The organism is Arachidicoccus ginsenosidivorans (assembly GCF_007971385.1).
Classification (GTDB): Bacteria; Bacteroidota; Bacteroidia; order Chitinophagales; family Chitinophagaceae; genus Arachidicoccus; species Arachidicoccus ginsenosidivorans.
In genome coordinates this window covers 2,076,170-2,537,542 of the sequence record NZ_CP042434.1, presented here as the reverse complement: position 1 = coordinate 2,537,542, position 461,373 = coordinate 2,076,170, and the positions used below count along the sequence as shown (strand labels likewise).

Sequence of the window (461,373 nt, the reverse complement as noted above, 5' to 3'; positions counted from 1 at the left end):
CAATGACCTTCCCCTGTAAATCATATAAATGGACGGTATCCCCTAACTGATTGACCAATTTGATATTTTGAACTGTATGCCAGATGGAATCACGCTCCATTTTGCCATTCACCTCATGTGTGACTACACTATCCAAAATATAGTGCTTCGGCATGTGGATATTTTTACTACTGGCGTATTTCAGTATTAAATAACCGGTAAGTGGAATAATCAGGGCTACAATAATACCCAATAGTGCTTTTTTGCTCATCGCTTAGAGTTGACGTTCATAATTAGGATATGGGGTTATCCCCCAAAAAGCTGACACAGGCAAAGGTCAGTCATTTAATGTTTAAAAAGATAAAATATTGGCTGAAAGTGGCTATTTAAAGGTCAGCGTATTAGATTAAAAATACATTACAAAATAATTAATATAAAATACCAGATTTAAGTGCCTTAATCTGGTAGAAAAAAATTCACTAAATATTTGGCTGTTTGTTTTCTTTTAATTAGACCTGTGCAGCAATTGGAACACTCCTGCTTAGCTTGTTGAGGAGTTATGAGAAAATGCGAGCGTTTTTTATGCAGCCGTCACCTAAGCTATGACCATAATGGCAATATACTGACAATGAACCAGTATGGTCTAAAATCAGGAAGTACTTTAGCCTTGATTGACCAACTAACTTATCATTACAACACCAGCAGCAATCAGCTTAAAAATGTAGTGGACGCGTCTAATGACGCCTCCACTACCCTGGGCGATTTTCACTATACAGGGACGAAAGCAGCCTCGGCAACTGATTATACCTATGATGCCAATGGCAATTTAATCTCAGATGCAAATAAAAAGATTTCCGGGATTGTTTATAATATTTTAAATTTACCTCAGCGTATTACCCTAACAGGTAAAGGTACAATCAGCTATATCTATGATGCAGCTGGTAATAAATTGCAGAAAAAGACCCTACAAGGTGGGGTAACTACCACAACCACCTATCTGGAGTCTTCCATTTACCAAAATGATACGCTGCAGTTCTTTGGCACACCACAAGGAAGGGTACGACCAGTAGGAAGTAGCTTTGTTTATGACTATTACCTAAAGGACCATCTAGGTAATACACGTATGGTTATTACGGATGATTACAACATAGCAAGTCCAATACTAGAAGTAAACAGCTATTATCCCTTTGGACTGGAGCAGAAAGCAATCGGTGTTACGCAGGTATTGGCCTCTAAACACAACAAGTATAAATACAACGGTAAAGAATTACAAGAAGATTTGGGGCTGGATCAGTATGATTATGGAGCCAGGTTCTATGATCCTCAGATTGCCAGATGGCACATAGCGGACCCTTTAGCTGAAAAAGGCAGAAGATGGTCTCCCTATAATTATGCAGCAGATAACCCACTTAGGTTTATAGACCCAGATGGAATGGAGTCAGTAACCTATTCAGGTGCTGCAGCTGTTAATGCCTTTAAACAGCTCAAACAAATGGCTGATGTGGAAGGATGGGGTAAAGAGAAAAAAGATGGCGACGATGACGACAAAAAGAAAAAGAGACCAAAATACCACATCCGTGAATATACCCTTTCCGAACATCATCCTGGATTTTGGGAACGATTAAAAAATTCAAAGAACATTGTTGCAAGAGTCTTCTATAGTACAATTGATGATATATACGTCACAGGTCAATTGTTCATCGATAGAAGTAGCAAGCAACATTTAGGTGGAGGATGGGCTACTCCAAATGATGCCACTAGAGCTTTGGTAGGAACAGTTTCCACAGGTCTAGCTATCGCAGGTGGGGAGGTTGGAGAAGGCATCAAGGAAGGTGAGGAATTTACAAAGTCCAGTTTGAAGCTTGGTCAGCAGATGCACAAGGAGTATAAAGTGGAAGATGTAGTAGAAGGAATTGCTGTTAAAGAATATAGAGGCATTCCTGGAATAAGACCCGACTTTGTAAACTTCAGCACAAAGACTATATATGAGCTGAAACCTAACAATCCAAGAGCAATAAAACAAGGGTATAAGCAACTGGCAAAATATAAAGGAATTTTTGAAAAGCAATTGGGCGGGACATGGAAAACGGTATTAGATACCTATTAAATCTCTATAAATGAATAAAAATGATTTGATCAAACTACTGGACGGAATATTTTCCCCGCTTGGTTTTAAACGCAAAGGCAATAACTGGTTATTGAACGGAGAACAGCTTTCTAAAATTGTTAATATACAGAGATCAAGTTATAGCAATGCATTTTATATTAATTATGGATATATTATTCGGGCGCTACCTTTGCTTAATGTAAGGATGCACGTTGAGAATCGTTTGGCCTCGACAAGCAAAATCGAACAAAAAAGAATAACTAATTTGCTCGATTTTGAAATAGGGATAAATAAAGAAAAAAGATTAGCTGAATTGAAAGTGATTATAACCGAAAAAATAGTTGCACAAATGCAGTCCATAAATATTGAAGAAGAATTGCTTAACGAGTTAAGACAACGCTCTCACTTGAATGACATTTCTTTGATTGTCAAACGACATTTCAATTTACAAGAAGAAGAAGAAGGAGAAGAATAATAAAAATCATCATCATTATAGTATTTAACTATTCAGGTGGTAAATCGCTTAAATTCATTTAATGACGAGTATGTAATTACTTTAGATCGAGAATTTGTGTATGAAATATGATAATGGTGACTGCATGATAGGCAAGATGCTATTATTTAAATTACTATATTGCCTAGTATAAATGCTGGCTGATTATATGTTATGGATTAGAGAAATTGGCAGGTCTCAGATTGATTTTGTTGTACGTGCAAACCAATAACTCCTGGCAATGCAAATTTACCCAGCACATGAAGAAAATGAATAAGTTATATGGAATTAATTAAAAGGAGTACTAGCAAGCCGCACCAATTCATCATGGATGTTTTGCTTTGTGTTTTCTTGTCGTGTTTACAACAGATCTAATAGTGGCATAGTCCTTTGCCCCGTCTCCAGATTTAAATTGTCCTGAGACCTTTATATTGACTTTCACGTTCCTTATGGCACGTTCAGCATCATTATCCAAAAGTTTGGATAACATCACTTATCCAATCTTTATTATTATCCAAACTTTTGACACAATCAACTCATTTTCAATTAAGATCATTAAAAAAGTTTGGATAATAATTAGTGTATTTAGTCTATATTACTTGGTAAACCCAAATAAATCTACCAATTGGGATTGTACTCTAATTTTCATTTTTTGAGCATTGAGTTGGTAGATTCATCCTCCCAAATGATGACCACTCTTCTTTGTTATTTGACTCTTTCTTGCTAAATTATAGTCCTGTAAAGGATTTCAGCACTTAATAACATATCGATCCCATAGGATGATCATTGCCACTGCCACCATGCGCGCCCATTGTATTTCATGGCTTTCATGATCACTATAATTTATATACGTACTAATTGGATCTAATAATTCATACGTATTTCGCTCCAATTTCTAATTATTATTATCAATTTTTTTTGATACAATGCTGGTTACTAATCTGTTAAGCGAAAGGTTTGGGTAAGCGGCGTTGTTCTCAGGAGGAATATTTTTATCAGGATACTTTAGAAATAAAATATTTTGTCCTTGTGTTTATTAAGTCTTTTCCACATGGCAGCTATTTTGCCTGGCGCATTTCCCATTTGTTGATTAAGAATTATAGCGTCTCCAACCTGAGCTATGACCATAATGGCAATATACTGACAATGAATCAGTATGGTCTAAAATCAGGAAACACTTCAGCCTTGATTTATCAACTATACCTAGCAAGGGGTAAATTTGTGAGTTGGTAAATAAAAGAAAGAGTTGCAAATTTGTAATGACTAAAAAACAAAAAAATGCAAACTATTTCCAACAAGATCAGCGAAGCTGATATTGAAAAGCTAAGGTACGAACGATATTCATATCCAAGCACAATGGTTCAAAAAAGATTGGAAGTTGTGCTTCTTAAATTGACTACGGATTTAACCAATGAGGAAATTGGCAGTATTGCCGGGCTTCATTATAATTCTGTTTCCCGCTGGTTTAGAACTTACCAAGAATCTGGATTTGAGGGGTTATTGGCCAATAATTATGGCACTAACAAGAGTGAACTTGAAGCACATAAAGATATTATTCTTAAAGAGTTAGAAGCCACACCGCCATTAACGTCATCTGAAGCAGGAGTTCGAATCTTTGAAATGACGGGTTTAAAGCGTAGTGATCAACAGGTACGCACTTTTTTGAAGCGCCATGGGCTTAAATTTAGAAAATGTGGCCGCCACGACGAGGCAATGTTTCCATTTTAAAGGCACAAATGCAATAACAGTAGCTGATTATACTACTGGTTCCAATGAGTATTTGCTATCAGATGCCAATAAAAAGATTTCCGGAATTTTCACTGAATTTTTAAAATTGACCAAACATATTACAGCAACAGGCAAACGTTACTTTCTGGCGGTATTTCCATTATTACTTATCGTTTAAAATGAATGCGTGCTATATCGGTTTAGAAGATGTCTTTGAAGATCGCAAAAGAAATTAGTGAGATTCCATCTAGGCAGGAAATCAAGGCAATTTAACTTCAAAAAGTTCATTACAGATGTCGTATCTATTTCTAAGGAGACTAGATACCTTAAGTATTGCCAATAAAAAAGCCATCTGCTACTTCCTAACAGATGGCTATTAATTTTATTCCTAATAACCTACGTAAATTGTGGTTTAGCCAACTTTTCCTATAATTATTTCATTCCTAATCTACTCGGCTTTCTCTGTGGTATCAGCAGCAGGTGTAGCAGCTGCCGGGGCAGGAACTTCCATTTTATGCTCTTCCGGGGTTTCATGACCTTCATGACCTTCATGACCTTCTTCAGCTGGAAACTCCATTGGCAGTTGTGCACGCTCAACATGGTAGGGATCCATTCTGGCTCTTAGATTCTTATAAGACTGACCATCACCCAGAAAAGCAGAAATAAACCAGATAAATAATAGGGCAGGAATGGCGATTACCATAATCATATTACGGACTTCATGACGCAGGTGCATAAAGTAGCCGATAATATAAAAAGCCTTCCAAAGCATCAGTGCCATCACCACGCCTTTCACCAGATGTCTTTTCAAACTTTCCTCAGGCCAAGGCATCATTAAAAATCCAAGCAGTAACTCAACCACCGTCAAAATAGACAGGTATAAAGTAATCCTCCAGATTTCTCTTTTCACTTTTTTGGAATCAAACGCATGTGCATGTGTGTGTCCGCCGCTCTCTAATTGTTCTAAATTTGACATGTATAATGAATTTGTAGCAAATTAATAGGTTGAATTAAACCAGATAAAAACAGGTAAATACGAATACCCAAACCAGATCCACAAAGTGCCAGTATAATCCAGCCTTCTCAATCATCAAATAATGCCCACGCTGCTCAAACTTATCACATAAAGTCATAATCAACATGATCACATTGATACACACACCGGAGAATACGTGGAATCCGTGGAAACCTGTAATCGTAAAGAAGAAGTTGGTAAAGTTTTGTGTAGACTGTGTACCATTAGAATTTGCAAAAGGATTTGCACCCCACCAGGCACCTTCATGGTATAAGTGGGTCCATTCCCAGGCCTGACAACTCAAGAAAATCAAACCACCGATAATAGTTAAAATCAGATATCTGACCACATCCTTTTTATTCATTTCCTTACCGGCCTGTACAGCCAGTACCATGGTAACGGAGCTGATGATCAGGATAAAGGTCATCAAACTTACAAAAGCCAAAGGCGCACTACTACTGATACCTGGAAACTTGCTAAAAGCAACGTTTGGATCAGGCCAGCCAATGGTGGCAAACCTGGTCGTTCCATAAGCTATCAGTAATCCACCAAAGGTAAAGGAGTCACTCAGCAAAAAGAACCACATCATCAATTTGCCATATTCTACTTTAAAGGGACTGCTACCACCGCTCCATTTGCTCGGTTTCTCAGTATGTATTGCTGCTGTATGTGCCATAGTAAAGAATAAAAATGAATTATCTTATTTTTTAATACTTCTTAATTTTCTTTCATTTAATCTGTCTGTTCTACATAAAACTAAAGAACAAAAACAGATAAATCCATAATATATCTACAAAATGCCAATAGATCGCAACGATCTCAATAGGCGTTTTATCATAACGTTTTACTTTAGTGCCATAGGCCCTAAAAAAGATGATCATTAAAGCAATAATACCACCCAGTACATGCAATGCATGTAATCCTACAATAATCCCCAAGAAGGACGCGGATGCATTACTGCCAATACCAAAGATCTGAATGCCCCTTTCATGAAGCTGCGTAAATCCGTACAATTGCAAAGCCGCAAAAAGTAATCCCAAGATCATTGTGACGGTAATTAGATTCTTATATTTCTTACGCTCATGTGCTTTAAAATTTTTTAAAGCCAGATGCATCGTCAAAGAACTCACCAAAATAACCACAGTAGACACCCAAAAAATTGATGGCAGACCAAATTCCATCCAATTACTAAAAGTCCGCTTTACAACATAGGCACTAGTGAGTCCCGCAAACATCATGACAATACTTGCCATGCCAACCCATAATAAAAACTTATGGGGATGCAACTTGCCTTTATTTTCTAAAACACTCACGGTTGTCATTTAAAATGTTTTGCTTACCGCCGACAGTAATGCTAAGAGTACCACCGGCAAATAAATATAACTACTGAACATCACCCTTCTGGCAGACTTCACATCCATATTTACATACAGTCTGATGCATTGTACCACCATAAACAAATTGCAGATAAGCACAATAGCAAAACTGATCTTGCCAGCCAGCGTGCCTGCATCATTCAAAGGATGTCCACCACCCAGCGGTACAAATGCCAGCATACCGACAGGCACCATCAAAGCCGCGTAAACGACCGCTTTCATGGCAGTGCTTTTCGTTGGCCCTTTATCAGAAGGTAGTAATTTAAATCCAGCCTTGGTATAATCCCCATGTGCCACCCAGGCAATTGCCCAGAAATGCGGAAACTGCCAAAGAAATTGAATTAAAAACAATACAAGACCGCCGTACCAACTATTATCTCCACCCGCTACAAATCCCGCCACCCAGCCAATCAAACATGGAAAAGCACCCGGAAACGCCCCTACCAATACCGCAATAGAACTTTTTTTCTTCAGCGGTGTGTAGATATAGGCATAAAGAAACATACTGAAGGCAGAGATAATGGCCGACTGCGCATTAAAGCAGTACCACATCATCACAACCCCTAATATCCCGGAAACATAGGCAAAAATCAGCGCATTTTGTTGACTGATCCTACCTGCAGCCACCGGTCGTCCTGCAGTACGTTTCATCAAAGCATCCGTATCCTTTTCAACGGCCTGATTGATGGCATTGGCGGCACCCGTTACGAGTAACCCCGCTACAAAGAGCTCTATAATCTTTGCCACATTGGATACCAACGTATTGGGTGACAAAAGATAACTAATTACACAGGAAAAGACCACCGTAAAACTCAACGTAAATTTTGTAAGCGTCATATAGTCTTTAATCAAGACATTTAGCTTACTCGGAGTCGTATTCGTATTGGCATTAACACTTTCCTGTTTCAAAAATCTTATTTTTTGCATGGAGACTGCTTAAGGCAGTCTCCATGATATTATTCAATTTCAAGGGCTTACATTTTGTAAACTAAGCCTTAACACCTCGTTTCTGCTCTTCTTCTACCTTAATACCTGTAAATGCGGCCGAAGTATAGGCTGGATTGTCTTCTTCTCCTACAGGCACTGTCTGAGGGATAAAGTCATGACCGTCTTTACTATAGTCATAAGGCCAACGGTGTACTTCAGGGATTTCACCAGGCCAGTTGCCGTGTCCCACTTTGATAGGCGTTGTCCATTCCAGCGCATTTGATTTCCACGGATTTTTTACTGTCATTTTTCTTCCTTTGAAAATAGAATGGAAGAAGTTGAACAGGAATAAGAACTGAGCCGCAAAGGTGATAATCACACAGATACTGATAAATTTATTCAATTCACCAAATTGTTTGAAACTTTCCCAGGTGCTATAATCATAATACCTTCTTGGCATACCAGCCAACCCTTCATAGTGCATTGGCCAGAAAATCAGGTAAGCACCTACCAGGGTGATCCAAAAGTGAATATAACCTAAAGTATTATTCATGTGACGGCCATACATCTTAGGGAACCAATGGTAAACCCCACAGAACATACCAAAGAAGGCAGCCACACCCATTACCAGGTGGAAGTGCGCAATAATGAAATACGTATCATGGATATGGATATCAATGGCAGAGTTACCCATATAAATACCTGTCAAACCACCAGAAATAAAGACACTCACAAAGCCGATCGCAAAGAGCATTCCCGGCGTAAATCGCAGATTACCCTTCCACAGTGTGGTCAGCCAGTTAAATACCTTAATGGCCGACGGCACTGCAATAAGCAAGGTTAAGAGTACAAATATCGATCCTAGGAACGGATTCATCCCCGTTACAAACATGTGGTGTGCCCATACCAAAAAGGCCAGCACAACAATGGCGAACATAGACATCACCATGGCTGAATACCCAAAAATCGGTTTACGTCCATTGGTAGACATGACCTCAGATGCAATCCCCATTGCGGGCAGGATGACAATATAAACCTCTGGGTGACCCAGGAACCAGAATAAGTGTTGATAGAGAATTGCATTACCACCTTCATGTGGTAAAGCACCAACACCATTAATATAAATATCTGACAAGAAGAAACTTGTACCAAAATGACGATCAAAAATCAACAGGATAAATCCAGAAAACAACACTGGGAAAGAAAGTACACCCAGAATAGCCTGCAGGAATACCCCCCAGGTACTCAGTGGCATACGCATCATGCTCATGCCCTTGGTACGCATATTTAGTACGGTAGAGATATAGTTCAGACCCGCCAGTAACTGTGATACAACAAACAGAATCAGCGACGCCAACCATAAGTCCATACCCGTTTTAGAACCGGGAGAAGCATCTCCCAGGGCACTTAAAGGAGGATAGGCAGTCCAGCCACCAGCAAATGGACCGGTCTGAACAAAGAAAGAGCTCAACATAATCACACTGGCTGTAAAGAAGAACCAGTAGCTCAACATATTCATTAGCGGAGATGCCATATCACGTGCACCAATCTGCAAAGGAATCAAAAAGTTCGCAAAAGTACCAGAAAGGCCCCCTGTCAATACAAAGAAGATCATTACGGTACCGTGAATGGTCGTCAGTGAATAGAACGCTTCTGGTGTAATATGACCATTTTTCGCCCAATGCCCGATCACCGTAGAAAGCCAAGGAAAAGAGGTATCCGGGAACCCCAGTTGCAGCCTGAATAAAACAGACATAAAACCTCCAATACAAGCCCAAATGATACCAGTAATCAAAAACTGTTTACCGATTGTCTTATGGTCCTGGCTGAAGATATATTTTGTAATAAAAGATTGCTTATGGTGATGCGCCTCTCCATGGTCACCTGCCACATGAAGTGCGGCAGCTCCCGTCTGTATTACAGCTTCGTTGTTCATGATTGTATCTTTAAAAAATTCAATTACTTTATCAGTACGTAATAGTAATATCTATCTATCTATCTATCTATCTATCTATCTATATATATATATATATATAGATAGATATATAATTATCCTTAATCTCTCTAATTATCTGAGCGCCAGGGCTGCGGTATCTCTAGTCGTTCGCACTGCTGCTGTAGCAGCAGCAGGAGCGGCCGTTGAATCCGTCGCGGCAGGTTGCTGATTTGCTGGATCTTTGTCTGGGAAAGCAGCAAAATATGCTGGTTTCTGTTTAGCCATAATCACATCATATTCCTGCTGGGTAACCACCTCTATCACCGCCCGCATGGAGTAGTGACCATTGCCGCAGAGCTGATCACAGGCCAGCTCATAGGTATAATTCGGGTTACCGGTTATTTTTTTCATTTCCTCGGTTGTATACTTAGGCGTAAACCAAAGTCTGGTAGGTGTACCTGGCACCGCGTCCATTTTTAACCTGAACTGCGGCAACCCTACGTCATGAATAACATCCTGAGAGTTGATCAGTAATTCTACCGGTTTGTTTTTCACAAGATACAAAGTACCCGTGATAATATCATCAAAACAAGCAGGATCCGCCTTTTGTTTTAACGCACCATTATCTTTCCAGATCAATCCTAATGTATTGGAGTTGGCCGGGTCGATATCCCTAAAGTATTTTTTCCCAAACACACCATCCGCTCCCGGATATCTAAAGTTCCATTGAAACTGGTGTCCGGTAACTTCTACCTGCATCGCATTTTTAGGCGCATCTCCCGTAAAGAGGAACCAGCTGCGTAGACCATAAACGATCAAAATAAGTAATACGATGGTAGGGACCGATGTCCAGATGATTTCCATGGTATTATTATGAGGAAAGTAATAGGCTTTCTTGTTTTCCTTATATTGATACCGGAAGGCAAACCAGAAAAGTAAAATCTGGGTCGCGAAGAACACAATACCCGTCAAGATTAAAGTAATCCAAAACAGGTGATCCACCTGTTCTCCTTCGATACTGGCCGATCCTTCAACCAAAGTAGTTCTGGGGTAGAGTAATTTGTTACACCAATAAACGCCGATCAGCCCCAGAATCAAAAATACGATCATGAGCGCACCATTGACCTTATTGCTCTGTTTAAAGGATTGCTCTTCGCCTTTCAGCACGGATACATACTCACTTGCTTTAGCAATCTGGAAGATCACTATCACAATCAAGAGGAAGGCGGCGATGGTAAAAAACATTGACATAATGTATATTGCTTAAAATATTTTTCTAAATCAGATTTTGACGTGCGTACTTTTTAGTATTTAGGTATGGTGTATGATACTTTCCTTCAGGAACGGATGATACTTTGGTACCAAAGGCCGTTTTGTCAGCGCCTTACCCACAGTATAAATCAATATACCTACAAAAAGTGCTGCGATTCCAAAATCCAACCAACCCAGCGTGATATGCTTAGCTGAGATACTACCCATAATGATCTGGTAGAAATCCAGCCAGTGACCAAAGAGTAACAACACAGCCATAAAGGTCATCATGGTATAGTTACGCTTTGCAGGTCTGGACATCAGAATCAAAATCGGACATACAAAGTTAATAACTAAATTCAGGAAAAAGACCCCTTTGTATTCCCCTTGTACACGATGTTTAAAATAAATGGTTTCTTCCGGTATGTTTGCATACCAGATTAACAGGTATTGTGCAAACCAAATATATGTCCAGAAGATGGAGAACGCAAACAGGAATTTACCCAGATCATGCAGGTGTTCCTGATTGGTCAACTCTAAATATCCTTTGTTTTTAAGATATATAACAAATAACGTAATCAGTGCCAAACCACCTACAAAGCTACTGGCAAATATATACCAGCTATACATGGTAGAGTACCAGTGTGGATCCAGACTCATCAGCCACATCCAAGGAGTAACACAACCGGCAGTAACAGCGAACCAGGCTAGGAATAAACCAGCATTCACCGTTTTGCGCCAGATAAATTTCTGTCCTTCCTGTGCACCTAAATATTTTGTATCCGCTTCTGAGGTGATTTTACGCATTCTGGCACCCAGTAAAGCCCAAAGACCAATAGAGGCCACTGTCCAGAGGATAAAAAACGGAGCATTCAAAAAGCCATGCTTATGTGTTAAAATTGCATCATGTTTAACCAATTCAGCATCTGTCCAGTGGTAGATATGTGAATGAGAAACAACCAGACTAATCATTAAAATACCGGCAATCAACCCAAAAATGGGCATTGCCGCAGAAATGGCTTCAGAGACCCTGCTAAAGGCAATCTGCCAGGCAGACATACCCAAGGTCAGGGCACAGATAAAGAACATTGCGATATTGGTAATCAAAAGGAAAAATACCGCATTGTACATAATAGTACCCCAGAAGTTGGCGCTCACCTGCGGATCACTGCTCATTCCCATGGTAAAAAAACCAATCAGAAAGGCAAGAATCCCCACGCCTATCAGTCCAAAGGACCAGGTTTTCATCTTGGCTGGAATTACAAATTGTGTTTTTATTGATGCCATCTTATATCGTATATAATGTTTAACTATAATTTTTAAAGCTGCGCTTTATTTTATTTAACCCTTATAAACTATTTTTTGTTTTTATTTAGCAGCAGCTAATGCCGTTGTGTCTGCTATATCTGCCGGATCAACCGGAATCCCCTCTGCCTCATGTTGTCTGGCCTTGATATAATGAACAAGCTGCCAACGTTGCTTACGGCTCAGCTGAGAAGCGTAGCTTCCCATCATACCTTTACCATACTCAATAGAATAGAACATCTGCCCTTCTGGCATTTTAAGGACAATTGGATCACCTAACAGATTTTTTGGTGCTGCCGAGAAAGGACCGTTACCGTCATTATAAAGCGGACCATTACCATCCATTTTAGCGCCATGGCAAATACCACAATTGATCAGATACAACCGGTGAATTTCAGTGGTTTCATCTGCTGTCAAAGGACCTTCCGGATTAGCAAGTGCTCTGGAGGCCACATAATTGGTCGTATCGCCAGTAGCATCTTTCGCCAGCGGGAAAGGCAAATCCTCTCCAACTGATATAGTACCTGCAACAGGCTGATTGTTGTAAAATATTTTGCGGCCAGCTTCTGCCTCATTTTCAGTGAACTGAGTGGAGTCTCTCTGGGCATATGTCTCATATGCTCTGCTGTAGAACATATCCGGCATATAAACACGTCCCGGATCACGTCTTACACCACTACCACAACTTACCAGGGCGGCCCCGCTAATGAAAATAAGTGCTATGACAGATAATTTTTTCATCCTCATATTTGATTTCTGTATAAAAAGCCGAATCATAACGGCTAGAATTTAAAATTAATTTGCGATGCGATAACTCCACACACAGCTTATAATACTTCCACTGCATTTTCGTTGATGATCTGCTGCTCTTTATCAAAGCGGCCCCACCACCAGCCGGCTTCAGCCTCCTGGATTTCAACACCAACGGTGCCTTTATCATCAAAGAATCTTTCCAGTTCCGCTACATCGGTCTGCGGCGTACATTCAACGGCCAGTACAAAAATGTCATCAGTCTGCCTTGGATGGAATATATGCTTTTTAACAAATGGAGCCAATTGACATAACCAGCAAAAAGTATATACCATACCAACCGCTGCAAACAGTACCGTCAACTCGAATGTAATCGGAATGAAGGCTGGTAAGGCAAAATGGGGTTTACCATCATAAATCTGAGGCCAGTCAGATACGAAAATCCAGGACATACAACCCAGTGCCGTACAAGTACCCAGGATACCATAGATAAAACCTGCTGTATGTAAACTGGTTTCTCTTAGCCCCATTACCTGATCCAGACCATGCATCGGGAAAGGTGTATACACGTCATGAATTTTGTATCCGGCCTTGCGGGTTTTCTCCACCGCAGGGAACAGATTTGCTTCTTCATCAAAACTCGCTACAACAAATTTCTTTTTTGCCATTGTATTTTCAATTAAGCGCTTAGTACATTAAACCCTCACGCTATGAATGAAATCTTTTTATATTATACTATATATACTACTCGTTACTTTGTCTCCCCAATTAGTGCGCATATTCATGTGCAAATACCTCAGGTTCTTTTGCTTCCACCGGTGCAACAGCCCATTTGTGGTTGTCCCCGGAAGTTTTCGCAATACTCTTGATTTCCGCAATGGCGATAACCGGGAAATACTTGGAGAACAGGAAGAAACAAGTAAAGAATAAACCAAATGTACCAATATAGAAGCCCATTTCCCAAATGGTCGGGTGATAGTACACCGTCCAGGCAGATGGAACATAGTCTCTGTAAATTGAGGTAACGATGATCACAAAACGTTCAAACCACATACCGATATTCACAATGATACTCATAAAGAAAGTAACAAACAGGTTACGTCTCATTTTACGGAACCAGAAGATTTGCGGGCTTAATACGTTAAAGGCAATCATCCCCCAGTAACTCCAGCCCAGTGGACTGAAAAGATCGGCTCTGCTATAGAAGAATGCATAAGCTTCATAGCGGTTGCCACTATACCAGGCAATAAAGAGTTCAGAAAGATAAGCCACCCCTACGATAGATCCCGTCAACACAATTACCTTATTCATGGCCTCAATGTGCCCGATAGTAATATACTGTTGTAAATTCATCATCTTACGCACGATGAGCAGCAGTGAGTTTACCATCGCAAACCCAGAGAACACCGCACCAGCAACAAAGTAAGGCGGGAAGATCGTTGTATGCCATCCCGGGATAACAGAGGTCGCAAAGTCAAAGGATACGATTGTGTGTACAGAAAGTACCAGTGGTGTCGCCAGACCGGCTAAAACCAAAGACAAGGCTTCATGTCTTTGCCAGTGTTTGGTGGAACCTGTCCATCCAAAAGAAGCGATACCGTATAATAATTTTCTAAGTTTGGTCTTCGCACGGTCACGAACCGTAGCAAAATCAGGCAAAAGCCCTGTATACCAGAATAATACAGAAACTGTAAAATAAGTAGAGATCGCAAATACGTCCCAAAGCAGTGGAGAGTCAAAGTTAGGCCATAAAGGACCACGTGTATTTGGATAAGGCATTACAAAAAACCCATCCCATACGCGTCCCATGTGGAAAATCGGGAACTGACCAGCACACATTACCGCAAAGATCGTCATCGCTTCTGCCGCACGGTTAACCCCAGTACGCCATCCCTGACGGAACAGCAACAGGATCGCAGAGATCAATGTACCGGCGTGACCGATACCAACCCACCACACGAAGTTAGTGATATCCCAGCCCCAACCCACGGTCTTATTCAGATTCCACTGACCAATACCATATACCACTTCGGTATAGACACTGATCACGCCAAAAAGCAAAAGACAGAGGGCGATGAAAAACCCGATGTACCATAGTTTACCCGGCTTTACTTCAATGGGTGCAACAAGATCTTCCGTAATCTGATGGTACGATTTGCTGCCCTTCACCAAGGGTTCTCTGAGTTCTGATTCGTATTTAAATAATGACATTCGGTTTCGTTTATAACCAATAAATAATTATTATTAAATGCTAATTAAGCTGTTGGAGTTTCTGGCTCCTTCACATCTGTATTACGCACTTTTGCAAAATAGTTGACATTTGGCATGGTGTGTAATTGTTCCAGAGAATGGAATAATCTAAGTGGATTTTCTCTTCTAACTTTAGAAATTGCACTGTTTTTGTCATTGGCATTACCAAAGACGATACAATCGCTGGCACATGCCTGCTGACAGGCGGTTTTAACATCCCACTCATTATTCTCACCGGATTTAAGCGGTCTGCTTTCTTTTTTAGCTTTCAGCTTACCATCCTGCAAACGCTGCACACAGAAAGAACATTTTTCCATTACACCACGGGAACGAACAGTCACATCCGGATTCAACACCATTCTGGAAAGATCTTCATTTCTATCATGAACGGTTGCATCCAATTTACCCACAGTCGTCTGATCCTGGTTATTAGGGAAAGAATCTGCTCCGGTATAGTCAGCCCAGTTAAAGCGACGTACTTTATATGGACAGTTATTGGCGCAATAACGTGTACCGATACAACGGTTATAGGCCATCTGGTTCAGTCCTTCTGTACTGTGGTTGGTGGCATTCACCGGACACACGTTTTCACAAGGTGCATTATCACAATGTTGACAGAGCATTGGCTGGAATACAACGTTTGGATTGTCAACATCACCTGTATAATAACGGTCAATACGTAACCAGTGCATATCATGGAATCTGGCGACTTCATCCTTACCTACGATAGGAACATTGTTTTCAATGTTACAGGCAACGACACATGCACCACAACCATTACAGGCATTCATATCCACGCTCATTCCCCAGTGAATCCCTGGTTTGTCATAATATGGATAAATCGTACCCTGCTTTTCAAAATTCTCAATACCGCCATAAGGTTTAAGTTCCTCTTCGCGGTCTCTTAATATTTCTTTTGGATCTTCCTGGAATTCAGGGAGATTGAGTACTTTCAACACTTCAGTACGTTTGCCGCCGATTACGGAATCATAACGGTCATGTACCTGAATCTGTGCAACTTTAGATTTTTTCCCTGTTTTCTCGATCTTAATATCGTATTGCTCAAATACAGTTGCACCATTTAATAACTGAGCCAGTGGATAGGCATTTTTGCCATATCCGTCAGCTGCTTTACCGATCTTACCGGTACGGCCGTAACCGACTGCAATACCTACGGTATTAGGGTGCGTGCCTGGGATAACCAAAATTGGTAATTCAATGCTCACATTGCCAGCCGTTACTTTAACAACGGGTTTTTCCGGATGTACTTCGTATTCATCCGCACGTCCTTCTCTGTAGATATCAATATCCAACAGTTCCAAAGCCATTGCCGGAGACATCATCACATAGTTGTCCCAGGTTGCTCTGGAGATCGGATCCGGCATTTCCTGTAAAAATGGATTGCTGGCTCCCTGACCTTCCCCAATAGCTATTTTCTGATAAAGAACTAGTTCATATTTACCAGCTTTCTTTTTACTGCTTACAGCAGTCAGTGCCGGCGCAACAGCTGCGCTGTTAAAGGCGGCGGCCGCTGGGGCTGCAGCTGGTGGGTTAATTACCCCGCTTTGAATGGTTTTGAGCCACATCGTTTCGCCACCACCCAGTTTTGTCATCCAGTAGGTCTTCAAAAAAGTTTCATAATCTGAAGGTTCTCCAGCCCATTTCAACAGGCTATCCTGCCATTGACGGGTTTTAAACAGTGGATTGATGGTTGGCTGAATAAAGCTATAATGCCCTGTTCTTGGTTCGGCATCACCCCAGCTTTCCAGGAAGTGGTTGCTAGGCACCACATATTTACAAAGCTGCGTCGTCTCGTCTGCTTTCTCATTTAATGAGATCGTTGTGCGGACTTTTTTAAGTGCACTGACAAAATCATCGCTTTTCTGCCAGCTATAGGCAGGATTGGCATTGTAAACGACTAATGTAGCAACGCTGCCGGCTTTCATATCACTTAACAGCTGTGTGAATTCGCTGTCAGTGCCCTGGCGGGTATTATTAAGTATGCTCCAGTCAATGGTGGTTCCGTTTGAACCTAAAGCTTCATTAATGGCATTCACAACAATCTGGACATTTTTATCCTGACTGCCGCTAACCACCAGTGAAGCTCCTTTATTATCCAGCAAGTCTTTGGCGACTTTCTGGATACCGGCTTTCAATTTTGCATCCTGAATGCCACTTACGCTACCGCCATTTACGGCGCTGAGTAAAGCAGCTGCCACCAGACCTAATTCGGAAGGACGGGTCTGGAAACGCTCATCCGCACTTGCACCAGTCGGGCTCAAAATACCTTCAAACTGGTAGTGTTTGCTCATTTTAATGTCTTTCTCATTGATCTTACGACCAGCAGCATACTGCTTAGAGAATTGAACAGGCGCCACCCAGCTACCTAAGAAGTCAGCTGCCAGACCAACAATGATCTTCGCTTTATCGAAATGATAAGAAGGGATGGCTTTTTTACCGTAGCTAGAGCTAGCCTCGTTGGCTTCCAGCATGCCACTATAAGAAACACTGTTATAAGTGACATGGCGGCTGCCAGGATATTTAGCGATAAATTTATTAATTACTTCCAGCGTGGTAGGAGAAGTAACCGGTGTCGTGAGAATCACGCCGGGGCCACTGATTGCCTGGCTGATGGATTTATCGATGGCATCAAAAGTTACTTCTTTCCCATCAATAGTGGGGAAACGCAGCCTGGCCGTATTGTATAATTCAATAACGGAAGCCTGCAGGCGAGCGGAAGTACCACCATTAGTTACGGCACTAAGCTCATTGCCTTCCAGCTTGATAGGGCGTCCATCTCTTACTTTAGCCAGTACACTGATCGCATCACCATCTTCTACATAAGTAGTTGCGTAGTAATTGGCGACACCTGGTACGATATCCTCTGGTTTATTGGCAAATGGAATAACCTTACGAACGGGCGTCTCACAACTGGCAGCCAGCGCCGCAGCAGCTGTTGAAAAACCTAAATATTTTAAAAAATCTCTTCTGGGCGTTGGCGCGCTTAAAAACCCGCCGTCTACTTCTTCAAAAGGAAGTAAGTCTTCGGGGAATTCGTTTTTGTTTGCGTCCTGAAATGCTTTTGAATTTCCACGCTCACCAAAACTTTGCCAATGTTTTTTGTTCGCCATTTATCGAAATTTGAAAAATTTAAAAAGTATATGATTGAATTTGATAATCGATGGTTCAGATTAATAGTGACATTTCTGACACTCAGTACCACCAATCATTTCCACTGTGATTCCTTTTGCAGAATCAATGGTTCCGTTCTTCAATCCTTCGTGATATTTTTGATATATGCTATAAAATCCGTTGTCTTTAAACTGTACATCCGTTGTACGGTGACAGTTAATACACCATCCCATACTTAATGGAGCAAATTGTTTCACTTCATCCATTTTGGTGATATCACCATGACAAGTCTGACACTGTACTTTACCTACCATTACGTGTTGGGAGTGATTGAAGTAGACGTGATCAGGCAATTCATGGATGCGTACCCATTCAATGGGTTTTGCTTTGGAAGCGTCCCAAGGCTGTCCTTGTACATAACCAGCGTATTTATATAATTTCTGGATTTCTGCAGAACCGTCAACCTCTTTGCCTTCAGCTGTAAAGAGTTTTGGTCCAGTGTACTCTGTAATGGCCATATGACAGTTCATACAAACATTTACAGAAGGAATCGTGGCATGTCTGCTATATTGTGCATTGGTGTGACAATACAGACAGTTGATCTGATTTATACCGGCATGCACTCTATGAGAGTAGAAAATCGGCTGTTTGGGTTCGTAATTCTGCGTCCGCCCCAGCCCGATAGCGCCACTTGCCAACCAATAACCAATATAAATAAAGATTAATATGGCAATAACTGCTATAAATTTCTTGTTTCTGTAAAAAGGAATGGGTCCGATTACCGGATGACCTTCTTTCTTATTGGAAAGTCTTTTAAGGCTGCTGTTTACCTGAAGCAGGATAAAAGCAACAATAGCCAATACACAGGTTAATACGACATATAACAAAGTATTATCGGAACGCTGACCAGCACCTTGTGCGGCTGTAGCTGCAGGAGCAGCTGCCGGCTTCTTGGCTTCTTCTACCTTGATGTAATCCAAAATGGCATCTACATCTTTATCAGATAAAATACCCTCAAAATGCGTCATCGGGGTCTTGTTCCATTTAGCAAACAGATCATCTGCATACTTGTCCCCGGATGCGAGGACTTTGGAACTGTTGTGTACCCAGGCAATTATATGCGCCCGGTCTGGCCAACGGTCTTCAACACCCGCCAGTGCAGGACCCGTCATATCTTTATGGACGTTGTGACAAGAAGCACAATTTGCTGTAAATAAAGCCTTGCCATCCTGCGCTTTTACCTGATGCGCGAACGACAACAAAATGATTAAACTAACAATTAAACCAACCTTCTCGGTTACTTTTCTTAAGTGGATCATATTCACAATTCAGTTGTTGGAATGTGGAGAAATATCCCTGACAGCCGCAAAAATATGACACGAAATTGACAAAAGAACATCCAACCATTATTTTTTTAAATAACTCTGAGGGAAAATATCGCTATAACCTAATAGGCATAGGGCTTATAGAAGTAATTAAGTCTTCAATAATTTTTTAGTTTCTTTGAAGGTAGCTATTAAATTTAAACAAATAACTGGCTGATTTCAACTAATTGACAGACCTTTGTCATATGCATAAAAAAACGAACATGGCGATTTTCGCCTCTGGGGCAGGCTCTAATGCAGAGAAGATCATGGAGCACTTTAAAAATCACCCAATTGTCGCTGTTAAACTGGTGCTTTCCAGCAAAAAAAATGCAGGCGTACTACAAAAGGCTGAAAAATTTGGTGTTGACACTATCATATTGGATAAAAACAACTTCTTTGATACTAATATATATGTAAAGGAACTGCAAGCAAAGGATATCGATATCATTATACTAGCGGGTTTCTTATGGAAAGTGCCGTCCAACCTGGTTGCTGCGTTCCAAAACCGAATTATCAATATTCACCCTGCACTTCTACCTAAATATGGCGGTAAAGGCATGTATGGCCATTTTGTGCATGAAGCAGTTATCCAGGCAAAAGAAAAAGAGTCTGGGATCACCATTCACCTGGTTGATGAAGCCTATGATCATGGGAAACATTTATTTCAGGCCAAATGTGCCGTCGCTCCCACCGATACCCCCGACGACCTCGCTGGCAAAATACACATTTTAGAGCACCAGTATTTTCCAACGGTCATAGACAATTATATTGAAGAACATCCTGCACTTTTTTCCAATATCTGAATTGGTTCAAACAAACCCATGGATAAAATAGCCAAAGGGTCAAGGGATCAAGGGTTAGTATAGAGAAAATCGGCTGAAGCCACTATCTAAACTATTAATAAACAGGAGTTTAAGAAAACAAAATGGCCTTCTATCTTGGAATAGAAGGCCAAAGAAACCAAATCATCTCATCATTAAACAAAAAGACTATGTCGTTTATCTAAGAGCAAGGTAGAGATAGTTTTAATACTAACAAATATTTGTTTTATAATTTTTATTTTATTTAACATATAATAACACATACAAATATAATGGCACTCTTGTTACACATCGATTCTGCAGTTGGTGAAGCCTGCATAAGCCTGGCTGATGCAGATCAAATCCTGGCAGAATTAACCCATAAGGAGCAAAAATCCCACGCATCTTTCCTTCAACCTGCGATAAACAACATATTAGAAAAAGCTGGCAAGCATCTATCTGAAATCGATGGTATTTCTGTGAGCGCAGGGCCAGGTTCATATACAGGGCTAAGAGTCGGACTGGCATCTGCCAAAGGCATCTGTTTCACCTTAAACAAACCGCTGATTTTATTAAATACACTAGAGATCATGGCGGAAAAGATCATACTGGCGCAGAAAAATCCACAGGATATGCTGTATGCCCCTATGATAGATGCCCGGCGAATGGAAGTTTTTACAGCGCTTTATGACCACCAGTTAGGACAGCTATTGGCGCCCGGCGCTTATTTATTGGATGGCAAGGAATTTGTACTGCCTTTTCAACATCGAGACAAGCAAATCTGCTTTTTTGGTTCGGGCATGGATAAATGGCAGGAAATCTGTCCTCGCGGCAATTATTCCTTTTTATCATTGCCAGGAGGAAGTGCCGCGCAAAACGCATTAGCACAGCAGTATTACGCAGAAAAACGTTTTGCAGATGTGGCATATAGTGAGCCTTTATATTTTAAATCATTCTATACAACCGCCAAAATTCAAGAGGGACTTTAAATATGTTAAAAATATGTCATTTTAATATATATATTCAAGCAAAACAGTAAATATTGTATAACTTTATACATTAATTTATAACCGATTATTAAAAATATCTATTTATAATATGAGCAACGCAGCGCAAACCATCATTATCAAGGATACAAAAAGTCAAGAAGAAATCACGATAGATTTCCTGAGAATGAAAAAGGCCGCGTTAATCCTACGCGCAATTAATCACAAGCTCCGCCTGCAGATTATTAAACTCATTCAGGAAAATGAAAAGATCACTGTAACAGAGATCTACGTAAAACTGAGGTTAGAACAATCTGTCGTTTCTCAACATTTAGCAATCCTTAGAAGAGCCGCTTTGGTAGTCACCCAAAGAGATGGCAAATTCATCTATTATACGATCAATTACAATAGAATGGCAGAATTGGTCACTTTTGTAGACGAATTGCTAAAATAACTTGTTACCAATAGAATTTCTATTCGTATTAACGTACTGTCCTTAAAGTCGTGTTGTACCTTTGTGTGCAACACTAAATTTGTTTCATGTATATACAACAATTATATACCGGTTGTCTAAGTGAAGCTGCTTATTACATCGAGAGCGATGGACAAGCAGCCATCATTGACCCAATGCGGGATACACATGCTTATACCCAATTAGCAAGTGACCGAAAAGCTGAAATTAAATATATTTTTGAAACGCATTTTCATGCGGACTTCATCAGTGGCCATCTGGATCTGCAAAAGGCCACTGGCGCCCCTATTATCTATGGGCCTGAGACCAAGGCCGATTTTGCGGTGGAAGTTGCCAGCGATCACCAGCTATTTCCATTAGGTAAATGCATGATTGAAGTTTTACACACACCTGGTCACACCCTGGAAAGCGCTTGTTACTTGCTGCGTGATGAGCATGACAAGCCTTATGCACTCTTTACAGGCGACACTCTCTTTGTAGGGGATGTAGGTAGACCGGACCTGGCTCAAAAGGGAGCAGAGCTGACCAAAGAAGATCTGGCAGGCATGCTTTATGATAGCCTGCAATCCAAAATCGTTACCTTACCGGATGATGTATTGGTCTATCCTGCCCACGGGGCAGGCAGTAGTTGCGGTAAAAACCTGGGGCCGACTACTTATAGCACCATAGGGGAACAAATACAGACCAATTATGCCCTGCGAGCTGAAAATAAAACAGCTTTCATAAAAGCGGTCACCACGGATCTGCCGGAACCACCCAGCTACTTCCCTATTAATGCAGCCATCAATAAAAAGGGCTATATAGGGTTAGATGATGTATTGGAAAAAGCCTTACAACCACTTTCACCAACTACGTTTAGAGATACAATCCAAACCGAGGACGTTTGGGTCATTGATACCCGGGACAACCAAGTCTTCACGCAAGGTTTTGTACCCGGATCCGTCTTTATTGGGTTAAATGGCCGTTTCGCTGAATGGGCCGGCAGTCTGATACCATTTGATAAAAATTACTGCTGATCACTGATCCGGGTATGGAAAACGAAGCCATGACCCGTCTGGCCAGAGTCGGTTTTGACAAAATGATCGGCTATCTTGAAGGTGGTTTTGAAGCCTGGCAAAATGCAGGATTACCCGTAGACATGATTATTGACGTCGAAAGCGATGAGCTAGCCATGGATTTACCATTTGATGAACATTTATTGGTGCTTGATGTCCGGAAGGAGTCAGAATTTGATCAAGGGCACGTAGCTGAGGCCATTAATATACCTCTACCCGAGCTGCTAAATCCAATACGGGTAGCGGCCATTGAGGATACCGATAATATTTATATGCACTGCCAAAGTGGCTATCGTAGTGTAATTGGTGCGTCCATTTTAAAAAAGCAGGGTTTCCATAACCTACGTAATATCGTTGGAGGCTGGAAAGCCATTGAACAAGAACCTAAAATCCCGGTTGCGGTTACTGTCACCGAAGAAGCGTTGAAGCAGCAGGAAGCAGCAGCCAAAGAGGACGACACAACTAATACAGAACAAGCGCTACAAAATAAATAGTCCACCGAATTTATTCATCTACATAAAATTTGCGTTCTGGATGAACAAACAATAACCAGCGCATAAATATATTTTCAAAAGTAGGCTGCCCTTAATCAAAAGGGCAGCCTACTTTTTTAGGTAAGTTGTTATGAGGTAAATTAACCATTTTAATGCTTGACACACAGCCGTCCGCTATTTTCAAATGTGTTAAATAAAACAAAATGTAAATTCTATAAAAATGCGTCCAAAATAGTTCCTGTTTTAATTTTGAGCACCCTATTTTTACCTCCAAGTACAAATGTTTGCCATTTGTCAACTACTAAGACTTAATAAGTTTTAAATATTGCCGCTTGCCATAAGCAATCAAGCCCCTTTAAACTAGACTTAGCAATTGAACAAATAGGGCGACAAATGTCGACCATTAAAATATTTTTTGTAATTTTAAACAATTAAGAAGAATGATTTCACAGACAAACGCCAATGCAACGAATGCGCTATTTAAGTTTTATGCACATGCAAAAGACAAAGAAGAAGCTGAAAAATTGATTGAGTACATTGATGTTCTGGTCCACGCAAAAACGAAAGAAACCATGGAAGATTATGTAACAAAGGACTTTTTAAGAGCTGAGCTTAGTCAAATTAGAACAGAAATGAGCCAACAAATAAGCCAACTATCAGAAAATATGACCAAGCAAATCAATGCCATGATGATGAAAACCATCTGGAGTATTTTGGTTCCCATCATGATTACATTACTGGCCCTGTTTTTTAAAAACTAAATGGATAAAAAAATAAAACCAATAATGGAGCTATCCTGGAATTAGGACAGCTCCATTATTAGTATTTATACTTCTTTCTACTTTTTTCTAGGTGTATTCGCTAGTCTATTCTTTGATAGCAGCTATACCTGGCAGGGTTTTACCTTCAAAATATTCCAGTAGTGCGCCACCGCCAGTAGATACATAACTGATCTTATCAGCGAGATTAAATTTGTTTACTGCAGCAACGCTGTCGCCACCACCAACCAGGGAGAAAGCACCGGAAGCTGTAGCTTCGGCTACTGCTTCTGCAATCACCTTTGTACCGCCCTGAAAGTTTTCCATTTCAAAAACGCCCATAGGACCATTCCAAAGAATGGTTTTTGCCTTTTTAATAGCGTTACTAAAACTGGCCCTTGCTTCTTCTGCAATATCCAACCCCATCCATCCATCAGGAATATTGGTACTGGGCGCAGCAGAAACTTCCGCATCTGCCGCAAACTTATCCGCGATAATAGAATCGCTGGGCAGGTGAATACAAACACCTTTCTCATCTGCTTTTTTAATAAGTTCCAGTGCGGTATCCAATCTGTCATCCTCGCAAAGCGAATTGCCGATTTTACCTCCTTTGGCTTTAAAGAAAGTATAGGCCATGCCGCCTCCGATTATAATATCAGTCGCTCTTTCTAATAAGTTTTCAATGATCAGGATTTTATCTGATACTTTGGCGCCACCGATAATGGCACAAAATGGGGATTCAGCGTTATGCAGGACTTTTTCGGCACTGGCTACTTCCGCTTGCATCAACAGTCCAAACATTTTCTTATCCTGGGCAAAGAACTGGGCAATAACAGCCGTTGAAGCGTGCGCTCTATGAGCGGTGCCAAAGGCATCATTTACGTAGACATCCCCTAATTTGCTAAGCTTCTCTGCGAACGCTTTATCGCCTTTTTCCTCTTCAGGATAGAAACGCAGATTTTCCAGTAGTAAGACTTGGCCCGGCTGTAAAGCTGCTGCTTTTTCAATTGCCTCGGCGCCAATACAATCATCAGCAAACTGTACATCCACGCCTAATAATTCGCTGACCCTGCCAAGGACATGTTTTAAGGAAAATTTATCCTCCGGTCCGTTTTTAGGACGGCCCAGATGACTCATTAAAATAACACTGCCGCCCTCCGATAGAATCTTCTTCACGGTAGGTAAGGCTGCCCTGATACGCGTATCATCGGTAATTTCTCCGGTTTGTTTATCTAAAGGCACATTAAAATCGACACGGATCAGTGCCTTTTGCCCTTTAAAATTGTAATCGTTAAACTTGCTCATGTTTTTTGTTTTTGTTTGATGTGAGGTGAGTAGGATCTTTGGAAAAGGTCGTGTTAAACGGCGCCGGTAAACTGCTGCAAAAAGCGTACATCATTTTGAGAGTACAACCTTAAATCATTCACCCTGTATTTTAGCTGTGTAATTCTTTCTACGCCCATACCGAAGGCAAAACCGGTATATTTAGCGGAATCTATCCCAAAATTCTCCAGTACATTTGGGTGTACCATCCCACTTCCCAGAATTTCCACCCAACCGGTATGTTTACATACATTACAGCCCTTTCCTTCACAGATCAGGCAACTGATATCCATTTCTGCGCTAGGCTCCGTAAAAGGAAAATAGCTGGGTCTAAACCGTACTTTTACTTCCTTGCCAAACATTTCCTGCACAAAAAAGTAAAGGGTTTGCTTGAGATCAGCAAAACTGACATTCTCCGCAATATATAATCCTTCTACCTGATGGAAAAAACAGTGCGCTCTGGCACTGATGGTTTCATTGCGGTAGACCCTGCCCGGGCAAATCACCCGGATTGGTGGTTTTTGAGATTCCATGACCCTTGCCTGGACACTACTGGTATGTGTTCTAAGCAGCCAGGAAGGATTCTGGGAGATATAAAAAGTATCCTGCATATCTCTGGCCGGATGATCTTCAGGCAAATTCATTGCCCCGAAATTATGCCAGTCATCCTCAATATCAGGACCTTCAGCAATAGCAAAGCCCAATTTTTTAAAAATAGAGACGATTCTGCCCCGAACGATACTTAAGGGGTGGCGGGTTCCGACACCTATAAAGTCTCCAGGCAGGGAAAGGTCCATTTTCTGTTCTTCACTCGACTCATCGGCAGTAGCCGTCTGGAAACTCTCCAGTTTTGCCTCAGCCAGTTTTTTGAATTCATTTAAGGCCTGCCCCGCAGCTTTGCGTTGATCGGGTTGAATGTCCTTCATAGAACCCATCAGCGACTTAACGATCCCCTTGGTTCCTAAATACTGGATTCTGAAGGCTTCTGCCGCTTCTTTACTGGAAGCGGAAGCGGCCTCAATGGCCGCTGTATGAGATTGAATCTGTTTGAGTAATTCGTCCATAATAAACTATTGGGTGAAGGAAACACCCGTATATTCCTTAGATCTCCATGATTTCTTTTTCTTTCGCAGCGAGCACCGCATCCACCTCAGCGATAAAGCTGTCTGTCAGTTCCTGAACATTTTTTTCTCCACCTTTAGCCAGGTCTTCGCTCAGACCGTCCTTTTGTAGTTTTTTGATTTGTTCAATACTGTCCCTGCGGATGCTTCTGATGCCAACTTTCCCGTTTTCACCTTCAGCCGTAGCTCTTTTAAAGAGTTCCCGTCTGCGTTCTTCGGTCAGTGGTGGCATAAACAGGCGGATCTGCACGCCGTCATTTTGCGGAGTCAGGCCGATATTGGCCGCCATAATGGCTCTTTCAATAACACTGAGCATGTTTTTTTCCCAGGGCTGAATGGTAATAGTCCTGGCGTCCATAACACTAATGTTAGCCACCTGAGAGATAGGTGTCGGATTGCCATAATATTCTGCCATTACCCCATCCAGGATGGCAGCAGAGGCCTTTCCGGCACGAATCCTGGAAAGTTCCACCTCCAGGTGTGCCATACGCTTTTTCATTGCGGACTTTGCTTCACTTAATATCGATTCTATTGTATCTGCCATAAAATTCCAGTTTAAGTGTGGCGAAATTAACCTAAAAGATCGTTTATCCCATGAATTTTTCCCAAATATTTAGGGATAGCACCCAATGGGTGACTCCTATAAAGTCCTTGCAAATACTTGCTAAACGCTTGTTTTACAAAAACTACCGTTCGCTTGCATGATCCTTTGCCACCGCTTGGATCTGACGTGTCGCCTACCGACACTTTTTTGCCTTCCCTATCACAAATCATTCTGACAGGGAAGGACACATTCAAGCAAAATGTTTTATCTTCGATGCTGAAAAAATCATTGAACAAAAAAAAGCATTAAACAAAAAGACTACACTACATGGCAGATATTAAACAATTAGAGCAGACAGCAACACAAATCCGCCGCGATATTGTCAGAATGGTACACGGTTGTCAGAGCGGACACCCTGGAGGATCTTTAGGATGTGCCGATTATTTTACAGCCCTTTACTTTGATGTAATGAATCGCAAAGAAGGTTTTGATATGGATGGCCTCAGCGAAGATATCTTCTTCTTGTCTAATGGTCACATTTCTCCTGTTTTCTATGCGACACTAGCCAGAGCCGGATACTTTGATCCAAAAGAGCTGGCCACTTTCCGTCAGATCAATTCCCGTTTACAGGGTCATCCAACTACCCATGAACACCTGCCAGGCATCCGCATTGCCAGCGGTTCTCTGGGACAAGGCATCAGCGTTGCACTTGGAGCAGCACTGGCCAAAAAACAAAATGGGGATGATAATTATGTATACGCATTATGCGGAGACGGAGAATTAGAAGAAGGTCAAAACTGGGAAGCCATCATGGCTGTGCCTAATCTGGACGTAGAAAGACTCATTCTGACCGTAGACTGGAATGGTCAGCAGATTGATGGGCCAACCAAAGAAGTCATGGATCTGGGTGATTTACCCGCTAAATTCAAGGCATTTAAATGGCAGGTAATTGTTTTGGAAGCAGGCAACGATATCGCAGCCATTGCCAAAACCTTAAAAGAAGCGAAAGAATTAGCTAAACCAGGCAGTCCGGTTGTCATTCTTATGAAAACTGTCATGGGTAAAGGTGTTGACTTTATGGAAGGACATCATGAATGGCATGGAATTGCCCCCAATGATGAGCAGCTGGCCAGCGCACTCAGACAATTACCAGAAACCTCCATTGGAGATTATTAATAGGCTTTATTATTATTGATTGTACAAAACGCGGGGCCGATTGCTTTAAAATGTAATCGGCCCCGCTTTTTTGCCACTTTACCGTCACTGTTAGCAGGCTGATCGATTTGCCTTTGCTGGTTAGCAATATAATAGCTAACTTTAATATCTTAAAATCACTCCGATGAAAACAGCAATGATCACCTTGCTTTTTATAGCAATTATCAGTCTTTCTGCATGTAGCACCACCAAGAGCAACATTGATAAAACGGCAGAGTTGGAGAAAATAGGCACGCTGGTACAATCCGGTAACTTTATTTATAATGCCACCAGCGCCAATCCCCTGCGTGTCGGTGTATTGAATATTCTGCCTAACGGCAGCGGTCAACAGCTTCGCCAATTAAGCCCTGGCTATTACCTGTCTGTGACCAAAGACTCCTTAAAAGTGCACTTGCCTTTCTATGGCAGATCATACCAGGCAGAAATGGATCCTTCAAAAGCAGGTATTGACTTTGAAAGTACCGATTTTAAATACAGCTATGAAAAATCCAAAAAAGGCTATTATATCGCTACCATCAAGGTTAATAATCAGAAATCCGCAGATAAGCTGATTCTCAATATCTCCCAAAGTGGGTATACCACTCTTCAGGTGCAAAGTATTCACCGGGATCAGATGGGTTTTTACGGCAAAATTGAAGCGCAGAAAACAGATATCCTGAACGGCAACTAATACAAAAGGGCGCAAAAGATAATTTGTAAACCCGTGTGCCCCCTATATTTTTAGCTCCGCCACCGAATTCAAAAAAAGCACCCTGCTGGTCTAAACCTGCAGGATGCTTTCTCTTTCTTTCTTCTTCTTCTTTCTCTTAAAACGAACGCTTTTACTTACTATCTCGAATCTTCATCAAATATTCTTTCTAATCCCTTAAGCTTTCATGCTTTTGGATTGCTTTCTTCTATCCTCTTCATTTAAAAGCGTCTTGCGTAGACGGATGTGTTTAGGCGTTACCTCAATACACTCGTCGTCCTGGATATATTCCATGCATTCCTCCAGTGTCATAAGGATCTTAGGAACGATTCTTACTGAATCATCACTACCACTGGCGCGCATATTGGTTAGTTTCTTTCCTTCAGTCGCATTCACCACCAGGTCACCTGGTTTGATGTGTTCAGCGATGATCTGGCCGATGTAAACATCTTCTCCCGGATCTACAAAGAAAGAACCTCTGTCCTGTAATTTATCAATAGAATAAGCGGTGGTTGTGGCCTGGTTTTTAGAAATCAACACACCGTTATTTCTGCCAGGAATCACCCCTTTCCAAGGTTTGTAATCGATAAAGCGATGCGCCATTACTGCTTCACCGGCTGTATTGGTCAGCATCTGTGAACGAAGCCCGATGAGTCCTCTGGAAGGGATCTCAAATTCCAGGTGCTGCATTTCACCTTTGCTTTCCATAATCAGCATTTCCCCTTTACGTTGTGTAACCAGGTCAATTACTTTACCAGAGAAATCTGCAGGTACATCTACCACCAGATTTTCATAAGGTTCATGCTTTTTACCATCAATGGTTTTAACCAGTACTTGTGGCTGTCCTACGGTCAATTCATATCCTTCTCTGCGCATGGTCTCGATCAGTACACCCAGATGCAAGATACCTCTACCATAAACCAGGAAGCTATCCGCACTATCAGAATCTTCTACTTTCAGGGCCAGATTTTTCTCTGTTTCTTTAAACAAACGATCTCTTAAGTGTCTGGAAGTAACAAATTTACCTTCTTTTCCAAAGAACGGGGACGTATTAATAGAGAACAGCATGCTCATGGTAGGTTCATCAACGGCAATAACCGGTAATGCTTCCGGAACATCTATATCACAAATGGTATCTCCGATATTAAAATCTTCCAATCCAACGACAGCACAAAGATCTCCGGCGACTACTTCTTCGGTCCGGCGCTTACCCATACCCTCGAAAACATAGAGTTCTTTTACTTTTGATTTTTTAATAGAACCATCTGCCTGTACCAGAGCAATCTGCTGTGCTTCTTTAATAGAACCACGGGTAACTTTACCTACAGCAATACGCCCCAGGAAGGAAGAATAGTCCAGAGAAGTAATCTGCATCTGCACAGGTCCTTCATTAACTACCGGTTCTGGTACATGTTTTAAAATACCATCCAGTAGTGGTTCAATTCCTTCTATTTCTGTCAATGAATCATTGAACCAACCGTTTTTGCCACTACCATAATAAGTAGGGAAATCCAGTTGTTCTTCAGTTGCATCCAGGTTGAAAAACAATTCAAAAACCGCGTCATGCACTTCATCGGGACGGCAATTCGGTTTGTCTACCTTGTTGATAACAACAATGGGTTTTAGATTAAGTTGTAATGCTTTTTGCAATACAAATCTGGTTTGGGGCATTGGCCCTTCAAAAGCATCCACCAATAATATAACGCCGTCCGCCATTTTCAGGACCCTTTCGACTTCACCTCCAAAATCCGAGTGACCTGGGGTATCGATAACGTTAATTTTAATACCTTTATAATTAACTGCAGCATTTTTACTGAAAATGGTAATACCTCTTTCACGCTCCAGATCATTATTGTCCATGATCAGCTCACCGGAATCTTGATTCTCACGAAATACCTTTGTTGTGTGCAAGATCCTGTCTACCAGTGTAGTTTTACCGTGGTCAACGTGCGCAATTATGGCAATGTTTCTGATATCCATTAAAATAATTTTATATTAAGGGCGCAAAGGTACTAAATAAATAGTGCAAACAGTGTTATATGGGGGTGTTTTGTGCTTATTAATGGTAAAATAACCTTTAAATAGGTCACATAAAGGCTGGCGGTCGGCAAAAATAAACCGCTTTGGATCGAAATTATGAGACAGTCTCACAATTTGAGGCACTTCCTTACTACCCAGTAAACAGCAAACCCAGTTGATTTTGTTTAAAAATCAACTGGGTTTGCTGTTATAAATATTATTGATTTAATATTTTACCTGCTATGGTTGTAGGTCGTTAAGCGGTTAATATAATAGCAAAACCGCGATTAATCACTAACGATCAGCAAATTACCAGGTTATTCTCCTAATCTATCTGGCCACATTCACCGCTCTTTTCTCCCGGATAACGGTTACTTTGATCTGGCCGGGATAGGTCATTTCAGTCTGTATCTTCTGGGCAATCTCAAAACTGAGTTTATTGGAGTCATCATCAGTTACCTTATCTGCTTCCACAATAACACGGAGTTCGCGACCCGCCTGAATAGCATAAGCTTTCTCGACACCGGTATACCCTTGGGCCAGCGATTCCAAGTCCTTGATGCGCTGAATGTATTGTTGCATGATCTCGCGACGCGCTCCTGGTCTTGCCCCACTGATGGCATCACAAGCCTGGACAATAGGAGAAATCACATACAGCATTTCCATTTCATCGTGGTGAGCGCCAATGGCATTTACCACAGCTGGATTCTCTCCATATTTCTCTGCCATCTTTGCTCCATAAAGGGCATGGCTTAATTCGGTTTCTTCATCGGGTACTTTACCAATATCATGTAAAAGCCCTGCTCTTTTGGCCAGTTTAGGATTCAGGCCTAATTCTGAGGCCATGATACCACAAAGATTGGCTGTTTCTCTACTGTGCATCAGCAAGTTCTGCCCGTAGGAAGACCTGAATCGCATTTTCCCTACGATTCTGACCAGTTCTTTATGTAAACCGTGGATGCCGAGTTCGATAATCGTCCGCTCACCGATTTCCATAATTTGCTCTTCCAGCTGCCGGCGCGTTTTTTCAACCACCTCTTCGATTCTGGCCGGATGGATACGACCATCAGATACCAGTCGCTGTAAGGAAAGACGGGCAATCTCTCTACGCAGGGGATCAAAACTGGAAAGAATCACTGCTTCCGGGGTATCATCTACGATCAGGTCAACACCTGTCGCAGCTTCAATGGCCCGGATGTTACGGCCTTCCCGACCAATAATCTGGCCTTTCACCTCATCGGTTTCCAGATTAAATACGGTGACGGTATTTTCAATAGTCTGCTCTGCAGCCGTCCGCTGAATGGACTGAATAATAATTTTACGGGCTTCTTTATTGGCCTTCTGCTTGGCTTCTTCTATAATATCCTGCTGTAAGCCTAAAGCCTGAGTTCTGGCCTCACTTTTCAGATTCTCAATGAGTTGCGCTTTAGCTTCCTCTGAGGAAAGATTGGAGATCTTTTCCAGCCGACGGATATGTTCTTCCTGGTGTTTTTCCAGTTCCGTTCTTTTCAGGTTAACCACCTCAATCTGTTTATTCAGATTGTCCTTGATGACATTATTTTCTTTGATTTGACGATCTAATGCATTTTCCTTCTGGTTAATTGAGTTTTCCTTCTGCTTGATCTTATTTTCAATATCTCCGATCTTTTTATTTCTTTCCAGAATTTCTTTATCGTGTTCTGCTTTTAGTTGAACAAATTTTTCTTTTGCCTCAAGTTGTTTTTCTTTTTTAATGGTTTCTGAACGCAGATGTGCCTCTTTAACAATGCCCTTGGCTTTTTCTTCTGCTTCCTCCAATTGTCTGCGGTTGTCCTTGGCAAAAATGAATTTTCCCGCTATAATACCCACTACCACGCCAACAATGGCAACGATAGCCTCAAATATCAATTCCGACGTCATTTTATTTTGATTATGTTTTTCGTTATATAAATGGTAACCTAATGCACATTAGCATAGGCTAATAACCCACGAAGATAGCGAAAGGAAATTAGAAAATATGCATGAATATAAGAGGAAATTTCCATTGTACCTTCTAAATCAAAAAATAAGATTCGGTATATTTAAAGTTAGTCGGCCCCTTTACTCATAGCGAAGCGCATCTATGGGGTTTAACCGGGCAGCTTTTAAGGCCGGGTAAAGACCCGCCAAAAGACCTACTGCTGAACATACAATCACACCAGCCAGCACCCACCCCCATGGCACAATAAAGCCTGTACTCATAACAATTGCAAACAAATTGCCCACCATAATTCCTAAAAAGATACCGATAATGGCGCCTAAAAGGCTGATAATGGTCGATTCAAATAGAAATTGGCGCCGGATATCCTTTCTTTTGCCACCAATGGCTTTTACAAGTCCAATTTCCTTTGTTCGCTCACTGACGGCGACCAGCATGATATTGGTCAGTCCGATAGCAGCACCAATCAAGGTAATAAAACCAATGGCGACCGCACCTCCTTCAATAGAGCCTAAAGACCCGATCAGCTTTTCTGCCAGTTCATCACTTTTATTGATGACAAAGTTATCTGCTTCGTTGGGTAGTAGTTTTCTAACTCTTCTAAAATCAGCCACGGCCTGTTCGGCCGCCTGATTGACAAGTGCTACATTATTTGAGGCAATGCCCATGGAAAAAGACGAAGCGGTACTGAGCCTGGCCCGTCTGATGTTATTATAGGAGGTCAGAATAAAATTGTCCTGACTCCCACGAGATCCTGATCCTTTGGCAGCGAGTACCCCGATCACTCTATAGGGTCTGCTACCCACTAAAATCGTTTTATCGAGTGCTGCCTGAGCTCTGCCAGAAAACAGCTTACTTGCCACATCACTGCCAAGTACACAAACATTACGGCCTGACTGCACATCCTGAATATTGAGATTGCGTCCAAAGGCCACGGAAAATCCATTGACAGTCAGGTAGTTCTCATCTCCGCCACTAACAGCGACATTGGGGTTGGTCTTTACATTCTGATAATGCAATTCTGCACTTCCCTGGGCATCAAGAGCAATACTGACTTTAGCCGGGAACTTATAAATGGATTTAAACAGTTCAGCTTCCTGCAAACTGATGGGTTTGTCCAAATTGGACTTTTTATGGAGTTTACCATCGCTGGACTTTGCCTTCACCTGGTTGCCGAACCGCCCCCGGTCCTTAAAGGTGATGGTAAACCCGTTGGCGCCCATTGAAGAAAAACTGGACCGCATTTTTTCTTTAATAGCAGTAGTAGCCGTGACAATACCAATTAAAGCCATGATTCCCAAGGCGATAATAGTTACCGTAATACCGGTTCTGAGCTTATTGCTTTTTACCGTCTGGAAGGCTAGTTTAATTGAGTCCGTCAGCACCATTGGATAAAGATAAGCGCCAAATATCTATATCTCCTCATTTTTTAGAAGAAAGGGCGAACACTTATTTGAGTGGCATAAAGAGCGCTAAATCACACCACCGGCAAAAAAAGCGGCCTGGGCTTATCCATTAAAACCTTTAAAGTTTTCCCCTGCACCTTTCCCGGCACTTTTCTATGAAACTAAATCAATCCTTCATTTTGAAAATAAAATAACACATGGTCTTTGAGCAGACTTTCCTGTTCCATTAAGGATTGTGCCTGATGCTCTTTTAGTTGGTTAAAGTGTGGCCAGCCATCCGCATCCATATGATCTAACTCATAATAACCACTGGGCATCAATACAGTACATAATGCCACATGCATCAGGTCCTGCTTTTGTTCCTTAGAGATATTGTCTTGTATAAATCCGGTTTCCTGTAGGCCTATTAAAAATAATATAGATTCTAGATCGGGCTTTTTGCCAAATTTATCCATGAGCTTTTGCTCCAGCTGCCACCATCTTTGTAATAAATCGTCTTGTGCGTTCATAATGGCAAAGTTAGGGGAAAACCGAAGTAAATTTGTGGCCATTTTGTCCTCCAAGAGCGGAGACTAGGTTTCTTAAAAGCCAGTACCAACGATTATGCCTTAAATTTTCACCCAGAAAGAAATGGGTATTTTGATTAAGTGCCCAGCTGGCTTACGCAGGTTATTTAATCTAAATTGCCTAATTTTAGACAACATTCTATTTTCCAAACCAGATCAGTATATCCATATAAACGCAGTTTTCCATCGCTTAATCACAACTTATGAATCGTTACCGTACCGCTCCTTTTAGCCTTAGTTCCCATACATCCTTTCCAATCCTGCAGCATTTTCCTTTTTCATTTCCTTTGTATTTCCCATTGTTTTTCACTTTTACTTTTCCTTGCAGCCTTTGGCTAAGAAGATCCTTGGCCACCAGCTTAACGCTGGCCGCCTTATTACTTTTTATCCTGCCTCGTCCTGCTATGGCCACTCCGGTGCTAAATACAAGACCTGCAGTATCGACGTCCTATGGAAAGTTACCGGCGGACAGCATTCTTACCGGCGCAGACCAGACAAATTTATATCTACCCTTGCTTAAAGGGAAACGTGTGGCCATACTGGCCAACCCTTCCTCCATTATTGGCAGTGAGTCTTTAGTAGACAGTTTGCTCTCTTTAGGCATTCAAGTAGTAAAGGTTTTTGGACCCGAACATGGATTCAGGGGTAATGCCAGCAACGGAGCTGTAGTAGGCAATGAAACAGATGCCAAAACAGGCATTCCGATTATCTCCCTTTATGGCAAGAAAAAAAGCCCTTCCCAGGCTGATATGTCAGATGTTGACATCTTTATTTTCGACATACAGGATGTGGGGTGCCGTTTCTATACCTATATTAATGTATTACGTAATGTTATGCAATCCTGCGCAAAATACCATAAGCCCTTACTTGTTTTAGACAGGCCCAATCCTAATGGCTACCTGATCGATGGGCCTATTTTGGATATGCGGCTCAAATCCGGTATTGGTCAATTTCCCATACCGATTGCCTATGGTATGACCATTGGGGAATTTGCCCGGATGATAAATGGTGAAGGCTGGCTGGGCGATGGCCTGCACTGCGATTTAAAAGTCATTAAACTGGCGGGTTATGACCACCAAATGAATTACACCCTGCCGGTAGCCCCCTCACCTAACCTGAACACCCAGCAAAGCATCCTGCTCTATCCCACGCTTTGCTTATTTGAAGGGACGATAATCAGCCAGGGCCGGGGTACTTACTTTCCCTTTACTGTCTTAGGCGCCCCGCTGCTCAAAGGCAAATATGATTTCTCCTTTAAGCCCGAAGGCATAAAGGGCATGAGCGAACATCCGCTCCATGAAAACAAGGATTGTTATGGCCTGGATCTAAGAAACTATGACACAAAAAAATTAGAAACTTCCGGCAAACTCCACCTGCAGTGGCTTCTTGATTTATATGAAGCCTATCCGGACAAAGCCAGGTTCTTTGATCGCAGTCAAAGTGCACAGATGGGTAATTTTGATTATCTGGCCGGCAATTACACCCTAAAAAAGCAAATCATCAGTCACACATCCCTAAAAAAAATCCGGGCTTCCTGGGAGCCCGGACTTAAAGCATTCAAAAAGATCCGCAGTAAATACCTGCTTTATCCTTAAGATAAATGCGCATAAAATGTCTATATAGTAGGCTTATTTTGTAATCAGTTCCTTACCAAAATAACTTTTTAATGCCTTGGGAATCTTAATACCTTCAGGGGTCTGGTTATTTTCCAGTAGTGCGGCCACAATACGAGGGAGTGCCAGTGAACTACCATTTAAGGTATGTACTAACTGCGTTTTGCCCGTATCGTTTTTAAACCGGCACTTTAACCGGTTGGCCTGATAGGTTTCAAAATTACTGACACTGCTGACTTCCAGCCAGCGCTCTTGTGCTGCACTGTAGACTTCAAAATCATACGTAATGGCACTGGTAAAACTCATATCTCCACCACAAAGTCTTAATATGCGGTAAGGCAGTTCCAGCGATTGCAATAGCTTTTCAACATGTTCCACCATTTGCTCAAAGGCCTCCCCTGATTTATCAGGGTGCGTAATCTGAATGATTTCTACCTTCTCAAATTGATGTACACGGTTCAATCCCCTTACGTCCTTACCAAAACTTCCTGCCTCACGTCTAAAACAAGGAGAATAGGCCGTTAGCATCAGTGGCAGTTTTTCCTGTTGCAGGATCGTGTCTCTGTATATATTGGTAACAGGCACTTCCGCCGTAGGAATCAAATAAAAGTTATCTTCAGTTACATGGTACATCTGCCCTTCCTTATCGGGTAACTGCCCGGTGGCAAATGCAGAGGCTTCATTGACCATAAAAGGCGGAATAAACTCTCTGTAGCCAGCAGCTGTATTAAAATCCAGGAAGTATTGAATCAACGCTCTTTGAAACTTCGCTCCCTGACCGGTATATAACGGAAAGCCTCTTCCGGTAATCTTTGCACCTGTTTCAAAATCCACCAGGTCATATTCCCGGATCAGATCCCAATGAGGTTGATTACCTCCGGCCGGGGGGTGAATATCTCCATTTTGGCGTACCACGACATTATCTTCCGCGCTTTTACCTGCAGGCACTTCGTCCTGGGGTAAATTAGGCAGCAACACCAGTTTTTCGTAGAGTTCTCTTTCGATCTCGGTATATTGCGTTTTGATTGGCTCCAGCGTGGGCTTTAGCTCAGAAATTTCTTTTTTAAGCGCTTCGGCCTCTTGTTTTTTGCCTTGTCCCATCAAAGCACCAATATTCTTTGAGGCTGCATTTATACTGGATTGAACTTCATCAAATTTTGCCTGAGTGGCTTTTCTTAGATCATCGAGCCGGATAATTTCATCGACCAGCTCTATCTGATTAAAATGCTTAACGGCCAATTTTCTTTTAACCGCCTCTGGGTTCTCCCTTAATAATGCTACCTGTAACATAATCTATTATATCAAAAAATAAATGACTTTGAATTGAACGTTGAATTAAAAACTGAATTTGTGCAGCAAATGTACGGCCTAAATTGTTCTGAACAAGGCTCCTTGGCGCTCCTGCGGCCAGCCGATTAGCCTTTTAGACTTTTCATGCTTATGCTGATCGTGTGTAGACAGACTACTGGCTCTTTAAGTACCCGGGTCTACAAAAGTTCTTACCTCCACATGGAGACCTTCTACGGTCTCTTTGTGGAGGAAGCGTTGTTATTTTTAATGGTATATTCCGAATGCAGGGTAGTTGATGTCGACTTATCCTCCATCATCATTTGGCGGATCTTTTGACTGATGGCCGGTGCGTCATAGCCTGACTCTGCAATAAGTTCTTTTGGTGTACCATGCTCCACAATCCTGTCCGGAATACCCATAATCTCAACAGTGGCCTGATAATGATGGGCAGCCATAAACTCCAGGATCGCACTGCCAAACCCACCTTTAATGGTACCATCCTCTACGGTAATAATTTTATCATACTGCTGGAAGACCTCATGAAGTAGCGTTTCATCTAGTGGTTTGCAAAAACGCATATCATAGTGGGCAGCATCTATCCCTTCACCAGCGACTTCCCTGATGGCCGATGCGGCAAAATTGCCCGGATGACCATAAGTCAGTATAGCCAGGTCTTTACCGGTTTTTAACCGGCGCCCTTTACCGATCTCAACTTCCTGCATTGGTTTTTGCCAATCAGCCATCACGCCGTTGCCTCTTGGATAACGGATGACCATGGGAAAATCTGTTTTGTCTAGTTGAGCAGTATACATCAGATTGCGCAGCTCTTGTTCATTCATCGGAGCCGACAGCACCATATTGGGAATACACCGGAAATAAGCAATGTCATAAGCGCCATGATGGGTGGGTCCATCTTCGCCAACAAGTCCAGCTCTGTCCAGGCAGAAAATTACCGGTAGATTCTGAATCGCTACATCATGCACCACCTGATCAAAGGCCCTTTGCATAAAGGAGGAGTATATATTACAGAAAACCTTGAGTCCTTGTGTGGCCATACCGGCAGATACTGTTACGGCATGTTGCTCACAAATCCCTACATCAAAAGCCCTCTGCGGCATGGCTTCCATCATGAATTTCATGGAACACCCACTTGGCATGGCAGGGGTTACGCCCATTATCAATGGATTTTTTTCTGCCAGCTCCACCAGTGTATGGCCGAATACATCCTGATATTTTGGTGGCTGTGCCACTTCAAATTTCTTTTTGTAGATCTCCCCGGTAATCTTATCAAACAGCCCTGGTGCATGCCACTTGGTCTGTTCTTTTTCAGCAGGGGCATAGCCCTTGCCTTTTACAGTGATGATATGCAGAATCTTGGGCCCGGGAATCTTCTTGAGTTCCTGTAAGGTTTGCACAAGATTGGTTATGTTGTGACCGTCTATGGGACCAAAATAACGGATTTTAAAAGATTCAAAAAGATTAGAGCTCTTATTGACCATACCTTTTAAGCTGTCGGCCAGCTTACTGGCCATGGTCCGGGTAAAGCCTTTTCCTATAGGCAGTTTCCCAAGCGCCTTCCAGACATCCTCTTTAAATTTATTATATGTTCTGGAGACAGAGATATCCGTCAGGTATTCTTTGAGTGCGCCCACATTGGGGTCGATACTCATATTGTTGTCATTGAGAATGATCAGCATATCAGCGTCGCTGACCCCGGCGTGGTTCATGGCTTCAAAAGCAATACCGGCCGTAAGCGCCCCATCACCGATAATGGCGACAGATTTGCGGTCTTCTCCCTTGTATTTGGCTGCCATCGCCATGCCCAGGGCTGCAGATATGGAGGTGGAAGAATGACCTACCCCAAATGTATCAAAAGGGCTTTCGCTGCGTTTAGGAAACCCGCTTAATCCCTTGTATTTACGGTTGGTATAGAAATTATCCCGTCGACCGGTCAGGATTTTATGGCCGTAAGCCTGATGGCCTACATCCCAGACCAGTTGGTCGTAAGGCGTATTATAGACATAATGCAAGGCCACCGTTAGTTCAACCACGCCTAAACTAGCCGCAAAATGCCCCCCATGCACACTTACAACGTCAATAATATATTGTCGGAGTTCTTCGCACAATTGATGTAACTGTGCAGGATCCAGGTTTTTAAGGTCCTTTGGACTATCTATGGTCCTTAGTAAAGTGCCAGGTTCAATTTGCATATGCTCATGCATTAATTCTTATTCCAGAAATACAGATTCAAGCCGTAAAAGTACCAATTTTAAGCTAAAATCTGCTTTTTTTGTATTGATTGCAAAGTAGCAACCGTCCTTTAGGAAACTTACCGCAAAAAACAGACCGCCAACAAAAAGTTAAAGCGCTTGAATTTGCGCATTTTACTTCTTCCTGGCCGCAAATTGCTGTAATAGATGGATTCTTCCCGGCTACTTTAGGAAAAACTGACTTTTTGTACTGTCTATTGACCATTGGTGTAATAACGAGATGATCCGCAGCTAACTTACGTAACTTTGAAGGGTAATGAAGAAGATACCCATATTTTGGCCGGTACAGATCCTGGGATGGCTATGTTATTATGTCGTCATCAGTTTTATATACCTGACCATTTCACCAAAAGTGATCCCCAATTTCTTGTTTGTGGGGGGAGTGGAGGTAATTTCAGTCATTATTATTACGTCTGTCCTGCGCTATATGATTATTCGCATGGGCGTGCTCCAAAAGAAATTGACAGGACAGATTCTTTTTATCTTTCTCTCGGCCATTGTCGTATCACTGGTTGTCTCTGTATGCAATCAAGCCATTGAAATTCTGTTAAAATCTCCTGTCAAAAATGTCCACAAAGAAGCACTTTTATTTCTTGCCTGGATAAGCAATTTTGCCATTATCTTCATCTGGAACTTACTCTATTTTGCCTATCATTACGTTGTAAAAAGCAATAAAGAAATCCTGGATAAAGCCCGGCTGGAATCAGTCGTTAAAGAACTGGAACTTAAAACCATTAAGGCGCATATCAATCCCCATTTTATTTTTAATGCTTTAAATAGTATCCGTTACCTGGTAGATGAGAATCCTCGTCAGGCCAGGTATGCCATCACGGAGCTCAGCAAGCTTTTGCGCAGTAGCATGCATGCGGAAAATATCAGTACCACAAGACTGGACTCTGAAATAGAGATTGTGCAATCTTATTTAGAGCTCGAGAAAATCAGATTTGAGGAGCGACTGGAAGTGCGTTGGTCGATCGCGCCGGCAACTTATGATTTTCAGGTGCCACCTATGATGCTGCAGACCTTGGTAGAAAATAGTATTAAACACGGCATTAGTCATCAGATTGAAGGTGGGATGATTGAAATCACTTCCAAAGTGGAAAATCATTTTCTGCATCTTCGTATTGAAAACACCGGCAAATTATTAAATCCAGTGAAAAATGACAGTTTTGGCATAAAAAGCACCCGTAACCGGCTTCAATTGTTATTCGGAGATCAGGCTAGTTTTTCAATCAATGAGTCTGATCACCAGACGGTTGTTGTTGATATTAAAATCCCCGCAACAGCGCAGGAAATCGGTATTTAAAATGGCTGCTCTTGTAATAAACCTAACCTTAACCATCACTTAAAATGTAAGACTCATGATGATCAAAGCAATTATCATAGACGATGAAAGACCCGCCAGGGCGGAACTCAAAAAGTTATTGCAATCCTATCCCGAAATTGAAATTCTGGATGAAGCCCAGAACAGCAAGGAGGCTATTGAAAAGATTAATGAGCATAATCCTGACCTGATCTTTTTAGATATTCAGATGCCAGGCAAAAATGGCTTTGAGCTGCTCGGAGAACTGATGAGTACCCCTAAAGTAATTTTCACCACTGCTTTTGATGAATATGCATTGAAGGCCTTTGAAGTGAATGCACTGGATTATCTCTTAAAACCCATTGACAGTAAAAGGTTGGCCGAAGCGATTCAAAAGCTGACCCTGCAGGTCAGCCAGGGGGCCATACAAAAAGACAACAAAACTGTTCTAACAGAAAATGAACAGTTTTTTGTGAAGGACGGCGACAAATGCTGGTTTGTCAAACTAGCGGATGTGCGGCTATTTGAGAGTGCGGGCAATTATGCCAAGGTTTATTTTGACAACTATAAGCCGCTCATCTTAAAATCGCTTAACGCATTGGAAGAAAGACTGGATGAGCATCATTTCTTCCGGGTCAACCGTAAACATATTGTCAATCTTAAATGGATTGCCAAGATAGAACCTTATTTTAACGGCGGCTTACTGCTGGAACTTAAAAACGGAGAAAAAATAGAGGTCAGCAGGCGCCAGTCCGCAAAATTTAAGGAAATGATGAGTCTTTAGCTTGTAATTTTGCAGACATCTAAAACCTTTTACGGATTCATTATGTCAGAGAGCATCGTTATTAGCCAAGGGACGAAAACCGAAAAATATAAAAGCCTTTTACCCCAGATAGCCGCTATTATTGAAGGTGAGCCCGATATGATTGCCAATATGGCCAATATCTGTGCTGCCCTTAAAGCGCAGTTTCAGTGGTGGTGGGTAGGTTTTTATATTGTCAGAAAGGATGAGTTGGTGCTTGGTCCCTTTCAGGGTCCTATTGCCTGTACCCGGATCAGAAAAAGCCGGGGCGTTTGTGGCACCAGCTGGGCAGATGACAAGACGGTTGTCGTAGCGGACGTGAATCAGTTCCCTGGTCATATCGCCTGTAGCAGTGCCAGTCAGTCAGAAATTGTCCTCCCGCTTCATTGGAAGGGAGCGGTCATTGCTGTACTCGACATTGATAGTGAACAACTGGCGCATTTTGACAATACAGACCAGGAACAATTGGAAAAATTAATAAAAGTATTGGAAGCCAATATGATAGAAACCGGGGAAGCTTAATTTATGAAACTTTGCTTTTGGGACTTTACTTTCTGGACTTAGCTTTTAAGACCCCCTTTTTTATAATCGCGTATATCGATTATCTCTGTGCAAAATCCGTATTCCTGCAAATCATTGCTGCTGACAATAACCAATCGCTGCCTGGTAAATTGACTGATCAGCGATTGATACAGTTCAAAACCAGCACTATCCATATTGGTGCAGGGTTCATCTAGTAAGACAACCGGCACATCTGTAAATAAACCCTGGGCTAGTTTCATGCGCTGTTTCATCCCACTGGAAAAATAGCGGATTTGTTTATTGATAGCTGTTTTTAACTCCACTGCCTCCAAAACCTGTATGGTCGAATAATCAGACAGCAATGGTTTAAAGCTTTTATGAAAATCCAGGAACTCACGGGCAGTCATCTCTTCAATCAGTTCCAAATAAGGGGCAACAATGCTTAAATGTCGATGGATCTGTTCGTGAGGGGTTGCCTTATCAGGTAGATTCTGAGCAGGTAAATTAGTGTTCGGGTTTGTGGCAGTTGTAGTTGCTTTAGTAGTAAGTCCGGTCCAGGCCATAGTCCCTTCACTCAACTCTGTGGCACCGGCAATCGCCTGTAATAAGGTACTTTTCCCGCTGCCGTTGTTTCCTGTAATGGCGTAAGCCTTGCCACTGGTAAACTGATAGTTTAGTGATCTGAAAATCCAGTCACGGTTAAATCTTTTGCCGGCATTTTCCAGGGTTATCATCATAGGGCTCGACTCCTCTTACTCTTCAATAGTACCCCCTTTGGTACCCCGTTTTACTATACCACGCTCACTTTCCCGGATAAAAGAGATGATTTCATCACGTTCGTCACTGGCCCTGAACTCTTGTTCAATATATTCCAGTGCCTGAGTGGTATTCAATCCCTGATTATAAATAACCCGGTATATATCCAGTATCTCATTGATCTGTACCAAGGTATAGCCTCTTCTTTTCAATCCGACGCTGTTTACCCCGCCATAAGTTAAGGGTTGACGAATGGCTTTAATATAAGGTGGAACGTCTTTGCTGACCAGGGAGCCCCCGCCAATATAGGCATGTGCACCAATCTTTGAAAACTGATGGACTGCTGACATGCCTGCAATAATAGCCCAATCACCCATTACAACGTGACCGGCCAATTGGGTGTTATTGCTCAATATACAATGATTACCAATAATGCAATCATGGGCAATATGACTATAGGCCATAATCAGACAATTACTGCCAATTACGGTCTTATGGCGATCCACTGTGCCGCGATTGATACTCACAAACTCTCTGATCGTCGTATTGTCTCCAATCTCAACCGTGGTCGATTCCCCTTCAAATTTCAGATCCTGCGGGATCGCAGAGATAATTGCTCCCGGGAAAATACGACAGTTTTTCCCGATACGGGCACCATCCATAATCGTCACGTTACTGCCGATCCATGTTCCTTCTCCTATCACGACGTCGGGATGGATGACTGAAAATGGGTCAACTTTTACGTTCGGGGCCAGTTTTGCGCCCGAGTGAATATAGGTATGCGGTTGGATCATTGAATAAATTTAAAACCCGGATATAATCAAACGTTTGAATTTTGCAGGCACAAAAATAGATAAATAGATTATACTTAAGGATAAAATAATAATTTAATATACGAATCTCTGCTTATTTTTGACGAAATTGCATTTTTAGGCTGCCTAAGTGCCTTTTATTCAATACAACTATTTACATTTGTAAGGAATGTGTTTACGCAATTAAACAAAAACTTCACCCAAAGCTGTTAAGCCTTTTTAAAAAATTCCCAATTTATGATGAAAAAAATCGTTCAACCGTTTCAAGGCACGCTGCTGATTTTGCTTATATCATTGATATTCAGCGCTTGCTCAACTTCATCCAATCCTGGTCTGAACTACGTCCCTAAAGAAGCCAATGTAATTATGTCGTTCAATATCATGCAGATGCATGATAAGCTCAAAGACGGCAATATAAATATTGACTCTCTGACGAATAGTTTTAAAACGCAGGATAGTGCTTTTACGCTACTTTCCTATTTAAATTTAAAAAAACCGTTACTCACCTATATTGAATACAAATCCTCTGTGATGACGGGTAAAGACGTCATGGTGGGTACCATCGGTGAACTGGGAGATAAATCAGGCTTTGAAAAGCAACTGACCGCAATAAATCCGGGTAAGACTATTGAGAAAAAGGATGGTTATAGTTTGTTAAGTGTTGACAATAATAGTTGTTATGCATGGAATGATAAGATCGTTGTATTATATATAGGTAATAACATCGTTGATAAGGTGCCTACTTTATTTTCCTTAAAAAAGGACGCCTCCGCAGCTGATGACAAAAATGCAGCAAAATTCCTGAGCAAAAAAGGCGATATCAACCTCTATACTTCCAGTCAGGATGGCGCAACTGGTATTCCAATGCTGTCTATGACTAAAATCTCTGATCTGGTGAAAGGTAATTATGGTGGTGCTACCATAAATTTTGAAAAAGGCCAGATTGTTTCAGATGGGGATTTTTATTATAATAAAACAGTGGTTGATCTGATTAAAAAGAATCCTTCTAAAGATATCGATAAAGCAGTCCTTGCTCATTTTCCAGGTAAACCTCTCGGGCTTTTCCAGATTTCACTCAATTTGAAGCAACTGTTCAGCTTTTTGGACTATGCCGGCATCACAAACATGATTGAAGGATATATGAAAAATCTGGGCATTACCCTGGATGATGTGGCCAGTGCCTTTACCGGCCAGCTTGCCATTGCAGCTCAGGATGTAGCCGGAGGCACTGTAGGAGCTTCCACCCCTAAAATGCTCATCACCGCACCCATTGGAAACAAATCCAGTTTTGATAAGGTAATGGGCGCACTGGCAAAAATGGGTATTGTGGAACAAAAAGCAGGACAATGGGTGCCCAAGGGCGTTTCTGCCGATGAAGCCTGGTCCTTCCATACAGATGACAAATCATTGGTTGTCAGCACAGATAAAGCTATTAGTGATGCCTTTATTTCCGGAAGTGGACAGATGGTCTATCCAAAGAACCTGGATTTTTCAGATAAAACCTGTGCTTTTTATCTGGACATCAATACATTACTCAGCCAAATAGCCGCTAAAGACCAATCATCTGCTTCGGCTGATCTTAACCTGGCCATCCAAACACTGGAGGATGCCGATGTCACGACCTCAAATCTTGAAGGGGACCATGCCAGTACAAAAATGGTTGTCCGCTTAAAAGATAAAAACCAAAATAGTCTTCCTGTTCTTGTAAGCCTGTTCCAGCAAATAAGCAAAAACAGAAAACAAAACAGTGTGCAACAAGCAGAGGTAACAGATTCTGTTATTGTGCCTTTACCCAAAGGATTGGATGATTCAGATAATTAATTACAATTATATCGATTTAGATAAAATTTTAAGTTAAGGAATGGGGCCGTTTTTTAAAAAAAACGCCCCATTTTCGTTAAATTACGACAAGGATTAAGCTAAAATGGTCTCATATTAAGCAAAAACCGATCAAAGTGGGAAAAGATAAAGCTTTTGGCCTGTCTTTTGATTTTATGCCATTCCTACTTCTTGAAAAAATAGCAGATTAACCTGATGCAAAGTAAAAAAAGACATGCCTTCTTCCTAAAAGGAGCAAACAAGAAATTATTAACCGCCTGTTTATGTTCAGCCCTGCTGATAACCAGCTGTGGTATTTTTGATTCTCACCCAGACAAAGAACAAGTCAAAGAAATCAGCCTTCCCGTATATAAAGTGGATACGGGCACTGCCTTTATCACCAAAGAATTTTTGGGTACAATTGAAGGAAAAGTAAATGTAGAGATCCGCCCGCAGGTGGAAGGCCTTTTGGATCAGATTTATGTGGATGAAGGAGATTTTGTCCAAAAAGGCCAGGAGCTGTTTAAAGTTAATCCTCAATCCTATCAGGAGTTGCTCAATAATGCCCAGGCGAATGAAAATGTTGAGAAAGCAAAACTTGAAAATGCAAGAATCGAACTGGAAAGAATCCGTCCGCTGGTAGAAAACGAAGTGATCTCACCGGTTCGACTCAAAAAAACCGAGTCTGACTATGATATTGCAAAGGCTTCTTTGGCGCAGGCCAGAGCCGCTGTGGCCAGTGCAAAGATCAATATGAGTTTCACAACGATCAAAGCACCGGTCAGCGGATATATAGGCAGAATCCCCAAAAGAATCGGGAATCTGGTCAGCAGTAAGGATAAAGAACCCATTACCGTTCTGACAGATGTTCATGAGGTATATGTATATTTTTCCATGAGTGAGTCCGATTTTCTGCATTTTGCCAAGGCCAAAAAAGAGGAGGCAAGACAAGCATTAAATGGGACAGATACCAGTCATTTATCTTCTTTTAAACCTTCTGTCACGCTGACGCTGGCCGATGGCACTTCCTATCCGCATGCGGGCGTCGTAGATGCGGTTGCCGGGCAGGTCAATCGCAACACTGGGGCTATTTCGCTTAGAGCGACCTTCCCCAATGAAGAAAATATTTTAAGGGCCGGTAACACAGGCACATTGAATATGACGGAGACTAAGCCCTCAGAAATATTGATTCCTCAGGAAGCAACCCTTACCCTGCAGGATAAGACCTTTGTCATGAAACTAGATACCAGTGGCAAAACCGTACGCCAGCTAATCACTATTGGCGGCACAGCGGGCAATCAATACATTATTTCTTCTGGTCTGAAAAGAGGGGATGTCATCATTACAGAAGGCTTTGATAAGATCTCTGAAGGCATGAAGATCAATCCAGTCTTCCCGCAGGCATTGGGTAGCCCTGCAGATGCAAACAATCCAGCTCCCTTAAATCCAGGGAGTAATCCGGCGGTTCTAATAAATCCTAAAAGCAGCCGTGATAGCAATTAAGTGGATTTAAATGAAGCTGAGCTACGCTTTTATTCATCCATTTACGTGCAATTGACGTGCACGCTGTGCAATAAATTATTTATACCTCTGTTATGCTGAAAACCTTTATACATCGGCCCATATTAGCGACAGTTGTTTCTTTGCTCCTGGTGCTACTCGGACTTGTGGGCATTAAACAGTTGCCAGTTACCAGGTTTCCGGAAATCGCTCCGCCAAGTGTTGTGGTTTCTTTATCTTATCCAGGCGCCAACGCAGAAACAGTTGCAGAAAGCGCCATCCTGCCCATCGAAGAGGCTATTAACGGTGTGGAGGGCATGACCTATATCCAGTCCTCCGCCAGTAATTCAGGTTCTGGAAAGATCAACGTATTTTTTAAAGCCGGCACGAATCCAGATCAAGCTTCGGTCAATGTTCAGACCAGAATCTCCAAAGCGGCCAGTCGTATTCCCTCTGAAGTTAATGAGTCCGGTATTACGGTGATGCCCCGTCAGAGCGGGGTCATCATGACCATTAATCTGTATAGTACAGATCCCCAAGGAGCCTATGATGAAACATTTCTACAGGCATTTTCCCAGATTAATATCAACAGGGCGCTGCTTCGCGTGGATGGGGTGGCCGAAGTATCAAGAGTAGGTGCCAGAGACTACTCCATGCGTGTGTGGTTGGTACCGGACAAACTAGCCGCCTACAATCTGGTGCCTCAGGACGTTATCAAAGCGATCAAGGATCAGAACTTTGAAATTGCTTCCGGAAAATTTGGGGAGACTTCCAACGAGACCTTTGAAACTATTCTAAAGCACAAAGGCAGGTTCAGCAATCCAAAGGATTTTCAGAACCTGGTCATCCGCACCAATGAGGATGGTACCATTTTATATTTAAAAGATATTGCTCGGGTGGAACTAGGCGCCTCCAACGAAGGAGCCGATAACACGGTGGACGGGCATCCGGGCCTGACCCTGAATATCACGCAAACTAGTGGGTCTAATGCCAGAGAGATTGACATGCAAGTCAGAAAGATTCTTGAAAATATTTCCAAGGATTTTCCTAAAGGTATCCATTATGATATCACTTATAGCGTCCGTGATCAGGTGGACGAGTCCCTGACGCAGGTCTTGCACACCATTTTTGAGGCCTTTATCCTGGTGTTTATCATCGTATTTATCTTCTTGCAGGATCTTCGCTCTACCCTTATACCGGCAATTGCGATACCTGTGTCACTGATCGGCACCATGTTTTTCCTATTGATTTATGGATTTTCCATCAATATTCTGACCATGTTTGCGCTGGTACTGGCCATTGGTATTGTGGTGGATGATGCCATTGTTGTGGTAGAGGCCATCCACCAAAAGATGGAGCTAACCAACCTGAGTGCCAAAAATGCGACACTTGCGACCATGAAAGAAATCACGCCAGCCATCCTCTCCATTACCATGGTGATGGCAGCTGTATTTCTACCCATTGGTTTTATGGAAGGACCGACTGGTTTATTTTATAGGCAGTTTGCCTATACGATGGCCACGGCCATTCTTTTGTCTGCACTTTGTGCCTTGACTCTCAGTCCGGCACTCTCTGCCTTGATTCTTAAAAAACCCAATCACGAACATAGAAAAAAACTGGCCGGGCTTTCCAAAGGCCAAAGAGAACAGCAGGATCGCAAGACAAAAACCAAGGCATTTGTGTTCCGGTTTTTTGATTATTTTAATGAAGGTTTGCAGAAGCTGACCCAAAAATATATCCTGGCCGTTAAATGGCTGATCGGGAAAAAGCCCTTTGCCTTTGCAGCACTGATTCTGGTGGTTTTAATCGGATTTTTACTCATGCGTTCTACCCCAACGGCCTTTATCCCAAATGAGGACGATGGATTTATTACCTACACCATTAAAATGCCTCCTGGTGCTACCCTGGCCCGTACGACAGACGTTTTAAATAAAGCCGAAAAGTTACTCAAAAGGCATAAAGAGATCAAGACCATGACTAGCATCGCTGGTTATAATGCCATTGATGCGGCCACTAGTAGCGCCTATGCGGTAGGCTATCTGAATATGTATCCCCATAATGAACGCAAGGGCATCACAGATATCAATGAATTTATGGATACGATCCGAAAGGATTTATCCACGATCAATGAAGCCTCCTTCTCCGTATTCCCAAGACCAACTGTGCAGGGATTTGGGGATGTCGCGGGTCTGCAACTGGTTTTAGAAGATAAACTAGGTGGCAGCTTCCAGCAATTTGGGCTTGTATCGGACTCCTTTATTGCTGCGCTGAATAAAAGGCCTGAAATTCTCTCTGCCAGTACGCCCTTCCAGGCGAACTTTCCACAGTATGTAATGGACATTAATTACGTGAAAGCAAAGGCCATGGGCGTCAGCGTGAAAGAAATGATGACGACCATTCGGGATTATTTTGGCAGAGCGCAGGCCAGTGACTTCACCAGTTTTGGCAGACAATACCGGGTCTATGTACAATCTGACTTCCAATACAGAAAGACACCAGAATCCTTTAAATCCATTTATATTAAAAATGACAAAGGACAAATGGTGCCCGCCAATACCCTGATTACATTAGAAAAGAATGTAGGCCCTGAAGTTGTCAACCGGTATAATCTCTATAACAGCATTTCTATTAATGCGACACCCGCCAAAGGATATAGTACGGGGGATGCCATGAAGGCAGTGGAACAGGTCGCCAAAAATAACCTTCCTGGTAACTATCAGCTGGAATGGACCGGCATGAGTTTGGATGAAAAGTCCTCTTCTGGGCAGACTGCATTTATATTACTTTTAAGTATCCTTTTTGTTTACTTCCTACTTTCCGGGCAATATGAAAGTTATATTATGCCTTTTGCGATTTTGCTTTCCATACCAGTAGGCCTTGTTGGTGTATATGGCGCGGTGAAGCTGGTTGGGTTGCAAAATAATATATATGTTCAGCTCGGACTCATTATGCTTATTGGGCTCTTGGCTAAAAATGCAATTTTGATGGTCGAATATTCCATGCAAAGAAGAAGGGCCGGACTGAGTATTTTTGACGCGGCCATCCAGGGAGCTACGCTAAGGCTACGGCCAATTTTAATGACCTCTCTGGCCTTTGTCGCCGGACTGGTGCCACTGATGTGGACTCAAGGACCTTCTGCGCAGGGTAATCACTCCATCAGTTATGGGGCAGCCGGTGGCATGATCATGGGCGTCTTGCTGGGTATCTTTATTATTCCTGTGTTATTTATCATCTTCAGAACCCTAGATGAAAAATTAAAATTAAAATTCCAGCATGTTGAAGATTAATAATAGCAAAAATATCGTCATAGCGGTACTCTTAATACTTACGAGCACCCTGCTTATGCAGGCTTGTAAGGTAACGGAGGATTATAAAAGGCCGGATTTTAAAATGCCGAACGCTTATAAATTACCAGACTCTTTGGTAGAGCGCTCTTTTGAGGCAATTCCTTCCTGGAAAGATTATTTTAAGGATTCTACGCTACTCAATATTTTGGATAGCGCCGTTGCCAATAACCTGGATTTAAGGGACGCGATTAAAAACATTCAGATCACCGATCAACTCTATAAACAATCCAAATCCCTTTATGCGCCTGATATTGACCTGAACCTACTCAATGTCACCAGAGAGTTCAGATCCCATGATTATTATTCCAGCCCGTCCAGCGGTTGGTATGACCGGCAAGGCAAAACGGCGCCCAAAGACTTATACCTTTATCAGTCTCATTTTGCCAATACCGTTGCTGTAGATTGGGAAATTGATATCTGGGGCAAGATTAAAAGGGAAAAAGAGGAGGCAAGATCGCATTATCTGGAAACCTTTGAGGCAAAAAAAGCGGTACAAACAGCCCTGGTAGCGGATGTAGCCGACGCCTATTATAACCTGATCATGCTCGATGAGCAGTTGCAGGTCGCTACCCGTAACTATCATTTGCGTAGCAATACCCTTAAAATGGTGGAATTGCAGTACAAATCTGCCGAAGTGACTGCATTAGCGGTGCAGCAGACTAAAAATCAGGTATTGGAAGCACAGGCACTGATACCCCAGCTAAAAAAAGAAATAGCCGTCCAGGAGAATGCCCTTAAAATGCTGACCGGCAATATCAGCCTGAATGTAGGACATCGCAGTGCCCTTTCAGAAATCCCGGCCGACTCCCTGTATAGAGAGATCCCGCTTTATTATGTACAAAACAGACCAGATGTGCTGTCAGCAGAATATGACCTGATGGCTGCCAACGCCTCCGTTGGCGTCCACCAGGCAAACAGGTTCCCCAATCTGACGATTACCTTTGAGGGAGGGATGGATGCCATGTTACCTAAAAACTGGTTTAATATTCCAGGCGCCTTGCTCGGAGGTTTTTTTGGGGGATTAACCCAACCAGTCTTCCATAAAAGAAAACTGAAGACGGAATATGAAGTTGCTAAGCTGAAAAGAGATCAATCTGAAATAGCCTTCCAGAAAGCGGTTTATAGCGGCATTACTGAAGTCAGAAATGCACTGGTGGCAGTCCGTCAACTCAGTGAACAACTCTCTATTGCAAAGCAGCAGGTAGCCGTTTCTCAAAAGGCCGTACACAGCGCCGCTATGCTCTTTACAGCTGGCTTTGCTACTTATCTGGAAGTCATTACTGCTCAAAGTAATGAACTGGATACTGAATTACATCTAGCATCGCTCAAAGCAGATTTGATGAGCGCCAGAATCCAGCTTTACCGAGCACTGGGTGGTGGTTGGAAATAAATAACTGTAAGCGAATCCCCCAAAAAAGTCCTAAGCGATTATCATCATCGCTTAGGGCTTTTTTTTGCTATCTTAGCGCAGCATAGTACGGTAATAAGCTTATTATTAAAATTCTCTAAATTTACCTCTTGAGATGAATAAACGATTATATCCCCTCATTTTTATACTGTTATTTGGCTTTGCAGCGCATAGTCAAAAATACCGGGCGGTCATGAAAACCGATAGCGGGAAAATTATTATTGAACTTTTTGATGGCACCCCCAAACACCGCGATAATTTTATTAAACTGGCACGTAGCCATTTTTATGATGGGGTGTTGTTTCACCGGGTCATACCCGGATTTATGATTCAGGGGGGCGATCCGGACTCTAAACATGCGAAGCCCGGTGTGGAGTTAGGCAATGGCGATGTAGGTTATACCATCCCTGCTGAATTTCGGCCGGGGTATTTTCATCAGCGGGGAGCCTTGGCAGCGGCCAGAGACGACAATCCAGCTAAAGCCTCTTCCGGCTGCCAGTTTTATATTGTAACAGGAAAGAAATTTACAGACGCTGACTTGGATAAAGCAGCCAAAAGATCTGGCCATGCAATACCTGCCGATCATAGAGCTGTTTATAAATCTATCGGAGGCGCTCCTCACCTGGATCAGAATTATACGGTCTATGGCCAGGTCTTAAAAGGTATGGCCGTAGCGGATAAAATCGTTCATGCAAAACGAGATAAAAATGACCGACCTAACCGAGATCAGCGCATCAAAAAAATAAGAATCCGTAAGAAAATACTGGGAATTTGGTTTTAAGCAAAAGATAGGAACCGGTCGTTTGTCTTCCAGTTCTGTACATAGCAGCAGCTGTAACAGCTATTATTAATTTGCTGATGGCGGTGGCTGATCTGGAAAAATCGCATCTGCCTCATCAATGGCACTTTTGATACTTCCCGCTTCTCCTTTAGCAGCACCGGCTACGCTATTCGGATCGTCCTCAGAAAGTGTATTTTCCGGGATAGGACTTATGGCAAGTTCTTCATCCCTATTATCATTCCACTCGACAATGAAGTTGTTTTTGCCTTCACCCACCTGCAAAGTCATAAAGCGCATCTGAGAAAGCTCCAATAAGGACAAAAATAAAAATAAGGCATGGATCCGGTCTTCGCATACATTGAAGATCGATTCAAACGACATGGAATGAGACTTTTTGACAGTGGTCAGGATATATTCCCTACTACCTTCCATCGTCCAGTTATAATGTACCACCGTATGGACCGGTTTGTGATTGCGGTCAATAACCCGTTGCATGACCTTCTCAAAGGTCTTCATAATTTTAAACAGGTTAATGTTTTGAATTTCGGTCCCTTCAGCTGCGTCTTCGCCAATTTTACTGAGTTCAGCTATTAGGTTGCCTCTTTTTTGCATCAGCTGACGCAAGGTTTCTTTTTCAGCAAGTTCAATAGCGGCTTCTTTAAAGCGTTTATACTCTAAAATCTTATCTACCAGTTCTTGACGCGGGTCAATTTCATTGCCTTTTTCATCCAGTTCCTTTCTGGGGAGTAGCATTTTTGCCTTAATCCGCATAAGGGTGGAGATAAAAAGAATAAACTCGCTGCTTAATTCAATGTTGAGGCTCCGCTGATGATGTAAATATTCCAGAAAGTCTTTGGTAATCTGTGTAATAGGTATATTATAAATATCCAGTTCATCCCTTTCAATAAAGAAAAGCAAGAGGTCAAAAGGCCCCTCGAATTGCGGTAATTTGATTTGATAAATAGATGGTTTCAAAATAAACCCGGATTAATAACTGTTTTTATAATAAAAAATACCTAAACCTTCCCATGGAAGGGGTTGATAATCAATAGTTATATCCATTATCAACCCCCACCCAGGGAGGTAAAATTAAGAAAATACTCAGGGAATCAATAAAAAATATCAGAAGACTATTTGGCGCGAATAGCGTCCCTGATCTCCTGTAAAAGCACTTCTTCTTTGGAAGGAGCTTCTGGCGCAGCAGGAGCCGCTTCTTCTTTGCGTTTTAGTTTCATAATTGATTTTACCATTAAGAATATTACAAATGCCAGGAGCAAGAAATTGATTGCAACCGTGATAAAGTTACCATAGGCAAAAATCGCCGCTCCATCGACCTTCTTGGCATCTGCCAGTGCAAGACCAGCCGCCGCCTTATGGTTCAAATCCACCCAGAGATTGCTAAAATCCGGTTGTCCGATGATTTTGGATACAATTGGCATAACTAAATCATCAATAATACTGGTGACAATCTTACCAAATGCACCGCCAATGATCACACCAACGGCCAGATCAATGGCATTGCCTTTGACGGCAAATTCTTTAAAGTCTTTTACGAATCCCATGTTTTTAAATTTTAGTCGTTTTTAAATAGATTAATATAGCCTTTCAAATATAGTACAAAGTTTCCTATTACTTTAATTATTGAAAATCAGGACTCCTTTTGGAGCGTCGGATATTTAGGATTGATCTTTTTGAGCAAATCATGTACTGCTTTTGCCACAATATACTCCTTATACCAGTTTTTGTTGGAAGGAACAATGGTCCAGGGAACTTCATTACAATGTTCAAAACAGTCTTCGTAGCATTTTCTATAGGCTTTCCAGCTTTTAGCCTCTACCGCATCACCGGGATTGTATTTCCACATCTTGCGTTTGATCTGCATTCTCTCCGCCAGGCGTTCCGCCTGCTCTTCAGGGGTAATATGCAGGTAGAATTTAAGTATATGCGTGTTATTTTGGGTAAGTAGCCGCTCAAAATCATTAATGGCATGCATTCGATCTTTTGCGGTTTTATCATTAATTAGCTTGTGCACTCTGGTAACCAGAATGTCCTCATAATGTGAGCGGTTAAAGATCTTGATCATGCCTTTCTCCGGCGTCTGTTTATGAATCCGCCACAGAAAGTCATGATCCGCTTCTTCTTTTGTAGGTACTTTAAAAGAATGGACACTAATTCCCTGTGGGTTAACTTCACTAAAGACACTGCGGACCGCTCCATCCTTACCCGAAGCGTCCATGCCCTGAAATACAATTAAAATGGCATGCTTATGCTCTGCATACAACTTGTTTTGCCATTCATCTATGGATTTTTGATACTCTTTAGTTTTATCCTTTAGGTCATCTTTATCCGCATCTTTTGGAGGATTTGCAGATATTTTATCCAGATTGAGTTTTGCCATGATTTATATTATTAGCATATGTAAATAAATTTCGCGCTATTTTATTGCCTATTAATCAAATGTAAGGGTCAAAAATGTTGCCATATGTTAAACGAATCGCCGGAATCGCATTTCACGTTTCAAATAGTCGTAATAATGTGCGCTTTGTCCCTAAAAATATTTCGAATTTAAAGAAATTTAAAATAAAAATAAAATAAGCCATTTTATACATTTATGTTTAACAGCGTCTTGCAAAACATCTCAGCAAGCAAAGATATTCTCAACAGTACCCTGGTAATTAACCATTTATAAGCCTATTCGTATCTCGCCTTTTCTAAAACAACAAATCATCAAACACTGGGAAAATTACCATTTGAATCTTATCTTTACCAGCAACATAATCTAAAATACTTTTTATGGATTTTCAATACGATAGCAAGAATGACCAATTATTTATAAATTTTACTGAACTCACTCTTCAACCGGTGCCCGGAGTCCTGGATAAAACCTTCCCGGCAGAACTTCAATCAGAAATTGGCTTATTATTTTCCGAAAACGGTCATTTAACCGGTCTTGAAATTTCCCCCGCTTCCAAATATTTCGATGATAAAAAATTAGCAAAATATGCTCAAAATGAAAATTTAACAGCCGCTATTAAGGATACCGGTCTACAGCCTCTTTCAGCGCAACAATATAGCGCCTCCAATGCGTCCGTATTATTCGAGGATAAAGAGCGTGATGCACATTTTGGTGCTATTCAACAAGGATCAAATACCTATAAATTTGGATGGGTAACGGATCGAAATACTCCAACTATAAAATGGTTAGACGGACATACCTGCGCTGTTGGTATCGACAAAAATTTCGCAATTGTCAACTTTCAGGACGACGCAATAGTATTAGCACCAAAGCTAAATACATCTTTTGTCGAACTTAAAGTAAATAATAACATACTACTAGTCATTACACAATTAGAAATTTTCAAAATAAGTAAGGACTCCTACGAAATCATAGCCACATATGACCTTCCGGACTTTTTCGTCAGCATAGAAATACTGGGAGACATTTATAAAGTACATTGCTTTGATGATTCTGAGATCACTATAGCTTAAAAAGTTATATAAAATAATATCTTTACCCGCTTTAAACGCCCAAACCAACGCGTATTGACTGAGCCGCATCTTGCATGCAATACCCATGGAATTAAATAATCACTTCCCTATTGGCCAAAAGGATTCGTAGGAAAGTTGAGACGTAAGAGTTGCAGAAAAATAATAAAGATCTACAACAAATGTCTGGAAAATGGGGGATATGGCAGCCTGATTTTCCTGCCGAACCTTTGTTGCAAATATATTGTTAAAAGAAAAGCAATATATTTACTTTTTTGCTTTTAAATGACAATAATTTTAGTGTTGTTTGGAGAAACTTATTACATTTGTCGCAATAAAAAATAAACCTTTAGATTTATTTTTAATGAAAAAAGTTTCTATATTTGCTATTGAAAGAATTGTTGAGCCCACGGAAATACTTGCGGTAAGGTATAACCCAACAAAAGGAAAACATATTGTTGCAGAGGTATTAGCAAAATGGCAAGACATTCAATATTTGGAAGATTTTTTTGAAAAGTATAAATCTGACTTGGAAAGCTGGAATTCTGACGTTGAAAATGCGATCATTAAAACGATCAATCAGATGAAGGCTTTTATAGTCCGACTAAAAAACGCTGGTAATTCTGGACAATTTGACAACACTATATTTAAACCATTACATAGAAATGTTTCGTTCAATAATCAGTTGTGTACCCAATCTAAGGCATACGGTATTGAAAATGGAAGTTCGTGGTTAAGAATGTATGCTATCAGATTGGGGGAAAATCAGTATTTAATAACTGGTGGTTGTATTAAATTGACTCAGGCTATGCAAGACAGGCCCCATACTGAATTGGAACTTCATAAATTAAAAGAAGTGAGTAATTATTTAAAGAATCAAGGATTTAGATCAATTGAAGACGGAGACCTAGACCTGTTAGAAGTAGAAATATTATAAAGATGAGCAAACCTATAATAAATAATATAAAAAGATTAGAAGAGATCGTCGGACCTATTCAAACTAGCGATTGGCTAAGTGAGTTAGAAAAAAGAGCGGTCAATAGGAGTAGGCGCAACTATTCTCAAAAAATAGTTATTCGAATTTTACGGGAATTGAGGGCACGAAATCTGAGTAAAAAGGATTTCGCAACAATGTTGGGCATTACACCGCAGGCCATTAATAATTGGATGAAAGGTGAAGTGAATTTTACGCTTGAAACTGTAGAAAAGATAGAAGATGCTTTGGATGTAGCTTTGATTGAAATCCAGGTTAAAAGGTCACCAGTTAAAGCAACCAATAATGCTGTTAGCGAAATACTTCCATATAAATTGCCGCATCAATTGGCTAAAATTGTTCCAATTGTAAGTTGGATTGGTGATGAAAGAAGTCAATCGGGATCGCAAATCCTTACTAAAAGTATATCTTAATTATTAGTTATGACTAATACGGAGTTCGTAGCAAAGTTCAATCTGGTGAATATTCGAGAAGAACAGTTTTCTACATTTCTCGACATTGATATTGATAATAATGAAATCAATCAAACGGTAGCTTTTGGCTTTGGAGCTGATAAAACAAATAAGTTGATCGCTTGTAGTTGCACTTATACCTTATCAGCTGTTGATAGGCCTTTTATTCATATTCAAATAGTGTGCAATTTTGGCATTGAAGAGGATTCGTGGAACACCCTCCAAGCAACTTCGGAAGGAAAATTTCTTTTAATACCTAATGGCTTCGCAACACATTTGGGGGCTATTGTTTATAGTACTACAAGAGGAGTCCTGTACGAAAAAACAAAAGGCACAAAATTTGAAAAGTTCCCAATGCAACTATTGAGTGTAACTGCTATTATTAAAGAAGCACATATTAAAATAGCAATTTAGTTAGCCTTAGATTAGACCTTATTATACCTCCAATAACACTTAACCTAGCACTAGAAAATTCGGCTTTAATACCTTTTAAAAACACTGCCGCCTGCCGATAAAACGCGACCGCTTAGCCCCATATTACAACTGCTAATAGGTCAATAATTTTCCTGAAGCTGAGGTTGTAAGTGTACTCATAAAAGCAGCCAGAAAAATTTACACCAAAGATGAAAAATGGGATAAGATTTTATTTCTTGACATTGGTTGCAATATTAAAAATAGAGATAAATAACTACAAGATTACAATTATTTAAAATGCACTAGAAGTTTTTAATTTTGAGAACTTTTGTTAGAGAGAGCTTTGATATACTTGAAATAATCAGAAATCAAAGGCCTAAAAATAGGTAGCCGAATAAATATAGGATTATGGCCTTCATTCATGCGATTTTACTCAAGTTGTTGAGCACAATACTTTTTTAAAACAGCCTGCAACTATACCAATACCACACCACTGTTTATTGTATGTAATAGATAATGTATCTTTTGAATTACAGTATGGATCATTCAGAAATCATTTTCCTCAGGTACCACAAGTAATGTAATATACAAACGCTCCTATTTTTAGCTTATCAATCAATCTCCACAATGTTGCCCATATACAAATGCAGCACCGCTGTCGCATGCTGCATTTGTATATGGATTTAGGCACTTGTCAATATATATCCCAATTAGACAAATAAATAATCCAATCGTCTTAAATTGCTTATTATTCAGCGATATTTCGATTCAACTTAAGTGCTTCAGCCGTCCAGCTTCGCATTTGTTGACATAGATCAGGATGCTTTTCTAAAGACTGACCAAAAGTAGGCACCATCTGTTTTAATTTACTTTGCCAGGCTTCAGATTGAAATTCCTTAGGAAAACAACGTTGAATCAACTCCAACATAATTGGTACGGATGTGGAGGCTCCGGGAGAAGCTCCTAATAAGGCAGAAATAGAGCCATCTGCACTAGTAACCACTTCAGTTCCAAATTGCAAAATGCCCCCTTTCTTTGGATCCTTTTTGATCACCTGTACCCTTTGCCCGGCAATTTCCAGTTCCCAGTCTTTGCCATCTGCATTAATATAAAATTTCCTGAGCGCATTTACCCTATCTGCAGGAGATTGTTTAATCTGCTGAATCAAGTATTTCAGCAAGGCAAAATTGGTCAACCCCACTTTAATCATTGGCCACATATTGCTCCATTTAATAGACAGAGGCAGATCCCAATAAGAGCCATTTTTCAAAAATTTGGAGGAAAATCCTGCGAATGGTCCAAATAGTAATGCCCTTTCCCCATTAATCATACGGGTATCCAAATGCGGGTCGCTCATAGGTGGAGCCCCAACGGCTGGCTTACCATATACTTTTGCCTGATGCTGTTTGATAATATCAGGATTAGTGCACCGCAGCCACTGACCGCTTGCCGGGAAACCTCCGAATCCCTTTCCTTCAGGAATTTTTGATTTTTCAAGTAAGGGCAGCGCGCCTCCACCAGCCCCTATAAATACAAATTTAGCTGTGGCTGTGTTTCGATCTCCGGTGGCTAAATCCTTGATTTTTAATTTCCAGCTGCCATCGGACCTCTTTTTAAGGTTAGTCACTTCCTTGCCAGTAAACACCTTAACGCCAGCTGTATGGCGCAGATATTCAATCATTTGTCTTGCGAGTGCGCCAAAATTTACATCTGTCCCTATGTCCATTTTAGTCGCAGCTACTGGTTGGTTCGGATCCCTGTCTTGCATTATTAAAGGAATCCACTCCTTTAGCTGTCCTTGCTGATCGGAAAACTGCATGCCTTTAAATAAATTATAAGTCTGCAGCTTATCATAACGCTTTTTTAAAAAATTCACATTGTCAGCTCCCCATACAAAACTCATATGAGGTATGGGAGAAATGAAGCCTTTAGGATCTTTAAGCAATTGGGATTCGGATAAATAAGCCCAATATTGTTTAGACAACTCAAACTGTTCTGCGACTCTTAGCGCTTTGGTAGCATCAATGGTTCCATCAGGTAGTTCCGGAGTGTAATTAAGCTCACATAGAGCGGAGTGTCCTGTACCGGCATTATTCCAGGCATCAGAACTTTCCTGAGCAATCTGATCAAGGCGTTCATAGATTTCGATGGTCGCACCTGGCATCAGCTGATTGAGCATTGTGCCTAATGTGGCACTCATAATGCCTGCGCCAATCAATATAATATCCGGATTACTATTACTATTCATTATAAAATTTTTCTATATTATCGCAGGATGGTTACAAATTTACAATGCAAATAGCACGTACAAAAAATAAATAAAAATTTTGGCTCAATTCTGACTTAAAACCTTCAAATCCAGGGCAGATTAACAAATCATTAATCAAACGTTTGTTTAGTAGTTTTATTTTTTTTATCTTTATGGTGAATCTTTATTTAGTAATCCATTAAGCGGCAGCCTCCTCTTATTGGAGGTGTGTCTGAACCTATTAGAAAGAGATTGTATATGGGGACACTACCTAAACCTATATTCGAAAAGGCGCCCAAAGAAGATATTTTTAAAGCAATTAAGGCAGAGGTGCAGGAATTTGTGCAAAAAGCACCTGGAAAACCTCGTTCGGCCATTATAAAGGCCTTTATTTTTTTGGGAATTTATTTAATAAGCTATTGTTGCATCTTACTTCTAGGTAACGATAACTGGGCATTATTTCTTTTCTACGGGCTTTGCGGGCTTTCCATGTTTTTGGTATTTTTAAACGGTTTTCATGATGCGGCCCATAATGCGCTTTTTAAATCAACCCGCACCAACCATCGATTTTGTTTTATTTTGGAACTTTTTGGAAGTAACAGTTATATCTGGCGCAAGCGCCATTTGTTACTCCACCACCCCTATCCAAATATTGCACATTGGGATATTGATGTCAAACAAAGCGATCTGGCCAGAATACTGCCATCCGCCAAATGGTTACCAGTTCACAAATATCAACATATCTATATGTGGTTGTTATATCCTCTTTATACACTTAACTGGCTGTACATCAGAGACTTTAAAGACTTTTTTGGCAAAAAGGATAACTATCTTAAAAGGGTCGTGAAGATTCCGAGTAGTGAATATCTGAAATTATTCATTTTTAAACTGGTCAATATTGGCTTTGTTATCCTTGTCCCCCTGTTTGTATTGCAACAGCCTTGGTACATTATAATACTGGGTTGGTTGGTGATGCATATAATTGCCAGTAGTTTTGGAGCGATTGCCCTTTTATCCACTCATGTAGATGAGGAGGCCACCTTCCCTGAACCTGATGCAAACGGGCAAATCCATAACACCTGGTTTGGTCACCAACTTTCCGTAACCAAAGATTTCAGCACTGACAGCAAGGTGATTAACTATCTCTATGGCGGCTTTAGCCTTCACGTGGCTCATCACCTTTTCCCCAGCCTCTCCCATAGTTATTACCCAGCTATTACCAAAATCATCCGTAAGCACGCAAAAGCCAGTAACCTGCCTTATAAAAATTATCCATTTTATCAGGCCATCAGATCCCATTACCGGCTTCTGAAAAAAAATGGCCGGGAGAATAACCTATTTAAAACTGGGGAACTTTAAGGCGTTGGTATTAGTCTATTTGTGGTATTCTATATAATTGTGTATGTCCGTTCAATGTTATTTTTAATTCAAGTGAGGAGGCTGAATTACCAGCCTGCAAAATTATTTGTGCATGTCCGTTAAACAATCTACGACTTCCTTTGTTATTAACTGAAGTCTCCGGGTCGTGATCACTGGGATCACCATTGCCAAAACCTAATATTCGACCATCTCCTGCCAGTGAAAACAGCAAACGATCGTTGGCGTCTGGCACCGCCCTACCAGAAATATCAAGAGCAGTTAAATTAATAACCGCAATATCTTTGCCGTTTGCATTCAAATGATCTACGTTTGACTGAATTCCTATCTTAGTAGCCGGGCCAGTTGTCACAATACTATCCGTAATCTTTTGTTGCCCTAAATAACCAACAGCTTTTAAAATACCTGCCGCATAAGGAACGTTCCATTCCAGATGCCCATATTTAGGCATTAGTTTTCTGCCCAGACTCTTTCCATTTAGCAAAAGTTCTACTTCGGGTGCATTGCCATAGACCCAAACATTCACCAGTTTACCCTCTTGGCCTTTGCGGTTCCATTGTTGTCCAATATGCAATACAGGCGCATCAGACCAGACACTTTTATAATAATAATAAACATTCTTGGGAAACCCACATAAATCCATCATTCCAAAATGACTGTTTACGTTGGGCCATTTAAAAGGCGTGGGCTCACCTCTGTAATCAAATCCTGTCCAGACAAAACCGCCCATCATCCATGGTTCATCCGCACAAAGTTGCCACCAATGTTCAGCTGTGCCGGCCCACCACGGGTACACTGAATCCTGATCAATTACATATCCTCGTACTGAATCAGTATTATAAATACCACGCGTCATTACTGTGCTGCCCATTTCCGTGCCTAAAACAGCTTGTTCTGGATGTGCCTTGTGATAAGCATGCACATAATCGACCCTATAATTAAATCCTCTAACAGCCATCACTTCATTGACGCCATGATATACATTGCCCAAATCTGCTGCATATGTAGCGATTCTATATGGATCCAGTTTGTTTTGGACCGCAAGTAGATCCTGCGCCACTCTTTTACCTATGGAACTTTTTTGAATATCTCCTTCTTCGTTGCCGATGGACCAAAGAAAAATACTGGGATGATTCCGATCACGCTTTATTAAACGCTCAAACTGACCTTTATATTCCAGACCACTATTAAGCAACCGCTGTTCATCCACTATAAGCATCCCTAAACTATCACAAGCATCTAAAAATTCAGGAGCAGGTGCCCCATGACTAGTCCGGATCGCATTAGAACCAACTGCCTTTAATAATTGAATTCTATAATATTGCAATGCGTCAGGCAATGCGGTTCCCACGCCGGCATGATCCTGATGTATATTAGTTCCTTTAATTTTTACCGGCTTGCCATTCAATAGCACACCCCGATCTGCCGTTATATGAATATCTCTGACCCCAAACCGAATAAAATACTGATCCACCAGCTTGCCATTTACCATCACCCTAGTTACAATACGGTAAAGATATGGATGATCTAAATCCCACAATTTAGGGTGACTGATTTCTAATTGTTGCTTGACCTGGTGCACTGTTTTAGCTGGTAAAGTATCAATTTCAGCCGGATGTGAACGGGCAACAACTTTCCCATCTCTTGTTCTCAACTCCGAAATAATACGGATACCGGTTTTTACTTTATTTCCGCCATTTAAAACAGGCACTTCCAGCGAAATAAGGCTACTCGTTTTTTCAACTTTTGCATGTGCATAATAATTTTGAGGATCCACATGGATATTCTGCGTCTTATTGAGCCACACATGCCGGTTGATCCCCGCACCTTCATAAAACCAACCTTCAAATTGAGTCGCATCAACCCTGACGGTAATAGTATTAGCCTTATTAAAATACAGAAAATCAGTAATATCATAGCTCTGTCCTAAATAGCCCGAAAAATTACTCCCCAGGTATATTCCATTAATCCACACTTTGCTGTCCCTGTATATCCCATCAAAAGTCAGGGAAAACTGCTGTCCGCTATCTTTTGCCGGCACCAGGAACTTTTTGCGATACCAACCAATACTATTTTGTGGATATAAGCCTCCAACTGGTCTGTAACCATGAGAAAGCTGGTCTTCATTTTGAGAAAAAGTAATAGGTAAATGCACCGCCCAATCATGTGGTAATTGAACCGTTTTCCAGCCAGTATCATTAAAGCTTTCATCTATTGGGGTCTGGGATGTCTTCTTCGTTTTCGCAAAGAGATTCGCGATGCCGTAGTTAAAATCCTGTGCCGGATCCGCACTGTTTCCTAAATGGAATTTCCAGTTCTTATCCAAATTAACACGTTGACGGGGGCTGTCTGATTAAGCTTCTGACCAAAAACCTGATATCCGCCGAGAAACAGCAGACAAAAAAGCCCTTTTAATAAATATTTAGTTGTCTTTGCAGGCAAAATTAGATTCATGTTGTTTTAAATACTTTTGTTCTTTAAGTGTTATTATTCAAGGGGTATAATACCCCCTTCTGGCATAACGGTACACTGCGCTGCCAACTGCGGTAAATGGATCAAAATATAACTAATCCAATTGCCGCCTTATTTAAAAGCAGATAATGCTTTAGTTGGTTTTCCATCTGCGCCCCAGCAGCTTAATTTATATCGACTCCATGAGCGGGCTCCTTCGGGTTCCCAATAAAATACCCCCAATCCGTGGCTATCAGGTACCGCAGCAGTTGTTTTGATTACGGCCTTTAACATGTCATAAGTATTTTGGATCGCTGTGTCTGCCCCTCCTGTTTCTACAATCATTACAGGCTTTTGATAACGGCTGACCATATCGTTTAAATTATTTGCCAGATCTTTAATATTGGCAGTATAGTCCTGATTTAGCCAGTAGGGATAATAAGAAAGTCCTATAATATCATAATTAACGTGGTAGGCTTTCGCTGAGTCGTAAAACCATCTGGATCTGCCATTATTATTTCCCTGATCAATATGCACAATCACTTTGATTTGATCATTAACCGCCTTTGTTGCTGCATATCCTTTGTTTAGCAATTGTGACAATTGCGGCCAGTTATCGGTACTGCCCGTAGGCCATAGCATACCACCTGTAATTTCATTGCCAATCTGTACCCAGGATGGCGTACAACCTTGTTCTTGAAGTGTATCCAACACATGGTAAGTATAATCATATACATCAGTGAGTAACGTGGGAAAATCATCCTTTGCCCATGCTGCAGGCTTAGTCTGGTGAGACGGATCTGCCCAAGTGTCACTATAATGAAAATCAATCATGATCTTAAAACCTTTAGCTAGGCACCTTTTGGCCATAGTCACTGTTTCTGCAAGTGAGCAATGACCACTAATCCTATCATCGCTGGGGTTTACAAAAATCCGTAACCGAATAGCATTAATACCATTATCCCTTAAAATATCCAAACAATCCTGCTGCTTACCTGCAGCGTCGTAGAATTTAAAGCCAGTCGCCTCCATTTGCATCAACCAGCCAACATCGGCTCCTTTAAAAAAGGTCGTGTCTGCATTACTTCCACCATCTTCACCATCAGGAACGCTGGTATTATCGCTTTTACTGGCGCAGTTAATACTTGCCGCAACGGCAAGCAATAAAAACATACACCAAAAAATTTTTAATATAATATTTCATGACTGAGTAAATTTATAAGTTAATAGCTCTCAATTTGGATTATTCCATTGATTAATGCAAAAAATTAAACGGCCCCAGATTTAATCTTTTGTTACTTCAAAACTGTAATTGCCATCACCATTACTTAGATCCAGACTTACAGTATATGTACCAGCCTGAGCAACCGTAATATTATTGCCACCCCATACAGGATCACCTGCAAAAACAAGGGTTCCTTCCTCATCAATTTTATAACAAATATCCCAGGAAGGGTCATTCCATGATGCGGTCGCATTATCCCAGACACTAGAGACAAATGCAAAACTATCCCCGGCAGCAAACTTAACTCCAGTGGCAGTCCACTTATTTGTATTGGCATCAAAAGTCATAGCAGAATTACCCCAATTATTAAAAGTGCCGCTCATGAAAATTTAATGGGCGTATAACTGATGGTTAGAGCATCCAGATCTACATTGACTTTCATATAGTTAGGACATGGCGTTATCCATAAATTTCCAAGTGTCGAAATATCCGCTCCCTTTTGCAATGTATACGCATCTGTGCCCCAGCCATAGCCACTATTATCTACTGTTGAAAGTAACTTACAATTTGCACCTCCCCAATTAGCATAGGAAAAATTGATATAGCCTTCATATTTATTGTCATTTTTCGCTGAAGTTAATAAATATCCATTGGTTCTGGTGGCAGGCGTCGTCCAGCCTCCCTCGCCCATAATCAACAAGGCCGGCAAGGGCAATGCATAAGGTGTCGCCGTAAATGAAATAGTATTGGATGCCAGGGTATCCCCATTAAAAACGGAGCGAATCCTGGTAAAAACGATGTTCGCGCTCGACGGAGTACACCCTATCGCCAATAATTTATTATTAAGACTCAGGCCCGTTAAACTATCGGAAGTTACTGAAACACCTAAGTTATATGATTTACCAGCTCCAAAAGATGCCGAAGTATCCAAATCTAGGATATAGCTGATAATCACATTACCCCTTGCCGTATCTGTAAAATATCCGGGATCTGACCATTTAAGTATCAATAAGGTCATTTCACTATTCTGCTCAGATAAGCTAATGCCTTGATCTGGTCCCAGATTGGCGGTTAATGTAATGCTATTATCCACTGTGTTTATATTTGCCTCAAACAAATCTTTCTTACAGGCCAGCTGCAAAGCACTCATTAAGGCCAGGACCAATAGTAGCCATCCATTTAGTCCCCAATGTTTTAATTTAAAATATCTCATATAAAAACCTTTTATCATGATCAATGTATAATTCAAGTAAATCAATTTGTGGCGTCTAGTACCTTAATAATTTGTATTTTTTAAATTTGGATTCGCCAACAAATCGGCCGTTGGAATCGGAAACAAATTATATTTACTACTCACTGCATTTCCGGCTAAAGAGCCGCCTTTCCAATCCCACAAATACGTATCTGTTGTTAATCTGTCATAGCGTATAAGATCTGTTCTTCTTTGCGCCTCCCAATACATTTCCCGGGCTTTTTCATCCAAAACAAAATCTGTCGTTAATGCAGCTGCTGTAATATTGCCTTCCTTACTGGAAGGATCATTTGCATATGCTCTTCCCCTTAATTGATTAATATAGCCCAGGGCAGTTGTGACATTTCCTCCTGATCCTCCTCTAAGAACACTTTCTGCATAGGTCAAATAAATTTCAGGGAGTCTGAATATTGGAAAATCAATATCAGCTATATTCCCAAAAGTATTATTTTGTGTAATGGCCGATCCATCTCTATTGATATTTCGAAACTTATAGGAAGAAAAACCATTGGTCTGATTGGTAATAGTAGTTGCTTCAAGCGTCTGACCTTCTGTATAAAACAAAGCTCTTTTATCGATGGTGGTGTCAAAACTTGGAAATAGTTTTGGAATAGACTGCGTAAATCTAAATTCATTCCAACTACCACTCAACCCATTGATCAACTCAGTGACTCCCGCCGGTCCGAGTACTAACCAATTGGTGCCTCCCCAATTCACTTCATTATTATTCTGATAGACAATCGGTAAAATAAACTCTTTATTACCCTGGCTGTTATCCCCCATAAAGAGCCAACTATAATGACTCATCAGGGCATATTGGCCCGACTCGATAATTTTATTACAATAGGTGATGGCATCTGTATATCTAGCTGTCCCCGTATATACCTTTGCATTCAGATAGATTCTGGAAAGTAAGGCCCAGTCGGCCCCTTGATCAGCGCGTCCCATTCATTGGTACCTGGTGTTGGAAGTTTACCAGCAATATCCATGAGTTCACTTTCTATAAAATTGAATAGATCCTTTCTATCGATTTGTTTAGGCGTAGCTCCTGCCGCAAGCGTGGTGTCTGTCGCAAAGGGTGGATTACCATAGGTATCCATTAAAACACTATATGCATAAGCACGCATAAACCTAGCCTCCGCTCTAAATTCCTTTACAGAATCTGCAGCCGCCTGATCAAAACCTCGTGCTTCAATTTTAGTATCCGCCGATTCAATAATAAAACTGTTGGCCAGTGTAATGGTGTTCATCATATCTGTGTACACCATGGCAACGGCTGGCAGATCCGCACTCCAGGACAATTGATGATAGATCGCTACATTGCCATCGTCATTCCAGGTACTGACCGCCTCGTCTGTTGGATATTCCTGCATATTCCAGTAATCCCTTAAAAATCCATTGGATCCCGTAGAAGTGGGGGTATAAACTAGACTACCATATATCGTGGCAAGGCTTTGTTTATAACCAGCGACTGTTTCATATTGAATAGCAGTAGTCACACCATTGGTCGGCTGTTTATCCAGATCTTTGGTACAGGAAAATAGTCCGGTTAATAGACAGCCTGTTAATACGAATAAGGATAATTTATTTGATCTCTTTCTCATTGTAAAAAGCTTTTCTGACATTATTAAAAATGGAGGTTGATGCCTACCGCATAAATTCTGGGTACATTGTAAGTATTTTGATACCCGGAATTATAAGACGCTTCAGGATCCTGACCTGTAAAGTTGGTGACTGTAAAGACATGCTGAACAGAAGCCCTTATAGACATAGTCCAGTCCTTAAATACCTTCCCGAAATCATAACCGGCATATATATTATCCAGTTTTAAAAAAGAGGCATTCTGCAGATAAAAATCACTGTAGTTTTCAAACTGGTCATTTTTACTAAATCCAGTCTTATAATATAGCGTGCTCAAATTCTCTGAAACATCCCAACCCGTTATAGCAATAGTATTTTCAATAGGTTTGTAGAAAATATACTGGCCTAAGTTCGCATGCATAGAAATCCCAAATTGCCATTTTTTATAATTCAGGCTGGTGCTATATCCAAGTATATACTTTGGAGCGGCAGATTTTCCGGTTACATAACGATCACTGGCACTGATGATTCCATCCTTATTAACATCGAGCATCACATCTTCCAATGGGCTGCCACTATCATATACCTGATGGTATAAATAAAAGGTATTGCGACTATAACCGACTGTATTTACCAGCGTCTGGTCACTAAAAAGGCCAACACCGCTGTCTGAGACATTATTTAAATGCGAAATTTTACTATTTATATAAGATAAATTAAATGCCATTTCCCAACTCAGGTTTTTAGTCTGAACAGGAATTGCTTTAATATTCCACTCAATGCCTTTGTTTTCCATTGAGGCAATATTGAGCAGCAGTGAACTTCCAAAATTGACACCCAGCGGAATGGTGGTTTCATTGAGCAAATTGGTCGTCTTTTTGTAGAATAAGTCTAATGATCCAGTGATGCGGTTTTTCAAAAAGCCATAATCAAATCCCAGATCTGTCGTGGCTGTTTGTTCCCACTTCAAATTAGGGTTGTAAGTGCCTGGATAAGACAGATCATAGGCAGACCCCCTATATTATATTGATACATTGCTCCTCCAGAGGTATATACAGAAATCGGGACATAGTTGCCTATTCCATCCTGCTGGCCAGTAATCCCATAGGACAATCTTAGCTTTAGATCAGAGAGGGCTTCATTATCCTTTAAAAACCCTTCCTCTTTTATTTTCCAGGCCAGTGAAACAGACGGAAATACCCCCCATCTATACTTTGGTGCAAATCTGGACGAACCATCATCTCTGATCGTTGCCGTCAACAGGTATTTATCCTTGAAGGCATAAAATAGGCGGCCAAAATAAGAAATAATGGAGTGACTGGGTTTATCAAAAGGATAAGCGGGCTCGGAACCAGCCAACTGTTCTCCCTTTGCATCATATCCTGGATAAAAGTAATTGGTTGTCAGATAATTATTATAAGAATAGCCCCCCGTCACATTAAGACGACTATCAATTTTTGTAAACAATTTGGTATAGTTAAGGTAAGTTTCCAAAAAGGTATTACTAACCTTGGAGGCAGGGTCATTGTCATTTTTAGCCCCGCCCTGAACATTTAAAGGGAAATAGGTGGCCGGCGAAAAATAATAACTCTGGTATTTACTGGCATCATAACCAGTATTGACATTAAAATGCAGACCACTTATAAAAGGAAAGGCATAATCCAATTGAAAATTACCCGTACTTCTGAATCCCTGCGAAGTATTTTGCTGTTGCATAAGCATACTGACAGGGTTCGCGATGGCGAGTGCCGGGTTGGTTGCATATTTAGCATATTGAAAATAGCCATCAAAATCCGTGTTTTCCGGATCGTAAACAGGTTGCGTCGGATCAAATGCGATGGCGTTAGCAATACTTGCCTGATCAGCAATCTTTTGTTTTTCGTAACTGGCTTTAATACTAAGATTTAGCTTTAAAGCGCCTTTTAATAATTTAGGAGAAAGATTTAAAAGCCCCGTCACCCTTTTATAATTACCAGTCTTCAATACCCCATCCTGATTCAGATAACCTACTGAGAATCTGTAAGGTAGCTTTTTTATTCCACCGCTTAAACTGATATTGTTATCCGTTGCAAAGGCGTTTTGATAAATTTCTTTTTGCCAATCTGTTGAAGCTGATCCGATCGCAAAGGTGGGTGTCAGGTTATTGGAAGTAATTACTTCCTTATACTGACCTGCGGTTAAGACAGATTCCCGCTTGATTAAAGTGGAAACAGAATTATTAGTGGAAAAATCCACATGTAATTTATCGTTTAGCTTTCCTTTTTTGGTTGTAATGATAATAACACCATTTGAAGCCCTTGATCCATAGATCGCCGCAGCAGCGGCATCCTTTAAAACAGTAAAGGTTTCAATGTCATTAGGATTTAATTGACTGAGCATACCAGGTCCGTTTGGATTCCAGCCCTCCAACGCAACGCCGTCTATTATAATGAGCGGGTTATTGCTGGCGCTGATAGAAGCGCCACCTCTGATCAGCATGGAGCTGCCCGCGCCCGGTTGTCCAGAAGAAGGCGTTATTTGCAATCCTGGTATCTTATTGGCAATCAATTCCTCTGCATTAGTGACCGGCGCTTTTTGAAAATCTTTCGCCGATATCGTGGCAATGGATCCCGTGATAAATTTTTTCAAAGTCGTCCCATACCCAATGGTCACTACATCAGCCAGGGTTCCAGCGGTGTCAATGGCCAGCAATTCAATATGGACGGGTTGCTTATTTGTTTCAAAAACCCTGGTCTGACTCAAATAACCTTCTCTTGTAATTTGTAGACTTATGGGAAATGCAGATACTTCCAAACTGAAATTTCCCTGAAGATCTGTTTGAACTACCTGGGAAGCTCCTCCCCGAATTTGAACCTCTGACAGCGGACTTTTGGTTGCGGCGTCTACCACTTGGCCTTTTAAGATTTCTGATTGTGCCTGAACAGCCGTTAAACTACTTAATATAAAAAATAGCAGTAAACGACACTTCAATAACAAATGACTCTTCATGATTGAATATGATTTTGGCTTTAATAATCTTTAACAAATTTAACGGGGTTTGCACCTGAACCGCTTGCCATTTTCATCATTATTGATGCTCTATTCATCATTTTTCGCGTTAAAAGTGTATTTTCGACCTCTAACTTGGCTGTTTCAATCCATTTTGCAGAAAATCATGGCTGCCTTTTTAAGAATTCTTTTATGTTGTGCTATAATAAGTATACCTGGCAGACATTTGTTTGGTCAGAAAAGGGACGTTTATATCTTTAAACATATCAGCACAGAATCAGGACTCTCCAATAGCACCATTGAATGTATCTTCCAGGATCATTCTGGGCTTATATGGATTGGCACCAGAAATGGTCTTAACAGAATCGAAGGAGATCACATCACCAACTTCTACCATGACAATCGGGATTCAGGAACCATTTCCAATGATTATATAACGGACATTACTGAGGACACACAGCATCACTTGTGGCTTGGCACCCGCAATGGTATTAATAAATTGGATCTTCATAAGGGATTCTTTCATTCGGTTCATATCCCAAACACATCATTACCCCTCATTGTCAATAAGATCGCATGTGATAGTAGTGGTTATATCTGGGTTGCTACTGCCAATAATGGCCTTTTTAAAATCAATACTAAAAATAATAAGGCCACGTCTTTTGCGAACCCGGCATTGCCATCATGGCCTAAAAACAATACCATCAATACACTTTATATAGATAAACATCAGCATATATGGTTCAGTACACCTTCTGGATTGTTTAGCTATAATATGCAAACCAACGGTTGGCAACAATGGCTGGACAAAACACGCCTGCAGGAAGCCAACATTATCAAGATCCTGAGAGTCAATGAACATACACTCATTTTGGGAACAGAGAAAACGGTCTCTTGGTTTTTAATCATACAAAGAATAATCTGCAAAGAATTGACCAATATGGTACGGATCCATTCAGGGTGTCCAATAATATGATCAAAAGCCTGTGGAAAGATAACGATGGAAGCATCTGGATCGGAACACTCACTGGACTTGATCATCTCAATTATAAGACAGATTCAATTACACATTTATATAGCGAGCAGGATAACGAGTATGCCTTATCCCAGAAGACCATCTCGTCCATATTTCGGGATAAAGAATCCAATCTTTGGGTAGGTACTCACAGAGGAGGTTTAAACATATCTTACGCAAAGCTCTCTTTTTTTAAAACCTTTCGGTTAAGCCCCAAAAAAGGGGCGCTCCATTATGAGGATATTAAAACTTTTGGGAAGCACCCAATGGAAAAATCTGGACCGGAACTGATGGTGGCGGTATAAATATCCTTGACCCTAATACAGGATTATTTGCCTATTTAAAACACGATTCAAGCAACAGCAACTCTATTAGCTCAAATGCAATTCTAGACATTTATGCAGATAGAGCCAATAACCTCTGGATTGCGACTTGGGGAGGTGGTCTTAATAAATATTTGCCTGGCACGCATAGTTTTGTCCATTACCGGCATATAGAAACAGACGCGACTTCCATTCCTTCTGATTATGTGCAAAGAATATATCAGGATAGAGAAGGGCTAATTTGGGTCTGCACCTATTTTGGTGGTTTAGCCCTTCTGAATCCAAAAACAGGCAGATTCACCCCTTTTGACCAATCAGGTATTGCCAAGGGCAAGCTATCTGGAAAGAATACGCTTTCTATTATCGAAGATGACCAACAAAGAATATGGGTGGGCACAGATGACGGAGGACTCAATTGTATTGATAAAAAGAGCCGCACAATTCAGCATTATTTTATCGATAAAAACACCAGCATCCCTGACCTTCGGGTCCTGTTTATTGATAGCGATAAATATTTATGGGTTGGGGAAAAGGGATTGTTCAGGTTTGATATTCAAAAAAACAACTTTGTCCCATATACTACAGGATCATTATTGGATAATGTAATTATCAAATCCATTGAACAGGATACCAAAGGACTACTTTGGATTTCTACCTCAAATGGACTTTTTTCGCTTAATCTGCAAAGCAACAATGTACAACGGTTTAATAATAAAGACGATTTACAGGGAGAAGAGTTTGAGGACAATGCTTCTTTGAAGTCAAGAACCGGAATCATGTATTTTGGCGGGTTAAAAGGATTTAATAGTTTTCACCCCGAACTACTGATGCGGCAATTAAAATCTCCAAAATTACTTTTTACCGGACTTACCATCCTTGATAACCCACAATCGCCTTTGAACAAGGTTTTATTGTTGCCAGAGCAAATAACCCTGTCATATTTGGAAAATTCCTTTACGTTACAATGTGCCAATGCCATTTATTCGGATATTGGCAATCATAATATTGTCTACCGACTGAAAGGCATTAGCAACAACTGGCAGGAAGCTGTAGGCAATAAAATAAGCTTTAACCATCTTGCACCTGGCAGATATCAATTGGAAATATGCTCAAATGCGTCAGATTTGAACAATCCTATTGACAGTAAAACCATAGTCATCTTCATCACCCCTCCATTTTGGCAAAATAACTGGTTTATTTCACTCATCATTATACTCCTAGGTGGGTTAATCTTCTGGTTGATAAGTATCAAAAGGAAAAAAGAATTGAAACAGCTTCGGGAACAAAATGAAAAAGAAATTACGGAAATGCAGGTTCAGATGTTTACCAATATATCGCATGAACTCCGAACCCCACTTACGATGATCTCTGTGCCAATTGAAACATTGATGAATGAAGAAGCAAATCCAAAAAACCAAAGGATCTATCGTTCCATTTATGCCAATACCCAGAAATTGCAGCAATTACTTAAAGAAATCCTGGATTTTAGCAAATTAAAAAAAGAGGACACCCCACTTCGGGTTACTAAGGGCAATATAGGTCAATTAGGTAAAGAGGTGGCGGACGCACACCGACTCCTTGCAGGGCAAAAAGGCATCAAACTCCACTATGATACTAATGTGCAAAATCATGAGACCTTTTATGACCATTCCATCCTGGAAAAAATATTGAACAATCTGCTGTCCAATGCTGTAAAATATACAGGGAATGGCGGGCAAATTCATTTGAAAATCCATTTTACAAGTTCTCCACCTAAACCACATTTTAAATATACGGATACCATCGGACTTCCTCCCAGATCACCTATTATCGCCATCTTGGTTCGTGATAACGGTATTGGTATTACGGAAGGCTCATTACCTAATATTTTTCATCGCTATTTTAGAATAACTGACAGACATATCGGTGCTGGTATTGGCCTTGCATTTGTCAAACACCTGGTACTAAAACATAAAGGATCTCTTATTGTCAGTAGTGAAAAGGATAAAGGGACAGAGTTTTTGATCTTGCTTCCGAGCGCATCAAATGCCTATAATCAGCATGAGATCACCCACGAAAATATCGCTGCATTTACCAATTTGGAAGCACCAAGTGTCTATTATAATGACAATGATTCTCAAATAGAAAAAGCACCCAAAAATGCACCGACAATATTGATTGTAGAGGACAATCAGGAAGTACAACAACTCATTGAAGGTCTTCTGAATACGGACTATAATATTCAATTGGCAAGTAACGGGCAGGAAGCCATTCAATTGATTTCTAACCATATGCCACAACTGATTATAAGTGATATTATGATGCCTATTATGGATGGTATTGAGTTTTGTAAAAGCGTTCGGTCGGATAATTTAACAGCACATATACCCTTTATTTTGCTGACAGCAAAAGAATCAGACCAATCCTATCTGGAAGGGATTGAGACGGGCGCAGATTATTACTTCATTAAACCCTTTAAACCTAATATTTTAAAGAAAACAATAGAACGTATTTTTGAGAAAAGAGCCCAATGGAAGGCGCATCTTTTGCAGGAAGCCCATTTATCCGTACTTGAAATTACACAAACACAGTCCGACAAGGCCTTATTGCAAAAGATAATAGAAATCATAGAATCTAATATCCAGAATGCCGATTTTAAAGTCGATGACCTCTGTAAGGAAATCAGCATGAGCAAAACGAAACTATACCTTAAAATAAAGGATATAACTGGTGGTTCTTATATTGAACTGGTGAAGGATCTTAAAATGAAAAAAGCCGCCAAGCTATTGACCACTACAAATTATTCTATTTCTGAGATAATGGACATGGTAGGCATACAAAGTCAATCCTATTTTAGTAAAACCTTTAAATCAACATTTGGAAAGTCCCCCTCAGCCTATTTCCAGGGAAAATAACCGAATTATTCTTCAACTTGCCCTACCTGGCCCGCCGTTACATATTCCAGCAAAAAGGTATCTAATAGGGAATTTTGTGGACTATTGACATAGAAAAAGAGGTCGCTCGCCTTATCATGTCAATATGCAACCCTTTAGGTATTTACCAGAAAAAGTGGTGTCAAAAATGATATTTTTTTGCCTAATGTCTGGGGAATCCAAATTCTTGTCCTAATCCCAATAAGGTGTATAAAAGGACAAAGGGTATCCAATAAGACAGTTTATACCAGGTGGCCCTGCTATTTGGGCGGGGGCGAAGCTACGGAGTATGCTGTTTATCGCCATCAGAGGCCGAGTGTAGGCCAAATCATTCATTTACTGTATAATATAAAGCATTCACAAACCAGAATAGCATCCTTACGGAAAAAGAGCTTTGATAAAACAAAAAATGTTATTATCTTAGAAGGCTAAACTTTAACCGTTAACCCAAACCAATCTACGATGACAATACTTCATGCATGCCCGCTCCTAGACAAAGGGCCGTCAAACTTTCCTAATAATAATCACTCCTAAAACAGCATTCCTGTACAAGCCGTTTAGAAACGTTTCTAAACGGATAAAAGATATTCAAAATGCGCACAAGGGAAAATAGATAAATTATTGATTTTTAACCTGATGATGTTTTAATTATTACATCTAATTTAAGAGTTGGTGGTCATTGTAACGGACGACACCGCAGATAACAAACAGACAATGGACAATCTTTTAAAATACATTCGCTCACTGACAAGTTTTTCTGAGACAAGTTGGGAATTGTTGCAACCTGCATTGACAAAAAAAACGTTTAAGAAAAAGGAATTGCTACTAGAACAAGGGCAAGTTTGCAACTCACTTTTTTACATAGACAACGGTTATTGCAAAAGCTATTACGACATTGACGGAGTTCAGAAAAACACAGGTTTTTTCTTTGAAAACGAAATTGCAACAAACATCAACAGCTTTGGTAGTGGGCAGAAATCTGGATTTAACATCGTGGCTTGCGAACCGCTTATCGCAATCGTGTTTGACAAAGACAAATTGTTTCAAGCAACAAAGCAAACTCACGAAATAGAAACTTTGGGACGAAATTGCATACGATTATTCGCTACAAAACAAGAAGAATTTTCAACGTTATTCAAACTATATTCAGCACAAGAACGGTTAGAATATTTAGAAGCGAAATATCCAGAAATGTTGCAACGAGTTTCACTTTCTCAATTAGCTTCATTTCTTGGTGTAGCAAGGGAAACATTAAGCCGAATCAGAAAACGTAGAACATTGGCTTAATTATGTGACTATTATCACAGGATAAATTCTGCAACATTATTGAACTTTGCAGAAATATTTAAGGATATGCAAAAGCTAAAAAAAATTGACGAGCAAACCAACATATTAACTTGGTTTGAAATTCCTGTAACCGACATTGACAGGGCAAAAAATTCTACGAAACTATTTTGGACATTGAAATGGTAAAACGTGCAGACGGCAACGATGAAGCAGTTTTCTTTCCGTTTAATCCAAACGTTATACAAGCAACATCGGGACGAATAACAGGCGTGTTGTCAAAGACAACAAGAAACAGTCCGTCAAGCAACGGCACAGTTGTTTACATTAACGCAAGTCCTGACATTCAAATTGTGCTTGACAGGGTTGAACAAGTAGGTGGAAAAATCATTGCACCGAAAACGCAAATATCCGCAGGTTTTATCGCCATCATCATTGACAGCGAAGGAAATAAAGTCGGACTTCACGCCGAACGATAAACGACTTAAATATCAACAAGATTAATTTATTTCAACCATGAATGAATATACTAAACCGAACCTAAAAAAGTGTGCTGTCATTACAGTTGATACCCAAGATGATTTTAGCTTGCCGGGAGCAATTGCAGAAATAAAAGGGACTAATGAAATTATCCCATGAATGGAACAAATATTAACAGCCTGTAGGAAGAGCTGTATTCTTATTTTGCATTTAATTAGAATTTACAGAGAAGATGGATCAAATGTAGACAATTGTCGGAAAAAATTAATTGAATCGGGTACTGAAATTGTTAAACCAAATTCCATTGGAGCAGACCTTTTAAATTCAATCAAAATTAAAGATAGTAGAGAATTAAATTATGAGCTTCTTTTGAAGGGAGGAATTCAGCCAATTGGTAGTTTGGAGTGGGTTATGTATAAATCAAGATGGGGGGCTTTTTATCTAACAATCCTCAATGATTTTTTTAGAACCAAAGAGGTAGATACCCTCATATTTACAGGATGCAATTTCCCTAATTGTCCCCGTACCAGTATTTATGAAGCCAGTGAGCGTAACTTTAAAGTCGGTATGGTTAAAGATGCAATATCTGGTGTCTATAAAAAGGGAATTGAAGAAATGAAAATTATAGGCGTTAAGATATATACGGCCAATCAGCTTATTCAGGAAATTGAGAGTATCAATAAATATGAAATCAACAACAGATAACAAACAGGAAAGCAACGAACCGCCAACAAACAGCTTGCCACAATGGCTGGTAAACGTCTTCAATTAACGAAAAAGTACTAAATTTACGTCCACGTCTTCAGTGGGCGGGTAGTGGTGGAAATCAGCCACTGCGGCAAGCTGCCAGACGTTGTCCAAAATTGTAAGGACATCATCTCCGATAAAACATTCGGCAGAATAATGAACTATAGGATCCGGGCAAAATGGAATTTTGCCGTCAAAGCTTTGCAAATGAGATTTACTGAAAGACTTGCTTTCAAAGTGAATCGCTTAAAAGCTTTGACTAAGGTACAAAAAAAAATGACAAAGTCAAGTTTTGCTTGTACAGGGCGAGCCTATAGCGTTGTAAAAAGCCGAATGATCCTTTTAAAACACTTCGGAAATCCTTAGATTTACGCAATATTTTAAAAGGTATTTATCAGGAAGTGAATGACCACAACTATCGGACAACAGGCAGTTTGGCAAAATGCTCCTATCGTCGTACGTCACCAAGCTGTCGACCGTTATGGACTATTTCGCAGCGACCATTATTCATTAGGTTTGACAAAATTCGTTTTTCAGAGTTTGTAAAATATTTTGAGTTTTTTCATCCGACAGTTATGTTGACAAATTTTAAAACAATTTTTTACATAAATATGTTAGCATCCCTTATAAAATTTACCGTACAAAGTGGTGTCAAAAATGATATTTTTTTGCCTAACGCTTGGGGACTCTGGATTGAAAGAATCACTATTTAATCCCAGAAGGTGTCCAATAGGACAAAAATGGTATCCAATAAGACAGTTTTTACCAGGTGGGCCAGCAATTGCGGCGCCAATGGGGCTATTGAGGAGGCTCTCATATAAAATCTTTGGGACAAAGTGGTGTCAAAAATGATATTTTTTCGCCTAAAGTTTGGGAGTCCTAATTGGATCAATCTTGGCCCAAATCCCAAAAGGTATTCAATAGGACAAAAATGGTATCCAATAAGACAGTTTTTACCAGGTGGCCCAGCAATTGGGGTGCCAATGGAGCTACTGAAGAGGCATCCCATATAATCTATTGGACAAAGTAGTGTCAAAAATGATATTTTTTGCCTAAAGTTTAAGAGTCCTAATTGGTTCAATCTTGGCCTAAATCCCAAAAGGTATCCAATAGGACAATAAAGGTATCCAATAAGACAGTTTTTACCAGGTGGCCCAGCAATTGCGGCGCCAATGGGGCTATTGAGGAGGCTCCCATATAAAATCTTTTGGACAAAGTGGTGTCAAAAATGATATTTTTTTGCCTAAAGTTTGAGGAGTCCGGATTGGAAGAACCTTGGGCCAAATCCCCAAAGGTATCCAATAGGACAAAAAAGGTATCCAATACGACAGTGTCTACCAATTGGCCCAGCAATTGGGCGCCAATGGGGCTATTGAGGAGGCTCCCATATAAAATCTTTTGGACAAAGTGGTGTCAAAAATGATATTTTTTTGCCTAAAGTTTGGGGAATCCTAATTGGATCAATTTTGGGCTAAATCTCAAAAGGTAACCAATAAGACAGTTTATACCTGGTGGCCCTACAATTGACTCCAACGGGGCTACTGAAGAGGCTCCCATATACAATCTTTTGGACAAAGTGGTGTCAAAAATGATATTTTTTTGCCTAAAGTTTAAGAGTCCTAATTGGATCAATCTGGGGCCAAATCCCCAAAGGTATCCAATAGGACAAAAAGGTATCCAATAAGACAGTTTATACCAGGTGGCCCTACAATTACGGCGTCAATGGGGCTATTGAGGAGGCTCCTATATAAAATCTTTGGGACAAAGTGGTGTCAAAAATGATATTTTTTTGCCTAAAGTTTAAGAGTCCGGATTGGAAGAATCTTGGCCTAAATCCCAATAGGTGTCCAATAGGACAAAAAAGGTATCCAATAAGACAGTTTTTACCAGGTAGCCCAGCAATTGACTCAAACGGGGCTACTGAAGAGGCGTCCCATATAAAATCTGTTGGACAAAGTGGTGTCAAAAATGATATTTTTTTGCCTAAAGTTTGAGGAGTCCGGATTGGAAGAATCTGGGGCCAAATCCCCAAAGGTATCCAATAGGACAAAAAAGGTATCCAATAAGACAGTTTATACCAGGTGGCCCTACAATTGCGGCGCCAATGGGGCTATTGAGGAGGCTCCTATATAAAATTTCTTGGACAAAGTGGTGTCAAAAATGATATTTTTTTGCCTAAAGTTTTGGAGAGCCCAAATTGTATCAATCTTGGCCTAAATCCCAAAAGGTGTCCAATAGGACAAAAAAGGTATCCAATAAGACAGTTTATACCAAGTGGCCCTGCAATTGACTCCAACGGGGCTACTGAAGAGGCGTCCGATATAAAATCTTTGGGACAAAGTGGTGTCAAAAATGATATTTTTTCGCCTAAAGTTTAAGAGTGTTTATCCAAACGCGCCACTGAGCATCTACAATAAGATCTCAGATAAGCCATCTTGACTCACCACCCCTTATACAAACGGTTTATATTCCTTTTACATAATTTTTAAGCCATTAAAATATCAACATTTTTTAGAGTAGCTGTATTGGGGTAACTTCACAGTTCACTCATCATAAATTGACAATAATTTTTATGGAACCGCTTATCAGGCATATCCAGCAACAGTTGGCCCTAACGCCGCATCAAGCAGAGTTGATCATGGCTCATTTTACGCGGCTTAAGAAACCCAAAAAAACGCTCCTTTTAAAAGAAGGTACCTATTGCAAAGATTTATTCTTTGTTGAAAAGGGTTGTCTCCGGCTTTATTTTATAGATGAAAAGGGTCGTGAACAAATTACCCATTTTGCTATTGAAAACTGGTGGCTAACGGATTATCTGGCCTTTGATACCAAAGGCATTGCCGCTTTTAATATCCAAACAGTTGAAGACAGCGTTATTTTTCAGATTGACCATGCAAATCTTGCCGCACTGACTGAAGCTCTTCCTATTATGGATCGTTATTTCAGGTTGAACTTGCAAAGGGCATTTGGAGCAGCTCAGCGCAGGATAATGATGATGTACGAAAAATCTAAGGAAGCCTATTTTCATGAATTCAATGAGAAACATCCTGAGTTTGTCCAGCGTGTACCACAATATATGCTGGCTTCATTTTTAGGATTTACACCCGAATACCTCAGTGAACTCCGTAAAAAGATCAAATAGCCCCCGATTATGCTTTCTTAAACCAGTTTAAGAAAAGTAATTTTCAATAGGCCTTACATTTGTAACCACAAAATTAAAGTATTATGCAAAAAAGAATTAATATTCTAAAAGATGTACCTGCAGCCTATGCAGCACAATCCGCTATGGAAAAATATGTTGGCACGACCTCTCTTACACCCATTGAAAAAGAGTTAATCAAAATACGTGCTTCACAAATCAATGGTTGCGCCTTTTGTTTGAATATGCATACGGCCGATGCCCGTAAAAACGGTGAAACTGAACAACGTATTTATGTACTTAGTGCCTGGCGAGAAACAGAATTATTTACGGAAACAGAACGCGCCATCCTGGCCCTTACAGAAGAAATGACACTGATTTCTAATGGAGGGGTAAGTGATAACACCTATTCCGAAGCTGAAAGACTATTAGGTGAACATAAATTAGCGGAAGTGATGATGGCCATTGTGACGATTAATGGGTGGAACCGCATAGCAATAAGTACCCATTTGCCTGTTTCAAAACCTCAATAAGGCAATGTTCATTTTTATTAGGACTGCCAGTTTGTGCTAAAATTTTGCCCAAACAGGCAATAAAAAAAACATCTGGCAGCATCTATTATTGGATTGCTTGCCAGATGTTTTTTTGTATTGTAGTTATAATATGACGCAACTAGCTACTGCCCGTTTTTTCTTTTAATACTCCAGCGATTCGTTTGCTTAATGCAAACATAATCAATGCAGCTACACCTGCAGCGATAATCAGAATCAAGAAGTAATTCTGTTTATGCGTGAAACTATCCCAGAAGGTGGCCATCAGCCCCGCTAATTTACCGGCAATTGCATTGACAATAAACCAGGCCCCCATCATAAGGGCGGTAATTCTGGGTGGAGACAGTTTTGAGACCAGCGACAACCCGATCGGACTAACCAGGAGCTCCCCGATCGTGAAAATGGCATAGGTGGCCACAATCCAATAGGCCTCCGTTTTATTGTGGAATACATCCGTTGTGGTAATCGCAATATACATGACCAGCGAAGATATCCCGGCAAATAAGATCCCCATCCCCACCTTACTGGGAGTACTGGGTTCTTTTTTCTTTCGGGCGAGCCGCCCGAATAACCAGACCAGTATCGGCGTAAATAATACGATAAAAAAGGGATTAATAGACTGAAAGATCTCAGTTGACAATAAATTGAGATGTTTATCCTTGGGCCAGTCTTTTTGTGGAAGATTATTAAAATAAGTATCCGGTCCCTGGGTTTTTACCAGTTTACCATCCGGTCCTTGAGTAGATCTAAAATACTCGTCATATTTAATGACTTCATGAGGTTCTGTGGTCACCGGTTCTAAAAAGCCAAAAGGTTTGGTGACCTTTTCAAGGCTGGCCGGCATCTCCCTATTCGTATATTGATCCGCCCAAATGGTAAGTCCTGTACTGTTTTGATTATAAATCACCCAAAATACAATAGACACTAAAAAGAAGGAGAATAAGGCCCCTAGTCCCCTTTTATCCTCCTTACTGGCTTTGATATATAAGCCTATGTAGAATATAATAATGGGGACACAGGCAAACATGAAAGCATCATTAGAGGTCGTCCCGAATATAGTATGCCCGATCATTGCATTCATATTCCAGCCAATTGCACCCGCAATGGCTGCTGGCAAAAAGACATACCCTAGGATCTTTTTCATCGGCATATCTTCTTTTTGGACCGGTTTTTTTACATCCCCTTCCGCCACAGATTTATAGCCAACAATAAACCAGACCAGCGCAATGGTCATCCCTACTCCGGCCGCCATAAAGGCATAGCCCCAACCGTAGTGATTCCGCATATAGGCTGCTACAAAGTTGCAGACAAAAGCACCTATATTGATCCCCATATAAAAAATGTTATAGGCATTGTCCTTTCTGGCTTTCAGTTCTTCTTTACTATAGATATTACCAAGCAGTGTACTGATATTGGGCTTGAAAAAACCGTTCCCTGTTACCAGTAGTAAGAGGGCAATGTACATGGGTGTCTTTCCTGGGATCGCCAGAACAAAGTAACCGGCAGCCAGCAAGGCGCCACCCAAAATAATAGCCCTTCGATATCCTAAATAACGGTCAGCGATCAGTCCGCCGATAAACGGCGTCAGATAAGCCATAGCTATATAAGATCCGACCAGATCAGTAGCCATTTTAAGATTAAAACCAGCCCCACCATTACTGATCGGGTCTTTCAGATACAATAGGAATATCCCTACCATCAGGTAATAACCAAAACGCTCCCACATTTCTGTTCCAAACAAGATCCATAAGCCTTTGTGGTGTTTTAGTTTTGCCGGTTGTACGGTTGCCATAATAGTACTTTATATTAATTAATGTTCGTTAGTTATATAAACGGCCGTAAAAATAAGCCATTCTTCTCTTTTGGTGCTCAAAATACTTAAGAAAATCCTTGTTTGAACATTTTATAGCCATTAATTTTTATGCAAAGACGTAGATTATTGCCCGCTTCTTAGCAAATTTATTCAAAATAAGCCTACTTTATATTCATAAAAAATCAAATACTATAGTCTTGGATGTCTCTTAACTTAAAATTTCGGAACTTTGCTTCAAATTAGGCATATGGAAGATTTAATTATAAATAAAGTAGCTGAAAGCGGGATCATTACAATTGATCTGGAAGATTTTTACCCCAAAAAAGAGATCATAGGCATTGATATTAAACAGTGGCTTTTTATGGAAATGCTGCTTAAAGAAAAACCATTCAGACAATCCTTAAAAGAAAACGACTGGACTATTTATCAAGATAAACTGGTGGCCATTTATTGTTCCACTGATGCCATTATACCCAGATGGGCTTATATGCTACTGGCGACCTACCTTAGTCCAGTGGCCGCCCAAACCTATATTGGCACTCCAGATCAGATGGCCATGCAATTGATTTTAAATGCAGTTCAAAACCTGGACCTACAGCCTTATCAGGATAAAAGAATCATTTTAAAAGGCTGTGGCAAAATGGATGTAAATGAAGCCGTCTATTTTGCGATGACAAATAGACTGCTCCCACACGTGCAAAGTATTATGTATGGAGAGGCCTGTAGCAGCGTGCCTGTTTTTAAAAGGAAAAAAAATTAATCGGTGTATGCTGTTTTTAGGTAACGGCGCAAAACCATCCCAAATAAATCAAAAAGCGTATAAATGATCAGCAAGATTGCCCAAAAAATAATGGATGAGACCCCATTAGATGAACAGATTTTCGTTCGTCAATATACTAATATTATCGTAAGAATTTATGAATTATTAGAATCGAAAGGACTAACCCAACAAGAGCTTGCAAAATGAATAAAAAGCCATCAGAAATCAGTAAATGGCTCAATGGCCCCCATAATCTTACGCTTATGACTATCGCAAAACTCGAGGCCGAGCTTGGTGCTCCCATTATTAATACCAAGTTCCCACCTTTTGCCCTCTAGGCTAAAGACGGCGCCACCGCACAAACTTCAAAAAGCGATTGGCTCTATATCCATATTTTTGCATGGATATAAAACCAATCGCTTTTTAAGATAAATTAATATAGGAAGCCGTTCAGTAGGCTCCCTGCTTTAAAAATATAAAAAGTTCAGGATAATCTGCGGGAAGGTGCCCAAAAGAATAATAATCAATGCCAGTATCACCGCTAAGATTTTAAAGCCTTTAGTAGCCGGATATTTTAACTCCACCGTTCCCTCTTTAAAATACATGGACCAGATCACTCTAAAATAATAGAAGACACTGATGACTGCAAAAATAATCCCAACAATCGCTACCCACATATAACCGCCGGTTTGTATCACTGCCATCAGCATATAATACTTGGCAAAGAACCCGATACTTAACGGGATACCCGATAAAGAAAGTAAGAAAATCGCATTAGCAAAGGCCAGTGTCGGATGCGATTTTGCCATGCCGTTATAACCAGCCAGCGTATAATCTTTCATTTTAGCCAGGATACCAAACAGACCTATCGTGGCGACACTATAAGCAACCACATATAATAATAAGCCTTCTTTGGCAGTATCATTCAGGCTTAAGAGCGCAAATAGCATAAAACCAGCCTGTGCAATGGAGGAATAAGCCAGCATACGCTTAACGCTCTGCTGGAAGATGGCCGTAATATTCCCAAAGAGTAAGGTGGCTACTATGATAATAGAGAAAAGCATTTTCCAGTCTACGCCGATTAGGGCATTCTGCAAAATAGTTGTTTCGTTTTCACGCAAGGCAAAAAGACGGATAAAAGCAATAAATGCCCCCGCCTTTACAATGGTTGCCATAAAGGAAGAAAATACACTTGGTGAACCGTCATAGATATCCGGTGCCCAAAAGTGAAAAGGTGCCGCAGATACTTTAAAACACATACCAGTTAAGATCAGGATCATACCGGCCACATCCAGAAAAGACATGCGTTGATTGACCGCGCCTGCTATGGAAGTATTAATTTGCTCTACGTGATGCGTAAGCGCAAAATCACCGGTACCTCCATATACCAGTGCAATCCCCATCAGTAAAATACCCGTCGAAAAAGAGCCCATTAAAAAGTATTTCAGAGAAGCTTCATTACTTTTAAGATTTTCTTTTCTAGCGCCCGTCAGAATATACAGCGGAATGGACATAATCTCAATCCCAATAAAAAGCATCAGTAGATTATTAAACGCAGAAAGGATAAAAATCCCACAAAGAACAAAGAATATCAATGCAAAATATTCACCGACATACCGGCCAACTCTTTCAATTTCTCTTTGAGAAAAGGCACTGAAAAGGATCGTACAGGCAATAGCCAGTGTATTAAAGTAAAGGCCAAACCGGTCAAAAGCCAACATATCATATGTGGGAATGTTTAACCAGCTGTGACTGTACGTCTCGCAAATATTGGCCAGCAAAATGATAATAAGCCCGACCAGCGCAATGCTTTTATAGGCTTTTGTGTTCTTCACAAATGCACTGCTAAGCATCATCACTATACCAAATATTGCCGACAGTATGATTGCGTTCATAGTTCTAACTAATTTTATATTCGAAGGGCTTTTAAATGCGAACCCTTTTATTTACTTTCTTTTATTAATAACAAATCCCAATCCCAATATCACCTTTAGATATATACGCCGCACATGCTTTTGCCATGTCAGTTTTATTTAAGGTGCATGACCGCTTGTACTGTATCTTTTGTAAGATCTAACAACGGAGCCGGATAAACACCTAATACGATAATAACAATGGTGATCACAACCAAAGCATACTGTGTGTTTTTGGGTGCCTCTACTGCATTTTTCGTAAACTCAGAAACCTCACCGTAAAACATCTTCTGCATTGCCCAGAGCGAATAAATCGCTACCAGGATAATACTCACACAGGCAAATGCGCCCGCCCAAATATTATAACGGAATAAGCCGTTGAACATCAAAAACTCGCCGATAAAAGAGTTGGTCAGTGGTAAAGAAACGTTGGCCAGTGTCATAATCATAAATAAGATAGCTAGCACCGGTGCCTTGGTGGCCAGCCCACCCATCTCACTTAATTTACGGGTACCAGTCTGCTGTTCAATAGCGCTTGCCACGATCCAAAGGCCCAGTACATTAATACCATGGTTGAACATCTGGATCATCACCCCTTCCAGTCCGATTTCCTGTAAAGAAAAAACGGCAGCACACATAAGGCCTATATGTGCGATGGAAGAATAGGCAATCAGCCTTTTCAAATCATCTTGTCGGATCGCTATCAGCGAAGCGTAGAGTAAACCAACAACGGCAAAAATGATAATAATATGATTGAAAGTGTGTACGGCTTCAGGGAAAATAGGAAGTACATAGCGAATGGTCGCATAAATACCCATTTTTACCATCACGGCACTTAAGATCATCGTGCCTGCTGAGGGCGCCTGCTCGTAAGCATCCGGTTGCCAGGTATGCAACGGGAAGACTGGCATTTTAATGGCAAAAGCCAGAAAGAATAACCAGAATCCGATGTTTTGCTCTGTAGCGGTTAGGTGTAAATGATAAAAACTGCTCAGTGCAAAGCTTTGATCTGGTGTTTTTAAATACAGATAAATTATGCCAATTAATAAAAATAAAGAGCCTAAAAAGGTATAAATAAAGAATTTAAATATCGCCTGGATTTTCTTTTCGCCGCCATATTGTGAGCATAGAAAGTAGATGGGAATAAGGGCCAGTTCCCAGAAAAAATAAAATAATAGGACATCTGCTGCCAAAAAGACGCCCATCATGCCCGCCTGCGTCAATAGTAATAATCCAAAGAAATTACCCTTATTGCTGTAGCGCTCCCGGATGGTGGAAGATAAAATGAGCGGCAACGCAACTGCGTTCAACAAACAAAGCATCTTGGCCATTCCGTCCATGGACAAAGAGAAATTGCTGCCAATCTGCGGCAACCATTCTTTATCCAGCGTTACTGTTCCTTTTGCGGTTATTACCAACACTAGGGCAGCCAGAAAAGTCAACAGCGAGGCGCCCAGGGCCAGCGTCCGGGCAGCTTTCCCACTTTTTACAAAAAAGGAAATGATGCCTGCGACAACCGGAATTAAAATGAGTAAAACTATCATATCTGTATTGTAATCTCTTTACAAATGTTTTTTAATGGATCGTTCTGTTATTCAATCAATTATATTCTAATTTTTTATCTAACTACTTATTTGAATATCCAGTGAATAAATTTCAATATATAAGCCTGATTCCAAAAGGCCACAAATAACACCACCAAGGATAAAACCATCATCAGGATGTAGCCACCCACCTGACCGCTTTGTACCAGCCGAATCTGCCTGGAACTGTATTGAACAAAGCGACCGGTTCCGTTCACAATGCCGTCGATGAGCTTTTTATCAACAATATTTTTAAGAAATCCACTGAATTTAAGCAAGGGTTTAGCGATTACAGCGTCGTAGATCTCATCTACATACCATTTACTTGCAAGGACTTTACCAATGCCTTTTTCTTCAGTTGCGTCCAGTTCATAATTACTGAACTTCTTCCAGGCCCAGATGATAGATAAGATCACTAAAACAGTGGTCACGCCCATCAGCATCCACTCTGTACCATGGCTCAGGTGTTCGCTGTGCGCAGGTAAGTCACTAAATACAGGTGCCAGGAACTGCTCCAGCAGATGTGCATTCGGTGCAAATAAGGCCGGTATACCGATAAAGCCAGCCACTACTGCAAGCACAGCTAAAATGGACAGTGGAATAGTCATGGCCTTAGGGCTCTCATGCAAATGATGCTCCTGCTCCTGGGTTCCCCTGAATTTACCCAGAAAGGTCATGGCATAGATTCTAAACATATAGAAAGCGGTAAACAGTGCCCCTAATACACCAAAATAATACAACACCGGACTGGAGGCGTAGGCCGCTGCCAGGATTTCATCCTTGGAAAAGAAGCCAGAAAATGGTGGCACGCCTGCGATAGCCAGGCAGGCGAGTAAAAAGGTAATATGCGTAATTGGCATAAACTTCTTTAAACCGCCCATATAACGGCTATCCTGTTGTCCGTCCATCGCATGAATAACAGAGCCGGCGCCCAAAAACAACAGCGCTTTAAAGAAAGCATGCGTCATCACGTGGAATACTGCACCGCCATAAGCACCAACACCAAGCCCCAAAACATATACCCCAGTTGGCTCACCGTGGAATAGGCCAGTACTTTTTTAATATCGTTTTGCTTTAAGGCAATAGAAGCAGCAAAGACTGCTGTAGCCACACCGATAATGGCAATGATCTGATTGGTAAATGGAGCCAAAGAATATAGCAAGTGGCTTCTGGCAATCATATAAATACCTGCCGTTACCATGGTTGCAGCGTGAATCAATGCGGAAACAGGCGTCGGGCCTGCCATCGCATCTGGCAACCAGGTATATAAAGGAATTTGGGCACTTTTACCAGTCGCCCCAACAAATAATAATAAGGTAATGGCAGTGATATCCGTGCTATTGAAGCTGGACATCATGGCCGGTGTAAACAGTTCGCTATAGGTTAAGGTGCCTGCTTTAGCCAGGATCCAGAATAATGCCACTAGAAAACCTAAGTCCCCTATTCTGTTCATCACAAATGCTTTTCTGGCCGCATAGTTAAACTGATTGTTTTTAAACCAGTAACCAATTAGCAGATAAGAACACAGACCGACACCTTCCCAACCGATAAACATAATCAGGAAGTTGGCACCCATGACCAGCAGCAACATGGAAAAAACAAATAGGTTCAGATAAGCAAAGTATCTGGCAAAATGAGGTGCTGTCTCCTCATGCATATAAGCACTGGAATATAAATGAATCAAAAAACCTACGCCGGTAATAATTAATAAGAACACTGCCGTTAACTGATCCACCTGAAATGCAAAAGGAATCTTTAGATCCGCTACATTTATAAAATCAAAATAATTGCTGGTAATGGCTCCCCTGCTTTGACGTCAAAGAATAAAACCAGGCTAACAATAAATGAAGCCAAAAGTACCCCACAACCTACCAGGGTAACAGCCTGTTTGCTCAGCTGTTTACGGAAAAGTCCGTTGATCAAAAAACCAGCCAAGGGAAATAATGGTACTAAATATGCTAAATTCATAATGATTATTAATCAGTTCTAAATAGTAATATGCTTATAACCAGTTTATTTTAATAAAATAAAGTAGTACTTGCTATGCTTTAATTCTTTAATCTGTTCAAAAAGTCCACATCCACAGAATGCGTGTTCCTATAGAGCATGACAATAATGGCCAGCCCTACGCTTACCTCGGCCGCGGCAACTACCATCACAAAAAATACAAACAGCTGCCCGTCTATGCCAGCCAGCGGCGCCGTAGCGGTGGCCGGATGGGTTTTAGAAAAGGCCACCAGCAACAAATTTGCAGCATTCAGCATTAGTTCAATACACATAAATACGATGATGGCATTGCGGCGTATAAGCACCCCCACAACGCCGATGCTAAATAAAGTGACTGCCAGAGCGATATAATATTGAATAGGCATAAACTAAAATTATAATTCGTTTTAATATTATTAAGCGATGTCCATCGTGTAATTGATGGACAATCTGCTAATTTTTCTTACCAATTACGACAGCACCCACCATGGCACTGAGAAATAGCACACTACAAAGTTCAAAAGGCAAGGCGTATTGTGTAAACAATACTTGCCCCAGATTTTTGATGAGTCCAATACTACCGGTATTGGTAGCAGCGATAACCGGATGCACTTTGGTTTGTTCACTGTAAGTCCTGACAACGGAAATGAGTATCCAAAGCAGCATACCGCCAGAGATTACACCTGCTAGCTTCATCCAGAGATTCTTTTTAAGTTCTGTCCGGGTGTTGAGGTTCATCAGCATGATCACGAACAGGAACAGCACCATTATGGCACCTGCATAGACGATGATATTAACAATGGCCAAAAACTGTGCATTGAGCATGATATAATGCCCGGAAATAGAAAAGAAAGTTGCGACCAGCCACAGTACACTATGCACAGGATTTTTGCTGACCAGTACCATAATGGCACTAAAAAGCGTCAGTGCACATAATATCCAAAAAACAATAGCGGTTATTCCCATCTTAATAGTTTCAAATGATTTATTGGTTCATTTTCCAGGTCTGATGCTTTCAAATTTTAATTATTTAATGCCACCAGACCCGTTTTATTAAATCTCTATTTTAAATCTCTATTCTAATCCTAACCTTTACACTTTTTAATTAGCACCCTCTAAAGGTGCTTATTTTTTAATTTCTCAAAGGCCTCTTTTGTTGTCTCCACATTTCTTCCCAGGGCAGCCTGATATGCCTCTGGCTCTGTCACCGGATTTGGGATCAAAAGGTCTGGTTTGCCATAAATAAACTTCTTGCGGGCAAAATCTGAAGGCGTGAATGTTTCTGACAGATAAATAGCATCTTTGGGACAAGCCTCCTCACAAAGACCGCAGAAAATACAACGCAGCATATTAATCTCGTATCGGGCAGCATACTTTTCCTCCCTGTATAAATTCTCTTCACCCGGCAAGCGCTCAGCCGCTTCCATCGTGATGGCCTCCGCCGGACAGGCGACGGCACAAAGTCCGCATGCGGTGCAACGCTCTCTACCCTCTTCATCTCTGTTTAATACATGTAAGCCCTGAATACCGGGCTGAAAGGTCTTTTCTGTTCCGGAAAGCTGTACGTCGCCTTCTTTTTAAAGAAGTGCTTCAAAGTAATGGCCATACCCGGGCGATCTCCGGGATATAGATCTTCTCTGCGAAAGTCATAGGACTTCTGTTGACGTCTGCCTTTCTATTGGTTAAAGACTGCATAATTGCTTCTCTTTTTCTATTGTCATCAGATCTGTTTTACTCCTGAAAATCAGGGTTTCCAAATCTGAACTTTTTTAAAATGATCATCCCTTCCCGCTTTACAGGTGGGACACTTTCTATTTATGCTGCAGCCATAAAATGACGACTGCAGTAATCAGCATATTGGCCAGGGCCAGAGGCAGGAGCTTTTTCCAGCCTAATTCCATTAGCTGATCATAACGGAATCTTGGAATCGTCCACCGTACCCACATAAAAATGAATATAAAGATGACGATTTTTACCATCAGGGCAATGATTCCCACCAGCGCGGCAACATTTGGAGAGAGCAGGCTCTCATTTAAGAAAGGCACATCATAGCCTCCAAAATACAAAGTTGCCATAACAGCACTTGCCACAAACATATTGACATATTCTGCAAACAGATAGAATCCAAGCTTCATAGAGGAGTATTCCTGGTGATAGCCCATGTTCAATTCATTTTCCGCCTCAGAAAGGTCAAACGGTGTACGGTTACATTCCGCAAAAATACAAACGATAAAAATCAAAAATCCAAGTGGTTGATAAACAACGTTCCAGTAATGACCCGGAGCCATCTGCTGCTGCACGATGTCTTTAAGACTTAAGGATCCGGTGAGCATCAGCAGCGCGATTAGCGCAATACCCATTGCCAGTTCATAGCTAATGGCCTGAGAGGCGCCTCTAAGGGCGGCTAAAAGTGAAAACTTATTATTGGAAGCCCAGCCTCCGATCATAATACCATAGACACCCAGGCTAACAGCGCCAAAAATATACAAAATCCCAATGTTTACATCTGCCACCTGTAGCGGCATAATCCTTCCGGCAATTTCCAGATGGCTGGACCAGGGGATAACTGCACTGGTAATAAGCGCGGCCGTCATGGCCATACCCGGTCCCAGAATAAACAACCATTTATTGGCTGAGCTCGGAATGATTTCCTCTTTAAAAATCAGTTTTGCCCCATCGGCAAATGGCTGTAATAACCCAAAAGGACCTGCCCGGTTAGGACCGATACGGTCTTGCATAAAAGCGGCTACCTTTCTCTCGGCCCAGGTTGAATACAGGGCGATACCCAGTGAACCAAATATGACGACTGCGATGAGTATCAATTTCTCAATAAAAAGCGCCCAGTCAAAAGCTAATAATGTCATGCCTTATCGGATTTACTATTTTTTTTCCTCGTTTTCCTTAAAATCTGTTGAATGTGCCGGTCCTTCTATCAGGCTAAGATCTCTGTCCTTTTCATTGACCTGGCTGACATCATGGATGTCTAAAAATAACCTGGGTTCTTTGCCTATTACCTCATCTATGGTTTCTTGTGGTTTTACCAGACCAACATATTTATTCTGGCTGATAACAGAATGGCGGTTGATCTCTCTGGGTCCTTCGATTACCCAGTCACTGGTTTTCTTTTTGTCAAAACGGCATTCATTACAGATCCAGTCTTCAACCTCGCCCCACTCATCTTTACGGGCAGTTACCCTGAAAACTTCATCCCCTCTGTTCCAAAGTGTAACTTTTCCGCTACAGGTGGGACAATCTCTATGGGCATTCAAGGGTTTTAAAAACCAGACCCTGTTTTTAAATCTGAAGGTTTTATCTGTTAATGCCCCTACCGGACACACATCTATAATGTTGCCTATAAACTCCTTATCCAGGCTCTTTTCTAAATAATCAGAGATCTCAGCTCTTTCTCCTCTGTCCAGCACACCGTGTTCCCGCTGACCGGTCAATTGATCGGCCACCATAACACAGCGGTAACAAAGAATACAACGTGTCATATGTAGTTGTATCTTATCACCCAGAGAATGTTTTTCAAAAGTGCGGCGCTGGAATTCATAACGGGTACCCGCATTGCCATGGTTATAGGCAAGATCCTGCAGATGACATTCCCCTGCCTGATCGCAGATCGGGCAATCCAAAGGGTGGTTGATGAGTAAAAACTCCACTACACCTTTTCGGGCATCTACCACGCGTTCTGAAGTCAGGTTTTTGACTTCCATACCATCCATCACCGTTGTCCGGCAACTAGCAACAAGTTTAGGCATGGGCCTTGGATCCTTATCAGAACCTTTGCTGACTTCTACCAGACAGGTACGACACTTTCCGCCGCTGCCTTCCAGTTTGGAATAATAGCACATAGCAGGAGGCGCCACTTCGGAGCCCGCCTGACGCGCTGCCTGTAAGATGGTGGTGCCTGCCGGCACTTCTACCGTCACATTATCTATGGTTACCTTAAATAGAGGTTGTTCTGCCATCACAATTTAATTTGCTCCGGTTTTTGCAAAAAACCGGGAGTTTAAAAACCTTTTTTCTGCTCAATATGCGTCGTGCCATATAGCTTAATCCATGCCTGCAAGGTCACAGTTAAGCTATAGGGCCGGGATTTCTCTTCGATCTGCATAATGGGCGAGGCCATAATTACGCACTTGCGCTTCATCCGGATTGAGCACATGCCACTCAAATTCATCGCGAAAATGCCGGATAGCCGCTGCAACCGGCCAGGCGGCCGCATCACCCAGCGGACAAATCGTATTGCCTTCTATTCTTCTTTGTACATCCCAAAGCAGATCGATATCTTCCATCTTGCCTTTTCCGTACTCAATATTTTTCAAAATACGCCACATCCAGCCAGTACCTTCTCTGCAAGGGCTGCACTGACCGCAACTCTCATGCATGTAAAAATGAGCCAGCGTCATCGTATGTTTGACAACGCACTGATCCTCATCCAGCACAATAAATCCACCTGAACCGAGCATGGTACCTGTCTGGAATCCGCCATCTGAAAGACTCTCATAGTTCATATATCTGGTCTCTCCTTTTGCGGTCTTGGTGAGCAGATTAGCCGGAACAATCGGCACAGATGATCCGCCCGGAATACAGGCCTTCAGGCGCTTACCATTAGGAATACCGCCACACCACTCATCACTATAAATAAAGTCTTCCACAGAAAGGTCAAAGGGAATCTCATAAACACCGGGTTTGTTGAGATTGCCACAAGCAGAGATCAGTTTAGTACCGGTGGATTTACCAACACCGATATTGCCATACGCCTCTCCCCCCATATTAATAATAGGAACAATGGCGGCCAGTGTTTCCACATTATTGACCACTGTTGGGCGCATCCACACACCTTGGACCGCCGGAAAAGGTGGCTTGATACGTGGATTACCACGTTTACCTTCCAGGCTTTCAATAAGCGCTGTTTCTTCTCCGCAGATATACGCACCGGCACCCCGATGTACATAAATCTCCAGGTCAAAACCTGTCCCCAGAATATTTTTGCCAAGGAAGCCATTGTTTTTGGCTTCCTGAATAGCTCTTTCCAGGATATCAGGAATCCAGGCGTATTCTCCCCGAATATATATATAAGTGGCATTGGATCCTAAGGCAAAGCTGGATACAATCAATCCTTCAATTAATAAATGAGGCAAGAACTCCATCAGATACCGGTCTTTAAACGTGCCGGGTTCAGATTCATCCGCATTACAAACCAGGTGTCTGGGCACGCCTTCGGGTTTAGCCAGGAAGCTCCATTTTAACCCCGTTGGAAATCCGGCGCCGCCTCTGCCGCGAAGGCCACTTTTTTTGACCTCATCCACGATTTCATCCGGCGTCATCTTTAAGGCTTTTTCCACACTTCTATACCCACCGTGTTTGCGGTAAGCATCATAGTAGCGGATACCTTCAATATGTGCATTCTCTAATAATAGTTTCATTATCTGTCTTATCTAAAAATTTGCAAGTAAAAATCCGGCGCATGATCCATTAAACCAGATAAACTGTCCAGAGCCGTCCACTTTACTTTTCAAACATTTTTCCATTCTAAAAATCGCAACAACTTGTATTTTAATTCGTTGCATCTGTAGCGCCTGTCACATCTGCCACATCTTCCTGTGTATAATCAAAATTCAGCATCCATTTGACGCCGTACTTGTCGGTTACCATACCAAATTTAGCCCCCCAAAAGGTCTTTTCAAGGGCTAAAGTCACTTGTCCGTCTATAGCTAAATTGCTATAAACCCGGTCAATTTCCGCTTCGCTGGTGAAATTAAGCGCTAGTTGCACCTGGTCACCGCTGGTCACCTTTGTATCACTATCTGGCGTGTCACTGACCATCAGTTGCAAGTCCCCCGCCTGAAAAGCCGCATGCATGACTTTGTCTTTCCAAGCTTCGGGCAGGCTAGGCTCCAGATCTGATTGTCTGAATGTCTGACTATAAAGCACCCTGCCTTCTAAAGCCTTCGTGTAAAACGCCAGGGCTTCGATCGCATTGCCTTCAAAAGTCAGATATGGGATGACACTTTCCATTAATTTTTTGCTTTCTCTTTTTTCTCTTTTTAAATTAATTGAGCTCCATCTTTCCTGCCCGGCACTGCTCAATAATTTGATCTACTTTCTCCCGGGTCAGGTGTTCCTTATAGAATTTACCCAGCTGCATCATCGGCGCATAACCACAAGCACCCAGACATTCAGCTGGTTTTAAGGTAAACAGGCCATCTGCCGTCGTTTCACCTGGTTTTATACCCAGTTTTTCCTCTATATATTTAATTATATCGTCGCTTCCATTCAACATACAGGGACCAGTCTTACATACTTCAAATACATATTTGCCAACCGGTTTTGTATTAAACATAGTATAGAAAGTAGCGACTTCATAAACCTCAATAGGTTTGATTTGCAATAGCCCTGCTACATAATCCATTACCGGCACATCCAGCCAGCCACCAAACTGATCCTGTGCTAAGTGCAATATTGGGATGAGGGCACTTTTTTGTTTGCCCTCGGGATAGCGATGGATAATTTCTTTTACCTTGTTTAATGCCTGTTCGGAAAATTGGACCTCCGTATTTGCCATATTTTCTATCGTTTCCATTGATTCAGTCTATTGAGTCAATCTTTATTAATGTATAAATCTACCAGATGATGGGTTGCTTTACCTTAGACCCTGTTAAGCCATTGCGCTTACGCTAAGCTATGCATCCATCTCTCCGGCGATCAAATTCAGGCTACTCATTACAATGATAGCATCACTGATCATGGCGCCCTTAGTCATTTCTGAATAAGCCTGATAATATATAAAACAAGGCCTCCTGAAATGCAGGCGGTATGGCGTTCGGCCTCCGTCGCTGATCAGATAGAAGCCCAGTTCGCCATTCGCTCCTTCCACACTGTGATAAACTTCCCCTTTAGGGATTTCTGTTTCACCCATCACAATTTTAAAGTGATAGATTAACGCCTCCATACTGGTGTATACATCTGCTTTTTCAGGCAGATAATAATCAGGGGCATCTGCATGAAAGATCTCGGCATCTGCTCCTTTAAATTGCTGGATTTTCTGGTAGGCCTGGTTGATAATCTTCAGTGATTCCCACATTTCCCCGTTACGCACCAGGTAGCGGTCATAACAATCCCCGGTAGTACCTACCGGTATATTAAAATCAAAATCTTCGTAACTGCTATAAGGAGTGTGTACACGAACATCGTAGTCCACCCCGGCAGCCCGAAGATTTGGTCCGGTAAAACCGTAATTAAGCGCACGCTCCGCCGATATCGGCCCTGACCCGATACATCGGTCCATGACGATTCGGTTACGCTGGGTTAATGCTTCAAATTCTTTTAGCGCCTTGGGATATTCTCTCAGGAATTTTTCCAGTTTACCCCATACCGTACTATTAAAATTGCGTTCAAATCCGCCTATGCGGCCAATATTAGTGGTCAGACGGGATCCGCAGATCTCTTCATAAATTTCGTAAATAAGTTCTCTATATTCCATCAGATAGAGAAAAGGTGTAAATCCCCCTGCATCTACAATCATAATAGAATTACAGATCAAATGATCAGAGATTCTGGCCAGTTCCATTATAATGACACGCAGATAATCCACTCTCTTAGGGGTTTTGATGCCTAAAAGTTTCTCACAGGTCATATGCCAACCCATATTATTAAGAGGGCTGCTGCAATAGTTTAACCTGTCCGTCAAAGGAGTAATCTGATAAAGTGGTCTTCTTTCGGCTATTTTTTCAAAAGCACGGTGGATATAACCAATGGTCTGTTCAGCAGAGACGATACGCTCCCCATCCACTTCCAGAATATTTTGGAAGACACCATGCGTAGCCGGGTGTGTCGGACCCAGATTAAGGGTGGTCGTTGTCTTCTCAATCGACCCGTCAGGAAGCTTGATATTGTTATTTTGAACTTGCTCTTCTATTATTGCCATAACCTTCGTACTTTCTCTTTATTATAATTGAAACCGAAATACCCAATGAATCTTATGCCATTTGTGCTTTTCGGAAGTGCTGACACCATCAAAATAAATTAATTTTTAATAATGAAAAGAGGCCATCCGGCCTTTAAAACCTTCATTACTACAATTTAATTTACTCCGGATCCAGACTTTTACTGGATCCTTTTATATGGTCATCTATTTGATCCTTTCTTCCACTGCCTTTCAGGGCCTTGGAACCCCAATAAACAATAGCACCGACTGCGGTGATCATGAGTATTTTCTCCATTGATTTTACAATCAAAAACAAAACGAGCCATACCACAATAAAACCCCAGATCTTTCGACTACGACCACTTGCTTGATGCCTGTTTTTATTTGCCACGGATATGCTCCTTTTTTTGATGTTCCACCAGAAAGCGCGTTGCAACAGCTAATTACGCGCTAATTTACACTGCCGCCTCTGCCAAACATCTCGTCATCCTTATCCGTTCTGGACTGATCTTCCAATGGGAACTCTTTGCGCATGGGAAAATAATCCATTTCTTCCACATTCATGATGCGTTTAAGATTGGGATGACCTTTAAAAATAACGCCATAGAAATCATAAGCTTCTCTTTCCTGCCAGTTGGCGGATTCAAAAAGAACAGTAGCCGAATTGATTTCTGGTTTGTTGATATCTATAAAACATTTAAACCGAAAGCGTACATTGTCTACCAGGTTGTGCAAATGGTATACAATGGCCAGTTCCCTGCCTTTGTCATCTGGATAATGTACCACGGTAACATCTGTTAAAAAGCGAAAAGCCAGATCTGGCTCATCATATAGATACTGTAAAAGTTCAATATTTTTATCTGCAGCAATTTCAAAAGTCAGCATTCCGTAAGGCGTCTCAAAGCCCCTGACGCTTTCACCGAACTTGTCCTGGATTTTTTGCTGTATCGTTTCGTTTGTCATTGGTAGATTCTCTTTTAGGTACTCCTTATACTTTTTATAGATTATTGAATACCATAAGTGCCCATCAATTTTTTATAATGCTCGCTGTTTCTGCGGCGCAGACTCTCATGACCGGCCAGTTCCTGGATGCGCATAAAGCCATCCAAAATAGCTTCTGGCCTGGGAGGGCAACCTGGCACATACACATCTACCGGTACAACCTGGTCAATCCCCTGGAGGACTGAATAAGTATCGAATATTCCACCGGAAGAAGCACAGGCGCCTACTGCCATTACCCAGCGCGGTTCAGCCATCTGCATATATACCTGCTTTACAATGGGTGCCATCTTTTTGGCAATGGTGCCCATAACCATTAAAAGATCGCACTGACGCGGGGTAAAAGCCATTCTTTCTGCCCCAAACCGGGCAAGGTCATAGGTGGCTGCAGCAGTAGCCATAAATTCAATTCCACAACAGGAAGTAGCAAATGGTAATGGCCAAAGGGAGTTTTTCCTTCCCAAAGCAACTACTTTCTCCAGATTGGTGGCAAAATAACCTTCACCATTCAATCCTTCGGGCATTTCTGCGATAGCTATGTTATCGTGTATATCGGATTGCTTAGGATGAATATTAAATCTTACAGGACGTGCCATTATTTTCTCCTTTTCTATAAGACGCACTTTGGCGCCTGGTCTATAATCACAATTGAGCTACAAAAGTAGCATTCTGGAGGCAATATTAATAATTTTAATTAATGAATTAGCTAATTTTATGCTTGTTATTTGCAAACAACTGTTAGCTGCGAAGGCAGGTATAATCGACTATCTGTAAGAAGTTAGCCCATTTTTACCTGTTTGATATGTCTGATTTTTGGGCACATAATTAAAAAATAAATTTTGCAACTAAATATTTAGTTGTATATTTGGTTTATTAATTGGAGCGGTACCCTCCAGCGTAATTAAAATTAGCATTTAAATGAAAACATTAACAAAATCCGAAGAACAGGTGATGCAGGCTTTATGGAAGGTAGAGAAAGGGTTTTTGAAAGATATTATTGATCAGATGCCCGATCCAAAACCGCATACCAATACAGTAGCGACCATGTTAAAAATCTTAATCGAGAAAAAGTTCGTTGATTTTGAAGTATTTAGCAGAGCGCATCGGTATTTTCCATTGGTGAGCAAGGAAAGCTACTCCAAAGGATCTCTTATTAAATTTGTGGACAGTTATTTTAGTGGCTCCTATCAGCAGGCCGTATCCTTCCTTGTTAAGGAAAAGGAAATGAGCATTCAGGATTTAGAGCTATTGCTACAGCAACTAAAAAAGAAATAAGGTCGTTTAAAGTTTATTAGCAACAAAATTGCGCTTTAAACAATCTGCAATGTTCACGCATAATTTTTAGAATTATGAACCACCTTATCGCCTATCTCTTAAAAGTAATCCTGTGCTCCGCTATTTTCTTTGCCTATTACAGGCTGGCGCTGCGCAATAAGAATTTTCATCCCTATAACCGGTTTTACCTGCTATCCACCGCTGTTCTCAGTGCATTACTGCCCCTGTTACATATCAGCATGTTCGATTTTAGCAGTGATAATGAGCGGATGCTGGCCTTGTTTCAGCTGATGGGCAGTGGTCAGCTGCAGTTACCAGATGTCGTGGTCACTACAGGCCCAAAGCCGATTAACTGGGAGCTGGCCCTACTGCTGAGCTCCTTAGCGGTGACTTTGGTTTTAATCTGCCTAATAATGGTCAGGATTTACCGGGTATTTAATATTAAGCGCAAATTTCCCAGAAAAACCGTGGATAACATCAACTTTATCAATACCAATATTGAACAGGCACCCTTTTCCTTTTTAAACAACCTATTTTGGAGAAAGGACATATTGTTATCGGACAGCGTGGGAAAGCAGATCTATCAGCATGAATTAGCCCATATTCAGCAAAAACACTCTTTGGATAAGCTACTTATGCAGGTTTTATGTGCTGTTTTCTGGATGAACCCTATCTATTATTATATGCAAAGAGAGCTGGGCCTCATTCATGAGTTTATGGCGGACCAGAAGGCCGTTGAAGAAGGGGACGCCGAGGCATTTGCCAGGATGCTACTGGCCACACAATTTAGCGGGTTCCGGTTTGAACCGGCACATTCGCTGTCTTATTCATCTATTAAAAAAAGATTACACATGATTACCAATAGTCATAAACCCAAATATAGTTACCTCAGACGGCTTTTATTCTTGCCGCTGCTCTTTACGGTAACTTTCGTATTTGCGCTTAGAGCGCATCAAAATAAAATCGCTGATCAAACAGCAGATTTACAGGCAATGGTCAACGCCCAAAAAGCAGATGATTTACAATTTACAAAGGTCAATGCCTCAAATAATGAGACTGAGAGCAAGACTGCGCTCACCCCTGAAACTTTGCCCAATGCAGATACAAAATCCATGCAGAGAACCATCACTTTTAGCTCAGTAGATACAACGCATCCCCAAAAAGTAAAACTCCAACTAAGAAGGGAAGCTCAACCGGAACTCAGGACGGTCACCGTAGTCACCTACAAAGATCCAGAAGATGATAGCGAGCCAAGTACGAAGGATAACAAGCAGACCAAACAAATAACAACTGTTACGGTAGGCGAAGGCACAGCTTCAAAGGAAAAAATAACAGTAGGGCCTGCAAAGCCACACGAAGGGACGCCGTTATATGTCCTAGATGGCAAACCTATCAGTCAGGAGAAATTAAAGTCCGTTAACCCGGATGATATTGAAAGCATGTCAGTTTTAAAAGACAAAAATGCTACGGCAATTTATGGCAGCAGAGCCGCTAACGGTGCGGTTTTAATTGTCACAAAAGCCACTGCAGCCAAAGCAGGAGATCAAAAAATATTTACCGCTGTGCAAGAACCACCAAGTTATCCTGGAGGAGCCGACGCCTGGGCTATATACCTGGAACGCAACCTGAGAAATAATGTTCCGGTGGATAACAAAGCACCTGTAGGTACTTACAACGTGACGGTAACTTTTTTAGTGGACAAAGAAGGCAATATTTCTAAGGTGCAGGCCACCAGTAAAGACGAAAAGGACTATGGTACCGCAGCTGAAGCGGTAAGAGTCGTTCGTAACAGTGGCAAATGGATACCGGCTAAACAAAACGGCCATCCAGTGATTTACCGGGAAAAGCAAAATATTGTTTTTGCAGTTATGAAGTAACGGCCTAGGATCCGGGGCTTATTCGGCAAAGAGCAGGAAATGCTCTGTCCAAAAACAAATCATTTACGCATAATTTTTAGAATTATGAACCACCTTATCGCCTATCTCTTAAAAGTAATCCTGTGCTCCGCTATTTTCTTTGCCTATTACCGGCTGGCGCTGCGCAATAAAAATTTTCATCCCTATAACCGGTTTTACCTGTTATCCACCGCTATTCTCAGTGCATTACTGCCCCTGCTACATATCAGCATGTTTGATTTTAGCAGTGATAATGAACGGATGCTGGCCTTGTTTCAACTGATGGGCAGCGGTCAGCTACTAGACGTTGTGGTCACCACAGGCCCAAAGCCGATTAACTGGGAGCTGGCCCTACTGCTGAGTTCCTTAGGGGTTACCTTGGTTTTAATCTGCCTAATAATGGTCAGGATTTACCGGGTATTTAGTATTAAGCGGAAATTTCCCAGAAAAACCGTGGATAACATCAACTTTATCAATACCAATATTGAACAGGCACCCTTTTCCTTTTTAAACAATCTATTTTGGAGAAAGGACATATTGTTATCGGACAGCGTGGGAAAGCAGATCTATCAGCATGAATTAGCCCATATTCAGCAAAAACACTCTTTGGATAAGCTACTTATGCAGGTTTTATGTGCTGTTTTCTGGATGAACCCTATCTATTATTATATGCAAAGAGAGCTGGGCCTCATTCATGAGTTTATGGCGGACCAGAAGGCCGTTGAAGAAGGGGACGCCGAGGCTTTTGCCAGGATGCTACTGGCCACACAATTTAGCGGATTCCGGTTTGAACCGGCACATTCGTTGTCTTATTCATCTATTAAAAAAAGATTACATATGATTACCAATAGTCATAAACCCAAATATAGTTACCTCAGACGGCTTTTATTCTTGCCGCTGCTCTTTACGGTAACTTTCGTATTTGCGCTTAGAGCGCATCAAAATAAAATCGCTGATCAAACAGCAGATTTACAGGCAATGGTCAACGCCCAAAAAGCAGATGATTTAAAGTTGATTGAGCCCGGTCAAACCAAACAAATTATGGCGGGTACGGTTACTTTTGCAGGAGCAGATTCTACCAGGCCCAATGATACGACTAAAATAAAATTTACTTCGCCAGATAGGCCAGCGCCGCTGATTATTGTAGATGGCCAGCAAATGCCGTCTAGTTATTCTTTGGATGATCTCGATGCGAGTGACATTGAAAGCATGGACGTCCATAAGGACAAAGCCACGACCAGTAAATATGGTAAGAAGGGTATAAATGGCGTTGTCGTCATAACGACCCGGCATGCCGCCGCCAAAGCAAACAAGGCAATTACCGTTGTGGGCTTTAAGAAAGGGGACACTACACACCGGTTTAGTCCGCCCAAAGTGGTCAAAGACGAACCTGTTGACGTGGCATCAACCCCCAATGAAATTACCGTAACCGGTTATAAAACTACTGACAAGCCCAACAATGCAATTGGAGTATCAGCAGGATCTGGAGGATTTAAAACCCAAAATGCCCTTTTTATCGTTGATGGCATAAAGACCAACAAAAAAGAATTGAAAACCATATCACCAAATGACATCGCATCCATTTCTGTATTGAAAGACGGTGCTGCTACGAAAGTTTATGGCCAGGACGCTGCAGAAGGTGTCGTTATTGTCCAGACAAAGGCCTATGTTAAGCAGCATCCTGAACTCCAGCCAAAAGGTACACATGTAGATCATGAAGCTAGTTTTCCAGGAGGGCCGGAAGCCTGGCGCAAATTTCTGGAAGTTAATTTAAGGACAAGAATACTTGTGGATAATAATGCACCAGCTGGCACTTATCCGGTCACTGTTTCCTTTTTAGTCGACAAACAAGGGAACATTTCAGAAGTCAAAGCTATTAATCAACCCAAAGAGGATTATGGAACGGGAGCCGAAGCGGTACGCGTGATTAAACGCAGTGGCAAATGGTTACCGGCCACCATAGATGGTAAGCCCGTTGTTTTCCGACAAAAACAAAAAATCATATTTAAGGTAGCACAGTAAGCCATAAATTCTATTCTTCTCCTCTAAAATTCATGGGATTCAGTAAAAGGATAATTACTGGATCCCATTATTTTTTTGCCACTTCAGATTCATTGTCTCTTTTCTTGGGTTGAAACCACCGCCTTTAGGCGGAGGCTTAAGCTCAAGAATTGGCTTGAAAAATAATTGTAGTTTTTTATGCTAAATATTTGCGTATACTAAAATAATTATCTATATTTGTCAAAGATATCGTAGTTGTAGCACAAATAAAGTTAGTTCCTGATCGGGAGCAATTTGGTCTGTTAATGGAAACATTAACGGCAATGAACCTTGCCTGCAACCAAATATCAGCGGTGGCTTTTGATAACCAGTGTTTTAACAGAATAAGGTTGCATAAGCTAACTTACTACGCTATACGGGAGGATTTTGGACTTAAATCACAAATGACCATCCGGGCTATTGGTAAGGTTGCAGATGCATACAAGGTTAAAGCCAAAAAGGCTACAGGTCCAATCGATTCCCAAAGAACCTTCAGATTAAAAGGGGCGGTAGCATTTGACTGTCGTATGATCAGCTTTGCTCTCTCCAGTGATAGCCTAAGCATTCTTACGCTCGAGGGAAGGCAAATAATGAAATTCGAGGTTGGAGATAATGCCCGTAATTTGGTGGCATTTCAAAAGGGAGAATCAGATTTGTTTTTTCGTAACGGTCAATTTTTTTTAAATGTCAGTTGCGATATTCCAGAACCCGAATTAATAGATCACGAAAATGTGATCGGCGTGGACATGGGCATCAATCAGTTAGCGACATTATCTACTGGCGAGTCTTTTGATGGCCAGAAGACTGAAAAGGTACATAAAAAAAACCAAGCCAAAAGAACTGGTCTTCAAAAAAAGAAGACCCGTTCTGCAAAAAGAAAATTGAAAAAAAACTCTGGAAAAGAGAAAAGGTTTAAAAGGAATGAAAACCACATTATAAGTAAAAGAATAGTGGACGAGGCCAAACGCACCGGATCTGCAATAGCGTTAGAAGATCTAACAGGTATTCGCAGACGGCAAAGGGTTCGCAAGAGCAGGCGTTCCAGGTTTTCTGGTTGGGCATTTCATCAATTACGCCAATTTATCATCTATAAGGCTAAGCTGGCCGGCGTACCTGTATTTTTGGTACCGCCAGCCTATACTTCCCAAAGATGTCATAAATGTGGACATATTGAAAAGGCAAACCGGAAAACTCAAAGCGAATTTGTGTGCTGCAGCTGTGGTCACGGTGACCATGCGGACAAGAATGCAGCATTAAACATCGCCGAATTAGGCTGCAGTCAATCAGCCCATGGTCGCATTGTCGGATTTATCCGACAGTAGTGACAAGCCCTCGCCTTCTAGGCGAGGGTATGTTGACTTACTTTTAGAACCAGGTCGCTGTATTTAACTGTAAAACAGTTTTAATAAAGGGGCTTGAAAAGTGTCTTAACGAATACGCAATTATTTTAACATGGTTTTTTACCAGGTGGGTTTGGCTTAGTATTTGATTATATCATTTTTGTTGTTAATTTGTAACTTATTCGGACATGGTGATAAACAACATAATCAATCACATCTAAACTAATACATTATGGATAGCAATATTCTGAACTATGCGAAAGATCTTTTAAGCGGAAATTTTACAGATGCCGTAGCCGGCAAACTCGGTGAAAGCCCTGAGTCTGTAAAAAAGCCGTTTCTGCGATTATTCCGACCATTTTTGGTGGTATCGCACATAAAGTAGCCAACGAACCTTCCTTTTTATCAACTGTTGTCAGTGAAGCCAAAAACATTTTCACCAACCACTCTTTATCCGATCTCTCAGGATTTATAACAGCGGATAAAAAAATGCAGAATCAACACAGTCCGGCTCTTTTGTATATGACCTTTTTGGCGGCAAACTACATGGTATATTGGAAAAGATTGCCGGCTTTGCAGGCCTTAAAAATGAGCATGTCAGAAATTATTTGATACTGCCGAGATTGGTGTTTTAGGAAGTATCGGCAAACATGTTACAGAAGAAGGCGGCTCTGAAGCGTCAGTAAGCTCCTTTTTGTCAGATCACAAGGCAGCATTTTTAAGTGCCATCCCTGCGTCTTTAGGTTTTGGCAGCCTGCTATCCGGCGTGCACGACGTCCAGCAACCAGCGCCGCATACAGCGGCCGCGCATTCAGATGCACATTATCATGATAGCCACCCTAAGGATCTTTCCAAAGGTGACAATCGTTTTTTTATCCCGCTCATATTAACCATTATTATCCTGGGTTTGATTATCTGGCTATTCAGAGGATGCTGGGGAAATGAAAAAGTGCATGATCATGTTATTGGTAGCCACCAGGATACCACCACTGCCACAATCTCCACACCGGCAGCAGATGCAACAGTGGGCACATTAGATACGGTAACGGGCAATTATATCTATAACACCGGTGATCTGACCACCATTGCTTTACCCAATGGAACGAAGATTGAATCAGTGGGTGTAAACAGCACGGAAAACAAGCTATTCAAATTCTTAAATGATGCGAATGCCCAGGTGGATACAGTGGATAAAACCAAAGGCTGGATCTCCTTTGATCGTCTTTACTTTAAGACCTCAAGCAGTGAACTCACCGACGAGTCTAAAAAGCAATTAAACAATATCTCACTGATCTTAAAAGCATTCCCGAATGCAGCCATTAAACTGGGAGGTTATACAGATAACTCCGGCAATGCGGAAAGTAATCTAAAATTAAGTACAGAGCGCGCCAAAATAGCTCAATCAGCACTCATTGCCGATGGCATCACTGCTGACAGGGTTGCAGCTGAGGGTTATGGTCAGGAGCACCCAATTGCAACCAATGAAACTGCTGAAGGCAAGGCGCAGAATAGGCGTATTGACCTGAGGGTGACTAAAAATAAGCAAATAAGCAAGGATTCTGGTCCTTGACTATTGTAATCTTTATAATAAAAAGGGGCTTCCAGCCCTTTTTTGTGCCTAAAACATAGAAAAATAGCTGATTTATCGTAATTTAAGCTCAATTTATACTGTTTACCGAAAGTTTGCCGTCATTTAGCGAAAAGGGCTTTTTAAACCTATGAAAGGCTGGTAATTTTGTTTTATAAAATCTTGAGAGATGGAAAACGAAGAAAATAAGACCTGGGCGCGACCTGAAGTGGAAAAGAAAACCGAGGAGGAAAGAGCGCAGTATGAAGCCATGTTTCATACCAAGGTAAGCCATAATAAAGCCCTTATTGGGATTTTTATTGTTATCATAGGGGTGGTATTGCTATTAAAACAAATCCCCGCTATTGGGGGTTACTTGCCTGACTGGCTCTTTACATGGCCAATGATCCTGATCGTTATCGGCGCATTCATCTTTTTAAAAAACGGCTTCGGAGGATTACCTCCCATTATTATCGGCCTGTTTTTTCTGTTAAGGGAAGAAAATATACTGAGTGATCAGGTACGCAATTATGCATTACCACTATTAGTCATCCTGATTGGTCTTGTCTTTATCCTTAAAAGAAATCATCATCCGGATTTCAGACGGGCACATATGCGCAGACGTTTCAGGGGCCGAGGAAGATATGATAGAGAATGCACCTTTAGTAATTGGGACTCCGTTGATAAGAGCAGCGAAGATTTTTTAGACGTTAACTCCATTTTTGGGAGTGCAGAAAAATCGATGTTTACAAAATCCTTTAAGGGAGGCAACATTAATTGTGCCTTTGGAGGTGCCAAGATCAATCTCACCCAGGCAGACATAGAAGATAAAGCCGTTCTCAATATCTCTGTGGCATTCGGAGGTGCGGAAATCACTGTACCTGCCAACTGGCAAGTACAAAATGATTTGACTGCCATTTTAGGTGGCATTGAAGATAAACGAAGAATGACCGTTATGGACGACCACAAAAAGACACTGATTCTCAGAGGTGGCATATTTTGTGGCGGCGTTGAAATTAAAAATTAAGGTAAATACTAACAACCTATGCCCATCAATGTCAACAAACTAAATATCAAACTAAGCACGCTGATACTTTTGTTTACGCTAGCCGGTGGACAGTTTCTATGGTTACATTTTACTTTTCATATTGAGCCCCTGATCGCAGGCGTGGATAGCCTGGGCGCTTATTTTCTGATGTATGGCCTGGTTTTATTTATCCGGTATAGTCCGGTTTTCTATATACCCAAATACATCAAATATGGTATTATAGAGATCCCGAGTTTTATCCTGACCATGCTCTGGGTCTATTTTAGCAAGCATGCACTCCTTGAGTTCTTTGATCATAATCAGCTCTATGTCGATTCCTGGGATAAAACGATTATTGGCAGGATCATCATTGGATGGTTATTATTAAGTATGGCAATTATCTGCCATTTGATTCTGGCAGAATTAAAAAAGGCAGAAGAAGCAGTAAAATTGCAGGAGCAAGCAGAAAACTTACGTAAAGAGGCGGAACTTTTTAAACTAAGACAGCAGTTGCAACCGCATTTTCTGTTTAATAGCCTGAATTCCATTAATGCGCTGATCAATAAACAGCCTAAGGATGCCAGAACCATGGTGCAGCAACTGTCAGACTATTTACGGAACACCTTGAAAAAGGAGGATGACCGGTCCGTTTTATTAAAGGAAGAGCTTTATGACCTGCAGCTATATCTTTCTATAGAAAAAGTCCGGTTCGGGCACAGGCTAAAAATAACGGAAGATATGCAGGTTCACAATGAAGCCACAAAGGTTCCACCGTTTTTAATACAGCCACTGGTAGAAAATGCCATTAAATACGGACTTTACGGCACAACCGGCGAGGTAGCCATTACCATTTCCGTGAAGACTTTTCAAGGAAATCTGATCTTTAAGATCAGTAACCCCTATGATAAAGATGGTGTTACGGTGAAAGGAACAGGTTTTGGCCTGGAATCGATCAAAAGGAGACTTTACCTGCTTTTTGCCCGTAACGATCTTTTGAAAATTGAGAAGCTGACCCTTAAACAGGATGAGCATACCGCAGCTGTTCATCTTTTTGTGGCCACGCTGATTATACCCATTGAATACACAAAGGATTAAGGATTTAAATTTTTACATATGCGCACAATTATTATCGACGACGAACCATTAGCCAGAAGCTTACTCATTGAGCTTTTGGAAGATCATAAAGATATTGAAGTTATTGCTCAGTGCAATGATGGATTTGAAGGCTTAAAAGCCATCCAGGAATTGCAGCCTGAACTGATTTTTTTGGATATACAAATGCCCAAGATTACCGGCTTTGAAATGCTGGAACTTTTGGATAATCCACCAAAAGTCATTTTTACAACAGCCTACGACGAATTTGCATTAAAAGCATTCGAGGTGAACGCTCTGGACTATTTATTAAAACCCGTACACGCCGACAGGCTTTCAGGTGCTCTTAGCAAAGTCCGTAACTACGCCCAAGGCACGAGTCAACTCTCTAAAGACCAGATTATACCCCAGCTGCCTGAACAAATGCAACGTATCGTTGTAAAAGTGAATGGTGAGGTCAAAATTCTGCCATTACAAGAAGTTTTCTACCTGGAGGCTGCTGATGATTATGTCAAAATACACACTGCCGACAAATACTATCTGAAACACCAGACCATGAGTCATTTTGAGCAGCATTTACCGGAACATCAGTTTGTAAGGATTCACCGCTCTTATTTGGTAAATATTCAACATATCCACAAGGTGGATTTGTATGAAAAAGAGCAGTACTGTGTAATCCTCAGAAATGACGTCAGGTTGCAGGTCAGCAGAACGGGTTATACCAAATTAAAGGCGGAACTTGGATTCTAATATTAATTGTATTGAACCGCTTATCACCGAAAAATTATTAAACAATGGAACTCGCACATAGATTAAGCACACTTAGAAAAGAAAAAGGTTTCTCTCAACAAGAGCTGGCTACCTTAGCTGGCACACATCCCAATGTCATTGGCAAATACGAACTTGGCATGGCCCTTCCCTCTGTAGATATGGCTGGGAAACTGGCACATGCCTTAGATGTCTCCATAGACTACCTGGTCGGTAATATTGAAATAAATGTAGATAATACTTTGCTCGATAAGATTAAATCCCTTCTTAAATTACCAGAGGATGTCAAGCGCTCAGTAATGCATACTTTGGACAATGTGCTTTTAAAAGCCACAGGCAGTATTGCGTAGAGAAATCTAATTTAGGTTTTTGTTTTAAAAAGGCCAATTGAATACAATTGTATCTCTAAAACGTAAGTTACGCTCTAAATTTAATACTATTGTATCCTATTCAAAGTCATTTAGCCGCCATTAATTTGCAGCATCAAGTCTAGTTTTCCTGCTTAGCACGGCAATAAAAGCCCTTTTAAATAAGATGGCCGGTTAAATTTCAAATTTTAACCGGCCATCTTATTTAACCTATATTTTATTAATAACTAGGCATCTGCTCACCCTGCAATCCAGGATTATCATCAATCATACCATCAGATAAGGGCATAATTTCCATTTTGTTTTTCTTTGCCCCTTCAAACAGCCCGGTCACCCATGGCGCAGTTGATTCCAGCGGAAAATCTCCTGCTCCCGCAGCAGGGGCACCTGTAAACATATCCAGTAAAGTATAACCTGCAGCTGTAAGTGAATCAATCACCGTCTCGGAAGGTTTTGCCTTGTACCCAATATAAGGCACTGCCACTACAGGATCATTAAAATCTGTCGCCTTTTTCAACTGATAAGCCCTATAGACATCAATATTGGCATAGCGGCCGGTTTTATTAGCCATATCCAGAACATTTTGTCTGGCTGCCGTAATCGTATCATATAGCACGCCCCAACGCACTAGATCTGTTCTCCTAAGCCCTTCAAAAGCGAGTTCCAATTTACGCTCTTCGATTAGGGCACTTTTAAAGTCTGCATAATTACTGGGTATTGCTCCGATTTTGCTTTTGTCTCCACCAAATGCACGCGTTCTCACCTCAGTCAATGCCTCTTTTGCTTCACTGGTGGGACCATCATATAACTCATTTTGCGCCTCAGCATACATTAAAAGCACATCCGAATACCTTAGCCATGGCCAGTTGATATTTCTTTTATTGACGGCCGCACCGTTATCTAGCATCCAGGTCGCCCTAAATTTGCCGATCCGGTTATTGCCATATGGATTTAGTTGCCTTTCATTGTCTGCTGTAACACTATAGTTGGCAATGGAAACGTCCCTGCGCTGATCACCGGGTCTGTAATCAAACCAAAGGGTTGGGATGGCAGCTATTAATGGAAGCGCTTTTTTATATATCGAACTGGAATTGGTAAACATCCCATTGGTATAACCTATACCACCGCCGTTAACATCATTGCCATATTGCCCGTATTCCAACATCGTCTCGTTGTCATATTTACCCTGGACCAGATTCCTGAATACTGTTTCAAAACTGGGTAAAAGCGCATTCTCCCCTTGTTTGATCACTTTATCCGCAGCGTCAGAGGCAATTTGATATAACTGCTTAATTTTACCCGCATCCGCTCTTTTGGATAGCTTGACGCTCCCAGCAGCATAAGTATTCAAGTCCCATCTCAGCGAATAGCCGGCAGCATATAAAGCGACCCTCGCCAAAATGCCATAGGCAGAATTCTTGGAAAATCTTTCTGGTGTGCTAATCATGCCTTCACTATACCAGGGCAGGAGCTCAACTGCCTTTTGAAGATCCGCAATACAACCGTCATATATTGTATCTCTGCTGACTCTGGAAGAATACATGGAGGTATCCGCGGCAACCGGGATCGTCCTATAAGGCACATCTCCCCAATACCTGACCAGGTTAAAATAACTCATGGCGCGGATCGCATAACACTCACCCAAAAGCATATTAATCTTCTTTTGTTCAGCCTCATCCTTGCCTTTCATCTCTTTTAAATGGCTAATACAAACATTGCTGTATTCAATCCCACTATACATAGAATTATACGTATCTGAAGGAACCAAAGCTGAGCTATACTCAAAATTAGATAACAGCCATTTAGAGCCCCCGATACCTTCTGAGGAAATGGATGCATCATTACCATCTCCCAACCGGCAATAAATATCCCGGTTGAAGGTTTTGGCATAGGCTCCCAATACCGCCATTTCTGCAGCACTTACGGTGGCAAATGTGGTCTGGCTATCAAATGCACTAGGATTGGGCATATCCAGCCACTTTTTGCATGAGACAAAGCAAGTAGCTAAGGCGATTATTATAAGATATAGTGTGTTTTTATATAAGGATTTCATCTTTATTATTTATGGATTAAAAGGACAAATTAACACCGGCCACAAAACTTCTGGATCTGGGATAGGCAGAATCATCCACCCCGTTTCCAAGGACACCGTCAGAAGACGCCACTTCAGCATCATATCCCGTATATTTAGTAAATGTGTGCAGATTATGCACCGTTGCATATATTCTCAATCCCTGAATTTTTAACTTAGTTAAAAACTGTTCAGGGAACCGGTAACCCAGTGTAATTGTATTTAAGCGCAAAAAGGAACCGTCTTCTAAAAAGTAATCAGAAAAAACGGATGTTCCATTGTAATTATTTTGCGGATTGACACTCCACACTGCCTTCGGATCATGCTGGCCTGGATTTAAGGCCGCAAGCGTGGCAAGATTAGTGGTTTCTTTGCCAGTGCTTGGATCTATTAATCTAAAACGATTATCCATGATTGCCAGTGCATCCTGATTGGGCAATCTTGGTCCCAGAAACCTTTGATTATTTTCGTTAAACACCTGATTTCCATAAGAGAAGTTCATAAATATACTTAAATCAAATCCTTTATAAGTAAAGGTATTGGTCATACCTCCTGTAAAATCAGGAGAAGAATTACCAATCACTGTACGGTCGTCTGCGGACCAGACAGGGTTTCCATCGTCATCTGTATTGCCGGCCGTAGCCCCAAGTTTGATGTCACCGGGTTTAATCTGCGCTGTGCGGCCTTTTTCACGAGGGACGCCGTCCTTTAGACTATAGGTCCCATCACTGTTTTGTGTAAAATCATCCGTCGTATAGATACCATCATATTTGTACCCATAGAACTGACCAAGCGGTTTACCCACTTGGACAATGAATGCTCCACTATAGTAAGTGCTATTGTCATTGGCCAGAGAAAGAACCTTTGATCTGTTAAAGGACATATTCAGGTTGGTCGTCCAGGTAAATTTTTGCTTTTAATATTTTGTGTATTCAAGGAGAATTCAAACCCGCTGTTTCTAATCGCACCTATATTTTGATATTGGTCAGAATAACCTGTGGAAGTAGGAATACTCGCTTTCAGCAACAGGTTTTTGGATTCATTGTTATAATAATCAGCGGTCAGGCTGATCCGGTTATTCAAAATGGCAACGTCCAGTCCGATATCTTTTGTACTGGTTTTCTCCCACTGTACGAGTGGGTTAGCCAGGGTTCCACCTGGAACCAGTGTACTGACCTCCTCATTGTTAATCGCGTAAAAACCTGCTCCATAAGATGTAACATACATGTAATTGCCAATATTGCTATTGCCGGTAGTGCCTATTCCAACACGCAATTTTAAATCATTGAAAAGGTTGTTTCCCTTCATAAATTTTTCCTGGGAAATGCGCCAGGCTGCAGACATGGAAGGGAATGCGCCCCACTGATGACCAATGGCAAACTTTGATACGCCATCCTCTCTAAGTGTTGCAGTTAACAGGTACCGCTGATCATAATTATACATCACACGTCCAAAGGCAGAAACGGTCCTGGCTTTACTTAAACCCGAAGACTTCGCATATAGATTGGTCGCCATGCTTATATTATTTAATCCAAAATTGTTTTCATTGAATCCATCATAGGTATTGCTTGAGAAACTACTCTCAGAAGCATTGGTCTGTTGCCCGAGTAAGGCAGTGATATGATGTAACCCATAAGTCTGCTTCCAGGTTAGTGTATTGGTGATCTGCCAGGTGTTGCCTTCACTATTACCAATCCTGCCATATGGGCCTCCGTGCGCTTCAATTACATTGGCGGTGACACCATCATTCCAGGTGGTGCTATTGGTCTGGTTCCAGTTGTAACTTCCCTGAGTTCGCCAGGTCAGATTATTTAAGATATCAATATTAATCCCAAAATTGGCGGTAAAATTTCGTCTTTTGCTAATCTGTGTATTGGTGTTATTGAAGATTATCGGGTTATAAGCATCATATTGCGGATCTGTTTTGCGCATGGAGTCTGTCAGATCCATGGTAATTAACTGTTCATCAGTGAATCTTACACCGCCTGTAGGTGGCTGTAAAATACTCATCCTTAGCGCACCCCCTAACGAACCGCCGCCTTCGACCTTACGTTCATTGAAATTTGCATTGAAATCTACGCTTACCCGTTTATTGATCTGGTGATTAATTTTGAACCGAAGATTATATTTCTGATAGCCATGCTTTGATAGGATGCCATCCTGGTTCATAAAGTTGCCATTTAAAAGAAACTTGGTTTTGGCATTGCCACCTGACATAGATACACTATGATTTTGCATTACAGCAGCATCCCCAAATACAAGGTCCTGCCAGTCAATGCCAGGACTCCCCCCATAGGTGCTTTGAATATACTGGGACGCATTTGTATAAAAATCCGGATCATTTAGATTCCCGCCAAAATTAGTCACCCAATCCTTTAATTTTCCCTGCAATAATTGGTATTCATATTGATAGCCAACATACTGCTGCGGATTCATTAGCTTTAAAGGATGCGTTAGTTTTTGGACATCTACATAACCATTATAAGAAATTTTTGTTTTTCCGGCTTTTCCTGATTTTGTCGTGATAACGACAACGCCATTAGAACCTCTGGCGCCATAAATAGCAGTAGCAGAAGCGTCTTTCAAAACAGTTATCGTCTCAATATCATTGGCATCAATAGAGGTCAAATCACCGCTTTCAAATCCATCTACTATATATAACGGGGCTATACTCTGCGTAATGGATGTTCCACCTCTAATGACCACGTTAATATCTGCACCCGGTGCACCACTTTGGGTGACGACATTTACACCTGGAATCTTTCCTGTAATAGCCTCCGCGGCCGAAGTTACAGGAACCTGTTTTATATCATCGCCTGATACTGTTGCAATGGATCCCGTCAAATCTTTCTTTTGACTGGTTCCATAACCAATCACTACGACATCATTAAGTGCATCATCCGTTGGAATTAATTTAATATCAAAGCTCCTTTTTTCACCAATGACAACTGTCTGCTTTTCATAACCTACAAAAGAAAAGGAGAGCAGCTTATCTGACGATCCAACAGTCAGCTCAAATTTGCCGTCTTTGTCAGTGATTACGCCTTTTGAGGTGCCCTCAACAAAAACATTAACTCCAGACAACGGCACCGTTCCATCAGTGACGGTACCGGTTAAAGAAATTTGATTATTCTGCGCAAATCCCTGACCAGGCACAACCCATAAAAAGCAAAAGGTCGCACACAATAATAGTAAAAATCGATTTTGCATTAAGTCACATTTAAATTACAAATGATAAGATTGGTTCGTAAACGCCTTAGCTGACAATTCAGTGTTATTGCTAACGTTTATTCGTTTACAAAACTATTCCTTAGAACTCGTAGAACTATCCTGTACCATGCTGCTCCACCTTGTTTTATAACAGGTTATGCAAATAATATATAATTATTCAAAAATTATTTATATGTAGACAGCTAATTTGATGTACAAGTAAAGAAAATTTGTAAATTATAAAAATGACAGTATTTGCCATAATTGAAAATGGCAATAATTAATTTGAGGCATTGCTTAGCTGCGTATTATTCCATTTTAAAATACATTTTAAACTTTAATCGGGTCAGTTAAATAGGTGCACAAAAAAAGTGTGTTCTGATAAAAAATATCAGAGCACACTTTAAACATGGATAGAAACATTAAGCTTATTTTTTCCCGTGCGTTGGCCCTGTCCAGTTGTCTGACCTAAATGGTGCGGCTGGCACTCCTGAGTCATTGGTCAAATTCGGATTTTGGGGGTTGTTATTAAATGCATACCTGACCGCTACAGGGTTTTTCACGTCCTCACTCCAGACACGCACTTCGTTTTTATTAATAATTTTGGCTTTAGCCCAATACCATTTATGGTCAGTGCCTGCGAGTGCAAATGACTCAGGCTCCGAACCGTCAGTTGTTTTTAGTCCGGTTCCTGTAATATCAAAATCAACAACCATTGCACCGTTTTTAGTGACTGCCTTTATAAACCTGGGACCAGAGGGCAGTATTGGTGCATTATACTGCGTTGCCAAGGCCCACCTCAGCATTCGCTCACCTACAATTTGTTTGTTGTGCGGATGGATATTGTGCGCCTCACCTGCATCAATTAACACAATAAGGCCGGTAGTTTTAAGACTATCTGCAGTGCGCCTTTGTGCATCCCTTAAGAAACTCCAGGCGCCATCTGTTGGTTGGGCCACTTTATCCCTATAATTTGGTAACTGAATAATCCCAAAGGGAAGTTGTTGATTCCACTTATCGCGCCATGCCTTTATCATTGTAGGCAATAGAACACCGTATTGCTCGGCGCGGCCTTCATTATTCTCTCCCTGGTACCAAAAACAGCCTTTTATTTTATAGGGTATTAAGGGAGCAATCATGGCATTATAAATAGATGCTGTCGGCCTATAATCCCGAAGCGCTTCAGGTTGATGCGGTGCTTCTTTTGGTTTTTTGCCTGCAGCTTTTTCCTTTTCCGCATACTTTTTCCAGTCTGTCAGCTGCTTGGCATAGCTTATTTGTACATCCGCTCGCTGACTTGCCCACAGGGTATCCCTATCAATACAGGGCTGAAGTTCTGGGATTCTTAAATAGGCCTGCGGTGTCCAGGCCTCGGCTTGTGATCCGCCAAAAGAGGCATTAATAATACCAACGGGAACTTTCAAGTGTTTTGTTAATCCAAGGCCAAAATAGTAGCCGGCAGCGGAAAATTCCTTTACCGAGTTTGGTGTACAAGGTTCCCAAACGCCTAATTTACCGCTGGTATGTCCAAAGGCGTTGGTCCTGCTTACATTAAATAAATGCAACTGCGGATAATTAGCAGAAGCAATAACCGAATCCCCTTTACTGGTCATAGATAAGATCAATTGCATATTGGACTGCCCAGCACACAACCAGACTTCACCTACCACGACAGCCTTTAAATGAATACTATTGATGCCTTGAATCATCATCATCCGGCCTTCTGAGCTTGCCTGCATGGGATCCAAATAAATCACCCAATTGCCTGACATATCCGCTTTTGCCTCGTGTTGCTGACCTGCAAAGGAAACCTTAATAGCTTCACCTGGTAATGCAGTACCCCATATAGGAACAGCGGCCTGCTGTTGCAACACCATGCCGCTGGATATTATATCTGGCACTTTTACAAATCCATTTGCATGTGTGACCAAAAAGAAAATCCCAAGAAATATACCTAACTTTTTCATTTTTACACTCATTAATTGTTTTAAGGGCAAACCGATAAAGATAGGTTTGTCCTTAAATACAATGCTCATTTATCATTTAATTACGCCATGGCATTTTCATAAAATTCTACTTCAATAATACCCAAAAAACCTTTCTTATCAGAACCTGCAGCACTTATTCCATCGCCCAGTTTCTTTCCGTTAACTTCGCCTTCTATATTATCCTGGGTTTTTGTATTCCCAATTAGGCTGATTCGTACCTTACTGCCCTTCACTGGTGTAACTGGAACGGAAAAATAGCCCAAATTCCTTTGTGTAAGTCCTTTGAATACCTCCTTATCATCCACCTTAATGGATATGGGATATTGTTTGGTCCGAAAATTATTCAATTTGATATCTACTGCCCCAATCATGGCCGTTCTTTCCAGATCGAACTCAATCCAAGCAGTCTCCAGTTTCCCGTCATTTGACCAACCTGTTCTTTCATTATCATCATAGCACAGATGCGCTTGCTCTTGGTTCGCTCCTGCAGTTACTTTTGCAACACCAACAGGTAGGCGGCTGATCTTATAGGAAGGCGTAGCAGGGGTAGCGCCTCTACTTAGATGGCCGTCCAGGCCATCGGATGGCAGGTGCCCGGTAAGGCCCCCGATTACTTTAATTTCTTTGGAATCGAACTCTATTTTCCCTGGTTTTAAGCCATCGGACTTTGCAGTCACGCTGATTTTGCCTGCAGTTGGTGTAGAGCGAATAAAGACTCTGTTTACCCCACCTTCAACAGGTAATGTACTTGCACCAATATAATTATCCGGACCAACAGCTATACCGCCTCTCCACTGTGCAGGCCCATCCAGTTTAAATTCAATCATATTTAAGGCTGTCGGGCAGCGGTTGCCTCTATTATCTACGACTTCGACTTCCAGTAATTGTAAATCATGCCCGTCCGCTAAAAATTCAGTAGGTCGCTCTACCAAGGTTAGTTTAATAGCAGTTGGTTCACCAACCGTTTCCAGTTGATGGGCGCAAATCACTTTGCCACCTTTATCATAACCCTTTGCAGACAATGTGCCCTGCGCCCATTTGATATTTTTAAAAGAAAATAAAAATTCATTACTGCGCTGACCCAATCCAAGGGATTTGCCATTTAGAAATAGTTCAACTTTGGGCGCCGTTGCAACGACATAGATATCTTTCACAGTGCCTGCTTTATAATTCCAATGGCCAATTATATGCAACCCTTGCTTTTCGGTATCAACCCAGCCGTCCCACATCACTTGATTGGCGTAAAAATTCTGCTTTTTTATTCGCATGGAATCCACTTCACCACTGGTCCTGTAATTCTCCTGCCCTCTATGATGGGTATTGGAGTCAGCAAATACGATATTTACGCCTCCTGAACTAACCCTGCGACCAGTGCCTGGCCGAACTTTCCAATACTCATACCAGCGAACAACGTCTTCAATCGCATGGGACTCCATATTGTGATTATACTCAGGAGCCGGCTTTCCTCTATATAACGGCCCATCGCCATCTTTATGGTAGGGTGGGGTATAATTATCCCAAAATTTTCTGACTCCTTCATCTCTTGAGTATTCCATTTCCCAAAGAGGCTTAGTCGCACTTTTATCAATATATAGCATTTCTCCTCCATACTCCGCGACCTTACTATCCAGCATTTCTCTGGCTCCTATGGCTCTTCCGCCATGGGGGTCATATTTATCCCGAATATCTTTCATTTCCTGCATTTGGCTATCCATAATGCCTTTATTGCCACATTCGTAGAAAATAATACTGGGGTTGTTTCTATTATAGATAATCGCATCCCGCATAACTTCTTTTCGTTGCACCCAACGGTGATCCTTAACATCACCTTCGGAATCCCCCGCAGGCATCGCCTGCATTAAACCCACCCGGTCACAACTTTCAACATCTTGTTTCCATGGAGTCACATGCATCCACCGAACCAGATTGGCATTGCCCGCCACCATTAGTCCATTACTATAGTCACTTAACCAAGCGGGTACTGAGAGTCCAATAGAAGGCCATTCATTAGTAGTCCGCTGCGCATACCCATGCACATTAATGACCCTGTCATTTAAATAGATCATCCCATCTTTAAAAGCAGTCTTTCTAAAACCAGTTCGAGTAGTAACTGTATCAATAATAGCATCTCCTTGCTTGACGAGCGTCTGTACATCGTATAAATACCCATAACCCCAGCTCCAGAAATTTAAATTTGTTACAGGAGCAGAGGCATGCAGAACAACAGTCTCTCCAGCATGAGCAGTCACTTTGTCGCCTTTAAAGCGCTTTACTACTTTTCCGGATCTATCTGTTACCACAGATTCTAAATATAGCACCTTTGATTCAGCACTTTCATTTTTAAGCTCAGAGGCACAGTGAATAATTGCCGAGGCTGCCGGTATATCAAAATTATCCGCATAAACGTATACGCCTGTTGTTCCTAAAGAGGAATAAAGCGGTAAGGTCTGGTAAACTTCAGGTTTTACATGAATATAGATATTCTTATTTAGGCCCCCATAATTGGCATAGAAGTTCTTATCATTCCACTGATATCTAGAATTAGTTGCCTGCTCCCTATAATCCCAGCTGTTATCGGTTTTTACGGCCAGTACATTTTCTTTATCCCCAAAATGTACATGATCCGTTAAATCAAAGCCAAATGCCATAACACCATTCTCGCTTTTACCAATCAGAGTGCCATTCAGGTAAAAAAAACCAGCTTGCCTTAATCCTTCACATTCCAAAAAAATCTTTTTGCCTTTAAGTGATTCAGGTAGCGTAAAGTGTTTTCTATACCAGGCAACACCTGTAGGAAGGCTGGCGATATCCACTTTAAAGGCAGCATCCTCATTCCAGGCATAAGGCAAGGTTCTGGGTTGCCAGCTGCTATCATCAAAGGAAACTTGAGCACTCTGGGCATTATCCCCGACAAAGACTTTCCAGTCTGAATTAAAATTCAGCTTTACAGAAGTCGCCGAAGCCAAATTCTTTTTTAAAAATGCTTCTGCTGCATTGCCATAGGAATTACCACGAAATAAATTTCTGGAAAACACACGGGGTGCAATTGCCAGTGGTGCTAACCCTCCCAATAACCGAATTGCCTTTCTTCTGGATACACTCATAGATGTAGATATTAAAGCGTTACAATAGAATTTCTGATTTTCAAGCGCAGATCTACTTTATATAACCTTAAAATAATAATTAAAACGGTAAAAAGAGTGCTCCCGCAAAACCACCGGGAACACTCGCCCAAACCACCATATACACTTTTATTCTTTATAATTAAATTAATGCGTCGATAACTGCAAACTACCGGCTTTTAACCCCCGAGCGGACACGCTAACTGAAACAGCTCCAGCCGTGCGGCCAGCGCGCAATATCCCCATAACAAAACCGTTATGCAATCTTCTGCTCTTTGTATTAAAGAGTTCATCACTATATTGATCCCCATTATCCACGGCTAATAATTTAGCTGCTCCAGATACCTGAAAGCTTACTTCCTCTGGATTAACCGTATATACCTGTTCACCCTTTTTATCTACCGCATAGACTTTAATGTAATTAAGCGCCATGCCATCTGCTTTCCAATCTTTATTTTCGGCCACCATCTTAAGGGCAACAGCCTTTCCAGTTGTATGGAGTTCATGTCGAGCGACTTCCTTTCCACCACTTCTGGCAATGGCCAGTATCTTTCCAGCATGATAAGGAATTTGCTTCCACAATATAATATGCTGTTTGTCTCCAGTACCGCTATTTTTCTGCACACCTATGGACTTCCCGTTAACAAAAAGTTCCACTTCTTCTGCATTGGTATAGGTATAGATATTGTATTTTCTGCCTGGTGTCCAATTCCACTGGGACTGTACATGGTTTCTACCCACCACAATATCATTCCAGGTGATGGAATCAGCCGCTGTACCTTGAACCGCAATGCGAACGATCGGCTCATCCTTAAAAATGCTTTTTATCAGATAGGCCTGTGGATAAGGGTTTAATGCATGATCAAAAAATGAATAATCCCATCCTTTTTTAGGCCATCCATTGGATTCTCCCCAGTAGGAGATCGCACCCCAATAAGCCAGTCCAATCATTTTTTCCCTATCCATCCCAAAATAGGGCGCCGTTAATTCATTGGTAGATGCCTCACTTTGAAAAATATTCATATCTGGCGCATGTTTCAGGTAATCCGGGTAATTTTTCCACCGGTAATTAAAACTTGAGACTTCTGTGACAGTGGCAAGTTCCGGCGGATAGATTTTAATATCAAAATCCGGGTCTGATTTGCCAATGGCACCTGCTCTGGCAGGAAACATGGCCACCGTTGTTTTTCTGGTAGAATCATACCTTTTGGCCAGTACATTCATAATACGATAAGTTGTCACACCCCAATCTCCTGTAGGAAAACCTGCCAGATCTTCCCGCATCTGCAACTCATTGCCAAAAGACCATAAGATTACAGAAGGGTGATTTCTATCCCTTTTTAGCCATTCAATCTCATTTTGATACCAAATGCTTGTCCAAGGCTGACTTCCGGCCCAATAGCTCTTATTGCTCCACTTATCATAAAGTTCATCTACAACTAAAAACCCTTTTTCATCTGCCAGGCGTAAAAACGCTGCAGAATATGGATTATGTGAGGTTCTAATCGTATTAAAACCATATGCTTTTAGGGTATCCATTTCGCGGGCGATGGCTGTTTCATAGGCAGCAACACCGACTGCTCCCAAATCATCATGATTAGCAATTCCTTTTAAAAACACCTTTTTGCCATTGAGTTTAAAGCCAAATTCTTTTGAAAATTCAATTGTTCTAATGCCAAAAGGTTGCACCACCTGATCTATCTGTTTGCCATCCAGTAGTAGGCTTACTTTGGCGGTGTAAAGCGCCGGTGTCTCACAAGACCATAATTTAGGTTGATTAACGGTAATCAATGGCAGCTTAACTTCTACGGTACTTAATTTATTTCTTTTTGGCGCATCCACTACAGCAGTTGCTACTTTTTCCCCTTGGGGACCATAGATGTCAGTTTGTACCTTAAGATTGTAGCTTTTGTTTCTTATGCCATCGATACCTACCTGGACATTTACACTAGCACTTGATTTTCCTACTTTGGGTGTGGTAATATACACTCCATGACGAGCCACAGATACCCCGTTTTTTACAATTAAATGTACATCTCTGAATAAACCACCTCCTGTATACCAACGAGAACCACCCTTTTTTCCTGTAGAAGCTCGAACAGCAACTACATTGGGGCCGTCATAATTGATTAGTTTGGTAATATCTGCCTCAAAGCCCAGATATCCATAATCGGTCTCTCCTATTTTCTGTCCATTCAGCCAAGCTTTACCAGTGAGCATAATGCCCTCAAAATCCAATAACACCTCTTTGCCTTTCCAGGAAGGATCGGCTTTAAATGTCTTTCTGTACCAGCCTACACCCATATTTTTAAAGCCGCGGGCTCCTCCAGCGGTAGAATCCCAGGGTTGGTTTATCTGAAAATCATGTGGAATATCTAAAGACCTCCAATCCGCATCATCAAGGCCAGGCTGTGCACCATTTTCCATTTCTCCATAATGGAATTTCCAGCCAAAATCAAACAACTCATTTGTCCTGTTACCGGCAGATGCCTGTCCATGCCCAATTTTAGTAACCGATAGAAGGACAACCGCGACAAATAGAAATTTATAGTTCATTTTTAAAGTGTAATGGAGTTAAAATTTATAAGAAGAAGCCGGGTGAAGCCGGGTGAAACAAAGCGGCTAATTCCATTCAATGCGTTAATCACTTTCATTAAAAACAAATGTAAGTTAAACATTAGGCTCAACTGTCCTGTTCCATCCTGCTTCTTCACCAACCATACGCACCGGCTTCAAGACATCAAAAATATTGGTTCAGATCAGTGACGCACATTGCTGGGTTTTAAAATCTTTATTTTTGGAGCTTCAGGGCGCTGCATCCCTTCTCCTAAATAAAAATCTGTATAAGGCGGCTGATTATAACCAACATTTTGCCAGGCAACGCTTAACCTGTACTGTGGATTATGCATTAAGGTATAAATACGATATTTTGAAGGAATGGTTGTGGAAAAAATACGTAACTCTTTATTATCTTCTGTCCTGTATATCACTTCCTCTCTCCAGTCTCCCAAAATATCCGCTGATAGTACAGGATTGGCTTTCGTACCATTATTGGATACACAGTTATATTCTCTTGCATCAAAAATTCTATTCTGGGTAGAACTGTTCCAATCCCATTTGTCAATATGGGTGCCATCCAATAGCTCACTTAATAAATCACCATCCCACCATATTCTAAAATTGGTGCTTCTGGGAGCTTTTTGTGAAATAACATTACCATGAACATCTTTAAGGCCGCCAGCGCCACCCCAGATTTCATAACCAGGGTAACGTGGATCAATATCGGCCGCAAGTCCCCTGCCCACATCCTGGTTCTCATTATCATGCCATAAAATCTTACCTGTTCTTGCATTGTACATCGCTGCACCCGGCCCTTTGGTGCCGTTTTCAATTTCATGTATTCCCCAGACCAACTGGTCTTTATTTTGCGGATCAAAATGACTGACATGTACGGCATCTCCATGTCTAAGACCGGTTGTATATAATCCTTTGCCATTATCATCTACACACATGCTGCCGTAGACAATTTCATCTTTGCCATCATGATCTACATCGGCTACAAATAAATTATGGTAGCCCTGCCCGGAGAAAGGATTTTGGCCATCATGAGAGTCAAACACCCATCTTGATACCAGTTTCTTATCTTTAAAATCCCAGGCAGCCAAAACTGAACGGCCATAATACCCCCTACACATAACCACACTTGGGTGTTTTCCATCCAAATAGGCAACGCAGGCCAAAAAGCGATCAACCCGGTTGCCATAATTATCATTACCTCCATTGCCACCTTTACCGCCCCATGCGCCAATATCCCCTCTAGGCGGTATATAATCCACCGTAGAGAGCGCCTTGCCCGTAAGTCCATCAAAAACAGTAAGATATTCCGGGCCGTCTAATATTCTTCCTCTTGCATTACGGTAATCTTTACTTGAATCACCAATAACATCGCCTAAGCCATCAATGGTGCCATCAGCCGTCTTCATCACAATCTCAGCTTTACCATCTCCATCCAGATCATATACCATAAACTGGGTGTAATGCGCCCCTTCTCTTATGTTTTTACCCAGGTTTATTTGCCAAAGAAACGTGCCATCTAATTTATATGCCTGGAAAATAGGCGGATCCGTATAACCATCCTGAGAATTGTCCTTACCCTTTCCAGTCTGATGTATAATAATCTCATATTGTCCATCTCCATCCAAATCACCGACAGAACCGTCATTGGGCCTATATCCAGTTGGCGTTCTTAAGGGTATAGAAAGGTAAATTGGCTGGTGCGGTTTAAGCGAAAAGGATCCATCTGTATTTTGCTCTCTGTTATGTATGACAGTCTTTACAAAATAGGTGTTTACCGCATTGGTATCAGCTGTTACATCTGTGAAATTTGTACCCTCCTGAAGTGGAGATTTGTTCAGTTTTACGGTCTTCCCCTTACTGGTTCTATAAAGATTAAAACCAACATCCGCAGATTCATTTTCCATAAACCGCCAACTCACAAAGACACTCCCATTTCCCTCATTTATCGCATAAATCCCACGATTCAGGTACTCCATCTGACGCTGTGCATGAACAATAGTCACTGTCCATATACACATTATAGAAATAAGAAATATTTTTTTCATAAATTTTATTTTTAAAGAGGCGAATATCATCAATTACCATAAGGCTTAATCTCAGAAAACATGGGTGTCACCGGCAAATCCCACTTATTAAAATCATCAGGATGACTAAGATCAAAAGCGGGCAAATCACTTCTTAGATAATTTTTTAAAGTCAAATCGGAATGCTTAAGCCCTTCAACCACACATTTAGCCACTTCATAGGCACCAAAATCGCAAAAATGGGTGTTGTCTTCCAACTGATGCTCTTGATCAGGAAAAGTGCCCGCAGGGTATTGCACAAATAACTTTCTAGATTCCTTATCGCCATAAGCCTCATATAAGGTTTTAGTCATTTTAGTCAGATCGATGAGTTGCACATTTTCTTTCTTCGCTTCCAGACGCATGGCAGCGGGAAAATCTCCCAGTGTATTTATTACCTGCCCGGATTTATCAAAATTCCTGCGATTGGTCGACGTAATGAAAACAGGGATTGCCCCATGATTACGCGCGGTATCGGCAAAGATCTTCAAGTATTTATTATAGGTAGTAAATGCCTCCTCGCCTGACCCTTTCTTTTGATCATTATGTGCAAATTCAATAAATACGTAATCTCCTTTATGTAACATGGCCGCCACCTTATCCAACCTTCTTCTGCCAAGTGTGGATCTAAGCGTGGCTCCTGAGGCGGCCATATTGGTGATCACTACGTTTCCATAATCAAAAAAGGCCGGAAACATCTGGCCCCAACTAGCCCATGGCGAAAGCGCTTGGTCTGTAACAGTAGAATTACCCATAATGAATACCTGTATAGGATTTGGAAGTTCCTCAATGGTAATCGCATCAATACTAGGATTATTGTTGCCAAACTCCAGCGTCAATTTATTATCCCAGTCAAGGCTCGTGAATTCTCTGGATTTCAGTTTAACTTTTTTATTCCCAGAAATAATGCTATCCCATACACTTACATTAAAAGTGACGGTTTTAAACTGTCCAGGTGCGGTCTGAACCTTTTCCACCATCAACCGTCTAGATTCAGCTTTTATAGTTGTCGTTGTGGCTTTTAATTTATCACCTAATGTAACGGTCACTTTGTAGTTGCCTTGCGCCAACTTGGAAGAAAAGAAGACAGGACCTACGCCTGTACAAAAATCGCCGGTTAAAGCGTCTTTACTATCCCTGTCAATGGCTATAGCATTAGTACCATAATCAAAACCATAACCTTTTGCATCTGAATAAGTATCTATTGCCGTCACCTTCGTATAACCTGGGGCAACTTCTCCGGTTCCAAAGTCATATTTCTTTATAGACTGCGCCTGCGCAAAACCAAAGGTTAGCGCCATAAACACCATTACTAAGCCTTTATTTTTTTGAGTAAACATAATAAACGTATTATAATAAATATTGATTAATTGGTTTTAAATGTAATCGTTTCAGATTTGCCACAAATAAGGCGGCTACCTTTTTAGCCCCTGCTGCACGTAAATGTGTATTATCCTTTCTACCCTGAGGATAAGCTTTATATAATCCTGGCCCGAAATTCATAAAAAGTGCCTTTGAGCTATCCATTCCCATACCAGCAACAACTGCCCCAAATATGCTGTCCAAATCAATAATTGGTGTATGGGTCTGTTCAGCAGCCTCCTTCACTTTACCGGGATAAGCCCCATGGCCGTCATAATAATGACCATTCTTATCAAAGGAGCGCATCGCTATTGGGGTCAAAACTATTGGAAAGGCGCCTTTCGCTTTGACATCATTTACCATTTTAATTAAATTTCTTTTATAGTCTTCGGGAGGTGTATAACGTTCTGGCTTTCTTTTATCATGATCATTGTGCCCAAATTCTATAATGACCCAATCCCCTTTTTCTAATTGAGTAACTAATTTCAACCATAGGCCCTCTGCAATAAAACTTTTGGTACTCCTTCCTCCCCTGGCGAGGTCATGGATTTCTACATCTTCACGAAAGAATTCAGGTAAAAGTTGACCCCATCCACGCTGTGGTGTTTTTGTGCTGTCATATAGTTGCATGGTTGAGTCTCCAGCCATAAAAATCCTCAGCTTATGTTTTTCAGGTAACATAAAGGACACCAGTGTAAGGCCAATAAAACAATACAAAAGAGCTTTCATAGAATTACTTAAAATAATACTTAAAGAAAACCCCATTTAATTTTCCATAGAAAATAAAAATGGGGCAATCTTTAAATAAATAACTAAATTAATATTCAATCATTCGCAAACTAATATTATAAAAAAAATTCCTTTAAATTAAAGTTTCTGAGACCACCATAACCTTCATAGATTAGGACAAACAAACTAGGTTCTATTAGTTCTCATTAGACGTATGTGCTCAATCAAGGTTTAATTTTTAATTGTAAAATGGTCATTTATTTTAATTTTTCCAACTAGTCCCAATTAAATGGTAAAAACCAATTTTTGGGATCTGCCAGTCTTGAGCTAACCATAGCACCTAAGTCTGCCCGACCACTCGCTTTAAATTTTGCGCCAATTCTTTCTTGCAGAAATGTAACCCCGCTTCCAGGTTTTTGTTTTTCTCTTCTTAATGCAATTCTTAGTAAATCAGGCCACCGGTTGCCCTCGAATGCCAATTCCATCGCAGCATAATGCAACAAATCGTCCATCATATCTTTTTCCAGGCTGTCCTTGCTTGAAGCGGTAAGAAATTGCCGTGGCAAAACCGTGGTATCATAATATTTAGCCGAATCAATGATTTCATTTGGAACAGATACTCTGGTATTGATACCTGTGTTTCTGTACCAATGTGCTCTGTAAGAGGGATAATCCCCCATTCGGGCATCAAAATCATAGGGTGCGCCGATGCTTTGTTCATAATCTGTTACATCGTCCGTTTGACTGAGGCCTAAAGGATTAAATGCCCCACGGATTCCATTATTCATAAGCCCATAGGCTAGGGTAGTTCTTCCATCATGAATCGCGCACTCACTATAATGGAAATGTAGCAATGCCGCTCGATACAAAATCCATTTATCCGCCTTCACAAATGGATTCAAAGGATCAAAATTAGAACTGAATTTATTGACTACCGGTTGCCCAGCCACCATTTTGTAGGAAGCCCCGGCACCTCTGTAATCTCCTGGTGTGCTATCAGTTCTTATTTGATTATCCCACTCATTTATAATCATTTGAGAAGGTTTTAATAAATAACCACCCGTTTGATTATAAAATAATTTAATAAATGGATTTTCAGGTGCAAAATCATCTGCAAACGGCAAATCCCACATGATCTCATAATTGGAATACCGCTCTCCATAAGGCTGAACAAAAATATTGCTCCAATTTGCTCCATTAATATTGGCCGTATAAGCTACTTTATAGGTTTCGTAAAATTGCTCACTATTCATTGCCGGATAAAGTGTATTACTGTAATCCATCATAACATGATAATAGGTAGCAGCCCTTGTATAATCACCCTTCCATAAATAAAGATCCCCTAAAAGTAATGGAATAGGAATAAAAAACTTATCCGTCGCATAACCATCAATGGTTGTTAAAAGTGACGTGCCGGCAGGGAAAGGTAATTTTGCAGGCAAATTCTCTGTAAACGCAGTCAAAGTATCTAATAAGGCAGCAAAGCCCAATCTTGGATAATTTGCCTGATTCTTAACTGCATCTACATCTGTTAATGCATTAGTTACATAAGGAATCGTTCCGTATTGAATGCCCAATTCAAGATATAACCAACTTCGAATAGCCCCCACAGCTGAGTACCTGATATCAAAATCAGCCTGAGTCATACGATTATCTCTAAGCATCAATTGAAAATTATACAATGCATCGTTACAATTCAATATAACCTTGTAAAATGGCCGCGGATCAGCATAAGGATTGTCCTTAGAGGATGTCTCCTGGTTTAATTCAACCAAGTACTTATCCGCATTTGCGGTTACATCCATCAGATCACCCCTTAATTCATTAAGGACAACATATTGTTCAGACAAACCAACCACCTGACCATAAATACCAAATATTGCCCCGTCCGCCTCATTAACATCCCTATAAACCTGTGAAGCATCCAGCACATTATCTGGCTTAATATCAAAGGTCTTTTGACAGGAGTTTAATAGGGAAAGTATTAAGAATAATCCCAGAGCACGCTGTAACCATTTAATAAAAGAAGTAATCATCTTCATTACGTTTTATTTTTATTCAAAAGCTGCAAAACATCGAATCCAGCTTCTTTGTATCTAATATTATTAAAAACCTAGACCACCTTACACTTTAGAATCCTAACCTTACACCTAGTTGTACTGTCTTATAAACCGGCAACAATCCCAAATCCACACCTTGGCCGTACAGCCCATTGGAGGAACTGAATTCTGGATCATAGCCAAGGTATTTTGTCCATGTAAACAAATTATTACCCGTAGCATATATCTTAATGTATTTAAGTGTTGGAGTTTTGACTGGAATATTATAAGAAAGGGAAACGGTACGCAACCTAAGATAAGAGCCGTCTTCGATCCATCTATCTGAAAATCTCGAATTACCAGCAGGATCTCCCCAGGCTGCTCTTGGTATATTTGTAACCTGTCCATCAAATCGCCATCTGTTATTGACCGCTACTGACTGATTTTGATAACCAGACATGGATTCTAATTGCATTCTGGTGTAATTATAAATATCATTTCCTTGACTAAACGTAAATAAGGTATTTAAGGACCAGGCCTTCCAGGAAAAATTATTGGTAATCCCGCCAAACCATTTAGGATTCGGATTTCCTATCACTTGCCTGTCTGCATCGTTAATAATATGGTTATTATCCTTATCATCAAATATAATATCCCCACCCTTAAAAGCAGTCAGTACTCCGTTTGTGTTTTCATATTGCAACCCAGAGCTCAATGCCTCTTGGTCGCTACTAAAAACGCCATTTGTCGTATATCCGTAAAATAAATTTGCTGCCTGACCGACCTTAGTTAAATAAGTCGCTCCAACATAATCAGTTAGTACGGCCCCCTTAGCAAGTTTCTCTACCTTATTTTCATATTTGCTCACATTCAAACCCAAATCCCATTTTAATTTGCCATTGAGAATGCGGGCATTTAATGCCATTTCAACCCCTTATTACTCATTGCACTGTTATTGGCAACGATATAATCCAATCCAACATATTCAGCAGTGGGAGCAATGGTAATCACATTGTCACTTTTATTATTAAAATAATCCAGGCTAAAACTGAGTCTTTCATTCCATAAAGCGGCGTCTAACCCAAAATTTAGCTGATCCGTATGCTCCCATTCCAATGCGGGATTACCTATATTTCCTCTAACAATGCCTTGACTGCTAACTAAATTTTGGGAAACATAATATTGTCTGGCGGTATAATTACCAATATCATCATTGCCTACTCTGCTATAGGAAGCCCTAAGCTTAAGGTTATCAACAAACTTGACATTTGCAAAAAAGTCTTCAGAACTAATCAACCATCCGGCAGCTATTGATGGATTGAGTGCAAATTTGACACCCCCAAAATTAAAGCCATCCGGCGCCTGCTTCCCAAACCTTGACGACCCATCAGCAGCGGCATTGGCGGACAGAAAATATTTGTCACGGATCGAATAATCAGCGTGCAAATAAGTATTCAGCCAGTTCCATTTCCCATCAGCACCACCCACTTGCCTAAGCAATGCATTGCCCATCCCTACACTTACAAATTCGTCAGTCGCTGAATTGTATCCATGCCCGTATTCATTCTCAAATTTATTGTTTTCAAAACGGTAACCCAGATCAACTTGAAGTTTATGATTATTATTAAAGCTTTTATTATAAGAAAGGGCCGTATTGTTGTAAAAGGAGAAATAACGAGCCATATTGCTCCCAGACCTATTAAATGCAACCGCCGAAGATAACGTATCAGGAACAACACCGGATTCGGGCACAAATACATCTTCCTGCATTTTGTCAAATGTCAGCCCAAAAATCGTCTTAATTGAAAAATCATTGTTTAACTGATAGTTAAATTTAACCGCTCCTGTAAAGCGGTAACTTTTATTCTTGCCCTGCATATTATTAGCAATAGCTACTGGATTAGAAACACGGAATGAATCAAATCCAGATAAATTAGGAGAAGTGACGCCTTCATGATCTCTCACATTTACGGATAAAAATGGTGATTTAATCAGACTAAGTGATAACGGGCTCAAGACTCCTTCACCTCCTTGTTCCAAAAGGTTCTGTGTCATGGACACCAATCCTAAATTGACAGAAGCAGTCAATTTCTTGGATAACTGCAAATCACCATTAAAACGCATCTGATATTTATTCAAATCAGCATTTTTCAAAACACCTCCATTGGTAAGGTAACCCAAAGAAAGAGCATATTTAGCGATATTATCTCCACCTGTTACTTTCAAGTAATAATTACTATTATAACTACTGTTCAAAACCTGATTTTGCCAATCCGTATTATTGTGATAGTTATAATAATCACCTTCACTTATTCTATCTACCATATAGGGTAAATCCGCAATCTCATCCGCAGAAAGTCCTTTAGTTTTTAAAAGTTCAGACAATAAGATTCTGTAATCCCCCGCCTGAAGTACAGGTAACTTAGTTGGGGCAAAATTATAGCCACCATAAGCTGCAAAATCAATCCTGGTCGCCAGCTCCTGTGACCGGGAAGTGGTTATTTGAATGACCCCATTTGCGCCTTTGGTCCCATAAGTAGAATTTCCCCCTTTAAGCACGGTAATATTCTCAATGTCCTTAATATCAATGTCGGATAAAGGATTGTACATATTCCCTAAAACAAGGGAATGGCCATATTCAGTATTGTCATAGATAACCCATCCACTACAATCAATGGCTGATTACTCGCATTTAACGAAGTATAGCCATTTAAAGTCACATTGGCTCCAATACCTGGAGTACCAGAATGCCTGATAACATTCAGACCTGCAATTCGTCCTTGTAAATACCCATCTGGCGTTTCTGTTACACTTTGGCTCCATTTATCATTGGTATTAAATGATTGGACAGCATAAGGCACAAAGTTTTTTGGAGACTTTCCAAATAATAACGACATAGGTTCATACTGCGAGATAAATCCCGGATCGTACATATCAACCGTTACATTATTTCTACCCCTGAGTGGCACTTGTTTTACCTGTACACCTTCACCAGACATAAACAAAACAGATTCCAGGTCTTGCACGGCAATTCTGAAGGAACCATCATCACCGGTAATGGCGGCTGAATAACCAGGAACACTGACTGAAATACCCCCGATTGGTTTATGGTTAGCTGCCATTCTTACAATTCCCTTTACAAATATTGTATCAGTTACTTGGGTGGTTTTAGACAAATTATCCTTGACTGTAGCATTTTGTGCGCTAACCTGGGATACCAATAACGTAGTCCCCAATAAGCAAAAGGGTAAATATCTTTTTATTTTATTAAATCGACGCATAATATTAATTTAGAACAGGTACCAGTTTAATATAATCACAGACAATTGTATTCTTTCCATTGGATGTGACATTATTGCCAATCAAAAACAAGTCCTCTAATCCATGTTTAGCTGGTGTAAATTCACCAATATAAACATCATTATAATTTAGCAGATCCACATTTGTATATGGCAAAGTAAAGTCAAATGGAATATTTTTAGGATCAGCAAATGCCGTGTCTATATGATGATTTAAAGCCAGCATCATAGGAAAGGTCCCTGTTTGAAAATCATTAACGGCGCGCCAGTAGACTTTATAAGTCACTGCATTCAATGTTACCGGATACCTGACCCAGTAAGAAGAAATCCCGAAATTCTCTATAAGTAGATCATGGAAAATAGAGTCTGTAGAGGGATCCCTACGCTTACGAATAGAATAGCTCTTTGTATTATCTAAACGATCAAAAAAACGTTCTCCTTCAATAGTGACGGGTTTAATTTTTGTAGCCAAATCATAATCTAGCGAGTTCACCACATAAACGATCCCATTACTTACTTTTACTGATTTAACAATTTGACTCGAATTTAAATGTATGGCCAAACTATCTTTTGTTGAATATAAGGTATTAGGGATTGATCCAGGTTCATATACTCCATTTATCGCCAAATCCTTGACAATATTCCAACCTCTCAAGCTGTCTGAGATCTCTAGAGTCGAATCCATAAAATAAGAAGCCAGTTTAAACATTTCTGTCTTATATGCCTGGTCTGTTAGAATAATATAGGTCATCAAAGAATCTTCACTATTGATATTCACCTTACGCATATAGGTGTTCAAGGAGGGAATGATAGCATTTGCTGTTTTCAAAGAGTCTCTATATAAACTATCTATATTCGAGCTATAAAATAGGGTTTTAAGATAACCAAATAATAAACTGTTTGAATAATTATCCCTTAGATATTCAAATGCATTATCCTGAGGTTTAAATGCCGACCCCATTGTAAACAACACACCATTTTTAGCATGAATATCCTTTTTAATCAAGGCGATATCATTGAGTGAGTCCCCTGTAAAAAGGACGCGTTTACCACTATAGGTACGGATCCTGATAGCTGAATCCTTGGCTTCCTTCGTATAAAATGTCTGGTTGGCAATACAATTCCCAATCATTAATTTTAAACTCGTGGAATCTTCAAGATACCCCGGATCTACGGCCCGAAATGCTTCATTATCTGGAGCCCAAACCGTAAAAGTCTTCGAAGACGCCACGGTTTTGTCATATCCAGTCTTCTCAAGATACTTAGCAAATTCGCTCAGGCCTGTATCAGCTTTAATTAAATCCAAAAGCGTCTCAGTACCAGAAGTATCTGTTACCAATTCTCTTTTATCCCATTGATCTTTCCTACAGGAATACATTACCAACAGCATTAAGATCAAAGATATGGTCAGTCTATAAATTTTCATTATTTTCAGTTTCTTGTTTAAAACTTGTTCACCTTAAGCCGCTCAGAAAATTAGCGGCCGTTTTTTTCAATAATCAATAAACGACATTTAGCCCTTTATTCATCCGCACTGTAATGTGCTATTCCATCCTGGTCAAATCTTGGCCATAATTGATCCATCTCAGATGGTATAAATTGAACCATATCTAACCAGAAACCATTATCTCCTCCTGAAAGCGCCGTAAATCTTATGGTATGCTGTCCAGTAGTTTGAATATTAACTGTTCCCACCAGGTAACCCGGAACAGTATTATTGGTGTAAGTCGTGTAATGTTTCCAGCCTTGCGCCTCCAAAACAGCATCTGTTCCAGAAGGTAAATAAGTACTTTTGTTAAAAGTTCTTTGCATGATAGTACTGTCCACAGAAACTTGTAAAATTTGACTCTTTCCCGCCGTTCTCCAACAAATCCAAACCTTATAGGTTCCCGCTACAAGCAATGGCGTTTTAAGTTCAACCCAGGCCATACGGTTATTACCCATTTGTAAGTCCAAGTAATCATAATTAACTGTTGGGCTGCTTCCACCCGCACCCCCTACATAAGCAATCTGAGGCCTGGACGTTTTACCGTCTGCCGGCGTAATAAAGGAAGGAACCTGATCCCAAGGGTAATTATAGCTTTGCTTTTGATAGTATGCTGGCAGATTCATAATCTCAGGATACTTACACACGTCCCAATAAACAGCAAACGGAGACCTTTCCTTTATATATAGCAGACCTGTGAGCTTATGAATGACTCCATTTGTCGCCGATAAATCACTTCCAGTTCTGGCAATCTGCACGCCCTGTTCATGTACACCATTAAATTCGTCATCATTTAATAAAATTGAATCATTTGTATATTTTATGGTCACTGCCTGAAACGGGGCCCAAGTTGTATAGGACGTAGAGGAAACGATATCAGCTAAATAATTTGCACGATTAACTATATGATAATCCACAAATAAATGCAAACTATCTGCCGGATCCTTTGGATTACCTGTGTTAGAATATTTATCCTTCAAATCATTGTAAGAATAAATGCCATTCGCATTAAATACAGAATCAGATTGTGCGAAAACCGTCATCCAGGCATTGGCTGTATCCTTGTTTAAATTCGCATCAATATTAAGAGAATCGTACAAACCAGTAGCCTTTAATGCATCGGCAAAAATAGAATAGTTTGGATCTGAACTGATTAATCCAGCCAAAGTTTTTGTCGCAGGTTCCAAAACATGATCGATTACATGAATGACACCATTACCTTCTCTGAGATTACTTTCTATAATATTGGCCTGCCTGTTTATTCTATAAAAAGTAGACCCATTGGTATTGGTCGCTCCAGTAACAAGGTATTGTCCATACATTGTCAAATAAGGCAATTTGCCATCAGTAAAAGAAATGGTATAGACGGTATCGGCAATTAAATGAAATTTTAATAAACCTTTCAGGCTATCCACATTCATTTGATTTACAGAGTCTTTATTTCTGCTTTTCAAATAAGTTTCCACTGCCGAATTTGTCGGTAAAAATAACGTATAGCTTCCGTATGCGCTCAAAAAGCCTTCATAACCTGTAACTTGTAACATCTGCTTAAACAGCGAAAAAGAATCCAAATGTTGATCTATATAACCAACTATATTCACATCGCTGGTTGTCGAATAGACGATCGGCACCTTTTTACAACTGGACCAGATGCTTCCAAATAATAATAATACCGCAAGCGTCAGGCAGATTCTTTGTTTATATAATCTTTTCATGCTTAAAAATTTAATTACTTAAGGACTCTTTTATATAAATTATCCTTCAATTTTTTTTCGTCTAATTCGTATAGAAAGGATTTTGGACCAATTTTTTGTCTGCCAATAATTCATCTGCATTTATTGGGAGATAAAGACTATTTACATCCTTATATTTGTTGAGAATCGTTTGAACCATATTTGCCGGGGCATTTACAATTGCGGCCGACGATAATTCATTTAGATTTTGATAATTATTCCGCTTTGCATATCGTAATAGATCAAACCACCTTTTTCCCTCAAAGGAAAATTCCCGAGCTCTTTCATCCAAAACATACTTAGCAATATCATCTGTTGCAGACGGATCTGGCGCTTTTTCGGTTAAATCAATTGCCTGGCCACGATCTCTCACCAATTTAATTAAATCAAGTGCTTCCTGGCCACGATTAACAAAACAAAGCGCTTCGGCCTTCATCAATAACACATCTGCATATCTGTAAACAATCCAATGCGCGTAAGATTCATCAGAAGTTCTTAACGTATAGTCTTCTCCTGCATTCGTACCAGCATATTTTAAAATCACGCCATTTGTGCCCACATATGACCCGTTATTACCTCTTATATCAGCTTCCAGGCCTGTCTGATCTAACCCATATATATTTTGACTTAAATAATCAGTAGATGCCACATATTGATTTGACGACGATATAAACATATTATAAAAGGGGTTGAGTGCCTGCGCATCAAACTGGAACTCAAATATTCCTTCAGGTGAATTTCCTGTATAATATAAATCATTAAACCATCCGGTTTGTGTCGTCCCCGGCACAAGTGAATACCTCCCAGAATTGATCACTGAATCGCAGGCGATCACGCAACTGTCATATTTATCTTGCCATAAATATGCATCAGCCTCCATGGCAAAAACTGCGTATTTGGTAATTCTTCCCTTATTTTTATCATTATTACCAAAAGATCTGACGGCATACTGTTCCGCAAACTTGAAATCCGACATAACCAGATTATAAACATCCTGCTTTGAGCTTTTCTCTAATTGCTGCACTTCTGCATCTGTTGACACTGCCGTTAATTGTAAAGGCACCTCCCCAAAAGTTCTCAACAAATAAAAATACATCAAACCTCGAAGTGCATGTGCTTCTGCCAGATAGTTATTCTGAAGGGAATCTGTTAAGGTAGCGTCCCTGCTAATTACATCTGGACCATACTGCAGAACGGTATTACAATTATTAATAACTTTATATATTGCAGACCAATCTGTAAATGAATTACTTGGTAAAATATTATCCTGCATCATATTAACGGCGTCATCCGGTGTGCGAAGTGTTGATGTAACCATATCCGCCCTGATTTCTCCCCAAGCGAATAAATCCGTTACCAAATTTCCGTTCAGCAAACTGGAATAACAGCCCACTACAGCGGCCTCAAATTGTTCCTTAGTTTGCCAATAGTCGTCTCGAATCAGCCCATCCTGTGGTTTTACGGTCAACCATTTATTACAGGCTGTGCCTAATAATATAATTATGGTAGCCGAGAAAATATATTTTATATACTTTGTCATGATTTACATGTATTTTAATTAACGGGTGACTGGTTTAATGATTAAACAATTTTTACACATATTAAAAACTTAAATTAAGCCCGATCAGAACATTTCTGGACGGTGGTGTCAAGGCATTATCCACAGGATAGGCAAACGGACTATTATTGCCAATAATAGAAACATCCGGGTTCTGCCCTCTATACTTGGTAAACGTGTACAGATTCTCTACGGTTACGTAAAACGCAGCACTTCTGATTTTCATTTTATCTAATAATTTTGGCTGGAATGTATATCTTAAAGTGACCGCTTGTAACCGGACATAAGACGCATTCTGTACATAACGGCTGGACCCCAGCCAATTATAACCCTTTCGATATAACGCTCTTGGCATATTTGTTACATCACCTGGATTTCTCCACCTAGACAACACGGCAGTACTTTGGTTATCAAAGCTATACATATTTGTGGTTGCCATATCAGCAGCATTTACAATATCATAATCCAATTTATAATCAAAGAAAGTGATTAATTTCAATCGATTTTTGAAAGTTACATTTAACCCAAATCCTCCAGTAATTTTTGGCAACCCATTGCCTAGGTAAACCACATCCTTATCATCAATATTGCCATCATGATTGATATCTGCATATTTAGCATCCCCAGCCTGGAAAGTATAGTCCACAGCAGGATATTGGAAGCGCATATATAGCTCATTGCCAAAAGGATCCGTAATCTTGTTCCCGTTAGCGTCTCGGGCAATAGTTTCATCCTTAGTACTATATACACCTAAGTATTTAAACCCATAAAAAGAACCAAACGGATTGTTTTCCTGAAGATAGGTTTTATATTTCCCATTTGTATTCAGGCTAGTCACATTCGTCCTTGGATAGAACTCTGAAATAGAACGAATGATATTTTCATTTTGTGCAAAGTTCAGGTCAAAGCCGATTTTCCAATTTTTACTTTGAAATGGTATGGTATTGATCAGTGCTTCCCAACCCTGATTATCCATATTTCCAACGTTGGCTGGAATCGTAGAAGATCCTGTATAGGAAGGAATCGTGAGTGCATCATAGAACATATCCTTAATTCTATTACGATAAACTTCAAAATCCAGACGCACTCTGTTTTTAAACATCCATAAGTTGAAACCGATATTAGTACCTACCAGCGTCTGCCACTTCAGATTACTGAGTTCTATATTAGAGGAATACACACCAGACTCTCCTAAATAAGAATAGGAGTAAGGAGAATAGGTGTTATAATACTGCCAAATGGATTTATTAGGAGGAGCAGAACCTGCATGTCCATAACTGGCTCTGAAACTCAGGTCATCTATGAAATTTTTATATTTTTTCATAAAATTCTCCCCGGACAAACGCCAACGAGCAGAAACGGAGGGGAAAAACCCGTACCGGTTATTTGGCCCAAATCTGGAATTTGCATCCATACGGATACCTGCATTCAATATATACTTATCCATCCAGCCATATTGTGCCTGCAACAAGGTTCCCACTGACCTTACCTCGGAGGTCGTAGAAGTCAATACTCCTGCTGAATTGGTCGCAATTGAGCCATTAAATGGATATTCAAATTCTGAAGAAGCGGTATTGGTCGTTAAAACATTATACGCATTCGATTTACTGTCGTTGGTCTGCAATGACAATAAAGTCTGAAATTGATGATTATGATCGTTACTGAGCGGTGTATAGATAAAATTTGTTTTAGTGGTTACACTATATGCATCTCCATCGCTCGCCTTGGCCTGATTGACAATAGATTCGCTTAATGGGCGTCCAGTTGCATTTTGTGGCAGAAAAGAATGGGAGCCGGAATTATTAATATCAAATTGTACATCAAAGGTGGCAATTAACGCTTTGGGAACCACCTGATATTGTAATTGAAATTGGGGCGTAATCCTGTCGCCATTTTGAACAGAACTAGCATTTTCTGCCAGGGCAACTGGATTATAAGTAGCAGGGTACTGTCCCTGGATGTTTGAGATTGGTGTAAAATAATTAGGTGACCTATTACCATAAATGTCGTATTCAAACAGACTCATATTGGGCATTTTATTATAGGCAATGCTTCTGATATTATAAGAATTTGAATTATTGGGCAGAAAATTCAATTGTCGATTCAGGTGTGCATAAGTAAAGTTTGTCCGGATTCTGATCCTTTGAGAGACATTATAATCCAAATTCACCTTAGCGGTAATACGATCCAACCCAGTCCCTATTGTTGTACCATCCTGATGAAAATAGCCAACCGAAGCATAATATTTTGCTTTTTCGCCTCCACCGGTCATAGAAACACTATGATCCTGTGAATAACCGGCTTGTGTTATAGCGTCTATCCAATTGGTATTATTGCTGTAATTATAATAATAATAGGGGTCAAGTGGATCAAATGAAAACTCTTTATTGGCGCTGATATCCAATGGATTACCTCCAGCATTAGCCACCTCTTCCGGGATGAGTGTTGCATACTGATTTCCGCTTAACAAAGGAATACTCTTTGGTTGTTTACTAAAAGTTCCTCTAAAGGAGTAAGAAATAGCAGGTTTGCCTGTTTTCCCTCTTTTGGTATTTATGACCAACACGCCGTTTGCCGCTTGCGAACCCCATAATGCTGTAGCTGCAGCGTCTTTTAATACAGTAATATCCTGAATATCTGAGGGTGCAATATTGAGCAACTGTGCATATCCTTCAGCATCTGCAGTCCCAAAATTAAAATCCTCTGGGATCGTCGTACTATATGGCATCCCATCAACTACAATTAATGGATTGCCAGAACCATTAATGGTTGCGGTTCCACGAATCTGAATAGACAAGCCAGCGCCCGGATCGCCCGTTGTAACACTGACATTCACACCAGGCAGCCGCCCTTCCAATGCAGCTGCAATATTGGGAGAAGAAAGATTTTCAATTTCCTTTTGTTGTATGCTTGCCGTGGCGAGCGTATTATCCCTTTCCCTTGTTTTCATCCCAGTTCCATTGTCCACTGCATCGTTATAAGCAGTAACTGCTACATCCGTTAATGATCCTGCTTCTCCCCCAACCAAATAGAGCGTAATATTTGTACTGTCATTAATTTTTCTAACAGTCGGTTTGTAATTAATGAATGCTCCCGAAATACGGTTTTTTTCAGGATCATTCACGCGCAGGGCAAAATTACCGTCAATGTCCGTCGCAGTGCCATTTACAGTACGATCATCCTGATCAATTTCCGTAACTGTGGCTCCGCTCAAGGGCAAGTGAGTTTTCGCATCCATAACTCTTCCTCTGACAATTGTTCGCTTAGTTCCATCCTGCGCAAATAGCTGAGCACTTGCGCATACCATCATCGTAAATAAAACAAACATTAAAGGGCAAGAATATTTTCTTTTAATCCTGTTCATTCGTATATTTTTAAGTATTCCGCTCGCGCGGCGAATAATTCTTTTAACCATATTCAAAATAATGAGTCTAAGCTGCTAATCAACTTACATTAAGCTTATTCACTTCTAAAATCCAGTACTTTATCAATTGTATGTATGATGGCCATATCACAAAGCACATTACTTTGGCTTACTTTTACATGTGCAACATCTCCGCTCATGCCAGTAAGGGTCATATTACCAACAGAATTTGTGATTTTAATACTTGTCGGATCCCCGTCAAGGGTTGAATACAGTGTAACATAATTACCAGATTTCTTACCATCTGTAGCAACCTGGTTTTTATTCAATATATGATATTGAAGAAACTGCACCACCGCTTGCTGATCTTCTAATACAGATGGAGCAAAGTTTGGTTCTCCGGTAGCCGCATTACCTGGCAACAAACCTGATCGGACAGCATCTGAAATAGCTGCATTAGAAGGCACGAAAATCGTATAGGGGCTTCCGGCTGTCATACCCGTAATGGTGCTATCTGAATTACTCCAAATGGTAGACTTAACCAAATAATTAAAGAAATCACTATAATCGTCGGGATCACTATTGGCTAACCTTCCTAAATGAGCACCTATCGCCACTTCTGAAAAGGTCAAAAGGCCGTCAACATAAATAACTTTTCCATTAAACGTATTGGCGACACTATCAATATGGACCACAGTACCATCATCCATATTTCCACCTGCAAATAATGTATTGTTTTTATAACGTACATATTCACCATTCCAGGATTCTACAATTCCCTCCCCGGACAAATCATCCATTTCCCCATTACGGGTTAAAAACACAGACGCTGCTAAAATTCGATTGATTCTGGATTGAGGAATGGAGCCGCTGGATACGGTGCCCCCTGGCACCAGATATTCCCAGGCATCTCTATCCGTATTATAACTATATCCTGCATCAATCAGGGTTTTATTGGACATCATCACCATGGTAAACTTAAGATCGGGATTGATTAGCGAAAATTTTATATCTGCATCCAATGCTCTGGTCATTAAGGTATAAGCCGGATCCAAAAATGGTTTACCATAAACTGTTCTAAATACATTCGCCTGTTGTACGGCATTAATTCCATAAAAGAATCCATTACTGCACACCTTCTTGTCTATTACATTAGACAGGGAGAAAGTAGGTGTTTCGGAGGAGCTGTTCGTAGAAGATTGCAATTTACTCGGCCAAGGACTGGATGTCCATAAATGGGCATTCAGCAATGCAATTAAAACAGCTGGTGGCGCCGCGTCAAAAGTTTTATAATGTTCAAGAATCTGAGATTCATAAGGTATTAAAGCGGCATTGGTAGGAATCGCCATACCGTATCCATCCGTTTGGGCGTCTGTAGTAGCAAGCATGTAATTTTCATTATTGGGCGAAAATGCCAGACCCAACACATTGCCAGCATCATAATATTTAATATAAACTGAATCTGTGTGTCCAGTCAAAGCATAATTTCGTTCTGTAATATTTGCATTAGATTGATAACTGATTACTTTTTTGAGCAATCTTCTAAATTCACTGTACTCATCACTTGAATTTAAATATTGTTCCAGACTCGGTAAGGGAACAATGACCTGGTCTATCTCATCAATTAAGCCATTTTCTGCAGGTATATCGCTGGTTATGACTGATGCATTGGCAACATTAAATCCACTATAAGTAGATTTTGGGTAAAAAAAGTTATAATCATAGCTTGACAACCCCTGATATGCAAAATAATTATCAATAAAATAGGGTATGTACTTATTATTGTTATCTGCCTCCACGTAGGATCCATTGCGGTTAGCAGCCAAAATAAGGGAATCTCCTTCCTTACTCACCCAATTGTAATAAGCGGTTTTACGTTTATAGGCAATACTGGTATCGGGACCAGACGATTGCTGCCAATTAGTCAAATCATCTTTGCGGTAAGCATCGTAAACTAAGGCATATTTTACAATCTTTTGCGCAGTCAGCGAGTCAATGGCCTCATCTCCACTGAGTCCATTTTCTTGAAAATATTTCTCAAACGCATCATCATTAGGAGCAAAACAAGTCCAATACCCGCCGGCACTTAATGTACTCTTATAACCAGATTTATCAATACATTTAAGAAAATGAGTGAAATTCCCTCTGGCCTCCAGCACCTGATAAATAGGTTGCGCAAGGGTAGATGGGCGTCCATAATACTCATCCCAGCTCTTTTTGCGACATGCCATGATGCTCACCACGCAAAAAAGAAAAAACAAGATCCGCACCCGTGTCATCGTATTCATTCTCATTGTTGAAATACTTTATTAATAATTAATATTCAAACGTTTACATTTTAAACTAGAGACAATAATCACCCTGCACTAATTTCTTAGCGAACGTAGCCACTTCATAATCAAATACTTATGATTAAGAGGCCAGATAAGTGTAATTAAAGTACTGTTTTGTTAAATCAATTCTATATCTCTTCAAACATCTTTAATTCCATCTATTCCAATTTGCCTAAATCAAGCATGAATGCTTTTGTCGATTTTCTGATAATATTTCCATTTTAAACAGTCAAAACTCCTCAAAAAGTCATTGTTAATTGCTCACAACTCTTTGTTAGCAATATTAAGATATCATTTAGATTTAACCATCCTGTACTGTGCTGCTCTTATTAATAAAATGTCAATTAGACCAGTAAATTTATATTATTTAGTTGTCTATCAACATTTTAAAAACGAAAATAAATTTCTTTTTTTTAAAATAATTTTAATATTGATTAACAAGTAATTTGTTTTGCCCTAATATTTCTTTTTTATTGGCTATTTTAATGAAATATACCCCTGTAGAAAGGTTGGAAATATCAACTTTATACTCCTTATTTCCTCTGGCCAGTTCAAATTTTTGAACATCTCTGCCATTTAAATCATAAATGTGGCCTATAGAGGATTCCTCTAATAAATCCTTAAAAACTATGGTCATCTTTCCTTTTGCGCTTGTAACAGGATTAGGGTAAAGAGAAAAGGATTTCATATCATCTTTATTTTTGGGGTGTAGTTCTACAATATTGCTATAATGGCATTCACCATTCACATCAATTTGCCCCAACCTATAGTAATTAATCTGGTTAAGGTCTATTTGACTATCTATGAACTGGTAGGCAAAACCGCTTCCATTACCCAGTACAAAATGTGATTTAATAAATCCGAGCTCCTCCCAATTAGCAAGGCCATTCCGACTCCTTTCAATTTTAAATCCATTATTATTATGCTCAATGGCTGTTGTCCAGTTAAGCACAGCCTTAGTATTGAGAATTTTGGCCGTTAATGGTTTAATATAATCTACTGGCAGGGCAGATGACTTGTCAGATTCCATATAGCCCAAATCAGGCGCATTACCATTAAAACTAAGACCAACATCTGTACCTTCATCTACAAACTTGTCACTTTTTAATCTCATAAATTGAATGTCGGGTAGGCCGCCATCAGCTTTACGCGGTGCAGTCAATTCACTTGCGTCAACACTATTAAAATCTGCATCAACAGGACTGAGTGGAATAGAAAAAGAATTAAACACATTAATGCTGGCTGAGTCGGAAGATCCGTCAATATTCACCGCGTCGGCATCTGTAATCCTAGGGCTATAGGATAAATTATTTTTTAATATGTGATTATACCCAGGCACATCCACTGCCTCAGTAGCCGATTTGCGATTAACCAAATTAAAATTTCTATTGTTTTTATAAGCGGTATTATTATAAAATTCGTCACCTCCTAAGTGATGATTACTATAAAACCCACTTTGTTTGTTGTAGTAGGCCAGGCTATGCTCTACAATGTGCCTTGGGATGACGGTTGGTACTTTGGGAGAGAGATCCATCCCAAACCCGCCAGCTTTAAAACCATTGCCATCCCCTTCTGAGACCATAGTCGTGCTATAGCCATTATAAAAGGACCAACAACTATCAATAGTTACGGCTGCAAAAGCATTGATCAGATCAAAACCATCATCGCTGTTAAACCATGCCCGACACCCCCTAAATACATTTCCAGTCCCGCCGGCACTGCTGGGATGGCAGCCAAACCCGTCCACATTACCACCTGCAGTACCATCATTGGACGTATAATCCAGGTTATTATAAGCATCACAATTATAAATATAATTGCCAATGCCTTGTGACAAATAAAACCCTATTGCCTGCCCGTCATGCATGGCCAGATTTTCATAGGTATTATGATTTGCACTAGCATTACGGAAACATTCCGATTGAGTATGACCGGTAATCGTTACCTCAACTCCGATTACTTCAAAATTTTTAAAATAATAATAATTTCCTGTAACATAAAATGCAGTGATTCTATGTCCTACAGGCTTAACATTAGAAAAATCAAATATTGGGCGCTCATTTCGGTATCCCCAATAATATATCCTTTTGTCTGCACTTGCTTTTTTGGCAAAATAATTATAATCATAATACAAATCACTGCTACCATCTGTGGTAGCGGGTTGCATATCAGCAGCCATCACATAATGTCCACCCGGATATACACCGTATCTCCAGGAATAACCAGACTTTCTACGTGCATTAAAGTGGCAAAAGGAGCAGAGATAGTACCAACGTTTGCATCGTTGCCATCCGTAGCAATAAAATAAGTATGGGTTCCATCTAGATTCGCGGTTGGCAATACAGTCCTGTTAGTTTCACGATAACCCAGATCAGGTGCAGTTCCACCATAAGGGAGACCAACATCAATTCCTTTATCGACAAACCTGTCCGATTTAAGCGTGAACAGGTCCATATGGGGCAGACTGCCATCTGCTTTACGTGGCAATGTCAATTCATTAATATCAAGGCTATTAAAATCATTATCATTAGGGCTGATTGGGACAGAAAATGAATTATTAGTATTTAAACTAGCAGAATCTGAACTTTCATCAATATTTATAATGTCCGCACCAGAGGATCTAGGTAAATAAGATATGTTATTTTGGACATGATGGCCGTAACCAGCGATATCTACGGCTTCAGCAACAGATTTTCTGTTAACCATATTAAAGTTTTTGCCATTTTGATATGCAGTATTATTGTAAAAATTAATTCCCCCTAAATGATGATTTGCATAAAAACCATATTGTTTATTATAATATGCCAGCGAACGCTCCACGGTGTGTCTGGGAATCGGATCAGGATATTTTGTAATAGTTCCCATTCCAAAACCACCAGCTTTAAACCCGTTTCCGTCACCTCTGGACACTAAAGTTCCATCCTTATTTTTAGAATACCCATTATAAAATGCAAAACAGCTATCAAATGTAACTGCTGCAAAAGCATTAATGAGATCAAATCCATCATCACTATTCAACCAGGCTCTACAAGAACTAAAAACATTTCCTGTACTTCCGGTACTATTTGGATGGCAGCCAAATCCATCAACATTACCTCCTGCCCCAGACTCAGAAATAGGATCATAATTATTGTAAGCATCGCAATTATAAATCAAGTTATTCGCACCCTTTGTAAGATAAAAACCAATGGCCTGATTGTCATGCATTGACAGGTTTTCAAAAATGTTGTTATTGCCTCCATAATTGCGAAAACATTCAGATTGCGTATGCGTAGTAATTGTTACCTGCACGCCGATAATATCAAAATTCTTAAAATAATAATAAGAGCCAGTCACATAAAAAGCCGTAATTCTGTGACCAGTAGGCTTGACATTTGTAAAATCAAATACCGGTCTTTCATTTTGATAACCCCAAAAAAAGATTCTTTTCGGGGCGGTACCTTTTTTAGAAAAATAATTATAATCGTAATATAAATCACTGTTGTCTGTAGTTGCAGGAATCTGGTTTGCTGGTATAACATAATTTCCGCCCCTGATATAGACGGTATCACCAGGCACTACCACACTTTCTGCCTGCATTAAAGTAGCGAAAGGAGCGGATAGCGTACCATCGTTTGCATCATCACCATTAGTAGCAACAAAATACGTGTGGGTTCCATCAGGGTTTGTGGGTTGACTTCTCACAACATTAAACCCTAGCAATAAAAACATTAAAGAAAATAGTAAAAATCTTTTCATTTAAATATTTGTAGTTTCAATATATTGGTAAAACTAACCACTCAAATCTGCCCAAAAGCTAGATTTCATCCTTTGTCACATCAATAATATTTATCCTGAATTCAATTCCAGATTTTATTATCAATCAACCAATAGGATCAATATTTTGAGGCCAATTTGAACATACCTTTTTAATATTCTTAAGTCTAAGTCCTGAAACATAAGTGGGTTTAGTTTCCAGAAACTAAATTTGATGCAGTCAAGTATCTTTAAACTACTTTTAAAAATCTTTGTTTATTATACCCGTCTTAGTAAAATAAAAGCACTACCAAGAAAATTGCATCGTAATGCATTGTAAATCAATATGGTTATTTACAATGAAATATTTCTAATTCCAGTTGGTTTTAAAATTAATCAATCCTTAAATTTAAAGTAGCCATAGTTAACGGTATGTTCACTTACTAACAGTAATTATATAACAATATTAAAACATTGAATTTATTTAACCGTCCTGTACTGTCCTGCTTACACTTAAAAAAACATTTTTCATATACTCACGACTAGATTTTGGAGTTAAAATCCGTGAGGCCTGACTATATAAATAAAATTTTAAATAATGGAAATTCAACTAAGTAGGCACTATTCTAACAATTATTGTAGCAGGTAAGAATTTAGACATTCTCTTATTTTAGATTTTTTAAAATAAATTATATTTCTTGAGGATTTTTGTTAAGCAGATTAATTTACAAGAAGAAAAACGGTTTTGCTGAACAATGAATGAATACAAAGATTCGCCACGCAAAATTTGTCACCCCTATGACATAAAGAATCACTACTTTTCGAAAGCGTGTCAATCACTCACTTTAATAAACTATTGCATATAATATCGAACAGGACAGTACAGGATGGACATACCAGTGTTTGTTATTATTTTTACCAGGGTACAGGGATATTTCCATTTTATAAAACCATTCCATGCGCAAAATTACCTATCGAATATTAATCGCTATTTTCCTTTGCATAATCATTGTGCCCGTTTACACAAAGGCTCAAAATATCATTTCAGTTGCCGGTAAATGGCATTTTGCCATTGACCCTGTCAACCAGGGAATTAGCCAAAAATGGTATAATACAACACTTTCAGAATCGGTAGAGTTACCTGGTTCCATGTTGGAGAATAAAAAGGGTGATCCAGTTTCCTTACAGACGCAGTGGACAGCCAGTATTTATGACTCAAGCTGGTATTTTAACCCACGAATGGCTAAATACAGAAATCAGAAAATCCCTATGTTTCCATTCTGGTTAACCCCAGAATATCATTACACAGGGGCTGCCTGGTACCAAAAGAGATAAATATTCCCGAAAACTGGTCCGGGCAGCATATTCAGCTCTTTTTGGAAAGGTGTCATATTGAAACAACCGTCTGGTTAGACGGAAAGCTTTTAGGCTCAGAGAACAGTCTTGTTGCTCCTCATGTCTATGATCTATCTGCTATTGCAAAGCCCGGCAAACACAACTTAACCATCCGTATAGATAATAGCCTGAAAACAACCATCAATGTCGGCAAAGATTCACACAGTGTAACGGATCAAACCCAGGGCAACTGGAACGGTATCATTGGAAAAATGGAGCTACGAGCCCTCCCCGCAACCTCTATTGCAGGGGTACAGATCTTTCCTGACATTAAAAATCACTTGGCATCGGTCCATTTAGCCATTTCGGGTAAATTAAACCAAGCTAAATCGGTCATTATTTCTGCAAAAAGTTTCAATAGTCCGAACCGCGATATCATAAAACCGCTTACTATTAATATTTCGGATAGTACGTCTAAGGATTCACTTGTGATCAATTATGATATGGGTAAAAAGATGCAGCTATGGAGCGAATTTCATCCGGCTTTATACAGACTTACAGCCACCTTAATTAATAAAGACGGCAGTAAATCAACAAAGCAGGTCACCTTTGGTATGCGTGATTTTAATATTCAGGGCAAGCAATTCAAGATCAATGGTCATACAACCTTTCTTCGTGGTACGGTGGAAAACTGTGTATTCCCCTTAACCGGCTATCCCCCAATGGATACAGCTGCATGGATCCGAGTATTTAGGATTTGTAAAAGCTATGGACTAAACCATATGCGTTTCCATTCGTATTGTCCGCCCGAAGCAGCTTTTGAAGCAGCAGATATTGTGGGTATTTATCTTCAACCTGAAGGTCCAAGCTGGGCCAACCATGGAACATCGCTAGGAGATGGCAAACCCGTTGATCAATATATTTTTGATGAGACCAACAGAATGGAAAAATATTACGGCAACCACCCATCTTATTGCATGTTGGCCTATGGCAACGAACCAAGGGGCGGTCATCAGGTGGAATATCTGACGAGGTTCATTCACTATTGGGAAGCCCGGGACAATAGGAGAGTATATACGGGAGCCTCTGTTGCTATGAGTTGGCCGATTGTCCCAGCCAATCAATATATGATTAAATCCGGTGCTAGGAACCTCAATTGGAATAACCATCAGCCAGAAAGTATATCCGACTACACTAAGGCTATTAAAGCCTACCCCGTGCCTTATGTGGCCCATGAATTAGGTCAGTGGTGTGCATTTCCTGATTTTAAAGAGATCAGCCAATATACAGGTCTTTATAAGGCGCTCAATTTCAAGATGTTCCAAGATATTCTTAAAGATCAGGGAATGGGAAGTGAAGCACAATCTTTTTTAATGGCTTCCGGAAAATTACAGGTACTCTGTTACAAAAATGAAATAGAGAAATCATTGAGGACACCCGATAACGGCGGATTTCAAATGTTATCACTCAATGACTATTCGGGACAAGGCACGGCCCTGGTGGGTGTACTAAATGCATTTTGGAAAGAAAAAGGCTATGTCGACGCGCATGAATTTTCCAGATTCTGTAATAGTACCGTTCCTTTATTGCGTACAAACAGTTTTGTCTATACCAATGACCAGACTTTTGATGGCGCCGTTGAAATTTATCATTATGGTGAAACAGACCTGAAAAATGCAACCATTCATTGGACAATCAAAGATTCCAATGGCTCCGTCCTGCAAAAGGGTGATTTCCAAAAAGACATTATTGCCGGCACCAATACGCCTTTGGGCCAAATCAATTATCCACTGAGTAATATTCAAAGCGCCCAAAAATTAAAAATTACCGTCAGAATACTAGGTACAGCTTATAGTAATGACTGGAATATCTGGGTATTCCCCAAAACACTTCCGAGTCTCGACACCAGTAAAATTTATTATACCACAAAACTCGATCAAAAGGCGAAAGCTGTTTTAAACGAAGGGGGGAAAGTCCTGCTTAATCTACAAGGTAAAATCACAAAAGGCCGGGAAATTAAACAGCATTTTCTGCCCGTATTCTGGAATACATCCTGGTTCAAGATGCGACCTCCCCACACCTTGGGTTTTATACTGGATCCCAAAAGTCCAGCCTTTAAATATTTTCCCACCAGCTATCACAGCGACCTGCAATGGTGGCAACTTGTCAACAATCAGGAAGTCATGCATCTGGAGCAGTTCCCATTAGGGTTTAAGCCACTGGTCCAGCCTATTGATACATGGTTTTTAAACCGAAGACTCGCCTCACTTTTTGAAGCTAAAGTTGGTAAAGGTAAAATTATCGTCAATAGTTTAAACATTGAAGCTAACAATGGATCCAATCCTGCAGGCAGGCAGCTGTTATATAGCTTGGAAAAATATATGAACTCTGGCCAGTTTAAACCTGAATCGGAGATCAGCCTGCAGCTAATTGAAGATTTGGTAACTCAACCATCCAACTATATTTTTGATCCACACGCAAAGGATAGTCCCGATGAGTTAAAACCTAAATCCATTATCACAAAATAGTTTCCTTGTTTATTCAAATATTAAATTAATAATCCATTAAAATATCAGTTGTATTATGCGAAAAATATTCAATAATTTTCTGGGGTTGATTGCGCTCGCATTTATGTTGCCTTGTTTTGCAAACGGGCAATCTATTAATAACAAAACCCAAATCGTTAAAACGCTTGAGCTGGCCAACCATTATTTTATGAATAAATGGCAAGACGTAAGCAAAATTATTTATGTCCCTTCCAAGCACAAAAGTTGGCCCAGCCATATCTGGACCAGGGCTGTTTATTATGAAGGACTCATGGCCTTTAACCAGATCGATCCCAAAGATGAATATATTCAATATGCAATGGACTGGGGTCAGGCACATGACTGGAATTTAAGAGACGGCATCAAAACCAGAAATGCTGATAATCAATGTGCAGGCCAGACTTATATTGACCTTGCACTGCTAAAAAAGGACACTTCATTCATGTCCAATATAAAAGCATCCATCGATCACATGTTAACAACCGACAAAATCGATGATTGGAGTTGGATTGACGCCATTCAGATGGGAATGCCCATCTTTGCCAGGCTCGGTAACATCACCGGTAATCAGGCTTATTATAACAGAATGTGGGAAATGTATGATTACACAAGGTCAAAACTAAATGGAGGAGGTTTATATGACACCAAAAGCCATTTATGGTGGAGAGACAAAGATTTTATGCCCCCTTATAAGGAGCCAAACGGTAAAGATTGTTATTGGAGTCGTGGCAACGGCTGGGTAGCAGCTGCACTGGTAAGGGTGCTGGACGGGTTACCTAAATCGACGCCACATTATGACGATTACATGCAGGATTATAAAGATATGATGCATGCCATCCTAATATACCAGGACAAAGGGGGTTATTGGAATGTAAGTATGGCTGACCCAACACACTTTGGCGGGAAAGAGTTAACAGGAACCGCATTATTTACTTATGCCATGGCTTGGGGTGTCAACAATGGCATTTTAAAGAAAAAAACTTTTAAAAAGCCAATAGCCAAGGCCTGGGCCATGTTATATAGTTGTGTACACCCCAATGGATTCCTGGGAAATGTACAAGGAACCGGCAAAGAGCCTAAGGATAGCCAGCCAGTTGGTTACGATCATGTACCTGATTTTGAAGATTTCGGGTTAGGCTGCTTTCTTTTGGCAGGATCTGAAGTGTATAAACTTTAATATAATTCCAGATTTTGACCAACTCAAATGTTTAACTCACTTCTCTAATCCCATTTAAATCAAAGAAATGGCTAATACAATTAAATTAGCTTCGAAGATGAAGCTAAACCCCGGTCAGGCAAACGAATATAAAAAAAGACACAATCCTATATGGCCGGAGCTATCTCAACTTTTGAAAGGCTATGGTATTAGCGATTATTCCATTTTCCTTGATCATGAAACCAATATCCTATTCGCCGTATTATCCGTTGTAGTTCCGGAGCGTTTAGAGGATTTAAAATCCGAAGAAATCATGAAAAAATGGTGGACTTATATGATGGATATAATGGAGACAAATGATGATCACTCTCCTGTGAGCATCCCTCTTGAAGAAGTGTTTTATTTAGCTTAAGCAGCTATATATTCTTTTTGATTACCATTATGGTAGGTGTCTAATAAAAATGAGCAATTGTGTATTAATAATTAATACACAATTGCTCATTTTTACCTCCCCTAATCAACCATATCCATTCAATACCTTATATTCTTGGAATCCTTTAAAGTATAGGTAGGTTTTGATTCATCCTTTGTCAATACATTCGTAAATATTACATCTTCCGCGTCATTGACCGACACTGTGGCATTTGCAGGCAATAACACGTCAGAAAAAATAACATTACGCAATTTATGGTTCGGATCTTCAAACCCGTGTATATCAATAGCTGGACCCTTTTGTTTAGAGGAACTAAGATCCAGATTATTAAATACATAATCCGAGAAGGTCGGTATTTCAGGGGCTGCCTGACCATCATTATTATAAGGCAATTTGGAGAAAATGGTAATTTGTTGCAACTGACAGTCCAATACCCGTACATTTTTCACATATCCTCCTCTTTGCTTTGTTCCTTTAATTTGTAACCCGTGTAGTAAAGGCCCTGCCTGACAATCACGCACCAATACATCGCTAACACCTCCTGACATCTCACTGCCTATTGAGATGCCATGGCCTTTAATAAAATTACAATCCGTAATACGTACCCTTCTGGTTGGCTTGCCAATCCTATTACCTTCAGGATTTTCCCAGATTTTATAGCAATACAATCGTCCCCGGTAGAAAAGCAGCAATTAAAAATAAAACTATCATCAGAGGAATCAGGATCAATCCCATCACCATTATGAGCTGTACTTTTGATATCCAGACCGTGCAGGCTAACGCCCTCGCAATAAACATACTGGATGGTCCAACAAGGTGAATTTTGAATGGTCAATCCCTGGAGATCCACATTTTTACAATTCATCAATAAAATAAGTCTCCCTCTGCTTCTTATACCACTTTTATTTTGCATGGCAGTTCCTAATGCGCCTCCTGCTCCTGTAATAGCACCCTGGCCACAAATCCTCAAATTTTCTACGGAAAAACCGCCATTATGATTCATTACACCTACATTGATTAGACTAGCATAACTCATCAGCTCCCACCCCTCAAAACGGTTATGGATCATAGGTAAATAATCTTCTAAGTCAACATTCCCTCGTCTAGAAGGCGAGGGCTTGCCACTACTGTCGGATAAATCCGACAACGCGACCATGGGCTGATTGACTGCAGCCTAATTCGGCGATGTTTAATGCTGCATTCTTGTCCGCATGGTCACCGTGACCACAGCTGCAGCACACAAATTCGCTTTGAGTTTTCCGGTTTGCCTTTTCAATATGTCCACATCTATGACATCTTTGGGAAGTATAGGCTGGCGGTACCAAAAATACAGGTACTCCGGCCAGCTTAGCCTTATAGATGATAAATTGGCGTAATTGATGAAATGCCCAACCAGAAAATCTGGAACGTTGGCTCTTGCGAACCCTTTGCCGTCTGCGAATACCTGTTAGATCCTCTAACGCTATTGCAGATCCGGTGCGTTTGGCCTCGTCCACTATTCTTTTACTTATGATGTGATTCTCATTCCTTTTAAAACGCTTCTCTTTGCCTGAGTTTTTTTTCAATTTTCTTTTTGCGGAACGGGTCTTCTTTTTTGAAGACCAGCTCTTTTGGCTTGGTTTTTTTTATGTACCTTTTCAGTCTGCTGACCATCAAAAGACTCGCCAGTAGATAAGGTCGCGAGCTGATTGATGCCCAAATCAACACCGATCACATTTTCGTGATCTATTAATTCCGGTTCTGGAATATCGCAACTGACATTTAAAAAAAATTGACCGTTACGAAAAAACAAATCTGATTCTCCCTTTTGAAATGCCAACAAATTACGGGCATTATCTCCAACCTCAAATTTCATTACTTGCCTTCCCTCAAGCGTAAGTATACTTAAACTATCACTGGAGAGATCAAAGCTGATCATACGACAGTCAAATGCTACCGCCCCTTTTAATCTAAAGGTTCTTTGGGTATCGATTGGACCTGTAGCCTTTTTGGCTTTAACCTTGTATGCATCTGCAACCTTACCAATAGCCCGAATGGTCATTTGGGATTTAAGTCCAAAATCCTCCCGTATAGCGTAGTAAGTTAGCTTATGCAACCTTATTCTATTAAAACACTGGTTATCAAAAGCCACCGCTGATATTTGGTTGCATGCAAGGTTCATTGCCGTTAATGTTTCCATTAACAGATCAAATTGCTCACGATCTGGAACTAACTTTATTTGTGCTACAACTACCATATCTTTGACAAAGATAGATAATTATTTTAGTATACACAAATATTTAGCACAAATAACTACAATTATTTTTCAAGCCAATTCTTGAGCTTAAGCCTCCGCCTAAAGGCGGTGGTTTCAACCCAAGAAAAGAGACAATGACCACTCCCTTTCAATTCGCCTTTTTTTTCGATTTTAAGCGTCATATTACTTTTTAAAAACAGCGCCCCACTGACAAAGGTTCCTTTAGGGATAAGAACCGTTCCGAAGACTGGACAAGCATCTATCGCCTTTTGAATCGCCTTGGTATTTAAAGTAACGTTATCCCCTTCGCCCCAAAATCAACAATATTCAAGATCTTACCCACTTTTTGCGTCGTAAATTTAACCCTGTTTGATGCGGCCGAAAGTGCACCTGTTTTATCTTCGGCTTTTATGGTAAGCTTATAATTGGACGCAGGATGCAAATCATCCAGTTTAAAATTACATTTATTGGTTGTACCAATCTGTTTTCCATTTAAATACAAATGATACCGGATAATATCCTTATAAACCTCTGGCTTATCCCAAACGACAGTAACACTCTTAGCGCTAATAGTGCCCGCCGCAATCATTAAGTTAATCGGCTTTGCCGGTGCAGCCAAAACCTGCGCGCTGATTAAGACCATCAATAAAAATAAAATACGTCGCATGTCAAATTCTGTTTAAACTATTTAGAGTCTGCTCAATAACTCACCGCTAGATGGTCATTGATATATTATAATTATTTATAATTTTGGAATTTCCGGCTAACTTGCTAACTTGATAGGCTAGCCAATTTTGTATCCTTAATAGTAGGGACACAGGTGCCTGCCTGGTCATCCTGACCAGGTTTAGCACCAGGGCTATAGTAGATATCCATGAAGTACTTGTATTGGCCAGCTTGGCTTTTATATTGTCCAGGCCATATCTGGTTTTTGCTTGGCCAAATTTTCCCTCTTTTGGATTTCTTTCGCCCGGTCTTACGTGATTTTTCACTGCCTTGCGGATGGACGACCTAAAGGTTTCGCAACAAGTTTTATGTTTTTTCTTTAAGTAACTTTCGATTCTCCCGCGTACAATAGATCTGATCAGCTAGTACTTCATAAGGATAATAGCCGAACTGCTTTTTATATTTTTCTACAGAATTTAATAGGTATGAACTTTCATTGAATGCATCCCAACTTATATGGTCTAAGAATACAAATCCCTTTACTAAAGAGGCCTGGATCTTGGCTCCAAACTCGACCTTACTTTTTTCTTTTCCCCTTACAATAGGGCGTACATAGGGTTGATGTAAATTAACGATTCTATCCTCGACTGTATGAGTACGGTTCTCATACATATAGAGCTGCTGTGCATAGATCTTTTTTATCGTTTCAAGATATTCTCTCTCTTTTTGGGTTAATGGATTATGCTTACTATTTGCCAACAGCGTCTCAATATGCTTTAGGTCACGTTTGATATATCCAAGTTGCTTTCTGATCGCACTGCGAATTAAATTTTTAGATTTTCGTTTCTTTTTCGAAACGTTCAAAAACTCTTTCCTTGCTGTGTTCCTGTAGGTTCTTGGCTTCTTGCCATGCAACTGTGGGATATGAACGTTGTCAATCAATTCCTCACACTTCTCCCTAGTAACATTTAATAATTTTAAATCTGTCGGGTAGGCAATGTTTTGGGGGCTTACGGTCGCATCCATTAGGAGTTGACCTTCATTTTTTATCTCCTCACCGTTACCGGTTTCCTGCTCCTTAAGAGCTTCTTTTAAGAGTTGCCCTTCTTGAGATCCTTCATTCTCAGTAGTGGATATTTTAGCACTGGGTTCGGTTTCACAAGGTGAATTATCGTCAGGTTTGCCTGGCTCGTCTGAAGGAAATTCTACATGCTGACCTGCTTCAAAGTTGATCGCATGCGTGGCTACGATATCGTTTATTTTTGCAAGCAAATCCTCCGTGAGCCGTTTTCTAAACTCAACAAAAAGGGTAGCTGAAAATGGAGCCTTTCTGGTAAAACTTGTATAGCCCACGAAATATTGCATATACATATTTTCCTGAATGCTGGCGATCGTCTCTCTGTCTGATAGTTTACAAAGATGTTTGATCATTAGACTACCAAGAACTAACCTGCCATTCAGGGGCTTCCGACCCTCAGTGGAGCTGAATACCTTGTCATATACACCAACAATCCGATCCCAGGGAATATGCTTCGCCAGGAAAATCCACCGATTATTCACGTCTAAATGCTGCTCAAAAGGGGTCTCAAAACCCTCAAAACTTAGCTGATTTGGACTGCTATAGACCGGTGATGGTGCACGCTTTTTATAACTTCCACGCATAAAACCTTGCACTTTTTTAATGAAAAATCTTCTGAAACCTCAATTTACACATAATTTGTCAGTTGTTCAGCAGACTCTATTTATAAATAGGAGGTGAACTTCTATCTCCCGGTAATTCCTCATTTACGTAAGAGCCATAAAAAATATAAGCGCTAAGACACCTGCACGCTACTGCCTGACCAGCGTAATATCGTCAATATAGCAAAAGGCACCCGCAGTGCCATCTGCTTCAACGCCGATTTCCACTTGACCGTTTTTAATAGGAATATGTCTTAACTGCACTTCCTCCCAATCGCCCTTCAACTTATTTAACCCCTTCCGGCTTATAGTTCCCTCACTAATAGCATACATCTTCAGGCTATTAAATTCACTTTGGCTACCTGCTTTTATTTTCAAAGACATTACATAATAACCATCTGGCAGCGGAACCTGATCAGTTGACGCTATTTTCTGATACACCCGTCTGATAAAATCCCGGTTATCAGTGATAGCAAGGCTTTTTTCACCTGTCACGAATTTTCTGTCCTGGCTGGTATTAAAATAATTAAGTACAGGTGAATTGGGTTCACCTACCCTAATAGGATTACCCTTGATGACTTCTGACACCCAGCCTGATAATTGCGCTTGCACTGGCTTTACTGGGCTAGGTATATGACGCCTATCCGCCTCAAAACTTCCGTTTTTGACATAATTATTATCAATCCCTACTGCCCAGTTACCTGTATGTACATCCATTTTCCAGGAACTTACCGAATTAAACCAAGGCTGATCATCTTTAAAAGAAAGCGGACACCATACATTGTACCCCAAGCCATTACCTGCAAAATCAGACCAGCGGTCGCCACAGTAAATGACAGATTCATTTAAACTGCCTTTGACTGTCACAAAAAATCCAGTTTGAGAAATATGGGCATAATCTTCGGCAGCGCCGTTCATAACGAGCATATTATTGATCGGCGTATAAGGCCCCCTAATATCATCCGATACCAAATAATACGGATATGACCCGTCCCAACCATATAGATTGGAGGCGCACATATAATATTGACCCTTGTACTTAAATAGACAATTCCCCTCTCTGCCTGCGCCATGGTATATTTCTGAGCAATCCAAAAGTCCAATCTGCCCGTTTTTCACACCAATCTCAGATACATAAATTTTACTGCGTCCCCTTCCATAAGAATAGATCAGGTAAGACTTTCCCGTATCTGGATCAGTAAAAACCGTCTGATCACCTGTATTAGAAGTACCTATCATGGCGGTCATATCCAACTGACGGTACCAGCTAAACGGGCCAGTAGGCGAGGCGGATGTTGTAATTAAAACATGACGGCCATGTTGTACAAACATGGCGTATAGCTTTAGTTCTTTTATATAGGCAACACCGAGCCGACCTACCCAGGTCGGCCGTTCTCTGCTTAGCGCTTCTTGATCCAAAACGTCTCCTTCAAAGTGCCAGTCCACCAGATTATCCGAGCTGTAACAAGTAACTGCCTGAAAGGTACTTTTGGGTAAGGTCACTGACGGATCAGTTTTGTACTTATCGGCCTCTTTATAATGAACTCCATACCAATAATAACTAAGTTTACCGGAAGTTGGATTTTTAAATTGAAAGATGCCGCCGCCCTGACTGTATAGTGGCTTTCCATCTACTGTTTGCCAGAAAGTATCATTTTTAATACTTCGTAGTTGAGCGGAAGTAGATGCCACAATGCCTAATGCACAGAGCGTAAAAACTAGGCGTACATGTTGTTTTAAAGACCACTGAAAAAAATCCATAAGCCAAAATATTTAAATTAGAGCTAGCGTTCAAGGGTAATGGCCATCATGCCAACGATTACTTCATTGGCAATAGATTCCCATTTTATGGATGCGAGTTCCTTGTTTTTATCCAGCGGTATCGCCAAAATGACACCGGCACCACCTTTAATTTCCCTTCTGGAAACCTCACCTGGTTTTATACCTGTTGCAGTTGCCATATCCCGGCTTACAATTCCAGTTTTAAAACCCAACCGGTAAGGCCTTACTGCCCGGATATTAAAAGCCAGTCCATCTGTATAATAATCTTCTTGAATTGGGCACCAGGTTTCAGGATTTTTTAAGGCCAGTGTGGTATTTGTACCATCTTTGTAGCTAACAGTCACCAGTCCATTTTCAATCCCATATTGCATAGGACCAGTGGTGCCGGCCATCAGCAAATAAGCCATCTTTGCTTTACCTTTCAGGCCAACGAGGACCGAATCTGGATAATTATCCCAAAGTGTTGTAAATGCGATATTCTTTCCGGTTTTAGGTGACCGGAAAGGGATGCCCAGTGACGTGATAAATGTGTGATTCGTAACACCCGCCCGTAGTCCGCTATCATCTATCTTATAAGTAAGATTAGGCTCACACCACTCTCCAACTCCTTGAGCTGGCGTTTGCAAGGTGGTAAATGGAGACCTTGGTGATAGATATTTGTTGGTAAATATATCTCTAACGTTCGCATTCAACTGTTGATCCATATTTACTTCTGCGTACTGTCGCCGCGGTGTTTTCTCCAATTTTGCCATTACATTTTGGCTAAAATCAGGGAAAATTACTTGCTGGGGACTGGTAGGTTCCCACCACCAGAGGTTACCCTGGCGTTTTTTCAAAAATTTTTGTTCCACCCCTTTAGTCGACTCAGTAACCTGAGCGATCTTATTACCACCCCACTGAATCTTAATATCATAAGCATTTGCGCTTCCGCAGTTAATTTCAATTAGTGGCCTTCCAATGCCATCAATGATCTTCCAGTCGGCCTTTTTCCCATTCACCGTAACGGCGCTTAATTGATCCAGAGGCGCACGCACCTGTAAGCTAAGTTGCAAGGGCTTTTTAAACCGGCATGCAACAATATAATGATCCGTTGACCCATCTCTTTTAAATTGATAATCAATATCTTTTTGTTTAATATTCGCAAACGACCAGTCGGATGGGAAACCTGGATTAATAACCAGTTTTCCATTTAGCGCATCTGGATAAATTCCGAATAGTCCTTGCACTACGTCCAGGCTGTAAACGCCAATTACATCTCCAAAATCCCGGTAGCATTCTCCAAGCGTTGCATCATAATAACTGATCTGCCCAATGTTACCTGGAGAGCGACCCAGATACATCCCATCCAATACTGCACTTTTAAATAGTTTATAGGCAGCATCAGGCCTACCGGCTTGCCAATAAGCCAAGGCGGTATTACCGACCTCACCAAATGCTACATTATTGACACTCCAGTAATAAGGCATCCAGGAGGAAGAAGCAATGGTGCTATAATCAGCACCCTTAGAAAAGCTTTTGCTTAGCACGGGGATATGTGGAATATACTGATCAATATATCTTGTTGCCTGATAATTCTGGAAAGGGGTTCCGGCTCCCATGCCAATGGGCGTGTATATAGACCAGACGGCTGCGCTGGGATGTACCAACTGTTTACCCATCAAATCCACATATTCTGCCCACCAGCCCTTATCTTTAAGCCAGAGTTTTTCATTCATAGCCTTTTTAATCTTTTCGGCTTCTTTTTTAAAGGTCGTTGGGTCCTCTCCTATTAACGTAGCGATTTCTGCGGCCATCTTATTGGCTCTATAGTTATAGGCCGAACCAACTGCTGTCCCGCCACTATTATACATCAGTGCATCCGATGCCCAGATGCCGGCATAATCATCATAGAGACCGTCACCATCCGCGTCCCAATTTCTTTTCTCCCATTGCAGGCTGAGTTTAATTACCGGAAATATTTTTTTGGCATACGCCAGATCTCCGGTCCAGTTAAGGTGCCATAATAACTCGTCGATATACACCATATTCATGTCGTAATGGTGCATTTGATGGTTGTTTCTGGGGTTGCGGCAAATATAACCATTGCTATACATGGGCGTACCCCATTTTTCTACCCCTCTGGTCAGATTGAGTAAGGTGTCTTGCTGCGGCTGTGGCAGTGTACATGGCACGTCAGTCACCTGGGAAGCGGCATAATTATCAAAATGCACTGTAGCCCTATCATGCCACCCTAGTGCATCTCCCACATAAGCAGCGCGCCAGCCTGGCAGCGGCATCCGCCAACCAATAGCTCCATGCAGCCACACATTACCATCCCAGATACCATCGGCTGCCATAGCAATGGTGCCACCCAGGGTATTGATATAAGGATCGGGTGTATGAATCTGTAGGGTGTTAGCAATTTGCAGCCTCGTCACATCTGCCTTTTGGTAAGCCGAAAGACCCGTAGATGGTTCAAGACGCTCCAAATCTTCATTTATAAAAGCAATATATACGGGCTCATCTTGAATATCCACCGTTACCGTCTTCAACCTCTTTGGATGGAGTGGTGCATCAAAAGCATCTACCGGATCTACTCCCAGATCTCCACTTCGATGGAGTTTGGAGGATTTGATTTCTGAGATCTGACAAATCAGTTTGCTGCCTGTCGGTAAATTCACTGGATCAAACTTCCAGACGCCGCCTTCTTTGTCATAAAATGCATTAACGGACACTTTCAATTGTCCCTTACCCCAATTCTTATCCCTAACTAAATAATCTCTTCTGCCAGGCAGATAAATAGATTTACAATAGCTCGTTAAGTCCAGTGCAAATGGTTTCCCATCCACAATTAATTTAAAACTGATATGCTTGTTGACATTTTTATTATAGGTCGCAAATACCGGCCGGTCACTGGTTTCAATGCGAAAAAGCGTCGGGCTTCCATAAAGAGCACGGGTATAGCGGTTGTGCCCATTAACTGAAACAAAGCCTTTCCCTTCAGGCTGATACGCAAGCGGCCGTGAAGCTTTAAGGTTGTGGTTCAATTGTGCGGCCCCTCCAGGGACATCACTCACTTTTTTTCCTGTCTGGGCTGTCGTTAAAACAACCGAAGAAATACAGATAATCCCCGCTAATATAATCTTCCTCAATATACTCATATTGTATAGCCTCTTTTTAGGGTGCAGAAAACCAGCATCAAAATATAGCGCTAACTTGATGGCATTCTTAGCATTTAATATTACTTAATCCCATTTATCGGTGTTTAACGAGCGGGCCAGTCTTTGCCATCCAGCTCGATGTTTTTTAACTGGAGGTTGCCAATAAAATCAGGCACCGAATATGTCTTTCCCGGGCTTTTAATTTTTAGGTTTGCAAGGGTAAAATTGCTGAGTGTATATTGATCAGAGCTGTCAATTTTAATAAAGGTCTTGCAGTGCACGTTACAATCTCTGATCGTCAGATTACTGGCAGAGGAATGTGGCGGCTTGTGACCTTTCAGATCAAAAAATTGCCGCCAGGCACTGATTTCAAAAAAAGTACTGGCATTGCCGGTTATCCCATATACAGAAACATAATTATGCTTTTGAGGGGTATCAGGGCGCATTTTAAGATAAAACACCCTACCGCCATTCACCACGCAATTGCGTAGAATGACATTATAAGTAAAAACTGATTCACTACCCAGTGTCAGTGCAGGGCAATTCACAAACGTATTATTTTCAACAATAATGTTTTTATTCGGACCATTGTTGGGATCTTTATCTGCCGTGGGGCCTTTCCCGCCTTTAAGACAGAGACCATCATCATTGACAGAGACATAACAACCCTTAACCAATACATTTTGGCAAACATCCAGATCAATACCATCAGAACTTGGCGCCTTTACGGTAAATCCATTATTGGTTCCTGCAGCAATATGGACAGCCAGTATTTTAAGATGTTCGCATTTATAATAATGCGAGGTCCAAAATGGAGAATTAATCAAACTGACATTTGCGATCAATACATTTTTACAGTTGGATACAAATAGTAACCGCGGTCTTTGCTCATCCATATTGGTGCATTTTGGATTCCATTTGCGCCGCAGCCAAAATGCCTTCCAATAACGAAGACCATTTCCATTTACCGTTCCACCTCCAGTAAGTGAAAACCCGTCTACATGGTCCGCATTAATGATTGCCGCAAAATATTTAACAGTCTGGCCTTCAATTCTGGTGGAGATGACTTTAAAATCAGAGATATCATCACTTCCTTTAAGTGTAGCACCTTTGGCGATATATAACTTTGTATTGGGCTTAAAAAATAAAGAGCCCGTGAGTACAACGCCTTTTGGCAGCACAATTACCCCTCCACCTGCAGCGGAAGCCTTGTCAATGACCGCCTGTATTTTTTCCGTCTGTACCACTGTACTGTCTGCTGTCACGCCGTTTTTATACAGGTCGTATTGTGTACCCATTTGATCTAGCGCTGGCACTGTGGTCTCGGAGAACCACGCTGGGATAGCCGAGCCGTCTGGGAAATTATTTTGCGCATTCACTATGCAACTTCCTAATAACAAAATTCCTATTAAAAAGGTCGTCGTCCTCCAGAAGTGTCGACTAAAAATATGCCTGCCTCTATTTAGTTTTTGCGTCAAAATTTAAGTTTTTATGGATGAAGAAATCTGATTACAAATCAATCCCTATAAAATAAGTCGTCGATTACGCCCTTGTATTAATTTATAATTTGGCTAAAGTTAATCAAATTAATGGCCAGAGTGCTTAATTGGTGGCCAAAGTAGTCGCTGTGAGCCTTCAACTTCCGTAACCACCTTTTAATATTAAATATATTCAGTATTAATACCCGATATTTTGGGTATAAAAACCAGGTTTCACCTGCATCTGAGCGAGTGGAATCGGATATAGATATCGACCGTCTTTTACATTGGCCACATCGGTTCCGTCTGGATTATTGTACCGGTTAAACTTGGTAATGGTGGCAGATTTCCACTCATTCCAACGCACCAGATCAAACCACCTGACGCCTTCCCCCATCAGTTCTATTCTGCGCTCTTCTTTCACATAGGCCAATGCCTGCGCTGCGCTGCTAGCCGTTTCAGCTGTACAACCCGCACGTTCTCTGATCTTATTGACAATGGCCATAGCCCCTGTCGGATTTTTAGTGGAAAGAATTTCTGCATACATCAGCATTACATCTTCCAGCCGAATAATGGGCAAATTCACTCCCCAGTCATTATAATCTTTCATATCCGCTTCCGCATCGATAGACATGCCCAAAGCTGCGATTTTTCTAATTGAAGGCATAAATTTATAAAACATAGTTCGGGTGTCCACATTAACGATACTGCCATCCGAGAGTTTCAAGGTGTCCTTTGTCTGGGTATAGGCCGGAAAATTGGTTTCGGCGGCAAAACCCGTCAGAATGGAATAGTTATATCCACGTGCATCCCTATGGGTACTACCACCTGTGGTATATTCTTTATCAAAATCATACATCAAGGTCTTCTCTACAAAGATCGAATTGCCAAATATGCGTTGAGTAGTGTAAGAAAGTGGCAGTGCCGGACTAAAATCAAATATCGCCGTATTGCCGGTACCGCCTGTACGGTACTGAATCGCAAAGATGGAATATTTGTTATAATAGTCATCTGTAGGCATAAACTGTTTGCGCCACTCCGTACTGTCTGGCGCCCAGTATTTATCCCCATTGCTACTGGAATAATCCAAAACAGCTTTTAATTCTGTTTCAGCGAGCGACAATGCACTGTTATCATTAAAAGGAAAGCCTGCCATGGTCATATATACCCTGCCCAGCATTGCTTCTGCGGCGATTTTATCTGCCCGGCCACTTTTAGCAATGGAATTACCCGTATTATCCACCATGTCAGCAGAAACCGGCAGCAAATCAATTGATTGCTTTAGATCAGGGATAACAATTTTATTCAAGATATCTGAAGCGCTTGATTGTGGCACATTTTTTACATCAGCAGGGCTCATCTCTTTGTCAATCAAGGGTATATTCCCAAAAAGTCTGGCCAGTTCAAAATACGCCCAGCCTCTAAGAAAATGCGCTTCCCCTAAGAACTGATTTTTCATTTTATCATTCGTGCCAAAATCACACCCAGGGATCTTAGCCAGGGCAACATTGGCATTATAAATCACTTTATACCATTCATTCCAGACGCTATTAAAGGTCGCAATATCATTACCTGCCCTAAAAGTAGCGATCTCTGTATAATCGCGTAAACCGTCTGAGATCGGCGTCACCCAGACATTATCAGAGCGAACCTCAGACATATATAGGTATTCATCATTGGCCAGATTTCTAAGTCCGGAATAAATACCGATGATCCCTTGTTCAGATTGCGCTGGCGTCTGATAGAACCCGTCTGAACTCAGTAAGTTAGAAGGAGGTACATTCAACTCCTTTTTACAGGAGGTGATCATCATTAATGCTGTAGCAACAAATAACAGCGTCTTACTATTGAATATCGTTTTCATTATAATTCATTTAATAAGGTTAGAAAGTAATATTTATCCCCATGGTGCAAATCCTTGGAATCGGGTAACCACCATAGTCCAATCCAAGCGCACTCTGCCCGCCCGGTACAGAGCTGGAAGCCGTATTGGCCGCTTCGGGGGAATAACCTTCATAATAACCATCCCATTTGATCAGATTCTCAACAGAGACAAATACCCTGGCATTAGAGATCGTCTTGGTTTTGAAAGGAATGGTATAACCCAAGGTCACATTTTTAACTCTCAGGTAATCAGAAGAATATAACCATCTGGAATCAAGCGTTGTACCGGTAGTGGTACTAAGGATATAAGGTGTCTTACCGTCACCTGGATCATCCTCAGACCACCAGGCATTACGCCATCTGCCCATCATATTAGAAAGTGCGCCCATACTGGGTCTGTCAATGGCGCGACCGATTACACCAAAAATCTTTCCACCGGTCTGTGCCGTAAGTAATATAGACAGATCAAAATTCTTATAAGAAAAGGTATTGGTCATGCCATATACCGCCGTAGGGGTCGGGCTGCCTAAATAATCCCTGTCATCCTCTTTGGTAAAAATACCATCCCCGTTTACATCTCTGTATCTGATATCACCCGGTTTGATTGTTTTGCCTTCAAAGGTGACGGGTGTACCGCCATGAGCGGCACTATAATCGTCAATCTGTTTTTGGTTCATCCACACGCCCACCGCATCATACATATAAAAAGTATTGATCGGTCTGCCCACTTCCAAAATATTAGAAGGATTATTACCATCAAATCCAGAGTATACAGGCGTATTGTCCGTTCCCAGTGATTTTACCTTATTATTATTAAAGGCGACGTTTAAGGAAGTATTCCATTTAAAGGCACCCGTTGTATTCGCAGAATTCAGCTCGATTTCAAAGCCATGGTTGCCTATGGATCCCAGGTTGTCCCATGTGGTTGTAAATCCTGAAGCACCCATGGTAGGCACTTCATAAAGCAGATCTTTGGTAACTTTTGTATACCAATCCAGTGATAATTGCAATCTGTTGTTCAAAAAGCCTAAGTCTGCGGCCAGATCCGTGCTGCGCGTTTTTTCCCAGCCCAGGTCTGGATTCCCCAAAGAGTTGGCACTATAACCAGCGGCACCACCATAAGTCACAGCCGTGAGTGAGGCATAAGCAGCCGTTGAACTGATCGAGTTGTTTCCTGTGACACCATAACTACCCCTTAATTTAAAAGTGTTCCACCAGGATAGACCCATGTTTTGAAAGAAATTTTCATTGGAGATAACCCAACCCGCAGAAACGGCGGGAAAAGAACCCCATTTATTTTCCGCACCAAATACAGAGCCCCCGTCATAACGCAGACTGGCGGAGAGCAAATACCTGCTGTCATAGTTATAGGCAAACCTGCCAAAGGCAGAGTTTAGTTTATTAGGCGTTGCTTGAGTGACATTGGAGGTCCCTACCGTCAATGTACTTCCATCAAATGAATACAGAATAGCATCATTAGGGAATGGCTTATTAAAAGATTGATTCGTTGAAAATCCAATATTGCTTTGCTCTGAAGAAGCGCCCAACATAGCACTAATAGAAGACTTACCAAAGGATTTATCGTAATTAGCCAGTGCCTGCAGTAATGTATTCCAGGTGCGCGCTGTGTTGTGCGCTCCGGAAGAACTGGAGCCTTCGCCTTTTGCCCAGTTACTGCTGGTACTGGTAAATGAATACGTAGACCCGCCCAGATCATAATAATTTGTGGAGGCTGATAACTCTATTTTTAATCCATCCAGCGGTGTTGCCCTCACAAAGGCGTTACCCATAATGCGTAGATATTCATCATGACGAATATTGGTACTCATGATAAAAGTAGGGCTTGATGTTGAACCAGCCCAGTCGTATTTTTCATTCGGTTCAACATTGGTTAAATAACCAACCCCCAGTTCTGAGACTGGAGTAGAAGAGAGAACATGGTGCGTCTGAGCGTCTTTACCGTTGGCTCTGCCGGAACCATCCCGACGAATAAAGGTAGGAGCCAGGGTCATGCCCGCTGTAAGGAACTTATTGATTTTGGATTCAATATTCATGCGGAAGGTAAAGCGGTCATAATCTGTACCAGTAGCAATCCCTTGCTGCTTCATATAGCCGCCGGAAAACAGATACCTGGTATTGTCCGATCCGCCAGAAACATTTACATTGTAATCCTGGATAGGTGCATGTCTGTAAAACTCATCCTGCCAATCCAACAGATCCAGACTCCCGGCATCCGCAGTATAAGTATGTGCAGATTTTGTAGCGTCGCTTACGTAATTAAACCAACGATCGTCAAAAACATAATTAAAAGAAATGGCACTTCCCTCTTCAATGCCTAAATTCGCCAGTCTTGTTGCATTGTCATCTTTAATGGACGCTCCGGTGACGCCCTTAGCAGCTGCATCCTTTAAATAAACCGCATCATTATATTTGATCCTGAATTCCATCCATTCCTTTGCACTCAAAATATCCAGCTTCTTTTCCAGAGACTGAATCCCATAGGTCTGGCTATAGGCAATCTTGGGTTTACCGCTCTTACCTCTTTTGGTGGTGACAATGACCACACCATTGGAACCGCGGGATCCATAAATGGCCGCAGAGGCTGCATCTTTCAAAACCTCAATAGAGGCAATGTCTGACGGATTTAATCCAGCCAGCGTATTAATCGGCACCCCGTCTACCACATATAACGGATCAGAGCTTGCATTGACGGAGGCCGCACCACGCACCCGGATTTCCATATCAGCGCCTGGTTCACCGGTTGTTGTACGAACAGTCACACCAGCCAGTTTACCTTGCAGCGCAGATTCAGCCCGGGCTAGCGGCCGGTCTTTAATATCCTTAGCATCCATCCTGGCAACAGCGCCTGTTAAATCAGTTTTCTTAACGGAACCATATCCGATAACGATGACCGAATCAGCATCCACGACAGCAGGCTGCATTACAATTTTGATGCTTTCCCCTGTAACGCTTACTGTTTGATTCTGATAGCCAATACTGGTCACAATCAGGGAGGCATTTTGCGGCACCGACATTTCAAAAGCACCATTGGAATCTGCTATTTTATATTGCTGTTTGCCTTTTAGCTGGATCGTTGAACCTGGTAAAGGCTGGCCAGTTTCGTCCACCACGATTCCCTTCACATTAATTGTCTGCACCTCTTGAGCCAACGTTCTGGCGGGGCTCAGCACGAACAAGGTTATTGCCATCAGAAACAACCCTTGTATAAAAAGGATTTTGTTTTTCATTGTTAAAAAATTGTGTTGATGTTTGTTTGCAACGCGTTAAAAAATAAGATAATACAATTCAAATTGGATGACAGCCTGTGTCCATAATAACTGGTTAATCTGTCAAACATTTAATCCATTCAATTCAATCATTATTAGCCGCTTTCAGGCCATCCTGCCACATTTTTAACTATTTTGAGAGGTGACGTTAATAAATGTGCATGTGCTAACGAAGATATGTAAGTGTAGAGATGGAACTATCCTGTACCATCCTGCTTTTAGTCGGATAATTATGCAATCGTTGCCGGGAATCCTACGCAACAAATAAAACCGATTGCTCGGAAAATAATTAAGAAAAAATCAATCAATCAGTTCTAAAAGAAAGCTTCACAAAAAGTGGATTCTTATCCTTAAAAAGATTTTAAAAAATATTTTTAAGCATGCACTAAAAAGCGGAAGCTGTGTTTTATTAAATAAACACAGCTTCCGCTTTTAATTTTTAAAAATTTCCTGAAACTTATTTTTACAGTTCTTCCGACCGTTATTTAGCTATTTCACGATAAAATTCGGCAAATCCTTTGTCGATTCACAACCTAACTGGATCATTACCTGACGCAATTGATTTTTTAGAATATTGATCGTATGTGTTCCACCCTCGGCACCTAAAGCCCCGACACCATACATAAAGGAACGTCCCATAAAGGTAAACTCTGCACCAGCTGCCATAGCACGGGCGACATCCGGACCGGAACGCAGACCGCTATCGATCATAACTTTGATCTTATCCTTGTAAGTCAAGACTCGTTGCAGCGAATGAACGGAAGACTCAGCGGCGTCTAGTTGTCGGCCACCATGATTGGACACAATGATTCCATCCAGTCCCAGCTTTACCACCTTTTCCGTATCTTCCTGTGTAACGATGCCTTTGATGACCAGTTTTCCTTTCCATTTATCCCGGAGTGCCGCGACTTTATCCAGATTCAGTTTGCCATTAAAGGTTTTATTCATAAACAACCCCAGATGATGCATATTCATCCCCTTGGGGATATAAGGAAGTAAGGTTTCAAATTTAGGGGTGCCGTGCAGTAAGGTGCGGATAGCCCAATGTGGACGGCCCATAATCTGCAGGACATTGTGCAGCGTCATTCTGGGCGGCATAGAAAGGCCATTTTTAATCTCTTTGGAACGATATCCAAATGCTGGTACATCACTTAGGATAACAAGCACCGGACAATTATCTGCTGCGCGTTTCAAGATTTTGTCTCTCAGATCATCTTCTTGAGGATGATACAGCTGAAACCAGGCCTTACCTTCTGTAATTTCTGCCACCTTTTCTATGGAACTGGTGGACACCGTACTTAAACAAAAGGGCACATTCTGTTCAAAAGCTGCTTTGGCCAGGATTTCTGGAGAACCTGGCCAGACAAGCCCCTGTAATCCAACCGGCGCAATCCCAAAAGGGGCGTCATAAACGTGGCCAAAAAGTTCTGTTTTCAAATTCGGTACTTTATTACCAGATAGATAATAAGGCAACAGTTCTACTTCTCTTAATTCCTTTGTATTCTTATCCAGATTAATTTCCTCGTTACAGGCACCGTCCAGATAATCAAAAGCAAAACCAGGTATTTTTTTTCTTGCTTTTGCCCTTAGATAATCTACTGAGGGGTAATTGGTATTATATCGCGTATCCATAATTTTTTAATAAAACGGCGTATTTTGGTGAACAGCCCAATTTATGCAAATGTAATCCGATTCACCGAAAAATATTTAATAAACCTCATCAAACCTAAGCAAGCCTATGCTTTGTTGCGTTTTCAGTCGGTCGCACAGGTTTTCATAGAAATTGCATAAAAAGGCGCTGAATAATATTTCAGATCAATGATATCATTGGGTAATTGCCTGTTATTCCAGCTTTCATGGATCGCGAGTGCTGTACCAAGCGCCGTTGCCTGTGCCATAGAAGCCGCATACACCTCAATTTCTGGGAAAACGGCAGCTAACAAATTCATATAGATGGCGTTTTTACCAAAACCGCCATCCACAAATATCTTTTTGGTAACGCCTTTTTGTAAGATGATGGAGGTACTGGTAAATTGTTCTGAAACAATAAACATCATCAGCGCATGGTAGGCCTCTTTTGCATTTTCAAAATTATCTAAAGAGATATCTTCAAAACTATTGCCATCCAGGATTTTGGAGCTATTTAGTTTATTGATAACGGTTCTGTCATATTCTGCATTCCTTAAAGTATCCATGGTCACATGAAAATGTGCCACAATACGATTAGCCTGCTGTTCATGCTCATAGCCGGCAAATAGCCTGGCTGCTTTAACGGGCGTACCTTTATAGCTGATATAACACAGACAATTTTGCCTGATCTCTTCCTCCGTTAGCGAACTATGATTAAAAGGATTCAAACTAATACACCAGGTTCCGGTAGAAATCAAAATAAAGGGTTCCGTAAAATTAGCCAAATAGGGAATGAGCGCTGCAGAACTATCATGCAGCCCTATACCGGCAGCAATCCCGTATTTATTTTCCGTAGCAGGCAATACCTGATCCGAAGGAAATAAGGGCGCCAGTTTTTTATCAAGTCCTTCATCCAGTACCCACCTATGGTAATCCTGCCTGCCCAGATCCCAAAGCTGGGTGTGACATCCCAGACTGGTAATATCTGAATAGTATTTTCCGGTAATCAGTGAACTCAGATATTGCGGCAAATGCAGCGCATAATGTATTTTTTTAAATAAGTCTGGTTGTTCGCGCTTGATTCGATATAATTGAAGGCCGGCGTTCAGGCTGCCTGAGGCAGGAGAAGCGGTTTTAAGTGCCAGTTTATCTGCCCCGCCGTAACCGTCGTACAATTCTTTTTCTAAATCCTTAGGGTAGGGTTTTAGATAATTATATAAAGGCGCTATTGGTGTCCCTTTTTCATCAATGTAAACCAGGCTGGCACCATAAGAGCTGATATTGACCGCTCTAATCTGAAACTTTCTTTTCTTCAGTAACTCTTCTAAACCGTTTAATATAAAATCCTTCAGGCTGTTTATATCCTCGGTGGGAAAACCATCCTCGTCTTTGGTTTCTGGTAAACATTCGGATTTTTCAAAAACAATCCGGTAATGCTCATCAAATAAAAAGATTTTCTTATTCGTTTTCCCTATATCAAATAATGCAATGACTGGTATTTTGTCCATAATCTGTTTTTACAATCCCGTGGTTTGAGAATCTACGCCTCTTTCTTTGATCAGCTGTTCTCTTACACCTAGTTGTCTGTATAAAGTAAGTGGCTGCAATGCCCCGCCAGCTCTTTTCCTGGCCTCAGCCACTAGCGGTCTTACATCTGTCCTGAATGCATTTTGCAGAATCTCCTGCGCCTGGGCGACATCGCTGTTTGCTCTTGCCGCTTCCAGGGCCTTTTTATCTACCATAAGCGCCTGTGCATAAGCGGCCATAATAGCATCTACTGACTGCAATAAATCCTCTAAAGGATCCTTAACATTATGGGAGGCATCAATCATCCAACCCAGATCCTTTGCATGATTCATTCCCCTGGCATCCATCCCATCTACCAATTCGTTGAAGATCAAAAAGAGTTGATATGGCTTGATACTGCCAGCGGTCAGATCATCATCCCCGTATTTGGAGTCATTGAAATGGAAACCACCAAGTTTGCCTTCATTTAAAAGCAAGGCAACAATTTGTTCGATATTGGCATTTGGCAGATGATGACCTAAATCTACCAATGTATATGCTTTTTCTCCTAGTTTACTGGTATATAACAGCGACTGTCCCCAATCACCCACGGTGGTGGAATAGAAATTAGGCTCAAAGGCTTTATATTCTACAAAAACCTTCCAGTCCTCAGGTAAAGCACTATAAATTTCCTGGAGGCTTTCCAGCGTATTATTAAAAGCGTTTCTAAAACTCAACTGTCCCGGGAAACAGGAGCCGTCAGCTAACCAAACTGTCAGCGCTTTGGATCCTAACTCTACGCCATGTTTAATCACTTCTATATTGTGCTCAATCGCCTGTTTTCTGACAGCTTTATCCACATTTTGCAATGAGCCAAACTTATAGCTGAGGAGTTGACCTGGCTGATCCTGGAAAGTATTGGAGTTCATCGCATCAAATTTGATCCCACTGTCTGCGGCCACTTTTTTAATAGCGGCATAATCTTTAGGAACATCCCAGGGTATATGCAGTGAAATAGAGCCACTATTGCGGTTGAGTGCATGCAGAAGTCCTACATCCTCAATTTTCTCTTCCAGTGTAGCTGGAGCTCCTCCAAAGTGGAACCGGCCAAAGCGGGTGCCGCCGGCACCCAGTGCCCAGCTGGGGATACCAATCTGAAAATCAATTAATTTACTTATAATCTGCTCTACACCATCTATTTCCGACGAGATGTATTCAAAACGTTTTGTATGTCCCGCTAACAAACCTTCGTTAAATGTAGCAATTTGTTGTTTATCTATACGCATAAGTCATTCTTTTAAAAGTTTAGAAAAGGAAGATTATTTTGCACAAAGTAAAAGTGAAGCTACTGTCTGCCTTGGCAGACACACCCATTCCCACTTTCGGGTGAATAACCCCAATTACCTCGCGCAAAATAATACAGTCTCTTTAAAAAAGAAACTTCTTCCACCCACTATTCAAAACCATATACAAAACAAATTCTTAGATTCTATCTTATTTACCTTACAAAGGCCATCGCTACTCCACCATCCACATTTAAAATGTTGCCAGTGGATTTATTTAACAGCCCACCTACAAATGCATAGCAGGCGTCTGCGATATCCTCAGGTAAGATAATCTCATTTAGAAGCGTTCTTTTTGCATAGTATGCAGGAAGCTCTTCTACGGTAATGCCATAAGCTTTGGCACGGCCTTCGGCCCAACCACCTGCCCAGATATTACTATTGGCGATCACTGCATCCGGATTAACCGTATTGACGCGGATTTTATCCTTGCCCAGTTCTGCAGCTAGTAGCCTGGTCAGATGTGCCTGTGCAGCCTTAGCAGAGCCATAACCCGCATTATTAGGTCCGGCGACAACGGAGTTTTTAGAAACGATATTAATAATATCTCCTCCTATATCCTGCTTGCGTAGGACGACAGCTGCTGCTTTAGAGACCAGGAACTGACCTTTTACCAATATATCGTAGAGTCTATCCCATTCCTCAATAGAATGGTCCTCAATTGCTTTAGAGATGCTGATGCCTGCATTGTTTACAATAATATCCACTCCGCCAAATGCCAGGGCTGTGCTGTTAAATGCATCAATAATGCTTTGATTATCCGTTACGTTTAGCAATGTTGAAGCAACACTGTCCTTTCCATACTGGCTTTTAAATTCCTCTACTGCACCTTCCAGCCTTTCTCCATTAATATCATTTAAGATGACGCAGGCGCCTGCCTCAACAAACTTTTTGGCAATTGCTTTACCAATGCCCCCGGCACTACCTGTTATCAAGGCAATTTTGCCGCTTAATGATTTAGGTTTAGGCATACGCTGCAGTTTTGCCTCTTCCAGTAACCAGTATTCGATATTGAAGGCTTCCTGACGTGGCAGCGAAGTATATTCAGAAATCGCTTCTGAACCACGCATTACGTTAATTGCATTGATATAAAATTCTGCAGCTACTCTTGCCGTCTGCTTATCTTTTGAGAAAGTAAACATCCCTACACCTGGATAAAGAATAACCACCGGATTAGCATCCCGGATAGCAGGGCTGTTGGGGTGTTTGCAAGTCTCATAATAATCCTTATACATGGCCCGATAATCCTCAAATAAAGGCTGCAGCTTTTCTTTAATGGCCTTAACATCACTTAGATCTTCATCTGGTGCCAGGTTTAAGACCAGTGGAGAGATCTTTGTTCTTAAGAAGTGATCCGGGCAACTGGTCCCTAAAGGCGCCAGTCTGTCTAAATCATTGGAGTTGATAAATTCCAAAACTCTGTCATCATCTGTAAAATGTCCCAGCATTTTACGTTCAGAAGAGCAAAAGCCTCTAAGAATAGGCGCCAGGCTTGCAGCCTGAGCGGTACGCTGAGCTTTTTCCAGAGAGCTGATTTTCTGGCCACCAAATACAGGTTTGTCTTTACCGGTATGGTCTTCAATGTATTCTGCGCAACGTTCAATGACTTCCAGCGTATTTAGGTAACTTTCATAAGCAGTGTCACCCCATGTGAATAGACCGTGAGAACCTAGCATTATACCACGAATCCCGGGATTTTCATCCAGGCACTGTTTTAATTGTAAGCCCAGATCAAATCCAGGTTTTTGCCAGTCGACCCAGCCAATAGTGCCATTAAAAAGTTCTTCAGTAATCCTTTTGCCATCCTTGGCAGCCGCAATAGCAATGGCTGCATCCGGGTGTAAATGATCGATATGTTTAAAGGGCAGAAAACCATGGAGTGGTGTATCAATACTAGGGGCTTTGCTGGCCAGATCATAAATACAATGGTTAAATAAACCAACCATTTCATCTTCATGTTCGATTCCTCTGTATATATTCTTCAATGCTCTTAATCTATCAACGTATAATGCAGCCAGGCCACTTCTCTTCATGGTTCCCAAATCTCCACCGCTGCCTTTGACCCACATTACTTCAACTTCATTACCCGTCAATGGATCTTTTGCCATTGCTTTACAAGAAGTGTTGCCACCTCCATAATTGGTGAGACGAAGGTCAGCACCCAACAAATTAGAACGGTAAACTAATAGTGCAACTTCATCTCCTGCCAATTTTGCGGCAGCTTCGTCGTCCCACAGGTAGCTAACATGTTTAAATTGTGTTTTAACTTCAGACATATGAATTTTCTTTTATTTTTGTTTTAATGATGTTCTTTTGTTTATTTAATTTTCACCTGTTTTTATTTTAAAGAATTACCATAACCGACTACCAATACAGAAATGACAATCAGGGCAATTCCTGCAATAATAGTGGCATAAGTCTTTTTGGTTACTCCTTTCCATTCTTTCAATGCCAATCCCCATAGATTAGCTACCAGGATAATAAAGGCCATGTGCAGGATCCATGAGCTGGGACCATTACCCATCCTACTCTCACCCATCCCGTAAAAGAAGAACTGTAAAAACCAGGTAGTACCGGCCAGTGCACAAAAAAGATAGTTCTTTACCAGCGGCGTTTTCTTATTGGTATAATCCCCAAAAGTCTTATTGCGGGCATTGAGCGCCATACACCAGATAAGGTTCGTTGTAAGGCCACCCAGTAATATTAGAATATAGGTGACATTATTTTGGAAGAGAAATTCTCCCTGGCCGGCGTGGGTCAATTTCCAAATATCATTGGCTTCAGTGGCCATGGATTTTCCGGCGTCGATTCCAAAAGCAAAACAGGCGCTTAAGATGCCAGAAATAATCGCCACCGTTAGTCCCAGGCCAATTTTGTATTCTTCCTTTTTCTTGAGCTCGGTGTCTTTTTGTAAGTCTTTGTCTTTCAGCATTCCCGCTTTACCACAGACGATGATACCAAAAACGCAGATTAAAATTCCTATCAAAACGGTCTGCCCCCATGTATTGTGCAAAAGATCTGAGAAAGAATCATGGCCGGCAGAAGGATAAAAATTATAGTAGATGGAAGGAATCAATGAACCAAATACGGAACAGAGTCCCAGAATAATAGTACTTCCTAGTGCCACACCCAAATATCTTACCCCTAAGCCATAGGTTAATCCGCCTATACCCCATAGCACACCAAAAATATAGGTTACCGTCAGGGTTTGGCTATCTGCATGGCTGATTATGCCCATAAAGTTAGGTATGGTCAGCCAGGCAGCCAGAAAGGGTATCAGTAGCCAGGAGAAGATACCTCCGGCGATCCATAGAGACTCCCAGGCCCAGCCTTTTACTTTCTTATACGGGATATAAAAGCTTCCCGAAGCAAATCCTCCCAAAAAGTGATAAATGATCCCAAAGATTAATTGCATAAAGAAGGGTTAGAAGATTCTATAATTATATTTTTCAAAAATAAACTTATGATTGTTTATGACTATCCTGTGCCATCCTGTTCCAAATACACATTCCAGTCAATATTATAATTTCTTTAAGGGAGTCAGCGTTACAGGACCTGCTAATCCTGAAGGTTTTATGTCCCAATTAATGGTGGTAAACAGTCCGTCAGGGCCTCTGTTTTCCCCGTCATGCGCCGGAAAATTAATATTGTAGAACTTTTTATAAACCAATCCACTCCTATCCATATAATGAATCCGATTGGCCATCAGATTGGAGACACGAATCTCCAAATGATTATTGGTTTGCAATAATTTAGCGTCAATATTGACCGTAAAATCCGGTCCGATAAGGGTCGCTATTTTTTCACCATTTAAAAATACCACAGCATTTTCCTTAACAGTGCCCAGATCCAGGCGCCAGCTATTGACACCAGTAGCGCCCATCGGCTTTTTAAAATTAGTTGCATAGGTGGCTGTTCCTGAGAAATTAAGTGCATTGGTATCCGAAAGACTAGTCCAGTACGCTAATCTATGCATAGTGACCGCTTTGGGCAGCACAGGTCCGCCTGTATTAAAGGAGAGCTGCCAATTGCCCTTTAAGGCAATAGGCGCTCCTGCAATCTTTGTATACGGATACGCCTCGCCTTTGAGTTCTGTATTGCTGGCTTTAATAATAACGCTCTCCCAGGGTTTTAGTTGCAAAAAGACGGAAGTCTTTCCATTAGCCTCTTTTCTTACACGCCCCAATCCTGTTTTTAGGTTCATGGCACTATATAATGCATAAGATACTGCCTTATCCGTCGCTATGGATACCCAGCCTTCAAAGGCGGTATCACTGCGATTATTGATAAAATAATATTTGCCCTCGTTTTTACCTTCCTTATAGCTTTTGCGTACAAAGCCTAAGTTTCCGCCGTCACCAATAGATTCTCGTCTAATCCCGCCAGCCTTTAATAAAGAGGCAAGATCGCTTCCCATTATCACCTTTCCTTTGCCCAAAACAGCCTGTTGGGTGCCATTATTGCCTCCAGAAAATTGAAGCGAAGCGATCAGATCATTAAAAGCCTTTTGACGCTTACTTAAATCGCTCAGGCCATTGACGTCCTTTGGCAGATGATCATATACTAATATTGTAGCCCCTGCTTTTGTCAACTGTAAGATTTTCTCAAAAGTAGCTTCGGGTATATAATGAACTGCAGATAATAATATGGTCTGGTAATGACCTCCATGGCTATTAATTCCCTTTTCATCATAAGCTAATTGGGCAATTTGATGATCAGAGATAAAATCAAAGCTGTAACCATGGGTATTCATCCACTCAGCATTGGCTTTAAATGCTGTCCCTTCAAAGCCCTTCATTCCATCATAATGGTTGAGCAGTGCCCTTCCTTTTTGGGCATAACTGTCATATAATGGAAAGTATTGCAACAGGTCATTATCTGGCTGACTATTTTGTAGGAAAGACTGACAATGCGCGATGTATTCATTTAAGGCCGCAAAATTGTTCCACTGTGGATTGGTCGGCTGAAAATGAACTGCCGCATAAAACATCCAGCCTGGCCAGGTAGCAGTCATTGGCGAATAGGCCACGCCGTGATAGAAAATATGGTTGACTCCCCCAAGAAAATAAAGATCGATGGCTTTTTTAACATCGGCTAAGGAGGATAAAAAGTGATCTTTTAACCAGGTAGCTGATTCAGAGGACGTAAGCGCTTTGCCCATGACATTGGCTGCAGAGGAAGCAAATTTAAAACGTAATTCATCCTCTCCTTCTGTTTCCGGGATATCCACGGCGCTATAGAGATCCAAAATGTTTGCGGGTGAACCATGGGACTGGTTACGAATAATCTTTCCTTTTGATTTGCCCCAGTTTTCCCACTTTTCCGTAAAGTGTTCCAGCAGTAATTCTCCGATGGTTTGTCTATAATCTGACAAGACTCTGGCGGCCTCCTCACTATGGTTATTTTTATCCAAAAGTTCCGGCAAATAATCTTTTAAATCATAGCCACGGCGCTGCTTAAATTCTGCAAATAGCCCAGGTGTAAAATCCGCTTGTCCGGAAGCGTCATCTACTTCATAAGAATCATTAAAAAAGCCTCTGAGTCCATCCAGGGAATTTCCATTAAATGCACTATCAAAATGCGCCAGATAATGATCTACAGCTTTCAAAGAAAAATGATCAATGACAAAACCTTCACCGCCCGGAGCTGCTCTTTCTACCATTTTACCATGTAATCCCTGAAAAATTGCATACAATTGATAACCGTTTTCGGGTGCCTTCCAATCAAGATGTCCGCTTTTATCTACCAGGTGGATCAAATCAGTCGCCTTTCCAGCTTTATCATAGCCAATTAAGGCAACAAGCGGAATATACTCGGGAAACCTTACTTGATCCAGGGCCCATTTTTGTAGATTATGGCTACCGTTTAATTTTATTGGGTTTTTGATCAGGGAGATATCCACGGCTGGGCGGTGTTCGCCACGCACTAATGTCTTTTGCAAAAACCGAATGGGCTCCGTTACGCTTTCTCCCTTTTGAAGTGTATACTGCTTAAATTCCATGGACTTACTGGCATCAGCGTCAGTTACCCAAGGGCCTCCAAAAGGCCATCCTGTCGCATTGGCCAGATCGATACCCAGATCCAGCTTTTTGCCTTCTGCCAGCGTATAATCAAATACCTGCATCCACCTTTTGGATAAAAACAGGATATTTTTTAACTCTTCACCCTTTACGCCATAAATAGGCGTGATTTCCAGGCCACCAAGACCGGCATCCTTATATAAATGCATTACATCTGAAAGATTTTTTTCATCCACAGCACTACCTTCCCACCACCAACGGGCCCACGGTTTATTTTGCTGAGTAATATTGGGCCATTTAAGTGGTGTCTGAGATTGCACTGCAGAAGCTGATTGGAGTTGGGCACGTGCTCCACTGCCGAAGGCTAAAAGAGAAGCAAAAAGTAGTCCCAGTCCTTGTCCACTTATTTTGCAACGAATTGCAGTTGCCAGGTTTTTATTTAAACAATTATAAGGAAGCATAAATTGTAGCTTGATATTAAATGTTGAATAATTAAATCATTTGAGCCATATAAAAGAATGTTCCATACTGCCTGCACCAAAAACCAAGTGAACATTCGTTAAAGATGGAACTACTGCAATTATAAAACTAAAAAACTAACCAACTATCCCGTACTGTCCTGTACAAGCATCAAACAAACCAATTATGGGCATAAAAAATGATTAGCAATCAAAGAATAAGCCCCCTATCAACCCATCCATTATGGTAAATAATGGCAGTCATCTGTGAAAAAGTTATCAATAAGGGGATAACTATTTGGATAAAGATTTTACCTATTGAATCAGCAGCAGCATTTAAGGCTAAATTACCTAGAACAACACACGCAATCACAATATATTGTGATTTTTGGATACTTTAAGTTCAAAAAAGCATAAAAACAACCTTAAATCACAATATATTGTGATTTAAGGTCTAAATAAAGAGAAAAGTGATTAAATTTGAACTAAAATCACATTATAATGTCAGTTTCTGAATTAGGCAAAATAATAAAAGAGCGAAGAAAGATCTTACGAGTTACGCAACCACATTTGGCGGAACTAGCTGAAATAAGTGTAAACACCTTATCCAAATTGGAACGCGGGGAGAATAACCCAACAATAAACATAATAACGAAAATTGCAGATATTATCGGTATGGAACTAAGTTTACAAATCAAAAAAGTATAATTAAATGAGAGCCATAGAAATATATTTTAAACGGGTTTTAGCGGGAGTCCTCATTGAAGAAAACCGAAACCACTATGTCTTCAGATACGAAGACGGTTATTATAAGGATCCAAATAAACCGGCTATCAGTTTAACAATGCCCAAAACCCAAAAGGAATACAGCAGTCCCTATTTATTCCCGGTATTTTCAAATATGTTAAGCGAGGGGCAAATAGAAAATTGCAAAGCAGACTATTGCACATAGACGAAAACGATGATTTCGGCATCTTAATGGCAACGGGCCAATATGATACAATAGGAGCAATCACCATAAAAAAGATAGATCCATCAATGAACTTAACTTATTTTTTATCACTACAAGTTTAACTTTGACTCATTCCTAAAATAAAATTTTTTTTCGACAACTCTCCTACTAACAATCTGAATTATCAATAACAAGGTTATTAATAACGATCTTATTTTGACAAATGATACATTAAGTACAACAAAAATTAAAACAGTAAAAAAAATCAACAACAAAATCAAAATACAAATCAAGCCAACTTTCGAAGCATAAAAACTAGGCTTCAAAACAATTTTATGGTCAGTCTGTAAATTCTTAGTATGTTGCGAAATTTTTAATAATAATTCATCCAAGAACCCATCTACAATTGCAAAAGGCTGTAGCTTAGAATCCAACAAAAACGAAAAACATACCATTTTCATTTCCTTTAAATAAAAACAAAACTCACAATACTTATATGGGATATTTTTAAACTTAACACTTTTAATAGATGAAAACCCCAATATAATCTCATCCGGAGGCTTACGAGAACTGAAAAAAATAGCACCAACATCCAAACCACTAATTTTTAAAAAGTCTTCGCCAATTTCCAAATGTATAATAGAAATATACAATGCCTTAATTTTATTTAAGAAAAATAATGGTGCAAACTGCATCAAAATAAGAATTATTTCAAAGAACTTATTTGGACAATAACTAATACATAATTCCAAAACAATAAAAACTACAACGGCAGGTAATCAAATGCCAAAACATTTTATATCGATAAATGACAGTATATTCAATTTCAAAATTAAAAACCAAAAATAGGCAGAATATTCATTATATATTCAACATACCTCGCAGTCCATATTCAAATGGAAAATCAACAACTATACAAGCCACCAAATATCACTTTAATGGACCACCTTAGACGGTATCGATGAGCCTCAATCTGTCCTTTAATGTACATATCTATATAAGTCTGTACTAAAATAGCAGTAAGACCAAATTTCGATCAGCCAACTTATTACCTTTTATGCCAATTTCACTGCTCAAAACCTAGAAATATTATTTTTGCTAGGCCAAAAAATATCAGTTAAAAATGGGCAAGAAAATATTTGAAATAACAGCATAAATAAAAAATAAAAATAAGTTAGTTATTAGTATTAATCCTCTATATGATTAAACTCTTATTTAATTTTTTATATAATAGAGGGTCAAAACCCATTGAAGTCTTCCAACCATAAAATTAAAATGGGGATATAGGGACTAATCAAAAGAATACAAATAATAAAATTTTTTATCCTACGTCTTTTTAAATCAGAATATTTATTAAAAAAAATCTCCATCACCTTTAAATATTTTCCACTGTTAAAAAAATAGCTTTTTACAACAAAGAAAACCACTGCTCCAAAAAACAAAAAAATCAACAAAAATAAATATTCAGGCATATCCTTAAAAAGAACTTCTCCAAAAATAGTTCTAATTATTAAAGTAGCGATTATAGGGATATAAATAGCTAAAGACGAACAAGTAGCAAACCAAGGATACACTTTTCGCCCTCTTTTCTTCATCAATAAAAAATGCCAATAAAGGCTAGTTAAAAACAAATCAATCAAACAAATCTTATCCATTCTTTAGGAAATTATGGAAAATCCAGAATTATAACATCCCCTCAAAAAATTAAATTATAAAAATCAGAAAATGTTTGAACCAAAATAAATAAAACAAAGGAATGAAGACAAAAATAATCTTTCTCCATTTAGCCACAATATATTCCCTTATATAAATTTAAACAAATTTAAGATAATTATAATTTTAAAAAAAATAAAATTTTAGCAACACAAATGCAATCAGCGCAAATGATAAAAAATCTGACAAAATTAGCTTCAGGTATACACTTCATCTTAAATAACAATCCAAAAACAACTTTTAATAGTAAAGCTACTGAAAGCGCCTAAACCATTCCAAGAGAGAGACCGCCTTAAAACCATGGGAATATAAGTCTACTATTTCTTCCAGTCATAAAAAATGTAAGTAAATACCAATTAAATCCAAAATATTCATCTCATTAAAACAAATTAAATTAATCATTAACCACCTCAAGCATGCTGTTTAAAGGTTTATACCCCTTCATTCTTTCATACGTAACCTTGTCATTTTCTCTTTTAAGAAATAATGTAATAATAATAGAAATTGAGATAAGACTAAATGGAAATTTATCAGGCTTATAAATCAGCATCAAAATAATAAATAAAAGATCCAAAACCAATAAACTAAATAACGCAAATTTCCCCCAATTAGTCAATAGAAAGCCCCTTCTTAATTTCACCTTCTTTTCTTCATCACAGGTAGCATTATAATTGTAACAATAATTTAAAAATAAATTAAAGACACTTAATTCATTTTTTGCCAATTCTTCTTTCTTATCCACAAAGCTTATTTCCTTAACAAAATATCTTCCTTTAAAATACAAATCTAAATTAGTATACCCACTTTGAGTAAAATAGATCTTAAAAGCATTTATATCTTCCCAATAAAAATCCAATGTTTTAGTATAAAAACACCAATTTTTATTATAAAATACAACCTGCAGCCCATCGTCCTTAAAAATAAGATTAACATCTACCATAAAACGGGCTCTAACTTTCTTCTCATAAAAAAACGGAATTACAGTAATAGCGCAGTAACCTAGAACAGCGATGGATGTAGCATTAAATTTTACTGCAACAAATACCAATATAAGGAACGCCACAACAAAAATTAAAATGCAACAAACAAACATTTTAAAAGGCTTAAAAACTTTAGATTTATATCGATATTCCATAAATTAACTAAAATAATAATTAGAATGCAGCACACTCAGAAAATCCATTAAGATATTTAAAGATCACGTTAACCAAAACAATCTCTTAAAATGACTCGAATAAAAATTAATTCACAAACACAATAACTTTTATGCCTATCTGTCCAATACTTTTTTCGGTTTGACAAAAATGATTGTATCAAGTTCAAATTGTAAATGCTAATAAAACTAAATCAAATTTATTCATAAAATTGGTCTCAGATTCCTGCTAAGTTTTTTAACCCGAATAAATCGCCAAACCTATTACAAGAAATAAAATAGTAATAATAAATATAAATACCAACAACCCTTTAACAAAAGGACTCTTCTCATCTCTAAATTTCTGACTTATGTCACTATAAAAGCTTTCATTATATATATATCTCATATAGTTTAAAACTATAATTACAGAATATAAAATAACAACTTCGATTTTATCAATTACCTTCTTTTTTTCTGCCGTTTCAAAAAGAATAATGAGAATTAATATAATACTCGCCTGCGTAAGAGATAAAATTGCCATCGCTGCCATTTCAGCACTTTTACTTTTTGCTTTTTCATATGCTTTACATACTCTATAAAACACGTAATCAAACATTTTCATATTTTTCTACCTTTGTTAGATTTTAAAGCCAGAAATCCGTTGCCGCATCTCTGATAAAATTTGGATTATTATAGGCATTATTAAAATCCTTCACCGTATGTTGAATATAATATTCAGAGTTATGTCGAGTTGTCCTTATTAATATAAGGATTTCCATACAATTAATAATTACGCTTATAAAATGTCTGATAGCACATAATTAAAACGAATATACACGGCAGAATTATAAGAAATCCAACAGATACTATTTTAATTAATTTTCTTTTAGAATCAGAAAACCGTTTCAAAAATGTACTAATCAAATCAAGGTGTCTATTCTTTTTAAAAAAATATAGCTTAACTAAAAAAAATATTAATCCAGCAAATGACATAAACCCTAGTAAAAAAAGCCATTCAGGTATACTCTTTTTATTTATGGAACCTTCAAAAACAACCTTAATAAGCAAGGCGAATGAAATAGAAAAAACCATCCCAAGGGACACACAAGTCTGAAACCAAGGAACTATATTTCTTCCATTTTCTTTCATTTTTAAAAAATGTAAATAAATAGTCACCAAAAATATATCTATAATCTTCATATTAAACACGATTTTTACCTAAAAAAATCAATAACAGTTGGTGTAATTGAATAACCCAAAGCCGCCTCAGGCGCAAATACATAAAGGCCAACATAACCTAATCCTTCAACAAGGTCAAACCAATGATGCCTTAAACCTGTTAATGACCAGTATATCCCCTATACAGCCAATCTGGAACACTGGAAACATTTGAATAGGACCAATTTGTGGCATTGCGATGTCTGCCCCACGGGTCAAAGTTTTGTCTTGCAATGACCGTTCCCACACTATCAGTGACTGCCAGAATACTTCCTAAATAATCCGTATAAGTGTAATATATTTTAACAGGTGTGTTTCCTGTCTTGACTGCAATAGCATAAAGCTGCTTCCCATTGTGCAAATAATGAATATAACGATTTGTGCTCCCTTTTATCTGCCTTTCAAATGAACCAAAATAATATCTAGTCTCCGTAATACTACCATTAACAGATTTAATGCTTTTTACCCTGGAATACCCAAAGCCGTATTTATATCTCACTACGACTCCGTCTTCAGATATCGAATCCGTCATTAAAAATGGCGTGTATCCAATCTTCTGTTCATTCATTGAAATATTGGGAGGAGGCATGCTCCCATTGGAGCCTGTATCAGTAATATAGGCAACTGCATTTATTTTCGTCGCATTATAAACGTATTTACCCGCATCGCTTTTTGCAACGATATTTCCTAATGAAACACCACCATTATTATCATAGTCTATATGAAATTGTTGGACATTGTTAACCTTGTTGCCAGTAAGCCTATTTAAATTATCATACGTAAAAGTCTCTGTCAAGTTATGTATTGCATCCTTTCTTGACACTAAATTTCCCGTATTATTATCAAAAACAAAATTAAGATCCTGAATTCCAGAAGTATAATATCTGGTCGGCCTTCCCATGGTCATGTCATAAGTTATCTGACTACTTTTGCCATTTCCAAGCGTATAACCTGTATATACCCCTGCCCCATTAATCTTTGTAGCAGTAAAGACATTTTTAACTACACCTGTTGCCCCATCCTGTAATTTAGTTGCTGTCAAAGAGCCGTTTCTATCATATACCTTGCTAACAGTTACCCCATCCGGATATACCGCTTTAGTAACATCGCCATAGGTATCTGTAGTAAAGGTAGTAGTATAATTAATACCGTCAACTATTTTTTTCTTAGTTTTAACCCGCATTAGTGCGTCATAGGTCAAATCCGTTTCATCTCCATAAAATCCTATTATTTGGCTTACATGATCATCATTATATCCAGTAGAAACATTATGATAATAAGTATAAGAGGTTGTGCCTTCTGGACCCACACGGCTAACTATCCTTCCAAAATCATCATAATGGATGGCATAAGAATGCCCAAGTGGATCTGGCGTATCACCTTAGTCAGCGCTCGATATGTCTTGCACAGATTTTTGTCGTAAAAAAACTTCAAACCTAAAATATTGGTCGTATAAAACACACTATAGTGTTACACTGTTACTAAATGAAAAGAATTATATAGGGTTTGTGTGGATCATTTGAAACTGCTGACCACAGTCTAAAGAAGCTATTCAAGATAAAATAATTTAAAACAAACTTTCACATTAATAGGCTTGAATATCAGACCTTATTTTTTTATTATTTTAAGATCTACAAAATTTCCTTTATCCCTCAAATGTAAAAAGTAAATCCCATCTGAATATTGCCCTAAGTTAAATCTTAATGTACCCCCTGATTGATGCGAGCGAAAAATAAGCCGACCTGATGCATCAAATATTTCAACCGAAGCATTATTTACAGGTTTCATGAGACTAACCGTTATTTTCCCAGTAGTTGGATTAGGATATAATGCATTAACCTTAATTAAATTATTATTCTGTACAGATTTTACTTGAACACTATCTTTGCTCAATATAGATTCAACTGTTTTAGCAGTATTATTTACAATATACTTTCTATCAATTCTGTTCCCAACAGCATCATATGTATATACTATTCCAGCACTCCCAGAAGGCAATGATTGCGCGTTGCCGAAATAGACAAATCCAACAAGAAATAATAATACTCCGCAATATTTAAGGATTACCCCTTTCATAAGAAAACAATTAATTGATTAATTCGCCAGTATTCATGTCCAAATGCGTTAATTTAATTTTCTGCACCTTAACCGAAGTGGTCTTTAAGACATCTTCAATATCAAAAGGATTCTTTACGCCTTTTCTGCTCCCAATATTATTTCTCCAGAAAATGGCATTGTTTTTTCGCTTTTTAGGATCAACAAACTTAGACAGCATAAAACCGCTTCCCACCTTTTCAATGGCAAGTAACTTCCCCTTATCTATTTTGTATAGTTCATTCCCCACCGAAATCCCCCAAGCATTTTTAACCAATATACCCGCACTATCCTGACCACTTATTTTATACAGTTCAACAGAACCAGTCCCCTTATTAACTTTTATTCTAAAAATGGAAATAGCAGGTGCATCAGCTAAAAACTGTTCAAACGAAGTATAAACACCAGGCGAATATCGATTTGTTAATAAAATTTTATTATTCAATTCTCCACCATGAGTCTTTGAATTATCTTGAGAAAAAATAGCAGTATTAATTAACAAAATAAATAAGCTGGACACCCAAAAATATTTATAAAAATTATACTTTATCATATTAATTATTCAAAATATTAAATAGTTTTAAAACAAGTCCTTCAGAATAATTATTTGCATTAAAATAAATTATTATGAAGCTTATAATCAACAATCGTTTTGCATCATGAAAAACCCTTTTTATACTTACACTTATTAACTAACCTTTATAATACCTATTAAAACCAAAATAGTAAATACGCCTAAATGCAATAAGTCTTAAATAACATTGGCATCATTACTTATTTACAATCGCCAAATCGTAAATAAATTACTCCATAATCATATAAAAACTCTAATCAATTTTAGCACATTTTCAGATATGCAATGGAATACCTTAATCATAATGCACGATACAAACCGTATTTACTTATCATCCACACTGAAATGGCAAACAAAACAAAACTCCCAACTAAATAAAACAACACCATAAAGGTGCCTAAAGAAGAATTCTCCTTTGGCGTCCCTTGAAACTCACTTAAATACTTTTGGCACTTTTCTTTGGTACATAAAAAATAATAATATAATATACAGACTCCAAAAAAACATAAAATAACAAATATTAAATATTTGGGTAGATAAATCATCGGAACATCAACATTAATCAAGAGAATATTATACATTGCAAACAATTGAATTAAATGAACAGTAACCATGGTAAATACCACATTGCCAATAGGTGTTTTACCTCCTCGTCTTTTAATTAACGACCAGGTATAAAGTTTATAAAGTATATATCTATAGCATTTCATAATTTACATTTTTTAAATCACCACCAGCCAGCAGCTTCTCCAACAAAGAAAACAGTTGCAATACCCCATCCAACTGGCCCCCCCAAACACCCACGGCTGACACAACAACATCAGCGGCTGCCCTTGCAACAATCCTTTCTGTGTTTGGGTCGTTGGTTCCAACAGCAACGACAACCTGAGCGGCGGATATAGCAACTTGCGCAACAAAGAGGCCTTTCGTTGCTAACTCAGCCCCCGCTGAAATTGTTGAATTAAGTCCACGATCTAAGTTGATTACATTTTCAAAGGCACCCTCACTCGAACTAACACTTCCTGTTATTAAACTTGATTTTTCAAGAATATTATTATCCAGAGTTCCTTCCGTTGCCTGAATATCATTATCCCCCTTTACATTATCATTTGTATTAACCTTAACAACCTCTGTATTATAATGTGTGTTGCTTCCGGAACTTCCACCTCCAGAATAACCTCCCCCTCCACCTCCTGGCCTAGGTGTCGGCTCATCAGGAGCATTATAAGGGCCACCACCCCAAGATGGATCCGAGCTATGACCAATATCCCAAAGGAAGTCCCCAACTTCCGTGTTGTTATACGTTCCACCTCCAACTATAAAATCAGGCAATTCATTGGCATCTCCGCCATTATACCCACCTGTCCAGTAATCACTCGGTTCTTGAGAAGATTGTTCAGCTAAAAACCCTGAGGGATCTACATAAAGCAAGGGGTTATTCAAAGCATAACTAAACCTATTATAGGCTTGACTGCTCAGAACATTGGCTACCAATTTGTCTGGTGCCAACATTCTACCTTGTAGCGGATCATACATCCTCCCATTCATATTAATTACACCAAATTCAGGTAACTCCTCATGACCAGTATATCCCCTATACAGCCAGTCAGGAACACTGGAAACATTTGAATAGGACCAATTTGTGGCGTTGCGATGTCTGCCCCACGGGTCAAAGTTTTGTCTTGCAATGACCGTTCCCACACTATCAGTGACTGCCAGAATACTTCCTAAATAATCCGTATAAGTGTAATATATTTTAACAGGTGTGTTTCCTGTCTTGACTGCAATAGCATAAAGCTGCTTCCCATTGTGCAAATAATGAATATAACGATTTGTGCTCCCTTTTATCTGCCTTTCAAATGAACCAAAATAATATCTAGTCTCCGTAATACTACCATTAACAGATTTAATGCTTTTTACCCTGGAATACCCAAAGCCGTATTTATATCTCACTACGACTCCGTCTTCAGATATCGAATCCGTCATTAAAAATGGCGTGTATCCAATCTTCTGTTCATTCATTGAAATATTGGGAGGAGGCATGCTCCCATTGGAGCCTGTATCAGTAATATAGGCAACTGCATTTATTTTCGTCGCATTATAAACGTATTTACCCGCATCGCTTTTTGCAACGATATTTCCTAATGAAACACCACCATTATTATCATAGTCTATATGAAATTGTTGGACATTGTTAACCTTGTTGCCAGTAAGCCTATTTAAATTATCATACGTAAAAGTCTCTGTCAAGTTATGTATTGCATCCTTTCTTGACACTAAATTTCCCGTATTATTATCAAAAACAAAATTAAGATCCTGAATTCCAGAAGTATAATATCTGGTCGGCCTTCCCATGGTCATGTCATAAGTTATCTGACTACTTTTGCCATTTCCAAGCGTATAACCTGTATATACCCCTGCCCCATTAATCTTTGTAGCAGTAAAGACATTTTTAACTACACCTGTTGCCCCATCCTGTAATTTAGTTGCTGTCAAAGAGCCGTTTCTATCATATACCTTGCTAACAGTTACCCCATCCGGATATACCGCTTTAGTAACATCGCCATAGGTATCTGTAGTAAAGGTAGTAGTATAATTAATACCGTCAACTATTTTTTTCTTAGTTTTAACCCGCATTAGTGCGTCATAGGTCAAATCCGTTTCATCTCCATAAAATCCTATTATTTGGCTTACATGATCATCATTATATCCAGTAGAAACATTATGATAATAAGTATAAGAGGTTGTGCCTTCTGGACCCACACGGCTAACTATCCTTCCAAAATCATCATAATGGATGGCATAAGAATGCCCAAGTGGATCTGACTCACTAACTAACTGATTAAATGCATCATATTCGTAATTAAATGTACCAGAATTCAACTCTGTAATTGAAGATAACCTACCATAAGAGTCATAATTATTCGTAATCAAAGTTTTTCCTCCCATTACCGTTTTCAACCTATTACCCCAACTGTCATAACTAAATGTCAGCGTCCCTCCATTATCGGTGGCATTAATTATTTGTCCAGATGCATCGATGGTTCTGGACGTGCTTTGTCCAGATGATTTTGTCGTTGTTACTTTATACTTACCACCTGTTAACTTAGAAAAAGAAAAAGATGTATAGCTTTTTGAATTATTAATTTTTATAATACGGCTTACATTGTCATAAGTAAAATTAGTCGCAACTGCTGTTTCATTGGAATAATGCGGTGCAACACTTTTTATCAATTGCCCCTTTCCATCATATTGAAGATTTTCCGTTAGAGTTTGACTATTAAATCCACTACTTTGCTTAATTACTGGCCTCCCAAGATCATCATAAAAGGTCTTGATATTTCTACCACCTCCAGGCCGTGTCTCCGCAACAGAATAACGGCTTCCTGGACTCGATTCCCAACCATAATTAAACTCTAAACTGTAACCTTCAGGTAGGGTTGCCTTTTTAACATTACCAAATGCATTATACTGATAAGTCGTTGTTAGCCCTGCAGACGTTTTTTTACTTACCAAATTACCCCAGTCGTCAAAAGCAAAAAAGTCGCTTTTCACAATACCGCTTCCGCTCTGTTTAGTTTCAGTAACAAACCTACCTTTTGAATCATATACCTTATCTAAAACTCTATTATTAAGCCCAGAACTTGCCTTAATCACTTTAATCTCATTACCAATTTCATTATATGTATATGTCGTAGTAACCGCTTTAGCCGTCCCAGAATAATGTTTCACCACAAGTGTATTCCCTTTATTATCATAGCTATAAGTGGATACCTTAGATACTGAAGGGGCTCCTGAACGTGTATTTGTGAAGGTGATTGAATTGGGGAAAGCGGCAACAGGTGTATTGTGTATTCCATAAATGGTATTTATAGTTGTAGTTTCAACAGGGCTTACGACGCTATTCCCAGCCAATACGCCCTTTTTAGTAACCTTTTTGGTTATATTGCCAAAATTATCATATGTGTTGTTAATTACACTACCAGCGCCAGTAATGCCATCGTAACTTATAATATTATTTAATTTGTGCACAAAACGTCTATTTACCTGACCACCAGTAATAGCCAACAAGGTGTCTTCAATAACCTGTTTTTTAATTGTATCTCCAGCCGAGGAAATAGAAAACCGCTTATAAACAGTTGGCAATAGATAATTAGTATTGAATTTTGCAACAGTGTAGGCATTCATGCCAGTTTGTTCATTTTTAATACTCAACGACTTAAACCCGAGAAAACCTCTTGTTGCATTCCTGGTTGCGTCCCAATAATGATATGACATCACCTTTGCACCTCCAATTCCGTCTGAAGAAGTCACCTTATCCACAACATATAATCCAGATTCAAAATTATTAAATAAACCATTCAATACATTCTCATCCGAGTTTGTATAAACACTGTCTTTATTTAAACGATCATAAAAAATTTTCGTTTTTGAGCCTAGTCCATTGATCACTTGCGAAAGCATTTGACTTTCCCTTTCTGGAGCGGGATAAACAAATCGAACGTTACTATTTTGAATTGTCAACACATCTGTCTTGCCATCTCCATTGAAATCACCGAACACTGGTTCTTTAGTCGCATCTGAATTAATGCTCGTCTCTGTCGTATCCGTTTCCGGTAAAAACCCATTAATTGCATCCACCACATCTGCACCACCAACTTTATAATATACCGTATGTTTAGAGCGCAAAACACCAGTATTTCCGTCTATAAAATCTAGCGAATGCCAAACATCTGATTTTCCATCTCCATTTATATCTGCAACCATTAAAAGGTTTGTATTGCTATATCCATCACCTTTTAAAGCGGGTGCATTCCTGAAAACAAAAGGTTCATTATCAAACCCAGTGCCAGTACTATAAAAGATACTCCATGGACCATACATGCCAGTATGTTCAGTAGATGAATTATTTCCTGATTCACTAGTGGATCTTACTAAAAAATCAGTCATTCCATCCCCGTTAAAATCACCCGTGTAAATCGGCAATTCAGCATTAATATTTGTGGTATTAAAAATTTCAGTCGCATGCAAATCATAATTTGTAGAAGATCCCAGATTCTCGATTTTCAAAAAGTGCGTTTTAGAGTTATCCGACACCATTAAATCAGTCTTGCCATCACCATCAATATCAACAGGCCGGACTTGGCAATATGCAATTGAAGATGCATAATATTCATCCATGTATAAAGTACTAGATTGAATACCCAAATGACTAATCTCTAAATTGTAAATATTTCTATGTGGCGAGCAAAAAAATGCTTTAAAACGATCCGTACTATTCGTTCCCAAAATTAAAATATAATCTTGATAACCATCACCATCAAAATCTCCAGGAATTATATAAGTCCCCCAACATAATTAAACAACCCAACTCCAGAGATATCTGGCATATTTGTATTTACTATGGAATCATACCCAAAATTGCCATTTGCACGTAACCTGGTCAAATCAATTTGTATCTTTTAAGCTTTCTAACGCCAGAAGAATCTGAAAACCCACAAAATAAGACATCAGCTTTCCCATCTCCGTCATAATCAGAGGTTAACGCATCATATCGACCTCTCGGTCCATTAGGCAGATCGTAAACAATATTAGATCCATTCAAAGTTTCAGAATAATCCAACTTAAGCAGAGGATGCTCGGGATCGTTAGCAACTTTTCCATACATACTAAACCCCAAATACTCGGTAAGTCCGTTATTATTGATTGTGCAATTAGCCGAAATCAACCCATATATGCCGTTTCCATGAAAATTTCCAGAATAAATCGAGCCATCAGTTTGTAACCCACTTAACATTGGAGACAAGGCCACTGGAGAAGATGCTGCAGAGGACCCATAGTTAAATATTAAAGGATTTCTTATCGAGCCATCACTTCCACTCTCAGAAACCGTCTTCAAATAATATTGTCCTCGGCTTACAAAATAGCCACAAAGATAACGTCTCATCACAGTTCCTGAACTGTTTATAACGGAAATTGTGTCTAATAAATACGGGTTTTTAACTGCAACTCCATCTTTAAATTGCAAAGTATTTTCAGGGTGCGGTTTAATGGAATAGGAGAACAAAATTTTATTATATGGTTGTAGTCCAGTTGCATCATTACCAGTATAATCAATTTCAATTAATGCAAAAGCCTCCTGTTCAGGATCCACGTTATATTTAAAGAGGCAGTAATTCCCATTTCGATCTGTTACTTTATTGAGCAACCAAATATAAGTTGCATTATAAGCCGCATATTTAGCATTCGCGACTCTGCCATATTCCATAATAGTACCATCCTTTTGGGTTACCTGAAACCAATCCGGCCCTGTATTTTCGGTGCCTCCATATGACACGATTTTTGAATAATCCTCGCTTTCTTTGCCATAAATGGTTCCATCTGCACCATTCTCTCCCGAAATTGCGAAGAGTCTTTGTCCATCCAATTCAAAAACATCATTTGAATTGCTAAAAGAGACCGGAGAACGCTTTCCATCAAAATAGAAACTTTTACCCGCCCGCTTTATTTCAGACAAACAGCTTAAATTCCACCCTTTAGCCGCAATTCCAGATCCCGCCCTTGAATTATAATATAAGGAAATATTTGGTTGAAGCCCATTCGTACCTGGAAGTACTTGAATAGGAATAGAATATTGACTTCCTCCAGATGAATTTACATTTAATTTGCCTTCGGTTGTACCAACCATTTTTGAAAGATCAATAGTATAGTTATCATCTTGAACCGGCACAATTGGAGGCGGCGTTGCCGTAAGTATTTTATTAATCGAGGCAACCGATGAATAAGCCTGTGCACTCCCTTGCGTCGCTATCACCCGGTAATACGAATACTTTGATTGGGGTAATCCCGGATTATAGGTGAGTCCAGTTGCGCCAGGAATGTCTGACCAAGTATTCTCATCGGTAGACATTTGCCATTGATAATCAAAGGCCAGGCCTGTTCCTCCACTGGCACCTGAATAGGTCAAAGATGACGGCGTTTGACCTTCCACAACCACCTGAGTTTTGGCACTTATATTTCCTCCATTTAATGGAGCTACTGTTATTGTAACATCAATGCTTGCCTCTAATGTGCCATTTGAGTAAACAGATAAGGTACCTGTAAGCGGCTGTTCTGGAATCAATGGATTGTAAGAGGGTTGCAACACATTAGGTCCACCATATGCGTAGTCTGCATGAAAACTACTTTCTTCACTAGAAACCACACCAATTGATCCAGACCAGACAACTTCCGCAGTCGTAGATGTAGAACTAATGACCAATCCATTTGAAGCAGCCCATGTTACATTTGGATATAAATATTGGAATGAATAATTATAAGTTTGTCCATAAGTTACATGAGTGGGGCCATCTATTGTACCTCCACCAGGAGGAGGGGGCAGAGTCATGGGGCTGGCTATGCCTGATTTCACCTCTTGCTTTTGTGGCTTATTTGTAGAATCCTGTGCGCTAATAATCTGGTAGCATCCCAATAATATTAAAAGTAAAAGTATTCTTCTCATCGTAGGCAGGGTTGTAGGCTTAATATTAATACATCATTTCATTTATTGAAATATTTTTCACAATATTATTATTTTATTCTTAACTTTATTTCCATATCAGAACATTTATTTCTTTCCTGTCAGGAAAGTTGAACCCATAAATCATACATATGAATAGTAATTCTACCTTCAGGCGTAAGCTTGGCGCAGCATTAAAAAAACAAAGAATCGAAAAAGAAGTCAAACAATTAACTGTGGCAAACGAAATCAAAGTCAGTGAATCTTACATAAGCAAATTAGAAAACGGTAAAATTCCCATTCAATTAATCATATTATTAAATTATTGCGCAGTCTTAAATTTAACGATGGCAGATTTTATGGATTTGTTCAAAGATTTTTTCTGAGGTAAAAAGACATATAACTATCCTAACTTCTAAATGAAAATGCTGCTCAAAAGTAACTCAAGACCTTAACTACTTAACGGATTACGGTTAGAACGTTTTTATCCTCACAGGATCTGTGGCTTTTGGTATCGTCAAGAATCACAGGTTAAAGGATCCAATATTCTATCAGCACTTTTTAACAACCCTTCCCCTGTACCGATTCTGAAGGCAGCTTCAGTATTCAATATTATGTACATTCAAGTCATAAATGCAACTTTGTTTGAGAGTTGTCATGAGGCTTGGATGGTGACCTCCCAATAATAGAACGCTGTGGGCCATAGCCCCACAGCAATAATACATATGCGCACTGAGCATGCCGATGATTATGAAGCCCTTTGGAGGTGTTGCATTTATGGCTTGAATCTGCCTTACACAAAAATAACTAGGGCCACTCCCGCTGATTTATTGCAAGGGTGGCCCTAGTTTTTCCATTAGAACGGCTCAGCCATCAATCTAAACTAAATTTCACTTACATTAAAACCCTGGGTTCTGTGTCAGATTAGGATTAGAGGCCACCTGTTGAGCCGGTAGCGCAAATAATAAAGTATTAGGACTTACATCAGCAGGCTTTTCCTGCCAGGCATCCAGAAATTTCCCAAAACGGATTAAATCCTGCCTTCTCCATCCTTCCCAATAAAGTTCCCGACCACGTTCATCCAGTAAATCATCTAGTGTCAAGGTCGTCAATGCAGGTACTCCTCGATTGGTTCTGATACGATTTACTATTTCAATCGCTTCTGCCGTGGTTCCATCACCACCTCTAAGTATCGCCTCTGCCTGCATTAATAGAACATCTGAGTAACGATAGACCACCCAGTCATTGTTTTTTTGCCCAACACTCTTATAATCATAGGCATATTTCATGGGACGTATACCGGCTGTTTCCAATGTTGCACCAGAGGTTCTAAGCGTCACTTCAGGTGTAAAAACCAAGGGTGCCGTACTGGGATTTCTGGCCATTAAAGGCTCATTGGTAACCCAGCTGTATTGTTGTCCTGCAAAAAACCCCACATTCTGTCTATGATAGTCCTGACTTTTATTGGAAGTGGTATCTGCCGGATAATCATAATAAATACCTCTTCTCTCATCTGAGCTCTGGAACTTATTATAAAAATCGGAGAGCGTCGCCCAGCCGTTCCATCCACCCGGCAACATATTATAATGTGCCACGGTGTTCCAGGTCCTATCCACACTTCCGCCTCTTACGCCATTTTCATTGTACAACGTAAAGATATTTTCTGTAGAGATCTTATCGTTGTTGGGTGCAAAATTGTCAAAATAATGGCCTGGATCAGATACTTTATATGCCTTGGAGGCGGAGATGGCTTTTGCCAGCGAGATTACCTGATTCATATCTTCTTTACTGAATGTTGGCGATTGACGGTTTAGAAAAACACCTCTATTCAGATAAAGCTTCATCAATAAAACCCTCGCGGCATTTTTACTAGCCACATATGCCACTCCAGCAGTGGGCAGATCTTTCATGGCATCATTTAAATCCTTGACGATAAAATCCATAGCATCCTGACCTGTCATAACAGAAGGCGGAGTCTTAAAATCATCCAGATTTTCTCTGTATGGCACCTGGCCCCAAAGATCCAACATATCAAACATGGCCAGGCTGCGGATAAACTTTGCTTCAGCGGCCTGCTGAGCTGTTGGGTTAAACCTTAATACATTGCTGGCCTGGAAAATGGCATTTCCCAACCCATTAAAGGTATTGAGCATATAAGAATTATCTGAGTTCCAAAGGTGCAGATGCAAAGCTCTGTGTATCCCGTTATCATCCCAGTCACCACCTCTGGTGGGAGCGATGGCTTCGTCTGTTGTTATTTCTTGCAGGCACCAGCGGTTATCTTGCTGATAGGGGCCGTTTAAAGTAGAATAAGCGCTGGTGAGTAAATCTGATACGGACTTAGAACTGCCTGCACCCGTCAGCTCACTATAGAGATCCTCATTTAATTTTGTGCAGGACACTGTAAATACCAGGCTGCACATAATGAGAACCACATAATAAAATTTTGAAGCTTTCATATTATTATTTTTTATGCTTTTAATAATGTTATAGAGAAAAATTTACACCCAACAGAATGGTTCTTGCTGGTGGATAAGGTAGATATTCGATGCCCAAGGATGGAATATCTGCGTCTGAACCATCTGTATTGACTTCCGGATCAAATCCGTTATATCCAGTCAATACAAACAGGTTTTGACCTGTCAGTGAGACATTCAGATTTTTTATCGTGTTGCCGATATTGCCCACTCTATAACTTAGCGTTATATTAGACATCTTCATATAATCCCCTTTTTCCAAATATCTGGTTGAAGCAGATGCAGAATTAGAAACAGATTCATTGAGCGAGGGATTATCATAATAGGATCCGATGTTTCTGCCAGGAAGGTTACTCAAGCCTAAAACAGTAGCCATGGTATTATTAAACAAATAATGACCAAATGCTCCGTTCATATTAAAAGTAGCCGTAAACTTCTTATAGGTTACATCCGTTGTAATTCCAAGTAGATATTTAGGATTAGGACTGCCTACATAAAACTTATTCAGCGCAGGATCGTATTTTGCATCATTTGTCGGAGTACCTACTGTCCCATCCTTGGCAACATACATGCTGGTTCCGGTTGTAGGATCAATACCGGCAAACTTAGCCAGATACCAGACATTTAAAGGTTGACCATTTACCATGCGTTGACCCAGTACACCTGAAAAACCCTGGCCTCGCAATGCAGCAGTAGTATAATAGCCCGTAAGGCCAGACACGTTATTTTGTATGTAGGTTCCGTTGACGGTCAGATTCCAGTTCCAGTCTTTTTTACTGACAATATTGCCGGTTAGTGACAGCTCAAAACCCTTGTTAGATACTTCTCCTGGCAGGTTCACCCATAGCTTACCACTAGGTGGTGCTGGTTGGGCAATAATGCTCTCAAATAGTGCATCTGTTGTTTTCTTATTGAAATAATCCAGCGATCCGGATAACCTGCTGTTAAATAAAGCGAAGTCAATCCCTGCATTCAGCGTATTAGACGCTTCCCATTTAAGGTCTGGGTTGCCAAAATTGGCCTGGGTAATGGACTGCGTACCAAAAGTAAACCGGTCCCTGGAAGCGCCTGAAGGGAACGCAGAATTACCTGTTTCACCCCACCCGAGTCTAAGTTTTAATTGATTGACTATGCGACTGTTTTTTAGGAAGGGCTCATTAGATACGTTCCAGGCGAAGGCCAGCGATGGAAAGTTCGCGTACCGGTTATTTTCCCCGAACTTTGTAGAACCATCCCGCCTGATCGTAGCCGTTAACAAATATCTTTGCAGATAATTAAAGGAGGCTCTCAAGAAGAAAGACTGTAATTGATTGGAGGGGTCCCTGTAAGAATTAATGGATCTGTTATTGGCGGTAGAATAGTTCAAATAGTCATAAAAATCCAGACCGTTGTAATTGAAGCCACTGCCAGATTCTGAGTTCCAGTAGTATTTATAATCCAGAAATTCATAACCAGCAACAGCATTCAGACTAAGATCATCGGATAACTGTTTATTGTAGCTAAGGGTTTGGGTTAATTGTTGATCCGTCTCGGTGTTATTGCTCACAAAGGCCATCCCGTTTTCCACCTGACTTGAATCAATCATGCCCGCAATATAGCGACCAGTTCTTTCCCCTGTTTGTCTGGTTACACTATAGATCAGTTTATACTCCAGATCATCTGTTATTTTATAATAAGGAGATACACTGGCTACAATCGTATTTACGACAGCCTTATCTTTATAAGCAGCCAGAGATGTCATTGGATTAATCTGGTTAGAAGATACATAAGTACGGTTGCCATTTTCGTCGTACAAAGGCCTGGTCGGATTCCATTGCAATGCCTGAGAGATAACGTTCCCGGTAAAACCGACACCAACATCGATCGGCGCCAGATTTTCATTGGTTTGGGTAACCAAAAGGTTAACATCCAAACCTAATCTTTTGTTTTCCAGAAATTTAAAACTGCTGCTTAAGTTTGCCGTATATTTTTTCAAGTCAGAGTTTTTGATAATGCCGGATTGATCAAGATGACCCAGAGATAAGCGATATCTGCCGTTTTCGGTACCGCCTGTAATGTCACCATAATAATTTTGCGTAGGCGCTTTTCTAGTGATCGCATCAAAAGCATCCACATTGCTGCCAAAATCTGAAGTAGCCACATCATCAGGTGTATAATTTTGAATAGCCTTCCTAAACGCCGAACCGTTCAATACATCTGGTTTTTTAAGTAGGTTGGAGATGCCAACAGAAGCTCCTAAATTCAGTGTTGGTTCACCCGTTTTTGCGCGCTTAGTAGTAATAATAACCACTCCATTTGCGCCCCTTGACCCATAAATCGCTGTGGCGGAAGCGTCTTTCAAAATGTCGATGCTGGCAATATCACTTGGGTTCAGATAAGTGAGCGGATTACCACCATCGGTACTAAAGCCACCACTGCCTCCTGGCCTGGCTGAAGTTCCGGAAAGCGGAATACCATCCAGAACAAAGAGCGGATTATTACCGGCCCGGATAGAAGAATTCCCTCTGATCTTTACGGTAGTAGAACCTCCTGGTTGCCCCGTATTATTAATAATCATTACCCCCGGGTCTTACCTTGAATCAATTGATCTGGAGCGGTAATTACGCCCTTATTGAAATCCTTGGCGCTGATACTGGCAACGGCACCTGTCAGGTCTTTCTTTTTAACCTCGCCATAACCGATTACAACGACTTCATCCAAGGCAGCGTCATTTGCAGGCTTCAGTTGTACTTTGACAACACTAAGCCCGGCAATAGATACAGTCTGGGATACGTAACCCACATAGCTAACCTCCAGTTGGGTCACCGTACTTGGGATATTCAGCTCAAAGGAACCGTCTTCACCGGTTGAAGCTCCAGTGGTGGTTCCAACAGCTTTTACAGAAGCTCCTTGAACCGGACTGCCCGTTTCGTTGGTTACAGTACCTGTAACCGTCTTGGTCTGGGCAAAACCAGCCAGGGATAGCAACAGCAATCCCAGGCACAAAGCGAGTCTTGACGATAATCGTTTTGTTTTCATAAATGTAATTTTTTAAGGATGAATGGATGTGAATCAAAAGAAACCGAAGCTTTTGCCACTCAATCATAAATGGCTTATGCTTAAACAAATATAAAGCTTTTACATTTTATTATAATAATTATTTGATAATTTAAAAGTAATAATAATTACTATCTGCTGAAAACGTTATCAATTAAAAGCAATTAGAAATTAAGCGTAGTTTTTTGAAGCAACTTTTTTAAAATTATATTGATTCACTAATATCAATATCGAAGGCACTTGTTTATTTTCTATTGATCAAAGATGTCCAACATGATTTTTCTGATAAAGCAGCTTTGCCCCTGAAATCGTTATATTGCAACAGACAATCATATAATCCGATTTATAAATAAATTCGCCAATAATTATGCAGCATTCAAACACAGGTGGGAAAAAAGAGCTCATTTCAGTAATATCACTCATGGTGATAACACTTTTATTCGCCTGTACTTTTAATGCAGCAAGTGGTCAAAACAAGGCTACGCAAATAACTGCTGCTGCTCCCACACAGCTCAGAGTGGATCTTACTATCCATCCAGAGCGTGTTTATAAAAACGGTTATCCAACAAATATTTCTTTGCAGTCAATTACCGCTATCAATAGCAAGTTTTTACAGTATAGTTCGATAAATAGCAGTCATCCAGGGTTCAGCTGGGTGGTTCCAATAACCATTACTAAACAAACTGCCTATCAATTGCTGTTAGCTACCAGTCGTGAAGCGCTAGATAATAGGCAGTCAACCTCAATTACTGATTTTGGATGGAACTCCGGTCAACAAATCAGCGAGCAAAATATAAACGTACGCTATACAGGCCCTTCTTTAAAACCTAATACAGTCTATTACTGGAAAGTCAGGGTCTGGGGAGAGTCAGCTGGCAAAGCCTCCAGAATACGTCAAAGCACCTTCTCCGCTGTCCAGACATTCAGGACTGGCGCCAAGCTTACAGCAGGTGCACTGCCCGGATTTGTTTTAACCAAGACCCGGCAAAAGCCTTTAAGCCATAAAGACCTTTCTATGGATTACCGTTTATACGATTTTGGCAAAGACGGTTTCAGTCAACCCATAGTTAGCATACGCGCAGCTAAAGATGATACGATCCAGCTATTATTAGGGGAACAACTAGACGCCAGTCATCGGATTAACAGGACTCCTCCTGGAACAGTACGTTTCCGTCAAATCGTGCTTCCTGTCAAAAAAGGAACCCATAACTACCGGATTCCTATTGAATCCGACAAAAGAAATACAAAAAGGAGTGCGATTAAGATGCCAGCCTATATTGGAGAAGTTCTCCCCTTTCGCTATCTGGCCATTCAAGGGACCTTAGTAAAAATGTTCCTGTAGCCGTCACCAGAGATCTTATCCATATTCCTTTTGATCAGAAGACTACTAATTTTACAAGTTCGGACTCAGTTTTGAATCAGGTCTGGGATTTATGTAAGTACACCATTGAGGCGACTTCTTTTTCAGGATATTATGTAGACGGAGACAGAGAGCGTATTCCCTATGAAGCAGATGCGCTGATCAATCAACTTTCCGGATACAGCACAGCGGCCATTTTTAATATGGCCAAAAGAACACTAAATTATCTTGTCTATCACCCTACCTGGCCCACAGAATGGTCTCTGCAAAATCCCATGATCGCCTATAATGATTATATGTATAGTGGTGACCCACGCAATCTGGCAAACATTTACAAGGATCTGCAACCAAAAGTACTCACAGCCCTTGAGGATAGCAATGGTTTAATCAGTACCCGCACAGGTAAACAATCCCCAGGATTTTTACAATCCATCCATTATAAAGTCTTTGATGGCAATCCAGGATTGAAAGATATTGTCGATTGGCCGCACACAAAGGAAGAGACAGATGGCTTTGTCTTTACGGATTATAATGCCGTAGTGAACGCATATTATTACAAAGCCTTAAAGGATATGGCGCTTCTGGCTGCTGCTATCCATAAATCAAAAGATGCCGATGATTATCGTCAAAGGGCCGCAAACGTAAAAAAAGCCTATTTGAAGCATTTTATAAATCCCTCCACCGGGCTGATCATAGATGGAATCGGCACACAGCATAGCTCCCTTCATGCCAATATGTTTGCCCTGGCCTTTGGCCTGGTTCCCAAAAATAACCTCCAGAAAGTCCTGGCATTTATAAAATCCAGAGGCGTCTCCTGCAGTGTCTATGGGGCACAGTTCTTATTGGAAGCACTCGGTGAAAAAGACCATTCTGATTATGCACTCAAACTGCTGACCTCTCAAAAAAAGCGCAGTTGGTATAATATGATTGTGGAAGGCGCGACAATGACTATGGAAGCATGGGGCCAAAAATTTAAACCCAATCAGGATTGGAATCACGCCTGGGGCACCGCTCCCGCTAATTATATCGTCCGTTACCTGATGGGGATCACCCCTCTTAAACCAGGTTTCCAAGAAATTCTGATTAGACCCCATCCTGGCACATTAGACAGCGCCGGTATTGAGTACCCCACTGTTCGGGGTATCATTTCGGTAAGTTTCAAAAAAAGCGCTGAAACCTTTACACTACAAGCAGCAATACCAGGCAATACAACCGCCAGGATTTGTCTTCCGACGTTAAGTAGAGAACCTGCGGTAATTACCATGGATGGGCAGCAAATAAAGGCCAGCCTAGACCCCGATGGTCGTTACTGGGAAATACCTGCAGTAATGGCTGGTCAACATACATTTAAAGTTCAGCGTCAATAAATTTCAAAAAACAATCGTTGGATATTTCTCAACACGTCCAAAATATTCGTAAAAGAACTAAAGTATCTACTTGCAGGCATTACAGCCGCAACCTCGCATTAATGAAAACATAGTTATTTCACCAAGGTTTACAGACTTCTAAATACTCCTAAAAGACACTATATTAGCGTTTTATACCATTTTTTTATTATTTATTACAATCGATTGCATTTTATTCAGGCAAAACCAATATATTTGTTACAGGATTTTCAATTTTTATAAATGCAACTTGTATGATCAATAAGCCAGTCACTATTTACGATATCGCAAAAAAGCTGAACCTGGCTCCTTCTACCATTAGTCGCGGCTTAAAAAGGCATAGTTCTGTAAGCCATCGGACCCAAGAAAGAATCATTAAAACGGCAGAAGAAATGGGTTACCGGGCCAATACTTTTGCCATTAACCTTAGAAATAGAAAAACAAGCACCATTGGCATTATCGTCCCAAAACTGAACAGTTATTTTATGTCTCAGGTAATTGCAGGTATTGAAGGCGTGGTCAATAATGCAGGTTATACATTACTAATCAGTCAGTCACTGGAGGATGTCAGTAAAGAGATCATCAATGTACAGACCATGTTTGACAACCGCGTAGCAGGGCTCCTCGTTTCCCTTGCCGAAAACACAAAAGAAACGAGCCATTTTAACCGCATTCAAAAACAAGGCATACCCGTTTTATTTTTCGATCGCACACCCATGGGTAACGATCTGCCTGCTATCACCATTAATAATGAATCAGCAGGCTATAAGGTCACCAAACATCTAATCGAGCAAGGTGCAAAAAGGATTGTGCATATCACAGGCAATCAACTCAGTAATGTATACAGAGAAAGACTGGCTGGATATAGAAGAGCGCTTCAGGAATTTAAACTACCCTTTGATACACAAAACGTCCTAATAAATGACCTCTCCGAACAGGCAGGTATTGATGCCGCCCATAGCATAATTAAACTAATGGCTGATGGTGTATTTGTCGCTAATGACCATTGTGCCGCCAGTTGTATGCATGAGTTAAAGCATAGTGGCAAAAAGATTCCAGAAGATATCGTTATAGCTGGCTTCAATAATGATATGATATCCCGCATTGTAGATCCTGCACTCACCACTGTGGACTACCCGGGGTTTCAAATGGGTGAACTGGCAGCTAAAAACCTACTGGCCCATATTGCAGAGCGCATCGATATTAACCTGACCTCCAATATTATTTTAAAAACACCGCTACTTATCCGCGCTTCTTCGGTTCGCAAAATTTAAATTAGTGCCTCTTCCTTCATCAGCTCATCAAGTTACTTTAGCTGAAGAAATTATCATCAACATAAAAAAGGAGGCCACTTAATTAAATGTAGCCTCCTCTCATTCACCATTTTAAAACAAGTTTTAAGTACTGCATTACCGGTGAATACAAACCCTATTAATAGCCAGGGTTTTGCTTCAGGTTCGGATTCAGCGACAACTGCTCAATCGGGATTGCAAACAGTAATTTATTTTTATCATTGAGTGGCTTATGATCCCACCAGGTACCTGTTGTGAATTTGCCAAACCGGATTAGATCCTGTCTGCGGTATCCTTCAAAAATAAACTCACGCCCTCTTTCCGCCAGCAAAGAATCCATTGTAAAGTTGGCAGTTGTATATTTCTTAGAAGGCCAGACCTTCGGATCAAAATCACGCTTTCGGACTGTGTTGATCAGATCCACCGCATCTTGTGTCGCCTTATTGCCATTTAGGCGCATTTCCGCCTCTGCTTTAGCGTAATAAATCATCGTCAACCGGTAGATCATCCAGCTGGTACTTCTGTAATTTGGATCATCCTGGGCGCCCAATTTGTATTTATTAAAACGCACACCGCTGTTTTCTTCTCCATGGGTCATATCTGAAACCAAAGTTGAGGGGTCTTGTCCTGCTTTAAGCTCACTGTTTCTTCTGATATTATCTACAAAAACCAGTTGTTTACCTTGATATTCTCTATACCCCATTACCGGAAATTTCTTATTGGCATTATCCGTCTTGGAGGCGGTATCATAATACCACATCGGGCCAATAAAGAACCATTCCTTTTTACGCTGATCTGCGTCATCATAAGTATCATAAACCCCAGGAATTACAACAATACCATTATTACCTGTTACAGTACCTCCGTAAATAAACTTTTGGTTAAAGTGATAGAAGTCAGAAGGGAAGCCAGCATTCCAATCCGCGGACTGATGATTATAGACAATCGCAAAAATCTGTTCCTGAGACGCTTTATTACTTGGCAAATAAGTCTCCGTCAGATTAGAATCCAAGGAAAGGCGATTATTAATTACGCCGCCAGCCCTGTTATCCAGTAAAGAATCACATGCGTTGATACAATCCTGCCATCTTGGTTTACCTGACCATACTTCTGCGTTCAGATAGAGTTCAGACAGCATGGCATAGGCACCTGCTTTACTCATTCTTCCAAGCATTTCCTCAGAAAGATTCGGAACTAAATTAATATTGTCCTTAATCTCAGCCTCAACAGAATCAAATATCTGCGCTTCGGGCAAAGTAGGAGGATGAACGACATCCAAGGACGTGATCCAGGGCACATTACCCCATAGATCCATGATGCGGATATAATAGAAGGCATGGAGTAATTTTAGCTCCGCAATATAATTCTTTTGTTCTTCTTCAGTGATTCCCATAGAGGCTGCCGGACGAGCCCCAATATTGGCGATCGCGGAATTACAATAACCAAGCCCTGTCCATAAAAGTTTCCAAGGGTTTCTTACGTCATCATCATCTGAATTCCAGGTATGATAATGCAAGCGGATCCACTTGGCTCCATCATAACCATCCACACCTTTTTGTGGCCAGGCCAGCTGGTCGCCGGCCAGGGCGCTTACACGCCACCAACCAATTTGTCCTGAACTGGTCGCCCAGGCATTGGTATGCGTATAGGGGCGAAGTACCGCAGAGATAACCTCATCCTTATTCTGATAATAGGCATCAGCCGGGATGGAATGGTAAGCCGTAGAATCCAGCTTTGTACAAGAGTACAAGGCGCCTAGGGCAACTGTTGCTAATAGCAAATATTTAAAGATTTTCATCATTCGTTCTTTTTATAATTTTAAAAACCAACATTAACACCCAGCAGGAAGGAACGGGTACTTGGATAAACCCCACGTCCATCGATACTTGGGAAAAGTCCGGTATCATCTACAAAATCCGGATCATTGCCATCATAGCCAGTGAATAAGGCCAGGTTAGATCCTGTTACATACACACTCAGGCTTCTGATATAATTATTGGCTTTAATAGGAACATTATAAGAAAAAGTAACCTCATCGAGTCTGACAAAATCACCTTTCTGCAGGTAATAGTCAGAGTACTGATACGTATCGTTGATATCCTTGTACTTGGTAAAAGCGGATTGCAATACATTGGTAGGCAATGTATACTGATTACCATAAGAAAGATCAATGGTATTTAAGATATCGTATCCAAATTTACCACGCAGGGAAAACCTTAATGAAAAGTTCTTGTAGGAGAATGTGTTGGTTAGTGATGCATAGAGCTTAGGAATACCATTTCCGATCACACCTTCATTCTCTACTTTATTTGCCTGGTCCGCATCCACTTTATTACCATCCTTGTCATAGAATAGCCATTTACCATTTTCATCTAATCCGGCATAGGTTTTTCCGAAGAACCCACCCAGATAATCACCAGGATAAATATAGTTATAAGCATTACCCAGGTCACCATAACCACCGATGCCACCACCGGTCAGCCAGTTACCACTGGTGTATTTTAAAAGCTTAGTTCTTGCATGTGACGCTGTCGCATCAATATTCCAGCTAAAATCGCCATTGCGGATTGGTGTTCCACTTAAGGTAATTTCATAACCATTGGTTCCCAGTTCTCCTACATTTTGCAGGGTTTCTGAGGCTACATTGGCAGGCTGTTCAACAATAGCCTTGATGACCAAGCCGTCTGTTCTTCTCTGGAAATAATCAATGGATCCAGAAAACCGGTTGTTAAACATGGCGAAGTCTGCACCCACATTAAATTCCTTCTTTCTTTCCCATTTTAAATCCGGGTTTGGATTTAAGGAAGGGCCATAAGTCTGGTGCCAGCTTCCATCCGGATAAATGTAATAACCACCTGTACCTAGCGTTACAAAAGGATAGGTACCATTACCAAAGCTCTGATTACCTGTAATACCATAACCAGCTCTTAATTTTAAATTATTGATCCAATGGGCATTATCCATGAAGGCTTCTTTGGAAATAACCCAACCAGCAGAAACCGCTGGGAAATTACCCCATTTATTATTCACCCCAAACATGGTGGAACCCTCATGACGAAGTACTGCTTCCAACAGATATTTATCTTTATAGGCATAATTTACTCTGCCGTAAAAAGAAATCAGGGTATTGGTATATTTTTCACTACCCATCCCGGCATGTCCCTGTCCTAAAGCATTACCGGCACCTAAATCATTCTCTTCTGTTTCATCAGCAGAAAAGCCCTTATTGCTCGCATTGAAGTTTTCTTCTTCATGATATTGGTAACTATAACCCAATATTGCACTGATCGCGTGATCCTGAGCAAAAGTATTGGAGTAGTTCAGGTAAGTTTCCATCAGATAATCATTGGCCAGATTGGAGGATTTATACGCATATCCGCCACCAGGATTATCCCCATCATTTTGAGATGCCCTTGAATCCAGCATTTTGTATTGATTATCCACAAACTGATCTCTTTGTGAAGATCCAGTAACCGTTGCACTTAACTGCTTAGTGATTGTAAGTGTAGATTTAAACTGCGCCAAGGTCGTTTGCTGATCGCGTAGTGATTTTTCCTGATGCAGGCGGGATACAACATTTTCCACCTGGTTATCATTCCAATAGCCCCCGTTATTAGTTGAATCAAAAGGGCTTTGCGTAGGATTTTCCTTGAATAGAGCGTCTTCCCAATTACCTCCTCCTAATAAATTAGCAGAGTTATGATTGGTCATAAAGGTTACCTGAGTCAATAAACGGTCATTGAAACCTTTATGAGTTATACTAGCCGTAGCACCGTATTGTTGACGGCTGTTTTCTTTGGCGATCCCTTCATAATTAGAAAAATAAAGACTGGCTCTATAATTGGTCTTATCATCTCCACCACTCATGGAGATATTATGATAGTGGCTTAAATTATCATGGTTGATTAATTCATCAAACCAATCTGTTGTGGCGCCTTTGTCATTATCTTCAGAGATTTCGCCATCTGCGATTTTTTGCCGGTAACCGGCAGCACTCAATACTTTTGGATAACGGGAAAGATATTCCTTTCTGATCCAGGTATTGTATTCGTATTTTGGTGCACCCGCGTGACCATGTTTGGTGGTCACCAAAATGACACCTCCATTAGCTCTGGATCCATAAATGGCCGCTGCAGAACCGTCTTTTAATACGGAGATGGATTCAATGTCACTTTGTTGTAAAAGGTCAAGATTACCACCGGGCACTCCATCAATTACTACCAGCGGACTATTAGATCCACTAATGGAGGCAACCCCTCTTAGCTGAATACTTGGGCTAGAGTTCGGGTTGGAACCGGAAGTACGGGTAATTGCAAGCCCTGCCACTTTACCCTGAATCAAGTCTAATGCATTACGAGCGCCACCTTTACTGAAGTCTTTGTCATCAATTTGCGTAATAGCGGAAGTCAGGTCACCTTTCTTTTGTGTACCATAACCGACAACGACCACTGCATTCAGCGAAGTATCTGTAACTGCTGACAATAAGATAACCAGACTGTCCCCTGTAATAGGTACACTGGCCTTTTCATAACCAATAGAAGAGACTGTAATAACAGAAGCAGTGGAGGGCGCCTTTAGGTTAAAGGTTCCTACACTTGTTGTAATTGCGCCTCCTTTAGCGCCTACTGCCTGTATAGAAGCGCCCCCTATAGGAGCCCCTGTGGCAGAATCTTTTACCACTCCCACTACAGTTTTGGCCTGTTGTGCCATTACTGTAACAGAGTTTAAAAGGGCCAAAAGAAATGCGGCAATGCCGATCTTAAAGGCTTTTTTCATAATAATGGATTGGTTTTAATTATTAAAACAAAAACAAGTGTTGTCTGTGAAGTATGCATTAAACAACTGCGCATCTTCCATTTCCACAATTCATTACAACACATACCACACTTGCCGATTCAAACAACAGGCTTAAAAAGCCTTTAAAAAATCAGACATTAAGCATTCAACTTAGGCAATAAATAGCCAGTACCTCTTAGAGCGTTATTTTTCCCTAATGGTATCACCTATGGGTATTACCCTTGAACAGTTTAAATACTTATGTATCTATCACAACATTCAATACCTAACCAGGATGTAAAAATTATTTGCTTCGACAATATTTGATTATTCAGCTCAATATCACTTTTATAGGTGTTCATCAAAACAAATCATTTAAGTTGCTTTCTCTTTTTCCGATAGATATTAGCAACGCTTAAAATCACAGAAGGTTATTTATCAAATTAGAGGTTAAAATTAGAAAGGTTTAAAGAGCTATTGTGTTAATGGATGGCGACTGGATACTTAATGAATTTTAAATGATGAAAATTCAGTACATAATAATTCACGAATTGAGTACACAATTTGATAATATTTCATATACATAAATGCATCCTTAATTATATCGAAATTTCTCCTGTAATTCAATAATAGCAGGTATTTAGAAGGAATTAAGAAAATAACAATCATTCATCTTTTAAAACTATTTTCCATTTGACATTCAGCTTGAGTGTGGAGAAAATTCCACAATTTTACGCATAACATTCATTGTTTGTATTTATAAAATTTTTGCACTTTATTTAAATATTGCGCCTCCTGCTTTCACATTTATCCATTTTCATTAGCATTTTCAACAGCTCCTGGTGGCAAGAAATAACGTTTGTCAAATCAAAACTTTCACCCGAAAATTAAGGGATCAATCTTCGACAAAATTTGTTCAATATTATGCAGCAAGCAAATCAGCAGCAGTAGACACTTACAAACTTTAGATAATCATCATCCGAGCCATAACTACGCAAAAGAATTCCCTCAATAAATCTTACCATAAAAAAGCCTGAGGCAACTAAATTGCTCAGGCTTTTGTTTTGTTAACTTGAGTGTTATGCTAGATGGAACACCAAACGATACAATGTTGAATATTCATGTGGATTAAAAACCGGTAATAAAAATTAATCGTACAATTTTTAAATGGCTGGATTCTGGCTATATAAAGACCAAAGCTCATCTACGGTTTTGCCTGTCTGGTCCTTCCAAAAACCATCCGTGTATTTACCCTCGCGCATCGCAAAGTTCAGTGATTGAACAAAGCTCTTTTTATAATGCTGGGTTATCCACACCAGGAAACGAGCCGTTATACGGTAAGCATTAGTATAACTTTGTTTCTCATTGAAGGGCGTCAAGGACCAGCCGGCGGCTTTGTTATTTACGCCAAACTCATTGCGAACATAATCTGCAATCCCTTCTGTGATCCATCCGGGGCCAGAATGACCGTGATAGGCTTGCACGATGTGCATAGCCTCATGGGTCACAACATCCAGGTCTTCCGGATGTTTTTCCATCCACTCGGGATTGATTCTGATCACCGTGCCGGCAGTAGCGGCCACCCCTTTATATTCCGGATCTATAATCATGGCGACTTTTTTGGCCGCTTTTTTATTATAGGTCTTGATCTCCTTTGGATAAATCTCAAAGAAAGTTTCCTGCATCCGCCCAGCCTCTGCCTTGGAGAATCCCTCTTCTTTATTAATAAAGATCAGGGTAATGCCTTTTTTGGTAATCGTATCTCTTGATAAATCCTTATCTGACAGAATCTGATTCCAGTGACGCTGAGCGTGCAGCGCAGCCCCAGTGCAAAATATGCCTAATAAAAGGATCGATCCAATTTTTTTAATCATCTATTTTAGTTTTTGACAGTGGATAATGAGAAAGGTGCATCGCTTTTGGCTGTTCCTTTTTGTTTATTAGGCGTTTCGCTCATCTTTATTTCCAGGAGGCCTCCCTTTTGCATGGCAAAATGATCCAGATAGTTTTTCGTATACTGCTTGCCATTGAAACGAGTTGACTCGACATAACGGGTAGACGCGGTGTTACCAGGCGCATCAATCACCAGTGTTTTGCCATTTTCAAAATGAATCTTTGCATGTTTAAATAGTGGTGCACCTGTCGCATACTCTGTACTGGTAGGAGTCACTGGATAAAAACCCAGCGCGGAGAAGACATACCAGGCAGAAGTCTGCCCATTATCCTCATCTCCACAATAGCCGTCCGGGGTTGCTTTATATAACTTATTCATGGTCTCTCTAGCCCAATACTGCGTTTTCCAGGGTTGTCCTGCATAATCATACAGATAGATCATATGCTGGATGGGCTGATTGCCATGCGCATACTGTCCCATATCAGCAATCTGCATTTCCCTGATTTCATGGATGACACCATGGTAATAACTATCATCAAAAGTAGGTGGCATCACAAATACTGAGTCCAGCATACCCGTGAATTTAGCGTTGCCCCCCATCAGATCAATGAGACCTTGTACATCCTGAAAGACAGACCAGCTATAATGCCAGCTATTGCCTTCTGTGAAGGCGTCACCCCATTTAAAAGGATTAAAAGGAGACTGGAACTGACCGTCCTTATTTTTTCCTCGCATTAATAAATGAGAGGGATCAAATAAGTTCTTATAATTCATCGCTCTTTTGCGGTAAATATCTATTTCAGAGGCCGGTTTGCCCAGCGCTTTGCCCAGCGTATAAATGCAATAATCATCATAGGCATACTCCAGAGTGCGGGCTGCATTTTCATTGATATGGACATCATAAGGCACATATCCCAATTCATTATAATACTTAACGCCAGCGCGACCAACCGCCTGCATGGGGCCTTCATTATTGGCATCATGAATCAATGCCTGATATAACGTATTAATATCATAGCCTCTGAGTCCTTTAATATAAGCTTCTGCTACAATCGAAGCAGAGTTATTCCCAATCATAATATTGCGATAACCGGGAGCAGACCACTCCGGCAGCCAGCCTCCTTCTTTATAATCATTAACCAGCCCTTCCTGCATTTCTCTTACAATATGCGGATAGACCAAATTTAAAAAAGGATATAATGCCCTAAACGTATCCCAGAAACCGGTACCGCCAAACATATAACCTGGTTCTATTTTGCCATTATAAGGGCTATAATGAACCGCTTTACCTTCGGCGTTAATTTCATAGAACTTTAAAGGGAAGAATACCATCCTATACAGACAGGAGTAAAACGTTTTTAGCTGTTCTGGCGTGCCGCCAGAAACCTCTACTTTACCCAAAACATCATTCCAGGTCTTATGGGCTTTGTTTTTAACCGTCTCAAAATTATCGGCGCCAATTTCTTTTAAATTTTGATTCGCCTGGTCAAAACTAATAAAGGAAGAGGCGACTTTTGCATGCACCTGTTCGCCTTTGGTCGTGTTTTTAAAACCGATTACCGCCCCGGCGTGATCACAGCTTTGTTCATCAGCCTGAGTCAGCTGTCCATCCTTATAGGTATATACATAATCAAAGGGCTTATCAAAAACAATCACAAAATAGTTTTTGAAGTTCTCCGTGACGCCGCCGCTATTTCGTTTGGTATATCCTATGATTTTATTTTCTGAAGGAATTACTTTAATATAAGATCCCTTGTCCAGCGCATCAATGACAACAGAGCTGCTGTCCGTCTTAGGGAAAGTAAATCTAAAACTGGCTGCTCTTTCCGTAGGGGCAATTTCCGTTGTAACATCTTCATCCGCCAGGTACACCCTGTAATAATAAGGCCTTGAGATCTCTGCTTTGTGGGAGAACCAACTGGCGCGGTCTTTCTCTTCAAATCGCACCTTGCCCGTGATCGGCATGATGGCAAAAGCACCATAGTCATTCATCCAGGGAGAAGGCTGATGGGTTTGTTTAAACCCGTTGATCTTATCTGCGGTATACTGATAAGCCCATCCGTCACCCATTCTGCCTGTCTGGGGTGTCCAGAGGTTCATTCCCCAAGGCAGTCCGATAGCGGGATAAGTATTCCCGTTGGATAGACTCGGTTTGGAATCGGTTCCCATCAGTGGATTCACCAAGTCAGCATAATCCGTTTTGGATGGCTGACTTTGCGCATTAATCTGGCCTGCATATAATAAACAGCAGCCAATGAAAAAAAGTAGTTTTTGCATGTTTAGTTTAAATTTTAAAACAGCACTGCCCGGCGCTTTAGCTTCTAGCTTCCTTCCAGTTAACGGTGAAATTACCATAACCCAAGACGGCTTGTTGCCAAACAATTTCCAATGCAGTGTTAACGGTTTTTAAAAAATCTCTTTGTTTGGTTTGATTGAGTGTTTTGCTTTTTGTTTGTTTTTGTTTGTTTATTTATTTATCGTTTTCTGGTTTATTGTTTCTGGAATTCAAATTGGTAGCTTCCTGAAGGCAAATAAGCTAGAAATGAAGGGTGATTTTGGCCGTCTTGGACATGCCTATCAATTGCTACAACAGATTTCTTTATCCAATTAACATTTGGGCTTTTACCCACTGGCGCGTAACCTGCTGGTACATAGAAAGTAGCATAAGCGCCTATGGGAATTTCCACCTGCAATGTAATCACGCTGGATTTTTTCTTTTCCGCTCTTTTCCAATTTAAACGGATCTCACCATAGGGGGTATTATGATCTACCTGATAACCGTTGAGACGATCAGGAAAGCCAGGTCTGAGGATCGTATGTTTAAAGCCAGGCACCTCAGGGTCCGGCAAAATACCGCCCAGCCCACTGTACATCCAGGCACCAATCTGTCCAAACATAATATGATTCATGGAGATATCATTTTTAGACTGGATATTCCAATTCTCATAAAGCGTCGTAGCGCCATTGACCATCCACCATCCCCAGGAAGGGAAAACCCGGCTTGATGCCATCTGATAAGCGGTATTATGATACCCATACATGCTAAGTGCATCCAGAATCGTTTTGGAGCCCAGTAAGCCAACATCCAGTTTATACCCGTCTTGCATTACTGTTTTATTTAACTGCTCCGCTACTTTATCTGCATATTGCGCTGGAACAATGCCCCAATATAAGGGCGCACTCATCTCCGTCTGATATCCCTTATCATAGATTCCTGTCTGTTTATTCAGATAGGTTTCATTAAATACCTTTTTAATTTTTGCTGCTAGTGCTTTGTATTTAATATGATCCTCCTTTTTACCAAAAAGCTTCGCCGCTTTGGAAAGAATCTGAACATCGGTATAATAATATATGGTAGAAGTAAAGGGAACCGGCGTTCTTGATTTTACTGGCACCCAGTCCCCTAGCCCCCAACTGCATATGCCGCTGGGACTAATGCTGGTGATATAATCCACGTAATGCTTAATGCCATTATAACAATGACGCAGTACCTGACTATCCCCATAGAAAAGATAGAGATTCCAGGGGATTACTGCGATGGTGCTGGTCCAGTCCGGCCCATTGCCCCATTCATATCCCCAGCCGTCAGTAGGCACAATGGAAGGCAACACGCCGTTGGGCTGCTGTTCATCCAGGTGATCCTGCATCCATTTCTTATAAACCGTTATCGCATCAAAATTATATAGGCCCGTTTGTACATTGATTTGCCCGTCACCCGTCCAGCCGTTTTTTTCTCTTTGGGGGCAATCCGTAGGATAGCCCATCAAATTAGAAAGGTAGGACTGATTGGTGGCCGCCCAGATCTTATTTAAAATCGTGTCAGCGCTATGGATATGACCGGACACCGGCACATCACTATGCATAAAATAAGCAGTCACCGCTTCTTTTGTTAGGGTGATAGGTGCACTTGAAGTAATCTCCACATATTGGAAACCCTTATAACCAAACCAGGGTCTGAAGCTTTCTTCTCCTTTTCCCGATAAGATATAAATATCCGTCTGAAAAGGATCTGAATCGTCAGTAGGCCGGTAATGCACGTCGATATTGGAGATATCGACATGACCATCCTTATACAAACGTTCTGCGTGTTTTACCCGCAATACAGTGCCTGCTTTACCCTGCACCTTGATTTTTGAGATGCCGGCAATATTTTGCCCAATATCAAATACATAATCTGTATCACTAAATTTATGCATGGAAACCGAAGCGATCGGCGCTGATTTTCTAATCGGCACCATCATGGCGGAAGTAATCTTTTTGGAAGGCGCCGAGCGGTAGATCACGTCCTGCCAGAGGGAATCGTGGCTTTTATGCCATTGGTCTGCTTTTTTATGGGGCAGATCCCACGCCTCCAGGCTCAACCTATGATCATGATGCTCAGCAGTATAGATACTATTAAAGACAATCGGACCGGTTCTTGTTTTCCAATCCTTTCCCGTATGAATAGTCTGCACGGAGCCGTCCTCATAGACAATCCTTAGATCCAGGACAAAACATGGCCTGGCCCTCCAGGGTGCTTTATCAAAATCCCAGACTGCCGTAGACTGAAGGTTAAACCATCCGTTACCAAGTATTACTCCCAGGGCATTTTGATCATTAAGCAATGAACTAGTCACATCATAAGTCGTATAATACAGTCGCCGGTCAAATCTGGTATAAACCGGATCTAGCTCCCGGTCACCCACCTGCTTACCATTCAGCATTAGCTTATAGAGCCCTGCAGCGGCAATATAGATTCTGGCGGATTTTACCTTTTTTTGCAGTGCAAAATCCTTTCTAAAGTAACCAGCCGGCTTAAAGCTGATCGGATGATTATCGGATATCCAGGCACCTTTCCAGTTATAGATTGACTGCAGTCCGGTTTCAAAATAACTGACTGACTGCGCTGTACTGGTTCGTGCTCCAACGGCCATACTGGTATCTACAGTGCAGATGACTTTCCAGTAATATCTGGTAAATGGCTTTAAAGCGGCTCCGTGATACCTGGTAAAAGGTTTGTCATAAACCCTAAAGCCACTATTCCAAACAATGGAAGTAGAATTTGAGCCGCGCGTATCAGCAGCCCCTGTGCCTTTAGCGACCTCAGTAGAATCTTTCCCAACGATCACCTGATAATAAATTGGATATTTTGCAGTGCCAACGCCATCGTTATTTGCTGAAAGCTTCCAACTCAGTGTAGGATGTAGCTCATCAACCCCCAGGGGTGTTGAAAGATAATTACACTTAAGAGCATATGCATAAGTGCCATTAATAGGCGCTTTTGTCGTCCTGCTTAATGGCGCGCTACGCTGTGCCATTAAGCAAAATGGCATAAACCCTATAAACCCAAAAGCAGCTTTTATTAGACTTGATCCCCGCATTGATTTGTTTTGATTTAAACTGAGTTAAATGGATTATATTTTATACTTGTATAGGCTTAATGTGCACACCACGCATTACGATTAAAAGCTATTTTTTGCCCGGTTTTTTAATCTTGTGCGCTTTTACGCCTTCAAAAGTCATTTTCACCGGCAGTATTTTTCCATCTTTATCAAAATGCATTTCATCAATGCAGGTGGCGCGGTTATTGGCCGCCGTTTCTCCAAGCGGCCGACGATGATAGACTATATAATACTTCTGCTCCCCAGGCACTTTAATGACACTATGGTGGCCTGCGCCAGTGGCTACACTGCTATCCTGTTGCAGTATGGTGCCAATGCGCTTAAAAGGTCCTAAAGGATTGTCCGAGATGGCATAAGCCACCCGATAGTCAGGGCCGCCCCAGCCACCTTCTGACCACATAAAATAATATTTTCCATCCTTTTTAAACATAAAGGGTCCTTCTGTGTAGCTTTTTGGGGTTATTTCTTTATATATCGAGCCATCTGCAAAAGGAAGTAATCCGGTAAAATCAGGTTTTAGTTTGACCACATTACAATGTCCCCAGCCGCCATAATACATATAATAACTTCCATCAGAATCATGAAACACATATTGATCAATGGGTTGTGCCCCATTCTCAATGGTGCCAATAAGAGGTTTGCCCAATAAATCTTTATAAGGCCCTGCAGGCTTGTCTGCAACGGCTACACCGATGCCACCAATTTCACCGGCATGGACATCATTTGCCCCAAAAAACAAGTAATACTTGCCCTCTTTTTTTAAAACAGCCGGCGCCCACATGGCCTTTTTGGCCCATTTTACATTGCTTGAATCTAAAACTGCATGATGTTTTGTCCAGTGCACCAGATCAGGTGAGCTAAAAGCATCAAAAAACACCTGATCCTCATACTTTGCCGAATACGTTGGGAAAATCCAGTAATCTTTCCCATAAACAATTCCTTCCGGATCGGCATACCACCCGGGCAATACCGGATTGCCCGCATATCCTGATTTTGCAGGATGCACCTGTTTTATTGGCTGTGCAGATAATATCCCCGCTGTCATAAGAATCGATACTACGGCCAAAGTGCCATTTTTCCACCTGTTGATCATACTGTTAGAATTATGCTTTTAAAATGCAGTGTATAAATTTTATTAATGAAATAGCGTTTTACTGCATTTTATTACAGAAAGTAAATTTTAGTAATTGTTAGGCGATATTAACAAGAATATTTAGTATCAAAAAACTGATAACTTTTTGTTTAAAAATGAAAATAAGCCAAGAGCTCCTAATACCAGGCCACTGAAAAGCCTAAAACAGCAATCCTTCCATTGTTAATGCATTTTTAATGATTTTTCCTTTAAAATAGGGAACTTTACTTTTAAATTTGAAACCAATGGGTCGCTCCGTGAAGTCAACCTCCATTCTGATCTATAAAATTATTGCGGTACTTAGCTTTCTGGTCCTACTTGGGGTGCAGTTCTTCTTAGTGTACAATACCTATATGCTTAAGGATGAGCACTATTTTTACGCAGAAAAACAATTGATCAAACGTGTCTATTCCAAAGGCATTCGTAATGACAAGGTTTATCCTGGAGGGCAGCAGATTATTGACACCTTTATTAACCGCAATATGCACGAGCTGGAACGGCTCTATAAAACGGATCCCAGTGCATTTAATGTAAAACGACAAAAGATCTGTGACAGTCTTTTCACCAAACTTAGAGCCAAGAGTTCAATGGATGACTTTTTTACGCAAATAGTTAAAGAAAATCATCTTAAACACGATCTTCAATACAGGCTCCTGATTAAAACACTGAGTATCACCTTTTCCGGAAGCAATTATATCATTTTATTCCAAAATGGCCATCGGCTGCCTTTACTAGATAGCAGCTATATTTTGCCAGAAGGCGCCTCCATTGACGGGGACCTCAAGACGCTAAATATGCAAAACCAGGTCGCTTCCCTTACGGTCAGCGCCTCGAGTGCCTATAGCTATCAGATTACTTTTGAGCTTTATGTTGATTCTCCCAACCGCACCTGGGCCATCTTAAATTTAATGAAGCCTACCTTTGCGCTGTCCTTTTTCTCCTTGCTTGCAGTTATGATTATCTATTTCTTTACTTTTCGTAACTGGTTGAGGCAAAAGAAGCTCGCAGAGATGAAATCTGATTTTGTCAATAGCATTACCCATGAGTTTCATACACCGTTAGCCACCATTATGGTTGCCAATAAAAGCCTCCAAAATGAGAAGATTATCGAAAAAAAGGAGAATATAGCACCGCTCACTGATATTATCAGTCGGCAAACCGGCCGGTTGAAGACCATTTTCAGTCAGGTACTGGATATTACCGTCATGAATAATGCCACCCTTAAAAAGGATAGTTATTTGCTCGGGAAGTTGTTGGAAGAGATATTATTAGATTATCGCTTAACTTTGGGCAACAAAAGTGTGGAAATCAAACTTGATAAGATTCCAGACGATTTTATGGTTTTCCTGGATAAATTCTGGTTTACCACTACCGTCTTGAACCTTTTTGAGAATGCGATCAAATACAATAGTTCTCCGGTTAAAAAGATCAGGATTCATGCCCAACTGGATAAGAAAACCATCCAGTTATCTATTGCGGATAATGGAATCGGCATGTCTCAAAAGACAATACGGCATATTTTTGAAAAATTCTACCGGAGTAAAAATAAAAGTACAGAGGATGTAAATGGCCTGGGCCTGGGCTTGTTTTATGTTAATCAATGCATCCTGGCACACGGGTGGACACTGGATGTAGAAAGTAAAGAAGGCCACGGAACAGAATTTATAATAATGATGCCCAAGGGGTAGCAAATACAAAAAAAATGAAACACAGAATTCTATTTGTTGAAGATCAGGAAGACCTGGGAAATGTTGTTAAGCAATATCTGGAAGCCATGAACTTTGAAGTTCACTGGTGCCTGAATGGCAAGGATGCCTACCGGACCTTTCTGACCAAAAAACAGTTATTCGATATCTTAATTATAGATATCCAGCTTCCGGAGATGAATGGATTTGAACTCGCCGAGCTGATTATAAAAGAAAACGTTTCCGTTCCATTTTTATTCCTGACGGCCCGTAATGAGAAAAAAGACCGTTTAAAGGGCCTAAAACTGGGTGCTGATGACTATATCAGTAAACCATTTGACATTGATGAACTGGTGCTCAGGATTAAAAACATTATCCGTCGTAAACAACCCCCTGAACAACAGGCCGCAGAAACCAAAAATGATATCCCTGTGGGCGATATCATCCTGCATAAAGACCTGCTGCGACTTTCGATAAAAGGAGAAAAACCTATTACGCTGACGGTCAGAGAAGCAGAATTATTACAATACCTGTGCAAACACCCCAATAGAGTGCTGAAAAGAGAGGAAATCCTATTACAACTCTGGGGTGAAAACGATTATTTTCTGGGCAGAAGCCTGGATGTGTTTATCTCACGCTTACGCAAGCTACTGCACACCTCAGACACTGTCAGTATTGATAACGTCTACGGGGTCGGTTTTGTGTTTAACGTGAAAAAAACAGCGTAACGCCCAAAGAAACTCAAACCACGTAAAGCACATAAAGTGCATAAACAATTAATAGTCAACTGGTTAAAATCAGCATGAGATTCCGTTAACGAATTGTTTGGCTTTGATTAATATCTAAAACCAGTCAATCAGCGTAAAGTTGTAGCGTCTTATTATTGTATTTCTAATTGTAATAACGCAAAATATTTACGTGAAAAAGATTTTTTCCTGATTTGCTCTCTGAGTATAGGTCTCGGATGGCAAGTCCAAGCACAAAGCGCAACCACTCCTGAGGGTGATGTAACCAGCTATGTAAATCCATTTATTGGCACTGGCGCCGTGGATGCCTCCAGTTTATCTGGCAGTAATTTTCCGGGAGCAACACTACCCTTTGGATTCGTTCAATTGAGTCCTGATACCCAGGACAATCCAGATAATCCCGCCTCTGGCTATGATTATAATGACAAAACCATCGTCGGTTTTAGCCATACACATTTAAGTGGAACGGGCGTCGCTGATTTATTTGATGTATTATTTATGCCCACCACAGGCAAAATCCAGGCTAATCCTGGCAGCGCAGACAAGCCGGATAGCGGCTATCGTAGCCGCTTCTCCCACGATCAGGAGTCGGCTCATGTTGGTTATTATCAGGTAAAACTCCTGGATTATAATATTAATGCAGAACTCACTGCAACAGAACACAGCGGTTATCACCGCTATACCTATCCCAAAACGGATCAGGCGCATCTGGTCATTGATCTCAACCACACATTAAATAAAAAGCGTCCTTATTGGTCTTGTAAAGTGATAGACGCCGAGATCAGACAAGTAGATCCCTATACAGTACAGGGCTACCGGATTCTGACCGGCTGGGCACAGTTGCGTAAAGTCTATTTTTACGCGAAGTTCTCTGAGCCCATCCAGTCTAATCAGCTTTATACAGGTGGCAGCATGTATCCCAATGAAAAGATTGTCAATGGCACCAATGTCAAAGCTGTTTTGAACTTCAATACAGAAAACGGGAAGCCACTGTTAATTAAGGTCGGTCTTTCTGAAGTCAGCGTGGATGGCGCTAAAGCCAACCTGGCCGCCGAGATTGGGGAAAAGAGCTTTAATCAGATTGAGGTAGCTGCGAAAGAAAAGTGGCAAAAAGAACTCAGCAATATAGCAATTGAAGGAACAAAAGAACAAAAAGAAATCTTCTATACAGGCCTGTATCACGCTTATACCCAACCCAATAATCTGGCAGATGTAAATGGAGATTATATGGCCACAGATTATACCATCCATCACGCGCCGGATAAGACTCATTATTCTACTTTTTCCTTGTGGGATACATACAGAGCCGCCCATCCGTTGTATACCCTGTTAAAACCAGAAAAGGACGCCGGGTTTATCCGCAGCATGCTACGCCAATACGAGACCTTTGGCTACCTTCCTATCTGGCAACTCTGGGGTGAAGAAAATTATTGCATGATTGGCAACCATGCCATCCCTGTCATTGTGGATGCCATATTTAAAGGGATAAAAGGCATTGATGTACAAAAGGCATACCAGGCAGTTAAAAACTCTTCCATGATCAGCCATCCGGGTTCTCCTTTCTATCTCTGGAATAAGTATCATTATATGCCAGAAAACAAACAGTCACAGTCCGTATCCATTACGCTGGAGATGGCTTTTGATGATTGGTGCGTGGCCATGCTGGCAAAGAAACTCGGCAAAGAAAAAGATTATCAATACTTTATCGACAGATCCGGCTACTATAAAAATCTTTTCAACAAAACATCCGGATTCTTCCAGGCCAAAGATGATAAAGGCAATTGGTTACCCAATTTCAACCCACTGGCCTATGGTGGCAATGGTGGTAATCCTTTTACAGAAGGCAACGCCTGGCAATATCTGTGGTATGTCCCCAGGACGTACAGGGTCTGGTAGATTTAGAAGGCGGTAAAGCCGGTTTTACAGCTAAACTGGATAGCTTTTTTACCATTAAAGACCTGCCCAAAGAGGTCAATGGCAATGCCTCTGGTTTCATTGGCCAGTATGCGCATGGAAATGAACCTAGTCATCACGTGACCTATCTGTATGATTATGTTGGCCAGCCCTGGAAGACCCAGCTTTATGTTTCTAAAGTGCTCAGAGAGTTATACAATAATTCCTTCTCTGGCTATTCTGGCAATGAAGATTGCGGACAGATGTCCAGCTGGTATATCTTCAGTGCAATGGGCTTCTATCCGGTCAACCCGGCCAGCGGCAAATATGAGATAGGTTCACCGGTACTTAAATCCGCCACCATTCACCTGGCAAACGGCAAAACCTTTAAAATGACCGCTAAAAATGTTTCTGATCAAAACTTTTACATTCAATCCGTCAAATTAAATGGAAAGCCTTATAATAAACCCTATATCCTGCATAGCGATATAGAAAAAGGCGCCACCCTGGAATTTGTTATGGGTGATAAGCCCAACAAAAAATGGGGACAAGACCTGACCGGTTTGAATGACTAAGTAAGAAACACAAGATTTACCGCAATATAGTTCGTCTTTCTTTCATCAGTCATAAATAGGGTAATCCGCTTCTGAAATAATTGAAAAATTATGGAAGGAGCGGATTTGCCTTTTTATTAATTGGATAGATGTAAGACAAAAAACGAATTAACAGAAAATTTACCTAACTATGTCGTTTGCTAATAATTTCAGCCATAGTACGTAATAAAAAGAAGTATACCCGTTCCAGAGAGGAGATAGTGAATATGATTTAAAAATGATATACTTTATAAGGCGGAGGGGGATTATGACTTTGAACACATTGCACCGAGTGGTTTTGCCAACTTCAATAAGAAATTGAATCCAGGCAATTGAAGTGAGAATAGAGGAGGAAACCTTTTGGTTAACGCAAGAACAAATGGCCCAACTTTTTAATCAAATGAAGCAAATCATTAGTTTGCATATAAACAACTGCTATAAAGAAAAGGAATTGGAAATGAGTGCAACTGTCAAGGAATCCTTGACAGTTCGAAAAGAAGGAAAAAGGATGGTAAGCAGAAAGATAGATTTTTACAATCTTGATGTCAATATATCCGTAGGTTACCGTGTAAAATCCAGGTCTTTCTTGCATCAAATCCGCGTTAATAGTAAACAGGAACTAATAGAACGTATCTACCAGGGGATCGAAAAGATTAACAAGAAACCGGTTGTATTGCGCTGGAAATACAAAATGAAGGCGGCAGCGTGTCCCTTAATTAAAGTATTCACTACTAGGTAGTAAACACAAGCCTCGGCCCCAAAAACCATCTTTCGTTCATCAGCCATAAATGGGGGAATCGTTTTGATTTCTGCCTCACTGTGGGTTTGTCCAATTTTTTTTCTGCTTTTTGTCCAATAGTAAAGTGCGTGTTCGTCATTATTAAGAACAAATCAACAACAACAGTTTTACAACCTTAAAAATTAAATAAAATGGAAACGACGACAACATCTCGCAGCACAGAAAACAACGAACAACACAACGTGGCGGGCACCAAAAGGATCAGCTTGCTGAATGCGGGTCATAAAGTCCTGGCGACATTAAATCATTTTGGGACACACCTTATGAAAGCAGATCTGCCCGAACAGCTTTTACACCTGATTTACTACCGGGTCAGCCAAATCAATGGTTGCGCCTTTTGCCTGGATATGCATTCTAAGGACCTGCTGGCAGGCGGAGAAAATGTTCAGCGCCTCTTAACACTTGACGCCTGGCGGGAGACGCCGTTTTTTAGTCCGCAGGAAAGAGCAGCGCTGGCCTGGGCTGAAGCGGTGACGAAACTGCCTAATGGCGAGGTACCAGAAAATGTTTACCAAGAGGCAGCGCGGCACTTCAGTGCAGCACAGTTGATGGATCTGACGCTGGGCGTGGCGGCGATCAATACTTACAACCGGTTCAATATTGCCTTTCCGCCGGAAGTTGGCGGTTATAAACCAGGCATGTTTGCACCTAGAAATGCTGTGGACGCGTCAAATTAGTGGCAAATTATTCCTTTGCTTTCTCCCCCCTCAAGTAAATAAATAAACACAAAGATCAAGGGGGATAGCAGCCGCTGAATCAAAACGCCCGAGGGCCGCCTTTATTTTTGTAAATAAAGGCGGCCCTCAGGCGTTTATATATAAACAGGCGAATAGTGTTTAATCCGCCTTTTATTTACTTTATAGGTATTCTTTATTTTGCTGTTTCACAATTGGGTGCCCCTTCAGCGAATGTCCAGAGATTTTTTGGGCGACAAAGCCTGCATAATAAGCTAATACCTCATCCAGGACTTCGTCAATCTCTTCATAAGTATCCAGACGAACCAGGCGGCTTTTAAATTCCTTAATATTGGGGAAGCCTTTGAGGTAATTGGTATAATGACGGCGCATTTCCCGAATACCCACAACCGGACCTTTCCAGGCCAGGGAGTATTTAAGATGCTGGCGAATCACAGCCACACGTTGCTCCACTGTGGGTAGCGGCAAATGTTCTCCTGTCTTAAGAAAATGCTTGATTTCATTAAAGATCCAGGGATAGCCAATGGCCGCCCGGCCGATCATAATCCCATCTACCCCGTACCGGTTCTTATATTCTAATGCCTTTTCAGGAGAATCAATGTCCCCATTGCCGAATACAGGTATGGTGATTCTGGGGTTATCTTTTATCCGGCCAATCAACTCCCAGTTTGCCTCACCCTTATACATCTGACACCGGGTCCTTCCATGAATAGAGAGCGCAGCAATCCCGATGTCCTGCAGCCGCTCTGCCACCTCTTCAATATTCTTACTTTGATCATCCCAGCCCAACCTGGTTTTTACGGTCACCGGCAAATGCGTATTTTTAATAACTGATTGCGTAAGTCTAACCATCAGATCCACATCTTTCAATACCCCTGCACCAGCACCCTTAGTGACCACTTTTTTCACCGGACAGCCAAAATTAATATCCAGCAAATCCGGGCCAACCGCATCTACAATGGCTGCACTCATACCCATCGCCTCTTCATCTCCACCAAAAATCTGGATGCCGATCGGTCTTTCCTCCTCATAGATATCCAGTTTCCTTCTGCTTTTTATGGCATCACGGATCAAGCCTTCACTGCTGATGAATTCCGTATACATCAGATCTGCCCCGTTTACTTTACAGACAGACCTAAAAGGCGGATCGCTGACATCCTCCATCGGCGCCAGCAGCATCGGAAAATCCGGTAATTCTATTGAACCAATTTTAATCATAGTTAAATTATCAATACAGCGCTATATCCCTTATGGATATTGGGTGTATATTCGCTGCAAAAATACACCCATTATCTTTTATTACCATAAACCAGTTTCTGGATGGATAAAATCCCGTCTTCAAAAATAAAAATCAGCTACACAGGGCAATTCTTTCTGTTGGTAGGCCTGGTCTGCTTTGGCCTGCTGCTGGGCGGCATGATCAGCTTTATTATGATTATGGCCACACCAGGCGCCTCCCTGCAGGCAATCACCAACGGCGACCCAGAGGTGGCAAGTCTTGCCCGCTGGATGCAGATAATCAGTACTTTCTGCATGTTTGCCATTCCGGCACTGCTCTTTAAGCTTATTGTCAGGCCAGGCAAGGATTTTTTTAAATTTAGAAATAAAAGGCCTTTTATACTTTGGGCACTGGTTATCCTGATTGCGCTGGCGACCATTCCCACGGCGGATCTTTTTACCTGGCTAAACCAGCATATTCCTATTTCCCAAGGGTTAAAAGCCAAATTTCAGCAGCTGGAAAAAAGCTACGACAAACAAATGCTTTTTATGCTACAGCTGGATTCCTGGACTGGATTTCTAAAATCGCTGATTCTCATTGCGTTGCTACCGGCCATTTTTGAAGAACTTTTATTCAGGGGTTGTTTGCAACAGGTGATGATCGGCTGGCTTAAGAAACCTTTTTGGGCCATATTATTAACTTCTATCATTTTCAGTGCTATTCACGCCTCCTATTTTGGCTTTTTACCCCGGATCTTTATCGGGATGATCTTAGGTTATGTATTTTTCTACGGGCGCAATATTGGCCTGAATATGATCATTCACTTTATAAATAACGGCCTGATAATCACCGTCATGTTTTATAAGAACCAGACAACAGGGTCCATGGAAGAAGCCCTTAAAAGCCAGGCTGCTCCCTGGATGGCTTATGTCGGTCTGGTGGTGCTGATCTTTTTATTTTATTATTTTAGAAAAGTGGCTATTAACACGCCGCCTTCTCCGGCAAGCAGCCTGGAGGATAATCACCCTAAACCTTTTTATTCCTGATGGCAATTAATCAAAAAGTCTTTAAAACCAGGGCTTTGACGGCAGTGATTTTCGTGGCAGTGATGTTATGTGGTCTGCTGATCAATGAATGGAGCTTTTCATTGCTCTTTTTTATCATCCATTGGGGTTGTTGGACAGAATTTGATGCGTTGTTTAAAAAAATCAGTCCTGCTTATAACACGGCTGATTTAAGAATTACCAGCCTGCCTAAACTGATTGGATCTGGATTTTTGATTTACTGCCTTCCGCATAAGTATAGTATTTACAACGTAGCTTTTGATTTTGTCGGGATACTTATAATGGTCGTAGGCGCCGTTAAGTTTATTTCTCTTTGGCTCAGGGCTGGAGCCCTGAAGCAAATTATACTAAAAGTAGCTATACTGGGCTTACTGTATATATCACTTAGTTGGGGGCTGATGATTCACTTGCGATTCAGCTATTTTTTGGCCTATCCTTTAGGATGGGTGGTCGCTTTAACCCTGGTAGGTGCGATTTGGATCAACGACACCATGCAGTATATTGTCGGCTCACTGATCGGCAAAACACCTTTTTCAAAAATTTCTCCCAATAAAACCCTTGAAGGAACCATCGGCGGCAGCCTGCTCTGCATTGCCACGGTTACCGCTATCGGCTATTATTTTGTGGAAAAGGATATGATTTGGTTGTTCCTGGTAGTATCCACCATAGCAGCCGTTATTGGCACCTTGGGAGATCTGCTGGAAAGTAAAATAAAACGACTGGCAGGTGTTAAAGACTCCGGTCACTTTATGCCAGGGCACGGCGGTTTTCTGGATAGGTTTGACAGTCTTATTCTGGCCACGCCATTTGTGGTACTGGTGGTTACATTTGTTTTTGGACTGCGCTAATGGACTACTTTTTAATAAAACGGAGCCTTTGCTGCCCATTACCAACCATTAAAGCCTGATTTTCAGATAAATATGTAAAGTCATTCGTGCATTTCTCTGTTTTAATACGATTTGACTGTTGGAGCCAGCTTGATAAGGAAGCTAAACAAGGCCTTTTAACTGTTTATTGACGGTTTTGAGTATATACCTTGGCGTTGATGGAGCTAATCCACTAAGCCAACTTTTAATCAATTAAAGGCCTCCTCTCGGATAATCAGCACAACCGTCGTATCTTTGCCCCTCAATTTTAAAGGGGTTTTTAAACATTGCTCTAATAATTTTAATAATAAGATTCAGATGACCATTCATAAAGAAGGAACCGCATCTATCGTAATGGCCGCTGTCATTGTAGCGGTGGCTTCGCTCATTGCCAATTATTTTCTGATGCCCGTATACGGCTGGATCTATTTGATTATCCTGGCCTTACTTATCATTTGTTTTCTGTTCATTGTGTCTTTTTTTAGGATTCCGGAGCGCAACATGACCTATGGCGATAATAAGATTATTGCCCCGGCCGATGGCAAAGTGGTGGTGATTGAGGAAGCGGAGGATCCAGAATACTTTAAGGGTAAAAGGCTGCAAATCAGCATTTTTATGAGCCCGGCCAATGTACATGTTAATCGCTACCCAGTAGATGGTGATATCGTCTACAATAAGTACCACAAAGGTAAATACTTAGTGGCCTGGCATCCTAAGTCTTCTACAGATAACGAAAGGCAAAGTATTGTCATCAAGCGACCTGGCAAAGGAGAGATTCTGGTGAAGCAAATTGCCGGTGCACTTGCCAGAAGAATCTGTAATTATGCAAAGGTTGGCGAAAAGGCGAAACAAAATGAGGAAATGGGTTTTATAAAATTTGGGAGCCGGGTAGATTTACTTTTACCTTTGGGCACAAAAGTAAATGTTGAACTTAATCAGGCAGTTAAGGGCGGTGTCACCCTCCTTGCTACCTGGTAATAATCATGAACCATGAATGCGAAACAATTGGCTGCTGAGGCGGCTGTTGCACTGATAAAAGACGGCATGAAAGTCGGTCTGGGAACTGGCTCTACAGCTTATTTTGCCATCCAGAAAATCGGACAGCGGGTACAGGAAGAAGGCCTTAAGGTTACCTGTATTGCCACTTCTATACAATCAGAAGAGCTGGCTCAATCCTTAAAAATCCCTATGGTCGGTTTCGAGCAGCTAGAAAGGCTGGATATTACCATTGATGGAGCCGACGAGGCAGACCACCACCTGCAACTGATCAAAGGCGGTGGCGGAGCACTGCTTAGGGAAAAGATCATCGCCTATATAACGGATCACTACGTGACCATTGTAGATGAATCTAAATATGTAGAGACCCTGGGTAAATTTTATCTCCCTGTAGAAATTGTTCCTTTTGGCTGGCAGCGGACCTTTGATCATATTAAAACCTTAGGCGGGGCGCCTCATTTAAGACAAAGAGATAATGCGCCTTATATTACCGATAACGGCAATTATATCCTGGACTGTGATTTTAAAACGATCCCTGACCCGGAAAGTCTGCAGACAAAATTGAACCTGATTCCAGGCGTCGTAGAATGTGGCCTGTTTGTCAACAAAACCCAGACCTTGATCATTGGTTATAATGATGGAAGCATCAAGACACACAAAAAATAAGCAAGGAAAGTAAATATTTAGCAAAGCATCATAATTAAGCGCGAATCGCAATAAAATATGGATTTAAATAGCAAGGCATTTTTATTTGACATGAACGGTACGATGATTGACGATATGTATTATCATACTAGGGCCTGGCACAAAGTGCTGGGTGATCTAGGTGCCGGACTCAGCATGGAGCAAACCAAATTACATATGTATGGCAAGGCCGAAGAGATGTTTGACCGAATCTTCGGGCCAAATAAATTTGGTGACCAAGAGCTCCATGACATCATTATGAATAAAGAGCTGGCTTATCAGGAAGCCTTCAGGCCTCAATTAAAATTAATTAACGGCCTGGGAGCTTTTTTACAGAAAGCCAAAGCCGCAGGCATCTCACTTGCCATCGGCACCGCAGCACCTAAAACCAATGTTGATTTTGTTTTGGACGGCCTGCAATTACATTCCCTGTTCCCGGTAATCATCGGGGCAGAAGATGTAACGACTAGTAAACCCGATCCGGAAGTATTTCTCAGTGCAGCAGCCGGGCTTAAAGTAAATCCCGCTGATTGCGTCGTTTTTGAAGATTCCCCCAAAGGTGTTGAAGCGGCAAAACGTGGCGGTATGAAAGCAGTCGTTATTACAACTTTTCATGAACCGGAAGACTTTGCGCACCTGGATAATGTATTAATGTGTGTTAAGGATTATACAGACCCTCAATTGGAGCAGTTGTTTGCATAATGTAATAGCTGCTGCAGGTATTGTTATTGTTGTCGACTATTGGAAACATTGAATGCAGGCAGGCAGCACTTCTCAAAATATATTGCGGATTAAAAGCCCCTGGCTGCCCTCTCTGTTATACCACTATGTGTCCGTGTAAATCCCTGTGTATCCATGTGTACTCATGTTTACGTGTGTTGAGACGTAAACTAAAGAATACGTTTTATCAAATCAAGCTCCTCGCTAAGCAAAACCACGCCCGGATTTTTCCCGTTTTCAAAACTACCTAGCAGCTTTTCAAAACCAAGGGCCCGGGCACCACTTAAGGTTGCCCAGCTAAGTAGGGTCTCCTTGCTAAGCGCTGGATGGGCTTGTAATATATGTTGCATTTCCCTAGCAATACTTAACTGATCATTGCTGGCGAGGCTATCTGTACCTAGTGCAAGGTTCACACCGGCACCCAACAGCATAAGGATATCCGGCAATCGGTTCTCGATATATAAATTTGCACCCGGGCACAGTACAAAATAAAGCTGCATATTAAGAGATTTGGCCTGGTTTAAGGCAAATGCCAGATCTGCTTTATCCATAAAAGTATTGTGCACCAGAAGTAGGTTACTGTCGGCTACACCCAGATAAGGCAGGACTGTCTGAAGACTGCTTTTGCCGGAAGGCTTGTAAAAACCCAGATCAATGCCCATATTTTTATAAAAATCAATAAATTCACCCCTTCCGGTTCTAAAAAACTCGTTTTCCGGCGCTGATTCCTGATTATGCATGGAAATAATACGCTTTTCAGGTCCAGGTAATGCAGAAAGTGACTGGTTGATTTTTGCAAATAACTGAGCAGAAACAGAATAAGGCGCATGCGGCACCAGGCTACTGGCTGGATTCACCTGATAAAATTGCTCCCAGACCTTATAGGCATAATTAAAGCGCGCTGCTGCCTGTTCTGGTAAAAACCCCAGACACTCAATAAAGTTTCTGTATAAGATTTTTGTCTGCTGCTTTTTAGCAAGGCTATCCGTTGTATTACAGATATCCCCAACTGCCTGGATACCATTTTCCCACATCTTATTGTCAGCCAGTTCCAATGCAGCCGTGATTTCCTCTTTGGGAAAGCTTCTAAGTCCCATGACTTTTTGGGCAAATCCGGGCAGTCCGGTCTTTTTCTCAATAGCTCCTTTAAGATGGCTGAGTTCCAGATGGCAATGGGCGTTAATCAGCCCCGGACATAAAATGCCCGCAAAGTGTGTTGCTCCTTTTAAATTATGGGCATCCGGGCTATCTATTAATCCAAGCACTTCCCCTGCTGCATTTAAATGCAGCAGGGCTCCTTTTCTCAGCCGGTATCCATCAAAAATATAATCGGCTGTATATTTAAATCCCTGGCCCAAACCGGCGCCTTTACCCTGGTTATTGCTTTCTATCATTTGATATAATGCTGTTTACTGCCTAATTTTCAATTGCCTTTGGCAAAGATACTATTGCAAAATAAGCAAGACTAAATTTATAGGCCTCAATTAACGCATTTCAAAGAAGGGCTTTTGTTAACAAATCCCAAATTTTTAAATTTTCTTTAAAATTCAGCTTGGCAATTTATTCGCAGATATTAGCATTTTATACGCACATAATATCATGTATTTCAATCTGTTTCATAGATTTTATGCAAAATTTTCATAGATTACATTTTTTAATGTGCTAACATAATTTTAGCTTTGCACACCAATTTGCACATTAAACAAAAACATTTAATAATTCTGCCATGATCACATTAGATGAATTCACGATACAACAATTGCGCCTCTATCCGCAGGCTACAGGTGAACTTTCAGGACTGCTCAGAGGCATCGGTCTTGCCGCTAAAATGGTAAATGTTCAGGTGAACAAAGCGGCCATCGCTGATATTCTGGGTGAAGACGGCGGGGCAGTAAATGTCCAGGGTGAAACGGTCCAGAAGCTGGACACGATGGCCAACAACACTTTTATCAATGTCCTCAGGCATGGTATCCACTGTGCCGGCATTGTCTCCGAAGAAAATGAAGAGATGATTGTTTTTGATGACCCCAAAAACAATCAGTCCAAATATGTGGTGCTCATGGATCCTTTGGATGGCTCCTCTAATACGGATGTAAACGCCCCTATCGGCACCATTTTCAGTATCTACCGCAGGGTCTCTAAACTAGGCGAACCTTGTACTAGAGAAGACTTTTTGCAAAAAGGCGACAATCAGTTTGCGGCGGGTTATGTCCTATATGGCTCCTCCACCATGTTTGTCTATGGCACACGCCGCCATAGCGTCAATGGCTTTACGCTGGATAACAGCGTGGGTGAATTTTACCTCAGCAATCCCCACATGCAGATGCCCATTGAAGGCAAAACCTATCATTTTGATTATAAATACTACCACGGTGTGGATGAAAAGGTTAGGAGCTTTCTGAACTACTGTAACGCCACTGTAGAGGGCAAGGACGGAAGGTTTGCCAATAAAAATGCCGGCTGTATGGTAGCAGATATGCACCGCATCTTTTTAAAGGGCGGTATGTTTCTGTATCCATCCAGAAAAAGCAAACCAAACGGCAAATTGCGATTGATGTATGAATGCAATCCCATGGCCTTCTTAACAGAACTCTGTGGCGGTTCGGCCACTGATGGCACCAGACGCATTATGGAAATTGAGCCTACGGATTATCATGAAAGGACGCCAATTTTCATTGGCAGCAAAAACCTGGTTGCCCAGTTTGAGTCTTGTGCGGATCAGAGAGAAGCCTGAACAGGATTTTTATAGGGTAAATTCTTACCCGGCAAAAGCCAAATCGTTCCTTACTAAAATGGACGGTTTGGCTTTTGCTTTATATTTATTTTCTGATAAGTTCGTAATTTCACGGCGGAGAGGAGAAGTATGGGCATAAGTAAGAAAACACACTTACATGTATTGCTAACCTAATTTTCCGATCTCTGATTCATCACTTAAGCAATCGTAAAGCACATATGCAGATTTTTATAGCCCAGCAAAATTATCATATCGGTAACTTCAGCGCAAATACAGCAAAGATTATCCAGGCCATTGAGCAGGCTAAAGCACAAAACGGAGATTTGATTATTTTTAGCGAACTGGCGATAACGGGCTATCCCCCAAGAGATTTTCTGGAATTTGAAGATTTTATCCTCCGTTCAGAGGCCGCCTTGCAGGGAATAGCCCAGCATGCAGATGGAATTGGCGTGCTTGTTGGTGCCCCGGCCCGCAATCCGGATCCAAACGGCAAAAGGCTGTTTAACGCCGCCTATTTGTTATATGACAAAAAAATCCAGGCCGTCCAGCATAAGACCTTGCTACCGACCTATGATGTGTTTGATGAAAACAGGTATTTTGAACAGGCCGTCCGTCATGAAGTCATGCATTTTAAAAACAAAAAGATTGCCGTAACGATCTGTGAGGACATCTGGAATCTGGGCGACAACCCTTTATACCGGATCTGCCCTATGGATAAACTGACCAGTCAACAGCCGGATTTTATGGTCAACCTTTCCGCTTCTCCTTTTGATTATACCCATGACGAGGACAGACAAGCCATTATCAGAGCCAATGCCTTAAAATACCAGATCCCGGTATTCTACTGTAATGCGGTGGGTTCTCAAACAGAGATTGTTTTTGACGGGGGCTCCTTTGTTTTTGACAGCAAAGGCAATATGGTCAAAAAACTGCCTTTGTTTGAGGAGGCTTTAATCGCCACCACATTAAATGCGGATAACAGTATTACTGAACAGATAACCGAAACCGCAGACCGCCTTCCCTTACATGAAATCAATCCGCTTACCCTGGAACCGGAGCTCAATATTAGTCAGATTTACGAGGCACTTGTTATGGGCATTCAGGATTATTTTGCCAAAATGGGTTTTTCAAAAGCCCTTATCGGCTCTTCCGGCGGCATTGACTCTGCTGTAACGATTGCCCTGGCCTGCGCTGCTCTGGGCGCCCAAAATGTTCGGTCCGTCCTCATGCCTTCTCCCTATTCGACTTCCCACTCGGTAGATGACGCAGTGGCTTTGAGTCAAAATCTGCAAGGGCCTTACGATATTATTCATATCGATAAAATCTATGAGGCCTTCTTAAGCGAGCTAAAACCTGTTTTTGGTGACCTGCCTTTCAGTGTGGCAGAGGAAAACTTGCAGAGTCGTACCAGGGGAAATCTTTTAATGGGTATTGCCAATAAACTGGGCTATATTCTGCTGAACACCTCCAATAAAAGTGAGCTGGCCACAGGCTACGGCACGCTCTATGGAGATATGGCCGGAGGCCTTGGTGTTCTGGGAGATTGTTATAAACTACAGGTATATGCCCTGGCTCGTTATATTAACCGGGAAAAAGAAATCATCCCGCAAAACATCATTGATAAAGCCCCTAGTGCAGAACTGCGTCCCGGCCAAAAAGACAGTGATTCTCTTCCCGATTACACCGTGCTGGATCAGATTTTGTATCAATATATTGAACGCAGGCAAGGCCCTTCAGAAATTAAATCCATGGCGCTTCCTGGCGTAGATGCGGCCCTGGTTGACCGAACGCTCAAAATGGTCAATCGCAATGAATACAAACGTAACCAGTTTTGCCCGATTATAAGAGTTTCTCCAAAGGCATTCGGTGTGGGCAGAAGGATACCCATTGTGGGCGAATATCTGCTATAAGCAACTTTATGCTAAAAAGCAGCCGGCCATTACGGGCATTAACAGGACAATTAGCGCAGAAACTTTTATTTTAAGTATCTTTCCTTCTGGGTACTGAATTATTAAAAGATTATTTTTCAACAAAAAGGAAACTATGACCATATTTTCAAAGATCATTGCAGGCGAAATCCCTTCCTATAAGATCGCAGAAGATCAATACTTTTATGCATTTTTGGATATCGCGCCCCTGGTAAAGGGCCATGTACTTGTGATCCCCAAGGTAGAGGTAGATAAGGTATTTGACCTTGATGACACCTATCTTAGCCGGATGCTGGTTTTTGCAAAACCCATCGCCAAAGCCCTGGAAAAAACCATGAATTGTAAACGCTGCGGCCTGTCCGTGGTGGGACTGGAAGTCCCCCATGCACACCTGCACTTATTGCCTATAAATGAAATGGATGATACCAATTTTACCCGTGGCAAACTCCAACTGGCAGAAACGGAAATGCAGGAAATCCAGCAAACCATCTTAAATGCCTTACAAGCTTAATCAATTTACTATATTACATATAAAATAACCTTTCATGAGATTTGAAATTACGCCCGGTCAGGACCATGCCAGCTATATCCTTAAAGACAACACCACTGGCACCTACGCAGAGATCTTTCCATTTGGTGCCATCTTGAACCAATTTACCATACAGTCCAAAAATGGCCAGAAGGTAAATGTGATTGACGGTTTTAAAGACCAGGCGGATGCCAGGGAAAACATCACCAATGGTTTTCATAGTGCCAAGCTTAGCCCATTTGTCTGTAGACTCCATAAAGGGGAATATAGCTTTGAGGGAAAAAACTATAAAATTGATAAGCATTATATGGGAGACAGTGCGATTCACGGCCTGTTGTTTGATGCTCCTTTTAAAGTATCTGCCACCCATGTGGATGAAAACAAGGCCACCTTATCACTCACGAATGAATATAGAGATAATTCCCAGGGATTCCCATTTGCTTTTGACATCGAAGTGATTTATAAACTGGGCATAAATCATGACCTACAGGTAACCACCCACGTCAATAACGCCGGCAGCGGTAATATGCCGCTAAATGACGGCTGGCACCCTTATTTTAAATTGGGGGACAAGGTCAATACTGCCGCCGTCCGCTTTGATTCCAAGGAGCTGGTTGAGTTTGATGAAGCGTTACTCCCCAATGGAAAAACCAGTCTTTATACTGCCTTTAATCAGTTCAAAATATTCGGCGAGACTGAACTAGATAACTGTTTTACTTTAAATCAGCCTAGCTATGACGGCACACTTCCCGCCTTTGAAATCAAAGACGATGCGGTTGGGGTACTACTGGGCATCTATCCGGACAGCACTTATCCGTATCTGCAAATTTATACGCCTCCGTCCAGAAGCAGTATTGCGGTTGAAAACCTTTCTTCTGTACCCGATTCATTCAACAATAAAACCGGTTTAATTATTTTGGGTTCCGGAGAAAGCAGGACCTTTAGTACAACTTATAAACTGGCGCTCCTTTAATTGATTTATCCTATCTAGAGTCGCCACATTGGTTCTACTTACATCATAACCGGTGGCTTATAATCAAAGGCTGCGCTGGTCCAGCAAATCCATTAAACGGATGGCTTCCATAGCAGCCTTTACATCATGAACTCTTAAGATATCGGCACCATGACTTAGTGCCCAGGTATTCAACACCGTTGTGCCATTAAGCGCCTCCTCAGCAGAAATCCCCAGAAATTTATAGATCATGGATTTACGCGACACGCCCACTAAAATGGGCAAGTCAAACAACTTAAACTCACTTAAACGGGCCAGTAACTGATAATTCTGCGCCTCGGTTTTTGCAAATCCAAAGCCCGGATCGATAATCAGGTCTTTAATCCCCGCTTCTTTAATGGCCCCTATTTTCTCCACAAAATAGTCGAATACACTGGTAACGACATCCTGATAATCTGTTAAAGAGGCCATTGTATTAGGATTGCCACGCATATGCATGGCGATATAGGGGACTTCTAAAGCACTGACGGTGGAAAACATATTGGAATCCAACCCACCTGCGCTGATATCATTTACCAGGAGCGCCCCCGCCTCAACCGCTGCAGCTGCCACCTCACTGTAATAAGTATCAATGGAAATAACCGCCTCCGGGAACCGCTTAAGTAACGCCTTTATGGCAGGAATCACCCGAGCGGCCTCCTCATTTGCACTAATTCTTGGGCTTTTTGGATGGGTGCTCTGGCCACCGATATCAATGCAACTGGCCCCTTCTGTCAGCATGGCCTCTGCCGCGCCCACTACACTTGCGGGGTCTATTTGCCGGCTTCCTCCATAAAATGAATCATCATTTACATTAATAATCCCCATTACGATGGGTTTTGTAAGCGTTAAAAGCCGCCCTTTACAGTTCAGGGTAAACATATTTATTCTATTTTTGTGAGAATCAACACGAGCACTATGTCCGCTACTTTGCAACAATATGATCAGGCTATAAAAGTAAGTAAAGAAATCTTCATAAAGAAGACCAAAGACTATGGGACTTCCTGGCGGGTGCTCAGAACCATTTCTGTCATAGATCAGATCTATATCAAGGCATTAAGGATCCGTAATCTCCAGGAGATCAAAGTGCAAAAAGTTGCAGATGATATCCCTTCTGAATTTATCGGGATACTCAATTATGCCGTTATCGGCTTGATCCAGCTGCAAAAAGAGCAGGCGACCGTGGATGAACTTTCTGTAGAGGAGGCCTCCGAGTTGTATGACAGCAGTGTCGCCGACGTAAAATCCGTTATGATCTCCAAAAATCATGATTATGGCGAAGCCTGGCGCGAAATGAGTCAACAAAGCTTGGTGGACCTGATTTTGGTAAAACTACTTCGCATGAAACAAATCCTGGAAAATGACGGCAAAACCCTGATCAGTGAGGGACTGGATGCCAACTATACGGATATTTTGAATTATGCCGCCTTTGCATTGATTAAAATAGAGGAGTCCAAAAACAAATAATCCCATCACAAAACCGTTGGAAACGGATGAGGGTATTAGGCATCTTAAACAAATAACCTGTTAGATAATAAGGCAATGAATAACTCCATAAAAAAACAGTCCGCCTCTAAAGCGCCTTCAGCCGTGGCAGTTGTACGCGTGCTCGTTGGTTTACTATTCATTTTTTCTGGGTTGGTAAAAGCAAACGACCCGCTTGGACTCAGCTATAAAATGCAGGAGTTTTTTGATGCCTGGGGCTGGAGTGCACTGAACTGGTCAACCTTTAGCCTTTCCATTGCCATGAATGCCTTTGAGATCTTACTGGGCGTCGCTATGTTAGTGGGGTATCGAATGCGGTTATTTAGTTGGCTTATTTTGTTACTCACTATATTTTTTGGATTTCTGACAGGTTACGCAGCACTGAGTGGCAAATTTCAGAGCTGCGGCTGTTTTGGGGATTGTTTACCCCTGACGCCCGTACAATCCTTTATGAAAGATGTGGTGCTGCTCTTACTCGTGCTTTATATATTTATCTATCGAAACAAGATCAGGCCTGGCCTTTCTATAAAGATCTGCATATCCGTTTTGGCGGGCGCATTGATTATAGCATTGGGCATCCAGGGATATGTTTTAAAACATCTGCCTTTTGTAGATTGCCTGCCTTATAAAAAGGGCAATCATTTATTGGAGCAAATGCAAGTACCTCCTGGAGCAGTAGCAGATAGTTTTGCCATTACCTTCCGATACAAGCATGATGGTAAGGTCTTGGAATTTGATGCGGCTCATTTTCCAGAAAACTTTGATTCAACCTATGAATATGTTGATCGGTATGATAAACTGATCCGCAGAGGCAATGCCATCCCTAAAATCACTGATTTTTCCTTAAAGACACTAGACGGGATTGACTCTACCCAGGAAATCTTAAACAGCAATGCACCGTATGTTCTTGTGTTATTTAAGAATTTTGAAGACTTTAAGGATCATCAGGAAGCATTGAAAAACGTCATTAAAACAGCGCACGGTGTCGGTCTTCCGGTAAGAATCGCCAGCCCAATGGCTGGGGAGGCAAAAAATTTGGTTCCAAACGCTGATCAGCTCTTCCAACTAGACGCCGTTGTTGAAAAAACGGCAGCTAGAGCCGATCCAACTTATTTTTATATGCAGGGAGACCTGGTCGTAGAAAAGAAAAGTGAGGCGGGGGTCAAGTCTTTTATGCAAACCATTACGCATGCAGCAAATGGAAAATAACGAGACGGACATAAAAAAAATAAAAAACAAAGGCCTCCCTGACAAGTTACTCTTATTTGATGGGGTTTGTAACCTTTGTGACCGGTCCGTTCAGTTTATCATCCGTCATGACCCAAAGGCTATCTTTAAATTTGCTGCGTTGCAGTCAGATTATGCGCAAAATATACTTCCACAGCTTTTACAACAAACCATAAATAAAAATGTCCAACCTGAATTAACGTCAAAAAACAACCTGTTTTCGATCATTTTTATTCAGCATCGCAAAATCTACTTGCGTTCAACAGCCATTTTAAAAGTAATGCAACACCTTGGTTTTCCCTGGAATTTATTGACGGTATCTTATATTCTGCCCCGGGGCATCAGAGACCGCCTTTATGATTATATCGCCTCACACAGATACAAATGGTACGGCAAAAAAGATAGTTGCATGGTACCAACGCCGGAACTAAAGCAAAGATTTATGGACGCTAATTCATAGTATATCTTATTATACATTTTGCTTTTCTGGTTTCTTACAGATACTCATCAGTTCTTAAACGAAAGCCAGAGAAGATTTACGAGCGTTTATACCTCCCATCTGCTGCACTCAACAAGCCTTTGTCGCTCATTGAGTTTTTTAAAATACACATCCAAATTTTGGCTATGCTGTTAAAAGTTTCCAAATGGCATCGTTTTTTTACATAGATTTGCCATAAGTGATTATTCATATCTCATGTTTTCTCTTCAATCCTATACCGACCAAGCGTTGCTGCAAATGCTCAACGAAGGCAGTAATACTGCATTTGAACAGATCTACCTACGCTATTGGAAGGATTGCTACAATGCGGCCTATAAAGTCTTGCAGGATGACGCAGCATGTATGGATGTAATGCAAGATGTTTTTGTCTGGCTTTGGGAAAACAAACAAAAAGTCCAACCAAACAATCTAAAGGCATATCTATTGACTGCGGTAAAATTTAAAATGTTGAATGTCATCCGTCACAATAAAATAAATAAGGCAGCGATCGAACATTTTAAAAATTCAGGAGCATCCTGTTCTTTTATAGAAAATAGTGTTGAACTCAAAGAACTAAAATTGATGCTTAATCAATTTATTGAAAGCCTGCCACCCAGGGCTGCCCAAATATTCAATCTCAGTCGCAATGGGCAATTAAGTAATAAAGAAATTGCTCAGAGAATGCACCTATCTGAAAAAACGGTAAAAAACCAGATCCATATCTCTCTAAAAAAATTAAAATCCGCATTAGGGAATCTGTCCTGCTGGGCTGTTTTTTCATGTAATCAGCCAAGGGCCTAGGTCTTAGTTTTTAAACCCTTGAAATAGCTAATATTAGCCCTTTGTGTATTAAACTGATTGGCAATCGCTTATAAAGAGCTCTTGTAACAGCATTGCCATCCGTGGCTTTTTTTATAATTATGAAATTAGAATGAATTGAGTGATACATCAAAATATAGGCGGCTTTCTTAAGAACATATACTCATTGACATAAATTTAAATTTTTTTTCCTTTTTTTGGCCTTTCTTTGGGTCCTGTCTTCTTTTTAAGTGCCTTTATTGTTAAGGAATTGATGCTTTAACAATAATACATGGAAAACTTAGCAGAAAATATTGTGACTTTGGTAGATAAGATATTAACCCACCAAGCCACAGATGACCAATTGGCAACCTACCTCCATTGGTATAGCACCTTGCCTGACACTGATGTCTTTGCCACAATGACAACAGAACAATCCAGAATAAAGGAAGCCGCAATATTAGCCACCATTCAAACGACCATTCATAGAAAACGACGCAAACGAATGATCCAAAAAGTTTCTTTGGCGGCCGCAGTCTTAACTTTAGTTCTAGGCCTGAGCGGTTATTTTTGGCTATATAAACCGGATTCAAATAAAACAGCCACAACACTTCAATCCATTAAAATTCACGAAATTGGTCCAGGTGGCAACCATGCTACCCTCACCCTCTCTAATGGCAAAAAGCTTTCTCTCGACTTACTAAGTGTAGGAGCCATCGCCAATCAAAATGGCAGCGAGGTTTCTAAGAAAGACAGTGGATTGCTGACTTATAGTGCCTCAAGCAATAATAATCCCTTAGTCGGGACATCAATCCATTATAACACACTCGCAACCCCCAGAGGAGGTCAATACCAGGTGGTTTTGTCGGATGGGACCAAAGTTTGGTTGAATGCGGCTTCTTCTATAAAATATCCTACTTCATTTGTAGGATCAGAGAGATCTGTCAGTATTACTGGTGAGGCCTACTTTGAAGTGGCACACAATTCACACAAACCATTTACGGTTTCCGTGAATGGCATGCATATCAAGGTATTAGGCACCCATTTTAATGTAAATGGTTATGGCGATGACGGTGTTACCAGAACAACCCTCTTGCAGGGTGCCATTCAGATTAGCAGGGGCACAAATCACAAAATAATCGCCCCCGGACAGCAAGCTGCTGTAAAAGCAAATACGGAAACAATTACTATAAGCAAAGTCAATGCGCAGGATATGATTGCCTGGACTAAAGGATTCTTATTACTACAAGACAATAATGTACAAGATTTTATGACCCAACTTTCCAGGTGGTACAATGTAGATATTGAATATAAAGGCAAAGTGCCTACCAAGCTATTGGGGGGGGTTATCGGGCGCAATAACAACCTGTCCGATGTGCTCTCTGCTCTGGAAGCCAGTGGCATACATGCTAAGCTCACAGGAAGAAAAATTATTATTACTTCTAAATAAAAACATACGCCCATGACAATGCTAATAACATAATGGCATAACGGATATCTAAAAAAAACCGGTCTCAACTTGTCCTTGAGAACCGGTCAGCTTTAAGATGTCCTATAATCTGCCTCTACGAATCAAAGACCAATTTATTTAATCTTAAAACTTAACGAAGGTATGATAAAATTAATTATTAACTGCCTGCTCACCCCTATAATAAGGGTAGGGGTTGGGCAAAAACATGGTTGATTATGCGCTTAACTTTTATAATGATCATTGTTGCCACTTTTGCGGTAAATGCCAGCGGATTTTCCCAAAAAGTGACTATAGATGTTCACCAAATACCATTAGAAAAAGTATTGAACAGCATCGGTCAACAAACAGGTTATGGATTCTTATGGGAAAAAAATGCAATGAAAGATGTCCCGAAAGTAAGTTTAAAACTTCACGATGTAAACATCCATGACGCTTTAAAGCTAAGTCTTAAAGGCCTTGATCTGGTTTACGAGATTCATGGAAAAGTGGTGTATATCAAGACTAAGCCAAAAGTCAACACACCTGAACACCAAGACAGCATCTCTGCCGTTATTACCAAACAACAACAGATCAGTGGATTGGTTATTGATACCACAGGTGCGCCTATTATCGGCGCGACAGTCCAAGTAAAAGGAACGAAAAGGGGCGTATTAACTGATAATAATGGGCGGTTTCAAATACTTGCCGACAAAGGAGATATATTAAAATTTGGTTTTGTCGGTTTTAAAGATAAAGAAGTCATGGTTTCTGATGAGGGTTTTTTACGGGTCTCTCTCCGGCCGCAACCAACTGCTTTGGATGACCTGATCGTGGTGGGATATGGCACACAAAAAAGAAACAATGTTACCAGTGCCATTTCTACCTTACAGGCCAAAGAAATTAACACCACCACCAACGCCAGTCTGGCACAAAGCCTGACGGGGAAAATACCAGGATTACAAATTCGCCAGCAAAATAGTGAACCAGGAGCCTTCAGCTCTTCCATAAATATTCGCGGTTTTGGAGAGCCCTTATATGTCATTGATGGGATTGTAAGAGACGGCAGTGTGGAATTTCAACAATTGAATCCCAGCGACATCGAAAGCATTTCTATTTTAAAAGACGCTTCAGCAGCTATTTATGGCTTAAATGCCGCCAATGGTGTCATTATGGTCACGACCAAAAAAGGGTTAGCAGGTAAACCGATCTTTAATTACAGTGGGGTTGTCGGCTTTCAGAAGCCGACTTATCGCACCGAAATGTCTAATGCAACTCAGTATCTACAAATGTATGATCAGGCCATTTATCTCAGAGATGGAACGCATAGTATCAGTCAAGAAGAGCTGGCTAAATGGCAGGCAGGCGGCCCCGGTTACGAGAGTACTGATTGGTATAATGCCACTTTTAAATCAAGGGCGATGCAGCAGCAACACGACTTTTCCATACGTGGAGGCAGCGATAAGGTAAAGTATTTTCTTAGCCTTGGCCATTACAATGAAGCGGGGTTGTTTAAAAGCAATGATATGGATTATACACGTTACACCTTTAGAAGCAATATTACAGCACAGCTGTCCAATAACTTGACTGCTGATTTAATGTTATCAGGAAGGTATAATGTACGCAAATACCCAGGGGGAGATGGCTTTATCTGGATGTATAAAGCAACCATTGTAAGTCACCCCAACGAGTCTCCTTATATCAACAACAACCTGCAATATCCGGCCAATATATTTGGGCAACAAAATGCGGTTATTATGTCACAGGATAAATATGCAGGTTATACCAACAATAAAGACAAGGCGTTCCAATCCTCTGTAAGCCTTACTTATAAAGCGCCATTTCTTCCAGGTTTACAGGTCAAAGGAACCGTGGCTTATGACAGTTACAACTCTTTCAATAAAAATGTCTGGAAAAGTTATCGGATCTATTCCGCCGATTTAAGTTCCCAGTTATATAATCAACCTCGCATTGCCAATAGCTTTGACGATGCAGACAGATTAGTCGCACAAGGGCAATTGGATTACAATACCACTATTGCCAACAGCCATCACATAGGTGCCACACTGGTAAATGAGTATCGCCGATATAGCAAAAAACAGGCCTCCTTACAACGAGAATATGATTTCTATACAACAGATATTGTGGACTTTGCATCCGGAACCCAAACAAATGGCGGCAGCGAGGATGAACAGGCAACCCTATCTTATGTAGGCCGTTTCAATTATGATTACCAAAATAAGTATTTAATTGAATATGCATTTCGTTATGACGGCTCCTACCGTTATGCCCCTGGCAAACGTTGGGGTTTCTTCCCCAACGTTTCGGCTGGCTGGGTGCTTTCAAGAGAGCGCTTTATCAAAAAGGCATTGCCTTTTGTATCAAACCTTAAGCTACGGGGCTCTTATGGATTAATAGGTGAAAATGTAGGGGCTCCATTCCAGCACGTCCTTGGATTTACACCTGTGACCAGTGAAGGGGCAGAATTCACCAATGGTAGCTATACGGGTGGCTTAGCTGCGCCAGGCGTAATTAATCCAAATTTTACCTGGGTAAAATCTAAAATTACCGACTTTGGCATCGATTTGGGACTATTTGGCGAAAAACTAACAATCACTGCTGATTACTACCAACGTGACAAAACAGGAAAATTGAAAGTCCGAAATGGTGGCATTCCCAATACTTTCGGTGGTGATATGCCGATAGAGAACCTAGAAAGTGACCAGACCCGGGGATTCGATTTTATCATCGGTCACCAGAATAAAATTGGGGACTTTACCTATGGCGTCAGTGTTAATATGAATCTGGCACGCACCAAATACATCGTCGTTGACCGAGCCCCCGCCACCAGTAGTTATAATAAATGGACAACTGGGCTGACCGATCGGTGGAATGACATTGAATGGGGCTATACGCAAACAGGACAGTTCCAGAACTTTGATGAGATCCATAATGCACCAGTTTATGGCGGCAATTTAGGCAATTCTCAACTTCTGCCAGGGGATTATACTTATCAGGATGTCAATGGAGATGGCATTATTGACAATAAAGACCTGCTGCCAATATTCAGAAACCGTGATCCCAAAATGTTTTACGGGATGGTTGTAAATGCCGGATTCAAACATTTTGACTTTAATATGGTCTGGCAAGGTGCCGCACTTTATACCATGCGTTTTAATGAAGTTTTCAGCCAAATGTTTTTTAATGACGGCAATGTCCCAGCCTTTTTTTATGATCGCTGGCATCAGGCAGATCCTTATGATCCCAACAGTCCATGGATTGCAGGGACTTGGCCTGCCAGCCGCTTTGCTCAAAACATGCAATCAGATTACCGGGAGAGCAGCATATGGCGTATGAATGCAGCCTTTGCAAGACTCAAGAGTATCGAGGTAGGATTTTTAATTCCTGAAGGTAAAATCAAATTTTTGAAAAGCGCCCGGGTTTATATCAACATGCATAATCCGATTACCATTTCAAAAAAGTTCCTCAAGCAGTTCGATCCAGAAAGATATGAGGGGGATTATCTGGCAGGATATAACTACCCCGTCATGAAAAGCTACAACCTAGGTGTAAATGTTTCATTCTAAAAACTGAAGAAAATGCAAAAGAAATTAATTTTATATATAACCATATCCCTCCTGATTCTTAGCTCATGCTCCAAATTACTGGATATTGAACCCAGAAATAAGATTCAGGCAGGGGTTGTTTTATCCGATCCAAATGGCGTCCGATCTTTTTTAGCCGACCTGTATTATCAGGCACCCATAGAAGACTTAGTGTACTTCCCCAGAGCAGGCTTCAATGCAAGGGGCAATACTGGGTCCTTATCCCTTTCTCAATATGGCATGGAAGCAATACACTCGGAATGGCCCAATTGGAACGAATGGGCCGGAGATTGGTGGACTAAAGGTTATAAGCTTAATAGAAGTATTAATATCCTTATAGATGCCGTCCCTACATTAGACATATCAGACGAGGAAAAAAATAATTTGTTGGGCGAGGCCCATTTTCTCAAAGCTTACACTTATTTTGAATTGGCAAAACGCTATGGTGGCGTCCCGATTCTGGATAAAAACCAATCGTATACGACCGATTTTGAGAGCCTCAAGGTCCCCAGAAATACAGAGAAAGAAACCTGGGATTATGTATTAAGCGAATGCGATAAAGCAGTTGCAAATTTACCAGAGGGATACGCTAGCCAAGATGAGACCAAAAGAAGAGCAACTAAATGGGCAGCATATGCTTTGAAATCAAGGGCTGCGCTTTTTGCGGCATCTCTTTGCAAATATTGGGATAAAGCACCTTTGTCAGGAGAGGCCGTGACGAAAAAATTAGTCGGCATGAGCGCTTCAGATGCAAATACTTACTATAATGCTTGTATTGAAGCGTCTGAAGCGATTATTAATTCGGGAAAATTTTCACTCTACAAGCCTGATCCGGCGAATCCTGCAGAGGCGGCTAAAAACTTCCAGGCGCTCTTTACAGACCCTAATGTCGCACCTATGGAAGTAATCTTTCTAAAAGGTTATGGGAAAATTGGTGAACCTTTAGGCCATGACTACGATGGTTGGAATAATCCCAACCAAATCGGAGGATCCTTCCCTTACAGAGGCAGAACCAACCCAATACTAGAGTTTGTGGATCAATATGAGGATTACGGAAATCCTGGTCATGCTGCGCCAATCATTACCACAATAGACGGGAAGGTAAGCGACAATGATGGATTTAATCCCACCACCAACTATCTTGAATTTGATCATCCAGAAGATATCTTTGCAGACAAGGATGCTCGTTTTTTTTCAACAATTATTTACCCGGATGCCATTTGGAAATCAACAAAAATAATCATCCAGGGTGGAGTCATCCGTCATGATGGCACCTTGATGGATAGTCGTGGTAGCTACGAATATAAAGGAACCACCTACTACACCTATGGCAAGGAACAAACCAATCAATATTCAGGTTTCGATGGCTCGGCAAACGATACTCGAACAGGCTTTTTGCTCCGCAAATTCCTCAATGAGAGTTGGGAAATCAATGCTTGGCTACAATCCACTACAGACTTTGCAGATATGCGGTATGCAGAAGTGCTACTCAATTATGCAGAAGCCGTCGTAGAAAGTGGAAATGCAACAAAAAACACAGAAGCTGCAGCCCTATTAAACTCTATCCGCTTCAGGGCAGCACATACAACAACAATACCCCTAACATTGGATAATGTTCTAAGAGAACGAAAGGTGGAACTTTCATTTGAGAATAAAGAATATTGGGATCTGATCCGACGAAGAACATTCCATACCATTTTTAAAAACAAGATTAAAACTGCGCTTGTCCCAATGCTGGATTTAAGAGGAGATTCACCCAAATACATCTTTGTCCGTAAAAAAGTAGCTGGAGCTAATCCCAATACTGCACAACTTAGAGATTATTATCGTAGCATACCTGGGACTGCAGGCAATGGCCTCATCCAGAATCCGGAATATTAATTTTTCTCATTATTTATTTTAATAATAAATACCAAATGAATACCATGAAACAAAATAAATTAGACATTATTGCAGATACAAAGCCGATTACTAGATGCTCTAAAAATCTGCCAAGTCAAACAATAATGGGGCTATTATTCAGTCTCTTTTTATTCGTGCTTTTCAGCTGTCAGTTAAGTAAAGTCGATAATTTTGAAGGACCAAATGCAACCATCTCTGGTGGAATCTATGATAATCAAACTGGAGAGCTTGTCGAACAGGACATTATCAATGGCATGCAGATAGAATACGTTGAGCATGGCTATGACAATCCTGAGACCCAGTATATGGTGGTGAAAAATAACGGCACTTACCGTAATGACCTAATGTTTGCCAATACATATACCATGCATCCAGTAAGGGGCAATTTTGTTCCAACTGACATTCAAGAGGTAGTCGTAAAGGGAAACACGGAACTTAATTTTAAGGTCCAGCCTTATATCCGCATAAAAAACCCAAAAATAGTACAATCCGGGTCAAAGATAATCGCCACATTTAATCTGGAAGCCACTGTAGAAAATAAAATCGCCAAAATCGGCCTCTTTGAAGATCCAGATATAAATGTAGGTAGCACACTGAACAAAATCAACAACATAAAAGAATTGCCCACATCAGCAGACCTGAGTCAGGCTTATTCTTTAGAAATCGATATCGCAAGTTATCCAGATCTATTGATTCCTGGCAAGGAATATTATTTTAGAATTGGAGCACTCATCGATGCGCCTGAAGCAAAATATAATTATGCATCCGCCATACTCATAAAAATAATAAATTAAAAACATCATTCGTCTGAAAAAAATAGGACTACATTATACATAATGCATATTTATAAATTCACAGAGCCGGTTTGCCTAAGTTTCAACCGGCTCTTTAAATTTAAAATAATAATTCGCTTAATTTAATTATAAGTATACCAGTTTAAATTCTATATTATTCCAATGATCCACCAAGCCGTAGTCGTAAAACCATACGTGACCAGAACTTGAACATATAATGTATTATTCAGGGATACAGCTACTTGTAAAAATATTCATTTTCAAATTCTACTTTAATCGATTACTTCTACAAAAAAGATTACTCGAGGTCTTTCCATTTTATTAATTAGGAAATAGCCATAGAGTCCTTAATCCGTAGCACCTCTTCAATTTCAACATGCATGAGGATCGCAATTTCTTCTACAGGCATAGAATTTCGTTGGAGAAGCGCTGTTATGGTCTCCTCTTTCCCCTTTTTCCTCTCTTTTTCAACTGCTTTATTAACTGCGGTTTCCAGCACCAACTCCCACCGTCTTTCAACTGTTCTTTCTTTATCAATTAACATATAGTCCTCCTTTTTAGCATTAAATCAATCAGCCTTCACATCAAACTCAATAAGATATTTTACGCGCGCGGCCCATAGTATTTTTTTAAAATTTCTCTATGCGACGTTAATTTTCCAACAAGCATCCATACAAATCACATTTGTCTTCCAACAACCTTCTTAAATAAAAGAGGCCAGGCAATCATCCTGAGCCTCTTTGGGGTTAACAAATTTAAGCGATTGCCATGGATTTTTTGATCCGTAGCACCTCTTCATTTTCAACACGCATTACGGCCGCAATCCTTGCTATTGGCATACAATCTTCCTGGAGAAGCGCAGTTATAGCCTCCTCTTTGCCCTTTTTCCTCTCTTTTTCAACAGCTTTTTCAACAGCTTTATTAACTGCGGTTTCAATTACGAGCTCTCTTCTTCTTTCAAGCGTTCTTTCTTCATCAATTAACATATAGTCCTCCTTTTTTAGGTTTGCAATTCTAGCACATTCAAAAATCGGTCTGAATTCTTCCGTATCAAACTGAACCGGAATTTCTTTCAATTTTCCCATATGCTTCAGTAAAAACAAATATTTATCTTTATTGTCCATCAATTTTTTTATTGAATTTAGGCAATTCAACTGTCATAATTTTAGTTAAATCCATCGCCACAATCCCTGCCTTCATATCGCCGTTTTCAATGACGGAGATACAAGGCATTTTTTTATTTTCATGAAGAACAAAATTAGCAATGACCACACCTATAATAGCCTGCTGGTCATGTTTAAATTTTTTACCCTTTTTCATCGCATTAGAATGCGCTAAACTTGTGTAATTGTGTATCCTGTTCAGCATAAAAGAAATTTCATCTTTTTGCATCTCCACAACAAATCTACGTTTGCTTCCATCATCAAAATATAAATCATATACCGCCTTACGATGATGGACAGATTTCCCAAAAACTTCAGGATTCCTAAATTGTACTTTAGCAATCCTTTGGATTCTATCATCAAAGAACGCATTCAGCATGTTTTTCAGAAGATCTCCTCTTTTTAATACCGTACTATCTAATTTATTACTTTCAGTCTCCTCCTCTCCGCTATCTCCAAAAACAATTTTAAACCCAGTATCACTCAGCAGATCCACGAATACGGCATCATCCTCTTGTCGCTTTAGATAAGCAGAGGGCTCATCCTGAACAAACATATTAACAACAGCATCCCGGTTAATAATATATGACTTGGATTCACGGGGTTCACACGCAGCACTGGCTAAGTTTAGACAATCAGCATCAATAATGTATTTTTTCATATCAACCTCTTTTAAAGTAAAAACAATCTCAAAAAAATCCAGTCAGTTTTTGGCAATGGTCATTCAATCGAACGCGTTATTTAAATCTTATTTAATCTCTGCACAAATCTACACTTCAGCCATAATCCTAAAATTCGATCAAAACCCAAATTGTCCAACATCAGCACATTGTATTAGGAGGCAATGCATGCAATGTAATTGTGAACTGGTTAACAGCTTAGATCCCATCTAAAAATTATGCAATTGATTTGGCAAAAGGCAGAGTCGAACACAAAGATAATTATTCCTAGATTTCCCACAAAATATTTTTGCAAATTTTGACATTTAATTTATTCTCCCAAAATGCGATTCTTAGCAGGCACTCCTTTAGATTTCAACTGGCACAAAACAGTAGCCTGCCCGTATGCCCTTGAGCGGAATACTCGTTTTGCACCAACAAAAAACCGCTGCAATTTTTATAATTGCAGCGGCGATAAATTTAGATGCTTGGCACCTGATTTCTGTTAATTCTTAATTTGAGAACTTAAAGGGTAACGCAGGTTTTTATAGCCAGTCATATCCACCTTAACACTACCCACCACAATAGGGCTTTGAACCCTTAGCGGAATATGGTTGGCATCATCACTAACCCAAACCGTCATTTTTTCTCCACCTTTAAACATCTCCCCTTTAATTAGGAGCGGTTTAAATTTAATGGCATGAAAGGTTCCAAAACGCGTCTTTATTTTTTCTTTTCCCTGATAACGAATATAAAGATGGTAGAGTTCTCCACTCAAAAACATTTCAAAAGGAATCTTATCGCCCTCCTTGTATTTTGAAAAGTCAATGCTTCTGGCAGAAAAGACAGCACTAACGACATCCTGCACACAGTCCGGCACCTTATAAACCCCTTTATTGGTTACAGCCGTATTGGTTTGTTTATTGAAGACAATATCCTCATTACGCTTATAGCTACCCTCGTGAATCTTACGAATAAATTTCAGGGGCTGCATGGTTGCCGTATCTATATAGGATTCATAATTATCTCGAACCTTAAAAATCCAGTCATAGGAAGAATTTGACTTCCCTATTGCCTTCACGTGGTAAACCGGCCGATTATTCAGATGGGTAAGCGTTGTATTAACCGTCGCACTACCTGCATTGACATAAATGCCGGCCACCGAATAATATACCGTTAAATTAAATTCCTCTCCTGCCTTAAAAGAAGTGTTCTTAAGATGACACATCGTATCATCTCCCGGCTCCACAGGTTTAAAGGCAAAGCATATGATCATTAACCCTAAAATCCATAATTTTTTCATGCTCGCTTTGTTTTTGGTATCCCTAATTGGTTTTTGTCGCTTTGACCTCCGTTCGCTTAAATATTCTCAAACTTAACACAAACAAACTTCCTACCAAAGCGGGAATGATTAAATTTATCAGCCAGATAAAACCGGCGGCGCTCACAATGCCCAATGTATTGGTACTAAAAAGGCCAAAGACCTTAATACTGATTTCACCTCTTACCCCCAGCTCGGCAATAGGTATTGTTGGAACAATTGCTATCAGTAAAAATAAGATACTTACCGACCAAATTGCTTCTTTTAGCGGCATCATTACGTTAAAAAGATAAAACATTAATACGTATTGACCAATAAAAACTGAATATCTGCAAAAAGCGAGTAACAATACGCGTAACAATAGTGGCCTGTCAAATTCTTTTAGACTGTCAATTAACAGTCGATGTTTATAGACAAATGGAATTTTTTCAAACCAGTTAACAAATAATGAAATCTTAAAATATAATAATAGAAAAAACCCAATAAAAACAATAACCGCATAAATCAATGCCCTAAGCCAAAACCGAGTAAGCCCGGTATTGGCGAGCCCTGCCGTCGGCACGTAATGCATGACATATTCAAGGCCGATAACCCCCACCACTAATGTAACAATTACCTGGCTTAAGCTTCCCATAAAGCTGACCGCCACCGATTTTAATCGGTTACCTTCCTGCATATAAAGCATCCTGCCTAAATATTCACCCATTCCGTTCGGAATAAACAGCGAAAACGACAGGCCGGATAAAACGGCCTTAAATCCGGTCATCAGGCTTACTTTTTGGACAGGGCGAATCAAAAGTTGCCATTTACGGGCTTCCAGGCTCCAGTTGAGCACCATTAAAAGCAACATGAGGCCCAGCAAATAAAAATGTGCGCCAAATGTCTCCTTAATGGCCGCCCAGGATTTTGGCAGATTGGGCTGTTTTTGAATCTTATGATAGATAGAATACGACAGCACGACAAAAAGAATCGGGCCTACCACATAGTTCAATATTTTTTTCCAGTTCCGTTTAAGCATGTATCATGATCTTGAGGCAAAATTCAGGGTTTTCTACTTCAAAATGCTGATTATCTATGTTTTTATGCATAATTTATTCTTTGTTTTTATATTTTAGCCAAATTGCATGCTTGCATTTATAAATTTAAGCACCTAAAGGCATTATTGTGTGCGTGTATTTATGCACTATGCAGCCGTTCGTTGCATAAACTTAGTACTTTTGTTCAAAATCAGGATAATTTATAAAAAGTTCCGGTTAAGAAGACCGATTCCCTGGATCCAAACTACATATGAATAGTAATATCTTTAATAAAAAGACCGGTGTTGACGCTAATGCGTCCATTATTATGGCCATTGACCCGGGATCCATAAAAATGGGTTGGGCGGTTATTAAAGTAGCGCCCGGCAATACCCCCCTGAATTGATTGCCATGGGAACGCTTTTACTTTCCTCCTATAAAGATATCTATCAAAGGCTTGAAAAGATTCATTCAACAGTATTGGAGCTGATTGGCCTGCATCATCCCGGTAGTTTTGCCATTGAGGCGCCTTTTTTCGGCAAAAACGTTCAAAGTATGCTCAAACTGGGCCGCGCCCAGGGCGTAGCCATTGCTGCAGCCATGCAACATGCACTCGGCGTCACGGAATATTCCCCCAAAAAAGTCAAACAATCCGTTACCGGCAATGGGAATGCCAGCAAAGAACAAGTCTGGAAAATGCTGCAGCAGGTTTTTACTATTGAGCAATCCCCAAAATATTATGACGCGTCCGATGCCCTGGCAGTAGCCCTTTGTCACCATTACCAAAGCCGGTTTCTGCCGGGCACAAAAAAGGCCATGAAAAACTGGGAAGAATTCCTGGCCAAAAACGAAGACCGGGTCGTAAAGACCCGGCCTTCGGCTAAAAAATAAATTATATACGCGACACATTATAACAATGCTTCAATTGTTCTAATGTTTTCTAATAACCTCTGGTATTCACGCCTTCCATATAGTTCAAAAAGGCTTTATTAACCACACGGTTACCTCCAGGAGTGGGGTAATTACCGGTAAAATACCAATCACCTGTATTGGTGGGACAGCTGTCATGCAAATCTTCAATGGTTTGATAAATCACCTCCACCGGGACATTCACATCCTCAGGCGTAATCAGCTCGGCAATTTTTTCAGAAATCTCTTCAGGTGTAAAATCCGCATAAATGCCTTTTACTGCGTTTTGCGTATGCATCTGCCCCGTTTTTTGAAGTTCAAGGCATTTATTCAGTACATCCTGCAATACATGCTCCGTGCCTCTGTCTTTATGAAGGGCGAGAGCGGCCCTGAAGGCCACAAAATCACCCATTCGGCTCATATCTATGCCGTAACAATCCGGATAACGAATCTGCGGAGCGGAAGATACAACAATGATCTTTTTTGGCTCCAGACGTGATAACATGCGAACAATACTCTCTTTCAGTGTTGTTCCCCGAACAATTGAGTCATCAATGACCACTAAAGTATCTTGATTTCTTTTGACCGTGCCGTACGTTATATCGTATACATGCTGTACCATTTCATTGCGGCCGGCATCGGCCGTAATGAAAGTGCGCATTTTCACATCTTTAATGGCGATTTTTTCCTGACGGATTTTACGGTTGACCATTTCTTCCAGTTTTGCCTGGTCAAAATCCCCGTTCCAGCTCATAATCCGCTGTACTTTAATCGTATTCAGGTAATCCTCCATTCCTTTGACCAGGCCGTAAAAGGCAACTTCAGCCGTATTAGGAATGTAAGAGAATATCGTATTTTTAAGGTCTGCATCAATCAGATCCAGTATCCTTTTGCTTAAATGGTACCCCAATGCAATCCTTTCCCTGTAGATCTTCTCATCGCCGCCCCTGCTAAAATAAATCCTTTCAAAGCTACAGGCTCTGCGCTCTTTGGGTTCCAGGATTTTTTCAATTTGGTGATTCCCCTTTTCATCTACGATAAGGGCCATACCTGGCATTAATTCCTTCACCGCATTTTCGCCTACATTAAATGTCGTTCTAATAGAGGCTCTTTCACTGGCAGCCACCACAACTTCATCATCTGCATAATAATAAGCTGGCCGGATACCATGTTCATCACGCATCACAAAACTCTTACCATTACCGATAAGTCCACTAACGGTATAGCCGCCATCAAACAAACTGGTGGCTTGCCTTAGGATATGGGCGACATCAATATTATTATTTGTTTCTTCTGCCTCTTTTACCAAAAAATGATGTACGACTTCCATCATGGCCGCCAGATCACTTTGTTTTTGGAAATTACCCGGCTGCATACCAATGAATTCAAACAACTCTTTGGTATTCACCAGGTTAAAATTACCTGCCATCGCCATATTGGTGGCTTTGTTCAGACTGCGCTTGATAAAGGGATGGCAGAACTCAACATCATTTTTACCCTGTGTTCCATAACGTAAGTGTCCTAATAAAAGTTCACCAAGCATAGGCACGTGGCCTTTCATGATTTCTGGCTGAGACTGTATTTCAGGGAGATATTTTTCTAAATCGCCAATCTGGTCGCCAATCTGAGAAAATATATCAGATATCGGCTGTCTGGCATTGCTTCGTACGCGGTGCAGAAATTCATAGCCGTTTTCCACCTCCAGTTTTACGGTGGCGACCCCTGCGCCATCCTGTCCACGGTTGTGTTGCTTCTCCATCAATAAGTATAACTTATTGAGGCCGTAGGATACAGTTCCGTATTTCTCTAAATAAAAGGAAAGTGGCTTTTTCAAACGGATATAAGCCAATCCGCATTCGTGTTTTATTGCGTCACTCATTGGATAGAAATAGAAAGTGCAAAGTTAAGCTAAGTATTTTTCTTAAAAAAGAAATTGGGTCCGCCAGTGGGCGGACCCAATCAAAATCCAATATTTTACCGTTTTATTGATAATAAGAAAACAATGCTTCGGACTGAATAACAGGCACTTACCAGCATATACCCTTTTATCATTCCAAACTGCGAAAGTCCTTATTAACAATTATAAGACCCATAAAAAGTCACCCTCGACGTCCATTTATAATAATATACTTTCCATCAATAACCACTGATCGAGTTTTATTCATGGATCTTTTCAGCCAGCCAGATGAATTCAGCCACAAAGGTATCTATCCTTGATTGGAAGGTCTCCGCCAGTAACTTTCCAGATGCATCGAACTTTTTATCGACCTCTCCAATCGCCAACATCTGTGCACAAGGCACCCCAAATAAGGCCAAAACAAAATGTTGCAAATCGCGTGCAGCTCTTATGCCACCTAAAGCGCCATTGGAGGCGGCCACCAAACCAAAGGGTTTGTGCAACTGCTTGGGAAAATGGCCAAACCAGTTGGTAAGTGCCGGTGCAATGGTTCCATTATATTCCGGGGTAACCAGTATAAATGCGTCTGCCTGAAACATCCGTTCAGCCAGCGGTTGGATTTCAACTGGAGCCTGAGCGGGAGTAGAATAAACCTTGTCAATAAAAGGCATCGGAAATTCCTTTAAATCTATCAGGCCGATATTATGCGTCGAGGCTACTTCTTTTAAGTGCGCCTGGAGGTATTTAGCAGCTCTAAGTGTTATACTTTGCTGACGGGCACTTCCAGAAACAATTTCTATATTCATTTACTTTATTTTACTGCTCACTTATGCTTAAGATCAGGTGCTTTGACCCGGTTATAAGGTGCAAAGTTACATATAGTTCTGCGTTAATCATAACCGTTCACTATGCAAAAACCGAAGCACACTCGAAATTACAGGGTAATAACCTAGTGTCGATACGCCAGCGCTTCTTTCAGAATTGCCCTAAAACCCTGGACACTATGGCAACAAGAGCCATGAAGGATAAACGAGGGTAAAGGTTGTAAAGCCTGTTGGCTTTTTTAACCGTTGATTTGTCCAGCCATTGAAAACTTTTCAGAAAATAGCTTGGAATAAAGGAAAAATATTGGAATTTTGCCCTTACAAAACTTACAACCATTATTTAGGAAAGGAAATTTTTCTGTAAGTCCCTTAGGTTAGTTTTAAAAAAAAATTATCTTTAGCCCTATGTTTGAATGAAATTGGTATACAAACAGGCATTAATCGCTAATGAATCTAATCATTAAACAAATTTTTAAACGACTCTAATTAAACAAAATCGGATGAAATTAACGCTTGGCTTTAGCCCTTGTCCAAATGATACCTTTATTTTTGAGGCATTGGTTAATCAGAAATTTGATGTGGAAGGTTTTGAGTTTGACGTTCATCTGGAAGATGTGCAAACCCTGAACCAGTGGGCAATGGAAGGAAAACTGGATGTAACAAAGGTCAGCTATGGCGTGCTCCCCTTTATCAATAAGGATTATTTCGTAATGTCCAGTGGAGGAGCTATTGGTAACGGATGCGGACCGCTGCTTATCAGCAAAGGCCCCATCACCGAGGAGCAAATTAATAATAGCACCATCGCTATCCCTGGTGAAAACACCACGGCTCATTTACTTTTCTCTTTGGCTTACCCTAACGCTAAAAACAAAGTATTCAAGGTTTTCAATGAAATCGAACCTTTCGTGCTGGAAGGAAACGGTTTGGGTGTCATTATTCATGAAAACCGTTTCACCTATGAAGAAAAAGGACTACATAAAGTCGTGGATCTGGGTGATTATTGGGAACAAAAAACCGGCTCTCCCATCCCACTGGGTGGCATCGTTGGGAAACGTACCCTGCCGCTTCCCGTATTAAAAAAATTAGACAGCTTGATTCGTCACAGTATTGAATATGCTTACGTCAATAAATATAAGGACGAACTCCCTGAATACGTAAAGAGCCATGCCCAGGAAATGAGTGAAGACGTTATGCTGCAACATATCAACTTATATGTCAATAGCTTCAGTTTTAAATTGGGCAAAACCGGTAGAGACGCCGTCAGAAACCTGATGAAAGTCTACAAAGAGCTCCATCCAACATCCAATATCGGTGATCTGGAAATCTTTGCGACCAAAGTATATTAAAGATTTACGTAAAAACCCTTCTTGCCCATGCAGATTTGTGAACTGATCAAGACTTTAGAACAGGTAGCACCGCCTGCCTATCAGGAGTCTTATGATAATGCCGGTTTAATTACCGGCAACGCTGCATGGGCATGCACAGGGGTGCTGTTAGCCCTTGACTGTGTGGAAGCCACGATTGAGGAAGCAATTGAAAAAAAATGCAACCTGATCGTTGCACACCACCCGATCTTATTTAAAGGCACCAAACAGTTAACCGGCAGTGATTATATACAAAGAACCCTGATTAAGGCCATCAAGGCAGATATTGCCATTTACGCCATCCATACCAATTTGGATAATGTCGCCAGTGGTGTCAGTAAGAAAATGGCGGATCTTCTGCAGCTTAAAAACACCAGGATACTTGCACCAAAATCAGGGCTGCTCAGCAGTTTGGTTACTTTTTGTCCTACATCAGAGGCCACAAAAGTGCGTGCCGCACTTTTTTCTGCTGGCGCTGGCAGTATTGGAAATTATAAAGAATGTGCCTTTTCAGTAAACGGTACCGGAACTTTTTTGGCGCAGGAGGGCGCAAATCCCGCTATTGGTAATATAGGACATGCAGAAAATGTCACGGAAGAACGCATAGAGCTTATTTTTCCCTGTCATTTGCAAGGCAAGGTTATTCAGGCACTTATACAAGCACACCCTTATGAAGCGGTGGCATATTACATCCATCCGCTAGCCAATCCCATTTTTGAGGTCGGCAGCGGCATGATCGGAGATTTACCCACGCCTATTGATTATCAGGCCCTTTTTAGGATTATCCAGGAAGTTTTCAAGGTAAAAGTTATCCGGCATACCAGGCTTTTAGATAAAAAAGTGCAAAAAGTTGCCCTTTGTGGCGGTGCAGGCAGCTTTCTTACAAAAACGGCCATCGCTCAAGGCGCCGATGTTTATATTACCGCAGACGTTAAGTATCATGAGTTTTTCGATGCAGACAACCAAATTGTCCTGGCAGATATCGGGCATTTTGAGAGCGAACAGTATACCGTAGAATTATTATTTGACATTTTGGCGCAAAAATTTCCTACCTTTGCCATCTTAAAATCGGCGTATTGTTCAAATCCGGTTTTGTATTATATTTAAAAAGCTGAAATAAATATGGCTATCGTTAAAGACTTCTCCGTTGAAGAAAAATTAGTTGAGCTGGCCCGGTTGCAAAAACTGGACAGCAAATTGGATCAGATCCAGATTCTGAAGGGAGAGCTTCCTATGGAAGTAAGTGACCTTGAAGATGAACTGGCAGGGCTCAACAATAGAAAAAACAGGGTAGAAGAGGAGATCAATGGTATCTCTGAATATATCGAGCAGAAAAAGGCAATTATAAAAGACTCAGAAGCACTGGTTATTAAATACGAAAAGCAAAGCGAAAACGTAAAGAATAACCGTGAATTTGAAGCCATTAACAAGGAAATCGAACTTCAACAACTGGAAGGAAAACTGGCTGAAAAGCATATTCGTGACGCCAACGTGGAACTGACCCAAAAAATTGAAGCACTTGAAGAGGTAAAAAGAAGAATTGAAGGGAAGGACGCGGTGCTCAAAACGAAAAAGGAAGAATTAGGCAAGATTATCGCAGAAACAGAAAAAGAAGAAAAAGCCTACGAAGCTAAAATCGATAAAGCTAGAACTGATATCGAAGATAGACTGCTTTATTCTTACGATCGTATTCGCAAAAACTTCCGCAATGGCCTGGCCGTTGTCCCAGTTGAAAGAGATGCCTGCGGTGGTTGCTTTAATGCGATCCCCCCACAGAAACAAAGCGAAATCCGTCAACGTAAGAAAGTGCTGGTTTGCGAAAACTGTGGCCGGATCCTGATTGACGAAGAGCTGTCCGAGTCTATTAATATCGACTAAATCTGATATTTAAAAAGCAGGGGTGAATCATTCATTTATTGAAATTTAGCTCACCTACATTGCAGATAAAACTAAAAACCCGCTTCAAATTGTTTGAAGCGGGTTTTTAGTTTTATCTGTATTTTTCTAATTGCGTCGCGTATGTTATTAATTCACTTTCGCTTTTTAGACGCCGCTTTTGATCTAAAATAGGGCGCGTAAGTAGTTTTAAGTGTTTACATTTAGTTTTAAGTTTAAATCGCACCCTGCTCGGCTCCGGCGGCTAACCATTCTTTGATGCCATTTGTCGTGATGGATTTGGGTCTTTCTAGTGGGAAACCCAAAGCTCTGGACCAGCACATATTGGCCATAACGCCTAATGCACGGGATACGCCAAACAAAACAGTATAGAATTCGTATTCTTTCATGCCAAAATGGACAAGTAAGGCACCGCTATGTGCATCCACATTTGGCCAGGGATTCTTAATTTTCCCGGTAGCCCCAAGTACATCCGGCACCGCTTCGAAGATATTCCATACAGTCTGCACCATATGATCATCCGGCATATATTCTTTGCCAAACTCCATCTGCGCCAAAAACCTTGGATCAGTACGGCGCAGCACTCCATGCCCATAGCCCGGTACCACTTTGCCGGCCGCCAGCGTATCTTTTGTATATTGTACAATCTGTTCTTTTGTAGGCAGATCGGTTCCTAGTTTTTCCTGCATTTCAAAGATCCACTTAACAACTTCCTGATTTGCCAGGCCATGCAAAGGACCCGCCAGGCCATTCATACCGGCGGCAAAACTTAAGTAAGGATCGCTTAAGGCAGAACCGACCAGATGCACCGTGTGTGCGGATACATTTCCGCCTTCATGGTCTGCATGAATGGTCAGATAAAGGCGCATAAGTTTTAAGAAATCCGGATCGCTATATCCCAGCATCTGCGCAAAGTTGGCTGCCCAGTCCAGGGATTTATCGCTATTTAATGGCGCACCGTTTCTGTATTTTCTATTGTAAACATAAGCCGCTATATAAGGCACTTTTGCGATCAGATCGACTGCATCTTCAAATATCGGATCCCAGTACTCTTTTTTGTTAATCCCTGCACCGTACGCTTTTGCAAATTTGCTTTCTGTCTGAAGCGCCATAATCCCGGTCACAAACTGGGTCATGGGGTGGGCGTGCATGGGTAAGGCATCAATGGTTTTATACACATGTTCCGGTATCTCACTACGGCTGGCCAGTTGTTCAGAAATTACTTTGACATCCTCCTGAGTAGGCAATTCACCAATCAACATCAGATAAAAAAGCCCTTCCGGCAAAGGTTCGCTACCTTGATCCGCTTTGGGTAACTTTTCACGGAGCTCAGGAATCGTATAACCTCTGAATTTTATTCCTTCCAACGGATCCAGTAAACTTACTTCACTTACAATACTGGTAATCCCTCTCATGCCCTGATATAACTGAGAAACGGTCACCATTTCAACAGGTGTTTGTCCGTTTGTTTTCAATAGGTCTTTTATCTCTGCTGCAGCTTGCTCCGCTTTGGCGTAGAATTTCTTTTTAATCTCAATCATCTTGTCATTTTTTCCATCAAATTCCTTGCTTTTTATGTTTATGATGCCTGAATAGCACATATTAAACATTTAGCAAATCTGTATAATTTCTTAAGTCTGGCCCCATTTTAAGAGCGCTCTGCACAAATATTAATGCAATTCAGGGGTAAAGACCCCTGAATTGCATTAAGCTGCGTAAAGATACTTATTAATAGCCCAAAATTCTAACAAATGTTCCAAAGTTCTCATAATAATTTACTATTTGGGCGCCTTGCGGTACAAATAAACCGCGACCAGTATAAATACCATATTTGGTATCCAGGCGGCCAGCCAGGGTGTAAAATTGCCCTTAGTCGAGAAAATGGTGGAAAACCGGTCCATCACAATAAATGTGGCAGCCAGTACAAAACCAAGTGCGAGATGCGCGCCACTTCCGCCGCGAACTTTTCTGCTGGACAGTATTACACCGATCATGGTCAGAATCAGGACGGAAAATGGCGTCGTAAAGCGCCTCCAGAATTCTATTTTAAAGGTGTTGATATCTTCCCCACCCTTTAATTCCTCTTGTTTGATATAATGGACCAGCTCCGGGGTCGTCATTTTTACATCTGCATATTCATCATCTTGAAGGTCATTGGGGTTGAAGTTGAAATTCATCTTCTTTTCTGGTTCCGACTTTACCTTTTCATTCATTCCGTTTATCGTTCTCTCCACCACCTGGCTCAATGACCAGTGCGGACCACCGGCCGTATCCCAGCGAATGGTACTGGCCCGCAAATTATAGACTAATTCATTGTTTTTGATCCGGTTCATGAAAAAGGGGCCGCCGCTCTTGGTCTGCGCATTGAAATTGCGGATGCCAGCATAGGAAAAAGAATCCAGCTTAAAATAAAGCAGCGGATCTTTTTTGGTCAGCTTGGAATAATTAGAGTTGCCATGCACATAAACATCCTCAAAATAAGTTCTTTTGACTTCTGCTTTGGGCACGACAAAGGATGCAGCATAGCCTAGCAATATAGACAAAGCAATCCCTGTAATCAAATAGGGTCTTAAAAACCGCCTAAAACTGGTGCCGCTGGCCAGTATTGCAACGATTTCACTGCGGCCGGCCATTTTTGACGTAAAAAAAATAACGGCAATAAACACAAAAAGCGGGAAAAGCAGCGCGATAATATGTGGGATAAACGAGAAATAGTAATCCGTAATGATCTTATATAAAGACCATCCGCTTTGCACAAAATTGTCCGTTTTCTCACCCACATCGATTACCACAGAGATAATGGTAAACAAAAAGATAGAGAAGAAAAAGGTCTTCAAAAATTTGCTTATGATATACCAGTCAATTTTCTTCATATTGAGTGGCTACAAAGTAAAAACAATTTAGGCAGTTCCATTACATTTTTAAAGAATATTGGCTACCAATACTCCTTTTCCCGTTTGCGGCTCCATTTCCACTCCACTTACCCGCTCTGGAACGTTACTTGCACCATATACGGATAAGACTACAGGTATTTCCCTGCCGGCTCACCATAAAAACTTATTATTATGTGGTTGTTAGGTATAGCCGCCATTATCATTGCGGCTGCAGTAATCATCAATTTTCTGGTTAAATGGTTGAATAAGAGAAGAAAAAAAAGCCTTTTGACTGATAAAAAAGAAATGGAGCACGATAGAGCCCTTGAAACGCAATATGAACAAGAACAAAAAGCAAAGCACCACCAATAAGGTATCCTACGCCCCAAATTGAGGTAAACAGACCTTTTCAGACCGAACATTTGCAGCTACAAAATAAAGCGTTTTAGGGCGCATTGGATTTTATAGGAAGAAAAACGGGCTTCTGGACTGGCAAAACCATTTTAACTTAAACAACCAGTCCGCTAAAAATCAAGCGAGCAATTCACCCACTCACTGTCCAGTCTGGCGCCGTATTTTTTATAGAATTCCAGCGCCGGCTCGTTCCAATCGAGTGCCTGCCAGACCATGCCCCTAAACCCTTGCTTTTTTGCGATAATCAGCAAGGCGTCAAATAATTGCTTTCCAAGCCCCCGGCCCCTGTATTTTTCGCTCACAATCAGATCCTCCAGATAAAGGCGCTGCCCTTTCCAGGTAGAATAACGAATATAGTAAAGCGCTAAACCAATCAGCTTACCGCTATTAGTATCCTCTGCCACCAATGCCCACCAAACTGGATGGTCCCCAAATCCGCTATCTTCAAAATGGGACAGCTCAACACTTACTTCTTCTGGCGCCTTTTCAAAAAGTGCCAGTTCCCGAATCAGCTCCATCATCTGAACACAATCTGTTTTAACGGCCTCCCGGATTATTTGTGCCATATCTCTGCTTAAATTATGATTTTTTTGAATGCCTTGCTTAATGCGCTTAAAAGTACTAAATCTGTCTTATAATGGAAGGTTTACAAGTATAAACTGGCAGTGTCCATAACTTTAACGCCAGAAACCTACGCTTTTTAACCCATCCCTGCCCCTTGTTTACCCAAAAAATCCGATTATCTTTGTCAAAATTTTTAGAGATGGTTTATCTTACGCGTCTGGAACATTTTAATGCAGCGCATAAACTCTATAATCCCAATTGGACAAAGGCGCACAATGAAGCTGTATTCGGCCTCTGTGCCAACGAAAATTGGCATGGGCATAACTTCGAGCTCTTTGTAACCGTTAAAGGAAATCCAGATCCGGATACTGGTTTCTTAATGGATGTAAAAGTCCTCAGCCAAATTGTCAATGACCGGGTCATTGAAGCGCTGGACCATAAAAACCTGAATATTGAGGTGCCCTTTTTACAGGGTAAAATGTGTACAACGGAAAACCTGGCCATGGCCATCTGGGATCAGATAGTCCCTCATCTACCGGATAAGGTACACTTACACTGCATCAAATTATACGAGACGCCTCGTATTTATGTAGAATATTTTGGAGAATAGTCGTAAAAAGATAAACACATAAAAAGCACACTATGGGACAGGAAAAAGTGGCTGTATTCAGAAAGGCTCATTTTAATGCTGCACACCGGTTACACGTAGAGAGTTGGGATGAACAGCATAATAATGAGGTGTTTGGCAAATGTAATAATCCACATTTTCACGGGCACAACTATGAGCTAATCGTGAAAGTGACCGGTCCTGTGGACCCGGTCACTGGTTTTGTCGTGGACTTAAAATTGTTAAACGATGTTATTCAAGCTGAAATCATTCAGCGCTTTGACCATAAAAATCTCAATTTAGATACACAGGAATTTAAAAACCTGATCCCAACGGCAGAAAACATTGCCATTGTCATTTATCAAATTCTACGTCAAAAACTAGATCTGGCTCTTGAGCTTCAGATACGCCTCTATGAAACGGAGCGCAATTTTGTGGAGTTCCCGGTGGCCTGATTATATTTGTAAAATCATCATTTTAGCTAACACGAACCATATGGCATATACAAAACAAGAATCATACGACCAGGACGTTACAGACGCACTGGCTAGTCATTACAAATCCGCATTAAGCCTCCTTGGCGAGGATCCAGAAAGAGAAGGACTTTTAAAAACACCAGACCGTCTGGCTAAAGCCATGCAATACCTGACACAAGGTTATCAAATGGATGCAGTTGAAATTCTGAACTCTGCTAAATTTCACGAACCCATCAGTGAAATGGTCATTGTAAAAGACATTGAACTTTATAGTCTTTGTGAACACCACTTGCTGCCCTTTATCGGTAAAGCGCACGTGGCCTATATCCCTAACGGGTGGATTACCGGCCTAAGTAAGGTGGCCAGAGTGGTGGATGTTTTTTCACACCGCTTGCAGGTGCAGGAAAGACTTACCGTCCAGATTTTAGAAGCGATCAAAGAAGCGCTTAACCCTCTTGGGGTAGCTGTCGTTATCGAAGCCAAACATCTTTGCATGATGATGCGAGGCGTTGCCAAACAAAATTCCTATACGACAACCTCCTCCTTTGACGGAGAATTTGAAAATGACAGAACAAGAAGTGAGTTCATGAAACTCATTTCCGCCAATCTGCATTAATCTTACTAAAAGCGACAACCATAAATATTAAATAATTCATTTTAGAAAGGTGGGCGGCTTTTATATGTAAGAAGCCTATTCCAACAAGCTTAACAAGCAGCTCACTTTTGATTTTACGATTAAAAATACTCCAATGAAACACGCATTTGTATTTCCGGGACAGGGTGCCCAATTTAGTGGAATGGGCAAATTACTCTATGAGCAAAATGACAAAGCAAGGGGTTATTTTGAACAGGCCAACGGTATCCTTGGATTTAGGATCACGGACATTATGTTCAGTGGCTCCCCGGAAGAACTCAAAGAAACTAAAGTAACACAGCCGGCAGTATTTTTACATTCTGTCATTGCGTACAAAACCCTGGAAAATCCAAAACCAGATATGGTCGCCGGCCATTCGCTTGGGGAATTCTCCGCACTGGTGGCAAATGGCGTCCTGAGCTTTGAGGATGGCCTCAAATTAGTCAGTATCCGTGCCCAGGCCATGCAAAAGGCCTGTGAGATCAACCCTTCCACTATGGCCGCCATATTAGCGTTGCCTGATGAAAAAGTAGAAGAAATTTGCAAGCAAATTGAACAAGAATCCGGCGAAGTCGTTGTTCCGGCCAACTATAACTGTCCGGGGCAACTCGTGATTAGCGGCTCTCTTAAAGGCATTGACCTGGCCTGTGAAGCCCTTAAGCAAGCCGGTGCCAAAAGAGCCCTTGTACTGCCCGTCGGTGGCGCTTTCCATTCTCCGCTAATGGAGCCTGCCAGGGAAGAGCTGGCAGCCGCCATAGAAGCTACCAGCTTCCACCGTCCCTCTGCCCCCGTCTATCAGAACATTACCGCTGCAGCAGTCACCGACCCACAAGCAATCAAGGCCAATTTGATTGCGCAATTAACTGGTGCTGTTAAATGGACCCAGACTATCCAGCAAATGGTAGCAGATGGTGCCACTAATTTTACGGAATGCGGGCCCGGTAAAGTTTTACAGGGTCTCATTGGTAAAATCAGCAGAGAAGCCACGACTGACGGAATTCAGTAATCCGGCAAATATTTTATTAATATAAAGTTTGGGTTCTTTTGTCGTCAGCACTGAGGACAAAAGAACCCAAACTTTATTATATGCGACTATTGAATAGCAGCTAGGATTCATACATTTCCATTCTGAGCCGCATTTCTTCCACATCCAACTCTCTTTCGATCTTTTTTAAAATAGATTCACTGGCAGAACCACTCAAATGCATTTGTTGCACAGATTCCCTTTCTACCTCCAGTAAATCCAACTGAACTTTTGTGTATTGATTGAAAACCTGACTTGTCAGGGTCTTTCCCTGACCGAAGTAATTGGAAGGCAGTGCCGTTTTTTGTAGCCGGTTATATTTTACCTCATATTTACTTTTGAGATTACTTAATATCTCATCTGGCAGCAGAGAATAAGACTCCTCAATTTTATTTATGGCACTCGCCACAATCTTTGTTCTGACTTCATATTCTTGAGCTACCACCGAATAAGGCTCCAGCTTCATTAATCTGATCAGCCAGGGCAGCGTAAGGCCCAAGAGCACCAGTGTCGTTAGTATCACACAAAAAGTAAGGAAAATGAGTAAATTTCTGTGTGGAAACAGCTGGCTGCCCGCAAAACTAAGCGGTAGTGCCATTGCCGCAGCCATTGAGACAATTCCACGCATCCCGGACCAGCCAAATACAATCAGATTCTTCCTTTCATATCCACGGTCTCCATAAATACTGCGTCCCACCCTATCCGGCCAGATCATAGAAGGCAGGATCCATACAAATCGGATAAGGATTACCAGGACACTGATGGATATACCATACAAAATCAGACTTGTTTTGCTATAGGCACCTAACCCATCAGAAACTGTTCTGAGTTGAAGCCCAATCAAAATAAAAATCATCCCATTGAGCACAAACATGGCCACTTCCCAGATAGCGTCTGTCATAATTCTGCCCTCATGTGAGAATAATTTATTGGATCTGAAAGAGAGATATAGCCCGGTCGTCACCACGGCAAGGACGCCTGAAGCCTGAAAATGCTCCGCGATCAGATAAGAAGTATAAGGCGTCAAAAAAGTAAGCGTTACGTCTACCACAGCGTCACAGCTGAACTTCTCATGGATAATCCGCATAATAAAAGCCACGGCCAGACCAACGGCTATACCCACGGCTGCAACATAAATAAAATTAAGTCCGGCCTGCCACCAGGCAAACCCGGCCGTGGTGATGGCCGCCAGCGCATACCGATAGGCGATTAGCGCACTGGCATCATTAATCAGACTCTCCCCCTCCAAAATGGTTAACAGGCCCGGATGCAGCCCCAATCCTTTGGTAACGGCCGTGGCAGAGACCACGTCCGGCGGAGAAATAATCGCACCCAGTAAAAAAGCAACCGGCCAGCCAAAGGAAGGAATCAGATAATGGGCCACAATGGCTACCGCCACGGTGGTAAATAGCACCAGGCCGATCGCCGCCAGGCTGATCGGCCGGATGGCCGTCCTAAAATCATGCCAGCTGGTATTCCAGGCAGCCTGATAGAGTAAAGGGGGCAAAAACAGAAAAAAGATTACATCGGGAGAAATCTTAAGGGTCGGCAATCCCGGTATTAAAGAAATCAATATCCCGAATAACACCAGTACGATCGGAAAGGGAAAATTGAACCTTTTGCTGAGCAACCATAAAAAGGCAATGACAAAAAGTAAAATAATGATCACAGAGATATTTTCCATTAGTTAAAATTACAGCATTCCAAAAAATCACCGCTCAAAAATCTGTCTTTATTGTCCATGTTGTCCATGATTTTTATAAGACTCCGCAAAATCCCTAAAAACAGAATTCTTAAGTTTATCTTCGCGCCATGGCGACATTGCAATACAAGCTAGAAAAAAACGACAGTCAGTCCCGTGCTAGGGCTGGCATTATCACAACTGATCACGGGCAGATCACCACCCCTATATTTATGCCCGTGGGTACCGTTGGTAGCGTAAAAGCCGTCAACCAAGGTCAACTGGAAGACATCGTCAAAGCCCAAATAATTTTGGGCAATACCTATCATTTGTACCTAAGGCCCGGAACTGAGATCTTAGAAAAAGCAGGAGGGCTACATAAATTTAATGGCTGGAACCATCCAATTTTGACGGATAGCGGTGGTTATCAGGTATTTTCTCTGGCCGGCACGCGTAAAATTAAGGAAGAGGGCGTACTGTTTCAGTCCCATATTGATGGTAGTCGCCACCTTTTTTCTCCTGAAAAGTAATGGATATCCAGCGCAGTATCGGCGCTGATATTATTATGGCTTTTGATGAATGCCCCCTGCGGGTTGTGAATATTCCTATGCACTTAAAAGTATGGAATTAACACATAGATGGCTGGACCGGTGCTTTACCCGCCTGGCGGAAACACCAGATAAATATGGTTATACACAAAACCTATTTCCGATTGTGCAGGGAAGTACTTTTAAGGACCTTAGAACAGCCTCTGCCGAGTACATCGCATCCAAGCAGGCGCCAGGCAATGCCATTGGCGGTCTCTCCGTAGGAGAACCCGAAGAGGAATTATACCGGTTTACAGAACTCTGCTGTAATATCTTACCAACAGACAAACCTCGTTACCTGATGGGCGTCGGTACACCTTGGAATATCCTGGAGGCCATCTCCCTTGGCGTAGACATGTTTGACTGCGTCATGCCTACCAGAAATGGGCGTAACGGCATGCTTTTCACGGCAAATGGTGTGATTAATATTAAAAATAAAAAATGGGCTGATGATTTTTCGCCTATTGATGACGCATTTCCCTGCCAAACAAGCAATTATTACAGCCGGGCTTACCTCAGGCATTTGTTTGTCGCCAAAGAACTCCTGGCTGGCCAACTGGCCAGTCTGCATAACCTGGCCTTCTATCTATGGCTGGTAGGTCAGGCCAGAGATCATATCCTGCAAGGCGACTTTGACAGCTGGAAGCGACAAATGATTCCAAGACTAAAAACAAGATTATAGCAGAAAAAATCAAAAAAATCAGGGCTCCGGGCCCTGATTTTTAGTTGATAATCCTTGGCAAAACGACCTGCTCGCCTGTTAAAAGCCCAATCCTACCGAAAAGGTAGGATAGCTGCTAAACCAAACAGATCTATTCTCATCTTATCAGAGTAAATTCGGGTTGGGATTTAAAAAAAAGAACCATTTCCCAATCAAAAATTAATCACCGTTTAAAAAGAAAACAATGAAAAAAATACTCTTATTCGCCTGTGGCCTTTTCTTATTTGGCATGGCCTCCCAAGCACAGTCAACTGACACCGCTGCAGCAAAACATCGTCCACGCATGGAACGTAGTGGTGGTGGTCGTATGATGGGCATGATGGGGCCCAATAAAGAGCTGGTAAAAAAGCTGAATCTTACGACTGATCAGCAGGCCAAACTCAAGACGATTAATGAAGATTTCCGCAAACAGGCCGCAGATATTAAAAACAACAGCAGCCTGTCGGATGACCAGAAAAAAGAGTCTTTCCGTGATCTCTTTAAAAAGAATCGCGAAGCGCAAAATGCCGTTTATACCGATGAGCAAAAAGAAATCATCAAAAAAGACATGCAGGAACGTCGCCAAAACAGAGGCCAAAGAAGGGGCGGACGTCCTGGTGGCAATAACGGCCAGCAATAATTTGAGATTTATTGACTTTAGCCGAGATGGATAACGCTGAAAATCAACACGCTGTCCAAAACGAATATTTTAATGCTTCCCGCTAACAGTTAAATGAGCGGTGCTGCTCTCAATCAATTTTGAGGATTGCACCGCTTTTTCTATTTTTACAGGGTAATAAAAGGTTTCGGCATGAAAAAGTTCGCAGCGTTATTAACGCTACTAATGATGATAGGCTGCACAGCCAGTTTTGCGCAAAAGCACAAAAAGCGCAAAAAAAACAAATCTGATACACCAACAGAGGCACAATTAATGGCTTTTAAGGCAAGCTATACCAAATTACTCGGTGATTCTTTGCAGATTCCACGAGAAAAAAGGGATACGGTTGCCGCCATGCAGGTACAGTTCCTGCTCAAAAGAATGAAGATTTCTGATGACAAGTCACTCTCCAAAGAGGATAAGGAAGTTCGATATGGCATGCTGGAAAATGATAAATACATGCATCTGGGCGCCATTCTTTCCATGGAGGAGCTTCAGCGACTGGAAGCCTTTGAAACCCGTCAGAAAAAAAGGCAGAAAGAAATGGAGAAGGAACGTCAGGATCAATATAATCAGCAGGCGGAACAAAGGCGACAATATAACCAACGATATAACAGAGGATATGGGGGCTATGGTGGGTATAATGGATATTGATCCCTTATTGCTTTTATAAAATTTTAAATACAAAGAGCCGGTAAAATAAAACCGGCTCTTTGGCGTTTTTATTATACTTCATACCATTTGAAGGCAATAGAATAGTATTCAATAAAACAACAGAACAAATGAAACGTATAATTGTATTTTTTGCGGTCTCCCTGTCCCTTTTAATGGCCACGGCTACCGCTCATGCACAGTTTATACGGGAAAATGCCTTCAGGCTGCCCATCATTGCAGGTGAAGTGACTTTTATACAAAATGATACGGCATCTGCCTTATATGCCGATGATTTTTACCCTATTGCAAAAACCTGGATTACACAAAACTTTCCAACTGCAAAATTCGCTCAAGAGAAAAATCAAGGGGATGATCAATTAGAGACATCCATCAGTTTTAAAATTGACGACCAACATAGGCAGGCGCCTTTATATTATCAGGGTACGCTGCATCTTAAATGGAAGGATCAGGTCATTCAGATAAAACTCGACGAGCTTAGTTATACGCCGGGCCATCCCAAAGGCAAGTCCAAAAAAAATGCCGGTGTTACCAATGTTTCTTTTCAGGTAAAACAACAGGTGCTTTCCGGAGCAGACAAGCTTTACCCGCACACTTGGGATTCCTTAAATGAATATGGAGCTGCTCTACTGGAAGACTTTAGTCATTACATTCAGTCGTCTGCCAAGCAGATGCTCTAAAAAAGTCTTATGCATTAATTTGCCCCAGTTAGCATATCTGCACGCTTTCTTCCAGTGCCGGTAGCAAAATGTCAGGATACCTTTTTTTGTAATTTCTTATGCCAGGTCGGTGATTTTAGCCATTAATACACAAACCTTTAAACAATAGGGTGGGCTATTACGCTTTTAATTTAAAGCGCAATAGCCCACCGTATTGTTTGTAAATCATCAAGGACTATAGTAAATCGAACGCAAGAATGTCTTTTGCCTTTCGATTACTGTTGCTGCGCCCACCAAAGCGGGCTAAGTACCGCATCACCAGCGCCACCCAGCAATCCAACAGCTTGTTGGTAACCATTGGGGTTCTGATTACTCAGCCCAGAGGGGTATTTCAGGCGCTGCGGCTGAAATTTTATGCTTGCCTCAGAATAGGTGCCATCTGTGAGCCCTGGCAGGGTGGTGATCGCTTTTTCCACCGTCGGGTTTTCAAAGAATGGCAAACCCAGCCGGCGATGATCACTCCAGTTTTCCAGTGGCACCCAAGGCACCTGGGCCAGGAACTTCTGCGTAATAATCTTGTTTAAATGATCATTTTTCTTTCCTGCTTTATATAATGCATTATTTGGATATTTGATCTGTGCCGTACCAGCCTGGCCTGAAATCCCATCTTTAAAGTTCATTGTACGCGTTAGTGGCGGCTCTGTTGTATGGTCCCAGTCTACTGAGGTTCCGTCATTGTTATATGCAGTTGACCCCAGATAAGCACTCAGGTATTTATCAATGCCCCAAAAATTAAAACTAGCTTTAATGCCGTCTTCATAGGCTGTTTTACCTGATAAAGGAACTGTCCATCCACGAACACTGGCTTCGGCCAGCAGAAAATAAGTCTCCCAGGAGCCAAAGAAAACCCGCTTTTCTGTGCTTTTTCTAAAACGCATATTCAGCCGTGGCATGGTGCCGCCATAGTTTACCAGTTCATTTAACTGATCTTTGTCTCCCCAATCGCCATCAATACGTGCATTAAACGTGAAGGCAGCATTGACCTTCTTTACTACCTTAAGATCATCTCCCTCCTTTTTATATAGATTTCTGACTGTGGTTCTGTCATAATCACCATTTTGATCCGGAAAATTACTGTTTAGCGTATCCCCTGGAATACAAAATACGACGTAAGCTCTCGGATCAATTGTATTGGGTAAACCATCCAGCCAATACCCTGCATTTGGATCATTATTTTTTAAAGGGAAAAAATCCGTATAGCGCAACCCAAGATCATTCGCTGGTTTCACGTATTTTGAAAAGCTCGAAGCCAATTGATCTGCCGAATTGATGCCACCCAATCCCACTGTTAGATTCCTATAAGTGACAGACATTGGCTGTACATCCCATGAACGGCTCATCACACCGGCCAGATCTGTCCAGCTGTCCTGTTCCTGAACGGCAAAATTATCACTATTGACGGTGATTAGTTCATCCATTGACTTTGCTGCATCCTCGAACTCCGCTTTTGCCTTGTCAGGATCCACTTCAGACAGGCGCATGGCCAGTCTCAGGCGCATGGAATTGCCGTACTTTTTCCATTGGGCAAAATTGAACCCAAAGGCAGGATCTTCCTTGGCTACGCTCTCTGGAACGGTGATGGATACGTCCATTTTTGATGTTGCATCTTTTAATTCATCCAGCATAAAATAGTATACGTCTTTAACGCTGGCATACTCAGGATTAACACCCTTGAAGCCGTCAATAGCAATCGGTCCCCAGTTGTCGGCCATTTCGCTCATTAAGTATGCGCGCCAAATGCGAGCCACTTGCAGCATATCATTGGTATATTCTTTTAAGTTTTCCTTTGTTTCGAGTCTGCTCTGTGCAATTTTTATGGCGCTATTAATGCGGGTTTGCCAACTGGCTTGCCCATTCCAGTAATTGGTCGTCCAGCCATCATTATAATTACCTACACTAATCACACCCGGAGATGGGGCATCAAAATCCGCACATTGACGTCCGGCAGCTTCCCAATACAATACAAAGGAGCGTTCTGCAATATCTGGATTCATTTGAGCACCCATAATCGCATTATTGATCAGATATTCCACCTGAATCTGATCTTCATTCGCTGCTGTAGGATCCGTATTCACTTCATCAAACTTTTTGCAGGAGGCTAGTACCAGCGAAGCCGCTGCCACCCAACAGGCATATCTTAAAGTATGTTTTATTATCGTATTCATTTCTGATTGATTTTGAAATTTAGAAACTCAGGCTGAGATTAAACATGAAAGACCTAGTGGTCGGCGGTGCGGCGTTTTCAAAGCCAACTGCATTGGTACCAGTCGCATATACTGATTCCGGATCAATTCCATGCAGATGGCTGGAAATCATCCATACATTATTGCAGGAAAATCCGAGACTCGCTCTTTGTACCGGTGATTTTTCCAACCATCTTTGCGGTAGATTATAAGAAAGTTGTACGTTACGAAGCCTGATATTGGTCGCATCATACAGATTCGCTTCCACAATGCCGACATTGCCACTTTTTTGAACAGCCTTCCAGTATTCCTCTGTGCTAACCTCTGTGGTATTGTCTACATAACCACCTTTGCCATCTTCGATTACGCCATTGACAACCATTTTACCCCTGTTGGCAGTAACCCCTGCGGTGCCAGCAGCCTCCATGGCGGCATAGGTAGCAGAGAATATTTTACCCCCGAAACGGCCATCCAGCAAGAAGGACAGGTTAAATCCTTTATAGGAAAAATGATTGGTTATGCCCAACAGATAATTGGCCTGTTGGTTACCCAGGTCATACTTATCCGCAGTTCCCTGTGGCAGCCCAGTGCCTGAAAGCAGTAACTGTCCATAATATTTACTATCAGGATCATCCACACGCAAAAATTTTGTTCCGTAAATCTCTCCGTAATTCCTGCCCGTCTCTGCGACAATTGAAACGTCATCATAACCACCTAAACTATAGGTATGGTTTTCATCCGTCAGCGCTATAATCTTGTTGTTATTTTTAGAGAAGTTTACTGTCATATCCCAGTTCAAGGCCCCGGTTTATTCAAAACACTGGTATTCAACACCACTTCAATACCTTCATTTTGAATATTGCCGGCATTAATCATTTTGCTGGAATAACCACTTAATGCATCCTGTGGGATTGCCAGTAATTGTCTGGTTGCGTTGGTTTTATACCAGGAAATGTCCAGGCCAATCCTGTTTTGCAAGAACTTCAGTTCCGTACCAATTTCAGTGGATTTGATCAATTCACTTCTTACATCAGCATTGTAAAAGGTGCTGCCTGTGCTGGCATTGGTATTGCCATTAGGATCCTTACCAATACTATAGGTGTTGTATAGTTGATAAGGCTGTAACCCATTACCTACTTCTGCCACTGAGGCGCGTAGTTTACCATAAGTAAACCAGGAAGGTACATTGCCGCCTGTCTTACGAATCATATCCGTAAATACATAAGACAGACTAAGGGACGGATAAAAATAGGAACGGTTTTCTTTACTCAAAGTAGAAGACCAATCATTTCTGAAGGTTCCATCTAAAAAGATATATCCGTCATAATTTACCTGAACGGTACCATATAAGGAATTAATTTTCTGATGGCTATATGACTGGCTAACCGTAGGACTATTTACACCGTTATTCAGTAGGAATAAATCAGGCACCTCCAGTGAACCAGATCCTGAACTTAATGAAGAGAGGGTTCTATCCATCAGGTTACCACCTACATTTACAAGCCCACCAAACTTCCCAAAGACATTATCCTTTTGTGCATTAATCAGAAAACTGTAATTGGTTTCTGTAAATGAGTTCTTACCTTCACTGTATTGGTTGGTCAGCGGTCCACCAGCGTAGGTCTTCCCTTCTGTGGCTGTATTATAAATATCAGCGCCTCCTTTAATTTCAGCATTCAACCAATCATTAAACTGGTACTTTAAGGATCCGTTCAGCAAGAAGCGGTCTCTGGTATCACTATTCAGGTTATATTTCGAGGCCCAATAAGGATTGACTTCTGAGGAAGCCGGCACATACCAGATCATTGCTCCATAAGGATCTGTCGCTGCTGAAAAATCACGGATATCCAAACTGCGCGGCAACTGATACATCACCGCAAAGGCATTACCTGCATTGACCCCGCCACTTGGGCGATTATTGGCTGTAGAGTTACTATACTGAACTTTAGTATCCAAGGTCCAGCGATCATTCTTGCCAAATTTGCTGACAGCCCTTGATGTCAGATTTGTCCGTTCATATTTGGAACCCGGCAACATACTCTTATCATACAACCTGTTGAAGGAAGTATAGATAGAGGTCTTGTTATATAACTGGGAGAAAGAAACATTCGTGCTGTTATTAAACCCATTGCCAAAATAGTTCTTCACATTATCATAAGCTTGCATATTCGCTTTTGACCCATCCCATTTCTCATAGGACTGGCCCTTGATTTGAGGCCCCCAACTGGCCCCTGATGTTTTGTCTAAAGTTCCGTTATCCCCCTGACCATATTGACTCTGCATATCAGGTTGCGTAAAGACACTTTCAATTCCAAAATTAGAGGAAACGGTAATACCCAGGCCATCTTGTTTGTGCCCGGTTTTTGTTGTAATCAGGATTACACCGTTACCTGCTCTGGATCCATAAAGTGCTGCCGCTGCAGGGCCTTTAAGGACACTGACGCTGGCAATATCATCTGCATTGATATCAGAAAGGCCATTGCCCATATCTAAGGAAGGATTCCAAAAATCGTTGGTACCTCCTCTTGGAACACCGGCATAGTTATCAATTGGGATTCCATCCACCACGATCAGAGGTTGGTTATCTCCGGTCAATGAGTTGTAACCGCGTAATACAATTTTTGTAGATCCTGCAGGTCCATTACTGGATTTTATCACCTGTAACCCTGCAACCTTACCAGAAAGCGTATTCGTTACGTTGTCTTCATGGCGATCAGCGAGTTCTGCTCCTTTGATCTCCTGCACACCATAACCCAGCGATTTGCTTTCTCTTTTAATTCCCAGGGCAGTTACTACAACGTCTGACCCTGCAGAGGCGGCTTCATTTGCGGTCATTATGACTTGCATCGAAGCGCCAGTTACTGTCTCTTCTACATCGGCAAAACCAATGTAGGAGAAGTGCAACACATCTCCCTTAGCAGCTTTAATATGGAAGGATCCGTTGTCTGCTGTCAATACTTTGAGCTGGCCATTTTTTACAGCCACTGTCACCCCTGCAAGTGGTGACCCTTCACTGGATTTGACTACCCCGGAAACTTCCTGTGTCTGGGCAAATACGTTGCCCCAAAGGCATAGGCCTGCTATCAAAAAGCATAATGCCCTTAAAACAACTTGGATCGTTTTTTTCATAAACATTACTTTTGCGTTGAGTAAAATTTTTAATTTAGCTTATTTGTTTGTTTTCCATTGTACTTGCGACCCTATTTTGACAGCGGTACGCAATTAAATTCAGCCTGATTCCTCTATGCGCTATTTATTTAAAATATGCTCCATCGGACAGTGCTTAATATTTTCAATAACCAGTGTGGCGGCCCCGATAATTTCGGCTTCATGGCCTAACTGAGATAATTCAATTTTTGTATTGCTTACGAGTCGTGGAATACAGAATTCATTAATAGCCTGCTGTATAGGTGCTAGCCAAATCCTGCCGGCTCCTGCCATCCGACCACTTAATATAATCTTACCTGGATTGATTAGGTGCATCAAAATCGCAATACCTCTACCGATATTATAAGCAACAGCTGATATGATCTCAATAACTAAGGTGTCCCCCAAAATAGCGGCATCAATAAATTGTCTTGCAACCGCCTCATGGTCGGTTTCATCGAGATTATTTTTAGTCAGATAAGTTGCCCTTCCAGATCTAATTTCTGCTTTAGCTTTGCGGATCATATAACTTAATGAAGTCTCCGTTTCTAAACATCCGGTTTTGCCACAACTGCAGAGCTTTCCATTTTTAAATAAGGGTATATGACTAAACTCCCCCGCGAAACCATCATTTCCTCTAAAGAGTTTGCCGTCCAGAATCATACCCAGGCCAATACCCCAACTAAGATTAAGAATCATGGCATTTTTCTCATTTACGGCCTGACCATATTTGATTTCTGCTAATGCAATCGTAGAGGAATCATTCTCAATAAAAGTTGGATAGCCCGTCTTTTCTTTGATATATGCCCCTGCTATATCTCCAAGAAACGTATAATTTGCTCCTTTAGCGGCATTAATAAAGCCTGGCATTCCGATACCAATACCCAGGATCTTACTTTTATCGATGGGAGCCTGTTGAATACTTTCATTAATAGCATCGGTGATTTTTTCCAACGCCTGGTCATTGCCAGCCAGACCTAATTCCATTTGCTTTACAGGCACTACCAGTTTGCGATTGGCATCCAAAATCGCTATGCGCGAAACAAATTGATCCATCGCTACAGCCACCAAAAAAAATGTATCTGGGATTAGGGAATGTGTTTGAGGTCTTCGGCCTCCACTGGAAGGGGCCAGACCTTTTTCTACCAAAACACCACTATCCACAAGTTCAGAAACTAACTTCATGGCCAGGGAATGGCTTTTACCGATCTGCTCGCTGATTTCTGCAAAAGAGAGCCCGTCTGTCAAAAACAGGGATTTGATAATATTCTTCTTATTTAAAATTGTTTTTTTGGACATAAGCTCTTGTTTTAAACCAATTTCATGGCATGAAAGTATAATAAACTTTTAATTTTTTAATAGAAGTATTGGACTTTTTTTAAACAAAATTTAAAAATCTTCACAAACAAATAATTGTTAGGGAGTTACAAATTGTGCAATTTGCTATTACAGTTGTTTTTTTCATAAATTTTCTGAAAAATGGTTAGTATGATAGCACTTTTACAAGCGCTGGCGCAAAACCCATCCGGCCAAATAACCTAATCCTGCCACTGGATTACAAAACAATCCATTTTGCTTACTTTGGGGTATTTTATATTGCTTTAATTGTGCCGCCAACTAATCAAGCCTATTGCACTATTTTAAAATTCGCACAGCAACCATTGTGGATAAAATGTTACTAACTGAAGATTTGGTCGTAGCCGTTTAAGCCGAAATAAAAATTAAGTACTATTTAAGCACTTTTCAATATCTTGATAATTAATGTGTTAAGAAAACGCAGCCTCGCAAATATGACATTTGCATGACCAAATACATTTTTTTCGAGACTGGCTGTGAGTACCTTTGCCCAGTGAAATTCTGTGGTATTAAAATTTGTCTGCATTTGTCTGCGTTTTTAAGCTCTGGCCGCTAACGAACAGATTGAAAGAGCGTGAGGCGATAAATTTCAAACCAAAGAAAGCACAATTATTAAACAGGGGACCCATTAACATGGAAATTGAACAGTTTCATATAGTTGGCATAAATTATAAAAAGACAGATACATCAATCAGAGGGCAATTTGCCTTAAATACACAAGGATATGCGAATCTATTAATTAAGGCACAGGGACTGGGAATCAACAGCCTTTTTGTGCTTTCCACCTGTAACCGTACCGAAATATATGGGATTGTCCCTTCTGTGGAACTGTTAACAGAATTACTTTGTTCAGAAACCCAGGGAGATATTAACACCTTTAAATCTTTGGCATACCATAAATCTGGTCGGCAGGCCATCGAGCATTATTTTCATGTAGCCTGTGGCCTGGATTCCCAAATTCTGGGTGATTATGAAATCGTTGGCCAGATTAAACAAGCGGTCAAATTTGCAAAAGCTCATAATTGTATTAACGCCTTTTTAGAGCGGCTCTCCAATACCGCGTTTCAGACATCCAAAGCCATTAAAAATCAAACAGAACTCAGTGGCGGAACGGTCTCAGTCGCCTTTGCTGCCATCCAGTTTCTTAGGCTGCACCTCTCTGACATAAGTCAGAAAAAATTCGTTCTGGTTGGAACGGGTAAAATCGGTCATAATACTTGTAAGAACCTCATTGATTATTTAGGCGCAAAAGATATTACTTTAATTAATAGGAGTCAGCAGAAGGCCGAAGTTATCGCAAAAGAGCTGGGCCTTAAAACGCGCCCTTTTGAGCAGTTAAAATCAGCAGCCGACGCAGCAGACATTGTCATTGTTGCCACTAATGCACCCCAACCGATTTTATTCAAAGAGGATTTACAAAGTGCAGGCAAAAAAGTACTGATTGACCTGTCTGTCCCTCGCAATATTGATCTTTTGGTAAAAAACAGGCCGCAAACGATTTTGGTCAATGTAGACGATCTCTCAAAATTGGCAGATGCCACCCTGAAAACAAGGCAAGGGGAAATTCCTAAGGCCCTGACCATTATAGACGCCTATTTGGCAGAGTTCACCCAGTGGTATCAGATGCGTAAAAATGTTCCTATAATACGCGCTGCTAAACAATCACTCTTGGATATCCACCATTGTTCCTGGTTCCAATCTTTACAGGCTCAGCAATGTGTTAATCCTCAACAACAGGAAGATGCCATCAAAACCGCTATTAAAAATCTGGCGATTAAGATGCGCAGTCAGGAACAAACTCCGGGCTGTGCCTATATTGAAACGCTACATGATTACTTAAATAATACGGCAATACAAGGACACGCTTTGGAGAACGGCCAAGGACACCCCAAAATGGATTCTGAGCCCCTGAGTGCGGAGCCACATTAATCTCCATAAAGTTCTACCAGTAAAGAACAGTGCTTTTCTATCGGACTCAACTGTTCTTTAAATCTTATATAACCGCTTCCTGCCATTTAGGTTATATACTTAGTCAAACGGGAGGCGTATTTCTTACATAAAGCATACAACAAACGATTAACATGGACGGTGAGCGGGTTTTAAAAATAGGCACCAGGGATAGCAAACTTGCATTATGGCAGGCAACTACTGCGGCAACAATGCTGCAATCCCTAGGAATCCAAACCAACATGGTTCCTGTAAAAAGCGAAGGGGATCTGGATCTGGTGACTCCTCTTTACGCCATGGGCGTACAGGGTGTATTTACTAAAACCCTGGACGCATTCCTGCTTAGTGGTAAAATCGATATCGCTGTTCATTCCTTTAAAGATGTCCCGACCGTGTTAGCCCAGGGCATCAGCCAAGCTGCTGTGCTGCCAAGAGCGAGCGAAAAAGATCTATTGGTCTTTAAAGATCCCGCATTCGCAGCGGCTTTTTTAAAAGGAGAGGATAAAACACTTAAAGGAACAGTTGCCACCGGTTCCGTCAGACGAAAAGCGCAGATTCTTGAACAGTTCCCCGAAATGCACATTGAGAATCTGCGTGGCAATGTACAGACCCGGATGCAAAAACTCCAGAGCAATCAATGGGACGGCGCCATCTTTGCTGCAGCAGGACTGGAAAGAATTGAAGAGCGTCCTGAAAATGCCGCAGCAATCCCCTGGATGCTTCCCGCTCCGGCTCAAGGTGCCATTGTCGTTGTTGCCAGGACAGATGACAATGAAGCGATCCAGCTAATCCATAGGTTAAACAATGAGGCGACTCAAAAGGCCGTAAAAGTGGAAAGGGATTTTTTAAATACCCTGATGGGCGGTTGTTCTACCCCGATCAGCGCATTTGCCAGGGTCGTCCATGATACCATACAATTTAGCGGAAGCATCCTCTCCTTGGATGGCCGCCGTAAATTCAGCTGTAAGCAATCAGCTGGACTGGATCAATATAATACACTTGGCACCCAGGCAGCCAAAAAGCTCCTTGAGCAAGGAGCCGATAAGATCGTGGCCGAGATCAGAGCCGGGGCGGCGGCAGCCGCGACCACGCCTCCTTTTGAAGTGCCCCCAAAATCTTAATACAAATAACCTGAAACAAAAGTTTAACCTAAACAGATGATTCATGATTAATACACTGATCTCCACAGCAGAAATCACCGATCAAGACGCCATCAAAGCGTGGGATTTTGGATATAGGTTATATACATTTCCATTAATTAATAAAGAGCTCTCTTATGACACTGAAGTTGAGCAAAGGATTTTTGAATTAGGCAGGGACTCCATAAACGCCGTGTTTACCAGTGAGGTCGCCGTTAGGTCAGTCTTTGAAAGGTTAGAACAAAAACCAGACTGGAATATCTATTGTCTTCAAGGCAAAACCAGGACTGTTTTATTAAAATACGTACCAGAAGCATTGATTGTAAATATGGCGACCAATAGCACAAATCTTGCGGCCACCATAAAATCTGACTTGTCTGCTTTCAGGCAAAGACCCGCTGTTTTTTTCTGTGGAGACAAAAGAATGCCCACCCTTCCAGCCACCTGCAAGGAGCTGAATGTCCCCCTGGAGGAGTTAATCTGTTATAAAACAAGTTGTATTCCCTCTAATATCGGAGGTGACATAGAAGGCATTCTGTTTTTCAGTCCCTCTGCCGCTGAATGCTTTTTTAACCATAATCCCCGTATGAATAATGCAACCGTTTTATTCGCCATAGGCGAAACAACCGCTGCATCTATCAGGGCATTTTGCAATAATACAACCATTGTCGCCCCGGAGCCTACGCAGGCTGCCCTCTTAAACGAGGTAAAAATTTATTTTGACAAACAAAAAGCATCTGAAGCCTAATTCTCATTTATGACAACAAGTACACTAAATATGGCAACCTCCATAAAAAACGATTTAATCTTAAGGACATTAAAAGGCGCCTCGACTGAGCGTTTTCCTGTTTGGATGATGCGCCAGGCGGGTCGTTATCTGCCGCAATATATCGCCCTTAGAAACAAATACTCTTTTTTTGAAAGAGTTCAAACTCCTGAACTGGCTGCAGAGATTACACTACAACCAGTTGATATCATTGGTGTGGATGCCGCCATTTTATTTTCTGATATCCTGGTTATCCCTCAGGCGATGGGTATGGAAGTGCAATTAGTGGAAAAGCTGGGGCCTTTACTGCCTGATCCAATAAAAACAACAAATGATCTGGACAGATTACAGGTGCCGGATATTGAAGAAAAACTGGGCTATGTGACCAGCGCTATAAAATTAATCAAACAGGAATTAAATGGCCGCGTTCCTTTAATCGGTTTTGCCGGTGCGCCCTGGACTTTACTATGTTACATGGTACAGGGTAAAGGCTCAAAAACCTTCGATGAGGCCAAGGCATTTTGTTATCAGCATCCTCAGTTGGCTGCACAGCTCCTACAAAAGATCACTGATAGCACCATCCTGTATCTGAAAGCACAGATAAAAGCAGGGGCTGATCTGATCCAGGTATTTGACAGTTGGGGGGGCTTTTAAGCAAAACTGATTTTGAAACCTGGTCTCTGCCTTATCTCAGTCAGATCACGGCGGCCATCCAACAGGAGGCCCCCGTTATTTTATTTGCAAAAGGCGCCTGGCAATCCCTTCCCGATATGGCCAATACAGGTGCCCGGGGTCTTGGGATTGATTGGTGTATCGAACCTGAAACGGCCAGAAAACTGGCCGGCAAAGATATCGCGCTGCAAGGTAATTTTGACCCTTCCAAACTGTTACTGCCCATTCCCGAACTCAAAAAGGAAGTGGAAAGAATGCTTACTCGTTTTGGAACGGACTGCTGGATCGCAAATCTCGGTCATGGTATCTTACCTAATATTCCGGTAGACCATGCACGGGCCTTTGTAGAGACGGTAAAAAACTTTGAAAGAAAATAAAATTAAAGGTTATACATTATTAGAAGGCCTAATCAATATTTGCGTTGAATAAATAAGAGAGCTGTTATGGTAGCAGAAGAATTTAAGATCAAGGATGTGGCACCACAAATGGGACCGTCCAGTGATGGCCTTCGCGAACGCTGGTGTGCTTTTATCCTGGCACTGCAAAATGATATCTGTGCAGCATTGGAAAACAAAGATGGCAAAGCGGTATTTACGGATGAACAGTGGGCCAGAACCAGCCCGGAAGGCAAACAAGAGGGCGGAGGCCGTACAAGAATTATTACAAACGGGCATGTTTTTGAAAAAGGAGGCGTCAATACCTCTATCGTTCACGGACCGGTAACGGAACCTATGCGTCAGCAATTGGGCATGAACGGACATCAGTGGTTTGCCGCTGGTATCAGCCTTGTTATTCATCCTATAAACCCATTTGTACCCACGACACATGCCAACTGGCGTTATTTTGAGCTCTACAATGAAAAACAGGAGGTAATCCGACGCTGGTTTGGAGGGGGAGCGGATCTAACCCCTTATTACCTGTTTGACGAGGATGCCCGTCATTTTCATGGCTGTTTTAAAACAGCCATGGATCCTTTTGGCAAAACGCTATACCCGGCTTATAAAACCTGGTGCGATAAGTATTTTAATAATAGCCACCGCGGTTTTGAGATGCGGGGCATAGGCGGCGTGTTCTATGATCATTTAATACCTGAAGAAAATGGACAGCAACATCCGGTTATATTTTCTTTGGAGCAGGCTTTTGCCTTTCAGCGAGCAGTTGGATCTCAGTTTATCCCGGCCTACCTACCTATTGTAGAAAAAAGGGCAGATACGCCTTATACGGATCAAAATACATACTGGCAACAGATCCGTAGAGGTCGGTATGTAGAATTCAACCTGATCCATGACAGGGGTACTTTATTCGGCCTTAAAACAAATGGGCGTACGGAAAGTATCCTGATGAGTCTGCCGCCTCAGGTAAGGTTTGATTATAATTATCAACCTTTACCCGGGTCACCAGAAGCGGCACTTTTGGATGCCTGCCAGCATCCAAAAGATTGGGTGTGATGGCGATAGTATTTGAGTAACCCAATTACCAGCCCGACTTTTTAATATTAAAATCAGTCCGCTGGATCAATATAAATATTAAATATCATGTATTTACAAAGAAGAAACAGAATAACCAGACGCTCTGAGGCCATCCGTGGTCTGGTAGCAGAGACAGTGCTTACTCCTAATGATTTTATTTTACCGCTATTTATTGATGAAGGCAAGGATATCGTCTATGAGATTCCTTCCATGCCGGGTTATTACAGGCGTTCATTAGATAAAACGCTCCAGGAAGTGCGCGAACTGTGGGACCTGGGCATTAAAAGCATCTTACTTTTTGTAAAAACGAATGACAGCACCAAGGACAATACAGGCAAAGAAAGCTGGAATCCGGACGGACTTATGCAAAGAGCCATTAAAGCGATTAAAGACGCCGTTCCAGAAATGGTGGTAATGACAGATGTAGCCCTCGATCCTTATTCTCAGTACGGTCATGACGGGATTGTGGATGTTAAATCCGGTTATATATTAAATGACGAAACCGTGGATGCGCTCACTAAAATGAGCCTGTCTCACGCGGATGCAGGCGCAGATTTTATCGCTCCCAGTGATATGATGGACGGGCGCATTGGTGTATTTAGAAAAGCATTGGAGGAAAACGGACATTCCGGCGTTGGCATCATGTCTTACAGCGCCAAATATGCCAGTTGTTTTTACGGTCCTTTTAGGGATGCACTGGATAGTGCCCCTGGCTTTGGCGATAAGAAAACCTATCAGATGAATTATGCCAACCGCATTGAAGCCATTAATGAGACCCTGCAAGATGTTCAGCAGGGTGCTGATATCGTAATGGTTAAACCGGCAATGGCTTATCTGGATATTGTAAGAGAAGTTAAAAATGCAGTAACCGTACCAGTGAGTGCCTATCATGTCAGTGGCGAATATGCCATGATCAAGGCCGCTGCAAAAATGGGCTGGCTGGATGAACAAAAGACAGTACTGGAGAGCCTGACTTCCATTAAAAGAGCAGGGGCTGATCTCATAGCTACTTATTTTGCAAAAGATGTCCTGCAGTTACTGGGTTAGAATAGGCAGATATACTTTTAATGTCCCGTCTCTACCAGGATCCAGAGTACAATTAATACCACCAGCAATAAGGTAATAAAGTAAAGAGCGGCTGAGCCAAGTCCAACTAAAACAGACTTGATCCAGCCGCTTTTATATACACGGTGTATGGCCAGGATATAATAAAGTAAACAGACAATCAAGATGATATCGCTGATTTGATATTGTATATGCTGAAATGGATTGATCAGGCCTATCAAACAAAGGATAAAAACAAAACTATGGACATGCAGCGCAAAGACAGCATGGTCCACAAAATAAAACCGCTTTTGCCGGATCAAAAATAGTTTTAAGAGCGCAGCAAGCATTGGAATCATAAAAAAGAAAACCTTTGGAATGGCATGCAAAAGTCGCTGTTTAAACTCCATTGGATGATCACTTAAATCAGTCAGTAATCCATCGCTGACTCTTGCAGCATATTTAGTGCCTGTACCAACTTGCCGGCCCTCTTTTGCTGCCTCGGCCTCCGCCCTTTTTTCGATGGACAGTTTTTTGGATAAATCCACTTGAGTTGTCTTAGCGGCTTTTGGCGCACTATTTACTTGAATAAATTGCCGTTGGAAAATGGGCAATAACAGAAAAAACACAATGCTTATAAATATATACAACGAAATCGGTGGGATATATCGTTGTCTTTTTTTCTCCTGATAGGCAATCGTTAATTTACCCGGTGAAAAGACCAGCGCCTTCAGCGTTTGCCAGAACTTACTATCATAGTGAAAATAATGCGCCGTAAAATGACTGATAAGCCCCCAGAAGGTATCCTTATGTAGCTTTGTCTGCTGGCCACAATTAGCACAGTAATTGCCAGAAGCTGCAAAGCCGCAGTTGGGACATGTATTCGCATTTGACGCAGCTTGCTCACCACTGTCTATAACAGGTTGCTGATTCATACAGAAATTTAGAAGTTCAAAAATCGGAGCACGAACGCTCCTTCACAAATTTATAACAAAGAATTGAATATAGGCGGAATCTTATCCTTAAGAATACTGCTGCATCTCATACTCCTCCACCTGCCTGGTCTTTGACGAAAAAGAAACACCAACGGCTATTTTCTTTCTTGGATCCACATCATAGGGGCTAAGATATCCCCATGCTTTTAAATCTACTTTAATCTGTTTCAGCGCTTCACTGGCAGTGCCATCCAGTTTTAATTCCAATATATAAATATAATGGGCGGTCTTAACCTGAACATCACATCTGCCCTGGGCACTGTGGACTTCGCTATAGGCTTCCACCCCCTAACAGTGTAAAAATAAGGATGGTCAGCGCATGAAATACAGACTCGGTATCGGGTCGCCACACATCATAAGCAGTCTTGGCAATTATAGCATTTAGGCCGAGGATCATGGCTGAGACATCGCCCTGTTTGAGCGCATTTTTAATGACTTCCCATCTCAGCCAGGGAATCTATGCCTTCCATGCCCCTGTATGCACCCAGTAATCCATGCAGGAAGCTGGACTTTATCTCCAGGTTGGGGAATCCCAGGTTATAGACCTTTCTGTCTGGAGAAATGTTTTAATGGTCAAATACCCTGTCTGGAAGAGCAGGGCACCCATATTTGGGTTTTTTGTATCAAAATTAGACAAAGCAAGTCTGCCCATTTGTTAGGTTTCCACATCATACTTCCACTCCTTTTTAAGTAGCCTGATCAGAAATGTAGGTGCTCCTGTTGCATACCTATAACCGTTAAAATCAGGCTCAATCCTAAAATTTAATTGTGAAAATGCGTTATAAACCCAGGCCTGCAAATCCATGGTATAGCCAGACCGACATTTCGTTGGTCCTTTCTGAAAATTGTATTTGCCAAAATATTATTACTGAACAGCTGTGCACTCCTACATAAAAAAGCCAAAACACGATACTACTGGAAGCTTTTAAAGCTTTGCCTAGCCGCAATTATATAATTGCGGTTAAAGAAGTCTATACCGGCAAACCCTTATTTATTAACCAATACCTGCTAAATTTTAACCCAGTTAAGGTTAATTCAAAAAATTTATTTTTATTGCCGGGTTAAGCAATAAAAAGCTTTCAATTTACTGTTTACAAATAGCTTTACTTCACAATTAAACTAAAAGCCCGTTTTTATGCACAAGGCAGACTTTTTTAATAGAAAAAATAGGGCCATGCGACTAGCTAGTGTTTTATTTGGTTTAAATATTCTGATGGCGATTTCAGCCATGGCTCAGCGATCAATTGCTAAGCAGATTTTTATCCCGTCTCACCTAAATACGGTTCCTGAAAATAACGATTTTAGGGACAGCGCCAGTGAATATTGTTATCAGCGCAGTATACAGGGGCCGGATATCGTTATTTTCTGGTCAAAAGAATATGGGCCCGATCCCATGAAAAATCCAGATTCCACCAGAAGATTTGATGTAAAAAGAGCTCTTCATGAATGCGAACGCTTCTATAAATTCTATGTTGAACGTTTAAAGCTAGTGCGCAAAACAAATGGCGTTGCCAGTAAATACAAAATTATCTTTTTAGTGGTAGGCGGTAAAGACAACACCGCCTATGGTTGGGGCCAGGATAGTGTGGGCGTCCTATGGACGCCCGCCTCACGTATGAGCCGTTACCCTTATGGCGTTCTGGCACATGAGCTGGGCCACGCCTTTCAGTATCTCGCATCTCTGGATTATGGCAGCAGGCTGGACGGGCCTATTACAGAAATGGCCGCTCAATACATGCTATGGCAGGTTTACCCCAATTGGCTGAGCTTTGAAAACTATCACCTGCAGGCATTTTTGCAGCAAACACATCTCGCATTCGAGCACCCGGCTGATACCTATCACAGTCCATTTGTCCTGGAATACTGGTCAGAGAAATACGGAAAAAGCATTTACGCTGAACTATTGCACCAGGCCAAAAAAAAGGAAGATATCGTCCAGGTGTTTAAAAGGATTCGCCATATGGATGACCGTCAATTCGCAGATGATCTATTTAAGGGCGTGCGCACCTTTATTACCTGGGATCTACCTAGAATCAAAAAAGTAGCAGCGCCTTATGCCAATCAACATTACACAAAAATGGATAGGTTAGCAGGAGGCTGGTACCGACCAGATAGTATCAATATTCCGCAAAATTATGGCTACAACGCCATTCACCTTGCCTTACCAAAACCCGGAGAAAACCAAGTGTTATTGCAATTCCAGGGACTAACAAAAGCGGATACCCTGAATGGGAAAATCATTACAGCTGGTTGGCGCTACGGTTTTGTTGCCTATAATAAGGACGGTTCTACCTATTATAGCCCTATGGGCAGTAAGCCAAGCGGCAGCCTCTCTTACAGCTTGCCTAAAGGCACTAGCTTTCTTTGGCTGGTGGTTATGGGTGCCCCCGGCAAATATATTCCGGTCAATTGGGATATAGATCCCCATAAAATTAAATATAGTCAGTGGCCTTACCAGATAAAGCTATCAGGAACACATTTATTTAACCAAAAGGATTAATCCTTTACATTTGCTAGGACTCGTAACGGCCTTCTTTTGACCTTTACCAGATTGAAACTATATTAATATTACTAATATTACCACTATGATACGTAAATATGCGCTGATGCTCCTTTTATTCTTCCTTCTCTTTTCCTCCCTAAGCAATGCTACGGTCAAAATCAAAGGAAAACAAGAACAAAAGGTAGTAATAACCACCGCTCATACAGCGCTGGTCTATCTGGTAGATAGTAACAGCCAACTGCAACAAATTTATTTGGGTTCAAAGCTCAGCAGTCCATCGCTTTACCGTGATGTCAATGCTGATTTTAGAAACGAGAACCCAACTTTGGGCATGGGTTTCCCAACGGGCGGGGCAACTTATCTGAATGAACCTGCCATGGAAGTTTGCCACGCAGACGGCAATATGTCTCTATTGTTAAACGTGCAACAAGTTGAAACGAAAAAAATAAATGACAATATTACCCAAACCGAGATTATTATGAAAGACCCAGCCTATTCTTTCTGGGTCACCCTGCATTTTGACAGTTATTATAAGGAGGATATTATTTCGACCTGGACGACCATCCACCATAACGAACAAGGAAACGTAACCTTAGACAGGTTCGCTTCCGCCTTTATCAATATATACTGGGATAAGACTTATCTGACGCATTTTTATGGTGAATATGAAAAAGAAATGGAAATGAATACCGCCAAATTACAACCGGGTATTTTTTCCATCCAGTCAAAACTTGGTGTAAGAACGGCCTGTAATTATAATCCGTCCTTTTTCATCTCTCCTAATGCTACGGTAAGCGAAAACGACGGAGAAGTTTTTGCAGGCACCCTTGCTTATAGCGGCAATTTCAATATTCAGTTTGAGCAGTTAAAGCTTAATATTGACATGGGCAACTCCCTTAGAATCATTCCAGGCATAAATGCTTACGCCTCCCATTACCCTTTAAAGGCAGGACAAACCTTTACCACGCCTAAATTTATCTTTTCCTATACCCAAAAAGGGCTTGGGCAGATCAGCCGCAATTTTCATCACTGGGCAGTTGACTATGGTATCTATAATGGACATCAAAAAAGGCTGACCCTGCTCAACAATTGGGAAGCCACTTATTTTGATTATGATCAGGATAAACTAGTAAAGCTCTTTGATGGTGCCAAGAAACTGGGGGTAGACCTGTTTTTACTTGACGATGGCTGGTTCGGCAATCAATATCCCAGAAACAGCTCAAATGCCGGTCTGGGTGACTGGCAGGCTGATAAGAAAAAGCTACCGGATGGCATCGGCTTTCTGGCTCGACAAGCAACAGCCAAAGGGTTAAAATTTGGGATCTGGATCGAACCAGAAATGGTCAATCCTTCCAGTCAGCTCTATAAGCAGCATCCGGACTGGGTGATGACAGCACCCAACCGGCCACTGCATCTTTATCGTACCCAGCTTGTACTGGATCTGATCAATCCCGCTGTGCAGGATTTCGTCTTTGGTGTAATAGATTCGCTGATGAAGCAGGCGCCTTCCATTTCTTATATGAAATGGGACTGCAACCGCTCCATGGACAATGCCTACAGTCCATATCTGGGTAAAAATCAAGCTGGCTTATATATCAAGTACACGGAGGCTTATTATAAGGTTTTGGATAGAATTCGTAGTAAATATCCCAACCTGCAGATGATGCTATGTGCCAGTGGTGGTGGTAGGGTAGAATATGGTGCCTTAAAATATTTTCAGGAGTTCTGGCCCAGTGATAATACGTATCCAGTTGACAGAATAAGATTGCAATGGGCAACCTCCATTTTCTATCCGGCACTCACCATTTGTAATCACGTAACGGCAGCCGGCAGGGAATCTTTGAAATACAAAATGGATGTGGCCATGTCAGGAAAGCTCGGCTTTGATGTGGATGTGGATAAAATGAGCGAGTCAGATCTTGAACTGGCCCGTAAAACGGTGGATAATTATCATAAATACCAGTCAGTTATCAATTATGGAGACTTATACCGACTCATCTCTCCTTATTCGACCAACTTCTCTTCACTGATGTATGTGGACAGTACGAAGTCCAAGGCTGTACTCTTTGCCTATAGCATGGAAACAATGGGGCAAGACACCTGGCCGGTTTGGCACTTAACCGGCCTTGATCCTCATAAAAATTACCGCATACACGAGATTAACCTCCCTTCAGACGGGTCGCCTCATTTTCAGCAGGATGGCCAGATTTTCAGTGGGGAAACGCTGATAAGTCAGGGATTAAAATGGTTTCTAAAACATAAAGAACAAAGCGCCGTATTGGTTCTGGAAGCAGTTTAGATGAGAGAAAATAAAAAAACAACCGAATTCGCTATATAGTATTAAAGGCATGCAGACGTTTGCGCTGTCTGCCTTTATTATTTCTAATATCGACTAACATACGTTACTTTTGTGCCCTGGATAGCTTTTACCTAATTAGTTAGCCCAGAAAATTAAATAATAAAAACAGTTTTAAGTTAATTCCATCAGGATGAAAAATACGCCTTTTTTAGAGAAACATTTAGCGCTGGGCGCTAAAATGGCTGAGTTTGCAGGATACAATATGCCCATTAGCTATACCGGTATAAATGATGAACATTTTGCCGTGAGAAACAGTGTGGGCGTGTTTGACGTAAGTCATATGGGTGAATTTATACTTAAAGGACCTGATGCCCTGGACCTAATTGACCGCGTCACTAGCAATGACGCCTCCAAACTCGTTGCGGGTCAAGCTCAATACAGCTGTCTGCCCAATGATAATAGCGGCATTGTAGATGATCTGATCGTTTATTGTCTGCAGCCCAATCAGACTTATTTACTGGTAGTCAATGCCTCAAATATAGAAAAAGACTGGAACTGGATATCGGCCCATAATAATAAAGGCGTTGATATGAAAAATATCAGCGACAACACTTGTTTATTAGCCATACAGGGACCTAATGCCTGTAAAGTCATGGAAAGTTTAACGCCCACAGATCTGCAGCAACTCAAATATTATACTTTTGAGAAAAATAGCTTTGCCGGGGTGGATAATGTGCTGATCAGTGCAACGGGTTATACCGGTGCAGGTGGTATTGAAATTTATTTTGAAAACAAAGATGGCCATGCAGAAAAAATCTGGGACGCCATTTTTGAAGCGGGCAAAGCTGCCGGCATCAAGCCCTGCGGACTGGGAGCGAGAGACACCCTGCGCCTGGAAATGGGCTATTGCCTCTATGGGAATGATATTGACGACAAGACCTCTCCCTTGGAGGCAGGACTGGGATGGATCACTAAGCTTAAAAAGCGGGCTGATTTTCCTTCTAAAAACGCTTTAATTGAACAAAAAGCTGCAGGTATCACTCAAAAGCTGATTGGCTTTGAAATGATCGAAAGGGGTATCCCAAGGCATCATTATAAAATTGTGGACAGTGAAGGGAATCAGATCGGGCAAGTGACCAGTGGAACCCAGTCTCCCTCATTAAGTAAGGCCATTGGTCTGGGCTATGTAGCGCTGCCTCATGCAGCGCTTGATAAAGAAATCTTTATTTCTATCAGAGATAAAGGAATCAAAGCAAAGGTGGTAAAAACGCCTTTTGAATAAACAGCGATAAATAAATAGAAATATATTTATATGTAGCCTATTCGCTCCTAGGGTAGGTTAAAGGTCAGATAACTTATCCAAACCTAAGCGGCTGAAAGAAATAAAAGTTCTTTTCAGCCGTTTTAATTTAAAATAAATCTGATAAAGTTCACATATGAGCAAATTACGCAATTGGATGATGCTTACCGGTTTTATTGCTCTTTTCTCCACCTTTCTGGCCGGGTGCGGTCGTACGATAAAAGAGACAGGAAAAGCTTCCTATTATGCAGGAAAGTTTATCGGTCGTAAAACCGCGAATGGGGAAACTTTTAGAAAACGCAAGCTGACGGCCGCCAGCAAGACCTTGCCTTTTGGCACCCATGTAAAGGTAAAAAACCTGAAAAACGGCAAAACTGTTAAAGTCCGGATTAATGACAGGGGCCCTTTTATTCCCGGAAGAATCATTGATCTTAGCTGGAAGGCTGCAAAAAGATTAGATATGCTGGATGATGGCGTTGTGCCGGTTCAGATAAAATATAAAAAGCACTAATTATATTAAACAAACCAGCCTAGATTAAATGCTGACTGTATCAAACGCTAATAACTGATTTTGAAAAAAATAATTTTCTCGGTAACCAATGACCTGGTTTATGACCAACGGATGCAAAAGATCTGTACCTCTCTTGCTACAAATGGTTTTGATGTAATGCTGGTAGGCTTTCATAAAAAAAACAGCAAATCCCTAGGCCAAAAGAAATTTAAACAGCACCGACTGGGCCTTTTTTCCCGAAAAGGACCGCTATTCTTTATAGAAACCAATATCCGCCTTTTTTTCTATTTAGTATTCCATAAGGCAGATATCCTGGTGGCTGACGATCTGGATACCGCCCTGCCGGTATTATTTGCATCGGTCATCAGAAGGTCTATTCGGGTATTTGATGCGCACGAACTATTCTGCGAGATGCATGATATTATTTCCCGGCCCAGGATCTATAAAATTTGGAAAGCCATAGAAAGGTTTTGTCAACCTCGTTTTCCACTGGGCTATACAGAAAATGATGGTTATGCTGCTGCTTATCAAAAAATGTATGGGGTTAATTACTTTATTGTAATGAACAGCCCCTACCTAAGAGAAGTACCAGCCACCTTGCAAAGAGACCAGCATAGTCTGATCTACCAAGGGGTGGTCGAAAAAGGCCGTGGTTTTGAGGGATTGGTTCCTGCTATGCAAGGTGTAAATGCCCATGTGACGGTTTGCGGTAATGGCTCTTATCTCGGCGAAGTAAAGGCAGAGATACAGAAGCGAAACCTCACTGACAAGTTTGATTTTAAGGGCTTTGTATTGCCAGAAGATTTAAGTAAATATACCCGGCAAGCCTATATCGGCCTAAACCTGAATGACAATCTGGGGGCCAGTTTTTTTCTTTCCCTTTCTAATCGCTTTTTTGATTATATGCATGCGGGTATTCCACAATTGACAATGAACTATCCAGAGAACAAAAAAATTAATGACCTGTTTGAGATAGGTGTATTAATCGATGATTTACATCCCCAGACAATTACCCAAGCTTTAAACAGGCTGCTAACAGATAATGCACTATATGCCCGTTTACAGGCAAACTGTCTAAAGGCGCGGGAAATTTATAACTGGAACACAGAAGAAAAAAAACTAATTCATTTTTATAAAGGTCTAAAACCATAAACATACATGCAAGTGGCCTAACACATTAAAACAGGCCCATTTGTAAACAGATTACTTCAGAAGCAATTCAAAGCATTCTTTCCAGGTTCTTATATAATGGAAATCAGCTTCCACTGTTGTCTTTGTAGGATGAAAGTCCAAACTGTGACTGGTCGCCTGAATCATTAAATTCGCTAACTGATTCGCATTTGTCGGATCAAAAAAGACCGCCTTATCATATCCCGCCAGTGTTGATCTGCCATAAGGCAGATTTGCACAGAGGATTGGTTTATTTAAACCAGCAAATTCAGTTAATGGAAGTCCCCAACTTTCCAGAAAAGACGGGAAAATCATGCAGTCTGCCTCCATATAATATTCAAATAACGCTTCTCGTTTTAAAAACCCAACAAAGGCAACTTGTGGAAAGTCCTTCCGGCCATTTGCCACCAGCTTTTTTACGTAATTGTTTTCCGACCCATCTATGGTCAGAAAAACCCTGTAAACCAATCCTGGGGATTGTTTTTGCAATATTCTACAGGCCTCCATTATCACAGTATGATTCTTATAATAAAATGCCGTAGCTGGAAATATGAAAGTGTAAGGTTTTGTGTCTGCTTCCTGGAAAGAAGAATTGATGTCTTTCAAAGTCTGTGTATCACCCTGTTTAGAATCTACATCCGGACTTTTTTCGTGTTTTAATAAATAATCAGTCGGTGGAAATACCTTTAGTTTTCCTGTTTCCAGCCTGTAAGTCTTTAATAAATATGCTGCAATGACGGGTTGCTGCGTAATCACAAAATCATTGCTCACAATCCCTTTGGTATATATATATTTATATAATAGGCGCAACGCCTCCAAACGGGGTTGATGTTTCCAGAGTTTTAATGCTTTAGGTTTTAATAGAAGGGGATTATGATAATATACGGCTTTAACCGTGGCCCGAACCCGCGGTGTACTGTCTTGCAAAGAAAGCCAAAGCTCCGGTTGCCAGGTTTTAGAAAGTTTATAAAAATTTATATATTCATCATATAGCCGGTGAAATGCAGAATTTCTGGATTTAGGAAATTCTACCCATTCAACCCCCTGTACATCATCATCTTCATAAAGCGCTTTTTTATAAACCAGCGCTTTTATAGTATGGGTAGCGCTATAATATTCGGATAAAAACTTCAGACATTCCTTTACAATAACCAGGGTTCCACCCTGAAAGAATCGGGTAGCTGAAATAACTATGACCGGTCGCTTGTTCATTCAGATTTATTCGCAGCTAATACAACATCACTATCCAGGACTTTGCCCAATTCTGTCTTAAGAATTCTGGATGGATAACGGTTAATGACAACGTAATCGTGCGTTGCCATCAGTACAGTCGTTCCCAGATCTTTACTGATACTCAGTAATAATTGCATAATACCATTGCTGGTCTCTGGATCCAGATTACCAGTAGGTTCATCTGCCAGGATTAGTTTAGGTGAATTTAAAAGTGCCCTTGCGATATCGACACGCTGCTGCTCCCCTCCGCTCATTTCATAAGGCATTTTAAAACCTTTACCCTTTAATCCGACCTTTTCAAGGGAATCATTGATCTTTTCATCAATCAGGTGCTTTTCTTTCCAACCAGTTGCCCTAAGTACAAATCGCAGATTTTCAAAGACATTGCGATCAGTCAGGAGGTGAAAATCTTGGAAAACAACCCCTAATTTTCGGCGTAAAAATGGCACACTTTTCCAGGTCAAGCCACGAATCTCCGTACCAGCTACCGTGGCTTCTCCTTCTTTGAGTGGGATTTCTCCATAAAGGGTCTTCAATAAGGACGACTTCCCAGTACCTGTTTTGCCTACCAGATAGACAAATTCTCCTTTCTCAATCTTGAAATTTACATCCTGCAAAATGAGATTATTGCCCTGGTAAATATTTGCGTTACTGATAGAAATGACGGATTCTGCCATGATTTTAGGGTTAAAACTCTTAAAAATACAATAGAAAGGCAAGATAAGACTGTTTGGGGGGAATCTGCAACAGAAATCGTCAAAACATTTGCAAAATCGACAGATATCTAATTGTTCAATAAAAAGGGGCCGATATTCGGCCCCTTTGCTAAAATTTAATTAAAACGCTTATTTGACATTTTTGCGCGTATCCCACCACATTTGTTGTCCCCAATAATTATCTTTTACATTGGCGGCAAATGGTTTACTGTTGGCCCCATTAAGTCTGGCTTCGCTTGCCGGATATGGATATCTGAATGGAGGCCTGTTGTGACCAGGATAAGGTGATGCCGGAGCAGGAGCCATTAAAGGAACATCCGTTCTTCTGCTTTCGGCCCAGGCTTCATGACCATCTTTATACAAGGCAATCCATTTTTGTAAATAGAGCCGCTTAATATCCCCGTTCCATTTTACGTTTGACTGTGTTTTATATTTGTCATCAATTACTTTATTTTCTGCCAAAGAAAGATCAATTCCTTCATTATAGGCCTCTTCAGCAGTTGTACCTACATTCCATCCCTTCTGGGCTGCTTCGGCCAAAATAAACTTAATTTCTGCAGCGCGCATAAAGGGCGTATAACCTGTCGGATTGTTTGCATAAAATCGCCAATAAATGAATAGTGTGACAATCCACCCGGAGCAGATGTTCCGCTAAGCCCAATGATAGAGCCACGATAAACAGTTTGCTCCTTTTCCTCTAAAACAGGATTTGCATATACGGGCAATCTGGGATCATCTAGCTCTTTAAGGGTATCAATCATATTTGAACTCACCGCATAATTATTTAACCGACTACCAAGATACAAACCAGTATACCAAGATTCATCAGTCAATATATCAGCAGTTCCTGCTCCTGCCCAATTGAAAAAGGCATTATCTGCATTAGATTCTATAATCGGGTTTTTACTTAAATCCCCCATTATCGTCTCAATGGTCGACTTTGCAAGAGCAGGATCCACATCAGAGATTCTTATGGCCATTCTCAATCTGATTGAATTACAAAATTTTTGCCATTTGGCAACATCTCCACCAAAAAGAAGATCTCCCTCCCCAACATTAGAGCTCGGAGACGGATTATTAAATAAATCATTTGTTGCCTTTAATTTATTTAATAAAGAAGGATATATATCTTCCTGCTTATCATATTTTGGTGTGAGTTTCCCTGAATCTGCAGCAAGTGCTCCAGAATAAGGAATGTCGCGCCACCTATCTGTTGCGACCTGCCAAATATAACACTGAATCGTTGTTGCAACGGCCTGCAAATCGGTGTTATCGCTTGCTTCTGCTGCATTAATTACAACCTGAAGGCTCTTTAATTCCCTATAAAGATAAGTCCACATATTTTCAACTGTACCTGTTCTGAATTGATATCTGGATTCATCTATATATTGGATTTTAGCAATTTGACCGCTATAACTTTCGGGTTCATCTATGTCTCCCCAGCTATCCCATAAATTTGCTGCAAAATCCTGTAAAGAAAATGCAAGCAAATTAGTAGCGGGTGCATTAGATGGTTTATTTGGATCAGTATTAATTTTATCGAAATCTTTTGTACAGGCTCCTATCCCAAGCATAAGAATCGATAAAAGCAATAGGATGCTATATTTTATCTTTTTCATTGTTTCAATTTTTAATCATTAAAAGTTCAGTTTCAGTTTCAGTCCTATACTTCTATTGGATGGAATCTGACCCTGTTCAATACCTAAACCATCATTCCCTACACCAAAGCCGGTTTCGGGATCAATATGTGCTTTATTACCCTTGGAGGTTTTTAATAAAGCCACATTATAGGAGAACAACGAAAGAGAAGCACCTTTCAGCCAATCAACTTTAGAAAGACTGCTTTTAGGAAATGTATACCCAAACTCGATTTGACGCAGTTTAATATAACTACCACTAAACACATCAAACTCACTACCTCCGGCGTTGGCATAAGTTAGTTTTTTAAATACATCAGAAGCAGAAGCTCTTATATCATTAGGCGTTCCATCTTCTTTAACGAACTTTTTATCCGTCATATAATCTTTACCCAGAATAATCCCATCTTCTCTCATATTGCCTTCAGCAGTATATGCCAGCACACCAGTATAGCCACCAAACATGTCTGTTACGGAATAGATATCACCACCTCTTCTAAAATCAACCAAGAATCCTAAATGGAAATTTTTATAGGCAAACGTATTGTTCACGCCACCAACCCAATCAGGAGTGATGTTCCCAAGAACCTGCGTACTCTCAAAGGTTGGCAATCCCTCCGCGTCAACGACAATATTTCCATTGTCATCTCTAACCATCTTATCTCCTCTAATGACACCAAACGCTTGTCCAGGTATGGCATCAACAGTAATTCCCCAGGCGCCAGTTATATTAAAAGATTCTAACTTTTCTCCTGTATTTGGATCAGTATACAATTTATTTACCATGTTCTTATTCTTGGCAAAATTCACATCCATATCCCATGACAATCCATTAGGAGTTGTTGGTCTAAGAATTCCCAAATGCAATTGTAACTCAATCCCCTTATTTTCAATTTCACCGGCGTTCACGACTAATCCTGAACTACCACCGGCTGCCGAGATATCCACATTCATTATCTGATTAGATGTTTTCTTATCATAATAGGTGGCATCCAGACCAATTCTGTTTTGGAAAAATTGCAATTCAAGACCAGCTTCTATACTTTTTGCCATTTCTGGTTCAAGAACCAAAGCCGGAAGGCTTGCAGGGTATCTATACATTGACACCCCGTTAAATGTATAGGTAATTGGTGTGTAAGTTGGAAATACCTGATATGGATCAGTTGCATTCCCAACTTTTGCCCAACTGGCTCTAAGTTTACCATAGTTTAATATGCCATGATTTATTCCAAGTGCGTCTGAGAAGATCCAGCTTAAACTAGCTGACGGATAAAAAAATGAGCGGCTGGCTGCTGGTAAAGAAGAATTCCAGTCGTTTCTAGCCGAGAGATCCAAGTTCAGCCAATTTTTGTACCCAATAGAAGCCTGTCCAAAGATGCTGTTTGATCTCAGATGATAATCATACATGGTCTGAGTCGTTGACCCCTTCGCATTGGCAATGGTGAATAAATTTGGCACGGTTAAGTCACCTGCACCTATCGTACTGTTCTTTTGTGTATAATCTCTATAATTTGCACCTGCGTTATAATGTATAGAGAAGTCTGATGATCCAATTTGATCACCACCAGAAGCCAATAAATCTAAGTTCAATTCATTTAAGTGATATTCTCTTTGAATGAATGTGCCATTAATTCCCGCTAGCCAATTATTGAGTTCCTGACTAGTAGATATTTCCTTTCTAAACTCTGTAGACCAATCATCGCCAGCACGAGCTTTTAAATTAAACCATTTACTAAATTCATATGAAAGACTCATATAACCAAACATCCTGTCTTTTTGCCTTGCATTGTTAAAAACAGAATAAACTTCAGCATATGGATTATTGTGATAACTGCTATTCCAGTTATATAACGATCCATCATCATTTACTTTCTTATAATTTGCCTTCAGATCTTTCATATCAACCTGCCGTCCAAACCAGTTACCAATGCTTTGCATAGGATTGTAACTGTTATAACCTTGGCCAATCAAATTCCCATTGTGTATATGCACATAATTAATTACACCCTCAGCAGTTAATCTAGAAGTAAGATTCTGAATGGAGTTGATACTGAAATTATATTTTGTTTGGTCTGTATTAGGGATAGTACCAGTTTGCTTCTGATGTCCCATACTAAAACGGGTGCTCCCTTTATCTGAATTTGTGGAAATAGATATATGATTGTCTATGGTATGTCCTGTAGCAAAATAATTTTTTACATTATCCGGATGTGAAATCCATGGAGTCGCTGTACGATTCCCATCTGCATCTACTGGACTGTTATATTGGGGAATCATTAATCCAATATCCAAACGTGGTCCCCAGCTTTCATCCGTATTATCATTAACCCCATTTCCTGCGCCATCAACATACTTAAACCCATACATTTCTGCATATTCCTGATAAGTCATATCAGGGTGGTCACGTTTCCAAACATATTCGCCGCCATTACTACCTTGCCCATATTTATTTTGGTATTTTGGTAAGATGTATGGGTTTTCAAAAGAAATACCACCAGTATAGCTAACTCCAATACCGCGATTACCTGAACTCTTTCCAGATTTTGTTGTAATTAAAATAACACCATTACCGGCTCTATATCCATAAAGAGCTGCAGCATTGGCGCCTTTTAATACGTTTATGGAAGCAATGTCATTGGGGTCAATATCTTGAACTCCAGAGCCATAGTCCACAGATCCATATGCGCCAACATTCGTGGCAGCGTTACTAATTGGCACCCCATCAACAACAATCAATGGTTGATTGTTTCCAAAAGAATTATTGCCTCTCAGCACTATTCTTGAACCTGCACCAACGGCTCCACTGGCAGCAGTAATCTGAACGCCCGCAGCTCGCCCCGAAAGTGAGTTCAAAACATTATTTTGAGTTGTTTGTGTCAAATCATCCCCTTTCACTTCTTGGGTTGCATACCCCAAGGTTCTTTTTTCTCTTTTAATACCCAAAGCAGTCACAACGACATCATTCAACTCACTAATGTTACCAGGTTTCAAAACAACTTCTATATTGTTTTGTTCGCCAACAGTCACTTGGAGTGACTGATAATTCAAAGCAGTAATAACTAACACATCTTCTGAACTAGCAGCAATGGAAAAGTGACCACCATCGTCCGTGATCGTTCCCAATTTAGTTCCTTTGATTGTTACAGATGCAGATGTTAAAGGGGCTCCCTTTTCATCCTTTACTGTTCCATTTATTTGCCTTTTTTGCGCAAAACTGCTATTTGCGAAAATCACAAAGCATAAACAGAACAGTAATAAAAGTTTTTGTCTCATGTACTTTTATTTTTTATTCTTTAAATTAACGCATGCTAACTGTTGTTAGTATGCGGTTTTTCAACAAAAAAACAATTTAGGGATTTCCTAAATTGTTTGTTCTGGTGGTTTTCAGCAGTAAAATTACGTTAATGAATCTACTTATTTAACATTCAAAGAAGTTTTTTGAAAAGTATTGAGACTTTTCTTTCCTGTTAAACATTGACATAAGCGTAAATACAAATATTTAATTTTTACTATTTATAAAGATAATTAATTCTTATCCATCTAAATAGCAAATATTTATATCTTTGTTTTATTAGAGATTAGCAATAAATTCAGCATTTTAAACTCCTAGTTTCAGGAAGTAGTTAATAAAATCACAATTCTTTAAACGATCGTTAATCCTTTGAAACAGAATACACCAAATGAACATCCTCTTTAATTTCGAACTTACCCAAATCATTATAGAAAATTAATGTATTTAAACATTCGTTTGAAAAATAGAACCCACTCAAGGTAATTATGGTGTTTGACCAAATATTATCTTTGACGAATATTAATATGCATTTCCTACGATAAATTATTGCATGATATACCGTTTAAGATAAAATTTTAATCTTGAAATAGAAGCTATCAAAAGATCTATAGATACTTTTTTAAAAAAGCCTTCTAAGATTTTTGAATCTTAGAAGGCTTTTTAGGTTCTTTTATACTTTTAACTATCTAGGCTTAACATAGGTGAAATCTTCAACCATATGGCCCCCAATACATCATAAACCACATGCATCGATTTAGTTGTTGGATCCCACTTACTTTCAGGATAATTCGTAATTGGATATCCACCAGAAATTGCGATCACCGTAACCTGATTTGTGGACGGATCAATTTGGTAATCAATCGTGTTAGAGTAATAATAGAATAGATTGCCCCTAACGGTATGCGCTCCTGTTGTTTCCAATTCAGCATCTGGAACCGTTCTTGTTGTAGCAAACCACCCATCCATTTTGTATTCATATACACCGTCGTAATCATTCTTCGGTGTGACATTAACTACAATTTTATTAAAATTCCCACTAATGATTTCACCAGAAGCATCTGTTATTGTTAATCCTATCGCATAGCTGGCATCAAAATCTATTTGGTCAATTTTAATTGGTATTAACAATTCAGATCCAAGGGATCCCTTTTTAATAACAACTGACGCAGGCACGGTATACAATGCAGGATCTAAAGGTTGCAAAAATCTATCAGAATCAGGGTTTCCATCATCATCAACATATTGCCTCACATTCAACGAATCCACAACAGAATTATCGACCTCAATTTTTACAGTAATATCTTTGGACGCATGATTTGCTCCCGCAAAATTAACAGGGACAACTAATGTATCTAAAGGACTAACAGGAAAGGCTGCCACATACAACCTATAAGGATTATTTGCGCCAGACAAAATATTGCTGACATTCCCAAATTCAACTACATTATGTGTTCCTTCCGGGGAAATGACTTGCGTATCTTTCAGGCACGATGTAAAAAATGCCACCCCCAAAAATAATAATAAATAATTAATAATTTTTTTCATTCTTACTCTTTTTAGTTATTGAACAATGTCAACTATTTCGCCCAAAATATTTTATCTGTAAATACATTAATTTTATCCCCTCCAGCAGCTTTCCAATTCTTCTCATTATACGTTTGCTCACTCTGCGGATAACGAATTCTATTAGGAAGCTTATTTGCGGCCGTAGATTGAGATAATAATGATACAAAGCTATTGACTGCATTATTTAACGGAGAAGCAGAACTCTTAGGATAACCAGTTCTTCTAAATTCATTCCAAGCCTCTAATCCAAATACCTGATTACTTGCAATATACTTCTGTGTAATAATCGCTTCTAGTTTTTGAGCATCATTTTTCGCAGAATCAATATTAACCAAATAATTCTCCTCATTATCCTCAAAGTATTGATTCACATTCGCATTGACATTTAATTGAATAGTATCTCCAATTCCATTAATTAAACTCTGTACAAGCGACCCGGTTTCTCCTTGTTCTAAATAATTAAAGGAAGCTTTGATACCATTTTCAAAATCTGCTTTCATATCTCCACCTATTAAACCTTTCAGGACTCCTTCAGCCTGCAAAAATAACTTTCGGAGGCAAACATTACAGGCATTCCCATAGATGGTCCTTTAAATAAACCTACACCTTGATAATCACTCGCACTACTTCCGATAAACCACGCATTAGGATTTGGCGAAACATCCGCATCGTCTTGGGTATATCCAAGTTGGTTATTGTTTACATCTGGAAAATCTTTAAAAATAAGTGCTCCTCTAATATCATCTGTAATTTTATCTCCGTTATAAAATCCTAACATATAAGGAGTTGGAACCCTTTGTTGAAAACCGCCTGCTTGTTTAGATCCACTCGCATTGAACACCTGATTCCAATAGGGAGATATACTTGAGGAGGTGCTGTAACCAGGATTACAAATTGCATCTGCTGTTAAAAATCCAACAGAATTAAACGTTTTATTTGCAAATTGTACCTTGTCGCCGGCTCTCAGAATCAATCTAAGTTTGAGCGTGTTAGCCAACTGTTTCCACTTATTTATATTTCCCCCAAATAAAGGATCGCTTTGAGCAGATAGCCCTTCAGCACCCGCACCCAAGCTTTCCGCCTTTTCAAATAAAGAGATTGCGGTATCACACATTAAGGCTAGCGACTTATATATATCTGGTCCTTTATCATAAACTGGAGTAATATTAGCTGCGCCTTGATTTGCTTCAGAAAATGGTACATCATTAAAATATCAACAAGATTTTGAAAATCATATACCTTAATAACCATGGCAGCAGCCGCAAAATTTGTCAAACTCTCATCTTCTTTTGCCGCACTAATAACAATATTTAAATCAGTCACATTGTCATAAACTGTATTAAAAATACCCGTATAATCAGTTGTATAATTATAAGTAACTAAGGTCCCCAACCTGAGACGCCGCCGGCATTAGCAATAAACCCAGCAACCTCCCCTCCATAAACGCTTCTTGCAATTCCGGCATTTGCAAAACTAACAATTGCCTGTGGAAGAAGTTTGGCAGGTGGTACTTCAGTAGGTGAATTGGGGTTGTGGTTAATATCCACATATTTGTTACAGGATGTTCCCATAAATAACCCAATGGCAACTACGCTGAAAATATATAATAATTTCTTCATTTTAATCTTTTTAAATGTTTAATCCCTCACAGCTTATCTTTAATTAAAAATTGACTTTGATTGTGCCACCAAAAAATCTTGCTGGAGGGTTTTGATCTAATGTATTAATACCAATATAGTTCGCTGTATTACCAGCAGCTGAATATTCTGGGTCCGTATAGATATTAGTCTTAGGTAAAAAGATCAGTAAATTTCTTCCCACTGCGCTAATAGATGCTCCTTTTATGAATTTTGTTTTCTCTAATAAGGATTGGGGAAATTCATAGGTAATAGAGACCTCTCTCAATTTCCAGAAATTACCAGAAGTAGCATAGTTTTCAGTAATTTGAGTTCTAGGTGCTCCCTGGGTCCAGTAATCCGGCCCACCATTTGCCACCGTTATATTAGTATTATCTACATATTTCCCAGTTGCAGGATCCAAATAAACAGAATTAGGAATTACAAAGCGTTCCCTATTAAACATAACCGTGTTAATTGACGATCCTGAGAAATCAAAAGTGTTACCACCTCCATTATATATGACATAACTACCTCTATATTCTGTGACGGCCTTCAAGGAAATATTTTTATATGAAACATCCAAATTAAATCCAATCCTATCTCTTGGCTGTGTATTACCCAATGGTGTAATCTCGTCAGCTCTAGTAGGATAACCAGACACGGGGTCAACTATTATTTTCCCTTCATCATTTGTTTTATGCCTGTAACCATATAACATAGGGAACTGAAGCCCAGGTGAAGCATAAACGCCTGTTCCATCACCATAAGTATACAGTGCAAACTTATCTAATCCAGGAATTAATAACTTGTCTACCTTATTATTGACATGTGTATAATTTACGCCTAAGTTTAAAGTCCAATCTTCCTGACGTATTATGCCTAAATCAAGAGAAGCTTCAATCCCGCTCCCTGATGTAGACCCAGCATTTGCTAGCAAGGACGTATAACCAGAAGCACCGGAAATTGTTGTGGGCAGTGTTTGGTTGTCCGTATTATTTAAGTAATATGTAAAGGATGTTGAAATTCTGCTTTGGAACATATCTAAGTCAAACCCAACCTCTCTGGAGAAAGTAAATTCGGGTTTCAATCCTTCTTGTACTAACCTATTTCCTATCGTGTATCCAGATACTCCATTATAAGGGTAACCGGCTCCCTGTCCATAAGTTGTCTGCAAACTATAAGCACCAAGGTTTACTTCCCCAACATTTGAAATCGCAGCTCTAACTTTCAATAAATTTATAATCCGACTATCACGTATTGCTGGAATGGCTCTGGACAAAACAAATGAGACGTCACCTGCAGGATAATAAAATGTGTTATATTCAGGATCTAATACCGAAACCTGGTCTCTTCTTCCCGTAATATGGACATTTAAATAGTTTTTGTAAGTGGCATACAATTCCGCATACAACCCCACGGTCCTATCTTTAGCAGAACTTTGGGACGCCGATTGAGGGTTTATGTTATTGCTTAGATTATATAAATCTGGCAAGCTTAAGCCAGAAATGCTGGCACCAATTCCATTGGATTGATTTTGAATAATCTGACCTGCCAAATTCAACCTTAAGGATAGGTCCTTTATACTCTCCTTTTTGAATGTCGCAATGAAGTCCCCAATAATTTTGGTATTATAACTAGCTCCATCAGAAACAGATCCCGTAATATCACTAGCTTTATACGTACCGACACTTCTTTGTTTCACAAAATCACTAAATGTATATATTCCTACATAACTTTTAAAAGACTGATTGGAAGTTGTTATACCTCCTCTTGCTACAAAAGATAACCATTTTGTCGGTTCATATGTAACCCCAATATTACCTAGGAAATAATCATTCCTTACATTCTGCCGATAATTGTCGTTTAAGAAATAGGGATTATTGTAATACTCGTTGTAATAAAAATCTGGGCTAGCAAAAGAATCTGTCTCCCAATTTTGATAATTTGTAAGTGGAATTTGCCCTGGTGTATTCAAGATTTGATTGTAAATATCGCTGCCTGCAGTCGTTTGATCATATCTATTCTGTACATAATTGGCGGTATAATTAACTGTTACCTTATCAAAAGTTTTTGAGTCCCACTAATTAAAAAAGTAGCTCTGTTATATTTATCATTAGGAATAGTCCCTTCTGCTGTTAGGTATTGTCCAGAGAAAAAGAATGTACCATGTTCAGATCCTGAAGAGACACTAAAGTCAGTTTGATTCGCGAAACCTGTTTGCCAGAATTTTGTTTTCTCATTTGCATATTGATATGGAACGCTTTGTGTTTTTCCAGAAGGAAGTGACCTACCGATCTCCCGTAATGTCCCATCAAATAACGGCCCGTACTGTTGGTTTTCAAACGGAATATATCCCGTAATATCAGCAGATGAACCAGAACCGTATAACTTTTGGAATTTTGGAAAATATGCCACGTCAGTAGCAGTAATCGTCTGCCCTACTGAAATGCTGGCCTTTCCAACTGCACCTTTTTTCGTGGTTACAATCAATGCACCGTTTGATGCTGCAGATCCATAAATGGCTGCGGCACTTGCGCCTTGCAATACATTTATTTCTTCGATATCATCAGGGTTCAAATTACCCAAAATAGAATTAGGAACAATTACATTATTTAAAACAATCAATGCCTGATTATTTCCCAGAATTGAACGATAGCCCCTTAATACAACGCTATAGTTAGGATTAATGCCGCTACTAACACCATTAATCTGCAATCCAACAACTTTTCCTGATAATGACGTAATAACATTAGTAGGAGAAGCTTGCGTTAAGGTTTTGCTCTCAAGCACTGTTGAACTAAATCCTTGCTGGATCTTTTTCACTTTTAAACCATTGGCAGCAGTTACATACACTTCTTCCAAATTTGTCGCTTCATCCGCTTTCAAAACTATTGGTAAACGACTTGCTGCTTTTAATTCCAAAGGAAGATAGCCGACACTTGTAATAACAAGTATGGAATTATTTGCCACGGTTATGGTAAAATTTCCTTCTTCGTCGGACAAAGTGCCCTTGTTTGACCCTTTGACTTTGATCGATGCCGATGGAATAGGATCCCCACTCTCGTTTTTCACAGTTCCGTCTACCCTTAATTGATCTTGGGCAAATGTACTGTTCATAAATAGGAACAGCCCGAAACAGAAAAGTAATAATAATTTTTGTCTCATGTACTTTTGATTGATTAAAAAAACTTAATGTTAGTCGTTAGTTACAATTGGATTTCTAGTTAATTATTAAGCATTATTGTAAAGATAACAACGGTGTAAAGTTAATTAACCATTCAACATAATTAACGTTTTTGCAGGTTTTTTTTTAAAAGAATTTAACGTAATATATCACAAATTTCATATGTTTTTTTAATAATATATGGCTAACGGTTAGAAAATCAAAGTTTTATAACACTATTTAGTCTACTAAATTAGTAGGCTTTGCGCAATTAAGATAAAATTTATTTTTACAACTTCGTTGCAAATAATGCATAATTGTGAATTTAACCGCCCTTTATTTTAACCTAATCTTCCCAAAATCTAATTCCATCAATACGGGCAATGTTGTATTCTTATGGTCATCCATAAAATCCTGCACCATTATAAAACCAAGATATTTCCCAATATTATCAGGAAACTCCTTTGGTAAATCTGATGGTCTTAGATTATCACTTAAATAAGCAACAATTTTCTCCGGATTTTTAGTTTGTAATAGGCTTTTCTGTTCAAAATATCTTTTAATTATTATGCTGTTATTATGACACCATTTAGTTTGAGATTCAGAATACCCAAATATTGCGGAATCAGTAAGGTCTGGCAATAACGCTTTAAGCAAATAGACTTTTCGTCCTTCTTCCGCCAATTTTTCCCCAAGTGTAAAATGGCCCGCCTTATCAGGGAATTCCCTGTTAATCCAACTCATGATCGCATTAGGTGCAATATAATCTGGTGCAAATTGCTGCAATCGCTGCTTCCCAAATAGACTTTCCAGATAATCCGCTTGTTTAATATAGCCAGAGAACTTAGAGCCGAAGAATTGCTGCAAACCAATGCAGAGACCGGATTTACTAACAAAACTCCCATATCCATCAATCGGGCCTATATAGGTGATCACTTTAGTGGGTAAATCCAACCCGGGAAAATAAATCTTTGCCCTTTTAAAGGCATTTTCTATTTCTTTTATTTGTCTATTTAAATGTGGGATATAGTAATCGACACTATCATATACCTCTTTATTGGATCTCAAAAAAGCATTTATCTGCCCTTTTAATTCCCCATCATCCATTGAAAATGCGGCAATATTATATAAAAAGTCATTGTAAAAATATCCGTATTTCGTCTTAAGGCTATCCAATCCTTGTTCCAGCTTATTTGTATCGAGTCCAAAGAAGTCTCGTTCAAAATGATCTACATTAATTTCAAGTTTCACTTTGCGGATATTAGGCCCTTTTTTATTCCCTGTTGCGCACCCCCAAAATGAAGCCATTACTATTATTAGTATAATAACAATAGGTGATTTTAGCCATCGGTTTGTTATATATGGTTCATATCTAATCATAATGAGTCAAAAGTAAAGCCTTACGTGATAAAAACCGGCAAAAGCAGCAGATCGGTCTATCTGCTGCCTTTGCCGGTTTTAAATTTGATGTTTTTTACTGCTTTGTTTAAATGTTATTTTATTTACTGCCCAGTCCAAACATTATCTTGTGGCGTATAATCCATAAAGAGATTTCCGTCCAGCGTAATTTTGGATATTTTCTTTTTAGTGGTGATTTTTATTATCTGTTGTGCCTGATTCTGCTTCCAACTAATTGGCGATTGATGGCGTGTGCTGGTTGAGCCATCCTGATAAACGACATTGATATCAAAAGGAATGGCAAACCCACCAGGATTATCGATCGTTAAGGTATAGGTATTATTCCCCTTTTGCACATTAGCCAGTTTTATGTCAATATAATTGTTGGTAAAAAACCAGTTCTGGAAAAACCAATTAAGGTTTTTCCCGGATCCTGCGTTCATTGCGCCAAAGAAATCCCAGGGAATGGGATGTTTCCCGTTCCAGGTATCCATATAATAATGTAAGGCTTTTTTAAATAGCTGATCTCCCAACAGATCTTTAAGTGCCAAATAACTTAGAGAGGCTTTACCATAAGAATTATGGCCATAACCGGCTCCACTTACCTGGGTAGACATAGAGATAATGGGTTGATCTTCTTCAGCGGATGGATCCTTGATATAGCCGGCCACCCGAAACATTTTATAAACAGAATCCGCATGTTCTTTGCCAAACTCCTCTTGACCAATCAAGTATTCAAAGGTGGTTGCCCAGCCTTCGTCCATATAGGCATAACGGGTTTCATTGATCCCCATATAGAAAGGAAAATAAGTATGGGCAATTTCATGATCCTGTACCATCTGAGAAAATTTAAGATCCGGGGTGGTTCCATCATTGACCATCATAGGGTATTCCATATCCGCATATCCCTGAAAAGAAGTCATCTTGGAAAAAGGGTAGGGGACACCTGGCCACTCAGTAGAAAAATAATGCAAAGAATGTTGCGCCCAAGCCACATTATGATGGAAATCACGGGCAGTGTCATTAAATGCAGCCTGCACACTGGCTCGTCTACCTGTTTTTGGGTCAACGACCACGCTTGCTGCATCCCATACATAATTCTTACTGGTTCCAAAGCACATATCCGTTATGTGATCTGCTTTGAATTTCCAGGTATTCCAATCATTTTGCTTGGTCACCTTATGGTCTCTCATCTCCTGAAAATCAGCAATATGTAAAACTTCGTCAGCGGTATAAGACTTTTTGAGGCGCGCTGCGATCTCAGGTTGCAGCACATCATCTGGATTCAACAGGTCTCCTGTGGCCCACACAACATAATTCTTCGGAACACTTACGGCTAAGTTATAGTCATTAAAATCGTTATAGAACTCTTGACGATCAGAGTGGTCGAGCATATCCCAACCGTTATAATCATCATAGACAGAAACCCGAGGATAACTATAAGCTACATAAAAGGTCGTACTATCGATTTGTCCTTCTCTGCCACTTTGTTTAGAAAGCGGGTAATTCCAATTGATTTTGAGTTCGGCCGTTTGGTGTGGCATTATGGGTGTTCTTAGCCTAAAAGCACCAACAGTACCCATGCGCTTGCTGTTTATTCTATATGGCTGATTATCAACAGACATTTCAGTTATATCCAGTCCACTGTCTAGAAAATCCGGGCTGGTTATATGGGATCTGGGCGAGGTGGGCTTATGTAAGTTGTTGACAAACCGAATCGCGATCATCTTTAATGTATCGGGACTATTATTGGTATATTGAATGGTTTCCTGACCGGTAACAGTTCTGGTTTCAGGTGTAACTTTTACCTGAATATCATATACCCCTTTGTTTTGCCAATAGTTGGGGCCCGGTTGTCCGGTCAGGGTTCGGGTTCCTTTTTCAATCGCTTTTTTGATATTTCTGGGTACATAGAGCTCCTGGGCAGATACAGAGAGGCTACCCATAGCAATCATACAGCCACCTACTAGTGCTATTAATGATTTTTGCATACTGAACTTAAATTGAAGTTGCGTTATTATTATTGTATTACTTGCCTTTGAAAGGTGAAATTAGTAATTTTTTCTCCGTTTTTAATCATTGTGATAGATTTTCGGGTAGAACAGCAGGATGACAGGTCGTAATTTTTTCCCCAATTGCAGCCAGGCCATCAGGCTGCATTGCCGAATTACCTGTATATTTGCAAACTATTTTAGTGGGAAACCACAGCAATTAAAGCAAAAGATACATGACGATTTCATATAATTGGTTGAGTGAATATTTACCTGAAAAAATAGACCCAGAGAAGCTGTCCAAGATTTTAACCTCCATTGGCCTGGAAGTAGAAAGTCTGGAAACCTATCAGAACATTAAAGGGGTCTGGAAGGGATTGTTGTTGGCGAGGTACTCACCTGCGAACCACATCCGGGCGCCGACAAACTCAAACTCACCACGGTAAATATCGGTCAGGACACTGCGCTGAATATTGTATGTGGGGCACCCAATGTCGCTGCCGGTCAAAAAGTACTGGTAGCAACGGTTGGTACTACCTTATATAATAAGGAGGGAGAACCTCTTACTATAAAAAAAGCCAAGATCAGAGGTGAAGAAAGTTTCGGGATGCTTTGCGCTGAAGACGAACTGGGTATTGGTGAAAGCCACGAAGGTATCCTTGTATTGCCTTCTGATACAAAAGTTGGCACTCCTGCCGCTTCTCTCTTTCCAATCTATACCGATTTTCTCTATGAAATAGGCTTAACACCCAATAGAATGGATGCACAAAGTCATATGGGGGTCGCCCGTGATGTGACGGCTTATCTGACGCGGCACAACAGCGGTTCTTTTAAAATAAAAACCCCTTCCGTAAATAGCTTTAAACCGGATAGCCAGGAAATCAGCATAGATATCCAAATCTTAAATCCAGAACTATGCCCTCGTTACGCCGGGCTGGTTATTACAGGGCTTACTGTAGCACCTTCCCCTGATTGGTTGCAACAAAAATTAAGGGCTATTGGGCAGCGTCCGATTAATAATATCGTTGACATCACTAATTTTATATTGCACGAAACCGGTCAACCCTTGCATGCCTTTGACCTCTTAGCCGTAAAAGGCAATCAGATCCAAGTGAAGACCCTTGAAAAAGGTTATTCATTTGAGACACTGGATGGTAAGATCCGTACACTCTCCGAAGAAGATCTAATGATCTGCAATAGCGAAGTGCCCATGTGTATGGCAGGTGTATTCGGAGGAAAACAAAGTGGCGTTAAGGATTCAACGACAGCGATTTTCCTGGAAAGCGCCGTTTTCAATCCGGTTTCCATTAGAAAAACCTCTGTTCGCCATGGCCTTAGAACGGATGCCGCCACCCGTTTTGAAAAAGGAGTGGATATTTCTAATGTCATTTATGTGCTTAAAAGAGCAGCCATGATGATTAAGGAAATTGCAGGTGGTCAGATATCCTCTGCTATCAAGGACGTTTACCCTGCTCCAAAGGAAAAGACCCATGTCGCCTTAAAATATCATTATCTTAAAAAGCTTAGTGGCAAAAACTACCACCAGGATACCATCCTTGATGTGCTGGAAGCCCTTGGTTTTGAAAAGATTAAAGAAGGAATGGATGAAGTTTGGGTGGCAGTTCCTTACAGCAAACCCGATATCAGCCTCCCAGCTGATATCGTGGAAGAAATTTTAAGGATCGATGGCCTGGATAATATTGATATCCCAAGTTCTATTACCATCACCCCTGCGATTGATGCCAATGGACTAAAGGAAGATCTCAGAGAAAAGCTTGCTGGTTTCCTGGTAGGAAGAGGTTTTAATGAAATTATGACCAACTCCATTACCGATAGTAAATATTATAGTGCTGAAACGCTGCAATCAGTTGTTAAAATGATCAATAACCTGAGCGCAGATCTGGATGTTATGCGGCCCTCCATGATTGAAACAGGTCTGGAATCACTGGCTTATAATATCAATCGTAAAAATGAAAATCTCCAGTTTTTTGAATTCGGCAAAACTTACAGCACAACCGGCGTAGGCAAATATTTGAAAAAGAGCACCTGGCGATCTATATTACTGGTAAGGACCATGAAGATACCTGGAGGGAAAAGGGGAGTGCCTATACAATCTACCAGGCTAAAGGCCTGGCTTATTCCTTATTACAACTATGCGGCTTTTCTCAGATTAAATTTCAAGTTCAACCAGATACCGGATTAATAGAAGTCAGTGCAGATAAAAAGAAGCTCATTGAAATTCAGTTGGTTGCGTCCAGCAAAAGAGAGCAGTTCGGGATCAAAGCTCCGGTTTATTTCATCGATCTTGATTTTGGCACATTAATTTCATTGAAAGAAAATAAGAAAATCACCTATAAAGAAGTTTCTAAATACCCTACCGTATACAGAGACCTGGCACTGGTTTTAGACAGTAATGTCCATTATGAGCAGATTCAGGAGGTTATACGTAAGACAAATTTACCCTTACTTAAAAGCACTCGTTTATTCGATGTATTTGAAAATGAAAAGCTGGGTAAAGGGAAAAAATCTATGGCCATCAATTTTGCTTTCCTGGATGAGCAAAAAACGCTTACCGACAAAGAAATTGATCAAATGATGACTAAACTGATTTCTGGCTTCGAAAAACAATTACAAGCAGAGATCAGAAAATAGGTGCGCAAAGCAAAAATACTGGTTGAGTAGTGCCTCTCTAAACGGCACTACTCAACCATAAAAAAAATCGTATTTTTAAGCAATAACCTTAATCTTTTACTACATGGAGCAAACCGCACTTAAAAATCTGGAAGACAAACTGGAGCAACTCCTGAAAAAGTATCAGTTATTGCAAAAAGAAAATAAGCAGTTGAAAAACAGCTTATCAGAAACCGAAATGGCTTTGGCTAAAAGCCAGAAGGCTTATGAGGCGTTACAGTTAAAGCTCGATGCGGGTATAATCAGGGCAACAAGAGCCATGGATGAACACCAGCAACAGTTGTTGCAAAACCGTATTGACCAATATCTGAAAGAAATCAATAAATGCCTTACCCTTTTAGAAGCCTGATAAAATGACCGACATCATTATCATTAATGTTCTCATTGGAGACCGCAATTTTCGGTTAAAGACCAATAAATCCGATGAGGAGATTGTACGCAAAACAGTTAAAATGGTCAATGATAAGGTCATGGAATTTAAAGCTAAGTTTGCGGGCAAGGATATGCAGGATTATGTCTCCATGGCACTGCTCTGGCTGGCAACAGAACAGAACAAGGCTGGTGAGTTTTTGATAGGGATGCAGGAAACGGAAGATAAATTAAACAGTCTGGGCTCCAAGCTAGACAAATTACTATTAGATGAGGATAGTGCTGAATAACCTGGAAAATAAATCGTAACATAAAATAGTTCGAAGAAACTACCCATTAAAATCAAATTTTCCATCTCTGATTTATTGCGGATATTTTATAGATTCTATATTTCCTGAACTTTGATTAAATTTGAAAAAGAATTCAATAATCTGTTTAATTACGTTATTAATTAGATGATTATGAATGTTTTTCACACACTAATCCTTATTATTTTTAACACCCATGGAAAAAAACAGATTGGAAGCCTTTAGTGATGGAGTACTGGCTATCATCATTACGATTATGGTGCTGGAATTAAAAGTGCCAGAAACAGGCGAGGGTCATTTCAGTGATTTATTGCCCATTGTACCCAAATTCCTAAGTTATATATTAAGTTTCGTATATGTGGGTATCTACTGGAACAATCACCATCATATGCTGCAATGTTGTAAGCAGGTTAATGGCAAAGTGCTCTGGGCTAACCTGCACCTGCTTTTCTGGTTGTCCTTATTTCCATTTACGACTGCTTGGGCTGGTGAAAATCACCTGGCTGGCGCACCATTAGCCATTTATGGGTTTGTGCTTTTTATGGCTGCTATCGCCTGGGTAATACTGCTGAATTGTCTGATCAAAGCCAATGATTCTAATGCATTACTGGCAAAAGCTGTTGAAAATAAAACCCTTAAAGAACAAATTTCTCCCTTTATTTATATTGCCGGGATTGTAAGTTCCTTTTTCATTCCCTGGTTGGCCATCGCTTTTTATACAGTTAGTGCCATTATCTGGTTGGTCCCCGATAAAAGGATTGAAAATGCCCTTAAGGACGCCAAATCCCAATAGAATAAGGATTCTCTTCCCCTTTTACATTTTCAATATTCAATCCTCCATCTAGGGCGTGGAGGGTATTATTATATATTATATAGTGTACATTTGCTGACTAAAATAAAGCACTTTATAATAATTACTATTAAGGGACTTATAATATGTACGAATATACATCCAGCAAGCGTCTTTTTGAAAGAGCACAGTTGAGCATCCCAGGTGGCGTCAACTCTCCGGTAAGGGCTTTTAAAAGCGTTGGTGGGACGCCTATATTTATAGAAAAAGCCAAGGGAGCTTATCTGTTTGACGTAGATGGACAAAAATATATAGATTATATCGCTTCCTGGGGGCCGATGATCCTGGGACACAGTTATGCTCCGGTAATCAAGGCCATTCAGCAAAAGGCTGAAGATTCCACTTCTTTTGGTGCACCTACTGAACTGGAAATCAAGATGGCAGAGCTCATTAAAAGCCTGACAAAAAATGTTGATCTCATCCGGATGGTCAACAGTGGCACAGAAGCCTGTATGTCAGCACTTAGAGTCGCCAGAGGTTATACGGGCAAAAATAAGTTTATTAAATTCGAGGGTTGCTACCACGGCCACGCAGATATGTTTTTGGTAAAAGCAGGCAGTGGCGTTGCTACTTTTGGCATTCAGGAAGTTCCAGGCGTTACCGCTGGTACAGCTAATGACACGCTGACCGCTCCTTATAATGATCTGGCAGCTGTCAGGAACCTGGTAGAAACCAATAAAGATCAGATTGCAGCGATTATTGTAGAACCAGTTGCTGGTAATATGGGCTGTGTTTTGCCTGAGCCTGGCTTTCTGGAAGGCCTCAGACAAATCTGTGATGAAGAACATATGCTTCTGATTTTCGATGAAGTTATGACTGGATTCAGGTTAGCACCAGGCGGCGCCCAACAAAGATTAGGTGTCGATGCAGATCTGGTCACTTACGGGAAAGTCATAGGTGCGGGTCTGCCAGTAGGTGCTTTCGGGGGCAAAAAAGCCATTATGGAAAGGGTAGCTCCATTAGGGGATATTTATCAAGCGGGCACCTTAAGTGGAAATCCACTAGCCATGATTGCAGGGTTTACTTTGCTTACTGAACTTAAAGACCATCCTGAATTCTACACACAATTGGACAATAAAGGCGCGTATCTGAAGGAAAATATATACACTATCTTTAAGGAAGCCGGTATCCCAGTCCAGGTCAATCAATTTGGCAGTATGCTGAGTGTCTTTTTTAATGAAGCGCCCGTCACCGATTTTACGACTGCCAGCAATTCAGATATGGCGCTTTTCACCAAGTTCTTCCATGGGCTGCTGAAAAGAGGCGTACATTTACCGCCTTCAGGTTACGAAAGTTGGTTCCTTAGCAATGCACTAAACCAATCAGACCTGGATCAAACACTGGATATTATCCGTACAACACTTGAGAAATTATGATCATTTTGACAGAATTTCTTATGGAAAACCCCCGTTTAGTCATCTTAAACATAGTTAGTGACCATTAAAACCAATGAATTATGGAAATGGATCTTGGAAGACAGGTAAGAGAGCGAAACAGAAAACGCTATAACAATATGCGCTCCCTGAAAGATATTATCATGGCTGCCATCATTTTGGCAGTCGGTGTTTTGATGTTCTTTGGCGATAAATTTCAGTTTACCCGGATTCTGATGGCTAATAAGGATCCGATGATTAAATATATTTTTGGCGGACTTTGTGCGCTTTATGGTGGTTTTAGGTTGTATCGGGGAATTAAACAGGATTATTAATTCTAAAAATATGTGTTAAAATTATAAACTGATATAATTCAGAAAAACAAAAGTTTATGTTTTTTTTTCGTGCAACAAAATTTCTACTTATTTTTAGCCTCGTTCTTTGGAGTTTAATTTCCTGTGAATCTAAAATAAAAAAGGATGGTCATCCTCAAGAGGGCACCCTTTATGTGAGTGCGGATGAATCTTTTAAACCCATTATCGATCAACAGATCATGGTTTTCGAGGCTTCTTATCCAAAAGCACATATTAAAATTACCTACAAGTCAGAAGCTGACTGTTTTCGAGATTTACAATCCGACAGTACGCAGTTGATACTGGTAACCAGGGCACCCAACGATCAAGAGGAAGATTATTATAAAAAAATTTTGGGTCATCCATTATTATATTCAGTGCTGGCCTACGATGCAGATGCGCTCGTAATCAATAATTCAGCTGATGATAGTACATTTTCTATTGAGCAGCTACGAAAAATATTGACTGATTCAGTTCCGGATAAATATCAGGTGCTGTTAGATGGTGATAATGCAACGAGTTCAGTCAGATTTATAATGGATTCTATTACTAATGGGAAAAACTTTGGCATTAATGTAGGAGGGACCAAAGGCAATGAAGATGTTTTAAAACAAGTGGCAGCGAATAAAAATGTGATTGGGTTTGTAGGTTCCAGTTGGGTATTTGGCTCAGCAATTGCCGAAAAATACAGGGATTTGGTTAAACTGGCGTATGTTGAATGCAAAAGGTGCGATGATGGCACTTATGCAAAACCCTCGCAGGCAACAATATACAGTGTACAGTATCCTTTGGTACGGCCTTTGTTTGGGATTCTCAAAAATGCTGATATCGGATTAGGTGCTTCCTTTTACAATTTTATGAGTTTTGAAAGAGGACAACTGATTTTTAGAACAGGTGGACTTGTCCCCGCAAAAATGAATTTTGTTATCCGTAAAGTGGTTAACAAACCGGATAAGGATTCTGTAGTTGTTAATAAATAGAATTAAAAAATTATATAAAAACTTTTAAGCGATAAACCTAAATATCGATATCAGGTAAACAAAAAATAAAAATGAAGAAAATGAAGAAGGTTGTTTTTAGTTTTCTCGCCGTTGTATGTGCAGTGTCTTTTGCCGCGGCTCAAAAATTGGAAGATGGTGTGACAGCACTATACTACCAAAAATACACGGACGCAGAGAAAATTTTGCAGGATTTGGTAAATAAAGCAAAAACTCCGGATGGTGAGACCATTTATTGGTTAGGCCAGGTATATTTAGACAATACATATGGTGAAGCAGATGGTGAAGCTAAAGCTCAGGCACTGTATCAAAAATATGCATCTCTAAATGATCCATGGGTTCAAGTTGGTCTGGGTGAAATTGATTATATCAATAAAAACAAACAGGCAGCTGAACAAAAATTTGAAGCTGCTATGGCTACAGCTTCAAAATTCAGAGGCAAACATAAAGAGGAAGATCAATGTAGACTGATGACTGCTATTGGCCGTGCAAGTGCCTATGGCAATAGAGATCAGGGGGATCCCGCATATGTTATTCAAATTTTACAAAAGGCCATGGATCTGGATAAAACAAATCCTTATCCGTGTGTATATCTAGGTATCAACTTTTTGAAATTAGGCGGTGATCAGGGTGGTAATGCATTTGTTGCTTTCAACAATTCTATTACTAGAAATCCAAAATTTGCCTTAGGCTATTACCGTATGGGTAAAATTTTCCATTCTCAGAATAACTTTGAAGTAATGGATGAATGGTACAAAAAAGGTATTGCAGCTGATCCTACTTATGCACCTATTTATCTGGATTATTTTGATTATTTCAAAAATACAGACTACAATAAAGCTAAAACTTATTTAGACCTGTATGTCAAGAACTCTGATGGTGGTTGTAATGTTCAATACTTCCAGGCAGATTATCTTTTCCGTTCTGGTAATTATCAGGAATCTATCAACAAGGGTAAGGAAATGGAAGCCGGTACTTGTGCAAACTTTTCCCACTTAAACCTTTTACTGGCAATGAACTATCACCGTTTAGGTGATACAGCACAGGCAGTATCCTATGCAAAGAAATTCTTTGCAAACACTTCTGCCTCTAATTTATTGCCAGATGACTATGCATTTGGTGGTTTTATCTACAAAGATGTCCCAGAAATGGCTGATACAGCAGTTAAATATTTAAAGATCGCTTATGATCTGGATACCATCCCTGCTGAAAAAGCCATCTACGCGGACTCCATTGCAGCTGCTCTGGAAAAAGCCAATAAACCCGTTGAAAAATATCAATGGTTAAGAAAGCTGTATGATGAAAAAGACAGCACTTCTGATGGTTATAATACTGCCATGTTCAATGCCGGTTATGCCGCTTTTGAACTTGCTCAGCAGGATTCTACTTACTGGCCAGCCGCAGACTCTTTATTTACCAAGTATAAAACCAAATACCCTGAACAACCTTATGGTTACATGTATTTAGTTAGATCTAAATTACTGGCGAAGGATACAACTGGAGCTATCCCCGAAATTCAGGACTTCATTGGTTTTATGAAGAAAGATTCTGTAAAGTATAAAGAAGATCTAATGGGTCAGTATGGTTTCCTGGCGAACTATTATGTTAATGTCAAGGGTGACTATCCGAATGGGCTTAAAATGTTTGATGCCATTTTAGCACTGGATCCAACCAACGCAGCTGCCAAACAATATGGTGATCAGATCAGAGCTTATCTGGAAAAACATAAGGCTGACGCTGATTCTAGTGGTACTAAATAGCAAAAAATTCCTAAAAGGAAATAAGTTATAATCAGTAAACTCCGTGATTCTATGTTTGGAACTAGAATCACGGAGTTTTTTGTTTTATCTGAAAACCGTATTTTTGTCCTTCAAATTGAGTAAAATGTTATCAAATCATATTTTAGCCGCTGCTCCTGTTGCAGTTCAGCATGCAACAAGTTATTTACCTATTGCACTTCAAATCATCTTTGCTATTGGTTTTGTGGCACTAATGATTTTTGTATCCTCCCTTTTGGGTCCTAAACGTAAGACAAGTGACAAACTGGCCAATTTTACAAGTGGTATCCCTACCCACGGTAATGCCCGTCAGCCAATGGCCATTAAATATTTTTTGATTGCTATTTTGTTCGTATTATTTGATGTGGAAGTTATTTTCTTCTATCCTTATGCAGTCAACTTTAAAAGCCTTTCCTGGACTGGTTTTTACGAGATTTTACTTTTTGTCGGTCTGTTTTTGATCGGATTTGTCTACATTATTAAAAAGCGCGCTCTTAAATGGGAAGATTAATAAAATTTTATTCTTCGCATCAAGGCTTAAATTTTTTTCAACTTTTTAAATAAACTCTTTATAGCGATCTGGATTTAGTTCCAGATCGCTTTTTTGTTTTTATTTGTATAGAAATACCTTTAAAATAGTCTAACTGAAATTGAATATTTTTATATCACCTATTCACTTTAGTGCCTGGTTAATACAGATATGTTCCCTAGACTGGCAAACAAACACGACCCAACTTCCCGGATTTTTGTTTTATGTCGATATTCTATTTTTGCTTATTTATTCTATACTATTATTTCTATGTTTTCAACAAAGTAATGCATAGTACCTGAAAAGTAAACAAGCTACCTAAATTATCCATTACTCGTTCAATGCAAGGCAAACCAATCACCGTGAAACGTTGTTTTTGAATCATAATGACTTATTTAAAGTATTTAAAACCAAATAATTAGTCGTCGTGGAACCTATATTCACATAGTGATCTTAATAACCCAAAATCCAGTGGATAACCCATGCTTTATTATAAATAAATGTGGAAAAGTTTAGAATAAATACAGGCGTTTTTGGCGTCAGCCACAAAACGTTCTATTTTTTAACTTTTTATCCTGAGTTAATTAACAGTGTATATGTGTGGATAATCAAATGTGAATAAAACCCACTTTACTTTTCCACAGTGTGTATAAATATACTTAAGCGCTTAATTATTAATCAATTAATATGTGGATTAAAATGTGGATTACGGTTAATAACTAAAAAGTTATTAACTTTGACTATTGTGAATAAACAAATTATCCAGATATTCACACCCTTAATAATAGTATGGTTTTTAAATAAATAATTATATAATTAATTATTACGGCAGTTATGAACATAACAGAAGCGAAAGCGGTTTTAAATAAAAGAGGATTTTTAGATTTACCGGTAGATCCTTCCTTAGATCTGTTTGCAGAAATCGAAAAATTAAAAAAGGAAACGAATGCGATTATATTAGCGCATTATTACCAAGAGGCGGATATACAGGACGTTGCTGATTATATTGGCGATAGTCTGGGCTTGGCTCAGCAGGCAGCTAGTACGAATGCAGATGTTATCGTATTTGCTGGTGTTCATTTTATGGCTGAAACGGCCAAGATATTGAATCCTACAAAAAAGGTGTTACTACCTGACCTTAATGCGGGTTGTTCTTTGGCGGATAGTGCACCGGCGGAGGCCTTTAGGAAATTTAAAGAGGCGCATCCTGATCATATTGTTATTTCTTACATCAACTGTACGGCTGAAGTAAAGGCTTTAAGTGATATTATTTGCACCAGTGGCAATGTGGAAAAGATTATAGAAAGTTTACCTAAGGATCAAAAAATTATTTTTGCGCCGGACAGAAATTTAGGGGCATACGTAAATAAGCTTACGGGGCGAAATATGCTCCTTTGGGACGGTTCATGCCAGGTACATGAGATTTTTAGTTTGGAGAAGATTTTGAGCCTTAAAAGGCAGCATCCTGAGGCATTATTGCTTGCACACCCTGAATGCGAAGAGATTATTTTGAAAGAAGCTGATTTTATCGGGAGCACGACCCAGATTTTGAAATATGCGACGAGTAGCCCGGCGAAGGAATTTATTGTGGCTACAGAGGCGGGTATATTGCATCAGATGGAAAAAGATTCACCGGATAAAGTTTTTATTCCTGCTCCTCCAAGTAATGCCTGTGCATGTAATGACTGCCCGTACATGAAACTTAATACCCTGGAAAAATTGTATTTATGTATGAAGTTTCAATTACCGGAAATTAAAATGGACGAAAATTTGCGTTTAGCTGCCAAAAAACCGATTGACAAAATGATGGAGATCAGTAGAAAGGCTGGGCTGATCAAATAAAATAATTTATTTTGTTACAGTATCATTTTTTTGCTTAATGTTGATCTCGTTGTTCATAGGGGGACAGGAAGATATTCTTTTCGTATTTATCATTTGACTTTTTATGAAAGTAAGCCTGGCAGGATTTTTTGATGTAGATGGATAACTGTGCGTCATTCATTTTTATGAGTTGTTCATACGTTGGTTTGCAGGCTTGCATATATTCATCTCTGGCTTCATCATATAAGCCTGTTATCTGTTCTACCAATTTTTTTGTAAAGCGGTGATTGATGTATTTTTCCTGTTCTATATCCAAGGCGAACTTTTGGTATACCTGTTGTCTTTTATTGTAACCGAATCTGAATAGATTGATGATTTGATCAAAATCGACGGCAACGCCACCGTTATCTCCTAAGCCAAAACTTTCCCCTAGTGCTTTACCGGGTTTTTGATAATTGAAGGTCCTGGCATAGTCTTGCCTAAAATTAAGAGAATCTTCATAGTAATTTCTGGAATGGACGGTTACAGTTGGCAGATATCCTTTTGGCGTCTGCACATAATTTTTTGGTAAATAAATTTGTACTTCAAAATTATGTGGATTTTTAATGGTATTCGTCGGATATTTATGGGTAAGCTTATCTCTGAATTGAAACCATATAGAATCCTTTGGTAAGATTCTAATCAGGTAAGCCCCTGAGGAATCTGTTTTTCCTTGAAATCCGGACTGAGTGTAAACAACGACTGAATCCAGTGGCGTCCCATATTTATCCTGAAATACATGACCCGTTACAATCTTTTGTGCTAGAAGACCGGTAACGGGAATAATTATGCCCAGTAAAACGCCTAATAAAATGCCGAATGCTTTCAATTGCGGTTGTTTTTAATCAGGGTAATATTACTGATCTTTTTGGGAGCTTTAATTAATTTAATGGTAAAATCTTTACCTGCCCATGTGAACCATCAAAATTTGAATATCAGCCGGATTTACGCCACTTATTCTACCTGCCTGCCCAATGGTCCTTGGGCGGATTTTATTGAATTTTTGGATAGCTTCTGTGCCTAATGCGGTGATTTTATTATAATCAAAGCTGTCAGGAATGACAAGGGATTCCATTTGATTGATTTTATCCACGATTTCTTGCTCTTTTTCTATATATCTTTGGTATTTTATTTGTATTTCAGATTGTTGTATATTATGTTTATTTGTTATATTTATAATATCCTTTAAAGCCGGAACTTCAGAAGCCATTTGTTCTAAAGAAACAGAAGGACGCAAGATAATTTTAGCTAGTTTTTGTTTTTCTGAGATAGGGGTTGATCCTATTTTTTCTAGATAAGGATTAATTTGCTCTGGACTGATGGATGCTTGTTTTAATTGTTGAATCATCGTTGCCACTGCTTCTTTTTTTCTTTGAACTGTTTCATAACGTTCTTCACTAGCTAATCCCAAGTGATAACTTAATTCAGTTAATCTAAAATCTGCATTGTCTTGTCTAAGTAGTGTTCTGTATTCAGCCCGGCTGGTAAACATGCGATATGGCTCATCTGTTCCCTTATTAATTAAATCATCGATAAGCACACCTATATAGGCTTCATTCCTTTTAAGTATTAATGGCGCTTGTTCTTTGACGTTTAAATGTGCATTGATACCTGCCATTAATCCTTGGCAAGCAGCTTCCTCGTATCCTGTAGTACCGTTAATCTGTCCAGCGAAGAATAGATTTTTTATTTTTTTTGTTTCGAGGTTTGCTTTTAATTGCGTTGGTGGAAAATAATCATATTCAATTGCATAACCTGGTCTGAACATTTTTACTTTTTCAAAACCTGGTACTCTGGTCAAGGCTTTATACTGTACGTCTTCAGGAAGGGATGTAGAAAACCCATTGACATAAATCTCTACTGTTTTAAAACCTTCGGGTTCTACAAATAATTGATGCCTGTTTTTATCTGCAAATCTATTTATTTTATCCTCTATGCTTGGACAATAACGGGGTCCTGTGCCTTCTATCCTACCAGTATACATTGGACTACGATCAAAACCTGTTTTTAGTAACTCATGAACTTCTGTGTTGGTATAGGTAATATGACATGGTAATTGTTTGGAGGGATCAAGTTTCTGTACTGAATCTAAATAGGAAAATCCGGTTACTTCATTATCACCATGCTGAATTTCCATTTTTGTGTAATCTAAACTTCTGGCGTCTACTCTTGGAGGTGTGCCAGTTTTAAGTCTGCTACTTTGAAATCCCAAGCTTACAAGTTGTTCAGTAATTCCAGTAGCGCTTTTTTCAGCTACTCTTCCCCCACCAAATTGTTTTTCTCCAATATGGATAATGCCATTAAGAAAAGTACCGCTGGTTAATATTACCGCTTTAGCTTTGATTTCATGGCCTAAATTTGTTTTGACGCCTATTACTTGATCATCTTTTACGAGAATACCTTGAACCATATCCTGGTAAAAATCAAGATTTTCTGTGTGCTCTAGCATCTCTCTCCAGGTTAATGCGAATAACATGCGGTCATTTTGTGTACGAGGACTCCACATTGCAGGCCCTTTACTTTTATTAAGCATGCGGAATTGTAGCATGCTTTTATCAGATACAATACCACTATAACCGCCCATGGCATCTATTTCACGTACTATTTGTCCTTTTGCTATGCCCCCCATTGCTGGATTGCAGCTCATTTGAGCAATAGTATTCATGTTCATGGTAATTAGCAAGACCTTATTACCTAAGTTAGCGGCTGCAGCAGCTGCCTCACTTCCTGCATGGCCTGCTCCTGCTACTATTATATCGTAATCGTGAAACATAATTTTAATTTATAGGGTGCAAAGGTAGTTTATTAATTAATAAATGTGTGTTCCACGTGGAACGGTATGCATTTTTTGCTTAGTTGGTTATGTTTATAATTAATGTTGCTGTGGCTTGGTTATTTTATAATGTAGCGAAGAGGATCGATTTTAAATTATTAGCTATAGTAGAGATGGTATTATTGTTTCTATTTAGTTGTAGAATTATTATTTTGGTTTTAGTGGTAGCTTGTATTTGTTTTATAAAACTCTAATTACTTTAATATTTTACTATAGTAATTTTAGACTATTTAGTAATAGATGGTATTTGTTCCACGTGGAACTATTTAATAAGACTAAAATTAGATTTAGCGTCTAGATTAATTAAAAGTCCGTTTTTAATATCTATAAAGTAATAAAAGGTTCCACGTGGAACCTTTTATTACTTTATAGTAGAAGTTTAATTAGATTTAGGATTATTTATTTAATGTTTCACGTGGAACAAAGCGTTTGTAATAGTTATTAATATAATATTCCTCCTTCTCTCTCATAATATCCTCTTCTTTTTTAGTTTTATCTTTATATCCGCATAGATGAAGCGCTCCATGGAACAATACCCTTAAAATTTCCTTTTCTAATGGCTGTTTTAATACTTTGGCATTGTCCTTTATCCTATCTACGCTAATATATATCTCCGCTTCTGTTTTATCTGTGGAACTTAATTCAAAAGTAAGTATATCAGTGTAGTAATCATGATTCAATTGTTGCTTATTAAGCTCCAATAGTGATTCATCGCTACAAAAGATATAATTGATATAATTCAGTCCTTTTTTTTCTTTTTTAAATATGGTAGGTATAAAGGCTTTTACCATTGTTTTATTTTTTAAGGGTAAAGCGCTGTCCAGATAATTGAAGGTGACTATTTGCATGGATTGTTGTTTAATTGTCAAAATTCGTAAATAATTATCAAATAGCCCGCCTATTGGGGTAAAACAGTTAATTTTGTCCTCATAATTTTCTAAATATGAAGAAGTTGTCTGAAATTCGTGTGGGAAAGGCAGTAATTATAAAGGAATTTTCTAGTAATGAAATCTTTATTAAACTGATGGAAATGGGCTGTATACCTGGTGAAATTATTACTGTTGAACAAATTGCGCCATTAGGAGATCCTATTTCTATATCGGTTGTAGGCTATAACTTAAGCTTGAGGATTAATGAAGCAGAAAATATATTGGTAGAGGAAATTGCTTAATCTATATTTTATTCTGTAAAATTATTATTGAATTAATTGTTTCTAAGCACATGAAAATTGGTTTATACTTTGGATCGTTTAATCCCATTCATACAGGCCATCTAATTATTGCGGAGCACGTGCTTAATTATGCTGATGTAGATCGTGTCTGGTTGGTTATATCTCCTCAAAATCCTTTAAAACCTTCTGCATCCCTTTTAGGGGAATATGACCGGTTACATTTGGTTAATTTGGCTATTGAAAACAGTAGTCGGCTTAAAGCAGTAGATGTTGAATTCAGATTACCAAAACCTTCTTACACAATTACCACGCTCACCTATCTTACAGAGAAGTATCCTACTGATGATTTTACAGTCATTCTGGGTTCTGATAGTTTTAATAACCTACCCAAATGGCGTAATTATGAACAGCTTATTCGAGATTATTCTTTTTTGATTTATTTGAGACCGGGTTTTCCAGTGAAAGATATAGAACCAGGGATTAATGCCAGCATCCTGCAGGCGCCGATGCTTGATATTTCTGCATCCTTTATTCGCAATAATATTCACCAGGATAAATCAATTCGCTTTCTTGTACCTGATAAAGTTTTTGATTATATTCAGATGAATAATTATTATAAATTAATGTAATTATATATTTAAATTATAATAATATTAAAATATAATTCCTAATAGCAGACAGATTAATACGATATAAGGTGCATGGATTTTGGTATATTTCAGTAGGAAGAAGGTCCCTGCAATGGTAGTTATATTAATAATATGTTCTATGTTTCCATCAATCACATTTACAGAAATATCTTTCATTAAATATAGTGAAGAGGCTACTATAATGGCAACAACTGCAGCATTGATACCTTCCAGGGAACGATAAATAATGGCATATTTTTTTAAATTATTCCATACTGGAAAGAAAAAAAGAATCAATAATGTTGAAGGTAGAAAGATAGCAATTGTTGCGATGACACAACCCCAAAACTGTGCACCCGCACCTTTATCTTTAAGTACCATCCCTCCTACAAATGAACTGATGGTAAAAGTTGGTCCGGGTATGGCTTTAAGCATACCATAACCAGTTAAAAAAGCATCATTATCCATTTTTAGTACGCCCATATTTTTTGCTTTCACTTCTTTTGTATTCGGACGTACAACATACTGTTCATACATGAGTGGTGCCAAAACATCCCCACCACCAAAGGTTAAGGAGCCAAAACGATAACAGTTTTCAAAGAGGTTAAACTTTCCCCTATTCTCCCAATTGTGTTTACGGGCCGATTCAGATAGAAAACCGGCGAGTATAAAGATGGCGAAAAAGATAAGTATATTACCCCAACGGATTTTACTGGTGGTTGTTTCACATTGGGGGATACGCTTATGACTGAAATTGGTGGCAATGCCAGCGGCCACTATGACTGCAGGGAATATCCATGGAGTCTTAAAAAACGCAAAAGTAAGTAAAGTCCCAACAACCAAAATCACCCTGGTAATCTGGTTTTTAATGGAAATTTTGAAGAATTTTACTGCAGAAAAGGCAATAAACCCAACTGCCATAGGTTTAATATATTTGAATAATTCCTTGGTATTAATGGCACTTTTGTCCAGATAATCCAAAAGAAAGGAAAGGCTGCCCATTATAATACTAGCGGGTAATATCCAGGTTATTAGCGCTAAAATGGCCAGTAATAGCCCACCTCTTTTATAACCAATTAGGGTAATGGTTTGAGAAGAGGAAGCCCCAGGTAACATTTGACAAAAGGCGTTGTATTCAAGCAATTCGGTTTCTGTAACATCCTTACGTTGCTGAACAAATGTCTTGAGCATCATGGCAAAATGACCCTGTGCCCCTCCAAATGCAGTTAAGGTATACCATAAAACGGCCTTTAGAAAGCTTAAATGCCTGATTAATTTCAAAATATTGTGTGATGCTTTGTCTTTGTGAGCCTTAAAGATAAATAATTTTTTGTCTTTGTAAAAGAGAATTGTATTGAAGAAATTTGCTGTATTTATTAACAGATTTTAATAGTTTTTAGAGATACCTTTGTTATCTAACGAACGCAAATTAGTTTCAATATGGAGCTTACAGAAACGATACAACAGCCAAATGTACAACGCGTGGCCATTCAAAGAACAGAACGCAAAATTATTTACCTGGTTAATCCGGTTTCCGGTACGGCTAAAAAGGAAACCTTGGTCTCATTAATTGAGAAGATCAGCAATGAGAAGGGCCTTCATTGTGAAATCATGCCGACCAATAAAAGAGGTAATTATGATTTTTTGATTGATAAAATACAAAAGGAAGAAATTACGGATATTGTTATTATAGGGGGTGACGGAACGGTAAACCACGTTGTAGGTGCTTTGTATAATGAACCCGTTAACTTTGGGATTATACCTTATGGAAGCGGTAATGGTCTTGCCAGAGCAGCAGGAATTCCTTCTAAACCCAAACTTGCTTTTGAATTAATATTGAATGGGGGAGCAAAATATGTAGATGCCTTTAGTGTAAATGGTCATTTTGCCTGTATGCTGAGTGGTGTTGGATTTGATGCAAAAGTAGCACATGACTTTGCTGCCAAGACCACCAGAGGATTATTAACCTATACACAGCAAAGCATTATAAATTATTTTAAGGCTCAACCTTACCAATTTGAGATTGAGGTGGATAACTTTTCCTTTTTCTCTGATGCATTTTTTATTAGTGTGGCCAATGCAAATCAATTCGGCAATAATGTTACCATCGCACCTGAGGCTAAATTAAATGACGGGTTACTGGATATTGTTGTAGTACAAAAAATGAATAAGGCAAAGCTTCCTTTTGCCGTATTGCAACAAATCCGAGGTAATAATAAACTGCAGCACCTGGTAGAAGAAGTGACCAATAAAAATATTCTCTATTTTCAAACGCCAGAAATCAAAATAAAAAATTTGCTCAATGCCCCGATGCATATAGATGGAGAGCCTATTGATTTTGCTCCGCAAATTAATGTAGAAATTATTAAAAACGCCTACAGGCTGATTAGACCATAGGCGTCAGATCTCTTAAATTTAAAAATCAATTACCCTTTATTTTAACGGCCCTTTTGCCTTAAAGACTTCGCTGGAACTTTGGTATTTAAATGATTCTACTTTTGGGAGCGATGGTTGGGGATTGATTATTTTTATATGGCTCGAAGGATCTTTTGCAATATGCAATTTGGCTTCCGCTGCGCTACCTTTTGTTTCAGAACTTTCCTGTAAAAACGAACCAGAGTTAATTCTTATTAATATGTAATAATTACCATCCTTTTCTTTCGTGTTCGAAGTACGAATTTGGTAATTTGTGGTAGCCACTTTGGATAAGATATTTTCTTTTTCCTTTGATCTGTATAAAGTACCAAAGCGCACAGTTCCTATGGTAAGCATTAAGGCTGCATCTTGGGAGGCATCAAAAAAGTGATTGGACTCATTGGTATAAGTTTTTGTTTGACCAGTGTTAAAGTCATAATTTGGTAAGGTCAGGCTAAAGGTAAAACTAACATTATTGCCTTGGTACTGTGTTATGCCTCGAGCATCTATTTTAAGTGTTTTGCTGAATTTTGAATAGCTCAGGTCTTTGCCCATTATCTGAATGGTATTGGGCAGCTCATCAAAGGAAATGGATAGAATGACTTGCTTATTATTATATTGTCCGTTTTTGTTTGCCTGGGAAAAGACAGCTTTAGGACAAAGTATAAGACTGAGTGCTAGGCAAATTCCTACGTAAAAAATAAGCGTAATTCTATTTTGAATCCTTGTCATAAAATTAATTAATGAGACACTGCTTTCAATCCTACAACCGATCCTATCAGTGTAAAAATGAAAAACAGCCGCCAAAAGTTTGTCGGTTCTTTAAACCAAAGAATACCTACCAAAACAGTGCCGACTGCGCCAATACCCGTCCAAACGGCATATGAAGTGCCGATAGGCAGGGTCTGCGTTGCTTTGATTAATAGCAACATACTGATTGTTAGACTTATAACGAAACCACTATACCACATTACCGCACTGGATCCGCTGGATTGGTTGCCTTTTTCCAGACAAGTGGCAAATCCCACTTCAAATAAACCTGCTATTATAAGTATTAACCAATTCATGAGACGTTCTTTTAGTTGTTATTAATTGATTGTGTTGATCTGACTTCATTAATTGCCTAAATAGCAAAAGGGGAAGCCTTGACGACTTACCCTTTACTATTTAAATGCCAGAAATTCTGTTAAGTAGAATTATTTAGAGATCAGACCAGCAAAAAAATGGACTGTACGTACCAATTGAGATACATAGCTCATTTCATTATCGTACCAGCTGGTAACTTTTACGAGTTGTTTGCCACCAAATTCAACGACTTTGGTTTGTGTTGCATCAAACAAAGATCCGAAGTGGATACCGATGATATCAGAGCTAACAATTGGATCTTCATTATAACCAAAGCTTTCGTTGCTTGCTGCTTTCATGGCTGCATTAACTTCATCAACAGAGGTCTTTTTAGCCAGAACTGCAGTCAGTTCTGTTAATGAACCAGTGATTACTGGAACGCGCTGAGCACCACCATCTAAAACACCTTTCAGTTCTGGAAGAACCAGGCCAATTGCTTTTGCAGCACCAGTGGAATTAGGAACAATATTCTGGGCAGCTGCACGGGCACGACGAAGGTCATTTTTAGGGTGCGGTGCATCCAGGGTATTCTGATCGTTTGTATATGCGTGAACAGTAGTCATGCTACCGACTTCAATTTTGAAAGCGTCATTAAGTGCTTTAGCCATTGGCGCCAGACAGTTGGTTGTACATGATGCACAACTGATAATAGTTTCGCTACCATCTAAAATGTCATGGTTTACATTGAAAACGATGGTTTTCAGATCACCGGTAGCTGGAGCAGAGATCACAACTCTTTTAGCGCCTGCTTTTAAGTGAGCAGAGGCCTTGTCTTTATCAGCGAAGAATCCAGTAGACTCAATAACTACGTCTACGTCATGTTCTCCCCAGGGAATCTGTGCCGGGTCTCTTTGGGCGTATATATTGATCTGTTCTCCATTAACAATGATGGAATTGTCGGTGCTGGTAACGGTACCTTCAAAACGGCCCTGAGCGCTATCGTATTTAAGCAGATGGGCTAATGTAGAAGGGCTTGTAAGGTCATTTACAGCCACAACTTCAATCCCTTCCATATTGTAGATCTGACGGAAAACGAGACGACCAATGCGACCAAAACCATTGATCGCAACTTTTACTGAACTCATATCGAATTTATTTTGTTTTGAATAATGTGATGCGAATTTACAGGAAACAGGGCAGTTATAATAAAGAATTAACATTTTTCTCGTGAATAACCGTTCGTTTGCAAATATTTGTTTTTTTAGAAATCTTGAAAAATATTTGGTGGAAAATTAAATTATATTACCTTTGCAATCCCAAACGATAACGGAGCGTTGGTCAAGGGGTTAAGACACCTCCCTTTCACGGAGGAATCACGGGTTCGATTCCCGTACGCTCTACAAAGGAAAGGTTTAAAAGTTGCATAAGCCGCTAATTCTTGAATTAGCGGCTTTGTTTTTTCCTGTTTGACTTAAAATTTTAAGGGAAGCAGGGAAAAATGGCCGGGCTTTTTTATTTTCGCGGGAGTTTTAAAACACATTGCATGAACATACTTATATTAGGATCTGGCGGAAGAGAACACGCCCTGGCCTGGAAAATCAAGGAAAGCAAACACTGTGATAAGGTGTTTATAGCACCAGGCAATGCTGGAACAGCAACTACCGGTCAGAATGTGCCTATTGAAGTCAATGATTTTGTCAAAATCAAGCAATTTGTAATTGATAATAAGGTCTCCATGTTGGTGGTAGGGCCGGAGGATCCGTTGGTTAACGGCATTTATGATTATTTTCAAGCACAACAGGACTGGAAAGGAATGGTTATAGCTCCCTCCAAGTATGGTGCACAGCTGGAAGGAAGTAAAGCGTTTTCTAAGAAATTTATGGAGCGTCACGGGATACCTACGGCGTCCTATGCGGAATTTAATGAGCAGACTTATGAACAAGGTAAAGCCTATATTGCGGCTCATAGTCTGCCTGTTGTATTAAAGGCAGATGGACTGGCTGCCGGAAAAGGCGTGGTTATAGCAGCAACGCATGAAGAAGCATTGAATACTTTTGAGGAGATGATTCTCAATAAGCAATTTGGAGAGGCGTCTTCCAAAGTCGTTATTGAACAATTTTTGGATGGCATTGAGGTAAGTGTGTTTGTATTAACTGACGGAAAAGATTATAAAATAATTGGACATGCCAAAGACTATAAGCGTATTGGCGAAGGTGATACCGGGCTGAATACCGGAGGCATGGGTTGTGTTACCCCGGTACCTTTTATGGATAATGCCTTTATGGAGCAAGTGGAAAAGAAGATTATCCATCCAACGATAAAAGGGATCGCTGAAGAAAAGATTGATTATAAAGGGTTTATTTTCTTTGGGCTGATAAAGGTTAATGGCGCACCAATGGTTATTGAATATAATTGCCGTATGGGGGATCCGGAAACAGAGGTGATCATGCCCAGCCTGAATGCAGATATTGTGGATCTTTTTTTGGCAGTCTACCATGGAGGATTAAAAGAGGTTAATATCCAGCCAGCTTCCAGATCTTGTGTTACAGTGGTGGCCGTCAGTGGAGGCTATCCCGGGAGCTATGAAAAAGGTAAGAAAATTACGCTTCCAGATTTGAAGGACAATAAAGAAAGTCTGGTTTTCCATGCGGGAACAAAATTAGATGGGAATGATACCCTGACCAATGGCGGTCGCGTATTGGCAGTGACTTCTTATGGAGAAAATATTGAACAGGCTGCTGAAAAATCACGCGCACTATTAAAGCAGATCCAATTTGATGGAATGCAATATAGAAGTGATATCGGTTACGAGTTCAAATAATTTATTTTTTAGGCTTAATTGAATAGCCTGGCGATAGCATCTTTATATTTTTCTAATACAACTTTACGTCTTACACTAAGTTTTGGCGTTAACTCGCCAGCGTCTATACTCCAAGGCTTAGTAAGCAGCATATGCTTTTTGATCTGTTCTGTACTGCTGAGGGTCTGATTGATCTTTTGAATATGATCTTTAAAGAGTTTTTTAATTTCAGGGAGTGCGATGGCCTGTTCCAGGGTATTATAAGGTAAATTGTTTTGTGTTGCCCAATCTTTGAGGCCTTCTGCATTGGGGACAATCAGGGCTCCGACATATTTTTGTTCTGCCCCGACAATTATGGCCTGTTCCACGATATCGAGTTCTTTAAGCTTGTTTTCTATGGGTTGAGGTGCCACATATTTACCTCCTGAGGTTTTAAACAGTTCTTTTTTGCGGTCTGTTATTTTTAAGAAACTTCCTTCTATGAGGGTTCCTATATCTCCAGTGTGCAGCCATCCGTCGATGACCGTTTCAGCTGTGAGCGTTGGCTGCTTATAGTAGCCTTGCATAACCGTAGGACCTTTTACACAAATTTCTCCATCTTCTTCCAATTTAAATTCCAGTCCGTCTATGACCGGACCGACGGTCCCGATATAATTTTCATTATTGACATGACGGTTTACGGCTATTACAGGACTATTTTCTGTAGGTCCATAACCTTCATAAACGGGGATACATGCGGCATTAAAGATTCTAAGTAAGCGCTGTGGACAGGCGGCTCCGCCGGTTATTATATAAAGTATTTCTCCCCCTAAGGCCGCCTGCCATTTTGAGAAAACCAATATTTGAGCCAGGCGCAGCTTTGTCTTATATAACGGACTGTGCCATTTTTGGTTGTCATACCTTTCTGCGATACGTATCGACCAATTGAATACTTTTTTTTGAGTGCCTTGTAATTGCTGCCCTGTTTTATTGATCTTCTCAAAGACCTTTTCTAATAACCTAGGAACAGTCATGAAAATATGCGGTTTGATTTCTTTAATGTTCTCTCCTATCTTTTCCATACCCTCGGCAAAATAGATGCTAATACCACTAAACATATAGACGTAGCTGATACATTTTTCAAAAATGTGGTTTAGGGGAAGAAAGCTCAGTGCCCTAAGTGTTGGGTTATCCGGAAAAGGAAAGCTTTCTTTTGCAAGCATGGCACAGCTTAGAATATTACTATGGGAGAGCATTACTCCTTTGGGTTGTCCGGTTGTGCCAGAAGTGTATATAATAGTGGCCAGATGGTCGCCGGTGATACCCGCTTTAATTTCCTGAACTCGATTGATTGCATCCTGGTCTGCCATTAGTTGAATCTCTGACCATAAAGGATTATCCGTCTGGTCGAATGAATATATATACTGAATGCTGGGAAGTTCACGTAAAACCGCTTGATACTTATTAAATAGCAACGGACTAGAAATTAGTACCATTTTAATTTCTGCTTCCTTAAATATGTAGAATAATTCTTCTGGAGGCGTCGTAGGATAGATAGGAACCAGAACAGCTCCGACCTGTTGAACCGCTAAATCGGAAATGATCCATTCTGGCCTGTTTTCTGAAATAATGGCCACTTTATCTGCACCTTCTGCTGTATAGTCTCGGGCACTGATGCCTAAATTATGTAATCCGGCGGCCATTTTTAAAGCGGCCTCCCCTACTTCCAAGGTTGAATGCGATTGCCAATGTCCATTGCTTTTATGAACCAGCATATCTTTTTTGGAGAAATTAAGCTGCTGGTAGTCAATTGCATCAAATAAACGGGTAGGGATCATATTAAATATCTTGTATTTTAAAGGAATTCGTTGTACTAAAAATACATAAATTTAAGCGGACACAAAATTATTGGCTATTAAATATAGATATAAAGCAAACATCCCTTATTTTTGCGCACCAAGCGGAGGTGGCGAAATTGGTAGACGCGCTACTTTGAGGTGGTAGTGCCCGTTAGGGCTTGGGAGTTCGAATCTCCTCTTCCGCACTTAGAAAAACTTGCAAAATCCTGTAAATCTATATTTACAGGATTTTTTTTGCCTTTTTGCCCTGGATTTTAGGCTTATTTTAGGTTGCCAGAACTTTTGGTCAGATAAATCCACGACACCAGGGAGAATACAACGACGACATAAAGGAGCGCGAATAAATTAAATGTCCCAGGGCTAAATAGCCTAATTCCACAAAATATTAATGAGGCCTCACTGCTTCTGACAATTTTTAGGCTTATTTCTGCATACTAAAATTCTTTTGACGAGACAAATGGAGGGGTATTGGAGACAAAAGATAGCAATTAAATGGTGCTCATTATCCGGGAGAAGAAAATAGGGGATCCTTAATAGACCTGGTTTTGCGAAATTAAATTTTGAACAAATTCTTTTGTTTTCTGTGTGGCCAGAATGGCCGGAAAATTTCTGATCTTTTAATCCATTTTTAGATATTAAACATTGGACTCCTGGATGGAACCTTACACGGGATGCTATATTTTTATAAACTCATAGCTTACCTCATAAGATTATGTAACAATGAATCCAACAGCGACGTATACTTGCTTTATCCTTTGATCATTTCCTTTTTAAAAACGTCCAAAAGTGTCCCCTTTTTAATTTTTTTCCATTTAATTTTGTCTCCGATATGTAGGCCAGCCATAAGTCCTCATGGCCATGAGCTTCTAGGATGTTTGAAGCAAAAAGCAAGTAAGATTGAAAATTGATGCCAAAAATGAAAAAGGAAGAATTAAATTTATTGATTAAGCAAGGAGAAGGGTATAATCTCGAGCTGAAGAAATCATTGCCAAGTAAAGCAAGTGAACTTGCAGAAGAGATCTGCGCTTTTACGAATGCAGCAGGAGGTGTTTTATTAATAGGTATAGACGATGAAGGGGTTATTCGAGGAATAAATTTAGATAACAATCACCGGTCAAGGATTCAAAATATTTTAAATTGTATAGAGCCTAAGATTGAATTAACCATAGAAGAAATCAGTGTGGACAATAAGACGGTTCTGTGTCTGCATTGTCCCTCTGGTAACGAAAAACCATATACAGTTTCCGGAAGTATTATTGTCAGGAATGGCCCGAATTCTGAAAAGATTACCTCTGTTCAACGCATGCGGGATTTTTTTCAAAATTCCGATCGGATATTCTTTGATGAAGCAAGGTGTGAATCCTTTAAGTATCCAGAAGATTTTAATCAGAAATTTTTTAGAGATTTTATTAGACATTCAGGTATTAGCGATGTTTTGGAAGATGAAACAATTATTTCAAACTTGCAGCTAAAAGAAAAGGGCGGATATTTCAAAAATGGGGCTGTCCTATTCTTTGGAAAGGATCCCCAGAAGTTTTTTCCACAGGCAATTACCCGGTGTTTATTATTTAAGGGGTGCAATAAAACCTATATTTTGGATGATAAAACATTTGCTGGTAACCTATTGGAACAATATAACGGAGCACTAACCTATCTGAGACAGAAACTGAACCTAAATTATATTATCCAAGGAGCCGGTCCTAGAAAGGAAGTATTGGAGATTCCTGAAGATATTTTTAAGGAATGCCTTATAAATTCACTTGCTCACCGTGATTATTATGAAAAAGGTGCTGTAACGCATGTCGATATATTTGATGATAGAGTAGATATTACAAATCCCGGAGGCTTGGTAAATAGCATAGCTAAAGAAGAATTTGGCTCTCGAAGTCTTTCGAGAAACCCATTAGTGTTTGGTCTGTTTCTTCGAATGAATATGGTGGAGAAAATTGGATCCGGGATAAATCGAATGATTGGAGGAATGCGTGAGGCAAACTTACCAGATCCCAAATTTGGCATACATGGCTTTTTTTCTGTTAGCTTTTTCAGGCCCATTAATTTTGAAGTTTGGCTTAGTCAATTGACGCTCAAGCTGACTACTTCTCAATTAAATCTCCTAAGGGAAATACATCTAAATGGCCAGATTTCGAAGAAAAGACTTTCTGAAAGAATTAAATTAGGTAAGACAGCAATTGACAATAATATATCGAGTTTAAAACAAATGGGAATTTTACAACGTATTGGTAGTGATAGGTCTGGAAGTTGGAAGATCATTTTCAATTTTTAGGTGGGTAGATGAGTGGGTAGAAATAGTAAGTCTAATTAATTGATATAGATTAGGTTACATGGCTTTCTGGTTTTTGTCAGGGTAGAAAACGACTAATCTTCAATTGCCATATATCGCTAATTGAGGAAGACTAAATCTAACATTAAGTAACAATATTGGTATAGAGTTATATGGCAAAACCAAGCCATTTATTGAAAAATTATCTTTTGAGAGCCTACGGGTAATTGTGAATATGATCAAGGGTTAAGGAATAATATTTTGATTTTTTATTATGGTCAAAAAAAATAAAATGAAAATACAAATGGAATTAGAACAAAAAGATGGTATTCAAATCGCGTCGGATCTACACCTAGAGATGCTAGAAAACAGCACTTATTTAAAAAACAATCCTTTGATTCCGAAAGGTAAGGTGTTGATTTTAGGTGGAGATATCGCTCCGATTCACTTATGCAATCAAGGGAAGTACAGCGATTTTTTTTCGTATTGTGCTGATCATTTTGAAAAAACGTATTGGATTGCAGGAAATCATGAGTTTTATAACGGAGATATGGCAAACTATACAGGCCATTTTGAGGAAAGGATACGGTCTAACGTATATTTGGTTAATAATTATATTGCTAATTTTAAAACTGTTGAAATTGTTTTATCCACGTTATGGACAAAAATCAGCGATAGAAAATCTGATCACATCAGATGGTCCATGAATGACTACCGTGCAATTAGATTGGCTGGTAAGAAATTGACAATAGAAGATACAAATAGGCTGTTTGATGAAAATATCGCTTTTATAAATGGGGCGCTTGCAAACAATATTGCCGGCCAGCGGCTTGTTGTAACGCATCATGTACCAACCTTTAATAATTATCCTGCTGTGTATGCAGGAAGTCTTTTGAATGAAGCGTTTGCTGTGGATCTTAATACTATTATTGAAAATGCTAAAATCGATTATTGGGTTTTTGGACATCACCATGCTAATGTTGAAGCCTTCTGTGTGGGCAATACAAAATTGATGACGAATCAATTGGGGTATACCTGGCTTAAAGAACATGTGGGATTTGATCCGGGCCTGGTTATTGGTGTTTGAGGCGGTAGTGATTGGCGCATTTAATTGGGGTACTGAACGCAAAAAGGGGCGACTAATTTATAGTCGCCCCTTTTTAAGCATACAAATTCGACTGATTTTATTCGTCGTCACCAAAATGTAATTTCATTTTCTGGATATCGGATCGTAATTGCTCAAGTTGCTGTTTAAATTTAGGATCGTTTATGACTTTAAAGGCAATGTCTTTATAGGAGGCTGCCATTTGCTTTATTTGCGCAGCAAATTCTGGGTCTTCCTTTATACGTTTAGCCAGATTTTCAGCTTTGAAGCGAATTGTTTTTAACTGCTTTTTCCAGGTGGTATCGTTTTGAAGTTGAAAGGCCAATGCCTGGCTGTTATTTTTTAAAGCCTCAATTTGCTTTTTATATTCTGGGGAAAGTTGATACTTTTTTGATAAATCCATTGCGCCATGTTGAAGTGCTTCCAACTGGCTTTTTAAAGCTGGATCATCTTTCATTTTACTGGAGAGGGCTTTTGCGTCTTGCGAAATCTTTGCCACGGCTAATTTCCAGGAACTGTCCTGTTCGAACTTTGCGGCCATCTGAGCAGCCTTATGTTGCATCTCATGGACGTGGAGCTTCCAGCTGGTATCTTTGGTTACTTGCTGGGCAATTTGCTTGGCCGATTTTGTAATCTCATCGATCTGCTTTTGAATTTCTGGAGAGAGGTCCTGGTTTGATACTTGGTTACCTTTCTGTTGATGTGGTATGCTGTCAGTACTGGTCAACTTAGTATTGGTAAAATTTATTGGTGTTCCCTGTAAATTTGTTTGTTGTATTTGGTGCTGCCCTGCCTGTTTATTTGATTGTTTGTTTTTTTCGGGGCTTAACCAGGCTATGCAACTCAGACCGATTAGGATTAGTACTAGTGATAAGGCCTTTTGCCTGAAGGTCATCATGGGATTTTCTTTCATGGTGAAGTGTTTAATGCGGTTTAATAATTTAAATGGTTTGTGTCCATTGGCTGCAAGTGTCAGACGTTTTGTCCCATTTATTTTTTCCAGGGCTAATAATGCAGTGGCGTATGTATAGGCGGGTACTGCACGAATAACCATTTCATCGCAGGCTTTTTCCCTTTCCTCCCGCATAATTTTTGAGAGTAACCAAACAAAAGGATTAAAGAAAAAGACGGCCTCTATAATAGATTGTAAAAAGTTGATGAGATAATCCCAGCGGCGGATATGTGCTAATTCATGTGTTATGATTGCTTCTATTTGGGTGGTCGTCAAGTGTGTGGCAATTGACAGGGGCAGAAGTATAATTGGCTTTATAAATCCCAGCATAACGGGGACATTTATACGGTCTGACAGATATATTTTTACGGTACTGATAATACCCAGTTGACGGCAAACTTCTTCCTGGTGATGCTTGTAGGTGATGGGTGCGGGATATAAACCTTTTGATTTAAGTTGACGGCTTAAGATGTAAGCGTATACAACCCTAAAAGTCATAATGAGCATACCGATAAAATAAATACACACAGCCAGTGGAATACAATTTTTTATGCTAAAACCGGTGGTGCTTACTTGCTCTGTATAAAAGCCAGACAATAAAGGTATTTTTCCTGGATAGAACAGCATGCCGGCCTCATGGTCGGATAGTTGGCTAGACAAGGTGGTCTGCAGACTTAAATGATATAAGAGTGTTTGAAAAAACCAGGCGGTGATTACCAGCGCACCAATTGCCGCGATGTTATATCGGATGCGTGCTGGTGCGTTTTTATTTAGTTTAATCAAGACATAAATAATGATAAATACGAGTGCGGCCTGCCAAAGACTGGATAGCAGGCTTATTGCCAGGGCGCTGAACGCGGGATCAGAGAACCAGTCAAATAAAGTTTGCATATATGCTATTTTTAAATGAGCGAAAAGAGGTAGGTTAACGATTATCTTTTTGTAGGTTGTCTAAATAAGCTTTTATTTCCACGATTTCCTGTTCAGACGGCTTGTAATCACCAAGAGCCTGCATGACCAGGCTGGTGGGTGAGCCCTTGAACATGGAGTCGATGATTTTGCTTAGTGCCTGCTTCTGACTTTTCTCCTTGGAAATGGCGGCTGTATAAATATGGGTTCTGGAAGAGTCATCGCGGATTAAAAGTTGCTTTTCAAACATAATCTGCATTAATTTAAGGGTGGTCGTGTAACCGGTTTGTTTGGTTTCACAAATCACTTCATGTACCGTTCTGACGGAACAAGGTCCTTTTTCCCAAAGGATTTGTAAGATTTCTAATTCGCTGTCGGTAATCTTCTTATTAAACATGATCTACGATTGTTTTCGTAGACAAACATACGAATCTTTTCGTATGTTGAATCAGATTAAGAAAACTTTAGCATAATGGCATATAGGCACAAAATAACCGGATCTAAAAAGATCCGGTTTCCAAAAAATGATTAGGTTGTTTCTTGGGTCTATATTAAAAATCAAAATCAGTGCTGAATACATAGCTATCCTGAGACAAAACCACTTTATAATTACCGTGCAGGCTTTTTGAGAAATCAAAACCTTTGGCGATAGAGGCGGCGTCACTCTTAACGGTGTTGATCAAAGAACCATTTTGGTTATAAACGTTGATTTCTATGTCTTTTTGATCAGGATTAGAGAAAAATACATTTAAAACATCACCCTCTCTTCTGAAGATAGGTTTTACGAACAGGCTGGATTTGCTGGAGATGGTTACAGCGCCATCAATTTTATCCACCTGAGTTGTTTCAATGGATCTGTTATTTTCCACTTTGATATAATAGGTGCCATCTGGAACCATGGAAAAGTCAATGTTTTTGAAAGAGCCAGCTTTCATATTGCTTAACTCGTATAAGCTGTTGCCGTTTGCATCGGAAACAGAAATTTCATGAGCTGTTGGAACGTCACTGATCATTACCTTCACAATGCCATTGGAAAGGACATTGATGTTACCGTAAATATTATCGGCTTTAGCGAATGCAGTCATTAAGGTAAAAGCTACTGCAGTTAAACTGTACTGAATGAACTTTTTCATTTTATTTATTTTTTAGTTGGTTATGCTTAATTTTCTACTGCAAAGGTAGGGCGGCATAAAATAGATAATAACATGGATTTAATCCAAAAACTATGGTATTTTGTTCAATAATCGTTAGTTTTGTGGTAACAATTTAATAATATTGCATAATCAACTGTTAGTTTATTAACGTCCTATTATGAAATTGGCCGTTGCTGTGTTAAAGGAGGCGTTTAAAATTGCCAAAATGTGCGTAAACAGGGCTTTTTTAGCTAAAAAAGCCTAAAGACGCCTCACAATTGCAGCAAAATTGTTAATAAAAATGGCCGGAAAATGAACGAAGGCCATTTAAAAGCAAATCATTATGGAATCAACTTTTAAACCGCGTATAGAAATTATTAAACCGCAATTTGGTTATTCCTTTTTCTATCAAAGTTTTGACCAGGATCATCCCAACCCAACTGCGGCCACCTGGCATTACCATCCTGAGTTTGAGTTAGTGTACGTTAATGAAGGGGCTGGTAAAAGGCAGGTAGGGACGCACTTATCGCATTATCGAAATGGGGATTTGATATTGATCGGTTCTAATCTGCCGCACTGTGGATTTACCAGGAGTCTACAAGGAAGCCAAAGGGAAACGCTGATTCAGTGGCGCTTAGATGCCTTTGGCGAAGGGTTTTTCCAAATTCCGGAGCTTAAACCAGTGCTTCGGCTATTTGAGCAAGCCAAAAGCGGGATGGTCTTTCATGGTGAGGACAAAAGAACCATTGGTGCCGTATTGGAGTCCATGCAAGGACTGCAGGGCCCAGAAAGGTTATTAACCTTTTTTAAGGCCTTGACTATGATGGCCGGAGCGGGGCAGTTTACGATTTTGAATGCCGGAAGTATTTTGTTGGAAGCTAAAATGGAAGACCAGGAAAAAATAAACCGGATCTTCAACTATGTGAAGGAGAATTTTAATGAGGAAATCCCTTTAGCGGACATCGCCGCTCAGGTATATCTCACGCCATCGTCCTTTTGTAAATATTTTAAAAAGATTACCAACAAGACCTTTGTCCAATACTTAATTGAGTATAGGCTGATTCATGCGGCAAAACTTTTGCATGAAACCAAACTGGCGATAAGCGATATCTGTTTTGAATGCGGTTTTAATAACTATAGCCACTTTAATAAGAAATTTAAGGAAATGATGGGCCGGACGCCTTTGCAATACAGAAACGAACTCCGGTCGCCGAGCTCTGTAGACCCTGTCCAGCCAGAGGATCTGCTAGCCATTTAGGATGGATATATGAACCTTAAATCAAATGTGAATCCAAATTTGGGGAAGCGGTTTTTTTTGTAATTTGTGAAGCAATTTTTCACCAAACAAATTTCAATGGAAGCGAGTGTCCAACAAAAGGCCTATTTAAATACCGCTGGTTGCGGTATTATTTCTGCAGCGAGTTTACAGGCAGGTGCTGATATCTATAATGCTTTTAGTGTTAACAGCTCTACGCGCTCAGAAATCTGGCGGGATAAAGAAGATCCGCTTTACAGAAAGACGCTCTCCCAATTTTTGGAAGTAGAGGAGGATAGGCTGGCCTTTATTCCTAATTTTTCTTATGCGATGAATATAGTGGTCCAATCGCTAAAGGGGGATGAACAAGTATTACTGTACAAATATGACTACCCATCTATAACGGCGCCTTTTATTCAAAACGGATTTAATGTGCACTTTTTGGAAAGTGAACAGGGTTTTGCCTTAAGCCTGGAGACCATTGAACAGGCGTTTATAGCAAATAAAATTGATATAATTGCCATTGGTCATGTACAGTGGCAATCGGGATTTAAAATTGAATTGGGCCCGTTATCCGCGCTTTGTAAAAAGTATAAGGTCAGAGTGATTGTAGATGCGACCCAGAGTCTGGGGGCTATTCCGATTCCAATGCAACAGTTAGGGATAGATGTCGTTATTGCCAGCAATTACAAATGGATGAACAGTGGTTTTGGCAATGGGATTATTTATTTTGATCCTTCCTTTCTGGCCGACTATCCGCCCGTTATTACCGGCGCCGCCTCTCTGGATTTTGCCGGCACGGCCAGAAGCTATGAACCCGGGGATTAAATATTTATGGACTGGCGCTACTCCATCAGGCGCTCCTGGAAAAATTAGCCATTGGTGCTGACCAGATTTATCAACATAACATGCAGTTAACGAAAACCTTGCTGGATGGGCTGGCCTTGCATAAAGAGAAACTAACATTATTTGGGAACTATAGCATAGAACAAAGGGCCTCTATCGTGGTACTTAAGGAGGATAGCAATCAACATGGTTCTTTGGGGGCATTTTTGGCGGCCGCCGGTATAATTGTTACTAGTAGAGGTGGAACGCTCAGGATCAGTATGCATTTTTACAATACACCACAGGAAATAGGCTATTTATTAGAGGTGATTGAAAACTGGCTTAAATAAGAAGATTTGATTTACATTAAAACACCCTGCTGCACTTTTTAATCATCAAAGGATCTCTGCTTTTGCTAAAGCAGTGTCCTTTCATATTCTACCTTTACTATGCAAAATCAATTTTTCTTTTTTCGAACAGCGCGCCTTGCTGCATTGACAGGTCTGATCACTCTGAGTCTTTCTTTGTTTTCTTACCAGATAAAAGCGCAATCCGCACAAGGCACAAGTCCTAATTTGCAAACGGGGTCTAAAACCTCTTTTCAGATTGCAGATCCTTGGAATGCGCATTATGATGTCAGGGCAGACATTGTTATGGTCTATGGCATCAATGACGCTGGCGGGCATTTTGAACAGCGTGTTAAAGGCTGGCGCGAAGAAGGCTATAATGTTCAGTTTATGACCGGTTCTGCCTGGGGACAATACAAGGATTATTTTCTGGGTGAATATGACGGTAAAAAGCATTTTGATGAAGGGCAGACCATGAAAAACGGAGAAATTATCTGGCATGGCCATAATGTTCCTTATATCGTTCCAACACTTAATTATCTTGGTTATTTAAAAACCCATATCAAACGGGCTATTGATGCTGGTGTGACTGCCATTTATCTGGAAGAACCAGAGTTCTGGGCCAGGGCTGGGTATAGCCCCGCCTTTAAAAAGGAATGGCAAGATTACTATCATTTTCCCTGGCAGCCCGAGGACAGTACTGCTGAAGCGACCTATTTGTCCTCCAAGCTTAAATACCATTTATATTACCGGGCACTGGATACACTGTTTTCCTATGCTAAAAGGTACAGTCGAAGCGAGGGCCATGAAGTCGGTTGCTTTGTGCCGACGCATTCTCTGATTAATTATTCTTCCTGGCAGATCGTCAGTCCGGAGGCCAGCCTGGCCAGTCTTAAAAATGTCGATGGCTATATTGCACAGGTCTGGACCGGTACTTCAAGAGAACCGGTTTATTACGATGGCGTAAAAAAAGAACGGGTTTTTGAAAATGCATTTTTAGAGTATGGCTCCATGGTATCTATGACTGCGCCCACGCACAGGAAGATTTATTTATTAACAGATCCGATTGAGGATAGAAGGCATAGTTGGGATGATTATAAAAGGAATTACGAAGCAACTTTCACCGCTGAATTAATGTATCCCAGTGTGGATAATTATGAAGTAATGCCTTGGCCCAGCAGGATATACCTGGGTAAGTTTCAGGTAGAAGGGCAAAAGGAAAAACAACCTATTCCTCCTGCTTATGCCACCCAGGTACAAATTATGGTCAATGCATTACAGCAAATGCCCGTTTCCGAAAACAAAGTGAGTGGTGCTGAAGGGATAGCGGTATTGCTAAGCAATTCTATGATGTTTCAGCGGTTCCCAACGCATAAAGGATATGATGACCCGCAGCTATCCAATTTTTATGGGATGGCTATGCCGCTATTAGAACAAGGTGTACCGGTTAGTACCGTACATATGGAAAATCTGGGTTATCCCGCTACGCTTAAGAACGTGAAAGTCTTGATTATGAGTTATGCCAATATGAAGCCCCAGTCACCTAAAGTCCACAAACAGCTAGCCGACTGGGTAAAAGGCGGGGGCCATTTGATTTATTTAGGCCGGGACGATGACCCTTTTCAATCAGTCAGAGAGTGGTGGAATATGGATGGTTTGCATCATAAAAATGCGTCTGAGGATCTGTTTAAACAAATGGGGATTGTATATAAAAAGGGCCAAACTATGTACAGGTCTGGCAAAGGCAGGGTCTGGATTGTTCGCAAAGATCCGAAGGAGTTGATTCTGGAAAAAGGCGGCGGCACCGTTTTACAAAATTTGGTAAAGGCTGCTTATGCTAAAACAAAAACAAACAAGGGGCTTCAAACTAAAAATAATTTTATACTGCGCCGGGGTAGTTATATTGCCATGGCCGTTCTGGCAGATGGCCCTACAAAAGATCCCCTAATATTAAAAGGCCATTTTATCAATTTATATGACCCTGAATTACCAGTATTAAATCAACTTACACTACAACCGGGAAGCCAGGCATTACTCTATGATCTGGATAAGGAAAAAAAGTCATCCAATAAGGTGAAAGTACTTGCCGTAGCAGGCAGGGTTACAGATAGTCTATGGCAGGCAGATAAAAACCTGTTTACCTGTTTGATAAAAGGCCCTGTGGAAACTGTGAATGCCATGCGCATTAAACTACCCAAACAACCTGAAGCAAAATCCATTGTGTTATCTACAACAGATGGACAAAAGGTCGCTTTAGAAGAAATGTCCTGGGACCAGGCGTCTGCTACCCTGTTTTTGAAATTCAAACATCAAGCGGGCGGTGTACATCTGTCCATACAACTATAAAAAACGATAAATTAAAACGTTCATGTAAGCTTAGAGGCGAGTAAATTTTTGACATAAGTCTGGCTGGGGTCTAAGCGGTATATTTTGGAATAATTATGAGAAGACAAAAGTGTATTATTAGGGTTTGTTTGGCGGGCATGGTCAGTGCATTGCTTTTGCTGAGTTTTGATAATCTTAATGCTCAATCAAAGGACGCCGCGCCGGTAGATCAGGTCAATGTGTTTTTGGGCAGCTCAGGAGATCATGGCCAATTGTCTCCGGCGGCCAGTTATCCATTTAGCATGCTAAGCATTGTACCCCAAACAGATCCCTGGATCCATACCGGATATGAATTTTATGCCAAGGAGTTTTTGGGGTTTGCGCACAGCGTATTTGAAGGGGTGGGCTGTGAAGGTAGTGGTGCCAATTTGTTGATAAAGCCCTTTTTAGGGGTAGACCCCATGGACTGTCATTTGATGAAGACAGGCGAGGCGGCCAGCCCGGGGTTTTACAGCGTGGCATTTAAGGACGGCATAAAGGCTGCCTTTACGGTGAGTCAAAAGGAAGGTGTACACGCCTATCAATTCCCGGATAAGTCGGGAGATAAAAACGGAGTGGCTCTGAATAAAAGAGGGCTATATTTTGATCTCAGTCACACCAGATCTAACCGGTTTGCTGCTGAAGAGCATCGTACTGACGGGACTTCGATCAGTGGCTGGATTGAGGCCGGAACAACCTGCAGTGTAGGGCGGTATAAAATCTATTATTTTATCAGGCTCAGCCAACCGGTTGACTGGGAAGAATTAGGACACCATAAACTAGTGGCCCGTTTAAAAGATAATACGCAGAAGCTGATGGTTCGCATCGGATGGTCTTCTACCAGTGCTCAGTATGCCAAAGCTTCCATCAGCCATGAAAGTTTTGATAATATCCGCCGCCAGACGGCGGCGATCTGGAATAAAGCACTTAGCCGTATTTGGGTCTCAACGCGTAAATTTTCTAATCAGAAAGTGGATTCGATTCAGCGGGCAAGACGAAGCCTGTTTTATTCATTGCTTTACCGGGTAATTCAATCGCCTTATATGATTTCTGAAAAGGACGGCCATTTCCGCAATACAAAAGGTGAGGAAGAAGTGTCTTCTATGGGTAGATATAACGGATGGTCTGTTTGGGATAACTACCGGACACAATTGCCTTTACTTTCTTTGGCCTATGGCAATCGTTATCAGGGCATGGTCACTTCTCTGGTGGGTTTATATAAAAAAGGTAAAAAGGATTATGCGACTAAAAATGAACCTTCTAATACCGTAAGAACCGAGCACACAGACATTGTGCTGTTGGACGCCTATCATAAAGGTTACCAGGTGGATTTTGCCTCCATTATTGATTCTATTAAAAAAGAAGTAGACGGGCTGGATTTTTCTCATCCCGACAAAGCCCTGGAAAGCAGTTATGATAACTGGGCTTTGGGTCAGATTTACAAGATAATGGGGGATAAAAACAACAGCAAAATTTATACAGAAAAGGCCCTCGGATATAAAACAGTCTGGCAAAAGGAATTTGCAGACTTGTCTAAATCGGACATTGACAGAATGGGCGCCCGCGGCATGTATCAGGGCACCGTATGGCAATACCGGTGGCTTGTGCCTTATGATATGCAAGGTATGACTCAGCTGATTGGCTCACCAGAAAAACTGGAAGACGAATTAGACCGGTTCTTTGATGGAAATTATTATAGCCAGGCAAATGAACCGGACATCGCGGCTCCTTCCTTATATAATACAACAGCGCATCCTTCCAAGGCGCAGGCGCTCATGCACCGCTATGCGGTGGACACCGTGACGCAATTTTATTTTAATGGCAATAGCAGGGGGATTAACCCCATTATAGGACCTGTTTATCAAAATAAGCCCCGCGCGTTTTTGCCTACGATGGATGATGATGGCGGCGCCATGTCTGGTTGGTTTGTCTTTGCGGGTATTGGTCTTTTTCCCGCCTTGGTTGGGGAGCCGGTCTATTACCTGCATGTCCCTTTATTTGAGGACCTGACAATTAATGTAAGCAGAGCCAGCCGGTCAGATAAAGACCCTGAAAAGAGCAAGACCTTCCATATCCATGTAAATAATTTTGCACCCGATAATTGTTATATTCAAAAACTAATGTTGAATGGTCGGGAGCTTAAGCAAAATTACCTGACAGATCAGCAGTTGCGTGCAGGTGGGACGCTGGTGATTTATAGCTCAGACAAACCGGCTGATAACAGACCGATTAAAAAGTGGATCAGTGCCATTCAAAATTAAGGGAGTGCTATAGGATTTTAAGCTGGATTTTGTGAAGGTATGTAAAAGATGTAAGGGGTGGACACGGACACGTGTCCACCCCTTACATCTTTTATTTAGAAAAGTAGGGTCCTTACTTGCCTCTTGCCAGTAACTCACGGCCAAATCTTTTGTATATTTGTTGAGGACGGCCTTAACTTGGGAGGCGTCTTTTATAAAAATATACTCACCTTGTAAAAATGAGCCATGGATTGGATCCTGATCTGGGAGATTGTCTATACGGTGCTATTGGTATTGGTCTGTTTGAAGGCGATATATGATACAGGCTCCAATACAAAAGCACTGGCCTATGTGCTGGCTATTATATTTTTGCCCTTTGCGGGTATGGTCTTCTATTTTGTATTTGGCACGAATTACCGGAAAAGAAAAATTTATTCCAGAAAATTATTGGCCGATGATCATCAGTCCAAGCGTCTAGAAGCGGCCATCGAGCGCAAGTCCCTGAGCCTGATAGCCGGAGGAAATGAGGTGGTACAAGTGCATCGCGGCATCGCGAGGTTGCTGCTTAAGGAAAACACAAGTCCGCTCACCGGCGGTAATAAAGTGGAGTTACTTATCAATGGGGAGCTAAAGTTCCCCATGGTACTGGAAGCACTGCGCAGCGCCAAACACCATATCCATATGGAGTATTATATCTATGAAGATGATACCATTGGCAAAGAGATTGAGCAGATCCTCAAGCAAAAAGCAAAAGAAGGGGTAGAAGTCCGGCTGATTTATGATGATTTTGGCAGCCGGTCGATCCGCAAAAGGCTGGTCCCCCGCTTGAGAAAGGCAGGTGTACAGGCCTATCCCTTTTATGAAATCATGTTTTTGGCGCTGGCTAATCGGCTGAACTATCGCAACCACCGAAAGATTGTCGTCGTGGATGGCCGTGTTGGTTTTATTGGGGGAATTAATGTGAGTGACGGGTATATCAATGCCACAGACAAAACAGCCACGAAATTAAAAAGGAAAAAACTCTACTGGCGGGATTCCCATATCCGTATTGAAGGTGCGGGCGTGCATTACCTGCAACATCTCTTTTTATGTGACTGGAACTTTTGTGCCGATCAGAGCATCACCCCAAGCACGGCTTATTTCCCTAAATTAAACGGAAGTGATACGGAAGGCAAATATGTGCAGATCGCTGCCAGTGGACCCGATTCTGATAATCCGACCATTTTGTTTTCAATTTTACAGGCCATTCACCAGGCGACCCAGGAATTACTCATTACAACGCCCTATTTTATTCCCGAACAGGCCGTGATTGATGCACTCAGAATCGCTGCCCTTTCCGGAGTAAAAGTGAAATTGCTGGTTCCTGGCAAATCTGATTCAAGGATCGTAAATGCAGCAGCTCGTTCTTTTTATGTAGAACTGCTGGATGTGGGCGTGGATATCTATTTATATCAAAAGGGCTTTATTCATGCAAAAACGTTGGTTGCGGATAAGAGTTTGTCCATTATCGGTTCGGCCAATATGGATTACCGGAGTTTTGATTTGAACTTTGAGGCCAATGCGATTATTTATGATGAACCGTTCGGGGAAGAACTCGCCAGAAGTTTTTATGAGGATCTGGAGGGCGCTGTAAAAATTGATAATTTTAAGTGGGAGGAAAGATTCTGGCTGCAAAAATTGCTGGAAAAAACAGTCAGACTGATTGCCCCATTATTATAGGTTATCGGTTAAGAATGAGATTAAGGATAAGAAAAATGAGCGTAAGAGTAGGATAAATGCATACACACTAAAAGAAATTAAATATAAAACCAGCGCAAGAGCAAATGAAAAGTACATTAAAATTCAACAAAAGCGGTCAAGCAGCAGGACAAAAGGTAGGACGAAAGAAAGGATTTATTCGCAATGCTGTTTATGCATTGTTAGCGGCGCTGTGTATGCTATTATCCTTTTGCACTACTTACAGTCAGATTGAGAGCAACGATTCTATTAAAACTGGTGTTCTGGAACAGCTAGATCACAGCTTTGCCTTTACAGAAGGCCCAGTGAGCGATAAGGCTGGCAATCTATATTTTACCGACCAGCCAAATAATGCCATATGGATGTATACTGTACAGGGAGGGTTTAGCTTATTTATGCAACCTGCAGGCAGAGCCAATGGCATGTATATGGATCATAAAGGCAACCTGGTGGTATGTGCGGATTTGCATAATCAGATCTGGCGTATCCATCCTGCCACCAAAAAGGTGGATACCCTTTTGACGAGTTATCAACATAAGTTGCTAAATGGCCCTAACGATCTATGGGTAGATCAGTCTGGCGGTATTTATTTTACGGATCCTTATTACCAGAGAAGCTATTGGTCCCGTAAACAGCCAGAGCAGCAGAAAGCCTGTGTATATTATTTGCCTAAAGGGGCACATGAGGCTAGAATTGTCTCTGACTTGCTGGTTAAACCCAATGGTATCGTTGGATCCGTTGACGGTAAATACCTTTATGTATCGGATATAGAGGGTAAGAAGATCTACCGGTTTAATAGAGGTGCTGGCGGAAAATTGTCTGACCCCAAAGTGATTATTCACCACACGGCAGACGGGATTACCATTGATCAAAAGGGGCATTTGTATTTAAGTGGTAATGGCGTGACGATTACAAACAGTGACGGTCGTATTCTCAACTACATTACCATTCATGAACCCTGGGTTTCTAATCTGAGCTTTGGAGGCAAGAACCATAATATTCTTTTTATCACGGCCTCCACACATTTATACAAAATCAGTACCGATCAAAAAGGAGCATTGCCTTAGCCTTTTAGCAGCAGAGGTTACATTTGGAGAATATTGGCGGAAGGTTTTGTGTAAAAATCAGTTATATGGATAGCTGCTTTACTATACGATAGGCTAAAATGTCCCATTTTGTTTTTGTCTATTTAAATCTGCAAATCCAGTCGGCTCAAGGCTTTTCCAATATATCAGTGGCCACCACTTGTTAAAATTAAGTGGCCAGGCCATTGAGCTAGTCGGTTTCCACGCCTGGCCCAGTAAGTTATATTGTAATTTTATTAGCTGAATTTATTTTGACAACACTTAACACATTTACCTATGGCAGATAAGTTAGCAGAAATACCTTTTAGTGTCTTAGATCTGGCGCCGATTGTTCAGGGCGGGAGTGCTGCAGATTCATTTAATCGAAGTGTGTCTCTGGCTAAACACGCTGAGCAGTTAGGCTATAAAAGGATATGGTATGCCGAGCATCATAATATGGAAAACATCGCCAGCTCTGCTACTGTTCTTCTGATCAGTCATGTAGCGGCCCACACGAAAACAATCCGGGTTGGCAGTGGTGGCATTATGCTGCCCAACCACGCACCGCTGATCGTAGCAGAACAGTTCGGGACACTGGAAACGCTCTATCCGGGCAGGATAGACCTGGGCCTTGGCCGGGCACCGGGAACAGATCAACTGACCTCCAGGGCACTTAGAAGGTATATGCACAGTGTGGATCAGTTTCCAAGTGACGTACAGGAGCTGAGAGATTATCTGGCTATTCAGGATGGTCGCATGCCGGTAAAAGCAGTTCCTGGTATCGGTACACAGGTGCCGATCTGGCTTTTGGGATCCAGCACATTCAGTGCTCAGCTGGCCGCAAGTCTAGGCCTGCCTTTTGCTTTTGCCAGTCATTTTGCCCCGACTTATCTGCATGAAGCGCTCAGGTTATATAGAGAACAATTTATCCCCTCAGCGCAACTTGAAAAACCCTACGTAATGGCTTGCGTCAATGTCATGGCCGCAGAGACAACGACGGAGGCGGAAAGGTTGGCTACTTCCTTTTATCAGATGGCCAGAGGGATTGTTACCAATGAACGCAGACCCTTGCAGCCTCCGGTGGATTCCATGGAAGGCATCTGGGATGAAATGGAAAAAGCGGCGGTTATGCAGATGATGCGTTATTCCTTTATTGGTAGTGCCCATGAAGTTCATGCAGGACTGGAAAATTTTGTCCAGCAAACAGGTGTTGATGAAATCATGGCCAGCAGCCATATATATGATAATAAGGACAGGCTACGTTCTTATAGCTTGCTCGCGCCTATGTTTAAAGGGGTGTAATAGGGAGGTCGCTATGATTTGTGCCAATTCTAAACCAATTGTAAATGGCAGTGGGGGGCTGGCAATTTATAATAATTATATCTATATTGCGGATACATATTTCCTTTTTAGCTTTTTGTGGTAGCATTTGTGCAAACGATTACGTGGTGAGAAACAAAAGGTTATGGCTGTTTGAAAGAAAGGAATTATTCACCTATTATATCTGATATGATTAGAAAAATCTGCAGAGCCGCACCGGTCGTGTCTTGGCTTCTTATGATGTTTATTACAGGCCAGGCAAAGAGTCAGTCTGTCCAGTCCCCAGTGCCCAAAACAGATAGTTTTGTAAATCCGCTTCTTGTCACCGGCCCTGACCCATGGGTGGTTAGTCATAATGGCGTTTATTATTTTTGCAGGACGACAGGGCGTAATATTCAACTACTCGCCACAACAAAGATGTCTAAGTTGGGCGAGGCCAAAGCAGTTACCGTCTGGACACCACCTGCCAAGGGCCTGCATTCCAAAGAACTTTGGGCCCCGGAAATGCATTATATCAACCACAAGTGGTATATCTATTTTGCAGCAGATGATGGTAATAATGATCATCACAGGATGTATGTCTTAGAGAATACCCATGCGGATCCGTTGTCAGATAACTGGGTATTTAAAGGCAAGGTCGCAGATCCGACCAATAAGTGGGCGATTGACGGAACCGTTTTTCGCTATAAAAGAAAATTATATATGCTTTGGGCCGGCTGGGAAGCAGACGTGAATGTAGCCCAGAATATTTATATTGCCCGGCTCAAAAACCCCTGGACCATCCAGGGCGAAAGAGTAAAGCTCTCTTCGCCCATTTATGATTGGGAAAAGAGAGGATCTGTCAAAGGCAGTCTGCCTACCGTAAATGAAGGCCCAGAAATCCTTAAAAGCCCCAAAGGACGCTTATTCTTGCTGTATTCTGCCAGTGGTTGCTGGACGGATCATTATAGCCTGGGAATGCTAAGCCTGAAAAAAGGGGGCAATCCCATGAAAGCCAGTGACTGGATCAAAAGTGATCACCCCGTCTTTGCCAGCGCACCTGACATTGGGGTGTATGCCCCGGGGCATAACGGCTTTTTTAAGTCCCCCGATGGCAAACAAGACTGGATTATTTATCATGCCAATGATAAGCCAGGACAGGGCTGCGGTCGTTTTAGAAGCCCAAGAATGCAACAGATTCATTGGCTTTCTGATGGCACACCTGATTTTGGCAAACCTGTGGCTGCCGGTGTAAAGCTGGCGGTTCCTTCTGGCGAGTAAATAAATTATTTAAACATTATAAAACAACTATGAACTAATTAGCCCTCTTCAAAGAAGGCCAACCGTTAATAGTAAGGCTTTATTTATCTATATTTTTATCATCAAAACAAACCCCTTTTCAAAACTCTTTTGTATGAAACAACAATCTAAAATTTTACAATTGGCGGCAGTAGGAGCCCTTGGTTTTGCCACTATGATGGCCGCCAGCTGTAGCGGCGGTGGGACCAATAAGCAGGGTACAACCGACAGTACAAAAAATGCGCAGACGGTAAACCTGCTGGATAAAACAGGCTTCCAGGGCATGCTTGATGGCGTAAAAACGGATCTCTATGTGCTGAAAAATGCAAATGGCATGACGGCTACATTTACAAACTATGGTGGTCGTCTAGTCAGTCTTCAGGTTCCAGATAAGGAAGGCAAAATGGTTGATGTCGTCTGTGGCTTTTCATCCATTGCAGATTACGCCAAGGCAACCGAGCCTTACTATGGAGCAACCATAGGCCGGTTTGGTAACCGGATTGCCAAAGGTAAGTTCACCCTTGAAGGTAAGCAGTATACCTTATTTACCAATAATGGCGTAAATACCTTACATGGCGGCAAAAAAGGTTTTCAGTATCAGACTTTTAACGCCTCGCAGCCGGATAGCAGCACCGTTGTCTTTACGCGTGTCTCAAAGGATATGGAGGAAGGTTTTCCCGGTAATCTGACGGTAAAAGTGACCTATCATTTAAATGCAGAAAACGGATTGGATATGACCTATGACGCCTCGACAGATAAGACGACCGTAGTGAATCTGACTAACCACGCCTTTTTTAACCTGAATGGCGAGGGCAGCGGCACGATCTTAAACCACGATTTTACGATTTATGCCAGCCATATCACACCGGTGGACAGTACGCTTATTCCAACAGGGAAAATCACAGCTGTAAAAGGCACGCCCTTTGATTTTCTTAGCCCCAATACAATGGGTGCCAGGATTGATCAGGATAATGAGCAGTTGAAAAATGGCAAAGGCTATGATATCAATTATGTCCTGGACAGTACAGGAGATCACCATCTTGCTGCCACCGTTATTGGGGATAAAACCGGCATTCGTATGGATGTTTATACTGATCAGCCTGGCCTTCAGGTATATAGCGGAAATTTTATGCAAGCGGGTAATACGTTTAATAATGGGGTAAAAGACAGTTTTAGAACGGCCTTTGCCATGGAAACCCAGCATTTTCCAGATGCACCCAATCAGCCTTCTTTTCCAAGTACTGTATTAAAACCAGGACAGCAGTATCACACAACATCAGAATATAAATTCTCCGTTCAAAAGTAATTTACATAAATGCATGCGGTTTGGGGATCTGGTAACCCCCCGCCCGCATGCTTTCCCGAGCAAATTTCTAAAAACTAAAGTAATTGTTATTTTAGCTGTTAAAACGGGCAATTCGCCCGAATAATTTTAATTTTAGCATCACTACACGCCTAACCCATTTCTATTATTTTCCAACGTTTTTAAAAGATGTATTAGTAAAGATGTATCAAGTAAAGTACCTCCGTTTGATGGGTAAATGGCGCATTGCCAGTGCGCTGATTTTTTCAGCAATGGCAACATCGTTGCATGCGCAGACGCCAGCAAAGCAAATTGCGCCCTCCTACCCCTTATTACTCATGACAGTTATTTTAGTATCTGGTCTTCCACCGATCAGCTTAATCAAAGTACAACTGTACACTGGACGGGTGCCCCCCAGTCCTTAGTTGGCATCATCCAGGTCGATCAGCAGTTTTACCGGTTTTTGGGTAAATCGCCGGTGACTTATAATGAGGTGCTGCCTACGACACAAAGTGTTGCTTATGAAGCCCGTTACAGCTTTGAGCGGCCAGGTGGTGACTGGACAGGCGTAGATTATAATGATCAAAAATGGGCGAAAGGTCAGGCGCCTTTCGGCGATGACGGGCATAAGGCAAAAACAAGCTGGAAAACAGATAATATCTGGATGCGTCGCAGCTTTGAGGCTGACCCTGCCAAGTTGGATAAAGGCCCTGTTTTGCTAAATATCAGTCATGATGATAATGTTGAAGTGTATTTAAATGGCAAAGAGATCTTTCATAAAAAGGGCTGGACAGATAGTTATATTAAGCCCAAAAAATCGATTGATTTAAAGGGCCTGCTGAAAGCAGGTAAAAATGTGCTGGCCATTCATTGTGCCAATACCGCCGGCGGTGCTTTTCTGGATGCGGGGCTTGTGCAGCCAGTCCGCCCCAAAGCATTGCAGCAGGTTCAGCTGGCTACACAAACAAATGCGGCTGTAAAGGCAACGCAGACTACCTATCAGTTTAAGGCAGGTGCCGTCGCCCTTGATGTGCAGTTTGTGTCGCCACTTTTACTGGACAAAATGGATGTCTTAAGCAGACCTGTTTCTTATATTGAATATCAGGTCAAAAGCCTGGATGGTAAGCAACATCAGGTAAAACTGTTTTTGGGTGTAAGTTCTGATGTAGCGGTAAATCAGCCTTTTGAGCAGGTCGTTGCCTTCCGTAAAAATGAGGGCGGGCTTTCTTATCTGCAGACGGGAACTACGGCGCAGCCTATTTTAAAAAAGAAAGGGGATAATGTGCGCATCAACTGGGGATATTTTTATGTGGGTGCTAAATCCTCTGATCGTCTGAAACAATATATTTCCACAACTGCCCAGGAGGGCGTCGCTGCTTTCTTACAAAATAAAATTAATACAGCAGCCACTATGCAGGGCAAGGGGCTTGGATTAAATACGGTTGAGGATCTGGGGATGGTGAAAGATAATGCCGCCACTTATATGGAACTTGCCTATGACGAAAGGTATGCCGTTCAGTTTTTTCATGAGAATTTAAGACCCTGGTGGAATAAAGATGGTAAACAGACCATCCAGGGAGAAATGCTGCGTGCAGCCAAAGAACATGATCAGGTCCTTGCCAGCTGCAACCAACTGGATAAATCCATTAATGAAAAGGGGATAAAAACAGGCGGGGAAAAATATGCACATCTGCTTAACCTGGCTTACCGCCAAAGTATCGCTGCCCATGCCATTGTACAGTCTCCCAAAGGAGAGCTCTTATTCTTATCGAAGGAAAACTTTAGTAATGGATCAATCAACACGGTGGATATAACCTATCCATCTTCACCGCTGTATCTGTTATACAATCCCGATTTATTAAAAGGCATGATGAATGGTATTTTCTATTATAGTGAAAGCGGGCGATGGGAAAAACCATTTCCTGCCCATGATCTGGGTACTTATCCACTAGCCAATGGCCAGACCTATGGAGAGGATATGCCGGTGGAAGAGGCTGGTAATATGGTCATCCTTTCGGCAGCTATTGCCAGCGTAGAAGGCAATGCGGATTATGCTAAAAAACACTGGAATACGCTTACTACATGGACAGATTATCTAGCTACGCAGGGTATGGACCCAGCCAATCAACTTTGTACAGATGATTTTGCCGGCCATTTGGCCAGAAATGCGAATCTTTCCATAAAAGCGATTGAAGCTGTTGGTGCATATGGTAAACTCGCAGGCATGTTAGGCAAAAAAGATATTGCTGAAAAATACAGTGCGACCGCTAAGCAGATGGCTGCTAAATGGCAGCAGATGGCGGACGCAGGCGATCATTACACCCTGACATTTGGCGGTCCTAAGTCTAGCTGGAGTCAGAAATATAACCTGGTCTGGGATAAAATGCTGGGCATAAATGCCTTCCCGTCTACGGTAGCGGCAAAAGAACTGGCTTTCTATAAAAATAAACAGCTGGCCTTTGGCTTACCGCTGGATAGTAGAAAAACCTATACAAAATCAGACTGGATCATGTGGACTGCCAGTATGGCGACTTCAAGATCGGATTTTGACACTTTTATAGACCCCATTTACAAGTTTGCCACCCAGACACCGGACCGCGTTCCACTAAGTGACTGGCATGAAACAACCAATGGGCATCAGGTGGGCTTTCAGGCGCGCAGTGTCGTAGGGGGTTATTATATGCGGATTCTGGAACAACAACTGACAAAATAAAATAATTTAAAAAGGAAATATTTATGCAATCTTTTAAAAAGTATGCGCGGTATATAACAGGAATTATCCTTTGTCAGGGTCTGATAATGGGGCTAACGCAACCTACAAATGCGCAGCGGGTGAACGTCAGCCAGGTGGCTTACCCTGCTACGCAATCTGCCAATCCTTACTATGTTGGCAATAAGGCACCTTTAAAACCGACTCATTTTGTAAAGCTGCCAATCGGCAGCATACAACCTGCCGGTTGGTTGAAAAAATACCTGGAACTTCAAAGAGATGGGCTGACAGGCCATTTAGGAGAAATCAGTGCCTGGTTGGAAAAAAAGGACAATGCCTGGCTGGATAAGGAAGGCAAAGGAGGCCATGGATGGGAAGAAGTGCCTTATTGGTTGAAGGGCTATGGAGATATGGCTTATATCCTGAAAGATCCCACCATGCTTAAGGAAACGAAAACCTGGATTGAGGCTGTTTTACAAACACAAAGGCCAGACGGTTATTTTGGGCCGTTAACCTTAAGAAACGGCAAGCCTGATTTATGGCCCAATATGATTATGCTGTGGTGTCTTCAGTCCTATTATGATTATAGTAAAGACAGCAGGGTCATCCCCTTTATGACCAATTATTTTAAATGGGAAAATAATCTCCCGGACAGTCTGTTTTTAAAAGACTATTGGGAAAATAGCCGTGGTGGTGACAATCTTTACAGTGTATATTGGTTATATAACCGTACCGGGGATCAGATGCTTTTAAAACTGGCCGAAAAGATTCATCGCAATACTGCGGACTGGGAACAGCAAAATAATCTGCCCAACTGGCACAATGTAAATATTGCTCAAAGCTTTAGAGAGCCGGCCACCTATTACATGCTTTCAAAGGACTCTTCTGACCTGAAGGCTACTTACCGGGATTTTTACCTGGTGCGTAATATTTATGGTCAGGTTCCTGGTGGCATGTTTGGCGCAGATGAAAATGCCCGCCCGGGCTATACAGACCCACATCAGGCGGTGGAAACCTGCGGGATGGTAGAACAAATGGCCTCAGATGAAATGCTGCTGCGTTTTACAGGCGATCCCTTTTGGGCGGATAACTGCGAAAATGTGGCATTTAATACTTATCCGGCAGCGGTGATGCCTGATTTTAAATCCCTGCGCTATTTAACGGCACCCAATATGGTGATCAGTGATAATAAGAACCACAGTCCAGGCATAGAAAATAGCGGCCCTTTTTTAATGATGAATCCCTTTAGCAGCAGATGTTGCCAGCATAACCATGCGCAGGGTTGGCCTTATTATGCGGAGAATCTGTGGATGGCTACGCCCGATAAAGGCCTTGCCGCGGTATTATATAGTGCCAGTTCCGTGCAGGCGAAAGTCGCTGGTGGGACTACAGTTACCTTAAAAGAAGAGACCAATTATCCCTTTGAACAGGAAATCCGTTTTACAGTGAAAACACCCAAAACCATTCATTTTCCTGTATATCTGAGGATTCCGGGATGGTGCCAGGAGGCAGAAGTACTGGTTAACGGAAAAGTTGTTTCCCAAAACCTGTCGGCAGACGGATATGCCAGGATTGACGGGGCCTGGAAAAATGGGGATAAGATTACCCTTAGGCTTCCTATGCAACCCACACTTAAAAAGTGGGCAAAAAATAAAAACAGCGTCAGCGTAGATTATGGCCCTTTGAGTTTTTCTTTAAAGATTAAAGAACGATTTGAGAAAGAGGATAGCCGCAAATCAGCTATTGGTGATTCTCACTGGCAAAAGGATGCAGATCCGTCTAAGTGGCCTGCTTATAACATTTACCCGGCCAGTGCCTGGAATTATGGCTTGATTTTGCCGGCAGATGGAGATATCTCAGGCTGGGTGGTCAAACAAAAGCCCTGGCCTAAGGATTCTATGCCGTTTACGCCAGGATCAGTTCCCCTGGAAATACAGGCCAAGGCCAGAAAAATTCCTTCCTGGAAAGTAGATGAACATGGCCTTTGTGGCGTGTTGCCCCAGAGTCCGGTAGCTGTTCAAACACCTGTGGAAAGTGTAACGCTTATTCCAATGGGGGCTACCCGGCTGCGGATTTCCTCATTCCCGGTTGTTGAAAATAAATAGCGCAGATCTTAAAAATTGAATCAAGGCTTAAATTGATTTTTGCAAAGGACGCCTCTTTTCCTTCAAAGGAAAAGAGGCGTCCTTATGCTTAGAACTATAAGGGTTGTTATAGCCCCGCACACCAGTCATCAATAGTCGTTACCAGGGCTTGTCTGGGGAAAACCCTTTCCAACAGCACTTGATGGACGCTGTCGTCTTTGTCTGAGCAGCCGTCTGCCAAAACGGTTATTTTAAAATCTTTATCGGCTGCTTCTCTGAGAGTGGATAATACCACGCCACTGGTCGATATACCAGCGAGGACCAGATGTTTTATTTGTTTAGCGCGCAAAATAAGATCCAGGCCACTGCCGGCAAAGGCACTGAATCTCTTTTTGATGAGCAGTAAATCCCCTTCTTTGGGGCCAATAGAGGCGGGAACGGCATAATTGTCTGCATTGTCAAGGCCGACATCCATTTTTTTGATACTGGCAAAGGCCTTATTGTCCGGGTGAACCTCAGGATAGCCCGGCTTAAATCCCACCACGATATAGATGATGGGGACTCCTGCCTGCCTGGCGGCAGCGGTCGCTTTTGCAATTCCATGTACATAATAGTTGGCGTCTTTCAGGGATTTTAGGGTATGTGTCTGAACATCCATGATCAGTAGCGCTGTATCGTTATTGTTATTTGCCTCCATAGAAATAATATAAAGTAATAGTTGATTAAAAAAGTCTGCGTGTTTTTATCTGAGCAGCGGACAAAAATAAGCATATACCCGTCACTCGGATGCATATGAATGGTTAATGCTGCAATTTGAGCCGTTTAGCGGATACTGTTAAACAGTGCTATCTTGGGTGTAGATTATGCCTTTTTTTACTGAGCAACAGGGCATAATAATGATGTAGTGATTGGACGTGCAATTAATTAATAAGAAAGTCTTTTTTTGCCGGTTTATTGCATGGACCCATGCAGGTCAGGTTATAATAGCGCAATATCATTTCTGTAACCATCCAGTCTGGGGTCATTTGGATTGAGTTCTGTAATGAGATAGTCTATATTTTTTAAGGGGCATAAAACCATGGGAAGTGAAGAGTCTAGCTTTTCTGCGATGGTAATGATTGCCAGCTGCCTGGCGGACCTGAGCATGGCTTTTTTTACCTGTGCTACGGACCAGTCATTTTCTGTCAGACCATCTTTGGGGTCTATCCCATAGGCACCCAGCAGGCAAATATCCACTTTGATTTCTGCCAGTTCGGCAATGGGCTTCTCGCCAATATTAATTTGGGAAGACATATCTAATTGACCGCCAATTAATATAACTTTGAGTAATGGATGGGTGGCTAGTTCAAGCGCCATTAATGGACTGACGGTAAAAAAGGTAGCCTCCAGGCTGTCCGGTATCTGACGCACCAGCTCCAGCATGGTGGTGCCGGTGCCGATCAGAATATGGGCGCCGGGACGCAGTAATTGGATGGCTTTTTTGCCGATCGCTTTTTTGGCCTCATGGGCATAGGTTTTACTTTGCTGGATGGGATAATGATAAGATCTGGAAAGGGCGCCACCATGAACTTTGATAAGTTCACCGGCATCTGCGAGTTCTGCCAGGTCCCGACGAATGGTATCTTCTGAAACATTTAATTTTTGGCTTAGTTCTGAGGAAAGAACTTTATTGTGCAAATTAATCTCCTTTATGATAAATGCATGTCTTTCATTTTTAAAAAGACCAGTCGTTGGTATTTCCATGTTCTTTCATTTTAAGAATGTAACTTCGTTTTTAGTAAAACAAGTTCCTGCAGTTATGTTCCAGGCAACTTAGTAAAAAGTATAAACCTGCATAAAACCGCTAAATAAAAGTACGATATTTTATTATATCAATCGGATTAATCATCAGCTTTACGATTTAAAAAGCAGGTGCGCCAAACAAAGATATTGAATATTTATGATAAGATATACCCCTATTTATAAGCAGTAATCTAACAATTGGCGTAGGAAGTCACCCGGATACCCTTTTAAAAGGAGAAGCGCATGTAGACAAAATTGAAATAGCCGTTAATCAGTATTTACATAAAAAGATTGCCTTTTTGTGCAGGGTTAAGTAATTTTATGGTACAAAGCTGCAAAGCCGCGGCGCTTGATCGTCCAATTTTATTGTATGCAAACTCTTGTCAACCATAATTTGTAAAAATGTGCGGTCATTTTATGCATCAAGCTGTTGTTAACCTGGTTTTTACCCTATCTGTTCCTTGGGCGGGTAGCAGCAATATTGATACCTCTAAAGCTTGTTTTTATGAATCGTAAACAACATTTGGTTTTTGCAGGCGCCTGTATAGCCATTTTGCTTTTTGGGGCCGGGATTACGATGCTCGGGTCTGTAAAGCAGGCCTTAATGGGGCGTTTTGTGTTGGATGAAATGGGGGCCGGCACTTTATTTTCTATACTGCCATTAGGTATTCTTTTTGGATCCCTTCTCTTTGGGCCGGCTTCAGACCGGTACGGTTATAAATATATTTTGGCCAGTTGTTGCTTTAGTATGTTTTTGGGTTTTGAAGGGGTTGTCTATGCTACCTCTTTTGGACTGCTCAAATTAAGTGTTTTCTTGTTTGGATTGGGCGGCGGAGCAATCAACGGTGCTACGAGTGCCTTGGTATCGGATTTAAGTGAAGACGGTAAAGGGGCTAATTTAAGTGTTTTGGGTGTTTTCTTTGGTCTGGGTGCGCTAGGGATGCCACTTGTTCTGGGCGCTTTTGAAAAAGTTGTGCCTTATGAAATCATTATTTCTATAATTGGTGGTCTTTGCCTTTTGTCGGGGCTGTTTTATTTAATGATCGGGTTTCCGCCAGCTAAATTGAGTGGTGGTTTTCCAATAAAAGAAGTCCAAAAATTATTGCGGGATCCGGTCCTTATTATGATCGCTTTTTTTCTTTTTTGCCAAAGCAGTCTGGAATCCATAATTAATAATTGGAGTACGTCTTACCTGATCGGTGTGAAACAGTTTGCCGGGAACCTGGCCTTATTTGCCCTGTCTTTATCTGTCGTGGGAATGACGGTAATGCGGTTGCTTTTGGGAAGTGTTTTAAGGAAGTGCACCCAGGATAAGCTATGGTTAGGGGCCTTTTCGCTGCTGATTTTGGGCTTGAGCCTGCTTACCTGGGGCAAGGATCGCTGGATAATCATTGGGGCACTTGTGCTTATCGGGGCCGGACTTGCTGGAGGGTTCCCGCTTATGTTGGGTATGGTTGGCCAAAGGTTCAAGCAGCTTAGTGCAACCGCCTTTGGTATAGTACTGGTTTTGGCCCTTGCCGGCAATATGCTGGTCAATTATTTGATGGGCCTTATTGTTCAATACGCTGGGATTCATCTCATGACCGTGGCCATCCTGCTAGAATGGCTGGTGATGGGTGTTCTTTGCTTTTGCATATTACGCAAGAATCGCCTAGGCTAGTTAAAAGGTTTAATTTTTGCTGGTAGAAATGAGTGGTGGCCTGAGGTAGTAAAATTTGCCGGGCATGACAGCTCTTAGTGGGGAAAACTTTGCAATTCTCTTAGAAATAAACTAAATAGACGACTAGAAGCTTTTGGAAAAAGTTTATTTTTAAGCAGATCATTGCAAGACAATGTAAGACAATGCATCAAAGTCATACAATTTCATATTTATAAATCAGATTCCTGGATGAAAAAATTTTTAAACTGGTCTTTACTTCTTCCAATCGTTGCCTGGCTAGCCTATTTTTTGGGTTGGGCGGAAGGCGCCCAAATAGTTCAGATCATCACTGGTGCTTTGCTGATCGGAGCCGTGCTGGCCGCTGTGCATCATTCAGAGGTTATTGCTGCGCGTGTCGGAGAGCCCTTTGGAACAATTTTATTGGCTGTAGCGATTACCGTGATTGAGGTAGCGCTGATCATTGCACTAATGATGTCTGGTGGAGAGAAAGCGTTGTATTTGGCAAGAGACACTGTTTTTTCGGCGGTAATGCTGATTTTAAATGCCATCATTGGTATTTGTATCCTGGTGGGGAGTGCCAAGCATTTTGAGCAATCCTTTCAAAAGGAATCCGTTAATACTGCACTGGTAAGCCTGATTGCTATTTTGGTGCTGACGTTAATTTTGCCCAATTATACAACCAGTGTCAGTGGACCACAGTATAGCGAAGCGCAACTGATTTTTATTGCCTTTGCCTGCTTGGCTATTTACGGGACTTTTCTGCTGGTACAGACCGTGCGACATAAAAATTATTTTTTAAATCAAACAGAAGGTGGAGAAGAAATCATCGTTCATGGGGAGGTAACCCCGACGAAAACAAAAGTGACACTTAGTCTTATTTTTCTGTTGATTAGTCTGGCGGTGGTTGTATTACTGGCCAAGGCTTTTTCGCCTACCATTGAAGCTGCTGTTATTGAAGCGGGTCTTCCGACTTCTTTAGTGGGTGTGCTGATAGCAGCAGTGGTATTGTTACCGGAAGGGATGGCGGCGATTATTGCTGCCAGAAAAAATAATCTGCAGGTCAGTCTCAACCTGGCGCTCGGTTCTGCGCTGGCAAGCATTGGGCTGACGATTCCCTCAGTTGTATTTGTTAGCCGATTGTTTGGGTTGAATGTTGTATTGGGCTTGGATACAAAATCAATGATTTTATTGGGATTATCGGTCTTTACGGTTATGTTGTCTCTAAGTAAGGGCAAAACGAATATCTTATATGGGGTGGTACTGCTGGTCAATCTGGTGGCTTATGTATTTACTGTTATTTTCCCATAACAAACAGACATCGTAAATTTGGGAAAAGACGGTTTTACTTAATCGGATAAAGGCGTAAAAAAAGAGCTAAAAAGGGAAAATCATGAAAATTGCACTTGCAGCTGCTCCCATTCCTAAGGGATTAAGTCAGGGGCTGCTAAATCTGGAGCGCTTGGTCAGACAGGCTGCACAACAAGAGGCAAGAATTGTATGCTTTCCGGAGTCATATTTGCCGGGTTATCCAGGCATGGGTTTTGACCCTGAAGATCTGTCGCCCAAGAAGCTAGCGAAGGGTTTAGAACGCGCAAAGGCCATCGCCCGCCAAAGCAGTATCGCTATTATTCTTCCCATGGACGGTTTTGTGGAAGGAAAACTGATGAATCTGGTTTACGTAATTGATTCCAGTGGAGATGTTCAGGGTTTTCAAACTAAAAATCAGTTGGATCCAAGTGAGGATGATTACTGGACAGCCGGGACTGAAAGGCAATTATTCCAAATAGATGATTTGACCTTTGGTATTGTTATTTGTCATGAAGGGTTCAGGTACCCTGAATCTGTGCGTTGGTGCGCCCGGCGTGGGGCGCAGCTGGTCTTTCATCCGCATTTTGGCGGGAGTAATATTACAGGAGAAACATTGACGACGTTTCTATCGCCCCAAAATCCTTATTATGAGAAGGCCATGATGATGCGTGCTTTGGAAAATGGAATATTTTTTGCCAGTGTAAACTACAGCTCAAAATATCCCGAGTCTGCCAGTGCGGTGTTTGCGCCAGATGGTACTTGTCTTGACTACCAGCCTTATGGAAAGGAAGGCGTATTGGTGGTGGACATAGACCTGCATCAGGCCACAGGTATTTATGCCAAAAGGCTGGGGCCTGATTTGTATAAAGATTGATATACGCTACACTGCTGGTAAAGCCGGGCATCCGTTCTTTTTAGTTTTTGGGCCTTACTGCTTTTAAGGCAACTGTTCAAAGCCTTCCCATTTTACATTCCACTGCCCGTTTTTGGGGAAGCCGAGATTGTGCTCAGGGTCTTCCTTTGACCCGGCACACATCAGTGCGATAGCAGAAAGCAGTGCTCCATTCCCAGGTAGATAGATCGTAAGCCTACCGTCTTGATAATTATGTCCATTTACTAAGTAAGTGTTGGTCTTTACATCTTTGAATAGCGCATTGATGGCCTCTTCGGGCTTATGTAACCTGGCTGCAGTCATGGCTACCATGGGGAAATCCCAGCCCCATGTGTGTTCCCAATGCCAGACTTTTTTTACCGTATCAAAGGTCTTACTCATAATAGCGGTGTCTACAGTACTTCCTGCCGGTAGCATGCTTAGTGCCATAAGAACCGCGGGATGATCGATCGTATAAGGACTACTAGGAGAATAGGAATCAGCAACATCCTCGGCGCCTTTGTATAGGCCGTTTTGTATAGATAAAGGTGCCAGGTGGTCTATTACTTCTTGCCAATCTGCATTTGGCTGAAGTTGAAGCCTTGTGCGCCAGTTTTGCGCCGTTTGAAGCGCCCATTTCCAATATGCCAGTTCATAAGGGGAATTAAATGTCTCGGAGGCCTTGAAACATTCCTGAGCAGGGATAATCCCTTTGCCTAGGTTAAACCGTCCGGTCAGGCTGTCGTAAGTGGCAAAGGAGGCCATAAAATCTGCGGTCTGAAAAACGAGATCCTGGTATTTTTTCATAAAATCCAGGTTATGCGTATCCTGATAAATCAATTCTGCCAGATAGATCAGATGCGGCTCTTGCCAGATAAGGAAGGAGCCGACATTGGAGGAGGTTTCCCGGCCTTGATTATCGGTCATCTTGGGCCAGCGAAGGCCTTTATAGCCCTGGCGTTCTGCAATCGCTTTAGCGGTGCCTTTTGCCCGGGTATACCAGCTTAGTGCAGGTGAAAGCAACGCTGGCCTACCCCATAAGGCCCACTGGGCCATATGCCACCAGATCATTTCCATATGGGGTTTGCCATACCAGCTATTATAAGTCAAACCGGTTTCCTGGGGCGGATTATTGCCAGCCTCCTGAACCCTTAGTAGATATTGAGATAAGACCACTCTTCTCTCCAGTTCAAAGGCTCTTTTATCGGTGCACTGCCCAAAATCTACAGCAGCGCCTGATTGCCAAAAATGTTGCCAGCCGTGGATACTATGACTCTTTATCGCCGCGAAATTGAGCGCAGTACTAGGGTTTAAAGAGGAATTATGACTAGGCTGAAATCAACAGTGCAGGCAAATGTCGCCTGGTTTGTGTCTGGAACCAGCAGAAAATCATTCTGGCCTTTTTGGGTGACAGCAGCCTGGCCTTTCCATGCGGCGATGACGTTATATTGTGTGGTGTCTATTTTTCTAAGGAAGATGGCTTGGCCATCTTTTTGAGAGAGACTGGTTGTATTGCCTGCGTAATTAGCATAATTAACCGCCTTGTCTGCAAAACTGGTCATTGGGGTCGGGTATCGAAACCGGACTTTTATGCTGCCTGTCTTTAAGAGGGCTGATTTTATCTGAAAACCAATAGCGTCTTTACTGCTGTCGGCACAAGTAATGACTTCTACCGGGGTGCCTTCCAGTTTGAACTGGCTGGTTATTATGCCAGTCCATAGGTTCAGGGTTTGATTGATGTCTTTAATGTCTAAGAGTGTTGCCTGGGATCCATCTTTTTTGAGCAGAACTAGCCCGATATTGCCCAGCTGAATGCGCTGTGGATTGGCTCTAAAATAGTCCGATGCCAGTTTGCCGCGGCCTGTCTTTTTCTGAACAGAATAGAGCGCCGGATGATTGCCATTAAAATTAAAGGTATCCAGGGTTTCCTTAAATGTTAGGTGTTTGTCGTTGGGGAAGCTGTGCCAGCCCCACTCGGACTGTGTCCCTAGTGGGACTCCATTGGCGTACGCTACCGGGAAACTTTGAAGTCCGGTTACATCCACGGTATAGGCAAATTTTCCGTTACCCACTGTTAGTGACCCCAGGGTGTCGACCTCTGTTAGGTGCACATCATGGCGGGAAACAACGGCTTTTCTGTCTATTTTATCTTTCCCGTTATTGGAATTGGAATGCGCCCCGTGACAGGAGATACAAAATAGCATTACAGCTCCGATAGTAATAAGCTTCATGGCCTTTTTAAATTTTATAATACAAACTAATTGCTTTTGGATAAGCATTAGATTATCAAACCCTACGAAACTAACTAAATTAAGGGCATTTTTATGGATTACCCATGGCAAATTGGTGCTAATCACAAATTTGGGCAATAGTTGCGAGTGAAAATGAAAATATTGGTTAAAGCCTGTGGAGAATGCCTTTGCAATATGCTACAAAGCTGCAGAAATAGTCGGGTGTTTTGTACGCGTCTTGACTTAAAAGGTGAAAATTCTTCGAAGGCAATTGGGCGTCATTACCAGGGCAATTTCACGAAAGCGTTTTCGCAAATAAATACGGGGCGTTTAAATTTTGTTATGTTAAATAATGTTATTTTTGGCTTAATTGTAATTTTTACAAATAACGACACGAAAACCAGAATGATAAATGCGATATGCATCTTGAAATTAAAACGTCATTATCCAACAAACCCAACCTTAATAAAACTAAACCCTTAACTATGATAATAATAAAATGTAAGCGTAGGCCGCAATGCCGACTGGCGGCAGCCATTTTTCTGTTACTAAGTTTATTTGTTGCCGTGGGTGCAAAAGCCCAGGTAAAAACCATTAATGGAACCGTTTTGGATGATAAGAATCTCCCGGTGGTGGCTGCCACAGTCAAAATAAAAGACAAGACTGCGGCTACTGTTACCGATAAAGAAGGCCATTTTGTTGTTGCGGCCGAGCAGGGAGATGTCCTGGAAATCAGTGCCGTTTCATTTTCATTGGCACAGGTTGATGTGACAGATGCATTAACTTATCGCATTCAACTGGTTCCTTCCACGAAAATCTGTCTGATGTGGTGGTGATCGGTTATGGCAATAATTCTAAAAAGACATTATCCAGTGCCATCACCTCCATAAAACCAGACGAGATGAATAGGGCCGTCACAGGAGATGTTGGGCAGTTATTGCAGGGCAAGGTGCCAGGGCTCAATATTACCTCCAGTGGAGATCCTAATGCCTCTGCTGCCGTGGTGCTGCGTGGCGCATCTACGATTAATAGTCCCCAGGGCCCTTTTTATGTGATTGACGGAATTCCCGGTGCAGATATTACTACTGTCGCCTCCTCTGATATCGCTTCAGTTGAAGTGCTAAAAGATGCAGCCGCTACGGCCATCTATGGAAATAAGGCGTCCAACGGGGTTATTATTATTACAACTAAATCCGGTAAAGCAGGAAAAACGGTCGCATCCTATGATGGATATGTTGGGATGGAGAAGGTTTCCGGAAAACTGGACGTGATGAATACCAGCCAGATTAAATCTTATGTAGAGGGCAATGGCAACGCAATTTCCCCGGAAAATGATCTGGGTTTTAATACGGACTGGATGAAGGCCATAGAAAGGTCTCAGGCGATTTCTCACAACCACAATATTTCTTTTAGTGGAGGCAATGACAAAAGTAATTATAGTGCCAGTCTGAACTATCTTGATAAGGAAGGGATTCTACTTAAAAGCAATTTGAGCAGACTCATTGCCAGACTTAGCTTACGTCAAAAGGTTTTAAATGATAAAGTCAAGCTGGGGTTGAATATAACCAACGCCAGTAGTAAGGCTGACAATACTCCACTACGTAATGTGGTATTGCAACAAGCGGCCAGACATCTGCCAACTTCACCAGTATATAATGAAGATGGGTCCTATTTTGAGAATTTTAATACACCGGGCTATTACAATCCTGTTTCTCTGATCAATAATGCAGAGGATAACACAAAATACAACACATTAATGGGTAATTTTACCATTGAAGCTACCTTGCCGTGGGGCTTCAAATATAATGTCAATGCAGCCTACCAAAAATACACGTCACTTCATGGCGAGTATTATAACAGCTATTATTCTGATAACTATAAGTCAGGTTTTTACAGCAACCCAGACCCTGGATTTACGACAAAAGGCCTGATAACCTTTGGAGAAAGCGGAGCGGCTTATCGTAGTGCTTATGAAAACAACTCGACCACCATCGAGTCTTACCTGAGTTGGGATAAGGTACTAGACAAACATTCCATTACCGCTGTGCTTGGGTATTCCTGGCAACAAAATAACTCAGGTGATGGGCTTCAGGCCAGCAATACCAATTTTGTTTCAGATTACACTAGCTATTATAATCTGGGATTGGGTAATTACCAGACTGTGAGCGGTTATAATGTCAATTTTGGCAATACCAATTATGAAACGACTAAGTTTATCTCCGATTTCTTTCGTGTTAATTATAACTACGACGGAAAATATCTTTTTCAGGCCTCTGTTAGAAGAGATGGAAGTTCAGTTTTCGGTACCAATAATCAGTGGGGTTATTTTCCTTCCGTATCCGTGGGTTGGAGAATTGATCAGGAAAATTTCATGAAGAATCAGCATCTGTTTAGTGAGCTTAAGCTGAGAGCCAGTTATGGGCAAACCGGGAATGCCTTTGGTTTTGGGGCCTATACCGCTAAACAGCTTTTTAGAAGCTATGGCACCTATTATAATAATGGGCAATATGAAACCGCAATAGGCGTGGCACAAGGCTCCAACCCTGACCTTAAATGGGAGGTTACTTCTACAACCAACCTGGGGTTGGATTTTGGGCTGTTTGGCGGAAAGTTGACGGGAACTATAGACTTGTATAATAAGATCACCACGAATATGATATTCTCCTATACAGTTAGTAGTACCATTGTGCCAGGAGGCGTTGTTTGGGGAATGGAGGAAAGGTTCGTAACCGTGGGATAGAATTAAGTTTAAATGCTACACCTGTTAAAACAGGCAACTTTTCCTGGAACACAGGGCTGAACCTGGCCTCCAATCAGAATATGATTCTCAATATGGAAGGACCCGCTAAATATGGTGTCAATTCTGATTCTATCCGTTATACGCAACCTGATGGCCCGGGGCAGACCAACAGCACACTTCAAATATTAAAGGTAGGCTATCCGATCGGGGAATTCTTTACATTACAATATGAAGGCAAGGATGCTGATGGAAATTCTCAGTTTAGATCTAAGGATGGTTCACTAACTACATCACCTGATATTGGCGCAGATTATGTTTATGCAGGTAGCCCTCATCCGAAGGTGTTATTGGGTTGGACCAACACGATTAGCTATAAGAATTTTGATGTGAATTTCTTTTTCAGGGGTTCTTTTGGCAGTAAAATTTTTAATGTTACAAAAGCAGACCTTTCTTATACGGTGAATGCTGCTGTCAATAATATCAGCACTTACGCTAAGCAGGATAAAATGACGGATGCTAAAAATAATGCATATTCTACTCGTTATATTGAGAGTGGGAACTATGTGCGACTCGATAATGCGACACTTGGCTATAAAGTGCCACTTAAAAACACCGCAGCCATTAAGGGTCTTAAGTTCTATCTGACAGCCAACAACTTGTTTGTTATTACAAAGTATACTGGGATTGATCCGGAGATCAATCAGGGCGGTGTGGGTTTAGGTGTAGATGGCAATAACTTCTATCCTAAAACCAGGACCCTGGTATTTGGGGTAAACATAGGGTTCTAAATCAATGTAATCAACCTTAAATTAAACAATGATGAAAAAGCTTTTAAAATATATAATTCCGGTCTTATTGCCACTGGCTATACTTGGCTGTCATAAATTGGATGTGACACCCAAATCCTTATATACGCAAGAGGTGTTTCCCCAGACGGAGGCACAGTTTCAGGCGCTTATCGGACCCGTATATACCAGCCTGCGCGGTCATTATGCGCTCACTTATTTTTTTATGCAGGAGTGCTCAACGGATGAATCGGTATTACTTGCTTTCGGAGGCAATTGGTATGACGGAGCCAGTTATGAAATGCTACACCGCCATACGTGGACACCGGATCATAATTGGACGACTACTGCCTGGAATGATGTAACAGGTCTGGTAGGTACTTGTAATCAGACGCTGTACCTATTGCGCAATGCACCTGATGGCGAGGCCAAAAGTTCGAGCTTGGCTGAGGTAAGGGCTATAAGAGCCTATGCTTATTGGGAACTAATGGATCTTTATGGCGGCGTTCCGCTGGACACCATCTATCCGAGTCCTGGCTTGCAAGCCAGAGCTAATCGCGTGGACGTTTTTAATTTTGTGGAATCAGAACTAAAATCTATTATCCCAGATCTTAAGACTGAAGTGGACGCGACAACTTATGGAAAACCCACCAGGTATTTTGCTTACGCGCTATTAGCCAAAATGTATCTGAATGCAGAAGTTTATACGGGGGATCAAAATACAACGAATGTATTGCAGCTTGTGATAGTATTATAAATTCTGGTAAGTATGCAATTCAGCCTAGAAGCACCTATCTTAAAATGTTCTATCCGGATAATGGTCCGACGACACAATCTGAGTTTATTTTTGCCATACCCTATGATCCTTCAACAACAGACGGGTATATGTATTATGGACGGTATGATTTGAATCGCAATCTGGGGATGAAATATGGCTATTCTGGTGCAACAGTCGGTTCCAATACGGATCCTGTTGTTAACCAGACAGCGGGAAACGGGCTGGTTAACAGTAAGCCAAGCGGCCCAAGGGCAACTTTATCTAGTTTCCTGAATTACTTTTTGAGGGATACCGAGGATATTCGTCTAAAACAATGGCTCTATGGTCCACAGTATTGGGAGGATGGCAACCCTATTATGGTTGCTACGACCAAACAAGGATATAATCAGTTTTATACGGGAGCCGATGCAAAAGACCCATATGTATATCACCTGACCATTGATACTGCCATCCAGCTACGTCAAAATGCATCCCTATTGGACTGTGGTAATGATGAAATCGCATGGAATCAGGGTGCACGAAATATTAAATTTTATCCAGACAATAACTCTGCGACCAGAAATCAAAACAATGATGTCCCCGTATACCGGTATTCGGATATCCTACTTATGAAGGCTGAGGCCATTCTTAGAGGAGGAAGCCCAACAGATGGGCAGACAGCCTTGTCCTTGGTAAATGAGCTGCGTTCCAATCGAACGACTGCTGCACCGTGGACATCGGTGAACCTAGAACAACTTTATGAAGAAAGATGCCGGGAATTTGCCTGGGAATGCCAACATAGAGATGATATGATTCGATTTGGCAAATTTGAGGATACTTATGGGTTTAAAACCAATAAAGACACCTATCGCAGAATATTCCCGATTCCGACAGCTGCCATTACCGCTAATCCTAAGCTGGATCAGAATCCGGGTTATGTAAAAAGTAATTAGATCAATAGATTAATGATAAGAGACTGTTTCAGGATATCGTTTTAGGCGAGTTTACATTAAGGGAAAAAAGGCCTTATTTTCTGAAACAGTCTATTTATCTTTATAATCGATTATTTAAAGGTCATCTAGATTCTTATTTCATTGGCAGGGAAACAAAAAAATATAGATCTTGCTCCAATTAAGCCGAAATCTCAAAGATTAAGCTCTCTGGATGCGTTAAGGGGGTTTGATATGTTCTGGATAGTTAGTGGAGAAGGGATTGTGCATGGCTTAGCCTCAGTGGTAAAGGCAAAATATCATCTTGTACAAAATAAAACGGATTACCAGATTGCCATTAATAATCATTTAAGTGGTTGGGAGCGTTTTATCGTAGGTGCCAGTAATCAGCTCCATCACTCTGTATGGAATGGCTTTAGTTTTTATGATCTGATCTTTCCACTGTTTATTTTTATAGCTGGCGTCAGTATGCCCTTTTCATTTAAAAAACATCTAGAACACCAAAATCTGACAGGGCAAAAAGGCAAAAAGGAAATTTACATAGGGCTGATCCGCAGAACGATTCTTTTAATTTTATTGGGTATGGTGGTAAACGGAGATCTACATTTTGCCAGTTATGCAGATACGCGTTTTGCCAGTGTGCTTGGCAGGATCGCTCTTAGTCTTTTATTCGCAGCCATAATTTATTTGAACACTAATTTTAAAAGCCGCCTTATTTGGCTCGTCGGTATTTTACTTGGTTATTGGGCCATGATGACTTTAATTGCTGTACCTGGATTTGGCAGGGGTAATTTAACGCCGGAAGGCAATCTGGCTGCATGGTTTGACAGGTTGTTTTTGCCCGGAAAATTACATAGGACCATTTATGATCCAGAAGGTTGGTTATCAACTATTCCGGCTGTAGGATCTGCCTTATTAGGCGTGTTTACAGGTGAATTGCTCAACAAAAAAGGGATCTCTAAAAATCTAAAAGCACTGTGGATTTTACTTGGAGGACTAACCCTTGTTTTGCTAGGCAGTATATGGAATACCGTATTTCCAATCAATAAAAACATGTGGACCAGCTCATTTGTGCTATATGCCGGCGGCTGGAGTCTGATCTTACTTGCGTTGTTTTATTATGTGATAGATGTGCTCGGGTTTAAACGTTGGTCGATGCCCTTGGTGTGGCTAGGCTGCAATTCTATCCTGATCTACATGGCGGCTCACGGAATAATCGATTTTAAATCCTCTGCTTATTTTATATTTGGGGGACTGCTGCATTTTATTTCCAGTCCGTACCACGACGCATTTATCTGGTCCGGAGTGGCGGTGATACAGTTTGTCCTACTCTGGTACTTGTATAAAAAGAAAATATTTTTAAAATTATGAGCAAGAAATATTTAAATAAGCGAATAATTGGCGTTTTGTTTTGTTGTGTTTTTATTTCTTTAGGTAACAGTAGCGTCAAGGCTCAACTAAACCTAAGGGCAGCCAAAGGGCTGATTGATAGAGTTATTGCTAAACATGCCGCTCAATTTATCCTGGAAGAAATTCCAGCGAATAATGGACGTGATGTGTTTGTCGTTGAGGGCCAAGGAGACAAAATCCTACTTAAAGGCAATAATGCGGGCTCAATCGCAGCTGCCTTATACTTCTATCTCAAGCAGGACTGTCATATTCAGATTACCTGGAATGGACAGCATCTTCCTTTGCCAGATAAGTTACCCGTACCTACAAAGTTGATCAGGCAAGAAACCCCTTATCAGTACCGGTATTATCTTAATTATTGCACCTTTAACTATACGATGAGCTGGTGGGATTGGGACCGCTGGGAAAAAGAGATTGACTGGATGGCCCTGCATGGCATAAATATGCCGCTAGCCATCACGGGAGAAGCATATACCTGGTACCAGGTATATAAGGATATGGGGTTTTCCGATGCTGAGTTGAAAGGGTTTTTCAGTGGACCAGCTTATTTTGCCTGGTTTTGGATGGGAAACCTGGACGGTTGGGGTGGCCCATTGCCCCTTAATTGGATGAAAAGCCATTTTGAACTCCAAAAGAAAATCCTCAAACGGGAAAGAGCGCTGGGGATGAAGCCGGTTTTGCCGGCATTTACAGGGCACGTACCTAAAGCGTTTAAAGAAAAGTTTCCGGAAGCAAAATTAAAGACCACAAACTGGCATAACGGTTTTGCAGATACCTATATTCTGGATGCCCATGATCCATTGTTTGCTGAGATAGGCAAACGCTTTTTACAAAAGCAAAAGGAGCTGTTGGGTACTGATCATTTATATTCGGCAGATACTTTTAATGAGAATGAGCCGCCAAGTGATGCTCCGGCCTATTTGTCAGATCTAAGCCGCAAAATCTACGAAGGGATGCAGAAGGCAGATTCGGCTGCGGTCTGGGTAATGCAGGGCTGGTTGTTTTTTAGTGACCGCCATTTTTGGCAGGCGCCGCAAACTAAAGCACTGCTAGAAGCCGTACCTGATGATAAAATGATCATTTTGGATCTGGCAACGGAAATCGAACCGGTTTGGAAACGTACTGAGGCGTTTTACGGCAAGCCCTGGATCTGGAATATGCTCAATAACTTTGGTGGAAATAACAATCTATTTGGCAGAATGGAAACGGTGGCCACGCAGCCTGCGGCTGCACTAAATAGTGCAGATAAAGGCAGGCTTTCAGGTATTGGGCTTACCATGGAAGCCACCAATCAAAATCCGGTGATTTATGAGTTGATGATGGATAATACCTGGCGCGGGGCGCCCATTGATCTGGATCAGTGGTTAAACACCTATATCCGCAATAGATACGGAGTTGTAAGTAAGCACGCCCTGAAGGCATGGGATATTTTACGCAAAACAGTCTATACGGTTCCTAAGGATAAATACAAGAGAGATGGTAATGAATCGATCATACAGGCAAGACCTACATTTGACTCGATGACCAGATGGGCCAATACCCGCCTGAATTATGATGGTAATGATCTGGTGCCCGCCTGGACGGAGATGATTGCAGCCATTGCTGATTGCAAGCGGAGTGATGGATTTAGATTTGATTTGGTAGATGTTGGCAGGCAGGTGTTGGCCAATTATGCGCTGATCCTTCAACAAAGGGTAGCTGCCGCTTATAAGGCGAAAGATAAAGTAGCATTCAGAAAGCAGGCAAATGCTTTTATAGCGCTTATTTCGGATTTGGATCAGTTGGTCGGAACAAGGCAAGATTTTTTGTTGGGCCCATGGGTGGCTGCTGCCAGAAAATGGGGAACAACATCTAAAGAGAAAGCATTGTATGAGCAGAATGCAAAAGATTTAATTACCTTATGGGGAGATAAGAACTGTCCATTAAATGAATACGCTTGCAGGCAGTGGAGCGGACTCTTAAGTGATTTTTATAAGCCGCGCTGGGAACAATTTTTCAAGCTGGCCACCGAGGCGCTTGAACAGGGCAAACCCATGGATATGGCCGGCTTTAATTCAAGCATAAAGACCTGGGAATGGAATTGGGTGAAACAGCGCAAGGATTATCGAGTAAACACAAAGGGTGACGCTATTCAGGTATCTGAGCAGTTGTACAAAAAATATATTGGTCAGGTTGCCGGGGCATTTTGATTATAATGTGGGGGATTATTTATTAATTCCCCTGGCAGAAATACCCGATTTACATGGCAGGTTAAATCAAAGAAGATAAATGTGTTTAAAGAAAATGAATAGAAAGTACAGTCAGGGAATAAAGATCATTTTAGCCGTTTTGCTAATGTCTGGATGGACGCTCCAAAATACCAGGGCCAATGGCGCGGTCCAGAAACATGTATATAACGTCCGTGAATACGGGGCTGTTTCAGACGGGAAAACGGACAATGCCTTGGCCATTCAAAAGGCAATAGATGCATGTAGTAAGGCAGGTGGAGGGCAGGTTTTGTTTGATGGAACTGACTCGGGTATGGGTAATATTTTTATGACAGGACACATAACCGTAAAATCTAATTTCGATCTCCATATAAATGGCGGCGTCAGACTACAGGCAAACCCTGATCCGAAGGTATATACCCTAAGCGCATTTAGAGCTAATAAGGCAGAGGGAACCATGTGGATCAGCGGCGAGCATATAAAAATTTTAGTATTACTGGTAAGGGAATAATTGATGGAAATGGAGTCTCGTTTATGGGTGCAGAATTGGATGATTCTTATGCATTGAAGCCGTTCGAAGAGGTAGATCCCAGGCCCCATGTTTTAACCTTGATTGATGGACAAAATATCAGAATACATAATGTTCAAATAGTTAACGCTGCTTATTGGACGATTCATTTGGTTGGTTGTGGAGATGTTGTGATCAGTGGCGTTTCGCTTATAAACAATTTAAAAGTTCGCAATAGTGACGGCATTGATATTGATCACAGCAAAAATGTAAGGATCAGCGATTGCCATATAGAAAGTGGTGATGATTGTATCTGCCTTAAAAACAGAAGGGAATATGCAAATTTTGGACGTTGCGAAAATATTACAGTAGCCAATTGCCTGCTTACGTCCAGAAGTTGCGCTATTAAGATTGGTTCCGAAAATATGGACACCATCCGCAATGTTGTTTTTAATAATTGCATTATCAGCAATAGCAATAGAGGCATTGGTATTCAGAACAGGGATGAAGGCGTCGTGGAAAATGTGCTTTTTTCTAATATGATTATTGAGGGAAGACTTTTTAGTGATGTCTGGTGGGGTAAAGCAGAGCCAATATATGTTACTGCCTATCGCCGGGCTATGTCTACTAATAAGGATGCGAGTATGAGGTTCCCTGATGGGGCTTTGCAAGGCCGTGTCGGAAAGATTTGTAATATCTATTTTACAAATATCAAATGTAATAGTGAAAACGGGGTTTATGTCAGTGGTGAATCATTAGATAAAATAGACAATATTGTATTTGACAATGTGGATGTGCATATCGATAAGACAACAACCTTCCCGGGTGGAATTTATGACCGGCGACCAGCCGAGGTCGAAGGCTTCGTTAAAGGTAAGACGGCAGGTTTTTATTTTGATAGAGCAGGGAAAATCACCGTCAGGAACTGTTCGGTAACCTGGGGAGAACATAAACCTGCTTATTATGGAGACTCCTTATATCAAAACAAAGTAAGGCGTCTTATTTGGAAATAGGCTATTAGCTGCTTTTATTCTATGCTTTTTTTGTCAGGTTGCCTGTGGAGGCTCTTTGGATTAAAGTAGAAGGTAAAATAACTGGATAATTGCTAGGTTGCGCGCCTTTGTTATCAATTAATTCGAATAATATTGTAGCGGCTCGTTTGCCGATTTCAAAGGCGGGTTGTGTTATTGTTGTAAGTGTCGGACTAAAAAGGTCTGCCGTTTTGATGGAAGTAAAGCCAATAAGTAGTATGTCATTAGGTATTTGCAGCTTTAGTTCCAGGCATGCCAAATAGCCGTGAATTGCCAGATCTTCTACCGAGGCGATAATGCCGGCTATGTTGCTGTCTTTTTGCAATATTTGTATTATTTGGCTGGTAATATTTTCTGGTTGTTGATGGCAATCCACAACTTTGAAATTATTGGGTTGGTTTATTAAACCAACTTCTTCGGACGCTTTTACAAAACCATCGTAGCGCCTGTTGCATACGCTTAGGCTATCCGAAGGAGATAAAAAGACTGGATGTGAGCATCCCATTGAAAACAAATGTCTTGCTGCAAGGTAGCCGGACTCAAAATCATTGGTCAAAACCTTGGGGGCTTCATAGTTTTCCAGATCACGATCAAAAAATACAAAAGGTATATTGCTTTTTTTTAGTAGGTCAAAGTGAAGGGTATCCGTAGTCTGTTTAGAAACAGAAATCAATACCCCATCAACTCGTCCATTGGAACAATGTTTTATTATTTCTTTTTCCACCTGGAAACTATCATGAGATAAATAAATAAGCGTATGGTATTGCATTAAAGTAGCAACGGTCTCTATGCCATTGATTGCCTGCGCAAAAAAGCTGTCAGAGACCTCAGGGATAATGACGGCGATGGTTTTGCTTTTCTGTTTTCTGAGGCTGCTGGCATAAGGATTAGGAATATACCCCATTTCGGCGGCAGCCTGCAGTACCTTACTTTTGGTGGTCGCACTTATTTCGTGACTATCCTTCAATGCCTTGGATATTGTGGATATTGACAGCCCCAAGTGAGCCGCTAGAACTTTTATGGTCATTTTACTCATATCGGTAAAACAAGGTTATTTGTTAATCAGTTAACAGTCAAATATACCTGAAAAATTGACAACCGGGTTTTTCTTTGCTATGGCGAAAAGAAAAAGGGAATAACCAGCCAGGTTTGGTGTAATGGTTACCTGAGTCCTTCAATAGTTCTGCAGGATTATAAACAATCATATCCTTTTTGATTAATCAGCCAGAAATTTGCAGATGTTTTAGTAACATTTTCAAATTGATTGGGCATTTTTATGAGTGATTGAACTGTCACCTTTTAAAATTGCTGTAATTGTTTTTTCTGGTTTTCCCGTTCTGAGTGCACGCTGCTTAGGTTCCATTAGCATCTCCTCCAACTTCTCGGCAAGGGTTTCCCCGCATTAGAAATTAATTGTGGGAAAGATTTGTTTTCCCCAAAACATAAGCTCTTATTATACTTTAAAGTAGTAACTGCATCAATAATATTGTCAAAATAGAGGTTATCACTTTTTATTGAAAATTGCTGTAGCTTTGTTACAGACAAGGGAAAATGTAAATTTACTTGGTTATCCACTAAAATTTTAGGGGTTATTATTAATTCCGAAGAATGCAGATAGAAAAGGGGGCTATGTCGTTTTTAAAAGACTATAATGAAAAATGAAAATTTGGCATGTTTACTTTCTGGATGACAGAAGTAAAAATTTAAATCTAATGCTTGCTTTAGAACTTCGGTGCATCGAGCGCAAAATGTTTTAGATAACCTTGAAAAAGAAGATTATAGTAGCGGACCCACTGTTCGCATTTGCCTACCTGGTACAATGTTATTAATACGTTTAAAAAAGAAATTGAAAATTAATTATGTTTGAAACAGAATTAGATATGTCGCTGAAATTCGAGCAATATCTTAAAGCTAATTTTGGAAGTACCTTTATCAAAGAATGTCAAGGACTCTTTGGCGTTCCAGATTTTCTATTTTACGTAAAACAAAAAAAGGAGACTTCAGTAATAGCTTTTGAATTAAAATTGAAGAATTGGCAGAGAGCTGCAAAGCAGGCATTTAGATATAAAATGTTTTCAAACACTAGTTATGTTGTTTTGCCAGAAGCCACTGTAGGAAATGCCTTAGCTAATATTGAGTTATTTCAAAAATATAATATTGGTCTGGCAAAATTTGATATGAATGGGAGTTTTGCAATACTATTTAAGCCTAAACCAACTCTTCCTTATTCTGAAGAGTTAAATAAGAAGGTGTTAAGTTCTGTTGATTTTTCTAGAAAAAGGACGAGAAACGCAGGGGTGTTTTTCGATTAGTGTATTATATAGATGGGAAGCGATCTCTTTATAATTAAAAATTCTATATTTTGATTATTAAGAGACCACTTCCCTTTTTTGATAAAATAAATAATTTTAAGAAAATACAGTCATGTACCTTTATTTAAACCTTACTTAATTGATTAAGGGTAGGACAAAAAGCAACAAACTGTCCGAAATAGCTCCGAACAGTTTGTAACTAATTGATAATAAAATCATTTTGTCGGGATGACAGGATTTGAACCTGCGACCCCACGCCCCCAGACGTGTGCGCTACCGGGCTGCGCTACATCCCGTTTTCCGGTTAGGTTGCAAATGTAAAAAAAGATTTGACAATAACGGTGTACTGTCAAATCTTTTCTGTTTTATTTTTCCATCTGCCTCTCCCTTTTCGGGACTACAGCGCAATTGATACCACTTTAAGTTTCATCTTGCCATTGGGCACACTGACTTCAGCGACATCTCCAACCGCTTTACCAAGTAACCCCTGCCCAATTGGAGAGGATACGGATAATCTGCCTTCCTTCAGGTTGGCCTCTTTTTCGGCTACCAGTTGGAAAGTGCTTTTTTTCTTTGTAGCCATATTGGTAAAAGTCACTTTAGTCAAAACAGATACTTTGCTGGTATCGATTTGGCTTTCATCCACGATTCTGGCGCTATGCACCAAAATCTCCAGTCTTGCAATTTTTGCTTCCAGGATGCCTTGTGCCTCTTTAGCGGCATCATATTCTGCATTTTCCCGGAGGTCCCCCTTTTCTCTGGCCTCAGCAATGGCGCGGGAGGCTGCAGGGCGCTGCACCGTTAGCATTTCGTGGAGTTCTTGCTTCATTTTTTCGAAGCTCTCTTTTGAGACATACATTACTTCACTCATGGGACATATTTTTGATTATGCACAAAAAAAATACAACGCCGCAACCAAGCTGCGGCGCTGTACATAAATGTTATTTCTACGAAGTTAAATCAAAATTTGTTAATAAATATCCAATATGATCCTTATTTGTGCGCCCAAAAACCGAGCTTTTCCAGGACCACCTGAGACATTTTAAAGAAGGCTTCATGGCTGTATCCGGCAATGTGCGGGGTCAATATAACGTTTGGACGACTGGCCAGGTTGTCGAGTATATCCCACTCCTTTTGCGTATAGGTATCAAGCTTTTCGTTTTCAAGCACATCTACTCCAGCGGCGGAGATTTTCCCGTTATCCAGCGCACGAATGAGCGCCTCCAGATCGGTGACTTTCCCCCTGCAGGCCGTTATAAAAACGGGCTTTTGTTCCATGGCATTGAAAAAGGCGTCATTTGCATAATGGAAGGTCTCCTCCGTTAGCGGTACATGCATACAAACAACATCTGCATATTTGAATATTTGATCAGGCTGTGCCTCATGGATGTAATCCTTGGCGAAGCCCTCCTTGTATTTATCATGTGCTAAAACTGTTACATTAAAGGGTTCCAGTAATCTGCAAAAAGCGCCTCCGGTATTGCCATAACCAATGATGCCAACGGTTTTGCCGGTGAGCTCTGTTCCTCTGTTGGCGTCACGGATCCACTTATGAGCTTTTACCTGTTCAAAGCTGCTGCTGATTTTGTTGAGTAAGTTCAGCAAAAGCCCTAGGTTGTGTTCGGCAACGGCGTTTCTATTACCTTCTGGACTGCTGACACAAGTGATCCCTTTAGATTCTGCGAGGGGTACGTCGATGAGTTCCATGCCACTGCCTAAGCGTCCGATCCATTTTAGCTGAACAGCCGCATCTAAAACAGGCTTATCGATTTTAAGCCGGGTGGTTACAATCAGTCCCTCTATCTCAGGAATTTTCTCCAATAATTCTGCCGGCGTAATGGCAGGTTGATAATCTACTTTAAAACCTTGGGCTTCTAAGGTGGATTTTAAAATATCATGGGCTTTTGCCGTAATCAATACTTTTTTTGTCACTTTATTTTATTATTTCAGTTTATAACTAAGCCCGGCAAAATCTGCTACACTGAGCTGTTCTGCGCGCTTACTAAATATATCTTCTTTTAGAAATTCAGGGTCAAACAAGCCTTTGACTGCGTTACGTAGCATTTTGCGGCGCTGGTTAAAGGCCGTTTTGACCAGTAATTTAAATTGCTTATCGCTTGAGACAGCTTCTGGGGTTTCCCTTCTGGTAAGTCTGATAACACCACTCATCACTTTAGGCGGCGGATTAAATGCTTCTGGGGGTACATCAAAAAGATAGGTTACGTCATAATTTGCCTGGATCAGCACACTTAATATACCGTAATCTCTGGAGCCTTCTTTAGAGGCGATTCGCTGAGCTACTTCTTTTTGGAACATCCCAAATACGGAAGGAACCAGGGCTTTCCAGTCAAGGACCTTGAATAAAATCTGGGAAGAGATATTGTATGGAAAATTGCCGATGAGGGTAAATTCTTTTTCAAAAGGCGGCTGCATTTCAAGGACGCTTTTATGTATAACCTTTCCCTCTAATGCCGGATAGGTTTTATGCAGATAGTCTACCTTTTCCTCATCCAACTCAACTGCTTTAAAATCAACACCTGTAAGCTGGAGCAGGTGCCTGGTTAGGGCACCTCCACCTGGGCCTACTTCCAGCAGGTTTTCAAAGGAGGTTTGACCGAGTGCCTGCATAATCTGATCAAGGATTTTTTCATCCGTTAGAAAGTGCTGGCCCAGGCCCTTTTTTAGGGTATAATCTTGCATAAAGCAAAGGTAAGTGATAGATGATCAAAATTTACAATAAATACGCTTCCCTTTAGGGAAATAAGATGGCTGGCAGGATTGTATCATCCAATAATTAAATAGAGCTTTAGTTAGGGTTATAAACCGCAGAAAGCATAAATGCCGACACGCTATTTATGCGGCCGGCATTTACTTGGTATGTTGGATTTAACGCTAAACGTGAATTATCTGAGTAACAGCATTTCTCTGTACTTAGGTAAGGTCCATTTTTCATTGTCGATCAAGTGCTCTAATTTATCAACATGGTAACGGATCTCATCAAAGAACTTAGCTTTAACCTGGCTATCATAGGCGATGGCTCTGGTGCGGATGTTCTCGATATTATTGGCCACCTTGCGCGCTTCTGTCATCTCGTGAATCTTCGTATAGATTACATGAATATGCTTAGATACGCGATTTAACAGATCTTGCTGGCTGCTGTAGCTTTGTTCATCCATACCCAGCTCTTTCAGGTTTTTAATGTTCTGAGCCAAGGTATTTTGATAATTGACGGCTACAGGGATGATATGGTTCAGCGCAAGGTCTCCCATGACGCGACCTTCGATCTGCACTTTTTTCAGATAGTTTTCGAGTTCAATCTCGTGACGAGCTTCCAGTTCACGGTGTGTATATACACCATTGGATTCAAAGAGTTCTTTTGCTTTATCTGTAGACAGTGCATCCAGTGCCAAAGGCGTTGTTTTGACGTTAGGCAGGCCGCGTTTTTCAGCTTCCTTTTCCCAGTCAAAACTGTAACCATCGCCTTCAAAAAGTACGCTTTTGCTTTCAACAACATATTTTTGAAGCGTCTGCATAACCGCGATTTCTTTTTTGCTACCACCTTTGATGAGTTCATCGACTTCTGTCTTGAATTTCTTCAGGGAGTCGGCCATAATTGTATTCAGGGTAATCATGGCATTGGCGCAGTTGGCCGAAGAGCCTACCGCGCGGAACTCAAATTTATTACCGGTGAAGGCAAAAGGAGAGGTTCTGTTTCTGTCTGTATTATCCAGCAGCAGCTCAGGGATTGATCTGTGCAGGTCTAATTTGAGGATGGCTTCATCCTGTTCATCAAATTTATCACCCACACGTTTTTCCAGATCGTTCAGTACTTGAGACAGATATTCTCCCACAAATACGGAGATGATGGCTGGAGGCGCTTCATTGGCCCCTAAACGGTGATCATTGCTGGCAGAGGCGATGGAGGCTCTTAAGATATCAGCATGATCATGAACGGCCTTAATGATATTAATGAAGAAAGTCAGGAATAATAAGTTGGTTTTTGGGGTTTTGCCCGGTGCCAACAGATTTATACCGGTATCCGTTGCCAGACTCCAGTTGTTATGTTTACCACTGCCATTAATGCCCGCAAAAGGTTTTTCATGCAGTAAAACTTTCAACTTATGCCTTTTGGCTACTCTTGTCATTACATCCATCAGCAGGATGTTGTGGTCAACAGCAATATTGATTTCTTCGAAGATGGGCGCTGCTTCAAACTGTGCAGGAGCTACTTCATTATGTCTTGTTCTTAATGGAATACCTAATTTGTAAGACTCGTTTTCAAAGTCGCGCATAAATGCGTAAACTCTTTCAGGGATGGAACCAAAATAATGATCATCGAGCTGTTGACCTTTGGCAGGTGCAGCGCCGAAGACCGTGCGACCCGCCTGAATCAGGTCAGGGCGTGCATTGGCCAGAGCTTCGTCGATAACGAAGTATTCCTGTTCCCAGCCGAGTGTTGGGGTGACTTTGCTGATGCTCTTGTCAAATAAATTGGCGACCTCAACCGCTGCTTTGGTAACCGCTTCCACTGCTTTTAACAATGGTGCTTTATAGTCTAGGGATTCTCCGGTATAGGATACAAATATCGTAGGGATGCATAGTGTCTTGCCGGCGTTTAATTCATAAATGAATGCTGGCGAAGAAGGATCCCATGCGGTATAACCGCGCGCTTCAAAAGTAGCACGGATACCACCATTGGGGAAGGAAGATGCATCTGGTTCCTGCTGAATCAGCGTTGCGCCGTCAAACTCTTCGATTGGGGTACCATCTCCTTTTAAAGTAAAGAAGGAATCGTGTTTTTCTGCAGTTGTACCAGTAAGTGGCTGGAACCAGTGTGTATAGTGGGTTACACCTTTGCTTTCTGCCCATGCACGAATGCCTGTGGCAATCTGGCTAGCCAGGTTACGGTCAATTTTCTTTCCGCCTTGGACGCTGGATAATAGGCTTTTGTAAGCTTCACTGCTCAGAAAGGATCTGGCTTTATCCAGTGTAAATACATTTTCTCCAAAAATAGCGGTAACTTTTGTATCAGCAACACCGGCTTTAGCGTTGTTGTCGCTGGTTAAAGCACTAATAGCGTCAAATCTCAAGGACATTGATTAATTTTTTGAATTAAAAATAAATTAATATCGCAAAATTAAAACTATTCTGGTGTATATAACAATCGTTAGTCAAAAAAGAATACATAAAATTTATCACAATATGTTTTAAAGGCCATTTCTAAGGGAGATTTAGACAAGATTTTTAAGCTAATGGCAGCTCCACTGTAAAAGTAGTGCCTTTTCCAAGGGTGCTGTCTACTTTGATCTTACCATTATGGCCTTCAATGATATCCTTCACATAGCTCATACCCAGCCCAAAGCCTTTCACATTATGTAAATTACCGGTATGCGCCCGGTAAAACTTTTCAAATACGCGTTTGACCGATTCTTTGGACATGCCAATACCATTGTCTTTTACTTGTATGATCAAATATTTGGCGGAATTGGTTGTGGTAATGACAATGCGCGGGGGCACATCTGATTTGGAGTATTTAACCGCATTGTCAATCAGGTTGTTGAGCAGGTTATTAATATGCACCTCATCGCCTCTGATCATATCGTTGGTGGCATTTAAATGCATCACTACCTCCCCTGACTTATCATATAGCTGCAAAGTAAAATTGTCTACCAGGTGACGAACCAGATCATGGACGTGTAAATCCTCTTTTTAAGATTGAGTTCCTGCTTTTCCATCAGCGCCGCCTGTAAAATGGTTTCCACATGTTTATTCATGCGACGGTTTTCTTCTTTAATAATGCCACTGAAATACCCCGATTTCTCTTTATTACCCTGTACTTTCTCATTCTGTAAGGCGTCCACTGCTAAAGATATAGTAGCTAGCGGCGTCTTAAACTCATGGGTCATATTATTAATAAAGTCGCTTTTAATCTTACTGAGCTTGCGTTGCTGGAGCATGGTACGCACTGTTAGATAAAAGGCAGAGATCGTTATAAGCGTCAGTAAGGCAGAACCAAAAAGTATCCAGGTCAGTGATTGCCAGGCCTGGCTGTTCAGATCAGGAATAAAGACTGTTAAAAACTCATTAGCCGTAACATAACCATCTTCCTGGCGGGCATCAATAGGAAAACTTTGGGCCGGTGTATTTTCCCTTAATACACTGTCTGTCACCAGTTTTTGAGCGAGTAATGCAAAATTAGGGGTTATCTGTTCCGGAATCCCGGCTGAACCTTGCCCATAAGTGATGGCATATTCTATTTTGTATTTATCGGCTTCATTGCGCTCCAGTGCTTTGTTAATGATCTGATTGACCTCGGATTCTGAAAAGCGTTGATTGACTTTAATACTAGGAAGAACGCTGCCATTAAAAGGAAATGTCAGACTCTGGTCTCTTAAGCGCATGGCGGCCGCTGAAAACTTGCCCAGGGAGTCGGCGGCATCCGCCGCTCCTTTAAAGACCCGGAAGGAGATTTTTTGCTCCTGGGTCTGTACAATATTTACGACCCAGTTCACCTGCAGGAATACAAAACCAACAAGGGAGAGAGCAACAAGTATTAAACTGACTGGAATCGCTTTTTTCATGAATGTGTATAATTGCTTTAATGGGATTTAGACTGCACCTTACAGCCGATTTGGGTTATTTCCACTTTTTTGCAGGCTTTTTTATTAAAGCAGGGGCCATAATAAAATAGTAGAGAAACATCCACAAGTCGAAAATAATGAATTTTGACCAAAGGTCTTGTTCATTTAACTGCTTCATAGCTTTTTTCCAGATAATCGCAAGAACAATCATCCTGATAGCGTAAATACTGAGCGCCATCCACCAGTTGGCAAGGATAATGGCCGCAATAAGGGCAGGATACACTAAAAATCCAGAAGCGCTGTACAGGCCCAATAAAAATTTTATCCTGGGTTTATAATATCTGGCAGTCGTATAATGTCTGTTTTTTTGTTTCATCCAGGCTGCCCATGTAAGTGGCGGCTCACTAATGGTATGCGCATCCTCTTTAATCACAATAGCGGTATTATTCTTAGTAGCCACCTTGCTGATAAACAAATCGTCATCACCACCTGGAATGTGATTAATGGAAGCAAACCCTTTGTTTTTTATAAAGAGCTCTCTTTTATAAGAGAGATTACGACCCACACCCATATACGGATGGCCGGCCAATGCAAAACTTAAGTATTGTAAGGCGGTGTGAAAGGTCTCAAAACGGATCAATTTGTTTAAAATGCCTTTTTTCTTGCTATAAGGTCCATATCCCAAAACAATGTCAATACCCTTGTCATATCCGTTTTGCATGGATTGCATCCATTTTTCGGAAGCCGGGACACAATCAGCGTCTGTTAACAGCAAAATCTCGTATTTGGCGGATTTGATGCCCATGGATAAAGGAAACTTTTTTCCTGGAATCCCTTGCGCCTCCTGCACTAAAGGCAGTATATGTAAGACCTTAAATTGTTTTTGGAATTCTTCCAACAAATATTTGGTCTCATCGGTAGAATTATCATTGACTACGATAATTTCATGGGTTGTTTGATAGTCCTGAACCAGCACGCCGGGCAGGTGCATCGCCAGGTTCTCTGCCTCATTTTTTGCACATATAATCGTAGAGACCGCATATTCCTGACTTGTCTTTTTTTCCTCAGGGGAAAAATAAGCCAATTTCCTGAAAACCAGCAGGTAATACCCCAGTTGTATGAGTACTACCAGCACCAAAATCCCCAACACAATCCACCCGATCAGACTCATTGACATTATCATGGCACAAAAATAAGCGTAGTTTTGATGTTACACTCTTTTTAGCTTGGATATTCTTTTAAAGGAGGGGGCATCTGCCGTTTCCAATACGAATTATTCTTTTGTGTTATCCATAAAACCGGTGATTATTGTATATTCGTTCCCGCAAAACACCTTTTTATTTGCAATCTGTCCTCCTGGCAGTATGTAATGAAGGGGCGTGTAATAACAAAAAGTACAAAAGACAAAAACAAGATAATGAAAGCTTTATCCAGGCTGACCTTTATATTGGCAGCCACCGCTGTGATCCCGCTTACTGGCAGCTCACAGACCACACAGCAATCCACAGAAACTATTTACAATCAGCATGAGGTCTTTGACCCCAGCTTTTTTACCCAGTCTGGAAACATGTATCGGAGCGCCAGTGGCATTCCGGGACCGGCCTATTGGCAAAACAGGGCAAATTATGAGATTCATGCCACTTTAAATGAGCAGGATACGACGCTTACCGGCGAAGTAAAGATCCATTATCTAAATAATAGCCCGGATTCTTTGCATTATCTGTGGCTCCAGATTGACCAGAATTTGTTTGCCCCTGATTCCAGAGGAGCCGCCACCACGCCCATCAGCGGCGACAGGTTCGATGTAAAAGGCTATACCCAGGGAGGGGAACATATTCACAGTGTTGAGGTGGCCTATAAAGGGAAAAGTTATAAAATTGAACCAGTTATCTCGGATGACAGAATGCAGCTTCGTCTGCCGGTAACCATCAGTCCAAAAGGCGGAGCCGTTGATGTTAAGGTCAATTATTCATTTTCGATCCCCCGTTATGGGGCCGATAGAATGGGCAGGCTTTACACCAAGAACGGCGTAGTATATGAACTGGCGCAGTGGTACCCCAGAATGTGCGTCTATGATGATATTAAGGGATGGAATACCCTGCCTTATATGGGTCTAGGAGAGTTTTATCTGGAATATGGAGATTTTGATTATTATGTAACTGTTCCGGCCTCCATGATTGTGGCCGGTTCTGGCGTGCTGCAAAATCCCGAGGATGTATTGACCAAGGCGCAGCAAAGCCGACTGAAAAAAGCCGCCGGTTCTGACAGTACGGTCAGTATTGTCAGTGAATCAGAAATCGGCACCGATGCAGCCAGACCTACTACAAAAGGGAACCTGACCTGGCATTTTAAAATGAAAAACTCCCGTGATATTGCCTGGTCTGCATCCAAAGCTTTTATCTGGGACGCTGCCCGGGTGAATTATCCTTCAGGCAGAAAGGGGTTGGCAAACGCTGTTTACCCTGTGGAAAGTAAAGGGGTACACCGCTATGGCAGAGCCACCCAATACCTTAAACAAAGCATTGAGTTTTATTCAAAACATTATTTTGAGTTCCCCTGGGATAATGCCACTGCTGTGGCAGGGGTAGCCCTGGGTATGGAATACCCAGGCATCGTCTTTTGTATGTATAATATTCAGGACGGGAATCTGTTTCATGACGTTACCCATGAAATCGGACATAATTGGTTCCCGATGATCGTGGGCACCAATGAAAGGCGTTTTATGTGGATGGATGAAGGCATGAACACCTTTATCAACAGTTTCGCTTCTAATTGGTTTAATGGAGGGGAATATGGAGATACCACGAACAGAGATGTCATGCAAATGTCCAGGGTACTTAAAAACAGCACGGATCCGCTAATCACTGCTCCGGAAAACATGGGTCTGAGAGATTATGGACAGTATTATTTTAAAACGGCCGTTGGAATGAAAATCTTACGTAATGTTGTTCTGGGGCCTGAACGTTTTGATTATGCCTTTAAACAGTATATTCATAACTGGGCCTTTAAACATCCCCAGCCTGATGACTTTTTCAGAATAATGAACAGCGCTGCCGGAGAAGACCTGAACTGGTTCTGGAAACAATGGGTATATAATACCTGGCAATTGGATCAAGCCGTTACCAATGTGCGACAAGCCACTGAAGATGTTAAAGAAGGGTGTTTAATTACGATTTTGAATAAGCAAAAAATGGTAATGCCCGTACTAGTCAGGGTTACAGAACAAAATGGAAAGGTGACCAATTTAAAATTGCCGGTAGAGGTCTGGCAAAGAGGGCCTAAATGGACTTTTAAGGTAAATACCACCAGTGCGGTAACTAAAGTAGAACTGGATCCGGATCATGATTTGCCAGATGGGGATCTGCAAAATAATGTATGGACTAAATAGTAAGTTTCCATTTTGAAGCAATTATCTCCAAGGAGATGCTAAGGGAGGTAGGGATGCAATAAGATAAAAAGAAAGCGAGTCGGTGCAACCATTGCGCCGACTCGCTTTCTTTTTTATTTAATCAAAACAGAGGTGTTACTATTTTTTCAGTCCAATTTCTTTTAAGCGTTCATCGAGATAGCCGCCGGCCGTAATGGGTTCATAGGCTTTTGGGTGCGCTTCGTCCACACAACCAGGCAGACAATCCAGACTCATTTCACTACGGGGGTGCAGGAAAAAGGGGATAGAATATCTGGAAGTATTCCATTTTTCTCGGGGTGGGTTCACAACCCGGTGGGTGGTACTGCGTAGTTTATTATTGGTTAGTCTTTGCAGCATGTCTCCAACATTCACCACGATTTCGTCGGGGGCAGCAGTGGCGGGGACCCAATCGCCCTCTTTTGTCATCACTTCCAGACCGTCGGCAGAAGCGCCAACGAGCAAAGTGATCAGATTGATGTCCTCATGTTGCTCGGCACGGATGGCAGATTTTGGCTCCTGGGTAATGGGAGGATAATGGATAAGCCGGATAATGGAATTGCCATTTTGGACATACTGGTCAAAATAATTTTCATCCAGTCCCAGATAAAGTGCAATGGCCGAAAGGATGGCCTGACCACTTTTTTCAAAGTGGCGGTAGGTCTCGTATAATGTGGGTGCTAAACCCGGAACCTCAGCCACAGCTACATTGGGCGGGTAATGCTCATCACTGATAGCGGCTCCTTCTACCGTCTGGCCATATTGGAAGAATTCCTTTAGATCCGGTGCATCAAAACCTTTCGCGTGCTCCTTCCCGAAACTGGTATAACCCCGCTGGCCGGCCAGTTCTGGTTTCTCATAACGACTTTTTACTTCTTTAGGTAGCGCAAAGAATGACTGCACATGTTTATATAAATCGTCAATCAGCGGCTGTGGAATGCCGTGATTTTTAACGGCTACAAAGCCCACTTGTTCATAAGCTTTACCAAGTTTTTGGACAAATGCGTCCTTTTCAAGCGGTTCGACTCCTAGGAAGTCAGAAAGATCAACAACAGGAATTGCCATAATATTTAATCGTTTAGGGGTATAAAATCAGGCATTAAAAATAGTTAATTATTGGTATATATAGATTGGTCTGGATGTTAAATCATGTTGCCAGACAGCGAAAGATTGAATGCGTTACTTCGGTGAAAAACAGACATTTTTACTAAGTTTTTAACAGACAGGTACAACAATTCATTTATATTTGCCCATTAAGTAAATCACCCCTCATTAAAAACAAACAGGGAAAACAATACAGAATGAAGAAATTTATCGGCCTTTTTACCATTGCCATTTGCTCTATGGGTATTTTGAAGGCACAGATTACTGATGTAACCCCTCCTGTAGCTGCCAGATCTAGTAATCAGGTATCAAAAGACAGTACCGCTCCTGCCATCGCACAGCCAGTGGAAACTGAAGCAGACGCGCAAAGGGCAGCAGATAAAAAGAAGAAATTTGCCAATATAGATTTGAGCCACAGGGGCGCAGATCATTTTATGTTTGAATATGGCGGCATGGGGCTTTCCGGGTCAACCAGTGATTTTGCGACCAAGGGCTTCAGCCGGGAATTCAACTTCTCTTTTATGCTGGATAAGCCATTTAAAACCAACCCACATTACAGCCTGGGGTTCGGCGTTGGCTATAGCAGTTCCAACCTCTTTTTCAATGGAAAATATGTAGATATCAAAGCAACAGGGTCAGAATTGCCTGTTACGACCAATATTACCGGTTCCTCTAATACTTTTAACAAGTTCAAATTAGTGCTTAACTATTTTGAGATTCCCGTTGAACTGCGCTATAGTGCCAATATGGAACAGCCTAATAAAGGCTTCAGAATAGCCTTTGGCTTAAAAGGTGGCCTGCTTTTAAATGCGCACACTAAAGGCAAAAATGAAATGACCAGTGATGGAAGCACCGTGTACGGCAAAGGTTATATTGAAAAGGAATATAGCAAACGATTTTTCAAGAGTACCCGTGTAAGTGGAACAGTTAGAGTTGGTTATGGCCTGTTTTCTGTATTTGGTACCTACCAGCTGACGCCACTGCTAAATACGGGAGCCGGACCTTCGCTGCACCCTTACAGCATTGGGTTGGGTATCGGCATCATGTAGACGGCTGAAAGGCGTGATTTGAGTGTATTATTGGCGCGCTTTTCATCAAATAGTATAATATTCAATTAGGATATAACGTTAAAAAGAGCAGATTTCGGGTTAATGCCGGATCTGCTCTTTTTTTGGAGAATGACTTTAATTTTTATGATAAAATTGCGTTCACAGAGGTCGAACATGTATTACAAATAGATTAACAAATGCTATCTTTGCCAAAAGTTAATTCAATTGATAGATAAACAAAATAAAATAGCGGAAGATGAGCGTGCGGTTTTGGTCAGCGTACTGCAGCCGGATCAGACCGAACAGTTGGTAAATGAATATTTGGATGAATTAGCTTTTTTGGCAGAAACAGCCGGGGCCAAAACAATCAAAAGTTTTATTCAAAGACTGCCTAATCCGGACAGCCGTACTTTTGTAGGTAAAGGCAAGCTGGAGGAGATCAGACAATATATTGTCACCCATCAGGTGGATCTGCTCATATTTGATGATGAGTTGACTGGATCCCAGATCAAAAATATTCAGGAAGTTGTAAAAATAAAGACAATTGACCGGAGTGATTTGATCCTGGATATTTTTGCCCGCAGGGCAAGAACAGCCCAGGCCAAAGTTCAGGTGGAACTGGCGCAATACCAATATATCCTGCCCAGGCTCAGAGGGATGTGGACGCACCTGGAAAGACAAGGTGCGGGTATTGGTTCCAGAGGCCCGGGAGAAACAGAAATCGAAACGGACCGTCGTATCGTCAAGGACAAGATTTCTTTGCTGCGCAAACGGCTTAAAGAAATTGAAAAACAAGCTTATACGCAAAGGAAGGACCGTGGTGAGTTTATACGTGTTTCTTTGGTAGGATATACAAACGTGGGAAAAAGCACGATCATGAATTTGCTGAGTAAAAGCGATGTTTTTGCAGAAAACAAGCTTTTTGCCACGCTGGATACTACGACGCGCAAAGTTGTGTTGGAAAATACGCCCTTTTTGCTGAGTGATACCGTAGGCTTTATTAGAAAACTGCCCCATCATTTGATTGAAAGCTTTAAAAGTACCTTGGATGAAGTGCGGGAAGCAGATCTGTTAGTGCATGTTGTGGATATTTCTCATGAAAAACATGAAGAGCAGATTGCAGTGGTCAATAATACGCTGCAGGAACTCGGAGCGGCTGATAAACCGATCATTACCGTTTTTAATAAGATGGATTTATATAAGGAGCGCAATTTTGATCAGTGGCTTCCCCCGGAGGTTAAGACCCAGATTCTGGAAGAGCTTTCTGATAAATGGCAAAATATAACAGAAGGGAATAGTATTTTTATTTCTGCTACTGAAAAGCAGAACATTGATTCCCTTAGAGATTTTCTGCTGACCAGGATTAGAGAACTTTATACCATCCGTTATCCTTATAAAGTACAATACTATTAACTACTTAAACAACATTTTTTGAACTATGTCGCTGTATAAACTAGCTGATCGGTTACAAGAGATTCGTTTTTCCAAAAACGGCTTATGCTCCATGGAGTTGGAAGGGCGTAAGATTACATTAGCCAGAAAAGGTGACCGGTTATTTGCATTCTCCGGAACCTGTCCACATGCAGGTCATGATCTGGCCGAAGGCTATCTGGACTCTAAAAACTGTATTGTCTGTCCGCTGCACAGCTACCGGTTTAGTCTGTCCAATGGTTTTGACAGCTCTGGAGAGGGGTATCATATTAAAATTTATAAAACAAAGCGATTGTCAGATGGCTGGTATGTTGACTTTGTCTAAATCTGATTGTGCCCTTTATTTGCGCAGGACAGCTGATATAAAATAAAAAAGACCCGGACTATTTGCACTTTAAGTTGATAAACTTTCTGAGCGACAGTCCGGGCCTTCTTTTGAATATTGATTGAAGCGTAAAGCTAATAAATTGTTGCCAGCTGCTTTTTTAGAGGATCAGCGGCATCATCAGCAGCAAAAGATCTTCATTACTGCCTTGTTCTGTTGGTTTAATAAGCCCTGCTTTGGCAGGCGTAGAAAGTTCCATTTTTACATCTGCACTGTCCGCAGCGCCCAACATTTCACTGAGGAATTTAGCGTTGAATCCAATTTGAATGGGTTCTCCGTCATACTGACATTCCATTCTTTCATCCCCTTCGAAATTATAGTCAATATCCTGCGCCTTTAATTGTAATTCACTGCCTGAGATAGAAAGTCCGACCAGATTGGTGCTCTTATTGGCAAATACATTGACCCGCCTAAGCGCACTGGCAAAGGCTGCCTTATTGATGGTCATTACATAAGGGTTCTCCGTAGGAATAACCACTTTGTAATCTGGGAAACGGGCGTCTATCAACCGGCAGATCAACGAGATGTTATCGTGCGAGACAAATAAATGATTATTGGTATAACTGATATCCAGCAGATCTTCATTTTCTGGCAGGACATTTTTTAATACGTTGAGCGGTTTACGCGGAACGATAAAATTATTGGTTTCTCCAGGGGATACATCTGTACGGCGATATTTAACCAACCGGTGTGCATCAGTGGCAACAAACTGGATTTCATTTAAGCCTAACTCAAAATAAACGCCCGTCATAGCTGGACGCAGATCGTCGGTAGAGACGGCAAATAAAGTTTTATTGATAGCAGTAAGCAAAGCATCACTGCGCATTTTAAAGGCGTTGCCCTCTTCGTCAGAAGGGTCTTTAGGGAAATTCTCAGGATCTTCACCAGGAATTTTGTATTTACCACTGTCGCTGGTAATCTCTATTGCGTAATTACGCTCAATGCTGAAGGTCAGTGGCTGGTCTGGTAAGGCTTTTAAGGTATCCAGCAAGATCTTTGCCGGTACGCAAAACCTTCCATCCTCATTGCTTTCAACGTTAATCTGTACACGCATCACGGTTTCAAGGTCAGTAGCTACCACAGATAGTTTCTTGTCCGTGATTTCGAAGAGAAAGTCCTCCAGAATCGGCAGGATGGTATTACTGCTGATTACCCCACCAATGTGTTGCAACTGTTTCAGTAAGGTAGAAGAGGAAACGATAAATTTCATCGGTAAAAATTTAATTGTTTTTAATGATCGGTCATGCCGAAGGCTATTGCTTATCAAAGCCTTTGCTTTCTGGAATAAAACCTGTCAAGTACCCTTAAAAAATCTTTCCGCTTACCGGTCATTTTTATGCTGTTCAGGCTAAACTGGGAATTATTCCTTCCAGGAGACATTCCTTCAGGTGCAATTTTACTAATTAGTAGCCAATTGATAAAAATTATTAACTAACATTGTTGAAAAACTATCCAAAAAGTTCAAAATTATGGACATTTTAGAATAATTAGGCATCTTTGGCGGGTAAAACGCCAATTTAAAAATCTAAAAACGATCTGAAAGGCCATGCCAACAAAGCGATTAACCCCGCAACAAGCTTCTATCAAAATAAAGGCCTACTGTGCATACCAGGAAAGGTGCCATCACGAGGTAAGGCAAAAATTATATGGGTACGGACTCTACTCGCAGCAGGTAGATCAGTTGATCGCAGATCTGATTGAGCAAAATTACCTCAATGAAGAGCGTTTTGCCCGGCTATTTGCCGGAGGAAAATTTCGCATGAAATCCTGGGGCCGGATTAAAATTACTCAGGAACTCAAACTTAGAAAGGTTAGCGCTTATAATATACGGATGGCTATGAAAGAAATTGAGCCTGAGGCCTATCACGAGACGCTTCAAAAGCTAGCGGAGAAAAAATGGGCGGAACTGAAAGGTAAAAGAATCGAAAAAACGGCCAAAACAACCCGTTATTTAATGCAAAAGGGCTTTGAACTACCATTGATCCAGGATATTGTGGGGGCTTTGCCTTAGGAACAAAGGGGCCAATCCATTGAGTGAGCAAAGATAGATACCTCAAATGTCCGATTTCTGACAAGACATTGTATCAATTAGTTGTATCAAGTGTATCAAAAACGGACAGTATTATTTGAGGGGGTAATGTAATAAGTGATTGATTATCTGTAAAGTATCTGATTGGCACAGGCTTTACAGATGTCTGAAGCATTCCTTTGATGGAACAACACTTTGATCATACAATATTTATATTATGCCTTTTTCACTTTGGAAATTTCAATCGCCTCAAAAGGAGCACATGCAGCCACCTATTCAGTCACCAATGCGGGTAGAGGGACAACCAGCAGACAAATTTTCATTAAAGGCTTTCCTCAAATTCCTTACCCGTTCCTACCAGCACGACTCCCTGATTGATTCTGAAAAAGGCTTAACCAGTAAGGCTTGTGTAAATAGTAGCGGAGCTTATATGGCTAAGCGGATGCACAACAAGCGGCAAGTGAGTAAAAAAGAAATAAGCCCGGCATTGCTGGCGGGCCTTCTAGCGGTGATGTTTGTAGGTGCTGGTTGGGTCGTGTTACATTCAACTGCAGGGCCTTTGATGCGTGCAGGAGAAAAGCTTTCCTGTGGCCTTTGTGTACCTATAGTCGGAAATACGGGCGCTTCAATACACAAGCAAGTCGATGCAGGAGGAGACGAGCCACCTTCTTTTTTCTTCGAATGCTTTAGCCCGGTAGTGGATTTACCAGCCTTGCAAGGCATTCTGGTGCCTCAAAATTAGGCTTAAGGACCTTCTTGGTTATTTTATTTGACCAATGACCTTGAGAGCTGCAGCAGTTACTGCATTAAGGGCAGGACCAATCTGCCATTTGCTTTTGTCCCGCTGGCCGATATAATTGGAAACGCCGCGAAGTTGCAGGAAGGGCAGGTGATATTGGAGCCCTATATAATGCAGACTGGCTCCTTCCATGGATTCCAGCATAGGAAGAGATTGCACGCCAGCTGGTGCAGCGTATGCCTGTTTTAAATCCTCGATTCTGGCCAGATCCGTTGTGATTTCATCTACGGTGATGGAGCACCCGGTAATGATTCCTGCTTTTTGTAACCAGCCCCATTCTTTTATGTGACTGTTAATCAATGCTTTTTGATTAAAAGGAGCATCTGACCCTCCTTGCAGACCTAAATCAAAAATGTCACGCCAATGCCCTTCGTTTACCCCCAGGCTGCCTAAATATTCACGTTGCACGGCGACCACTGTTCCAAGTGCCAGTTTTGAATCAAAACACCCTGCAATACCAATTTGTAACAGAAAATCCGGTTGATAATTGTACAGGTGACGATGAATATGAAAAGAGCTTTGCAGCATACCAACGCCGGTCGTGCAGTATTGAACCTGATGGCTCGTCCGGCTGAATAAAGCTTCATTTTCCTGCTTTTGGAGGGGTGCTAGCTCCAGCTCGGTGGCGGCAAAAATGGAAATTTTCATGAGCGGTTAACGTAACTTAATAATAGATTATCTGCTGCAATGTACGACTGAATATTGACAGAGTGTCAGTCATGCCCGCTAAAAATCCATTTGGTATTGGCTTTGCATTTATAGGGATTGGTAAATGCAAGACCCTGTTTTTAGTGTTTGTATATATACAAACGGCAAAAATGGCGGATTTTGCGGTTATTAACTGACAAATTAGATTAAAAACAAAAAAATATGGAAAAAGGGCAAATCAGGGTTCAGACGGAGAACATATTTCCCATTATTAAAAAATTCTTATACAGTGAGCATGATATCTTTTTGCGTGAATTAATCAGTAACGCAGTGGACGCCTCACAGAAAATCACCACCCTTTCTTCTATTGGCGAAGCCAAGGGAGAATTAGGCGAATTGCGTATTGATGTATCTATCGACAAAGAAGCGAAAACGCTGACCATTGAAGATAGGGGCGTCGGGATGACAGCTGAGGAAGTAGATAAATACCTCAATCAGGTAGCTTTCAGTGGTGCCGAAGAATTTCTGCAAAAGTACAAGGATGCCAATATCATCGGCCACTTTGGTCTGGGATTTTATAGTGCCTTTATGGTGAGTGACCGGGTAGAGGTTTATACCAAAAGTTACCAGGATGCGCCTGCTACTTATTGGAGCTGTGACGGTAGTCCTTCTTTTGAATTAGGACCTACTGAAAAAGAAAACCGGGGAACTAAAATCGTGCTGCATATTAATCAGGACAGTGAGGAGTTTCTGGAAGCTGATAATATCAGAAGGATTCTGGAAAAATTCTGTAAATTCCTGCCTATTGCTATCTTCTTTGAAGACAAGCAAATCAATAATACCCAGCCGCTCTGGATTAAAAAACCCAATGAACTAACGGATGAGGATTATAAAAACTTTTATAAAGAATTATATCCTTTTGGAGAACCTCCACTTTTTTGGATCCATCTGAATGTAGATTATCCGTTTAATTTGACTGGCGTATTATATTTCCCTAAGATCAAACAGAGCTATGAAATTCAAAAAGACAAGATTCAGCTGTACAGCAACCAGGTTTTTGTAACGGATGAAGTGAAAGATATTGTCCCTGAATTTTTAATGCTGCTCCACGGAGTGATTGATTCTCCGGATATACCGCTAAACGTAAGCCGTAGCTATTTGCAAGGCGACCCCAATGTGCGGAAAATCAATGGCTATATTACTAAAAAAGTCTCTGATAAACTGGAAGAGATCTTCAAAAGTGACCGTAAATCTTTTGAGGAAAAATGGGAAAGCATCGGACTGTTTGTTAAATACGGCATGATGACCGAGGATAAATTCCTGGAAAAGGCAGCGAAGTACTTTATCATGCAGGATAGTGTAGATAGCAGTAAATTCTATACGCTGGACGAATATAAAACCGAGACAGAGGCGACACAGAAAAATAAAGAAGGCAAGACCGTCATCTTATACACATCTGATCCAATCAGTCAGGATGCCTATGTTAAGGCGGCTACAGCCAAAGGCTATAAAGTGGTTCGCTTTGAAACCATCGTTGACAATGCATTTGTCAATAATATGGAAATGAAATGGTCTGATGTTCAGTTTACCCGTGTGGATGCAGATATTGTGGACAACCTGATTGATAAATCAGAAAACAATGAGAGTGTTCTAAGCGAGGATGAAAAAACAGCGCTTACGGATTTATTTAAACTGGAAGTTCCCGGACTGAATGTCAATGTAGAAATCAAAGGACTTAGCGCAGATGCGGCGCCCGTAGTGGCGACACGTCCGGAATTTATGCGCCGAATGAAAGATATGGGCGCAATGGGCGGCGGTATGGCTTCTTTTTACGCGACCATGCCAGATGAAGTCACCCTTACTGTCAATGGGAATCACCCCATCTATCAACAGTTATTAAAACTGGAAGATAAGACGGCCAAGGAAAAACAAACCCGCAATCTAGCAGACCTGGCGCTATTGTCCCAAGGACTATTAAAAGGTGCCGGACTGACGGACTTTATTAACCGCAGCGTCGAATTGATGGAAAATAAATAACCAGAGGCAATGTAAGGATTTGAATTTTCGATTATAAAAGTAAAAGGCCCGAATCATTTATTTGATCCGGGCCTTTTTGTCGACTTTATTGTCTGGCGGGAAACAGTGCAATTAGGAAATTAATTGCTTTTCCAACCTGGATTTTGTACCAGTGCTTTGTTTAGAATGAGATCTTCTACAGGAATCGGAAACAAGTACTGTTTGGTTTCATCAAAGGTTCTTCCATTTGGAAGGGTCTTATAATAAGGCAGGATAAACCCGTCGGAGCTAAGATAGATATCGCTGTTTATTTTAACACCTGGAAACTGGTTTTGTACGAACTTCATGCCTTCTACAGGAATTTCCAGGAAACGGCCGGCTTTCCAGCGCATCAGATCATCCCAGCGCGTATTTTCAAAGGCCATTTCAACGCGCCTTTCCCGACGGATCTCTCTAAGTAACGGGGCTGGTGTATAACCGCAATATTTGCTGTAGTTGCCGTCCAGCGTTGGGTCTTTAGGGATGTCTGCGATCTCCAGATGTGGCATACCGACCCGGTCTCTGAGTTTATTGATGGTGGCATCGATAACAGATTGACTTGCCTGACCAAGCTCAAAACTAACTTCGGCGTAATCCAGCAAGACCTCAGCGTAACGGAAAATCGGCGCCGCCTGCATTCCGTTGGTCACTCTATTCCAGTCCTCTGGGTCATTAAGAAACCACTTAGCCAATCGGTACCCTGTAGGACATTTATTGCCGGAAAGCCCGGGGATATTTGGCTTGGGGGCATTATCTGCACCCATTACACCTGTTGCCAGATCGTAAGTCCCAAAATTGGCGACCGTTTGGCTAAGCCTGGGATCTCTGAACTGCATTTCTCGCTGAATGGAATCTCTGCCAAGAAATACGCTACTGGTAGAGATGGGCTTTCCATCGGAGCATAGGTAGGCATCCATTAAATTGCGGGTGACACCAAATTGATGGCGGAGATTTTGTGCAAAATAACGGCTAAAGGCAACGCCCAACTCCAGATCGGCTGAATATTCCTTGGCAAGGATCACTTCCGGGTTACCTTTGTAGGTGTATTGAGAAAAGAGATTATGATAATCCTGATCAGGTTTGCCAGTAGAATAAAGACTATAACCAGCGGCCATCAGCTTTTCACAGGCATCCTTACAGGCATTTAAAAATGTAGTGCCGTCCAGGTTCAGTTCCTTATGGTATTTACGGAATGTGCCTTCATAGAGGGCGATTCTCATCTTAAGGAATAAGGCCATTTCTTTACTGATGCGGTCGGTCTGGTATTTAGCATCCGCTCTACTGGGCAGCCAGTTAATGGCTGTATCGATGCAGGCCATCACAGAGTCCATTACTTCTTTTCTCGGCGTTCTGGGTCCAAATAGTTCAGGTGAGTCAACATTGAGTGTTTTGGAAAGCCAGGGAACATCGCCAAAGAGTTTTACTTTTTTAAAATAATCCCAGGCTTTGAAAAACAGGATTTCACCGCCGTACATATTTTGGGTCTCTGTAGGGACATTGCCTCTTCTAAAGTTTTCCAGAAAATAATTAAGGGTACGTATATTGTCAAAATTCCAACCGCCACTACCCGAGCTGCCAGTCAGGTAGCCGATGTATTCATCGGCTGCCACCTTAGAATAGCTATTGGGTGCGGCGTTATCTGTAATTACATCACCATAGACAATGGCCGCCTGGGTATAACCGTAAGGGTTGATGGTTGCATCTCCGAAGCCATAACCAAAGCCAACTATATAATCGGAGTATATATCGTTACAGTATAATTGGAGGTCTTGCTGTGTGGTCCAGAATGTTTCATCGCTGAGTTTATCCAGCGGATATTTTTCCAGAAAATTATTATTGCAACCGGCAAGGACTAGCAGGGCCAGTAGTATTGTTATTGAATATCGTTTCATTTTTACTTAAATTTAATCTTTATAAGAAAATCAGTTTATCGTTCGTTTACTGGTTAGAAGTTTACCTGCAGCCCTACGGCCAGTGATTTAATCATCGGATAATTTGCGCTTAGCAGTTCAGGATCAAAAATATCAGGCACCTTGCTGTATTGCCATAGGTTATAAGCCGCGCCATAAAAGCGAAGGCGTTGTAGCCCTATTTTGTGGACGATTGCTTGTGGTAGCGTATAGCCGATGGTCAGGTTTTTTAAACGGATATAGGCTGCATTTTGCAAATAGCGCGTTTGAACGATGACGTTTTTACTTGCGTTTCTGTAAGCTGGATAAAGTGCACTTGGGCGCTCTGGCGTCCAGGAGTTTTCATAGACTTCCCTGGTACCCGTGGCGCCTAAAATAGCCCCCCAGAAAAGATTATCACTTATGTAGGCGTCTCTTTTGCCTACGCCCTGTAAGAAAATATTCAGGTCAAAGTTGTGCCAGGAAAAGTTGGAGTTGATCCCAAATTGATAGCGCGGTGTACTATTGCCGATAATTAAACGGTCCCCATGATCGGCCAGGGTGCCGGCGCCACCGCTGATAACAGAATCTCCATTCAGATTGGCATACTGCATATCGCCTGGATACCAGACGGCGGAGTTGATTAATTTTTGACTGGTCGCTTTATCAATCTGATCCTGGTTTTGGAAAATGCCAACAGACTGATATCCCCAGATTTCACCCATTTTTTGCCCCACATATAAAGTGCTGAGCAGTTTATTGGGATTGTTGTCAAATTTGGTAATTTCTGTCTGGTAATCAGATAATACAAAGTTGACACTATAATTTAAACCGTAAGAAGTCCTGTCTTTATAGCCAATGGATAAATCCCAGCCCACGGTTTTGAGCTCACCGGAATTTTTAGTAGGGGATGCCGCACCCAGTACTGCAGGATACTTGTCACCGTCCACCAAAATGTCACTAGTGGTTCTGTTATACCAATCAAAGCTGACATCTAATTTTTGAAATAAGGTCATATCCAGGCCGAAGTCCAGTGTAGAAGCTGTTTCCCAGGTAATATTCGGGTCGACCAGTCCCGGAGGATAAACGCCCACGGGGCGTTTGCCGTCAAATAATTGGGATACTTTGGCCGTAGTGCCATAAGAAGGGGTATAAATGTAATTAGAGACATTCTGATTGCCGATACTTCCGTAAGACCCCCTGAACTTTAAACTATTGAGTGTTGGTTTAAGGCTAGCCATAAATGGCTCCTCGCTGATGCGCCAACCAGCAGAAATAGAAGGGAAAAATTTACCTCTGGATTCTTTGGGGAATTTACTGGTCAAATCATAACGGCCGTTGGATTCTAAAAGATATTTGCCTTTATAATTGTAAGTAAGCCGGTAGAATACACCACGCACGGCCCAGGCGGAGGCGCCGTCGCTGGCATTTCGCTCGCCTGTTGTCTGATCGATTACCGGTACTTCCGGGGTGATCATAACATTGCCACTTCCATTCAGTTCATCATAATTATACCATTCCTGATTGAATCCGACGAGTCCATACAGATTATGGCCGTGCGTACTATAGGAATAGTCTGAATAAAGATTGATCAGGTATTGATTAAAATGCTGATCTGTTTTACTGACAGAGCTTGGGCTGGTATAGACATTGTCTGTATTTAGCCAGGAAGTTTCTACCCGGTCCAGAACGGGGATAATGGTTTTGCCTCTGTAATTGTTAGAGGTATAGGATACATCACCTTTTATTTTCCAGTCCTTTGTAATCTGAAAGGTTGGAGAAACGGCCAGTAACAGGTTCTCCGTATTTTGCTGATCCAGAGAACCGTAATCCATAAAAGACAGGATGTTATCGGTATACAGTCCACCCATGCCAAATGGCGCGTCCTCCGGTGTCTTTAACGGCATATTGATGTTGCGACCAGGCTCCTGGGCGAGCGCTCGCCACCAACCGCCTTTGCCTGATGGGTAGACAGGCTGTTTGTACTCGGTATTATAATAATTCGTTTTAAACTCCATGGTAAACCAATCGGTTATTTTGGAGCTTAAATTGAAGTTGGCGTTATAACGCTTGAACTTGTCGGTATTCATCTTGTAAATACCATCCTGACCCAGATAGCTGGCAGAGGCATAATAGGTTGTTTTTTCAGAGCCGCCTGAAAGACTTATATTATGCTTCATCATGGGTGTTGCGTTTTTCACAGCTTCATCGTAAGGGTTTTGATTGGCCACCCAGATAATGGAGCTGGAATCATTGCCAGCAACACTCATAATATAGGCAGGATTATGAAGAGGGTCTTTCATATAAGCCTCAATAGCGTCTAGCTTGGTCTGCTTATCAGTAGGAACACTCTGGTCGGTAAAGGCGTAGGCGTCATTGGTCGCTTTTTGGATCTCATAAGCATTGAGCAGATCCGGCCTTGCAGCCGGATGATTCCATTGAAAATCGTTGGAATAACTCAGTACAGGTTTTTCTGATTTTCTACCTTTTTTGGTGGTAATCAGCATTACGCCATAGGCTGCCCTGGCACCATAGATCGCAGATGAAGCAGCGTCTTTAAGGACCGTTACGGTGGCTACATCCTCTGGATTTACCTGACTGATATCCATTGGGATCCCGTCTACCAGGGTATAGGGGCTACCGGTCTGGATCTCAAAATTGCCACTGCTGTTTTTGGAAAAAGAAGTTCCACCACGAACATTGATGCTGGGCGTCGTGTTGGGACTACCGTTGGCAATGCTGATATTAACGTTAGGCATCAGACCTTGTAAGGCCTGCCCGATATTGGACACCGGTCTGTTTTCCAAATCTTTGCCTGAGATTTGTGAAACGGCACCGGTTAGATTGGCCTTCTTTTGCCTACCAAAACCTACAACGACCAGGTCGTTTAATGAAGTGGCCTCTTCTTGACGTAGGGTTATTTGTAGGCCTTCGCCGTAATCGGACGGTGCTTTCACCTTGACCTGCATGGGTCTGTAACCAATAAAAGTAAATTCCAGCATATCGCCCTGGTGAACGAATACGGAGAAATGACCATTTTGATCGGTAATTGCTCCTTTATTGGTCCCGGCTAAATGCACTGAAACGCCTGATAATGGGTTGTTTGTGGAATCGGTTACAGTTCCTTTTAATGGCCAGGATTTAGGTTGCGCTTCCTGGATATTTTGTGTTGCTTCGTTTGCCTTTCCCGGTAATAATGTAATCGTTTTCTCAACGATCTTATAAGAAAAGTGCTGATTTTCAAAAGCCTTTTGCAATGCCTGCTCTAAGGGGACCTGAATCAACGGCAGGTTTTTAATGACGGGTGCATTTTTAGTAAAGCATCATTAAAGAAGAACTGATAGCCCGTCTGTCGGTGTATCTCCCGGATAAATTGCTCTACAGAAATCTGTTTGCCCTTAATGGACACTTGTTGTGCACTGCTTTTTGCACTAAGGTGCAAACTAAAAGCAAGCATTAGGATGGTGGTAAATCGCATCATTAACCAGATTTGGTGCCTGGATTTTCGCCAGGTGGGGTTTGGAATCTTTGTCATATTTTTGATCAAGTTTTGGGGGTGAAAAAAATAAATGCGCGAACGTTTATCAGATCAGCCCATTACCGGCCGAAACACTGCCATGTTTCGGCCTTTTGTTAGGCTGAAATGTTGTTTAGAAAATAGATTGCTTTAATAAATCCATAAGGATTGTTGATTTAATTTGAACTTCATGCCACCTGCTTCCAGAATCGTTAATACCTGGGAAAGACTATTGTTTTTGCTGATAATACCCGAATAATGGCCCTGCGGGATATTGCCCTTATAAACAATATCAATTGCATACCATCTGGACAGTTGCTTTAAAATCTCCTGTGCGGAAGTGCCATTAAAGTAAAACTGGTTATTCTTCCATGCCATGACTTGCTGTAAATCAACCTCTTTTTGAATATGTATATTGCCATCATTTAAAACTGCTTGTTCGCCATGATGTAAATAAGCACTATGATTTACCTGAACAAGACCTTCCAGAAGCGTGACCTTTGTTTTGCTATTATCTGCATAACCGTTGATATTGAAATGTGTTCCTAAAACGGCGATTGTATTACCGGCTTGCTGAACCTCAAATAGTTGTTTATTGTTATGAACAATCTCAAAGTAAGCCTCACCACTCAATGAAACGGTTCTTTTGTCACCTACAAATGCACTGGGGAATTGCAAGGTGGATCCCGTATTGATCCAGACTTTGGAACCATCGGGTAGCTGTATTAGTACAGGGCGGCTGCCTCTGGGAACGCTAACGATGCTGGGTGGTGCTGAAGGATTGACAGCAGTAAAAACAAGACATCCATCTGAAGCCTTATGGAGCCTGGCCGACTGTTCTTTAATGGCTTGGTCTACCGCAACCGCTTTGTTTAAATTGCCCCAGCTAATGGTTGGTGTGGACAATGCGGGTGCAGCTTTATCATGAAGGGAGGAGGGTTGTTCATTGTTTGCCGTTATCCTAGTTGGTGGCCGATTGATTTTATAAAATATGAAAAACAGGCAGGCCAGGGTAGAAAGCGAGGTTAAAAGCCTGATAAGCCCTTTTTTTCTGTTGCGCCTGCTGTCTGTTGGTTTATAGGGTAATTTAATCTGGGCCAGCCCCTGTGGCGGCGCGTCCAAGGCGGCCTTTTCCCGAATTGGAAAGCCAGTGGCATGTTCATAAATTTTATTTTTCTGGTTATTAGAAAAATAAGTTTGATTATTGTTTTGGGTTAAATCATATTGCTTTTGCAGCCAAGCCTCTATGAGGCGAATACCATCAGGATCCCGAAATTCCTTTAAGAAAAATTTTGCTTCGGCTGCCGAAAGTGTTCCTTCCAGCCATTTTTTTAATAATCCATTTAAATCAGGCTCCATGTATCCTTCTAATTTTAACACCAAAATGTCGGTTATCTATAGAAAGGACACAGAAAACGATAAAAAGGGGTATAGTTTTTACATTATTTTATAAAAAAATAAAAAAAGTTAAGGTCGCACTGGTTTCAATATGCTTAATAATATGATTTGTAGCTAGTTGCAGGTATTTTTTCACTGTATGCGTGGAAAGGTTCATTTCCTGGGCAATCTGTTTATAAGACCTGCCAGCTCTTCTGCTTAGCAGAAAAACCTTTTTCTGCTGAGTAGGCAAACTGGCAATGGCTGCATCCAGCAAACAAAACCTACGTTCTTTTTCCAGAAGCTGTTCCTGGGATTCAACTTGAATAGGTAATTTTTCTTCCAGGCCATATTCAATCGTAACGGCTTTTCTTAAAGAATTGATTGCCTGATGCTTGGAGATGACAAAGAGCCACTTTTGAAAATCACGAATGCTGATAAGGGATTCTCTTGTCTGCCAGACTTTTAAAAAGATATCCTGCACGATCTCTTCAGCTAGCGCATGATCTTTGGTAATTGCGGCAATAAAATGCCCTAACCGGTCACTGTACTGATCTACCAGTTGTTTAAAAGCTTGTTGGTTGCCTTGGGCAACAGCTATTAATAGTTGTGGTGATTGCCTTTGCGCTTGCTTGTCCACGAAATTCTCCCCAGCATTCAAAATAATGAAAGATGTAACTGACATACAGGACCTTAGCTATCAAAAGCAAGGCCCTGTTTAGCTATAATTGTTTTATTCGTAGGCGACTTATCTGCTATTGTCTCCATCAAGCCACCCTCCGAGTGCACCAAGAATGCTGCCTTCGTCTTTTTGCTTATAAGTACCATAGGCAAGAATCCTGCCAGCCAGTCTGCTGACTGGCAGCGATTGAATCCATACGGTGCCCGGCCCGGTGAGCGTTGCAAAGAATACGCCCTCGCCGCCAAATAAGGTATTTTTAATGCCGCCGATAAACTCAATATCATAATTTACCTGGCCGGTAAAGCCAACAATACAACCGGTGTCAACTTTTAGAATCTCACCCGCTGCCAGGTCTTTTTGAACGATATGACCACCAGCATGCATAAATGCCATGCCATCACCTTCCAGTTTCTCCATAATAAACCCTTCTCCACCAAATAGTCCCGAGCCTAGTTTTCGCTGAAACTCTATACTGACCGAAACGCCTTTGGCTGCGCAGAGGAAGGCATCTTTTTGACAGATGATCCTGCCGCCTAACGCATAAAGATCTAAAGGGATAATCTTACCGGGATAAGGGGCAGCGAAGCTAACATGTTTTTTTAAGGAGCCTCCTGTGATATTTGTATAAGCAGTCATAAAGAGGTTTTCCCCTGCCAGCAGTCGTTTGCCAGCGGAGAATAACTTATTAAGAATACCGGCATTCTGTGCGCTGCCATCACTGAAGATGGTTTGCATTTGAATGCCATCTTCCATCATCATAAAACTGCCGGGTTCTGCAATGGCAGATTCGCCAGGATCCAATTCTATTTCTACATATTGCATCTCCTCGCCGATGATTTTGTAGTCTATTACATGGTTTTGCATTTAAAATGTCAGGTTTTGTATGTTTGAATATGAATAGTGAATACTAGTTTTTGAACCTATTTGCTTTAGATTTTGCGTTTTGAAGGCTTTTTGTGGACTAGCTCAAAGGAGTGGTGGATGAGTTCCCGAATCAGATCTGGTCCCAGACTACCGTCCATAATCACCGTATTCCAGTGTTTTTTGTTCATGTGGTAACCAGGAATAATGGCCGGATACCTTTCTCTTAGCTCTTCTGCCCTATCTGGGTTACATTTTAGATTCAATCTTAAATCTACATCATCAAATGCCATTAGCAAAAATATTTTGCCTGAAGTTTTATAAACAAAGGTTTCCGGTCCAAAAGGGAAACATTCATCTATTTCAGGATCAAGGGATAGTGCAAAATCGCGGACATCATCTAAATACATGCGTACTTTTGTTCAAAAATACCTGATTTTCACTAAAAATTTAACGTGAAAAAAAATTTGTCAATTAAATATTTGTTGTAATATTGCACCGGAAACAGGCTTTAAGTTAAAACAACCAGTTCATTTCTTTGCTTGTTTTTTTCAAAAAAGATCACAAACTTATCCTTATTTATTTAATACATAGTACGACAGCGCCACTATTTTTATGCGCGCTCAAGTGAACCTCACATTTCAATTTATACATATTTTATGTACGACATTTTGCAATTAAATGATATGTTGGTTCCGCAATTACTCAAAATAGCGGAACAACTTAAAGTAAAAGTACCTGCCTCGAAAAAGAATGACAAACAAGATCTCATTTACAAAATACTGGACAAACAGGCAGTAGATGAGAGCGAAGACAAAAAAACAGGGGAAAAGAAAAAACCCGGCAGAAAAAGAACGATTAAGGCGACCACCGGTAACACGACCGAAGATGCGGAAGTGATGAGTGATGAACCCGAACAGGAAACTACGCCACGTAAAAGAGCCCGCAAAACCATCAAAAAAGCGCCGGTTGCGAAAGCTGAAAAAAGAGAAGATGGCGATAGTCAGGAAAAGGTTGGCGTTAAGTTAGAAGCTAAGAAAGAAGCCAAAAATCCTGTAGGCAGACCTCCGGCCACCAAAAAGACCGAAGAGCCTGCACCTGTAACACCCGCTTCAAAGCCTAAAACAATCACAGCAGCCACACAAACTAAAGAAAAAAAGACAGCAACACCTGACAGTGATCTGTTAAGTGATGCGGAAATCCCCAAAATCTCAGATGCATTTCTGGCCTTATTATCCAATGACGAAGGCGATATCTCTGTAGAAGAGCTTGAAAAACTCGATGAATCTGATTTGATACCTCCTGCCATAAACGACCGTCGTCCTAAATTTCAGAAAAAAGAGCCCGTTTTTAATATCGAATTTGACGGTATTATATTAAGTGAAGGTGTCCTGGAAATGATGCCTGATGGCTACGGCTTTTTGCGTTCTTCTGATTATAACTATTTATCTTCACCAGATGATGTGTATGTATCTCCTTCCCAGATTAAGTTATTTGGGCTAAAAACAGGAGATACGGTGTACGGTTCCGTTCGGCCTCCAAAAGAAGGCGAAAAATATTTTGCCCTCTTAAAAGTTGAGACAATTAATGGCAAGAGCCCCGATGAGGTGCGTGACAGAGTTCCTTTTGACTATCTGACACCGCTTTTCCCTTTTGAAAAGCTGAATCTGTACCAGAACTCAATGAATTATAGCACGCGCATTATGGACTTGTTTACCCCAATCGGTAAAGGTCAGCGTGGACTGATTGTGTCGCCACCAAAAGTTGGTAAAACCGTACTGTTGAAAGAAGTGGCCAATGCCATTGCAGCCAATCATCCTGAGTGCTACCTGATGGTTGTACTTATCGATGAGCGTCCGGAAGAGGTAACTGATATGGAACGTAGTGTAAAAGCTGAGGTAATCGCTTCTACTTTTGACGAACCAGCAGAAAAGCACGTGAAGGTTTCTGCCATGGCACTACAGAAAGCCAAAAGACTAGTTGAATGCGGTCATGATGTGGTCATATTGCTGGATAGTATTACGCGTCTGGCCAGAGCCCATAATACGGTGGCGCCTGCCTCCGGCAAAGTTCTTTCCGGTGGTGTGGAAAGCAACGCGATGCAAAAGCCCAAACAGTTTTTTGGCGCAGCGCGTAAAATTGAACACGGTGGTTCCCTGACGATCCTGGCAACAGCCCTGGTAGATACCGGTAGCAAAATGGATGAAGTCATCTTTGAAGAATTTAAGGGAACTGGTAATATGGAATTATTACTTGACAGAAGACTGGCGAATCGCCGTATCTTCCCTGCTATTGATATTGTTGCCTCTTCAACCAGAAGAGATGACCTGCTGATCAGCAAGGAAGCGCTGACTCGTATAAATGTGCTGCGTGTTTACCTGAGTGACATGAAGACAGAAGAAGCCATGAATGATCTGTTAAAACAGATGCGTGGTACAAAAAGCAATGAAGAATTCCTGGCTTCAATGAATGGCTAAAAGCGACATCAATTAATTATTGACAATAGAAATCCCCGCTCCGGTTAACCGGAGCGGGGATTTTGCTGTTTGAGGGAATGAGGAGAATACGACCTAATTGTTTTGTATAATGCAGAACAAGTAAGTAGGAATTTTACTAATTAAAGCGGATTATTGGGAAGTTTTAGTATCCATCTCTGCTTTGATTTTCTCAACAAATGCTTCTGAAACATAAAGCGATCTGGCAATATCAGCTACAGTTATAGAGCCGAGACTGAGTAAGCTTTTAATGCCTTCAATTTTCTCTTTAAGAGCGATTGCTTTTTGTTTTGCTCGTTCTTCCTCACGTCCTTTTTTAATGCCATATTCTACTGATCCATTGCGAATAGCATTTTCGTTCCAGAGTTGAATCAATTCCTGGCTATAACTATCTCTTATTGTGGGTGTCATATTTGTTATTTCAGCAAGTTGAAAAATTTCATCGTCTTTTAAAAAATCAGGGATTTCCTGTAAATTTTCTAAATTACGGACGACATACAACCATTTGTCTAGGGGCGTTTTTACATCCGCTTCCTTAACAAATTTTCTACATCTTCGTAGATGTTGTCAAATATTGCATTTCTGTTATACTTGGTGGCTCCCTGGTATTCTTTGTCCAAAAGCTTTACGCTTCCAATCGGGTATTCATCCATTATATCTTTTAAAAATCTGGCTACAATATGTTCTTTTCCTTTACCAAAAATTACTGACTTTATTCCTGTATCCGTTCTGGGATTGATAAACCTTCTCTTTTTTATAAAGTCATCGTATAGCTTTTGGGTAAATTCCTGTGGGATATCTGAATCTCATGTGGGGGTGGAGTCAGGTTTTAACCTGTTCTCTTTTTTCAGTTCTTTTTCCTTTTGTGGATCTGCCATTTGCTTTTAAAAATTAAGGATGAATAATGTTTTGGCAAATTATGGACTTATAAAAGAAAAAACTTGACATCCAGCGTTTTTTTAGATTCGGAAATATATGAAAGCCTGCGTAATGGGGTACTTCTCCCTAACGGGTTAGTCGTTAAGGCGGCAAACAAGCGAAGCATAAAAAAGCCCCACGATGCAAAATGTATCGTGAGGCTATAAATTTAGCGGTTCTAAACCAATGAACACTATTGTTTTTTACTGAAAAACACTGTCTTCAATCGCTGAATTGATCTCCAATTTTGTGATGGTCAATTTGGATTCATGACCCATATTTTCCGTGATATAATCATATGGGATTTTTAAACCCTGGACCGCTCTATAGTCACTAAACTGTGCGCTGTTTTGCGGTGACTCTGATTTTATTTTTAAGTGACTTTCTATGTCATAGTAATTGGTCGTTACCTGTCCATCTGGATCCGAAACAACGACGCGATAGGCTTTTTTGCCATTGATGTCCCTGATGTCCTTAGCCTGCACTTCATAGCCGGCATCGCTATATTTAAGCTCTGGGAACATGCCCATTGAATTTTTAATATTTTCCAGCATTTTTCCTTCCAATGGTTGTGTTTTGCCTTGTTGTGTCATGGTACCTTTATCACCATTCAGTACGATTTTCATCACCTCCATATTCATATCCGGGAGGTTGACAACTTCAGAAAGTTTATCAGGCGCTTTGTAATAAATGTCCACCTTAAGTTTGGTGCCATTGGTTAATCCTTCCAGCGTTTTGTGATAGGATTTGACCGATGCCATTTTTGATTTACCGCCGACGGCATTTATGTAATTATTGATAATACTTTGTGCAGTAACACCGGAAGGTATTGCCTCTGCGGTGCTGGCTGCATTGGGCCATACATTATTGGTCGTATCTACATCTGGGTATTGTCTATTGGGATCGAGTGTTACCTTTTTAATTTTAGAGGTTGTTTTGGCATGGAAGGTCCACTGACCACCACGCTGCCAAATTTCAACAGGAAGTTTCATTTGAATGGGCTGGCCATTTTCCTGTTGGATGTCCAGCTGCACAGGCAGTGGCATTTGTCCGACATTCTCTAAGGTAATTAGTGCGCCTTTGGTCGGGTCATCATCCGTATAGTTTACGGATTTGACGGCCTGATCAATGGCCCAGTTGTTATAGAACCATCCTTTCCAGAACCAGCCCAGGTCTTCACCGGCGGTGTTTTCCATGCTATGGAAAAAATCAGCAGGAGTTGGATGTTTATAGGCCCAATCTTTAATGTATTGTTTGAAGGCTACGTCAAAACGTTCTGGTCCTAATATTACATCTCTTAAAATCAGCAGACCGACGGCAGGTTTATAATACCCTTCATTACCCAGATTGGCTGGCTGAAGTACATCAGGCAAGGTCATTGGAACTTCAGCGCCTTGTTTAAAGAAACTTCTGGCGATTCTGTATTTGTCTGGTTCATTATTATAGGCTCCATTATTGAAAATACGGGAGCAATAAAAATTAGTAAAGGTATTGATGCCTTCATCCATCCAGGCGTATTTGCGTTCATTGGAACCTACCAGCATGGGGAACCAGTTGTGGCCAAATTCATGCAAGGTTACAAACCAAAGACCAGGGCCGGTAGAGCGGGCGCTACAAAACACAATTCCTGGATATTCCATTCCGCCTACGGTGCCTGCAACGTTGGTGGCTACAGGATATGGAAAATCGTGCCAATAAGAGTTGAGCTCAATAGCTCTTTTGGTATAATAAGTGGAGCTGTCCCAGCCATTGGTGGTAGCAGATTCTTCCGGATAAACGGATTGTGCAAGGATCTGATTGCCACTCTGCATTTTGATGCGGGCTGCATCCCATATAAAGGCTTTGGAGGCCGCCCAGGCTACGTCCCTGGTATTCAGGCAACTAAACTTCCAGGTTAGCTCTTTTTTATTCAGATGATCTTTGCCGGATTTTACGTCTTCCAGGGAGTGAATCATCACAGTGGCATCACTGTTTTGTGCTTTATCCAACTGAGTGATCTGCTTTTTAGTAAGAACGTCCTTAGGGTTGTCCAGAGTGCCAGAACCAACAATGACCATATTTGAGGGCGCTGTAATGCTATAATGAATGTCTCCGTATTCTAAATAAAATTCTCCGGCTCCTAAATAAGGTAAAGTATTCCAGCCTTCTACATCATCATAGACACACATCCTGGGATACCACTGTGCGATTTCATAAATCCAGCCGTTTTTGGTATGCATGCGTCCCATTCTGTCTGTCCCTCTTTCTGGGATGGAAAAGCCATAATCAATCTGAATGGTCGCTTTACCCCCTTTAGCAGACAGTTCTTTTGGAAGTAGTATCTGTAACCTGGTATCACTGACCCTATATTTGGGCTGATAAGATTTTCCGTCCATTTTTAGGGTGATACTCGTGATCTCATCGCCCTTTGTATAAACCGGCGTTGCCCAGCGACCACCAGTGATATCTGTTGTCGCGGTGGCTCTGGAATCCTCCCTATAGATATTTTGATCAACATAAAGCCAGAGATAAGGGAGTTGATCCGGACTATTATTGGTGTAATTGATCTCAACGGAACCTTTAAGGGTTTTAGCGGTGGTATCCAATTTTACCTGAATGTTGTAATCTGCCCGGTTTTGCCAGTAGGCGGGGCCAGGTGTGCCGTCTGCACTGCGGTACATATTGCCTGACTGCGTGTAAAAGTCTGGGGCAAATGCTTCATGTTGATTATACTTACTGTCTGCTTTCTGGGCAAAGAGCCCTTGCATTAATAGTAAGGATAACGCACATAGATAGAACTTTTTCATCAAAATTAATTTTAAGGTTTACGGGGGGCATATTTTAGCAAAAAACGGGCAATAGAAAATTCCATAAGAAGGAAGCTTCCATTAACCTGATTTCGGCAGAAATAGCGGACTCAAGTAATTAATAGTTATTATCTGTCAATCATTACCGGCACAATTTACGGCGTTGTTAACAATAGTTCGCTTTTATGGCTTAGAAATTTTCTGGATGAACCCAGATGTTTTGGAATATTGCCCTAATTTTGGCGCAATTATGCAATATAGTTTTCAATATGATAAGCCAAAAGTGCTTCAAGGTCTGCGGGTTCATTTTGTTTCCCGTCCGGAAGTAAAGATTATGGCCTATGCGGTAAATATATTCGCCATTGTGGCTGCGGTGCTTTTCTATATGAATAAGATCCGACCACAGGCCTTTTTGCTTTGTTCGCTGCTCTGGTTTATGCTGATGCTGATTTTTTGGTTTATAATGCCCAGGATGGTCTATAAAAGAGCAGCTAAGACATTTGAAGATCAATATATTGCAACATTCAACGCCGTCGGTGTCGGATTAGAAAATGAAAGAGGATCCATGAGTTGGGATTGGGCGAAGTTTAGCAATTATTTTGAATCTGGTCAGTTTTTCCACCTATATTTTGGCCCCCGGTCTTTCTTTTATTCCCGAAAACCCCAATGAGTGCCGACTTTATTATCCAGCTAAGGTCCTTGCTTTCAGATCATATACGCAAGGGACGTACGTAAAAGGATTTGTTTTGGTTTTGGCGGTTTATAAAGATAGGCGGGGTTACATGAGTCGTTCCAGTCTTTTTTCCATAAGTCGATGAGGCAGAGATATTTCTGTAAAGGGCGCGCCAAATATTTGAAAACCCAGTTTTTGGTAAAATCCAACGGCAGAATTTCGGGCATGCAGCATCATCCTTGTATAGCCAAAATCAAGGGCAATATTCTCTGCAAAACCAACCAAGGCGCGGCCTACGCCCTTGCCTTGCAGGCCACTGTGAACGGCCATCTGTCTAAGCCGGACGGTTTGCTTATCCATTTTCTTAAGCATACAGCAGCCCATAATCTTATCGTTTTCGAAGCAACCGATCAAAATATCGGTCTCATCCTCGACGGTATCCCTTTTAGAGAGTTCCATGCCTAAAGGTTTCCTTAGGATCTGATGCCGTAATTGCAGCATTTGCATATAGGGCTCACTGCCAAAATCTATTATTTGTATTGCCATCGTGCGTGCTTAAAGGTATCTAAATCAGTTGATATCATTAAAATTATATAATTTTCTCAAAACAAAAATAAAACTTTCAACAAAAAAGGTTTATTTTGTACTGACAATCAATGGAGAAAGCTTTGTTTTGATGTTTTATTTAAGGCATTAATCAAAACAAAACTGAGATATTGCATTGCCAATTGATTAAAAATTATATTTTTGTGCCCGTAACTAAAAATTTTTTACAATGTCAGAAATCGCAACAAGAGTAAGGAAAATTATTGTTGACAAATTAGGTGTTGAAGAAGCTGAAGTGACTTCTGAAGCCTCTTTCACTAACGACTTAGGCGCCGATTCACTGGATACGGTTGAGCTGATCATGGAATTTGAAAAAGAATTCAACATTTCTATTCCTGATGAACAAGCTGAAACCATTACAACCGTGGGTCAAGCTGTTTCCTACTTGGAAGAACACGCCAAATAGTTTTTAGAAGAAAATATTCTTACGATATTTCAACATTTAAGTCCGTCTCCCGATAATTCAAATTACCGCGGGGCGGGCTTATCTTAAGTTTACAACCAGCGTACCGAGTTTTTTAAGCATGTCTGCTAGTGGCTGGAATGTAAACGCTTCTTTGGCAAACGTGCCTGCATGGTCATTCTTTTAACGGTTCTGATGGCCTGACTTTGTCAAAAACTGTAAAAACACCACATTTAATCCGAAAGGGGCGTGTCCTTACTCAAATGTGAGGAGGCTGTTGTGATATTTAAAACAGTGAAATACACCTTCTTTTGCTGGAATGGATGGTTGTTAGTAATTTTGGCAATCATTCCTCTTAAAAGGAAGATAGGTCTTTAGTTCATAATACAATATTTTAATGGGAATAACCGGGCAGACTGCGCTGGGATTCTTATTGATTCGTGCAAAAGCCGGTTAATAATTTCACAGGGCCGGCAACATCACGTTAAACTGGAAGTATGTAACTTTACACAATAATTATGCAAACAAAACGTGTCGTAGTAACGGGAATCGGATGCCTTACTCCTCTGGGCAATAATCTTCAGGATTATTGGCAGAACTTGATCGACGGTGTATCTGGTGCCGATATGATCACCTTATTTGATGCTTCAAAGTTCCGTACACGTTTTGCGTGTGAAGTAAAGGGATTTGATCCGACGGATTATATGGATCGCAAGGATGCCCGCAAGATTGATCGTTTTACACAACTGGCCATTGCGGCAAGTGTGCAGGCGATGGAGGATGCAGGGCTCAATAAGGAAAATGTGGATCCGGACCGTTCGGGCGTCGTGCTGGGTAGCGGCATTGGCGGACTCATTACCTTCCAAAATGAAGTCATTGATTTTGCCAAAGGGGATGGAACCCCCAGGTTCAATCCCTTTTTTATCCCTAAAATGATTTTGGATATTGCGCCGGGACAGGTTTCCATGCGCCATAACCTGCGCGGACCGAACTTCTCTACAGTAAGTGCCTGTGCCAGTAGCACGCATGCCATAATCACCTCTTTGGATCTTTTGCGGCTGGGCAAGGCCGATATTATGTTAACAGGTGGCAGCGAAGCGGTCATCAGTGAAGCAGGTATTGGTGGATTTAATGCCATGAAGGCCATGAGTGAAAGAAATGATGACCCTAAAACGGCCAGTCGTCCTTACGATAAGGACAGAGATGGTTTTGTAATGGGTGAGGCAGGTGCCATCATTATCCTGGAAACCTTAGATCATGCACTGGCCAGGGGGGCTAAAATCTATTGCGAGGTAGCCGGTGGCGGCGCCACCGCAGATGCGCACCACATCACGGCACCGCATCCCGAAGGACTGGGTGCACAAAATGTGATGCTGGACGCCCTGAAAGACGCAGATATGAAATTAGAGGAGATTGATTATATCAATACCCATGGCACTTCTACACCTTTAGGGGATATCGCGGAAGTGAAAGCCATTGTCAATGTATTCGGGGAGCATGCCTATAAGCTTAATATCAGCGCAACCAAGTCCATGACGGGTCACTGTCTGGGTGCTGCAGGTGCGATTGAAGCGGTTGCGTCAATTATGGCAGTTGTTCATGACCTTGTTCCTCCGACGATCAATCACTTTACAGATGATGAGAATCTGGATCCTAAGCTGAATTTTACGTTTAATAAGGCGCAAAAGCGTTTGGTGAATGCTGCCTTGAGTAATACATTTGGGTTTGGCGGCCACAATGCAGCAGTCATTGTGAAAAAGTATATCCCTTAATCATTTTGCAGAAATCGGTTCAAAATATTGTCGGGAAGCTTCAAAGAAGGCCCAGTATAAAGAAGCAGATCTCACTCATTTTGGGTATTAAACCCCGGCATGTGGCTTTGTATGAGCGTGCCCTGAGTCACCGTTCTATTTCTGAGGATGTGGCTGAGAATAATGAACGGCTTGAATATCTGGGCGATGCTGTTTTGGGAACTATCATTGCAGATTATCTATTTAAAAAATATCCATATAAAGATGAGGGGTTTTTGACGGAGATGCGTTCAAAAATGGTCAATCGCCATCAGTTAAATGATATAGCGATAAAAATGGGTCTGAAAAATCTGACTCGTTTTAATACGGCAGATAATGCACTGCGCAACAGTCAGATCTTTGGCAATACCTTAGAGGCTTTAGTCGGGGCAATCTATCTGGATAAGGGATATGAGAAAACCAGGCAATGGATTATGACGCAAATCCTAACGCCTTATTTATCAGTGGATGAGCTGGAGCAAGTCGAAATCAATCTGAAAAATAAACTAATTGGCTGGGCGGGTCGTAATAACAAAGATATCCAGTTTGAGACTGTTGGCGAATCTGCAGAGGGCAAAAGAAGGGTTTTTACGGTGGCCATTTTGCTGGATGGAGAAAAAATCGCAGAAGGCAGGGGTTTTAATAAAAAAGATGCCGGACAAGAGGCCGTACTGGAAGCCGCTAAAACCATCCCACTATAATCAATATTAAGTATAATAAGGTTTTTAAGGGAAGTCGCTTAGGCTTTTCCCTTGAATCTTAACCAAAATTAACAGCAACCTGCTGATTAATAATTACCTTCGTTTTCCGTTAAGTCTACTGACTGTCATAACAGAAAGTGTTGGACATGTGCAGTAGTGAGTAGCGGATGAATAACATTTCAAAATCTTAAACCGGAATTACACACATAGCATGTACCTGAATAATCGAAATTTCAAAGGGAGCCTTTTGGTGGTGGCAGCGGCATCTTTGCTGAGTCTGCAATACGGCTGTAAGGGCAGGGGCGGGGATAAAAAAGGGAGCGATTCGGCCGCTTTGGTTATCAATAACAATACCACGGACTCGGCATTAAATGCCCATCTGGATTCCCAAACTATCAAATCTGAAACGGTTATCCCAGCCCCGGCGGATTCTGCGGTCACCACGCCTTCAGTGGGTACAGAACAGGTAAATGTGCCAAAATCAGCTCTTCCTCCAGCCGCTGATTTTGTGCAGGATACAACTAAAAAATATATATATCTGACCTTTGATGACGGACCTCAGCCAGGCACCATGAATGTTTATCATACATTAAAAAGGCTGGGCGTAAAAGGCACGTTTTTTATGGTTGGATTGCACGAGACTTTTAGCAAAAACCTCCGTAAAGAAGTAGATTCCATTAGAGACGGTTATCCAGATATATTGCTGGCCAATCATAGCTATACACATGCAAATGGACATTATATGTCGTTTTATCACCACCATGAAGCTTGCTTTGAGGATTTTATGAAAGCGCAGAAAAGCCTGGGGGTACAGCGCAAAAATATCCGGCTACCGGGTAACAGTGGCTGGGTCCTATCCACGGGTATTAAAGCGCATGATCTGGTAAGGCCGGTCTGTAAAATGCTGGACTCAGCCGGCTACTCAGTATTTGGCTGGGATCTGGAATGGTCCTTCAAAAGAGACCCCAAAGGCCCGGGATCGGTTCCTGTACAATCTGCTGACAGGATGATCCGTATGGTTGAAAATGCAGTTCAGGGGCATCATACACACAAAAGAAACGCCCTGGTGCTGTTAACCCATGACCGGATGTTCCATCATACTAATTACGCAGATTCATTGTATAAAGTGATTGATGTATTAAAAACCCGTCATCCTGAATATGTTTTTGAGACGGTTGAAAATTACCCAGGGGCTAAACGAAATTAATCATGGGGTGTCTAAGAGATTTGACAGTGAATATTTAGGACTTTGTTTATTGGAGGTCCTACTAAAAATTAAAATTTAACGTGTATCTTTATCGTTATAAAAATCGAATATTATGGCTTTATTTAAATCAAGTAATCCAACTGTAACCGAGAAAGTTTTTAAAAGTTCCCTGGGAACTGCTGACGCATCAGCTGGCACAATGACCATTGGAGGATCTATCGGTAAATTTGGATTTTTGCTGCTCATGGTGATGGGTGGTGCATTTTATACATGGAATCTGCTGGGCAAAGGCCAGACATCCTTATTGCATACCATGATGATGGTAGGGCTTTTTGGAGGGTTGATTACCGCAATGATTATTATTTTCAAACCTCAATTGGCAAAATATATCGCCCCTTTATATGCGTTACTGGAAGGCTTTGCCTTAGGAGGTATTTCCGTGGTTGTCCAGGCTGCCTTCGCTGAGAAATATCCAGGTATTGTATTACAGGCAGTAGGGCTTACTTTTGCCGTAGCGCTTGGTATGCTGGCTTTATATGGTTTTAGGGTAATCAGAGCCACACAAAAGTTCAGATCCATTATTTTCTCCGCTACCTTGGGTATTATGCTTTTTTACCTGATTACCTGGGTTTTAAGTTTGTTCCATGTAAATGTGGCCTTTATGTATGACAGCAGTCTGCTGGGTATTGGCGTCTCCATCTTTATTGTAGCCATCGCAGCACTTAATCTGATCCTGGATTTCGATATGATCGAAAGAGGAGCAGAAATGGGCGCGCCCAAATATATGGAATGGTATGGTGCTTTTGGCCTGATGATTACGATGGTATGGCTTTATCTGGAAATCTTAAAATTATTGAGCCGGTTTGCCGGAAGAAAATAATAGTGTATGTAGTAGGCGCCTAGCCTAACGTATCTTATCTCATTGCCCCGGCCCACAATATCTACCAGGTATTATGGGCTGGTTTTTTTGTACTTATTGGGGCAGAAATAGGATTAAATTATCCACTGCAAATCAATGCTTTGGAAATTATTTTGTAGATTGCATCTGCTTAAGGGCATTGTATGTCCATTTTTTAAACAGCAATTTTAATCTAAATCAATATGGCAATCATTCACCTGACCATTCGGCTAGGCAATTGAAATGGGCATACTGAACTTATCCAACAATTAAGGCCTTTGTTTAAAGCGAACGCTTCGGATGAGTTGCGGTTACATATCGGGTTTTTAAATGAATACAGGGCAAAGTCTCCTGATGAAAAAGTCACCATGATGTTATATTCGGATGAACTACTGTTGATTACAACTGCCGTTCATCAGCTTAAATCTTCGGGTGCCAGTCTTTGTATTACAACTGATTTATCTGATCTGAATCGTGTCATGGATAAAGCGTCAGCCATTTGGGTTAAGATGTCAGGTATGCTTCGTTATGCCAGCAGGATTGATTTTTTTAAATTATTAGACTTACAGCATCTGTTGCCGGAAAAATTTACCCGTAGACCAGGCAGGGACCGGTTTATTGAAATAACACACTATAACCGAAGTAATTATATTGAGGTAGGCAGAAGGGTTGTACGGGTGGTGGGTGCTCATACGCTGGTGGATAGCGCAGTTCAGCAAATGTTGGATTTTTGTTTGTTTGAAATTTTAGATAATGTACTGATTCACTCCGCTTATCCAGCCGCTTTAGGCGGCAGCGGCTGGTGCTCCGCACAGCATTTTCCGGCCGCTCAGGAAATCAGATTAATAATTGCAGATACAGGCATTGGTATTCATAGGGCACTTACAGGACCTGAAGGGTCTAAATTTAGAGCACTCTCAGAAAAACAGGCATTATATCAATGTGTAAAAAAAGGGGTGACCAATGGGGAGGGAATGGGTTTTGGCCTGTATGCGACCAGGGAATTTGTCCGGTTAAATCAAGGAGAGCTGTTGATTTATTCTGGAAGCCACTTCGCCACTCTTCAAAATGGGCGCTTTAAAGTAAAGCAAGGGGCCTATTGGCCAGGTACGGTTGTTTATTTACGAATCAAAACGAATATCTCAGTTGATTACAACAGCTTTATGCCAAAGGATCATCCTCTGGCTGCCGATTTTGATTATTTCTATGCCAATGAATCATAAGTAAGCCTTACCCGTAGTTTTATAAGTTGTTTATAATCAATTCTATATTAGGCTGTCGCATTTAATATGTTAATTTGAATGTTAAGAGCCGTGGCATTAATTTGGATGCAAAAACAATTGAATGCTATTTAGCTAAAATGCAGGTGGTCAGTGGCATTGAGCATTAAATAGGGCTGGCGCAGGGGGATTTACCCGAAATTTTAGCCAAATTATAAAATTAGTTTTGTTATACATTTGTTTCAATCATATATTCCGTTATTTTTGCCATCTTTAAAACCAGAAATAGAAAGGGAACAACTATGTCCATAATTCAGAAAATCCAGGAGAAAGGTGCCTGGATCGTTTTTATCCTAATTGCACTGGCGCTGATCGCCTTCATAATGATGGATTCCTCTGTCAGAGGGGGATTCAATAAAACTACTATTGGTAAGATTAATGGAACAACCATCAAGATAGATGAGTTTCAGCAGAAAGTTGCAAATGTAGAAAAGAATGCCAATGCACAGAATATGCCGCATTCTCAGGTGGTTACCGGCGTATGGAACTATTTTGTACAATCAACCTTACTCAAACAGGCCTATGAAAAATTAGGGCTGGTTTGCACCACCAAGGATTTGGATATGGCTTTATTCGGGTCCAATCCGCCACCTTTCTTGAGAAATTTTGTGAATCCTGAAACGGGTCAGTACGATGTTAATGCAGCTAAAAATGCATTGGCTCAGTTGAAAAGATCAACGAATTCCCAGCAAAAGCAAATGGTTAATGAGTATCTGGATCAGGAACAAGAACAAATTATGATGGCTAAATATCAGGCAATGGTATTTGGCGGTGCTTATATTCCCAAATGGTTATTGAATAAAACGATGGCGGATGATAATGCCATCGCTCAGGTTCAATATGTGGCTGTGCCCTATACGACCATCAGTGATAGTGCAGTGAGTGTCAGTGATGCTGATATCAATGCCTATGTTACAGATCACAAAAAGCAATTCGAGCAAAAGGAACAAACCCGCAATATCAGCTACATTACTTTCAGTGCCGCTGCTAGTTCTGGGGATTCTTCTGCTATAAGGTCTACTTTGAAGGATTTAGAAAGCGATTTTGCTTCAGCGAAAGATAATGCCGCTTTTGTCGCCTCTAAAGATGGCAACACCCAATATTATGATGGATTTATGAGCGCGCAGGCCATGCAGTTCCCTAATAAAGATTTGGTCATTGCAACACCGGTGGATTCTGTTTCCGCTCCTTATATCTCCAATGGCAATTATGTGATCACTAAGATGGTGGCCAAAACAACAATTCCGGATTCTGTCAAAGTAAGACATATTCTGGTTGCAACACATCAGCAAGATCCTTCTACACATCAATTATATCCGGTAAGAGATGACTCAACTGCCTTAAAGAGACTAGACAGTGCTATCGCAGAAATCAAAGCAGGGGCTAATTTCGATTCTGTTGCTTTAAAATACTCAGATGATCCGGGATCCGCTCAAAATGGCGGTGTAATTGATTATTTTACTTCTGGTAGGATGTTCCCTGAGTTTAATAATTTTGCCTTTACCGGTCACACCGGTGAAACGAAAACGGTTCATACGGGCGTTGGTTATCATTATGTAGAGATACTGGGTCAGAAAGGTTCAACCGAGGGTTACAAGGTTGCCAGCATTGGCCGCCAGATCGTTCCCAGCCAGCAGACTATTGACTCTGTAAGTAATGTGGCTGCCGCTTTTGTTGCCTCCAGTCAGACTTATAACGGACTGCAGGAAAATGCTAAAAAGCAAAATATGGCCGTACTGCCTGCACAAGGGATTAAGGAAAATGATTACCAGGTAGGTAATCTGGGAGAAAGCAGAGATTTGGTAAAATGGATTTACGAACACAAAGTAGGAGAAGTCTCTCAACCGGTAGAAATCGGCGACAATTTTGTGGTAGCAGCCATCACCAATATCGCTAAACCAGGATTGCCGACAGCCGCTACGGTTCGCCCATATCTGGAACAGCTTTTGAAAAACAAGAAAAAGGCAAAACTTATTATCGACAGCAAATTCAAAGGAAGTACACTGGAAGATTATGCAAAATCTGCCGGTGTAGAAGTTGCAACTTTGGATAGCCTTGGATTTGATGCGTCATTTGTGCCTAACATGGGTAATGAGCCTGCATTGGTTGGTGCCGCCTTTAATAAGGATCTTTTAAACAAAGTGAGCAAACCATTTGCTGGCACGATGGGTGTATTTGCCATCAAGCCATTAAGTGTTTCCGCTAAATCTTCACTGGAAGGTCCCGAAGCAGTGGAAGGTCGGATGAAACAGACTTGGTTCCAACAGATCCAAAATCGTATCCTGGGTGCTTTACAGCAGTCCGCCAAAATCGAAGATGACCGTTCTACTTTCTTTTAGCGGCGTGCCTAATAAGCAATAGGAAGTAAATACAAGCTATAGAAATTATACGAATCCCCCGATAATTGCATTTATGCTATTGCCGGGGGATTTTAAGGTATTGCTTCTGACTTTTGTTGCATCAGAGATCAAACAACTATTGAATATAAAATCATAATGCTGGCTACTTTGCAAGTTAACTTATATTGCTCTTTATTTAGTTGTTTAATAAAGTCCGCTTTTCCTGCTGGACACTTTCACCAGGGGTAGATATGACTAAAAACCGCAACGGCTCACTTGATTTGTTGGCAATAAAATGAGGGGTATTAACTGGGATATGTAGGCCCTGCCCGGCGTTTATCTGGACGGGCCTGTTTTCTAGTGCCATAACGGCGCTGCCTTCCAAAATATAAAAAAACTGTTCCATTGTCTTATGTAAATGGAGCTGTTCCCGGGTACTTGGTGCCATCAATTCTTCCTTAATGGTAACGTTTTTCGAATTGTTCAATACCCAGGCCTGACAACCCTGGCCCCACATATAAGTCTCTGTTTCTACTTGATGAATATCAACTACATTTGGCATAGGCTATTGATTTTTAGAAGACACTTACCTTGAAATAGTTTTTATTTTGTGAATAAAGTGCTACGGTTGCTATTCAAACTGATAAGTGACGTTGCCACCTTTTTCATCTTTTAGCAGGATACCTAAGGCGGCCAGCTCGTTACGGATACGGTCACTGGTTACAAAATCTTTTTTCGCTTTGGCATCCCTGCGCATATCTATTAAAACCTGGATAACGCCATTGAGTTGCTCTCCGGCGTGTTCAGATACTTTTTTCAGGCCAAAGATTTCTTCTACATATATCTGCATCTGTTTTTTGAGCAGTTCCATTGTGGAACTACTAAGTGCATCACTTTTGATATGACCGTCTTTGATTCCGTTGATAACAGGGACCAGTTCAAACAGATTGGCCAGTACTTTGGCTGTACCAAAGTCATCGTTCATAAAATCATCCATCTCATGGATAAGTTTATTGACCTTTTTGTCTAATGCTTGGTCTGCTGCGATGTCAGGGTGTTGCCTGTCCAGCCGCCCAAGGGTCTCAAAGGCTTCCATTAAACGGCGCAGGCCTTTTTCTGCAGCCTTCAACGCATCATTGCTGAAGTCCAGGGTTGACCGGTAATGGGTTTGCAGGATAAAAAACCGGATTACCATCGGATGGTAAGCCTGTTCCAGCATTGGATGATTCCCGCTGAAAAGCTCCGTAAACTTGATAATATTATTATAACTCTTACCCATTTTACGGCCGTTAATGGTGATCATATTATTATGCATCCAGTAACGGGCAGGGATCTTGTCATTGCAAACAGCGCTTTGTGCGATCTCGCATTCATGATGGGGAAACTGCAAATCCATTCCACCACCATGGATGTCAAACTCTTTACCTAAGTATTTAGTGCTCATAGCAGAGCATTCAATGTGCCATCCCGGGAATCCTTCACCCCAGGGACTCATCCAACGCATGATATGTTTAGGCGGTGCTTTTTTCCAGAGTGCGAAGTCTACTTTATTTCTTTTTTCCTCCTGATTTTCCAGATCACGTGTGCTTTCCTGCATGTCTTCCAGTACGCGGCCGCTAAGGATACCATAAGGCAGATGCTTTTTGGAAAAATCCCGGTTGTATTTTTCAACATCAAAGTAAACTGAACCGTCCACCTCGTAGGCATAGCCATCTGCCATGATCTTTTTAATCATTTCTATTTGCTCAACAATGTGGCCAGTGGCTGTGGGTTCGATACTGGGAGATAAGGTATTGAACTCCTTCATTCCCCAATGGAATAAATCCGTATATTTTTTGACGAGTTCCATGGGCTCGAGTTTTTCCAAAAAAGCCTTGTTGGCAATTTTGTCTTCCGCCTGACGACCTTCCTCTTCAAAATGTCCTGCATCGGTAATATTGCGGACATAACGGACTTTATAGCCCAAGTGTCTGAGATAGCGGTTGACGACATCAAAGGTGATGTACGGCCTGGCATGACCCAGATGAGATTCTCCGCTTACTGTAGGTCCGCAGACATACAAACCCACATAGCCTGGAGTTATTGATTTAAATACTTCTTTTTGACGCGTCAGCGAATTATATATCTGTAATGCTTCCATGAAGGATCTCTTTTAAAAAACGTGCGTGCAATTGCCTGGATGGGGAGCCCTTAAATGGACTAGTCGTCCCGTCAGCAACTTGCGCTTAACATAACTTAGTTGCGAAGGTACTTTTAATTATAGAAAATCAGCACGCCACCGGTGGTTTTGCCAGAACTTTTAAGTCTGGTTGACATAGCTTTATTTGATGGCCCAATGGGATATTGCTAGTCGGATTAGCGATTTGCACCTGGTTTTAAGTGTAGATCGGCCACCAGTAGCAGGTGATCACTCAGATTTTCGTCGATCAGATCGAACTGACCCACCTCAAAACGATCTTCTGGCAGGATATAATCGATCCTTAAAGTGGGGGCAATGGCATAATAAGTGCGGCCGACTCCCCAGCTCTTTTTCAAAAATGCGTCATAGCGATGTGGGCCTCTGATTTTAAAATAGGCATAGGAGGCTGGCACATCATTAAAGTCGCCACAGATTATACTTGGGATTTTCGTGCTGTCTGCTGTACGGCGGATCATACCGGCCTGAACGGCTCTTCTGGAATAGGCCAGTTGCATTTTTCTTAATATGCTGTAGGATGCCTGAAGGGTAGAATCTGTCTGGCGCTTGATGGATTGAATATCCTGATAATCCTGGGAAGAAAATTTATAGGACTGCAAATGGACATTTATGATTCGGATTGTATCCATGCCATGTAAGATATCGGCATAAATAAAACTCTCAGAAATCCCTTTGGGGTATTTAATCTTCTGGGTATGGATAATCGGATATTTTGAAAAGATGATGCTGCCAGACTGATAAAAGCCGTTTTTCCGGTTCACATCTTTGGAAAAGTAATGATAAGGGTAGGCCTCAGAAAAGAGGCCGATATTATCGGCATAGGGCCCCTGGGTCTCACTATGGTTGAACTCCTGCAGGCAGATAATATCTGGATTCAGGCCCTGAATCGTGGCGGCAATTTCCTTTCGGTCGTACTTTTTATTGGATTTTTGCTCACTTATACCATACATGGAAGCCACATTCCAGCTGACCAGTCTGATTGTCTCTGGCGCTTTGTTTTCTATCACAAAGCTGCTGAAAATATGATAAGAAAATACAACTTTGATCTGACGCCAGCCGATAAGCAGCGCCAATAAAGGGATAAGTGAGGCTTTAGGCTTGGTAATCAACCAAAATATAAAAGCAAATACCAGCACAATAATCAAATAAGGCAGTAGCAAACTGAGGGCACCCATAAACCACCAGCCGGTTGGATTAAGCTCAGATGCCAGGCAAGCCAACACAAAAAGCAACGCTACCAGAACCGTGGGGATCAGTAGGATGCTTTTGGTAAACCGTCTTATGAATTTAAGGGGCATAAGCCAAATTTAGTCAATTTTTCCACAGTGGCTTGCCCGGGGGACAGGAGTTATGTTAAAGATTCTGTACTCTGGCAGCATTTGAAACTAAGTAAGCCCGACCATTTAATGTAATGGTCTGGCTTACTTATAATTATATATACTACTTTAAAATTAAGCGTCTTGGTTTGCCGGTAAGTTTAAAGACTCGAGTATTGGCGTTTTGATACTGTGAAGTTCGGTATGCTTTTTTTCATTTTGCTGCTCAAAAACCTCGATGGTATTATTGCCTTTTTTGAGCCAACAGCCCGGTAAGTAGAGTGTCTGTTGTGGACCTACTTTCCAATATCTGCCCAGATTGTGCCCGTTGATATAGACGATGCCTTTGCCCCAGTCCTGCATATCCAGGAAGGTATCTCCGACCTCTTTCAGATTAAAGCTGCCTTTGTAAAGCGCCGGATTGGCCGTTACAGCGGTCATGCCAGAACCAATAGCCGGGAAACTGGACATCGGTAGCTTATACATCTGCCAATTGCCAGTAATCTCCATATCATTTATGGTTATGGGTTTGATGATGCCTTTGAGGTTGTGAATAATCTCTGCGCCATAGTTGATGCGCCCCATATTTTCTACAACGATGGTCAGTGTGGCATTAAATGGAATGTCAATATCCATACTGTAGTTTTTAAAATAACGGTTTAATTCCCCTACTTGTTTACCATTGACATAGACCATGGCGTAATCCCGAAGTCCATCTATTTTTAGCGTTCCCTGGATCGGCTGTACAAATTTTTTCTGATAAACCACGTATCCGTAACCCTGATTCAGGTCTTCAAAGGTCATTGGTGTATCATTTTCTACGGGCTGCATCTGTTTGAGTTTATCAAAAAGGTTGGCAGACTGCGTCAATTTAATGGAGGGTATCTCAATAACCGGGATTTGTGCGGGTACAGCAGGAATCTGGTAATGAGCATATTTTTGCATCAGGGTTCTGATGGCCTGATATTTTGGTGTTGCCCAGCCTGCCTCACTGATGGGCGCATCGTAATCATAAGAGGTCAGATCAGGCTGAATATCATGTTTGCCATCGTAATTGGCTCCGGCGGTAAAACCAAAGTTGGTGCCACCATGTACCATATAAAAATTAAACGAAACGGTATCCTGCAGGTATTTTTCTGCTTGTTTGGTCACGGATTCCGTAGACACTTTGGGGAAAGGTTCTGCCCAATGGTCTAACCAACCGGGGTAGAACTCGGCCACCATGTAGGGGCCTTTGCCGCCGTGGTATTCATCCACTACTTTTTTCAGGTTTTTGACATTGCCTTCTCCGTTGGCTGTAGGCAGTGCGCCTTCTATGGTGCCACCCTTAAAAAGCCAACTGCCATCTGAGGTAAATAGGGGAACATCAAAGCCGACTTCACCCAGGATCTTTTTTACGGCCGCTGAATAGGCTTTGTGTTGTTCCAAGGGGATATCCTTTCTTTGGGCAACATAAGAGCCAAATTCATTTTCTGCCTGAACCATAATGATCGGGCCACCATGGGTAATCTGAAGGTTCCTGACCTGATCGGCGATTTTGGTAAAATATAGTTTACAGGAATCTAAAAAAGGTTGATTGTTGGTTCTGACCACCATACCAGGGGTTTTTTGCAACCACCATGGGAATCCGCCAAACTCCCATTCAGCACAGGCATATGGACCGGGACGAAGAATTACCATCAGGCCTTCTTCCCCTGCTGCTTTTACAAAGCCTGCCAGGTCATGATCGCCTTTAAAATTCCAGACGCCGGGTGCTGTTTCCTGGAAATTCCAGAAAACATAAGTTGCCACAGTATTCATGCCCATGGCTTTCAGCATTTTTAACCGCTGGTGCCAATACTGGTGGGGAATTCTGGCAAAGTGCATTTCTCCGGAATGTATCTGGATGGGTTTGCCATCGTATACAAAGGAGCCGTTTTTAATCTCAAAACTGTGTTTGGCATTGCTTTTCTGCCCAAAGCCATAGGCACAAAACAAAAATAAGCCTAAGAAGAGCGCCAGGAAGTTTTTCTTTTGATTCATCATTATCCTAAATAGTTTTAAAAAATAGAGTTTAGTGCCTGATCAGCTAGTGGAGACCAACCGGGCACTATAAATTACCAAGTGATTATGTCTGACCCATGAAATTAACGAATGTTTACACGCAAAAGCCATTTTCAGGGAGACAAACGTTTGCATAAAATGGCAATAGCCTTGTTTGAGCTAAAATCAGGCGCCCTCAACATGTATTGCTGTTTAACAGCAATACATGTTGAGGGCGGTGAATAGGATAAAGCAATAGTGTATTAGCAGACTTTTTTCCAGCTGAGTCTGATGGAGTTAAATCCAAGTACAACATCGCTGAGCCCCATGGCCAGTGCGGCAAAGGAAGGACTGAGCAATCCTAGGCCGGCGATAGGCAGTGCCACTACATTATAGGCGAAGGCCCAAATTAAATTCTGCCGGATGGTGGAATAGGTGTGTTTACCCAGACCCAGTGCGAGTGGCAGGCTACCGATGCCATTTCTAATGAGCAGTACGTCCGCAGTCATAATGGCAATTTGTGTGGCATTACCTAGCGATACCCCTACGGTGGCTTCCGCTAGCGCCGGGCTGTCATTGATGCCATCACCAATCATGGCGACGGGTGCCTCCTCTTTGATTTTGCGCACAGCCATTTGCTTTTGTTCAGGAGACTGTTCGCTATAAACATGATCGATACCCAGCTGCTCCGCTACTGTCTGACAGTTAATTTCACTGTCTCCGCTAATCATATAGGTTGTAAAGCCAGCGTTTTTAAGGGTTTGGATGGTTGGCAGCGCTTCCGGCCGGATTGTATCTTTAAAACTTACCCAACCAAGAATTTCTGTTTCCCGAAGCAGATATATGTGATGATGCGGTTCAATTAGTTGAATTGGATCATTTTGGCTGTCAGCGGCTTTATCTATATTGGCCGCAGCTAAGATGGCTTTTGCCTTACGGGCGGAGACGGCCATATATTGCACACCGTCTTTGGTGGTACCTCGCATCCCCTCTCCCTTGATTTCTTCTACTTTGGCAAAGGAAATCTGCGTAGGCGCATTGGCGCCGTTTGCAGGATGGGGCTTTGATGTGGGCTTAAAGGCTTGCATGATGGCTGTTGCGAGCGGATGACTGGCGTATTTTTCCAGGTTAAACAAAATCTGCTTGAATGCTGACTCGCTTATGGTACTGGTATGGTTAAAATCATCCACCTGCAATTTACCGGTCGTGAGTGTTCCGGTTTTGTCAAAGACGATGTTTTTAATTTTTTGGAAATTTTCCAGGGCATGGGCGTTTTTAAAAAGGATACCTTTTTTGGTGGCGCGGCCAAGACCTACGGCGATGCCTGCAGGAGTGGCCAGCCCCATCGCGCAGGGGCAGGCGATAACCAGCATGGCAATGGCCCGCATAAGAGAACTGGTAAAACCGGCATCTGCAATAAAATAGTTCAGTAAAAACCCTAATGCGGCAAGCCCCAATACGACGGGCACAAAGACCGCACTGATTTTATCGGCTAGCAATTGCATAGGCGCTTTTTGATGCTGTGCTTTTTCTACCAGACGAAGCATATGTTGCAGTACGGTATCTTTACCCGTTGCGCTAATATAAGCCTTTAGGTTACCAGAGACTAACTGACTATTGCCAATGAGTAGTTCGCCCTTGCCTTTGTGGACAGGCAGGGATTCTCCGGTAAGAATGGATTCATCGACGTCCCCTTCGCCTGAGAGAATCTTGGCATCCATGGGAACTAGTTCGCCCGATTTTATCAGTATCAGGTCCCCGACTTTCAGGTCTTCGCTTAAAACTTGAAAAACAATTTCTGAGCCATCAGCAGCGTAGGTTAGCATATTGGCCTGAACGGTCTGCTGTAGCATCAGACTTTTAATAGAGGCCTGGGTTTTGGCAACCGTTCGGGATTCCAGCCAGTTACCCATAAAAACCAGCGTAATGATGGTGGCACTGGTTTCATAGAATAAAAAGGCTTCCGGCTCCCCAGTAAGCGTGCCATAAAGGCTATATCCAAAGGCTGCCAGCGCGCCCAAAATGACCAGGACATTCATATTGGCAACTTTGCTCTTCAGGCTATGCCAGGCGCTACGGCCTAAATATACCAATCCAATGACCAAAACGATAGTGGCTAATATCAGTTGAAACAAAGGCTGATGCAAAATTGGCAGCTGAACCACCATATGCAACCAGAGTGGTATGGTAAAGATCAGACAGGCGATAAAGCGTTTAAAAGGCGTGCCCAGTAACTTTTCTGTGAGGCTTTCCTTTGCTGCAGCGGTATTACTCCCAGCATTTTCTACCTTAAAACCCAGTCCTTGAATCCCATCCTGAATTTTTTGTAATGGGATATGATCGTTTGTAGTATGCTGAAAGCGCACAACAGACTGCATAAAATCTACTTCTACGCCCTGTAGGCCTAATGATTTGAGTTGTTTATCCACGGACATGGCGCAGTTGGTACAGGTCATGCCGCGGACTTTCCATTCAATTTGATTGTCCATTTTAATTTATTATAGCTCCAGTTACAAAAGTACGTTACAATAGGGAGTATATGCTTCTTGTATTGATTTGAGACAAAAGTGTAAAAAAGGCTAAATGTTTAATGCGTATACAGTGATATGCGTTATTATATTTAGTAAAATATATTATTGTTGGCTTAAAGGGGGGTAAAAAATGCTGTTTGAGCCAATAATAGGCCATTATTGGCTCAAATGAGGTAAAAATGATGGCTTTAAGCCAGCAATGCCTTATCTTTGGCTTAAATTATTGAAAATGAAAATTATTGGTCGACACATAGAAATTAAGGAATTACAACGAATTTGCCATTCTGATCGGCCGGAATTTCTGGCTGTATACGGTAGAAGGCGAGTGGGAAAAACCTACCTTATCAAGGAGTTTTTTGGGCAACAGTTCGATTTTTATATGACTGGTACTGCTAATTCAACCATGAAAATTCAATTGAAAAACTTTTACAATCGATTATTGCATTATGGGGCGGAAGGCGCAAATGTACAAATGCCTAAAGACTGGTTTGACGCCTTTGAGTTGCTACAGCAATTATTGGACTCTTTAGACAAAAAGGAGAAGCTGGTTGTTTTTTTAGATGAGTTGCCTTGGTTTGATACGCATAAATCGAATTTTATTCAGGCATTGGAATACTTCTGGAATTCTTATGCAAGTACTAAGAATATTGCCCTTATTGTATGTGGATCTGCTGCGTCATGGATGATCCATCGACTTATCAGAAATAGAGGCGGTTTGCACCATAGGCTAACATCAAAATTGAAATTAGAACCCTTTAATCTATATGAGTGTGAAGCGTTCTTTAAGGCCAAGGAAGGCGCTTATGTTAAATATGAAATTGTACAGTTGTATATGGCGCTAGGAGGAATTCCATTTTATTTAGATATGGTGGATACCAGACAAAGTGCAGCACAAAATATTCAATCTTTATGTTTCAATTCAAATGGTAGGTTAAGTACTGAATTTGAAGATTTATATTATTCATTATTCAAAAATGCAGATAGCCATTTGGCGATCATTAGAGCTTTAAGTACGGCGCGAAAGGGGCTAACTCGAGGTGAATTAATAAAACTTTCCAAATTGCCTAATGCGGGTAGCACAACACGACTATTAAATGAGCTTGCGGAAAGTGATTTTGTCAAAGATTATCTGCCTTTTGGCGGCAAAAATCAAAATAGATTGTTTCAGCTAGTGGATTTCTTTTCATTATTTTACCTGAATTTTATGGATGGCAAAAAGCGCCTGATTAAAAGTGATTGGATACTAGCTGTAGACGATCCTAGTAAACGTGCCTGGAGTGGATATGCATTTGAGATGCTTTGCTTGCAGCATGCCAACCAAATAAAAAAAGCATTAGGCATAGCAGGGGTTCAAACTTTGTTATCCTCCTGGACAGGTTCTTATGAAAAGAAGGGCTGTCAAATTGATTTAATCATTGATCGAAGAGACGATGTGATAAATCTATGTGAGATTAAGTTTTCAAATAAAATGTTCACTATCACAAAAAAGTATGCCGATGAGCTTATGAACAAAGTAGAATTATTCAGAAGTGTTAGCGGAACAAAAAAATCTATTTTTATGACGTTTATTACTCCGTTTGGACTCATCCATAATCCATATGCCAGGACGCTTGTGCAAAATAGTCTGACATTGGAAGATTTGTTTATGGATTAATGGCCCTGAATGTATGGATTAGCGTAACTTGAATCCGCCTAATACAGAAAAGGCATGCATTCATTTGTAAATGTATGCATGCCTTCAATAGAAAGGTAATTAAATAAAATCCTGGATTATTTGGGCAATTTGGGAATCAGGGTCTCTCTGATATATTTATTGCTTGTCTTGATAGAGCCTATAATATCGGGCTTGTAATTGTTTTCTTGTTCTAAAAAGAAATGCTTCATACCGGACTCTTTTGAGTGCTCGAAAATATCTACAAAGTTAATACTGCCGTTACCGATTTCGGTGTTTTCGTCCGGTTTGGCCTTGTCCATATCTTTCACGTGCCACATTGGGAAACGCCCTGGGAACTCTTTAAACAAATCATCTGGCTTTTTACCGGCTCTTACCAACCAATACAGATCCATTTCAAAGAATACTAGTGCCGGATCAGAGTCTTTTAGAAAGATCTCATATCCATAAGTGTCCCCAAAAGGAGTAAATTCTGTGTTGTGATTGTGGTATGCGAGTTTCAGGCCTTCTTTTTTGAGTAGTTCTGCGACCTTAGTCATGGTCTCTGCAGTTTGTTTACAGGTATCCGGATCTTTTTTGGCCTCGTCCGGCAGACTGGGAATGGTTAGAAATTCACTGTTCAGATCGTGACAGGCTCTGATACAGGCATCCAGATCCTGTCTGCTACCATTTGCAAAATAACTGTTGATGTCATAATGGCCACTGGGTGCTTTCAGGCCGTTGTCATCGAGCACCTTTTTAAGGTCCTTGGTGGACATCCCAAAATAGCCATTGTCCTTGGAAAATCCAAAGGGTTCAACACTGGTATAACCCGCTTTTGCTACTTGAGCCAGTACGCCTTTTTGATCCTTTGGCAGGATGTCCCTGACGGTGTATAACTGAATGCCCACATCATTTTTGGGCATGCCCGATTTACAGGCAAGTGAAGGCATGAGCCAGGCACCGGCGGTAACAATGCCGGTTTGTTTTAGAAAACTTCTTCTAGTTGTCATTTTTTTAATTTTATGGATGAAGTTATAGGAGCGTGTTTGATGTGTTTGCTCTTTGTGATATTCACTCCATATTATACATCGCAGATCTGAATGGCCTTTTGCAAGGAGGCCAGTTTGTCTGGATTTTTTGGAACAAATTCCTGAGCTACATAGCCTTTATAACCGGTGGCGACGATAGCCCGCATAATGGCCGGATAATAAAGTTCCTGGGTATCATCAATCTCATTACGGCCAGGTACCCCACCTGTATGGTAATGGGCGATAAACTGATGGTGGGTATTGATGGTATGAATGACATCCCCTTCATCTATCTGCATATGATAGATATCATATAATAATTTGAAGTTTTCGCTACCGAGCCGTTTGCAGAGTTCTGCGCCCCAACTGGTACGATCACATTGATAATCCTTATGATTGACCTTGGAGTTGAGTAGTTCCATTACTAGTACAACACCGTGCTTTTCTGCAAGTGGAAGTATTTTGGACAAACCGTCTACACAGTTTTGCCAACCTGTTTCATCATCCATGCCTCTTTTGCTACCGCTAAAACAGATCAGGTTTTTATAACCTGCAGCGGCGACCTTAGGGATCATTTCTGTGTAATTTTTAATTAGCTGATCATGGAACTTGGTATCATTAAATCCATCTGTCAGGTTGATCTCTGCACCGTTACACATGGGTGAATCCAGGCCGTATTTTTTAAGCGTAGGCCACTCTTTTGGTCCCATCAGGTCGATACCGGTTATGCCGATCTTCTTTGAGAACTGACAGAGTTCATCCAGTGATATGCCTGAATAACACCATGCACATACAGAGTGATGGATATTGCCTTTTAAGGCTGTGTTTTCATTGGTTTTCATTTTATTGCCTGCCTTTGCTGTGGCGCTGCCAGCCAGACCGGGGAGTATGGTGGCTGCACCGATGGCTGCTGTGCCGGTTACGATGTTTTTTAATGCGGTTCTTCTATCCTGCTTTTGCATAATGATGAGTTTAATTAGTTCGTATCCTCAGAAAATTATTTAAAATATTTAGACGAATCTGGAGGGGGGACCTGACGGTCCCCTTCCTTAAATTAGCTGATCTTTTCAACGGGTAATTTTTTCTCCGTTTTAAAGAAGATGGCGAATAAAGCCATAACGATAAAGGCAATGATGGCCGGGAAGGTCCAGATATGCTGCCAAATCTGCGCTGTATCACCGCCCTGGCTTTTGTACATCTCAGAGATCACACCTGCGATGTAAAAGCCCACCAGCATCCCTACGCCATAAGTGGCCAGTGTGATCAATCCCTGCGCGGCACTTTTATGCTTTTCTCCTGCTTTGTTATCGGTATAAATTTGCCCGGTGACAAAGAAGAAGTCATAGCAGGCGCCATGCAGGGCAATGCCTATAATCAGCATAAAGGAGAGCTCTCCTGCATTGCCATAGGCAAAACAAAGATAACGGATGACCCAGGCGGCCATCGCAAGAATCAGGGTTTTTTTAAGGCCAAATTTTGTAAAGAAGACAGGTAGCAATAACATGAAGAGCACTTCAGACATCTGCCCAAAGGTCATTTTGCCGGTCGGATTGGCCAGTCCGATTTCTGACAGGAAGGTATTGGCGTACTGGTAATAAAATGCCAGTGGCACACAGATCAGGACTGAAGAAACAAAAAAGATCAAATAATTACGGTCTTTTAATAATTTTAAGGCGTCCAGTCCCAAAACTTCCCGGATACTGACCTTTTCTCCTTTCTTCGCTTTTGGAGGGGTCTTGGGCAATGCAAAACTGAACAGCCCAAGTGCCAGAGAGGCAATGGCAGTCATCAAAAATGTATTTTTCATGAGTCCTTCTTTCAGGGAGGTCTCATTGTCCCAATGAAAGGCATAGCTGATGAGCAGACCAGCTACGATCCAGCCCAGCGTACCCCATACACGGATATTCCCAAAGTCTTTTTCAGGATTGGTCATCTGATTGAAGGAAACAGAATTCACCAGTGCCAGTGTTGGCATATACAAGATCATATAAACAAAAACATAGGGGTAGAAACCAGCGAAGTCGGTGGCTGTATACATTTTGAACATTAACAGGGCGCCTGCAATGTGTAGTATTCCCAGGATGCGCTCTGCATTAAAATAACGGTCTGCAATCAGACCGATAATAAAGGGGGCGATAATGGCACCAAAGCACTGAGTGGAAAAGGCAGAAGAAATCTGGGCATCATTGGCCTGTAGATTGGAGATCAGATAAGTGGCCAGGGTGACAAACCAACCACCCCAAACGAAGAACTCCAGAAACATCATAAAGGAAAGCTTAAACCTGATTGATGATTTCATGTAATATTTTTTGCAAGTGTAAAAAAATGAGGGGGCTCATGGCCCCCTGCTAAATTATTGATATTTATTGAAAATATTAAATATTAAACTTCTTTTATTTGATTTTATTTGTCGAACTGACTCATAAAAACCTATGCAGAAATTACATACCTAATCTCCAGCCTTCTCTGTAATCGCGTTTTACGAAGGCATTGACTTCATCGAAGTTGGTAATGCGCATATTGTCATTATCCCAGAGTAGTTTCACATAACGGCCAGGGAATGAAGTTTTGTCCCCTTCGATACGCTTCACATCAAAGCCCCGTATGGCGAGATTCGCCATCAGTAAGGCCTCTGTCAAAGGTCCAGCGGTTTCAAATGGAGAACTCACTTCTTTTTTGCCATAACCGGCTTTTGCGGCCTCTACCCATTGTTTGTAGTGGCCGTTTGCGCCACCAGGAACACGGGCATATTTTTGCGGGATATGCATCTTTTTCACCTCTTCATTACGGCTTAACGGCAATAAGCGGGCATTTTCACTGTAGGTGTCGGCCAGCATCTTGCCTTTGGTACCAATAAAGAGTGTTCCGTTTCCTCCATCGCCGAAAGGTTCATTGGCGCCCAGTTCTTCCGGACGGGTGGGCTGAATACCGCCATCCATCCAGTGCACTTCGATGTCACCTTTTGTTTTATCCGTTTTAGGGAACTTAAGGGTAACGTGGCTGGAAGGTGGGCAACTTTTTGGGAAATAGCCTCTTTTGAATTCATCTACATAGACAGAGCCTACACTGGCCTGAACTTCAGTCGCATATTTAAGGTTCAACGTACGGAAGGCGGCTTCCATCAGGTGACATCCCATGTCTCCCAGGGCGCCGGTACCGTAATCCCACCAGCCTCTCCAATTAAACGGAACCAGCTTATCTACATAATTAGCCTGAGGAGCTGTTCCGAGCCAAAGATCCCAGTCTAATTCTTTTGGCACATCAGCATTGGCGGATGGCCAGGGGATGCCCTGAGGCCATACCGGGCGATCTGTCCATACATATACCGTATGCACATCACCAATCAGACCAGCATCATACCACTCGCTAAGTAAACGTGTGCCGTCGTTTGAACCGCCCTGGTTGCCCATTTGCGTGACGACTTTATATTTTTTAGCGGCTGCAGTCAGTACACGCGCTTCATGGATATCGTGGGTAAGTGGTTTTTGTACATAAACATGTTTGCCACGTTGCATTGCTCCCAGCGCAATAATGGCATGGTTATGATCTGGCGTGGATACGGAGACCGCATCAAAGTTATTGAGCTCTTTATCAAAGAGTACACGCCAATCTTTATAGAATTTCGCCTTAGGGAAGTTCTTAACACTAGTGGCTGCTCTGCGGGTATCTACATCACAAAGAAAGGCGATATCTGCCTCGCCACTCTTGGCGAACATGGCGATATCGGATTGTCCTTTGCCACCAGCACCCACGCTGGCAACTCTTAATTTATCACTTGGGGCAATATAGCCCTTTCCGCCCAGTACATGGCGGGGAACGATCCAGACACCGGCGCCGATGGCGGCGGCGTTTTTAATAAATTTTCGACGGGAGTCCGCATTTTTTTGCGTTACACTTTTGTCGTCTTTGTTGTTCATAATGTATATCAGATTTAAGATGAAAGGAATATATTTAAGAAAGACCTAAAAAAGACTGATTAAAGCTGGCATCGGTGCCAGAGGAAGCAAAATCATCGAAAACTTTATTGGTTACAGGGATAATGTGGTCCTTGATAAAGACGGCGCCTTCGGCAGCGCCGACCTCTGCATCCTTAAGGGCACATTCCCACTCCAGTACGGCCCAACCCTTAAAATCATACCTGGATAATTTGCTGAAAATGCTTTTAAAATCTACCTGACCATCCCCTAGAGAGCGGAACCGGCCTGCGCGATCAATCCAGTTCTGGTAACCGCCATACACACCTTGTTTGCCAGTCGGATTGAACTCTGCATCTTTTACATGGAACATTTTGATGCGTTCATGGTAGATATCGATGAAGTCAAGATATTTTAACCCCTGCAGGATAAAGTGAGAGGGATCATAGAGCAAGTTGGCTCTGGGATGGTTGCCGACCCTTTCAAGGAACATTTCGAAGGTGATGCCATCGTGTAAATCCTCGCTGGGGTGGGTCTCGTAACAAAGATCTACGCCAGCTTTATCAAAACTGTCAAGGATGGGCAGCCAGCGGGCAGCCAACTCCTTGAAACCTTCTTCAACAATGCCCGCTGGCCTTTGTGGCCAAGGATAGATCAGTGGCCAAAGTAAAGAGCCGCTAAAGGTTGCATGTGCATTCAGCCCCAGGTGCTGAGAGGCCTTTGCGGCGTCGTGCAATTGACTTATGGCCCACTTTGTACGTTCTTTGGGATTTTTACGGTAAGCTTCCGGTGCAAATCCGTCAAACAAGTCGTCATATACAGGATGTACGGCCACCAGTTGCCCCTGGATATGCGTAGAGAGCTCAGAGATCTCCAGGCCATGGCTCTGCACGACACCTTGAATCTCATCCGCATAGCTCTTACTCTCTGCTGCCTTATGCAGGTCGATAAAACGGGCATCTGTCGTAGGCAGCTGAATGGCTTTATATCCAAGTCCTGCTGCCCAGCCGCAAATACTGTCCAGGCTGTTAAAAGGGGCCTGATCACCAATAAACTGTGCTAAAAAGATACCGGGCCCTTTGATTGTCTGCATGCTATAAAATATTTTTAAATCTTAAAATCTGTCCATTTGCTATCCGATTTACCGGAAGCAATAATGTTGTCTATAAATGCCATACCTCTGACGCCGTCTTCTACATCCGGGAAGTCCACCAAAGTCGTGTCTGGTTCCTCTCCGGATAGTCGGGCTTGTAAGGTAAGGGCAAAGTTGCGGTAGAGATTGGCGAAGGCCTCTATATAACCTTCCGGGTGCCCTGCCGGCGTGCGGCAGTTATGTAAAGCGACTGGACTTAGATAACCCTGTCCGGCCCGATATACTTCTTTGGGTTTATCCTGCCAGAGGACTTCAAGGGAATTTGGTTCCATCTGGCGCCAGCTAAGACCACCTTTTTCACCGTAAACCCGGATGCTAAGGTTGTTTTCCTCGCCTGCAGCTACCTGTGTGGCAATCAGAACGCCGCTGGCTCCGCTGTCAAAACGAAGCAGTGCCGCACCGTCATCATCGAGCGCTCTTCCCGGGACAATCGTCTGAATGTCTGCTGAAAGCTTTTGAATTTTCTGGCCGGTTATATATTCTGCCAGATGGGCAGCGTGCGTGCCGATGTCACCCATGGCGCCGGCCTTGCCACTTTTAGTCGGGTCAGTACGCCAGGCGGCCTGAGCATTGCCTTCTTTTTCAGAGAGCTCGCTGAGCCATCCTTGCGGATACTCGACGTACACCTTACGGATCTTGCCAAATAGCCCTTGCTCCACCATATATCTTGCCTGTTTTACCATAGGGTAGCCGGCATAGGTATGGGTGAGACAAAGTAATAACCCGGTTTCTTTTACTTTTGCGGCCAGTTGCCTGGCCTCTTCTAATGTAAAAGTCATGGGTTTTTCTATTACCACATGAAAACCATTTTCGAGGGCTAACATGGCGGGTTCAAAGTGGGCAAAATTAGGCGTGACGATGGAGACAAAATGCATCCTTTGGTCTGCAGGTAGTTTTTTCTCCTGTTCGATCATTGTCCTAAAATCTGGGTAGACCCTGCTTTCTGGCAGACCAAGTTCCTTACCGGAGGCCTTTGATTTTTCCGGAGAATTACTGAACGCGCCGCAGCTAAGTTCAATGAGTCCATCCATGGCGGCGGCCTTTCTGTGAACGGCACCTATAAAAGCACCCATCCCGCCTCCGATCATGCCCATTCTTAATTTTTCACTCAAAATATACGGTAATTTTAAAGCGGGTATGTTACCATACCCGCCCCCCTTTCTCTAAGGGTGTTTTCATCTAATTTATGGTACAGTACATTATATGTTCTGTTTTTTCAATTCCTTGACGGCATAGTCACAAGCTCTGGCTGTCAGTGCCATATAAGTAAGCGACGGATTTTGACAGGCTGTGGAAGGCATACAGGAACCATCTGTGACAAAGACATTTTTCACTTCATGCATCTGGTTGAAGCCATTGAGAACTGAAGTTTTTGGATCTCTGCCCATTCTGGCTGTACCCATTTCATGGATGGCCATTCCGGGATCGCAACCGCTGTCATAGGTATGGATATCTTTGATGCCGGCTGCTTCCAGCATTTCTGCAGCGTCATTGATCATATCTACGCGCATTTTCTTTTCATTCTCTTTGTACTCGCAATCAATGGCCAATACGGCTTGACCCCATTTGTCTTTTTTGGATTTATCAATATAAACCTTGTTTTCATAATATGGGAGCATTTCTCCAAAACCGCCAAGTCCCATACTCCAGGTGCCGGGTGTACTGATAAGATCTTTATATTCACCCCCGATGGCCATTTCTGGAATATTCTCATGCCAGGTGCCGCGGCTGGCGCCGCCCTGGTAACCAAATCCACGGACATAGTCTCTTTTGTCGCCACCCATATTACGATACCTGGGGACGTAAATACCGTTGGCACGACGTCCATAATAATATTTATCATCAAATCCTTCGGCTCTTCCAGAAGCACCACACCTGAAATGGTGATCCATCAGGTTATGGCCCAGCTGGCCACTACCGTTGCCCAGCCCTTCGGGGTGCGCTTCAGAAGTAGAATTCAGTAAAATAAAGGCGGTTCCTAATGTAGAGGCATTGACAAAGATGATCTTTGCGTAGAATTCCATGGTTTCATTGGTCTCGGCATCGATCACCAATACGCCTTTGGCCTTTTTAGTGTCTTTGTCGTAGAGTATTTGATTGACAATGGAGAATGGGCGAAGGGTCAGATTGCCTGTGGCCACTGCTGCTGGCAGGGTGGCAGATTGTGTACTGAAATAAGCCCCGAATGGACAGCCTCTGCTACAGAGGTTTCTGTACTGACAGGCGGTACGGCCATTATGATTCTGGGTGATATTGGCGGTACGGCCAATGGTCACGATTCGCGACCTTTTATAGACCTCATCAAAGCGCTTTTTGACGGATTTTTCAACGCAGTTCATTTCCATGGGCGGCATATAATGACCGTCCGGGAATCCGGGAAAGCCTTCTGCCTGTCCACTGATGCCTGCAAATTTTTCGGCATAGTCATACCAGGGTGCAATATCTTTATAACGGATAGGCCAGTCACATCCATGACCATCCTTTAAGTTGTCTTCAAAGTTCATATCGCTGAGTCGGTAACTCTGGCGCCCCCACATCAGGGAACGGCCGCCGACATGATAGCCTCTGAACCAATCAAAGCGCTTTACTTCGGTATAAGGACACTCTTCGTCGTTCACCCAAAAGCTTTCGTTGTATTCTGAGTAGGGGTAATCCCTTGACTGTACATAATGAGAAGCTTTTTCTTCTTCTGTGAGCCATCCTCTGTGTGGAAATTCCCAGGGGGGCAGCGTTGCTGTAGTGTAGTCCTTAATATGTTCAATATTACGGCCGCGTTCCAGCTGTAATACTTTTAAACCTTTTTCTGTGAGCTCTTTTGCAGCCCAGCCACCGCTGATACCCGAACCGATAACGATTGCGTCGTAGGTGCTGCCTTTTTTTGCTTCTGTATTTAGATTCATGAATAATGGTTTTTTCTAACGTAGATATAGAAATGATGAAAGATGCGTGGTGTGCCGTTTATGCTTGTTTAGGCAATGATTATCAAGTGATAACTATTGCTGTACGGCTATATATCCTAAGGTTATGCCCAGGCTTTTTGGCCAGGTTTCAGATCAACACAACCGTCATAACGTCCTGGAACGGCCACATAGGCTCTGGCCTTTGTGGCACCGATTTCAGAGGAAAAATAGCCTAAGAGTGTGAGGTCTCTGGCCAGTTCAAAGAAATAATGATTCTTTCTGTCGCTGGTCTTGGCGGCTGTTTTTACAAATGAACCTGCTGTGGGTACATCAATTTTGATGGTGTTATTAGGATCTTTGTCGTCCTTTTTCTTCTGGGCAATGGTTTTCTCCCTTAAAGTGGCCACTGCTTTTTCTTGTTCTTGACGGCTGGCTTTTAAGAAGTCTTTACCCAGTTCGGATTTTGCCTCTTTAATGAAGGCTTCCAGACCGTTTACAAAATCTTTTTGTACGTTCTCTGGGTAACAATCCTTTATCATTAAAGTGATAAAAGGACCCACTCCGGCCGCTTTCGCACCGGGACAAGAGGTGGTAGGAATAATAATATCTGCGACTTCTGTGATGACCTTTTGCTGATCCTCCGATACCAGTGCGCCGGCTTTCTTTTTGGGGCTGGAGCAACTGTCGAATAAAACGCTCATCGTTGTCCCGGACAAAACGATGCCGCCGCCGACTAGCAGTGCTACATTTCTGAGTGCCTCTCGTCTTTGCATATTTTTTGGAATTTGTGAGATGAAATAATTTTGCTGTGCTAAAAATATAGAAAAAATATGTTATCAATTTAGAAAAACATATATATTTCTATTGAAAATCTGTTAACAATTATCGAATCTGTGTCTTTTTGTTTGATATTTGCCTTATGGAAATAACCTACCACATATCACAAATAGACAAAGTCGCCGAGCATCTTTGGCGGGAACATAAGGATAAGAAAATCTGGGCTTTTTATGCACCCATGGGGGCTGGAAAGACGACGCTAATCAAGGAGTTATGTAACAAAGTGCTGGGCTGTAAGGACGTTGTTTCCAGCCCTACTTTTGCCATCGTTAATGAGTACGTAAGTCCAATAGAAGGCAATATTTTCCATATGGATTGGTACCGATTGGCGGATGAACAGGAAATTGTGGCTGCAGGTGTGGAAGAAACCTTGACCAGTGGCGCCAGATGTTTTGTAGAATGGCCGGAAAGAGCCCCCTTGCTTTTACCTAAAGATGCACTGCTGCTGCAAATTGACATCTTGCCGGCGGACGAACGTCGGGTCTTTGATAAAAGCCCGGAATAGAGAAACAGGCTAGATTATGCTGAATAAGGAAGGAGAGAGGCTTTAACAGTTTATTGCAGACTTGACAGGTAGATTTGCTTGTTTAGGAGGTTAATATTGCTTTAAAGCGGCCTTCTGACCGGAATTCTTCTGCCACTCTGCTGTTTTCAGGGAACAAAACAGTAATTTTGCGCCCTGCCAGGCGGCTGATGGCCGCCCTGGTTATAATTTATATATCATATGCTAGATCAATTAGAAGCGATAAATGCCAGATTTGAGCAGCTAGGAGTGGCACTGACTAATCCAGAGATTATCAGCAATCAAAAGGAGTTCAGTAAGCTCAGCAAAGAATACCGGGATCTGGAAAAGATTGTCGTGGAATATAAAAAGTACCTGAATGTACTGGATAACCTGAGTTTTGCCAAAGAGGCTATCAATGGATCTGACGAGGATCTAAGAGAACTCGCTAAAATGGAATTACCGGAACTGGAGGATCAAAAAGAACAGTTGGAAGAAAAACTGACCAGACTCTTGATCCCTAAAGATCCGCAGGATAATAAAAATGCGATTATTGAAATCAGGGCCGGAACTGGAGGTGATGAGGCCTCCTTATTTGCAGGAGACCTGTTGGATATGTATATCCGTTATTGTAACAAAAGAGGTTGGAAGACTTCTATTGCCAGTGCCAGCGAAGGGACTGTAGGCGGTTATAAAGAGGCTATGATTGAGGTGATCGGTGAGGATGTCTATGGCACCCTGAAATTTGAAAGTGGTGTTCATCGTGTACAGCGCGTACCGAGTACAGAAACCCAGGGACGTGTGCATACCTCCGCAGCAACCGTAGCGGTGATGCCTGAAGCGGAAGAAATTGATTTTGAGCTGAAGGATAGTGACGTTAAGATGGAGACTTCCAGAAGTGGTGGTGCGGGTGGTCAGAATGTCAATAAGGTAGAAACAAAAGTGATGCTGACGCATATTGCGACCGGAACAGTTATTATCTGCCAGACGGAAAGAACGCAGTTGGGCAACCGATTGAAGGCTATGGAAATGATGCGTACCAAGCTTTATGAGGAGCAGGTACGTAAACAGGAAGAAGAGATTTCCAGGCAAAGAAAGACCCTTGTCAGTACAGGGGACAGAAGCGCTAAGATCAGAACTTATAACTGGCCACAGGGCCGCGTTACGGATCATAGAATTGGTCTTACCTCTTATAATCTGGACGCTGTTATTGGTGGAGAATTGGATGAGTTTATTGATGCGCTCCAGGTAGCAGAGAATGCGGAAAAGATGGCAGGAAACGAGCCTAAATAAGATTAGAGAACGTTTAAGGTATAAATAAGTTATTGAAACGGAAAAGGAATAGCATTAGCTTAATGCAATTCCTTTTCCGTTTTTTGTGGGGAAGTCTGCCACTTAGGGGGGTAATAAGATTTTTACAAACAGGATTAAGCAAGCCTGAATTAAGTGATTGCTGTAGGTGTAATATGTCGAGTGCTCATTATGTGCAAGGGGGTTGTCTGTTTTATTTGACGGTCAAAATTGCCTTATACCGGGTAATTTGCTTTTGCTGAAGGCTTTTTGGGGCTTTATTTGAGTGGTGTATTTTGCCATATACTTATAAACTTCCAAGGAGATTTTTGTACATTGCAATCATAGTTGCCGCGATAGGAATTTTGAATACTGTCATATGGAAGATTTGCCTTCAAAAAAAATAGGTTCAGAATTAATAAAGGGAAAACAGGTTAGCAGCGCTATACATAGACGTAAAAAAACGCCTTAATTAATGTAAGACGTTTAAAAGTGTAACCCGCTGATTAGATCTGCATCAGGGGCGAATGGGAATAAGAGGGCATACAGGTATGGTTCATATATGATTTATCGAAATCAAAATCAGAAGCTCCAAATATGTAAAGTAAATCGCTCCAAATTTGTAAAGTAAAATGCTCAAATTTTGTAAAGTGTTTTTAATATTTTGTTTAAAATCAATGTTTTATGGCTACTAAAGCTAGGGCATTGGCTCGGGAATTAAAAATAAAGACAACGCCAGATAGAAGGCTCTCTGGGACTGGCCGGATTACGATCAGAGGTATGCATACGATGTCGTGGCAGGAAATGGGGTTTGCAACAGGCAAAGTGAGTCTGAGACAATTGTTGGAAGGTGGTAAAAAGGCGAACATTGATATATATGACGATCCGATGGATTTAGAATTTATTATCGAGAAAATAATTATTGGTGGGTTGGCTGAGCATTTAGGCAGCGGGCTTCATCAAGCAATAGAAGTAAATCAAGCTTATGTAAAAGAATTTATTGAGGGAAATATGAACCTTGTTTCTAGCGTAAAGCACGACCCTGTTAAAGTAAGAAGTCTACTCAAAGCTATTGCCAGGAATACAGCTACAATAGTAGATATTTCTGCTTTGAAAAGGGATATACTACTCAGGGATAATATTCAAATCTCACGCCCAACTATTTATGATTATCTGGATACTTTAAACAGACTTATGATTGTGGAAGATCAACCAGCGTGGAATACGCATATACGTTCTTCTGCATCTCTTCGAAAGTCACCTAAACGACATTTTACGGATGTTTGCCTGGCGGTGGCGGTACTTGGACTAGATAAAGAAAGCTTATTCAGTGATTTGAAAATTACCGGATTTTTGTTTGAATCTTTAGTTACACACGAACTTAGGGTTTATGGACAGGTCAATGACGCAAAAGTATATCACTACCGCGATTCAAGTGGGCTGGAAGTGGACAGCATTGTTCAAAAATATAATGGTGATTGGTGTGCTTTTGAAATCAAGTTAGGTACCGGTGAGATTGAAAAAGCTGCAGTAAGTCTCCTTAAATTTGCCAGCAACTTGGACCTTAGCAAAGCGAGGCCTCCAAAATCACTCAATATTATTACAGGGACGGGTATCAGCTATACTAGGCAGGATGGGATAAATGTCATTTCACTGGCGTCCTGGGTGCATGATTTTTAAATTATGATTGGCTATTTTGTCATTATAGTTAAAAACTTATTTGCCTTAATTTAATGTAATCGAAGGGGATTATTTATAGTACACTATATTTAAGATGGCTGTTCACTGTTACGTTTTGAGAATTTCTGGATTAGCTTCAATGATATTTAGAATTCTGGATAGAAAAAACTAGCGTACACCAAAAAGGGGGATACTTGAATTTGGCAAAATTTGGATTTTTACAAATTCTGGCATTAAAAGTTAAAAGCGTATTTTGGGGGGCGGTTTTTTGTCTTGGTTACTTTGTGGGCTACATAATATTTGCTGGGCTATTAGTGTAAAATGTCCATGAAAAAGAAACTTACTCGGACCATCCGATTTCCGCTTGGAATTTCACCAAGTTTTGGAGAAGATGCCACCCAGATTTGTCTTTTAGGTAAATATCAATATGCCCTCGGCTTGATAACTATATATAAAAATACATAAAAGGCCATTTCTAAGAAAAATTGGTTTGGAGAATTGATAGCTGCTGGCCATGGTCTCCTTATTGATATACTTTTTGCACGAATCCACCAGTAAATTGTATCTTTTAATGTCTGAGGCAACTGCCTGATAGGTTTTTATATGGAATAAGGTGGAATCAATATCCAATTTCTTTAAACAATATGGCGGAATGCTTTGCTGATCTCCAAAAAGATAATGTTGTATTCTATATTTCAGGGTTTGTAACTGATGGTAATAATAGCCGGTGAGGTTACCATATTTGTTGCCAAGCTTCAACTGATCTTGTGTAAGTAGATATATTGAGGAGTCTTTAATTTTCTTGAAGATAGCATTTAATTCCTGCTCGGTTAAATGGATGTCTCTTGGAGACTTCCAGTAATATCTAAATGCAGGAAGCGTAAACATGGCGGCGTTAGGGATAGGTGAAAAATATGGGTTGTTGGACCAGGAATCTATTTTAAGTGTGCTGTCGCGAATAAAGTCCATAAACTCAATGGTTTCCTTATCCAATTGAATTGCCTTTTGGCCAGATACATTCTTTATGAAGAAAAGGAATAATAAAATTAAAATTATTTGTAATGTATTTTTAGTCATATATATTGAGTTAAATAGTTAATTACATCTAGTCCCTTTATATCCACCAGGCACAGAATAAGGCATGGTATGGTAACCGATACTTTCTGTACTATTCTCATTAGAATTAAAGCCATATTGAGTTAATAATTCTTGAAAGGTTAATGGATAGGTAATGTCAGAAAGTCCATCTATAGATAATGCTTGCGCATCGGAAAGGGGCAAATTGGGGAATATATTGATCAACAAATTAGCCATTTGATCTACATAATGAAGTGCGATTTCGCTATGCTGTTGGGTTTGTTCTTTTAAAAGGCTGTCGTTTTTTTGGTCAAGAAAGGCGTGAACCATTTCATGTATAATAACTCCTGCAACATATTCTTGTGAAGAACCTGCTAGTTGACTGTAGTTCAATAAAATTGTATCTTCTTTGCCATTATTACTATATCGTGTTTGACCAGGAATGGCGTTTCCTTTATCTGACAGTAATGTTTGAGCCTTCATAAAAGTCAAATTGAGATAACCAGAACCTCCAAAAGTATTATGGATTAAAAATGCGATTGAATCTCGACTGTTGAGCACTTTTGTTAATGCAGAATCCATACAAGGGCTATTAATGATACTACTATCAATATATATACTATCAACAATATATGGTGGCAACTCAGGAAGATCTAATTTTGGCGGGTAAGGTGACCCTCCGATGCCTCCATTTCCGCCGCCACTTGGTAATGGATTATCATTGGGTGGATTCCAACCAGGAGGGATACCTCCGTCGTCACATATTGTATAACTTCCTGATACAAATTGCGATGAAATTACCATGATTGAACCGTCATAAAATTCTATTGGATCGTATTGTATCCAATATGAATAGAAGTAGGTTGTGCAACTTGGCGTTGGTATTTCAGGATTAGGTTGAGCTACCATTATTGAACCATTCCCTCCTTCCCGATTACTGGTTCGTTTTATAGAAAAATTTTTAAAGTGGGGTTTTCCTGCATCTGCACTTGATATGCGAATATTGTGGATTTTAGATTTACCATTTTGCAGCATATATGAATTAATTGGCTCACCGATTAATGAATAATAAAACTGTAAAGAAGCTAATATTGAGAGATCTTTATATTTTTCATTTTAGTATTGACTTGGGTAATTTGAATGGCTCCTTCATAATCTGTAGTTTTATTTTCACGGATAACAAGATGATATGTTGTATATGCTGCAAATGTATCCAATGGGACTTTTTCTCCGATATTATCAAATACGAAGGGGATTTCAATGTACTTAATTCCTTGATTTAAATATTCCTTTGTTTTATTCCAATCAAGTCTCCCTATTGATTGTTGACCATTTTGAAGTTTTAAGCCAATTTTTTGATTTTTAAAGTTACCGCCATTTTTTTGAAGCCAAGTCAAAGCGTTTTTTATTTGGTATGAGTCCTGTTTGTTTTTATTACAGGCATTAATAATTAAAAGTAGGATAATGCAAATTCCAAATGTTATTAGAAATTGTATTATTGGTATATTTTTTCTCATAAAGAACATCTTTTCTATGACAGTTAAATAAAAGAACAAAAGGAGAAGGGGGAATCGAATCCCCCACATTTATAAAGTTACATAATATTATTAATTTAGCCTTTATTTTAATTAAGATAATCTATTCCATATCTGCTTTTTTGTTTATAAATATACCGCGCTGGTTTTGCAAAGACTTGCAATTAACAAACGGATGGCCCTGAACTTGTGAATACTGTGGCGGTTGATATTTTTGAGTTGCTGATTATAGAACAGTAAATTTAACTGCGCTGGCCTGTATACATCCCCAAAATCCAAACCACAGTTTATATTTTAAGATCTTTAATAAAAATTGTGCAATCGTTTGATGCATTGAAATTGAAGTGACTAAGTATGTGTTTTTGTTTGGAGGTGAGCAAAAGGTAAAAAAGATTCTTTATTTTGTTAACGTGTTACTTATAAAAGGGAAGGGTATCCTTTGATGATTTATCCAAATTGATAAAAGACCAAATCTAAAATCTATAAAATTAAATAGACGCAAAAACTATTTTAAATGAAAAGTATATTTAAGCTAAAGGCGAATCTTTTTTTGTTACTGGCGTTGGTAATGGGTGCTGTCTGTGTTCCGAATAAAAGTTTAGATGCGCAAGGAGCAAATGCACCTTACCCTGTTTATGATACAAAGACTGTAACACAACACGGTCCTTATCTTCTAAATCCAACACAAACTGGGATTACCATATGTTTTTATACAGCTGGTGAAAGCGCTGCCAAAATAGTGTATTGGAAAAACGGAGAGGAAGGCGCAAAACAAATCGCCCAGAGCCAGAAGTATGGATTAGTTCCTGTAGGCAAAATGCATTCAATTCGGTTAGAAAATTTAAGTCCGGGTACTGTTTATCATTACCAGGTCGTTTCAAGGAGGGTTTTAGATTTGAGGCCTTATTGGCCTGAAATGGGTAAATGGACTAACAGTCCCACGTATTCATTTACTACTTTTAGTAATTCCAATTCAAAAACGGTTTCCTTTAGCCTGATCACCGATACACACGAACACGTGGATTGGATCAGAAATTATATGAAAATTATTGATTGGGATAAAACGGACTTCTTGGTTAATGACGGTGATGTTGTGGATTATGCCCAAAACAGGCAACAGTTATTTGCCAGTGCAATAACCCCGCTAACGCGCCCTTTAGCACATTCAAAACCGATGTTATATGTAAGGGGTAATCATGAGAATCGAGGACAATTTGCGAGAAAATTATTTAAATATTTGCCACCAATAGAAGATGGTAAATATTATTACAGCACCGATAATGGTCCGCTTCATTTTGTGGTCCTTGATACGGGAGAGGATAAAGATGATACAACTAGTGTGTATGCCGGCTTAAATGATTTTAAGCAGTACAGGCACGATGAGTATGAGTGGTTTAACAGGCATATTCAAACCAGCGAATCTCTAAAAAGCGCTCCTTTTAAGGTCATATTAATGCATCAACCCCAGTGGGGCTTTACTGGTGGAGAAAACGAAAAATGGACTGCACTGGCCAACAAGGCTGGTATCAATATTATTTTAGCCGGTCATTGGCACCGATTCGGATGGTTTAAGCCCGGGGAGTTTCAGGGGAACAAATACTATATGCTGGTGCTTGGACAACATCAGGTAGAAAATGTAACTGTATCAGATAAATTCATGGATATCGAAGTTAAAAATGATGATAATAAAGTGGTTTTTACTGCCAGACTAGATACAAAGGGGAATTTAATTAAGTCGTATATGGCGCCAGAACTCAGGGAAAATCAGGAAAAAATGTTGCAGCGGATGAAGCGTTCTAAGTAAAACTGAAGGCTTCTGTTAGACAGCGCAACAAAGTGATGGCTGTAATGTGGATGCCATGGGGTAACGCAACATGATTGCTGTATTTATATTGATCCATTATGCCAGGCACTGGTTGCAGACTATATCGGTGTATAGCATTATAACAATCCTCAAAAAAAAATAGCCACCTGCAAATCGTTTGCGGTGGCCATTTTTGTGGTTGGTCTTTAAAAAGTGGGTGGTGATTATTCTAATTTTTTAATTTATAGGTAAAGCCGATCCAGCAAGGGCCGTCGCCCGGATTGGGCTGGTCCCGCCATACGCCCAGTGTAATTGAGGTGTCACTCATGTCCAGAATGGCGATATTTTGCCAATTAGAAGCCTGCCCATGATAATCACCGCCATACAATAGCTCCGCACCATTTAGTTTGATGGTCCCCGCACTTGTATTAATATCAAATGTGCCGGTCTTGGTGGTGGCTTTACCATCAGCATCAATAATAGTGACACTATAATTTTTGCCGTTGTTCAGATCAAAATGCATGCTGCCATAATCCCTGCTAGCCATCACCCATTCATTGCCTGCATAATCCGGATGCCAGGACCAGTCGTCCGCGCTTCCATTATGTTTAGCATAATCACTACCATACCATCCAACGGGTCTTGCCATATCCAGTACCCAGGTTTTACCGGTTGCACCAGCAATAAAGCCCCAGCTTGGATCGGTCAGGTAACTAAGGTCGGTACTCGTAACGTGAATTGTTGTAGAATCACCCATGACAAATCCCCCGGCAGAACTTACACTGTAATGGATGGTATAATCTCCGGAGAAGGGGTAGATAATGGTATCGAGCCCTTTGGTGGAAGTGCCGCTACCATAATCCCAAAAGGGGATGGCGGCCGAAGTTTTGCTTTCCAGATAAACTTCATTGTCTTTATCTGGGTTTTGCGTTACGGTATAACTAAGTGCACTACTGCTGATGGGTGCAGGCATGGATACTTTTTTGACTGATGGGCTGCAGCTGTATAAACCCAGCAGGGCAGCTAACAGAAAGGCAGCACTCAGACCATACAAAAGCGAGGTGGCTTTTTGTGTGGTTCTGCCTATTAAGCTTTTTTGCTTATTGGTATGTAGATTCATTATTATTGTTTTTGTAAGGTGGATTAATAACCGGGATTTTGAACAAGGGTGCCGTTAGATAAACCGATTTGTGTCTGTGGAATCTCAAATAGACCTTCGGTTGCCGTCGGGAAACTTACCTGGAAGTCTGGATCAGTTGAGTTGTTGTCAATCGCGGCTTTGGCCACTGTCATTCCCTGACGAAGTAAATCCCAATAGCGTTGGCCTTCAAGTGCCAGTTCTAAACGCCGCTCTTCCATAATGGTTTTAATGCCCTGAGCGCCTGCGGCCAAAGTTACTCTGTGCTGCGTGTCTTCAAAGGCGCGGTCTCTAACTTGATTTAAATACCCTTGGGCTTTTGATAGGTTTTTATCCAGATTAAGTTCTGCGCCCATTAATAATACATCGGCAAAGCGGATCACTACATAGTTGTCATAGTTATCAATCTGGAAATCTCCGCCGTTGGCGTCAGGCCTGTCGGCTCCGCCGACGGGTTGGTATTTTTTCCAGAAATATCCGGTATACTGCGACTGATCTCCCACTGCGTAAGTGCCGGTGTATCCTTCATCGGCGATGGAGATAATTGTCGCTGTTTTTCTCGTATCGCCATCTTTATAATCATTCCACAGCGCCGGATTGACCGTCCCAAATCCCCAACCCTTATAATAAGGATCCAGCACTTGATTTCTGATGCCGATCATCACCTGGAAGCGATTTCCGTTTTGCAGATTCCAATCGCCTTTTCCGGCGCTAGTGTATTGGATCGCAAATACGGCTTCTTTGTTATTCTGGCCGGCAAAATCCGTCAGGGATGCTGCCCTCCACAAATCCTTAAAATGTGCCACTAAGCCATAACCGCTACTACTTATGACATCATCAATGGCGGCCGTTGCCTGGTCTTTGGTATAACCATCAGGTAAAGCGGTTTTGCTGTAATAGCCAGTATAATAAAGGAAGACTCGGCCCATCAAGGCTTCGGCTGCCCACTTTGTAGCCCTGCCGTAATCGGCCGCATTGATCTGATTGTAGGGCACAGCAGAAGGGGTCAGGTCTGTAATGGCCTCCTGCAGGTCACTACTGATCAGCGTGTATACACTATCTGGACTAGCCTGAGCGATAGCATAATTATCGCCTTCGATCGGTTCAGTAATCAGTGGGACATGCCCAAACATACGTACCAGATCAAAATAATAATAGGCGCGCAGAAATTTTGCTTCTCCTATATATTGCTTTTTAAGATCGGGGTTTGTTGAAAAGTCGACCCCATCTACTTTTTTCAAAAACTGATTGGTCCGGTAAATGCCCTCATAATACTTTTTCCAGGCCTCCGCATTGTGGTCATTATAAGAGGCAAACCGGTCCCATTGGACAACTCCATTATCAGCAGTTCCTGCACCACCAAAGCAATCATCGGAGGCGATTTCTGAACTTAAGATAATGCTGTTGTCTCCGCTAACATCCAGCATGGAATATGCAGACACCAATGCTTCAAAGGCATCATCAGGGGTTTTATAAAAATCGGATTCTACTTTAGCATCGATGGGTGTTCTTTCCAAAAAGGATTTGGAACAGGAAAACTGCAGGGAGACCAGGGTAAGCAGCACAATTATATTTATCTTTTTCATTTTGTTTATTTTACGTGTGGTGGTAGAATTAAAAGCGAACATCAAGGCCGAACAGAATGGTCCTGGGTTGTGGATAATAACCCAGGTCAATACCAGAGGACCAATTGTTGCCATCGTCTTCAGTGTTGCCATAACCTACTTCCGGATCTATACCTGTATATTGGGTAATGGTAAACAAATTGGTGGCGGATACATAAAATCGGAACTGGTCAAATGGAAGATTTGGCAATATTCCCTTTTTAAAATCATAACCAATTGACAGGCTTTTTAACCGCATAAAATCACCATTTTGGATATAAAGGTCTGAGAAGTTTTTATAGTTTTTATTGGCTTCATCCCCAAGGGTTACTCTAGGGGTGGTGTTAGAAGTGCCGGCGCCATGCCAACGCTCCAGTATTGTGGTGCTGTAGTTGTTATAGGAACGGTCATTGGCACGGGTACCGTCTACTATCTGATTACCGCTTACGCCCGTGATGTTCAGGTTTAAATCAAATCCTTTATAACTGGCGGCGATATTACCTCCATAGGTAAAATCAGGATTTGGGTCACCGATCATGGTTTTGTCTGCCGTTGTAATGCTTCCGTCGCCATTCAGGTCCACAAATTTTACGTCTCCCGGGACTGCGCCAGGTTGTATAAGACCACTGGCTCCCGTATAGCTGGCTACATCAGCCTGAGTCTGGAATAAACCAGCTGTTTTGTAGCCCCAGAAATAACCGACAGGGAACCCGTTTTGGATCCGGTAGAACTCTTCTGTGCTGGAAGACAGTATATTTGAGGCACCATGGATGATCCCATCCATATTAGGAACACTGATTGCTTTATTTTTATTAAAGGCGATATTGCCACCTACCGTTAAATTAACGTCTCCGAGTTGTGCATTATAGTTGAGCGCGATTTCTATACCCTGATTTTGGATATCGCCGCCATTGATATAAGGGGCACCCGTTCCAACAATATCCGGTATAGGGGGCTGTACCAACCAGTCTTTGCTGGTTTTTCTGTACCAGTCAAACGTCAGATTAAAATGATTGAATAGGGTGGCATCAAAACCAATATCTTCTTGCTCAGAAGCCTCCCATTTTAAATCAGGGTTGGCCACATTCGTAGGGGCGGTGCCCACACTGATGGATGCAGCATCCTGACCGCCAAAATAATAGCCAATATTTTTAGAAGATACAGTCGCTAAATAAGCAAAGGATCTAATCTGGTCGTTGCCATTTCTTCCCCAACCAGCACGAAGTTTCAAAAAGTTCAGCCAGTTTGCGGATTTTAAAAACGCTTCGTTGGTTAAAATCCAGCCGGCTGAAAAGGAGGGGAAGGTGCCCCAGCGGTTGTTTTCTCCAAAATTGGTAGAACCGTCCCTTCTGACAATAGCGGAGAGCAGGTATTTGTCGGCAAAACTATAGTTGACACGTGCCATATAGGAATTCAATGCATATTCGCTTCTGGAGCCATAGGCTTTTTGGGTGCCATCTTTGCCGTTGTCAATAATGGCATGGTCGAAGTCAGGTATAGACAGGTCCTGTTTGCTGCCACTTACAGTAAAGCCGGCAAATTCCTGCGCACTGGTACCGACGAGTACATTGAGTTTATGCCTGCCGAACTGATTGTCATAGGTCAAGGTGTTGTCCCAGTTCCAGGTAAAATTGCGATAGAGGCCTTGATCTGCCTCTGAGGTAGTAGAGGAGCTATTGGCGGCTAAATCATAAACCGGGATAAAACTATTGGTAGAATAAAAGGACAAATCAATACCGAAGCTGGATCTTAAAGTGAAGTGCTGTAAGAACTTGGCTTCCAGATAAGCATTGCCCATAATACGATCGGTAATCGTCTTATTGTGGTTAAGGGTCACCATTGCAGCTACCGGGTTGAGCTCTTCGGAACTCATCTGGGAAGTCCCAAAGCTGCCATCAGGGTTGTAAGCCGGGAAGGTTGGACTGGTGTTGAGTAGCCCTCTGATGGAGTTGCCATAAATATTACCCGTACCGATACCACTCTGGTTGGAATGGGTATAAGAGAGGTTTTCGCCGAACTTTAGGATGTCCTTGTAAACTTTATGATCTGAATTGATTCTAAAGCCGAACCTTTCATAATAGGATTTACCGGATAGGCCAATAATGCCTTGCTGTTTTTGGTAAGATAAAGAGCTGGCGTAATTAGAGATGCCATTGCCACCAGAGAAACTTACATCGTAATTCTCCAGAGGCGCATTTTTATTGGTGGCCGCTTTTTGCCAGTCGGTGCCTGTTCCCATTGAATCGATCTCAGCCTGATTGAAAAAATAATAAGGCTCTTTGCCAGAATTGACGGCAGACTCATTCATGATAATGGCATATTGCTTTGCATTTAATAGAGACTGCTCTTTAATGGGATTTTGCAGACCGTAATAAGCGTGCAGTGAGGTGCGTGTGGCACCGCTACCACCTTTGACGGTGGTGATCAGCACCACGCCGTTTGCTGCTCTGGTGCCATAGATGGCCGCAGAAGCTGCATCCTTTAAGATATCTAAAGAGGCAATGTCCGCAGGGTTCAGATAAGAGATGTCAGCAGTGGGCATACCATCTACGACGTAAAGCGGGTTGGTGTTGCCATTGGTGCCAATACCGCGAATACGGATTTTTACGCCATCGCCGGGTTGACCGGAGGTGGCCGTAACTTGCACACCCGGTGCCTTTCCCTGTAGGTTTTGCAGGGTATTTATGGTATGGTTCTCAGCAAGATCATTGCCGCCCAGATGAACGGTGGCGCCGGTTAAATCCTTTTTTCTTTGCGTGCCGTATCCAACGACAACCACTGCGTCCAGGTTCTGACTGGTCTCTGTGAGCTCTACAATATCCGGCAGGGAGGCTGCATTCATCTCCAGGGTGGAGAACCCAATACGGCTAAACCGCACGGTGGCATCTGGTTGAGCTGAGAGTGTATAGCTGCCAGTTGCGTCTGTAATAACGCCCTGACTAAAATTGCCGGCTGCGTTTTTAAGCTGTACGGATACGCCGCTTAGTGGTTGGCCATCTGTTTTGGAAACCACCTTTCCGGAAAATACCTTTTGTGCGGCCGCTGGCAGTGCCGAGATGGCGCAAATCAGTAGCGCCATCAGCAGCCTCTGAAGGCCAATGCTTGCTGACCATTCGAAGGCTCCTGAGCCGGCCTTCATCTTAATATTTAATTTTTTATTGGGCATAATTGGTCGTGATTTAGATGATGTAAGAAATGATTGAATGTTTTAATGTTTATTGCTTCTATTTTTTTTGTTAGCGCATGTACAGTGGTTATATATGTTGCTCGTTGATTAGTCTTAGCATGTTTTACAAGTCATTTTTAATGAACTGCTATCCTCATGGTTGTAATAAGACGCTTATGGTTTGTCCCTTGTAATGAATCGTCTTTGCTGGAGGAGATTTTGTGTCAATGCCGATCTGGTGTGCCATACTGACCATATGAATCCGAAACTCCTTGCCAGTAGAGCCCGGGCCTTTATAGTGGCCGGTGCTGGCGTCAATTTTAAGGGTACTGGTTTTGTCGTTATAATGGAGACGGATTTTTTGGTAGTCTCCATTTTGATAGTCGTAAGTAGTACCCTGATCCTGGTATAAGGTAAAGTCTGCATCTTTACCAGTATAAATGTAGATATCTAAGGTGTCAGCCATAGGCCCAGTGTGCTGGGTTATGGGGCCTATGGGTAAAATGCTTCCTGCTGGTACAAATACCGGCATACGCTCATAGGGTGCTACGGCCTGAATGGTCTGGCCTCCTGTATAACCTTTACCATCATAAAGGCAGTACCATTTATTATTGTCAGCTCCTTCTATTTTGGGCAAATAGACCGTTTTTGTCGTGGAACCAGGCTTTGTAACCGGTTCGATCAGCAGCGCGGGCCCAAACATAAAGGCATCTGCTACTGCTTCGGCCTTGCTGTCTTCTGCAAAATCCATGGCGAGTCCACGCATCAGCGTATAGTTTTTAAAGTAAGTCGCCGCTCCCAGTGAATAGATATATGGCATTAACCGGTATCTGAGCTGATCGTAATACAACATGGATTTATAGGCAGGATGATTTTCCGGTGCGATATGGAACATTTCTCTGGCAGGTGCCTGGCCATGCGATCTGAAAATTGGACTAAAAGTGCCAAACTGATACCACCTTGTTTGTAGCTCCCGCCAGTCGGCGGTTAAAGCCTCGCTTGGATGTTGAAATTTGTTTTCAACTGCAAAGCCACCGATATCCATACTCCAGTATGGAATCCCGGTCATGGAAAAACTGATGCCTGTTGCGATCTGGCGATGCATTTCCTGCCAGGTGGCGCCGATGTCGCCGCTCCAGGTCGCTGCTGCGTAACGCTGGGAACCGCCGGTAGCTGACCGGGTCAGGATAAAGACGCGTTTATTGGGATCTGCCTGCCTTTGCCCTTCATAAAAGGTTTTATCCTGGGCCAGGGCATAGGCATTAAAATTAATCTGGGGGCGACCTTGTAGGTGGGGGTCATTAGTTCCATTCTGTGCGCATTGGTAATATTATCCACAATGTCCGGTTCGGTAGCGTCCAGCCACCAGGCGTCTACGCCTTTACTGTAAATGCTCTTTTTAACGATATTCCAGAAGGCTTTTCCAGCTTTTGGATTAAAGGCGTCATAGAAAGTAGAAACATAGCCCATCCAATCAGCGCGTTTATCCAGCACGTTTTGTTTATAAAGCCAGTTGTTGTCCCAGAAATCTTTAAAATATTTTGAACCCTGATAGAATTTTGGCCATACAGAGATCATAAAATGCAGGTTGTATTTGTGATGTAGTTGGGATATCATCGCTGCAGGATCCGGGTAGCGGGAGCTGTCAAAACGTTGTGAGCCCCAATCGTCTTTTTTCCAATAATACCAGTCCTGAACAATATTGTCAATGGGGATCTGTCTTTCCCGAAACTGCCGAGCAGTGTTTAAGATCTCTTTTGACTATTATAATGTTCTTTGCTTTGCCAAAAACCATAGGCCCATTTTGGCATAATAGGTGCCTTGCCAGTCAAACTGCGGTAACCACCGATCAGGCTGTCGATATTCTGACCGGTCATCACGTAATAGTCAATCTGCTTGCCTGCCTCGGAATGAAAGCGAATCTGACGGTCCTGGTTTTTAACAGCGGTTTTTTGCCGGATGGCGGCAAAGGAGGCGCCGCCGTCCGGACACCAGACGACTTTTATATTGTATTTTTATTTGTCTCCATATTTAATCTAAAAGGAGCTTCTGCCGGATTCCAGGCCTGACGCCACCAGTCAAGGGCAAGGGAATCGTTTAGCCAGACTTTGATGTAACCGCCAAACTTCAGGATAAAATCATGCATGGCAGTAGCGTCGCTTGAGGCAATTTGGCCCTCCCAGATAACTTTGGAGCGGTTATCCATCTTAAAGCCGGCAGGTAAGGAAGCGGTGTCCTTAGCGAACTGATAGCCAATGGTATTTTCCAGACGGGTAATGCTGCGCTCAGGTTTTGTACTATCCGTAATATACGTAGCGGTAAGTGCACCCGGTTTCCCTGATTTATCGAATAGCTGCAGGCTATTTAAGTCCTTAAATTTTTCAGGGTGCCCGTAATAGGTGATGGAGGTATTATTCCAAAAAAGGGCAAAATGACCAGTGCTCACTAAAAATGGGTTAAATACATTGGAGTTGTATTGAATCATTTCCAAGTCTTTTCCCCGCATATCGGTATAGCCCAATTGATTACCACCAAGTCCATACAAAGGAACGTTTTGGATATTATTGAAAACCTGGGTAATACCGTAATAACCAGCTGCGCCGATGCTAACGGGTTGAAAACTGCGGGCACCTGCTTCTTCCAATAAGGTTTTGCCGTTTTTATCCAGGTAGCTGACCAGGCCGGTTGTCAGGTCAACGGCTGACTGCAGCTTACTGGATTTTAGAACAAGCTGCTGGCCGCCCTGCCTGGTGCTAATCTGAAAATCAACTGTGTTTATTGGCCGATTTTCAACCATTAGGGTGGGATTTGAGTCAAAGTGGTTGTCCGTTTTTATACTTACATGGAGCGTGGTCGGTGTCACGAATTGCAGTTTAAGATACTGACCGGGGTTTGGCCCTTGGATTGGATTAAGGATAATGCCGTTGGCAATTTTAGTATAGTGATGATTTTTAGAAGATTGTGCTTTTAGGCCATATCCGCAGATAGCAAATACCAAAAGGGCTATTATTGGTAAGCGGTATAATTTTGTGCTATTGCCTGTCTGTCTTTTCTTCTTAATGAGTGATGTACGCGCTCGCATGCTTTATAGGATTGTTATGATAATGGATAAAATGATTTTTAAATGCTTTTACATTTGTTTTCTATTAACAATCCAAAGCTATCCTTAACAAAGACTAACAACCGACTTCCCTATTCATAATTGAGGCCTATTTTGTTAAGCCAGGGTAATAGGATGTTTCTTTAAGGGGCCGATTTTGTTAAGGAGGTAGATTTTAGCTAAATAACTCTCGTTTTTTTTGAAAATTCTGCCTTTAACGGGACATTTTGTTTCCCAGCAATCGTTATAGTGCAATTAACAGATGAAGCTCCGTTAGTACCTTTTGGGTTGTGGGCCGGAATGCATGCAGCCACATCTGTTGCATAAAAAAAGCAAGCGCATCATCTTAAGGTGCGCGTGCTTTTGTGCATTTTTGATGCAGGCAATTAGAAAGTGTAAAAATTTACCGGTTAGCTTTTATTTGGATCCGGGTCTGGATCTGGGTCAGGCTTAGCAAAGTCATCCATTTTCTGTTCTTTCATCTGCTGGCTATACTCAGAGGGCAGCATCCCGAATACTTGCTTAAAATGCTTTGTGAAGTTTTTGGGGTTATTATAGCCCACTTCATAGGCTGCCTGAGCGACGTTCATGCCCTTTTGAAGATATATGGCGGCTTTTTTAACCTTAAGGGTTCGGATAAATTCTATCGGCGTCTTACCTGTTATGGCCACCAGTTTCTTATATAAGGTAACCCGGCTTACATATAAAGCCTGACTGAGTTGTTCTACAGAAAATCACTATCATCCATTGCTGCCTCAACGGCCTGTTTGGCTGCCTGCAAAAACTGCTCTTGCTGACTGTCAATGGGTGTGTTTTTGGGCTGGATCTCTATTTTTGCAGGCGTATCTTTTTTGCTTTGTTTGACCTGACTGAGCAAATTCATAATACGGGCCTGGAGTACTTCAAAATTAAAAGGCTTGGTCATATAATCATTGGCACCGTGCTTGAGTCCTTCCACTTGCTGCGATGCTGCGGCCTTGGCGGAGAGTAAAATCACTGGAATGGATGATGTTCGGGGGTCTTTTTTGATTTTTCGGCAAAGTTGTAACCCATCCATTCCTTCCATCATGATATCACTGACCACAAGGTCTGGTCGGGCGCTCAAACACAGATCCCATCCCTTCTGCCCGTCAGCGGCCTGCAAAATATTAAACTGTACCCCAGGTTATCTTTCAGATAAAATCTAAAATCCTCATGATCTTCCACCAGTAATATCGTTTTTTTGCGGCCATCCAGCTTGTTTTTGCCGGATTTTCCATCATTAGTGGCTTCGGAATGCTGATCTGCATGTAATAACTCAATATGCATCTTTACGCCATGTGCCCCCCTTCAGTTGCCTGTCCAGCTTTCTGTTCATCGTTTTCCACTACTTCTCTTTCTGCATCGTTATCAACAGGTGTAAGTGAGCGCTGTTGCAAGGCATTTTCTATAGCTATGCCAGCAGTATAAGAAGTTGCAGTAGTTAATTCTTTTTCTGCTACTAAGTCAGTTCCTGCATAGGACATCAGGGGTAAGTAGACCGTAAAGCAACTCCCTTTGCCTTCTAACGAGGATACTTCGATCCTGCCCCCATGCAGACGAACAAATTCCTGAGTGATAGATAGCCCTATGCCACTACCTGCATTGACCATCTGATAGGGCAATGCATGCTGGAAAAACCTTTCAAAAATCTGATGGAGCTTATCATCAGGGATACCAATACCATTATCCTGGATCGCTATGCTTATCCAATTTTTTTCATTGACCTTTTCACTTAGCTTCTCACTAGCCAGGTCTTTATTATTAACCTGGCCCTCTGTATCGGCCATCTGTACTTCGTTTGGCGTAGTTTCTTGTGCCATAGTAAGTGTAATGGTTCCACCTTCCGGGGTGAACTTAAACGCATTGGAGAGCAAATTAAACAAGATCCTTTCTAGTTTATCCGGATCGAAATTAGCCTGAAGGCCGGTAGGGAGGCTGATTATGGTAAAATTAATGTTTTTCTTTTCTGCGATATCTGTGAATGAGATGGCGGTATCTTTTACAAAGCTTACAATATCTGCCCTGGTTGGATGAAGGGCGATCTCCTGCACTTCCATTTTTCTGAGATCAAGCAGCTGACTGACCAGGTGCAATAATCTTTTTGCATTGCGTCTGACCATATCCAATTGCGTTTTTAAGGCAGGCTCCTGGACTTCCTTCATCAATTTTTCCAGCGGTGCTAAGATCAGGCTGAGCGGTGTTCTGAACTCATGGCTGATATTAGTGAGAAAGCGAATCTTCAGCATATCCATATCATGGGTATGACTGGCCTGCTGTCGCTGCCGATCTAATTCAAAACGCATCCTTGCCCGATAAAGCAAAATACTTCTGGCCATGTA

368 protein-coding genes, 3 tRNA genes and 9 pseudogenes (2 of these 380 only partly in view) are annotated in these 461,373 nt (G+C 41.1%); 172 read left to right on the top strand and 208 right to left on the bottom strand.

Annotated elements, in window-relative coordinates; translation table 11 throughout:
* Window positions 1-250: the beginning of an SCO family protein gene (locus tag FSB73_RS10145; protein WP_146781527.1), read on the bottom strand. 578 nt of this gene lie to the left of the window's left edge; 250 of the gene's 828 nt are visible here — the first part of the coding sequence; its start codon is at window positions 248-250; the stop codon falls past the left edge of the window.
* Window positions 251-607: 357 nt separating this feature from the next.
* On the opposite strand from FSB73_RS10145, the gene FSB73_RS10140 reads away from it, so the two are divergent.
* From FSB73_RS10140 to FSB73_RS10130, 3 genes are all read left to right on the top strand, one after another.
* On the top strand, window positions 608-2,086 hold the full coding sequence (locus FSB73_RS10140) for an RHS repeat-associated core domain-containing protein (protein ID WP_158639490.1): 1,479 nt from the start codon (window positions 608-610) through the stop codon (window positions 2,084-2,086).
* A 10-nt stretch (window positions 2,087-2,096) separates the two neighbouring features.
* Complete coding sequence (locus tag FSB73_RS10135) at window positions 2,097-2,561, top strand: DUF4304 domain-containing protein (RefSeq protein ID WP_146781523.1); 465 nt, start codon at window positions 2,097-2,099, stop codon at window positions 2,559-2,561.
* Between the two features lie 1,296 nt (window positions 2,562-3,857).
* Entirely contained in the window at window positions 3,858-4,307 is a 450-nt protein-coding gene (locus FSB73_RS10130; RefSeq protein WP_146781521.1) for a helix-turn-helix domain-containing protein, read from the top strand.
* A gap of 448 nt (window positions 4,308-4,755) precedes the next feature.
* Here FSB73_RS10130 and FSB73_RS10120 read toward each other — a convergent pair whose 3' ends face one another.
* The 12 genes from FSB73_RS10120 to FSB73_RS10065 all read right to left on the bottom strand — a co-directional run bounded on the left by FSB73_RS10120 (window position 4,756) and on the right by FSB73_RS10065 (window position 19,568).
* Entirely contained in the window at window positions 4,756-5,283 is a 528-nt protein-coding gene (locus tag FSB73_RS10120; RefSeq protein WP_146781517.1) for a cytochrome C oxidase subunit IV family protein, read from the bottom strand.
* Between the two features lie 34 nt (window positions 5,284-5,317).
* Window positions 5,318-5,998 (bottom strand): cytochrome c oxidase subunit 3, encoded by a 681-nt coding sequence (locus FSB73_RS10115; protein WP_146781516.1) that lies wholly within the window; start codon window positions 5,996-5,998, stop codon window positions 5,318-5,320.
* 70 nt (window positions 5,999-6,068) lie between these two features.
* Window positions 6,069-6,644: a cytochrome c oxidase subunit 3 gene (locus FSB73_RS10110; protein ID WP_146781514.1), complete on the bottom strand. Its 576-nt coding sequence runs from the start codon at window positions 6,642-6,644 to the stop codon at window positions 6,069-6,071.
* On the bottom strand, window positions 6,645-7,607 hold the full coding sequence (gene cyoE, locus FSB73_RS10105) for a heme o synthase (RefSeq protein ID WP_225974682.1): 963 nt from the start codon (window positions 7,605-7,607) through the stop codon (window positions 6,645-6,647).
* Between the two features lie 79 nt (window positions 7,608-7,686).
* Window positions 7,687-9,561 (bottom strand): cytochrome c oxidase subunit I, encoded by a 1,875-nt coding sequence (locus tag FSB73_RS10100; RefSeq protein ID WP_146781510.1) that lies wholly within the window; start codon window positions 9,559-9,561, stop codon window positions 7,687-7,689.
* A gap of 132 nt (window positions 9,562-9,693) precedes the next feature.
* Window positions 9,694-10,812 carry a cytochrome c oxidase subunit II gene (locus FSB73_RS10095; RefSeq protein WP_146781508.1) on the bottom strand — a complete coding sequence of 373 codons (1,119 nt, stop codon included), beginning with the start codon at window positions 10,810-10,812 and terminating at the stop codon, window positions 9,694-9,696.
* 60 nt (window positions 10,813-10,872) lie between these two features.
* The gene (locus FSB73_RS10090) at window positions 10,873-12,099 is read right to left on the bottom strand and encodes a quinol:cytochrome C oxidoreductase (RefSeq protein ID WP_146781506.1); all 1,227 of its coding nucleotides are present in this window, start codon (window positions 12,097-12,099) and stop codon (window positions 10,873-10,875) included.
* Window positions 12,100-12,180: 81 nt separating this feature from the next.
* Window positions 12,181-12,858, bottom strand: coding sequence for a c-type cytochrome (locus FSB73_RS10085; RefSeq protein ID WP_146781504.1), 678 nt, complete (start codon window positions 12,856-12,858; stop codon window positions 12,181-12,183).
* An 86-nt stretch (window positions 12,859-12,944) separates the two neighbouring features.
* Complete coding sequence (locus tag FSB73_RS10080) at window positions 12,945-13,535, bottom strand: DUF3341 domain-containing protein (protein ID WP_146781502.1); 591 nt, start codon at window positions 13,533-13,535, stop codon at window positions 12,945-12,947.
* Between the two features lie 100 nt (window positions 13,536-13,635).
* Window positions 13,636-15,078, bottom strand: a complete 1,443-nt coding sequence (nrfD, locus tag FSB73_RS10075) for an NrfD/PsrC family molybdoenzyme membrane anchor subunit (RefSeq protein ID WP_146781500.1) — start codon at window positions 15,076-15,078, stop codon at window positions 13,636-13,638.
* Between the two features lie 44 nt (window positions 15,079-15,122).
* On the bottom strand, window positions 15,123-18,248 hold the full coding sequence (locus FSB73_RS10070; RefSeq protein ID WP_146781497.1) for a TAT-variant-translocated molybdopterin oxidoreductase: 3,126 nt from the start codon (window positions 18,246-18,248) through the stop codon (window positions 15,123-15,125).
* A gap of 60 nt (window positions 18,249-18,308) precedes the next feature.
* Window positions 18,309-19,568, bottom strand: coding sequence for a c-type cytochrome (locus tag FSB73_RS10065; RefSeq protein WP_146781495.1), 1,260 nt, complete (start codon window positions 19,566-19,568; stop codon window positions 18,309-18,311).
* Window positions 19,569-19,837: 269 nt separating this feature from the next.
* Here FSB73_RS10065 and purN point away from each other — a divergent pair, with 269 nt between their 5' ends.
* The 6 genes from purN to FSB73_RS10040 all read left to right on the top strand — a co-directional run bounded on the left by purN (window position 19,838) and on the right by FSB73_RS10040 (window position 24,184).
* Complete coding sequence (purN, locus tag FSB73_RS10060) at window positions 19,838-20,419, top strand: phosphoribosylglycinamide formyltransferase (RefSeq protein WP_262712564.1); 582 nt, start codon at window positions 19,838-19,840, stop codon at window positions 20,417-20,419.
* A 290-nt stretch (window positions 20,420-20,709) separates the two neighbouring features.
* Window positions 20,710-21,405 carry a tRNA (adenosine(37)-N6)-threonylcarbamoyltransferase complex dimerization subunit type 1 TsaB gene (tsaB, locus tag FSB73_RS10055; protein ID WP_146781491.1) on the top strand — a complete coding sequence of 232 codons (696 nt, stop codon included), beginning with the start codon at window positions 20,710-20,712 and terminating at the stop codon, window positions 21,403-21,405.
* 109 nt (window positions 21,406-21,514) lie between these two features.
* Entirely contained in the window at window positions 21,515-21,856 is a 342-nt protein-coding gene (locus tag FSB73_RS10050; RefSeq protein WP_146781488.1) for an ArsR/SmtB family transcription factor, read from the top strand.
* Between the two features lie 86 nt (window positions 21,857-21,942).
* Window positions 21,943-22,890 carry an MBL fold metallo-hydrolase gene (locus FSB73_RS10045; RefSeq protein WP_317132847.1) on the top strand — a complete coding sequence of 316 codons (948 nt, stop codon included), beginning with the start codon at window positions 21,943-21,945 and terminating at the stop codon, window positions 22,888-22,890.
* A 14-nt stretch (window positions 22,891-22,904) separates the two neighbouring features.
* Window positions 22,905-23,423, top strand: a complete 519-nt coding sequence (locus FSB73_RS27230) for a rhodanese-like domain-containing protein (protein WP_317132846.1) — start codon at window positions 22,905-22,907, stop codon at window positions 23,421-23,423.
* A gap of 440 nt (window positions 23,424-23,863) precedes the next feature.
* Window positions 23,864-24,184, top strand: coding sequence for a hypothetical protein (locus tag FSB73_RS10040; RefSeq protein ID WP_146781486.1), 321 nt, complete (start codon window positions 23,864-23,866; stop codon window positions 24,182-24,184).
* 105 nt (window positions 24,185-24,289) lie between these two features.
* Here the strand turns inward: FSB73_RS10040 and FSB73_RS10035 are convergent, their stop codons facing one another.
* From FSB73_RS10035 to frr, 3 genes are read right to left on the bottom strand one after another with little or no spacing between them, the layout of a single operon-like run.
* A complete protein-coding gene (locus tag FSB73_RS10035; protein WP_146781484.1) occupies window positions 24,290-25,486 on the bottom strand; it encodes a phosphoglycerate kinase in 1,197 nt (398 codons plus the stop codon).
* A gap of 53 nt (window positions 25,487-25,539) precedes the next feature.
* Window positions 25,540-26,568, bottom strand: a complete 1,029-nt coding sequence (gene pheS, locus FSB73_RS10030) for a phenylalanine--tRNA ligase subunit alpha (protein WP_146781481.1) — start codon at window positions 26,566-26,568, stop codon at window positions 25,540-25,542.
* 37 nt (window positions 26,569-26,605) lie between these two features.
* On the bottom strand, window positions 26,606-27,169 hold the full coding sequence (gene frr / locus FSB73_RS10025; RefSeq protein WP_146781479.1) for a ribosome recycling factor: 564 nt from the start codon (window positions 27,167-27,169) through the stop codon (window positions 26,606-26,608).
* 327 nt (window positions 27,170-27,496) lie between these two features.
* Between frr and FSB73_RS10020 the strand changes: the two genes are divergently transcribed.
* Both FSB73_RS10020 and FSB73_RS10015 read left to right on the top strand, forming a co-directional pair.
* A complete protein-coding gene (locus FSB73_RS10020; RefSeq protein ID WP_146781477.1) occupies window positions 27,497-28,345 on the top strand; it encodes a transketolase in 849 nt (282 codons plus the stop codon).
* A 163-nt stretch (window positions 28,346-28,508) separates the two neighbouring features.
* On the top strand, window positions 28,509-29,054 hold the full coding sequence (locus FSB73_RS10015; protein WP_146781475.1) for a DUF4251 domain-containing protein: 546 nt from the start codon (window positions 28,509-28,511) through the stop codon (window positions 29,052-29,054).
* A gap of 195 nt (window positions 29,055-29,249) precedes the next feature.
* Here FSB73_RS10015 and typA read toward each other — a convergent pair whose 3' ends face one another.
* The 4 genes from typA to FSB73_RS09995 form a co-directional block, all read right to left on the bottom strand.
* A complete protein-coding gene (gene typA, locus FSB73_RS10010; RefSeq protein WP_146781473.1) occupies window positions 29,250-31,052 on the bottom strand; it encodes a translational GTPase TypA in 1,803 nt (600 codons plus the stop codon).
* A 369-nt stretch (window positions 31,053-31,421) separates the two neighbouring features.
* Window positions 31,422-32,990 carry a ribonuclease Y gene (gene rny, locus FSB73_RS10005; RefSeq protein ID WP_146781471.1) on the bottom strand — a complete coding sequence of 523 codons (1,569 nt, stop codon included), beginning with the start codon at window positions 32,988-32,990 and terminating at the stop codon, window positions 31,422-31,424.
* A 180-nt stretch (window positions 32,991-33,170) separates the two neighbouring features.
* Entirely contained in the window at window positions 33,171-34,436 is a 1,266-nt protein-coding gene (locus FSB73_RS10000; RefSeq protein WP_146781469.1) for an ABC transporter permease, read from the bottom strand.
* 179 nt (window positions 34,437-34,615) lie between these two features.
* Window positions 34,616-34,963 carry a hypothetical protein gene (locus tag FSB73_RS09995; RefSeq protein WP_146781467.1) on the bottom strand — a complete coding sequence of 116 codons (348 nt, stop codon included), beginning with the start codon at window positions 34,961-34,963 and terminating at the stop codon, window positions 34,616-34,618.
* 260 nt (window positions 34,964-35,223) lie between these two features.
* Between FSB73_RS09995 and FSB73_RS09990 the strand changes: the two genes are divergently transcribed.
* A complete protein-coding gene (locus tag FSB73_RS09990; RefSeq protein ID WP_225974681.1) occupies window positions 35,224-36,615 on the top strand; it encodes an exo-beta-N-acetylmuramidase NamZ family protein in 1,392 nt (463 codons plus the stop codon).
* A gap of 33 nt (window positions 36,616-36,648) precedes the next feature.
* On the opposite strand, the gene serS is transcribed toward FSB73_RS09990, so the two are convergent.
* Window positions 36,649-37,923, bottom strand: a complete 1,275-nt coding sequence (serS, locus tag FSB73_RS09985; RefSeq protein WP_146781465.1) for a serine--tRNA ligase — start codon at window positions 37,921-37,923, stop codon at window positions 36,649-36,651.
* Window positions 37,924-38,153: 230 nt separating this feature from the next.
* On the bottom strand, window positions 38,154-40,133 hold the full coding sequence (dxs, locus tag FSB73_RS09980; RefSeq protein ID WP_146781463.1) for a 1-deoxy-D-xylulose-5-phosphate synthase: 1,980 nt from the start codon (window positions 40,131-40,133) through the stop codon (window positions 38,154-38,156).
* Window positions 40,134-40,449: 316 nt separating this feature from the next.
* Between dxs and FSB73_RS09975 the strand changes: the two genes are divergently transcribed.
* The 3 genes from FSB73_RS09975 to FSB73_RS09965 are packed head-to-tail and all read left to right on the top strand — an operon-like array spanning window position 40,450 to window position 42,820.
* Window positions 40,450-41,499, top strand: coding sequence for a sensor histidine kinase (locus tag FSB73_RS09975; protein ID WP_146781461.1), 1,050 nt, complete (start codon window positions 40,450-40,452; stop codon window positions 41,497-41,499).
* Window positions 41,500-41,554: 55 nt separating this feature from the next.
* On the top strand, window positions 41,555-42,280 hold the full coding sequence (locus FSB73_RS09970; protein WP_225974680.1) for a LytR/AlgR family response regulator transcription factor: 726 nt from the start codon (window positions 41,555-41,557) through the stop codon (window positions 42,278-42,280).
* 42 nt (window positions 42,281-42,322) lie between these two features.
* Window positions 42,323-42,820 carry a GAF domain-containing protein gene (locus tag FSB73_RS09965; RefSeq protein WP_146781459.1) on the top strand — a complete coding sequence of 166 codons (498 nt, stop codon included), beginning with the start codon at window positions 42,323-42,325 and terminating at the stop codon, window positions 42,818-42,820.
* A 38-nt stretch (window positions 42,821-42,858) separates the two neighbouring features.
* On the opposite strand, the gene FSB73_RS09960 is transcribed toward FSB73_RS09965, so the two are convergent.
* A complete protein-coding gene (locus FSB73_RS09960; protein ID WP_146781457.1) occupies window positions 42,859-43,557 on the bottom strand; it encodes an ABC transporter ATP-binding protein in 699 nt (232 codons plus the stop codon).
* A 15-nt stretch (window positions 43,558-43,572) separates the two neighbouring features.
* Entirely contained in the window at window positions 43,573-44,370 is a 798-nt protein-coding gene (gene lpxA / locus FSB73_RS09955; protein ID WP_146781454.1) for an acyl-ACP--UDP-N-acetylglucosamine O-acyltransferase, read from the bottom strand.
* Between the two features lie 255 nt (window positions 44,371-44,625).
* Between lpxA and FSB73_RS09950 the strand changes: the two genes are divergently transcribed.
* From FSB73_RS09950 to FSB73_RS09930, 5 genes are all read left to right on the top strand, one after another.
* On the top strand, window positions 44,626-46,209 hold the full coding sequence (locus tag FSB73_RS09950) for a DUF4836 family protein (protein WP_146781452.1): 1,584 nt from the start codon (window positions 44,626-44,628) through the stop codon (window positions 46,207-46,209).
* 213 nt (window positions 46,210-46,422) lie between these two features.
* Window positions 46,423-47,709 (top strand): efflux RND transporter periplasmic adaptor subunit, encoded by a 1,287-nt coding sequence (locus FSB73_RS09945; protein WP_146781449.1) that lies wholly within the window; start codon window positions 46,423-46,425, stop codon window positions 47,707-47,709.
* A gap of 92 nt (window positions 47,710-47,801) precedes the next feature.
* Complete coding sequence (locus FSB73_RS09940) at window positions 47,802-50,993, top strand: efflux RND transporter permease subunit (protein ID WP_146781447.1); 3,192 nt, start codon at window positions 47,802-47,804, stop codon at window positions 50,991-50,993.
* The gene (locus tag FSB73_RS09935) at window positions 50,980-52,443 is read left to right on the top strand and encodes an efflux transporter outer membrane subunit (RefSeq protein ID WP_146781444.1); all 1,464 of its coding nucleotides are present in this window, start codon (window positions 50,980-50,982) and stop codon (window positions 52,441-52,443) included. Before FSB73_RS09940 ends, FSB73_RS09935 begins: the two co-directional genes overlap by 14 nt.
* 133 nt (window positions 52,444-52,576) lie before the next feature.
* Entirely contained in the window at window positions 52,577-53,242 is a 666-nt protein-coding gene (locus FSB73_RS09930; RefSeq protein ID WP_146781441.1) for a peptidylprolyl isomerase, read from the top strand.
* Window positions 53,243-53,308: 66 nt separating this feature from the next.
* Here FSB73_RS09930 and FSB73_RS09925 read toward each other — a convergent pair whose 3' ends face one another.
* The 3 genes from FSB73_RS09925 to FSB73_RS09915 form a co-directional block, all read right to left on the bottom strand.
* Window positions 53,309-54,217 (bottom strand): segregation and condensation protein A, encoded by a 909-nt coding sequence (locus FSB73_RS09925; protein ID WP_146781439.1) that lies wholly within the window; start codon window positions 54,215-54,217, stop codon window positions 53,309-53,311.
* A 155-nt stretch (window positions 54,218-54,372) separates the two neighbouring features.
* Complete coding sequence (gene mscL, locus FSB73_RS09920; protein ID WP_146781437.1) at window positions 54,373-54,804, bottom strand: large conductance mechanosensitive channel protein MscL; 432 nt, start codon at window positions 54,802-54,804, stop codon at window positions 54,373-54,375.
* A gap of 86 nt (window positions 54,805-54,890) precedes the next feature.
* Complete coding sequence (locus FSB73_RS09915; protein WP_146781436.1) at window positions 54,891-55,640, bottom strand: PPK2 family polyphosphate kinase; 750 nt, start codon at window positions 55,638-55,640, stop codon at window positions 54,891-54,893.
* Between the two features lie 395 nt (window positions 55,641-56,035).
* Here FSB73_RS09915 and FSB73_RS09910 point away from each other — a divergent pair, with 395 nt between their 5' ends.
* The 4 genes from FSB73_RS09910 to FSB73_RS09895 all read left to right on the top strand — a co-directional run bounded on the left by FSB73_RS09910 (window position 56,036) and on the right by FSB73_RS09895 (window position 58,588).
* Complete coding sequence (locus FSB73_RS09910; protein WP_146781434.1) at window positions 56,036-56,731, top strand: hypothetical protein; 696 nt, start codon at window positions 56,036-56,038, stop codon at window positions 56,729-56,731.
* Between the two features lie 304 nt (window positions 56,732-57,035).
* Window positions 57,036-57,665 (top strand): hypothetical protein, encoded by a 630-nt coding sequence (locus FSB73_RS09905; protein WP_146781432.1) that lies wholly within the window; start codon window positions 57,036-57,038, stop codon window positions 57,663-57,665.
* Between the two features lie 2 nt (window positions 57,666-57,667).
* Entirely contained in the window at window positions 57,668-58,135 is a 468-nt protein-coding gene (locus FSB73_RS09900; RefSeq protein WP_146781430.1) for a helix-turn-helix domain-containing protein, read from the top strand.
* 9 nt (window positions 58,136-58,144) lie between these two features.
* Window positions 58,145-58,588 carry a hypothetical protein gene (locus tag FSB73_RS09895; RefSeq protein ID WP_146781429.1) on the top strand — a complete coding sequence of 148 codons (444 nt, stop codon included), beginning with the start codon at window positions 58,145-58,147 and terminating at the stop codon, window positions 58,586-58,588.
* 748 nt (window positions 58,589-59,336) lie between these two features.
* Here the strand turns inward: FSB73_RS09895 and FSB73_RS09890 are convergent.
* Window positions 59,337-60,836 (bottom strand): malate:quinone oxidoreductase, encoded by a 1,500-nt coding sequence (locus FSB73_RS09890; RefSeq protein WP_146781427.1) that lies wholly within the window; start codon window positions 60,834-60,836, stop codon window positions 59,337-59,339.
* A 258-nt stretch (window positions 60,837-61,094) separates the two neighbouring features.
* Between FSB73_RS09890 and FSB73_RS09885 the strand changes: the two genes are divergently transcribed.
* Window positions 61,095-62,195 (top strand): fatty acid desaturase family protein, encoded by a 1,101-nt coding sequence (locus FSB73_RS09885; RefSeq protein WP_146781425.1) that lies wholly within the window; start codon window positions 61,095-61,097, stop codon window positions 62,193-62,195.
* Between the two features lie 10 nt (window positions 62,196-62,205).
* Here the strand turns inward: FSB73_RS09885 and galA are convergent, their stop codons facing one another.
* The 8 genes from galA to FSB73_RS09845 form a co-directional block, all read right to left on the bottom strand.
* Window positions 62,206-64,539 carry a beta-galactosidase GalA gene (galA, locus tag FSB73_RS09880; RefSeq protein WP_146781423.1) on the bottom strand — a complete coding sequence of 778 codons (2,334 nt, stop codon included), beginning with the start codon at window positions 64,537-64,539 and terminating at the stop codon, window positions 62,206-62,208.
* Between the two features lie 257 nt (window positions 64,540-64,796).
* A complete protein-coding gene (locus FSB73_RS09875; RefSeq protein ID WP_146781421.1) occupies window positions 64,797-65,837 on the bottom strand; it encodes a glycoside hydrolase family 53 protein in 1,041 nt (346 codons plus the stop codon).
* 111 nt (window positions 65,838-65,948) lie between these two features.
* A complete protein-coding gene (locus FSB73_RS09870; RefSeq protein ID WP_146781419.1) occupies window positions 65,949-66,272 on the bottom strand; it encodes a hypothetical protein in 324 nt (107 codons plus the stop codon).
* Window positions 66,269-67,102 carry a SusE domain-containing protein gene (locus tag FSB73_RS09865; protein WP_158639489.1) on the bottom strand — a complete coding sequence of 278 codons (834 nt, stop codon included), beginning with the start codon at window positions 67,100-67,102 and terminating at the stop codon, window positions 66,269-66,271. The genes FSB73_RS09870 and FSB73_RS09865 overlap by 4 nt, the downstream gene beginning before the upstream one ends.
* A 63-nt stretch (window positions 67,103-67,165) precedes the next feature.
* Window positions 67,166-68,089 carry a RagB/SusD family nutrient uptake outer membrane protein gene (locus FSB73_RS09860; RefSeq protein WP_146781415.1) on the bottom strand — a complete coding sequence of 308 codons (924 nt, stop codon included), beginning with the start codon at window positions 68,087-68,089 and terminating at the stop codon, window positions 67,166-67,168.
* Window positions 68,035-68,745 (bottom strand): RagB/SusD family nutrient uptake outer membrane protein, encoded by a 711-nt coding sequence (locus tag FSB73_RS09855; RefSeq protein ID WP_158639488.1) that lies wholly within the window; start codon window positions 68,743-68,745, stop codon window positions 68,035-68,037. Before FSB73_RS09855 ends, FSB73_RS09860 begins: the two co-directional genes overlap by 55 nt.
* Window positions 68,746-68,768: 23 nt before the next feature.
* Window positions 68,769-69,692: a TonB-dependent receptor domain-containing protein gene (locus tag FSB73_RS09850; protein ID WP_158639487.1), complete on the bottom strand. Its 924-nt coding sequence runs from the start codon at window positions 69,690-69,692 to the stop codon at window positions 68,769-68,771.
* Window positions 69,689-71,710: a SusC/RagA family TonB-linked outer membrane protein gene (locus FSB73_RS09845; RefSeq protein ID WP_146781409.1), complete on the bottom strand. Its 2,022-nt coding sequence runs from the start codon at window positions 71,708-71,710 to the stop codon at window positions 69,689-69,691. The genes FSB73_RS09850 and FSB73_RS09845 overlap by 4 nt, the downstream gene beginning before the upstream one ends.
* 166 nt (window positions 71,711-71,876) lie before the next feature.
* Between FSB73_RS09845 and FSB73_RS09840 the strand changes: the two genes are divergently transcribed.
* From FSB73_RS09840 to FSB73_RS09800, 9 genes and pseudogenes are all read left to right on the top strand, one after another.
* On the top strand, window positions 71,877-72,686 hold the full coding sequence (locus FSB73_RS09840) for a ligand-binding sensor domain-containing protein (protein WP_158639486.1): 810 nt from the start codon (window positions 71,877-71,879) through the stop codon (window positions 72,684-72,686).
* Window positions 72,683-73,030 carry a two-component regulator propeller domain-containing protein gene (locus tag FSB73_RS09835; RefSeq protein ID WP_158639485.1) on the top strand — a complete coding sequence of 116 codons (348 nt, stop codon included), beginning with the start codon at window positions 72,683-72,685 and terminating at the stop codon, window positions 73,028-73,030. Before FSB73_RS09840 ends, FSB73_RS09835 begins: the two co-directional genes overlap by 4 nt.
* Window positions 73,000-73,158: pseudogene (locus FSB73_RS27555) on the top strand (two-component regulator propeller domain-containing protein); the annotation flags it as partial. The gene FSB73_RS09835 and the pseudogene FSB73_RS27555, both read left to right, overlap by 31 nt.
* A gap of 24 nt (window positions 73,159-73,182) precedes the next feature.
* Window positions 73,183-75,942, top strand: a complete 2,760-nt coding sequence (locus FSB73_RS09825) for a hybrid sensor histidine kinase/response regulator transcription factor (RefSeq protein WP_146781402.1) — start codon at window positions 73,183-73,185, stop codon at window positions 75,940-75,942.
* A gap of 732 nt (window positions 75,943-76,674) precedes the next feature.
* Window positions 76,675-77,247 (top strand): Crp/Fnr family transcriptional regulator, encoded by a 573-nt coding sequence (locus FSB73_RS09820; RefSeq protein ID WP_146781400.1) that lies wholly within the window; start codon window positions 76,675-76,677, stop codon window positions 77,245-77,247.
* 167 nt (window positions 77,248-77,414) lie between these two features.
* Window positions 77,415-77,723: a VOC family protein gene (locus tag FSB73_RS09815; RefSeq protein ID WP_225974679.1), complete on the top strand. Its 309-nt coding sequence runs from the start codon at window positions 77,415-77,417 to the stop codon at window positions 77,721-77,723.
* A gap of 160 nt (window positions 77,724-77,883) precedes the next feature.
* The gene (locus FSB73_RS09810) at window positions 77,884-78,429 is read left to right on the top strand and encodes an isochorismatase family protein (RefSeq protein WP_225974678.1); all 546 of its coding nucleotides are present in this window, start codon (window positions 77,884-77,886) and stop codon (window positions 78,427-78,429) included.
* A gap of 2,614 nt (window positions 78,430-81,043) precedes the next feature.
* Window positions 81,044-81,613 (top strand): Crp/Fnr family transcriptional regulator, encoded by a 570-nt coding sequence (locus tag FSB73_RS09805; protein ID WP_146781398.1) that lies wholly within the window; start codon window positions 81,044-81,046, stop codon window positions 81,611-81,613.
* Window positions 81,614-81,696: 83 nt separating this feature from the next.
* Entirely contained in the window at window positions 81,697-82,143 is a 447-nt protein-coding gene (locus FSB73_RS09800; protein WP_192904105.1) for a carboxymuconolactone decarboxylase family protein, read from the top strand.
* Between the two features lie 139 nt (window positions 82,144-82,282).
* Here the strand turns inward: FSB73_RS09800 and FSB73_RS09795 are convergent, their stop codons facing one another.
* Window positions 82,283-83,953, bottom strand: a complete 1,671-nt coding sequence (locus FSB73_RS09795) for a peptide MFS transporter (protein ID WP_146781394.1) — start codon at window positions 83,951-83,953, stop codon at window positions 82,283-82,285.
* A gap of 268 nt (window positions 83,954-84,221) precedes the next feature.
* On the opposite strand from FSB73_RS09795, the gene FSB73_RS09790 reads away from it, so the two are divergent.
* The 3 genes from FSB73_RS09790 to FSB73_RS26600 all read left to right on the top strand — a co-directional run bounded on the left by FSB73_RS09790 (window position 84,222) and on the right by FSB73_RS26600 (window position 85,072).
* Complete coding sequence (locus FSB73_RS09790; RefSeq protein WP_146781392.1) at window positions 84,222-84,734, top strand: DUF2480 family protein; 513 nt, start codon at window positions 84,222-84,224, stop codon at window positions 84,732-84,734.
* Between the two features lie 63 nt (window positions 84,735-84,797).
* Window positions 84,798-84,941: a hypothetical protein gene (locus FSB73_RS23245; protein ID WP_158639484.1), complete on the top strand. Its 144-nt coding sequence runs from the start codon at window positions 84,798-84,800 to the stop codon at window positions 84,939-84,941.
* On the top strand, window positions 84,938-85,072 hold the full coding sequence (locus tag FSB73_RS26600) for a helix-turn-helix transcriptional regulator (RefSeq protein ID WP_192904104.1): 135 nt from the start codon (window positions 84,938-84,940) through the stop codon (window positions 85,070-85,072). Before FSB73_RS23245 ends, FSB73_RS26600 begins: the two co-directional genes overlap by 4 nt.
* 129 nt (window positions 85,073-85,201) lie before the next feature.
* Here FSB73_RS26600 and FSB73_RS09785 read toward each other — a convergent pair whose 3' ends face one another.
* From FSB73_RS09785 to FSB73_RS09715, 17 genes and pseudogenes are all read right to left on the bottom strand, one after another.
* Entirely contained in the window at window positions 85,202-86,629 is a 1,428-nt protein-coding gene (locus FSB73_RS09785) for an NADH-quinone oxidoreductase subunit N (protein ID WP_146781390.1), read from the bottom strand.
* A gap of 134 nt (window positions 86,630-86,763) precedes the next feature.
* Window positions 86,764-88,191: a complex I subunit 4 family protein gene (locus tag FSB73_RS09780; protein ID WP_146781388.1), complete on the bottom strand. Its 1,428-nt coding sequence runs from the start codon at window positions 88,189-88,191 to the stop codon at window positions 86,764-86,766.
* Window positions 88,192-88,277: 86 nt separating this feature from the next.
* Window positions 88,278-88,838: a NuoL/Nad5 family protein gene (locus FSB73_RS24685; RefSeq protein ID WP_262712626.1), complete on the bottom strand. Its 561-nt coding sequence runs from the start codon at window positions 88,836-88,838 to the stop codon at window positions 88,278-88,280.
* A gap of 156 nt (window positions 88,839-88,994) precedes the next feature.
* Window positions 88,995-89,983: pseudogene (locus FSB73_RS24680) on the bottom strand (NADH-quinone oxidoreductase subunit L); the annotation flags it as partial.
* 295 nt (window positions 89,984-90,278) lie between these two features.
* A complete protein-coding gene (gene nuoK / locus FSB73_RS09770) occupies window positions 90,279-90,602 on the bottom strand; it encodes an NADH-quinone oxidoreductase subunit NuoK (RefSeq protein ID WP_146781386.1) in 324 nt (107 codons plus the stop codon).
* Window positions 90,603-90,669: 67 nt separating this feature from the next.
* Window positions 90,670-91,182, bottom strand: a complete 513-nt coding sequence (locus tag FSB73_RS09765) for an NADH-quinone oxidoreductase subunit J family protein (RefSeq protein WP_146781384.1) — start codon at window positions 91,180-91,182, stop codon at window positions 90,670-90,672.
* Between the two features lie 149 nt (window positions 91,183-91,331).
* A complete protein-coding gene (locus tag FSB73_RS09760) occupies window positions 91,332-91,643 on the bottom strand; it encodes a 4Fe-4S binding protein (protein ID WP_262712563.1) in 312 nt (103 codons plus the stop codon).
* A 24-nt stretch (window positions 91,644-91,667) separates the two neighbouring features.
* Window positions 91,668-91,742 (bottom strand): annotated as a pseudogene (locus tag FSB73_RS26595) (NADH-quinone oxidoreductase subunit I); the annotation flags it as partial.
* Between the two features lie 285 nt (window positions 91,743-92,027).
* Entirely contained in the window at window positions 92,028-93,080 is a 1,053-nt protein-coding gene (nuoH, locus tag FSB73_RS09755; protein WP_146781382.1) for an NADH-quinone oxidoreductase subunit NuoH, read from the bottom strand.
* A gap of 15 nt (window positions 93,081-93,095) precedes the next feature.
* Window positions 93,096-94,187: a 2Fe-2S iron-sulfur cluster-binding protein gene (locus FSB73_RS09750; RefSeq protein ID WP_146781380.1), complete on the bottom strand. Its 1,092-nt coding sequence runs from the start codon at window positions 94,185-94,187 to the stop codon at window positions 93,096-93,098.
* A gap of 114 nt (window positions 94,188-94,301) precedes the next feature.
* Window positions 94,302-95,648, bottom strand: a complete 1,347-nt coding sequence (nuoF, locus tag FSB73_RS09745) for an NADH-quinone oxidoreductase subunit NuoF (protein ID WP_146781378.1) — start codon at window positions 95,646-95,648, stop codon at window positions 94,302-94,304.
* A 130-nt stretch (window positions 95,649-95,778) separates the two neighbouring features.
* Window positions 95,779-96,240, bottom strand: coding sequence for a VOC family protein (locus tag FSB73_RS09740; protein WP_146781376.1), 462 nt, complete (start codon window positions 96,238-96,240; stop codon window positions 95,779-95,781).
* 34 nt (window positions 96,241-96,274) lie between these two features.
* On the bottom strand, window positions 96,275-96,805 hold the full coding sequence (locus tag FSB73_RS09735; RefSeq protein ID WP_225974677.1) for an NADH-quinone oxidoreductase subunit NuoE family protein: 531 nt from the start codon (window positions 96,803-96,805) through the stop codon (window positions 96,275-96,277).
* A 99-nt stretch (window positions 96,806-96,904) separates the two neighbouring features.
* Complete coding sequence (locus tag FSB73_RS09730) at window positions 96,905-98,149, bottom strand: NADH-quinone oxidoreductase subunit D (protein ID WP_146781374.1); 1,245 nt, start codon at window positions 98,147-98,149, stop codon at window positions 96,905-96,907.
* 160 nt (window positions 98,150-98,309) lie between these two features.
* Window positions 98,310-98,540 carry a hypothetical protein gene (locus FSB73_RS09725; protein WP_146781372.1) on the bottom strand — a complete coding sequence of 77 codons (231 nt, stop codon included), beginning with the start codon at window positions 98,538-98,540 and terminating at the stop codon, window positions 98,310-98,312.
* Window positions 98,541-98,599: 59 nt separating this feature from the next.
* Window positions 98,600-99,112, bottom strand: coding sequence for an NADH-quinone oxidoreductase subunit C (locus FSB73_RS09720; RefSeq protein ID WP_146781370.1), 513 nt, complete (start codon window positions 99,110-99,112; stop codon window positions 98,600-98,602).
* 41 nt (window positions 99,113-99,153) lie between these two features.
* Window positions 99,154-99,744 (bottom strand): NADH-quinone oxidoreductase subunit B, encoded by a 591-nt coding sequence (locus FSB73_RS09715; protein WP_146781368.1) that lies wholly within the window; start codon window positions 99,742-99,744, stop codon window positions 99,154-99,156.
* A gap of 322 nt (window positions 99,745-100,066) precedes the next feature.
* Here FSB73_RS09715 and FSB73_RS09710 point away from each other — a divergent pair, with 322 nt between their 5' ends.
* The 10 genes from FSB73_RS09710 (at window position 100,067) to FSB73_RS09670 (ending at window position 110,502) form a co-directional block, all read left to right on the top strand.
* Window positions 100,067-100,423: a BlaI/MecI/CopY family transcriptional regulator gene (locus tag FSB73_RS09710; RefSeq protein WP_146781366.1), complete on the top strand. Its 357-nt coding sequence runs from the start codon at window positions 100,067-100,069 to the stop codon at window positions 100,421-100,423.
* A gap of 74 nt (window positions 100,424-100,497) precedes the next feature.
* Window positions 100,498-102,300 (top strand): M56 family metallopeptidase, encoded by a 1,803-nt coding sequence (locus tag FSB73_RS09705; protein WP_146781364.1) that lies wholly within the window; start codon window positions 100,498-100,500, stop codon window positions 102,298-102,300.
* 84 nt (window positions 102,301-102,384) lie between these two features.
* Window positions 102,385-104,340 carry a M56 family metallopeptidase gene (locus tag FSB73_RS09700; RefSeq protein ID WP_158639483.1) on the top strand — a complete coding sequence of 652 codons (1,956 nt, stop codon included), beginning with the start codon at window positions 102,385-102,387 and terminating at the stop codon, window positions 104,338-104,340.
* 212 nt (window positions 104,341-104,552) lie between these two features.
* Window positions 104,553-105,680 (top strand): RNA-guided endonuclease InsQ/TnpB family protein, encoded by a 1,128-nt coding sequence (locus FSB73_RS09695; RefSeq protein ID WP_317132873.1) that lies wholly within the window; start codon window positions 104,553-104,555, stop codon window positions 105,678-105,680.
* 250 nt (window positions 105,681-105,930) lie between these two features.
* Entirely contained in the window at window positions 105,931-106,083 is a 153-nt protein-coding gene (locus FSB73_RS23240) for a hypothetical protein (protein WP_158639482.1), read from the top strand.
* Between the two features lie 309 nt (window positions 106,084-106,392).
* The gene (locus tag FSB73_RS09690; RefSeq protein WP_225974676.1) at window positions 106,393-107,268 is read left to right on the top strand and encodes an OmpA family protein; all 876 of its coding nucleotides are present in this window, start codon (window positions 106,393-106,395) and stop codon (window positions 107,266-107,268) included.
* Between the two features lie 187 nt (window positions 107,269-107,455).
* Entirely contained in the window at window positions 107,456-108,292 is an 837-nt protein-coding gene (locus FSB73_RS09685) for a LiaF transmembrane domain-containing protein (RefSeq protein WP_146781356.1), read from the top strand.
* A gap of 18 nt (window positions 108,293-108,310) precedes the next feature.
* Window positions 108,311-109,387, top strand: coding sequence for a sensor histidine kinase (locus FSB73_RS09680; RefSeq protein ID WP_146781354.1), 1,077 nt, complete (start codon window positions 108,311-108,313; stop codon window positions 109,385-109,387).
* Between the two features lie 18 nt (window positions 109,388-109,405).
* The gene (locus tag FSB73_RS09675; RefSeq protein WP_146781352.1) at window positions 109,406-110,134 is read left to right on the top strand and encodes a LytR/AlgR family response regulator transcription factor; all 729 of its coding nucleotides are present in this window, start codon (window positions 109,406-109,408) and stop codon (window positions 110,132-110,134) included.
* A gap of 44 nt (window positions 110,135-110,178) precedes the next feature.
* Window positions 110,179-110,502: a helix-turn-helix domain-containing protein gene (locus FSB73_RS09670; RefSeq protein ID WP_146781350.1), complete on the top strand. Its 324-nt coding sequence runs from the start codon at window positions 110,179-110,181 to the stop codon at window positions 110,500-110,502.
* Window positions 110,503-110,740: 238 nt separating this feature from the next.
* Here FSB73_RS09670 and FSB73_RS09665 read toward each other — a convergent pair whose 3' ends face one another.
* The 20 genes and pseudogenes from FSB73_RS09665 to FSB73_RS27545 form a co-directional block, all read right to left on the bottom strand.
* Window positions 110,741-112,489, bottom strand: coding sequence for a RagB/SusD family nutrient uptake outer membrane protein (locus FSB73_RS09665; RefSeq protein WP_225974675.1), 1,749 nt, complete (start codon window positions 112,487-112,489; stop codon window positions 110,741-110,743).
* A 100-nt stretch (window positions 112,490-112,589) separates the two neighbouring features.
* Window positions 112,590-113,474, bottom strand: coding sequence for a SusC/RagA family TonB-linked outer membrane protein (locus tag FSB73_RS24675; RefSeq protein ID WP_225974674.1), 885 nt, complete (start codon window positions 113,472-113,474; stop codon window positions 112,590-112,592).
* A 2-nt stretch (window positions 113,475-113,476) separates the two neighbouring features.
* On the bottom strand, window positions 113,477-115,801 hold the full coding sequence (locus FSB73_RS09660; protein ID WP_225974673.1) for a SusC/RagA family TonB-linked outer membrane protein: 2,325 nt from the start codon (window positions 115,799-115,801) through the stop codon (window positions 113,477-113,479).
* Between the two features lie 428 nt (window positions 115,802-116,229).
* Complete coding sequence (locus FSB73_RS09655) at window positions 116,230-117,768, bottom strand: sialate O-acetylesterase (RefSeq protein ID WP_158639481.1); 1,539 nt, start codon at window positions 117,766-117,768, stop codon at window positions 116,230-116,232.
* A gap of 80 nt (window positions 117,769-117,848) precedes the next feature.
* On the bottom strand, window positions 117,849-120,893 hold the full coding sequence (locus FSB73_RS09650; protein ID WP_146781344.1) for a DUF4982 domain-containing protein: 3,045 nt from the start codon (window positions 120,891-120,893) through the stop codon (window positions 117,849-117,851).
* A gap of 165 nt (window positions 120,894-121,058) precedes the next feature.
* Window positions 121,059-123,467 (bottom strand): glycoside hydrolase family 2 TIM barrel-domain containing protein, encoded by a 2,409-nt coding sequence (locus FSB73_RS09645; protein WP_146781342.1) that lies wholly within the window; start codon window positions 123,465-123,467, stop codon window positions 121,059-121,061.
* A gap of 203 nt (window positions 123,468-123,670) precedes the next feature.
* Window positions 123,671-125,533 (bottom strand): rhamnogalacturonan lyase, encoded by a 1,863-nt coding sequence (locus FSB73_RS09640; protein ID WP_146781340.1) that lies wholly within the window; start codon window positions 125,531-125,533, stop codon window positions 123,671-123,673.
* 29 nt (window positions 125,534-125,562) lie between these two features.
* Entirely contained in the window at window positions 125,563-126,891 is a 1,329-nt protein-coding gene (locus FSB73_RS09635) for a rhamnogalacturonan acetylesterase (RefSeq protein ID WP_146781338.1), read from the bottom strand.
* A 10-nt stretch (window positions 126,892-126,901) separates the two neighbouring features.
* Entirely contained in the window at window positions 126,902-127,642 is a 741-nt protein-coding gene (locus FSB73_RS09630) for a rhamnogalacturonan acetylesterase (protein WP_158639480.1), read from the bottom strand.
* 275 nt (window positions 127,643-127,917) lie between these two features.
* Window positions 127,918-129,684 carry a RagB/SusD family nutrient uptake outer membrane protein gene (locus FSB73_RS09625; protein WP_146781334.1) on the bottom strand — a complete coding sequence of 589 codons (1,767 nt, stop codon included), beginning with the start codon at window positions 129,682-129,684 and terminating at the stop codon, window positions 127,918-127,920.
* Between the two features lie 88 nt (window positions 129,685-129,772).
* Entirely contained in the window at window positions 129,773-130,606 is an 834-nt protein-coding gene (locus FSB73_RS09620; RefSeq protein ID WP_146781332.1) for a SusC/RagA family TonB-linked outer membrane protein, read from the bottom strand.
* Window positions 130,597-132,291 carry a SusC/RagA family TonB-linked outer membrane protein gene (locus tag FSB73_RS09615; RefSeq protein WP_146781330.1) on the bottom strand — a complete coding sequence of 565 codons (1,695 nt, stop codon included), beginning with the start codon at window positions 132,289-132,291 and terminating at the stop codon, window positions 130,597-130,599. Before FSB73_RS09615 ends, FSB73_RS09620 begins: the two co-directional genes overlap by 10 nt.
* Before the next feature lie 5 nt (window positions 132,292-132,296).
* Window positions 132,297-132,962 carry a TonB-dependent receptor plug domain-containing protein gene (locus FSB73_RS09610; protein WP_146781328.1) on the bottom strand — a complete coding sequence of 222 codons (666 nt, stop codon included), beginning with the start codon at window positions 132,960-132,962 and terminating at the stop codon, window positions 132,297-132,299.
* Window positions 132,963-132,966: 4 nt separating this feature from the next.
* Complete coding sequence (locus tag FSB73_RS09605) at window positions 132,967-134,406, bottom strand: fasciclin domain-containing protein (protein WP_146781326.1); 1,440 nt, start codon at window positions 134,404-134,406, stop codon at window positions 132,967-132,969.
* A gap of 95 nt (window positions 134,407-134,501) precedes the next feature.
* Window positions 134,502-136,181 (bottom strand): fasciclin domain-containing protein, encoded by a 1,680-nt coding sequence (locus tag FSB73_RS09600; RefSeq protein ID WP_146781324.1) that lies wholly within the window; start codon window positions 136,179-136,181, stop codon window positions 134,502-134,504.
* Between the two features lie 61 nt (window positions 136,182-136,242).
* Window positions 136,243-137,739: a RagB/SusD family nutrient uptake outer membrane protein gene (locus FSB73_RS09595; protein WP_146781320.1), complete on the bottom strand. Its 1,497-nt coding sequence runs from the start codon at window positions 137,737-137,739 to the stop codon at window positions 136,243-136,245.
* A 61-nt stretch (window positions 137,740-137,800) separates the two neighbouring features.
* Window positions 137,801-141,121 (bottom strand): SusC/RagA family TonB-linked outer membrane protein, encoded by a 3,321-nt coding sequence (locus tag FSB73_RS09590; RefSeq protein WP_225974672.1) that lies wholly within the window; start codon window positions 141,119-141,121, stop codon window positions 137,801-137,803.
* 95 nt (window positions 141,122-141,216) lie between these two features.
* Window positions 141,217-143,415 carry a fasciclin domain-containing protein gene (locus FSB73_RS09585; protein ID WP_146781318.1) on the bottom strand — a complete coding sequence of 733 codons (2,199 nt, stop codon included), beginning with the start codon at window positions 143,413-143,415 and terminating at the stop codon, window positions 141,217-141,219.
* Between the two features lie 463 nt (window positions 143,416-143,878).
* Window positions 143,879-144,142: a T9SS type A sorting domain-containing protein gene (locus FSB73_RS27550; RefSeq protein WP_394344846.1), complete on the bottom strand. Its 264-nt coding sequence runs from the start codon at window positions 144,140-144,142 to the stop codon at window positions 143,879-143,881.
* A 657-nt stretch (window positions 144,143-144,799) separates the two neighbouring features.
* Window positions 144,800-147,165: pseudogene (locus tag FSB73_RS27545) on the bottom strand (right-handed parallel beta-helix repeat-containing protein); the annotation flags it as partial.
* Between the two features lie 981 nt (window positions 147,166-148,146).
* Here FSB73_RS27545 and FSB73_RS24670 point away from each other — a divergent pair.
* The 4 genes from FSB73_RS24670 (at window position 148,147) to rhaM (ending at window position 152,638) form a co-directional block, all read left to right on the top strand.
* Window positions 148,147-148,524: a hypothetical protein gene (locus FSB73_RS24670; protein ID WP_225974671.1), complete on the top strand. Its 378-nt coding sequence runs from the start codon at window positions 148,147-148,149 to the stop codon at window positions 148,522-148,524.
* A 41-nt stretch (window positions 148,525-148,565) separates the two neighbouring features.
* A complete protein-coding gene (locus tag FSB73_RS09570; RefSeq protein WP_225974670.1) occupies window positions 148,566-151,052 on the top strand; it encodes a glycoside hydrolase family 2 TIM barrel-domain containing protein in 2,487 nt (828 codons plus the stop codon).
* Window positions 151,053-151,107: 55 nt separating this feature from the next.
* On the top strand, window positions 151,108-152,247 hold the full coding sequence (locus tag FSB73_RS09565; RefSeq protein ID WP_225974669.1) for a glycoside hydrolase family 88/105 protein: 1,140 nt from the start codon (window positions 151,108-151,110) through the stop codon (window positions 152,245-152,247).
* A 67-nt stretch (window positions 152,248-152,314) separates the two neighbouring features.
* Entirely contained in the window at window positions 152,315-152,638 is a 324-nt protein-coding gene (gene rhaM / locus FSB73_RS09560) for an L-rhamnose mutarotase (RefSeq protein WP_146781314.1), read from the top strand.
* Between the two features lie 119 nt (window positions 152,639-152,757).
* Here rhaM and FSB73_RS26590 read toward each other — a convergent pair whose 3' ends face one another.
* From FSB73_RS26590 to FSB73_RS09470, 18 genes are all read right to left on the bottom strand, one after another.
* Entirely contained in the window at window positions 152,758-153,327 is a 570-nt protein-coding gene (locus tag FSB73_RS26590) for a glycosyl hydrolase family 28 protein (RefSeq protein ID WP_262712624.1), read from the bottom strand.
* On the bottom strand, window positions 153,216-153,806 hold the full coding sequence (locus FSB73_RS26585; protein WP_158639479.1) for a glycosyl hydrolase family 28 protein: 591 nt from the start codon (window positions 153,804-153,806) through the stop codon (window positions 153,216-153,218). Before FSB73_RS26585 ends, FSB73_RS26590 begins: the two co-directional genes overlap by 112 nt.
* Window positions 153,784-154,224, bottom strand: a complete 441-nt coding sequence (locus FSB73_RS09545; protein WP_146781308.1) for an RNA-guided endonuclease InsQ/TnpB family protein — start codon at window positions 154,222-154,224, stop codon at window positions 153,784-153,786. The genes FSB73_RS26585 and FSB73_RS09545 overlap by 23 nt, the downstream gene beginning before the upstream one ends.
* Window positions 154,221-154,838, bottom strand: coding sequence for a hypothetical protein (locus FSB73_RS09540; protein WP_146781306.1), 618 nt, complete (start codon window positions 154,836-154,838; stop codon window positions 154,221-154,223). The genes FSB73_RS09545 and FSB73_RS09540 overlap by 4 nt, the downstream gene beginning before the upstream one ends.
* A 343-nt stretch (window positions 154,839-155,181) precedes the next feature.
* Complete coding sequence (locus FSB73_RS09535) at window positions 155,182-155,562, bottom strand: fibronectin type III domain-containing protein (RefSeq protein WP_146781304.1); 381 nt, start codon at window positions 155,560-155,562, stop codon at window positions 155,182-155,184.
* 46 nt (window positions 155,563-155,608) lie between these two features.
* Complete coding sequence (locus FSB73_RS09530) at window positions 155,609-155,887, bottom strand: transposase (protein ID WP_146781302.1); 279 nt, start codon at window positions 155,885-155,887, stop codon at window positions 155,609-155,611.
* A gap of 40 nt (window positions 155,888-155,927) precedes the next feature.
* Window positions 155,928-157,223, bottom strand: a complete 1,296-nt coding sequence (locus tag FSB73_RS09525; protein WP_146781300.1) for an IS5 family transposase — start codon at window positions 157,221-157,223, stop codon at window positions 155,928-155,930.
* Between the two features lie 168 nt (window positions 157,224-157,391).
* A complete protein-coding gene (locus tag FSB73_RS09520; RefSeq protein WP_146781297.1) occupies window positions 157,392-159,002 on the bottom strand; it encodes a family 43 glycosylhydrolase in 1,611 nt (536 codons plus the stop codon).
* 23 nt (window positions 159,003-159,025) lie between these two features.
* Window positions 159,026-162,163: a DUF4450 domain-containing protein gene (locus FSB73_RS09515; RefSeq protein ID WP_225974668.1), complete on the bottom strand. Its 3,138-nt coding sequence runs from the start codon at window positions 162,161-162,163 to the stop codon at window positions 159,026-159,028.
* Between the two features lie 104 nt (window positions 162,164-162,267).
* Window positions 162,268-163,641, bottom strand: coding sequence for a glycoside hydrolase family 28 protein (locus FSB73_RS09510; protein WP_225974667.1), 1,374 nt, complete (start codon window positions 163,639-163,641; stop codon window positions 162,268-162,270).
* A 199-nt stretch (window positions 163,642-163,840) separates the two neighbouring features.
* Complete coding sequence (locus FSB73_RS09505; RefSeq protein ID WP_225974666.1) at window positions 163,841-165,505, bottom strand: RagB/SusD family nutrient uptake outer membrane protein; 1,665 nt, start codon at window positions 165,503-165,505, stop codon at window positions 163,841-163,843.
* 19 nt (window positions 165,506-165,524) lie between these two features.
* Window positions 165,525-168,773 (bottom strand): SusC/RagA family TonB-linked outer membrane protein, encoded by a 3,249-nt coding sequence (locus FSB73_RS09500; RefSeq protein WP_146781294.1) that lies wholly within the window; start codon window positions 168,771-168,773, stop codon window positions 165,525-165,527.
* A 528-nt stretch (window positions 168,774-169,301) separates the two neighbouring features.
* Window positions 169,302-170,444, bottom strand: a complete 1,143-nt coding sequence (locus FSB73_RS09495) for an alpha-hydroxy acid oxidase (RefSeq protein ID WP_146781291.1) — start codon at window positions 170,442-170,444, stop codon at window positions 169,302-169,304.
* A gap of 122 nt (window positions 170,445-170,566) precedes the next feature.
* Window positions 170,567-171,949 (bottom strand): FGGY-family carbohydrate kinase, encoded by a 1,383-nt coding sequence (locus FSB73_RS09490; RefSeq protein ID WP_146781289.1) that lies wholly within the window; start codon window positions 171,947-171,949, stop codon window positions 170,567-170,569.
* A gap of 9 nt (window positions 171,950-171,958) precedes the next feature.
* Window positions 171,959-173,233 carry a sugar isomerase gene (locus FSB73_RS09485; RefSeq protein WP_146781287.1) on the bottom strand — a complete coding sequence of 425 codons (1,275 nt, stop codon included), beginning with the start codon at window positions 173,231-173,233 and terminating at the stop codon, window positions 171,959-171,961.
* Between the two features lie 212 nt (window positions 173,234-173,445).
* Complete coding sequence (locus FSB73_RS09480; RefSeq protein WP_146781285.1) at window positions 173,446-175,566, bottom strand: bifunctional aldolase/short-chain dehydrogenase; 2,121 nt, start codon at window positions 175,564-175,566, stop codon at window positions 173,446-173,448.
* A 62-nt stretch (window positions 175,567-175,628) separates the two neighbouring features.
* Window positions 175,629-176,705 carry an L-rhamnose/proton symporter RhaT gene (gene rhaT / locus FSB73_RS09475; RefSeq protein WP_146781283.1) on the bottom strand — a complete coding sequence of 359 codons (1,077 nt, stop codon included), beginning with the start codon at window positions 176,703-176,705 and terminating at the stop codon, window positions 175,629-175,631.
* A gap of 105 nt (window positions 176,706-176,810) precedes the next feature.
* A complete protein-coding gene (locus FSB73_RS09470) occupies window positions 176,811-179,771 on the bottom strand; it encodes a glycosyl hydrolase (protein ID WP_146781282.1) in 2,961 nt (986 codons plus the stop codon).
* Window positions 179,772-180,269: 498 nt separating this feature from the next.
* On the opposite strand from FSB73_RS09470, the gene FSB73_RS09465 reads away from it, so the two are divergent.
* Both FSB73_RS09465 and FSB73_RS27540 read left to right on the top strand, forming a co-directional pair.
* Window positions 180,270-180,476 carry a helix-turn-helix domain-containing protein gene (locus FSB73_RS09465; protein ID WP_146781280.1) on the top strand — a complete coding sequence of 69 codons (207 nt, stop codon included), beginning with the start codon at window positions 180,270-180,272 and terminating at the stop codon, window positions 180,474-180,476.
* Between the two features lie 4 nt (window positions 180,477-180,480).
* Window positions 180,481-180,720 (top strand): HipA N-terminal domain-containing protein, encoded by a 240-nt coding sequence (locus tag FSB73_RS27540; protein ID WP_225974665.1) that lies wholly within the window; start codon window positions 180,481-180,483, stop codon window positions 180,718-180,720.
* A 110-nt stretch (window positions 180,721-180,830) separates the two neighbouring features.
* Here FSB73_RS27540 and FSB73_RS09455 read toward each other — a convergent pair whose 3' ends face one another.
* The 11 genes from FSB73_RS09455 to FSB73_RS09410 all read right to left on the bottom strand — a co-directional run bounded on the left by FSB73_RS09455 (window position 180,831) and on the right by FSB73_RS09410 (window position 194,955).
* Window positions 180,831-181,418 (bottom strand): hypothetical protein, encoded by a 588-nt coding sequence (locus FSB73_RS09455; RefSeq protein ID WP_146781278.1) that lies wholly within the window; start codon window positions 181,416-181,418, stop codon window positions 180,831-180,833.
* 540 nt (window positions 181,419-181,958) lie between these two features.
* Window positions 181,959-182,375, bottom strand: a complete 417-nt coding sequence (locus FSB73_RS09450; protein WP_146781276.1) for a hypothetical protein — start codon at window positions 182,373-182,375, stop codon at window positions 181,959-181,961.
* Window positions 182,376-182,827: 452 nt separating this feature from the next.
* On the bottom strand, window positions 182,828-183,568 hold the full coding sequence (locus FSB73_RS09445) for a hypothetical protein (protein ID WP_146781274.1): 741 nt from the start codon (window positions 183,566-183,568) through the stop codon (window positions 182,828-182,830).
* A gap of 256 nt (window positions 183,569-183,824) precedes the next feature.
* A complete protein-coding gene (locus tag FSB73_RS09440; protein WP_146781272.1) occupies window positions 183,825-184,190 on the bottom strand; it encodes a hypothetical protein in 366 nt (121 codons plus the stop codon).
* Window positions 184,191-184,212: 22 nt separating this feature from the next.
* Window positions 184,213-184,347, bottom strand: a complete 135-nt coding sequence (locus FSB73_RS26580) for a hypothetical protein (RefSeq protein ID WP_262712560.1) — start codon at window positions 184,345-184,347, stop codon at window positions 184,213-184,215.
* 4 nt (window positions 184,348-184,351) lie between these two features.
* A complete protein-coding gene (locus FSB73_RS09435) occupies window positions 184,352-184,768 on the bottom strand; it encodes a hypothetical protein (RefSeq protein ID WP_146781270.1) in 417 nt (138 codons plus the stop codon).
* A 139-nt stretch (window positions 184,769-184,907) separates the two neighbouring features.
* Window positions 184,908-186,095: a hypothetical protein gene (locus FSB73_RS09430; RefSeq protein WP_146781269.1), complete on the bottom strand. Its 1,188-nt coding sequence runs from the start codon at window positions 186,093-186,095 to the stop codon at window positions 184,908-184,910.
* 299 nt (window positions 186,096-186,394) lie between these two features.
* Window positions 186,395-186,862 (bottom strand): T9SS type A sorting domain-containing protein, encoded by a 468-nt coding sequence (locus tag FSB73_RS09425; protein WP_146781267.1) that lies wholly within the window; start codon window positions 186,860-186,862, stop codon window positions 186,395-186,397.
* Between the two features lie 10 nt (window positions 186,863-186,872).
* On the bottom strand, window positions 186,873-187,400 hold the full coding sequence (locus FSB73_RS09420; protein WP_146781265.1) for a hypothetical protein: 528 nt from the start codon (window positions 187,398-187,400) through the stop codon (window positions 186,873-186,875).
* Between the two features lie 750 nt (window positions 187,401-188,150).
* Window positions 188,151-192,743, bottom strand: coding sequence for an FG-GAP-like repeat-containing protein (locus FSB73_RS09415; protein WP_146781263.1), 4,593 nt, complete (start codon window positions 192,741-192,743; stop codon window positions 188,151-188,153).
* A 154-nt stretch (window positions 192,744-192,897) separates the two neighbouring features.
* Complete coding sequence (locus tag FSB73_RS09410; protein ID WP_146781261.1) at window positions 192,898-194,955, bottom strand: SpvB/TcaC N-terminal domain-containing protein; 2,058 nt, start codon at window positions 194,953-194,955, stop codon at window positions 192,898-192,900.
* 149 nt (window positions 194,956-195,104) lie between these two features.
* Between FSB73_RS09410 and FSB73_RS09405 the strand changes: the two genes are divergently transcribed.
* Window positions 195,105-195,338 carry a helix-turn-helix domain-containing protein gene (locus FSB73_RS09405; RefSeq protein WP_146781259.1) on the top strand — a complete coding sequence of 78 codons (234 nt, stop codon included), beginning with the start codon at window positions 195,105-195,107 and terminating at the stop codon, window positions 195,336-195,338.
* Window positions 195,339-195,851: 513 nt separating this feature from the next.
* On the opposite strand, the gene FSB73_RS09400 is transcribed toward FSB73_RS09405, so the two are convergent.
* From FSB73_RS09400 to FSB73_RS24660, 3 genes are read right to left on the bottom strand one after another with little or no spacing between them, the layout of a single operon-like run.
* A complete protein-coding gene (locus tag FSB73_RS09400; RefSeq protein ID WP_146781257.1) occupies window positions 195,852-197,411 on the bottom strand; it encodes a RagB/SusD family nutrient uptake outer membrane protein in 1,560 nt (519 codons plus the stop codon).
* 28 nt (window positions 197,412-197,439) lie between these two features.
* Window positions 197,440-199,986 (bottom strand): SusC/RagA family TonB-linked outer membrane protein, encoded by a 2,547-nt coding sequence (locus tag FSB73_RS09395; RefSeq protein ID WP_225974664.1) that lies wholly within the window; start codon window positions 199,984-199,986, stop codon window positions 197,440-197,442.
* Entirely contained in the window at window positions 199,986-200,447 is a 462-nt protein-coding gene (locus tag FSB73_RS24660) for a carboxypeptidase-like regulatory domain-containing protein (protein WP_225974663.1), read from the bottom strand. Before FSB73_RS24660 ends, FSB73_RS09395 begins: the two co-directional genes overlap by 1 nt.
* A 385-nt stretch (window positions 200,448-200,832) precedes the next feature.
* Between FSB73_RS24660 and FSB73_RS09390 the strand changes: the two genes are divergently transcribed.
* The 3 genes from FSB73_RS09390 to FSB73_RS09380 all read left to right on the top strand — a co-directional run bounded on the left by FSB73_RS09390 (window position 200,833) and on the right by FSB73_RS09380 (window position 204,484).
* A complete protein-coding gene (locus FSB73_RS09390) occupies window positions 200,833-201,807 on the top strand; it encodes a glycoside hydrolase family 78 protein (protein WP_146781255.1) in 975 nt (324 codons plus the stop codon).
* 17 nt (window positions 201,808-201,824) lie between these two features.
* Window positions 201,825-203,192, top strand: a complete 1,368-nt coding sequence (locus FSB73_RS09385; RefSeq protein ID WP_146781253.1) for an alpha-L-rhamnosidase-related protein — start codon at window positions 201,825-201,827, stop codon at window positions 203,190-203,192.
* Window positions 203,193-203,464: 272 nt separating this feature from the next.
* A complete protein-coding gene (locus FSB73_RS09380) occupies window positions 203,465-204,484 on the top strand; it encodes a LacI family DNA-binding transcriptional regulator (protein WP_225974662.1) in 1,020 nt (339 codons plus the stop codon).
* Window positions 204,485-204,641: 157 nt separating this feature from the next.
* Here FSB73_RS09380 and FSB73_RS09375 read toward each other — a convergent pair whose 3' ends face one another.
* The 6 genes from FSB73_RS09375 to FSB73_RS09350 all read right to left on the bottom strand — a co-directional run bounded on the left by FSB73_RS09375 (window position 204,642) and on the right by FSB73_RS09350 (window position 217,646).
* On the bottom strand, window positions 204,642-206,303 hold the full coding sequence (locus FSB73_RS09375) for a RagB/SusD family nutrient uptake outer membrane protein (protein ID WP_146781251.1): 1,662 nt from the start codon (window positions 206,301-206,303) through the stop codon (window positions 204,642-204,644).
* Between the two features lie 17 nt (window positions 206,304-206,320).
* A complete protein-coding gene (locus FSB73_RS09370) occupies window positions 206,321-209,278 on the bottom strand; it encodes a SusC/RagA family TonB-linked outer membrane protein (RefSeq protein WP_225974661.1) in 2,958 nt (985 codons plus the stop codon).
* Between the two features lie 1,163 nt (window positions 209,279-210,441).
* Window positions 210,442-211,152, bottom strand: coding sequence for a basic secretory protein-like protein (locus FSB73_RS09365; RefSeq protein ID WP_146781248.1), 711 nt, complete (start codon window positions 211,150-211,152; stop codon window positions 210,442-210,444).
* A gap of 5 nt (window positions 211,153-211,157) precedes the next feature.
* The gene (locus FSB73_RS09360; protein WP_146781246.1) at window positions 211,158-213,449 is read right to left on the bottom strand and encodes a GH92 family glycosyl hydrolase; all 2,292 of its coding nucleotides are present in this window, start codon (window positions 213,447-213,449) and stop codon (window positions 211,158-211,160) included.
* Window positions 213,450-213,661: 212 nt separating this feature from the next.
* Window positions 213,662-216,532, bottom strand: a complete 2,871-nt coding sequence (locus tag FSB73_RS09355) for an alpha-L-rhamnosidase (RefSeq protein WP_146781244.1) — start codon at window positions 216,530-216,532, stop codon at window positions 213,662-213,664.
* 88 nt (window positions 216,533-216,620) lie between these two features.
* A complete protein-coding gene (locus FSB73_RS09350) occupies window positions 216,621-217,646 on the bottom strand; it encodes a glycoside hydrolase family 43 protein (protein WP_225974660.1) in 1,026 nt (341 codons plus the stop codon).
* 284 nt (window positions 217,647-217,930) lie between these two features.
* Here FSB73_RS09350 and FSB73_RS09345 point away from each other — a divergent pair, with 284 nt between their 5' ends.
* From FSB73_RS09345 to FSB73_RS09325, 5 genes and pseudogenes are all read left to right on the top strand, one after another.
* Entirely contained in the window at window positions 217,931-219,373 is a 1,443-nt protein-coding gene (locus tag FSB73_RS09345) for a sensor histidine kinase (RefSeq protein ID WP_146781242.1), read from the top strand.
* Window positions 219,374-219,387: 14 nt separating this feature from the next.
* Window positions 219,388-220,098: a response regulator transcription factor gene (locus FSB73_RS09340; RefSeq protein WP_146781240.1), complete on the top strand. Its 711-nt coding sequence runs from the start codon at window positions 219,388-219,390 to the stop codon at window positions 220,096-220,098.
* Window positions 220,099-220,257: 159 nt separating this feature from the next.
* Window positions 220,258-222,584: pseudogene (locus FSB73_RS09335) on the top strand (GH92 family glycosyl hydrolase).
* A gap of 418 nt (window positions 222,585-223,002) precedes the next feature.
* Window positions 223,003-223,341, top strand: a complete 339-nt coding sequence (rhuM, locus tag FSB73_RS09330) for a RhuM family protein (RefSeq protein ID WP_225974659.1) — start codon at window positions 223,003-223,005, stop codon at window positions 223,339-223,341.
* Between the two features lie 191 nt (window positions 223,342-223,532).
* Window positions 223,533-224,078: a carboxymuconolactone decarboxylase family protein gene (locus FSB73_RS09325; protein ID WP_146781238.1), complete on the top strand. Its 546-nt coding sequence runs from the start codon at window positions 223,533-223,535 to the stop codon at window positions 224,076-224,078.
* A 180-nt stretch (window positions 224,079-224,258) separates the two neighbouring features.
* Here the strand turns inward: FSB73_RS09325 and dusB are convergent, their stop codons facing one another.
* Window positions 224,259-225,314 (bottom strand): tRNA dihydrouridine synthase DusB, encoded by a 1,056-nt coding sequence (gene dusB, locus FSB73_RS09320; protein WP_146781236.1) that lies wholly within the window; start codon window positions 225,312-225,314, stop codon window positions 224,259-224,261.
* Window positions 225,315-225,416: 102 nt separating this feature from the next.
* On the opposite strand from dusB, the gene FSB73_RS09315 reads away from it, so the two are divergent.
* The 5 genes from FSB73_RS09315 (at window position 225,417) to FSB73_RS09295 (ending at window position 229,627) form a co-directional block, all read left to right on the top strand.
* Window positions 225,417-226,361: a CPBP family intramembrane glutamic endopeptidase gene (locus tag FSB73_RS09315; RefSeq protein ID WP_146781234.1), complete on the top strand. Its 945-nt coding sequence runs from the start codon at window positions 225,417-225,419 to the stop codon at window positions 226,359-226,361.
* Entirely contained in the window at window positions 226,361-227,227 is an 867-nt protein-coding gene (locus FSB73_RS09310) for a phosphatidate cytidylyltransferase (RefSeq protein WP_146781232.1), read from the top strand. The genes FSB73_RS09315 and FSB73_RS09310 overlap by 1 nt, the downstream gene beginning before the upstream one ends.
* Window positions 227,228-227,563: 336 nt before the next feature.
* Window positions 227,564-228,223, top strand: a complete 660-nt coding sequence (locus tag FSB73_RS09305; RefSeq protein WP_146781230.1) for a phosphatidylserine decarboxylase family protein — start codon at window positions 227,564-227,566, stop codon at window positions 228,221-228,223.
* 12 nt (window positions 228,224-228,235) lie between these two features.
* Entirely contained in the window at window positions 228,236-228,907 is a 672-nt protein-coding gene (rpiA, locus tag FSB73_RS09300) for a ribose-5-phosphate isomerase RpiA (RefSeq protein ID WP_146781228.1), read from the top strand.
* A 57-nt stretch (window positions 228,908-228,964) separates the two neighbouring features.
* A complete protein-coding gene (locus tag FSB73_RS09295; RefSeq protein WP_146781225.1) occupies window positions 228,965-229,627 on the top strand; it encodes an HAD family hydrolase in 663 nt (220 codons plus the stop codon).
* Between the two features lie 188 nt (window positions 229,628-229,815).
* Here the strand turns inward: FSB73_RS09295 and FSB73_RS09290 are convergent, their stop codons facing one another.
* Window positions 229,816-231,039, bottom strand: coding sequence for an amidohydrolase family protein (locus FSB73_RS09290; protein WP_146781222.1), 1,224 nt, complete (start codon window positions 231,037-231,039; stop codon window positions 229,816-229,818).
* A 332-nt stretch (window positions 231,040-231,371) separates the two neighbouring features.
* Between FSB73_RS09290 and fbp the strand changes: the two genes are divergently transcribed.
* From fbp to FSB73_RS09270, 4 genes are all read left to right on the top strand, one after another.
* Entirely contained in the window at window positions 231,372-232,379 is a 1,008-nt protein-coding gene (gene fbp, locus FSB73_RS09285; RefSeq protein WP_146781220.1) for a class 1 fructose-bisphosphatase, read from the top strand.
* A 218-nt stretch (window positions 232,380-232,597) separates the two neighbouring features.
* Window positions 232,598-234,289 (top strand): NAD+ synthase, encoded by a 1,692-nt coding sequence (locus tag FSB73_RS09280; RefSeq protein ID WP_146781218.1) that lies wholly within the window; start codon window positions 232,598-232,600, stop codon window positions 234,287-234,289.
* A gap of 133 nt (window positions 234,290-234,422) precedes the next feature.
* Window positions 234,423-234,818 (top strand): HIT family protein, encoded by a 396-nt coding sequence (locus tag FSB73_RS09275; protein WP_146781216.1) that lies wholly within the window; start codon window positions 234,423-234,425, stop codon window positions 234,816-234,818.
* A 34-nt stretch (window positions 234,819-234,852) separates the two neighbouring features.
* Window positions 234,853-235,809 carry an aldose 1-epimerase gene (locus tag FSB73_RS09270; RefSeq protein WP_146781215.1) on the top strand — a complete coding sequence of 319 codons (957 nt, stop codon included), beginning with the start codon at window positions 234,853-234,855 and terminating at the stop codon, window positions 235,807-235,809.
* 63 nt (window positions 235,810-235,872) lie between these two features.
* On the opposite strand, the gene folP is transcribed toward FSB73_RS09270, so the two are convergent.
* Window positions 235,873-236,709, bottom strand: coding sequence for a dihydropteroate synthase (gene folP / locus FSB73_RS09265; protein WP_146781213.1), 837 nt, complete (start codon window positions 236,707-236,709; stop codon window positions 235,873-235,875).
* A 15-nt stretch (window positions 236,710-236,724) separates the two neighbouring features.
* On the opposite strand from folP, the gene FSB73_RS09260 reads away from it, so the two are divergent.
* The 8 genes from FSB73_RS09260 to FSB73_RS09225 all read left to right on the top strand — a co-directional run bounded on the left by FSB73_RS09260 (window position 236,725) and on the right by FSB73_RS09225 (window position 247,563).
* Window positions 236,725-237,294: a DUF1599 domain-containing protein gene (locus tag FSB73_RS09260; protein WP_225974658.1), complete on the top strand. Its 570-nt coding sequence runs from the start codon at window positions 236,725-236,727 to the stop codon at window positions 237,292-237,294.
* Between the two features lie 75 nt (window positions 237,295-237,369).
* Window positions 237,370-238,521 carry a BT_3928 family protein gene (locus FSB73_RS09255; protein ID WP_146781212.1) on the top strand — a complete coding sequence of 384 codons (1,152 nt, stop codon included), beginning with the start codon at window positions 237,370-237,372 and terminating at the stop codon, window positions 238,519-238,521.
* Complete coding sequence (locus FSB73_RS09250) at window positions 238,502-238,999, top strand: thiol-disulfide oxidoreductase DCC family protein (protein WP_225974657.1); 498 nt, start codon at window positions 238,502-238,504, stop codon at window positions 238,997-238,999. The genes FSB73_RS09255 and FSB73_RS09250 overlap by 20 nt, the downstream gene beginning before the upstream one ends.
* A gap of 234 nt (window positions 239,000-239,233) precedes the next feature.
* Window positions 239,234-239,818 carry an RNA polymerase sigma-70 factor gene (locus FSB73_RS09245; RefSeq protein ID WP_146781210.1) on the top strand — a complete coding sequence of 195 codons (585 nt, stop codon included), beginning with the start codon at window positions 239,234-239,236 and terminating at the stop codon, window positions 239,816-239,818.
* 289 nt (window positions 239,819-240,107) lie between these two features.
* The gene (locus tag FSB73_RS09240; RefSeq protein WP_146781208.1) at window positions 240,108-241,265 is read left to right on the top strand and encodes a FecR family protein; all 1,158 of its coding nucleotides are present in this window, start codon (window positions 240,108-240,110) and stop codon (window positions 241,263-241,265) included.
* Between the two features lie 236 nt (window positions 241,266-241,501).
* On the top strand, window positions 241,502-244,849 hold the full coding sequence (locus FSB73_RS09235; protein ID WP_225974656.1) for a SusC/RagA family TonB-linked outer membrane protein: 3,348 nt from the start codon (window positions 241,502-241,504) through the stop codon (window positions 244,847-244,849).
* A gap of 12 nt (window positions 244,850-244,861) precedes the next feature.
* The gene (locus FSB73_RS09230) at window positions 244,862-246,748 is read left to right on the top strand and encodes a RagB/SusD family nutrient uptake outer membrane protein (RefSeq protein WP_146781205.1); all 1,887 of its coding nucleotides are present in this window, start codon (window positions 244,862-244,864) and stop codon (window positions 246,746-246,748) included.
* A 44-nt stretch (window positions 246,749-246,792) separates the two neighbouring features.
* Entirely contained in the window at window positions 246,793-247,563 is a 771-nt protein-coding gene (locus FSB73_RS09225; RefSeq protein ID WP_225974655.1) for a DUF3823 domain-containing protein, read from the top strand.
* A 325-nt stretch (window positions 247,564-247,888) separates the two neighbouring features.
* Here FSB73_RS09225 and FSB73_RS09220 read toward each other — a convergent pair whose 3' ends face one another.
* The 5 genes from FSB73_RS09220 to FSB73_RS09200 form a co-directional block, all read right to left on the bottom strand.
* Window positions 247,889-248,107 (bottom strand): hypothetical protein, encoded by a 219-nt coding sequence (locus FSB73_RS09220; RefSeq protein WP_146781203.1) that lies wholly within the window; start codon window positions 248,105-248,107, stop codon window positions 247,889-247,891.
* Window positions 248,108-248,318: 211 nt separating this feature from the next.
* Window positions 248,319-248,687, bottom strand: a complete 369-nt coding sequence (locus FSB73_RS09215; RefSeq protein WP_146781201.1) for a hypothetical protein — start codon at window positions 248,685-248,687, stop codon at window positions 248,319-248,321.
* Window positions 248,677-249,387 carry a PD-(D/E)XK nuclease family transposase gene (locus FSB73_RS09210; RefSeq protein WP_146781199.1) on the bottom strand — a complete coding sequence of 237 codons (711 nt, stop codon included), beginning with the start codon at window positions 249,385-249,387 and terminating at the stop codon, window positions 248,677-248,679. Before FSB73_RS09210 ends, FSB73_RS09215 begins: the two co-directional genes overlap by 11 nt.
* A 503-nt stretch (window positions 249,388-249,890) precedes the next feature.
* The gene (locus tag FSB73_RS09205; protein ID WP_192904102.1) at window positions 249,891-250,688 is read right to left on the bottom strand and encodes a DUF3108 domain-containing protein; all 798 of its coding nucleotides are present in this window, start codon (window positions 250,686-250,688) and stop codon (window positions 249,891-249,893) included.
* A 22-nt stretch (window positions 250,689-250,710) separates the two neighbouring features.
* Complete coding sequence (locus FSB73_RS09200; RefSeq protein WP_146781197.1) at window positions 250,711-251,724, bottom strand: lysylphosphatidylglycerol synthase domain-containing protein; 1,014 nt, start codon at window positions 251,722-251,724, stop codon at window positions 250,711-250,713.
* A 269-nt stretch (window positions 251,725-251,993) separates the two neighbouring features.
* On the opposite strand from FSB73_RS09200, the gene FSB73_RS26570 reads away from it, so the two are divergent.
* Both FSB73_RS26570 and ruvC read left to right on the top strand, forming a co-directional pair.
* Window positions 251,994-252,128 (top strand): hypothetical protein, encoded by a 135-nt coding sequence (locus FSB73_RS26570; protein WP_262712557.1) that lies wholly within the window; start codon window positions 251,994-251,996, stop codon window positions 252,126-252,128.
* Between the two features lie 5 nt (window positions 252,129-252,133).
* Complete coding sequence (gene ruvC / locus FSB73_RS09195) at window positions 252,134-252,613, top strand: crossover junction endodeoxyribonuclease RuvC (protein ID WP_146781195.1); 480 nt, start codon at window positions 252,134-252,136, stop codon at window positions 252,611-252,613.
* A 49-nt stretch (window positions 252,614-252,662) separates the two neighbouring features.
* On the opposite strand, the gene FSB73_RS09190 is transcribed toward ruvC, so the two are convergent.
* Both FSB73_RS09190 and FSB73_RS09185 read right to left on the bottom strand, forming a co-directional pair.
* Window positions 252,663-254,510, bottom strand: coding sequence for an amidophosphoribosyltransferase (locus FSB73_RS09190; protein WP_146781193.1), 1,848 nt, complete (start codon window positions 254,508-254,510; stop codon window positions 252,663-252,665).
* A 278-nt stretch (window positions 254,511-254,788) separates the two neighbouring features.
* A complete protein-coding gene (locus FSB73_RS09185; RefSeq protein WP_146781192.1) occupies window positions 254,789-255,334 on the bottom strand; it encodes an NADPH-dependent FMN reductase in 546 nt (181 codons plus the stop codon).
* A 518-nt stretch (window positions 255,335-255,852) separates the two neighbouring features.
* On the opposite strand from FSB73_RS09185, the gene FSB73_RS09180 reads away from it, so the two are divergent.
* The 3 genes from FSB73_RS09180 to FSB73_RS09170 are packed head-to-tail and all read left to right on the top strand — an operon-like array spanning window position 255,853 to window position 258,594.
* Window positions 255,853-256,698: a 1,4-dihydroxy-6-naphthoate synthase gene (locus FSB73_RS09180; RefSeq protein WP_146781190.1), complete on the top strand. Its 846-nt coding sequence runs from the start codon at window positions 255,853-255,855 to the stop codon at window positions 256,696-256,698.
* Window positions 256,699-256,725: 27 nt separating this feature from the next.
* Window positions 256,726-257,823, top strand: coding sequence for a Nif3-like dinuclear metal center hexameric protein (locus FSB73_RS09175; protein ID WP_146781189.1), 1,098 nt, complete (start codon window positions 256,726-256,728; stop codon window positions 257,821-257,823).
* A gap of 15 nt (window positions 257,824-257,838) precedes the next feature.
* On the top strand, window positions 257,839-258,594 hold the full coding sequence (locus FSB73_RS09170) for a zinc ribbon domain-containing protein (RefSeq protein ID WP_146781188.1): 756 nt from the start codon (window positions 257,839-257,841) through the stop codon (window positions 258,592-258,594).
* A gap of 233 nt (window positions 258,595-258,827) precedes the next feature.
* On the opposite strand, the gene FSB73_RS09165 is transcribed toward FSB73_RS09170, so the two are convergent.
* Together FSB73_RS09165 and FSB73_RS09160 are read right to left on the bottom strand one after the other, a co-directional pair.
* Window positions 258,828-260,213, bottom strand: a complete 1,386-nt coding sequence (locus FSB73_RS09165) for a citrate (Si)-synthase (protein ID WP_225974654.1) — start codon at window positions 260,211-260,213, stop codon at window positions 258,828-258,830.
* 177 nt (window positions 260,214-260,390) lie between these two features.
* On the bottom strand, window positions 260,391-261,485 hold the full coding sequence (locus FSB73_RS09160) for an LptF/LptG family permease (RefSeq protein ID WP_146781187.1): 1,095 nt from the start codon (window positions 261,483-261,485) through the stop codon (window positions 260,391-260,393).
* A gap of 192 nt (window positions 261,486-261,677) precedes the next feature.
* On the opposite strand from FSB73_RS09160, the gene FSB73_RS09155 reads away from it, so the two are divergent.
* Window positions 261,678-261,857 (top strand): hypothetical protein, encoded by a 180-nt coding sequence (locus FSB73_RS09155; RefSeq protein WP_146781186.1) that lies wholly within the window; start codon window positions 261,678-261,680, stop codon window positions 261,855-261,857.
* Window positions 261,858-262,009: 152 nt separating this feature from the next.
* On the opposite strand, the gene FSB73_RS09150 is transcribed toward FSB73_RS09155, so the two are convergent.
* Window positions 262,010-262,465 carry a GNAT family N-acetyltransferase gene (locus tag FSB73_RS09150; RefSeq protein WP_146781185.1) on the bottom strand — a complete coding sequence of 152 codons (456 nt, stop codon included), beginning with the start codon at window positions 262,463-262,465 and terminating at the stop codon, window positions 262,010-262,012.
* Window positions 262,466-262,662: 197 nt separating this feature from the next.
* On the opposite strand from FSB73_RS09150, the gene FSB73_RS09145 reads away from it, so the two are divergent.
* The 4 genes from FSB73_RS09145 (at window position 262,663) to fabD (ending at window position 265,186) form a co-directional block, all read left to right on the top strand.
* Window positions 262,663-263,073 (top strand): 6-pyruvoyl trahydropterin synthase family protein, encoded by a 411-nt coding sequence (locus tag FSB73_RS09145; RefSeq protein ID WP_146781184.1) that lies wholly within the window; start codon window positions 262,663-262,665, stop codon window positions 263,071-263,073.
* Window positions 263,074-263,105: 32 nt separating this feature from the next.
* Window positions 263,106-263,525, top strand: coding sequence for a 6-pyruvoyl trahydropterin synthase family protein (locus FSB73_RS09140; RefSeq protein ID WP_146781183.1), 420 nt, complete (start codon window positions 263,106-263,108; stop codon window positions 263,523-263,525).
* 40 nt (window positions 263,526-263,565) lie between these two features.
* A complete protein-coding gene (folE, locus tag FSB73_RS09135) occupies window positions 263,566-264,162 on the top strand; it encodes a GTP cyclohydrolase I FolE (RefSeq protein WP_146781182.1) in 597 nt (198 codons plus the stop codon).
* Window positions 264,163-264,295: 133 nt separating this feature from the next.
* Entirely contained in the window at window positions 264,296-265,186 is an 891-nt protein-coding gene (gene fabD / locus FSB73_RS09130) for an ACP S-malonyltransferase (protein WP_146781181.1), read from the top strand.
* 100 nt (window positions 265,187-265,286) lie between these two features.
* Here fabD and FSB73_RS09125 read toward each other — a convergent pair whose 3' ends face one another.
* Entirely contained in the window at window positions 265,287-266,888 is a 1,602-nt protein-coding gene (locus FSB73_RS09125) for a Na+/H+ antiporter (protein WP_146781180.1), read from the bottom strand.
* Window positions 266,889-267,016: 128 nt separating this feature from the next.
* Here FSB73_RS09125 and FSB73_RS26565 point away from each other — a divergent pair, with 128 nt between their 5' ends.
* From FSB73_RS26565 to FSB73_RS09105, 5 genes are all read left to right on the top strand, one after another.
* Window positions 267,017-267,415, top strand: coding sequence for a tRNA-ribosyltransferase family protein (locus FSB73_RS26565; protein ID WP_262712556.1), 399 nt, complete (start codon window positions 267,017-267,019; stop codon window positions 267,413-267,415).
* Between the two features lie 91 nt (window positions 267,416-267,506).
* On the top strand, window positions 267,507-268,154 hold the full coding sequence (locus tag FSB73_RS26560; protein ID WP_262712554.1) for a tRNA guanosine(34) transglycosylase Tgt: 648 nt from the start codon (window positions 267,507-267,509) through the stop codon (window positions 268,152-268,154).
* A gap of 223 nt (window positions 268,155-268,377) precedes the next feature.
* Window positions 268,378-268,812: a hypothetical protein gene (locus tag FSB73_RS09115; RefSeq protein ID WP_146781179.1), complete on the top strand. Its 435-nt coding sequence runs from the start codon at window positions 268,378-268,380 to the stop codon at window positions 268,810-268,812.
* Window positions 268,813-268,983: 171 nt separating this feature from the next.
* A complete protein-coding gene (locus tag FSB73_RS09110) occupies window positions 268,984-269,484 on the top strand; it encodes a hypothetical protein (protein WP_146781178.1) in 501 nt (166 codons plus the stop codon).
* Window positions 269,485-269,612: 128 nt separating this feature from the next.
* A complete protein-coding gene (locus FSB73_RS09105) occupies window positions 269,613-270,182 on the top strand; it encodes a hypothetical protein (protein WP_146781177.1) in 570 nt (189 codons plus the stop codon).
* 254 nt (window positions 270,183-270,436) lie between these two features.
* Here FSB73_RS09105 and FSB73_RS09100 read toward each other — a convergent pair whose 3' ends face one another.
* From FSB73_RS09100 to FSB73_RS09090, 4 genes are all read right to left on the bottom strand, one after another.
* Window positions 270,437-272,386, bottom strand: coding sequence for a SusD/RagB family nutrient-binding outer membrane lipoprotein (locus tag FSB73_RS09100; RefSeq protein ID WP_146781176.1), 1,950 nt, complete (start codon window positions 272,384-272,386; stop codon window positions 270,437-270,439).
* Between the two features lie 19 nt (window positions 272,387-272,405).
* Window positions 272,406-273,203 (bottom strand): hypothetical protein, encoded by a 798-nt coding sequence (locus tag FSB73_RS24655; RefSeq protein ID WP_225974653.1) that lies wholly within the window; start codon window positions 273,201-273,203, stop codon window positions 272,406-272,408.
* Complete coding sequence (locus tag FSB73_RS09095; RefSeq protein WP_225974652.1) at window positions 273,200-275,533, bottom strand: SusC/RagA family TonB-linked outer membrane protein; 2,334 nt, start codon at window positions 275,531-275,533, stop codon at window positions 273,200-273,202. The genes FSB73_RS24655 and FSB73_RS09095 overlap by 4 nt, the downstream gene beginning before the upstream one ends.
* Before the next feature lie 120 nt (window positions 275,534-275,653).
* The gene (locus tag FSB73_RS09090; protein WP_146781175.1) at window positions 275,654-276,850 is read right to left on the bottom strand and encodes an ROK family protein; all 1,197 of its coding nucleotides are present in this window, start codon (window positions 276,848-276,850) and stop codon (window positions 275,654-275,656) included.
* 690 nt (window positions 276,851-277,540) lie between these two features.
* Between FSB73_RS09090 and hemA the strand changes: the two genes are divergently transcribed.
* From hemA to hemB, 6 genes and pseudogenes are all read left to right on the top strand, one after another.
* Window positions 277,541-278,836: a glutamyl-tRNA reductase gene (gene hemA / locus FSB73_RS09085; RefSeq protein WP_146781174.1), complete on the top strand. Its 1,296-nt coding sequence runs from the start codon at window positions 277,541-277,543 to the stop codon at window positions 278,834-278,836.
* A gap of 152 nt (window positions 278,837-278,988) precedes the next feature.
* Window positions 278,989-279,975, top strand: coding sequence for a hydroxymethylbilane synthase (gene hemC / locus FSB73_RS09080; protein ID WP_146781173.1), 987 nt, complete (start codon window positions 278,989-278,991; stop codon window positions 279,973-279,975).
* A 43-nt stretch (window positions 279,976-280,018) separates the two neighbouring features.
* Window positions 280,019-280,741, top strand: a complete 723-nt coding sequence (locus FSB73_RS09075) for a uroporphyrinogen-III synthase (protein ID WP_146781172.1) — start codon at window positions 280,019-280,021, stop codon at window positions 280,739-280,741.
* A 9-nt stretch (window positions 280,742-280,750) separates the two neighbouring features.
* Window positions 280,751-281,808: pseudogene (gene hemE / locus FSB73_RS27535) on the top strand (uroporphyrinogen decarboxylase).
* Between the two features lie 66 nt (window positions 281,809-281,874).
* Entirely contained in the window at window positions 281,875-282,879 is a 1,005-nt protein-coding gene (gene hemF / locus FSB73_RS09065; RefSeq protein ID WP_225974651.1) for an oxygen-dependent coproporphyrinogen oxidase, read from the top strand.
* Between the two features lie 87 nt (window positions 282,880-282,966).
* Entirely contained in the window at window positions 282,967-283,947 is a 981-nt protein-coding gene (gene hemB, locus FSB73_RS09060; RefSeq protein WP_146781171.1) for a porphobilinogen synthase, read from the top strand.
* A 17-nt stretch (window positions 283,948-283,964) separates the two neighbouring features.
* Here hemB and FSB73_RS09055 read toward each other — a convergent pair whose 3' ends face one another.
* Window positions 283,965-284,879, bottom strand: coding sequence for a DUF3667 domain-containing protein (locus tag FSB73_RS09055; protein WP_146781170.1), 915 nt, complete (start codon window positions 284,877-284,879; stop codon window positions 283,965-283,967).
* Between the two features lie 87 nt (window positions 284,880-284,966).
* On the bottom strand, window positions 284,967-285,224 hold the full coding sequence (locus FSB73_RS09050; protein WP_146781169.1) for a PD-(D/E)XK nuclease domain-containing protein: 258 nt from the start codon (window positions 285,222-285,224) through the stop codon (window positions 284,967-284,969).
* Window positions 285,225-286,113: 889 nt separating this feature from the next.
* Here FSB73_RS09050 and FSB73_RS09045 point away from each other — a divergent pair.
* The 5 genes from FSB73_RS09045 (at window position 286,114) to FSB73_RS09025 (ending at window position 292,704) form a co-directional block, all read left to right on the top strand.
* Window positions 286,114-287,439: a DUF6055 domain-containing protein gene (locus FSB73_RS09045; protein WP_146781168.1), complete on the top strand. Its 1,326-nt coding sequence runs from the start codon at window positions 286,114-286,116 to the stop codon at window positions 287,437-287,439.
* 85 nt (window positions 287,440-287,524) lie between these two features.
* Window positions 287,525-289,741, top strand: coding sequence for an alpha-galactosidase (locus FSB73_RS09040; protein WP_146781167.1), 2,217 nt, complete (start codon window positions 287,525-287,527; stop codon window positions 289,739-289,741).
* 190 nt (window positions 289,742-289,931) lie between these two features.
* Window positions 289,932-291,023, top strand: a complete 1,092-nt coding sequence (gene gcvT, locus FSB73_RS09035) for a glycine cleavage system aminomethyltransferase GcvT (protein WP_146781166.1) — start codon at window positions 289,932-289,934, stop codon at window positions 291,021-291,023.
* A 154-nt stretch (window positions 291,024-291,177) separates the two neighbouring features.
* Window positions 291,178-291,552 carry a septal ring lytic transglycosylase RlpA family protein gene (locus FSB73_RS09030; RefSeq protein ID WP_146781165.1) on the top strand — a complete coding sequence of 125 codons (375 nt, stop codon included), beginning with the start codon at window positions 291,178-291,180 and terminating at the stop codon, window positions 291,550-291,552.
* A 60-nt stretch (window positions 291,553-291,612) separates the two neighbouring features.
* Entirely contained in the window at window positions 291,613-292,704 is a 1,092-nt protein-coding gene (locus FSB73_RS09025; RefSeq protein WP_146781164.1) for a glycosyltransferase, read from the top strand.
* 51 nt (window positions 292,705-292,755) lie between these two features.
* Here FSB73_RS09025 and FSB73_RS09020 read toward each other — a convergent pair whose 3' ends face one another.
* The 13 genes and pseudogenes from FSB73_RS09020 to FSB73_RS08960 all read right to left on the bottom strand — a co-directional run bounded on the left by FSB73_RS09020 (window position 292,756) and on the right by FSB73_RS08960 (window position 309,337).
* Window positions 292,756-293,934: a glycosyltransferase gene (locus FSB73_RS09020; protein WP_146781163.1), complete on the bottom strand. Its 1,179-nt coding sequence runs from the start codon at window positions 293,932-293,934 to the stop codon at window positions 292,756-292,758.
* Window positions 293,931-294,632, bottom strand: a complete 702-nt coding sequence (locus FSB73_RS09015) for a cell division ATP-binding protein FtsE (RefSeq protein ID WP_146781162.1) — start codon at window positions 294,630-294,632, stop codon at window positions 293,931-293,933. Before FSB73_RS09015 ends, FSB73_RS09020 begins: the two co-directional genes overlap by 4 nt.
* 168 nt (window positions 294,633-294,800) lie before the next feature.
* Complete coding sequence (locus FSB73_RS26545; RefSeq protein WP_158639477.1) at window positions 294,801-295,211, bottom strand: SusD/RagB family nutrient-binding outer membrane lipoprotein; 411 nt, start codon at window positions 295,209-295,211, stop codon at window positions 294,801-294,803.
* On the bottom strand, window positions 295,178-296,290 hold the full coding sequence (locus tag FSB73_RS09005; protein ID WP_146781160.1) for a SusD/RagB family nutrient-binding outer membrane lipoprotein: 1,113 nt from the start codon (window positions 296,288-296,290) through the stop codon (window positions 295,178-295,180). Before FSB73_RS09005 ends, FSB73_RS26545 begins: the two co-directional genes overlap by 34 nt.
* A gap of 18 nt (window positions 296,291-296,308) precedes the next feature.
* A complete protein-coding gene (locus FSB73_RS09000) occupies window positions 296,309-299,581 on the bottom strand; it encodes a SusC/RagA family TonB-linked outer membrane protein (RefSeq protein WP_146781159.1) in 3,273 nt (1,090 codons plus the stop codon).
* Between the two features lie 697 nt (window positions 299,582-300,278).
* The gene (locus FSB73_RS08995) at window positions 300,279-301,145 is read right to left on the bottom strand and encodes a DUF1735 domain-containing protein (protein WP_146781158.1); all 867 of its coding nucleotides are present in this window, start codon (window positions 301,143-301,145) and stop codon (window positions 300,279-300,281) included.
* 32 nt (window positions 301,146-301,177) lie between these two features.
* A complete protein-coding gene (locus FSB73_RS08990) occupies window positions 301,178-301,666 on the bottom strand; it encodes a SusD/RagB family nutrient-binding outer membrane lipoprotein (RefSeq protein WP_262712549.1) in 489 nt (162 codons plus the stop codon).
* A gap of 20 nt (window positions 301,667-301,686) precedes the next feature.
* A pseudogene (locus FSB73_RS08985) lies at window positions 301,687-302,364 on the bottom strand (SusD/RagB family nutrient-binding outer membrane lipoprotein); the annotation flags it as partial.
* Window positions 302,365-302,545: 181 nt separating this feature from the next.
* Entirely contained in the window at window positions 302,546-302,785 is a 240-nt protein-coding gene (locus FSB73_RS08980) for a hypothetical protein (RefSeq protein WP_146781155.1), read from the bottom strand.
* 43 nt (window positions 302,786-302,828) lie between these two features.
* Window positions 302,829-304,760 carry a TonB-dependent receptor domain-containing protein gene (locus FSB73_RS08975; protein WP_158639475.1) on the bottom strand — a complete coding sequence of 644 codons (1,932 nt, stop codon included), beginning with the start codon at window positions 304,758-304,760 and terminating at the stop codon, window positions 302,829-302,831.
* Between the two features lie 77 nt (window positions 304,761-304,837).
* A complete protein-coding gene (locus FSB73_RS08970; RefSeq protein ID WP_146781153.1) occupies window positions 304,838-305,950 on the bottom strand; it encodes a carboxypeptidase-like regulatory domain-containing protein in 1,113 nt (370 codons plus the stop codon).
* Window positions 305,951-306,284: 334 nt separating this feature from the next.
* Window positions 306,285-307,256 carry a gliding motility protein GldB-related protein gene (locus FSB73_RS08965; RefSeq protein ID WP_449371695.1) on the bottom strand — a complete coding sequence of 324 codons (972 nt, stop codon included), beginning with the start codon at window positions 307,254-307,256 and terminating at the stop codon, window positions 306,285-306,287.
* Window positions 307,257-307,450: 194 nt separating this feature from the next.
* The gene (locus FSB73_RS08960) at window positions 307,451-309,337 is read right to left on the bottom strand and encodes a M1 family metallopeptidase (protein WP_146781151.1); all 1,887 of its coding nucleotides are present in this window, start codon (window positions 309,335-309,337) and stop codon (window positions 307,451-307,453) included.
* Between the two features lie 236 nt (window positions 309,338-309,573).
* On the opposite strand from FSB73_RS08960, the gene FSB73_RS24650 reads away from it, so the two are divergent.
* The 12 genes and pseudogenes from FSB73_RS24650 to nadA all read left to right on the top strand — a co-directional run bounded on the left by FSB73_RS24650 (window position 309,574) and on the right by nadA (window position 320,428).
* Window positions 309,574-309,783, top strand: a complete 210-nt coding sequence (locus tag FSB73_RS24650; protein ID WP_225974650.1) for a hypothetical protein — start codon at window positions 309,574-309,576, stop codon at window positions 309,781-309,783.
* Window positions 309,705-311,590 (top strand): annotated as a pseudogene (pheT, locus tag FSB73_RS08955) (phenylalanine--tRNA ligase subunit beta); the annotation flags it as partial. The gene FSB73_RS24650 and the pseudogene pheT, both read left to right, overlap by 79 nt.
* The gene (locus FSB73_RS24645; protein WP_317132871.1) at window positions 311,582-311,989 is read left to right on the top strand and encodes a phenylalanine--tRNA ligase subunit beta-related protein; all 408 of its coding nucleotides are present in this window, start codon (window positions 311,582-311,584) and stop codon (window positions 311,987-311,989) included. The pseudogene pheT and the gene FSB73_RS24645, both read left to right, overlap by 9 nt.
* Window positions 311,990-312,092: 103 nt before the next feature.
* Complete coding sequence (locus FSB73_RS08950; protein ID WP_146781150.1) at window positions 312,093-312,377, top strand: hypothetical protein; 285 nt, start codon at window positions 312,093-312,095, stop codon at window positions 312,375-312,377.
* 4 nt (window positions 312,378-312,381) lie between these two features.
* The gene (locus FSB73_RS08945; protein ID WP_146781149.1) at window positions 312,382-312,687 is read left to right on the top strand and encodes a cell division protein ZapA; all 306 of its coding nucleotides are present in this window, start codon (window positions 312,382-312,384) and stop codon (window positions 312,685-312,687) included.
* Window positions 312,688-312,901: 214 nt separating this feature from the next.
* Window positions 312,902-313,498, top strand: a complete 597-nt coding sequence (locus FSB73_RS08940) for a TMEM175 family protein (RefSeq protein ID WP_146781148.1) — start codon at window positions 312,902-312,904, stop codon at window positions 313,496-313,498.
* A 143-nt stretch (window positions 313,499-313,641) separates the two neighbouring features.
* Window positions 313,642-314,931, top strand: a complete 1,290-nt coding sequence (gene hemL / locus FSB73_RS08935; RefSeq protein ID WP_146781147.1) for a glutamate-1-semialdehyde 2,1-aminomutase — start codon at window positions 313,642-313,644, stop codon at window positions 314,929-314,931.
* Window positions 314,932-315,011: 80 nt separating this feature from the next.
* Entirely contained in the window at window positions 315,012-315,263 is a 252-nt protein-coding gene (locus tag FSB73_RS08930) for a hypothetical protein (RefSeq protein ID WP_146781146.1), read from the top strand.
* Window positions 315,264-315,319: 56 nt separating this feature from the next.
* Window positions 315,320-316,261 carry a PstS family phosphate ABC transporter substrate-binding protein gene (locus tag FSB73_RS08925; RefSeq protein ID WP_146781145.1) on the top strand — a complete coding sequence of 314 codons (942 nt, stop codon included), beginning with the start codon at window positions 315,320-315,322 and terminating at the stop codon, window positions 316,259-316,261.
* 80 nt (window positions 316,262-316,341) lie between these two features.
* A complete protein-coding gene (locus FSB73_RS08920) occupies window positions 316,342-318,039 on the top strand; it encodes a tetratricopeptide repeat protein (protein WP_146781144.1) in 1,698 nt (565 codons plus the stop codon).
* A gap of 124 nt (window positions 318,040-318,163) precedes the next feature.
* A complete protein-coding gene (locus FSB73_RS08915) occupies window positions 318,164-318,568 on the top strand; it encodes an NADH-quinone oxidoreductase subunit A (protein ID WP_146781143.1) in 405 nt (134 codons plus the stop codon).
* 852 nt (window positions 318,569-319,420) lie between these two features.
* Window positions 319,421-320,428 (top strand): quinolinate synthase NadA, encoded by a 1,008-nt coding sequence (gene nadA / locus FSB73_RS08910; protein ID WP_146781142.1) that lies wholly within the window; start codon window positions 319,421-319,423, stop codon window positions 320,426-320,428.
* A gap of 34 nt (window positions 320,429-320,462) precedes the next feature.
* Here the strand turns inward: nadA and FSB73_RS08905 are convergent, their stop codons facing one another.
* The 3 genes from FSB73_RS08905 to ybeY all read right to left on the bottom strand — a co-directional run bounded on the left by FSB73_RS08905 (window position 320,463) and on the right by ybeY (window position 324,127).
* The gene (locus tag FSB73_RS08905) at window positions 320,463-321,275 is read right to left on the bottom strand and encodes a hypothetical protein (RefSeq protein WP_146781141.1); all 813 of its coding nucleotides are present in this window, start codon (window positions 321,273-321,275) and stop codon (window positions 320,463-320,465) included.
* A 72-nt stretch (window positions 321,276-321,347) separates the two neighbouring features.
* Window positions 321,348-323,219: a tRNA uridine-5-carboxymethylaminomethyl(34) synthesis enzyme MnmG gene (mnmG, locus tag FSB73_RS08900; RefSeq protein WP_146781140.1), complete on the bottom strand. Its 1,872-nt coding sequence runs from the start codon at window positions 323,217-323,219 to the stop codon at window positions 321,348-321,350.
* Window positions 323,220-323,674: 455 nt separating this feature from the next.
* Complete coding sequence (ybeY, locus tag FSB73_RS08895) at window positions 323,675-324,127, bottom strand: rRNA maturation RNase YbeY (protein ID WP_146781139.1); 453 nt, start codon at window positions 324,125-324,127, stop codon at window positions 323,675-323,677.
* Between the two features lie 95 nt (window positions 324,128-324,222).
* On the opposite strand from ybeY, the gene FSB73_RS08890 reads away from it, so the two are divergent.
* Together FSB73_RS08890 and nadD are read left to right on the top strand one after the other, a co-directional pair.
* A complete protein-coding gene (locus FSB73_RS08890; RefSeq protein ID WP_146781138.1) occupies window positions 324,223-324,450 on the top strand; it encodes a FeoA family protein in 228 nt (75 codons plus the stop codon).
* A 50-nt stretch (window positions 324,451-324,500) separates the two neighbouring features.
* Window positions 324,501-325,079: a nicotinate (nicotinamide) nucleotide adenylyltransferase gene (gene nadD / locus FSB73_RS08885; RefSeq protein WP_146781137.1), complete on the top strand. Its 579-nt coding sequence runs from the start codon at window positions 324,501-324,503 to the stop codon at window positions 325,077-325,079.
* A 24-nt stretch (window positions 325,080-325,103) separates the two neighbouring features.
* Here the strand turns inward: nadD and chrA are convergent, their stop codons facing one another.
* On the bottom strand, window positions 325,104-326,360 hold the full coding sequence (gene chrA, locus FSB73_RS08880) for a chromate efflux transporter (RefSeq protein WP_146781136.1): 1,257 nt from the start codon (window positions 326,358-326,360) through the stop codon (window positions 325,104-325,106).
* 159 nt (window positions 326,361-326,519) lie between these two features.
* Here chrA and FSB73_RS08875 point away from each other — a divergent pair, with 159 nt between their 5' ends.
* Entirely contained in the window at window positions 326,520-327,476 is a 957-nt protein-coding gene (locus FSB73_RS08875) for a diacylglycerol/lipid kinase family protein (RefSeq protein ID WP_146781135.1), read from the top strand.
* A gap of 36 nt (window positions 327,477-327,512) precedes the next feature.
* On the opposite strand, the gene FSB73_RS08870 is transcribed toward FSB73_RS08875, so the two are convergent.
* The 3 genes from FSB73_RS08870 to gap form a co-directional block, all read right to left on the bottom strand.
* Complete coding sequence (locus FSB73_RS08870) at window positions 327,513-328,226, bottom strand: hypothetical protein (RefSeq protein WP_146781134.1); 714 nt, start codon at window positions 328,224-328,226, stop codon at window positions 327,513-327,515.
* Between the two features lie 8 nt (window positions 328,227-328,234).
* Window positions 328,235-328,561: a DMT family transporter gene (locus FSB73_RS08865; RefSeq protein ID WP_146781133.1), complete on the bottom strand. Its 327-nt coding sequence runs from the start codon at window positions 328,559-328,561 to the stop codon at window positions 328,235-328,237.
* A gap of 129 nt (window positions 328,562-328,690) precedes the next feature.
* Window positions 328,691-329,704 (bottom strand): type I glyceraldehyde-3-phosphate dehydrogenase, encoded by a 1,014-nt coding sequence (gene gap / locus FSB73_RS08860; protein ID WP_146781132.1) that lies wholly within the window; start codon window positions 329,702-329,704, stop codon window positions 328,691-328,693.
* A gap of 183 nt (window positions 329,705-329,887) precedes the next feature.
* Here gap and FSB73_RS08855 point away from each other — a divergent pair.
* A tRNA-Glu gene (locus FSB73_RS08855) sits at window positions 329,888-329,959 on the top strand.
* A 143-nt stretch (window positions 329,960-330,102) separates the two neighbouring features.
* Entirely contained in the window at window positions 330,103-331,380 is a 1,278-nt protein-coding gene (gene purD, locus FSB73_RS08850; protein WP_146781131.1) for a phosphoribosylamine--glycine ligase, read from the top strand.
* A gap of 14 nt (window positions 331,381-331,394) precedes the next feature.
* Here purD and FSB73_RS08845 read toward each other — a convergent pair whose 3' ends face one another.
* The gene (locus tag FSB73_RS08845; protein ID WP_146781130.1) at window positions 331,395-333,176 is read right to left on the bottom strand and encodes an AMP-dependent synthetase/ligase; all 1,782 of its coding nucleotides are present in this window, start codon (window positions 333,174-333,176) and stop codon (window positions 331,395-331,397) included.
* A 122-nt stretch (window positions 333,177-333,298) separates the two neighbouring features.
* Here FSB73_RS08845 and FSB73_RS08840 point away from each other — a divergent pair.
* From FSB73_RS08840 to FSB73_RS08830, 3 genes are all read left to right on the top strand, one after another.
* Window positions 333,299-333,382 (top strand) — tRNA-Leu (locus FSB73_RS08840).
* A gap of 731 nt (window positions 333,383-334,113) precedes the next feature.
* On the top strand, window positions 334,114-335,481 hold the full coding sequence (locus FSB73_RS08835) for an RNA-binding domain-containing protein (protein ID WP_158639474.1): 1,368 nt from the start codon (window positions 334,114-334,116) through the stop codon (window positions 335,479-335,481).
* Window positions 335,482-335,782: 301 nt separating this feature from the next.
* Complete coding sequence (locus tag FSB73_RS08830) at window positions 335,783-336,565, top strand: metallophosphoesterase (protein WP_146781128.1); 783 nt, start codon at window positions 335,783-335,785, stop codon at window positions 336,563-336,565.
* A gap of 97 nt (window positions 336,566-336,662) precedes the next feature.
* Here the strand turns inward: FSB73_RS08830 and FSB73_RS08825 are convergent, their stop codons facing one another.
* From FSB73_RS08825 to FSB73_RS08815, 3 genes are all read right to left on the bottom strand, one after another.
* Window positions 336,663-338,426 carry a M56 family metallopeptidase gene (locus FSB73_RS08825; protein WP_146781127.1) on the bottom strand — a complete coding sequence of 588 codons (1,764 nt, stop codon included), beginning with the start codon at window positions 338,424-338,426 and terminating at the stop codon, window positions 336,663-336,665.
* Window positions 338,427-338,460: 34 nt separating this feature from the next.
* Window positions 338,461-338,841: a BlaI/MecI/CopY family transcriptional regulator gene (locus FSB73_RS08820; protein WP_146781126.1), complete on the bottom strand. Its 381-nt coding sequence runs from the start codon at window positions 338,839-338,841 to the stop codon at window positions 338,461-338,463.
* 154 nt (window positions 338,842-338,995) lie between these two features.
* Window positions 338,996-339,577, bottom strand: coding sequence for a T9SS type A sorting domain-containing protein (locus FSB73_RS08815; protein WP_146781125.1), 582 nt, complete (start codon window positions 339,575-339,577; stop codon window positions 338,996-338,998).
* 343 nt (window positions 339,578-339,920) lie between these two features.
* Between FSB73_RS08815 and FSB73_RS08810 the strand changes: the two genes are divergently transcribed.
* The 12 genes from FSB73_RS08810 to FSB73_RS08755 all read left to right on the top strand — a co-directional run bounded on the left by FSB73_RS08810 (window position 339,921) and on the right by FSB73_RS08755 (window position 358,125).
* Complete coding sequence (locus FSB73_RS08810; RefSeq protein WP_146781124.1) at window positions 339,921-340,835, top strand: AraC family transcriptional regulator; 915 nt, start codon at window positions 339,921-339,923, stop codon at window positions 340,833-340,835.
* A 96-nt stretch (window positions 340,836-340,931) separates the two neighbouring features.
* Window positions 340,932-341,660 carry an aminotransferase class V-fold PLP-dependent enzyme gene (locus tag FSB73_RS08805; RefSeq protein ID WP_146781123.1) on the top strand — a complete coding sequence of 243 codons (729 nt, stop codon included), beginning with the start codon at window positions 340,932-340,934 and terminating at the stop codon, window positions 341,658-341,660.
* 2 nt (window positions 341,661-341,662) lie between these two features.
* Window positions 341,663-342,007 (top strand): aminotransferase class V-fold PLP-dependent enzyme, encoded by a 345-nt coding sequence (locus tag FSB73_RS26540; protein ID WP_146781122.1) that lies wholly within the window; start codon window positions 341,663-341,665, stop codon window positions 342,005-342,007.
* 99 nt (window positions 342,008-342,106) lie between these two features.
* Window positions 342,107-344,350: a type 1 glutamine amidotransferase family protein gene (locus FSB73_RS08795; protein WP_192904101.1), complete on the top strand. Its 2,244-nt coding sequence runs from the start codon at window positions 342,107-342,109 to the stop codon at window positions 344,348-344,350.
* Between the two features lie 95 nt (window positions 344,351-344,445).
* Window positions 344,446-346,629 carry a glycoside hydrolase domain-containing protein gene (locus FSB73_RS08790; RefSeq protein ID WP_225974649.1) on the top strand — a complete coding sequence of 728 codons (2,184 nt, stop codon included), beginning with the start codon at window positions 344,446-344,448 and terminating at the stop codon, window positions 346,627-346,629.
* Window positions 346,630-346,854: 225 nt separating this feature from the next.
* Window positions 346,855-348,327: a cardiolipin synthase gene (gene cls, locus FSB73_RS08785; protein ID WP_146781121.1), complete on the top strand. Its 1,473-nt coding sequence runs from the start codon at window positions 346,855-346,857 to the stop codon at window positions 348,325-348,327.
* A gap of 104 nt (window positions 348,328-348,431) precedes the next feature.
* On the top strand, window positions 348,432-349,412 hold the full coding sequence (locus tag FSB73_RS08780; RefSeq protein WP_146781120.1) for an SMP-30/gluconolactonase/LRE family protein: 981 nt from the start codon (window positions 348,432-348,434) through the stop codon (window positions 349,410-349,412).
* 294 nt (window positions 349,413-349,706) lie between these two features.
* Window positions 349,707-350,711, top strand: coding sequence for an LLM class flavin-dependent oxidoreductase (locus FSB73_RS08775; RefSeq protein WP_146781119.1), 1,005 nt, complete (start codon window positions 349,707-349,709; stop codon window positions 350,709-350,711).
* 207 nt (window positions 350,712-350,918) lie between these two features.
* Complete coding sequence (locus FSB73_RS08770) at window positions 350,919-351,989, top strand: glycoside hydrolase family 43 protein (protein ID WP_225974648.1); 1,071 nt, start codon at window positions 350,919-350,921, stop codon at window positions 351,987-351,989.
* Window positions 351,990-352,122: 133 nt separating this feature from the next.
* Window positions 352,123-353,313, top strand: coding sequence for an aldose epimerase family protein (locus tag FSB73_RS08765; protein ID WP_146781118.1), 1,191 nt, complete (start codon window positions 352,123-352,125; stop codon window positions 353,311-353,313).
* Window positions 353,314-353,548: 235 nt separating this feature from the next.
* On the top strand, window positions 353,549-356,023 hold the full coding sequence (locus FSB73_RS08760; RefSeq protein ID WP_146781117.1) for a glutaminase family protein: 2,475 nt from the start codon (window positions 353,549-353,551) through the stop codon (window positions 356,021-356,023).
* A 23-nt stretch (window positions 356,024-356,046) separates the two neighbouring features.
* The gene (locus FSB73_RS08755) at window positions 356,047-358,125 is read left to right on the top strand and encodes a beta-L-arabinofuranosidase domain-containing protein (protein ID WP_225974647.1); all 2,079 of its coding nucleotides are present in this window, start codon (window positions 356,047-356,049) and stop codon (window positions 358,123-358,125) included.
* A gap of 106 nt (window positions 358,126-358,231) precedes the next feature.
* Here the strand turns inward: FSB73_RS08755 and FSB73_RS08750 are convergent, their stop codons facing one another.
* Both FSB73_RS08750 and FSB73_RS08745 read right to left on the bottom strand, forming a co-directional pair.
* On the bottom strand, window positions 358,232-358,801 hold the full coding sequence (locus FSB73_RS08750; RefSeq protein ID WP_146781116.1) for a cysteine hydrolase family protein: 570 nt from the start codon (window positions 358,799-358,801) through the stop codon (window positions 358,232-358,234).
* A 281-nt stretch (window positions 358,802-359,082) separates the two neighbouring features.
* Window positions 359,083-359,847 (bottom strand): DeoR/GlpR family DNA-binding transcription regulator, encoded by a 765-nt coding sequence (locus FSB73_RS08745; RefSeq protein WP_146781115.1) that lies wholly within the window; start codon window positions 359,845-359,847, stop codon window positions 359,083-359,085.
* A 544-nt stretch (window positions 359,848-360,391) separates the two neighbouring features.
* On the opposite strand from FSB73_RS08745, the gene FSB73_RS08740 reads away from it, so the two are divergent.
* From FSB73_RS08740 to FSB73_RS08730, 3 genes are all read left to right on the top strand, one after another.
* Complete coding sequence (locus FSB73_RS08740; RefSeq protein WP_146781114.1) at window positions 360,392-361,546, top strand: MFS transporter; 1,155 nt, start codon at window positions 360,392-360,394, stop codon at window positions 361,544-361,546.
* Between the two features lie 228 nt (window positions 361,547-361,774).
* A complete protein-coding gene (locus FSB73_RS08735) occupies window positions 361,775-362,854 on the top strand; it encodes a calcium:proton antiporter (protein WP_146781113.1) in 1,080 nt (359 codons plus the stop codon).
* Window positions 362,855-362,936: 82 nt separating this feature from the next.
* Window positions 362,937-363,728 carry a carbon-nitrogen hydrolase family protein gene (locus FSB73_RS08730; protein ID WP_146781112.1) on the top strand — a complete coding sequence of 264 codons (792 nt, stop codon included), beginning with the start codon at window positions 362,937-362,939 and terminating at the stop codon, window positions 363,726-363,728.
* A 63-nt stretch (window positions 363,729-363,791) separates the two neighbouring features.
* Here FSB73_RS08730 and FSB73_RS24640 read toward each other — a convergent pair whose 3' ends face one another.
* Window positions 363,792-364,901 (bottom strand): hypothetical protein, encoded by a 1,110-nt coding sequence (locus FSB73_RS24640; protein ID WP_225974646.1) that lies wholly within the window; start codon window positions 364,899-364,901, stop codon window positions 363,792-363,794.
* A 134-nt stretch (window positions 364,902-365,035) separates the two neighbouring features.
* On the bottom strand, window positions 365,036-365,956 hold the full coding sequence (locus tag FSB73_RS24635) for a hypothetical protein (protein ID WP_225974645.1): 921 nt from the start codon (window positions 365,954-365,956) through the stop codon (window positions 365,036-365,038).
* 485 nt (window positions 365,957-366,441) lie between these two features.
* On the opposite strand from FSB73_RS24635, the gene FSB73_RS24630 reads away from it, so the two are divergent.
* The 9 genes from FSB73_RS24630 to FSB73_RS08700 all read left to right on the top strand — a co-directional run bounded on the left by FSB73_RS24630 (window position 366,442) and on the right by FSB73_RS08700 (window position 376,326).
* Window positions 366,442-366,792, top strand: coding sequence for a carboxypeptidase-like regulatory domain-containing protein (locus tag FSB73_RS24630; RefSeq protein WP_225974644.1), 351 nt, complete (start codon window positions 366,442-366,444; stop codon window positions 366,790-366,792).
* Window positions 366,783-368,696 carry a SusC/RagA family TonB-linked outer membrane protein gene (locus FSB73_RS24625; RefSeq protein WP_225974643.1) on the top strand — a complete coding sequence of 638 codons (1,914 nt, stop codon included), beginning with the start codon at window positions 366,783-366,785 and terminating at the stop codon, window positions 368,694-368,696. Before FSB73_RS24630 ends, FSB73_RS24625 begins: the two co-directional genes overlap by 10 nt.
* Window positions 368,660-369,484 (top strand): SusC/RagA family TonB-linked outer membrane protein, encoded by an 825-nt coding sequence (locus tag FSB73_RS24620; RefSeq protein WP_225974642.1) that lies wholly within the window; start codon window positions 368,660-368,662, stop codon window positions 369,482-369,484. The genes FSB73_RS24625 and FSB73_RS24620 overlap by 37 nt, the downstream gene beginning before the upstream one ends.
* A 28-nt stretch (window positions 369,485-369,512) precedes the next feature.
* On the top strand, window positions 369,513-370,238 hold the full coding sequence (locus FSB73_RS24615) for a RagB/SusD family nutrient uptake outer membrane protein (protein WP_225974641.1): 726 nt from the start codon (window positions 369,513-369,515) through the stop codon (window positions 370,236-370,238).
* 44 nt (window positions 370,239-370,282) lie between these two features.
* Window positions 370,283-371,191, top strand: a complete 909-nt coding sequence (locus tag FSB73_RS24610; RefSeq protein WP_225974640.1) for a RagB/SusD family nutrient uptake outer membrane protein — start codon at window positions 370,283-370,285, stop codon at window positions 371,189-371,191.
* Between the two features lie 231 nt (window positions 371,192-371,422).
* Window positions 371,423-372,559: an acyltransferase family protein gene (locus FSB73_RS08710; RefSeq protein WP_146781111.1), complete on the top strand. Its 1,137-nt coding sequence runs from the start codon at window positions 371,423-371,425 to the stop codon at window positions 372,557-372,559.
* A complete protein-coding gene (locus FSB73_RS08705; RefSeq protein ID WP_146781110.1) occupies window positions 372,556-374,787 on the top strand; it encodes an alpha-N-acetylglucosaminidase in 2,232 nt (743 codons plus the stop codon). The genes FSB73_RS08710 and FSB73_RS08705 overlap by 4 nt, the downstream gene beginning before the upstream one ends.
* Window positions 374,788-374,881: 94 nt before the next feature.
* A complete protein-coding gene (locus tag FSB73_RS24605; protein ID WP_225974639.1) occupies window positions 374,882-375,316 on the top strand; it encodes a glycosyl hydrolase family 28-related protein in 435 nt (144 codons plus the stop codon).
* A 23-nt stretch (window positions 375,317-375,339) separates the two neighbouring features.
* A complete protein-coding gene (locus FSB73_RS08700; protein ID WP_262712548.1) occupies window positions 375,340-376,326 on the top strand; it encodes a glycoside hydrolase family 28 protein in 987 nt (328 codons plus the stop codon).
* A gap of 19 nt (window positions 376,327-376,345) precedes the next feature.
* Here the strand turns inward: FSB73_RS08700 and FSB73_RS08695 are convergent, their stop codons facing one another.
* Window positions 376,346-377,371, bottom strand: a complete 1,026-nt coding sequence (locus FSB73_RS08695) for a LacI family DNA-binding transcriptional regulator (protein WP_225974805.1) — start codon at window positions 377,369-377,371, stop codon at window positions 376,346-376,348.
* A gap of 832 nt (window positions 377,372-378,203) precedes the next feature.
* On the opposite strand from FSB73_RS08695, the gene FSB73_RS08690 reads away from it, so the two are divergent.
* A complete protein-coding gene (locus tag FSB73_RS08690; protein ID WP_146781108.1) occupies window positions 378,204-378,656 on the top strand; it encodes a hypothetical protein in 453 nt (150 codons plus the stop codon).
* A 223-nt stretch (window positions 378,657-378,879) separates the two neighbouring features.
* Here FSB73_RS08690 and FSB73_RS08685 read toward each other — a convergent pair.
* The 8 genes from FSB73_RS08685 to FSB73_RS08650 form a co-directional block, all read right to left on the bottom strand.
* A tRNA-OTHER gene (locus FSB73_RS08685) sits at window positions 378,880-378,952 on the bottom strand.
* A gap of 101 nt (window positions 378,953-379,053) precedes the next feature.
* Complete coding sequence (gene greA, locus FSB73_RS08680; protein ID WP_146781107.1) at window positions 379,054-379,527, bottom strand: transcription elongation factor GreA; 474 nt, start codon at window positions 379,525-379,527, stop codon at window positions 379,054-379,056.
* Window positions 379,528-379,649: 122 nt separating this feature from the next.
* Window positions 379,650-380,588, bottom strand: coding sequence for an NAD(P)-dependent oxidoreductase (locus FSB73_RS08675; RefSeq protein WP_146781106.1), 939 nt, complete (start codon window positions 380,586-380,588; stop codon window positions 379,650-379,652).
* A gap of 9 nt (window positions 380,589-380,597) precedes the next feature.
* The gene (gene rsmA, locus FSB73_RS08670; protein WP_146781105.1) at window positions 380,598-381,356 is read right to left on the bottom strand and encodes a 16S rRNA (adenine(1518)-N(6)/adenine(1519)-N(6))-dimethyltransferase RsmA; all 759 of its coding nucleotides are present in this window, start codon (window positions 381,354-381,356) and stop codon (window positions 380,598-380,600) included.
* A gap of 203 nt (window positions 381,357-381,559) precedes the next feature.
* Entirely contained in the window at window positions 381,560-383,752 is a 2,193-nt protein-coding gene (locus FSB73_RS08665; RefSeq protein WP_146781104.1) for a glutamine synthetase III family protein, read from the bottom strand.
* 148 nt (window positions 383,753-383,900) lie between these two features.
* Entirely contained in the window at window positions 383,901-384,311 is a 411-nt protein-coding gene (locus tag FSB73_RS08660; RefSeq protein WP_146781103.1) for a sensor histidine kinase, read from the bottom strand.
* 11 nt (window positions 384,312-384,322) lie between these two features.
* On the bottom strand, window positions 384,323-385,237 hold the full coding sequence (locus FSB73_RS08655; protein WP_146781102.1) for a sensor histidine kinase: 915 nt from the start codon (window positions 385,235-385,237) through the stop codon (window positions 384,323-384,325).
* 55 nt (window positions 385,238-385,292) lie between these two features.
* On the bottom strand, window positions 385,293-386,420 hold the full coding sequence (locus FSB73_RS08650; protein WP_225974637.1) for a glycosyltransferase: 1,128 nt from the start codon (window positions 386,418-386,420) through the stop codon (window positions 385,293-385,295).
* 234 nt (window positions 386,421-386,654) lie between these two features.
* Here FSB73_RS08650 and FSB73_RS08645 point away from each other — a divergent pair, with 234 nt between their 5' ends.
* On the top strand, window positions 386,655-388,625 hold the full coding sequence (locus tag FSB73_RS08645; protein ID WP_158639472.1) for a M1 family metallopeptidase: 1,971 nt from the start codon (window positions 386,655-386,657) through the stop codon (window positions 388,623-388,625).
* Window positions 388,626-388,763: 138 nt separating this feature from the next.
* Here FSB73_RS08645 and FSB73_RS08640 read toward each other — a convergent pair whose 3' ends face one another.
* Window positions 388,764-389,708 (bottom strand): isopenicillin N synthase family dioxygenase, encoded by a 945-nt coding sequence (locus FSB73_RS08640; protein ID WP_146781101.1) that lies wholly within the window; start codon window positions 389,706-389,708, stop codon window positions 388,764-388,766.
* A gap of 236 nt (window positions 389,709-389,944) precedes the next feature.
* Between FSB73_RS08640 and FSB73_RS08635 the strand changes: the two genes are divergently transcribed.
* The 3 genes from FSB73_RS08635 to FSB73_RS08625 all read left to right on the top strand — a co-directional run bounded on the left by FSB73_RS08635 (window position 389,945) and on the right by FSB73_RS08625 (window position 392,552).
* Window positions 389,945-390,796 (top strand): porin family protein, encoded by an 852-nt coding sequence (locus tag FSB73_RS08635; RefSeq protein WP_146781100.1) that lies wholly within the window; start codon window positions 389,945-389,947, stop codon window positions 390,794-390,796.
* Window positions 390,797-391,021: 225 nt separating this feature from the next.
* Entirely contained in the window at window positions 391,022-392,209 is a 1,188-nt protein-coding gene (gene hflX / locus FSB73_RS08630) for a GTPase HflX (protein ID WP_146781099.1), read from the top strand.
* Window positions 392,210-392,234: 25 nt separating this feature from the next.
* A complete protein-coding gene (locus tag FSB73_RS08625; RefSeq protein ID WP_146781098.1) occupies window positions 392,235-392,552 on the top strand; it encodes a Rieske (2Fe-2S) protein in 318 nt (105 codons plus the stop codon).
* 160 nt (window positions 392,553-392,712) lie between these two features.
* On the opposite strand, the gene dnaN is transcribed toward FSB73_RS08625, so the two are convergent.
* On the bottom strand, window positions 392,713-393,822 hold the full coding sequence (dnaN, locus tag FSB73_RS08620; protein WP_146781097.1) for a DNA polymerase III subunit beta: 1,110 nt from the start codon (window positions 393,820-393,822) through the stop codon (window positions 392,713-392,715).
* Window positions 393,823-394,158: 336 nt separating this feature from the next.
* Between dnaN and FSB73_RS08615 the strand changes: the two genes are divergently transcribed.
* A complete protein-coding gene (locus FSB73_RS08615; protein WP_146781096.1) occupies window positions 394,159-394,623 on the top strand; it encodes a regulatory protein RecX in 465 nt (154 codons plus the stop codon).
* A gap of 235 nt (window positions 394,624-394,858) precedes the next feature.
* Entirely contained in the window at window positions 394,859-395,383 is a 525-nt protein-coding gene (locus FSB73_RS08610; protein ID WP_146781095.1) for a hypothetical protein, read from the top strand.
* Between the two features lie 18 nt (window positions 395,384-395,401).
* Here FSB73_RS08610 and mqnB read toward each other — a convergent pair whose 3' ends face one another.
* Complete coding sequence (gene mqnB, locus FSB73_RS08605; protein ID WP_146781094.1) at window positions 395,402-396,088, bottom strand: futalosine hydrolase; 687 nt, start codon at window positions 396,086-396,088, stop codon at window positions 395,402-395,404.
* A gap of 222 nt (window positions 396,089-396,310) precedes the next feature.
* Here mqnB and htpG point away from each other — a divergent pair, with 222 nt between their 5' ends.
* Window positions 396,311-398,125: a molecular chaperone HtpG gene (gene htpG / locus FSB73_RS08600; protein WP_146781093.1), complete on the top strand. Its 1,815-nt coding sequence runs from the start codon at window positions 396,311-396,313 to the stop codon at window positions 398,123-398,125.
* A 119-nt stretch (window positions 398,126-398,244) separates the two neighbouring features.
* Here the strand turns inward: htpG and FSB73_RS08595 are convergent, their stop codons facing one another.
* The 7 genes from FSB73_RS08595 to FSB73_RS08565 all read right to left on the bottom strand — a co-directional run bounded on the left by FSB73_RS08595 (window position 398,245) and on the right by FSB73_RS08565 (window position 406,879).
* Complete coding sequence (locus FSB73_RS08595; RefSeq protein WP_146781092.1) at window positions 398,245-400,035, bottom strand: RagB/SusD family nutrient uptake outer membrane protein; 1,791 nt, start codon at window positions 400,033-400,035, stop codon at window positions 398,245-398,247.
* A 53-nt stretch (window positions 400,036-400,088) separates the two neighbouring features.
* Window positions 400,089-403,316 carry a SusC/RagA family TonB-linked outer membrane protein gene (locus FSB73_RS08590; RefSeq protein WP_158639471.1) on the bottom strand — a complete coding sequence of 1,076 codons (3,228 nt, stop codon included), beginning with the start codon at window positions 403,314-403,316 and terminating at the stop codon, window positions 400,089-400,091.
* Window positions 403,313-403,567: a hypothetical protein gene (locus tag FSB73_RS08585; RefSeq protein ID WP_146781090.1), complete on the bottom strand. Its 255-nt coding sequence runs from the start codon at window positions 403,565-403,567 to the stop codon at window positions 403,313-403,315. The genes FSB73_RS08590 and FSB73_RS08585 overlap by 4 nt, the downstream gene beginning before the upstream one ends.
* A 132-nt stretch (window positions 403,568-403,699) precedes the next feature.
* On the bottom strand, window positions 403,700-404,908 hold the full coding sequence (locus tag FSB73_RS08580) for a FecR family protein (protein ID WP_146781089.1): 1,209 nt from the start codon (window positions 404,906-404,908) through the stop codon (window positions 403,700-403,702).
* 88 nt (window positions 404,909-404,996) lie between these two features.
* A complete protein-coding gene (locus FSB73_RS08575; RefSeq protein WP_146781088.1) occupies window positions 404,997-405,611 on the bottom strand; it encodes an RNA polymerase sigma factor in 615 nt (204 codons plus the stop codon).
* 63 nt (window positions 405,612-405,674) lie between these two features.
* The gene (locus FSB73_RS08570; protein ID WP_146781087.1) at window positions 405,675-406,472 is read right to left on the bottom strand and encodes a TIGR00266 family protein; all 798 of its coding nucleotides are present in this window, start codon (window positions 406,470-406,472) and stop codon (window positions 405,675-405,677) included.
* 65 nt (window positions 406,473-406,537) lie between these two features.
* A complete protein-coding gene (locus FSB73_RS08565) occupies window positions 406,538-406,879 on the bottom strand; it encodes an MmcQ/YjbR family DNA-binding protein (RefSeq protein WP_146781086.1) in 342 nt (113 codons plus the stop codon).
* Between the two features lie 249 nt (window positions 406,880-407,128).
* On the opposite strand from FSB73_RS08565, the gene rho reads away from it, so the two are divergent.
* Window positions 407,129-408,946, top strand: a complete 1,818-nt coding sequence (gene rho, locus FSB73_RS08560; RefSeq protein ID WP_146781085.1) for a transcription termination factor Rho — start codon at window positions 407,129-407,131, stop codon at window positions 408,944-408,946.
* Between the two features lie 150 nt (window positions 408,947-409,096).
* Here rho and FSB73_RS08555 read toward each other — a convergent pair whose 3' ends face one another.
* Together FSB73_RS08555 and FSB73_RS08550 are read right to left on the bottom strand one after the other, a co-directional pair.
* Window positions 409,097-409,465 (bottom strand): hypothetical protein, encoded by a 369-nt coding sequence (locus FSB73_RS08555; RefSeq protein WP_146781084.1) that lies wholly within the window; start codon window positions 409,463-409,465, stop codon window positions 409,097-409,099.
* Window positions 409,466-410,085: 620 nt separating this feature from the next.
* Window positions 410,086-412,668 (bottom strand): M1 family metallopeptidase, encoded by a 2,583-nt coding sequence (locus tag FSB73_RS08550; RefSeq protein WP_158639470.1) that lies wholly within the window; start codon window positions 412,666-412,668, stop codon window positions 410,086-410,088.
* Between the two features lie 205 nt (window positions 412,669-412,873).
* On the opposite strand from FSB73_RS08550, the gene FSB73_RS08545 reads away from it, so the two are divergent.
* On the top strand, window positions 412,874-413,338 hold the full coding sequence (locus tag FSB73_RS08545; RefSeq protein WP_158639469.1) for a YcxB family protein: 465 nt from the start codon (window positions 412,874-412,876) through the stop codon (window positions 413,336-413,338).
* Between the two features lie 108 nt (window positions 413,339-413,446).
* Here the strand turns inward: FSB73_RS08545 and FSB73_RS08540 are convergent, their stop codons facing one another.
* A complete protein-coding gene (locus FSB73_RS08540) occupies window positions 413,447-413,887 on the bottom strand; it encodes a GNAT family N-acetyltransferase (RefSeq protein ID WP_146781082.1) in 441 nt (146 codons plus the stop codon).
* Between the two features lie 229 nt (window positions 413,888-414,116).
* Here FSB73_RS08540 and FSB73_RS08535 point away from each other — a divergent pair, with 229 nt between their 5' ends.
* From FSB73_RS08535 to FSB73_RS08505, 7 genes are all read left to right on the top strand, one after another.
* Window positions 414,117-414,353 carry an acyl carrier protein gene (locus tag FSB73_RS08535; protein ID WP_146781081.1) on the top strand — a complete coding sequence of 79 codons (237 nt, stop codon included), beginning with the start codon at window positions 414,117-414,119 and terminating at the stop codon, window positions 414,351-414,353.
* Between the two features lie 515 nt (window positions 414,354-414,868).
* Window positions 414,869-416,122, top strand: a complete 1,254-nt coding sequence (gene fabF, locus FSB73_RS08530; RefSeq protein ID WP_146781080.1) for a beta-ketoacyl-ACP synthase II — start codon at window positions 414,869-414,871, stop codon at window positions 416,120-416,122.
* A gap of 5 nt (window positions 416,123-416,127) precedes the next feature.
* Window positions 416,128-416,841 carry a ribonuclease III gene (rnc, locus tag FSB73_RS08525; protein ID WP_225974636.1) on the top strand — a complete coding sequence of 238 codons (714 nt, stop codon included), beginning with the start codon at window positions 416,128-416,130 and terminating at the stop codon, window positions 416,839-416,841.
* Window positions 416,842-417,052: 211 nt separating this feature from the next.
* On the top strand, window positions 417,053-418,048 hold the full coding sequence (locus FSB73_RS08520; RefSeq protein ID WP_146781079.1) for a polysaccharide deacetylase family protein: 996 nt from the start codon (window positions 417,053-417,055) through the stop codon (window positions 418,046-418,048).
* Between the two features lie 112 nt (window positions 418,049-418,160).
* Window positions 418,161-418,928, top strand: a complete 768-nt coding sequence (locus FSB73_RS08515; RefSeq protein ID WP_146781078.1) for a Bax inhibitor-1/YccA family protein — start codon at window positions 418,161-418,163, stop codon at window positions 418,926-418,928.
* Window positions 418,929-419,224: 296 nt separating this feature from the next.
* Window positions 419,225-420,169 (top strand): ATP-binding protein, encoded by a 945-nt coding sequence (locus FSB73_RS08510; protein ID WP_146781077.1) that lies wholly within the window; start codon window positions 419,225-419,227, stop codon window positions 420,167-420,169.
* Window positions 420,170-420,468: 299 nt separating this feature from the next.
* The gene (locus tag FSB73_RS08505; RefSeq protein ID WP_146781076.1) at window positions 420,469-422,565 is read left to right on the top strand and encodes a SurA N-terminal domain-containing protein; all 2,097 of its coding nucleotides are present in this window, start codon (window positions 420,469-420,471) and stop codon (window positions 422,563-422,565) included.
* A gap of 196 nt (window positions 422,566-422,761) precedes the next feature.
* Here the strand turns inward: FSB73_RS08505 and FSB73_RS08500 are convergent, their stop codons facing one another.
* The 5 genes from FSB73_RS08500 to FSB73_RS08480 form a co-directional block, all read right to left on the bottom strand.
* Complete coding sequence (locus FSB73_RS08500; RefSeq protein ID WP_146781075.1) at window positions 422,762-423,127, bottom strand: cupin domain-containing protein; 366 nt, start codon at window positions 423,125-423,127, stop codon at window positions 422,762-422,764.
* A 69-nt stretch (window positions 423,128-423,196) separates the two neighbouring features.
* Window positions 423,197-424,705: a cysteine--tRNA ligase gene (gene cysS / locus FSB73_RS08495; RefSeq protein WP_146781074.1), complete on the bottom strand. Its 1,509-nt coding sequence runs from the start codon at window positions 424,703-424,705 to the stop codon at window positions 423,197-423,199.
* Between the two features lie 215 nt (window positions 424,706-424,920).
* Entirely contained in the window at window positions 424,921-426,060 is a 1,140-nt protein-coding gene (locus FSB73_RS08490; protein WP_146781073.1) for an endonuclease/exonuclease/phosphatase family protein, read from the bottom strand.
* A 153-nt stretch (window positions 426,061-426,213) separates the two neighbouring features.
* Window positions 426,214-428,103: a glycoside hydrolase family 35 protein gene (locus FSB73_RS08485; RefSeq protein WP_192904100.1), complete on the bottom strand. Its 1,890-nt coding sequence runs from the start codon at window positions 428,101-428,103 to the stop codon at window positions 426,214-426,216.
* A gap of 260 nt (window positions 428,104-428,363) precedes the next feature.
* Window positions 428,364-430,589: a heavy metal translocating P-type ATPase gene (locus FSB73_RS08480; RefSeq protein ID WP_146781072.1), complete on the bottom strand. Its 2,226-nt coding sequence runs from the start codon at window positions 430,587-430,589 to the stop codon at window positions 428,364-428,366.
* A 271-nt stretch (window positions 430,590-430,860) separates the two neighbouring features.
* On the opposite strand from FSB73_RS08480, the gene FSB73_RS08475 reads away from it, so the two are divergent.
* The gene (locus FSB73_RS08475; protein WP_158639468.1) at window positions 430,861-432,285 is read left to right on the top strand and encodes an AAA family ATPase; all 1,425 of its coding nucleotides are present in this window, start codon (window positions 430,861-430,863) and stop codon (window positions 432,283-432,285) included.
* A 116-nt stretch (window positions 432,286-432,401) separates the two neighbouring features.
* Here FSB73_RS08475 and FSB73_RS08470 read toward each other — a convergent pair whose 3' ends face one another.
* The 8 genes from FSB73_RS08470 to FSB73_RS08435 form a co-directional block, all read right to left on the bottom strand.
* Window positions 432,402-433,295 carry a sugar phosphate isomerase/epimerase family protein gene (locus FSB73_RS08470; RefSeq protein WP_146781070.1) on the bottom strand — a complete coding sequence of 298 codons (894 nt, stop codon included), beginning with the start codon at window positions 433,293-433,295 and terminating at the stop codon, window positions 432,402-432,404.
* A 71-nt stretch (window positions 433,296-433,366) separates the two neighbouring features.
* The gene (locus FSB73_RS08465) at window positions 433,367-434,275 is read right to left on the bottom strand and encodes a TIM barrel protein (RefSeq protein WP_146781069.1); all 909 of its coding nucleotides are present in this window, start codon (window positions 434,273-434,275) and stop codon (window positions 433,367-433,369) included.
* Window positions 434,276-434,367: 92 nt separating this feature from the next.
* Complete coding sequence (locus FSB73_RS08460; protein ID WP_146781068.1) at window positions 434,368-435,612, bottom strand: nucleoside permease; 1,245 nt, start codon at window positions 435,610-435,612, stop codon at window positions 434,368-434,370.
* Between the two features lie 142 nt (window positions 435,613-435,754).
* Complete coding sequence (locus FSB73_RS08455) at window positions 435,755-437,230, bottom strand: Gfo/Idh/MocA family protein (RefSeq protein ID WP_146781067.1); 1,476 nt, start codon at window positions 437,228-437,230, stop codon at window positions 435,755-435,757.
* Between the two features lie 34 nt (window positions 437,231-437,264).
* Window positions 437,265-438,320, bottom strand: coding sequence for a sugar phosphate isomerase/epimerase family protein (locus FSB73_RS08450; protein WP_146781066.1), 1,056 nt, complete (start codon window positions 438,318-438,320; stop codon window positions 437,265-437,267).
* 14 nt (window positions 438,321-438,334) lie between these two features.
* Window positions 438,335-439,492 carry a Gfo/Idh/MocA family protein gene (locus FSB73_RS08445; RefSeq protein ID WP_225974635.1) on the bottom strand — a complete coding sequence of 386 codons (1,158 nt, stop codon included), beginning with the start codon at window positions 439,490-439,492 and terminating at the stop codon, window positions 438,335-438,337.
* An 87-nt stretch (window positions 439,493-439,579) separates the two neighbouring features.
* Complete coding sequence (locus FSB73_RS08440; RefSeq protein WP_146781065.1) at window positions 439,580-441,280, bottom strand: GMC oxidoreductase; 1,701 nt, start codon at window positions 441,278-441,280, stop codon at window positions 439,580-439,582.
* Between the two features lie 122 nt (window positions 441,281-441,402).
* The gene (locus FSB73_RS08435) at window positions 441,403-442,053 is read right to left on the bottom strand and encodes a gluconate 2-dehydrogenase subunit 3 family protein (RefSeq protein ID WP_146781064.1); all 651 of its coding nucleotides are present in this window, start codon (window positions 442,051-442,053) and stop codon (window positions 441,403-441,405) included.
* 146 nt (window positions 442,054-442,199) lie between these two features.
* Here FSB73_RS08435 and tsaE point away from each other — a divergent pair, with 146 nt between their 5' ends.
* From tsaE to FSB73_RS08420, 3 genes are all read left to right on the top strand, one after another.
* Complete coding sequence (gene tsaE, locus FSB73_RS08430; protein ID WP_146781063.1) at window positions 442,200-442,622, top strand: tRNA (adenosine(37)-N6)-threonylcarbamoyltransferase complex ATPase subunit type 1 TsaE; 423 nt, start codon at window positions 442,200-442,202, stop codon at window positions 442,620-442,622.
* 219 nt (window positions 442,623-442,841) lie between these two features.
* Window positions 442,842-443,912: a peptide chain release factor 1 gene (prfA, locus tag FSB73_RS08425; protein ID WP_146781062.1), complete on the top strand. Its 1,071-nt coding sequence runs from the start codon at window positions 442,842-442,844 to the stop codon at window positions 443,910-443,912.
* 681 nt (window positions 443,913-444,593) lie between these two features.
* On the top strand, window positions 444,594-445,589 hold the full coding sequence (locus FSB73_RS08420; protein ID WP_146781061.1) for an ATP-binding protein: 996 nt from the start codon (window positions 444,594-444,596) through the stop codon (window positions 445,587-445,589).
* 411 nt (window positions 445,590-446,000) lie between these two features.
* Here the strand turns inward: FSB73_RS08420 and FSB73_RS08415 are convergent, their stop codons facing one another.
* The 3 genes from FSB73_RS08415 to FSB73_RS08405 form a co-directional block, all read right to left on the bottom strand.
* Window positions 446,001-446,582, bottom strand: a complete 582-nt coding sequence (locus FSB73_RS08415) for a hypothetical protein (protein WP_146781060.1) — start codon at window positions 446,580-446,582, stop codon at window positions 446,001-446,003.
* Window positions 446,583-446,684: 102 nt separating this feature from the next.
* Entirely contained in the window at window positions 446,685-447,701 is a 1,017-nt protein-coding gene (locus FSB73_RS08410; protein WP_146781059.1) for a SprT family zinc-dependent metalloprotease, read from the bottom strand.
* A gap of 50 nt (window positions 447,702-447,751) precedes the next feature.
* On the bottom strand, window positions 447,752-448,183 hold the full coding sequence (locus FSB73_RS08405; protein WP_146781058.1) for a hypothetical protein: 432 nt from the start codon (window positions 448,181-448,183) through the stop codon (window positions 447,752-447,754).
* Window positions 448,184-448,715: 532 nt separating this feature from the next.
* Here FSB73_RS08405 and FSB73_RS08400 point away from each other — a divergent pair.
* Window positions 448,716-450,005, top strand: coding sequence for an FN3 domain-containing metallophosphoesterase family protein (locus FSB73_RS08400; RefSeq protein ID WP_146781057.1), 1,290 nt, complete (start codon window positions 448,716-448,718; stop codon window positions 450,003-450,005).
* Window positions 450,006-450,234: 229 nt separating this feature from the next.
* On the opposite strand, the gene FSB73_RS08395 is transcribed toward FSB73_RS08400, so the two are convergent.
* The 5 genes from FSB73_RS08395 to FSB73_RS26530 form a co-directional block, all read right to left on the bottom strand.
* Window positions 450,235-451,125, bottom strand: coding sequence for a hypothetical protein (locus FSB73_RS08395; protein WP_146781056.1), 891 nt, complete (start codon window positions 451,123-451,125; stop codon window positions 450,235-450,237).
* Window positions 451,126-451,148: 23 nt separating this feature from the next.
* The gene (locus FSB73_RS08390; RefSeq protein ID WP_146781055.1) at window positions 451,149-452,729 is read right to left on the bottom strand and encodes a RagB/SusD family nutrient uptake outer membrane protein; all 1,581 of its coding nucleotides are present in this window, start codon (window positions 452,727-452,729) and stop codon (window positions 451,149-451,151) included.
* Between the two features lie 28 nt (window positions 452,730-452,757).
* Window positions 452,758-455,913, bottom strand: a complete 3,156-nt coding sequence (locus FSB73_RS08385; RefSeq protein WP_146781054.1) for a SusC/RagA family TonB-linked outer membrane protein — start codon at window positions 455,911-455,913, stop codon at window positions 452,758-452,760.
* A gap of 154 nt (window positions 455,914-456,067) precedes the next feature.
* A complete protein-coding gene (locus FSB73_RS26535; RefSeq protein WP_262712621.1) occupies window positions 456,068-457,165 on the bottom strand; it encodes a glycoside hydrolase family 31 protein in 1,098 nt (365 codons plus the stop codon).
* Complete coding sequence (locus FSB73_RS26530; RefSeq protein WP_394344845.1) at window positions 457,096-457,614, bottom strand: TIM-barrel domain-containing protein; 519 nt, start codon at window positions 457,612-457,614, stop codon at window positions 457,096-457,098. The genes FSB73_RS26535 and FSB73_RS26530 overlap by 70 nt, the downstream gene beginning before the upstream one ends.
* Here FSB73_RS26530 and FSB73_RS27530 point away from each other — a divergent pair.
* Window positions 457,569-457,982, top strand: a complete 414-nt coding sequence (locus FSB73_RS27530) for a hypothetical protein (protein ID WP_394344828.1) — start codon at window positions 457,569-457,571, stop codon at window positions 457,980-457,982. The two genes, FSB73_RS26530 and FSB73_RS27530, sit on opposite strands and share 46 nt — an antisense overlap.
* Here the strand turns inward: FSB73_RS27530 and FSB73_RS08365 are convergent.
* The 5 genes and pseudogenes from FSB73_RS08365 to FSB73_RS08345 form a co-directional block, all read right to left on the bottom strand.
* Entirely contained in the window at window positions 457,916-458,995 is a 1,080-nt protein-coding gene (locus tag FSB73_RS08365) for an alpha-glucosidase domain-containing protein (protein ID WP_146781050.1), read from the bottom strand. The two genes, FSB73_RS27530 and FSB73_RS08365, sit on opposite strands and share 67 nt — an antisense overlap.
* A gap of 428 nt (window positions 458,996-459,423) precedes the next feature.
* A pseudogene (locus FSB73_RS08360) lies at window positions 459,424-459,720 on the bottom strand (helix-turn-helix domain-containing protein); the annotation flags it as partial.
* Window positions 459,721-459,737: 17 nt separating this feature from the next.
* Complete coding sequence (locus tag FSB73_RS08355) at window positions 459,738-460,157, bottom strand: response regulator transcription factor (protein WP_158639467.1); 420 nt, start codon at window positions 460,155-460,157, stop codon at window positions 459,738-459,740.
* A complete protein-coding gene (locus FSB73_RS08350) occupies window positions 460,115-460,321 on the bottom strand; it encodes a hypothetical protein (RefSeq protein WP_146781047.1) in 207 nt (68 codons plus the stop codon). Before FSB73_RS08350 ends, FSB73_RS08355 begins: the two co-directional genes overlap by 43 nt.
* A 2-nt stretch (window positions 460,322-460,323) precedes the next feature.
* Window positions 460,324-461,373: the end of a sensor histidine kinase gene (locus FSB73_RS08345; RefSeq protein WP_146781046.1), read on the bottom strand. Its footprint extends 2,535 nt past the window's final position; the window shows 1,050 of its 3,585 coding nt (coding positions 2,536-3,585); its start codon lies beyond the right edge, outside the window; its stop codon occupies window positions 460,324-460,326.

What these genes read in the sequence shown, in the direction of transcription:
- FSB73_RS10140 (WP_158639490.1), top strand. Translation starts at nt 608, where the DNA reads ATGAACCAGTATGGTCTAAAATCAGGAAGTACTTTAGCCTTGATTGAC.
- FSB73_RS10135 (WP_146781523.1), top strand. Translation starts at nt 2,097, where the DNA reads ATGAATAAAAATGATTTGATCAAACTACTGGACGGAATATTTTCCCCG.
- FSB73_RS10130 (WP_146781521.1), top strand. Translation starts at nt 3,858, where the DNA reads ATGCAAACTATTTCCAACAAGATCAGCGAAGCTGATATTGAAAAGCTA.
- FSB73_RS10120 (WP_146781517.1), bottom strand. Translation starts at nt 5,283, where the DNA reads ATGTCAAATTTAGAACAATTAGAGAGCGGCGGACACACACATGCACAT.
- FSB73_RS10115 (WP_146781516.1), bottom strand. Translation starts at nt 5,998, where the DNA reads ATGGCACATACAGCAGCAATACATACTGAGAAACCGAGCAAATGGAGC.
- FSB73_RS10110 (WP_146781514.1), bottom strand. Translation starts at nt 6,644, where the DNA reads ATGACAACCGTGAGTGTTTTAGAAAATAAAGGCAAGTTGCATCCCCAT.
- FSB73_RS10100 (WP_146781510.1), bottom strand. Translation starts at nt 9,561, where the DNA reads ATGAACAACGAAGCTGTAATACAGACGGGAGCTGCCGCACTTCATGTG.
- FSB73_RS10095 (WP_146781508.1), bottom strand. Translation starts at nt 10,812, where the DNA reads ATGTCAATGTTTTTTACCATCGCCGCCTTCCTCTTGATTGTGATAGTG.
- FSB73_RS10090 (WP_146781506.1), bottom strand. Translation starts at nt 12,099, where the DNA reads ATGGCATCAATAAAAACACAATTTGTAATTCCAGCCAAGATGAAAACC.
- FSB73_RS10085 (WP_146781504.1), bottom strand. Translation starts at nt 12,858, where the DNA reads ATGAAAAAATTATCTGTCATAGCACTTATTTTCATTAGCGGGGCCGCC.
- FSB73_RS10080 (WP_146781502.1), bottom strand. Translation starts at nt 13,535, where the DNA reads ATGGCAAAAAAGAAATTTGTTGTAGCGAGTTTTGATGAAGAAGCAAAT.
- nrfD (WP_146781500.1), bottom strand. Translation starts at nt 15,078, where the DNA reads ATGTCATTATTTAAATACGAATCAGAACTCAGAGAACCCTTGGTGAAG.
- FSB73_RS10070 (WP_146781497.1), bottom strand. Translation starts at nt 18,248, where the DNA reads ATGGCGAACAAAAAACATTGGCAAAGTTTTGGTGAGCGTGGAAATTCA.
- FSB73_RS10065 (WP_146781495.1), bottom strand. Translation starts at nt 19,568, where the DNA reads ATGATCCACTTAAGAAAAGTAACCGAGAAGGTTGGTTTAATTGTTAGT.
- purN (WP_262712564.1), top strand. Translation starts at nt 19,838, where the DNA reads ATGGCGATTTTCGCCTCTGGGGCAGGCTCTAATGCAGAGAAGATCATG.
- tsaB (WP_146781491.1), top strand. Translation starts at nt 20,710, where the DNA reads ATGGCACTCTTGTTACACATCGATTCTGCAGTTGGTGAAGCCTGCATA.
- FSB73_RS10050 (WP_146781488.1), top strand. Translation starts at nt 21,515, where the DNA reads ATGAGCAACGCAGCGCAAACCATCATTATCAAGGATACAAAAAGTCAA.
- FSB73_RS10045 (WP_317132847.1), top strand. Translation starts at nt 21,943, where the DNA reads ATGTATATACAACAATTATATACCGGTTGTCTAAGTGAAGCTGCTTAT.
- FSB73_RS27230 (WP_317132846.1), top strand. Translation starts at nt 22,905, where the DNA reads ATGGAAAACGAAGCCATGACCCGTCTGGCCAGAGTCGGTTTTGACAAA.
- FSB73_RS10040 (WP_146781486.1), top strand. Translation starts at nt 23,864, where the DNA reads ATGATTTCACAGACAAACGCCAATGCAACGAATGCGCTATTTAAGTTT.
- FSB73_RS10035 (WP_146781484.1), bottom strand. Translation starts at nt 25,486, where the DNA reads ATGAGCAAGTTTAACGATTACAATTTTAAAGGGCAAAAGGCACTGATC.
- pheS (WP_146781481.1), bottom strand. Translation starts at nt 26,568, where the DNA reads ATGGACGAATTACTCAAACAGATTCAATCTCATACAGCGGCCATTGAG.
- frr (WP_146781479.1), bottom strand. Translation starts at nt 27,169, where the DNA reads ATGGCAGATACAATAGAATCGATATTAAGTGAAGCAAAGTCCGCAATG.
- FSB73_RS10020 (WP_146781477.1), top strand. Translation starts at nt 27,497, where the DNA reads ATGGCAGATATTAAACAATTAGAGCAGACAGCAACACAAATCCGCCGC.
- FSB73_RS10015 (WP_146781475.1), top strand. Translation starts at nt 28,509, where the DNA reads ATGAAAACAGCAATGATCACCTTGCTTTTTATAGCAATTATCAGTCTT.
- typA (WP_146781473.1), bottom strand. Translation starts at nt 31,052, where the DNA reads ATGGATATCAGAAACATTGCCATAATTGCGCACGTTGACCACGGTAAA.
- rny (WP_146781471.1), bottom strand. Translation starts at nt 32,990, where the DNA reads ATGACGTCGGAATTGATATTTGAGGCTATCGTTGCCATTGTTGGCGTG.
- FSB73_RS10000 (WP_146781469.1), bottom strand. Translation starts at nt 34,436, where the DNA reads ATGGTGCTGACGGACTCAATTAAACTAGCCTTCCAGACGGTAAAAAGC.
- FSB73_RS09995 (WP_146781467.1), bottom strand. Translation starts at nt 34,963, where the DNA reads ATGAACGCACAAGACGATTTATTACAAAGATGGTGGCAGCTGGAGCAA.
- FSB73_RS09990 (WP_225974681.1), top strand. Translation starts at nt 35,224, where the DNA reads ATGAATCGTTACCGTACCGCTCCTTTTAGCCTTAGTTCCCATACATCC.
- serS (WP_146781465.1), bottom strand. Translation starts at nt 37,923, where the DNA reads ATGTTACAGGTAGCATTATTAAGGGAGAACCCAGAGGCGGTTAAAAGA.
- dxs (WP_146781463.1), bottom strand. Translation starts at nt 40,133, where the DNA reads ATGCAAATTGAACCTGGCACTTTACTAAGGACCATAGATAGTCCAAAG.
- FSB73_RS09975 (WP_146781461.1), top strand. Translation starts at nt 40,450, where the DNA reads ATGAAGAAGATACCCATATTTTGGCCGGTACAGATCCTGGGATGGCTA.
- FSB73_RS09970 (WP_225974680.1), top strand. Translation starts at nt 41,555, where the DNA reads ATGATGATCAAAGCAATTATCATAGACGATGAAAGACCCGCCAGGGCG.
- FSB73_RS09965 (WP_146781459.1), top strand. Translation starts at nt 42,323, where the DNA reads ATGTCAGAGAGCATCGTTATTAGCCAAGGGACGAAAACCGAAAAATAT.
- FSB73_RS09960 (WP_146781457.1), bottom strand. Translation starts at nt 43,557, where the DNA reads ATGATGATAACCCTGGAAAATGCCGGCAAAAGATTTAACCGTGACTGG.
- lpxA (WP_146781454.1), bottom strand. Translation starts at nt 44,370, where the DNA reads ATGATCCAACCGCATACCTATATTCACTCGGGCGCAAAACTGGCCCCG.
- FSB73_RS09950 (WP_146781452.1), top strand. Translation starts at nt 44,626, where the DNA reads ATGATGAAAAAAATCGTTCAACCGTTTCAAGGCACGCTGCTGATTTTG.
- FSB73_RS09945 (WP_146781449.1), top strand. Translation starts at nt 46,423, where the DNA reads ATGCAAAGTAAAAAAAGACATGCCTTCTTCCTAAAAGGAGCAAACAAG.
- FSB73_RS09940 (WP_146781447.1), top strand. Translation starts at nt 47,802, where the DNA reads ATGCTGAAAACCTTTATACATCGGCCCATATTAGCGACAGTTGTTTCT.
- FSB73_RS09935 (WP_146781444.1), top strand. Translation starts at nt 50,980, where the DNA reads ATGTTGAAGATTAATAATAGCAAAAATATCGTCATAGCGGTACTCTTA.
- FSB73_RS09930 (WP_146781441.1), top strand. Translation starts at nt 52,577, where the DNA reads ATGAATAAACGATTATATCCCCTCATTTTTATACTGTTATTTGGCTTT.
- mscL (WP_146781437.1), bottom strand. Translation starts at nt 54,804, where the DNA reads ATGGGATTCGTAAAAGACTTTAAAGAATTTGCCGTCAAAGGCAATGCC.
- FSB73_RS09915 (WP_146781436.1), bottom strand. Translation starts at nt 55,640, where the DNA reads ATGGCAAAACTCAATCTGGATAAAATATCTGCAAATCCTCCAAAAGAT.
- FSB73_RS09910 (WP_146781434.1), top strand. Translation starts at nt 56,036, where the DNA reads ATGGATTTTCAATACGATAGCAAGAATGACCAATTATTTATAAATTTT.
- FSB73_RS09900 (WP_146781430.1), top strand. Translation starts at nt 57,668, where the DNA reads ATGAGCAAACCTATAATAAATAATATAAAAAGATTAGAAGAGATCGTC.
- FSB73_RS09895 (WP_146781429.1), top strand. Translation starts at nt 58,145, where the DNA reads ATGACTAATACGGAGTTCGTAGCAAAGTTCAATCTGGTGAATATTCGA.
- FSB73_RS09890 (WP_146781427.1), bottom strand. Translation starts at nt 60,836, where the DNA reads ATGAATAGTAATAGTAATCCGGATATTATATTGATTGGCGCAGGCATT.
- FSB73_RS09885 (WP_146781425.1), top strand. Translation starts at nt 61,095, where the DNA reads ATGGGGACACTACCTAAACCTATATTCGAAAAGGCGCCCAAAGAAGAT.
- FSB73_RS09875 (WP_146781421.1), bottom strand. Translation starts at nt 65,837, where the DNA reads ATGTTTTTATTGCTTGCCGTTGCGGCAAGTATTAACTGCGCCAGTAAA.
- FSB73_RS09870 (WP_146781419.1), bottom strand. Translation starts at nt 66,272, where the DNA reads ATGAGCGGCACTTTTAATAATTGGGGTAATTCTGCTATGACTTTTGAT.
- FSB73_RS09865 (WP_158639489.1), bottom strand. Translation starts at nt 67,102, where the DNA reads ATGAGATATTTTAAATTAAAACATTGGGGACTAAATGGATGGCTACTA.
- FSB73_RS09860 (WP_146781415.1), bottom strand. Translation starts at nt 68,089, where the DNA reads ATGGGACGCGCTGATCAAGGGGCCGACTGGGCCTTACTTTCCAGAATC.
- FSB73_RS09855 (WP_158639488.1), bottom strand. Translation starts at nt 68,745, where the DNA reads ATGAGAAAGAGATCAAATAAATTATCCTTATTCGTATTAACAGGCTGT.
- FSB73_RS09845 (WP_146781409.1), bottom strand. Translation starts at nt 71,710, where the DNA reads ATGAAGAGTCATTTGTTATTGAAGTGTCGTTTACTGCTATTTTTTATA.
- FSB73_RS09840 (WP_158639486.1), top strand. Translation starts at nt 71,877, where the DNA reads ATGGCTGCCTTTTTAAGAATTCTTTTATGTTGTGCTATAATAAGTATA.
- FSB73_RS09835 (WP_158639485.1), top strand. Translation starts at nt 72,683, where the DNA reads ATGATCAAAAGCCTGTGGAAAGATAACGATGGAAGCATCTGGATCGGA.
- FSB73_RS09820 (WP_146781400.1), top strand. Translation starts at nt 76,675, where the DNA reads ATGGACAATCTTTTAAAATACATTCGCTCACTGACAAGTTTTTCTGAG.
- FSB73_RS09810 (WP_225974678.1), top strand. Translation starts at nt 77,884, where the DNA reads ATGGAACAAATATTAACAGCCTGTAGGAAGAGCTGTATTCTTATTTTG.
- FSB73_RS09805 (WP_146781398.1), top strand. Translation starts at nt 81,044, where the DNA reads ATGGAACCGCTTATCAGGCATATCCAGCAACAGTTGGCCCTAACGCCG.
- FSB73_RS09800 (WP_192904105.1), top strand. Translation starts at nt 81,697, where the DNA reads ATGCAAAAAAGAATTAATATTCTAAAAGATGTACCTGCAGCCTATGCA.
- FSB73_RS09795 (WP_146781394.1), bottom strand. Translation starts at nt 83,953, where the DNA reads ATGGCAACCGTACAACCGGCAAAACTAAAACACCACAAAGGCTTATGG.
- FSB73_RS09790 (WP_146781392.1), top strand. Translation starts at nt 84,222, where the DNA reads ATGGAAGATTTAATTATAAATAAAGTAGCTGAAAGCGGGATCATTACA.
- FSB73_RS23245 (WP_158639484.1), top strand. Translation starts at nt 84,798, where the DNA reads ATGATCAGCAAGATTGCCCAAAAAATAATGGATGAGACCCCATTAGAT.
- FSB73_RS26600 (WP_192904104.1), top strand. Translation starts at nt 84,938, where the DNA reads ATGAATAAAAAGCCATCAGAAATCAGTAAATGGCTCAATGGCCCCCAT.
- FSB73_RS09785 (WP_146781390.1), bottom strand. Translation starts at nt 86,629, where the DNA reads ATGAACGCAATCATACTGTCGGCAATATTTGGTATAGTGATGATGCTT.
- FSB73_RS09780 (WP_146781388.1), bottom strand. Translation starts at nt 88,191, where the DNA reads ATGATAGTTTTACTCATTTTAATTCCGGTTGTCGCAGGCATCATTTCC.
- FSB73_RS24685 (WP_262712626.1), bottom strand. Translation starts at nt 88,838, where the DNA reads ATGACTATTCCACTGTCCATTTTAGCTGTGCTTGCAGTAGTGGCTGGC.
- nuoK (WP_146781386.1), bottom strand. Translation starts at nt 90,602, where the DNA reads ATGCCTATTCAATATTATATCGCTCTGGCAGTCACTTTATTTAGCATC.
- FSB73_RS09765 (WP_146781384.1), bottom strand. Translation starts at nt 91,182, where the DNA reads ATGGGAATAACCGCTATTGTTTTTTGGATATTATGTGCACTGACGCTT.
- FSB73_RS09760 (WP_262712563.1), bottom strand. Translation starts at nt 91,643, where the DNA reads ATGGAAGCGGCTGAGCGCTTGCCGGGTGAAGAGAATTTATACAGGGAG.
- nuoH (WP_146781382.1), bottom strand. Translation starts at nt 93,080, where the DNA reads ATGACATTATTAGCTTTTGACTGGGCGCTTTTTATTGAGAAATTGATA.
- FSB73_RS09750 (WP_146781380.1), bottom strand. Translation starts at nt 94,187, where the DNA reads ATGGCAGAACAACCTCTATTTAAGGTAACCATAGATAATGTGACGGTA.
- nuoF (WP_146781378.1), bottom strand. Translation starts at nt 95,648, where the DNA reads ATGAAACTATTATTAGAGAATGCACATATTGAAGGTATCCGCTACTAT.
- FSB73_RS09740 (WP_146781376.1), bottom strand. Translation starts at nt 96,240, where the DNA reads ATGGAAAGTGTCATCCCATATCTGACTTTTGAAGGCAATGCGATCGAA.
- FSB73_RS09735 (WP_225974677.1), bottom strand. Translation starts at nt 96,805, where the DNA reads ATGGAAACGATAGAAAATATGGCAAATACGGAGGTCCAATTTTCCGAA.
- FSB73_RS09730 (WP_146781374.1), bottom strand. Translation starts at nt 98,149, where the DNA reads ATGGCAATAATAGAAGAGCAAGTTCAAAATAACAATATCAAGCTTCCT.
- FSB73_RS09720 (WP_146781370.1), bottom strand. Translation starts at nt 99,112, where the DNA reads ATGACAAACGAAACGATACAGCAAAAAATCCAGGACAAGTTCGGTGAA.
- FSB73_RS09715 (WP_146781368.1), bottom strand. Translation starts at nt 99,744, where the DNA reads ATGGCACGTCCTGTAAGATTTAATATTCATCCTAAGCAATCCGATATA.
- FSB73_RS09710 (WP_146781366.1), top strand. Translation starts at nt 100,067, where the DNA reads ATGAAAACATTAACAAAATCCGAAGAACAGGTGATGCAGGCTTTATGG.
- FSB73_RS09705 (WP_146781364.1), top strand. Translation starts at nt 100,498, where the DNA reads ATGAACCACCTTATCGCCTATCTCTTAAAAGTAATCCTGTGCTCCGCT.
- FSB73_RS09700 (WP_158639483.1), top strand. Translation starts at nt 102,385, where the DNA reads ATGAACCACCTTATCGCCTATCTCTTAAAAGTAATCCTGTGCTCCGCT.
- FSB73_RS23240 (WP_158639482.1), top strand. Translation starts at nt 105,931, where the DNA reads ATGGATAGCAATATTCTGAACTATGCGAAAGATCTTTTAAGCGGAAAT.
- FSB73_RS09685 (WP_146781356.1), top strand. Translation starts at nt 107,456, where the DNA reads ATGGAAAACGAAGAAAATAAGACCTGGGCGCGACCTGAAGTGGAAAAG.
- FSB73_RS09680 (WP_146781354.1), top strand. Translation starts at nt 108,311, where the DNA reads ATGCCCATCAATGTCAACAAACTAAATATCAAACTAAGCACGCTGATA.
- FSB73_RS09675 (WP_146781352.1), top strand. Translation starts at nt 109,406, where the DNA reads ATGCGCACAATTATTATCGACGACGAACCATTAGCCAGAAGCTTACTC.
- FSB73_RS09670 (WP_146781350.1), top strand. Translation starts at nt 110,179, where the DNA reads ATGGAACTCGCACATAGATTAAGCACACTTAGAAAAGAAAAAGGTTTC.
- FSB73_RS09665 (WP_225974675.1), bottom strand. Translation starts at nt 112,489, where the DNA reads ATGCCCAATCCTAGTGCATTTGATAGCCAGACCACATTTGCCACCGTA.
- FSB73_RS24675 (WP_225974674.1), bottom strand. Translation starts at nt 113,474, where the DNA reads ATGTCCTTTAACAGATCAAAGGTTCTTTCTCTGGCCAATGACAATAGC.
- FSB73_RS09660 (WP_225974673.1), bottom strand. Translation starts at nt 115,801, where the DNA reads ATGCAAAATCGATTTTTACTATTATTGTGTGCGACCTTTTGCTTTTTA.
- FSB73_RS09655 (WP_158639481.1), bottom strand. Translation starts at nt 117,768, where the DNA reads ATGAAAAAGTTAGGTATATTTCTTGGGATTTTCTTTTTGGTCACACAT.
- FSB73_RS09650 (WP_146781344.1), bottom strand. Translation starts at nt 120,893, where the DNA reads ATGAGTGTATCCAGAAGAAAGGCAATTCGGTTATTGGGAGGGTTAGCA.
- FSB73_RS09645 (WP_146781342.1), bottom strand. Translation starts at nt 123,467, where the DNA reads ATGAACTATAAATTTCTATTTGTCGCGGTTGTCCTTCTATCGGTTACT.
- FSB73_RS09640 (WP_146781340.1), bottom strand. Translation starts at nt 125,533, where the DNA reads ATGAAAAAAATATTTCTTATTTCTATAATGTGTATATGGACAGTGACT.
- FSB73_RS09635 (WP_146781338.1), bottom strand. Translation starts at nt 126,891, where the DNA reads ATGTTTACTCAAAAAAATAAAGGCTTAGTAATGGTGTTTATGGCGCTA.
- FSB73_RS09630 (WP_158639480.1), bottom strand. Translation starts at nt 127,642, where the DNA reads ATGAAAGCTCTTTTGTATTGTTTTATTGGCCTTACACTGGTGTCCTTT.
- FSB73_RS09625 (WP_146781334.1), bottom strand. Translation starts at nt 129,684, where the DNA reads ATGAAGATGATTACTTCTTTTATTAAATGGTTACAGCGTGCTCTGGGA.
- FSB73_RS09620 (WP_146781332.1), bottom strand. Translation starts at nt 130,606, where the DNA reads ATGGCATTAAATGCCCGCATTCTCAATGGCAAATTAAAATGGGATTTG.
- FSB73_RS09615 (WP_146781330.1), bottom strand. Translation starts at nt 132,291, where the DNA reads ATGTACAATCCTTTATCCGACATTGATATTAAGGACATTGAGAATATT.
- FSB73_RS09610 (WP_146781328.1), bottom strand. Translation starts at nt 132,962, where the DNA reads ATGCGTCGATTTAATAAAATAAAAAGATATTTACCCTTTTGCTTATTG.
- FSB73_RS09605 (WP_146781326.1), bottom strand. Translation starts at nt 134,406, where the DNA reads ATGAAAATTTATAGACTGACCATATCTTTGATCTTAATGCTGTTGGTA.
- FSB73_RS09600 (WP_146781324.1), bottom strand. Translation starts at nt 136,181, where the DNA reads ATGAAAAGATTATATAAACAAAGAATCTGCCTGACGCTTGCGGTATTA.
- FSB73_RS09595 (WP_146781320.1), bottom strand. Translation starts at nt 137,739, where the DNA reads ATGACAAAGTATATAAAATATATTTTCTCGGCTACCATAATTATATTA.
- FSB73_RS09590 (WP_225974672.1), bottom strand. Translation starts at nt 141,121, where the DNA reads ATGAACAGGATTAAAAGAAAATATTCTTGCCCTTTAATGTTTGTTTTA.
- FSB73_RS09585 (WP_146781318.1), bottom strand. Translation starts at nt 143,415, where the DNA reads ATGAGAATGAATACGATGACACGGGTGCGGATCTTGTTTTTTCTTTTT.
- FSB73_RS27550 (WP_394344846.1), bottom strand. Translation starts at nt 144,142, where the DNA reads ATGAAATCCTTTTCTCTTTACCCTAATCCTGTTACAAGCGCAAAAGGA.
- FSB73_RS24670 (WP_225974671.1), top strand. Translation starts at nt 148,147, where the DNA reads ATGCGCAAAATTACCTATCGAATATTAATCGCTATTTTCCTTTGCATA.
- FSB73_RS09565 (WP_225974669.1), top strand. Translation starts at nt 151,108, where the DNA reads ATGCGAAAAATATTCAATAATTTTCTGGGGTTGATTGCGCTCGCATTT.
- rhaM (WP_146781314.1), top strand. Translation starts at nt 152,315, where the DNA reads ATGGCTAATACAATTAAATTAGCTTCGAAGATGAAGCTAAACCCCGGT.
- FSB73_RS09540 (WP_146781306.1), bottom strand. Translation starts at nt 154,838, where the DNA reads ATGGAAACATTAACGGCAATGAACCTTGCATGCAACCAAATATCAGCG.
- FSB73_RS09535 (WP_146781304.1), bottom strand. Translation starts at nt 155,562, where the DNA reads ATGCGACGTATTTTATTTTTATTGATGGTCTTAATCAGCGCGCAGGTT.
- FSB73_RS09525 (WP_146781300.1), bottom strand. Translation starts at nt 157,223, where the DNA reads ATGCGTGGAAGTTATAAAAAGCGTGCACCATCACCGGTCTATAGCAGT.
- FSB73_RS09520 (WP_146781297.1), bottom strand. Translation starts at nt 159,002, where the DNA reads ATGGATTTTTTTCAGTGGTCTTTAAAACAACATGTACGCCTAGTTTTT.
- FSB73_RS09515 (WP_225974668.1), bottom strand. Translation starts at nt 162,163, where the DNA reads ATGAGTATATTGAGGAAGATTATATTAGCGGGGATTATCTGTATTTCT.
- FSB73_RS09505 (WP_225974666.1), bottom strand. Translation starts at nt 165,505, where the DNA reads ATGAAAACGATATTCAATAGTAAGACGCTGTTATTTGTTGCTACAGCA.
- FSB73_RS09500 (WP_146781294.1), bottom strand. Translation starts at nt 168,773, where the DNA reads ATGAAAAACAAAATCCTTTTTATACAAGGGTTGTTTCTGATGGCAATA.
- FSB73_RS09495 (WP_146781291.1), bottom strand. Translation starts at nt 170,444, where the DNA reads ATGGATACGCGATATAATACCAATTACCCCTCAGTAGATTATCTAAGG.
- FSB73_RS09490 (WP_146781289.1), bottom strand. Translation starts at nt 171,949, where the DNA reads ATGGACAAAATACCAGTCATTGCATTATTTGATATAGGGAAAACGAAT.
- FSB73_RS09485 (WP_146781287.1), bottom strand. Translation starts at nt 173,233, where the DNA reads ATGCGTATAGATAAACAACAAATTGCTACATTTAACGAAGGTTTGTTA.
- FSB73_RS09480 (WP_146781285.1), bottom strand. Translation starts at nt 175,566, where the DNA reads ATGTCTGAAGTTAAAACACAATTTAAACATGTTAGCTACCTGTGGGAC.
- rhaT (WP_146781283.1), bottom strand. Translation starts at nt 176,705, where the DNA reads ATGCAATTAATCTTTGGGATCATTTATCACTTTTTGGGAGGATTTGCT.
- FSB73_RS09470 (WP_146781282.1), bottom strand. Translation starts at nt 179,771, where the DNA reads ATGCTTCCTTATAATTGTTTAAATAAAAACCTGGCAACTGCAATTCGT.
- FSB73_RS09465 (WP_146781280.1), top strand. Translation starts at nt 180,270, where the DNA reads ATGTCAGTTTCTGAATTAGGCAAAATAATAAAAGAGCGAAGAAAGATC.
- FSB73_RS27540 (WP_225974665.1), top strand. Translation starts at nt 180,481, where the DNA reads ATGAGAGCCATAGAAATATATTTTAAACGGGTTTTAGCGGGAGTCCTC.
- FSB73_RS09450 (WP_146781276.1), bottom strand. Translation starts at nt 182,375, where the DNA reads ATGGATAAGATTTGTTTGATTGATTTGTTTTTAACTAGCCTTTATTGG.
- FSB73_RS09445 (WP_146781274.1), bottom strand. Translation starts at nt 183,568, where the DNA reads ATGGAATATCGATATAAATCTAAAGTTTTTAAGCCTTTTAAAATGTTT.
- FSB73_RS09440 (WP_146781272.1), bottom strand. Translation starts at nt 184,190, where the DNA reads ATGAAAATGTTTGATTACGTGTTTTATAGAGTATGTAAAGCATATGAA.
- FSB73_RS26580 (WP_262712560.1), bottom strand. Translation starts at nt 184,347, where the DNA reads ATGGAAATCCTTATATTAATAAGGACAACTCGACATAACTCTGAATAT.
- FSB73_RS09435 (WP_146781270.1), bottom strand. Translation starts at nt 184,768, where the DNA reads ATGAAGATTATAGATATATTTTTGGTGACTATTTATTTACATTTTTTA.
- FSB73_RS09425 (WP_146781267.1), bottom strand. Translation starts at nt 186,862, where the DNA reads ATGAAAGGGGTAATCCTTAAATATTGCGGAGTATTATTATTTCTTGTT.
- FSB73_RS09410 (WP_146781261.1), bottom strand. Translation starts at nt 194,955, where the DNA reads ATGAGAAGAATACTTTTACTTTTAATATTATTGGGATGCTACCAGATT.
- FSB73_RS09405 (WP_146781259.1), top strand. Translation starts at nt 195,105, where the DNA reads ATGAATAGTAATTCTACCTTCAGGCGTAAGCTTGGCGCAGCATTAAAA.
- FSB73_RS09400 (WP_146781257.1), bottom strand. Translation starts at nt 197,411, where the DNA reads ATGAAAGCTTCAAAATTTTATTATGTGGTTCTCATTATGTGCAGCCTG.
- FSB73_RS09395 (WP_225974664.1), bottom strand. Translation starts at nt 199,986, where the DNA reads ATGATTATTAATAATACGGGGCAACCAGGAGGTTCTACTACCGTAAAG.
- FSB73_RS24660 (WP_225974663.1), bottom strand. Translation starts at nt 200,447, where the DNA reads ATGAAAACAAAACGATTATCGTCAAGACTCGCTTTGTGCCTGGGATTG.
- FSB73_RS09390 (WP_146781255.1), top strand. Translation starts at nt 200,833, where the DNA reads ATGCAGCATTCAAACACAGGTGGGAAAAAAGAGCTCATTTCAGTAATA.
- FSB73_RS09380 (WP_225974662.1), top strand. Translation starts at nt 203,465, where the DNA reads ATGATCAATAAGCCAGTCACTATTTACGATATCGCAAAAAAGCTGAAC.
- FSB73_RS09375 (WP_146781251.1), bottom strand. Translation starts at nt 206,303, where the DNA reads ATGATGAAAATCTTTAAATATTTGCTATTAGCAACAGTTGCCCTAGGC.
- FSB73_RS09370 (WP_225974661.1), bottom strand. Translation starts at nt 209,278, where the DNA reads ATGAAAAAAGCCTTTAAGATCGGCATTGCCGCATTTCTTTTGGCCCTT.
- FSB73_RS09365 (WP_146781248.1), bottom strand. Translation starts at nt 211,152, where the DNA reads ATGATTAAAAAAATTGGATCGATCCTTTTATTAGGCATATTTTGCACT.
- FSB73_RS09360 (WP_146781246.1), bottom strand. Translation starts at nt 213,449, where the DNA reads ATGCAAAAACTACTTTTTTTCATTGGCTGCTGTTTATTATATGCAGGC.
- FSB73_RS09355 (WP_146781244.1), bottom strand. Translation starts at nt 216,532, where the DNA reads ATGCGGGGATCAAGTCTAATAAAAGCTGCTTTTGGGTTTATAGGGTTT.
- FSB73_RS09350 (WP_225974660.1), bottom strand. Translation starts at nt 217,646, where the DNA reads ATGATCAACAGGTGGAAAAATGGCACTTTGGCCGTAGTATCGATTCTT.
- FSB73_RS09345 (WP_146781242.1), top strand. Translation starts at nt 217,931, where the DNA reads ATGGGTCGCTCCGTGAAGTCAACCTCCATTCTGATCTATAAAATTATT.
- FSB73_RS09340 (WP_146781240.1), top strand. Translation starts at nt 219,388, where the DNA reads ATGAAACACAGAATTCTATTTGTTGAAGATCAGGAAGACCTGGGAAAT.
- rhuM (WP_225974659.1), top strand. Translation starts at nt 223,003, where the DNA reads ATGAAGCAAATCATTAGTTTGCATATAAACAACTGCTATAAAGAAAAG.
- FSB73_RS09325 (WP_146781238.1), top strand. Translation starts at nt 223,533, where the DNA reads ATGGAAACGACGACAACATCTCGCAGCACAGAAAACAACGAACAACAC.
- dusB (WP_146781236.1), bottom strand. Translation starts at nt 225,314, where the DNA reads ATGATTAAAATTGGTTCAATAGAATTACCGGATTTTCCGATGCTGCTG.
- FSB73_RS09315 (WP_146781234.1), top strand. Translation starts at nt 225,417, where the DNA reads ATGGATAAAATCCCGTCTTCAAAAATAAAAATCAGCTACACAGGGCAA.
- FSB73_RS09310 (WP_146781232.1), top strand. Translation starts at nt 226,361, where the DNA reads ATGGCAATTAATCAAAAAGTCTTTAAAACCAGGGCTTTGACGGCAGTG.
- FSB73_RS09305 (WP_146781230.1), top strand. Translation starts at nt 227,564, where the DNA reads ATGACCATTCATAAAGAAGGAACCGCATCTATCGTAATGGCCGCTGTC.
- rpiA (WP_146781228.1), top strand. Translation starts at nt 228,236, where the DNA reads ATGAATGCGAAACAATTGGCTGCTGAGGCGGCTGTTGCACTGATAAAA.
- FSB73_RS09295 (WP_146781225.1), top strand. Translation starts at nt 228,965, where the DNA reads ATGGATTTAAATAGCAAGGCATTTTTATTTGACATGAACGGTACGATG.
- FSB73_RS09290 (WP_146781222.1), bottom strand. Translation starts at nt 231,039, where the DNA reads ATGATAGAAAGCAATAACCAGGGTAAAGGCGCCGGTTTGGGCCAGGGA.
- fbp (WP_146781220.1), top strand. Translation starts at nt 231,372, where the DNA reads ATGATCACATTAGATGAATTCACGATACAACAATTGCGCCTCTATCCG.
- FSB73_RS09280 (WP_146781218.1), top strand. Translation starts at nt 232,598, where the DNA reads ATGCAGATTTTTATAGCCCAGCAAAATTATCATATCGGTAACTTCAGC.
- FSB73_RS09275 (WP_146781216.1), top strand. Translation starts at nt 234,423, where the DNA reads ATGACCATATTTTCAAAGATCATTGCAGGCGAAATCCCTTCCTATAAG.
- FSB73_RS09270 (WP_146781215.1), top strand. Translation starts at nt 234,853, where the DNA reads ATGAGATTTGAAATTACGCCCGGTCAGGACCATGCCAGCTATATCCTT.
- folP (WP_146781213.1), bottom strand. Translation starts at nt 236,709, where the DNA reads ATGTTTACCCTGAACTGTAAAGGGCGGCTTTTAACGCTTACAAAACCC.
- FSB73_RS09255 (WP_146781212.1), top strand. Translation starts at nt 237,370, where the DNA reads ATGAATAACTCCATAAAAAAACAGTCCGCCTCTAAAGCGCCTTCAGCC.
- FSB73_RS09250 (WP_225974657.1), top strand. Translation starts at nt 238,502, where the DNA reads ATGCAGCAAATGGAAAATAACGAGACGGACATAAAAAAAATAAAAAAC.
- FSB73_RS09245 (WP_146781210.1), top strand. Translation starts at nt 239,234, where the DNA reads ATGTTTTCTCTTCAATCCTATACCGACCAAGCGTTGCTGCAAATGCTC.
- FSB73_RS09240 (WP_146781208.1), top strand. Translation starts at nt 240,108, where the DNA reads ATGGAAAACTTAGCAGAAAATATTGTGACTTTGGTAGATAAGATATTA.
- FSB73_RS09235 (WP_225974656.1), top strand. Translation starts at nt 241,502, where the DNA reads ATGCGCTTAACTTTTATAATGATCATTGTTGCCACTTTTGCGGTAAAT.
- FSB73_RS09230 (WP_146781205.1), top strand. Translation starts at nt 244,862, where the DNA reads ATGCAAAAGAAATTAATTTTATATATAACCATATCCCTCCTGATTCTT.
- FSB73_RS09225 (WP_225974655.1), top strand. Translation starts at nt 246,793, where the DNA reads ATGAAACAAAATAAATTAGACATTATTGCAGATACAAAGCCGATTACT.
- FSB73_RS09220 (WP_146781203.1), bottom strand. Translation starts at nt 248,107, where the DNA reads ATGTTAATTGATAAAGAAAGAACAGTTGAAAGACGGTGGGAGTTGGTG.
- FSB73_RS09215 (WP_146781201.1), bottom strand. Translation starts at nt 248,687, where the DNA reads ATGGACAATAAAGATAAATATTTGTTTTTACTGAAGCATATGGGAAAA.
- FSB73_RS09210 (WP_146781199.1), bottom strand. Translation starts at nt 249,387, where the DNA reads ATGAAAAAATACATTATTGATGCTGATTGTCTAAACTTAGCCAGTGCT.
- FSB73_RS09205 (WP_192904102.1), bottom strand. Translation starts at nt 250,688, where the DNA reads ATGAAAAAATTATGGATTTTAGGGTTAATGATCATATGCTTTGCCTTT.
- FSB73_RS09200 (WP_146781197.1), bottom strand. Translation starts at nt 251,724, where the DNA reads ATGCTTAAACGGAACTGGAAAAAAATATTGAACTATGTGGTAGGCCCG.
- FSB73_RS26570 (WP_262712557.1), top strand. Translation starts at nt 251,994, where the DNA reads ATGAATAGTAATATCTTTAATAAAAAGACCGGTGTTGACGCTAATGCG.
- ruvC (WP_146781195.1), top strand. Translation starts at nt 252,134, where the DNA reads ATGGGAACGCTTTTACTTTCCTCCTATAAAGATATCTATCAAAGGCTT.
- FSB73_RS09190 (WP_146781193.1), bottom strand. Translation starts at nt 254,510, where the DNA reads ATGAGTGACGCAATAAAACACGAATGCGGATTGGCTTATATCCGTTTG.
- FSB73_RS09185 (WP_146781192.1), bottom strand. Translation starts at nt 255,334, where the DNA reads ATGAATATAGAAATTGTTTCTGGAAGTGCCCGTCAGCAAAGTATAACA.
- FSB73_RS09180 (WP_146781190.1), top strand. Translation starts at nt 255,853, where the DNA reads ATGAAATTAACGCTTGGCTTTAGCCCTTGTCCAAATGATACCTTTATT.
- FSB73_RS09175 (WP_146781189.1), top strand. Translation starts at nt 256,726, where the DNA reads ATGCAGATTTGTGAACTGATCAAGACTTTAGAACAGGTAGCACCGCCT.
- FSB73_RS09170 (WP_146781188.1), top strand. Translation starts at nt 257,839, where the DNA reads ATGGCTATCGTTAAAGACTTCTCCGTTGAAGAAAAATTAGTTGAGCTG.
- FSB73_RS09165 (WP_225974654.1), bottom strand. Translation starts at nt 260,213, where the DNA reads ATGTGCTATTCAGGCATCATAAACATAAAAAGCAAGGAATTTGATGGA.
- FSB73_RS09160 (WP_146781187.1), bottom strand. Translation starts at nt 261,485, where the DNA reads ATGAAGAAAATTGACTGGTATATCATAAGCAAATTTTTGAAGACCTTT.
- FSB73_RS09155 (WP_146781186.1), top strand. Translation starts at nt 261,678, where the DNA reads ATGTGGTTGTTAGGTATAGCCGCCATTATCATTGCGGCTGCAGTAATC.
- FSB73_RS09150 (WP_146781185.1), bottom strand. Translation starts at nt 262,465, where the DNA reads ATGGCACAAATAATCCGGGAGGCCGTTAAAACAGATTGTGTTCAGATG.
- FSB73_RS09145 (WP_146781184.1), top strand. Translation starts at nt 262,663, where the DNA reads ATGGTTTATCTTACGCGTCTGGAACATTTTAATGCAGCGCATAAACTC.
- FSB73_RS09140 (WP_146781183.1), top strand. Translation starts at nt 263,106, where the DNA reads ATGGGACAGGAAAAAGTGGCTGTATTCAGAAAGGCTCATTTTAATGCT.
- folE (WP_146781182.1), top strand. Translation starts at nt 263,566, where the DNA reads ATGGCATATACAAAACAAGAATCATACGACCAGGACGTTACAGACGCA.
- fabD (WP_146781181.1), top strand. Translation starts at nt 264,296, where the DNA reads ATGAAACACGCATTTGTATTTCCGGGACAGGGTGCCCAATTTAGTGGA.
- FSB73_RS09125 (WP_146781180.1), bottom strand. Translation starts at nt 266,888, where the DNA reads ATGGAAAATATCTCTGTGATCATTATTTTACTTTTTGTCATTGCCTTT.
- FSB73_RS26565 (WP_262712556.1), top strand. Translation starts at nt 267,017, where the DNA reads ATGGCGACATTGCAATACAAGCTAGAAAAAAACGACAGTCAGTCCCGT.
- FSB73_RS26560 (WP_262712554.1), top strand. Translation starts at nt 267,507, where the DNA reads ATGGAATTAACACATAGATGGCTGGACCGGTGCTTTACCCGCCTGGCG.
- FSB73_RS09115 (WP_146781179.1), top strand. Translation starts at nt 268,378, where the DNA reads ATGAAAAAAATACTCTTATTCGCCTGTGGCCTTTTCTTATTTGGCATG.
- FSB73_RS09110 (WP_146781178.1), top strand. Translation starts at nt 268,984, where the DNA reads ATGAAAAAGTTCGCAGCGTTATTAACGCTACTAATGATGATAGGCTGC.
- FSB73_RS09105 (WP_146781177.1), top strand. Translation starts at nt 269,613, where the DNA reads ATGAAACGTATAATTGTATTTTTTGCGGTCTCCCTGTCCCTTTTAATG.
- FSB73_RS09100 (WP_146781176.1), bottom strand. Translation starts at nt 272,386, where the DNA reads ATGAATACGATAATAAAACATACTTTAAGATATGCCTGTTGGGTGGCA.
- FSB73_RS09095 (WP_225974652.1), bottom strand. Translation starts at nt 275,533, where the DNA reads ATGAAAAAAACGATCCAAGTTGTTTTAAGGGCATTATGCTTTTTGATA.
- FSB73_RS09090 (WP_146781175.1), bottom strand. Translation starts at nt 276,850, where the DNA reads ATGTCCAAAAAAACAATTTTAAATAAGAAGAATATTATCAAATCCCTG.
- hemA (WP_146781174.1), top strand. Translation starts at nt 277,541, where the DNA reads ATGGAAATTGAACAGTTTCATATAGTTGGCATAAATTATAAAAAGACA.
- hemC (WP_146781173.1), top strand. Translation starts at nt 278,989, where the DNA reads ATGGACGGTGAGCGGGTTTTAAAAATAGGCACCAGGGATAGCAAACTT.
- FSB73_RS09075 (WP_146781172.1), top strand. Translation starts at nt 280,019, where the DNA reads ATGATTAATACACTGATCTCCACAGCAGAAATCACCGATCAAGACGCC.
- hemF (WP_225974651.1), top strand. Translation starts at nt 281,875, where the DNA reads ATGGTAGCAGAAGAATTTAAGATCAAGGATGTGGCACCACAAATGGGA.
- hemB (WP_146781171.1), top strand. Translation starts at nt 282,967, where the DNA reads ATGTATTTACAAAGAAGAAACAGAATAACCAGACGCTCTGAGGCCATC.
- FSB73_RS09055 (WP_146781170.1), bottom strand. Translation starts at nt 284,879, where the DNA reads ATGAATCAGCAACCTGTTATAGACAGTGGTGAGCAAGCTGCGTCAAAT.
- FSB73_RS09045 (WP_146781168.1), top strand. Translation starts at nt 286,114, where the DNA reads ATGCGACTAGCTAGTGTTTTATTTGGTTTAAATATTCTGATGGCGATT.
- FSB73_RS09040 (WP_146781167.1), top strand. Translation starts at nt 287,525, where the DNA reads ATGATACGTAAATATGCGCTGATGCTCCTTTTATTCTTCCTTCTCTTT.
- gcvT (WP_146781166.1), top strand. Translation starts at nt 289,932, where the DNA reads ATGAAAAATACGCCTTTTTTAGAGAAACATTTAGCGCTGGGCGCTAAA.
- FSB73_RS09030 (WP_146781165.1), top strand. Translation starts at nt 291,178, where the DNA reads ATGAGCAAATTACGCAATTGGATGATGCTTACCGGTTTTATTGCTCTT.
- FSB73_RS09020 (WP_146781163.1), bottom strand. Translation starts at nt 293,934, where the DNA reads ATGAACAAGCGACCGGTCATAGTTATTTCAGCTACCCGATTCTTTCAG.
- FSB73_RS09015 (WP_146781162.1), bottom strand. Translation starts at nt 294,632, where the DNA reads ATGGCAGAATCCGTCATTTCTATCAGTAACGCAAATATTTACCAGGGC.
- FSB73_RS09005 (WP_146781160.1), bottom strand. Translation starts at nt 296,290, where the DNA reads ATGAAAAAGATAAAATATAGCATCCTATTGCTTTTATCGATTCTTATG.
- FSB73_RS09000 (WP_146781159.1), bottom strand. Translation starts at nt 299,581, where the DNA reads ATGAGACAAAAACTTTTATTACTGTTCTGTTTATGCTTTGTGATTTTC.
- FSB73_RS08995 (WP_146781158.1), bottom strand. Translation starts at nt 301,145, where the DNA reads ATGAAAAAAATTATTAATTATTTATTATTATTTTTGGGGGTGGCATTT.
- FSB73_RS08990 (WP_262712549.1), bottom strand. Translation starts at nt 301,666, where the DNA reads ATGAAAGCAGATTTTGAAAATGGTATCAAAGCTTCCTTTAATTATTTA.
- FSB73_RS08980 (WP_146781155.1), bottom strand. Translation starts at nt 302,785, where the DNA reads ATGAAGAAATTATTATATATTTTCAGCGTAGTTGCCATTGGGTTATTT.
- FSB73_RS08970 (WP_146781153.1), bottom strand. Translation starts at nt 305,950, where the DNA reads ATGAGACAAAAATTATTATTACTTTTCTGTTTCGGGCTGTTCCTATTT.
- FSB73_RS08965 (WP_449371695.1), bottom strand. Translation starts at nt 307,256, where the DNA reads ATGGCTTCATTTTGGGGGTGCGCAACAGGGAATAAAAAAGGGCCTAAT.
- FSB73_RS08960 (WP_146781151.1), bottom strand. Translation starts at nt 309,337, where the DNA reads ATGCAAAAATCATTAATAGCACTAGTAGGTGGCTGTATGATTGCTATG.
- FSB73_RS24650 (WP_225974650.1), top strand. Translation starts at nt 309,574, where the DNA reads ATGACGATTTCATATAATTGGTTGAGTGAATATTTACCTGAAAAAATA.
- FSB73_RS08950 (WP_146781150.1), top strand. Translation starts at nt 312,093, where the DNA reads ATGGAGCAAACCGCACTTAAAAATCTGGAAGACAAACTGGAGCAACTC.
- FSB73_RS08945 (WP_146781149.1), top strand. Translation starts at nt 312,382, where the DNA reads ATGACCGACATCATTATCATTAATGTTCTCATTGGAGACCGCAATTTT.
- FSB73_RS08940 (WP_146781148.1), top strand. Translation starts at nt 312,902, where the DNA reads ATGGAAAAAAACAGATTGGAAGCCTTTAGTGATGGAGTACTGGCTATC.
- hemL (WP_146781147.1), top strand. Translation starts at nt 313,642, where the DNA reads ATGTACGAATATACATCCAGCAAGCGTCTTTTTGAAAGAGCACAGTTG.
- FSB73_RS08930 (WP_146781146.1), top strand. Translation starts at nt 315,012, where the DNA reads ATGGAAATGGATCTTGGAAGACAGGTAAGAGAGCGAAACAGAAAACGC.
- FSB73_RS08925 (WP_146781145.1), top strand. Translation starts at nt 315,320, where the DNA reads ATGTTTTTTTTTCGTGCAACAAAATTTCTACTTATTTTTAGCCTCGTT.
- FSB73_RS08920 (WP_146781144.1), top strand. Translation starts at nt 316,342, where the DNA reads ATGAAGAAGGTTGTTTTTAGTTTTCTCGCCGTTGTATGTGCAGTGTCT.
- FSB73_RS08915 (WP_146781143.1), top strand. Translation starts at nt 318,164, where the DNA reads ATGTTATCAAATCATATTTTAGCCGCTGCTCCTGTTGCAGTTCAGCAT.
- nadA (WP_146781142.1), top strand. Translation starts at nt 319,421, where the DNA reads ATGAACATAACAGAAGCGAAAGCGGTTTTAAATAAAAGAGGATTTTTA.
- mnmG (WP_146781140.1), bottom strand. Translation starts at nt 323,219, where the DNA reads ATGTTTCACGATTACGATATAATAGTAGCAGGAGCAGGCCATGCAGGA.
- ybeY (WP_146781139.1), bottom strand. Translation starts at nt 324,127, where the DNA reads ATGCAAATAGTCACCTTCAATTATCTGGACAGCGCTTTACCCTTAAAA.
- FSB73_RS08890 (WP_146781138.1), top strand. Translation starts at nt 324,223, where the DNA reads ATGAAGAAGTTGTCTGAAATTCGTGTGGGAAAGGCAGTAATTATAAAG.
- nadD (WP_146781137.1), top strand. Translation starts at nt 324,501, where the DNA reads ATGAAAATTGGTTTATACTTTGGATCGTTTAATCCCATTCATACAGGC.
- FSB73_RS08875 (WP_146781135.1), top strand. Translation starts at nt 326,520, where the DNA reads ATGGAGCTTACAGAAACGATACAACAGCCAAATGTACAACGCGTGGCC.
- FSB73_RS08870 (WP_146781134.1), bottom strand. Translation starts at nt 328,226, where the DNA reads ATGACAAGGATTCAAAATAGAATTACGCTTATTTTTTACGTAGGAATT.
- FSB73_RS08865 (WP_146781133.1), bottom strand. Translation starts at nt 328,561, where the DNA reads ATGAATTGGTTAATACTTATAATAGCAGGTTTATTTGAAGTGGGATTT.
- gap (WP_146781132.1), bottom strand. Translation starts at nt 329,704, where the DNA reads ATGAGTTCAGTAAAAGTTGCGATCAATGGTTTTGGTCGCATTGGTCGT.
- purD (WP_146781131.1), top strand. Translation starts at nt 330,103, where the DNA reads ATGAACATACTTATATTAGGATCTGGCGGAAGAGAACACGCCCTGGCC.
- FSB73_RS08845 (WP_146781130.1), bottom strand. Translation starts at nt 333,176, where the DNA reads ATGATCCCTACCCGTTTATTTGATGCAATTGACTACCAGCAGCTTAAT.
- FSB73_RS08835 (WP_158639474.1), top strand. Translation starts at nt 334,114, where the DNA reads ATGAAAAAGGAAGAATTAAATTTATTGATTAAGCAAGGAGAAGGGTAT.
- FSB73_RS08830 (WP_146781128.1), top strand. Translation starts at nt 335,783, where the DNA reads ATGGAATTAGAACAAAAAGATGGTATTCAAATCGCGTCGGATCTACAC.
- FSB73_RS08825 (WP_146781127.1), bottom strand. Translation starts at nt 338,426, where the DNA reads ATGCAAACTTTATTTGACTGGTTCTCTGATCCCGCGTTCAGCGCCCTG.
- FSB73_RS08820 (WP_146781126.1), bottom strand. Translation starts at nt 338,841, where the DNA reads ATGTTTAATAAGAAGATTACCGACAGCGAATTAGAAATCTTACAAATC.
- FSB73_RS08815 (WP_146781125.1), bottom strand. Translation starts at nt 339,577, where the DNA reads ATGAAAAAGTTCATTCAGTACAGTTTAACTGCAGTAGCTTTTACCTTA.
- FSB73_RS08810 (WP_146781124.1), top strand. Translation starts at nt 339,921, where the DNA reads ATGGAATCAACTTTTAAACCGCGTATAGAAATTATTAAACCGCAATTT.
- FSB73_RS08805 (WP_146781123.1), top strand. Translation starts at nt 340,932, where the DNA reads ATGGAAGCGAGTGTCCAACAAAAGGCCTATTTAAATACCGCTGGTTGC.
- FSB73_RS08795 (WP_192904101.1), top strand. Translation starts at nt 342,107, where the DNA reads ATGCAAAATCAATTTTTCTTTTTTCGAACAGCGCGCCTTGCTGCATTG.
- FSB73_RS08790 (WP_225974649.1), top strand. Translation starts at nt 344,446, where the DNA reads ATGAGAAGACAAAAGTGTATTATTAGGGTTTGTTTGGCGGGCATGGTC.
- cls (WP_146781121.1), top strand. Translation starts at nt 346,855, where the DNA reads ATGGATTGGATCCTGATCTGGGAGATTGTCTATACGGTGCTATTGGTA.
- FSB73_RS08780 (WP_146781120.1), top strand. Translation starts at nt 348,432, where the DNA reads ATGAAAAGTACATTAAAATTCAACAAAAGCGGTCAAGCAGCAGGACAA.
- FSB73_RS08775 (WP_146781119.1), top strand. Translation starts at nt 349,707, where the DNA reads ATGGCAGATAAGTTAGCAGAAATACCTTTTAGTGTCTTAGATCTGGCG.
- FSB73_RS08770 (WP_225974648.1), top strand. Translation starts at nt 350,919, where the DNA reads ATGATTAGAAAAATCTGCAGAGCCGCACCGGTCGTGTCTTGGCTTCTT.
- FSB73_RS08765 (WP_146781118.1), top strand. Translation starts at nt 352,123, where the DNA reads ATGAAACAACAATCTAAAATTTTACAATTGGCGGCAGTAGGAGCCCTT.
- FSB73_RS08760 (WP_146781117.1), top strand. Translation starts at nt 353,549, where the DNA reads ATGGCGCATTGCCAGTGCGCTGATTTTTTCAGCAATGGCAACATCGTT.
- FSB73_RS08755 (WP_225974647.1), top strand. Translation starts at nt 356,047, where the DNA reads ATGCAATCTTTTAAAAAGTATGCGCGGTATATAACAGGAATTATCCTT.
- FSB73_RS08750 (WP_146781116.1), bottom strand. Translation starts at nt 358,801, where the DNA reads ATGGAGGCAAATAACAATAACGATACAGCGCTACTGATCATGGATGTT.
- FSB73_RS08745 (WP_146781115.1), bottom strand. Translation starts at nt 359,847, where the DNA reads ATGGAAATACCAACGACTGGTCTTTTTAAAAATGAAAGACATGCATTT.
- FSB73_RS08740 (WP_146781114.1), top strand. Translation starts at nt 360,392, where the DNA reads ATGAATCGTAAACAACATTTGGTTTTTGCAGGCGCCTGTATAGCCATT.
- FSB73_RS08735 (WP_146781113.1), top strand. Translation starts at nt 361,775, where the DNA reads ATGAAAAAATTTTTAAACTGGTCTTTACTTCTTCCAATCGTTGCCTGG.
- FSB73_RS08730 (WP_146781112.1), top strand. Translation starts at nt 362,937, where the DNA reads ATGAAAATTGCACTTGCAGCTGCTCCCATTCCTAAGGGATTAAGTCAG.
- FSB73_RS24635 (WP_225974645.1), bottom strand. Translation starts at nt 365,956, where the DNA reads ATGAAGCTTATTACTATCGGAGCTGTAATGCTATTTTGTATCTCCTGT.
- FSB73_RS24630 (WP_225974644.1), top strand. Translation starts at nt 366,442, where the DNA reads ATGATAATAATAAAATGTAAGCGTAGGCCGCAATGCCGACTGGCGGCA.
- FSB73_RS24615 (WP_225974641.1), top strand. Translation starts at nt 369,513, where the DNA reads ATGATGAAAAAGCTTTTAAAATATATAATTCCGGTCTTATTGCCACTG.
- FSB73_RS24610 (WP_225974640.1), top strand. Translation starts at nt 370,283, where the DNA reads ATGTTCTATCCGGATAATGGTCCGACGACACAATCTGAGTTTATTTTT.
- FSB73_RS08710 (WP_146781111.1), top strand. Translation starts at nt 371,423, where the DNA reads ATGTTCTGGATAGTTAGTGGAGAAGGGATTGTGCATGGCTTAGCCTCA.
- FSB73_RS08705 (WP_146781110.1), top strand. Translation starts at nt 372,556, where the DNA reads ATGAGCAAGAAATATTTAAATAAGCGAATAATTGGCGTTTTGTTTTGT.
- FSB73_RS24605 (WP_225974639.1), top strand. Translation starts at nt 374,882, where the DNA reads ATGAATAGAAAGTACAGTCAGGGAATAAAGATCATTTTAGCCGTTTTG.
- FSB73_RS08700 (WP_262712548.1), top strand. Translation starts at nt 375,340, where the DNA reads ATGGGTGCAGAATTGGATGATTCTTATGCATTGAAGCCGTTCGAAGAG.
- FSB73_RS08695 (WP_225974805.1), bottom strand. Translation starts at nt 377,371, where the DNA reads ATGACCATAAAAGTTCTAGCGGCTCACTTGGGGCTGTCAATATCCACA.
- FSB73_RS08690 (WP_146781108.1), top strand. Translation starts at nt 378,204, where the DNA reads ATGTTTGAAACAGAATTAGATATGTCGCTGAAATTCGAGCAATATCTT.
- greA (WP_146781107.1), bottom strand. Translation starts at nt 379,527, where the DNA reads ATGAGTGAAGTAATGTATGTCTCAAAAGAGAGCTTCGAAAAAATGAAG.
- rsmA (WP_146781105.1), bottom strand. Translation starts at nt 381,356, where the DNA reads ATGCAAGATTATACCCTAAAAAAGGGCCTGGGCCAGCACTTTCTAACG.
- FSB73_RS08665 (WP_146781104.1), bottom strand. Translation starts at nt 383,752, where the DNA reads ATGTCCTTGAGATTTGACGCTATTAGTGCTTTAACCAGCGACAACAAC.
- FSB73_RS08655 (WP_146781102.1), bottom strand. Translation starts at nt 385,237, where the DNA reads ATGAAAAAAGCGATTCCAGTCAGTTTAATACTTGTTGCTCTCTCCCTT.
- FSB73_RS08650 (WP_225974637.1), bottom strand. Translation starts at nt 386,420, where the DNA reads ATGATAATGTCAATGAGTCTGATCGGGTGGATTGTGTTGGGGATTTTG.
- FSB73_RS08645 (WP_158639472.1), top strand. Translation starts at nt 386,655, where the DNA reads ATGAAAGCTTTATCCAGGCTGACCTTTATATTGGCAGCCACCGCTGTG.
- FSB73_RS08640 (WP_146781101.1), bottom strand. Translation starts at nt 389,708, where the DNA reads ATGGCAATTCCTGTTGTTGATCTTTCTGACTTCCTAGGAGTCGAACCG.
- FSB73_RS08635 (WP_146781100.1), top strand. Translation starts at nt 389,945, where the DNA reads ATGAAGAAATTTATCGGCCTTTTTACCATTGCCATTTGCTCTATGGGT.
- FSB73_RS08625 (WP_146781098.1), top strand. Translation starts at nt 392,235, where the DNA reads ATGTCGCTGTATAAACTAGCTGATCGGTTACAAGAGATTCGTTTTTCC.
- dnaN (WP_146781097.1), bottom strand. Translation starts at nt 393,822, where the DNA reads ATGAAATTTATCGTTTCCTCTTCTACCTTACTGAAACAGTTGCAACAC.
- FSB73_RS08615 (WP_146781096.1), top strand. Translation starts at nt 394,159, where the DNA reads ATGCCAACAAAGCGATTAACCCCGCAACAAGCTTCTATCAAAATAAAG.
- FSB73_RS08610 (WP_146781095.1), top strand. Translation starts at nt 394,859, where the DNA reads ATGCCTTTTTCACTTTGGAAATTTCAATCGCCTCAAAAGGAGCACATG.
- mqnB (WP_146781094.1), bottom strand. Translation starts at nt 396,088, where the DNA reads ATGAAAATTTCCATTTTTGCCGCCACCGAGCTGGAGCTAGCACCCCTC.
- htpG (WP_146781093.1), top strand. Translation starts at nt 396,311, where the DNA reads ATGGAAAAAGGGCAAATCAGGGTTCAGACGGAGAACATATTTCCCATT.
- FSB73_RS08595 (WP_146781092.1), bottom strand. Translation starts at nt 400,035, where the DNA reads ATGAAACGATATTCAATAACAATACTACTGGCCCTGCTAGTCCTTGCC.
- FSB73_RS08585 (WP_146781090.1), bottom strand. Translation starts at nt 403,567, where the DNA reads ATGACAAAGATTCCAAACCCCACCTGGCGAAAATCCAGGCACCAAATC.
- FSB73_RS08580 (WP_146781089.1), bottom strand. Translation starts at nt 404,908, where the DNA reads ATGGAGCCTGATTTAAATGGATTATTAAAAAAATGGCTGGAAGGAACA.
- FSB73_RS08575 (WP_146781088.1), bottom strand. Translation starts at nt 405,611, where the DNA reads ATGTCAGTTACATCTTTCATTATTTTGAATGCTGGGGAGAATTTCGTG.
- FSB73_RS08570 (WP_146781087.1), bottom strand. Translation starts at nt 406,472, where the DNA reads ATGCAAAACCATGTAATAGACTACAAAATCATCGGCGAGGAGATGCAA.
- FSB73_RS08565 (WP_146781086.1), bottom strand. Translation starts at nt 406,879, where the DNA reads ATGTATTTAGATGATGTCCGCGATTTTGCACTATCCCTTGATCCTGAA.
- rho (WP_146781085.1), top strand. Translation starts at nt 407,129, where the DNA reads ATGTACGACATTTTGCAATTAAATGATATGTTGGTTCCGCAATTACTC.
- FSB73_RS08550 (WP_158639470.1), bottom strand. Translation starts at nt 412,668, where the DNA reads ATGAAAAAGTTCTATCTATGTGCGTTATCCTTACTATTAATGCAAGGG.
- FSB73_RS08545 (WP_158639469.1), top strand. Translation starts at nt 412,874, where the DNA reads ATGAACCCAGATGTTTTGGAATATTGCCCTAATTTTGGCGCAATTATG.
- FSB73_RS08540 (WP_146781082.1), bottom strand. Translation starts at nt 413,887, where the DNA reads ATGGCAATACAAATAATAGATTTTGGCAGTGAGCCCTATATGCAAATG.
- FSB73_RS08535 (WP_146781081.1), top strand. Translation starts at nt 414,117, where the DNA reads ATGTCAGAAATCGCAACAAGAGTAAGGAAAATTATTGTTGACAAATTA.
- fabF (WP_146781080.1), top strand. Translation starts at nt 414,869, where the DNA reads ATGCAAACAAAACGTGTCGTAGTAACGGGAATCGGATGCCTTACTCCT.
- FSB73_RS08520 (WP_146781079.1), top strand. Translation starts at nt 417,053, where the DNA reads ATGTACCTGAATAATCGAAATTTCAAAGGGAGCCTTTTGGTGGTGGCA.
- FSB73_RS08515 (WP_146781078.1), top strand. Translation starts at nt 418,161, where the DNA reads ATGGCTTTATTTAAATCAAGTAATCCAACTGTAACCGAGAAAGTTTTT.
- FSB73_RS08505 (WP_146781076.1), top strand. Translation starts at nt 420,469, where the DNA reads ATGTCCATAATTCAGAAAATCCAGGAGAAAGGTGCCTGGATCGTTTTT.
- FSB73_RS08500 (WP_146781075.1), bottom strand. Translation starts at nt 423,127, where the DNA reads ATGCCAAATGTAGTTGATATTCATCAAGTAGAAACAGAGACTTATATG.
- cysS (WP_146781074.1), bottom strand. Translation starts at nt 424,705, where the DNA reads ATGGAAGCATTACAGATATATAATTCGCTGACGCGTCAAAAAGAAGTA.
- FSB73_RS08490 (WP_146781073.1), bottom strand. Translation starts at nt 426,060, where the DNA reads ATGCCCCTTAAATTCATAAGACGGTTTACCAAAAGCATCCTACTGATC.
- FSB73_RS08485 (WP_192904100.1), bottom strand. Translation starts at nt 428,103, where the DNA reads ATGATGAATCAAAAGAAAAACTTCCTGGCGCTCTTCTTAGGCTTATTT.
- FSB73_RS08480 (WP_146781072.1), bottom strand. Translation starts at nt 430,589, where the DNA reads ATGGACAATCAAATTGAATGGAAAGTCCGCGGCATGACCTGTACCAAC.
- FSB73_RS08475 (WP_158639468.1), top strand. Translation starts at nt 430,861, where the DNA reads ATGAAAATTATTGGTCGACACATAGAAATTAAGGAATTACAACGAATT.
- FSB73_RS08470 (WP_146781070.1), bottom strand. Translation starts at nt 433,295, where the DNA reads ATGACAACTAGAAGAAGTTTTCTAAAACAAACCGGCATTGTTACCGCC.
- FSB73_RS08465 (WP_146781069.1), bottom strand. Translation starts at nt 434,275, where the DNA reads ATGCAAAAGCAGGATAGAAGAACCGCATTAAAAAACATCGTAACCGGC.
- FSB73_RS08460 (WP_146781068.1), bottom strand. Translation starts at nt 435,612, where the DNA reads ATGAAATCATCAATCAGGTTTAAGCTTTCCTTTATGATGTTTCTGGAG.
- FSB73_RS08455 (WP_146781067.1), bottom strand. Translation starts at nt 437,230, where the DNA reads ATGAACAACAAAGACGACAAAAGTGTAACGCAAAAAAATGCGGACTCC.
- FSB73_RS08450 (WP_146781066.1), bottom strand. Translation starts at nt 438,320, where the DNA reads ATGCAGACAATCAAAGGGCCCGGTATCTTTTTAGCACAGTTTATTGGT.
- FSB73_RS08440 (WP_146781065.1), bottom strand. Translation starts at nt 441,280, where the DNA reads ATGAATCTAAATACAGAAGCAAAAAAAGGCAGCACCTACGACGCAATC.
- FSB73_RS08435 (WP_146781064.1), bottom strand. Translation starts at nt 442,053, where the DNA reads ATGCAAAGACGAGAGGCACTCAGAAATGTAGCACTGCTAGTCGGCGGC.
- tsaE (WP_146781063.1), top strand. Translation starts at nt 442,200, where the DNA reads ATGGAAATAACCTACCACATATCACAAATAGACAAAGTCGCCGAGCAT.
- prfA (WP_146781062.1), top strand. Translation starts at nt 442,842, where the DNA reads ATGCTAGATCAATTAGAAGCGATAAATGCCAGATTTGAGCAGCTAGGA.
- FSB73_RS08420 (WP_146781061.1), top strand. Translation starts at nt 444,594, where the DNA reads ATGGCTACTAAAGCTAGGGCATTGGCTCGGGAATTAAAAATAAAGACA.
- FSB73_RS08410 (WP_146781059.1), bottom strand. Translation starts at nt 447,701, where the DNA reads ATGCTGCAAAATGGTAAATCTAAAATCCACAATATTCGCATATCAAGT.
- FSB73_RS08405 (WP_146781058.1), bottom strand. Translation starts at nt 448,183, where the DNA reads ATGAGAAAAAATATACCAATAATACAATTTCTAATAACATTTGGAATT.
- FSB73_RS08400 (WP_146781057.1), top strand. Translation starts at nt 448,716, where the DNA reads ATGAAAAGTATATTTAAGCTAAAGGCGAATCTTTTTTTGTTACTGGCG.
- FSB73_RS08395 (WP_146781056.1), bottom strand. Translation starts at nt 451,125, where the DNA reads ATGAATCTACATACCAATAAGCAAAAAAGCTTAATAGGCAGAACCACA.
- FSB73_RS08390 (WP_146781055.1), bottom strand. Translation starts at nt 452,729, where the DNA reads ATGAAAAAGATAAATATAATTGTGCTGCTTACCCTGGTCTCCCTGCAG.
- FSB73_RS08385 (WP_146781054.1), bottom strand. Translation starts at nt 455,913, where the DNA reads ATGCCCAATAAAAAATTAAATATTAAGATGAAGGCCGGCTCAGGAGCC.
- FSB73_RS08365 (WP_146781050.1), bottom strand. Translation starts at nt 458,995, where the DNA reads ATGCGAGCGCGTACATCACTCATTAAGAAGAAAAGACAGACAGGCAAT.
- FSB73_RS08350 (WP_146781047.1), bottom strand. Translation starts at nt 460,321, where the DNA reads ATGCATATTGAGTTATTACATGCAGATCAGCATTCCGAAGCCACTAAT.